General features: G+C 52.2%; 405 protein-coding genes, 1 other RNA gene, 2 pseudogenes and 1 riboswitch (1 of these 409 only partly in view). Of the genes and pseudogenes, 232 read left to right on the top strand and 176 right to left on the bottom strand.

Going from position 1 to position 461,373, the window contains the following annotated elements; genetic code table 11:
- On the top strand, positions 1 to 1,436 hold the 3' portion of the coding sequence (locus tag MED297_RS11595) for an ABC transporter ATP-binding protein (RefSeq protein ID WP_008045119.1). The gene continues 397 nt to the left of window position 1, outside the view; only the last 1,436 of its 1,833 coding nucleotides appear in the window; its start codon lies off the left edge, out of view; it ends in the stop codon at positions 1,434 to 1,436.
- Positions 1,437 to 1,445: 9 nt separating this feature from the next.
- Positions 1,446 to 2,303, top strand: coding sequence for a GNAT family N-acetyltransferase (locus tag MED297_RS11590; RefSeq protein WP_008045118.1), 858 nt, complete (start codon positions 1,446 to 1,448; stop codon positions 2,301 to 2,303).
- A gap of 164 nt (positions 2,304 to 2,467) precedes the next feature.
- On the opposite strand, the pseudogene MED297_RS21330 reads toward MED297_RS11590, so the two are convergent.
- A pseudogene (locus tag MED297_RS21330) lies at positions 2,468 to 3,910 on the bottom strand (ATP-binding cassette domain-containing protein); the annotation flags it as partial.
- A 141-nt stretch (positions 3,911 to 4,051) separates the two neighbouring features.
- Here MED297_RS21330 and MED297_RS11580 point away from each other — a divergent pair.
- The 5 genes from MED297_RS11580 (at position 4,052) to ubiG (ending at position 9,449) form a co-directional block, all read left to right on the top strand.
- Positions 4,052 to 4,756, top strand: coding sequence for an alpha/beta fold hydrolase (locus tag MED297_RS11580; RefSeq protein WP_008045116.1), 705 nt, complete (start codon positions 4,052 to 4,054; stop codon positions 4,754 to 4,756).
- Positions 4,757 to 4,760: 4 nt separating this feature from the next.
- Positions 4,761 to 5,165, top strand: coding sequence for an HD domain-containing protein (locus MED297_RS11575; RefSeq protein WP_008045115.1), 405 nt, complete (start codon positions 4,761 to 4,763; stop codon positions 5,163 to 5,165).
- An 822-nt stretch (positions 5,166 to 5,987) separates the two neighbouring features.
- Positions 5,988 to 8,114 carry a M4 family metallopeptidase gene (locus MED297_RS11565; protein ID WP_154650912.1) on the top strand — a complete coding sequence of 709 codons (2,127 nt, stop codon included), beginning with the start codon at positions 5,988 to 5,990 and terminating at the stop codon, positions 8,112 to 8,114.
- Between the two features lie 169 nt (positions 8,115 to 8,283).
- A complete protein-coding gene (locus MED297_RS11560) occupies positions 8,284 to 8,706 on the top strand; it encodes a DUF3429 family protein (protein ID WP_008045108.1) in 423 nt (140 codons plus the stop codon).
- Positions 8,706 to 9,449 (top strand): bifunctional 2-polyprenyl-6-hydroxyphenol methylase/3-demethylubiquinol 3-O-methyltransferase UbiG, encoded by a 744-nt coding sequence (gene ubiG, locus MED297_RS11555; protein ID WP_008045103.1) that lies wholly within the window; start codon positions 8,706 to 8,708, stop codon positions 9,447 to 9,449. The genes MED297_RS11560 and ubiG overlap by 1 nt, the downstream gene beginning before the upstream one ends.
- Here the strand turns inward: ubiG and MED297_RS11550 are convergent.
- The 5 genes from MED297_RS11550 to MED297_RS11530 form a co-directional block, all read right to left on the bottom strand.
- Positions 9,444 to 10,337: a DMT family transporter gene (locus MED297_RS11550; protein WP_040557186.1), complete on the bottom strand. Its 894-nt coding sequence runs from the start codon at positions 10,335 to 10,337 to the stop codon at positions 9,444 to 9,446. The two genes, ubiG and MED297_RS11550, sit on opposite strands and share 6 nt — an antisense overlap.
- Positions 10,338 to 10,434: 97 nt before the next feature.
- The gene (locus MED297_RS11545; protein WP_008045100.1) at positions 10,435 to 11,067 is read right to left on the bottom strand and encodes a TetR/AcrR family transcriptional regulator; all 633 of its coding nucleotides are present in this window, start codon (positions 11,065 to 11,067) and stop codon (positions 10,435 to 10,437) included.
- Positions 11,068 to 11,142: 75 nt separating this feature from the next.
- Positions 11,143 to 12,027 (bottom strand): hypothetical protein, encoded by an 885-nt coding sequence (locus tag MED297_RS11540; RefSeq protein ID WP_040557041.1) that lies wholly within the window; start codon positions 12,025 to 12,027, stop codon positions 11,143 to 11,145.
- A gap of 199 nt (positions 12,028 to 12,226) precedes the next feature.
- Positions 12,227 to 13,135, bottom strand: coding sequence for an NAD(P)-dependent alcohol dehydrogenase (locus MED297_RS11535; RefSeq protein WP_008045095.1), 909 nt, complete (start codon positions 13,133 to 13,135; stop codon positions 12,227 to 12,229).
- Between the two features lie 12 nt (positions 13,136 to 13,147).
- Positions 13,148 to 13,891: a DUF4386 domain-containing protein gene (locus MED297_RS11530; protein WP_008045093.1), complete on the bottom strand. Its 744-nt coding sequence runs from the start codon at positions 13,889 to 13,891 to the stop codon at positions 13,148 to 13,150.
- Positions 13,892 to 14,023: 132 nt separating this feature from the next.
- Between MED297_RS11530 and MED297_RS11525 the strand changes: the two genes are divergently transcribed.
- The 6 genes from MED297_RS11525 (at position 14,024) to MED297_RS11500 (ending at position 19,654) form a co-directional block, all read left to right on the top strand.
- Positions 14,024 to 14,917 carry a helix-turn-helix domain-containing protein gene (locus MED297_RS11525; RefSeq protein ID WP_008045092.1) on the top strand — a complete coding sequence of 298 codons (894 nt, stop codon included), beginning with the start codon at positions 14,024 to 14,026 and terminating at the stop codon, positions 14,915 to 14,917.
- A gap of 13 nt (positions 14,918 to 14,930) precedes the next feature.
- Positions 14,931 to 15,698: an SDR family oxidoreductase gene (locus tag MED297_RS11520; RefSeq protein ID WP_008045091.1), complete on the top strand. Its 768-nt coding sequence runs from the start codon at positions 14,931 to 14,933 to the stop codon at positions 15,696 to 15,698.
- A gap of 1 nt (position 15,699) precedes the next feature.
- Positions 15,700 to 16,164 carry a GNAT family N-acetyltransferase gene (locus MED297_RS11515; RefSeq protein WP_008045090.1) on the top strand — a complete coding sequence of 155 codons (465 nt, stop codon included), beginning with the start codon at positions 15,700 to 15,702 and terminating at the stop codon, positions 16,162 to 16,164.
- A gap of 111 nt (positions 16,165 to 16,275) precedes the next feature.
- Positions 16,276 to 17,823: an EAL domain-containing protein gene (locus tag MED297_RS11510; protein WP_008045089.1), complete on the top strand. Its 1,548-nt coding sequence runs from the start codon at positions 16,276 to 16,278 to the stop codon at positions 17,821 to 17,823.
- Between the two features lie 44 nt (positions 17,824 to 17,867).
- A complete protein-coding gene (locus tag MED297_RS21325) occupies positions 17,868 to 18,770 on the top strand; it encodes a GGDEF domain-containing protein (RefSeq protein WP_008045088.1) in 903 nt (300 codons plus the stop codon).
- Positions 18,771 to 18,889: 119 nt separating this feature from the next.
- Positions 18,890 to 19,654, top strand: coding sequence for a sulfite exporter TauE/SafE family protein (locus MED297_RS11500; protein WP_008045086.1), 765 nt, complete (start codon positions 18,890 to 18,892; stop codon positions 19,652 to 19,654).
- A gap of 8 nt (positions 19,655 to 19,662) precedes the next feature.
- Here the strand turns inward: MED297_RS11500 and dbpA are convergent, their stop codons facing one another.
- Complete coding sequence (gene dbpA, locus MED297_RS11495; RefSeq protein WP_008045083.1) at positions 19,663 to 21,051, bottom strand: ATP-dependent RNA helicase DbpA; 1,389 nt, start codon at positions 21,049 to 21,051, stop codon at positions 19,663 to 19,665.
- Positions 21,052 to 21,247: 196 nt separating this feature from the next.
- Between dbpA and MED297_RS11490 the strand changes: the two genes are divergently transcribed.
- The gene (locus MED297_RS11490) at positions 21,248 to 21,727 is read left to right on the top strand and encodes a P-loop nucleotide/nucleoside kinase family protein (RefSeq protein ID WP_040557038.1); all 480 of its coding nucleotides are present in this window, start codon (positions 21,248 to 21,250) and stop codon (positions 21,725 to 21,727) included.
- A gap of 13 nt (positions 21,728 to 21,740) precedes the next feature.
- Here the strand turns inward: MED297_RS11490 and MED297_RS21320 are convergent, their stop codons facing one another.
- Positions 21,741 to 23,456: a hypothetical protein gene (locus tag MED297_RS21320; protein ID WP_008045080.1), complete on the bottom strand. Its 1,716-nt coding sequence runs from the start codon at positions 23,454 to 23,456 to the stop codon at positions 21,741 to 21,743.
- A gap of 321 nt (positions 23,457 to 23,777) precedes the next feature.
- On the opposite strand from MED297_RS21320, the gene MED297_RS11480 reads away from it, so the two are divergent.
- The 3 genes from MED297_RS11480 (at position 23,778) to MED297_RS11460 (ending at position 27,903) form a co-directional block, all read left to right on the top strand.
- Positions 23,778 to 25,286, top strand: a complete 1,509-nt coding sequence (locus MED297_RS11480) for a lytic polysaccharide monooxygenase (RefSeq protein ID WP_202594539.1) — start codon at positions 23,778 to 23,780, stop codon at positions 25,284 to 25,286.
- Between the two features lie 384 nt (positions 25,287 to 25,670).
- Entirely contained in the window at positions 25,671 to 26,126 is a 456-nt protein-coding gene (locus MED297_RS22440; protein ID WP_154650910.1) for a hypothetical protein, read from the top strand.
- Between the two features lie 1,387 nt (positions 26,127 to 27,513).
- Entirely contained in the window at positions 27,514 to 27,903 is a 390-nt protein-coding gene (locus MED297_RS11460) for a DUF2750 domain-containing protein (protein ID WP_008045067.1), read from the top strand.
- On the opposite strand, the gene nifJ is transcribed toward MED297_RS11460, so the two are convergent.
- Both nifJ and MED297_RS11450 read right to left on the bottom strand, forming a co-directional pair.
- The gene (gene nifJ, locus MED297_RS11455) at positions 27,904 to 31,476 is read right to left on the bottom strand and encodes a pyruvate:ferredoxin (flavodoxin) oxidoreductase (protein WP_008045066.1); all 3,573 of its coding nucleotides are present in this window, start codon (positions 31,474 to 31,476) and stop codon (positions 27,904 to 27,906) included.
- Positions 31,473 to 33,116: an NAD(P)-binding protein gene (locus tag MED297_RS11450; protein ID WP_008045064.1), complete on the bottom strand. Its 1,644-nt coding sequence runs from the start codon at positions 33,114 to 33,116 to the stop codon at positions 31,473 to 31,475. The genes nifJ and MED297_RS11450 overlap by 4 nt, the downstream gene beginning before the upstream one ends.
- A 163-nt stretch (positions 33,117 to 33,279) precedes the next feature.
- Between MED297_RS11450 and MED297_RS21315 the strand changes: the two genes are divergently transcribed.
- The 4 genes from MED297_RS21315 to MED297_RS11430 all read left to right on the top strand — a co-directional run bounded on the left by MED297_RS21315 (position 33,280) and on the right by MED297_RS11430 (position 36,857).
- Complete coding sequence (locus MED297_RS21315) at positions 33,280 to 33,774, top strand: GNAT family N-acetyltransferase (protein ID WP_008045062.1); 495 nt, start codon at positions 33,280 to 33,282, stop codon at positions 33,772 to 33,774.
- 120 nt (positions 33,775 to 33,894) lie between these two features.
- Entirely contained in the window at positions 33,895 to 34,110 is a 216-nt protein-coding gene (locus MED297_RS11440; RefSeq protein WP_040557034.1) for a TIGR02450 family Trp-rich protein, read from the top strand.
- 153 nt (positions 34,111 to 34,263) lie between these two features.
- Entirely contained in the window at positions 34,264 to 35,868 is a 1,605-nt protein-coding gene (locus tag MED297_RS11435; RefSeq protein ID WP_040557031.1) for an ABC-F family ATPase, read from the top strand.
- 332 nt (positions 35,869 to 36,200) lie between these two features.
- Positions 36,201 to 36,857 (top strand): BUD32 family EKC/KEOPS complex subunit, encoded by a 657-nt coding sequence (locus MED297_RS11430; protein WP_008045057.1) that lies wholly within the window; start codon positions 36,201 to 36,203, stop codon positions 36,855 to 36,857.
- 12 nt (positions 36,858 to 36,869) lie between these two features.
- On the opposite strand, the gene MED297_RS11425 is transcribed toward MED297_RS11430, so the two are convergent.
- Positions 36,870 to 37,532: a CAP domain-containing protein gene (locus MED297_RS11425; protein WP_008045055.1), complete on the bottom strand. Its 663-nt coding sequence runs from the start codon at positions 37,530 to 37,532 to the stop codon at positions 36,870 to 36,872.
- 182 nt (positions 37,533 to 37,714) lie between these two features.
- On the opposite strand from MED297_RS11425, the gene MED297_RS11420 reads away from it, so the two are divergent.
- Positions 37,715 to 38,836 (top strand): adenosylhomocysteinase, encoded by a 1,122-nt coding sequence (locus MED297_RS11420; protein ID WP_008045053.1) that lies wholly within the window; start codon positions 37,715 to 37,717, stop codon positions 38,834 to 38,836.
- 24 nt (positions 38,837 to 38,860) lie between these two features.
- Entirely contained in the window at positions 38,861 to 39,556 is a 696-nt protein-coding gene (locus MED297_RS11415; protein WP_008045052.1) for an SDR family oxidoreductase, read from the top strand.
- A 71-nt stretch (positions 39,557 to 39,627) separates the two neighbouring features.
- Here the strand turns inward: MED297_RS11415 and MED297_RS11410 are convergent, their stop codons facing one another.
- Entirely contained in the window at positions 39,628 to 40,491 is an 864-nt protein-coding gene (locus MED297_RS11410; protein ID WP_008045050.1) for a hypothetical protein, read from the bottom strand.
- A 231-nt stretch (positions 40,492 to 40,722) separates the two neighbouring features.
- Here MED297_RS11410 and MED297_RS11405 point away from each other — a divergent pair, with 231 nt between their 5' ends.
- The 3 genes from MED297_RS11405 to MED297_RS11395 all read left to right on the top strand — a co-directional run bounded on the left by MED297_RS11405 (position 40,723) and on the right by MED297_RS11395 (position 46,446).
- Entirely contained in the window at positions 40,723 to 42,603 is a 1,881-nt protein-coding gene (locus MED297_RS11405; RefSeq protein WP_154650908.1) for a PhoX family protein, read from the top strand.
- Between the two features lie 144 nt (positions 42,604 to 42,747).
- On the top strand, positions 42,748 to 44,271 hold the full coding sequence (locus MED297_RS11400; protein WP_008045043.1) for a carbon-nitrogen hydrolase family protein: 1,524 nt from the start codon (positions 42,748 to 42,750) through the stop codon (positions 44,269 to 44,271).
- 138 nt (positions 44,272 to 44,409) lie between these two features.
- Positions 44,410 to 46,446: a methyl-accepting chemotaxis protein gene (locus tag MED297_RS11395; protein WP_040557029.1), complete on the top strand. Its 2,037-nt coding sequence runs from the start codon at positions 44,410 to 44,412 to the stop codon at positions 46,444 to 46,446.
- 18 nt (positions 46,447 to 46,464) lie between these two features.
- Here MED297_RS11395 and MED297_RS11390 read toward each other — a convergent pair whose 3' ends face one another.
- The 3 genes from MED297_RS11390 to trxA form a co-directional block, all read right to left on the bottom strand.
- Positions 46,465 to 47,268: a substrate-binding periplasmic protein gene (locus MED297_RS11390; RefSeq protein ID WP_008045040.1), complete on the bottom strand. Its 804-nt coding sequence runs from the start codon at positions 47,266 to 47,268 to the stop codon at positions 46,465 to 46,467.
- A 428-nt stretch (positions 47,269 to 47,696) separates the two neighbouring features.
- Positions 47,697 to 48,953 carry a transcription termination factor Rho gene (gene rho / locus MED297_RS11385; protein WP_008045038.1) on the bottom strand — a complete coding sequence of 419 codons (1,257 nt, stop codon included), beginning with the start codon at positions 48,951 to 48,953 and terminating at the stop codon, positions 47,697 to 47,699.
- A gap of 163 nt (positions 48,954 to 49,116) precedes the next feature.
- Positions 49,117 to 49,443, bottom strand: a complete 327-nt coding sequence (gene trxA, locus MED297_RS11380) for a thioredoxin TrxA (protein ID WP_008045036.1) — start codon at positions 49,441 to 49,443, stop codon at positions 49,117 to 49,119.
- 231 nt (positions 49,444 to 49,674) lie between these two features.
- Here trxA and hemB point away from each other — a divergent pair, with 231 nt between their 5' ends.
- From hemB to MED297_RS11310, 14 genes are all read left to right on the top strand, one after another.
- On the top strand, positions 49,675 to 50,673 hold the full coding sequence (gene hemB, locus MED297_RS11375; RefSeq protein ID WP_008045035.1) for a porphobilinogen synthase: 999 nt from the start codon (positions 49,675 to 49,677) through the stop codon (positions 50,671 to 50,673).
- 126 nt (positions 50,674 to 50,799) lie between these two features.
- Positions 50,800 to 51,567, top strand: coding sequence for a bifunctional demethylmenaquinone methyltransferase/2-methoxy-6-polyprenyl-1,4-benzoquinol methylase UbiE (gene ubiE, locus MED297_RS11370; protein WP_008045034.1), 768 nt, complete (start codon positions 50,800 to 50,802; stop codon positions 51,565 to 51,567).
- The gene (locus MED297_RS11365; RefSeq protein ID WP_008045033.1) at positions 51,564 to 52,181 is read left to right on the top strand and encodes a ubiquinone biosynthesis accessory factor UbiJ; all 618 of its coding nucleotides are present in this window, start codon (positions 51,564 to 51,566) and stop codon (positions 52,179 to 52,181) included. The genes ubiE and MED297_RS11365 overlap by 4 nt, the downstream gene beginning before the upstream one ends.
- The gene (gene ubiB / locus MED297_RS11360; RefSeq protein ID WP_008045032.1) at positions 52,178 to 53,803 is read left to right on the top strand and encodes a ubiquinone biosynthesis regulatory protein kinase UbiB; all 1,626 of its coding nucleotides are present in this window, start codon (positions 52,178 to 52,180) and stop codon (positions 53,801 to 53,803) included. The genes MED297_RS11365 and ubiB overlap by 4 nt, the downstream gene beginning before the upstream one ends.
- A 29-nt stretch (positions 53,804 to 53,832) precedes the next feature.
- The gene (locus MED297_RS11355; protein WP_008045031.1) at positions 53,833 to 54,165 is read left to right on the top strand and encodes a phosphoribosyl-ATP diphosphatase; all 333 of its coding nucleotides are present in this window, start codon (positions 53,833 to 53,835) and stop codon (positions 54,163 to 54,165) included.
- A gap of 49 nt (positions 54,166 to 54,214) precedes the next feature.
- On the top strand, positions 54,215 to 54,574 hold the full coding sequence (locus MED297_RS11350; RefSeq protein ID WP_008045029.1) for a histidine triad nucleotide-binding protein: 360 nt from the start codon (positions 54,215 to 54,217) through the stop codon (positions 54,572 to 54,574).
- Between the two features lie 32 nt (positions 54,575 to 54,606).
- Complete coding sequence (gene tatA / locus MED297_RS11345) at positions 54,607 to 54,843, top strand: Sec-independent protein translocase subunit TatA (protein ID WP_008045027.1); 237 nt, start codon at positions 54,607 to 54,609, stop codon at positions 54,841 to 54,843.
- Between the two features lie 69 nt (positions 54,844 to 54,912).
- Complete coding sequence (gene tatB, locus MED297_RS11340; protein WP_008045023.1) at positions 54,913 to 55,290, top strand: Sec-independent protein translocase protein TatB; 378 nt, start codon at positions 54,913 to 54,915, stop codon at positions 55,288 to 55,290.
- Positions 55,271 to 56,032 carry a twin-arginine translocase subunit TatC gene (gene tatC / locus MED297_RS11335; protein ID WP_040557016.1) on the top strand — a complete coding sequence of 254 codons (762 nt, stop codon included), beginning with the start codon at positions 55,271 to 55,273 and terminating at the stop codon, positions 56,030 to 56,032. The genes tatB and tatC overlap by 20 nt, the downstream gene beginning before the upstream one ends.
- A gap of 216 nt (positions 56,033 to 56,248) precedes the next feature.
- The gene (locus MED297_RS11330) at positions 56,249 to 57,904 is read left to right on the top strand and encodes a putative bifunctional diguanylate cyclase/phosphodiesterase (protein ID WP_008045021.1); all 1,656 of its coding nucleotides are present in this window, start codon (positions 56,249 to 56,251) and stop codon (positions 57,902 to 57,904) included.
- Positions 57,905 to 58,015: 111 nt separating this feature from the next.
- On the top strand, positions 58,016 to 58,828 hold the full coding sequence (gene aroE, locus MED297_RS11325) for a shikimate dehydrogenase (RefSeq protein ID WP_008045020.1): 813 nt from the start codon (positions 58,016 to 58,018) through the stop codon (positions 58,826 to 58,828).
- A gap of 38 nt (positions 58,829 to 58,866) precedes the next feature.
- Positions 58,867 to 59,733: an SPOR domain-containing protein gene (locus MED297_RS11320; RefSeq protein WP_040557014.1), complete on the top strand. Its 867-nt coding sequence runs from the start codon at positions 58,867 to 58,869 to the stop codon at positions 59,731 to 59,733.
- Positions 59,734 to 59,773: 40 nt separating this feature from the next.
- Positions 59,774 to 60,652, top strand: coding sequence for a cytochrome c (locus MED297_RS11315; RefSeq protein ID WP_040557012.1), 879 nt, complete (start codon positions 59,774 to 59,776; stop codon positions 60,650 to 60,652).
- Positions 60,653 to 60,711: 59 nt separating this feature from the next.
- Complete coding sequence (locus tag MED297_RS11310) at positions 60,712 to 61,053, top strand: HopJ type III effector protein (protein ID WP_008045017.1); 342 nt, start codon at positions 60,712 to 60,714, stop codon at positions 61,051 to 61,053.
- 40 nt (positions 61,054 to 61,093) lie between these two features.
- Here MED297_RS11310 and MED297_RS11305 read toward each other — a convergent pair whose 3' ends face one another.
- Positions 61,094 to 62,110 carry a DUF6976 family protein gene (locus MED297_RS11305; protein ID WP_008045016.1) on the bottom strand — a complete coding sequence of 339 codons (1,017 nt, stop codon included), beginning with the start codon at positions 62,108 to 62,110 and terminating at the stop codon, positions 61,094 to 61,096.
- An 11-nt stretch (positions 62,111 to 62,121) separates the two neighbouring features.
- Entirely contained in the window at positions 62,122 to 63,330 is a 1,209-nt protein-coding gene (locus MED297_RS11300; RefSeq protein ID WP_008045008.1) for a hypothetical protein, read from the bottom strand.
- Between the two features lie 484 nt (positions 63,331 to 63,814).
- Between MED297_RS11300 and MED297_RS11295 the strand changes: the two genes are divergently transcribed.
- The 6 genes from MED297_RS11295 to MED297_RS11270 all read left to right on the top strand — a co-directional run bounded on the left by MED297_RS11295 (position 63,815) and on the right by MED297_RS11270 (position 68,924).
- Entirely contained in the window at positions 63,815 to 65,563 is a 1,749-nt protein-coding gene (locus tag MED297_RS11295) for an aldehyde dehydrogenase family protein (protein ID WP_008045007.1), read from the top strand.
- A 229-nt stretch (positions 65,564 to 65,792) separates the two neighbouring features.
- Positions 65,793 to 66,836 (top strand): MBL fold metallo-hydrolase, encoded by a 1,044-nt coding sequence (locus MED297_RS11290; protein WP_008045006.1) that lies wholly within the window; start codon positions 65,793 to 65,795, stop codon positions 66,834 to 66,836.
- Between the two features lie 14 nt (positions 66,837 to 66,850).
- The gene (locus tag MED297_RS11285) at positions 66,851 to 67,300 is read left to right on the top strand and encodes an SRPBCC family protein (RefSeq protein WP_008045005.1); all 450 of its coding nucleotides are present in this window, start codon (positions 66,851 to 66,853) and stop codon (positions 67,298 to 67,300) included.
- A gap of 66 nt (positions 67,301 to 67,366) precedes the next feature.
- Positions 67,367 to 67,687, top strand: a complete 321-nt coding sequence (locus MED297_RS11280; RefSeq protein WP_008045004.1) for a YbjQ family protein — start codon at positions 67,367 to 67,369, stop codon at positions 67,685 to 67,687.
- 2 nt (positions 67,688 to 67,689) lie between these two features.
- Positions 67,690 to 68,142 (top strand): YbjQ family protein, encoded by a 453-nt coding sequence (locus MED297_RS11275; protein ID WP_008045003.1) that lies wholly within the window; start codon positions 67,690 to 67,692, stop codon positions 68,140 to 68,142.
- Entirely contained in the window at positions 68,139 to 68,924 is a 786-nt protein-coding gene (locus MED297_RS11270) for a M48 family metallopeptidase (RefSeq protein WP_008045001.1), read from the top strand. The genes MED297_RS11275 and MED297_RS11270 overlap by 4 nt, the downstream gene beginning before the upstream one ends.
- A gap of 46 nt (positions 68,925 to 68,970) precedes the next feature.
- Here the strand turns inward: MED297_RS11270 and MED297_RS22080 are convergent, their stop codons facing one another.
- Positions 68,971 to 69,147, bottom strand: coding sequence for a hypothetical protein (locus MED297_RS22080; protein ID WP_154650907.1), 177 nt, complete (start codon positions 69,145 to 69,147; stop codon positions 68,971 to 68,973).
- Positions 69,148 to 69,243: 96 nt separating this feature from the next.
- Entirely contained in the window at positions 69,244 to 69,699 is a 456-nt protein-coding gene (locus MED297_RS11260; protein WP_008044998.1) for a YaiI/YqxD family protein, read from the bottom strand.
- A gap of 199 nt (positions 69,700 to 69,898) precedes the next feature.
- Between MED297_RS11260 and MED297_RS11255 the strand changes: the two genes are divergently transcribed.
- The 3 genes from MED297_RS11255 (at position 69,899) to MED297_RS11245 (ending at position 71,928) form a co-directional block, all read left to right on the top strand.
- Positions 69,899 to 71,023, top strand: coding sequence for a PQQ-dependent sugar dehydrogenase (locus tag MED297_RS11255; RefSeq protein ID WP_050762909.1), 1,125 nt, complete (start codon positions 69,899 to 69,901; stop codon positions 71,021 to 71,023).
- Between the two features lie 30 nt (positions 71,024 to 71,053).
- Complete coding sequence (locus tag MED297_RS11250) at positions 71,054 to 71,419, top strand: hypothetical protein (protein ID WP_040557011.1); 366 nt, start codon at positions 71,054 to 71,056, stop codon at positions 71,417 to 71,419.
- Positions 71,420 to 71,484: 65 nt separating this feature from the next.
- Positions 71,485 to 71,928: a copper chaperone PCu(A)C gene (locus MED297_RS11245; protein ID WP_008044993.1), complete on the top strand. Its 444-nt coding sequence runs from the start codon at positions 71,485 to 71,487 to the stop codon at positions 71,926 to 71,928.
- Positions 71,929 to 71,953: 25 nt separating this feature from the next.
- Here MED297_RS11245 and MED297_RS11240 read toward each other — a convergent pair whose 3' ends face one another.
- The 7 genes from MED297_RS11240 to MED297_RS22435 all read right to left on the bottom strand — a co-directional run bounded on the left by MED297_RS11240 (position 71,954) and on the right by MED297_RS22435 (position 75,969).
- A complete protein-coding gene (locus tag MED297_RS11240) occupies positions 71,954 to 72,451 on the bottom strand; it encodes a Crp/Fnr family transcriptional regulator (RefSeq protein WP_008044991.1) in 498 nt (165 codons plus the stop codon).
- Between the two features lie 48 nt (positions 72,452 to 72,499).
- Positions 72,500 to 72,982, bottom strand: a complete 483-nt coding sequence (locus MED297_RS11235) for an EVE domain-containing protein (protein WP_008044990.1) — start codon at positions 72,980 to 72,982, stop codon at positions 72,500 to 72,502.
- A gap of 576 nt (positions 72,983 to 73,558) precedes the next feature.
- A complete protein-coding gene (locus MED297_RS11230; RefSeq protein ID WP_008044986.1) occupies positions 73,559 to 74,149 on the bottom strand; it encodes a 5-formyltetrahydrofolate cyclo-ligase in 591 nt (196 codons plus the stop codon).
- A 66-nt stretch (positions 74,150 to 74,215) separates the two neighbouring features.
- A non-coding RNA gene (gene ssrS / locus MED297_RS21875) (6S RNA) lies at positions 74,216 to 74,393 on the bottom strand.
- A gap of 145 nt (positions 74,394 to 74,538) precedes the next feature.
- Positions 74,539 to 75,261 carry a hypothetical protein gene (locus MED297_RS11225; protein ID WP_040557009.1) on the bottom strand — a complete coding sequence of 241 codons (723 nt, stop codon included), beginning with the start codon at positions 75,259 to 75,261 and terminating at the stop codon, positions 74,539 to 74,541.
- Positions 75,262 to 75,263: 2 nt separating this feature from the next.
- A complete protein-coding gene (locus tag MED297_RS11220) occupies positions 75,264 to 75,584 on the bottom strand; it encodes a cell division protein ZapA (protein WP_008044985.1) in 321 nt (106 codons plus the stop codon).
- Positions 75,577 to 75,969 (bottom strand): TIGR02449 family protein, encoded by a 393-nt coding sequence (locus MED297_RS22435; RefSeq protein ID WP_008044984.1) that lies wholly within the window; start codon positions 75,967 to 75,969, stop codon positions 75,577 to 75,579. Before MED297_RS22435 ends, MED297_RS11220 begins: the two co-directional genes overlap by 8 nt.
- Before the next feature lie 83 nt (positions 75,970 to 76,052).
- Between MED297_RS22435 and MED297_RS11210 the strand changes: the two genes are divergently transcribed.
- The gene (locus MED297_RS11210; RefSeq protein ID WP_040557008.1) at positions 76,053 to 76,646 is read left to right on the top strand and encodes a UPF0149 family protein; all 594 of its coding nucleotides are present in this window, start codon (positions 76,053 to 76,055) and stop codon (positions 76,644 to 76,646) included.
- A gap of 7 nt (positions 76,647 to 76,653) precedes the next feature.
- Positions 76,654 to 77,988, top strand: a complete 1,335-nt coding sequence (gene pepP, locus MED297_RS11205; RefSeq protein ID WP_008044982.1) for a Xaa-Pro aminopeptidase — start codon at positions 76,654 to 76,656, stop codon at positions 77,986 to 77,988.
- Between the two features lie 105 nt (positions 77,989 to 78,093).
- On the opposite strand, the gene MED297_RS11200 is transcribed toward pepP, so the two are convergent.
- Together MED297_RS11200 and modF are read right to left on the bottom strand one after the other, a co-directional pair.
- A complete protein-coding gene (locus MED297_RS11200) occupies positions 78,094 to 78,642 on the bottom strand; it encodes a hypothetical protein (protein ID WP_008044981.1) in 549 nt (182 codons plus the stop codon).
- Positions 78,643 to 78,914: 272 nt separating this feature from the next.
- Positions 78,915 to 80,363, bottom strand: coding sequence for a molybdate ABC transporter ATP-binding protein ModF (gene modF / locus MED297_RS11195; RefSeq protein ID WP_008044980.1), 1,449 nt, complete (start codon positions 80,361 to 80,363; stop codon positions 78,915 to 78,917).
- A 214-nt stretch (positions 80,364 to 80,577) separates the two neighbouring features.
- Here modF and MED297_RS11190 point away from each other — a divergent pair, with 214 nt between their 5' ends.
- Positions 80,578 to 81,987, top strand: a complete 1,410-nt coding sequence (locus MED297_RS11190; RefSeq protein ID WP_008044979.1) for an MFS transporter — start codon at positions 80,578 to 80,580, stop codon at positions 81,985 to 81,987.
- A gap of 227 nt (positions 81,988 to 82,214) precedes the next feature.
- Positions 82,215 to 82,406 carry a hypothetical protein gene (locus MED297_RS11185; protein ID WP_008044978.1) on the top strand — a complete coding sequence of 64 codons (192 nt, stop codon included), beginning with the start codon at positions 82,215 to 82,217 and terminating at the stop codon, positions 82,404 to 82,406.
- A gap of 35 nt (positions 82,407 to 82,441) precedes the next feature.
- Here MED297_RS11185 and MED297_RS11180 read toward each other — a convergent pair whose 3' ends face one another.
- Both MED297_RS11180 and MED297_RS11175 read right to left on the bottom strand, forming a co-directional pair.
- A complete protein-coding gene (locus MED297_RS11180; protein WP_008044975.1) occupies positions 82,442 to 83,569 on the bottom strand; it encodes a GNAT family N-acetyltransferase/peptidase C39 family protein in 1,128 nt (375 codons plus the stop codon).
- A 2-nt stretch (positions 83,570 to 83,571) separates the two neighbouring features.
- Positions 83,572 to 85,026 (bottom strand): RimK family protein, encoded by a 1,455-nt coding sequence (locus MED297_RS11175; RefSeq protein ID WP_008044974.1) that lies wholly within the window; start codon positions 85,024 to 85,026, stop codon positions 83,572 to 83,574.
- A 220-nt stretch (positions 85,027 to 85,246) separates the two neighbouring features.
- Here MED297_RS11175 and MED297_RS11170 point away from each other — a divergent pair, with 220 nt between their 5' ends.
- On the top strand, positions 85,247 to 86,746 hold the full coding sequence (locus MED297_RS11170) for a carboxypeptidase M32 (protein WP_008044973.1): 1,500 nt from the start codon (positions 85,247 to 85,249) through the stop codon (positions 86,744 to 86,746).
- On the opposite strand, the gene MED297_RS11165 is transcribed toward MED297_RS11170, so the two are convergent.
- Positions 86,737 to 87,051 (bottom strand): DUF6482 family protein, encoded by a 315-nt coding sequence (locus tag MED297_RS11165; RefSeq protein ID WP_008044972.1) that lies wholly within the window; start codon positions 87,049 to 87,051, stop codon positions 86,737 to 86,739. The two genes, MED297_RS11170 and MED297_RS11165, sit on opposite strands and share 10 nt — an antisense overlap.
- A gap of 168 nt (positions 87,052 to 87,219) precedes the next feature.
- Between MED297_RS11165 and MED297_RS11160 the strand changes: the two genes are divergently transcribed.
- The 7 genes from MED297_RS11160 (at position 87,220) to MED297_RS11130 (ending at position 96,300) form a co-directional block, all read left to right on the top strand.
- Positions 87,220 to 89,172, top strand: a complete 1,953-nt coding sequence (locus MED297_RS11160) for an ABC transporter substrate-binding protein (RefSeq protein WP_008044971.1) — start codon at positions 87,220 to 87,222, stop codon at positions 89,170 to 89,172.
- Between the two features lie 247 nt (positions 89,173 to 89,419).
- Positions 89,420 to 89,686, top strand: a complete 267-nt coding sequence (locus MED297_RS11155; RefSeq protein WP_008044970.1) for a DUF4212 domain-containing protein — start codon at positions 89,420 to 89,422, stop codon at positions 89,684 to 89,686.
- An 11-nt stretch (positions 89,687 to 89,697) separates the two neighbouring features.
- Positions 89,698 to 91,398 carry a sodium:solute symporter family protein gene (locus tag MED297_RS11150; RefSeq protein WP_008044968.1) on the top strand — a complete coding sequence of 567 codons (1,701 nt, stop codon included), beginning with the start codon at positions 89,698 to 89,700 and terminating at the stop codon, positions 91,396 to 91,398.
- 278 nt (positions 91,399 to 91,676) lie between these two features.
- On the top strand, positions 91,677 to 93,539 hold the full coding sequence (locus tag MED297_RS11145) for a DUF294 nucleotidyltransferase-like domain-containing protein (RefSeq protein ID WP_008044966.1): 1,863 nt from the start codon (positions 91,677 to 91,679) through the stop codon (positions 93,537 to 93,539).
- Complete coding sequence (locus MED297_RS11140) at positions 93,532 to 94,110, top strand: 3'-5' exonuclease (protein WP_008044965.1); 579 nt, start codon at positions 93,532 to 93,534, stop codon at positions 94,108 to 94,110. The genes MED297_RS11145 and MED297_RS11140 overlap by 8 nt, the downstream gene beginning before the upstream one ends.
- 153 nt (positions 94,111 to 94,263) lie before the next feature.
- Positions 94,264 to 95,226 (top strand): sensor domain-containing diguanylate cyclase, encoded by a 963-nt coding sequence (locus tag MED297_RS11135; RefSeq protein ID WP_008044963.1) that lies wholly within the window; start codon positions 94,264 to 94,266, stop codon positions 95,224 to 95,226.
- A 117-nt stretch (positions 95,227 to 95,343) separates the two neighbouring features.
- Positions 95,344 to 96,300: a diguanylate cyclase gene (locus tag MED297_RS11130; protein WP_050762908.1), complete on the top strand. Its 957-nt coding sequence runs from the start codon at positions 95,344 to 95,346 to the stop codon at positions 96,298 to 96,300.
- A gap of 39 nt (positions 96,301 to 96,339) precedes the next feature.
- Here MED297_RS11130 and MED297_RS11125 read toward each other — a convergent pair whose 3' ends face one another.
- Both MED297_RS11125 and MED297_RS11120 read right to left on the bottom strand, forming a co-directional pair.
- Positions 96,340 to 97,542: a hypothetical protein gene (locus tag MED297_RS11125; protein WP_040557006.1), complete on the bottom strand. Its 1,203-nt coding sequence runs from the start codon at positions 97,540 to 97,542 to the stop codon at positions 96,340 to 96,342.
- Positions 97,539 to 99,473, bottom strand: coding sequence for a TonB-dependent receptor (locus MED297_RS11120; RefSeq protein ID WP_008044958.1), 1,935 nt, complete (start codon positions 99,471 to 99,473; stop codon positions 97,539 to 97,541). Before MED297_RS11120 ends, MED297_RS11125 begins: the two co-directional genes overlap by 4 nt.
- A 10-nt stretch (positions 99,474 to 99,483) precedes the next feature.
- Positions 99,484 to 99,678, bottom strand: a riboswitch (cobalamin riboswitch).
- A 16-nt stretch (positions 99,679 to 99,694) separates the two neighbouring features.
- On the opposite strand from MED297_RS11120, the gene MED297_RS11115 reads away from it, so the two are divergent.
- Entirely contained in the window at positions 99,695 to 100,600 is a 906-nt protein-coding gene (locus MED297_RS11115) for an energy transducer TonB (protein WP_008044957.1), read from the top strand.
- A gap of 4 nt (positions 100,601 to 100,604) precedes the next feature.
- On the opposite strand, the gene MED297_RS11110 is transcribed toward MED297_RS11115, so the two are convergent.
- Positions 100,605 to 101,273 (bottom strand): hypothetical protein, encoded by a 669-nt coding sequence (locus MED297_RS11110; protein WP_008044956.1) that lies wholly within the window; start codon positions 101,271 to 101,273, stop codon positions 100,605 to 100,607.
- A gap of 240 nt (positions 101,274 to 101,513) precedes the next feature.
- Between MED297_RS11110 and MED297_RS11105 the strand changes: the two genes are divergently transcribed.
- From MED297_RS11105 to MED297_RS11085, 5 genes are all read left to right on the top strand, one after another.
- A complete protein-coding gene (locus tag MED297_RS11105; protein ID WP_008044955.1) occupies positions 101,514 to 102,722 on the top strand; it encodes a sensor histidine kinase in 1,209 nt (402 codons plus the stop codon).
- Positions 102,723 to 102,820: 98 nt separating this feature from the next.
- A complete protein-coding gene (locus MED297_RS11100) occupies positions 102,821 to 103,612 on the top strand; it encodes an acyl-CoA thioesterase (protein ID WP_008044954.1) in 792 nt (263 codons plus the stop codon).
- 24 nt (positions 103,613 to 103,636) lie between these two features.
- The gene (locus tag MED297_RS11095; RefSeq protein ID WP_008044953.1) at positions 103,637 to 104,482 is read left to right on the top strand and encodes an AAA family ATPase; all 846 of its coding nucleotides are present in this window, start codon (positions 103,637 to 103,639) and stop codon (positions 104,480 to 104,482) included.
- Between the two features lie 9 nt (positions 104,483 to 104,491).
- The gene (locus MED297_RS11090; RefSeq protein WP_008044952.1) at positions 104,492 to 105,661 is read left to right on the top strand and encodes a vWA domain-containing protein; all 1,170 of its coding nucleotides are present in this window, start codon (positions 104,492 to 104,494) and stop codon (positions 105,659 to 105,661) included.
- A gap of 27 nt (positions 105,662 to 105,688) precedes the next feature.
- On the top strand, positions 105,689 to 106,159 hold the full coding sequence (locus MED297_RS11085) for a hotdog fold domain-containing protein (RefSeq protein ID WP_008044951.1): 471 nt from the start codon (positions 105,689 to 105,691) through the stop codon (positions 106,157 to 106,159).
- Positions 106,160 to 106,161: 2 nt separating this feature from the next.
- Here the strand turns inward: MED297_RS11085 and MED297_RS21310 are convergent, their stop codons facing one another.
- Together MED297_RS21310 and MED297_RS11075 are read right to left on the bottom strand one after the other, a co-directional pair.
- On the bottom strand, positions 106,162 to 106,641 hold the full coding sequence (locus MED297_RS21310; protein ID WP_008044950.1) for a hypothetical protein: 480 nt from the start codon (positions 106,639 to 106,641) through the stop codon (positions 106,162 to 106,164).
- A gap of 12 nt (positions 106,642 to 106,653) precedes the next feature.
- Positions 106,654 to 107,661 carry an asparaginase gene (locus tag MED297_RS11075; protein WP_008044949.1) on the bottom strand — a complete coding sequence of 336 codons (1,008 nt, stop codon included), beginning with the start codon at positions 107,659 to 107,661 and terminating at the stop codon, positions 106,654 to 106,656.
- Between the two features lie 209 nt (positions 107,662 to 107,870).
- Here MED297_RS11075 and MED297_RS11070 point away from each other — a divergent pair, with 209 nt between their 5' ends.
- Positions 107,871 to 108,341 carry a Dps family protein gene (locus MED297_RS11070; RefSeq protein WP_008044948.1) on the top strand — a complete coding sequence of 157 codons (471 nt, stop codon included), beginning with the start codon at positions 107,871 to 107,873 and terminating at the stop codon, positions 108,339 to 108,341.
- 101 nt (positions 108,342 to 108,442) lie between these two features.
- Entirely contained in the window at positions 108,443 to 108,793 is a 351-nt protein-coding gene (locus MED297_RS11065; protein WP_008044944.1) for a DUF3147 family protein, read from the top strand.
- A 5-nt stretch (positions 108,794 to 108,798) separates the two neighbouring features.
- Here MED297_RS11065 and MED297_RS11060 read toward each other — a convergent pair whose 3' ends face one another.
- The 4 genes from MED297_RS11060 to MED297_RS11045 all read right to left on the bottom strand — a co-directional run bounded on the left by MED297_RS11060 (position 108,799) and on the right by MED297_RS11045 (position 111,592).
- Complete coding sequence (locus tag MED297_RS11060; protein WP_008044938.1) at positions 108,799 to 109,431, bottom strand: YgjV family protein; 633 nt, start codon at positions 109,429 to 109,431, stop codon at positions 108,799 to 108,801.
- A 47-nt stretch (positions 109,432 to 109,478) separates the two neighbouring features.
- Positions 109,479 to 109,946 carry a GNAT family N-acetyltransferase gene (locus MED297_RS11055; protein WP_008044930.1) on the bottom strand — a complete coding sequence of 156 codons (468 nt, stop codon included), beginning with the start codon at positions 109,944 to 109,946 and terminating at the stop codon, positions 109,479 to 109,481.
- Positions 109,943 to 110,473 (bottom strand): GNAT family N-acetyltransferase, encoded by a 531-nt coding sequence (locus MED297_RS11050; protein WP_040557003.1) that lies wholly within the window; start codon positions 110,471 to 110,473, stop codon positions 109,943 to 109,945. The genes MED297_RS11055 and MED297_RS11050 overlap by 4 nt, the downstream gene beginning before the upstream one ends.
- A 135-nt stretch (positions 110,474 to 110,608) precedes the next feature.
- Positions 110,609 to 111,592, bottom strand: a complete 984-nt coding sequence (locus MED297_RS11045; protein WP_008044928.1) for an LLM class flavin-dependent oxidoreductase — start codon at positions 111,590 to 111,592, stop codon at positions 110,609 to 110,611.
- Between the two features lie 462 nt (positions 111,593 to 112,054).
- On the opposite strand from MED297_RS11045, the gene MED297_RS11040 reads away from it, so the two are divergent.
- From MED297_RS11040 to MED297_RS11025, 4 genes are read left to right on the top strand one after another with little or no spacing between them, the layout of a single operon-like run.
- Positions 112,055 to 112,567 (top strand): hypothetical protein, encoded by a 513-nt coding sequence (locus MED297_RS11040; RefSeq protein WP_040557001.1) that lies wholly within the window; start codon positions 112,055 to 112,057, stop codon positions 112,565 to 112,567.
- 59 nt (positions 112,568 to 112,626) lie between these two features.
- On the top strand, positions 112,627 to 112,926 hold the full coding sequence (locus MED297_RS11035; protein WP_008044923.1) for a hypothetical protein: 300 nt from the start codon (positions 112,627 to 112,629) through the stop codon (positions 112,924 to 112,926).
- A gap of 28 nt (positions 112,927 to 112,954) precedes the next feature.
- Positions 112,955 to 113,602 (top strand): RNA polymerase sigma factor, encoded by a 648-nt coding sequence (locus MED297_RS11030; protein WP_008044920.1) that lies wholly within the window; start codon positions 112,955 to 112,957, stop codon positions 113,600 to 113,602.
- Positions 113,595 to 113,987 carry a VOC family protein gene (locus MED297_RS11025; protein ID WP_008044913.1) on the top strand — a complete coding sequence of 131 codons (393 nt, stop codon included), beginning with the start codon at positions 113,595 to 113,597 and terminating at the stop codon, positions 113,985 to 113,987. The genes MED297_RS11030 and MED297_RS11025 overlap by 8 nt, the downstream gene beginning before the upstream one ends.
- Positions 113,988 to 114,194: 207 nt before the next feature.
- Here MED297_RS11025 and MED297_RS11020 read toward each other — a convergent pair whose 3' ends face one another.
- Positions 114,195 to 114,707 (bottom strand): hypothetical protein, encoded by a 513-nt coding sequence (locus MED297_RS11020; RefSeq protein ID WP_008044912.1) that lies wholly within the window; start codon positions 114,705 to 114,707, stop codon positions 114,195 to 114,197.
- Positions 114,708 to 114,791: 84 nt separating this feature from the next.
- The gene (locus tag MED297_RS11015; protein WP_008044911.1) at positions 114,792 to 116,432 is read right to left on the bottom strand and encodes a methyl-accepting chemotaxis protein; all 1,641 of its coding nucleotides are present in this window, start codon (positions 116,430 to 116,432) and stop codon (positions 114,792 to 114,794) included.
- 229 nt (positions 116,433 to 116,661) lie between these two features.
- Between MED297_RS11015 and MED297_RS11010 the strand changes: the two genes are divergently transcribed.
- The 5 genes from MED297_RS11010 (at position 116,662) to MED297_RS10990 (ending at position 123,445) form a co-directional block, all read left to right on the top strand.
- On the top strand, positions 116,662 to 118,803 hold the full coding sequence (locus MED297_RS11010) for a sensor histidine kinase (RefSeq protein WP_008044910.1): 2,142 nt from the start codon (positions 116,662 to 116,664) through the stop codon (positions 118,801 to 118,803).
- A complete protein-coding gene (locus MED297_RS11005; protein WP_008044909.1) occupies positions 118,800 to 120,164 on the top strand; it encodes a sigma-54-dependent transcriptional regulator in 1,365 nt (454 codons plus the stop codon). Before MED297_RS11010 ends, MED297_RS11005 begins: the two co-directional genes overlap by 4 nt.
- Positions 120,165 to 120,321: 157 nt before the next feature.
- Positions 120,322 to 121,338 (top strand): C4-dicarboxylate TRAP transporter substrate-binding protein, encoded by a 1,017-nt coding sequence (locus MED297_RS11000; protein ID WP_008044908.1) that lies wholly within the window; start codon positions 120,322 to 120,324, stop codon positions 121,336 to 121,338.
- Between the two features lie 83 nt (positions 121,339 to 121,421).
- Positions 121,422 to 122,048 carry a TRAP transporter small permease subunit gene (locus tag MED297_RS10995; RefSeq protein WP_008044906.1) on the top strand — a complete coding sequence of 209 codons (627 nt, stop codon included), beginning with the start codon at positions 121,422 to 121,424 and terminating at the stop codon, positions 122,046 to 122,048.
- Positions 122,045 to 123,445, top strand: a complete 1,401-nt coding sequence (locus MED297_RS10990) for a TRAP transporter large permease (protein WP_008044905.1) — start codon at positions 122,045 to 122,047, stop codon at positions 123,443 to 123,445. Before MED297_RS10995 ends, MED297_RS10990 begins: the two co-directional genes overlap by 4 nt.
- Positions 123,446 to 123,492: 47 nt before the next feature.
- Here MED297_RS10990 and ilvA read toward each other — a convergent pair whose 3' ends face one another.
- Complete coding sequence (ilvA, locus tag MED297_RS10985) at positions 123,493 to 125,007, bottom strand: threonine ammonia-lyase, biosynthetic (RefSeq protein WP_008044903.1); 1,515 nt, start codon at positions 125,005 to 125,007, stop codon at positions 123,493 to 123,495.
- 194 nt (positions 125,008 to 125,201) lie between these two features.
- Between ilvA and rpiA the strand changes: the two genes are divergently transcribed.
- Positions 125,202 to 125,906 (top strand): ribose-5-phosphate isomerase RpiA, encoded by a 705-nt coding sequence (gene rpiA / locus MED297_RS10980; RefSeq protein ID WP_050762906.1) that lies wholly within the window; start codon positions 125,202 to 125,204, stop codon positions 125,904 to 125,906.
- Positions 125,907 to 125,993: 87 nt separating this feature from the next.
- On the opposite strand, the gene MED297_RS10975 is transcribed toward rpiA, so the two are convergent.
- Both MED297_RS10975 and ybaK read right to left on the bottom strand, forming a co-directional pair.
- Entirely contained in the window at positions 125,994 to 126,428 is a 435-nt protein-coding gene (locus tag MED297_RS10975) for a DUF2147 domain-containing protein (protein WP_008044901.1), read from the bottom strand.
- Positions 126,429 to 126,520: 92 nt separating this feature from the next.
- Positions 126,521 to 126,994: a Cys-tRNA(Pro) deacylase gene (gene ybaK, locus MED297_RS10970; RefSeq protein ID WP_040556998.1), complete on the bottom strand. Its 474-nt coding sequence runs from the start codon at positions 126,992 to 126,994 to the stop codon at positions 126,521 to 126,523.
- A 127-nt stretch (positions 126,995 to 127,121) separates the two neighbouring features.
- Between ybaK and MED297_RS10965 the strand changes: the two genes are divergently transcribed.
- A complete protein-coding gene (locus MED297_RS10965) occupies positions 127,122 to 128,012 on the top strand; it encodes an alpha/beta fold hydrolase (protein WP_008044899.1) in 891 nt (296 codons plus the stop codon).
- Here the strand turns inward: MED297_RS10965 and MED297_RS10960 are convergent, their stop codons facing one another.
- Both MED297_RS10960 and MED297_RS10955 read right to left on the bottom strand, forming a co-directional pair.
- Positions 128,013 to 129,440: an ATP-binding protein gene (locus MED297_RS10960; protein ID WP_008044898.1), complete on the bottom strand. Its 1,428-nt coding sequence runs from the start codon at positions 129,438 to 129,440 to the stop codon at positions 128,013 to 128,015.
- A complete protein-coding gene (locus MED297_RS10955) occupies positions 129,437 to 130,138 on the bottom strand; it encodes a response regulator transcription factor (protein ID WP_008044897.1) in 702 nt (233 codons plus the stop codon). The genes MED297_RS10960 and MED297_RS10955 overlap by 4 nt, the downstream gene beginning before the upstream one ends.
- 257 nt (positions 130,139 to 130,395) lie before the next feature.
- On the opposite strand from MED297_RS10955, the gene smrA reads away from it, so the two are divergent.
- Together smrA and MED297_RS10945 are read left to right on the top strand one after the other, a co-directional pair.
- Positions 130,396 to 130,983, top strand: coding sequence for a DNA endonuclease SmrA (smrA, locus tag MED297_RS10950; RefSeq protein ID WP_008044895.1), 588 nt, complete (start codon positions 130,396 to 130,398; stop codon positions 130,981 to 130,983).
- Complete coding sequence (locus tag MED297_RS10945) at positions 130,980 to 131,519, top strand: phosphatase PAP2 family protein (RefSeq protein WP_008044892.1); 540 nt, start codon at positions 130,980 to 130,982, stop codon at positions 131,517 to 131,519. The genes smrA and MED297_RS10945 overlap by 4 nt, the downstream gene beginning before the upstream one ends.
- Here MED297_RS10945 and MED297_RS10940 read toward each other — a convergent pair.
- Positions 131,516 to 133,486 (bottom strand): PAS domain-containing hybrid sensor histidine kinase/response regulator, encoded by a 1,971-nt coding sequence (locus tag MED297_RS10940; protein WP_008044890.1) that lies wholly within the window; start codon positions 133,484 to 133,486, stop codon positions 131,516 to 131,518. The genes MED297_RS10945 and MED297_RS10940 overlap by 4 nt on opposite strands.
- Positions 133,487 to 133,837: 351 nt before the next feature.
- Between MED297_RS10940 and MED297_RS10935 the strand changes: the two genes are divergently transcribed.
- The 4 genes from MED297_RS10935 to MED297_RS10920 all read left to right on the top strand — a co-directional run bounded on the left by MED297_RS10935 (position 133,838) and on the right by MED297_RS10920 (position 140,413).
- The gene (locus MED297_RS10935; RefSeq protein WP_008044887.1) at positions 133,838 to 136,108 is read left to right on the top strand and encodes a DUF1631 family protein; all 2,271 of its coding nucleotides are present in this window, start codon (positions 133,838 to 133,840) and stop codon (positions 136,106 to 136,108) included.
- A 180-nt stretch (positions 136,109 to 136,288) separates the two neighbouring features.
- Complete coding sequence (locus tag MED297_RS10930) at positions 136,289 to 136,654, top strand: hypothetical protein (RefSeq protein ID WP_008044881.1); 366 nt, start codon at positions 136,289 to 136,291, stop codon at positions 136,652 to 136,654.
- On the top strand, positions 136,655 to 139,660 hold the full coding sequence (locus tag MED297_RS10925; RefSeq protein ID WP_008044880.1) for an FG-GAP-like repeat-containing protein: 3,006 nt from the start codon (positions 136,655 to 136,657) through the stop codon (positions 139,658 to 139,660).
- Between the two features lie 9 nt (positions 139,661 to 139,669).
- Positions 139,670 to 140,413, top strand: coding sequence for a hypothetical protein (locus tag MED297_RS10920; protein ID WP_008044879.1), 744 nt, complete (start codon positions 139,670 to 139,672; stop codon positions 140,411 to 140,413).
- Positions 140,414 to 140,526: 113 nt separating this feature from the next.
- On the opposite strand, the gene typA is transcribed toward MED297_RS10920, so the two are convergent.
- Both typA and MED297_RS10910 read right to left on the bottom strand, forming a co-directional pair.
- Positions 140,527 to 142,344: a translational GTPase TypA gene (typA, locus tag MED297_RS10915; RefSeq protein ID WP_008044878.1), complete on the bottom strand. Its 1,818-nt coding sequence runs from the start codon at positions 142,342 to 142,344 to the stop codon at positions 140,527 to 140,529.
- A gap of 95 nt (positions 142,345 to 142,439) precedes the next feature.
- Positions 142,440 to 142,988 carry a MarR family winged helix-turn-helix transcriptional regulator gene (locus MED297_RS10910; RefSeq protein ID WP_008044877.1) on the bottom strand — a complete coding sequence of 183 codons (549 nt, stop codon included), beginning with the start codon at positions 142,986 to 142,988 and terminating at the stop codon, positions 142,440 to 142,442.
- A gap of 92 nt (positions 142,989 to 143,080) precedes the next feature.
- Between MED297_RS10910 and MED297_RS10905 the strand changes: the two genes are divergently transcribed.
- Together MED297_RS10905 and MED297_RS10900 are read left to right on the top strand one after the other, a co-directional pair.
- On the top strand, positions 143,081 to 143,545 hold the full coding sequence (locus tag MED297_RS10905; protein ID WP_008044876.1) for a DMT family transporter: 465 nt from the start codon (positions 143,081 to 143,083) through the stop codon (positions 143,543 to 143,545).
- On the top strand, positions 143,542 to 143,967 hold the full coding sequence (locus MED297_RS10900) for a DMT family transporter (protein ID WP_008044873.1): 426 nt from the start codon (positions 143,542 to 143,544) through the stop codon (positions 143,965 to 143,967). The genes MED297_RS10905 and MED297_RS10900 overlap by 4 nt, the downstream gene beginning before the upstream one ends.
- 28 nt (positions 143,968 to 143,995) lie before the next feature.
- Here MED297_RS10900 and MED297_RS21305 read toward each other — a convergent pair whose 3' ends face one another.
- Together MED297_RS21305 and MED297_RS10890 are read right to left on the bottom strand one after the other, a co-directional pair.
- Positions 143,996 to 144,343, bottom strand: a complete 348-nt coding sequence (locus MED297_RS21305) for a rhodanese-like domain-containing protein (RefSeq protein ID WP_008044872.1) — start codon at positions 144,341 to 144,343, stop codon at positions 143,996 to 143,998.
- 93 nt (positions 144,344 to 144,436) lie between these two features.
- Positions 144,437 to 145,039 carry a hypothetical protein gene (locus MED297_RS10890; RefSeq protein ID WP_008044871.1) on the bottom strand — a complete coding sequence of 201 codons (603 nt, stop codon included), beginning with the start codon at positions 145,037 to 145,039 and terminating at the stop codon, positions 144,437 to 144,439.
- Between the two features lie 643 nt (positions 145,040 to 145,682).
- On the opposite strand from MED297_RS10890, the gene MED297_RS10885 reads away from it, so the two are divergent.
- Together MED297_RS10885 and MED297_RS10880 are read left to right on the top strand one after the other, a co-directional pair.
- Positions 145,683 to 147,767 carry a methyl-accepting chemotaxis protein gene (locus MED297_RS10885; RefSeq protein WP_083779411.1) on the top strand — a complete coding sequence of 695 codons (2,085 nt, stop codon included), beginning with the start codon at positions 145,683 to 145,685 and terminating at the stop codon, positions 147,765 to 147,767.
- Between the two features lie 33 nt (positions 147,768 to 147,800).
- A complete protein-coding gene (locus tag MED297_RS10880; protein ID WP_008044869.1) occupies positions 147,801 to 149,123 on the top strand; it encodes an ABC transporter substrate-binding protein in 1,323 nt (440 codons plus the stop codon).
- A 249-nt stretch (positions 149,124 to 149,372) separates the two neighbouring features.
- On the opposite strand, the gene MED297_RS10875 is transcribed toward MED297_RS10880, so the two are convergent.
- From MED297_RS10875 to MED297_RS22430, 4 genes are read right to left on the bottom strand one after another with little or no spacing between them, the layout of a single operon-like run.
- Positions 149,373 to 149,744 carry a glyoxalase superfamily protein gene (locus MED297_RS10875; RefSeq protein ID WP_008044867.1) on the bottom strand — a complete coding sequence of 124 codons (372 nt, stop codon included), beginning with the start codon at positions 149,742 to 149,744 and terminating at the stop codon, positions 149,373 to 149,375.
- A gap of 41 nt (positions 149,745 to 149,785) precedes the next feature.
- Positions 149,786 to 150,370, bottom strand: coding sequence for a nicotinamide mononucleotide transporter (locus MED297_RS10870; protein ID WP_008044865.1), 585 nt, complete (start codon positions 150,368 to 150,370; stop codon positions 149,786 to 149,788).
- A 25-nt stretch (positions 150,371 to 150,395) separates the two neighbouring features.
- Positions 150,396 to 151,214, bottom strand: coding sequence for an ornithine carbamoyltransferase (locus tag MED297_RS10865; protein WP_008044864.1), 819 nt, complete (start codon positions 151,212 to 151,214; stop codon positions 150,396 to 150,398).
- Between the two features lie 15 nt (positions 151,215 to 151,229).
- On the bottom strand, positions 151,230 to 152,129 hold the full coding sequence (locus MED297_RS22430; protein ID WP_008044863.1) for a GNAT family N-acetyltransferase: 900 nt from the start codon (positions 152,127 to 152,129) through the stop codon (positions 151,230 to 151,232).
- Positions 152,130 to 152,528: 399 nt separating this feature from the next.
- On the opposite strand from MED297_RS22430, the gene MED297_RS21865 reads away from it, so the two are divergent.
- Both MED297_RS21865 and MED297_RS10845 read left to right on the top strand, forming a co-directional pair.
- On the top strand, positions 152,529 to 153,056 hold the full coding sequence (locus MED297_RS21865) for a hypothetical protein (protein ID WP_154650906.1): 528 nt from the start codon (positions 152,529 to 152,531) through the stop codon (positions 153,054 to 153,056).
- A gap of 597 nt (positions 153,057 to 153,653) precedes the next feature.
- Entirely contained in the window at positions 153,654 to 154,109 is a 456-nt protein-coding gene (locus MED297_RS10845; protein WP_008044847.1) for a DUF1993 family protein, read from the top strand.
- A gap of 137 nt (positions 154,110 to 154,246) precedes the next feature.
- On the opposite strand, the gene MED297_RS10840 is transcribed toward MED297_RS10845, so the two are convergent.
- The 4 genes from MED297_RS10840 to zntR all read right to left on the bottom strand — a co-directional run bounded on the left by MED297_RS10840 (position 154,247) and on the right by zntR (position 157,249).
- The gene (locus MED297_RS10840) at positions 154,247 to 154,717 is read right to left on the bottom strand and encodes a methylated-DNA--[protein]-cysteine S-methyltransferase (protein ID WP_008044845.1); all 471 of its coding nucleotides are present in this window, start codon (positions 154,715 to 154,717) and stop codon (positions 154,247 to 154,249) included.
- Positions 154,714 to 156,084 carry an AlkA N-terminal domain-containing protein gene (locus tag MED297_RS10835; protein ID WP_008044844.1) on the bottom strand — a complete coding sequence of 457 codons (1,371 nt, stop codon included), beginning with the start codon at positions 156,082 to 156,084 and terminating at the stop codon, positions 154,714 to 154,716. The genes MED297_RS10840 and MED297_RS10835 overlap by 4 nt, the downstream gene beginning before the upstream one ends.
- Before the next feature lie 272 nt (positions 156,085 to 156,356).
- The gene (locus MED297_RS10830; RefSeq protein ID WP_008044842.1) at positions 156,357 to 156,818 is read right to left on the bottom strand and encodes a methyltransferase family protein; all 462 of its coding nucleotides are present in this window, start codon (positions 156,816 to 156,818) and stop codon (positions 156,357 to 156,359) included.
- Positions 156,815 to 157,249, bottom strand: a complete 435-nt coding sequence (gene zntR / locus MED297_RS10825) for a Zn(2+)-responsive transcriptional regulator (protein WP_008044841.1) — start codon at positions 157,247 to 157,249, stop codon at positions 156,815 to 156,817. Before zntR ends, MED297_RS10830 begins: the two co-directional genes overlap by 4 nt.
- 79 nt (positions 157,250 to 157,328) lie before the next feature.
- Here zntR and MED297_RS10820 point away from each other — a divergent pair, with 79 nt between their 5' ends.
- From MED297_RS10820 to srmL, 3 genes are all read left to right on the top strand, one after another.
- Positions 157,329 to 157,616 carry a MazG nucleotide pyrophosphohydrolase domain-containing protein gene (locus MED297_RS10820; RefSeq protein WP_008044840.1) on the top strand — a complete coding sequence of 96 codons (288 nt, stop codon included), beginning with the start codon at positions 157,329 to 157,331 and terminating at the stop codon, positions 157,614 to 157,616.
- Positions 157,617 to 157,697: 81 nt separating this feature from the next.
- Positions 157,698 to 158,318, top strand: coding sequence for an HAD-IA family hydrolase (locus tag MED297_RS21300; protein ID WP_008044839.1), 621 nt, complete (start codon positions 157,698 to 157,700; stop codon positions 158,316 to 158,318).
- Between the two features lie 235 nt (positions 158,319 to 158,553).
- Entirely contained in the window at positions 158,554 to 159,684 is a 1,131-nt protein-coding gene (gene srmL, locus MED297_RS10810) for a PheS-related mystery ligase SrmL (protein ID WP_040556992.1), read from the top strand.
- 43 nt (positions 159,685 to 159,727) lie between these two features.
- Here the strand turns inward: srmL and MED297_RS10805 are convergent, their stop codons facing one another.
- The 4 genes from MED297_RS10805 to MED297_RS10790 all read right to left on the bottom strand — a co-directional run bounded on the left by MED297_RS10805 (position 159,728) and on the right by MED297_RS10790 (position 163,188).
- Positions 159,728 to 160,171, bottom strand: coding sequence for a universal stress protein (locus tag MED297_RS10805; RefSeq protein WP_008044837.1), 444 nt, complete (start codon positions 160,169 to 160,171; stop codon positions 159,728 to 159,730).
- A gap of 18 nt (positions 160,172 to 160,189) precedes the next feature.
- Positions 160,190 to 161,473: a TRAP transporter large permease gene (locus MED297_RS10800; protein WP_040556991.1), complete on the bottom strand. Its 1,284-nt coding sequence runs from the start codon at positions 161,471 to 161,473 to the stop codon at positions 160,190 to 160,192.
- 27 nt (positions 161,474 to 161,500) lie between these two features.
- Positions 161,501 to 162,076 carry a TRAP transporter small permease gene (locus MED297_RS10795; RefSeq protein WP_008044835.1) on the bottom strand — a complete coding sequence of 192 codons (576 nt, stop codon included), beginning with the start codon at positions 162,074 to 162,076 and terminating at the stop codon, positions 161,501 to 161,503.
- A 92-nt stretch (positions 162,077 to 162,168) separates the two neighbouring features.
- Positions 162,169 to 163,188 carry a TRAP transporter substrate-binding protein gene (locus MED297_RS10790; protein WP_008044834.1) on the bottom strand — a complete coding sequence of 340 codons (1,020 nt, stop codon included), beginning with the start codon at positions 163,186 to 163,188 and terminating at the stop codon, positions 162,169 to 162,171.
- Positions 163,189 to 163,618: 430 nt separating this feature from the next.
- Here MED297_RS10790 and MED297_RS10785 point away from each other — a divergent pair, with 430 nt between their 5' ends.
- The 3 genes from MED297_RS10785 to MED297_RS10775 all read left to right on the top strand — a co-directional run bounded on the left by MED297_RS10785 (position 163,619) and on the right by MED297_RS10775 (position 166,470).
- The gene (locus MED297_RS10785; RefSeq protein WP_040556989.1) at positions 163,619 to 164,776 is read left to right on the top strand and encodes an alcohol dehydrogenase catalytic domain-containing protein; all 1,158 of its coding nucleotides are present in this window, start codon (positions 163,619 to 163,621) and stop codon (positions 164,774 to 164,776) included.
- On the top strand, positions 164,776 to 165,816 hold the full coding sequence (locus tag MED297_RS10780) for a proline racemase family protein (protein ID WP_008044831.1): 1,041 nt from the start codon (positions 164,776 to 164,778) through the stop codon (positions 165,814 to 165,816). Before MED297_RS10785 ends, MED297_RS10780 begins: the two co-directional genes overlap by 1 nt.
- 63 nt (positions 165,817 to 165,879) lie before the next feature.
- Positions 165,880 to 166,470 carry a DUF6151 family protein gene (locus tag MED297_RS10775; protein WP_008044829.1) on the top strand — a complete coding sequence of 197 codons (591 nt, stop codon included), beginning with the start codon at positions 165,880 to 165,882 and terminating at the stop codon, positions 166,468 to 166,470.
- Here the strand turns inward: MED297_RS10775 and MED297_RS10770 are convergent.
- On the bottom strand, positions 166,461 to 167,210 hold the full coding sequence (locus MED297_RS10770; protein ID WP_040556987.1) for a hypothetical protein: 750 nt from the start codon (positions 167,208 to 167,210) through the stop codon (positions 166,461 to 166,463). The genes MED297_RS10775 and MED297_RS10770 overlap by 10 nt on opposite strands.
- Positions 167,211 to 167,295: 85 nt before the next feature.
- On the opposite strand from MED297_RS10770, the gene MED297_RS10765 reads away from it, so the two are divergent.
- Entirely contained in the window at positions 167,296 to 167,694 is a 399-nt protein-coding gene (locus MED297_RS10765) for a hypothetical protein (RefSeq protein ID WP_008044825.1), read from the top strand.
- 97 nt (positions 167,695 to 167,791) lie between these two features.
- Entirely contained in the window at positions 167,792 to 168,145 is a 354-nt protein-coding gene (locus tag MED297_RS10760) for a GFA family protein (protein WP_008044823.1), read from the top strand.
- Positions 168,146 to 168,278: 133 nt separating this feature from the next.
- On the opposite strand, the gene MED297_RS21295 is transcribed toward MED297_RS10760, so the two are convergent.
- Together MED297_RS21295 and MED297_RS10750 are read right to left on the bottom strand one after the other, a co-directional pair.
- Positions 168,279 to 170,282, bottom strand: coding sequence for a S8 family serine peptidase (locus MED297_RS21295; protein WP_008044822.1), 2,004 nt, complete (start codon positions 170,280 to 170,282; stop codon positions 168,279 to 168,281).
- A 387-nt stretch (positions 170,283 to 170,669) separates the two neighbouring features.
- The gene (locus tag MED297_RS10750) at positions 170,670 to 171,125 is read right to left on the bottom strand and encodes a TetR/AcrR family transcriptional regulator (RefSeq protein ID WP_008044821.1); all 456 of its coding nucleotides are present in this window, start codon (positions 171,123 to 171,125) and stop codon (positions 170,670 to 170,672) included.
- A 104-nt stretch (positions 171,126 to 171,229) separates the two neighbouring features.
- Here MED297_RS10750 and trpB point away from each other — a divergent pair, with 104 nt between their 5' ends.
- The 3 genes from trpB to MED297_RS10735 all read left to right on the top strand — a co-directional run bounded on the left by trpB (position 171,230) and on the right by MED297_RS10735 (position 174,697).
- A complete protein-coding gene (trpB, locus tag MED297_RS10745) occupies positions 171,230 to 172,492 on the top strand; it encodes a tryptophan synthase subunit beta (RefSeq protein WP_008044820.1) in 1,263 nt (420 codons plus the stop codon).
- On the top strand, positions 172,492 to 173,256 hold the full coding sequence (gene trpA / locus MED297_RS10740; RefSeq protein WP_008044819.1) for a tryptophan synthase subunit alpha: 765 nt from the start codon (positions 172,492 to 172,494) through the stop codon (positions 173,254 to 173,256). Before trpB ends, trpA begins: the two co-directional genes overlap by 1 nt.
- A gap of 193 nt (positions 173,257 to 173,449) precedes the next feature.
- Positions 173,450 to 174,697 carry a hypothetical protein gene (locus MED297_RS10735; RefSeq protein ID WP_008044818.1) on the top strand — a complete coding sequence of 416 codons (1,248 nt, stop codon included), beginning with the start codon at positions 173,450 to 173,452 and terminating at the stop codon, positions 174,695 to 174,697.
- Between the two features lie 311 nt (positions 174,698 to 175,008).
- Here MED297_RS10735 and MED297_RS10730 read toward each other — a convergent pair whose 3' ends face one another.
- From MED297_RS10730 to MED297_RS10710, 5 genes are all read right to left on the bottom strand, one after another.
- Positions 175,009 to 176,274, bottom strand: a complete 1,266-nt coding sequence (locus MED297_RS10730; protein ID WP_040557156.1) for an MFS transporter — start codon at positions 176,272 to 176,274, stop codon at positions 175,009 to 175,011.
- Positions 176,275 to 176,370: 96 nt separating this feature from the next.
- Complete coding sequence (locus tag MED297_RS10725; RefSeq protein WP_008044816.1) at positions 176,371 to 177,054, bottom strand: response regulator transcription factor; 684 nt, start codon at positions 177,052 to 177,054, stop codon at positions 176,371 to 176,373.
- 49 nt (positions 177,055 to 177,103) lie between these two features.
- Positions 177,104 to 178,105, bottom strand: coding sequence for a tetratricopeptide repeat protein (locus tag MED297_RS10720; RefSeq protein ID WP_008044815.1), 1,002 nt, complete (start codon positions 178,103 to 178,105; stop codon positions 177,104 to 177,106).
- Complete coding sequence (locus tag MED297_RS10715) at positions 178,102 to 178,572, bottom strand: hypothetical protein (RefSeq protein ID WP_050762905.1); 471 nt, start codon at positions 178,570 to 178,572, stop codon at positions 178,102 to 178,104. Before MED297_RS10715 ends, MED297_RS10720 begins: the two co-directional genes overlap by 4 nt.
- 117 nt (positions 178,573 to 178,689) lie before the next feature.
- A complete protein-coding gene (locus MED297_RS10710; RefSeq protein ID WP_008044812.1) occupies positions 178,690 to 180,213 on the bottom strand; it encodes an ATP-binding protein in 1,524 nt (507 codons plus the stop codon).
- Between the two features lie 165 nt (positions 180,214 to 180,378).
- On the opposite strand from MED297_RS10710, the gene MED297_RS10705 reads away from it, so the two are divergent.
- Complete coding sequence (locus tag MED297_RS10705; protein ID WP_008044809.1) at positions 180,379 to 181,248, top strand: hypothetical protein; 870 nt, start codon at positions 180,379 to 180,381, stop codon at positions 181,246 to 181,248.
- 99 nt (positions 181,249 to 181,347) lie between these two features.
- On the opposite strand, the gene MED297_RS10700 is transcribed toward MED297_RS10705, so the two are convergent.
- Positions 181,348 to 183,291 carry a methyl-accepting chemotaxis protein gene (locus MED297_RS10700; protein WP_008044807.1) on the bottom strand — a complete coding sequence of 648 codons (1,944 nt, stop codon included), beginning with the start codon at positions 183,289 to 183,291 and terminating at the stop codon, positions 181,348 to 181,350.
- On the opposite strand from MED297_RS10700, the gene MED297_RS10695 reads away from it, so the two are divergent.
- Together MED297_RS10695 and MED297_RS10690 are read left to right on the top strand one after the other, a co-directional pair.
- Positions 183,290 to 183,481, top strand: coding sequence for a hypothetical protein (locus MED297_RS10695; protein WP_008044805.1), 192 nt, complete (start codon positions 183,290 to 183,292; stop codon positions 183,479 to 183,481). The two genes, MED297_RS10700 and MED297_RS10695, sit on opposite strands and share 2 nt — an antisense overlap.
- Before the next feature lie 6 nt (positions 183,482 to 183,487).
- Positions 183,488 to 184,078, top strand: coding sequence for a nucleotidyltransferase family protein (locus MED297_RS10690; RefSeq protein ID WP_237613436.1), 591 nt, complete (start codon positions 183,488 to 183,490; stop codon positions 184,076 to 184,078).
- A 111-nt stretch (positions 184,079 to 184,189) separates the two neighbouring features.
- Here the strand turns inward: MED297_RS10690 and MED297_RS10685 are convergent, their stop codons facing one another.
- On the bottom strand, positions 184,190 to 185,407 hold the full coding sequence (locus MED297_RS10685) for a ribose-phosphate diphosphokinase (RefSeq protein ID WP_008044801.1): 1,218 nt from the start codon (positions 185,405 to 185,407) through the stop codon (positions 184,190 to 184,192).
- A 249-nt stretch (positions 185,408 to 185,656) separates the two neighbouring features.
- Between MED297_RS10685 and MED297_RS10680 the strand changes: the two genes are divergently transcribed.
- The gene (locus MED297_RS10680) at positions 185,657 to 186,904 is read left to right on the top strand and encodes an MFS transporter (protein WP_008044800.1); all 1,248 of its coding nucleotides are present in this window, start codon (positions 185,657 to 185,659) and stop codon (positions 186,902 to 186,904) included.
- Here MED297_RS10680 and MED297_RS10675 read toward each other — a convergent pair.
- Positions 186,884 to 187,276 (bottom strand): DUF3224 domain-containing protein, encoded by a 393-nt coding sequence (locus MED297_RS10675; protein ID WP_008044798.1) that lies wholly within the window; start codon positions 187,274 to 187,276, stop codon positions 186,884 to 186,886. The genes MED297_RS10680 and MED297_RS10675 overlap by 21 nt on opposite strands.
- Positions 187,277 to 187,472: 196 nt before the next feature.
- Between MED297_RS10675 and MED297_RS10670 the strand changes: the two genes are divergently transcribed.
- On the top strand, positions 187,473 to 189,143 hold the full coding sequence (locus MED297_RS10670) for a glutamine--tRNA ligase/YqeY domain fusion protein (RefSeq protein WP_008044796.1): 1,671 nt from the start codon (positions 187,473 to 187,475) through the stop codon (positions 189,141 to 189,143).
- A gap of 249 nt (positions 189,144 to 189,392) precedes the next feature.
- On the opposite strand, the gene MED297_RS10665 is transcribed toward MED297_RS10670, so the two are convergent.
- Positions 189,393 to 190,481 (bottom strand): Leu/Phe/Val dehydrogenase, encoded by a 1,089-nt coding sequence (locus MED297_RS10665; RefSeq protein WP_008044792.1) that lies wholly within the window; start codon positions 190,479 to 190,481, stop codon positions 189,393 to 189,395.
- A 341-nt stretch (positions 190,482 to 190,822) separates the two neighbouring features.
- Here MED297_RS10665 and MED297_RS10660 point away from each other — a divergent pair, with 341 nt between their 5' ends.
- Together MED297_RS10660 and MED297_RS10655 are read left to right on the top strand one after the other, a co-directional pair.
- A complete protein-coding gene (locus tag MED297_RS10660; protein ID WP_008044790.1) occupies positions 190,823 to 192,052 on the top strand; it encodes a multidrug effflux MFS transporter in 1,230 nt (409 codons plus the stop codon).
- Positions 192,053 to 192,117: 65 nt separating this feature from the next.
- On the top strand, positions 192,118 to 192,492 hold the full coding sequence (locus tag MED297_RS10655; RefSeq protein WP_008044789.1) for a VOC family protein: 375 nt from the start codon (positions 192,118 to 192,120) through the stop codon (positions 192,490 to 192,492).
- A gap of 40 nt (positions 192,493 to 192,532) precedes the next feature.
- Here MED297_RS10655 and MED297_RS10650 read toward each other — a convergent pair whose 3' ends face one another.
- Positions 192,533 to 193,390 (bottom strand): pirin family protein, encoded by an 858-nt coding sequence (locus MED297_RS10650; RefSeq protein WP_008044787.1) that lies wholly within the window; start codon positions 193,388 to 193,390, stop codon positions 192,533 to 192,535.
- A gap of 113 nt (positions 193,391 to 193,503) precedes the next feature.
- Positions 193,504 to 194,013 carry a dihydrofolate reductase gene (locus tag MED297_RS10645; RefSeq protein WP_008044785.1) on the bottom strand — a complete coding sequence of 170 codons (510 nt, stop codon included), beginning with the start codon at positions 194,011 to 194,013 and terminating at the stop codon, positions 193,504 to 193,506.
- A gap of 129 nt (positions 194,014 to 194,142) precedes the next feature.
- On the opposite strand from MED297_RS10645, the gene MED297_RS10640 reads away from it, so the two are divergent.
- Positions 194,143 to 194,706, top strand: a complete 564-nt coding sequence (locus MED297_RS10640) for a hypoxanthine-guanine phosphoribosyltransferase (RefSeq protein ID WP_008044783.1) — start codon at positions 194,143 to 194,145, stop codon at positions 194,704 to 194,706.
- Positions 194,707 to 194,765: 59 nt separating this feature from the next.
- The gene (locus tag MED297_RS10635; protein ID WP_008044781.1) at positions 194,766 to 195,656 is read left to right on the top strand and encodes an aspartoacylase; all 891 of its coding nucleotides are present in this window, start codon (positions 194,766 to 194,768) and stop codon (positions 195,654 to 195,656) included.
- Between the two features lie 16 nt (positions 195,657 to 195,672).
- Here MED297_RS10635 and MED297_RS10630 read toward each other — a convergent pair whose 3' ends face one another.
- The 8 genes from MED297_RS10630 to pyrE form a co-directional block, all read right to left on the bottom strand.
- Positions 195,673 to 196,335: a DUF484 family protein gene (locus tag MED297_RS10630; protein ID WP_237613441.1), complete on the bottom strand. Its 663-nt coding sequence runs from the start codon at positions 196,333 to 196,335 to the stop codon at positions 195,673 to 195,675.
- A 5-nt stretch (positions 196,336 to 196,340) separates the two neighbouring features.
- Complete coding sequence (gene dapF / locus MED297_RS10625; protein ID WP_008044778.1) at positions 196,341 to 197,165, bottom strand: diaminopimelate epimerase; 825 nt, start codon at positions 197,163 to 197,165, stop codon at positions 196,341 to 196,343.
- Between the two features lie 7 nt (positions 197,166 to 197,172).
- Entirely contained in the window at positions 197,173 to 198,423 is a 1,251-nt protein-coding gene (gene lysA / locus MED297_RS10620) for a diaminopimelate decarboxylase (RefSeq protein WP_008044777.1), read from the bottom strand.
- 16 nt (positions 198,424 to 198,439) lie between these two features.
- The gene (locus MED297_RS22625; RefSeq protein ID WP_272912040.1) at positions 198,440 to 198,571 is read right to left on the bottom strand and encodes a hypothetical protein; all 132 of its coding nucleotides are present in this window, start codon (positions 198,569 to 198,571) and stop codon (positions 198,440 to 198,442) included.
- A 110-nt stretch (positions 198,572 to 198,681) separates the two neighbouring features.
- Positions 198,682 to 199,383 carry a TVP38/TMEM64 family protein gene (locus MED297_RS10615; RefSeq protein ID WP_008044775.1) on the bottom strand — a complete coding sequence of 234 codons (702 nt, stop codon included), beginning with the start codon at positions 199,381 to 199,383 and terminating at the stop codon, positions 198,682 to 198,684.
- Entirely contained in the window at positions 199,380 to 200,198 is an 819-nt protein-coding gene (locus MED297_RS10610) for a DUF547 domain-containing protein (RefSeq protein ID WP_008044772.1), read from the bottom strand. The genes MED297_RS10615 and MED297_RS10610 overlap by 4 nt, the downstream gene beginning before the upstream one ends.
- Before the next feature lie 148 nt (positions 200,199 to 200,346).
- Positions 200,347 to 200,976 carry a DUF4124 domain-containing protein gene (locus MED297_RS10605; protein ID WP_008044771.1) on the bottom strand — a complete coding sequence of 210 codons (630 nt, stop codon included), beginning with the start codon at positions 200,974 to 200,976 and terminating at the stop codon, positions 200,347 to 200,349.
- Positions 200,977 to 201,067: 91 nt separating this feature from the next.
- On the bottom strand, positions 201,068 to 201,754 hold the full coding sequence (gene pyrE, locus MED297_RS10600; protein ID WP_008044770.1) for an orotate phosphoribosyltransferase: 687 nt from the start codon (positions 201,752 to 201,754) through the stop codon (positions 201,068 to 201,070).
- Positions 201,755 to 201,906: 152 nt separating this feature from the next.
- On the opposite strand from pyrE, the gene MED297_RS10595 reads away from it, so the two are divergent.
- Positions 201,907 to 202,668 (top strand): exodeoxyribonuclease III, encoded by a 762-nt coding sequence (locus tag MED297_RS10595; RefSeq protein WP_008044768.1) that lies wholly within the window; start codon positions 201,907 to 201,909, stop codon positions 202,666 to 202,668.
- Between the two features lie 120 nt (positions 202,669 to 202,788).
- Here the strand turns inward: MED297_RS10595 and MED297_RS10590 are convergent, their stop codons facing one another.
- Positions 202,789 to 204,291, bottom strand: coding sequence for a YifB family Mg chelatase-like AAA ATPase (locus MED297_RS10590; RefSeq protein ID WP_040556982.1), 1,503 nt, complete (start codon positions 204,289 to 204,291; stop codon positions 202,789 to 202,791).
- A 161-nt stretch (positions 204,292 to 204,452) separates the two neighbouring features.
- Between MED297_RS10590 and MED297_RS10585 the strand changes: the two genes are divergently transcribed.
- Positions 204,453 to 204,911 (top strand): hypothetical protein, encoded by a 459-nt coding sequence (locus MED297_RS10585; RefSeq protein ID WP_008044766.1) that lies wholly within the window; start codon positions 204,453 to 204,455, stop codon positions 204,909 to 204,911.
- Here the strand turns inward: MED297_RS10585 and MED297_RS10580 are convergent.
- Positions 204,879 to 205,532, bottom strand: a complete 654-nt coding sequence (locus tag MED297_RS10580) for an NAD(P)H-binding protein (protein WP_008044765.1) — start codon at positions 205,530 to 205,532, stop codon at positions 204,879 to 204,881. The two genes, MED297_RS10585 and MED297_RS10580, sit on opposite strands and share 33 nt — an antisense overlap.
- 25 nt (positions 205,533 to 205,557) lie before the next feature.
- Positions 205,558 to 206,346: a transporter substrate-binding domain-containing protein gene (locus MED297_RS10575; RefSeq protein ID WP_008044764.1), complete on the bottom strand. Its 789-nt coding sequence runs from the start codon at positions 206,344 to 206,346 to the stop codon at positions 205,558 to 205,560.
- 307 nt (positions 206,347 to 206,653) lie between these two features.
- Between MED297_RS10575 and MED297_RS10570 the strand changes: the two genes are divergently transcribed.
- The 5 genes from MED297_RS10570 to MED297_RS10550 all read left to right on the top strand — a co-directional run bounded on the left by MED297_RS10570 (position 206,654) and on the right by MED297_RS10550 (position 211,918).
- Positions 206,654 to 206,938 carry a GIY-YIG nuclease family protein gene (locus tag MED297_RS10570; protein ID WP_008044763.1) on the top strand — a complete coding sequence of 95 codons (285 nt, stop codon included), beginning with the start codon at positions 206,654 to 206,656 and terminating at the stop codon, positions 206,936 to 206,938.
- Between the two features lie 81 nt (positions 206,939 to 207,019).
- Positions 207,020 to 208,870, top strand: coding sequence for a protein kinase domain-containing protein (locus tag MED297_RS10565; RefSeq protein ID WP_008044762.1), 1,851 nt, complete (start codon positions 207,020 to 207,022; stop codon positions 208,868 to 208,870).
- Between the two features lie 67 nt (positions 208,871 to 208,937).
- The gene (locus tag MED297_RS10560) at positions 208,938 to 210,143 is read left to right on the top strand and encodes an acyltransferase family protein (RefSeq protein ID WP_008044761.1); all 1,206 of its coding nucleotides are present in this window, start codon (positions 208,938 to 208,940) and stop codon (positions 210,141 to 210,143) included.
- A 72-nt stretch (positions 210,144 to 210,215) separates the two neighbouring features.
- Positions 210,216 to 211,064, top strand: coding sequence for a prolipoprotein diacylglyceryl transferase (gene lgt / locus MED297_RS10555; RefSeq protein WP_008044760.1), 849 nt, complete (start codon positions 210,216 to 210,218; stop codon positions 211,062 to 211,064).
- Positions 211,065 to 211,066: 2 nt separating this feature from the next.
- Positions 211,067 to 211,918 carry a thymidylate synthase gene (locus MED297_RS10550; RefSeq protein ID WP_008044759.1) on the top strand — a complete coding sequence of 284 codons (852 nt, stop codon included), beginning with the start codon at positions 211,067 to 211,069 and terminating at the stop codon, positions 211,916 to 211,918.
- Positions 211,919 to 211,978: 60 nt separating this feature from the next.
- Here the strand turns inward: MED297_RS10550 and MED297_RS10545 are convergent, their stop codons facing one another.
- Positions 211,979 to 213,499 (bottom strand): hypothetical protein, encoded by a 1,521-nt coding sequence (locus MED297_RS10545; protein ID WP_008044758.1) that lies wholly within the window; start codon positions 213,497 to 213,499, stop codon positions 211,979 to 211,981.
- A gap of 178 nt (positions 213,500 to 213,677) precedes the next feature.
- Between MED297_RS10545 and MED297_RS10540 the strand changes: the two genes are divergently transcribed.
- Positions 213,678 to 216,071, top strand: coding sequence for a Lon protease family protein (locus MED297_RS10540; protein ID WP_008044757.1), 2,394 nt, complete (start codon positions 213,678 to 213,680; stop codon positions 216,069 to 216,071).
- 45 nt (positions 216,072 to 216,116) lie between these two features.
- Here the strand turns inward: MED297_RS10540 and MED297_RS10535 are convergent, their stop codons facing one another.
- Complete coding sequence (locus MED297_RS10535; RefSeq protein WP_008044756.1) at positions 216,117 to 217,481, bottom strand: FlgT C-terminal domain-containing protein; 1,365 nt, start codon at positions 217,479 to 217,481, stop codon at positions 216,117 to 216,119.
- 171 nt (positions 217,482 to 217,652) lie between these two features.
- On the opposite strand from MED297_RS10535, the gene mnmG reads away from it, so the two are divergent.
- The 17 genes from mnmG (at position 217,653) to MED297_RS10450 (ending at position 234,088) form a co-directional block, all read left to right on the top strand.
- A complete protein-coding gene (gene mnmG, locus MED297_RS10530; RefSeq protein WP_008044755.1) occupies positions 217,653 to 219,539 on the top strand; it encodes a tRNA uridine-5-carboxymethylaminomethyl(34) synthesis enzyme MnmG in 1,887 nt (628 codons plus the stop codon).
- Entirely contained in the window at positions 219,536 to 220,186 is a 651-nt protein-coding gene (rsmG, locus tag MED297_RS10525; protein ID WP_008044750.1) for a 16S rRNA (guanine(527)-N(7))-methyltransferase RsmG, read from the top strand. Before mnmG ends, rsmG begins: the two co-directional genes overlap by 4 nt.
- Positions 220,183 to 220,998, top strand: coding sequence for a ParA family protein (locus MED297_RS10520; protein ID WP_008044749.1), 816 nt, complete (start codon positions 220,183 to 220,185; stop codon positions 220,996 to 220,998). The genes rsmG and MED297_RS10520 overlap by 4 nt, the downstream gene beginning before the upstream one ends.
- Before the next feature lie 9 nt (positions 220,999 to 221,007).
- Positions 221,008 to 221,898 carry a ParB/RepB/Spo0J family partition protein gene (locus tag MED297_RS10515; RefSeq protein ID WP_008044748.1) on the top strand — a complete coding sequence of 297 codons (891 nt, stop codon included), beginning with the start codon at positions 221,008 to 221,010 and terminating at the stop codon, positions 221,896 to 221,898.
- Between the two features lie 189 nt (positions 221,899 to 222,087).
- Entirely contained in the window at positions 222,088 to 222,492 is a 405-nt protein-coding gene (locus MED297_RS10510; RefSeq protein WP_008044747.1) for an ATP synthase subunit I, read from the top strand.
- Positions 222,493 to 222,521: 29 nt separating this feature from the next.
- Complete coding sequence (gene atpB / locus MED297_RS10505; RefSeq protein ID WP_008044746.1) at positions 222,522 to 223,415, top strand: F0F1 ATP synthase subunit A; 894 nt, start codon at positions 222,522 to 222,524, stop codon at positions 223,413 to 223,415.
- Between the two features lie 106 nt (positions 223,416 to 223,521).
- The gene (gene atpE, locus MED297_RS10500) at positions 223,522 to 223,749 is read left to right on the top strand and encodes a F0F1 ATP synthase subunit C (RefSeq protein ID WP_008044745.1); all 228 of its coding nucleotides are present in this window, start codon (positions 223,522 to 223,524) and stop codon (positions 223,747 to 223,749) included.
- 54 nt (positions 223,750 to 223,803) lie between these two features.
- Complete coding sequence (locus MED297_RS10495) at positions 223,804 to 224,274, top strand: F0F1 ATP synthase subunit B (RefSeq protein ID WP_040556978.1); 471 nt, start codon at positions 223,804 to 223,806, stop codon at positions 224,272 to 224,274.
- Positions 224,275 to 224,286: 12 nt separating this feature from the next.
- A complete protein-coding gene (locus tag MED297_RS10490) occupies positions 224,287 to 224,823 on the top strand; it encodes a F0F1 ATP synthase subunit delta (protein WP_008044743.1) in 537 nt (178 codons plus the stop codon).
- Positions 224,824 to 224,836: 13 nt separating this feature from the next.
- Positions 224,837 to 226,381 carry a F0F1 ATP synthase subunit alpha gene (gene atpA, locus MED297_RS10485; RefSeq protein ID WP_008044742.1) on the top strand — a complete coding sequence of 515 codons (1,545 nt, stop codon included), beginning with the start codon at positions 224,837 to 224,839 and terminating at the stop codon, positions 226,379 to 226,381.
- Positions 226,382 to 226,423: 42 nt separating this feature from the next.
- Positions 226,424 to 227,290 carry a F0F1 ATP synthase subunit gamma gene (gene atpG, locus MED297_RS10480; protein WP_008044741.1) on the top strand — a complete coding sequence of 289 codons (867 nt, stop codon included), beginning with the start codon at positions 226,424 to 226,426 and terminating at the stop codon, positions 227,288 to 227,290.
- Positions 227,291 to 227,311: 21 nt separating this feature from the next.
- Positions 227,312 to 228,712, top strand: coding sequence for a F0F1 ATP synthase subunit beta (gene atpD / locus MED297_RS10475; protein ID WP_008044740.1), 1,401 nt, complete (start codon positions 227,312 to 227,314; stop codon positions 228,710 to 228,712).
- A gap of 20 nt (positions 228,713 to 228,732) precedes the next feature.
- A complete protein-coding gene (locus MED297_RS10470) occupies positions 228,733 to 229,158 on the top strand; it encodes a F0F1 ATP synthase subunit epsilon (RefSeq protein WP_040556976.1) in 426 nt (141 codons plus the stop codon).
- Positions 229,159 to 229,450: 292 nt separating this feature from the next.
- Positions 229,451 to 230,524, top strand: a complete 1,074-nt coding sequence (locus MED297_RS10465; RefSeq protein WP_008044738.1) for a hypothetical protein — start codon at positions 229,451 to 229,453, stop codon at positions 230,522 to 230,524.
- Between the two features lie 83 nt (positions 230,525 to 230,607).
- Positions 230,608 to 231,705: a hypothetical protein gene (locus MED297_RS10460; protein WP_008044737.1), complete on the top strand. Its 1,098-nt coding sequence runs from the start codon at positions 230,608 to 230,610 to the stop codon at positions 231,703 to 231,705.
- 319 nt (positions 231,706 to 232,024) lie between these two features.
- Positions 232,025 to 233,035, top strand: a complete 1,011-nt coding sequence (gene fbp, locus MED297_RS10455) for a class 1 fructose-bisphosphatase (RefSeq protein WP_008044736.1) — start codon at positions 232,025 to 232,027, stop codon at positions 233,033 to 233,035.
- 132 nt (positions 233,036 to 233,167) lie between these two features.
- A complete protein-coding gene (locus tag MED297_RS10450; protein WP_008044732.1) occupies positions 233,168 to 234,088 on the top strand; it encodes a DMT family transporter in 921 nt (306 codons plus the stop codon).
- Positions 234,089 to 234,091: 3 nt separating this feature from the next.
- On the opposite strand, the gene MED297_RS10445 is transcribed toward MED297_RS10450, so the two are convergent.
- Entirely contained in the window at positions 234,092 to 236,722 is a 2,631-nt protein-coding gene (locus MED297_RS10445) for a bifunctional diguanylate cyclase/phosphodiesterase (protein ID WP_008044730.1), read from the bottom strand.
- A gap of 125 nt (positions 236,723 to 236,847) precedes the next feature.
- Positions 236,848 to 237,822 (bottom strand): hypothetical protein, encoded by a 975-nt coding sequence (locus tag MED297_RS10440; RefSeq protein ID WP_008044729.1) that lies wholly within the window; start codon positions 237,820 to 237,822, stop codon positions 236,848 to 236,850.
- A 122-nt stretch (positions 237,823 to 237,944) separates the two neighbouring features.
- On the opposite strand from MED297_RS10440, the gene MED297_RS10435 reads away from it, so the two are divergent.
- From MED297_RS10435 to MED297_RS10425, 3 genes are read left to right on the top strand one after another with little or no spacing between them, the layout of a single operon-like run.
- Positions 237,945 to 238,379, top strand: coding sequence for an SRPBCC family protein (locus tag MED297_RS10435; RefSeq protein WP_008044728.1), 435 nt, complete (start codon positions 237,945 to 237,947; stop codon positions 238,377 to 238,379).
- Positions 238,366 to 239,010, top strand: a complete 645-nt coding sequence (locus MED297_RS10430) for a TIGR01621 family pseudouridine synthase (protein WP_008044727.1) — start codon at positions 238,366 to 238,368, stop codon at positions 239,008 to 239,010. The genes MED297_RS10435 and MED297_RS10430 overlap by 14 nt, the downstream gene beginning before the upstream one ends.
- Positions 239,011 to 239,017: 7 nt before the next feature.
- A complete protein-coding gene (locus MED297_RS10425) occupies positions 239,018 to 240,436 on the top strand; it encodes a DNA recombination protein RmuC (RefSeq protein WP_008044726.1) in 1,419 nt (472 codons plus the stop codon).
- Here the strand turns inward: MED297_RS10425 and MED297_RS10420 are convergent.
- The gene (locus MED297_RS10420) at positions 240,433 to 240,687 is read right to left on the bottom strand and encodes a DUF4404 family protein (RefSeq protein ID WP_008044725.1); all 255 of its coding nucleotides are present in this window, start codon (positions 240,685 to 240,687) and stop codon (positions 240,433 to 240,435) included. The genes MED297_RS10425 and MED297_RS10420 overlap by 4 nt on opposite strands.
- Positions 240,688 to 240,733: 46 nt before the next feature.
- Between MED297_RS10420 and MED297_RS10415 the strand changes: the two genes are divergently transcribed.
- Positions 240,734 to 242,983: an ATP-dependent helicase gene (locus MED297_RS10415; protein WP_008044724.1), complete on the top strand. Its 2,250-nt coding sequence runs from the start codon at positions 240,734 to 240,736 to the stop codon at positions 242,981 to 242,983.
- Between the two features lie 10 nt (positions 242,984 to 242,993).
- On the opposite strand, the gene aguB is transcribed toward MED297_RS10415, so the two are convergent.
- Positions 242,994 to 243,863 carry an N-carbamoylputrescine amidase gene (gene aguB / locus MED297_RS10410; protein ID WP_008044723.1) on the bottom strand — a complete coding sequence of 290 codons (870 nt, stop codon included), beginning with the start codon at positions 243,861 to 243,863 and terminating at the stop codon, positions 242,994 to 242,996.
- 132 nt (positions 243,864 to 243,995) lie between these two features.
- Here aguB and MED297_RS10405 point away from each other — a divergent pair, with 132 nt between their 5' ends.
- The 9 genes from MED297_RS10405 to malG all read left to right on the top strand — a co-directional run bounded on the left by MED297_RS10405 (position 243,996) and on the right by malG (position 254,492).
- Entirely contained in the window at positions 243,996 to 244,409 is a 414-nt protein-coding gene (locus tag MED297_RS10405; RefSeq protein ID WP_008044722.1) for a c-type cytochrome, read from the top strand.
- Positions 244,410 to 244,717: 308 nt separating this feature from the next.
- Positions 244,718 to 245,707 (top strand): glutathione S-transferase family protein, encoded by a 990-nt coding sequence (locus MED297_RS10400; protein ID WP_008044719.1) that lies wholly within the window; start codon positions 244,718 to 244,720, stop codon positions 245,705 to 245,707.
- Positions 245,708 to 245,865: 158 nt separating this feature from the next.
- Positions 245,866 to 247,095 (top strand): phosphoglycerate dehydrogenase, encoded by a 1,230-nt coding sequence (serA, locus tag MED297_RS10395; protein ID WP_008044717.1) that lies wholly within the window; start codon positions 245,866 to 245,868, stop codon positions 247,093 to 247,095.
- Positions 247,096 to 247,114: 19 nt separating this feature from the next.
- Entirely contained in the window at positions 247,115 to 247,576 is a 462-nt protein-coding gene (locus tag MED297_RS10390; protein WP_040556974.1) for a hypothetical protein, read from the top strand.
- A 143-nt stretch (positions 247,577 to 247,719) separates the two neighbouring features.
- Positions 247,720 to 249,477 (top strand): methyl-accepting chemotaxis protein, encoded by a 1,758-nt coding sequence (locus tag MED297_RS21290; RefSeq protein ID WP_050762904.1) that lies wholly within the window; start codon positions 247,720 to 247,722, stop codon positions 249,475 to 249,477.
- Between the two features lie 109 nt (positions 249,478 to 249,586).
- Positions 249,587 to 249,760, top strand: a complete 174-nt coding sequence (locus MED297_RS22075; protein ID WP_154650904.1) for a hypothetical protein — start codon at positions 249,587 to 249,589, stop codon at positions 249,758 to 249,760.
- 271 nt (positions 249,761 to 250,031) lie between these two features.
- The gene (gene malE, locus MED297_RS10380) at positions 250,032 to 251,213 is read left to right on the top strand and encodes a maltose/maltodextrin ABC transporter substrate-binding protein MalE (protein WP_008044704.1); all 1,182 of its coding nucleotides are present in this window, start codon (positions 250,032 to 250,034) and stop codon (positions 251,211 to 251,213) included.
- Between the two features lie 429 nt (positions 251,214 to 251,642).
- On the top strand, positions 251,643 to 253,217 hold the full coding sequence (gene malF, locus MED297_RS10375) for a maltose ABC transporter permease MalF (protein ID WP_008044700.1): 1,575 nt from the start codon (positions 251,643 to 251,645) through the stop codon (positions 253,215 to 253,217).
- Between the two features lie 18 nt (positions 253,218 to 253,235).
- Positions 253,236 to 254,492 carry a maltose ABC transporter permease MalG gene (gene malG / locus MED297_RS21285; RefSeq protein ID WP_008044698.1) on the top strand — a complete coding sequence of 419 codons (1,257 nt, stop codon included), beginning with the start codon at positions 253,236 to 253,238 and terminating at the stop codon, positions 254,490 to 254,492.
- A 241-nt stretch (positions 254,493 to 254,733) separates the two neighbouring features.
- Here the strand turns inward: malG and MED297_RS10365 are convergent, their stop codons facing one another.
- The gene (locus MED297_RS10365; RefSeq protein WP_202594538.1) at positions 254,734 to 255,186 is read right to left on the bottom strand and encodes a GNAT family N-acetyltransferase; all 453 of its coding nucleotides are present in this window, start codon (positions 255,184 to 255,186) and stop codon (positions 254,734 to 254,736) included.
- Between the two features lie 580 nt (positions 255,187 to 255,766).
- On the opposite strand from MED297_RS10365, the gene ppk1 reads away from it, so the two are divergent.
- Positions 255,767 to 257,854, top strand: a complete 2,088-nt coding sequence (gene ppk1, locus MED297_RS10360; RefSeq protein ID WP_008044695.1) for a polyphosphate kinase 1 — start codon at positions 255,767 to 255,769, stop codon at positions 257,852 to 257,854.
- Between the two features lie 33 nt (positions 257,855 to 257,887).
- On the opposite strand, the gene ppx is transcribed toward ppk1, so the two are convergent.
- A complete protein-coding gene (gene ppx, locus MED297_RS10355) occupies positions 257,888 to 259,414 on the bottom strand; it encodes an exopolyphosphatase (RefSeq protein ID WP_008044688.1) in 1,527 nt (508 codons plus the stop codon).
- 120 nt (positions 259,415 to 259,534) lie between these two features.
- Here ppx and MED297_RS10350 point away from each other — a divergent pair, with 120 nt between their 5' ends.
- Positions 259,535 to 260,077, top strand: coding sequence for a gamma carbonic anhydrase family protein (locus tag MED297_RS10350; RefSeq protein ID WP_040556972.1), 543 nt, complete (start codon positions 259,535 to 259,537; stop codon positions 260,075 to 260,077).
- Between the two features lie 130 nt (positions 260,078 to 260,207).
- Entirely contained in the window at positions 260,208 to 261,098 is an 891-nt protein-coding gene (gene dctP, locus MED297_RS10345) for a TRAP transporter substrate-binding protein DctP (RefSeq protein ID WP_008044686.1), read from the top strand.
- Positions 261,099 to 261,208: 110 nt separating this feature from the next.
- Here the strand turns inward: dctP and MED297_RS10340 are convergent, their stop codons facing one another.
- From MED297_RS10340 to MED297_RS22315, 3 genes are all read right to left on the bottom strand, one after another.
- The gene (locus MED297_RS10340) at positions 261,209 to 261,400 is read right to left on the bottom strand and encodes a PA3496 family putative envelope integrity protein (RefSeq protein WP_008044685.1); all 192 of its coding nucleotides are present in this window, start codon (positions 261,398 to 261,400) and stop codon (positions 261,209 to 261,211) included.
- Between the two features lie 271 nt (positions 261,401 to 261,671).
- Positions 261,672 to 264,257 (bottom strand): putative bifunctional diguanylate cyclase/phosphodiesterase, encoded by a 2,586-nt coding sequence (locus MED297_RS10335; RefSeq protein ID WP_161599295.1) that lies wholly within the window; start codon positions 264,255 to 264,257, stop codon positions 261,672 to 261,674.
- On the bottom strand, positions 264,214 to 264,567 hold the full coding sequence (locus tag MED297_RS22315; RefSeq protein ID WP_237613435.1) for a hypothetical protein: 354 nt from the start codon (positions 264,565 to 264,567) through the stop codon (positions 264,214 to 264,216). The genes MED297_RS10335 and MED297_RS22315 overlap by 44 nt, the downstream gene beginning before the upstream one ends.
- Before the next feature lie 39 nt (positions 264,568 to 264,606).
- On the opposite strand from MED297_RS22315, the gene uvrD reads away from it, so the two are divergent.
- Complete coding sequence (gene uvrD, locus MED297_RS10330) at positions 264,607 to 266,769, top strand: DNA helicase II (RefSeq protein ID WP_008044682.1); 2,163 nt, start codon at positions 264,607 to 264,609, stop codon at positions 266,767 to 266,769.
- A 3-nt stretch (positions 266,770 to 266,772) separates the two neighbouring features.
- Complete coding sequence (locus tag MED297_RS10325) at positions 266,773 to 267,288, top strand: DNA-deoxyinosine glycosylase (protein ID WP_008044680.1); 516 nt, start codon at positions 266,773 to 266,775, stop codon at positions 267,286 to 267,288.
- Here the strand turns inward: MED297_RS10325 and MED297_RS10320 are convergent.
- From MED297_RS10320 to MED297_RS10290, 7 genes are all read right to left on the bottom strand, one after another.
- A complete protein-coding gene (locus MED297_RS10320) occupies positions 267,285 to 267,635 on the bottom strand; it encodes a Na+/H+ antiporter subunit G (protein ID WP_008044678.1) in 351 nt (116 codons plus the stop codon). The genes MED297_RS10325 and MED297_RS10320 overlap by 4 nt on opposite strands.
- A 9-nt stretch (positions 267,636 to 267,644) precedes the next feature.
- The gene (locus MED297_RS10315; protein WP_008044676.1) at positions 267,645 to 267,914 is read right to left on the bottom strand and encodes a K+/H+ antiporter subunit F; all 270 of its coding nucleotides are present in this window, start codon (positions 267,912 to 267,914) and stop codon (positions 267,645 to 267,647) included.
- A complete protein-coding gene (locus MED297_RS10310) occupies positions 267,908 to 268,405 on the bottom strand; it encodes a Na+/H+ antiporter subunit E (RefSeq protein WP_008044674.1) in 498 nt (165 codons plus the stop codon). Before MED297_RS10310 ends, MED297_RS10315 begins: the two co-directional genes overlap by 7 nt.
- Positions 268,395 to 269,918, bottom strand: a complete 1,524-nt coding sequence (locus MED297_RS10305) for a monovalent cation/H+ antiporter subunit D (protein ID WP_008044673.1) — start codon at positions 269,916 to 269,918, stop codon at positions 268,395 to 268,397. Before MED297_RS10305 ends, MED297_RS10310 begins: the two co-directional genes overlap by 11 nt.
- Positions 269,915 to 270,277: a Na+/H+ antiporter subunit C gene (locus MED297_RS10300; RefSeq protein WP_008044672.1), complete on the bottom strand. Its 363-nt coding sequence runs from the start codon at positions 270,275 to 270,277 to the stop codon at positions 269,915 to 269,917. Before MED297_RS10300 ends, MED297_RS10305 begins: the two co-directional genes overlap by 4 nt.
- A gap of 2 nt (positions 270,278 to 270,279) precedes the next feature.
- Positions 270,280 to 273,072, bottom strand: coding sequence for a monovalent cation/H+ antiporter subunit A (locus tag MED297_RS10295; RefSeq protein ID WP_008044670.1), 2,793 nt, complete (start codon positions 273,070 to 273,072; stop codon positions 270,280 to 270,282).
- Positions 273,073 to 273,215: 143 nt separating this feature from the next.
- Entirely contained in the window at positions 273,216 to 273,500 is a 285-nt protein-coding gene (locus tag MED297_RS10290) for a hypothetical protein (RefSeq protein ID WP_008044668.1), read from the bottom strand.
- Between the two features lie 245 nt (positions 273,501 to 273,745).
- Here MED297_RS10290 and MED297_RS10285 point away from each other — a divergent pair, with 245 nt between their 5' ends.
- Both MED297_RS10285 and MED297_RS10280 read left to right on the top strand, forming a co-directional pair.
- Positions 273,746 to 274,123 carry a DUF3461 family protein gene (locus tag MED297_RS10285; protein WP_008044666.1) on the top strand — a complete coding sequence of 126 codons (378 nt, stop codon included), beginning with the start codon at positions 273,746 to 273,748 and terminating at the stop codon, positions 274,121 to 274,123.
- A gap of 218 nt (positions 274,124 to 274,341) precedes the next feature.
- A complete protein-coding gene (locus MED297_RS10280) occupies positions 274,342 to 275,292 on the top strand; it encodes an AEC family transporter (protein ID WP_008044664.1) in 951 nt (316 codons plus the stop codon).
- A gap of 3 nt (positions 275,293 to 275,295) precedes the next feature.
- Here the strand turns inward: MED297_RS10280 and MED297_RS10275 are convergent, their stop codons facing one another.
- The 4 genes from MED297_RS10275 to MED297_RS10260 all read right to left on the bottom strand — a co-directional run bounded on the left by MED297_RS10275 (position 275,296) and on the right by MED297_RS10260 (position 279,649).
- A complete protein-coding gene (locus tag MED297_RS10275; protein ID WP_008044662.1) occupies positions 275,296 to 276,147 on the bottom strand; it encodes an MBL fold metallo-hydrolase in 852 nt (283 codons plus the stop codon).
- A gap of 221 nt (positions 276,148 to 276,368) precedes the next feature.
- Complete coding sequence (locus tag MED297_RS10270; RefSeq protein ID WP_008044659.1) at positions 276,369 to 277,373, bottom strand: ExeA family protein; 1,005 nt, start codon at positions 277,371 to 277,373, stop codon at positions 276,369 to 276,371.
- A gap of 24 nt (positions 277,374 to 277,397) precedes the next feature.
- Entirely contained in the window at positions 277,398 to 278,690 is a 1,293-nt protein-coding gene (locus tag MED297_RS10265; protein WP_008044657.1) for a nucleotide sugar dehydrogenase, read from the bottom strand.
- 35 nt (positions 278,691 to 278,725) lie between these two features.
- Positions 278,726 to 279,649 carry an XrtA system polysaccharide deacetylase gene (locus tag MED297_RS10260; protein ID WP_008044653.1) on the bottom strand — a complete coding sequence of 308 codons (924 nt, stop codon included), beginning with the start codon at positions 279,647 to 279,649 and terminating at the stop codon, positions 278,726 to 278,728.
- A 406-nt stretch (positions 279,650 to 280,055) separates the two neighbouring features.
- On the opposite strand from MED297_RS10260, the gene MED297_RS10250 reads away from it, so the two are divergent.
- The 7 genes from MED297_RS10250 to MED297_RS10220 all read left to right on the top strand — a co-directional run bounded on the left by MED297_RS10250 (position 280,056) and on the right by MED297_RS10220 (position 287,910).
- On the top strand, positions 280,056 to 281,462 hold the full coding sequence (locus tag MED297_RS10250) for a TIGR03013 family XrtA/PEP-CTERM system glycosyltransferase (RefSeq protein WP_040556968.1): 1,407 nt from the start codon (positions 280,056 to 280,058) through the stop codon (positions 281,460 to 281,462).
- 2 nt (positions 281,463 to 281,464) lie between these two features.
- Positions 281,465 to 282,097: an XrtA/PEP-CTERM system exopolysaccharide export protein gene (locus MED297_RS10245; protein WP_008044649.1), complete on the top strand. Its 633-nt coding sequence runs from the start codon at positions 281,465 to 281,467 to the stop codon at positions 282,095 to 282,097.
- Positions 282,097 to 283,608 (top strand): XrtA system polysaccharide chain length determinant, encoded by a 1,512-nt coding sequence (locus MED297_RS10240; RefSeq protein ID WP_008044648.1) that lies wholly within the window; start codon positions 282,097 to 282,099, stop codon positions 283,606 to 283,608. The genes MED297_RS10245 and MED297_RS10240 overlap by 1 nt, the downstream gene beginning before the upstream one ends.
- A gap of 21 nt (positions 283,609 to 283,629) precedes the next feature.
- Positions 283,630 to 284,466, top strand: a complete 837-nt coding sequence (locus MED297_RS10235) for a CpsD/CapB family tyrosine-protein kinase (protein WP_008044647.1) — start codon at positions 283,630 to 283,632, stop codon at positions 284,464 to 284,466.
- Positions 284,466 to 285,641 carry a TonB-dependent receptor gene (locus MED297_RS10230; RefSeq protein WP_008044646.1) on the top strand — a complete coding sequence of 392 codons (1,176 nt, stop codon included), beginning with the start codon at positions 284,466 to 284,468 and terminating at the stop codon, positions 285,639 to 285,641. The genes MED297_RS10235 and MED297_RS10230 overlap by 1 nt, the downstream gene beginning before the upstream one ends.
- Positions 285,642 to 285,706: 65 nt before the next feature.
- On the top strand, positions 285,707 to 287,242 hold the full coding sequence (locus MED297_RS10225) for an amino acid adenylation domain-containing protein (protein WP_008044645.1): 1,536 nt from the start codon (positions 285,707 to 285,709) through the stop codon (positions 287,240 to 287,242).
- A complete protein-coding gene (locus MED297_RS10220) occupies positions 287,239 to 287,910 on the top strand; it encodes a GDSL-type esterase/lipase family protein (protein ID WP_008044643.1) in 672 nt (223 codons plus the stop codon). Before MED297_RS10225 ends, MED297_RS10220 begins: the two co-directional genes overlap by 4 nt.
- Here MED297_RS10220 and MED297_RS10215 read toward each other — a convergent pair.
- The 14 genes from MED297_RS10215 to MED297_RS10150 all read right to left on the bottom strand — a co-directional run bounded on the left by MED297_RS10215 (position 287,846) and on the right by MED297_RS10150 (position 304,840).
- Entirely contained in the window at positions 287,846 to 289,327 is a 1,482-nt protein-coding gene (locus MED297_RS10215) for an alpha/beta fold hydrolase (RefSeq protein WP_008044641.1), read from the bottom strand. The genes MED297_RS10220 and MED297_RS10215 overlap by 65 nt on opposite strands.
- A 271-nt stretch (positions 289,328 to 289,598) precedes the next feature.
- Positions 289,599 to 291,230: an HAD-IIIC family phosphatase gene (locus MED297_RS10210; protein ID WP_040556966.1), complete on the bottom strand. Its 1,632-nt coding sequence runs from the start codon at positions 291,228 to 291,230 to the stop codon at positions 289,599 to 289,601.
- 9 nt (positions 291,231 to 291,239) lie between these two features.
- Positions 291,240 to 291,479: an acyl carrier protein gene (locus MED297_RS10205; RefSeq protein WP_008044638.1), complete on the bottom strand. Its 240-nt coding sequence runs from the start codon at positions 291,477 to 291,479 to the stop codon at positions 291,240 to 291,242.
- On the bottom strand, positions 291,476 to 292,609 hold the full coding sequence (locus MED297_RS21280) for an acyltransferase family protein (RefSeq protein WP_008044637.1): 1,134 nt from the start codon (positions 292,607 to 292,609) through the stop codon (positions 291,476 to 291,478). Before MED297_RS21280 ends, MED297_RS10205 begins: the two co-directional genes overlap by 4 nt.
- Complete coding sequence (locus tag MED297_RS10195; RefSeq protein ID WP_008044635.1) at positions 292,606 to 294,285, bottom strand: alpha/beta hydrolase; 1,680 nt, start codon at positions 294,283 to 294,285, stop codon at positions 292,606 to 292,608. The genes MED297_RS21280 and MED297_RS10195 overlap by 4 nt, the downstream gene beginning before the upstream one ends.
- A complete protein-coding gene (locus MED297_RS10190; protein ID WP_008044633.1) occupies positions 294,278 to 296,692 on the bottom strand; it encodes a glycoside hydrolase family 2 protein in 2,415 nt (804 codons plus the stop codon). Before MED297_RS10190 ends, MED297_RS10195 begins: the two co-directional genes overlap by 8 nt.
- Positions 296,689 to 297,666 (bottom strand): DUF1839 family protein, encoded by a 978-nt coding sequence (locus MED297_RS10185; RefSeq protein WP_040556964.1) that lies wholly within the window; start codon positions 297,664 to 297,666, stop codon positions 296,689 to 296,691. Before MED297_RS10185 ends, MED297_RS10190 begins: the two co-directional genes overlap by 4 nt.
- A gap of 29 nt (positions 297,667 to 297,695) precedes the next feature.
- Positions 297,696 to 298,874, bottom strand: coding sequence for an acyl-CoA dehydrogenase family protein (locus MED297_RS10180; RefSeq protein WP_008044629.1), 1,179 nt, complete (start codon positions 298,872 to 298,874; stop codon positions 297,696 to 297,698).
- Between the two features lie 17 nt (positions 298,875 to 298,891).
- Entirely contained in the window at positions 298,892 to 299,131 is a 240-nt protein-coding gene (locus MED297_RS10175) for an acyl carrier protein (RefSeq protein WP_154650903.1), read from the bottom strand.
- Positions 299,132 to 299,289: 158 nt separating this feature from the next.
- Positions 299,290 to 300,729 (bottom strand): hypothetical protein, encoded by a 1,440-nt coding sequence (locus tag MED297_RS10170; RefSeq protein WP_008044626.1) that lies wholly within the window; start codon positions 300,727 to 300,729, stop codon positions 299,290 to 299,292.
- A complete protein-coding gene (locus tag MED297_RS10165) occupies positions 300,726 to 301,007 on the bottom strand; it encodes a hypothetical protein (RefSeq protein ID WP_154650902.1) in 282 nt (93 codons plus the stop codon). Before MED297_RS10165 ends, MED297_RS10170 begins: the two co-directional genes overlap by 4 nt.
- Positions 300,991 to 302,148, bottom strand: a complete 1,158-nt coding sequence (locus MED297_RS10160) for a GNAT family N-acetyltransferase (RefSeq protein WP_008044622.1) — start codon at positions 302,146 to 302,148, stop codon at positions 300,991 to 300,993. The genes MED297_RS10165 and MED297_RS10160 overlap by 17 nt, the downstream gene beginning before the upstream one ends.
- A gap of 84 nt (positions 302,149 to 302,232) precedes the next feature.
- Positions 302,233 to 303,180 (bottom strand): polysaccharide deacetylase family protein, encoded by a 948-nt coding sequence (locus MED297_RS10155; protein ID WP_161599294.1) that lies wholly within the window; start codon positions 303,178 to 303,180, stop codon positions 302,233 to 302,235.
- A gap of 268 nt (positions 303,181 to 303,448) precedes the next feature.
- Complete coding sequence (locus MED297_RS10150; protein WP_161599293.1) at positions 303,449 to 304,840, bottom strand: FemAB family XrtA/PEP-CTERM system-associated protein; 1,392 nt, start codon at positions 304,838 to 304,840, stop codon at positions 303,449 to 303,451.
- A gap of 151 nt (positions 304,841 to 304,991) precedes the next feature.
- On the opposite strand from MED297_RS10150, the gene xrt reads away from it, so the two are divergent.
- Complete coding sequence (gene xrt / locus MED297_RS10145) at positions 304,992 to 306,479, top strand: exosortase (RefSeq protein ID WP_008044615.1); 1,488 nt, start codon at positions 304,992 to 304,994, stop codon at positions 306,477 to 306,479.
- A 12-nt stretch (positions 306,480 to 306,491) separates the two neighbouring features.
- Here xrt and MED297_RS10140 read toward each other — a convergent pair whose 3' ends face one another.
- A complete protein-coding gene (locus MED297_RS10140; protein WP_008044613.1) occupies positions 306,492 to 307,472 on the bottom strand; it encodes a polysaccharide deacetylase family protein in 981 nt (326 codons plus the stop codon).
- A gap of 3 nt (positions 307,473 to 307,475) precedes the next feature.
- A complete protein-coding gene (locus MED297_RS10135) occupies positions 307,476 to 308,552 on the bottom strand; it encodes a carboxylate--amine ligase (RefSeq protein ID WP_202594535.1) in 1,077 nt (358 codons plus the stop codon).
- Between the two features lie 286 nt (positions 308,553 to 308,838).
- On the opposite strand from MED297_RS10135, the gene MED297_RS10130 reads away from it, so the two are divergent.
- The 5 genes from MED297_RS10130 (at position 308,839) to asnB (ending at position 315,127) form a co-directional block, all read left to right on the top strand.
- Positions 308,839 to 309,978, top strand: a complete 1,140-nt coding sequence (locus MED297_RS10130) for a glycosyltransferase family 4 protein (protein ID WP_008044610.1) — start codon at positions 308,839 to 308,841, stop codon at positions 309,976 to 309,978.
- Positions 309,962 to 310,531, top strand: a complete 570-nt coding sequence (locus MED297_RS21275; RefSeq protein ID WP_008044608.1) for an arsenate-mycothiol transferase ArsC — start codon at positions 309,962 to 309,964, stop codon at positions 310,529 to 310,531. The genes MED297_RS10130 and MED297_RS21275 overlap by 17 nt, the downstream gene beginning before the upstream one ends.
- Positions 310,518 to 311,819: an O-antigen ligase family protein gene (locus tag MED297_RS10120; RefSeq protein WP_008044604.1), complete on the top strand. Its 1,302-nt coding sequence runs from the start codon at positions 310,518 to 310,520 to the stop codon at positions 311,817 to 311,819. Before MED297_RS21275 ends, MED297_RS10120 begins: the two co-directional genes overlap by 14 nt.
- Before the next feature lie 81 nt (positions 311,820 to 311,900).
- A complete protein-coding gene (locus tag MED297_RS10115) occupies positions 311,901 to 313,166 on the top strand; it encodes a glycosyltransferase (RefSeq protein ID WP_040556962.1) in 1,266 nt (421 codons plus the stop codon).
- Positions 313,154 to 315,127: an asparagine synthase (glutamine-hydrolyzing) gene (asnB, locus tag MED297_RS10110; RefSeq protein ID WP_008044597.1), complete on the top strand. Its 1,974-nt coding sequence runs from the start codon at positions 313,154 to 313,156 to the stop codon at positions 315,125 to 315,127. The genes MED297_RS10115 and asnB overlap by 13 nt, the downstream gene beginning before the upstream one ends.
- Positions 315,128 to 315,141: 14 nt before the next feature.
- On the opposite strand, the gene MED297_RS10105 is transcribed toward asnB, so the two are convergent.
- Genes MED297_RS10105 through MED297_RS10095 form a run of 3 tightly spaced genes read right to left on the bottom strand, consistent with a single transcriptional unit; the run spans position 315,142 to position 319,448 of the window.
- Positions 315,142 to 316,197: a glycosyltransferase gene (locus MED297_RS10105; protein ID WP_008044595.1), complete on the bottom strand. Its 1,056-nt coding sequence runs from the start codon at positions 316,195 to 316,197 to the stop codon at positions 315,142 to 315,144.
- Between the two features lie 2 nt (positions 316,198 to 316,199).
- Entirely contained in the window at positions 316,200 to 317,618 is a 1,419-nt protein-coding gene (locus MED297_RS10100; protein ID WP_008044593.1) for a glycosyltransferase, read from the bottom strand.
- 30 nt (positions 317,619 to 317,648) lie between these two features.
- Positions 317,649 to 319,448 (bottom strand): ABC transporter ATP-binding protein, encoded by a 1,800-nt coding sequence (locus tag MED297_RS10095; protein WP_008044592.1) that lies wholly within the window; start codon positions 319,446 to 319,448, stop codon positions 317,649 to 317,651.
- A 572-nt stretch (positions 319,449 to 320,020) separates the two neighbouring features.
- Here MED297_RS10095 and MED297_RS10090 point away from each other — a divergent pair.
- Entirely contained in the window at positions 320,021 to 321,529 is a 1,509-nt protein-coding gene (locus MED297_RS10090; RefSeq protein WP_040556959.1) for a right-handed parallel beta-helix repeat-containing protein, read from the top strand.
- A 77-nt stretch (positions 321,530 to 321,606) separates the two neighbouring features.
- Here the strand turns inward: MED297_RS10090 and MED297_RS10085 are convergent, their stop codons facing one another.
- From MED297_RS10085 to MED297_RS10075, 3 genes are read right to left on the bottom strand one after another with little or no spacing between them, the layout of a single operon-like run.
- Positions 321,607 to 322,485 (bottom strand): hypothetical protein, encoded by an 879-nt coding sequence (locus tag MED297_RS10085; protein WP_008044590.1) that lies wholly within the window; start codon positions 322,483 to 322,485, stop codon positions 321,607 to 321,609.
- Between the two features lie 39 nt (positions 322,486 to 322,524).
- Complete coding sequence (locus MED297_RS10080) at positions 322,525 to 323,706, bottom strand: glycosyltransferase family 4 protein (protein ID WP_008044589.1); 1,182 nt, start codon at positions 323,704 to 323,706, stop codon at positions 322,525 to 322,527.
- Positions 323,703 to 324,797 (bottom strand): glycosyltransferase, encoded by a 1,095-nt coding sequence (locus MED297_RS10075; RefSeq protein ID WP_008044588.1) that lies wholly within the window; start codon positions 324,795 to 324,797, stop codon positions 323,703 to 323,705. Before MED297_RS10075 ends, MED297_RS10080 begins: the two co-directional genes overlap by 4 nt.
- Before the next feature lie 104 nt (positions 324,798 to 324,901).
- Here MED297_RS10075 and MED297_RS10070 point away from each other — a divergent pair, with 104 nt between their 5' ends.
- Both MED297_RS10070 and MED297_RS10065 read left to right on the top strand, forming a co-directional pair.
- Positions 324,902 to 326,041 carry a glycosyltransferase family 2 protein gene (locus MED297_RS10070; protein WP_008044587.1) on the top strand — a complete coding sequence of 380 codons (1,140 nt, stop codon included), beginning with the start codon at positions 324,902 to 324,904 and terminating at the stop codon, positions 326,039 to 326,041.
- The gene (locus tag MED297_RS10065) at positions 326,038 to 327,162 is read left to right on the top strand and encodes a DegT/DnrJ/EryC1/StrS family aminotransferase (RefSeq protein WP_008044585.1); all 1,125 of its coding nucleotides are present in this window, start codon (positions 326,038 to 326,040) and stop codon (positions 327,160 to 327,162) included. The genes MED297_RS10070 and MED297_RS10065 overlap by 4 nt, the downstream gene beginning before the upstream one ends.
- Positions 327,163 to 327,174: 12 nt before the next feature.
- Here MED297_RS10065 and MED297_RS10060 read toward each other — a convergent pair whose 3' ends face one another.
- From MED297_RS10060 to MED297_RS22705, 6 genes are all read right to left on the bottom strand, one after another.
- Entirely contained in the window at positions 327,175 to 329,784 is a 2,610-nt protein-coding gene (locus MED297_RS10060) for a tetratricopeptide repeat protein (RefSeq protein ID WP_040556957.1), read from the bottom strand.
- Complete coding sequence (gene prsR / locus MED297_RS10055; protein WP_008044583.1) at positions 329,781 to 331,172, bottom strand: PEP-CTERM-box response regulator transcription factor; 1,392 nt, start codon at positions 331,170 to 331,172, stop codon at positions 329,781 to 329,783. The genes MED297_RS10060 and prsR overlap by 4 nt, the downstream gene beginning before the upstream one ends.
- 11 nt (positions 331,173 to 331,183) lie before the next feature.
- Positions 331,184 to 333,199 (bottom strand): XrtA/PEP-CTERM system histidine kinase PrsK, encoded by a 2,016-nt coding sequence (gene prsK / locus MED297_RS10050; RefSeq protein ID WP_008044582.1) that lies wholly within the window; start codon positions 333,197 to 333,199, stop codon positions 331,184 to 331,186.
- 139 nt (positions 333,200 to 333,338) lie between these two features.
- Positions 333,339 to 333,689, bottom strand: a complete 351-nt coding sequence (locus MED297_RS22070; protein WP_154650901.1) for a hypothetical protein — start codon at positions 333,687 to 333,689, stop codon at positions 333,339 to 333,341.
- Positions 333,690 to 333,795: 106 nt separating this feature from the next.
- On the bottom strand, positions 333,796 to 333,996 hold the full coding sequence (locus tag MED297_RS10040; protein WP_008044580.1) for a hypothetical protein: 201 nt from the start codon (positions 333,994 to 333,996) through the stop codon (positions 333,796 to 333,798).
- 435 nt (positions 333,997 to 334,431) lie between these two features.
- Positions 334,432 to 334,650: a fibronectin type III domain-containing protein gene (locus MED297_RS22705; protein ID WP_419760889.1), complete on the bottom strand. Its 219-nt coding sequence runs from the start codon at positions 334,648 to 334,650 to the stop codon at positions 334,432 to 334,434.
- Here MED297_RS22705 and MED297_RS22525 point away from each other — a divergent pair.
- The 3 genes from MED297_RS22525 (at position 334,637) to glmS (ending at position 338,575) form a co-directional block, all read left to right on the top strand.
- Entirely contained in the window at positions 334,637 to 334,798 is a 162-nt protein-coding gene (locus MED297_RS22525) for a hypothetical protein (RefSeq protein WP_237613434.1), read from the top strand. The two genes, MED297_RS22705 and MED297_RS22525, sit on opposite strands and share 14 nt — an antisense overlap.
- A gap of 452 nt (positions 334,799 to 335,250) precedes the next feature.
- Entirely contained in the window at positions 335,251 to 336,609 is a 1,359-nt protein-coding gene (gene glmU / locus MED297_RS10030) for a bifunctional UDP-N-acetylglucosamine diphosphorylase/glucosamine-1-phosphate N-acetyltransferase GlmU (RefSeq protein WP_008044578.1), read from the top strand.
- A gap of 139 nt (positions 336,610 to 336,748) precedes the next feature.
- A complete protein-coding gene (gene glmS, locus MED297_RS10025; RefSeq protein WP_008044577.1) occupies positions 336,749 to 338,575 on the top strand; it encodes a glutamine--fructose-6-phosphate transaminase (isomerizing) in 1,827 nt (608 codons plus the stop codon).
- 144 nt (positions 338,576 to 338,719) lie between these two features.
- On the opposite strand, the gene MED297_RS10020 is transcribed toward glmS, so the two are convergent.
- Positions 338,720 to 339,313 (bottom strand): PEP-CTERM sorting domain-containing protein, encoded by a 594-nt coding sequence (locus tag MED297_RS10020; protein ID WP_083779403.1) that lies wholly within the window; start codon positions 339,311 to 339,313, stop codon positions 338,720 to 338,722.
- A gap of 303 nt (positions 339,314 to 339,616) precedes the next feature.
- Positions 339,617 to 340,213 (bottom strand): TetR/AcrR family transcriptional regulator, encoded by a 597-nt coding sequence (locus tag MED297_RS10015; RefSeq protein ID WP_008044573.1) that lies wholly within the window; start codon positions 340,211 to 340,213, stop codon positions 339,617 to 339,619.
- 621 nt (positions 340,214 to 340,834) lie between these two features.
- Between MED297_RS10015 and ptsP the strand changes: the two genes are divergently transcribed.
- The 3 genes from ptsP (at position 340,835) to MED297_RS22310 (ending at position 345,198) form a co-directional block, all read left to right on the top strand.
- Complete coding sequence (gene ptsP / locus MED297_RS10010; RefSeq protein WP_040556955.1) at positions 340,835 to 343,384, top strand: phosphoenolpyruvate--protein phosphotransferase; 2,550 nt, start codon at positions 340,835 to 340,837, stop codon at positions 343,382 to 343,384.
- 63 nt (positions 343,385 to 343,447) lie between these two features.
- A complete protein-coding gene (ptsG, locus tag MED297_RS10005; protein ID WP_008044569.1) occupies positions 343,448 to 344,890 on the top strand; it encodes a PTS glucose transporter subunit IIBC in 1,443 nt (480 codons plus the stop codon).
- On the top strand, positions 344,890 to 345,198 hold the full coding sequence (locus tag MED297_RS22310) for a PTS transporter subunit EIIB (protein ID WP_083779402.1): 309 nt from the start codon (positions 344,890 to 344,892) through the stop codon (positions 345,196 to 345,198). The genes ptsG and MED297_RS22310 overlap by 1 nt, the downstream gene beginning before the upstream one ends.
- 432 nt (positions 345,199 to 345,630) lie before the next feature.
- Here MED297_RS22310 and MED297_RS09995 read toward each other — a convergent pair whose 3' ends face one another.
- On the bottom strand, positions 345,631 to 346,302 hold the full coding sequence (locus MED297_RS09995) for a choice-of-anchor J family PEP-CTERM protein (protein WP_008044564.1): 672 nt from the start codon (positions 346,300 to 346,302) through the stop codon (positions 345,631 to 345,633).
- 299 nt (positions 346,303 to 346,601) lie between these two features.
- Between MED297_RS09995 and MED297_RS09990 the strand changes: the two genes are divergently transcribed.
- A complete protein-coding gene (locus MED297_RS09990; RefSeq protein WP_008044563.1) occupies positions 346,602 to 347,849 on the top strand; it encodes a saccharopine dehydrogenase family protein in 1,248 nt (415 codons plus the stop codon).
- A gap of 57 nt (positions 347,850 to 347,906) precedes the next feature.
- Positions 347,907 to 348,881, top strand: coding sequence for a GGDEF domain-containing protein (locus tag MED297_RS09985; protein WP_008044560.1), 975 nt, complete (start codon positions 347,907 to 347,909; stop codon positions 348,879 to 348,881).
- 9 nt (positions 348,882 to 348,890) lie between these two features.
- On the opposite strand, the gene MED297_RS09980 is transcribed toward MED297_RS09985, so the two are convergent.
- The 5 genes from MED297_RS09980 to recC form a co-directional block, all read right to left on the bottom strand.
- The gene (locus tag MED297_RS09980; protein ID WP_008044558.1) at positions 348,891 to 349,289 is read right to left on the bottom strand and encodes an acyl-CoA thioesterase; all 399 of its coding nucleotides are present in this window, start codon (positions 349,287 to 349,289) and stop codon (positions 348,891 to 348,893) included.
- Between the two features lie 107 nt (positions 349,290 to 349,396).
- Entirely contained in the window at positions 349,397 to 350,284 is an 888-nt protein-coding gene (locus MED297_RS09975; RefSeq protein WP_008044555.1) for a diacylglycerol/lipid kinase family protein, read from the bottom strand.
- Positions 350,285 to 350,348: 64 nt separating this feature from the next.
- Positions 350,349 to 352,100 (bottom strand): exodeoxyribonuclease V subunit alpha, encoded by a 1,752-nt coding sequence (gene recD, locus MED297_RS09970; RefSeq protein ID WP_008044552.1) that lies wholly within the window; start codon positions 352,098 to 352,100, stop codon positions 350,349 to 350,351.
- A complete protein-coding gene (gene recB, locus MED297_RS09965) occupies positions 352,093 to 355,476 on the bottom strand; it encodes an exodeoxyribonuclease V subunit beta (RefSeq protein WP_040556953.1) in 3,384 nt (1,127 codons plus the stop codon). The genes recD and recB overlap by 8 nt, the downstream gene beginning before the upstream one ends.
- The gene (recC, locus tag MED297_RS09960) at positions 355,469 to 358,711 is read right to left on the bottom strand and encodes an exodeoxyribonuclease V subunit gamma (protein WP_008044541.1); all 3,243 of its coding nucleotides are present in this window, start codon (positions 358,709 to 358,711) and stop codon (positions 355,469 to 355,471) included. The genes recB and recC overlap by 8 nt, the downstream gene beginning before the upstream one ends.
- A 315-nt stretch (positions 358,712 to 359,026) precedes the next feature.
- Here recC and MED297_RS22615 point away from each other — a divergent pair, with 315 nt between their 5' ends.
- The 3 genes from MED297_RS22615 (at position 359,027) to MED297_RS09950 (ending at position 359,932) form a co-directional block, all read left to right on the top strand.
- Positions 359,027 to 359,158 (top strand): hypothetical protein, encoded by a 132-nt coding sequence (locus MED297_RS22615; protein ID WP_008044539.1) that lies wholly within the window; start codon positions 359,027 to 359,029, stop codon positions 359,156 to 359,158.
- Positions 359,159 to 359,263: 105 nt separating this feature from the next.
- Positions 359,264 to 359,467 carry a hypothetical protein gene (locus MED297_RS09955; protein WP_008044538.1) on the top strand — a complete coding sequence of 68 codons (204 nt, stop codon included), beginning with the start codon at positions 359,264 to 359,266 and terminating at the stop codon, positions 359,465 to 359,467.
- A 135-nt stretch (positions 359,468 to 359,602) separates the two neighbouring features.
- Positions 359,603 to 359,932, top strand: a complete 330-nt coding sequence (locus MED297_RS09950) for a DUF4180 domain-containing protein (RefSeq protein ID WP_008044537.1) — start codon at positions 359,603 to 359,605, stop codon at positions 359,930 to 359,932.
- 50 nt (positions 359,933 to 359,982) lie between these two features.
- On the opposite strand, the gene pulA is transcribed toward MED297_RS09950, so the two are convergent.
- Both pulA and MED297_RS21270 read right to left on the bottom strand, forming a co-directional pair.
- On the bottom strand, positions 359,983 to 364,251 hold the full coding sequence (pulA, locus tag MED297_RS09945; protein WP_008044536.1) for a pullulanase-type alpha-1,6-glucosidase: 4,269 nt from the start codon (positions 364,249 to 364,251) through the stop codon (positions 359,983 to 359,985).
- 74 nt (positions 364,252 to 364,325) lie between these two features.
- The gene (locus tag MED297_RS21270; RefSeq protein WP_050762902.1) at positions 364,326 to 367,358 is read right to left on the bottom strand and encodes an alpha-amylase family glycosyl hydrolase; all 3,033 of its coding nucleotides are present in this window, start codon (positions 367,356 to 367,358) and stop codon (positions 364,326 to 364,328) included.
- A 579-nt stretch (positions 367,359 to 367,937) separates the two neighbouring features.
- On the opposite strand from MED297_RS21270, the gene MED297_RS21265 reads away from it, so the two are divergent.
- Positions 367,938 to 371,813, top strand: coding sequence for an alpha-amylase family glycosyl hydrolase (locus tag MED297_RS21265; RefSeq protein WP_008044527.1), 3,876 nt, complete (start codon positions 367,938 to 367,940; stop codon positions 371,811 to 371,813).
- 80 nt (positions 371,814 to 371,893) lie between these two features.
- Here the strand turns inward: MED297_RS21265 and MED297_RS09930 are convergent, their stop codons facing one another.
- Both MED297_RS09930 and MED297_RS09925 read right to left on the bottom strand, forming a co-directional pair.
- Positions 371,894 to 373,096, bottom strand: a complete 1,203-nt coding sequence (locus MED297_RS09930; RefSeq protein ID WP_008044524.1) for a hypothetical protein — start codon at positions 373,094 to 373,096, stop codon at positions 371,894 to 371,896.
- Positions 373,093 to 373,659 carry an outer membrane protein gene (locus tag MED297_RS09925; RefSeq protein ID WP_008044523.1) on the bottom strand — a complete coding sequence of 189 codons (567 nt, stop codon included), beginning with the start codon at positions 373,657 to 373,659 and terminating at the stop codon, positions 373,093 to 373,095. Before MED297_RS09925 ends, MED297_RS09930 begins: the two co-directional genes overlap by 4 nt.
- 206 nt (positions 373,660 to 373,865) lie before the next feature.
- Between MED297_RS09925 and MED297_RS09920 the strand changes: the two genes are divergently transcribed.
- Positions 373,866 to 375,758, top strand: a complete 1,893-nt coding sequence (locus MED297_RS09920) for a DUF294 nucleotidyltransferase-like domain-containing protein (protein WP_040556949.1) — start codon at positions 373,866 to 373,868, stop codon at positions 375,756 to 375,758.
- 8 nt (positions 375,759 to 375,766) lie between these two features.
- Positions 375,767 to 376,477, top strand: coding sequence for a 3'-5' exonuclease (locus MED297_RS09915; RefSeq protein ID WP_008044519.1), 711 nt, complete (start codon positions 375,767 to 375,769; stop codon positions 376,475 to 376,477).
- 166 nt (positions 376,478 to 376,643) lie between these two features.
- On the opposite strand, the gene MED297_RS09910 is transcribed toward MED297_RS09915, so the two are convergent.
- Positions 376,644 to 378,218 (bottom strand): BCCT family transporter, encoded by a 1,575-nt coding sequence (locus tag MED297_RS09910; protein WP_008044518.1) that lies wholly within the window; start codon positions 378,216 to 378,218, stop codon positions 376,644 to 376,646.
- A 144-nt stretch (positions 378,219 to 378,362) separates the two neighbouring features.
- On the bottom strand, positions 378,363 to 379,655 hold the full coding sequence (locus tag MED297_RS09905; protein WP_040556948.1) for an MFS transporter: 1,293 nt from the start codon (positions 379,653 to 379,655) through the stop codon (positions 378,363 to 378,365).
- Positions 379,656 to 380,045: 390 nt separating this feature from the next.
- On the opposite strand from MED297_RS09905, the gene MED297_RS09895 reads away from it, so the two are divergent.
- Together MED297_RS09895 and MED297_RS09890 are read left to right on the top strand one after the other, a co-directional pair.
- Positions 380,046 to 381,611 carry a pectate lyase family protein gene (locus MED297_RS09895; RefSeq protein ID WP_008044516.1) on the top strand — a complete coding sequence of 522 codons (1,566 nt, stop codon included), beginning with the start codon at positions 380,046 to 380,048 and terminating at the stop codon, positions 381,609 to 381,611.
- A 120-nt stretch (positions 381,612 to 381,731) separates the two neighbouring features.
- The gene (locus MED297_RS09890; RefSeq protein ID WP_008044515.1) at positions 381,732 to 382,604 is read left to right on the top strand and encodes a GNAT family N-acetyltransferase; all 873 of its coding nucleotides are present in this window, start codon (positions 381,732 to 381,734) and stop codon (positions 382,602 to 382,604) included.
- Positions 382,605 to 382,635: 31 nt separating this feature from the next.
- Here the strand turns inward: MED297_RS09890 and MED297_RS09885 are convergent, their stop codons facing one another.
- From MED297_RS09885 to MED297_RS09865, 5 genes are all read right to left on the bottom strand, one after another.
- Positions 382,636 to 384,672 (bottom strand): DUF2799 domain-containing protein, encoded by a 2,037-nt coding sequence (locus MED297_RS09885; protein WP_008044514.1) that lies wholly within the window; start codon positions 384,670 to 384,672, stop codon positions 382,636 to 382,638.
- Between the two features lie 155 nt (positions 384,673 to 384,827).
- Entirely contained in the window at positions 384,828 to 385,370 is a 543-nt protein-coding gene (locus MED297_RS09880) for a hypothetical protein (RefSeq protein ID WP_008044513.1), read from the bottom strand.
- 106 nt (positions 385,371 to 385,476) lie between these two features.
- Positions 385,477 to 386,034, bottom strand: a complete 558-nt coding sequence (locus MED297_RS09875) for a flavodoxin family protein (RefSeq protein WP_008044512.1) — start codon at positions 386,032 to 386,034, stop codon at positions 385,477 to 385,479.
- Positions 386,027 to 386,584, bottom strand: coding sequence for an NADPH-dependent FMN reductase (locus tag MED297_RS09870; RefSeq protein WP_008044511.1), 558 nt, complete (start codon positions 386,582 to 386,584; stop codon positions 386,027 to 386,029). The genes MED297_RS09875 and MED297_RS09870 overlap by 8 nt, the downstream gene beginning before the upstream one ends.
- On the bottom strand, positions 386,581 to 387,057 hold the full coding sequence (locus tag MED297_RS09865; protein ID WP_008044506.1) for a VOC family protein: 477 nt from the start codon (positions 387,055 to 387,057) through the stop codon (positions 386,581 to 386,583). The genes MED297_RS09870 and MED297_RS09865 overlap by 4 nt, the downstream gene beginning before the upstream one ends.
- Positions 387,058 to 387,160: 103 nt before the next feature.
- On the opposite strand from MED297_RS09865, the gene soxR reads away from it, so the two are divergent.
- The 3 genes from soxR (at position 387,161) to MED297_RS21260 (ending at position 390,018) form a co-directional block, all read left to right on the top strand.
- Positions 387,161 to 387,610: a redox-sensitive transcriptional activator SoxR gene (gene soxR, locus MED297_RS09860; protein ID WP_008044504.1), complete on the top strand. Its 450-nt coding sequence runs from the start codon at positions 387,161 to 387,163 to the stop codon at positions 387,608 to 387,610.
- A gap of 343 nt (positions 387,611 to 387,953) precedes the next feature.
- Positions 387,954 to 388,784, top strand: a complete 831-nt coding sequence (locus tag MED297_RS09855) for a hypothetical protein (RefSeq protein ID WP_008044502.1) — start codon at positions 387,954 to 387,956, stop codon at positions 388,782 to 388,784.
- A gap of 88 nt (positions 388,785 to 388,872) precedes the next feature.
- A complete protein-coding gene (locus MED297_RS21260; RefSeq protein WP_008044500.1) occupies positions 388,873 to 390,018 on the top strand; it encodes an RICIN domain-containing protein in 1,146 nt (381 codons plus the stop codon).
- A gap of 323 nt (positions 390,019 to 390,341) precedes the next feature.
- Here MED297_RS21260 and parE read toward each other — a convergent pair whose 3' ends face one another.
- From parE to MED297_RS09830, 4 genes are all read right to left on the bottom strand, one after another.
- The gene (gene parE / locus MED297_RS09845) at positions 390,342 to 392,237 is read right to left on the bottom strand and encodes a DNA topoisomerase IV subunit B (RefSeq protein ID WP_008044498.1); all 1,896 of its coding nucleotides are present in this window, start codon (positions 392,235 to 392,237) and stop codon (positions 390,342 to 390,344) included.
- Positions 392,238 to 392,405: 168 nt separating this feature from the next.
- Positions 392,406 to 393,197 carry a 3',5'-cyclic-AMP phosphodiesterase gene (gene cpdA / locus MED297_RS09840; protein WP_008044497.1) on the bottom strand — a complete coding sequence of 264 codons (792 nt, stop codon included), beginning with the start codon at positions 393,195 to 393,197 and terminating at the stop codon, positions 392,406 to 392,408.
- A gap of 226 nt (positions 393,198 to 393,423) precedes the next feature.
- Positions 393,424 to 393,879: a DUF1249 domain-containing protein gene (locus MED297_RS09835; RefSeq protein ID WP_086004884.1), complete on the bottom strand. Its 456-nt coding sequence runs from the start codon at positions 393,877 to 393,879 to the stop codon at positions 393,424 to 393,426.
- Entirely contained in the window at positions 393,876 to 394,481 is a 606-nt protein-coding gene (locus MED297_RS09830; RefSeq protein ID WP_008044494.1) for an NUDIX domain-containing protein, read from the bottom strand. Before MED297_RS09830 ends, MED297_RS09835 begins: the two co-directional genes overlap by 4 nt.
- 166 nt (positions 394,482 to 394,647) lie before the next feature.
- Here MED297_RS09830 and MED297_RS09825 point away from each other — a divergent pair, with 166 nt between their 5' ends.
- Complete coding sequence (locus MED297_RS09825) at positions 394,648 to 395,985, top strand: TolC family outer membrane protein (protein WP_008044493.1); 1,338 nt, start codon at positions 394,648 to 394,650, stop codon at positions 395,983 to 395,985.
- 42 nt (positions 395,986 to 396,027) lie between these two features.
- Here the strand turns inward: MED297_RS09825 and MED297_RS09820 are convergent, their stop codons facing one another.
- The 4 genes from MED297_RS09820 to MED297_RS09805 are packed head-to-tail and all read right to left on the bottom strand — an operon-like array spanning position 396,028 to position 399,329.
- Positions 396,028 to 396,942: a 5-oxoprolinase subunit C family protein gene (locus tag MED297_RS09820; RefSeq protein WP_008044491.1), complete on the bottom strand. Its 915-nt coding sequence runs from the start codon at positions 396,940 to 396,942 to the stop codon at positions 396,028 to 396,030.
- Positions 396,932 to 397,630, bottom strand: coding sequence for a 5-oxoprolinase subunit PxpB (gene pxpB / locus MED297_RS09815; RefSeq protein WP_008044484.1), 699 nt, complete (start codon positions 397,628 to 397,630; stop codon positions 396,932 to 396,934). Before pxpB ends, MED297_RS09820 begins: the two co-directional genes overlap by 11 nt.
- Complete coding sequence (locus tag MED297_RS09810) at positions 397,614 to 398,351, bottom strand: 5-oxoprolinase subunit PxpA (RefSeq protein WP_008044481.1); 738 nt, start codon at positions 398,349 to 398,351, stop codon at positions 397,614 to 397,616. The genes pxpB and MED297_RS09810 overlap by 17 nt, the downstream gene beginning before the upstream one ends.
- A 54-nt stretch (positions 398,352 to 398,405) precedes the next feature.
- On the bottom strand, positions 398,406 to 399,329 hold the full coding sequence (locus tag MED297_RS09805) for a Ppx/GppA phosphatase family protein (protein ID WP_008044479.1): 924 nt from the start codon (positions 399,327 to 399,329) through the stop codon (positions 398,406 to 398,408).
- A gap of 213 nt (positions 399,330 to 399,542) precedes the next feature.
- On the opposite strand from MED297_RS09805, the gene MED297_RS09800 reads away from it, so the two are divergent.
- Positions 399,543 to 401,069, top strand: coding sequence for a methyl-accepting chemotaxis protein (locus tag MED297_RS09800; RefSeq protein ID WP_008044478.1), 1,527 nt, complete (start codon positions 399,543 to 399,545; stop codon positions 401,067 to 401,069).
- A complete protein-coding gene (locus MED297_RS09795; RefSeq protein WP_008044477.1) occupies positions 401,041 to 401,586 on the top strand; it encodes a DUF6436 domain-containing protein in 546 nt (181 codons plus the stop codon). Before MED297_RS09800 ends, MED297_RS09795 begins: the two co-directional genes overlap by 29 nt.
- Here the strand turns inward: MED297_RS09795 and MED297_RS09790 are convergent.
- Positions 401,568 to 402,212 (bottom strand): YceH family protein, encoded by a 645-nt coding sequence (locus tag MED297_RS09790; RefSeq protein WP_008044476.1) that lies wholly within the window; start codon positions 402,210 to 402,212, stop codon positions 401,568 to 401,570. The genes MED297_RS09795 and MED297_RS09790 overlap by 19 nt on opposite strands.
- A gap of 145 nt (positions 402,213 to 402,357) precedes the next feature.
- On the opposite strand from MED297_RS09790, the gene MED297_RS09785 reads away from it, so the two are divergent.
- From MED297_RS09785 to MED297_RS09740, 10 genes are all read left to right on the top strand, one after another.
- Positions 402,358 to 403,482 (top strand): ABC transporter substrate-binding protein, encoded by a 1,125-nt coding sequence (locus tag MED297_RS09785; protein WP_008044475.1) that lies wholly within the window; start codon positions 402,358 to 402,360, stop codon positions 403,480 to 403,482.
- Complete coding sequence (locus MED297_RS21255; protein WP_008044474.1) at positions 403,479 to 405,467, top strand: sensor histidine kinase; 1,989 nt, start codon at positions 403,479 to 403,481, stop codon at positions 405,465 to 405,467. The genes MED297_RS09785 and MED297_RS21255 overlap by 4 nt, the downstream gene beginning before the upstream one ends.
- A gap of 576 nt (positions 405,468 to 406,043) precedes the next feature.
- Complete coding sequence (gene gltB / locus MED297_RS09775; protein ID WP_040557122.1) at positions 406,044 to 410,657, top strand: glutamate synthase large subunit; 4,614 nt, start codon at positions 406,044 to 406,046, stop codon at positions 410,655 to 410,657.
- Between the two features lie 11 nt (positions 410,658 to 410,668).
- Positions 410,669 to 412,159, top strand: a complete 1,491-nt coding sequence (locus MED297_RS09770; RefSeq protein WP_008044472.1) for a glutamate synthase subunit beta — start codon at positions 410,669 to 410,671, stop codon at positions 412,157 to 412,159.
- 358 nt (positions 412,160 to 412,517) lie between these two features.
- Positions 412,518 to 414,476 (top strand): RHS repeat protein, encoded by a 1,959-nt coding sequence (locus MED297_RS09765; protein WP_154650900.1) that lies wholly within the window; start codon positions 412,518 to 412,520, stop codon positions 414,474 to 414,476.
- A gap of 17 nt (positions 414,477 to 414,493) precedes the next feature.
- Complete coding sequence (locus MED297_RS09760; RefSeq protein ID WP_237613440.1) at positions 414,494 to 416,326, top strand: RHS repeat protein; 1,833 nt, start codon at positions 414,494 to 414,496, stop codon at positions 416,324 to 416,326.
- A gap of 461 nt (positions 416,327 to 416,787) precedes the next feature.
- Positions 416,788 to 418,227, top strand: a complete 1,440-nt coding sequence (locus tag MED297_RS09755) for an RHS repeat domain-containing protein (RefSeq protein WP_008044469.1) — start codon at positions 416,788 to 416,790, stop codon at positions 418,225 to 418,227.
- A 105-nt stretch (positions 418,228 to 418,332) separates the two neighbouring features.
- Complete coding sequence (locus MED297_RS09750) at positions 418,333 to 420,285, top strand: RHS repeat protein (RefSeq protein WP_237613432.1); 1,953 nt, start codon at positions 418,333 to 418,335, stop codon at positions 420,283 to 420,285.
- 14 nt (positions 420,286 to 420,299) lie between these two features.
- A complete protein-coding gene (locus tag MED297_RS09745) occupies positions 420,300 to 423,596 on the top strand; it encodes an RHS repeat-associated core domain-containing protein (protein WP_008044467.1) in 3,297 nt (1,098 codons plus the stop codon).
- Entirely contained in the window at positions 423,593 to 424,075 is a 483-nt protein-coding gene (locus MED297_RS09740) for a hypothetical protein (RefSeq protein WP_008044466.1), read from the top strand. Before MED297_RS09745 ends, MED297_RS09740 begins: the two co-directional genes overlap by 4 nt.
- 401 nt (positions 424,076 to 424,476) lie before the next feature.
- Here the strand turns inward: MED297_RS09740 and MED297_RS09735 are convergent, their stop codons facing one another.
- On the bottom strand, positions 424,477 to 425,463 hold the full coding sequence (locus MED297_RS09735) for a hypothetical protein (RefSeq protein WP_008044465.1): 987 nt from the start codon (positions 425,461 to 425,463) through the stop codon (positions 424,477 to 424,479).
- 160 nt (positions 425,464 to 425,623) lie between these two features.
- On the opposite strand from MED297_RS09735, the gene MED297_RS09730 reads away from it, so the two are divergent.
- From MED297_RS09730 to MED297_RS09690, 10 genes and pseudogenes are all read left to right on the top strand, one after another.
- Positions 425,624 to 425,887, top strand: a complete 264-nt coding sequence (locus tag MED297_RS09730; protein WP_008044464.1) for a hypothetical protein — start codon at positions 425,624 to 425,626, stop codon at positions 425,885 to 425,887.
- A 266-nt stretch (positions 425,888 to 426,153) separates the two neighbouring features.
- Positions 426,154 to 427,710, top strand: coding sequence for an IS21 family transposase (istA, locus tag MED297_RS09725; protein ID WP_040557121.1), 1,557 nt, complete (start codon positions 426,154 to 426,156; stop codon positions 427,708 to 427,710).
- A complete protein-coding gene (istB, locus tag MED297_RS09720) occupies positions 427,685 to 428,437 on the top strand; it encodes an IS21-like element helper ATPase IstB (protein WP_237613431.1) in 753 nt (250 codons plus the stop codon). The genes istA and istB overlap by 26 nt, the downstream gene beginning before the upstream one ends.
- Positions 428,437 to 429,306, top strand: a complete 870-nt coding sequence (locus MED297_RS09715; RefSeq protein ID WP_008044460.1) for a toprim domain-containing protein — start codon at positions 428,437 to 428,439, stop codon at positions 429,304 to 429,306. Before istB ends, MED297_RS09715 begins: the two co-directional genes overlap by 1 nt.
- Positions 429,307 to 429,308: 2 nt before the next feature.
- Positions 429,309 to 430,262: a tyrosine-type recombinase/integrase gene (locus MED297_RS09710; protein WP_008044459.1), complete on the top strand. Its 954-nt coding sequence runs from the start codon at positions 429,309 to 429,311 to the stop codon at positions 430,260 to 430,262.
- 152 nt (positions 430,263 to 430,414) lie between these two features.
- A complete protein-coding gene (locus MED297_RS09705; RefSeq protein WP_008044458.1) occupies positions 430,415 to 431,809 on the top strand; it encodes an AAA family ATPase in 1,395 nt (464 codons plus the stop codon).
- A gap of 2 nt (positions 431,810 to 431,811) precedes the next feature.
- Positions 431,812 to 432,498 carry an RloB family protein gene (locus MED297_RS09700; RefSeq protein WP_008044457.1) on the top strand — a complete coding sequence of 229 codons (687 nt, stop codon included), beginning with the start codon at positions 431,812 to 431,814 and terminating at the stop codon, positions 432,496 to 432,498.
- Positions 432,499 to 432,584: 86 nt separating this feature from the next.
- A pseudogene (locus MED297_RS22425) lies at positions 432,585 to 433,187 on the top strand (RHS repeat-associated core domain-containing protein); the annotation flags it as partial.
- Positions 433,187 to 433,618, top strand: coding sequence for a hypothetical protein (locus MED297_RS09695; RefSeq protein WP_008044453.1), 432 nt, complete (start codon positions 433,187 to 433,189; stop codon positions 433,616 to 433,618). The pseudogene MED297_RS22425 and the gene MED297_RS09695, both read left to right, overlap by 1 nt.
- Before the next feature lie 223 nt (positions 433,619 to 433,841).
- On the top strand, positions 433,842 to 434,138 hold the full coding sequence (locus MED297_RS09690) for a transposase (protein ID WP_008044451.1): 297 nt from the start codon (positions 433,842 to 433,844) through the stop codon (positions 434,136 to 434,138).
- Between the two features lie 70 nt (positions 434,139 to 434,208).
- On the opposite strand, the gene MED297_RS09685 is transcribed toward MED297_RS09690, so the two are convergent.
- Positions 434,209 to 434,703, bottom strand: coding sequence for a helix-turn-helix domain-containing protein (locus MED297_RS09685; protein ID WP_008044448.1), 495 nt, complete (start codon positions 434,701 to 434,703; stop codon positions 434,209 to 434,211).
- A gap of 87 nt (positions 434,704 to 434,790) precedes the next feature.
- Between MED297_RS09685 and MED297_RS09680 the strand changes: the two genes are divergently transcribed.
- Positions 434,791 to 435,837, top strand: coding sequence for a hypothetical protein (locus MED297_RS09680; protein WP_154650899.1), 1,047 nt, complete (start codon positions 434,791 to 434,793; stop codon positions 435,835 to 435,837).
- 490 nt (positions 435,838 to 436,327) lie between these two features.
- On the opposite strand, the gene MED297_RS21845 is transcribed toward MED297_RS09680, so the two are convergent.
- On the bottom strand, positions 436,328 to 436,753 hold the full coding sequence (locus tag MED297_RS21845; protein WP_154650898.1) for a DUF1499 domain-containing protein: 426 nt from the start codon (positions 436,751 to 436,753) through the stop codon (positions 436,328 to 436,330).
- Positions 436,754 to 436,905: 152 nt separating this feature from the next.
- A complete protein-coding gene (locus tag MED297_RS21250) occupies positions 436,906 to 439,146 on the bottom strand; it encodes a hypothetical protein (protein ID WP_008044441.1) in 2,241 nt (746 codons plus the stop codon).
- Between the two features lie 263 nt (positions 439,147 to 439,409).
- Here MED297_RS21250 and MED297_RS09660 point away from each other — a divergent pair, with 263 nt between their 5' ends.
- Positions 439,410 to 439,889: an NYN domain-containing protein gene (locus MED297_RS09660; protein ID WP_008044440.1), complete on the top strand. Its 480-nt coding sequence runs from the start codon at positions 439,410 to 439,412 to the stop codon at positions 439,887 to 439,889.
- An 8-nt stretch (positions 439,890 to 439,897) separates the two neighbouring features.
- Here the strand turns inward: MED297_RS09660 and MED297_RS09655 are convergent, their stop codons facing one another.
- On the bottom strand, positions 439,898 to 441,505 hold the full coding sequence (locus MED297_RS09655; RefSeq protein ID WP_008044438.1) for a methyl-accepting chemotaxis protein: 1,608 nt from the start codon (positions 441,503 to 441,505) through the stop codon (positions 439,898 to 439,900).
- Between the two features lie 139 nt (positions 441,506 to 441,644).
- On the opposite strand from MED297_RS09655, the gene MED297_RS09650 reads away from it, so the two are divergent.
- The 4 genes from MED297_RS09650 to MED297_RS09635 all read left to right on the top strand — a co-directional run bounded on the left by MED297_RS09650 (position 441,645) and on the right by MED297_RS09635 (position 444,226).
- A complete protein-coding gene (locus MED297_RS09650; protein ID WP_040557113.1) occupies positions 441,645 to 441,983 on the top strand; it encodes a hypothetical protein in 339 nt (112 codons plus the stop codon).
- Between the two features lie 22 nt (positions 441,984 to 442,005).
- Positions 442,006 to 442,929 (top strand): Gfo/Idh/MocA family protein, encoded by a 924-nt coding sequence (locus tag MED297_RS09645; RefSeq protein ID WP_008044434.1) that lies wholly within the window; start codon positions 442,006 to 442,008, stop codon positions 442,927 to 442,929.
- A 197-nt stretch (positions 442,930 to 443,126) separates the two neighbouring features.
- A complete protein-coding gene (locus MED297_RS09640; RefSeq protein WP_008044433.1) occupies positions 443,127 to 443,750 on the top strand; it encodes a 3TM-type holin in 624 nt (207 codons plus the stop codon).
- Positions 443,738 to 444,226 (top strand): N-acetylmuramoyl-L-alanine amidase, encoded by a 489-nt coding sequence (locus tag MED297_RS09635; RefSeq protein ID WP_008044431.1) that lies wholly within the window; start codon positions 443,738 to 443,740, stop codon positions 444,224 to 444,226. The genes MED297_RS09640 and MED297_RS09635 overlap by 13 nt, the downstream gene beginning before the upstream one ends.
- A gap of 18 nt (positions 444,227 to 444,244) precedes the next feature.
- On the opposite strand, the gene MED297_RS09630 is transcribed toward MED297_RS09635, so the two are convergent.
- Positions 444,245 to 444,478, bottom strand: a complete 234-nt coding sequence (locus MED297_RS09630; protein WP_008044429.1) for a DUF2789 family protein — start codon at positions 444,476 to 444,478, stop codon at positions 444,245 to 444,247.
- Between the two features lie 187 nt (positions 444,479 to 444,665).
- Here MED297_RS09630 and MED297_RS09625 point away from each other — a divergent pair, with 187 nt between their 5' ends.
- Positions 444,666 to 445,229 carry a peroxiredoxin family protein gene (locus MED297_RS09625; RefSeq protein ID WP_040556945.1) on the top strand — a complete coding sequence of 188 codons (564 nt, stop codon included), beginning with the start codon at positions 444,666 to 444,668 and terminating at the stop codon, positions 445,227 to 445,229.
- On the opposite strand, the gene MED297_RS09620 is transcribed toward MED297_RS09625, so the two are convergent.
- Together MED297_RS09620 and MED297_RS09615 are read right to left on the bottom strand one after the other, a co-directional pair.
- Entirely contained in the window at positions 445,202 to 445,729 is a 528-nt protein-coding gene (locus MED297_RS09620; protein ID WP_008044425.1) for a DUF6942 family protein, read from the bottom strand. The two genes, MED297_RS09625 and MED297_RS09620, sit on opposite strands and share 28 nt — an antisense overlap.
- Positions 445,729 to 446,583 carry an MBL fold metallo-hydrolase gene (locus MED297_RS09615; RefSeq protein ID WP_050762899.1) on the bottom strand — a complete coding sequence of 285 codons (855 nt, stop codon included), beginning with the start codon at positions 446,581 to 446,583 and terminating at the stop codon, positions 445,729 to 445,731. The genes MED297_RS09620 and MED297_RS09615 overlap by 1 nt, the downstream gene beginning before the upstream one ends.
- A 174-nt stretch (positions 446,584 to 446,757) precedes the next feature.
- On the opposite strand from MED297_RS09615, the gene MED297_RS09610 reads away from it, so the two are divergent.
- From MED297_RS09610 to MED297_RS09570, 9 genes are all read left to right on the top strand, one after another.
- The gene (locus MED297_RS09610) at positions 446,758 to 447,915 is read left to right on the top strand and encodes an isovaleryl-CoA dehydrogenase (RefSeq protein WP_008044422.1); all 1,158 of its coding nucleotides are present in this window, start codon (positions 446,758 to 446,760) and stop codon (positions 447,913 to 447,915) included.
- A 13-nt stretch (positions 447,916 to 447,928) separates the two neighbouring features.
- Positions 447,929 to 449,074, top strand: coding sequence for an acyl-CoA dehydrogenase family protein (locus MED297_RS09605; RefSeq protein ID WP_008044420.1), 1,146 nt, complete (start codon positions 447,929 to 447,931; stop codon positions 449,072 to 449,074).
- Positions 449,071 to 450,675 (top strand): carboxyl transferase domain-containing protein, encoded by a 1,605-nt coding sequence (locus tag MED297_RS09600; RefSeq protein WP_008044419.1) that lies wholly within the window; start codon positions 449,071 to 449,073, stop codon positions 450,673 to 450,675. The genes MED297_RS09605 and MED297_RS09600 overlap by 4 nt, the downstream gene beginning before the upstream one ends.
- 32 nt (positions 450,676 to 450,707) lie before the next feature.
- Positions 450,708 to 451,499, top strand: coding sequence for an enoyl-CoA hydratase-related protein (locus MED297_RS09595; RefSeq protein WP_008044418.1), 792 nt, complete (start codon positions 450,708 to 450,710; stop codon positions 451,497 to 451,499).
- Positions 451,496 to 453,475: an acetyl/propionyl/methylcrotonyl-CoA carboxylase subunit alpha gene (locus MED297_RS09590; RefSeq protein ID WP_008044416.1), complete on the top strand. Its 1,980-nt coding sequence runs from the start codon at positions 451,496 to 451,498 to the stop codon at positions 453,473 to 453,475. Before MED297_RS09595 ends, MED297_RS09590 begins: the two co-directional genes overlap by 4 nt.
- Entirely contained in the window at positions 453,472 to 454,374 is a 903-nt protein-coding gene (locus MED297_RS09585; protein ID WP_008044415.1) for a hydroxymethylglutaryl-CoA lyase, read from the top strand. Before MED297_RS09590 ends, MED297_RS09585 begins: the two co-directional genes overlap by 4 nt.
- Positions 454,375 to 454,483: 109 nt before the next feature.
- The gene (locus MED297_RS09580; RefSeq protein WP_008044414.1) at positions 454,484 to 455,653 is read left to right on the top strand and encodes a thiamine pyrophosphate-dependent dehydrogenase E1 component subunit alpha; all 1,170 of its coding nucleotides are present in this window, start codon (positions 454,484 to 454,486) and stop codon (positions 455,651 to 455,653) included.
- On the top strand, positions 455,650 to 456,627 hold the full coding sequence (locus MED297_RS09575) for an alpha-ketoacid dehydrogenase subunit beta (RefSeq protein WP_008044413.1): 978 nt from the start codon (positions 455,650 to 455,652) through the stop codon (positions 456,625 to 456,627). Before MED297_RS09580 ends, MED297_RS09575 begins: the two co-directional genes overlap by 4 nt.
- Positions 456,628 to 456,653: 26 nt before the next feature.
- Positions 456,654 to 457,892: a 2-oxo acid dehydrogenase subunit E2 gene (locus MED297_RS09570; protein ID WP_154650897.1), complete on the top strand. Its 1,239-nt coding sequence runs from the start codon at positions 456,654 to 456,656 to the stop codon at positions 457,890 to 457,892.
- 17 nt (positions 457,893 to 457,909) lie between these two features.
- Here the strand turns inward: MED297_RS09570 and MED297_RS09565 are convergent, their stop codons facing one another.
- On the bottom strand, positions 457,910 to 458,248 hold the full coding sequence (locus MED297_RS09565) for a flagellar basal body P-ring protein FlgI (RefSeq protein ID WP_154650896.1): 339 nt from the start codon (positions 458,246 to 458,248) through the stop codon (positions 457,910 to 457,912).
- Positions 458,249 to 458,674: 426 nt separating this feature from the next.
- Here MED297_RS09565 and MED297_RS22610 point away from each other — a divergent pair.
- Positions 458,675 to 461,373 (top strand): S8 family serine peptidase (locus tag MED297_RS22610; RefSeq protein WP_008044410.1); only part of this gene is annotated, 2,699 nt, incomplete at its 3' end.

The raw sequence follows: 461,373 nt of genomic DNA, 5'->3' as shown, positions 1-461,373 counted from the left end.
CGGATACGCAGCGCATCGCCAATGTCATCGCCTGGGGAACGCTCGACTTGTTCTGGGGTATCCCTTACATCGTCGGCATCTTCGGTGTGTTGCTCTATCTGGATTGGCAACTGGGTCTGATCGTGTTGGGACTGTTTCCGTTTCTGGCCGGCGTTGCCATGTGGTTTAACATCCGGATCCTCGACAGTTCCCGAAAGTTGCGAAAAACCAACAGCCGCATCACCGCAATCTACAACGAAAGCATCTCCGGCGTGCAAACGTCGAAAGTGTTGGTGCGTGAAGCAGAAAACCTGCGTGAGTTTCAGCAGGACACCAACAAAATGTATGGCCAGTCGATGTACAACCTGTTGCTAACGTCGGCGTTTTTCCCGTTTGTGAATGTCTTCGTCAGTATGGCCACCGGCGCCGCATTGTGGTTTGGCGGGGCCAGTGTGTTAGCGGGCACGTTGACGTTGGGTACTCTGGTGGCCTTCATGTTTTATGCGCGAGCGTTGATGGACCCGATGTTGGAGGTCTCCGGAAAGCTCGCCGAGCTGCAACGCACTACGGCCTGTGTTGAACGGGTGATTGGTTTGTTGGACGTTGAACCGGAAATTATTGACTCCGAAACCGTCACCCGAAACATCGAGCAGGCAATGGCTGAAGCCGCGGAGACGATTGATGGCGGTGACGCCGAAATCAGAGATATAGAGTTTAAGCACGTCTCATTTGGTTACAAACCCGATGAACCGGTTCTGAAAGACTTTAACCTGAGCGTTCCGGCGGGATCCAGCGTTGCCCTGGTGGGCGCGACCGGATCGGGTAAGTCCACCATCGTCTCATTGCTGTGTCGTTTCTATGAACCGACGGATGGTCAGATTCTGATTAACGGACAAGACTATCGGGAACGGTCACTGGCGTGGTTGCAGTCGAACCTCGGTATTGTTTTGCAGACACCGTTTTTATTTACCGGAACGATTCGATCGAACATTCGTTACGGCAATCTGGAGGCGACTGATGAACAGATTGAAGCCGCCGCCAAGGCGGTGAATGTGCATGACCTGATCATGCAGATGGACAAAGGCTACGAGACAGAAGTACAAGAGGGCGGCAACAACCTGTCGACCGGCCAGAAACAGTTGATCTCGTTTGCCCGCGCGATCATCGGTGATCCGCAGATACTGGTGATGGACGAAGCAACGTCGTCGGTCGACACACAGACTGAACATCTGCTGCAGGAAAGTTTGCAAACGGTGCTGCAAGGGCGAACCAGTTTTGTCATTGCCCACCGGTTGTCGACCATCCGTTCCGCCGATCTGATTTTGGTGATTGATGGTGGTGAGCTGGTCGAACAGGGCACACACGAGCAGTTGTTGGCACAGAAAGGACGGTACTACGGCTTGTATCAAAAGCAGTTTCAAACCGAATCGGAAGAACAGCTGTTGCATCAAAGTTAAGGACACGTCATGACCTATAACGAAGTCAGTCACTATCAGGACGATACGGTGCTGGCAGCTCAGCTCAATGCACTGACACAATCGATCTGGGGCATTACCGTTCTCGATGGTGCCCCATCCGATTATGTGCCGTTTTCGATGCAGACTGAGAATGAGATTGTCGCCAATGTCTGTGTTGGTCAGTTCGATGTCGTCGTGAACGGCATCGCGCTTCCGGCCAGTATGATTCAGACGGTGCTGACGCATGAGTCCCATCGTCGAAAAGGGTTAATCCGAGCGTTGTTCGCTCCGGTTCAGGCGCATGTCGCCAACACCACCGGGCGAACCTTTTTTACAGCAGACCAGGATAAGATCGACTTTTATCAACAGTTTGGTTACCAGCATCGACCCATCATCGATTATTTCCGATGGCAGCAAACACCGACATCGGTCAATCGTGATACGTTAACGACGGTGAAGCTGCTGAATGAACAAGAACGTCTGAAATTTGAAGACGCGGCGCGACACCGTACACCGGTTTCGGATGTGTTTGGGTTTGAAAACAAACCCTGGCTGTTGTTGTGGTTTGTTCGGCACTTTTTGTCTGCGAATCTTTATTATTGGGAAGCCCGAAACGTATATCTGATTTTACGAATCGACAACGGACGGTTAGACCTTTTAGACATTGTTGGCCAGCGGATTCCCGGCTGGTCCGAGTTATTGCCGGTCTTACCAGTGGCGGAGGCGACGGAAGTGCGGAGCTATTTTGTGCCCGACAAACTCCATGTTCAGGCCGACCCTGTCTACTCAGAAACCGATCGGTTTTTCTTCGATGCGGCATTTCCCTTGCCGGAGTTGATTTGCTTGCCGGAAACTCAGCGCGGTTAACCGAGTTCAATCAGGTTGGCTTCCGGTAATCTCAATCGATGCGTCAGTCGTAATGTGGCGACAAAGGGTTCATCGTGACTGATCACCACCAGCGCACCCTGGTACGCGGACAATGCCTGTTCCAGTGCCAGGACGCTGTCGAGGTCCATATGGTTGGTCGGCTCGTCCAGCAGTAACAGCTGTGGTGTCACCGGGCCGAGCAGCTCCGTTGCCAGTACGGTTTTCAGTTGTTCGCCGCCACTGAGTTGACCAAACGCGACCTCGGCTTTTTTATTCCGCAACCGGATGCGCGCGAGTCGCTCACGACCTTCCTGTTCGGTCAGTTCCGGTTGACGTTGCAGCAGGTTCTCAATTGCGGATTTTTGCGGGTCGAAATGATGAAAGTGTTGGTCGAGGTATACCGTTGGCACCCATCGGTGGTAATGCCCGGCAATGGCCGGGTATTGCTCGAGCAGTGTCTTTATCAGAACACTTTTTCCGACGCCGTTGGGTCCTTCAATTCTGAGGCGAAACGCACCATTGAGCCGGAACGAGATTGCCTGATGGTTCGGCTGATTTACGCCGGTCACCAAGCCATTCAGGCTCAGTACTGTTTTCTGTGGGTGCAAAGCCGAGTCCGGTAAATCCAATGCCAGTGGCTCTTGCCATTCGCGTTCTTGTTCGGCCAGTTCGAGTGTCTGGTCGGCCTGAGTTCGTCGTTGCTGTCTGAGCAACTTCTGCTGTCCCTGACTGTTTTCCGAGGCTTCTTTCATTCCGTCGCGCAGCAGTTTATCGAGTCCGGTTTTTTCGGCGTTGGCTTTACCGCGAGCACTGCGCTGTTGTTGTTTTTCCAGCGCTTCCTGTAACTGGCGAGCTTGTCGTTTTTTGTCTTTACGCGCCGTGTCCAGCTTGTCTTGTTGCTGTTGCCAGCGCTGATCCCGTTCCTTCAGATATTCCTGAACCGTACCAGGGTGAGCGTGCATACCGTTGGGCGTCAGCTCAAGGATGGCATCGACCTGATCAAGCAGTTCCCGGTCGTGACTGATCACAATGCGCGGACGCTTTTCATTTTTCAGCCAGTTAAAAAACTGTTCGCGGCCGTCACGGTCGAGATGGTTTGACGGTTCATCAAAAATAAAGAGATCGGGTCGTGCCATCAGTGCGGCTGCCCACATAAGTCGAAACTGTTCACCGCCGGAAAAAGAGGTGACTGATCGACGGACATCCAGTGACTCGGGTAAGCCAACCGTACGACAGGCGGCCATAAACTCAACGGCTTGCTCCCACCAGAAGGCGGCCTGGTCAAAGTCCTGAGATTCCGTGGAGCCCTGTTCAATACGTTGCGCGGCATTCAGCGCGGGCTCTAGCCCAAACAGCGCGATGACCGACAGTGAGGGATCGGGCGGCGCATTTTGCGCAACATAGTGAATATCCCCGGACGATTGCAGGGAGCCACTGTCCAGTGTCAGATCCCCCGCTAAACAGCGTGCCAGCACCGATTTTCCGACACCATTGGCACCGACGATCGCGGTTAACGATTGCCGTGTCGTGAAGGATATATTATTGAAAAGGAAATCGCCGTTACTGAGACGAAACGACAGGTCTGTCGCCGATAAAAAAGTTGCCATGCAGGATTCTCCAGAGTCGAAAGTCAGGTTCGAGTAAGTTGGAAAATCACTGAATCATTGGCGTGTCCCGGACAATGGAAAGAAGAGCGCGTAGAATAGCAATCGTCGTCTTCGTTGTCGAGAAGGGTCTGAAAGGAAAGTATGAGAGAGAAACTCTATTTATTACCCGGCACGCAGTGTGATGATCGTCTTTGGGCGCCGTTAGTTACACGACTGTTTGATACCGTTGAGTTGGTACCATTAGCCATTCCCATGAATATGGGGTTTCCTGATATTGCGGAACTGTTGGTTTCGCAGTTGTCGGAATCAACGGTGAACTTGCTTGGCTTTTCCCTGGGTGGGTATGTGGCCGCAGAGATCGCGGTTCGTTATCCCGAGCGTATTGCTCGTCTGTGCGTGTTGGCGAACAGTCCCAAACCATTGCCGACTGCGGAGCTTGAGCAACGCGCGCAAGCCTTACGGCTGATTGATAAGGTCGGTTATCGCGGCATGAGTCGGCTACGCGCCAAGTCGTTACTCGACCCATCGCATCATGACGACGAATGGATTGATCAGCTGATTGCTATGGATCGGGCTCAAGGTGTCGAAAAACTGAAAAGTCAGTTACGGGATACGTCGGATCGACGTGATCTTTTTGCACCCTTATCGCAATGGCACAAGCCCATACTCTTTTGTGCCAGTGAGGGTGATGACCTGGTAGATACAGAATGGTTGACCCGCTTGTCCAAACAGAATGCGCAGGTTGATGTCCATTGGATTTCTAGCCGCGGGCACATGCTACCATTGGAGCATCCGGACTCTTTAGCCGATGCCATTCGGAAATGGTTAACCAAGGTTGGAACATGATTGTATGTTGACCCAAGCAGACCTAAGGGCGTATGTCGCGCCATTTTATGAAGACAAAGATTCCATGCATAACCTGGCGCATGTGGATCGGCTTTATTCGAAAGCGCTTCAATTGAGCCAACATTATCAGTGCGATGCGCAGTGGTTACTAGCAGGTGCTTACTTTCATGGTGTGGATGATCGTGCCGCGATTGAAACTGATGCCGAAAGCATCGGTGAAAACGATGATTGGATTGCAACGGTAAACGAACGGGTAAACGACTCATACCCGGAATCAAAACCGGAAACGATCGAAGGAAAAATTCTTCATGATGCTCAAGGGCCTGTTCACACTATTTCCGTCCATTCTGCCGAGATTAAAATAATTAACGACAAGGCAGAACGCGCGAATAGTGGTTGTTCCACCTGAGCAAGTGATAACGACGGCGTGAATGATTTTTATCCGGCCCAAAGGGTTGGGTTGTGCCCTTCCAGAGACGTCGTTGTTCGTCGTTCGTGTGGAGCAACCACAGTTCCCTCCTCACGCCTTGCTCTGAAAGGGCACAATCCCAACAGAATGGACGGAAATAGTGTTAACAGGCCCTAGAAGGTGGACGTGCGTTTATGGTTTCGAAGTGTTTGGTCACTGGCACAGAGCGAGGTCAGTCGCTTATCGAGACCATTGAGTATGTTCAGTCACATATTCTTGGACGTCGACGTTGCAGCCTGCCGGAAGCGCAAACTGAATATGAGTCGATGGAAGCCTATTTAACGAGCTTTATTTTGGATCTAGAAAACAGTCTCAATGCGTAGTTCATCATTGATAAACGCTATTCACAAGCGCTCTTCAACGAGTTGGGCGCTTTAAAAAGCAGCTCACTCAAACACAATTTAGCTGACCGATAACTCAAAAATAACTGATCAATTTGATGTGCAAAAATCAATGATTAACGCGTTGTAAGCGTTTTCTATTTGCGACTATTGGATGATGCGCCTCATGAAAACGGATCATTTTCTCGTGACCCTTGTCTAAAAAAATACGCGCCTCTTCCTGATTTTTTCGCGATTGATCACACTTCACTCACTCCCCGGTTGTTCAGAGTAATCGCCCTACCTAATAGTGTCCTTACGTCTTCTTTTCATTCGTGCTCACAAGGCCTCTGTAAATGATTGCGAAGCCGTGCATCAGCGACCGAGTCAAAATCAAAACCTGCTGATGACATCTGATAATTATGACAACAAGGATATTCCAATGAAGAAACTACAGTATACGCTGCTGGTAAGCGGTTGCTTATTGGCATCGTCTGCCCTTATGGCGGCGGATCGTGTTCCTGCGACCGAAGCGCACCTTACCCAGGGCGTTATGTCCGGTAATGCGACATCCGTTCAGACCATTAAATCCCGCACGCTGGCCAGCGGTGTCACCGTTGAAAAATACCAGCAAACCTATCAGGGGGTGCCTGTCTGGGGCGAGTCGATTACTCGACGTTCCGGCGGTACTTTTGCGCCAACCGTCAGTGGTGAGTTTGTTACCGAAATCGAATCGGATCTGCCGCAGGCAACGCCACGGTTCGATGGTAAGGCGATCCTGAACCTTGCCATGGAACAGCACACGCTGATGACTCAGGGTGCCATACCAAGTAAAGAAGCTCTGCAAAAGATGTTGCTGAGTGCTGAAAACAAACAACAGAAGTTATGGGTCCGGCTGAACGACAACAACGAAGCTCAGCTGGTGTACCTGGTTTCCTGGGTGGACTATGGTGTCGAGCCAACGCGACCACATTACTTTATCGATGCCATGACCGGCGAAGTGCTGGACCACTGGGACGGCTTGGCGCATCAGGATGCAACCGGTCCCGGCGGTAACGAAAAAACCGGGCAATACATTTACGGGCAGGACTTTCCTGCACTGCAGGTTGACAGCAACTGCCGGATGAACACCTCTAATGTTGAAACGGTGGACATGCAGAACCGCACCAGCGGGGGTTCCGTATTCCAGTTCACCTGTCCGGAAAACACCAACCGCTATACCAACGGTGCTTACTCACCTCTGAACGATGCGCACTTCTTCGGTAATGTTGTCTTCAACATGTTTGATGACTGGTACAACACCGCACCGATTTCTCAGAAACTGCGTATGCGTGTGCATTACGGCAACAACTATGAAAATGCCTTCTGGGATGGCAGTCAGATGACCTTTGGTGACGGTGCAAGCCGATTCTATCCTCTGGTCAGTCTGGATGTGTCCGCTCACGAAGTCAGTCATGGTTTTACTGAACAGAACTCTGGATTGGTTTATCAGAATCAATCGGGCGGTATTAACGAAGCCTTCTCCGATATGTCAGGTGAAGCGGCTGAGTTTTATATGAAAGGGTCGAACGACTGGAAAGTCGGCGCCGATATTTTCAAAGGCAGCGGCTCGTTACGCTACATGGATGACCCAACGAAAGACGGTCGATCCATCGGTCATGCGTCAGACTACACATCCGGAATGGACGTGCATTACAGTTCCGGTGTGTTTAACCGTGCGTTTTACCTGATCGCGACGGCTTCCGGCTGGGATACCCGAAAAGCCTTCGACGTTTTTGTTCTGGCCAACCAGGTCTACTGGAATCAGAACACCAACTACATTGACGGTGCCTGTGGCGCTCTGTCTGCAGCGGGCGATCTGAACTACGACACCAATGTTGTCGTGTCGGCATTTAATACCGTTGGTGTTTCAACGTCTTCGTGCAGCGGCGGTGGTGGTAACACCGTAACCGAGCTGGACAATGGCGTTCCGGTAACAGGACTCAGCGGACCCTCTGGTAGTGAAGCCATGTTTAAACTGGACGTTCTTGCCGGTGCGTCATCGGTTTCTGTTGTTATGAATGGCGGTTCCGGTGATGCCGATCTGTACGTACGCTTCGGCGCCCAGCCAACGACATCGACCTACGACTGTCGTCCTTATCGCTCCGGTAACAATGAAACCTGCAGCTTCGATCCGGCGCAATCCGGTACTTACTACATCATGTTGCGCGGCTACAGCAGTTACAGTGGTACGACGCTGACGGCGTCGCACGATTCTGACAGCGGCGAACCAACATCCGGAACGGAAACCAACCTGTCGGCTAGCGCTGGCAATTGGGTGCACTTTGAAGTAACGGTGCCAGCCGGTGCCTCAGCGTTGAACGCTGAAATTACCGGTGGCAGCGGTGACGCCGACCTCTATGTCCGTCAGGGCAGCCAGCCAACGACGTCGAACTACGATTGCCGTCCGTATAAGTGGGGTAACGAAGAAAGCTGTACCGAAACGAACCCCGGGGCCGGTAGCTGGTGGATCAGTCTGCGCGCCTATGAGTCGTTTTCCGGTGTCACCATGAACTGGAGCATCGACTGATCCGGTCGGTTGAACATTAAAAAACAGTGTTCGGGCGCAAGGACGTGACCGGGCATTGACCTAAAAAGCTGAACAGCGTGGCTCTCACATCACGCTGTTTTTTTTTGCGAATCTGAAATGATCCTGCCTGCGTAATCCATCGATAACCTTGATGAGTCTGAGACAACCTATGAGAACCCCGTCAGAAGCCATTCTTCCGCTCGGAACGCTGGGCCTTGTTCCTTTTATCGTTCCGGGAACCATGGTCCTGATCTCGCCGGAAACCGATTGGGCCGTTCGGGCGTTGCAACTCTATGCTTTCGGCATCATCGCCTATCTGACCGGCACCTGGTGGTTGAACCCAAAACCAACTGAAACAAAAGCGGCCCTCATCGGACATGGCTTGTTTTTGTTGGCGTTTTTTGGCTTGTTGCTGTGGCCGGCCATCTTTTTTGTGTTAGCGGCGCTTGTGCTCATAGCGATCTATCTGGTTGAACGCGTCACCGACTGGGTCGGGCAATTTGAATCAGCCTACCAACGCCTGCGGCGTCTTCTGACCGCGGTTGCGGTGATGTCGCTTGTCGCCGGACAGATTGGTGTGATGGGAGGTTGATGATGTCCGATTCAACCATCGACCTGAAAGAAGCCGACTATTACCGCCGCCTAGCCGATACCTGGTGGCAACCGGATGGTCCTTTCTGGCCGCTGCACCAATTGAACCAGCTGCGGACGCGTTGGATCGCAGAACAATGGCGAAAGCGTCACCCAATGGCCGATTCAGAGCAGCCTCTGCAAGGTCTGCATGTTTTGGATGTTGGTTGTGGCGGCGGCATTCTAAGCGAAGCGCTTGCCCGTCTGGGGGCTCAGGTGCATGGGGTGGACGTGGTCGCTCGCAATATTGAAGTGGCCCGTCGACATGCAAAGGCTCAGAACCTGGCCGTCACCTACGAATGCATCGAAACGGATGCACTGGTCCGGCGCGGCGACCAATACGATATCGTGTTCAACATGGAGGTGGTTGAACATGTTGCCAATGTGGATCTGTTTATGGCCCAGTGTAACGCGTTGGTGAAGCCCGGCGGAACCCAGTTTGTCGCCACCATTAACCGCAACTGGCTGTCATTTCTGATTGCCATCATTGGCGCAGAATACATCACCGGGTACTTGCCGAAAGGCACGCATCAGTACGGTAAGTTGCAGAAGCCCGAAGAGATTCGACGCTATTTGGCGCTGGGTGGTTTGAAGGTAACAGCCCGCGAAGGCGTCGCCGTAAACCCGCTGAAACGAAACATGCGCCTGATTCCCGTGACTTGGGTTAATTACATGCTGATGGCAGAAAAAACCGGCACTTTATGAGTCCAGTGGCTTCGGCTGCAAGCGCTGGATTCGAACGATCTGGACCGTCAAGGCCGTCCCTGCCAGGGTAATCAGCATGCCCAGAATCAATCGTGGCGTGATGGCTTCACCCAGCAGCATCACGCCCCATCCAACCGCAAAGACCGGTACCATAAAGGTGACTGTACTGCTGGCCACCGCGCCGGCGCTGCGCAGAACCCGATAAAAGAGCAGAAAGGCCAAAGAGGTGCAAAAGGTGGCCAGCAGCAATGCTGAGATCCACGCCGACAGCCCCGGGTTTTGTTCCGGCCAGAACCACAACCCTGGTACCAGCAGGACCAGTGAACTGAAAAACATGCTGCCGACAGCAATTTCCCGGGCATTGAGGCCACTCATGGTGCGGTGCGAATAGTTAACCGCCAGACCGTAGCAAAAGGTGGCCCCGAGCCCGGCCAGAATAGCCCAGCCGGTGCCGCCGGTGTGGAAGTTCAGTTTGTCGGCCGACAGTACAAACATGCCCGCAAACGCCACAATGAGCCCCAGAAGCTGCTGTCGGTTGATGGGGGACGCAAAGAACAGTACTGCCACGATGGCTGTGAAGATTGGCGTGGTGGCGTTAATCAAGGACGTAAAGCCGGCTTCCAGGCGCAGCGTTGCGAAGGACAGCAGCGTAAAAGGAATGACCTGATTCAAAATGCCTAAAATAGCCAATGGCCCGGCATGGCTGATGATTTTTTGGCGAAATGCACGGTTCAACAGAAAAGGCGTTAACGTTAAGAAGGCCACGCCCATGCGCACCAGAATCAGAGCGATCGGGCCGAACTCCGGAGATGCAATGCGCATAAACAGAAACGATGCGCCCCAGATTGCTGACAGAAGCAATAATAAGATGGCATCGAGTCGTTGCATGGCGTTCTCCGGTATCTGCGCGCTGTGAGGGTCGGCAGTAAACCACAGCGCGCGCCGAATGTCGGCCACTTTCGGTGTTTGGCTTTAGAGGTGCCCCTCAGGCTCGTTTGAGGTAGGGCTCTTTCAGTGATGCAAACAGCCGCTCGCCTTGAGCCGTGCCATACGGTTCGAGCAGAGCAATCAGATGAATGATGCCCTGTGATACCTGTTTTCGGGTCAGGCGCTGGCGTTTTTGGTTGATCATCGAAAAGCCCACCCAGAACCCGGTCACCAGACGCATCAGATCCACCAGAATTGCAATCTGAGCCTCATCGATCTGAATCAGGTCGTGTTCTATCAACCAGTGCAACGCTTCGCTGGCGCGTTCTTCCAGATATTTGTGCGTTTGCAGATACTGGCAAATCAGTTCGTTGTCCTTTTCCAGAAGAATCGGCATGTTGGCGTGCAGAAAGCGAAAGCGCCAGATGCTGTCAAAAATCTGTTCGCAGTACTGGCGCAGAAATTCTTCAGCGTCGCTGTGCTCATCGGGCGGTACAATCGATTGTGTAATGTAATCGGTGTATTGCTCGAAGATCGCGCGGATGATCGCTTCTTTATTGGTAAAGTGGTAATAGAGCAGCCCGGGGCTGATTCCCATCTCATCGGCGATGTGGTTCGTGGTAATGGAACGTTCGCCTTTTTCATTAAACAGTCTGAGACTGACCTGAATAATTTTATCTTTTGTTTTCATGTGACGTCAGGATGGTGTCCTGGTACCCATTTTTTTTATTAGAACACCTAGGGTACCAGAAACCAGGCCCGATGATCACGCAAAGGCGCGGCTGGTCGGGTAGTCTTTCGCCAGAGGGGGTGGGCGATTGCCAAAGGGCGGCTCTTTGGTTGCACTGTGGCGTTTGTTGCGGAAATACCAAATGGCAAACGGCACATGCAGAATCAGGTTAATCAGGCCCCAGGTCCAGAGCACGTTGTCATTCATCCAGGTGCCCGAATCCATCAGTGGCACAAAGACTTCACTGCAGGAGCGCACCAGAATATGGAAGGCCAGCGTATAAACCCGGGCAATGATGTACAGCTCGGGGCGTTTCTTCAGCACCGGATAGAGCTCAGCGGCAATCAGGATGCACATGGATGCAGCAAAGTACGAGCCGGCTTCACCATACACGAACGCCATATTCCAGGTGGTATACAGGAAGTTCCAGGCGGCGGTGGAGTAGAACAGCAGATCGTTGGGTTTGTCTTTACCGATGACCCAATAGACCCGTTCACCGTGTTTATAGCGTGGGAACGGAATGGTAATGCAGAGAATGACACCGCAGATGGCGTTAAAGTAATTGGCGGTGGCAAAATCCTTTAAGGTCGCTTCGGCAATGTTCAGAAACAGAATGCCGTATAAGAATTTTAGCACCCAATCGCCGCGAAAGAATTGCCAGAACCGATGAGGGTTGTCTTTGTACATCCAGGCAATGCGGGCAAAGCCGACCACCAAGGCGGTTGGTAATAACACGCTGAGCGTTTTTGCCCAACGGAACCAACCATCCAGATACTCAAACCAGAACGGAAAGCTGAGCAACGACAGCAGCCAGAACACCAACGCAAACTTGGGTTGCTTGCGCATCAACTCGACCAAGCCGAGCAACAGCAAAATATAGCCACCCATGGTAAGTGGGTATTGCCATACCGGTATGTTCATCGTGACCTCCTCAATGAACGACATCAAAATCTTATTGTTTGAGTAATTACTCTAAATAAGAGCGCGGGTAGAATCTTGACCAGGGTCAGTTAATTGTTCAGAAACTCAGCAGAGGAAGACGAAGAACTCTGTTCGGTCAGAGACGTTTGTCCGGCGCGTCACCACCGGACAAACAAAAGCATTGAAATGCGGGGAAGAGTTAAGGCTGTTGGGCAACCCAGGCTGGATCCTGGTATCCATGACGATAAGCCTGCTCAACCGCTTGAATCGGGAAGGCCTGGTGGCGAATCGGACGTAAGGCGCCACTTTCCATCAGCCCGGTTAACCGGGTCAGCCGTACTGGCGTATATTTCGCAATGCCGGTACGGAACGCCGGTCCAGGCAACAGAACTGAGCGGACCATGGTCAGCAGAGTGCCTAAACCAAAGTTGGTCGTGACCATGCGGCCCTTGGGTTTAAGCATCGGGCGGACCGCGTTGAACGCCAGGTTGCCTTTAACGTCGAAAATGACATCAAACCTTGTTGCCAGTGCATCGATGGATTGGTGTCGGTAGTTGAGGGTGCCCGCCAACGCGAGGGCCGCCAGTTTCGATGAATCGCCTCCGGTCCCCCACACCTCAGCGCCAGCCAGTTTCGCCAGTTGCACGGCGTATTGGCCGACTACGCCGGTGGCGCCATTAATCAGTATGGACTGGCCGGCCTTAAGGTTCGCCGTTTCCAGAAACGACAGGGCTGCCATCGCGCCATAGGGCACGGCGGCGGCATCCTCATGACGCCAGCTCAGCGGCTTGTGCTGAACCATCGCGTCCTGATCGATGGTGAGGTATTCCGCATGGGCGCCGCTGTTGATATAACCGAACACCTCATCGCCGAGCCGAAAGCGAGTCACCCGATCTCCGGTGGCTTCCACGGTGCCGGAGAACTCCGACCCGGGAATCGGAGTTTTCTTGCTGATCAGCCCCATGTCCATCCGGGCGCGATCACCCGCATTCAGGGTGATTGAGTCCACCCGAACACGCAACTCCGTCGCACCGGGTGTGGGCGTTATCCACATCTGCAAGGTTGCTTTGGGTGGACGGGCTTTTTTACTAAAAATCATGGCTTGCATGGTTGCTCTCCTTCAGGCCGCTGAGGATGATGATTGGGGTGCGTCGTGAGTCGTATCGGGTCGTCGAACCCCTTTTATCAACAGCCAAAGGCACAGTGACACTTCCGCAATGAGCGCTGGGAACATGATGAACGGGTAATCGTTTGAGCTGTAACCGGCAATAAGAAATTTCGCACCACTGTCAATCAGATAGCTGCCAAACGCCAACGCCAGCAATGGACCGAAAATGGACGGGAACAACGCAGAGCGAAACAGCAGATAGCCAAGGACCAGACAGTGGAACGCAAAGAAGATTAACCCGATGGAGTAACCAACGGCATGCGCTTCCAGGCCGAACAGGGCGACTGCCTGTAGCTGATCGAGGGAAAACACATTCATATAGACGGGCGCGTCCAGCACCATCAGGGCGAGGAAGTGGTTCATCATGTTCAGGCCCAGCGTTGCGTCCATCGCCAGCCGGGTCAGCAAGGCGGCCATGGCCAGAGTTGGGCTGGTGGGCTTAAGCAGTTTGTAGAAAATCAGCGCCAGCGACAGGTCAAACATCAACATGCCCAGATCGGCAACAAAGGCGATTCGGAACAGCAGGGCATTGTTCAGGATGTTGTCGGCGGTCGCCGCCGGGTCATTTGGAACGGCCAGCGCAGCGCGAACGCCAACTTCACTGAACAGTCCGAAAACAATGATGCCTAAGTACAACAGGCCGCCGATTCTGGCCAGCGTGACCGGCGAGTGTGGGACAGTAGGGGTGGTCGTCATCGTGGTTTCTCCATCGTTGTGGTTAGGGGGTGAACGATGGTGAAGAGATTATTCTGACGGGTTCGTTGGTTTTTGATAGTTTGTGCTCAATTGATGGCAACCAATGCGCGTTTTGCACAGGGGTGACGACGGATGCAGGTGACATTTCAACACATTCAGACACTGGTCGATCGCATTGAGGCCAATCTCGCCGACGACGTAAACGTTCTGGGGCTGGCCGATGCGTTTCATATGTCGCCCTGGCATTTCCAGCGGACGTTCAAGTCCCTGATCGGAGACACCTTGGGGGGATATATCCGGGGGCGCCGCCTGACCCGCGCAGCACAGTTGCTGCTGGAGTCCCGTCGCAGTGTCATCGATATTGCCGTCAGCGTCGGATTTAATTCTCACGAAGCCTTCAGCCGCTCTTTTAAAGCCTATTTCAACGTCACGCCTAAAGCGTTTCGCGCCGAGCGCCCGGCGATCACCCTGCGCGAAAAACCGCTACTGACTCTGGAGCTGTTTCAACATCTGGCTGATGGTATGGATCAGAACCCGGTGATCACTGAACGGCCTGAGCAGCATTTGATTGGACAACAGATCGCCATTCCTTCGCCTTTTGTGTCGGATGTTGACTATTGCGACCTGTTGTTTACCCCCTGGACCGATCTGCTGAGTGTCGAAGCGGCGTTACCCGGGCGAGTGCCGGGCGAATACTTTGGCCTGATGGTCAGCCCAAGTGGGACCTTCACCGAAGATTCGCTTTTTTATCTGGCCGGTGCGGGCGTTCAGCAACCGATTGCCGACCCGGGCGAGGGGATGGTGGCTCTGAGCTTTCCGGCGCAGCAAGTGGCAATGTTTGATATCTACTCCGGCACAGAAGACACCGTCGCACAAACCGTCGATTTTATTTATGGTTACTGGTTACCGAACTCCCAGTACACCCGAGCCGGTGGACACGACTACGAGTATTTTGAAAACGTGTCGGACTTTACCGTGCCCCGTTTGCATTCTCGCTACGTGTTACCGATACAACCCAAAACCTGAATAAGTACCTGCTATGACCGAATCTCAACCCTCTCCGACTCCTATTGCACTGGTTACGGGTGCCAGCCGTGGCATTGGCGCCGCGACAGCGGTGCAACTGGCCCGGGCGGGCTATGCCGTCATCGTAAACTATCATCAAAACACCGCAGCCGCTTATGAGGTTCGAGATCGAATTGCTGAGTTCGGCGGCACCGCCTGGGCGATTCAAGCGGACGTTTCAAAGGAATCGGAAGTGACGGCTCTGTTTGAACAGATCGACTCGCTTCCCGGCACGTTAAAGGTACTGGTCAATAATGTGGGTGTGCTCAAACAACAGAGTCGTCTGGCAGACATCAGCGTCGAACGGTTTACCCAGGTCCTGAACACCAACGTGTTGAGTTGCTTTTTGTGTTGCCGGGCGGCGGTTCGGCGGATGTCGACGCGTCACGGTGGGCAAGGCGGCGCGATCGTGAATGTCTCGTCCGGGGCATCAAAGAGCGGTTCACCCAACGAGTACGTCGATTACGCGGCGTCGAAAGGCGCGATCGACTCACTGACACGAGGCTTGGCACTTGAGGTCGCCGATGAAGGGATACGCGTGAATGCCGTACGCCCCGGACTGATCTATACCGAGATTCATGCCGATGGGGGCGAACCCGGCCGGGTCGACCGGCTTGCCGAGCGCATCCCCATGAAGCGTGGCGGCCGGCCTTCCGAAGTCGCCGAAGCCATTGTCTGGCTGGCCAGCGACGCCTCATCGTTTGTCACTGGCAGTTTTATCGACCCATCCGGAGGGCTATAACATGACCGATCAGCGTCGCTTTCAACAAACCATGAGCATGAACTCCGATCCAAGCCCCTCGGACGTTGGTGAACTCTATGATGGACTGGATGCTTACAACATGGCCCATCTGCCGGGTTTTACCCGTCAGCGCCGACTATGGACGGTCAGAAACGATCAGGATGAGCTGATTGCGGGCTTGTATGGTCAGGCGCACATGAGCAGCTTCCATGTCGATTATCTGTGGATAGACGAGTCCGCCCGTGGACATGGATTAGGCTCGATGCTGATCCAGCAGGTTGAAACGGAAGCGCGCGCGTTGGGCATTTATCGGGTGTATCTCGATACCTACACCTTTCAGGCGCCCGGTTTCTACGCCAAGCTTGGGTTTGTTGAAACAGGTCGGTTTCAGGATTTCCCCACAGAAGGTGTTGATAAAATCTTTTTGGTTAAGGACCTTTCGACGCCTGAATCCGAAGAGGGTTAGGCTGAAAGCCGAAGTTTGGGCTAAGCTCAATGGAACGTTTAATAATTGGGCTTCGTCCATCGGTTTCTGATGCTAAGTAAGCCTTCATCCTGCAGTAAAGGTTGTTACCGTATGGCCGCTCTATCGCCGGTGAAACTTTCCAGACTTGCCTCCGCTTCTGTTGGACTGGTGGTGTTTTTACTGGGCATTACGCTGTCGACCGTACTGCTGTTATTGGATTACCGCAAAGCGCATGAAGAACAGGCGCGGATTTTTTTTACCGAAGTTGAGTCGGTTGTCGAAGAGTTCCGTCTGGTGCTGTCGACGCTGAATGCACAGACAACCGGTCGGTGTGATGAGCAGACGATGATCGCTATGCGGCGGGAACTGTTCTTAGCCGAACACATTAAAGACATCGGCTTTGTCGACAATGGGCAAGTGATCTGTACCACGGGCGTCGGTAAGCTCGATCGCCACGTTGAGGTTGGTACACCCGACTATATCGGCATGGATGGCTTGTCCGTATTTGTTGATGTACCACTGACGTTATTTGAGTATCAATACTCTGCGCTGATTGCCTTCAGCGGTGACTTCGATGCCGTCTTTGACCTGGCGGTATTTGATTTATTGCCTGGTATGGTGAATGACTGGGAAGTTGTCTACACCCGTGACGAAGCACCGGTCTCGGTGGCCGGTGAAAAAGGCCTTTATCGAGGGCAGTTTGCTGAAAGCGGGTATCGGTTCAGCTTAACGAGTCAGTATTCAGAAACTTGTTTGCCGGAATATCAATACTGCTTAGGCATTCAATCGGACTTTCAATCCTGGCTGGATCACTATCGCACGCTGTATCTGGTGTTTGTGATCCTATGGTTTTTTATCGGCGTGCTGGTGGCGTTTGCTGTTCAGAAGCTCATTGCCCGCACGCAATCGATTGAATCGAAAGTGCGTCGGGCGTTGCGTCAACGCGCGTTTCACAATCTGTATCAACCGATACTCGATCTTAAAAGTGGTGCGATGGTCGGGTGTGAAGCGCTCGCCCGGTGCCACCTGTCCAACGAGCCGTTGTATCCCGACCAGTTTATCCCAGAGGTTGCGCGCAGTGGCCAAACCTGGCGTTTTACCAAGCTGATGATTCAGCAAGGGCTGACAGAGCTGAGTGCTGAAACCGCCTTGCCGGATGGCTTTCGGGTAAACTTTAACTTGTTCCCGGCGGACATCGCCGCCGCCTACACCCGAGACTTTGCGAAGATGTCGACAGTGGCAAACAGCCGTTTCACTCTGGTTCTGGAAGTGATCGAAGATCAACAACTCGAAGGCAAACAGGCGCAGACCGAACTGGAATGGTTGAAGGCGCAGGGCTATGGCGTTGCGCTGGATGACTTTGGTACCGGCTATTCCAATCTGAATCAGATTCGCGATTTTCAGGCCGATTATCTGAAAATTGATCGCAGTTTTATTATGGACCTCGAAGACGGCAGCATTAAGTCGTCGCTGATTCCATACATTGTCGACATTGCCCGCCAGCTGAATCTGTTCGTCGTTGCAGAAGGCATTGAAAACGCCCGCCAATGGGAAGCGCTCCGGGACATGGGCGTTCAATATGGCCAAGGCTACTATTTTGGCAAACCGATGTCTGCCGAGGCGCTGGTGCGTCTGTACAGCCAGCAAGCTCGCAACTGAGGCGGTACGAGCTATAATTTGAGGAGATTTTAAACGAGTTGGGCATGCGTCAACCTACCCCTTTGTTACCCTGGTTACTGATTCTCCTTCCGGCGACCGCCATGGTGGTACTGGTCCTTGTCTTAAGTGTTCAAACCGGTTGGCGAAGCGCCATCGATTATCTTGATATCATTGCCGAGCTGGTTCTGCTTGGCATTCTGCTGAAATGGGTGCAAACCGCATCGGTACTGAAGCGTCAGCAACGCACCTACTGGGTTTTCCTCGCGGGTAATGCCTGTCTGGTCTGGCTGATGTCGTTGAAGCTGGTCGAGGAAGTCAGCCTGTATAACGAGCTCTGGTTTCAGATTGCTGAGTCTCTTTTTGCCATTGCTGGCGTGGTTTTATTGTCGATGGGCATTGCCGCCTGGTCGCGCGATTATCAGGCTCTGATCGACGACACGGAAGCCAAGAAGAATCAGTACAAGCAGTTGAGTATCACGGATGCCTTGACCGGGCTGATGAACCGGACCGCCTATAATCAAAGAATCGAGCAGTTTGTAAGTGACCAGCAACCTTATCTGTTGATGCTGATCGATCTGGACCATTTTAAACAGATAAACGACCGTTACGGTCACGACGCGGGCGATGCCGCCTTGAAGCAGGTGGGCGCGTTGTTGGGCTCGAACAGCCGTAATCAAGAAGATTGCTTTCGTGTCGGCGGTGAAGAGTTTGCCATTGTACTGACTCAATGTTCGCTCAGCCAGGCCGAGTCGATTGCCGAGCGATTGCGCACCGCCATAGAAACGCACGCGATTCGCTGGCAGGACGCTGAGCTGAGCTGCACCGTCAGTATCGGATTATGCCTCAGTCAGACCGGTGAAAGCCCTCAAACCACCTACCGACATGCCGACGCCGCTTTGTATGAAGCAAAACAGAACGGCCGTAACCGTGTTGTGGTCTCGCACTGATCGGTTACCCCTCGATAACAGCATAGGCGTGCTGCTGATTATTCAGTAGACTTCAGCAAGACGGCTGTTCAAACCGAGCCACAATAAACCTTCCCCGAGTACGAGGACCTGCCAACATCATGCTGATTGTTGATCCGCTTTTTTATTTCTGCGCCATTCCGGCGGTGTTGATTTTTGGTATGGCCAAAGGCGGGTTTGGTGGTGCGGTCAGTATCGTCTCCGTTCCATTGATGTCCTTGGCGGTCAGTCCTCCAGTGGCCGCAGCCATCCTTTTACCGATTTTGTGCGTCATGGATTTGTTGGCGTTGAAAAAATACTGGGGCCAATGGCATGTACTGAATCTGAAGATCATGATTCCCGGTGCCCTTGTCGGCATCTTCATTGGTGCGCTGACGTTTCGCTATCTTAGTGAAGCCCACATCCGGATACTGATCGGCGGTATTGCCTTGGTTTTTGCACTGTACTTCTGGCGGAAACAGGTCAGTGGCAAAGTCTCCCAGCCAAGCGTGGTGAAAGGGTCGTTCTGGGGCACTGTCTCTGGCTTTACCAGCTTTGGTATTCACGCCGGTGGACCGCCCGTCAGTGTGTATCTGCTGCCGCAAAAATTGCACCCGAGCATTTACGTCGGGACGAATGCCGTGTTATTCGCGGTCATCAATTACGTGAAGCTGATTCCTTATTTCTGGCTGGGGCAATTGAACACGGCGAATCTGACAACCTCGCTGGTGTTGTTGCCATTAGCGCCGATTGGCATTGGGTTGGGTGTCTGGGCACACAATCGCGTGTCGTCGTTTGTGTTTTACCGGGTCATCAATTTCTTTCTGATGTTGGCCGGTGGCAAGTTGCTGTATGACGGCCTGGTTCAACTCACCACCGTTGCCTGAATGATGCGTTAACCGCGAATACGGCGAACGCGGAACTTCCGCCCTTTCAGTTTGCCGTTTTCGATTTTCTTTAATGCCTGAGACGCCACATTGCGCCTAACCGCGACATAGGCCGACAAGTCCAGCACATTGATCTTTCCCACGTCCTTGCCGTCAATCGGGCGCTCGCCACCGGTTAAGGCACCGAGTATATCGCCGGGACGCACCTTCTGCTTTTTGCCGCCATCGATCTGCAGTGTCGCCATCGGCGCCTGGAAAGGAGATTGATTCAAAACCTCTGCGCTCGGTGGGGTATCGGGGTGGCCCAGCGGGTCCTGTGCCAGGTCCATGCGCAGTAGCTTGTGGCCTTCTTTTTCCGCAAAAAACGAATAAGCCCGGCCGCGTTCCCCGGCGCGTCCGGTCCGGCCAATTCGATGCGTATGAACTTCCGGGTCTTTGGCGATATGAAAATTGATCACCGCATCGAGCTTATCAATGTCGAGCCCGCGGGCGGCCACATCGGTCGCCACCAGAACGGACACGCTGCCATTGGCAAAGCGGATCAGCGTTTCATTACGTTGGCGTTGTTCCATATCCCCATGCAGCGCCAGCGCGTCGAAGCCGGCCTGTTTCAGAAAATCAGCCACTTCGTCGGTTTCGCGCTTGGTGTTGCAGAAAATCAGGGTATTCATCGGCTTGTCGTTTAACAGCAAACGCTGACTCATCTGCAAGCGATCGTCAAAACTTTCGGTGCGATAAAATCGTTGTTCAATAACGTCCGCCTGGTGAGCCGATTCAACCTGTACCAGCGTGGCCTTGCGAGTCACCCGGGCACACAGACTGTCGATTTCATCAGGGTAGGTCGCACTGAACAACAGCGTTTGCCGTTGTGCCGGGACTTGATCGACGATGGTGTCAATCACTTCCTGAAACCCCATGTCGAGCATCCGGTCGGCTTCATCAAACACCAGAGTCTGAACGTCATCGAGCTTGAGTGTGCCTTTGCGCAGGTGTTCTTCAATACGACCGGGCGTACCGACAATGATGTGCGCGCCATGCGCCAGCGAGCCGATTTGCGGCCCGAACGGCATGCCACCGCAGAGGGTCAGGATTTTGATGTTGTGAATCGCGCGGGCCAGCTTACGTAACTCCTGAGCGACCTGATCGGCCAGCTCCCGGGTTGGGCACAGAATGAGCGATTGGATTCGAAACCGTTCAACCTGCAACGCCTGTAAGACTCCAAGACCGAAGGCGGCGGTTTTACCGGAACCGGTTTTAGCCTGGGCGATCACATCCTGGCCGTCCAGAACCAAGGGCAGCGTTTTCTGCTGAATCTCCGTCATTGCGGTGTAGTTCAGGGTGTTGAGATTGGTCAGCAATGCCGGCTTCAGCGGCAGATCAGAAAAGGGCGCAGTCAAGATGGTTCCTACCGGTTGTCACGAACAGAATTGGGTGTGCATAGTAGTCTTCAGCGAGCGGTTTGCACAGTAAAGTCTGCAGGTTCAGGCCAATACCGCGAACGAACGCTTCCCTCGTCATTGACGACCGGCGTGTGCGGGTCGATGATGGCGTTCACTCCCAGATCATGAACGCTGTTTTGCAGGAGGACGGTGCTTGAACAAAGGACACGCCTATTTACTCACCGGGAAAGTGGCCAGTGGGAAAACCACCTATGCCCGCCGAAAAGAAGCCGAAGGACAGGCGATTTTCCTCTCGATTGATGCGCTGCAACTGAGTGTGTTGGGCCCGTCACCCACGCGTGAACAGTTGGATGCGTCTTACGACGGCGCTCGTGCCTATCAGTTTAGCCTCGCATTAACGCTGCTGAACCGTGGCATTGATGTCTATTTCGATTGGGGGTTATGGCAGAAAGCCGAGCGTCAGCGCTATAAGCGGATGCTTGAGCAACAGGGTGTTGAAGTCGACATCATTTACTTTGACGTCCCCGCGGCCGTGCGCATGGACCGCAACGCGCAACGCAATCGAAGCAACGATGACACCTCATTTAAAATCGAACCGCATGATGTCAGGCACTTCGATTCGCTCTACGAAGTGCCGTCCGAGGATGAGTACGATGTGCTGGTGGCCGATTAATCGGGTGTTGGTTTTATGGCGAAAAGATGACGCGCTGTCGACCCAGGCCGGCAGGCACCACCGTCTGCACCTCACCATCAAAAAAGTAAGGCTGAAACTGCGTTTGTTCTTCTGCAAAAAACAGAGAGTACGGCGTTTTCTGCAGCTTAGCCGTGGTGATGGCAGCGACCAGTGCCAGTTCGGTTTCGTGATAAGCGTTTTTCCACAAGTGCTGTTTGGCACCGCCACCGGCCCCCATCCAGACACCGCCCCAAGTGGGGTCAACAAACTGACCGAACCAACCGCGGTAGGCTTCCGGCAAATAGCGAACAAACTCGTCATCACGCAAGGCCATGGTCGCGCTGGCTTGCGTCAGTTCGGCGTACTCCCACCAGGACGAGTTGCGGCTGTAACTCTGATACGCCCACGTGCTGAACGCTTCGGGTCTTGAATGAAAACGGAACGCCTGCTCGGTGATGTGGCGGATGCCAGTCTCGGCGGTCTCGATCCAATCCGGACGGTTCAAACGCTCACCCGCCAACAGAATCATCCAATAGGATTTTACGCTGTGACCATAATCGTTATGCCGCTCACCCGGTTGGTTGGCTTGACCATTGACCAGTTGCCCGGCAAAGCGATGTTGCTCCGGCTGATGAAACGAGTCCAACAACACCGTGACTAGCCATTCGATATCGACTTGCCAGTCGCGCTGCATGGGTTCCGGCAGTAACGGATACATCAGCAGCAGATAGGCATTGAGCTGATCAAGTTGAGCGACCAGTTCCTGTTGTTGGGCATCACCGGGTTGTTGATCGGTTAAGGTCCAGGCGAGCATGTTCCAGTGCTCGTTTCGGTAGTTCGAAAAGAGGTGTTGTTTGATTCGATCGATGGATCGCAACAGGTCTTCATCGCCGGTCAGGTAATAGGCCATGGCAAGCCCGACCTGTGCATAGGCAATGTCTTGTGACGTTTGCTGGCCATCCAGGTATAGGGGCGCGCCGTCCTGTAAATGAGTCACTACCGATCCGTCGTCATTGATGCGTTGCAGAATGCGCTGCACTCCCTCGTTCATCAGTGCCAGAGCGTCCGTGTTGCCGGTCAGATGAAAAATTACACCGTAGGCATACGTCTGCCGCGAAACCATGCGGATGTAGTTCTGATCAAGGCCAGCGCGAATCCATTCGGGCCGCAGTTCCGGGCAAAGGGTATCGAGGTCGGGCAGGGAGCCATCGTTGCAACGCGTACCGACAAACCGAGCGGCCTCGTCGCTGCGCCAGTACGGCCAGATGTCGTCGTTCAAGTAGTCGACCCAGCGAGACAGCGGCGGTAATGCATCGCGCGCCTCATCCACACTCACCGTCGAAAACGAGAGCGGTGCTTGTTGATCGGGCTTCAGAAAACCGGAGGTGTTCAGTTCTGGCCGGGCATCGGACTGGAACCGAAACACCAGTTCGCCGAAAGTGGTTTGTTTAAGCATGAACACATCGCCAGACGTTGGCGATAACTGAAAGTGCGCTTCATTGGGTTGAGTAAGCGTAAAGTGGCCGGTTACTGATCCCGCCATCAGACCTAACTCATTGCTGCCAGACCACGACACCTGCGTATGAATGTCGGAATCCGACACATCAAGAATCGTTACGTCGACCGTCAGGGCCTCGGTCTCTAAAACAAAGTGCCCCGTTGGCCAGGTGTCGGCCAGTGTCAGTGGTATGGATAACGCAACCAGCAGCGTCAGAAAAATCCGTTTCATGGTGCAACCCTGTACTGAGAATAGTTCGCCGACGGTAACAGACTGAGCCTGAACGCACCGTTGGAATCACGCCGGGTTGGATTTTGAACGGGTCGTGCAGTCGGGTTAATCAACACGAAAATCACCAATTTCAGCCAGTGAATGTGTGGAACTGAGAGGTCCATCTAAAACAAACGCCGATCAGTTTGTTATTCCAAGTTGGAAGCATTGGCGTCCTTTCCTAACCTGAACCGAGCGCATTCGCGTTCACAGCTGACCGGTTTCCTTTGGAGGTTGTGACATGACCAATGCGTAAAACAAAAATAACGAGAGGGTGATAACGTGAAACACATTCAATGGTTACTTTTAATTTCTATGTTCAGTCTAACGAGCATTGCTTATGGGCACGGTTTGATGGTCGATCCTCCGGCGCGCAATGCCGTTTGCGGACTCAATGAAAAGCCTGACCAAGCCAGCAGCGAAGCGTGCCTTGATGCCTTTGCCAATGACAGTAACGGTGGCTACCAGTTTATGAGCGTACTGACCCATGCGGAAGGTCGAGCCAAAGTTACACCGTTGCCGGACAACGTCTGCGGCTTCGACAGCGAAACCTGGAATGGCGGACAGACGCCCTGGGATGTCGCCACCCACTGGCCCGCCAGTTCCGCTAAGGCCGGACCGATGGACATCACCTGGGACATCCAATGGGGTCCGCACTTTGACGACACCAAAGAGTTCCACTACTGGATTACCAAACCAGATTTTGTGTTCGATCCGAACACGCCGTTGAGCTGGGATGATTTTGAATCGGAACCGTTTTGTGCCGAAGGTTATGACGACTCCCAACCCAACGCCAACCCGAATGTCGTCGCCGACAAAAGCGGGGCGACGTTCACCACCAGTTGCGACGTACCCGAACGTAACGGCCATCATGTTATTTATGGAGAGTGGGGGCGCAACCAATGGACTTATGAGCGATTTCACGGATGCATCGATCTCGCCTTCGGTGACTCCAACGCGACACCTCCAACAGCTACACCGTTAAATCTGACTGTTGAACAAGACAACAGTGTCGCGGTTCAGTTGATCGGTTCGGACGCCGATGGCTCTGTCGTCTCGTACAACCTGGAGAGCTTGCCGTTGCATGGCACGCTCACCGGTGCCGACGATCAATGGACCTATACGCCCGATGCTGGATTCTTTGGCGCGGACTCATTTCAGTATTGGGTGAGCGATAACGACGGACTCAACTCTGGTTTGGCCACAGTGAGCATCACCGTGAACCGAACCGGCAACGCTGCACCGACAGCGGCCTTTACTGTCGACGCGACCAACCTGAGCATCGCACTGGATGCCTCCGCATCGAGCGACCCGGACAATGACTTGTTGAGTTACGAATGGACATTCGGTGATGGCAACAGCGCGACCGGCGCGCAGGTTTCTCATACGTATGCCGAATCGGGTCAGTATCCAATCACCCTAACGGTCAGCGACGGCTCCCTGACGTCGAGCCTGGAGCAGATGGTTTCGGTCAATGGCTCAACGTCGGAAGGCGCCGTGTGTGAGTACGTGGTATCGAACGAATGGGCCGGCGGTTTTGTGGCTGAAATTCGCATACTCAACACAGGTACTGAAGCCATTAACGGCTGGGAAGTCGAGTGGGCGTATAGCAACAACACCGACATCTCCAACGGGTGGAGTGCCAACCTGAGTGGAGACAACCCCTATACCGCAACGGCGATGAGTTGGAACTCAAACATCGCACCCGGCGATCAAGTCAGCTTTGGTTTCCAGGGTACTTTTAGCGGCCAGAATGAACGGCCAGAGGTGACTGGGGAGCTTTGTCAGTAGTTGATGCAATGAAACAAAGCGGTGATAGTGCTCGCCGCTTTGTTCTTTTGTGGAATAACGACAGGAAGACAGAGTGCGATATATCGAGTAAGAAAGCGTCGTTGTATGTGCAAAAAAAAACTGCATGTTCAAAGCTTTTTAAAGTGACCGTGTGGTAGATTCAAAACTTCTTTTCCTCTTTGCAATACTTTTAGCTTGCTGCCGATTTTAGAAGCAGAAGTAAACGTTTAGGTTTCTTGTTTTCCAAATTGACACGGACCATTAAGGTGACCAAGATAGGCTTAGCAGTGTGGCTAAGGGTGGCATGGCGTCCCGGACTGGATCTCGTCGATGTGAATAGATGGCAGCTGTCTAACAAATGTTATGTAGCTGAGGTAAGTATTGTTGGAACAATTTGAGATAGTTAAAAGATATTTTAAAAGACTCGAAGCTATATATGAGGGTGTTCAACTTTCGCCTGGCTATAATAGGGAGTGTTATGATGATGATGTCATGTCCTTCTTTATTCATTGTTATCATGTTCGAGACTGGCTTATTCATGATGAAAATTTCAATATTAGCTCAAGGGAAGTAGATGAATACATAGATACTCACAGGGCCTTAAGCGTATGTACTGATTTGGCTAATGGCTTAAAGCACTGTCGCCTAACTCGGCGTACTCGAACAGAAAATCAGCCACATGTCAGCGGTAGGGAACGGTTAACATCAAAGTTTGGTGACGAACTTAGTGTTATGAGTTGTAAATACCGTGTCATGAGTAGCAATGAAAATATTGATGCACTTGATTTAGCAAAAGAGTGCGTAAGATTGTGGGATGATTTTATAATTGAACTTGCGTAGTTACATAACAACCAAAAGTACCGGGCAAAGGATGAGCACTAAGCTACAAAAGGCATTGATTATTTTCATATCAATTCTTGTCGTACCGATGATCGTCGTGTCGGTCTTTGGGCTCGTCTACTTCTTTACCCCGGACTCAACTAATAGGGTTGAGGGGCTGGTACCTACGTACTATTTTGGTTTATTTACAGTTCCATTGTTCATAGCTTATTCGTACGTAGTTGCTAAGTTTCAAAGTAGCATTGGTAAAATCTTATTGTTGCTTACTCTGTCGCCTTTTTTGGCTATGTTAGTAATATTTTTAGTAGCAGTGTTTTTTGGATAAATGCACCCAATAACAAGTTTCTACGCCGTTGGACAGATTTCCTTTTTCACACATGCTGCTCGTGGATTGTTTTCTAGTTACAGAACCATAAGAAGTTTAATGTAAACCTGGGCCATCGAAGCTGTTCTAATTATAATCATGGCGATTTATATATTCTTGCCCGAGCAGTACACTCTGCTATCAGTTGTTTGGTTATTTTCAGCTCTTGTGTTTTCTATCTTATGGACGACCCTGAAAACAATTCAGAAAAAGTCTCCTTCCTATAGTTTCTGGGGGTTTCTGATTGGTAGAAATTTATTAATGGCGACTTTGATTTTGTATTGGTTTTTTGATCTTGAAGGCTCAAGAACAGGTGGTTCAACGAGTGCTCTTATCTTCGCAGTTATGCCATTCTGGGCGTTTATATTTGGTAGTATCGGTAATGTAATCGCGGCGAGGATGAAGAAACACAATCAAGCGTAAAAAGAAAGACGTCAAACATGGAAGTGTCCTATGCTATTCGTTTCAGCAATTGAAGGCTATTTATTAAAATTAGAAAAGTCTCATAATGCGTTTAGCATGCATGTTTGCTGACATGCCAGAAATGCATGAGTATGGGTAACGATTTGGGTCAGAGCATTTTCGGTACCTGAAAAAGAATGAAAAGGAAATTCTTATTGGTGGCGGCTCTTGAGATGGACCTGAAGGTCCTTATGGCAGTGGAATGTGGATTTTGGACGTTGACTCTATTGAGCGTGAAAGGCAATTGATAGAAAGCGACCCATACTTAGTGCCTGAGTTACGAACCCACACTTTGAAAGTCTGGGAATAGGCATTTAATGAACTCGTCGTTCTTTAAAAACTGGTTTTTTCTGCCCTAAAAATTTTAGAGCTGAACAGGGTAAAGAAACCCTTTTAGGACTCAGGCAGACCTAATATAACTTCTTCCTTTTCAGAAGCGTGTTAGAGGTCGAACTTCAGAATTATTGAAAACTCTATGAACCTCACACCTTTGCTTAATTCAGATCGACGTCATCGCCCAAAGCCGTCATAATGCGCGCAATTTCAAGACAGGCATTTTCTATGACAACTCCCCTCTCGTTTTCCGATCAGCAAAATCTGTTGCAACTCAGTGCCGATGAGCGCTATCAATATCTGCTGACGCAGGCGATCGAACAGCAACAGGTGTGGATTCTGGTCGGTGAGGAAGGCAGTGTACTGCTCACGAACGATGGTCAGGACTGCATTCCGGTTTGGCCACATGAAGAACTGGCGGAAAGCCACATTCAGGGTGACTGGGCCGATTGCCGCACCATGGCGATTCGTCTGGGCGTCTGGCAGGATCGCTGGACAGCCGGTCTGACCGACGACGGTATTCAGGTCGCCGGGTTTGTGAATGATCAGGAAGAGGGCGTCATCGTCAGTCCACAAGACTTCGATGACGATCTTCTCAGCGCCATGCAGGAAGACTGATCAGTCTTCCGGTAACGGGATGAAGTCATGCGCGCTGCGCATGGCCATCTCTTCGTAAGTATCCCAGCGCAGTTCCAGCGCATGCTTCGCCAACCCCAATAAGCGTTCGGCTTCTTCGGGCTGACTGCGCATGAGTTGCTGGTAGCGGCCCTCGTGTTGTCGATACTCTTTCAATGCGACGGACGGCCGCAGTGAATCCAGCTCGAATGGGTTGAGCCCTTGTTGCCGCAACAATGGGTTGTAACGCAGCAATGGCCAGTGACCCGACGCCGTCGCCAGTTTCTGCTGGCGTAACCCTTCGTTCATGCTGATGCCGTGCGCAATGCAGTGGCTATAGGCGAGGATTATTGAGGGTCCCGGATAACTTTCGGCTTCGCGGAAAGCCTGCAGCGTTTGTTGCGGGTTCGCGCCCAACGCGACCCGCGCTACATAGACGTTGCCATAGGCAATGGCCTGCAGGGCCAGGTCTTTTTTACCGACCGGTTTACCCCCGACAGAAAACTTCGCAGCGGCACCCAGTGGTGTGGCTTTGGACATCTGACCGCCAGTATTGGAATACACCTCGGTATCCATGACCAGAATGTTCACATCACGGCCGCTGGCGAGCACGTGGTCGAGCCCGCCATAGCCGATGTCATACGCCCAGCCATCGCCGCCGACAATCCATACACTGCGACGCACCAGGTGATCGGCAATGGACGCAAATTGTTTGGCGTCATTGCTGTCGAGGGTGTCGAGCATAGTTAATAACCTGTCGACGCGTGCGCGTTGGGCGCGCAATTGGCTCTCCGTTTGTTGCGGTGCGTTTTTAAGTTCGTCGATGAATGCCGGATCGAAATGATCGGAGTACGCCTCCAATTGTTTCAATGCTTGTTCCCGATGATGATCGGCGGTCAGTCGGAAGCCCAATCCGAACTCGGCGTTGTCCTCGAACAAAGAGTTTGACCACGCCGGTCCGCGACCTTCTGAGTTTTTCGCCCAGGGCGTGGTTGGCAAGTTGCCTCCGTAGATCGACGAACAACCCGTGGCATTGGCGACCAACATACGATCACCAAACAGCTGAGACGCCATCTTCAGGTAAGGCGTTTCACCGCAGCCCGCGCACGCACCCGAAAACTCAAACAACGGTTGCAGATACTGCACACCGCGAACGGTGGCAAAGTCGACTTCGCTTCGGTTCGGGTAGGGCAGGTGCTCAAAGAAACGCAGATTCGCCACCTCGTTCTCCACGACGTCGGCCAGCGGTGTCATGTTGATGGCGCGCCGACTTGAGTCGTCTTCGGCACGAACCGGGCAGGCCTCAACACAGAGCTCACAGCCAGTGCAGTCTTCGGCGTATACCTGTAATGTGTATTGGGTTTCCGGAAAGCCGCGCGCGGTCGTTGGTGTGGATCGGAAACCTGCTGGCGCGCCGTCGAGCAAGTCTTCGTGATAGAACTTCGAGCGAATGGCGGCATGTGGACACACCGCCACGCAGTTACCGCATTGAATGCAAATGTCCGGATCCCAGATCGGCACGTCCTGAGCAATCCGTCGTTTTTCGTACTGTGTGGTGCCGCTTGGGTAGGTGCCGTCGGCCGGTAACAGACTGACTGGAATGAGATCACCCCGGCCATGCACCATTTCCATAGTGACGTCTCGGACAAAGTCGGGGAGGGCGTCGTCTTGGGTTTTTGGTGCTGCTTCATTGGCCCGATCTTGCGGTTGCACACGATGCAAACCGGCCAGGGCCTGATCCACCGCGGCAAAGTTCTGATCGACCAGAGCCTGCCCTTTTTTACGGTAGGTTTTTTCAATGGCCGCTTTGATCAGTGCAATGGCGTCATCCTGCGGCAGAATGTCCGCCAGATAGAAAAAGCAGGTTTGCATGATGGTGTTGATGCGCCGGCCCATGTTGGTTGCGCGTGCGACTTCATAGGCGTCGACGGTATAGAGCGAGAGTTGTTTTTCCTGAACGGTTTCCTGAAAGCCGACGGGCAAATGCGACCACAGTTCTTCTGCCAAGTAGGGTGCGTTGAGCAACACGGTTGCACCGGGTTTGGCGTGCGCCAGAATGGCATCCTGTTCGACAAAGTTAAACTGATGAATGGCTACAAAACCGGCCTGATCAATCAGGTAGGGCGCGTCGATCGGGCAACGACCGTAGCGCAGATGCGAGACGGTTTGGGAACCAGACTTTTTCGAGTCGTAAACGAAGTAACCCTGGGCAAATAAATCGTCGCGCTGGTTAATGATCTTAATGCTGTTTTTGTTCGCGCCGACGGTACCGTCGGCACCAAGGCCGTAAAACAACGCGGTGTGAATGTCGGTGTCAGGCAATGTCAGCGGGACTAACGGTTCAAGATGCGACTGACTGACATCATCGATAATGCCCACGGTAAAATGGCGTTTGGGTTGTGGTTTGGTCAGTTCTGCAAACACGGTGGCGACCATCGACGGGTCGAACTCTTTGCTCGACAAACCGTAGCGCCCGCCGAGTACGACGGGCAGTGTACGTCTCTGTCCGGTTTGCACCGCTTCACTGAGCGCTGAGACCACATCCAGGTATAACGGCTCACCAAAGCTGCCGGGTTCTTTGGTGCGATCGAGCACAGCAATGTGCGTCACGCTGGCCGGCAGTGCATCGAGTAAAGCTTGGGTTGGGAAGGGCCGATACAGGCGGATGGCGATAACACCGACACGTTCACCTTGCTGGTTTAAGTGCTCCGCCACAGCACGGGCGGTTTGCACGGCAGAACCCATCAACACGACCACTCGGTCGGCATCCGGGGCACCAAAATAATCCACCAGCTGATATTGCCGACCGGTGAGTTCTGCCAGTTGATTCATGGACTGCTGCACAATAGGGCCTGTGTTTTGGTAATAGGGCGTCACGCTTTCCCGGCCCTGAAAATACACATCCGGGTTTTGCGCGGTACCGCGAATGATCGGGTTTTCCGGTGTCAGTGAACGGCGTCGATGCTCGCGCACCCACTCGTCAGAAATCATCGCGCGCACGGTAGCATCGCTGATGGTTTCAATTTTGTTGACCTCGTGCGATGTGCGGAACCCATCGAAGAAATGCACAAACGGAATGCGTGACTGTAAGGTCGCGGCATGGGCAACCAACGCCATATCGTGTGCTTCCTGCACGGAGGCCGACGCCAGCAAGGCAAAGCCGGTATTGCGCACCGCCATCACATCCTGATGGTCGCCGAAAATCGACAACGCCTGCGCGGCTAACGACCGTGCTGCGACATGGAAAACGGTCGGCGTCAGCTCGCCGGCTATTTTGTGCATGTTCGGGATCATCAACATCAACCCCTGCGAGGCCGTAAAGGTCGTCGACAACGATCCGGATTGCAGCGCGCCATGCAGCGCACCGGCGGCGCCACCTTCACTTTGCATTTCCATGATGCACGGGGCATCGCCCCACAGATTGAGTCGCCCTTCGTTTTTCCACTGGTCGGCCAGTTCGGCCATAGTAGACGACGGCGTTATCGGATAAATCGCACAGACCTCGGACAGGCGGAAGGCGATATCGGCGGCGGCTTCGTTACCGTCCATCACTTTCATCAGACGTGAATCAGTCATGCGTGGTCCTCCTGTTCGAGTTCCGTTACCGGAAACAGGGAAATGGCGTGTGTGGGGCACTGCAAAACGCAGGCGCCGCAACCAGTGCAGCGGTCGTAATCGATGCGGTAACCCAAGCCGGTGCCGAGGATGGTAATGGCCTGTTCCGGGCAGGCACCGAAGCAGCCGTCGCATTCGAAACAGGTGCCGCAGGAGTAACAACGACTGGCTTCAAAATGCGCCTGCTCGTCGTTAAGACCCTGAACAATTTCATCAAAGCTGTCGAGACGTTCAGCCGGTGGCTTTTCTTTTTGTGTTTGTGTGTCGGCCTGAGTGTGATACCACAGGTGCAGATCGGTGTAGTGAATGCCCGGAGGGTTGGCGGGCGGTTGCCATTGTGTGCCGCTGAGCCACGCATCAATGTGACGGGCTGCCTTGCGGCCGTGGCCGGTGGCAAAGGTCACCGAGCGTGTGCCGGGGGTGAGGTCGCCACCAGCAAAGATGCCCCCGCAGGCGGTCATGAAGTTGTCACCGACGACGACTGCGCCGTCGTCTATTTGCACGCAATCGATTTGTCGGAACAGGTCGGCCTCAATCTGCTGTCCCAGTGCGAGGATGACGGCATCCGCATCGAGCGTTTCAAACTCGCCGGTTGGCTGCGGTCGTCCTTGATCATCCAACGTCATTTTTTCGATTTTTATCTGGTGCTCGTCGACGTTGGCAATCGTGCTCAGCCAGTTAATGGTGATGCCTTCGTCGATAGCTTCCTGTGCTTCAAAGTCGTGTGCGGGCATGTGCGCACGATCGCGTCGATAGATCACCATGGTTTCATCGGCACCTAAACGCCGAGCCGTACGTGCCGCGTCCATCGCGGTGTTGCCACCACCATAAACGGCCACTTTGCGTCCGAGCAGTGGCGGTGCTCCGGCTTCCACGTCACGCAGATAACTGACAGCATCGAGCACCTTGGCGGCATCGCGCGCCGGGATGTCGACCTGACTGGCTAACGGCGCGCCCACAGCGACAAAGACGGCATCGTATTGACCGTCTGACTTTTCTTTTTGCAGATTTTCAACGCGCCGATTGCAGTGGAATGTTATGCCCAGCTGTTCAATGCGCTGAATTTCCGCATCCAATACATCGCGTGGCAGCCGATAGGCAGGAATGCCATAACGCATCATGCCACCGGGTTTGTCCTGCGCTTCAAACACATCGACGGCATGGCCGGCTCGACGTAAATGATAGGCCGCCGACAAACCGGCCGGTCCGGAACCGATCACCAGTACGCGTTTTCCGCTATCGCGTGTTGGCGGCTCGAACTGCCAACCTTCGGCAATGGCTTTATCGCCCAGAAACCGCTCGGTCGCGTGGATTTTCACGGGTGCATCTACCTCGCCGCGGTTACAGCCACCCTCACAAGGGTGATAACAAACCCGCCCGTGAATCGCTGGCATCGGATTAATCTCTGTCAGTTTACGCCAGGCAGCTTCATCGTCACCCGCCTGAACCAAGGCCAGCCAGCCCTGTATGTTTTCGCCGGCCGGACAGGCCTGGTTGCAGGGCGGGAGAAGGTTTTGATAGCGTGGCCGGTAGCGGGTGACCGGACCGGTTCCTGGCATGTGTTCTTGCTGCGGTGGGCGGGTAAGGTCGGACAGTTTCATGGCGCACCTGTGCGTGTTGCTCAGCGATCAATCAATATTAGAACCTCCTTAAGTTTCTGTCGTGGTCATCGGTTGAGGTGAGTCAAACGAGGACCGGATCGGTTAGTCTGTTTTAATCTAATGAAAACATTTATTAGCAGTCACTAAAATAAGGGGTTTCTCCATGACGATCACCTATCGCAAAGCCACTAATGCAGACCTCCCGGCTTTGGCAGAGCTGCGCTGGCGGCAATGGCGAGAAGACGGAAAGGTAGAAGAAGACGGAAAGGTAGAACCAGAAGCCGACTTTGCGGTGTTTTCATCAACGTTTGCCGATTGGTGCCACCACCAATGGGCAACGAATGGGATGAGCGCATGGTTGGCCATACAGGACAGCGTTGTCGTCGGGACACTCTATGTGCAGTGGGTTTCTAAGGTGCCAAAACCCAGCAAAGCTGTAGACCGATTTGGATACGTGTCTGGATTTTTTGTGACGGCAGAGAATCGAAGCCGGGGCATCGGCACCGGTCTGCTCGAAAAGGCTCAAGCCGACGCTGTGATGGCGGACGACGAGTTTCTACTGGCTTGGCCGAGTGATGGTAGCCGACCGCTTTGGCATCGGGCCGGTTATCTCGACAACGAATCGGTCAGTCAGGAGCTACGGCCCTACGTTAATTAACGTCGGTTAATCTCATATGGATATTGATTTTAAACGAGCTATAAACACTGAACTCATGCTGTCGCCGCGTCGTATCAGTGGTGTGCATTCACCATTTCGAGATGAACCGCAGGAGCGCATGTGAACAGAATAAACCCAGCTAAGTTACCCAATAGTAAATGGACGGCTGTCGAGCCAATGAATCGGGAAAAGCATTTTAGAGTGTCAGAGGTCGAGTACGATGAAGACGGCTCTGTCCTTTCTTGTCGGCTGGAAGCGGTACTGTCAAAAAATGAATACCCGATTGATTGGCAGCAACTGAAAGAGGACGGAAAGTGGCGTCAGGGCTGGAAGTGACGTTGTTTTAAGGCGTTAGACTGGCTCGTCGATTCAGACCATTATGTGTTGAACAAAAAACAGCCAATTACCTCGACTTTCCCTCATCAACTCCGTATAGTGCCCGCCCTTTGCCAAACCCCTTCTAACCATCGACTTTCCGGGACCGTTTCATTGATTTCTACTGCTAATATCACCATGCAGTTCGGCGCAAAGCCACTGTTCGAGAACATTTCAGCTAAATTCGGCAACGGCAATCGGTACGGACTGATCGGTGCAAACGGCTGTGGGAAATCGACGTTTATGAAGATTCTCACCGGTGAGCTGACACCGACGTCGGGTAATGTCTCAATAACGCCCGGCGAAAAGCTCGGTATTCTGAGCCAGGATCAATTCGCGTTTGAACAGTACAGCGTTGTCGATGCGGTGATCATGGGTGACCCTGAGCTTTGGGCGGTCAAACAGGCTCGTGAGGCGATCTACAACAAAGCCGAGATGACTGAAGAAGACGGTTTACAGGTTGCCGAGCTGGAAATCCAGTTCGCCGAGATGGACGGCTACACCGCTGAAAGCCGTGCGGGCGAACTGTTGCTGCAGGCCGGCATCGCCGAAGAGTTCCATTTTGGTTTGATGTCGTCGCTGGCGCCCGGCTGGAAGTTGCGCGTGCTGTTGGCGCAATCGCTGTTTTCCGACCCGGATATCCTGTTGCTCGACGAACCAACCAACAACCTCGATATTCACAGCATCACCTGGCTGGAAGAGGTGCTCAACGAGCGTAAGTGCACGATGATTATTATTTCGCACGACCGTCATTTTCTGAATGCTGTCTGTACGCACATGGCCGATATCGATTACGGCGAGCTGCGCATTTACCCGGGCAACTACGAAGACTTTGTCGCGGCGTCGACGCTGATTCAGGAACAGCTGCAAACCAGTAACGCTAAAAAAACGGCTGAAATGGAAGAGCTGCAGGGTTTTGTGAATCGCTTCTCAGCCAATGCCTCTAAGGCGAAGCAAGCCAGCTCACGGGCAAAAAGGCTGGAAAAGATTGAGCTGGATGAGATCAAACCATCGAGCCGCCGCTCACCCTACATCTATTTAAAGCAGGATAAAAAACTGCACCGTCAGGCGCTGGAGCTGGAAGATTTCGGCCATGGCTTCGATGGTGAGACGCTGTTTAAAGATGGCAATATGATTCTGGAAGCCGGCGCGCGTCTTGCGGTGATTGGCGAAAACGGTGTCGGAAAAACTACGTTTCTGCGTTGCCTGATCGATGATCTTCAGGCCAACGAAGGTGTGATTAAGTGGTCCGAAAACGCCACCTTTGGTTATTGCCCACAGGACAGCAGTGCTGACTTTGCCGGTGACCTGACTTTGTTCGAGTGGATGTCACAGTGGCGCACACCGAAGCATGACGACCTGAAAGTACGGGGTATGCTAGGCCGCCTTCTGTTTACTGAAAAAGACTTCAATAAAAAGGTAAGTGTCTGTTCCGGTGGTGAGAAAAACCGCCTGCTGTTTGGTAAGTTAATGATGAGCGATATTAACGTGCTGATCATGGATGAACCGACCAACCACATGGACATGGAAGCGATTGAGGCATTGAACAAAGCGCTGATGGGCTGGGATGGGACGTTGATTTTTGTCAGTCATGACCGCGAGTTCGTTGCGTCACTGGCGACCCGCATTGTGGAAATCAAAGACCAGCAGGTGATCGACTTTCAGGGGACTTACGATGAGTATCTGGAGAGTGAGCGTAAGGTCACTAAAGTCGCGTAACATTTAGAACAACAGATTCATAAGGGGCAGAATCAACGTGGTTGATTTTGCTTTTTTGCGCGGTTTGCACTAATCGACTCATAAGCTGCATGGTCTCGCGAGTACGACCCTGTCACGGAGGCATCCATGGTGGTTGGAGTGATCGGGTTCGCAGACCATCGGTCACTGTGCTTCGGTAATTTTTTAACGTTACGGGCTGGAACTGATACGCGCGTTTCTGATAAGCCAGTCGCTTTCCACCCAATCAAAGATTCGATCTGCGCGCACTGGTAAGGTCGGGGTAGTGTTACAGGCTCCAGAGCCGATGCCTAAGACCCTGAAAGGAAGTTCGCATGACCTTATCCGTCACCTGGGAGCCTGATGCCGTTGTTTTAGATGGTCAGCGATATCGTTGTGCCGCTGAACTGGGGCGGGGGAAATCGGCGGTGTCCTATCGCTATACCTATGCTGACCATTCCGTTACCGTTAAACATTTCATGGACACGCCGGACAGTCATGTGCCGCTGGAGCGGGCGGTCGCGTTTGAAGTCACCAGCTACGAGCGCATGTTCGCAGCCGGCGTCCATGTACCACGGTTGCTTGCGGTGAACGAGGAACAGCGCTTGTTAGTCAAGGAGTACATTGCTGGTAAACCGCTGATCGAGCGGGTGTTGTCATCAACGATGACCGATGCATTGTTCGAGAAGGTTTTTCGATATCACTTTCAACTGAAGCAGGCCGGGTTTCATGTCGACTACTTTCCAACGAATTTCCTGCTGATGGATGACGGCACGTTGAGTTGTGTGGATTACGAAGCACACCCCTATAACGCCGACTGGGACTTTCCGAACTGGGGTCTTTTTTACTGGTTGAACGCGGCGGGTATGCAACGCTTTTTGCAAAGCCGTAACCAGGCGGCAATCAACCAACCGGGTACGTATCGGCCATACGAAGCGCCCTTCCTCGACGACGCCAATCGCTTACGGACGTTGTTTGCAGAATACTGTTGAGCGCGAACTCTGTTATGGCAGAACGGATACTTCGTAGGGGTATTGGCCGTTGTAATTGCCACCCGGGCCGTAGTTACAAACACCAAAAGCGGCATTCGTGTATCCCGGAAGAATGCCAGGGCAGGACGCAATGCCACAACCGATTTCAATGGTGTTTGCCCAGATCATTTGCGTGAAATGTCCGGCGTCACTGTCAGTGCCATGTTGGTAAGTTTTGTAATGCCATAAATCGTACTCACTCCACCAGGCTTCGGTCTGTGCTTCGGCATAGGTTTCGAGTGTGGCCAATGTACCGGTCGTGCCATTCACGGCAATGTTTTCACCGATGTAGATATTTTCTCCGCCGGCAGCTACGTATTCATCCTCGCGGTTCGGATTGTGTTCGTAAACGCAGGCGTCGGCGTGTGCTTGTGCCACCTGCGCTAATTGAGCATTCCAGGTCAAAGTCGGTAAGGGTGTGGCTGGGATGGGATAAGTCCCATATGTGCCGTCGTCGACAACCGTCCCGGCGTTGAGTTCGGCGCGGAAGTTGTTATGGGTGTCTAGCCATGTTTGGCAAATTTCACCGGTTTCGCAAGCCTCTGTGTTGTTGTCCGGATCATTAGAATCAGGTGATTCGGTGAAGCAGGCCGAGAGCAGACAGGCTCCAACCACCGTAGGAATAGAGGATCGCATGAGGATGTACGCCTGTGTGTTCTGATCGGAACCTGATAATGGCCCGAAACAGGCGGATGGTAATGCGTTTTACTCTCAATTTAAGACTTAGATCACACAGTTAATCGGAAAGACAGGACGCTTTTATTTGCGAGCGGAGTCCCGGTATGATTCGTTCTCTTTTTGGTTAGGTTTACCTTGCTATGTCTGAATTATCCGCGGAGTTCCAACGCCAGTTGAGTTGGGTGCAACGGCAGTTACCCAGAACCCAAAAAGTTCTTAAGTCTTTGACGGTTCCTGACGGTGCGAAAGTCGCCATTTGCACCCATCTGGACATCAAGATGATTCCGGTGTTTGAACAGCTGTTGGAACAGGGTGCACAGATGTTTATCACCACCTGTGACCCGAATACAGTTCGGGACGAAGTCGTACTGTATTTAAAGAGCAAAGGCGCGGAAGCCTGCGCCTGGCAAGGTATGTCGGAGTCGGATTGGTTAGACAGTCTGCAGAAAGCCGTGGACTGGCAGCCTGAGTTCATCTGCGAGTTTGGCGGTGAGCTGATTGAACGGGTGGCGAAGCAATCGGTTTCCGGTTTTAAAGGTGCGCTTGAAGGCACCGGTTCCGGCGTGGCGCGACTTAAAAACTGTGACTTGCCGTTCCCGGTCCTCAACTGGGACGACCTCGATGCCAAAGAAGGCCTGCACAATCGACACATGGTCGGGTTAACGGCCTGGCAGGCGTTTTGTCAGCGTACTTACCTGACTCTGCATGAAAAACAGATCACGTTATTGGGCTACGGCTTGGTTGGACAAGGTGTCGCTGCGGCTGCCAAAGCCTATGGCGGGCATGTGACCGTTGTCGAACACGATCCGGCCAGAGCATTGATGGCCCGCTACGACGGTTGGGCAACGGGTGAACTGAACGATTTATTAGCGCAAACCGATGTGTTGGTGACCGCGACGGGCGCTAAAGGCATTGTCGGCTTACCGGAGCTGAGTGCCTTAAAAGACGGCGCCTTCGTGATGAACGTCGGTCATGGGACCGGGGAGATTCGAGTACACGAACTGGACTCACTCTCTGCAACGGAGGTTCTACCCCATGTTTTTGAGTACAACCTGAACCAACGGAGTATCTATCTGTTAGCCAATGGCGCAATGTTTAATCTGACCGCTGGCTTTGGTGACAGCTTGAATGCGTTTGATGTCACTTTGGCCATTATGGCCGGAGGTATTCATTATCTGTTTACTCATGTGGACACCTTGTCGTCAGGGTTGCAGATGCTACCGGATGAGGCCTGGAAGCCGGGCCTCGTCGATGTTCGTTAATAAAACGAGGAAGGTGCAGTGTTGATGCCGCAGGTACTAATTACCGGTGCCGCTCGGGGACTCGGTCGGGCCTTGTCCATTGAGGCTCATCGGCGCGGTTGCGGACTGTGGTTGACGGTGCGCTCGGAGACCGACAAAGCGGCATTGCTGACAGAACTGCCCGGGGCGAACGTCCTGATTGCCGATCTGACCGAAATGGATGTCAGCGACCGGATGGCTAAGTGGCTTTCTGAGGTTGCTATTGATGTCCTGATTTGCAACGCCGGCACCGGAAGTAAAGGCCCGACGGTCGATACCGCTACCGCTGAGCAGATAGAGCGGGTCTTGCAAACCAACTGCCTGGGTACCTTTGCCACGGTGAAAGGCGCTTTGCCGGCGTTACGGCGATCAACTCAGGCCAGTATCGTCACCATCAGTTCGCGTCGTGGATCGATGGCCATGCAGGCCGAAGGCGCTGCAAAGGGTAGCGGGTGCTCCTATTCGTATCGCATCAGCAAGGCGGCGTTAAACATGTTAACGCTGTGTTTAGCCGACGATTTAGAAGAGGAAGGCATCACCGTTGCGGCCATCCATCCCGGTCGACTGTTGACCAAGATGGCGTCCTCGGATGCCAGCATGACACCCGAGACTGCCGCGGAACGGATTTGGCATCAGATTCAAACGGGGCAACTGGTGCATCGTTCGTTGTGGAGTACTGAAAAAGGTTTGTTGCCGTGGTAGCTGAATCCGTATTTGCGCAGCTTGGATAAGGTCAGGGCCGTCAACAAACAACGAACGGCCCTTGGACATGGTCAGAACATCAATGGGCCGTAGGCTTCATCCATAAGCATAAACAACGGTTGGTAATCCGTCTGTTCAATGGACCCCATTTCCGTACGATACTTAATGCTGATCTGGATTTGATCGGGCTCTGGTAAGTTGGTGTCTTCAATCACATCAAAGCCGATGGCGTTGGCAAATGGCGTTGCATTATAGTTCTGGAAAGCCAGTGTTTTGTTTTCATGTCCCATCCAGGTGGCGTCCGCCTTAAAGCCGAAAGCTGATCCCCATTCTTGCTGAATGTCGCCCGGACGTTGGTTCAGGGAGAGCACAAGTTCTTTGCCCATGAACTCAGTCTCAAACGTATCGACAATGGTTGTCGGAGTCGTATCCAGGGCGAACCCCTGTATGCTTGCCAGCGGTACAACCATATCGCCCATGTTTGGCCCGATGTAGGATTCACCCGAAGCAAAGCCGACTTCAAACTTCACGTCATACTCAGTATCGGACATGTGACTTAAACAAACCTGGACGACGATTTCCTGAAATGCCCAGGTATCTAAGCTTTTGCCTTCGAAATAACCTGGCAAACCCGAATACGGAGAATGGCAGATTGCATTTGGTTCATCTTTAAAGGTCAGGCGGTCAATGGCAAGTGCCGGCAGTGTGTCAAATTCTAACACCAGATCTGTAAGCTTAAGAGAAGGGCTGTCCATTGACTCAGATAGTGTAAAACTGCCATGGGTCACTTCATTAAACTGAAGGAAAGGGGCTGTTCCCATGTTATGGACAGTGGCGTGATCCAGCTCTAAGTTGGTCACCCGGTCGTTGGCAAAGGTGAAGCCGCTCAGGGCCAGTGCGCCGGTACAAAGTGCGAGGTTTAGTCGACAGTTCATAGTTTTCCTTATTGGCAGTTGTTTGACGATAAACGCAGTCACCTTAAGGGATTCCGTCATTTAATAACCAATGTTTGGTCACAAAAATTTTTAAGACACCGGTTTTTCTCTGTGAGTTTTCAGCGACTGTGGACCGAGCCAGGCTCTGAGTGTCATCTCACGTTCAACAAACTGACATACCTCTGTCACACTTCCCTCTAAGAATGTCGCTCTCATAATAATGACCCATCCATGGAGAGAGCACTGATGGAAAACGATCAGCACAAGCCTGTAGAGTTTCACAACCTTCTGAACCCGGCGATGTCCCGTCGTCAAATCATTAAAACCGGTGGCACCGTCAGTGCTGCGGGCTTTTTAGCCGGCACGTCTGCCTTGTCTCAAGCAGTCAGCCAGGCAACTACGCTGATGAGTTTTCCAGCAGTACCTACCAGCACCGCGGATACAGTCGTATTGCCGGAAGGCTATGAATACGATGTGCTGGTTTCCTGGGGTGACCCGATCCTGAAGGGTGCGTCGAAGTTTGATGTTGAAAACAGCGCCGAAGATCAGCTCGGTCAATACGGTGACAATACTGATGGCATGAGCCTGTTTCACCTGACCGACAAAGACGGCGGCGTGGATGAAGATCGTGCAATTCTGGCCGCGAACAGTGAGTACATTAATAAAAAGTTCATGCACACTCACGGTGGCGAGAACCTGACTGCCGACGACGTTCGCAAAGAAATTGCGGCACACGGTGTGAATGTGTTCGAGGTTAAACGTAATTGGTTTAACAAATGGAAAGTGGTGAAGAACTCTGACCTCAACCGTCGCCTGCACGGTAATGCGGATGAGTTTGTGTTGACGGGACCGGTCGCGGGTCATCCTTTGGTTCAAACTGATATGGATCGTACGGGCACTAAGGTGATCGGCACGCTGAACAACTGCGGCAACGGTCAAACCCCTTGGGGCACTTACCTGACTTGTGAAGAAAACTTCAATGGCTACTTTGGTGCGCCGGCCGGCACTGCTTTTTCTGATGAACAGAAAGCTTATGGCTTGAGCGAGACCGGTTTCGATTACAACTGGTGGCCAACCGAAGAACGGTTCAATCTGGCAAAGCACCCGAACGAAGCCAACCGTTTTGGTTGGATTGTTGAGATTGATCCGTACAACCCCTCATCAAAAGCCATGAAGCGTACGGCCATGGGTCGGTTCAAGCACGAGAACGCGGCATTGACGCTGTCGAAAGATGGTCACGCTGTGGCTTATATGGGCGATGACGAGCGCGGTGAGTTCATCTATAAATTTATATCACGCGATACCTACCGTGAAGGCGATCGTGCGCATAACATGACGCTGTTGGAAAACGGTACCCTGTACGCGGCTAAGTTCAATGACAATGGCAGCGGCGAATGGGTTGAGCTGACCTATGGCAAAAACGGGCTGACTCAGGCCAACGGTTTTGACAGTCAGGAATACATTCTGGTCTACGCACGTTTGGCCGCTCGCTTTGTTGGGGCTACTACCATGGATCGTCCGGAGTGGGTCGCTTGTCATCCGTCTTCACCGATGGTCTTCTGCACCCTAACCAATAACAAGTACCGTGGCGTACGCGACAATCAGCCACTCAATGCGGCGAACCCGCGTGAGGAAAACCCATTCGGGCACATCATCCGTTGGGTTCCGGAGAACCGAGATCACAAAGCCAGCCGTTTCGGTTGGGATCTGTTTGCCATGGCTGGTAACCCGGAAACGCAATCGGGTGCGATGGCCGGCAGTGACAACGTTTCAGCTGACAACATGTTTAACAGTCCCGATGGCCTGATGTTCGATAACGATGGTCGCCTGTGGATTCAGACCGATGGTAATTACTCAAACGAAGGCATTTTTGCCGGACAGGGCAATAACCAGATGCTGGTCGCCGATCCGGTTAGCGGGCACATCCGCCGGTTTATGGTCGGACCGAACGGTTGTGAAATCACCGGTATCACCTTCAGTAACGATCAGCGCACGGTGTTTGTTGGCATTCAGCATCCGTCTAATGCCTGGCCAAACGCTGAAAAAGATGGCGTTCCACGTTCTTCCGTAATCGCCATTCGTCGAGAAGACGGTGGTATCGTCGGCGCTTAGTTCAGCGTTCGAAAAACTGCTTATAGAGCCCGCTAATGCGGGCTTTTTTACGCGCGTTTACGCGGCCTTGTCGGGGCGTCCTTTGTGTTGCATGTGGCGGATGCGCTATTCTGTGGTTTCATCATGTGACACTTGGAAGGTTGTATGGCCATTGAAGCCGCCCGTATTGAAATCTGTAATCTGACACTTGATCAATATCCACAAATCAAAGCCCTGATGGACGATGCCTATCCCGATTTGGGAGGGGCTTGGCCAAAGCATACCATCGAACAGTTGATTGAAGACTTCCCGGAAGGGCAGCTTGGCATTTTAGATGGTGGCAAGCTGGTGGGTTTGGCGTTGAGTGTTCAGGTGAAATACGCGCGCTTTTCCAACCCGCATACCTATGAAGATCTGGTCGGCTCGAACAACAATGTGAAAAGTGATCAGAATGGCGATGCCATGTACGGTCTCGACGTGGTCATTGGCAAAAGCCATCGCGGCTTGCGTTTAGGCCGGCGTCTTTATGATGCTCGCAAAGAACTCTGCCGACAGTATAACTTCCGGGCCATTCTGGCCGGCGGCCGAATCCCCGAATATCACAATTATAAAGATGACGTGACCCCGGCTGAGTACATTGACCGTGTGTCTCGTAAAGAGATATACGATCCGATTCTGTCGTTTCAACTGTCGAACGACTTCCGGGTCAAACGTCTGCTGAAAAAATACCTGCCAGAAGATGAAGGCAGTTCCGGTTATGCCACATTACTGGAATGGAACAACATCCTGTTTGAACCAAAAGATACGGTACTGGAAGCGCGTAAAAGTACCGTCCGGGTGGGTTCGGTGCAATGGCAGATGCGTACCGTCGAAAGTGTCGATGAACTGTTGTCCCAGGTCGAATACTTTGTCGATACCGTCTCTGACTATCAAAGCGATTTTATCGTGTTTCCCGAGTTTTTTAATGCGCCGCTGATGGGCTTGAAGGAGTACGCCAGCCAAACCGAAGCGATCCGGGCGTTGGCGGAATACACGCCTTTGTTCCGCGAACGCATGTCGCAGATGGCCATTGAATACAACGCCAACATCATTACTGGTTCGATGCCGCTGGCGGAAGACGATCACATCTATAACGTGTCCTACCTTTGTCATCGCAGTGGTCAGGTCGATGAGCAGAAAAAAATTCACATTACCCCGCATGAAAAGAATGACTGGGTGATTCAGGGTGGCGATAAAATTTCGGTGTTCGACACCGATGCCGGCAAGGTTGGCATACTGATTTGTTATGACGTTGAGTTTCCGGAACTGGGCCGTCTGATGGCTAAGCAGGGACTTGAAATTCTATTCGTACCGTTCTGGACCGACACGAAAAACAGTTATCTGCGTGTGCGTCATTGCGCGCAGGCACGTGCCATTGAAAATGAATGCTACGTGGTGCTTGCCGGCAGTGTTGGTAACCTGCCGCAGGTTGAAAGTCTGGACGTGCAGTATGGACAGTCGGCCATGTTGTCACCTTCGGACTTTGCATTTCCTCACGATGCCATTCTGTCCGAAGCGACCCCTAATACGGAAATGCTGCTGTTTTCGGATATGGACCTCGACAAGCTGCGCTTGTTACACACCGAAGGTACGGTCCGAAATTTAATGGACCGACGTGAAGATGTGTATAAGAAAAACCTAAAAAACTAATCTCTAAATTAAGAAAAAATTAATGTGAAATGTGCCTAAAAAATTGCCATCTGCTTGATTTTAGGCACTTTTTCCATCTTAAGGATTGTTTAAGGTTACCGATAACGTAAATCACAATTAATGTTATCTGGAGCCCCCATGTCGATCCGTATTGGCAGGCAATCACTCACGACACAGATCCTCAGTCTGCTACTTCTGATGAATGTGTTCGTGTTCGGAATCATCATATTTTTGATGTCGGTTAATTCAACTCGGGACGCTCTTCACAAAGCGGAGCAGGAAATTTCCCGTCAGGTCGATCTGGTTCACGCTCAGTTTCAACAGTTTCATGGCAGCCTGGAGTACGAAATCAGTCGCGATGCGGACATGTTAGCGTCAACGTTAGAAGGTCGGTTTGAGTTGAATACCAGCCAGCGGCAGCAGACCGGACGACATTCCGCTCCGGTTTTGACGCTGAATGGTGAAGCACTCAACAACGATTCCGCACGGATGGATGCGTTCACTGAACTTACCGGCGTGGTGGCCACTGTGTTTGTTGCCATGGGAGACGATTTCCTTCGGGTCGCCACGAGTTTAAAAAATGAGACGGGTCAGCGTGCGGTGGGCGAGTATTTAGGCTCCTCGCATCCCGGGTACTCAGTACTTCGTTCAGGTGAATCTTACATCGGTCGAGCCAAGCTGTTCGGTCGTGATTACATGACCCGATACGATCCGGTTACCGACCGTCAGGGTCGGGTGATCGGTATTCTTTTTGTGGGTGTCGATTTCACCGAAAAAATGCAGGCTTTGCAAAGTACCATGGCCCGGGTTTCGATCGGTGAAACCGGCTATGTGTTTGCTGTGGATGCCGATACCCGGGTTATGGAAGTTCACCCTTCGTTGGATGGTAAGCCATTAGCCGGACAGACCGATGCCGATGGGTTGTTAAAGGGATCAACGGTCTTTGCTGATGAGAACGGCGCCTATGTTTTCAGTCGCACCGAAGACGGTCGCGAGCAGGATAAAATTTTGGCCTACCAACGGTTTGAGGAGTGGAATTGGGTGGTCGGCGGCATCGGTTATACCGAGGAATTTACCGCATCAACGCTGCGGTTGAGAAATGCGCTTATCGTGGAAGCCGTGATTGGTGTATTTGTGTTGCTGTTGCTGACTTTTGTGACGGTCAGGAATCGACTGGCTCCGTTGCAAGAGGTTCGGGAGCGATTGACCGCACTCGGCCGAGGCGATTTGAGACGTTCTTTAGATCATCGTCGCTTACCGGATGCCTCGGCGAACGAAACGCATCTGTTGATGTTTGATATGGAGCAGACCCGCAGTTCCATCAGCGAACTTATCCGGGGACTGCAGGAGCAGATCGAAGCGCTCACGGGCGCCAGTCATTCGCTGGATGATATCGTCGACCGAAACCGGGCGGTGGTACAGAAACAGAATGAAGAGTCCGAACAGGTCGCGACAGCGATTCACGAGATGGCGGCCAGCGTGAAAGAGGTCGCTGAGCACGCGAACAATACCTCGGAGGCGACGAACTCAACCTCAGCATCCGTGATAGATGGTACTGAGCGCATGACGCAATCGCGTAATCAGATACAGCAATCGGCCGATGAGTTGCAGCGTACCAGTGACATCATTTCTCAGTTGGCGGAAAAGTCAGAGAGTGTGGGTGAAGTTCTGGATGTGATTGGCGAGATTGCCGATCAAACCAACCTGTTGGCGTTAAATGCCGCCATCGAAGCGGCCCGTGCCGGAGAGCAGGGGCGTGGCTTTGCCGTTGTCGCCGATGAAGTCCGCAGTCTGGCCAAGCGAACACAGGATTCCCTCGAAAACATCCGTGAGACCATCGAGAGTCTTCAGTCCCAATCGCAAACGGCGGTGACTCAGGTGACGTCCGTTCGGGAACAATCATTGGAGTCGGCGCGTATGGCCAGTGAAGTTGAAGCGGAGCTGAACGGCATTGCCGATAACACGCAGAACATTGCCAGCATGACCATTCAGATTGCAACCGCCGCTGAAGAACAAAGCTCTGTGGCAGAGGAAATCAATTCCAGTTCGATTACCTTAAGCGATACCATCCGAACATCATCAGAGTTGGCTGAGCAGACGGCCACCGCTGCGAGCACTCTCAGTGAGTTGGCGGCTCAGACTCGTAAACGGATCAGTGAGTTCAATCTCGACTGATCCAGGCGCGCTGGGCACTTACTGATCATCTGCCAGGTAGGTGTCCAGCAACGCGGGCAGCCGTTGCTCGCGTTGTCGGCGGATTTCTTGCCAGAGCTGTACGGTGAGTTCCGGATAACGCTCGTAGAACGTCTTCGAGAAAAGCAGGTAATAGGGCTTTTCCGTGATTGCCGGCTCGATACGAACCAATCGGTTAAGCTCTGGTTTTTGTTGTATCAGTCGATCCCCCGTCACAGTTTGCAGAGCCGCGGCTTGCACATAGCCCGCCGTCACCATACGTAAAGCCGAATAGGAGCTTTCGGGTGTCGACGGTTGGTAACCCATTGATTTCAGCAGATTGACCACGGAGTAGCCGGATGGGGCGGCAACGTCAGAGGTTGGTGTCGGGAGCTCGGCACGGTTATTGTCGATGTGCCGATACCAGTGATAACTGATGTTGGTCAGTCGGTACTCCGGGTCGTGCGGAGCGTCGTCTGTCGATGGGTACTGACCAAACCGACTGCGAGCGCGTGTATAGGATGCGTTGAAGATGGCATCGACCCGCCCGTTCTCCAGCAGGACCAGGCAGCGTTTCCATGGGTATCGTCTCAGCTCAATGCGGGTATCGGGTAAAATGTCCTGAAGTGCCTGGACCATTTCAACAGCGACACCGGGCCGTTCAGGAATGGACTGAGAGTCACCAAGATAATAGGGAAACTGAGCCTTGTCTTCGTAGGCAATAATCAGTGTTTTGGGCGCATGATTCTCAGCCTGAACCTGACTGAAAATCATCGAACAGAAAAGCACCAGTACAGCGAAGAAACCTGAGTGTTTTCGGATCATCAGAACGTTTTCTTATGGTTATGTACAAAGAAAAGATAGAAGGTCATACGCTAAGACTCAATTGGTAATTTTGACGAGGCGGCTGTTGAGTGGGTTGGGTGTAGGTTCGGGAGAGTTTGGGTGTTGGTGGTTTGCAGGTCAATTGGCTGGTTTGATAAGTCGAGTGCTTTAAGAGCAGTCGTAAAACCGTTAAAGGGTGCTTTCGAGTTGTAAGCGAAGGCACGTCCATCCTTGGCTGGGTTCCAGCCTGCACATCTTTGTGCAGTCGTAAAACCGCTAAATGAATACCGTTAAGGGTGGTTTCGCGCGGAGAACGGAGGCACATCCGTCCGTGGCCGTGTTCCTGTCCGCACATCCTTGTGCGGCCGTGAAACCCCTAAAAAGACCCCGTTAAGGGGTCTTTTTTGCGCCGGAGGCGCATCGGGGTTTCACCCTTTCATGCTCTTGAAGAATTCGTCGTTGGACTTGGTTAGCTTGAGTTTGTTAATTAAGAACTCGATAGCCGCCACGTCGTCCATTTCGGCCAGTAGCTTACGCAGAATCCACATGCGCTGAAGTTCGGACTCAGACGTCAGCATATCTTCGCGACGGGTACCGGAACGTCGGATATTGATGGCCGGGAAGATGCGTTTCTCCGCAATTTTACGGTCCAGATGCACTTCCATATTACCGGTGCCTTTGAACTCTTCGTAAATTACTTCGTCCATCTTAGAACCGGTATCGACCAGAGCGGTGGCGATGATGGTTAATGAACCGCCTTCTTCAACGTTACGTGCCGCACCGAAGAAGCGCTTTGGACGCTCCAGGGCATTGGCATCCACACCACCGGTCAGAACCTTGCCGGAGCTCGGTACAATGGTGTTGTAGGCTCGGGCCAGACGGGTAATGGAGTCCAGCAGAATGATGACGTCTTTTTTGTGCTCAACCAGGCGCTTGGCTTTCTCGATCACCATCTCGGCGACCTGTACGTGACGTGCCGGGGGCTCATCGAAGGTCGATGCGATGACTTCGCCACGCACGGAGCGTTGCATTTCGGTCACTTCTTCCGGACGTTCGTCGATCAACAGAACCATCAGGTACGCATCCGGAGCATCCCGGGTAATGGCCTGTGCCACATTCTGCAGCATCAGGGTTTTACCCGCCTTTGGCGGAGATACGATCAGGCCGCGCTGGCCCTTACCGATTGGAGACGCCAAATCGAGAATACGTCCAGCCATGTCTTCAGAAGAACCATTGCCTGCTTCCAGGACCAGTCGGTCATCCGGAAACAGCGGTGTCAGGTTTTCAAACAGAATCTTGTTTTTTGCTTTTTCCAGCGGCGCAAAGTTGATGGTATCGACTTTGAGCAGGGCAAAATAACGTTCGCCATCTTTTGGCGGGCGAATTTTACCGGCGATGGTGTCGCCCGTTCGCAGGTTAAATCGACGGATCTGGCTCGGCGATACATAAATATCATCCGGACCGGCCAGGTAAGACGCAGATGCGGAGCGCAGAAAGCCGAAACCATCCTGCAAAATTTCCAGTACGCCGTCCCCATAGATGTCTTCACCACTCTTCGCGTGACGCTTGAGGATGGTGAAAATCAGGTCTTGTTTACGGGTACGGTTGATGTTTTCCAGGCCCATGGATTTTGCAATATCCAATAGTTCAGGCACGGCTTTGGTTTTTAAGTCACTAAGATTCATAGATTTTCAGGCTTGAAGTGGGACGAGCGAAGGAGCTCAAAGGTTGGTTAGAAAAAAGAATTATTGTTCGATTTCAAGACAATATAGGTGGCTAGGACGGTAGTGTCCAGACTTTTAAGCAATCAGGCACCAATTGCGGTGCCTGAAACGAGCGTTACGCAGATCAGCTGTTGCTTTGGATGAACTCCAGCAGCTGAGATTTGGACAGCGCACCGACTTTGGTTGCAGCAACTTCACCGCCTTTGAAGATCATCAGCGTTGGAATGCCACGAATGCCATATTTTGGCGGAGTATTCGGGTTGTCATCGATGTTCAGCTTGGCGACGACCATCTTACCCGCGTACTCGTCCGCAACCTCTTCAAGAACAGGGGCAATCATCTTGCAGGGACCGCACCACTCTGCCCAGTAGTCGACCAGGACGGGATGCTCGTTACGCAGAACGTCCGTTTCAAAGCTGTCATCGGTTACGTTAAGAATGTTTTCGCTCATGTGTTAAACAGTTCGTTAAGAGTTGAGCTGCTGAGTGTACCGTTTGTATTGGCGGTGTCTATGTTTTGCAGGGGCAAAAACCACAGGATATATTGTTCCACATTCGGAACAATCTCGGCTAGGGATTGCTGAAAGGCTATTTTTCGGCGATTGTAAGGTCAGTGATTACTGACTTGCAGTTCCGCGCAGCGGGCTTCAGAATTGCGCCGTCAATCAGTTCAGGAGTGCATTATGGCGGCCGATCACCTCATTACCCCGACCCCCGATTTCCGGTTCCGGCGTTTACGTCGCACGGCCGCCTTACGCGATTTGGTGCGTCAAACGCATCTGCGGGTCGAAGATCTCATTCTGCCTCTGTTCATAGAAGAAGACATTTCCGAGGCGGTCGCGATCTCCTCCATGCCGGGCGTTTACCGGTATCCGGAAAAAGACCTGGCAGATATCGTCCGAAAGGCAGCAGCGTTAGGCATTCGTGCCATCATTCTGTTTGGTGTATCGCACCATAAAGACGACTGTGGTTCGGACAGTTGGCAGGAAGACGGGCTAATGGCGCGCATGATCCGAACCGCCAAAACGGCGGCACCGGACATGGTGGTGATTTCAGATAACTGTTTTTGTGAGTACACCGACCATGGCCATTGCGGTGTCATTGCCGGTGACGATGTCGACAACGACGCGACACTCGCGAATCTGGCGCGACAGTCAGTCGTTGCGGCTCAGGCCGGTGCCGACATGATCGCGCCGTCCGGCATGATGGATGGCATGATCAGCGCGATCCGGGCCGGCCTGGATGATGCCGGGTTCTCGCACATCCCGGTGATGAGTTATTCCACTAAGTTCGCCTCAGCGTTTTATGGACCGTTCCGCGATGCGGTCGACAGTACATTTAAAGGGACGCGTGAAAGCTATCAGATGGACCCGGGCAATGCGCGCGAAGCGCTGGCCGAGTCATTGCAGGACGAAGCCGAAGGCGCTGATTTGTTGATGGTGAAACCGGGGACGGCCTATCTCGACGTCATTGCAGACATTCGTGCTCACAGTGAGCGCCCTTTGGCGGTGTATCACGTCAGTGGTGAATACGCGATGATCAAAGCCGGTGCCGCAGCCGGTGTCATTGATGAAAAGGCCATCGTGTTGGAAACGATGACCGCCTTTAAGCGAGCCGGCTGTGATCTGATCATCACTTATTACGCCGAAGATATCGCCCGCTGGTTGGCGTCGGAACGATAGTCGCTTAATCCTTGTCACGCCGAAGCGCTTGGCCTCGGCGTGTCTGACACCTTCTTCGATCCCTGAACAATGCACCGGATAATCGAAAAGGTTACAATAACGCCGATAACTACAGTCGAGCCCTCCATGTCCGAACACAAATCAACTGAGCCATCCAAAACCACCCACTTCGGGTTTAAAACGGTCAATGAACACGAAAAGGAAAAGCTGGTGGCCGGCGTTTTCCATTCTGTCGCCGCGAAGTACGACGTCATGAACGACCTGATGTCCTTTGGTGTTCATCGCGCCTGGAAACGATACACCATCGAGATGTCCGGCGTGCGTACAGGGCATCGGGTGTTGGACATTGCCGGTGGTACCGGTGACTTAAGTTTCGCGTTTTCACGCCGGGTTGGGCCGACAGGTAAGGTGGTACTTGCGGACATTAATGAATCGATGCTGAAAGTCGGGCGTGATCGACTGGCCGATCGGGGCGTTGCGGGTAATCTCGATGTTGTGCAGGCCAATGCCGAAGTCTTACCGTTCCCGGATGATGAGTTCAATGTGGTCACTATTGCCTTTGGCTTGCGGAATGTAACGCACAAAGACGTTGCGCTTAAAGAAATGCTCCGCGTGTTAAAGCCCGGCGGCCGGCTTTTGGTGCTGGAGTTTTCAAAACCGACCAATGACCTACTCAGTAAGGCCTACGATACCTATTCCTTTAAGGCGTTACCGGTCATGGGCAAGCTGGTCACGCAAGATGCCGACAGCTATCAGTATCTGGCTGAGTCCATTCGCAAGCACCCGGATCAGGACACTTTGCAGCAGATGATGTACGACGCGGGCTTTGAACGCGTGACCTATCACAACCTGACCGGTGGCATTGTGGCGTTGCATCGAGGTGTCAAAGCATGACCGGATGGCTGCTGCCACTGCAGACGCTCATTAACGACGGGCTAAACTATGACCCCCAGGCCCGGGAAAAAATTGTCGCTCTGGCGGGTAAAACACTCGTATTGCAGGTCACTGAACCGTCGGTGTCTTTCAGTGTCAGTATTGAAGCCGATGGCTTTGTGTTCTGTGAGTCGGGTACCCGTGAACCCTTTGATGCCCGCGTCAGTGGTCGTGCCGCCGATCTGTTTGCGGTGCTTCGTGCAGAAGATCGAACCGCCGCCATGATGGCGCACTCCATCAGTATCGAGGGCGATACCCGGACGTTTTTTGCCATTCAGGCCGTTATGTCCCACCTGGACATCGATTGGGAAATGGCAATTGGTGACCGCATCGGTGACCTGGCCGCCCATGTTATCTCCGATGGATTGCGGTTTTTCAGCCGCGTTGCGCGTAATCAGTTCAACTCAGCTGCACGTACCGGCCGGAATTTTCTGCGAGAAGAAAGCGGATGGCTGGTGCCGCAATCACTGTGGCAGGATCATGTTCAGGAACTGACGCGTGTACGACAGGACACCGAACGGCTGCAGGCGCGCTTGAATCGCCTGCAGGCTCGGGTGAAGGCGATGACCTCATGAGCATCTTTCGCTCCTTCCGTATTGTCTGGGTGACCGGGCGTTATCGACTGGATACCTTGCTGGAGCATGAAGCTTTACCGTGGTTCTTACGCTTGGCGCTGTGGTTGTTTCCGTTGCGTTGGATCTACCGCGCTCGCGACAATCAGGGCCGGCGCCTGCGTCTGGCACTGGAAGCCCTGGGGCCGGTGTTCATCAAGTTCGGGCAGATTCTCTCTACCCGCCGGGATTTGTTGCCGGAAGAAATGGCTGTTGAACTGGCTTACCTCCAGGACCGGGTCGCGCCCTTTCCCAGCCACCAGGCTAAGGCCATTGTGGAGGCGCAACTTGGACAACCGCTCAGTGAATGCTTTGCTCGTTTCGATGATAAGCCGCTAGCGTCGGCGTCCATTGCTCAGGTCCACACGGCCCAATTGCCGGAGGGTGCCGAAGTGGTGGTTAAAGTGATTCGCCCGGGAATTGAAAAGACCATCCGCAAAGATGTCCGGCTCATGAAATGGATGGCTCACCTGATTAACCTGGTACCGGATGGTCGACGGTTGCGTCCGGTGGAAGTGGTAGACGAGTTTGAAAGGACAATCTTTGATGAGCTGGATCTGCTGCGAGAAGGCGCGAATGCTGCGACATTGAGGCGTAACACGTTGGCGGACGGCAAGCTCTATGTACCGGAAGTCTATTGGGATCTGACACGGCAAAAAGTGCTGGTTCTCGAGCGTATTTACGGCGTAGCCGTGAGTGACATCGACACCCTGAAGGCGCGTGGAACCAACTTTAAAATGCTGGCCGAACGCGGCGTTGAAATCTTTTTCTCTCAGGTGTTCCGGGATTCGTTCTTTCACGCCGACATGCACCCGGGCAATGTCTTTGTCGACCTGACTGACCCAAATGTGCCGAAGTACATCGGTATCGACTGCGGCATTGTCGGCTCGCTGTCCCGCGAAGATCAGAGCTACCTCGCTCAGAACATGCTCGCCTTCTTTAACCGGGATTACTACCGGGTTGCTGAACTGCATGTAGAGTCCGGTTGGGTGCCCGCCAGTACCCGGGTTAACGAGTTTGAAGCCGCCATTCGCAGTGTTTGTGAACCGATATTTGAGAAGCCAATCAGTGAAATATCCTTTGGCCTGTTGCTGATCCGCCTGTTTCAAACCGCCCGTCGTTTCGACATGACCGTCCAGCCGCAGTTGGTGTTGTTGCAGAAAACATTGTTGAACATTGAAGGCTTGGGCCGTGAGCTCTACCCGCAATTGGATCTGTGGAAGACGGCCAAGCCATTTCTGGAGAGCTGGGTGAAAGAGCAGGTTGGGCCAAAACGCTTCCTGAATGCTGTACGGCAGCACGGCCCCAGTTGGTTGGCTAAAGCTCCGCAGATGCCCGATCTGGTGCATGAGTCACTGATGCAGCTGCGTCAGATTGGTTCCGCCGAAGAGCGTATTCAGCTGCAGATTGCTCAGTTGGAGATGCGCGAAAGACGACTGACGCGCCGCCTGATTCGTCGATTGGCGGCTGTGGCGCTGCTGGTTGTCATCTTTTGGCAACATGAATCCATACAATGGCTGGCTCAACTGAGTGCCGGTCAGATGCTGGCAGGCGCGGTGGCGGTATTGCTACTGCTCTGGCCCTGAAAAGACGACTGAACGAAGCAGAGAAACTGATGATTGATATCCTGACAAAAGTGGCCGACACTCTGGAGTCTCGGAAAACGGCCAGTGCCGACAGCTCCTATGTTGCCTCGTTGTACGCCAAGGGGCTGGACAAGATATTGGAGAAAGTGGGCGAAGAAGCGGTGGAAACCGTATTAGCCGCCAAAAATGCGCAGCAGGACGACTCGCAGCGCGACAAAGTGATCTATGAAACCGCTGATCTGTGGTTCCATTCGCTGGTGATGCTTGCAGAGTTAGGGCTTCGTCCTGAAGATGTACTGACGGAACTGGCTCGTCGCGAAGGTCTGTCCGGGTTGGAAGAAAAGGCCAGCCGTAAAGAATAATAATCAGCCAGAGCGGCCTGACCATAGTCAATGTCAAAAGGAGCCTCACATGACAGATTGTCTTTTCTGTAAAATAGTCGCGGGTGACATTCCGTCGAAAAAGGTTTTTGAAGACGAGGACCATTACGCGTTTTGGGACATTGCCCCGAAAGCGCCGGTGCACGTGTTGTTGATTCCGAAACAACACATCGTCAATCTATACCAAATGGATGATAGCCATCAGCCGCTGGTACAGGCGATGATGTCGAAGGCACCATCGATCGCCAAAGCCATGGGCTTGGACGAAGGTTTCCGTCTGGTACTGAATACCGGGCCTGGCGGTGGACAGGAAGTCGATCATATTCACGCGCACATTCTGGGCGATGTCCGGAAGGCGACCTGGTCGGGCTTTCCGATCGCCGATAATTAAGCAAAACCGACTGATTTAGAGAGGGTTTACTCATGGGTTTAGGTGGTATTTCAATCTGGCAATTGCTGATCGTACTGGCCATTGTTGTACTGATCTTCGGGACCAAGCGTCTGAAAAATATTGGTGGCGATATGGGTGGCGCCATCAAAGGCTTTAAAGACGCCATGAATGGTAACGAAGAGAAAAAATCTCCGGAGTCTTTGGAAGAAAAAGACAAGGCGGATGCAAATTTTTCAGAAGTCAAAAAAGACGAAGAAAAGACCCGCTAATTGGTGCGAGTGTTGTCGGTCGTATCTGATATCGATACGACGGATGGAAATCATGGTCAGAGGTGATCAATGTTCGATGTTGGATTTGCGGAGCTGTTGGTACTGGCAGTGATTGCTATGGTGGTCGTCGGCCCCGAGCGTTTGCCCGGCGTTCTGCGGACGGTTGGGAAAACCGTAGGTCAGGCCCGTCGATTTATGACCGGCCTGCAGAACCAGATTGAGCAGGAAGTGAAGCTCGATGAGTTGAACAAAAAAATTATGGCTGAAACTAAGGACCTGGACTTCACCAAGCCATCAGCGCCGACTCATCAATCCGAAGATGCCGAAGTGCCATCGATCGCACCTGAGGTGAAAACTGACGACGCTGAAGTAAACCCAAGCGCTGAACCAGCCCCACAAGATCACGCCCATTCTGACGAAGACGCCCATGACGCCAAACGATCCTAACCAGTATTCCATGCCTCTTGTTGAGCACCTGCGGGAACTTCGGGATCGCATGTTGCGCAGTATTGTCGTTGTTCTGGTCATTTTCATCGGTCTGTACTTCTTCTCTGGCGAAATGTACCTGATTCTGGTGAAACCGCTGAATGCATTGCTGCCCGACGCGGAAAACGGAGCGTTGATTGCAACGGGCGTCGCCTCGCCGTTTCTGGTGCCATTGAAACTGGCCTTTGTCATGTCTGTTCTGGTCGCCATGCCCTACATTCTTCATCAGGTCTGGGGCTTTATTGCGCCAGCACTCTATAAGCATGAACGTCGTCTGGCCATCCCCCTGTTTATCTCCAGTGTTTTTCTGTTTTATGCGGGCGTCGCTTTCGTCTATTTCGTGGTGTTGCCATTGGTGTTTGGCTTCTTTACCGGCAGTGGGCCGGAAGGCGTTAACATCATGCCCGATATTACGAACGTCCTGGATTTCTGTCTGAAAATGTTTTTCTCCTTCGGCTTGGCGTTTGAGATTCCGATCGCGACGTTTTTACTGGTTCGCGCGGGAATGGTTTCTGCAAAGTCGCTGGGTGAGAAAAGACCCTACATCTTTATCAGTTGTTTTGTCTTAGGGATGTTGCTGACGCCACCGGATGTCATTTCTCAGTCGATCCTCGCGGTGCCTATGTACGCATTGTTTGAGGTGGGGTTGTTGATGAGCCGGTTTTTACCGTCCGTGACGCCAGATGCGACTTCTGAGGAGTAGCTGTCAATTCGACAGACTGGATGCACTTGAGTGGCACAGATTGACTACCAAAACCGATCACAAAGTAAACAATCTGCCGTTTGCGTGTGAGGTTGATCACATTTCTAACACTGGAAATGTGAAAGTGTCGATTCGATCACATAATTGTTTCAAAAGGTTACATCCTTTTCACGACCTGAGACTATACCTGTATTACGGGATTTCCGAGTAGTGGCCATGCAGGAAAAGTTGCACATTGGTCTGTTCCTGACAGACATCGACATGCAGGATCGCATAAGCGCTCTGCTGATGTCGCTTGGTCATCGATCTGCAACGATAGACTGGTTCAGTCCCACCGACGGCTTTGACGTCGTTTTCTTTATTGCTGATGAGCGCCATCTGGATACGTTTCTACTGAATCAACAGGAAGCGGTGTGGATAGCCATTGAACCTGAGTTTCTTGAACCCCGCTTTAGTGCGTTGCTGGAGTTTGGTGTACACGACGTTTTACTGTTAGATAACCTGAGCAGTGAACAGGTGACTCAGGTGTTGCTGAGGGCATTCCACCGCCGCGAAGTGATTCGTAAGATGGCGACGCACGACTCCCTGACCGGCAGTCTGAATGCCGAAGGGTTTGCCGGTCACGTGGATCAGGCGATCGGAACCACGAAACAGACAGGACGTCCCTTTGGGGTCTGTTCTGTCGATCTCGATCAGTTTCAGAAGATCAATGAAGAACACGGCTATGCCATTGCCAATCAGGTCCTGTGCATGGTCGCGCAGCGATTGGCCTTGTTGATGGGCGGTCGTTTTTCGGTGGGTCGGCTGGGTGGTGATGAGTTCCTGCTGTTGGTCGAGGATCTCTCAGATAAAGAAGAGTTGTTGCAGGCATTGGATCTGGTGCGTGGCTCCTTCGGGCATCAGTTTGAACTGTTTGGAAAACGGATTTATGCCTCCGCCTATATCGGTGCAGTCCTGTATCCGGATATTGTCGGTACTTCAGAAGAACTGATCGCACAAGCCCATGAAGCCATGGTGACCGGCAAGCGTCACAAACAGCAGGTGTTTCTGTACGATCGTAGTGCAAGCCCCTGGTTTCAGATGGACATGGCGGCCGAAATACGGCGAGCCCTGCGCGAAGACGAGTTCCAGCTGCATTATCAGCCCCGTATCGATCTGAAGTCACGTCAGGTGGTCGGTATGGAAGCGTTGATTCGTTGGGAGCATCCTCGGTATGGGTCCATACCGCCGTCCGATTTTATTTATGTGGCAGAAAACAGTGGCATGATTTTGCCCCTGGGGAACTGGATTTTGTCGCGTGCTGAGCAGGATATGGCTCAGCTCGAACGCCAGGGCATGAAAGGCCTGAATATCGCCATTAACCTAAGCTTTAAACAGCTTCAGGACCCGACATTTTGTGACGGTTTGCCACGACGAATACTGAACTGGAAATCCGCTCGCAGTCAGCTTGAGTTTGAACTGACAGAAACCGCCGTATTGAGCAATCCGGAACTGGTCAAGAAAACATTGGTGGCCATCAGCGATCTCGGTGTGAAAATTTCCCTAGACGATTTTGGAACCGGTTACTCTGCGCTGGTTCATGTGCAGGAGTTTCCCATTTCCATTGTGAAAATTGATAAGAGCTTTGTGCAACGCATGGCGAAGGATCGATCGGCACTGACCATTGTGGAGTCGATTATCGGTTTTGCGCATCGCCTGAACCTGGAAGTGGTTGGAGAGGGCATTGAGCAACCCGACCAACTTGAAAAGCTGCAACGCATGGGCTGTGAACAAGGCCAAGGCTATCTGTTTTCTAAAGCGTTGCCATTAGCCAAGTTTATCGATTACGCTCGAAAAGCTAACGCCATTTCTTCCTATCTTTCATCGCCTTAAGCATTCACCGAAATGCGTCAGCCAAGTCTGAAAACAAGCACTATACTTCTCGGTAGACAAACGTAGCCTTGCCTATTAAGGTCACCGAAAACCCAGTGAAAAGGTTGATGCATGGATCGTTACGCAGTTATCGGACATCCGATTACACACAGTCTGTCGCCGAAAATACATACGCTATTTGCCGAGCAGACCGGCGAAACGCTTGAGTATGAAGGCATTGAACTGCCCATCACCAGCTTTGAAACGCGCGTATGGCAATTGTTCAAAGATGGATATGCCGGGTTTAATGTGACTGTCCCGTTCAAGGGTGACGCGTTTGATTTTGTCGATGAGATGTCAGAACGGGCGAAACGGGCTCGGGCGGTCAACACACTGATGCGCTTAGAGGATGGGCGAATCTACGGTGATACGACCGATGGTATCGGGTTAATCCGCGATTTTACGGAAAATCTGAATTGGCCGATTGAAAATCAGCATATTCTGATTCTGGGCGCGGGAGGTGCGGTGCGCGGAGTGCTCGACCCGTTGCTTGAACAGAATCCCGCCAGTCTGGTGATTGCGAATCGCACTTTGAAGAAAGTGGAGGAACTGGCCGATGATTTTCCTGAGTTGACACCCTGTACTTTTGAAGAGTTGAGTGGCCAGTTCGACATCATCATCAATGGAACGTCTGCGAGCCTGTCAGGCCAGGTGCCGCCTCTGCCGCCCGGTCTCGTCAATGCGGGCACCAAATGTTATGACATGATGTACAGCAAAGAGCCCACGGCCTTTATGGCCTGGGCGAAAGAGCAGGGTGCGGAACATTGTGCTGATGGGCTGGGCATGCTGGTTGGGCAGGCCGCTGAAAGTTTTACCATCTGGCGAGGTGTCACGCCACAGACTGACTCGGTGATACGCGATCTACGTGCCGGTCTGCGCGGCTGAGCGGACGCCTGATACTCATGTTCTGGCGTGGATTGGGAATGTCCGTAGCTTTGCTAACCTGCGTGCAGGTTGCAGCGACCGATGAACAGCTGTCATTGTATGCAGTTACAACACCACGTTTACCACAATACAGCGGTCTGGGTCTCGAGATCGCAACCAACCCACTCCCGCGTTTATCGCTCGCCTCAAGCCTGGAGCTGAGCGATCCCTTTGAGGCGTCTGTGGTGCGAATCGGCGCGCAGGCTCGGCTGCGTTTCAGCGCGGATTTAAATACTCACTGGTATCCGCTCCTCGGGTTAACCTGGTCCTCAAATCAAAGTAACTGGCGTGGACAACTCGGTGCGGGTTTCGAGCGGCGCATTGGTACCGGCACTGGTTTTTATTCAGAGCTGCTTTGGGGATCTGAACCGGTTGATCAGCAACTGCGCATAGGTCTGCGTTTCTGGTTGTTACGCATGGATTCGCTGGATCGTCGGATGCAACGAGCCGAACCGAAGGGCGCGGTCTATCAGGGTGGACCAATCGATCAGGCCGCCATCCAGACAATGAAAATTCCCGCGCTACCGGATCAGCAGGATCCTCCGGAGCAACCCGTCCAAAACAATGCAGTAAGCTCGAGTGAAACAGTGCTACCCACTGAGATCCCGACTGCGGTCAGTCAACCGAGTTTAGTTGAAGGTTGGTACGTACAGTTGGGTGTGTTTCGTCAACAGGAGTCCGTCGCACGGCTTGAACAGGATCCACGTTTGTCTGCTCAGCGTGAGCAACAGGTTGTGTGGTTTGACAATGAACTGAACGTGCATCGCTTTTTACTGGGGCCGTTTCCGAAGGCCCGGGCCGTCGCATTGCAATCTCAATTAAAAAATGCAGGTTTGGACAGCATTCTGTACGATGGCGTCCGATAACAACGTTTCTCAGAAAGAAGACGACATCGGGAGAGTAGCAATGAAATGGCGGGTTTGGTTGGCAGTAATAGTGATCATCGTCGCTGCTGCCGGGGTCGGTTTGATGTTGGCACCCATTGGAGAAGATCGTCCTGACATCACCGTGTCCGGCAACGTTGAACAGGGTGAGCACCTGCTGCAGGTGGCGGGTTGTTATGCTTGTCATACCCGCACTGAAGACGATAGCGCCAGCGCATTCGCCGGTGGGCACGAACTTGAAACAGCCTTTGGATCATTTTATGCGCCAAACATTACGTCCAGTGACAGCCATGGAATCGGCGACTGGAATCTGCGTGATTTCGAAAAAGCGTTGCGGCAGGGCGTGAGTCCTGACGGGCATGCCTACTATCCCGCCTTCCCATTCCTGAGTTACCGTAGTCTGACCGATGAGGATGTTGCTCATCTATATGCCGCCCTGATGGCGTCCGAGCCCGTTGATGAAGAGGCAACGCCTCATCAGTTACGTTTTCCCTTTAATATCCGCCTGGGTCTGAAGCCATGGCGCTGGCTGTTTGCGACGACTAGAAGTCTGAACATTGATCAATCTACCGAGGTCGGCCGCGGTCGATACCTGGTTGATGCCGTGGCTCATTGCGGCGAATGTCACAACCCGCGCAACAGTCTGGGTGCTTTTATCCCGCCGTACATGGGCGGAAATGACCAGCTTCCCGGTGGCAACTGGGCGCCACCGATCCACGGTCGGGCATTGTCGCAAATGGATTGGAATGAACTGGACCTGATGTACTTTCTGGCAGATGGCATGTTACCGGATGGTGATTTTGTCGGCGGGTCCATGGTTGAAGTAATTGACTACGGCACGGTTTACCTCAGTGAATCGGATCGGCGTGCGATGGCTGAGTATTTGTTTTCTTTGCAATAATCAGCTGAGAAATAAGGTGCAGTCAGGCACAATAGAGGTTCAGTAACCAGGAATATTTTATGACGTTACAAGAATTGATGGCCACGCTGCATGGCCATCCCGACGACCTGAAGTTTGCCGATGTACTCGAGACGATCGATGCGGAGTTTGAGTTTACGCCATGCGCATTTGTAAATGGTGATGTGCATAACTCGGCCGATGAAAACCAAGGTTCGTGCAAAGTACTGTGTTTTGCCCATAAAGCCGGGCTGGCTGAAGGTGTGGCGCTGAAACTGTTTGCCGAACACTATCGATCTGTTCTGGCGGATCCGAAAGGTACCGATCACGCAAACATCCGTCAGTTTATGAAACGTGGTTGGATGGGCGTAAGCTTTAACGGTTCACCACTGAAGAAAAAATAAATCGGGCGGGCAAATGCCCGTCCGATCGTGTTTACCCATCTCAGGCTTCAGTCAGAGTCATGTATACCAGCGTCTGGTTTAACAGCTGATAAGCCACCTCACCAAAGGTGATCGGGCCGGTAATGTGCCCGGTTTTCTTTCCTTCAAGTTCAGAATACAGGAAGTTCAGAATACAGTTGCAGGAAAAGGCAATGTTGTTGGTGTCATTACGCTTCACTTCATCGGAAAAGGCTTTCATATAGTCAGCCACCGGACGCGCAAAATGATACGTAAGCCCTTCGAATACCGGGGCATACAAATCGACCCGACCGCTCTCTGTGTCTACATTTTTAACACTGACATTAACTTTAATACCGGAATAATCCGCCACCAGCGGTGAACGTGTATCGATGCCGTGTTCCTGAATGAACTGCGCGAGATTACCGGCTTTGCCATCGATGGTGCAGGTTCCTACAGTAAAGCCGGTAGACGGAAAGCTGATAGCTGGACCTTCGCCTTCTTCAAACAGGTTGATGATGTTGACGTTAGCCAGCTGATGTTCAGGTAGTGGCACATGCATCGCGACGGCTTGTTGATCCATCAGCATGTTCCCGCCCGGACCGAAGCCGACTTTAGCTGTGCTGTCGTCTTCCAGGTGAAAACCGGAAATCCAGCCGACAATCGGGGTGAAAAACATGTTGGGAAATTCCGGTGCGTTTTGAGCATAGTTCAGATGCACATCGGATGATGCGGGCAAAATAACCAGAGTAAAGCCATGTGTCGGCGCGTCTTTTGCGATACGACTGATGGAGTTACTGTCATAGATGGTGATACGAGGTGGGTTGGCCGGCTGGCTGTTGTTGATGGTATTTACAAAAATACTGTCGCGGCTGACAGTGCCACCTTGCTCCGACATGAAGTAAGGGATCGTTCCCCCGATCCAGTTTCCTGCAGGCAGCTGCTCGAGGATAGACTCGTCGGCAGCGATGGTCATAAACTCACCTGCTTGTATTTTAGCTTTGACCGTATCAAGGTCGAGCATTTCGCTGTCGATGGAAATTGATGGTTTGGTAGACATAAGGAATCCTGCTATCGGCTGGCGGCCAGGCTGTTAATGATTTTAATTTCATCCGTCATGGCTTGCGCATTTTGACTGAAGAAACTGTGCAGTTGTTCGATGCTGCTGCTGTCATGATTGCGTCGATAAGAGGACTTAAGACGCGAGAGCAAAAGACGATAATTGATTTTATCTGAGTTGAGCAATTGATCATCCAGCAGTAAGTCTTTCCAGATAGTATGATCTGGTGGTGGGAGCTTCACCTTCTGCTCCTGCTGAGCCTGAAGCATTTGCGTCAGTATGGTCAACTCTGGGATCAGCGTCCGGGCGTTGCTCTTGAAGAACAGCTGTAATTTTCGGATAACGTCGACTCTCTGTTGAGCATCGGTTGCACTGGCATAGGCGCGTCGTTGCTGCGCTAAGTTAAGTTTTAACGGCATGCTCTGCGTATTCAGGTCGAACTCACCCGCCAGCAGTTGGTGCCATATTTCGTTTTTGGTGCCGGGTAAAACGAGTTTTGTTTTTACTGATCGGCTTTTGGTTTGTTCATTAGTATCTTTAGCACCAATGAGTTCATATTCATGGGTTAACTGGTGCGCATGTCTGAGGAAAAATCCGCGCAGTTCCGAAATGGATTTTTGCATGACATCGACGTTGTCCAGGTTTTTCGACACCTCGAGTTTGAGCCGTGAAAGTAACAATTTGAGTGGCAGTAGCCGGGTCGACAGTTTGACTTTGTCAGTCAAAATATCTCGCCAGATTGGGTTCGACTCTAACGGTAACAAAGAAACATGTTGTTTCATTTGTTCTTCCGTTTCGATTTCGCGAATTTCAGCTTCTACAACGTCGCTACTGATACCAAGAAGACCACTGATCATTTCGGCATTCAATTGACGAGAGTGTGCAATTCGAATGGTATCTGCAAGCTCGCGAGTAATGCGTTTATTTTCGGCTCCTAAAAATGCAGGTGGCCGACTCTCCGAAATTTCAGCCAGATCATCAAGTGTCATTGTGGCTTCAATGAACGAGTTGACGTGACCAAAACGTACATGTTGCCAACGTCGGGTAACCTGCTGTGATTTTTTCTGATTTGGAAGAAAAGAGAATCGACTGCGATCAGCCTGTTTTTCAAGGTGAATGACTATCGCGTCTGCGTCGTTGGTTAATTCTATGTCTTTAATAGCCCAGGGACTGTAAAGTCCGAGGATCTGAGCCATATCCCGATTTTTAAGACTGTCCATTGGTATTTCCCGCTAACCTGAACGAATGGATCAACTTGATCTCAACATCAGTACAACTTTGCAGTGCAGTGTTGAAGTGTCTGCTGAAGAGCGCCGTCAATGAGTTTCTCGAGCTTTCTGAAACAGAGTCAATTATTAACGTCGTCAGAAATACAGCAAACACTGCATCGTATTTTATAGACGCGGATCACAAACCAACCATCGATTCCTCCGCAGGTTGTCAAAATTGTGCCGCCTCAGCGAAAAAGCGTTAGACCGGTTTCACAGAATTACCCAGAGTGCGGGACATGATGGGTTAAAACTTCAGCAACTCAGGATGTCTGATGAGATAACGTTGTTGGTGGTTATCTCGCCAACTGTCTCAAAATATTCCGTTTACCGATGTACTCAACGTGACTGATGGGCCGTGTCCGGAGATGGCTGTTGACCGTGTTGCTGTGCGTCGGGCTGGCAGTTTCAATTTCTGACATGGGAGTACAGGAACTTGAATGGTTTACCCGAAAGCGTACAGTCGGCCGCGCAAACCATGGCTGGCCTTGGTGAAGAACACATTTTGGAAGCTGGTGATTACCTGACGTTGCAGTCGTCGCCAGGGCAAATGTCGATGGCGTTGGTCCTAAGTGGTCAGTTGACGGTCTTTACTGTCGACGACGAGCTGCAAACCGAACAGCCGTTGCGTTTTATCGGCGCCGGTCAACTAGCCGAAGCAGGATTGCCTTTGTTCATTCGGGCACAGTCGTCGACACGCCTTTGCCTCATTGAGTTTTCCGTTCATCAGCATCTGGTCAGCGGACGCCACCCGGACTCTGCTGGCTACATAGCCTTGTTGCAGCACAGTCTGTTCAGTCATATCGGTGCCGTGGAGCCTAACCGGCATGATGTCCGAAGTCCGGTTGTGGATGCCATGGTGGCCCGCTCAGTGGTCGCGCAGAACAGTATCCAAACATTACCGGAAGATCAGATTGATGCGATGATCGGCGACATTGCTGATGCTGTGAACCGGGAGTCCTGGAATCTGGCGGAAGCAGCCATACTTGAGACGGGTATGGGTGTCGTCAATCATCGGGTGCAGAAGATTCTCTTAGGGACAATGGAAGTAGCGGCTTCGCTGATGGGTCAGACCGGCTCAGGGGCATTACAGATTGAGTCTCCCATGGTCGATGCGATGTCTGTGCCCATGGGAGTGATTCTCGGTTTGATACCTGTGACCAATCCGGTAGAAACGTTGGTGTTTAAAACGTTGATCTCGCTTAAGTCCCGTAATGCCATCATCCTGAGCAGCCACCGTAAGGCTCGCCAGGTGAGTGATCGAACCGTGAGTATTATTCGTTCAGTACTCAGTCGCTATCAGGTTAACCCCGACCTGGTTCAGATACCCTCGCAAGCGCCCCGGCGCGAACTGACTTCGTTGCTCATGTCACACCCGGACATCGCGTTCATTCTGGCGACCGGTGGGCCCGGCATGGTGCGCAGTGCTTATCAGTCCGGCACACCGAGTATTGGTGTGGGTAAAGGAAATGCGCCGGTTTGGGTGTGTGACGATGCCGATGTGAAAACCGCCGCGAAGCAGATCGTGGACAGCAAAAGCTTTGACAATGGCATTGTCTGTGGCTCGGAAAATAATCTGATTGCCGATCGTTCCGTCTATGATGATCTTCGCCGGGCCTTGGAAGCTCAGGGTGCGGCGGTACTCGAGGCTAAAGAGGTCGTGCGGTTAAACAACGCCGTTCTCGAGGGCGGAAAGCTATGTGGCGACTGGATGGGTAAGGGGGCCAGTTTAATCTGTCAGCAAGCCGGTATTGAACGTCCTTATCCCATTCGTCTGATTGCCGTTCCTCAGTCGGTGTTTGACCAGAACTCGCCCTGGTTACGCGAAAAGCTGGCGCCAATCGTCTCGCTCATGGGTGTGGAATCGGAAGCCGAAGCATTGAGTGTCGCCCGTCGGGTGTTGGCGCTTGAGGGGCGAGGCCATACAGCGATTGTCCACACACAGGATGCCGAACGGATTGAACGCTACGCCAAGGCTTGCGACGTTTGCCGGGTACTGGTGAACTCGCCCGGAACCCAAGGCTGCATCGGTGCCTGCAATGGTCTGGAACTGTCATGGACTTTGGGTTGCGGAACCGCGGGAGGCAGCTCAACCAGCGATAATGTGACTTATCGACATCTGCAGAACACCAAACGTATTGCCCGGGCATTGCCTGAGATCGATCTCGCTCAAAAGCTGGCTTGATCGGCGCACTGGTGCGAAGAGGGGCCGGGTTCCGGCCCTCTGTTTCCCCAGGGCTTATGAACAGGCCCAAGCTCTCCCCACCCACGGTGTCCCCATTCTCTGATATCCTACTTGAATCAGACACTGGCTCGAGTTGCGTTCAATTGGCCTGATTTCAAACCGGCGTTACATGGTTGCGGCTCGGGTAATTCAGCTATAGTTCTCCCATCACCTGTTGAAGGAGCGCGCGATGATATTCCGGCAGCTTTTTGATGCGACCTCATCTACCTACACCTATCTTCTGGCCTGCGAACAAACCCGATCGGCGGTGTTTATCGACCCTGTTTTTGAGCAGGTGCAACGTGATCTGGCACTGTTACATGAACTGAACCTGACTCTGGTTGTCGCTGCTGACACGCATTGCCACGCGGATCATGTGACCGCGGCTTGGTTATTGAAGCAAAAAACCGGTTGCAAAATTGCGTCTGCGGAAGCAATCGGAGCCACCGAGGTTGATCTACCTCTGAAAGACGGAGATACCATCCCGTTTGGCACTGACCACCTGACTGTTCTCTCGACGCCTGGGCATACCGACGGTTGCCTGAGTTTTGTCAGCGCCGATGAAAGCATGGTCTTTACTGGCGATGCGTTGTTGATTCGCGGTTGTGGACGGTGTGATTTCCAGCAGGGCAATGCGCATACTCTGTTCCATTCGGTGACCGGAAAACTGTTTGGTTTGCCGGACCACTGTGCCGTCTACCCCGCTCACGACTATGGCGGTCGCACGCGTTCGTCGGTGCTTGAGGAGCGAAAGTTTAATACACGGCTGGGTGGTGAAGCCTCCGAGGCGGACTTCGTTGGTTACATGACGAACATGCAGTTGCCCCACCCGAAGCAGATTGAGCATGCGGTTCCGGCCAACCTCAACAGTGGTCGCCCGAAGGATGGCCAACTGCCACCAGAACCGGATTGGGGGCCGGTTCAGTACTCGTTTTCCGGAGTGCCCGAGATTGATGCCGATTGGGTGGTTCAGCACCGTAGCGAAGTGAACCTGCTGGATGTTCGTGAAACGTCTGAGCTGGAGTCTCCGGTCGACCGGTTGCCTGCTGCTCTGACGGTGCCGCTGGGCCAGTTACGTGGCTCCCTCGATAAGATCCCTAAAGACAAACCGCTGGTTTGTCTGTGTCGATCCGGGCGTCGTTCTGCCATGGCGGTAAATATTCTGCGCGGTGCCGGGTTCGACCAGGTCGCCAATGTTGCGGGCGGTATGCTGCGCTGGAAAGAACTGAGTTAATCGGAGACGGTTGCATGAAATACACAGCCGCCGTCACAGTGAACATACCACGGTCTGAGATGATCGAACTGTTTGATGACCCGGATCGCTTGCCGAGTTGGCAACCGGATCTGATTGGTATAGAACCAAAGGCGGGCATTCCGGGTCAGCAGGGCGCACGGATGCAGTTGAGGTATCGAGTCGGACCGCAAGAAATCGACCGGGTTCAGACGGTTCTCCAGCGTAACTTTCCATATGAGTTTCGTGAGCGTTACGACAGCCCGGAACTCATGCAGCAGATCCATCATCGGTTCAGCGATCTTGACGGTATAAAAACCCGCTGGGAGCAGGACTGTGAGGTTCGGCAGCTGGGCTGGTTGCGCTGGTTCAGTTGGTTGATGCTTGGCGCTTTTCGGCGCCGCACGTTGAACACGATGAAACGCTTTAAGCTCTATGCTGAATCTCAGAGCAATGCGCAGAAATGACCTTTGCCAGATGACACCCGTCGCGGCTTCGGCACAATGAAGGCTCTCATTCAAAAGGAACGGACCATGTCTGTACTCATCAGTAATCTGGAACTGCTGCCCGATCGCAAGATCATCAAACAACTGGGCCTTGTTCAGGGCAGTACGGTGCGCTCCAAACATGTTGGTCGTGACATTATGGCCGGATTGAAAAATGTGTTTGGTGGTGAGCTAAAGGGGTATACCGAGTTGTTGGAAGACTCCCGGGCAGAAGCATTGCGACGTATGCAGGCGCAAGCGGAAGCGATTGGTGCAAACGCGGTGATTAATGTGCGCTTTTCGACATCATCGGTTGCTCAGGGTGCGTCAGAGATCTTTGTTTATGGCACGGCAGTGCTGGTGGAGTAGTTATGGAGGTGCTCTTTACTCTTGCCAGCTTCCTGTTGTTAATGATTTTGGGTTATCTGTTTGGTTCCTTTGCCGAGCGACGACATTATCAGTCCATCTGGACCCGTGAAGCGCAATACCGTCACATCGTGGTGGTTAATCAGCGATTTCCACGCGAAAAAAATGTGCGTGGTACCCAGTTAGTGATGGGCAGCGTGGTGATCTCGGTTGATTACTTTAAGCGCTTTCTTGCGACCTTGCGGACGCTGGTTGGCGGGCCGCTGAACAGTTATGAATCCCTGCTGGATCGTGCTCGTCGGGAAGCCATTTTGCGACTGCAGGCCGAGGCTGAACAGCTCCATTCTACGCGGGTGTATAACCTGCGCTTTGAAACCAGTTCCATTTCATTAGGACAGAACGATCGCATTGGCAGCATTGAGGTGTTGGCTTATGGGACCGCGTTGATTCAGGAATGACGTCACCTGACGATTACGAACCACTTCAGGAAAACCCTCAGCTTCCTGAGACAATTAATGCGCCGAAGGTTTCCATCGTTCATGAACTTTGGTTACTCAGCGCCGGGGTACTCGCCACATTTTTGTTGCTGGCCGTAATGGTTTGGTTGAGTCTGGGGTGGTTGGCTCAGTTCATTCCCTTGAGCTGGGAGGATCGTCTGATTCAACCGGTGGCACAATCGTGGCAAACCGATGCGACCGAACAGGCACAACTTCAGCAGCGCATCGATCAACTGTTGGTCAGATCCGAGTACTCTGATTTGTCGGTGCAGGTCCATATTTTGAGCAGTTCGGAACTGAATGCCTTTGCCACCTTGGGTGGGCAGATTTTCGTGACCGAGGGACTTCTCAGTGCGTTGGAATCCGAGGTCGGCCTCGACTTTGTCCTTTTGCATGAGTTGGCACACCTGGTACACCGGGACCCAATCAGAGCGGCAGCCAGCCAGTTAGGCGTTCGGTTGTTGACCGCACTGGCCATCGGGCAAAGCGATTTAGGAGCGCCAACGGCTTGGTTGCAATCGACAGAGTTGCTATTAAGTCGCCACTATAGCCGCGAACAAGAGATTCGAGCAGACGATTTTGCATTTACGATGTTGCAGCGGGTATACGGGGATGTCGAAGGTTATGATGAGTTTTTTGTCACGCTTCTGGAACAGGGTGATACGGATCGGTTCCCTGCATTTTTATCGACGCATCCACACACGCAGTATCGACTTGATCGTTTACGTCAGCGATTGGATTGATTACGAACAGTCAGGTAAGTAAGGCGGTTAGGTGGGAAGTGAGAGGTTAAGCAGCGAGGAAGGGTAGTGAATGATCGGCGTGGTCACGCCACGCCTTGATCAATGCCCGGGTTTCTTTGCGCGCTTTCTGGCGCTGTCCGGATTTGGAGTCTTCATGCACGCCACCTTTACGCATAATCGCGTGACAGGCGTGCCCATTACGTTGTGGTTTTTTCGTTTTCATGTCATTTCCTATGAGTTGGTTGCTCTGAACTGAGCAACACCATCATAGAATGCCGGCAAAAAACTGCAATCCTCTTAAGGGCATTTATGGACGTTCTTAACGGCGTTTACCGGCTTTGGCCAGCAGGCGATCGAGGGTGTTGGCAAATGCCATCTTTTCACGTGAACCAAGCGCCGAGGGGCCGCCGGTCTGAACCCCTGATGCGCGCATGGTGTCCATAAAGTCTCGTATGTTCAGGCGGGCACCAATGTTTTGTCGGGTCAGCTGTTCCCCTCTGGGGTTCATGGCCAGGCAGCCTTTCTCGATCACTTCCGCCGCGAGAGGAATGTCCTGAGTGATGACCAGGTCTCCCGGTTGGGCTCTTCGGACGATTTCATTATCGGCGACATCAAAGCCAGTACTGACCTGAATAAACGCGAGATGCGGCAGTTTTGGTAAAGGAATAACATGATTGGCCACGAAGGTGGTTGACCGTCCTGTTCGTGTTGCTGCCCGGACAATGATGTCTCGAATGGCTTTGGGGCAGGCGTCGGCATCAACCCAGATGTTCAATGTGATACTCCTCGCATATGGGGTTCAGGGCTTAGGCTATCCTGTTGTGTGATCGACTAAACGCGACGCGGATGACGACGAAAACAGGCCGTTATTGGTCTGACTATAGTACCTCAAACACAAGTAGCGGTCTTTGCCGGTGCTCTAACCGGGTGGACGATGCGTAGTTAAACTATGAAACAGAAAGGAGCGCATATTCATGACACAGCCACGACGCCTAGCATTGATGCTTGCCCTGACCTCCATCTTATGGGGATGCCACACGGTACAAGCTGAACAGGGCTTTCAACCCGTCTTCACTCAGCTTTCGTTTGAACAGCCGGTTCTGGTCACTCACGCTCCAGGGTACCCTGATCTGTTATTTGTTGTTGAGCAGGGCGGCCAGGTGCGTTATTTCGACCGAACCGAACCCGGTGAGCAATCGACGCTTTTTTTCGACATCCGTGATGTGACCGATAATCGGTTGTTGACCGGCGGCGAACAGGGCCTGTTGGGCTTGGCGTTTCACCCACAGTTCCAGGACAACGGCTGGTTTTACGTGAACTATACGGCTGCCGCACCTCGTCGAACCGTGGTGTCCCGTTACCGCCTCGAGGGTGACGGGCAATGGCAGGTCAACGCCTCCAGTGAAACTCAATTGCTGACCGTCCCACAGGATTTTGCCAACCACAACGGAGGCATGATTGCGTTTGGTCCGGACGACAAACTGTATATCGGCATGGGCGATGGTGGCAGTGGGGGTGACCCGAACCACCGTGCACAGGATGGCCGTGCGCTGTTAGGAAAACTGCTGCGCTTGAACCCCGATGGCTCAGTCCCCCAGGACAACCCTTTTGTGTCCGACCCGGCTAAGGCGGATGAGATCTGGGCGCTGGGTCTGAGAAATCCTTGGCGATTCAGCTTCGACCGTGAAACCGGAGACCTGTGGCTGGGCGATGTTGGTCAGAATGCGATCGAGGAAATTAACCGCATCGAGCGAGGCGGCAACTACGGTTGGCGATGGTACGAGGGTTCTGAATCGTACAAGCCGGATGAGCGAACGGGCTCGGTCGAGGTGATTGATCCGGTCTACGAGTATCCACACAGTGAGGGGCAATCCGTTACCGGAGGCGTGGTGTTCCGTGGTCCCGGTGTGGATGCCTTGCAAGGTTGGTATCTTTTCGGTGACTTTGTTTCCGGCCGGATGTGGGCGTTAAATACCGAGACCACCGAGGTTATTTCCTTACCGGAGGTAGCTAACCCTTCGTCATTTGGAGAAGACGCCGATGGGAACCTTTACGTGACCAGCTATCGCGGCACGCTCCACCAACTGGTTGACCGTTAACCTTCAGACAGGGTATGTTGCAACGCTTCGATGGCAACGACAAAGACGATGATTCTGCTTCCTGCCCTGCGCTTTAAAGGCTACTGGGCCAGTGTACTGGCCTGGCTGGTACTGACATTCGCGATTCCGATGTCTGGCGTTGCCGGTAGTGAGCAGCTGGGTTGGATGCGCTTGTGCTCCAGCCTTGGCGTGCACTGGGTACAGGTTGAAGACCAGACAACGCCGGATTTTTCAGAATCATGCCTCTGCCTGTCGCTGGCCATTTTGCCAACAGCGCCGGAGTTGTCTGCCCCAGTTGCTGGCATGTCACCAGCCGTTGTTTGGTTGGAAGCTAATACGCCCTCAAGCCGCCCACCTTACCAGCCACGATCGCCACCCTCGTATTCTCAAGTCTGACGAACCAAACCCCTTCTTAAGTCTTGCTAAGCAGGGGATTTATTAATGACTGGAGAATACAAACCATGAAAAAACAAATCTTTGCGTGGGGCCTGTTGCTGCTGAGCGCGATATCCACCTTTGCGGCGGACAACAACATTACCATTCATCATGCATGGGCTCGTCCCAGTGCACCGGGTGCGCCGTCGGCAGGGTTCATGACGGTCGTGAATCAGGGACAGCAGGATGATGTCCTGTTGAGCGTTGAGGGTGATTTTGCGGCCCGTTTGGAACTGCACCTATCAAGCATGGTGGAGGGTGTGATGAAAATGGAACATCAACAGGAGGGCATTGTGATCCCGGCCGGAGAGACGATCATGTTCAAGCCTGGCGGTTATCATCTGATGTTTATGGGGTTGGCAAAGAACTTCGAACTCGGCGAAACCTATGTTGTTGAACTAACCTTTCGGGATGCCGGGGTGATGACTTTGTCCCTGCCGGTTCAACAGGCGCCGGAGAGTTCCCACTAAGCACTCAATGCTTTGGCGAAACCCGTTATTGACTGCGGGTTTCGCCGGGAATATCTAACAGTTTCAGACTGGTGTGTCGCAATCGTTTGGAAATGGTTTCTGAAATCAGCCAGAGGATGCGGAACGCCAGGTTTGAGTCTTCATCGGACATCTGCATCAACTGACGTTTGGTGGTGATCACAAACTGGGTGGTGGTCATGGCTTCGGCTAACCCCGACCGTGGAGCCCCATCAATTAACGACAGCTCACCAAAGGTCTGTGATTCGCGTAACACCACCAGAGGGCGGACCTGATTATCAGAGCCGGTTTTGCTGATACGTATAGCACCGGTGACAATCAGCCCCATGTAATCAGCTTTCGCCCCCTCATAAAAGATGACCTGACCGCGTTGCGCCTCGTAAGCGGTGAAATATCGGCCCATGATCAGGATGTCGTCCCAGGAAAAATCATTCGCCCAATGGGTCTTATCGATCAGTTCTGCAACCGAACGTGCGGAATGGTTAATGGGTTTCAGTTTTTCCATAGGCTGACTCCAGGAACAGCAGACAGAGCATCGGTCATGAGGGATCGATTAATCAAGAGCATTGCCCATGGCGTCGACGTGCAACAGAGAGCAGAGCGTCTGATACTCCGCTTCGGTAACCGGTGAGACACTCAAGCGACTGCTGTTGACCAGTTTCATTTCACCGAGTGACGGCTCGGCTTTGATGGCTTTTAACGACAGTGGCGCCGAATACTTCTGCAGAAAACGAACATCGATCAGGCTCCAGCGAATGTTGTCTGCATGGCTCTTGGGGTCAAAATAGCGGCTTTCCGGGTTCAAAGCGTCCGGGTCCGGATAAGCATCGCGAATGACTTCTGCGAGCCCAACGATGCCGGGTGTTGCACAGGCCGAGTGGTAGATCAGTACCAGATCTCCAACTTGCATTTCCCGTAGGAAGTTACGGGCCTGATAGTTTCGAATGCCGTTCCAGGGCTCGCCATCGGAACCCCGCTCAGCCAGATCGTCAATGGAAAACTCACCAGGTTCGGTTTTCAGCAGCCAGACCGCCATATCGGGGTACTCCAGATGGAACAGATGGTTTGAAGGAACTTCATGAAATAGTACACCAAAGTCATGCAAGCAAGTGGAATTGAGTCTCAACGATGGCTGTCGGACGATGACGGGACGGGTCTTCAGTTACGGATTCCTTCGCTGGGGTGCGGCCGTTGGCTGGCGAAGAGTGTGAGTTGCATCAATGAATGACGTATTGATGACGTCAAAGAAAAACAAAATTTGAAACTCGTCACAGAATTACGTTATAAATCACCAGAGAATGCGGTAATCGACTACAGGCTGTCAGTAATAGATTACAGTTTGGTTGTCGATGTAACCATTGACCGTTAGATATTCATTCATAACAGACGAAACCGATAAAAATGATAAAAAAGCGTAGTAAGCCCGACATTATATTGCTGTTGGCGCTGGTACTTGGTCTGGGAGTAACGTTGTCCGGGATGACACAATCTGAGAACCGTCAACCGCTGAGCCAAGCGGAAATGCGAGCCTCAGGGGTTATTTTCGGACAGAATCAGTAACCACATCGATTGTCAGGTTTCAGCCCTACACGTTCTGTGGCGAGGGCCTGACTCAGTCATGATTTGCTATATACCATCGTTGCGGTGTGACGATGGCGTGCAGGCTAATGTCCCAGCTTTCACGGGGGATGATCTGTGTTTTTTGGCTCTCGTGAGCGACACCAATCAACGTGGGTGGTTTTGGCCAGGTCTGGGCATGTTCAAACGTCCGGTCGTAAAAACCGCCGCCCATACCTAATCGCCCCCCCTGCTCATCAAATCCGACCAATGGCATCAGCACCCAATCGAGTTCTGTCGGTGCTATCACGCTTTCTGATGTGGGTTCCGGGATGCCGAAGCGGTTCGGAGTCAGTGCACTGTCGGGCTGGTAACCGGCAAACCACATTTCGGGTTTATCTGCGTGTAAGACAGGCAGATAAACCTCGATGCCGCGTTCCCAGCACAGGGCAACGAATGCACAGAGATCCAGTTCACCGTCCTGAGCAATGTAAACCGCGACCTTAGCGGGTAACGGGAACAGAGCGTTGTTCAACAACTGTTCGACCACGGCATACCGCGCCTGCTCCTGTACTTGCGCGCTTAAGCTCTGCCGGCGCTGACGCAGATCGCGTCTCAGCTGCTGTTTGTTGTTTGCTGTGGTCATGGTCTGGATCCGGTATGACAGGTGCGTCCTACCTATGGTGCCGGAAATGGCACGCAGAAGAAAAGATGTGTCCCCAAACTACCGCTGTCGCGGAAGACCTTGAACCAAGCAGTTCAAGGCGGTGACCCCCGCGATGAATTAGGCTTTCTGCAGAGCAGACATGCACACATCATCGTCTCGGCGTCCCCTAAATTCGTAAAATAGGCTCGAGGCTTTTCGCAACTGGCAAATAGCCCAGGGACAAGGTTGATTATAAGGAAAAATAGTCAAAAGACAGTCTTGACACCGAGGTTTGTCAGAAGATTTTTCACCCTCTGTACGGTCTCTGCACAATGCTTAAACGCAATTGAATAACCAGCCTGATCGACATTCGATCAGGTTCTCAAAAGTCAGTTCAGGTGGTGCCAGTCATTGTGTGAGTAGGAGCGGAGAAAACCACCGTTCAAGTAAAGATGAACGCCGTTATTATCCTGCTCCAACCGCAACGTATGCCCGGTAGTATCGGCGTAAGTGACGACGCCACCGCAGGCGAGCTGGGTGAGATTGCAGCCGAATGGCAGCTCGGTATGAACCTTGACCTCGCCTCGGAACGTCGCGGTATCAAAGACGTAGGTGCCATGATGTGAGAGGTAGACGGAAAGCTCTGTTTCAGTAACGGTCAGGGTTAATTGCATGGTCATCGGCGCCAGAGATACCCGGTCGCTGCCGATGCGAATGTCCAGATCGCCTGTCAGTCCTACATTAATCACACCGTCGCCTTCACTGACGGTCCCGTTCACGGTGCCATTCAGGCGATGGCCGCTTTCGGTTTGGCATTGATCGAAGACCATGCTGACACCTGAGCGATCTGCTGACAGGCTGAAAAGGTAAGACCCTTGCTCCTTGTAACACTCTCCGGCGACCGGTGTTGCGGTGTTCCGAACCAGAAAGCGTTCCAGGCTTTGATTATCGATGCGCGAGCGAAACCCGGTCAGGGCGAAATCGGACACGGCATTTAAAGCGTTTGTGGTCGCAACGACCCGTTCAGCGTTGTCGCGGCTGATTTCCTTTGCCGGAAAGCAGGCCACCAGCATCAGTGCTGATAAGCTGATCAAGATCGTTTTGAGGTTCACCGTCAGTCCCCGAGGTCCAGTCCTAATGAGTCCAGCGAGTTTGCGCCGGGCAATGCGGAATCCAGTTTAGCGTGCAATCGATCTAATGCTGTGCGGTCTGTCGCAGACTCTGGACGGGTTTGCAGTAATTCGTGGGTCAGGTTCAATGCGGCCATCACGGCAATCCGCTCGATTCCGAACACTTTGCCGTGTTCACGGATCTCGCGCATTTTTTCGTTCAGAGTTTCAGCCGCTTCCGTCAGCTTCTTCTCCTGGCCGGAAGGGCAAGCCACCAAATAGTCGCGATCGAGAATGGTCACCGACAGGGTTTTCTGTTCAGTCATGGCTTTGCTCCATGGTTTTCAGGCGTTCGATCATGGCTTCGACCCGTGATCGGGCGAGCTCGTTTTGTTTGATGAGCTTGGCGCGTTCGGCCTTCCAAGCTTCACGCTCAGCCTGAAGCAGTCGCTTTTCCTGTTCCAGACGGCGATATTCCGTGATCAGCTCATCAATTTTATGTTCGAGAGCCTGTAAATCCTGATCAGACATAATGATTGAATCCGATAAAAAATAGGCAAAAGAGGCTTCATTGTGGGAGAACTTCGGGCGTTTGTCACGAATCGCCATCACAGCCTGAACGAACAGATGACTTACGGCATAAGTCCCGGCTCGGCGCGTGTCAGTCGGGTCGGTAAATAAATGGCTCGAACGCACAAATTTTCCGTCCATGTTAAACTGCGCGCCAAACCGATTGACCGGCCCCGGATATGCGTTTCACAGGTATCCCCGGGGCGTCTGATACTGGAGATTTCATGTCCGAATCTGAACAGGCAGGTATCGACCTGCAATTTGAAGACCTGGCCGAGCTGTTTGTGAAAATGGGGTCAACCCTGTCACCGACCTACCTTCATGGCTCTTTAACCGGTGTCTTGTCTGCTGGCAAGCGTATGACTCAGGAAGACTGGGTCGACTGGGCTCTGGATCAAATGGCACCGACTGAAGAGATTCAGGAAGCGCACGTGACCGTGATTCAGGGGCTGTATTTTAAGACGTTAGCTGAGCTTCAGGACGAAGGTTTGTCCTTTTCATTGCTGATGCCCAATGAAGACACTCCGATGGTCGACCGACTGGAAGCGCTCAGTGAATGGTCCGGAAGCTTTCTGGGTGCCTTTGGTGCCACCGGTGTTGTTCAGGAAACCAGCGACATGCCTGCCACCTTGCAGGAGATCCTTGAAGACCTGGCGGACATAGCCCAGGTCGACGCCAAGAGCGCCGAGGATTTGTCGTCCGCCGAAGACGACTACATCGCCGTGGCCGAACACGTGCGTGTGAGTGCTCTGACTGTCTTCCTGGAATACAACGAACCCCCGGCAAACCCTGACGACGCTGACGCAACAGTGCATTGAGGTTCTGATGAAAAAAATCAGTCTGAACGAGTTCAAAGAGCGGCGCGCTCGCCTGATGGAACAGATGGATGCCGGCAGTATTGCCATCATTCCGGCGGCCACTGAAATCATTCGCAACAACGACGTGCATTTTGGCTTTCGCCAAAACAGCGATTTCCAGTATCTGACCGGCTTTGACGAGCCGGATGCGCTGGCCGTGCTCATGCCCGGACGTGAGGCAGCAGAGTATGTACTGTTTGTCCGTGATAAAGATAAAGACCGGGAAATCTGGGACGGTTATCGTGCCGGCCCCGACGGTGCTGTAGAAGCGCATGGCGCCGATGACGCCTTCCCGATTGATGATGTCGACGACATTTTGCCCGGGTTGATGGAAGGGCGGACCCGGGTTTATGCACACATGGGTGTGGATGCCGGTTTTGATCATCAGCTGATGACCTGGTTGAACCAGATTCGCAGTAAGGCACGCCTCGGCGCGGTTCCGCCAGATGATTTTTCTGACATTTCGCATCTGTTGCATGACATGCGGCTGATCAAATCCCGACAGGAGATCGCCATCATGGCCGATGCCGCCAAGCTCAGTGCCGCGGCGCATACCCGGGCCATGAAAAACTGCAAACCCGGTATGTGGGAATATCAGCTTCAAGCCGAAATCGAGCACGAATGCATGATGGGTGGCAGTCCGCGTCCGGCCTATCCGGCCATCGTTGGCGGCGGTGCCAATGGCTGCATTCTGCACTACGTCGAAAACCGCGAAAAACTGAAAGATGGCGATCTGGTACTGATCGACGCAGGTTGTGAACTGGAGTATTACGCGTCTGATATTACCCGGACGTTTCCGGTCAATGGTCACTTCAGTGATGAACAGCGCACCATTTATGATTTGGTGCTGAAGTCGCAGTACGCTGCTATCGAGGCGATCAAACCGGGTGCTCATTGGAACGAACCGCATGAAGTCACGGTGCGAATCCTGACCGAGGGCTTGGTGGCGTTGGGTCTGTTGTCCGGCGATGTCGATGAACTGATCGAAGACGAAGTGTATCGCGAGTTTTTCATGCACAAGACCGGGCATTGGCTGGGACTCGATGTGCATGATGTTGGTGACTACAAAGTCGGCGGCGAATGGCGGGTTTTAGAGCCGGGCATGGTCATGACCGTTGAGCCGGGTCTGTACATTTCACCGGACAACACCGACGTTGATGAAAAGTGGCGTGGCATCGGCGTGCGGATTGAAGACGACGTCGTCGTGACCAAAGACGGGCGTGACGTCTTGACCAAAGATGTTGTCAAACGTCCGGATGAAATAGAGGCCTTGATGAGCGGTGGGCAACAGAGTTTGTTTTAAGTCGCTGGTTTTTTGATTTTTTTGGTGGCCCAGATTTTTAAAGAGTCATGGGTTTACGGTCGTCGACCTCAACGGGTAGTCGACGACCGTGCCGGATCAATCTGATTATTCGGACCAGACAATCGGCTGCCAGAGTTCAATATTCTTCATCTCCAGTAATCGCGCTTCGACGTTTTCACGTTCGCTCTCTTCCAGTTCCGTAAACGCATGGCGTTGCCATGTGGAACGACGATCTTTTTCATCGGTGTAGACATAAACGGCGACTTTGTTTTGCCAGACGGTCAAGGTACTGGCCTCAAGCTCAAAACAGCTTTCATAAGGCAGGTATTCGGAGTCGTAGGTGTACCGATAACCGTCTTTTTTCTCAGGTCGGGAAAAGTAACCATCGAAACAATAAGACCCTGGCGGCAAGTCATCGATGATCTTCACGCGCGTCCCGTTCTGGGGTTTGATGTTGAACGAGGTTCTTTCGTTGGTTTCCTGATTCATCATGCGCATGACATAGCCATAGGCATAGCCAGTACTGTTGGAGTCATTTTCGGCGACCACCGGAACGGCCAGAATGGCGTTGTTGGACTCAGGAGTGGGTACCGGGAGGCTTGCACAGCCGGTTAGGGTCGCAAGCAATGCGACGCTGGTTACTGCTTTTTTCATTTTTATTCCTTTTGATGAGACTGCTTGTCATGTCTTGGTATCCACTAGAACCTGGTCAACCCTGATCCTCAAGGCGATGACGTGGGTACCCAAAAACTCGCCTATTTGGCAAGTATTGCAGGCTGTTGTCAAAAATTTTTTGATCTGAGTCTTTTATTGAATGACTTAACTTGAACCAATACATGCAGGGTGATTCAGAAGACCGCTCAGTTTAACACAGGGCCAACTGAAGAGTTCGATGATTCTACAATACAGTTCGGTTCAGTTGGATATCAGCAACTCACGATATCAAACAAAACCGCTGTTTCATCGCTGGGCTCAAAGGTCAGTCGGTTTTCAATACAGGCCAGTGTTTCATCCTGCCGATGAGAGACAAACAACAGGGTAGTCGAGCCGGCTTCAATCATTTTCTCCACCAAAGACAGCACATAAAAGCGATTGAAATCATCAAGACCCTGGGTTGGTTCATCGAGAATCAACAAAGGCGGCTGTTTGATCAGTGCACGCGCAATCAGCACTAAGCGTTGCTCGCCCATGGACAGATTGCGGAACGGTCGGTTGGCCTGTGCTTCCATGCCCATGAGTCTAAGCCATGTTTTGGCGAGGTTGGTTTCCACTTCGCCAACTGACTGATAGACACCGATTGAATCGGTCAAACCAGACACCACCGCCGTCAGTACGTTACCTCCTACCCGATAGTCGCGATGCAAATTGCCGGAAACGTAACCGATGTGTTTTTTAATCTGCCAGATGCTTTCGCCCTGGCCACGTTGAAAGCCAAGCAGGTTCAGATTGTTGCGATAGCATTGTGGGTGATCGCCTGTGATGAGGCCGAGCAATGTGGATTTGCCACAGCCGTTTGGTCCGGCAATCTGTGTGTGCTGCCCGGGTTTGACGACCCAGTTCAGCCCTTTGAATTGATAGGTATCATCGTATTGCACAAAGCCATCGGTCAGCGTGATCAGGGCATCGTCTTTATGCCAATGGCTTAGTTGATATTGATCCGGGACCGCGGGTAGCTCCGCGGTCGTCGGTAGCTGTGCTTGCAGCGCCTGCCAAATAAGGTTGGTATCGTCCGGCATGGTGCCCTGATACAGAAACTCGCCCTGATGCAGCAACGCCAGATGAGAGAAGGTCGGGATCACATCGTCCTGTTGGTTAACCAGCAGAATCAATTGGGTTGCCCCGATTTGCCAGTTTTGCAGCAGGCTTCGCAGGTTGGCAACGCTCTCCCGGTCGAGGCCTTCGAACGGCTCATCCAGGATCAGAATATCCGGTTCAGCCAGCAGAGCGCGTGCCAGCATGACACGACGTCCTTCACCGGTACTGAGCAGTCGATAACCGCGATCCAATAATCGGGTCAGATCGAGTTGTGCACACACCTGTTCACTGTGTTCGGACCAATCCGTGATTTCGTTCAGCAGAGTTCGTACGGTGGTCCCGGCATCGAGGTGATCCATGAAGTCGGTATCATCGCGATACAATTCGCGCTCATAGAGTGCTTGCTGGGTTTCCAGCGACAACCACTGCACCTGCTTTTGCTGACGGTCCAGATGACCGCTGTCAGCCCCCAGCTCGCCACTGAGTAAACGCGCCAGTGTGCTTTTACCGCTGGCGTTGGTGCCGAGCACTAACCAGTGAGTGCCGGGTTCGATAGACCAATGGATGGATTTCAGAACCGTTTGGCCGTTCAGTGAAACGGTGATGTCTGACAGTTGCATGTAACCTCCTGTAAAACCGCACAGGAGAATAACCTGTTCTGACGAAGCTGTCTTTGTGAATGGGGTTTCTCCACCAAAAGGGGGAGGGGGCACTTGACCTGGTTTTGAATCGGACCGACATTAACGCTCTGTTTGCCGATAGCGGCCACCGGTGATCTTGGTCGTAAGTGTATTGGAGCATTGTTTGGCGTCGATGCTCTGTTAAGGAATATTCATGCGTTTTCAGAAGCCTTCAACGCGACGTCGCCCCGAAGCCGCTGCCCGTTTGCGAACGTCGTTACAACACTCGCAGAAAGACAGCTTTACCTCCTCGCTGATGACCGGTGCGTTCGACCAATACGTGAATGCCTTTGCCGTGTTCCTGGGCGCGACCGCGGTTCAGATCGGATGGCTGACCGCACTGCCACAGCTGATTGGTGCGCTCGCACAGCTGCTGGCCGTTTGGCTTGGCCAGTGGTGGCATCGACATCGTCTGATCGTGGTGAACGCGGGCATCCAGACCGCCACTTTGTTTCTGGTCATGCTGTTGGTTTGGCCAGGCTGGTCGGAGCCATTTTCCATATTGTTGCCGGCGCTGGTGGTGTTTCATCTGTGCGCGAATCTGATTCTGCCGCACTGGCGCGCCTGGATGGGGCAGTTGGTTCCGGATGCGATTCGGGGGCGTTTTTTTTCGTTGCGAACCCGCATCGCTATGTTGACGTCGTTACTGACTTTTCTGGTCGGCGGACTGGTGTTGTCTGGTGCCGAGCGTGCGGGTGTCACCTGGTTAGGTTTCGGGATGTTGTTTTTGGTGGCGGTGTTCGGACGTGGTTTGTCGACCTGGCATTTAGCCAACATGCACGATGATCACAGTTTGCCAACGCACGCCGAACGCCGCACTTTGTTAAAAATGTTTCGGCATTTGCTGGGGTTGTTGTCTGACCAACCCTTCAGACGATTTGCCTTGTTCATGGCGGGCTTACAATGTTTTGTCGCGCTCTCCGGGCCGTTTTTTGCGGTCTACATGCTGCGAGATCTGGGTTTTACCTACCTGCAATTTACGCTGAGCACGGGCAGCTCCATTTTCGCTCAGTTTCTGATGCTCAAATTTTGGGGGCGGGTGTGCGATCGAAAGGGCAATCGATATGTCATGGCGTTGGGCGGTGCTCTGATTCCGTTGCTGCCAATGCTGTGGCTGTTCAGTGATCGCTTTGTTTATATTCTGCTGGTCCAGATGTTGGGCGGTTTAGCTTGGAGCGGCTTCACGTTGGCCAGCTCGAACTACCTCTACGATCAACGTCCCCGGGATGTGCACTTTGCCAGCTATGCGGCCATGGGGGCTGCCCTTGGTGCCGTGGCAGTTTGTGTCGGAGCGCTGGCCGGTGGCTACCTCATTGATCGCGTGCCGTCTGAAGTTTCGATGGCCGGACTGATTCTGACCATTGAACGTCCGATTGCCGTCATTTTTGTATTGTCGAGTGTGTTACGTGGCGCCGTGATGCTTTGGTATTTGCCACGTGCGCCAGAACTGCGCGTTCGGGATCGCGGACGAGTGCGGGATCTGGCACTGCGGGTTGCCCGCTTCACACCGATCAGTGGTGTCATGCTCGATGTGGTTAACCGGCGTCGGCGCCGAACCGATTGATCGATAGGATGGACCTTTTGGGGCGGTTCGGACCAAAACAGGGCACATTGTTTTGCCGATTCCCCATTTTGATTCAACAGGCTCTAAGCGGGTCACCTGAAATCCTTGCTCAAAGGCTTGTAAGACGGCCCTCCATACGCCCGGGCAGTGTGTCGGCAGAATAGGCACAGCCTTTGCTGAAGAGTGAATGAAGGCGTGAGCGGTTGTTGATCTACAAAGGCAGCAAGATGAAATTATCAGAAGTGAAAACCGGCATGCGCGTGCGCATTGCCTCTGAAGACCACCATTTTTATTTTCGTGCCGGGACGGTTTTGTCTGTCTATCACGAAATCGTCCCGGATCTGATTTACATTCGGATCGCGCTCGACAGCGGCGATAAAATTCAGGGCTTCCAGCCAGAACATCTGATGGCCGCCTAAGGCGCCATCAGCGTGCGACGGGTTACTGACTGGGTTCAGTTGGTCGTCGTGTGTTGTCGACGTATGGCAACGGCCGTGCGTAACTTCTCTTTGCCGAAACTTGCCATGCGATCAAAATCTTCCCGGGCAATTGGCACATGTTGGCAATCGACGGGTTGCTGGTCCGCACCAACATCCGGATCGTGCACATAAATGCAACGGTCGTCCATGTGGGTGATGGCGACCCAATGGGGCACCTTGCGCCGATCCAGCTGATAGGTGCTGATTAAAATCAGCACGGTCCAACCTTCAGCCATCTGTGCTTCCAACCAAGAAAGGTCTGGCGCTTCGTAGGCCAGTTGCACACCCTCCGTTTCAGCCTGATCACGTAACTGATTGTGGACGAGAGCCATGATGTCTTTCTTATGCGCACTGCGTACGCCTTCCAGAAACAATGGCTGGGTTTGACTGACCCGGACAGCCGCTTCATAACCCAATCGACTCGCCGCTAACGCCAGGCCAAACGGATGGGTGCCACCGTGACCGGACGTCATAAAAATGGTTGTGGCAGTGCGCCAGATATCGAGCTCGGCTTCCTGGTTGGGTTTCATCATGGGCGCATCGTGAGTCATTGCCGTTAACAAGGCGGCCGGACCGCAGGTGAACTCCGTACTTTGCGGGTACCAGCTTAAGGCGCGACTCGGTTTCAGAGTCGGGCCTTGCCAAATTGTTTTCTGCATGCGAATGGCCCGATCGTGATTCTCGTAATAATCAACGTACTCGCCAAACACCCGGTAGCCGAGCTTTTCATAAAGCCGTTGGGCACCGATGTTGGACTCGGCCACCTCCAGGCGCATGAACAAACGCCCACGCGCTTGCGCGGCCTGTTCCAGTGCCGCCATCAGTTTGGCCGCGATGCCTCGCCCTTGTGCTTCCGGGCTGACGGCAATGGAGTAAAGCCGTGCCAGCCGCGTCCCCCGATTGCACAACACCAGACCATAACCGAGCAGTCGGCCGTCTTCGTTGGCTACCAAAAAGATGGCGTCTTCGTGCGTCAGCCAGTATCGGAAACTGCGTTTGGACAACCGATCGGTTGCAAAGCACTGCGCTTCGAGCGCGATCAGTGCCTGAAGGTGCGCCGTAGCAGCCAGATTGATGCTGATGCCAGTTGTAGAATCGGACATGCTTATTTGCGTCCACGTGCTTCAAGGCGTTGCTGGAACTCACCCATGATTTGCATGTAAAGCTCATTGCCCAGATAGGCGTCTTCAACCTTGTGGTCGATACTCGGATTATCATTCACTTCGAGCACGTAGGGCTTACCGTTTTTAACTTTAACGTCGACACCGTACAAGCCATTTCCGATCAGACGACAGGCTTTTAAGGCGGTATCGAGGACTGACTTTGGCACTTCAAAGGTTGGCAGTGTATCGGAGTCGCCGGAACCATCGCCTTTGACACTGTGGTCATAGATCTGCCAATGGTTTTGCGCCATCTGATAACGACAGGCGTAGAGTGGCCGGCCATTGAGCACCCCAATGCGCCAATCGTAATCGGTATACATGTATTCCTGCACCAGAACCAACGCGGATACATCAAACATTTCCTGCAGACGTTCTTTCAACTCCTGTCCGGTGGTGACCTTAAAGACCCCACGGGAAAACGACCCTTCCGGCAGTTTGACGACCATTGGATAGTCGAACGCTTGCTCCAGTTGGTCGACGGTGTCGGCCGTCAGTTCGTGCAGAATCTGCGTCCGGGGCGTTGGGACATTCTGGTAACTGAACGCATCGTGCAGAAACACCTTATTGCAGCAGCGCAGTATCGATTGCGGATCGTCGATGACGACCAGACCGGCACTTTCGGCTTTTACCGCCAGCTTGTAGGTGTGGTGATCGATGGCCGTGGTTTCACGAATGAACAACGCATCAAACCGGGACAAGTCCGTGAGGTCTTCCCGGGTGACCAGCGTTGCGTTGATCGACAATTTCCGCGCCGCTTTAACGAAGCTTTCCAGCGCTTTGCGGTTGCTCGGTGGATCCTGCTCCTGCGGGTTCACCAGAATCGCCAGGTCCCAACGCATCGGTTTACGATCGGCCTTTAACTGCCAGTTCTTTTCGGCAAATTCTAACAGAGCGGACATAAAGCGGCTGCGTTCGCTACCGGACAGTGCGGACAGTGAGGCGCGTTCTACCGAGGCCATAGCGTGTAGACCGTCCTGTTCTAACGTCACCTTTAACAGCGGTGCCGAAAATTTCCGGAAAATGTAGCTTGCCGCTTTCTGCGCACGCGGGTCGTCGCACTGTCCAAAGCAGACATAGAAGACCGGCGTAATCGACGCTCGGTCCTGCGATGCCAGATAACGGGAAACCTCGAGACGATGACCGGTCCGTTCCTGTCCCTGACGTAACTCGTTGATAACCTTGACGGAAGGCATGACCGGGTGTTGCCGCGCTTCAGCCAGCAGCGAGCAGTAATAGCCCTGACTCAGGTAGGTCTCGGTGTCACCCAGATTAATAATTCGGGTTTTCGGTTCGTTGCGTTTCGGGTAATCCTGAAGGTAGGTGGCAAACGAAATCACATTGTCAGAGAGTTCGGGTGGGAAGTCTGTGTCGTCTGACACAAGCAGGGTTTTGTGCATGCAAAAAATCCAAAAGGGAATCACCGGAATCGGTCATTCAATAAGCGCTATATACGCCAGCTGTACAGAAATGCAATCACTATTTTGTTACTGGATGCTGCGTTGGAAGAGTGACTTTCCCGCGCCGAATGAGTAGGGTTTTTCTTCTTTGGCTTCGGACGCGCTGAAACATCAGATTTCGCTGAGCCGACGCCTTCAACGATGAACGAAAGAGACGGCTATGAGTTATCAGAAACTGACCAAAACCTTCCATCGATTGGCCCAACTGGAGCATGCCGGTGCCATGCTGGGCTGGGATCAACAGGTAATGATGCCCGCTAAAGGCAATGAAGCCCGGGGCGAAGCGCTGGCCGAGTTGAGCGTGCTGTCGACCGAAATCATCCAGCAACCCGCACTGGCAGACGCTTTTGCCGCCGCCGAGGCGGACGCTGACAACCTGGAGCCTTGGCAACAAGCAAACCTGCGTGAAATGCGTGAGCAATGGAAGAAAGCCAACGCCATCCCTGCCGATCTTGTGGAAGCGAAAGCGCTGACCACGAATGAATGTGAGTATGCCTGGCGTTCATTGCGGCCGGCCAACGACTGGAAAAGCTTTGAACCCAAGCTGAAAAAGGTGTTCGACCTTTGCCGCGAAGAAGCCCAGGCATTGCACAGCGCCCTCAACGACGAGAAAGGCTATGTCAATGCGTATGAAGCTTTGTTGGATATCTATGACCCCGGTACTCGCCTGTCGCGGGTGGATGCCGTCTTTGCGGAACTGAAAACCGAGTTACCGGCACTGTTGCCCCAGGTTATGGAGAAGCAGCGCGCCGATGGTTTACCGGCGGTGCAGCAAGCACCGGTGGATAAATCTCATCAGATCGCTCTGGCTAAAGACATCATGGCCACGCTCGGTTTTGACTTTGACGCCGGCCGTTTGGATGAAGCGGCGCACCCTTTCAGCGGTGGTGTCAGCACCGACAGTCGAATCACCACCCGGTATTCGGACACCAATGTGGTTGAAGGCCTGATGGGCATCATCCACGAAACCGGGCATTCGCGTTATGAGACCGGCTTAAACCCAAATTGGCGTGGACAACCCGTTGGGCAGAGTATGGGGATGGGCGTGCATGAAAGTCAGAGCCTGTTTTTTGAAATGCAGATGGGACGTTCGGCCCCATTTATTGACGCCATTGCACCGAAAGTACAGCAACACCTGGGCAATGATCCGGCGTTTCAGGCTGAGAACCTGCGTAAACTCTACACCCAGGTTCAGCCCGGGCTGATTCGCGTCAACGCGGATGAAGTCACCTATCCCATGCATGTGATTTTGCGATATGAAATCGAGCGAGATGTGATTCTCGGCGACGCAGAGGTGTCGGACATTCCTGAGCTTTGGAACCAGAAAATGAAAGATCTGCTGGGGCTCGATACCACTGGAAACTACAAAGACGGCCCGATGCAGGATGTGCATTGGCCGGCAGGGGCCGTTGGGTACTTCCCTTCCTATACCTTGGGCGCCATGACGGCCGCACAGATGCATGCGGCCATGGTTCGAGCGGTGCCGGATGCGCCGGAACGCGTTGCCAGACTCGATCTGAAGCCAATTTTTGCCTGGCTGTCTGACAACGTCTGGTTAAAGGGCCGCTCTCTGAACTATGACGATCTGATGATCGAAGCCACAGGCGAAACCCTGAACTCGCGCTATTTCCTGGAGCACATCCGCAGTCGCTATCTCTGAGCTGGGTTTGCCGGCCAGTGAAGGCTTAGGGGCGTCGGATCAGCATGAGTCGGCGTCCCGATCATCTCATCGTAGGCCGAGTGTTGAATCAGCCGGGCTTCGCGGAAGGGCACAGCCGCGAGTCGGCTGTGCAGTTCGTCGAGACTGTGGCAGGTCAGCAGAGTGCCATCATCCTGACTGATTCGTGCCCTTTCACCTGAGTCCAACACACAATCGGCGGTGTAGATATCGCCCTCGGTTGAGTGAACTTCCAAAGTCGGTGGTGTTTCCAGCTGGATGAGCGCGTAGATTGAATAGTGTTTCATGGCTTGGCTCCTGTGCCGATCAACATATCTGTTACGGTAGCAGCAGGGTTTCAGATGTCTGATCAAAAAGCTCGGCATCCGAAAGTTTTCTGAACTATGCTCGAAGGAAGTCCGTCGGTTTACCAGCCAACAGACTCCTGTCGATTCATCAAGTTTTAGGCATTTTTTATGCGATTACCGCTCTGGCTTCTCTCACTGGTGCTGTTCGGTGTTTCAATGTTGAGTATGGCCGACGAACTGGAAGCGGTCTCACTCCAGTTGAAGTGGCGCCATCAGTTTCAGTTTGCAGGATATTACGCGGCGGTTGAAAAAGGGTTCTATGCAGATGCAGGATTTGATGTCACGTTGATTGAGCATCGTGGCGGATCCGATCTGTTTGAACCGGTCATCTCCGGCGAGGCTCAGTTTGGACTGGCCGACTCGTCGATCGTTGTTAAACGACTGCAAGGTGCACCGGTCGTGGTGGTTTCGACCGTGTTTCAGCACTCGCCCCTGGTGATGATCAGCCTCAAAGGCCGTGGCATTCTCAGTCCTTATGAGTTTGCAGGTCGTCGCATTATGTTTCAGCGGGGAGAAGACGACGCCTCCATTCAGGCGATGTTGACATCGCTGGGTCTTCAGCCCGATGACTATGAGCTGGTGCCGCACAACTTTGATAACTTTGCGTTGCTTGATGACACTCTGAATGTGGATGTGATGTCGGCGTATTTGAGCAACCAGCCCTATCTTTATCTTGAACGCGGATATGAGGTTCAGGTTGTCGATCCGGCCAACTATGGCATCGATTTCTACGGTGACCTGCTTTACACCAATGAAGCTTACCTGAGGGCGAGCCCGGACCGTGTGCAGGCATTTCGTGAGGCTTCACTTCGTGGTTGGAACTACGCACTGGAAAACCCGGAGGAGGTCATTGGCTGGCTCCAGTCAACGTACCCGTCCTCAAAAAGCGATGACGCCCTGCATTATGAAGCCGAGGTGATCAGTCAAATGGTCGCCAAAAACTTTGTCGCGTTGGGCACGCTTTATCCGGAACGTTTTGAGCGCATTGCCGAGATTTATAAACGGTTGAAGCTGGCTCCGGAGAACGTCGAACTCGAAGGGTTGGTGTTAGAGGGTTACCTGAACAATGAGTCACGCAATCAGGCATTTGTACGCTGGGCTTTGTTGGTCACGTTAATCCTGGCTGCAGGGGTGTTGATTCTGATGATGATCAACCGAAAACTTCAGCAGACCATTCAGCGACGCACTGAACAATTAGATCAGCTCAATCAGCAACTGGGTCGTCAGGTTGAGTTAACGGATCGATATGTGATTTTTGCAGAAGTGGATCGGTTTCATCGATTTACAAAAGTTTCTGATGCGTTCTGTCAGGCATCCGGCTATCGCCGGGAACAGTTCTTGGCGATGAAAACCGAAGATCTTGTATCAGCAGAACAGTTAGATGGCCATTTTCGGGTCGTCGAGGATGTGTTGTTGGGAGTGCCCTGGCAGGGTGAAATGACCTATCGCAAAGCGGACGGTGGCATGTTTTGGGTCCAGATGTACGTCGACCCGTTGAAAGATGACGAAGGCCATGTCATTGGCTATACCGCGACGGCGAACGACATTACTTATCAAAAAGAAGTTGAGCGCCTGTCACAAACCGACCCGTTAACCGGTCTTGCCAATCGAATGAAGCTCGATCTCGAGCTGGGGCGCGAATGGGCCCGTTTTTACCGTTATCAGCAGCACTTCTCCATCATTATCGTTGACCTTGATCACTTTAAAACGATAAACGATCAGTACGGACATCAGGAAGGTGACTTGGTTTTGAAGAAGGCTGCCGATGTCTTATCGTCGTTGTTGCGTACCACCGACATTATCGGACGCTGGGGTGGCGAAGAGTTTTTGATTCTGTTGCCGCAAACAGACGCCGATACGGCCTATCTGGTTGCTGAAAAGCTCCGGGCCGGTTTGCCGCTGATTGAAGGGCTGCGCTCGCCGGCACCGACCGGGAGTTTCGGTACAGCCAGTACCAGTGTTTTTACCAGCTCCGCGGAAGATCTGATTCGCGCGGCCGACCGCGCCTTGTATCAGGCAAAAGCATCCGGACGCAATCGCGTTATGGTTGCTGAGTCGTAACCACCCTGCAACCGAGTTTTCAGGTTCCGACAGCGTCTACCCATTGTGGTTTTCGCCGTTGGCATCCGTGCATGGCGGTTGTACCTGCAATCCTGACCTTAAAGGCCTAGCCTTTAGTCTAGTCCACGACCAAAGTCGAACATTCCTACCCTGAAAGCGGTGTTACCTTGCTATGGCTTATCTCCCGGAAGAGATCGGATAAGCATGGTGGCTTCCGCAAAAAACAACAATATTGGAGGGGAATGCGATGAGCTTCGAAACAAAAGAACACGCCAAACAATACTGGCGTGAAAATCTCAGACTGATGCTGACGCTGTTAGCAATCTGGTTTGCCGTCTCATACGGCGCCGGCATCCTGCTGGTAGACGCCTTAAACGAAATCAACCTGTTCGGCTTCAAACTGGGCTTCTGGTTTGCGCAACAGGGAGCGATTTATACCTTCATCGTGCTGATCTTCGTGTATGTGAAGAAGATGAATGCACTGGATCGTAAATACAACGTGCACGAAGACTGAGGGCGTCAATCATGGATATTCAAACCTTAACCTACATTCTGGTCGGGGCATCTTTTGCTCTGTACATCGGGATTGCGATCTGGGCCCGTGCCGGCTCAACTAATGAGTTCTACGTTGCCGGCGGTGGTGTTCCACCTGTTGCCAACGGTATGGCCACAGCGGCAGACTGGATGTCAGCGGCCTCGTTCATTTCAATGGCGGGTCTGATTTCATTCCTGGGGTACGACGGTTCTGTTTACCTGATGGGTTGGACCGGTGGCTACGTATTGCTGGCACTGTGTCTGGCACCTTATCTGCGTAAGTTCGGTAAGTTCACTGTTCCAGACTTTATTGGTGACCGCTATTACTCACAGACTGCGCGAACCATTGCGGTGATCTGTGCGATCTTTGTCTCCTTTACCTACGTTGCCGGTCAGATGCGCGGCGTTGGTGTGGTGTTCTCACGCTTCCTCGAAGTACCGGTCAACATCGGTATCGTTATCGGGATGTTCATCGTATTCTTCTACGCGGTACTCGGCGGAATGAAAGGCATTACCTACACTCAGGTTGCTCAGTACTGCGTGTTGATTTTCGCGTTCATGGTGCCAGCGTTCTTCATCTCCATGCTGATGACGGGTAATGTCATTCCGCAGCTGGGCTTTGGTGGCACAGTTGAAGGCGGCGTTTACCTGCTGGATAAACTGGACGGTCTGTCAACCGAACTTGGGTTTGCGCAGTATACCGAAGGCTCGAAGCCCATGGTTGATGTCTTCTTCATCACGGCGGCCTTGATGGTCGGTACCGCCGGTCTGCCACACGTAATCGTCCGTTTCTTCACCGTACCGAGCGTGGCCGGTGCGCGTCGCAGTGCCGGTTGGGCGTTGATCTTCATTGCCATTCTGTACACCACGGCGCCTGCAGTTGCAGCCTTTGCCCGGGTGAACATGATCAATACGATCAATGGTGAAGACGGTGCCGGTACTCTGTACACCGATGCGCCGAGCTGGATCAGTAACTGGGAAACCACGGGCCTGATCTCCTGGAACGACAAGAACGGTGACGGTCGCATGTTCTATGCGGCGGATGACCGTAATGAAATGTCGATCGACCGGGACATCATGGTATTGGCGAATCCGGAAATTGCGGAACTGCCAAACTGGGTGGTTGCTCTGGTGGCGGCCGGTGGTGTTGCTGCCGCCCTGTCAACAGCAGCTGGCTTGTTGCTGGTGATCTCGACGTCGATTTCGCATGACTTGCTCAAACGAAACCTGATGCCGAACATTACCGACAAACAGGAACTGTTGTTTGCCCGGATAGCTGCGGCCGTGGCCGTTGTCTTAGCGGGTTATCTGGGGATTAATCCACCTGGGTTCGTGGCGCAGGTGGTCGCCTTCGCCTTCGGTCTGGCGGCCTCGAGTTTCTTCCCGGCCATTATTCTGGGTATTTTCCACAAGCGCATGAACAAAGAAGGGGCATTGTCCGGTATGGTGGTGGGTATCACCTTTACCGCCGCTTACATCATCTACTTCAAGTTCATCAACCCAGCCGCGAACGTAGCGGACAACTGGTGGTTCGGTATTTCTCCGGAAGGCATCGGTACCCTGGGTATGATCCTTAACTTTGTTGTTGCTTTCGCAGTACACAAAGTAACGGGTGATGCGCCTGAAAACGTGCAGGATGTGGTCGAGTCTATCCGTTATCCGAAAGGGGCGGGTGAGGCAACGGCTCACTAAGCGAGATGTTGAATCGTCTGTCCTGAGGGCAGACGATTCATTGCTCCGGGTTCTGTTCGGGGGTTGATACACTGACGGTCTGTTCCTCCCAGACAGGCTTCAGTGTTTGACCAGACCCGACAGAACCCTTTTTCGTTGAGGACTGTTAACATTTTATTTTCCATTGAGGGTTAAGCACCTTTGGCGCTCGGCGAGTGAGATGAAGCGCTTTAACCTCGCCACCATTGTCGAATAAAGTGTTAACAGGCTTTTATGGTATCCGATCTGTGGAGGCGTCTATGACCTCGGTAACCGCTGATGACCTGAAAGACGTAATTGATTTTCTAAGGAACGTTATTCCGTTCTCCTCTTTGCCTGAACCGGAACTGCTCCGGCTGGCCGGACACCTCAGTATTGAATACATTCCCGAACGCTCACGGCAACCGGTAACGCTCGATCATGCCATCGCGCTGGTTCGATCCGGCGGCTTTGATATCGTCGATGAACAGGACGCACTGATTGATCGGTTAGGTGAAGGTGAGTGTTTTGGTATTTCATCCATGTTGCAATCCAGGCCCAGTACCTACCGGGTTGTCGCCATCGAAGATTCGCTGATCTTCCGGCTGCCGGGACCGGTGTTTCTGGAGCTGCTGGACGAGCATAAAAGCCTTCGTCAGTTTTTTGAGAAGCTGGTCAGTTACCGTGCTTCGCCGATTGCAGAACACAGTCGACCGGCTTCCTTTGAAGTGCAACATTCGCAACCGGTGTCATCGCTTATCCAAAACCGGCTGGTGTACTGTTCGGTTCAGAACAGTATCCGCGAAGCGGCGGAGATTATGCGCGAAAACAAAGTCAGTTGCCTGCTGTTAGTTGAACAGAAAAAACTGCAGGGCATCGTCACCGATCGCGATCTGCGTAACCGCGTCGTGGCGGATGCTCTGGATGTGAATCGCCCGATCACTGACATCGCGACACTGCAACCACAGACCATTTCATACACCGCGTCCGTGATTGATGCGCAGATGCAAATGAGTAATCAGGGCATTCACCACCTGCCGATTATGAAAGACGGTCAGCCGATTGGCGTTGTCACGGCAACGGATATTGTTCGCGCACACAGCGTGTCTTTGGTGCACTTTGTTGACCGGATATTCCGGGAAAAGACCGTGTCGGCCCTGGCTCGGTTGCAATCGAGGGTGCCGGAGTTACTGGATTACTGGGTTCAGGCAGATGTTTCGCCGGTTGAAATCGGAGAGTCCATGGCCGTTATCGGCGATGCGCTGGTTCGTAAAATCATTCAGCTGACTCTGGCGGACATGTCAGAAGCGCCCATGGCCTTCAGCTGGATCAGCTTTGGATCGCAAGCGCGTAAAGACCAGTCGTTTGCCTCAGATCAGGACAACGGTTTGATTCTGGAACGCGACCCCGATGAACAGGAAGAGGCCTGGTTTGCAGAATTTACCGAACGGGTCTGTCAGGGGTTGGATCGATGTGGTTATCCGCTGTGTCCTGGCGACATCATGGCCAGTAATCCGCGATGGCGCATGACTCTCGACGGATGGCGATCGGCGTTCTTACAATGGATTGATGTGCCTCAGCCGGAGGCGCTATTGAATGCCAGCATTTTCTTTGATCTGAGATTAGTTGTTGGTGACCCTGAGCCCTTAGAAGCATTAAAAACCAGTCTGTTGCCGTCACTGAAAAAGGCCGATCTGTTTTTCATGCACATGACCCGCAACGCTTTGCGTGCAAAACCACCCATCGGTTTTTTCCGCTCGTTTATCGTCAATGATTCCGGTGAGCATGAGAACGAACTGGACATCAAACATCAGGGCGCCGCACTGATTAACGACATGGCGCGCATCTTGGCATTGGCCGATGGCGTCATGTTGCCGAACACCGTCTCCAGACTGCAGTCGGCCTCCGACCGTTTATTGCAGAAGCCACTGCGGGACAGTCTGGTGGAAGCCTGGCTGTTGCTGACGGAGCTGAAGCTGGAGTCGCAGATGGCGCAGTTGCAGAGCAATGAAGCGGTGTCGAACTTTCTGAACCCCGATGACCTGTCACCGCTTCGCCGGGCCTATTTGAAAAACGCGTTTAAGTCGATTGAGCGTGCACAGAAGGCGTTAGGTCAACATTACCTGCGAGGCGGCGGTGGTTAACTGGTTTCGTAAACAGCGACCGGCCTGGCCCGACGCCCGGGTACTGGTTCTGGATTTGGAAATGACCGGTCTGAATGCCCAGGAAGACAGCATCATCAGCGCCGGTTGGGTGGTCATCGAACAGGGTCGCATTGAGTTGTCTCTGGCCGGACATCAATATTTTCAGCCGACAGCGATGATGGCCTCGGATGTGTCGGCGTCCGCACACATCCATATGATTACTGATCACCTGCTGGAGCAGCAAGGGCAGCCCCTGGGGCACTGGTTACAGCGCCTCAATGGCGATCTGCTGGCCGATCGTTGGGTCTTTCACCATGCGCCCATCGACATGGCATTTCTGAAAATGTTCAGTCAGCGTTTGGACATTGTCCTGCCATCGGTCACGATTGAAGACACGGTGCTGCTTGAACAGAAACGCTTCAGCGATTTAACGCTGGAGAGCCAACAGCAACTGAGTCTAACCGCCTGCCGGGCCCGACACCGGCTACCCGCCTACCGACAACATCACGCCCTCAGCGATGCCTTGGCAACGGCTGAACTGTATCTGGCCCTGATGACCGATTCCCAATGAAGGTGCCGGGCAGTCTGTTTTATCCCTGCTATTCTGAACGGAAGACAGTAAACGTTAAGCCTATCTGAAGCCTCTACAGTCAGGCTGATGGCTTGAGGCTTTCCGAACACACGCTACCCGGTAGTGGGCAGCAGATGATAAGCAGGCAAGACCATGCAAAGACCACCGGTTCCCAAAAATGAAATCGAGCGGCTCACGGCGCTGCGGGCTTTGAATTTACTCGATAGCGAGCCTGAAGAACGGTTTGATCGCTTAACGCGTATGGCAAAGCGGATGTTTGAAGTGCCCATCGCGTTGTTTACCCTGGTTGATGAAAACCGCCAATGGTTTAAATCCTGTTTTGGTGTGGATCTGAAAGAAACGGATCGGGAAATTTCATTCTGTGGCCACGCGATCAACGGGCACGACACCTTTATTGTTGAGAACACGTTAAAAGACGCCAGGTTTCACGACAACCCACTGGTGGAAGGCGAGCCGGGTATCCGGTTTTATGCTGGAACCCCTGTTAAAACCCGAGACGGTTATTCGATCGGCACTCTGTGTGTCATGGACCGGGTTGCCAGGGTGTTCCATCCGGAAGATCAGGCCATGCTCGAAGATCTCGCCCGTCTGTTGGAAGCTGAAATTCATGCCGTGGAAATGGCTACCATTGATGATTTAACGGGGATTTCTAATCGTCGTGGCTTTTACATGGTGGCAGAGCACAGTCTTTCGCTGGCGCATCGGCAGAAAACGTCGGCCACCCTGGCCATTATCGACCTGAACGATTTCAAACCGATTAACGACACGCACGGTCATCTCGAAGGGGATCAGGCGCTGAAACGCTTTGCCGGTTTATTAAAAGATTTCTTTCGTGACTCCGATTTAGTGGCCCGCATTGGCGGTGACGAGTTTGCGGTTCTGATGTTGAACACGGACCGGGGTTTTGCCCGTTCAGTGTTAGATCGGTTCTCCCAAGAAGTGCATAAACTGAATGCGGCGATCGATAAACCCTATGGGTTTTCGTATTCGGTTGGGTTGGGCGTATTTGACCCGTTGTATCCAAAGACCATCCGACAGCTCGTCGAGTGTGCCGACCGGGAAATGTATTCGCAAAAGCAGGATTCAGAACGATAACCGAACGGCAACAAATGGAAACACGAAAGTGACGTGCGTGTTCGGTATTTGACTATACTGATGAAGGGAGTGTCCTGTACCACTCAGGCCGACCCATGGACGAAACAGGAGGTTCTCGTGAAAAAAGGAATTCAGTCCGAAGATGAAACGGATCGACTTGCCGCCATTACCCAACTGAATATTCTCAGCGGTGACAGCGAAGAACGGTTTGATCGCATCATCCGTATTGCCCAACGCATGTTTGCCGTCCCAATGGCCGACTTTTCTGTCATTGACGCCGACAGTCAGCATCTTAAATCCGCCTATGGCTACAGCCTTTCACGCATTGATCGAATCGATTCCCTGGCCAACCATGCCATGATGCGAAATGGTGTGTTCGTCGTGAATGACGCGCAGGAGGATGATCGTTTTTCCGGTAATCCGCTGATCATCAGTCAACCTAAAATCCGCTTCTTCGCATCTTACCCTATTCGAACCCGCAGTGGGCAAAGAGTAGGGGCTTTGAGCATCGCCGATCGAGTACCGCGCAGTCTCTCTGCTCATGATCAATCGGTTTTTCGTGATCTGGCTGAAATGATTGAAAACGAACTGACCTTTATGCAGGTCGCGCAGTTTGATCGCGCCACACAGATGTCCATTAATGACGGTTTTTACAGCCAGGCTGAACAGGGGCTAAGGGTCTGTGAACGTCAGAAAAAATCGGCGGTGGCCGTGGTGTTTGATGTTCGCCGTTTAACGCCGGCAACAGACACCGAGCGGGACATTGAACACGACCGGCACATTCGTGTCTTTGCCAATCAACTACGGCACTTCTTCCGGAAATCGGATGTGATTGGGCGTATTGGTCGGCAGGAGTTCGCAGTGATGTTGCTTGATGCACAGGGCGAAGACGTTGCGACCATCGTTAAAAAACTGAAAGCATCGATTGACATTCACAACGCCGATTCCGAATACCGTCATCGATTGTCGTTTCTTCATGCCTTTAGTGAGTTCGATCCGGCGCACGCGGTGACATCGAGTACTTTGGTTGAGATGGCAAAACGATTGTTGGTGGAGTTAGATGAGGTGGGGTAATGAAGGGCCGGTCAGTTCCGGCCCTATGAATGGCGCTGATTATTCGATAACCAGAATCTGAGTCGGGTTTAAGTCTGTTTCTATAAAGTCGGTTACGAGTGCTGACTGAGGATTAACGATCTTCAGTCCGGCACTTCGTCCAGAGGTGGCATTGGCGAAGACACTGACATAGACGTTATCGTTTCGGACAGAAACATCTGAGATATTGAAGGTGCCGCTGCCCAGGCTTATTTCAATCGCCGTCGTGTTTCCTTGTCTTAGTACCCACAACTTATCATTACCGTAGCTGATTGAACCGGTGAAATAGATATCCCCATTATGTACTGCAACATTGGTGATGTTTCCATAAGGGGCATTCTCTGTTGTGCCATCATCGACTTCCAGCGACACGCTATAGTCGGTTGGGTTCAACTTAACAACGCCGCCGGTGTACTTATAGGTTGAGTCGTTATAGTTGTAAGCGTCACCGACAGCGGAAAGGTACAGGTTAGTGCCGTCATACCAAAAATCGCCGGCGTTGCGGACCGGAAGATCAATAACCTGCGTGCCGGAAGTGGTCGTATCAGTATCTACGATGGTGTCAGAGTTGGTATCGATGACCACGACCTTGGAGTTGGCTGTCGCACCCCAGGAGGCATCGAGGCGAACCAGAACGACAAAGAGTTTGTCATCAATTAACTGCATATCTGCCATGAAAGGAACGCCCGTTGACGCGCTGGCATAAGCTGACAAGTCGATCTCTTTGATCAGAAACTCATCCTGGTTTTTGGCATTTGGATTTACTTTCCAGAGTGTTTTGCTGTCATAACGCGAAACATAAGCGGTTGATTTGTCTTTAACGACCAGATCGTATGGGTTCGCGCTGGCGTCTTCACCCAGCACACTGTACTGCCAATCAACCTTCAGCAAATCAAATGCAAACAGCATGTCGATTCGCGTCGCACTGTCATAACTGAATCGACCTAATCGGTAAATGCTGTGATTGTGAGCGGCCAATCGAATGTCTGAGGGGTTGGTTGTGGCAAACTTTCCTTCGATCAGCGCGTGTGTGTCGACGTCGGTTTCACCTACGATCAGAACATCGGAGGTGGCATAGTCAGGCGATGCGCTGGCCATAACTAACTGGGGATCAAAGTTGCTAAATTCAGCACCTACGTTAATGGTGGTGTCGTTATTGGATTTGCCCTCTATCAAACACCCTGTCAGAAGTAATAGAGGGAGGGTGTACAAAAGCTTGTTCATGAGTCGGCTCCGGTCGTTATTTGTATCGTGAAAAGGATGGCCCTTCCTGGCAGTGGTTTTCGGCTGTAATCCAGATGGGCTCGGTTTAAGAGGTTGGTAATGTCCATCGACATGGACAGGCGTGGGTTTTGCCATTTCACACCGGCATCCCATTGATGTTTTGTTGGCGGTTGGCTTGAGTTGTAGCGATCGTAAAACAGGCCGGTCTCAAACAGATAACGCTGGTACAGCATCAGTTTAGGCGTCAGTTGCCAACTGAGCCGGCTGTCATTGGACAGTGGATAGTAGCCTGGAACCTGATTGCCATCGTCGTAAGAAGCACTGCCAGAATCGATGATGCCGGTCTGTAAGGTGCCACTCACATCCAGTCGAACTGGCTTCAGTCGCCACTGACTTTGCCACTCAATCCCGCGATATAATGCATTCGCGACATTGACGTAGCGGCCTACACCTTGCGAGTCATATGTCGCGGCGATGGCGTTGTCTGTCTGTCGAATAAAGGCACTGCCATGAGCATAGAGTTGAGGCGATTTGTAAGTGACGGACAAGTCCGCCGCGACCGATTGTTCAGATTCTAAAGCAGGGCTTCCAACAAAAGTACCTTTTGCTCCATAGCGTTCCAGCAGATTCGGTTGGCGATGGCTGCGTTGGATGTTCCACTGTAGTTCGACAGGTCCCAACGGATGCCGTAAGCCTGCTTGTAACCCCCAGTCGCTGTCATCCGTTCGGTTGCCGTCCTGTTGATTTTGAATCCACAGCGTTCGCCCGGTTACGATCGCCGTCCAGTTGTTCCCCATAAACCATTCGCCACCGAGGCTGCTGCTTAATTGAATGGCGTCAGCATCAAGCGTCGTACCGTTAATCTCATCTTCAAGAGAGAACTGGTCCCAGGTGAGACTCTGACTTCCCGTTAACATGACGCTGCCAGCCGAGACCAAATGATGATATTGGATAAGATGGCTTTGTAATGTGTCTTGGCTGTCATTTCTCTGTATACCAACCTGATTATCCGGATCGTAGAGATGTCCCTGTTCGGTCAGATACTGATAGCGAACCGAACTGTCCAGGTTTTGAACCCATTGATTGAGATCGTAGGCCAGCGAGAGTCGAACACCGCGATCGGCGTAATACGCATTGCCGTCGTCACGGTTGTTGGTGCGAGGCAATTCTTTGCGATTTTGAAATGCTTCGAGATTTCCGTTGAGACTCTGGTTGTCGCCTTGACGTCTCAGTGAGAGCCCACCTTGAACAGAGTGGTAACCCGCATTCTTACGCGTTAGCTCGGTTTCGTCTGTGCCGTAGGTGCCGCCACCATCATAAACGTAAGTAAAATCATTATCGGACCGGATGCCTTGGAGAAAGGCACTCATGTCGGTTTGCAGCCAACGCCCACGCGCATTGATTTGACCACCCCAACGTCCGAAACTGCCAGATTCGGCTTTCAGTGTTAGACCGGTTTGATGCTGGCGTTTACGCACAATATTAATCGCGCCGCCCGGGGTCGCCTGATTAAACTGCATCGGCGTGCTGCTCGGGTAAACTTCAATGCGTTCGATGTCGGTCAGTGAGAGTTGCTGCAGGTAGTTGCCTTCGCCACCGACGCTCGATTGCAACACGCCATCGATGTATATCTGTGTTTGCTGGCTGGGGGCGCCGCGAACGGTCACACTTTGCAGGCTGCCCAGTTCGCCGGTCTGCTGCACCTGAACACTCGGTACCTGATCGATGACATCGGCTACAGAAACGGCTGTATCAGAAAACTGATCGGGGGTGAGTATCTGAACCTGAGTGACGGAGAATTCGGGTAGGGTCGCCGAGGCGGGAATCACCTCAGAATAGACGGTCTCAAGTTCGGTCTCTGCGAGCGCAGAATGAAGACAAACCAAAACCACTGTAGCCGGACCTAACGTCCGCCGGAAAAACAACGACATGCACCCACCGTACCCAAAGACTGATCAGGCCGGTATCCGGACTTGGCAGAGCCAGCAGATCGCTGTCCAACGCGGGCGCCTTCCCGATTTCTCAGTGGCATCAGCCCGGTGGATGGTTTACTCTCCCTTACCGTTGCGGGGGCAGTACTGGATTCGCACCAGTTTCCCGTTTAAACGAAAGGTCACCTGATTTTTGCAGCGATTATAGAGTGTGTCAGCGATTGGTCAACCACGAACAATCAAACCGTTTCCCGGCCCTGGCCATTTTTCTCTTGCTGTCTTTGCTGGGTCATTTGTGGCTGATGATGCTGTGGACGCCGTTGCCAGCAGAACCGACAATGCCGGCCGCTTCGTCGACATCCGTCAGTCTGTCAATTCGGGCCGGCAAAAAATTACCTGCTATTCCAGAACCTGTACCAGCGGAATCTCTGCCGGCAGCAGAACCAGTACCAGAACCTGTATCTGCGCCACCTGAATCGCCGGTCACCGAGTTGCCTGCTGATGTTGTTGAACCATCAGAACCCCTCACACCGGAAATCGCTCCAGCGCCGCAAACGAAGACCGAGCCGGTTGTCACCGCAATGCAATCCGAAGTTGCCATCAGCGACGCAGAGGATGAGCAATCAATGGAGTCTTCGCCTTCAACGACGCCAGACAACGTTGCGGAATCGCACAAAGCAGAGACAGAGACTTCAACGCCGACAGTGCCAGAAGCTTTGGAACCGGATACCCCTTCAGAATCCTCTACGCCGGCTGTTGATGAAACCACTGGTGCGGCAACGACGTCATCCGAGGCTGAACCATCCGATGATCTCGTCTCGGCCAAAGGGTTTTCTGATCCAACAATTATGCCGGCAACGCTCACGCCTGCGCGTTATGCCGGCCCGACTCCTCGGGTCATTACACCGCCCGACGCATTGCGTCGGCGATTACGCGGGACCGTGGTTCTGGGGGGATTTGTCGATGCTGAAGGCAAACTCAATCAGGTTCGTATCCTGGAATCCTCAGGACACGAGCTGTTAGATGAGGCGGCCAGCGAACAAGCGCCGCAATGGCAGTATCAGCCGGCGCGGAATGGCACTATTGTCGAAGGACAGTGGGTGCGCATCCCGGTAACGTTTCGCTGAGGCGTTATTCGCTGTGTTGAACGTAGTGGCGAATGCGCAGGTAATAAATCACGAAGACCGGATAGAGCAGTGCTTGCAGTAACGCATGCAGAATCAGGATCGGGTTGTGGATATCTTCAATTCCCCGGAATGGCAAACTGATCAGGAAGGCAAGCAACAGCGTGACCAGGCCGAGCAACAGCGAGCCCAGAAAAATGTTCCAGAACTGATCCGAGGTGTCTTCCCAACTGGACTTTAACGCTTCAATCGGCGACTCAACATTCAACAGAACGTTCTGTTCTGCCAGCGCTAAACGCACAGCCAGATAGATGCCTGGCAGAATGAACGCCAGCGTTCCCAGAAACACCGCTCCCAGAAACAGCGCATTAACCGCGACCAGAGAAAACCAGAAGCGTACGCCCTGCTGCCACAGCAATGATGGTGTGGGAGAGTTGCCCGCCAAACGCTGACTGACCGCCAGAATCAATGCGCCTTGATACACCGGATAAACGGTAATCCACAGCATCATTGAGGGCACTTGCTGAGTCAGGCTTTGCGGGTCGGTGACGAAGAAGCGCTGAATCAACCAGTTTGCCACTTCATAGGGCAGCAGAATCGGCAGCAAAATACCCACAAACAGCATCAGGTTTTGCCGGTAAAACTGAAGGGTATCTTTAACAAATAATAGAATCATCGCAGTAACGTCATCGAGGTCGGTCAGAAATTTGGACTGATTATGCCTAAGCTGCCGGTCGATTGGCACCGTTTACCGGGATTTGACTTCGGCAAAGGCGCTCAATGCGGTCTATGCTTAGGGTCTGTTAACACTATTTGCATCCAATCTGCCGAACTTAAAACCGTTCACAGCGCCAACAGAACGCATGCAAATAGTATTGGTCCTAGCAGCCTGTTGTGTTTGTTGAGGTAATACGCGTTGAAGATTCAGGATCTGGATGTTAAAGACCTGATCGCAGCCATCACGGGGTTGCATGGCATTACGTTGCAGATTCATCAGGAATTTAAGCCGATTTTTGTGACCGAAGAGTATGCGCACTTTTATGGGTATGACAGTGCGCAGGCGTTCCTGGATCAGGGGTCCATCTGGGCGCAAATTCCTGACGACGTAAAAGACTTGGCCAGGGCTCGTTACCATCAGGTCATTGAGCAGGGATATGCCGACCCCATTACCGTTAAAACCCGCCGCTCCGATGGCGAAGAGGTCTGGCTGTTAGTGCAGGATCAGCGACTGCGTTATCTGGACGGGTACTGTGTCATGAGTGTGCTGGTTAACATTGATGACGAAGTACAGTTGCGTGAACGCTACGAAGCCGCTGCCCTGGAAGCCGAACGTGCGCGTAACGAGCTGGAACAACTGCAAACCCTGATGATCGAACAGGAAAAGCAAACGGCGGTTCAGCATTTGCTCAGAGGTGTTTCCCATCAGATCAATACGCCGTTGGGGAATATCCGGACCTCTGCCAGCATCATCGGCACGCAGGTAAGGGAGCTGCTCGGCGCATTGCAGGCCGGCACATTGCGCCAGAGTCAGTTAGCCGACAACCTGAATACCATTCAGCAGGCCGCCGTTCTGTCGGATCGATGTGTTGATCAGGCCGATCGGTTGATCCGCAACGTCAAATACATGGTGGCCGACGAAGATGAGACTGACCAGAGCGTGTCTGCATTGGCCCGTTTGCTTAAGGATTCAGTATCGTTGTTTCTGTCGGATGCCGAGTTTGACGATGTGAAACTGCAGGTGGCCATTGATGAGGCGGTGTTAACCGAGGCCAATCCGAATGTCTGGATGCAGATCATGTCGGTGCTGACCGAAAATGCATTAGTTCACGGCTTTACAGAACCGGATCAGACCAATCGGCAGATTGAGTTACGCCTAACCTGGGAAGGCGACAGCGCTGTCCTGACCTTTGCGGACAATGGTGTGGGCATTCCTACGGCGTTGCGCGATCGGGTGTTTGAACCCTTTACGTCCTCGAAAATCGGTCGCTACTCCGGCGTGGGTTTGGCTTTGGTTCACAGCTTGGTCACCCGCCGTTTAAACGGCACCATTCGGGTTGTTGACTCCCCATCTGCTCAAGGAACCGCCCTCGAAATGCGTCTGCCGTTTCCCGTCGTCCGAATGTAGCCGGTCACCCCGACGAATGCAGAAAAACATGACAAAGGCTTCCATTCAAACGACCGTTTGAATAGGCTACCGGTCGGATCTTCAGGAAAGCAAACCGCATGACTCAGATAGACGAACTTCTCAGCGTGGCGCGCCAGGGCCGTGAACTGGTCATCCCTGAAAGCTGGGGTCAGGGCCGTACAGTGTTCGGTGGCTTGTCCGGTGCCCTGATGTTGCAGGCAATGACGTCAGAGCTGCTTGATGCCCGGGATTTACGGGTGATGACCACTCAGTTTATCGGCCCTTTGAACACCGACGAGCCATTTACCATCGAGGTTGAACATCTGCGTGATGGCAAAAACGTGACACAGATGCAGGCCCGGTTATGTCAGTGCGGCCAGGTCTCGGTGCAGGCGATGGCGGCGTTCGGGCAGGAACGAGCGTCTAAAATCAACGTTCGACAGCCTCCCGCTGAGCGAGCACCGGTGCCGGAGAAAGCAAACTGGGTACCCCAGATTCCCAAGGTCACGCCCAAGTTTCACCGTTACATCGATCTGAAAATTGACGAAGGCGGTATGCCCTTTACCGGTCGGAAGACCAGCCACTATCGAGGTTGGATGCGCCTGAGCGAGGCACCGGCGACCTTTACCGATGCACACCTGATGGCATTGATCGACGTCTGGCCGCCGACGGTGTTGCAGCTGTTGCGCTGGCCCGCACCGGCCAGCACACTGAGTTGGAACGTAGAGTTTGTGCATCCGCATCCGCCGATTCGAGGCACCGACTGGATTGGCTATGACGTAGACACCGTTCAGGCCGCCGATGGCTATGGCCATACCGAAGCAAAAATTTACGCACAAGACGGGACACTGCTGGCCCTTTCGCGCCAGCTGGTGACGGTCTTTGGTTAATCAGACAGAACAGGCAGAGTGACAATGGCTTTTAAAGGTACGGAAAACTACATTGCATCCGAAGAACTTCAGTTGGCGGTCAATGCCGCGGTTCAGCTGCAACGTCCGCTGCTGGTGAAAGGTGAGCCCGGCACCGGTAAAACGCAGTTGGCGGAAGAGATTGCGCAGGCGATGGACGCCCCGTTGATTCAGTGGCACATCAAGTCCACCACGAAAGCGCAGCAAGGTCTTTACGAGTACGATGCGGTCAGCCGCCTGCGGGACAGTCAGTTGGGTGATGATCGGGTTCACGATATCGGCAACTACATTAAACGCGGAAAACTCTGGGAAGCGTTCGCGTCGGAAAAACGCGCGGTGTTGTTGATTGATGAAATCGACAAAGCCGATATTGAGTTTCCGAACGACCTGCTGGTGGAGCTCGACCGCATGGAGTTTCACGTGTACGAAACCGGGGAAACCATTCGCGCGGAAAACCGACCCATTGTCATCATTACCTCGAACAACGAAAAAGAGCTGCCCGACGCCTTTCTGCGCCGCTGCTTTTTCCACTACATTAACTTCCCGGATTATGACACCCTGAAGGCCATTGTCGACGTGCATCACCCCGGTGTGCAAACCGAACTGGTGCGCAACGCGCTGGAAATTTTCTTTGATATCCGCGAAGTACGCGGCCTGAAAAAACGGCCTTCCACGTCGGAACTGATTGACTGGTTAAAGCTGTTGGTCAGCGACGAACTGTCGGCCGATCAGCTGCGCGACGGCGAGTTCAAACAGGCGTTGCCACCGCTGTTTGGCGCCTTGATTAAAAACGAACAGGACGTGCATCTGCTCGAGCGGCTGGCGTTTATGTCTCGTCGAAAAGACGGGTAAGGTTGAACCATGCTGGTTCAGTTTTTTCAACATCTCAAGAATGCCCACGTCAATGTCACCTTGACCGAGTGGCTGGATCTGATCGACGTGTTGTCACGTGATTTGACCGCCCCAACGGTGGATGATTTTTATCAGCTGTCGCGTCTGTGCCTGGTGAAAGACGAAAGTCAGTACGACCGGTTTGATCGCGCGTTTGCTTCGTTTTTTGACGGGGTCCGCGCTCTGCCAGACCCGATTCCAACCGATCTGCCAGATGACTGGCTGAATAACCCCTTGTGGCAGCAACTGACCGAAGAAGAGAAAGCGCAGATTGAAGCCATGGGCGGTCTCGACAAACTCTTTGAAGCGCTGCGCGAACGGTTGGATGAACAACAGGAACGGCATGAAGGTGGCAGCAAATGGATCGGTACCGGCGGCACCAGCCCGTTCGGTCACGGCGGCTATAACCCGGAAGGCTTTCGCATTGGCGGGCCGGGCGGCAAAGGTCGTGCTGTCAAAGTCTGGGAAAAGCGCCAGTACAAAAACCTGGACGATCAGGTCGAAATCGGCACGCGCAACATAAAGATTGCGTTAAGAGCGTTGCGACGCTTTGCCCGTACCGGCTCCAGCGATGAGCTGGATCTCGACAGCACGATTTCATCCACTGCCCGAAATGCTGGCTTGCTCGATGTGAAAATGCGACCGGAACGTCACAACGCCGTTAAGGTGTTGTTGCTGCTCGATGTTGGCGGCTCGATGGATTATCACGTTAAAGCCAGTGAAGAGTTGTTCAGTGCCTGTAAGGCCGAGTTTAAACATCTCGAGCATTATTATTTTCATAATTTTGTGTACGACTATGTTTGGCAGGACAATCATTTAATGGCCGATTCCGTCATTCCACTGGAAGACCTGCTGCACCGCTATGGCAAAGATTACAAAGTGATTTTTGTCGGTGACGCGGCGATGTCGCCTTACGAGGTTCTGCAGCCTTACGGCAGTATCGACTTTATGAACGAACAGCCCGGCGCATTCTGGTTTCAGAAAATTCAGAACCATTTTGATCGGCTGGTTTGGTTAAACCCAACGCCACAGGATCAATGGAAGTGGGTCGACAGCATCGGCATCATCGAAAAACTGTCTGAAGAGCGCATGTTTCCATTGACGCTGGAAGGGCTTCAGGACGCGATTAACGCACTGTAAAAACCATAACGACAAAAAGAGAGCACCATGAGCCACAATAATTACCTGCTGGACATGCAGGCCAAGTTTAATCGCCTGCCGTTTGGCCAGCGCTTGTTCAGTAAAGTGTTTGCGGCCAAAGCGCCGTATTTCAAAACCATCAAGCCTTTCATCGAGACACTGGAACCGAATCGATGCTGCGTGCGCTTACCCAAACGCAAAGCCGTGCACAATCACATTGGGACGGTACACGCCATTGCCGTTTGTAACGCGTTGGAAATGGCCATGGGCGCAATGGCTGAAGCGTCCATCCCGAAACATTTGCGTTGGTTGCCCAAGGGCCTGAATGTGAATTATGTGGCGAAATCGACGACGGATCTGATCGCTGAAGCCACGGTCGATGCCGACGCCTGGCAGCCGGGCGACGTGAACGTGACGGTAAAAGCGACCGATGCGAATGGACATGTCGTGGTCGAAGGCATCATCCCATTGTGGGTGACGGAAAAACCGAAAAAGTAAGATCACGCCCTGCTAAGGAACGACTCCAGCAGGGCAATTTTTTGAGCATCGTTTTTCTGTCGTTGCTCGCGGCGATAGCCGTCCTTAATCGAAGCCCGGTAAATGGCCAAATACTGCGCAGGGCTGAGAATTCGATAACGCGCAGGTTGCGTGATAACCGTCAGGTGCTTGGGGTCAATTCCGGCGAAGTCGATCAGGTCACCGTCATGGGCAATACCGACGTCGAGTCCGTCGCGTTGAAAGATGTTTTCCTTCGCATCGATCAATGTAAACCCCAGCGATGCCATTTCAGCGCGCAGACGATCGAGATGATTCCGGTAAATTGAGTGTTCGATCAATATATCAATGTCATCGGTATCGAGTGACTGCTCGATGGCTTGCGACATGCCCAGTGAACCATAAAGAATCGGTGCGGAGTCGAACCGATCGTTCAGCCGCTGAGCGACGCTGAGAAAAGTGTACATTTTCTGTTGAAGGGTCATCGACTGCTTGTCTCAAAGCTCCACAATGTCACAGCGAATAACTCCGGTCAGCAACCCGTTCCAGTTGCGGATTTCCGGGGTACGAAAGGGCGCCATCTCGGCGTCGCTGAGCCCTTTGGTGACACCGTAGCGATCCAGTAACTCGGTCATTACCCGTTCAGCGCCGCGTTTTGCACCATCTTCACACTTCAGCGCTATAGCGATGTTCTGCCCGGGAATGGCGGCAATGTAGACGCCTTCGGCACCGACCTTTAAAAACGCCCGATCACCCAACACCGTCATCATCTCGGTGCAGTAGCGTTCAGTGCCGGCCACCATAAACGGATGATGGATCACTGCCTGGTACAGCGCACGACATGCCTGAGCGCGTTCGGGCGGCAGCGATTGCGGATCGGCAAAGCGCGCAAATCCAAGCGCCAATGCAGTTAACGGCATAGCCCAGGTTGGCGCTGAACAACCGTCCGGTGATACCGGTGCCCGGCTTAAATCGACATCGCACATTTGCTCAAAGGTTTCACGGATGGTGTGTTGAACCGGGTGATCGGCCGCAATATAACCCGCCGAGTCCACGCCCAGCAGCTGCGCTAACGCCAGCATACCGGCGTGTTTGCCAGAGCAGTTGTTATGGCGCTGGTCAGGTAATTGCCCGGCGGCGGCCAGTGCGTAGCCCGCCTCAACCCGCATGGGCCATTGTTTTCCGCACTCGTAATTCGCTTCGCTGCAGGACACCTTGTCGAGCATCGATTGTGCTGTGTTGACGTGCTCCGTTTCGCCATTATGCGACGCGCAGCAGAGCGCGAGTTCACTTTCTGAAAACCCAAACCGTTCCACACCTCCCCGTTCCACCATAGGCAGGGCTTGCAGCGCTTTAATCGCGCTGCGCGGATACACCGGTTTGTCGACATCGCCCCACTGTTCCAGCACATTGCCGTGACTGTTGATGACCACGGCAGAAATGTCATGTTGGCTTTCGGTGATGCCACCGCGGGTAACGTGGACTTGGATAGGGTCATTTAACACAACGCAGTTCCTGTAACAGAGCGTGAAAATTAGACACTGGGCTCAGCGCTACCGTGTGTGCGGCATTCTCATCTGAGCACATTAGGTTGGTTCCTCATTAGTCTACACTGATATATATCACCTCGGCAGGGACACGGGTTGATATTGTTTGAATCGGACCCACAAACTCTGTGGACACACCTTTTTGTCACGTTAACAGGAGGTACACCATGACAGACATCGATATCGGAATTAATGCCGCCGCCCGGGAAGAAATTGCCGAAGGTCTTAAGCGATTGCTGGCCGATTCCTACACCTTGTATCTGCAAACACACAACTTTCACTGGAACGTCACCGGCCCGCAGTTTCGTGAACTGCACCTGATGTTCGAAGAGCATTACACTGAACTGGCCACCGCTGTGGATGAAATTGCCGAGCGCATTCGTACGTTGGATGTGGCGGCACCCGGCACTTACAAAGCCTTTGCTGCACTGAGCTCTATTGAAGAAGTGGAAGGCGTGCCCAGCGCTGCAGAGATGGTTGACCGTCTCACACAGGGCCATGAACAGGTGGTTAAAACGTCCCGCGCTGTGTTGAAGTTGGCGCAGGATGCCGAAGACGAATCGACGGCCGCTCTGGTCTCCGATCGTATGCGCATTCACGAGAAAACCGCCTGGATGCTGCGGGCAACCCGCAAGTAAGAAATACATCGGGGCGCTAGCGCTGATGTTTAAACGTGCGCTGCCCATCGATGTAAAAGGGCGGCGTATGCGCGCTTCAACCGAGTAAGGACGCACAAACCATGGGATACTATCTGCTGAAAGTTGGTGTGACCGCGGTTTTGGTGGTGTTAATCTCGGAGATTGCGAAGCGCAGTTCTTTGATGGGCGCGATCCTCGCGTCCATTCCGCTGACCTCGGTGCTGGCAATGATTTGGTTGTACATCGATACCGGCAGCGTTCGTCAAGTCAGCGCACTGGCAAGCAGTGTGTTCTGGTTAGTCATTCCATCGCTGTCGCTGTTCATTGCCTTGCCTTTGCTGTTGCAACGCGGCATCAATTTTTATCTCAGTTTGGTCATTGCCATCAGCTTAACCGCATTGACCTACGGACTGATGGTGGTGATTCTGCGCAAGTTTGGTTTGTCGCTGTAAAGCCGTCAGGACCCCTCGCGTAAATCCAAAACCATCCGGTCATCCTGTTGCGTAAAACCCATTCTTTTCAGGTAGTCGATGTGCTGAGGCCGTTCGCTTTTTGAAATGATGGTTTTGATGTCGAGGCGACGCAACTCCGAAGTGTGGTGCGTAAACAGGTATTGAGCGGTTTTAAAATCCCGTTCCTGCGGGATGACATAATCGACCAAAACCTCAATGGTGCCGGGCTGGCCCTGAACCGACTGATAGACAAACAAGCCAACCGGTTTCATGTTGCGGAAAATGAGCATCGCCGTCGCATTTTCCATCGCCTCAATGGTCGCTTTGGGAAAGTAAATGTTCATGTCATCGCCATAGCGTTTCATCAGCAGTTGAAACAGTGGTGTATGAACCGAGGACAGCCGCACCATGTCGAAGTCGTCGCGGAACTGATACATCCTGACCAGGTAATAGATGTCCACCACCACAATCCAGCCATTCAACAGGAAGACCGGCAGCGCGCCAATCAGAAAGCCATACGCACTGAACACCGCCGCCCCCGCGAGGTTAATCCAGCGCAGACGTTTGATGTTGGACATCATCAGAGATATAGCGATTAAAACGGAACCGAGGTAGCCAAACAGTTCAAGTGGTGACATGGGTTTTCCATCCAGATATTTTTCTTAAAGTGTAGACGACATGCCGATTACTCGGTGTCCGTTTTCGAATCCATGATTCCGGGCCGACGAAACAGCAAAAACTCAGGTTCTTCACTGGTGATTTCATACCCCAACGACTGATACAGATGTAACGCCGGGGTGTTGCAGCGAAAACAGGACAGCGTGACTGTACGGGCTTCCGCATCGGCGCGGTGATGAATGGCCTGCATAATCTTTTTGCCGACACCCTGACCGCGTAACGCGGCATCAACGATGATCAAATGCAGATGCAACGCGTGGTCGTAGGGTTTGAAACACACCAGCCCCAGGCACTGATCCTCCGCCATGGCCCAGTAAAACCATTCCGCACGATACTCGTCTTTAATCCGTTGACGTTGAAAGTCATCCTTCCAACCAAAAACCGTATCGACACTGGTGTACAGACCGGACTTAATGCGCTGAAAGACGTTGTCACTGTAGGGGTCGGCAATAGGGTCGAATCGGATAGCGGTCATGGCGTGACCGCCCTTGTTTCGGATGACGCGTAACCGACGTAGTGCTTCACGAGGCGGCCGTTGACCGTGTCGGTGTTCTGATACGTCAGCCCGCATTTCTCAATGACGCGACCGGAGCGCGGGTTCGCTTGTAAGTGCTGGGCAACGATGGTCGTCAGACCAAACTCCTCAAAGCCATAACGGACCATTTCGCGGGCGGCTTCCGTCGCGATACCCTGACCCCAGAAAGGCACACCCAGCCAATAGCCGAGATTGCCACAGCCTTGATGAATCTGGGACAGGCTGACGGTGCCGATGATGGCGTCCTGCGTGTTCAGTGTAATGGCCAGAGAAATGGTTGAACCAGCCTGAAACCAAGCGTCGTGCTGTTCAATCCAGGCTTCTGCCATGCCATCGCGGTAAGGGTGCGGAATGTTGGCGGTCATGTCCGCGATGATCTTGTCGCCCGCCAGTTGCTGAACTCTGGGCGCATCGCTTAGCCGGTACGGTCTGAGCACAAGTCGTGGGGTGGTCAGTGTCGGTCTCATCAGCATTCCTTGTCTGCTTAGACGACGACAGTATCGTCAGACCGAGCGGCGTTCAAGCTAAACGCGAAAAAGGCCGGAAACGGGGTTGCCGGCTGCCAACCGAGGTTGGTCGAATCGGGCGCCGGCGGTCATTCGTTACAGTGAATTGCGCAGCTCCGCCAGTTGGGTCAGGCAATGCAAGCGAGCGTCTGGATCGTGGATTGGAATGGACACGATCAGCTCATCGATACCCGTCTGTTCAATGAACTGCGTCAGCTTCGGTTTAACTGATTCGGGCGTCCCAACCATGGCGTAACGCAGGATGTGGTTCACCATCGCCTTTTCGCTCTCGCTCCAAACGCCTTCCATCGTGTCGATGGGTGCCGGCATCGGCGTGTTCTCACCAGTACGCATCTGGCGGAACTTCTGTTGTACCGAGGTGAACAAGCGTTGGGCTTCATCGTCGGTATCGGCCAGCACCACCATCACACCGGCCATCGCATAGGGGCTTTCCTGCTGTTCAGACGGACGGAAACCATCGCGATACACCTGCATGGCCGGTATCAGATCGTCCGGCGCAAAGTGAGACGCAAACGCGTAAGGCAAGCCGAGGTAAGAAGCAAGCTCCGCGCTGTAGAGGCTGGAACCTAACAGCCACAGCGGCACATTCGTGCCCTGGCCGGGAATGGCCAGCACCGGCTGTTCCTGATCACTCAAGTACCGCTGCAGCTCGACAATGTCGTTCGGGTAACTGTCGACCGAGTCGTTCATCTGCCGCCGCAGCGCCCGGGCGGTGGTCATATCGGTTCCGGGCGCACGACCCAGCCCTAAATCCACCCGGCCAGGATACAGCTCTGCCAAGGTGCCGTACTGCTCCGCAATGACCAACGGCGAATGGTTGGGCAGCATGACCCCGCCTGAGCCGATGCGAATGCGTTGCGTATGCGCCCCGATGTGAGAGAGCAACACTGACGTCGCTGAACTCGCCACACTGCGCATACCATGGTGTTCGGCCAGCCAGTAGCGATGGTAACCGGCTTTTTCAGCCGCAATGGCCGTATTACGGGTTTGTTCCAGCGCCGACGCCAGAGAATGACCTTCGGAGATGGTGGCTAGGTCAAGAATTGAAAACGGGATCATAAAACGCGTCACCTGAGGATGTGGTTTGGATGTATGGGCGGATGGTTAAGAGTCAAGGCGTCTCTTCGGGCTTTTGGGTGGGTTTGTCTGGGTATCAGGATGAGATGTCGTATGAGTGGCAAAATATCAGTTAGTCGACATCAAAGGCTATTGCGATCTAACCTAACCGCATTCGCTGTGTGGACTCTACGCGTCACAATGTAAGAAGAAAATGCGTATGCTGCTTTTCCAAGACCTGCAAATTGACTATCTTTTCGAAAGCCCTGATGATGAGCTGTATAAGAGGATATACATAATGGCGGCCTTCTGATTTTGCCGCATCGTAAAAAAGCTGTGATTGCGGCGTAAAAAAACTTTTAGCAGCCAGTAGTGCCGACAATAGGAAATGCTCTAGCTGACATCGAACGATTTCAGGATCGTCTATCACAAGCAGGAGTTAGATCCTGGTTCCCCGAGCAACTAATGAACTTTACATCTGTATTGTTTTTTGAGTTTTCGTCACATGCATTATTGGAAAGTTCAAGGGAGAGGGGGGCTCAAGGAGCGCTATTTTCCAAGTACATTCGCCTTTCGGAAAATCAGATTCTAAGAGATGAATATGTGAGGCAAAATAGTATTGGACACTTGTTTGTAGTTTGGATTTTTTATGAGAAATATCTCAGAGATAAGTACTTTGAAATCACTGGTCGGACTGAATTCAAAATATCTAAACTATTTAAAAAGCTTATAAATGCCTTGGAGTTGGAAAATTTTGAGGTTATTTATAGTGAATTTGAAGTGATTCGAAATACTAGAAATAGTCTTCATGATGGTGGATGTTACAACCGCACGTTCTCATATTTTGAAGCTGATTTTAAAGATACTACTTATGTATTTGAGCCAGGTGAACAAGTAGTACCTCTAAGGGTAATGGATGTATGTGACGTGATGTATTCGCATTATTTGAAGTTGGAGCGACTAAAGGAATGCTCCTAACAACTATGGACTTGGGACTCGTTCCTCGCCACAGCCGTAAACGTTTATGGTTCTAAAGTATGAAAGTATCGCAAGTCTTCGATCCAAAGCCTGAACAATGGGGATTAAGAGGCGATCCTTATCTTTGGGATGAACTTAAAGAAAAGCTGGAAAATGTTGAGTTGCCTGAAAGTGAGCACGAGCTTAAGACTTTAATAGAAACTGAAATTGAGCGTTCTTTAGCAAATCCCATAACATATGAAGGTAAAATCACGATTGATCGTTTTAAACATGGAGGTATGTCTAGTGGTGGGATATCGCTAAGCTTTTGGAAAGAAACAGGCATTCCACTATTAATTAGTCGATGCTTTAAATCATAACAAGAGAAGCATCCGGGCGTATTGCTCTATGAAAACTAGCCAACACCTATCCTATTCCCAACTTCTCCAATACGCCCGCAAGGTCGCTCGGCATATTGATGAAGCGGAAGATCTTCTGCAATCCATTCTTCTTGCTGCAATCGAGCAAGGGCGTTCCGATCTGTCCTGCATTCAGAACCGTCGTTGGTTATACGGGGCCTTGAGAAAACGGGCTGCTTTCGATGCGCGCTCAGCTGTGCGGCGTCAACAACGAGAAGCGTCTGCCACTCTGACGGACGAAACCCAAGAAGAGAGCCATGAATCACCGCAAGACTTCGTTGATACGCTGCCGCGAAGCCTGAAAGCAACCGCGCAGTTGGCCTTGGCCGGGCACACAAAAGCCGAAATTGGCTGGCTCTTGCGGGTGTCAGACGCGGCACTAAGACAACGCATCGTACAAATAAAGCGGCGTTGGCGAACGTTTGATGGCCGGGATGTTTCCGGAATTTCGACGTTAAAGGGAGAGTTGGCGTTTGGGCAAATCAGGCAAGCCCTGCTGCAAATGTCGCGTCACAATGACGGCTTACTGGCCAGTCATGACCCCGATGGACATCTTTTTATGGTGAGCTCACAAAACCGCAGGTCGCGGCAACCTATAGGTGAACCCACACTCAATAAGGAAGTAAACGATGTTTAATAAGAGTAAAATCGGCGCCATTTGCTATTACATCAGCGATGTTGATAAAACCGAGCATTTTTACCGGGATGTGCTTGGGCTTGATGTTCAGCGAATGAGCGACGACGGTAATGGAGATGACTGGCTCGTCGCGACTGTCGAAAACGGCATAGAATTGCTGTTTTTCAAGCAGGAATCCCGGCCCGGGAACTCACCCATCATTGTCTTTGAGCTTCCCGAAGGCGGCATTGACGATACGGTGAATGCGCTGTCCGAAAAGGGCGCCACGATTGTGACCCCGGTAAGCCATGCACCGGGTGGATGGTCTGCCGAAATTGCCGACCCGGATAATCACCAGATATCGATGTACCAGTCGGATGAGCTTCCGCGGAGTAACGCCCAATAGGTCTGTCTTTCACGATAATGTGGAATCATGGTTGTCCCATCTTTTTAAGGAGCGGAGGTATGACAACAAAAGACCGTTCAGAGGCAGGATGCCGATTACGAGTCCCCATGGATGGGCTTACGACGTGTTTGTTGTTGTCGTACCTCTGCTCCGATACTCTTAGCGCGGAACCTGGACAGCTAAGGCGTTCAACCTGAACGCCCGACCTTACGGATACAGCCGGACAATCCCGCCCAGGCCTTCCCAATCGGTCACCATCCAAATCTCTTCAAACGGGTGGTGCTCGGGTACGGCAATGTGGTGCTGAAGCGCTTCAATCTGCGTGCGAGACCAAGCCGGATGGGCATTGCGAATTACCAACCAGACATGATCGGACTCATAAGTTTTTTCGGCCTTCTGCCGGAGGATTCGGTTTAACGCATTCAGCAAGCGGGCGTCGAAAGAGACGTGTTGTAAGTCGATCAGGGCTTTGCGCGTCTGGTCGGTCAGTTGCCGGCCGAGAATCAGCATGGCTTCTTCTTCGCTGCCGTACAGGTGGGCGATTTCCAGATCCAATCGTTCACCGTTCAGGCGACAGGAGACGTCTGGCTTTTTCGGTTCGTTGTGCCAGATGTGCCGCATTCGCTGTCCGTGTTCCTGCTCGTAATGGCGCATGAACAGCTTGGCGGCCTGGTGTTCCAGCGCGATTTTCTCTTCAACGCTGCCGTTGGTCTCAGTCATGGAAACGCCGCTATGGTTACCGTTAACTGACGGTAAGTATGGCAAGTCAGGCCGGGTGCGGCCAGCCTGACGTGTGTCGGTCGGTTAAACGCGGAAGAACTCGATGTCGCTGCGCAACTGTTCAGACAACTGTTTGAGCGTTCGCGCGGCGTCTTCATTGCCGGACATCGACTCAATCGTCTGTGTCGACATGGCGGCCACTTCTTCCATGGTTTGCGAAATGCGGTTGACGCCATCGACCTGCTCTTTGGTGGCTCGAACCACTTCCTGCGCCCGCGCTAACGAAGCCACGGCCTGTGCTTCAATGTCGCTGAGCAGTTGGGTGGCGGTTTGCGTTTCTGAACGGCCGTGCTCAACCAGTGGTTGCGTGGTCTCCATCGCGTTTACGCAGGTGGCAACTTGTGCCTGGACATCGCCAAGCATGGATTCAATTTGCTGCGTGGCCTCGCTGGTGCGCTGCGCCAGCTGTCGTACTTCGTCGGCAACAACCGCAAAGCCGCGACCGCTCTCACCGGCGCGTGCCGCTTCAATGGCGGCGTTCAATGCCAGCAGGTTAGTCTGTTCGGATATCTGATTAATGGTGCTGGTGATGCCACTGATCTTTTGGGTCTGCTCGTCGAGCTTTTTGATCTCTTCGACGGTGGTATCGACGGTATCGGAAATCGTCTCCATTTCCCGCGCCACGCCGTTGACCACCTGGCTGCCCTGTTTGGCGTAGTCAGAGGTTGTCGCGGAGTCTTCTTCATTGCGCGACGCGGCTTCAGACACTTGATTGATGCTCTCGCGCATGGTTTCCAGCGCCTGAGCGGTGGATTCGGTCTGTTCACCCTGAAGACGTGCGGCTTGCAGTACCTGGCTGGAGCCTTCAGAGACCTCGTTGGCTTGCAGCGTCAGTTTGGCGGTAGCGGCACTGATGTTGCGAACAATTTCGGTGATGCGATTGGTCATGTCGGACAGTGAATCCAACATGCTGCCGCGCTCTTGGGTGTGCAACTGAACCGTCATGTCACCCTGGGAAATGGCCTGAATGGCACGCTGCGCCTCGTACGGTTCGCCGCCGAGCGACATGCGCAGGCTGCGGGCGATGAGATAACCGACGATGATGGAAATTACGATAGCAATGGCCGTTAGGATCAACATCAGGTTTTCGAAACCACTGGTTACCTTACGCGCTTCGGGCGTCGCGACCTGATTCTGATCTTCCTGGTAGTCAATAAACTCGTTGATGGCATCGAGCCAGGCAATGAACGCTGGCCGCACGTCGTTGAGAATGAGCGTCTGCGCGTCGGCTCCGGCCTGTTTCAGGCGAATGACGTCTTCGACTAACGGCAGCGTGCGAGACTGGATGTCATCAATCTTTTGCAGTATCCCTTGTTCGGTCTGGGAAAATTCAACGCCGCGGCTGATCATGGTCTGCATGTTGTTGTCCGCTTCGGTATAGAAGCGCTCCAGATCCCGGATGACAGCAACAAACTCGGCGCGTTGCGCGGGTGAGTCGGTAATCGCCACGTCTCGAATGGCGATCGCGCGGTCATGAACACTGCCGCGGAAGTTAATCGCGTAGCGTTGTTTGACCGAGTTAATGTCAGTCATTTCGGTGAGGGTGCGATCAATAAAGTTGACCTTCTGAATGCCCTGGATGTTCAGCAAAATGAGAAAGGTCAGGGGGATGCCGAAGCCGAACAGCAGGCGCGTGCGTATGCTCAGTTTTAACAGACTATTCAAGAGAGTACTCCTACAACGATAGGCTATTTCTTACGAAATGCTGACGAACTCAGACCTGTCCTGAGTGAACTTCCGCTTGGCCTCATTCCATGGTATCGGTGTTTTCCTTCTCGGCTTGCCTTAAGATGGAATCTTCGGCAGGCACCTCCACAACAACGATAACGGGTGCAGGCTGTCTTGCGATCCTTACCGATCCAAACCCGACATGAACCGAACAGGGCGATGATCCATGGCCACGCTCAATCTCTCAGACTCCCGGCGGTCGCTGCGTCGGTTGTGGCGCTTTCCAATCTGGCTGTTAACAGCGCTGCTGGCTGTGGTTTTGCTGTTGGTGCTGACCGAACCGATGTTGCTGCATTTGGAAATGAAGCGTTCGGCCGACGATGCCAGTCGCCGTATGGGGGTGTATCAGACGTCATTGACGACGACGGTCGAGCGTCATCGTTACCTGCCTGACATTCTGGCGACTGACCCGCGCATTATCAGTGCGCTGACCTATACCGGCATTGCGGAAAGTGACGATATATCTGCGCTGTTTGAACGGCTCAATGTGCAGGCCCAGTCGGATGAAATCTTTTTGATGGATACAACAGGGCTGACCCGGTGGTCTAGTAATTATCGCTCACCACAGAGTTTTGTCGGTCAGAATTATGGCTACCGACCCTATTTCAGAGATGCGCTGAACGGGCGTGACGGGTTTTATTTTGCCGTGGGGGCCACCTCTGGTATCCCCGGGCTGTTTTTGTCGTCACCGGTGCTGGACCGGTTCGATACCGTGATCGGTGTCATCGTCGTGAAAATCTCTCTGGCACCTTTAGAAACGCGTTGGCGGGATTCGGGGGATCAGGTCTGGGTCACCGATGCGCACGGCATTGTCTTTCTGTCGTCTTCTGAGCAATGGCGTTACGTGGCGACACGCCCGGTGTCCGAGTCACACCGAGCGCAGCTTCGTCAGACACGGCAATATGGTGAGTCGGAAGTCCGCACGCTTAAGTCCGTCCCGGATTGGTCGGATGACCCCTGGCGTGCGATTGAGCTTCGGGAAAGCGGCGTGCATGTGCTGTATGGGGAGCAGCTGAACGATTACGGCTGGACGACCAATCTGGTGGTACCACTCGATCAAATGCGGGTTCAGGTGCGTTTGCAGCAGTCCGTTATTCTGTTGTTGATCCTGACCCTGGCCGGCGGCCTGATGTATGTGTTTGAACGGTTTCGTCGTCGTTCGGCGCAAACGGCGTTGGTGCAGATGTCGGCTGACCGCGCCAAGCACCAACGCGCCATTATTGATAATACCGACGTGGGGTTGTTTAACCTTGATAAGAACTTTCAGCCGCTGTATTACAACCAGAAAGCGAGCGAAATGTTTGGGTTGGGTGAGACACGCGACCCCTTCTCGCCGCAAACGGCGATTCAACCGTGGCGCACCGATGTGGTTGAGGCGTATCGGGCCATCGGGCGGCGACAGGACGGCGTAGAGTTCCCGGCGCTGGTGTCGTTAAACGCCATCGAGTTGGATCGTCGGCGTGAGTTCATTCTCACCGTGAAAGACATCACCGAACTGACTGATGCGCAGCTGGCGTTGGAACTGGCGAATCAGGAACTGGAAGCCCGCGTTGAAAAACGCACCCGGGATCTGGAAGCGGCGCAGGCGGCACTCACACAAAGTCAACGGTTGGCGTCACTCGGTCGGATGTCTTCGGCCATTGCCCATGAAATCAATCAGCCGATTACCGCACTGAGTAATTACATTGCCAGCAGTCGACTGTTGCTCAAGCGGGGGCAGACTGAGCCGGTACTGGATAACGTTGAACGCATTGATGGGTTGGTCGGGCGCTTGTCACGATTATCGCGGCAACTACGGATATTTGCTGGTAAGCGCAACACGGGCAGTTCACCGGTGTCGCTTATGCAGCCACTCCGATACGCACTGGATTTACTGGGTTCGCGGATAGAGGCTAACGGCGTCAGCGTCCGGCTACCGGAGAACACCGAGGTGTCGGTGCAGGCGAATGCCATGTTCCTGGAGCAAATTGTGGTGAACCTGCTCAGCAATGCCCTGGATGCTCTGGAAGGCACTGAACACCCGGAAGTTCAGTTGCTGCTGCAGGTGCCACCGGATGCGCCCGAGGGCGTAGAACTGTGTATTATTGATAATGGTCCGGGCATGAGTGACGACCAGATGTTGCAGATTTTTGAACCCTTTTACAGCACCAAGAATATCGGTGATGGTATGGGCCTCGGGCTGGCCATCAGTTACAACCTGGCCAGTGATATGAACGCTAAGTTGTCGGTTCGCAGTACCCCCGGACAGGGCGCGTGCTTTACCCTGACCTTTGAACAGGCGCAATGGCAAACGGAGACCCGATCATGACGTCAGTTTCACCATCCGTTGTTTTAATTGACGACGACCCGGAAGTGCTCGCCTCGCTCAGCCAGTTGTTGTCCTTGGTGGATATTCCAGTGCGAACCTTTAACAGTGCACTGGACGCGTTGCCGCTGTTAAACGATGGCTTTCATGGCGTCGTCGTCAGCGATATCCGCATGCCGGGTATGGATGGCATGAATCTGCTGCAGACGTTGAACACCTCGATCCCGGTGATTCTGATTACCGGCCACGGCGGCATTGCTCAGGCCGTTGAAGCGATGAAGCTTGGCGCGTTTGATTTTCTGGAAAAGCCCTACAAGCCGGACCGATTAGTTGAACTGGTGCAACGAGCGCTGGAGCAAACTCAGGCCAGCCTGGCGATATCGTCTATCGCCATTTCGGCGCCGGCCGATCTATCCCGAATCCTGATTGGTGATACGGCACCCATGGTGGCGTTGCGTAATCAGATTTCGAGTCTGGCGCGCGTCAATGCCGATGTCATCATCCGAGGTGAAACCGGCACCGGCAAAGAACTGGTTGCGCGCAGCCTGCACGATCTAAGCATTCGGGCCGAGCATCCTTTTATGGCTGTGAATGTGGCTGCCATTCCGGAAAACCTGCTGGAGAGCGAGTTGTTCGGCCACGAAGCCGGCGCCTTTACCGATGCGAAAAACCGTCACATCGGGATCTTTGAAGCGGCCAATCAGGGCACTTTGTTTCTCGACGAAATTGAAAGCATGCCGATGGCGTTTCAGATCAAACTGCTGAGGGTTTTGCAGGAGCGCGAAGTCACGCGAGTTGGCTCGAGAGCGCCGATCCCGTTAAACGTTCGGGTGATCTCGGCAACCAAAGAAGATCTGCGAGTCGCGGCGACGGAAGGGCGTTTTCGGGAAGATCTCTATTATCGGTTGATGGTGGCAGACATTGTTATCGCACCACTGCGTGATCGCGCGGCAGACATTCCTATGCTGTTCCAACACTTCATGCAGTTGGCGGGCGAAGACAACAACATACCGGTGCCAGCGCTTACCGCCGATGATCTGCTGGCGCTGGAACTGCATGACTGGCCCGGTAACGTGCGGGAGCTCCGTCATACCGCCGAGCGCTTCATGCTGACTCGGAGTTACAGCGACGCCACGGTTCAGGAGCTGTTGCAGATCGGTTCCAGCAACCGGGTGTCCGTGCAAACTGGCGACGGGTCGTTGAGCGATCGCTTGGAATCGATTGAAAAATCGCTGATCAGTGCTGAGCTTCGTCACCATCAGGGTAACATCAAAGCGGTAATGGAGGTCCTGGATTTACCGCGCCGAACCTTGAACCAGAAGATGCAGAAGTATCAACTCAAGCGGGACGACTACACCGACTGAGCAAAAATCTGCTGATTGTTCCGACCGGGTATAAGCGGTTTTTTGCCTATCGTCCTGAGGTTATCGCCGGAAAGCCCGGACTGTGGGCGTCCCTTTCATTGGCACAGGCTTTGCCATCTCCTTTTGTGTTAACTACAACAAAAAAAGGATGACAACGATGGCTAAAACAACAACAAAAACTCTGATGATCAGCACGACACTCGCGGTATCGGTTCTCGGCTCAGCCGTACATGCGGCGACGCAGTGGAACGTTTCTTTGTGGGGACAGCGTCGGGCGTTTACCGAGCACGTTGAAAAGCTGGCCGAACTGGTCGAGCAGAAAACCAATGGTGAGTTCACGCTGAATCTGTCTTATGGCGGCCTGTCGAATAACCGTGAAAACCTGGACGGCATTTCGTTCGGCGCATTCGAGATGGCGCAGTTCTGTGCCGGTTATCACCCGGCCAAAAACCCGTCGATTACCGTGTTGGAGCTGCCGTTCCTGGGTGTGAACTCATTGGAAAAAGAAATCGAAGTGTCCATGGCGGTGTATAACCACCCAGCGGTTAAAAAAGATCTGGCGCGATGGAATGCCGTACTGCTGATGCCGTCGCCGTTACCGCAATACAACGTGGCAGGGGTGGGCGATGCGCCGTCCAGTCTGGAAGATTTCAAAGGCCTTCGCGTTCGTGCGACCGGGGGTATTGGTGCAGCCATGGAAACGGTCGGTGCCGTACCGACGTCCATGTCGGCAACCGAAGTTCGACAGTCGATTGATTCCGGCGTGATCTCGGCGGCCTCGTTTGCACCGCATGCGCATATGTCGTTTGGTACCGTTGAAGCGGCGGACTGGTGGACGACCAACCTGAACCCCGGCACGGTGAACTGCCCGGTTGTGGCTAACTCCGATGCGCTCAACAGCCTCAGTGATGAGCATCGAAACGCGCTGTTGGACAGCATTGATGAAGCCCTTGAGTACTACGTGGAGTATTACAACAACCAAACCATGTCGAAGTGGTGGCCGACTTTGGAAGAGCGAAACATCCAGCAGGTCACCTTTTCTGAACAGGAACTCCAGCGGTTCCGAAACAGTGTGGCGGAGCCTGCAGCGAATGCCTGGATTCAGGAAATGAACGAACAGGGTCTGCCGGCTGAAGAACTGTATCAGCTGACCATCGATACCATTGCCGACTGAGCATGAACCAAGCCGGTTCGCCGGCTTACTTTCAGGCGGCTCCGATTGGAGCCGCGATATAAAGTTTTTCAGTGAGGGTTGTTATGTCTGGTTCTGCATCGGTGCAGACCGATTCGTCTTTGCTCAGTCGCATCGATCAATGGGTTTATAAACTGGAATCGTGGTTAGCCATGATTGCCGGGAGCACCATTCTTATCTTGGTTTTTTTAGCCGTTATTAATGTGCTCGGGCGCTGGCTGTTTAATGTTCCGGTGCGTGGTTATATCGACTGGGTCGAACAGCTCATGGCGGTTTTTGCGTTTCTGGGTATCGCTTATTGTCAGCGGCTGGGCGGTCACATTCGCATGGATCTGTTTGTCGGGCTCATGCGCGGTCGTTTGCTTTGGCTGTCGGAATGCTTCACGACGTTGGCGATGCTGGCCGTTACCATGGTGTTGACCTATGGCTCGTATCTTCACTTTTTGCGTGCGTACAACAACGGCGACTCTTCCATCGATATCGGCTTACCTACCTGGCCGGCCAAACTGATTGTGCCGATTGCGTTGAGCCTGCTTTCTCTGCGGCTGCTTTTGCATTTGTGGGGGTATGTTCGGGCTTTTGTGCGCAACGATGAAACGCCCGCAGCGATTCCGCTCATTGAAGATGCCGCGACGGTGGCGAAGCGCGAAGCAGAAGCCATCGAAAGCCGACAACCGGAGACGCGATCATGATCGATTGGTTTGCCGCACAGAGCAGTGTGTCTATCGGCTTGTGGGTTTCCGGCTTTATGTTGCTGATGGTCATCCTCGGGATGCGCGTGGCTTTTGCCGCCGCCATTGCCGGGTTCCTCGGGTTGCTGTGGGTGTTCTCCGCGCGCATGGGGTTTGAACGGGGCTTTATGGTGGCGTTGCAGATGGCCGGGACCATCCCGCATGCGAAAGCCACAACCCTGTCACTGTCGCTGATTCCGACCTTTATCCTCATCGGGTATCTGGCTTATCACGCCGGACTGACCCGTTCACTCTTTGAAGCTGCCAAGCGTTGGGTGGGGTGGTTACCCGGTGGACTTGGCGTCTCGACCGTGTTTGCGACGGCAGGCTTTGCGGCGGTCTCGGGCGCGTCGGTGGCGACATCAGCCGTGTTTGCCCGTATCGCGATTCCGGAAATGCTGAAAGCGGGCTACGACCGGCGTTTTGCCGCGGGTGTGGTGGCCGCGGGCGGTACGCTGGCCTCGTTGATTCCGCCGTCGGCCATTCTGGTGATTTACGCCATTATTGTTGAGCAGGATGTGGGCCTGTTGCTAATGGCCGGGTTCCTGCCCGGTGCCGTCTCCGCTCTCATTTACGGCGGGCTGGTGGTGTTTCTGGCCATGACCCGCAAAGATTTTGGCCCGCCAACACGCCGCTATTCGATGAAGGAAAAACTCGAAACCCTGCCCGGCGCGTTTCCGATTTTCTTTGTCGTGTTCATCATCATCTTCTGCATCTATGGTGGCGTTGGCACGCCAACCGAAGCCGGTTCATTGGGTGCCTTCGTTGTGCTGTTGTATGCGCTCTGGCGGGGCATGAAACGCAAAGATCTGGGCCATGCCCTGCTCGAAACGGCAAAGCTGACCGCGATGATTTTTACCATCATCTGGGGCGTGTTGATTTACGTGCGCTTCCTGGGGTTCGCCAACTTGCCGGATACCTTTGCTGGCTGGATTGCAGGTCTCGATCAGAACCCGATGCTCACCCTGATTCTCATTCTCTGCGCGTATGCCGTTCTGGGTATGTTTATGGACGCCATCGGCATGTTGTTGCTGACGTTACCGGTAGTGTTTCCGGCCGTCATGGCATTGAACGGGGGTGACGGTGTTACGGCGGCGGAGTCGGCCTTTGGGCTATCGAGTACGGCCTGCGCGATCTGGTTCGGGATTATTGTCGTGAAGATGGCGGAGCTGTGCCTGATTACACCACCCATCGGGCTCAACTGTTTTGTCGTGTCCGGGGTTCGTCCGGACATCAGCGTGCAGGATGTGTTTCGGGGCGTAACGCCGTTTTTTGTCGCGGACGTTTTGACCATTGCCGTGTTGATTGCCTTCCCCGGGATCGTCATCTGGCTGCCATCTCTGATGACGACATTGTAGTTCCGGTCATAAAAAATGGGGCGTAAAGCCCCATTCGTTAACAAACTCTAGCTCAGAAAAGCGTCGTACACTGGGTTGTCGGATTCATCCCAATAGCGATACCCAAGATCTTTCAGCTTGGCATAAAAGGCTTTCAGATCTTTATCCGGTACCTGAATTCCGCACAGCACCCGGCCATAGGCTGCGCCGTGGTTACGATAGTGAAACAGGCTGATGTTCCAGTGCCCGCCCAGCGCCGACAGAAACTTCATCAGGGCGCCGGGACGTTCCGGGAACTCAAACCGAAACAGTCGTTCATCCTGCGCTTGAGGGGCATGACCACCAACCATGTGTCGAACGTGGCCTTTAGCGACTTCGTTAAAGGTCAGGTCGAGCACGTCGTAGCCATCATCGGTCAGCCGCTGAAGCAGATCGGCCCGTTCGCTGTCGGCACTGATCTTCAGGCCAACAAAAATCTGTGCTTGCTGACTGTCGTTGTACCGGTAATTAAACTCGGTCACGGCCCGTTTGCCGATATGCGAAATGAACCGTTTAAAGCTGCCGGGTTTTTCCGGAATGGTGACGGCGAAGATGGCTTCCTGATGCTCACCGACGTCGGCGCGTTCGGCCACGTAGCGGAGGCGGTCGAAGTTCATGTTCGCCCCGGAACAGATGGTGACCAGGGTTTTACCTTCGGCGCTGTTCTGTTCAACCCATTTTTTCATGCCGGCAATGCTGGTGGCACCGGCCGGTTCGGCGACCGAGCGGGTGTCGTCAAACACATCTTTGATCGCCGCACAGATTTCATCAGCGCTGACGGTGATGCATTCATCGACATGCTCTTTAAGAACTTTGAACGTTTCCTTACCGATCTGGGCGACCGCAATGCCATCTGCAAACAAGCCGACTTCTTTCAGCGTGGTTCGTTTGCCGGCGGCACGGGCAGCGGCCAGACAGGCGCTTTCTTCGTACTCAACGGCGATCACCTTAATTTCCGGGCGTAGGTATTTAATGTACGCGGCGACACCGGCTGCCAGGCCGCCACCACCGACCGGCATGAAGATCGCGTCGATTTCGCCCGGCCCATATTGATGCAGAATTTCGCGGGCAATGGTGCCCTGGCCGGCAATGACATCCGGCGCATCGTAAGGGTGAACAAAGGTGTAACCCTTGTCTTCCTGCAGCTTGCTGGCATGGGCGTAGGCTTCGTCAAAAGAATCACCGTGCAGGACCACCTTGCCACCGCGGGCTCGGACGGAAGACACCTTGATTTCCGGGGTGGTCACCGGCATCACAATCACCGCTTTAATGCCCAGCAGTTTAGCCGCCTGGGCGACCCCCTGTGCGTGGTTGCCTGCGGAGGCGCAGATCACGCCTGCCTGACGCTGTGCTTCGCTGAGGTTGGCGATCATGTTGTAGGCACCGCGCAGCTTGAACGAAAACACCGGTTGCAGGTCTTCGCGTTTAATCAGAATTCGGTTGTTGAGGCGCCGGGACAGTGAGGTGGCTTCGTCCAGAGGCGTTTCGATGGCCGCTTCGTAGACTTTCGCGTTGAGAATTTTCTTAACGTAACTTTCCAGCATGTCCGATCCTTTCAGGGCGGTTCAACAAACCGGTACAGTGTACGCAAATGTGGACAGTCGGGCATCTCCATTGTTGCGATACAACCTTCCGGATTTGTGCAAACCGGACACGGGTTTCAGCAAACGGGGTCCGACCCTATCAGACTGCCCGGTCGTGACTTATAATGAGATCATCTTTTTTCAGGATGAGCGTGATGACACAAGACGAACTCAAACAACAGGTGGCAAAGGCTGCTTTGGACTACATCAAGCCTGAGCTGACGTCAGACGCCATTATCGGTGTTGGCACCGGCTCGACGGCCGAATTTTTTATTGATGGTCTGGCTGCTTACCGAGATGATTTCAAAGGTGCGGTTGCCAGCAGTGACGCCACGGCCAAACGTCTGGCGGGTCACGGTATCGAAGTCTTTGACATGAACGACGTGACGCAACTGTCTGTCTATGTTGACGGTGCGGATGAGGCCAACAAGAAGCTGCAGCTGATCAAAGGCGGCGGCGCGGCGTTAACCCGCGAAAAAATCGTAGCCTCCATTGCCAAAACCTTTGTCTGTATTGCCGATGAGTCCAAGGCTGTGGAAGTCCTGGGGGCGTTCCCATTGCCGGTGGAAGTCATTCCGATGGCGCGCAGCGCGGTGGCCCGACGAATCCGTGATTTGGGCGGTAACCCGGTGTATCGCGAAGGTGTGGTGACCGACAACGGCAACGTGATTCTGGACGTTCATGGTCTGCAGATTACCGATGCGAAAGAACTGGAACGTGAGCTGAATAACATGGTCGGCGTGGTGACCAATGGCTTGTTTGCCGCGCGGCCTGCCGATGTGTTGCTGTTGGGTACCGCGTCCGGGGTGAAAACGCTGACAGTGATTAACACAGCCGCCAGTGCGGGCGAGTTTTTCTGAGGTTGGCTGCAGAACCCTGACTGAACAAAGTTCGTGACATAAAAAAGCCTGGCATTTGCCAGGCTTTTTTTGTGGGTCATCGGTCGTTTACTCGACGCGTTCCCAGACTTGGGTGCGGCCGATCAAAGCAAAACCGATAAAACCTCGAACTTCGAGCTTGCTGCCGCCGTCGGTCAGTTTCACCTTGGCTTTGTATTCTTTACCGTTGGCTGGGTCTAGAATGGTGCCACCATTCCATTCGTCGCCGTCCTGTTCCAGTCCCCAGACAAACGTCATGCCTTCAATGGGCTGTCCTTTACGCTGACCTTTGCAGTCGTCGCAGGTTGGGTTGGGTTCACTGGGGTTCAGCAGTGTATCGATGCGGCCCATCAGTTCGCCATCTTCAATCCAGACGGTCACCAGGCTTTTGGCTTCGCCGGTTTCATCATCGATGGTGCGCCAGTTACCTTCCGGTGAATGGCCGTCCGCCAATGAAAACGACATCATCGTGGACATAAACAGTGTGATCAGGATTTTTTTCATTCTTGTACTCTCCGGTTAATTACCCGGTTACTGTACCAAAGGCTCCCATCTGCTCAAGCGTCATCCTCGGTTCTGTGACCGGGGCGAAACAATCACCGGCATAATGGCGCCGTTTTCACATTTAAACCGCGAATCACATCCTGAGGATTAAACTCGACTTCCAGATTGCGCCGTCCGCCGCTGGTGTAAATCGTATCGTGATTGAGCGCCTGCTCGTCGATCACGCAGGGAAAGGTCCGTTTCATGCCAAACGGTGAAATACCGCCCACGACATAGCCGGTGAGTTTTTCGGCGACGGTAGGGTCTGCCATCTGAGCTTTCTTCGCACCGTGGGCTTTGGCGGCCAGTTTCAGATTGAGTTCATGGCTGACCGGTAAAATGCACACCGCGAGCCGGCGGGGTTCTGCGTCCAGGCTGACCAGTAACGTTTTAAACACGCGATCCGGTGCTACACTCATTGCCGATGCGGCATCCAGTCCATAATGGCCAGTGGGCTGAGAGACCGTAATTGAATGGGATTTAAATGGTATGCCCTCTCGGGTTAAGAAATCTATCGCGGGCGTCATGCTTAAAAAATCCTTAATTTCCACCAGTGTTTTGAAGAATCTGGGCCAGTTCACAGTTTGATGCTTTGCTAATGAACATTAGAGAGTCCTTGGCTTAAACTGCGTGACTTTCCTGTACCGAGTTCACATGTATACCGTTAAAGACCGCTCATTTCTACTGAAAAACCATCTGAAATCAGTGCTTGGCGCGACCACGCTGCAGTCGATGGAAGTTCGCGGACGCACCTGGCGTTGGCTCAGTGCCGGCGATACCCGAGCGCGCGAAGCGGTTGTATTACTGCACGGTTTGGCGATGTCAAAGAACCATTGGCGGTCGGTGTTGTCATCGCTGGGTAAGGACCATTATGTCATCGCGCCTGATATTCCGGGCTTGAGGTTAGACCAGCCAGTGGCCACGCCGCAGTCCGGGTTCTCCGGAATTGCCCGTGAACTGTGTGACTTTTTCAGTGTGGCCGTTGGCAGGCCGGTACACTTAGTGGGGCATTCCATGGCCGCGGCCTTGTCGCTGGGGCTGGCTATGCGCATGACGGTTCCGGTGCAGTCTATTACTCTGGTATCTCTGGCGGACAGCTGCTTTACCGAAAAACTCTCTCACACGCTGAACTTTGAACGCATGTCTGACTTCATTCAGAACATGACAGAAGATCAGCATCTGACCTATGTTCGTGAAATGTTTCATCAGCCGCCCATTGGGTTGCCACTGATGGCACGGTCAAACTGGACCAGTTTTAACCGCCACCGTGAGCGCTGCGTTAACCTGTTGCACGCCATGGAAGCCGAGCTGTCCTATGTGGAAGCTTACGGGCAATCGTTGGACATCCCGATGTTGATCATCGGTGGGCGGGAAGATCCCTGGTACGATCTGACGCGACACAGCAACTTTTACGATCGCCCTCGTGTGACTCGCGTAGAGATGGAAGGCTGCAAACACCTGCCGTTCATTGAACGTCCGCGAGAGTTTGCCGCTGCGCTGCACAACTTTGTCGGTAAGGCGCAGCAGTGGCGGCCCGGGGCCTGATTAACCCGGGCTTGGCAGCGACGACGGGACACCCGGAGGTTGGTGTTTCAGAGGCAGCTCGATAACCACCTTCAGTCCGCCAGTCGAAAGATTCTCTGCGTAAATAACGCCTTTGTGCATTTGCACCGCCTGTAAGGCAATGTTTAAGCCCAGGCCTGCACCGGTATTGCTTTGGTCCAGTCGGTAAAACGGATCAAACAGCCGGACCAGTTTGTCTTCCGGTACACCCGGCCCCTGATCGCAAATCGACACGACCGCCCGGCGATTGACAACACTTAGTGAAACCCGGATCTGACCGTTGTCCGGCGAGAATCGCAGGGCGTTGCGAATGACGTTTTCCACGCTGCTGTGCAACAGCTGTCCATCGCCGATCATGCGTACGGTGTCGGACGCATCAAGCTCAATCTGTATACCGCGAGGGTGCGCCTCAAAGCGAGCGTCGTCGACGACCCGGCGAATCATGTCGGTCACATCTAACCACTGCCAGTCGGCCTGTTGCATTTCGTTTTCAAAGCGACTGAGTTTCAGGATCTGAGCGATCATGTTTTCTAAACGATCACTTTCACGTTCGATACGGTTCAGGGCACGATCGAGACCCTCGGGTGCTTTTTGCCGAACAATGCCCATAGCAACTTGCAGTCGGGTCAGCGGAGAGCGAAGTTCATGGCTGACGTTACTGAGCAGTCGTTGTTGGGCCGAGACCAGATCTTCAATGCGGTTTGCCATGTCATCGAAATCGCGACCCAACTCACCAATTTCATCGGATCGGGCGCTGACACTGGAGCCAGCACGGACATCAAGAGTACCGCGGGCCATGGCCCGGACCGTTTGTCGGAGTTTTTCAATGGGGCGGACCAGTGACCAGGTCAATAACAAACTCATGATGCCCGACACGGTTAATGCGAAGGCCAGTTGCACCCACTGGCTTTCAAGCCACCACGGTAGGTTGGCCGGTGGTAGAGACGGGACGCCGCGAATGAACAGCCGGAAGTTGAGCCCGTTGAAGGCAATCTCCATCGGGCCCAGCCAGGCTTCGTTGCGCCATTGGCCGACGCGCATGCCTTCGTTTTCCATCATTTCAGACAACATGACAAGAATGCGTTTGGGCGGTTGCGGGCGACCCAGCAACTGATAGCGATCATCGACCAGATAAAGCTGATGCTGAGAAGAGAGGTTATAGGTTTCCAGCAATTGTTGGATGACGGCGTAGTCACCGCCGGTGGAACCCAGTTCCGGAAACTCCAGACTGTTCAGAACCATCATCTGTTTTGCGGTTGGTGGCGCCACCTGATACTGCTGAGCAGCCTGATAGGACACGAAGTACGCCGCCACGACAATAACGATGAGCGAGAACCAGAAGCTCAGCCAGATTTTTCCGAAGACCGAACCGAGAGGGTTCAGCCGACGGAAGAAAGAACGCCACCTCACTGAGACGGATCGACGAACATGTATCCGATGCCGCGAATGGTCTGGATCTTAGACTGCTCGGTGGTGCCTCCGAGTTTGCGGCGTACATTACTGACGTGCATATCGATGGAACGGTCATAAGCCATGATTTCGCGACCGAGCACTTCCAGATACAGATCTTCTTTCGGTACCGCTTTGCCGGCACGGGACATCAGAACGCGCAGGACTTTGAACTCGCTGGTGGTCATAGGGATATGCTCACCATCGCTGTAAACACGGTATGTGTCGAAGTTCAGCTCAACACCGTTACAGGCGAGAATGCCGTTGTCGTCTTCTTTCTGGTTTTTGTCCAGTTCGATTCGGCGCAGCAACGCTTTGATGCGAGCGAGCAGTTCGCGGTGGCTGTAGGGTTTGGCCAGGTAGTCATCGGCACCGAGTTCAAGGCCCAGGATACGGTCGGTTTCCTCGCCCTTGGCGGTCAGCATAAGGACTGGAACGATGGACGATTCGCGAATGCGCTTGAGCGTTTCAAAGCCATCGATCCCCGGCATCATGACGTCGAGCAGCACGAGGTCATAGTGATGGTGTTTGATCTGTTCAATGCCATCTTCACCGGAATGTGCAGCCTCCAGGCGATAACCTTCCGTGTCGAGATACTCACCGAGCAGTTCTGCCAGGTCTTTGTCGTCATCGATCAGCAGTATACTGTGTGTGCTCATGCCTTGATTCCTGATTCATAATCTTAGGGGCTTTAATACGTGTTTGCGTTGCAAATCCCAAGGGTCCGTTTGGCCCTTTTACCGCACGTTTACACCCTGTTCAGGATACTGCTGATGGCTTCGGATCGCCAGTCTGGTGCCGGGTATTGGCTTTCGTGTCCGGGATTGCGGATGCGTCTGTGGACACCTTAACTTATAATGACCGGCTGCGCCTGACCGCTTCATCTGTTATCCGGGCGCTGATGTGCAGAGGCCCTATGATTGACGATGATGACTTCAAAGCCTTTCAGGAAGAGATGAAAGGCGTTAAACCGTTGAAAACCAAGAAAAAGGTTGAAGTGGTTAAAGACAAGGTACCAGAACCATCGCTGATCCATCGTCGCCAGATGGCGGTCACCGTTGAATCGGGCCATGACAATCACCTGACTGAAGAGATCATCGATCTGGTGCATCCACTGGATGTACTCGATTATCGTACTGACGGGGTTTCCCTGGGTGTCTATCGCAACTTGAAACGCGGTCAGTACCCCATTGATGCTCGCCTCGACCTGCATCGGAAAAAAATGGTTGAAGCCCGGCGTGAAGTCTTCCAGTTCATTAAGGATTGCCAAAAGTACGATGTCCGCAGCGCGATCATTCTTCATGGCAAGGGCGAACTCAGCGAACCAAAAGCGTTTCTGAAAAGCTGTGTGAACACCTGGTTGAAACAGATCCCGGAAGTGTTAGCGTTTCATACCGCGCAAAAACATCATGGTGGTGTTGGCGCCCTGTACGTTCTGATTAAAAAGAGCGAGCGCAAAAAGCAGGAAAACAAAATAAAATACAACAAAGGACGCGTAGAATGACTTCAGGGATGTTTCGGCAGGGCATGGTCATAACATTGCTTGCTATAGCGACAGCGTGGGCGGATACCGATGAGTTTATTGAGCGAGCCGGTGACGTGTTACAGGTGGCACTGCCATTAACCGCACTGACGGCGACCTACACACTCGACGATCCGGAAGGACGAACTCAGTTGCTGTTGGCTTATGGCTCAACAATGGGCCTGACCTACTTGGGTAAGTACACCATCGGTAAAGAGCGTCCCGACGGTTCAGATAACCTGTCATTCCCGAGCGGGCATACCAGCTCAGCGTTTTCCGGAGCTTCGTTTCTGGCTCGACGCTATGGTTGGGATGTTGGCTTGCCGGCTTACCTGGCGGCAAGCTTTACCGGCTACAGTCGGGTGCATGCGAATCGCCACGACGAATGGGATGTCTTGGCGGGCGCCGCTTTAGCCATCGGCATTAACCATTGGCTGGTATCGCCTCAGGCAAACAGCACAGTGTCGGTGTTAACGACCGATCAGGGTCTGGTGATCGGCTATCAACACACCTTTTAATGCAGTGACTCCTGCTGACTGAAATGCTCACCCAACATGGTTTGAATCGCATCTAAGCGAATGGGCTTTCGTAAAAAACCACGCATACCCGCCGCCTGTGCCTGCTGTTTGAAGAACTCTTCGGTGTGGGCCGACAAGGCAATCACAAGATGATCTTTCTTTTGCAGAATGGCCCGGGTGGCGCTTGGGCCGTCCATGCCGGGCATTTCGTAATCCATTAAAATCAAATCAAAGTCGTCGGCCAAAGCGGTTTCGACGGCTTTAGCGCCACTGTCTACTGCGACGGCATGAATACCGAGACGCTTAAGTAAACCGACGAGCACAATCAGATTGCTCTGGTTGTCATCCACACACAAGACGCGGACATGGCTGTAATCCGGCGTGACCTCTTGGGATTCCGTTTCCGATTGCCAGAGTTCAGGTTCCCAGATCTGGTTCAGGAAGTGCGGTTTGGCAATAAAGGAGTCGACTGAATCGGGTAATGACTGGCCGCTGATGTCAGTTTCAAAATCGATGAGTGTAGCGGTGAGGTGCGGGGCTGTGCGTTTTACATCGTCGATGAGTTCGGCACCGTTGCGTTCAACAAACCCCTGGTCAACGACAAGATGATCAAAGGTTTGGGATGACATTGCCGAATGCATTTGCGTAAATGATGTCACCAGCTCGACCGGTGGTGCACAGGGGTCTTCAGTCCACAGATGTGCAAGCGCCTCCTGCTGTGAACACAACAGGTAGCGCTGGTTTGGCTGGTTGACTGCTCGGCTGCTTTGTTGAACTGGAATGTCGAAAAAGAAGGTCGCCCCATGCCCGCTGCGGCTGCGTATCCAGACATCCCCGCCCCAGAGTTCGACAATTTCGCGAACAATCGCAAGCCCCAGCCCTGTCCCGCCGGAGGAACGCGAAGCGCTTTGATCGACCTGATTGAACCGTTCAAAAAGTGAGGCTTGTGCTTCCTCGGCTATGCCGACGCCAGAATCTTCAACGCTGAACCGCAGCCGGTCCTTTTGTTCCGTGCATTCGACACGCACCAGGATGTGGCCCTGATCCGTAAACTTGAACGCGTTACTGATCAGGTTCATCAATACTTGCTGCAGGCGGGAGGAGTCGCCCTGAATCTGGATAGGCACCGCGGCATCGACGCGCCCGGTTAACAGGATGTTTTTGCGGTTGCTGATCTGCGTATACACCGACAAGCATTGGTGAAGCACTTGGCGAACCGGAAAGGGTTTCTTTTCCAACGACAGCTTACCAGCCTCTATTTTACTGACATCCAGTATGTCATCGATAATCCGCATCAGAACGTTACTGCTGTTCCTCAGCGTCGCCAGATAACGCTTCTGGGTTTGGTTTGGATCTTCGTGTTGCAGCAGTTCGATCATGCCGATGATGGCGTTCATGGGGGTCCGGATTTCGTGGCTCATATTGGCCAGAAACGTCGCTTTGGCTTCCATGGCTTGCCGCGCTCGGGCTTCAGAGTCTTTGAGTTTTTGCTCGGCCCGGATCTGACCGGTGATGTTGAAGTGAAAGCCGGTAATTTCTAACGGATCGCCCTGGTCGTTGCGGACGACAAACCCCGTACCTTTGATCCACCGGATCTCCCCGCCAGGCAAAAGTATTCGATAAACATGGGTGAATAATTGCCCTTTGCCGTTCAGGGCATTGAAAATTTCAGAGAGTGCTTTTTCCCGATCCAGTGGATGAATAAGACGTTCCCAGGTACCCGGCGGGATGATTTGACCTTGACCGGCCAGGCCGAACATCTTCAATGAGTTTTCATCCCAATAGGTTTCGTTGCTTCGGGTTGAGTAAAAGAACGTACCGGCGCTGGCGGCCTGAATGGCCTTTTGCAGAAGCCCGTTCTGGGTTGTCTGATTGACCAGGGCTTTGTTCACTGAAATCAGGCGAATGACCACGGCCAGCAACAGCAGTGACAGAACAATCAGCGTGACCAGTAAGAGGTTATTCATCAGTAAACATCCGTGTTACCCGTGTCAGGAGTTATAATTGATGTCGCCATTCTGGCAAGGTGTGCCATGGTTTGAGTGCACAACCTGTGACCTATCATTCAGCAAAATGATCATTTTTGCCAGCATCATCGTCACAATGGATAGTTAAAACACCGTCATCTTGTCGTCAGATTCCCTGCCTTTTGGTTAAGTTACCTGAAAAAGTGTCAATAAAAATTCTATCACCGTTAATCAGGTGTCGAAAAGTTTGACGCCGTTAGCATTCTGGAGATCCCGTTGCCTAAAAAACTGCGAAACGGCAGGCAAAAACGCTAAACTGAGGTCCGTTTCACTACTTATTTGGGTTGCTCTATGAGTACCGCCACCGTCACCGAATTATCCAAGCACCGGACTGTCCGCCGACATCCGGACGGCCGCCGTCTGAGCGCGTTGAGCGAACGATACGAAGACGCGGTGCCGGCTCTGCTTGATCGTTTTTTCAGCGCGGCGGACGATTTCCTGTTCAAACAGGCTGAAAAAAACACGGTTGACTCAACTGACTACTTTGAGCAGCTGCGGGTACTGCGCCGTCGTAAAGTGGAGGTGCGCGCCGGCATTTTGAGTGACCTGTCGGACTGGTTGCAAAGCGGTGCTCAGCAACTTAAAGACGATGAAGCCGAAGCGGCCTATTCTTCGTCAGACGAACTGACATTGATGGACGATTCCGCATTGGAGCGGACGCTGGCCGTCGACAGTTTCATGAACCGGACCTTAGAACGTTCGGGCGATCAATGGTTGGCATTCCATGAACGCATGATGGCGCTGACCTGTGAGAAGTCCCTGCGCGATAAAGAGACGCCGTTTAATCCGGGCGCACTCGGACAGCTGGTGTTGCGCCGACTGGATACCATGGGCATGCCGTTTAAGACGGTGTTGATGCTGTTTCGTCTGTTTGATGATCTGGCGATCTCCCAACTGGAAGCGTTTTATAAAAACTCCAATACCTGGTTGATTGAAGAAGGCATTCTGCCAAACCTGCGCCTGATTCAATCGGCTTCAACCTCTTCTTCACCGGTCAATGCGCAGACGATTGCCCAGATCAGTGCGTCGTTGGCTGGGTTCCAACCATCCTCTGGTGGCTTTGCACCGGGCCCGGGTTCTCAGGGTCAATACTTCGCCGGGTCAGGCGGTGGTTTTTCCGGTGGCCAGAGCGTGGGTGGCGGTCAGGGTGGCTTCTCCGGCTCAGGGTCGGCAGGATATCCGCAGTCCGGAGGCAATGCCAATGGCGTGATGATTGATCCTGCCATCTGGCAACAGATGCTGCAGTCGATGTCGACGTTCCAGGCACAGCCTGCGCCCGCGCCGCAGCAGATGGACGATTTGAAACAATGGACGTCGCATCAGGCACAGTCCATCAGCAAACAGGCTGAAGGCACGCTGGAAGCGGGTACCGTATCGCTGGTCGCGATGTTATTCGAGTACATACTCGATGATGAACATCTGAGCGCGCACATGAAGCAGCTACTCGCGCGGTTGCAGATACCTGTTATTAAAGTCGCAATCATCGATAAAACCTTTTTCACCGACACCGACCACAGCGCACGGCTGTTGTTGAACCGGATGGCGCGTGCTGCCACCGGTTGGAAACCGGACGCCAACATCGAAAATGATGCGTTGTTGGATGGTATGGAAAAAATTGTCAGCGAGCTCAATCATGACTTTGATGATGATCTGACGATCTTTGATCGGTTGCTGGATGAGTTTTCCGAGCTGCTGACCACCTATGAGCAGCAACAGGGTGCGGCCGTTGATCAGGTACGTGAAGTCGAAGAGCAGGAATATCAGACACATCAACAACAGGATCGTGCCCGCATCTTTATGGACCGGCTCTTGGATGGCGTGACCGATTTGCCAGACACCGTGCATAAGTTGCTCGATAAGCATTGGTACCGGCTGATGAAAAACATTTTTGATCAGCAGGGTGAAAGCAAAGCCTGGCAAACCAGTGCCCGTATTGCCCGAGAACTGATCTGGTCGCTGCAGCCCAGCATTCAGGTGACGCACCCATCCCGTTTCGAAAAGGTGGTGCCTAAATTGCTTCAAGGCTTCGAGCAGGGGCTGAAATCTGCGAACTTAAGTGACAGCACCATTCGACTGGTTCTGGATGACATCCAAAATCATCATCGGTTATATGAAGGCGATATCAACGAGTCGGTTTGGGACGCTCAGGAAAAGCTGGATCGCTTTGAGCAACAGTCGGAACTGGCAGAAGCCGTTGTTGAAGATCCATTGCCACTGCCCGTCGATGAACCGGTGGTTCAGCTTAAAAACGCTGACCTCAGTTATTACCTTGATCAGGTCGAGTCGATGACCGAAGGACTTTGGTTCGATATTGAACAGTCCGATGGTTCCTTCGAGCGCGGTCAGTTAACGATGATTATTGGTACGGGTAGCAAGTATGTATTTACCGACTACCAGGGTAACAAAGTTGCCGAACGTTCAGCCATTGGTTTGGCGATGGCCATGCGCAATGATCAGTTCATTCCGATTGCCGAAGACCCTCTGTTTGACCGGATGATCGATACGCTGGTTGACGAACTTGGCGGTGATCCATCCAAGCAAGCGACGGTTACCCGTCACTGATAGCCGGGCCACCCGTTTTACGCGGGTTTGGCCCCTTTTTAATGGCAGTGTTTTCTGCTCCCGGTGTCGAAACCTCGGCACTTTCCCCAAATATGTGTTCATTTGTCAGTTGGACGCACGGACTCTTAAAAACGTTATAGGCTTCGGCAAATCGTCTGGCGCTGGTCACGGAGTGAACGTTTGAAAATTCTGTTGTCATTACTTTCCTTAAGCTCGCTGCTCATGGTTGGTTGGGTGCTGGCACAGCTGGCACCGGGTTCGACATTGTCGGTACCAGCTGAAACTGCGCACGCTCACGACGAGATGGCGTCGGTCGAAACGGCGATACAACACTCGCTGCAGGCAGCGACCGTGACCGCTCCATCGTCACAACTGCCGGATGCGCATCAAGCCGATATTCAAGCTCTGAGTTCACGCGACAATGACGATCTGGTGATTGATCAGGTACGTCCGGGCGTGTTTAAAGCCGACCTGACGGGCGTGCATCAGGTTGTTCCCGTTGCCACGCTGAATGCGGACGGCAGTGTCACCATAACCGAGTATTAAATGATGATGACGAAACCGCTTTTAGTGACGTCGATGTTGGCGTCCGCCATGATCAGCGCACAACTGTCTGCCGCTTCGATCGAAGTAACCGGCCAAGGGTCGACCTTCGTTATTAATCTGAATCAGGGGTTTGATGACCCAGCGCATGGCGCGGACCGACAGTCGGTTTTTACTGCGGCAGCGCAGTTCTGGGCAGACATCGTTGTCAGCCCGGTTAAGATCGAAGTGGATGCGGCTTTCGGCAGTCTTTTTTGTACCAGTAGCAGTGCAACCCTGGGTTCGGCCGGGCCGCTGAGCAGTTGGTACTATTCAACGGGTGCGGAAGCGTATGGACTGGAAAACAACACCTTTTATCCGGTCGCCCTGTTTAACGCCCGTACCGGCGCGGATAACGATCCGGGGGCGGACATCACGGCCAGCTTCAATGGCGATCTTGATGACAACGCCAATTGCCTGAATGGCATAAACTGGTACTACGGACTGGATCATAACCCACCGGGTTCCGACATCGATTTTTATGAAGTGGTTTTGCACGAGCTCGGGCATGGGCTGGGGGTCGTATCTCTCGTCGACGCTTTTGGCTCGGAACCCGGCGGACTGGATGATGCCTTTTCACGTTGGCTGAAAGATAAAAGCACCGGAGAGCTCTGGTCCGGTATGACCAATGCCGAACGACTGTTTTCGATGACTGATACCGGAGACCTCGTATGGAGTGGGCCGGAAGTGACCGCATTAGCGTCTGAGTTAACCAATGGGGTAAATGGTGGCGAAGTGCAGATGTATGCGCCGAACCCTTATGAAGGCGGCTCCTCCGTGTCGCATTTTGACACCGCCTTAACCCCCAATGAACTGATGGAACCGCAACACACCGGCGATGCCAGCTATGACCATACGGTCGCGCTGTTGCAGGATATCGGTTGGTCGATCGTTGAAAACGTCATACCTGAGATCACCGGTCAGCAAACGCTGACGATGGCGGAAGACAGTTCACTGCTGTTAACCGTCAATGATTTCACGGTGACGGACAGCGACAATATCTTTCCGGACGAATTCACTCTGACGGTTCTGTCCGGTAATAACTACAGCGTCAGTGGTAACCGGGTCATTCCTGATGCCGACTTCAATGGTGAGCTGTCGGTAGACGTTCAGGTAAATGATGGTCTGGCTGACAGTACCGCGTTTACCGCCAGTGTGTCGGTGTCTGCGGTCAATGATGCCCCGGTGCTGACCGGCGTTACTCCAGTCTCAAACGTCACGCTGCCAGGCAGTTATGAGTTTACGTTTACCGCAAGTGATGTTGAGAATGATAGCCTGAGTTTCAGCCTGACCTCGGATCACAGTTGGTTGTCGATCACATCGAACGGAGTCTTATCCGGTACGCCCGGGGCTGCGGATCTGGGCACGGAAGACGTGACGGTTACCGTCAGCGATGGCGCGCTGACAGACAGCCTGATCTACCCACTCACGGTCCAGGATGCCCAATCAGCAAACTTATCCGTCAGTATCAGTTCCATGCGCCCCCTGTTGGCGTTGAATGAACTCACGACACTGACATTGACGGTGACCAACGAAGGTCCGGCAGTCCAGGCCAGTGGGACCATCACGTTAGTGCTGCCGGTCGGTTTGGCCATGTCGACCTGGTCTTCTGGTTGTAGTCAGGTCACCAGTCAGACACTGACCTGTTCGGTAACCGATTTGACCGGATCGGAAACGTTCTCTGTCACCGTGTTCAGTGCGCAATCGGTGACCGGTGATGTGCAGGTCACGGTGGCGGGTGATCAGACCGATCCGACACCCGTTGACGATACGGAACAATTGACGTTGATCGTGTCAGATGCCATTTCTAATCCGACCGCCGATCTCAGCTTTACGTTCGAAAACGATGTCCTGGGTGCGAGTACTGAGCCTGCTTTACGCGCCAATGGTATCGCCTTTGTTGAGCTGGTCACGACGGGCGATCATTTGCAGAAGCGGTTGGATACGGCGTCTAAAACGGAATCGACAGTACGGACCCTGCCCAACAGCGATACCAGTTTTTCAGCGGCGAACGTTGATCTGGATGCTGACGGTTTGCGCGATCTGTTGTTTGCTCAGCAAGATGGCGTCGATGTTTACCGAGATGGTGGCACCAGCGCGCAACGGTTCAGTGGACCGGATCTGCAGGATATGCTGGTTGCCGATCTCAATCAGGACGACTATCCGGATATTGTGTTGGCGCGTGACGGTGCCAATGAGGTTTACCTCAATGATCAGTCCGGTGGTTTCGTTCTGCAACAAAGCATCGGAACGTCGGACAGTCGGGCGCTGGCCTTGATGGATGCCAATGGCGATGGTTGGCCGGATCTGGTGGTGGCGAACTATGAACAGGTCGATGAGTTGTTTTTGAATCTTGGCAACGGTTCAGTCAGTGATGTTTTTGCAAACGTCGCAACCGACATCGGGTCGGCCACCAGTCGCAGCCGCACGTTATCCATTGCGGACTTGGATGGTGATGGTCTTGCCACCGACATTCTGGTTGGCCGGGATGGAACGGCTCAGAACCCGAGCATTGAATGGTTCCAGATGGAAAACGATCAGGTCGTATCTCAGCAATCCTTGCCGGCAGGGGATGTGATTTCCCTGGCGACGGCAGATCGGGATGGCGATGGTCGGGAAGAGGTGTTGTTTCTGAATCGTCAGGGTGTGGTTCAGCTATGGCATTTAGAAAACTCGGCACTGGCGTTGTTAGACATTTTTGAGCAATCCGGTGCGACCTCTGTCCTGTTCGCACCGTTGGATGCCGATTCGCATGCCGATCTGCTGATAACAGCCAAAGCGGGTCATCCTTCGGTGGTTTATCTGAGTCCGGCGGCGGAGGTGACGCTTGTGGAAGAAACCTTGGAACCGGTTATTCCGGAGCCTGAACCTGAATCACCCAGTCGTTCATCCGGGGTAAATTCCGGGACTTTTGGCAGTTTCAGTCTGGCATTGTGCGGGCTACTATTGGTTGCATTCCGACGACGTTGAGTTTGCAGCATGACCCGAAACCATGGATGGGTAATCCTTTGCTTAACCCTGTTGCTGACGGCTTGTGCCAGTCAGTCCCGTTATGATGTTGATCTGAGCATGTCTGAGCTCAGTGATGCGATTGTTGAGGCCGAAGGTGAGCCTGTAGAGGTGGACGCCGATGTCCACTTCTCTCCGTTCGTATCCAGTGGTGTCTGGTTTACCGGGCAGGGGACATCCGACCTGGATGGGTTTGCCAATAATCGTGTGCTCTTCTCTTATCGGCAGACGCTGGATCTGGATTACGGCGCTTATCGGGCCGGTCCTGGGATTGAAATGTCATTTACCGGCAGCGACGACGTCTATCAGTTCCGCGGTGCACTCTTTTTTCAGTCAGCCGCGTTTCGTGATGGGGTTGTCGAAGGCTATAACAGTCCGGCGCTGGTCGGCGTCGATCTGGGCGTACAAGCCGTTTATGACCAGGACCCGATTGAGTTCTTTGCCGGGGTGCAGGGTACCGCCGCCGCGCTGGTGTATGAGTTCGACTCGCCCGTTAAGATAGGCTACGAAACCTTTGATGGCGATAACCTGAGCATATTCGGGCTGGGCATCCCGTTGGGTATGCATGTCATGCTGGGGCCATTCTCGTTAGAAGCTGTTTATACACCTACGGTTTACCTTCATGCGTCGGAAACCACAATCGGCGCGACGAATGATTTGATTACCTGGTCGACGCATGCACCGCTGTCGTTTGGCTTTGGGTTGAACTGGTAGTTATTCACCTGTGTCCATCGCGTTAAATCGATGAGCTACTGATTTCAGGATGGGTCAGGTAGCACAAAAAAGGCTCGCCGTGGCGAGCCTTTTTGATGTTCGGGATAAGCCGATTACTTGCCGCGACCGGCACGTTTACGTTCGTTTTCGGTCAGCAGTTTCTTACGCAAACGAATGCTTTCCGGCGTTACTTCCACCAGTTCGTCGTCTTCGATGAACTCCAGAGCCTGTTCCAGCGTATGGCGTACCGGCGGTGTCAGTGTCAACGCTTCATCGGTACCTGCAGCACGGACGTTAGTCAGCTGCTTGCCTTTAGTCGGGTTAACCGCCAGGTCATTCGCACGAGAGTGCAGACCAATGATCTGACCTTCGTAAATGTCTTCTCCGTGACCGAGGAACAGACGTCCGCGATCCTGCAACGTATACAGGGCGTAAGACAGCGTCTTGCCTTTCACCATGGAAACCAGCACACCGTTCTGGCGGCTGACGACGTCGCCTTGTTTCACCGGACCGTAATGATCAAAAATGCTCGTCATGATGCCTGAGCCGCTGGTCAGGGTCAGGAACAGACCACGGAAACCGATCAGACCGCGCGAAGGCGCCAGGAATTCCAACTTAACCCGGCCTTTGCCGTCGGGTTCCATGTTGGTCATCTCAGCTTTACGCAGGCCCAGTTCTTCCATCACCGCACCCTGGTGTTGATCTTCAACATCGATCACCACCTGCTCGAACGGTTCATGGATCTGACCATCAACTTCGCGCTGAATCACTTCCGGACGGGACACTCCCAGTTCGAAGCCTTCACGGCGCATGGTTTCGATCAGTACTGACAAGTGCAGTTCACCCCGACCGGAGACACGGAACTTATCAGGAGAGTCACCAGGTTCAACACGCAGAGCGACGTTGTGGATCAGTTCCTGCTCCAGACGTTCTTTGATGTTACGCGAGGTGATGAACTTGCCTTCTTTACCGGCAAACGGGGAATCGTTGACCTGGAAAGTCATGCTCACCGTAGGTTCATCAACAGACAGCGGTGTCAGTGCTTCGACCGCCTGTGGATTACACAGTGTGTCAGAAATTTTCAGCTGATCGATACCGGTAATACAGACGATGTCACCGGCGCTGGCGCTGGACACTTCAACGCGTTCCAGACCGTGATAGCCCATCACCTGCAGAACTTTTTTGTTCTTCCGTACCGACTCGTCGGCACTGATGATAGAAATCTGATCGTTTGGCTTTACGCTGCCGCGGGTAATGCGGCCAACACCGATGACACCCACATAGGAGTTGTAGTCCAGAGCCGAAATCTGCATCTGGAACGGACCATCGACATCAACGTCTGGCGCCGGAACCACTTCTGTAATCATTTCAAACAGCGGATTCATGTCGTCTGCCATGTTGTCCGGATCAAGACCGGCAATACCGTTCAGTGCCGAGGCGTAGATGACCGGGAAGTCGAGCTGCTCATCAGTCGCACCAAGGCGGTCGAACAGGTCGAACACCTGATCCATCACCCAGTCCGGACGCGCACCCGGGCGGTCAATTTTATTGATGACCACAATCGGTTTCAGGCCACGGGCAAAGGCTTTCGAAGTCACAAAGCGTGTTTGTGGCATCGGGCCGTCAACCGCGTCAACCAGCAACAGAACTGAGTCCACCATCGACAGTACACGTTCCACTTCACCACCGAAGTCGGCGTGTCCGGGGGTGTCAACGATGTTAATGCGGTAGTCCTGCCACTTAATGGCGGTGTTCTTCGCCAGAATGGTAATGCCACGCTCTTTTTCCTGGTCGTTGGAGTCCATGATGCGCTCGGCATCCTGGTCTTTGCGTCCTAACGTCCCGGATTGCTGAAGCAGCTTGTCAACCAAGGTGGTTTTACCATGGTCAACGTGGGCAATGATGGCGATGTTCCGCAAGTTTTCGATCACTGGTCTGGTTCCGATTGATAGTAAGGGCGCGGATTATACCTGCCTTGGATGAAAATGATACAAAATGACCCGTCTGAACGCTGAAAGACTCGGGCTTAAAGCCCGTGAGTGCGGTCGCTGAGCTGGTTCCCGAGGATTGGTGCATTCGAGTGAATGTCTTCGAACACTGCTAATAACTGGCGCAGAGCCTCATCCAGCCGAAGTCGGGTGTCCTCCGGTAAGGCTTTTAGAATCGTTTCCATGTTGGTGACATGCGCAGGCAAGGCTTCATCAATGCGGGCCAAGCCGCTTTCTGTCAGCCGAACCCGCTTTTGCCGGGCATCGTCCGGACTGCTTTCGCGGATGATCCAACCTTTGCCCTCCAGCGTTTTCAGCCGGTGGGTCATGGTTCCGGAGGTCACCATGAGTGCGGAGAAGAGGGCGGTCGGCGTCAGCGAATAGGGCTCACCGGTACGTCTCAGTGTCGCCAGAACGTCGAACTCCCACGAGGTCAGATCAAATTGCGAAAAGACAGCGTCCAGAAGCGGTTGATACAGAACCGAACAACGCTTCAGACGCCCCAGCGTGACCATCGCGTCGGTGGATAAGTCGGGTTTTTCGCGCTGCCACTGGGCAGCAATAAGGTCGACGGCATCAGAGGGCATGGCACAGGCTCCAGGATAAAAGGGCATTTTATCTTGATTTCAAGATAAGTCACGCCGATAATATCTTGAATTCAAGATAAATGAGGTGGGCCATGAGCCGTTGGATACCGATCTTGCTCGCTTTGGCCGGTGGCGCCGTCCTGGCATTGATGATCGGGCTGAACAGTCAGTTATATCTGTACATCAGTCCGCTGGCGTCATCGTGGGTGGCTCATGGCACTGGCGCTATTGCAGCGTTAGCGATGCTTTTACTGTTAAAGCGTCAGCGACCACTACCGAAATCCGACGCTATCGCCGTACCCTGGTGGGCGTACCTCGGAGGGGTCAGTGGCGCCTTGTTGGTGATTCTGGCGGTAATTACGGTGAACAGCTTTCTCGGCATTACGGGCACGCTCGTGCTGTCGATTGTCGGGCAGGTGTCGTTTGGCCTGTTCAGCGATCAGTTCGGTTGGTTTGGGTTGTCAAAGCATCCGGTGAGCCGGGCTCGGCTAATGGCGGTGGTGCCCATACTTTGCGGGTCCGGCCTGATCGTTGTGGCGAAAGGAGCCCTGGCATGATGATTGTTTTTGCGCTGTTGAATGGCGTTTTTGTAGCCCTGGCTCGTGCTCTGAATGGACGCTTAGCGGCGCAGAAGGATGCGCTGTACGCTTCCTGGATCAACCATCTGGTGGGCTTTGCGGCACTGTCGTGTTTACTGGTGCTCAGTGGATGGCCATCGGGTCTGACGGACGTTCCTCCGGTGTTGCTGTTTGGGGGTGTCATCGGCGCACTTTATGTCAGCCTGAACAGTTATATCGTGCCCAAGCTTGGCGTGACCATCGCAACCTTGTTGGTCATCGCCGGTCAGATGGTCATGAGTGTGTTACTGGATCTGTGGCTGGGCAAGCTCCCATGGGTGCTGAACCTGCCGATGGTTCTGTTAATAGTCGGTTGCGGACTGTTGGTGTTTGGCTTTTATCGCCTGTTAAAAGTCCGCTGAACCGACTCGTATTTTTTTGTGGGGCTTATTACCGGGCTGCGTCTATTGCTGCCTGGGCTTCCTGCAAGCCACCCAGGTTCACGACATTTTCGTACCCCATGTCGTTCAGAACGCTTTTTGCGATACCTGCGCGGTTGCCGCTGCGGCAGTAAAGAATGATGGGCGTGGACTTATCTGGCGCAACGCTGGCAATGGTCTGATCAATGGTGTCGTGGGGCATCACAATGGCGTCGGCAACATGGCCGGATTCAAATTCCATGACCGAACGGGTATCGATGATGACCCCGTCTTCGAGCCACACGGACAGGTCTGGTTCGGCCTGGGTGCAGGCAGCAAAAATAAACAGACTGGCGATCACCAGAAAGAAGCGATTCATAACGAGAGTCTCCCGACAGTTAAGTATTCTTGGTGAACTTTAGCGAACCGCGCGCCGGCCAGCCAGCACGCATGTCAAAAGGTTATCAATGACTTAGCAGTCTGCCCAGGTGATGCCATCGGAAGTGCATTGAATGGTTTGGCTGCCATCGGCGTTAAAGTCGGTACGCTTGGCGCCGTCGTCATGACTTTGTATCCAAGTTTTTTTAACACCGGTCCCGATGCTTCGGGATTTAAACCAGAAATCCGCCTCAGAGTGAATTGTTTCGGCCGTTTGATCAAAGCCATAAGGCAGGGTTTGCGCGTAATCGATCAAAAGTTGTGGTTCCAGATCCTTATAGATCGGTTTCAGATCGACCCAATCTTCCAGTGCACCAAATTCTCCGTTGTTGCGATAAAAAGCCAGCTGACTGAAATAACGGGTTGAGCCCTGAGTGTTCGACACAAAGATATAGCGCATGTGCGATTTTTGCGTGAACTGTTCGGCTTTGCAGTCCTGTCGGTTGCTGACTTGCTCGCTGATCAGGTTGACGAGCTCATACTTTGTCCCACCTTCGGTGATGGAGACAAACTCCTTGATATCGCAAAGATAGCCATCACCGCGAGCCTCCGGTTCAACGGTGGCTCGATAACTTAAGCCGGAACATCCGGTCAGTGTCAGCAGCGACAGTGCGATCGGCAATGCGAGGTGTTTCATTCTCAGTCCTTAGATTTATTGTTTGAATATTGCTGGAAAGTTACCAGCATTTCAGTGCTGCCAACAGGTTTTTTAGACCGGTGTTTGACCTGCGTTCTGTTTTTTTTGATTCCCTGAGAAACGTTCAATGTTGACCTAATAACTGGGGCCGATATCTGGCGATCTTCTATGATCAACGATTAGCCATCAGCTTAAGGTTTTGATGATCCGCGTATAACAGTAATTGCAAGCATCATTATTCAGAATGTCGATCAGGTTTTAAAAACAGAACACATATGTGTCCGTCTCTCTTTGAGGTGAGTGTTTTTTGACGCTCGCCGATTTTCTCTTTTTCTACTGTCAAGCAAATGGCGTCGGCGTGGACTCTTTACTGGTTCAGACTCAAAAACTGGCCGTGAATAAAGTGAAATGTGTCCACTTATTCTGCGTTATTGATACACGTCATCTTTTCCCACCCATCCATTCTTAGTATCCCGCTCATCAACACAGGTTGGCGTGATCTGCACGCGATCAGGCAGTCATCGGTTTTGTTTGGGCCACAAAGCTGAGTCTGAAAAGCTTGCAGATCATCCGCGTCAACTGAACTCAAACAGGAGTCTATCCGGTGTCTGAGACATGCCCATAGACGTTTTGGAGCCGTTTTATGAACGCAGAAAGTTCCGCTAAGAGCCAGCGCGTGTTTCCCATGAGAATTGGAGTTTCGCTGAAGTTGGCGATGGGGTTTGCCGTCATTCTTATCATGCTGATTTTCATGGGTGTTCAGTCCATGAGAAATTTTTCAGCCACATCTAACACCCTCGATGAACTCATTGCCATCAGTAACGGACTCCTCAGTGAGTCGACGGCGGTACAGACTCGCCTGTTGGAATCCATTGCAGACTTTAAACGGATTTCCGACATCACCGAAGCTTCCGGCATGGCCACCATCGAAGCGGATGGCAATGCTTCTTATGCGTTCATTTTAGAGTCAGTGAACCGCATGCGGGAGCAGCTGAACCAGAATGCGGGCATCGATTTTATCTCTGACGACGAGCTACTGGCCTTCGAAGCGGACATCCATCGTTTGTGGGAACAGTTCCGCAATGGCGGTGGTGCCTATCTGGACAACCTCGCAGTGCAGCAGGACATTGTCGAATTGCGTGGACAGGTGAATGAAATCGAAGTAACGCTGGCCCCTTACTTTGAAGATTTGTTCTGGGATGCGATGGATGATCAGTCGCTGTTAACGCTTTATGAGTTCTATTCGTCTTTCCTGATCGGGCTGAATATTGTTAAAGACTTCGATACGGTGTCTGACCTGGAGCAGTTGGAGAACTCCAAGTCGGCCTACGTCGATTGGCAGACAGAACATCTGGGTTACTTCCTGGCAATGACCTCACTGGTCGCCAACAATCCAAGCTTCCAGGAAGCCACTAAGTTTTTGAATGATCTGACCAGCCAGCTGGACACACTGATCCTGAGTGACGATGTGGACCAGCCGGGCATGTATGCGCTTAAAGCCCGATCATTGAACTACGTTGACCAGGCACAGAGTCGACTGGTCCGTATTGAAGCATCCATCAGCGAGACCCTGAGCAAAGTCCAGTCGATCAATACGCAGGCCAACGATTATGCCCGCCGAATTACTGAAGACATGCAGGGCAGCATCAGTACCAGTATCAAGGTTCTGTGGTTGACGGCTTTGCTGGCCGTCGGGGCTGCGGTGGTCCTGTCGTTCCTGATGATCATAACCATCCGCCGTCCATTATCTGACGTGATGAACGCGTTGTCCGATCTTGCCGAAGGTGATCTGCGTTACGTGTTTAAAAAGCACAATCACGATGAGTTTGGCGATTTGTCCAAAGCGGCCGAGAAAGTGAATACGCAGCTTAATGCCATGGTCGGCAGCATCATGCAGAAATCCGGTACGCTGAATGAACTGAGCCACTCCACAACTTCCCTAACGCAGTTGGCGTTAGACCAGGTTGAGCGACAGGCACAGGAGCTGGAGTCGGTTGCGACCTCGATGCAGGAGATGACTTACTCTGTGACCGAAGTCGCCGGTTCGGCCTCGGCAACGAAAGATGAAGTCATCACCATTAATAATCTGTCGGACAATGCGGCAACCAAAATGAGCGTCAGTCAGGCGAGCATGTCGGAACTGCGCGGCCATCTGGAATCGGCCGTAAACGTGATCAAGGAAATGGACAGTGCCGTCGGCAGTATTGATGAAATCCTCGTGGTCATTCGCGGCATTGCTGAACAGACCAACCTGTTGGCGTTGAATGCGGCCATCGAAGCCGCCCGCGCCGGTGAACACGGCCGGGGCTTTGCCGTGGTTGCCGATGAAGTCCGTGGTTTGGCCAACCGGACACAACATTCCACCAGTGAAATTCAGAACATCATCGAAGGTTTAACCGTCGCGGTTGGCAATGCGGTTACCGTCATCCAGCAAGGCTCGTCCATGGCCAACGCCAGTGACGAAGAGTTTTCATCGCTGAATGGCATCTTCATCGAACTCAATACGTCCATCGCCAAACTGAGTGAGTCCACCGATCACATTGCCAGTATTGCGCAGGACCAAAGCACCACAGCAGACGAAATCAACCGACAAATGATCGCGATCTCAGACGCGGCTTCAGACACCAAGAATGAAGTGAATGAAGTCACCATGAACATCGAAAAAGTCGGCCATGTCTCGGATGACCTTCGCGACATGATTACGGTTTTTAAAATTGAACAAGCGTGAACTCCAGAATTAACGACCAGAGGAAAACCATTTATGAAAGCAATCACACGTGGCCTCCGGGCTGGCTTCATCGGGCTGGCTTGCACCGTCGCCGCAACCTCTTACGCCGAAACAGTATTGACCATTGGTACAGTAAACAATGGGGACATGCTGCGTATGCAAGGGCTGGCGTCAGCCTTTGAACAGGCAAACCCGGGCATTACCCTGGAGTGGAAAGTGTTGGATGAAAACACTCTGCGCCAGCACATCACCCGCGACATTGCCTCGGGCAGTGGCGAGTATGATGTGATCACCATTGGCATGTACGAAACACCCATCTGGGGGGCGAACGACTGGCTGGTCCCGATGGAAAACCTGCCGGCCAGTTACGACATCGACGATCTTTTTGACTCCGTGAAAAACGGTTTGTCTGCCAATGGAAAACTGTACGCTCTGCCATTCTATGGCGAAAGCTCCATGACCATGTATCGCAAAGATCTGTTCGACAAAGCCGGCGTCACCATGCCGGCTCAACCGACGTGGGAGTTTATGCGCGAAGCCGCGAGCAAAATTCATGACCCGGCCAATGGCGTTTACGGTGCATGCCTACGGGGTAAGGCGGGTTGGGGTGAGAACGTTGCCTTTATCACGACCGTTGCCAACGCCTTTGGTGGTCAGTGGTTTGACACCTCCTGGGAGCCTCAGATTGCCAGCGATGCCTGGGTCACGGCGGTTAACTTCTATGTCGATCTGTTAACCAACTATGGACCACCAGAACCGTTCAAAAACGGCTTCAACGAAAACCTGTCTCTGATGAACGAAGGCAAATGTGGTTTCTGGGTCGATGCGACCGTGGCTGGCAGCTTTGTCACCGATCCTTCGCAAAGCCAGGTTGCCGATAAAATGGCTTTTGCTCCGGCGCCGTCTCAGGTGACTGAAAAAGGTTCCGGCTGGTTGTGGGCATGGGCGTTGGCGGTTCCTGTCAGTTCCGATGACAAAGACGCCGCCATGAAGTTTGCTACCTGGGCGACTTCTAAAGAATATTCGGCGTTGGTTGCTGAAAACTTTGGTATCGCCGCGGTGCCACCGGGTACCCGTAACTCAACGTATGAAAATGCGCAGTACATGGCCGAAGCTTCTTTTGCTCAAACCACTTTAGAACAGATGAACAAAGCCACGCCAGAAGATTCGACACTGGAAGAGAACCCTTACACCGGCATCCAGTTTGTGACCATTCCAAAGTTCCAGGCTTTTGCCAATAAGGTTGCGGAGCAATTGGCCGCAGCACTGGAAGGTAAGACTACGGTAGAACAGGCACTGGATCGTTCCAGTCGTCTGGTCCGCCGGGAAATGGTTCGTGACGGGTACATTAAGTAAGCCCGGTAAAAATCGATGAAGGCGTCTTCGGACGCCTCAGTTTTTTGATAAACCCCGCCGACAAAAAGGTAGCTCTCAAATGGATCGCTGCAAGTATCGTCCTGATACGCTCGACGAAAACATCCATGTTTTCGACGTCCATTTGAAAGCTACCTTTTTATCGTCTCGAAACCAGTGGTGAACTTTGTCATCAGTCTGAGGCATCTTAGGACGCCTTTTTTGTGTGTTGTTTAAGTACTGAAGGATTGTTCAGCGACGCTGTGCAGACGGCTTATTGAACAGAATGCGGTTGGAAAACGGATCAATGACAGTGAAACAACGATCACCCCACGGCGCCGTTTCAATAACCGGCTTGCTGAAGGGGTAATTCCTGGATACCAGGTCCGTAAAGAGCGCCTCCAACTCGTTGACATGCACAAAGGTTTTACTGCCGGGTGAACAATCGCCTGAGTGCTCGCTTAAATGAAAAATCAGATTGTCTCGAGAGACCTGTAGATAAATGGGTGCCTCTTCGTCGAATCGATGCTCCCAGTCGAGGGTCATCCCCAGAAACCCCAGATAAAAATCTTTGGCTTTTTCTTCGTCAAAAATACGGATCACAGGAATTGTGGTGAAGCTCATCTCGTGCGTTTCCTTTTGTATGGCGCGGGGTCGACCTGCCATCAGTGGACACTCAGTTTCCGAACGGACTGCCGGTAACCATAAATCACGAACATAAGAGACACCAGTTGCTGAACCATTAAGATCCATTTGTCCTGCAACAGCATCAGTGAGGCCATGCTTACATTCATTAACATAAAGAACAACCAGCCTTTCGGATTGCGCTTGGCCATCAGATAACTGCCGAACAAAAATCCGAGCATCACGCCCACTTCCAGAACCTGAGACAAAGACGAAAGGCCATGGTGGTGAATCAGACTGACGCTGACTCCGAATGCCAGCGAGGTATAGGTGAGAACCGTGACGATGGCATTGAACAGCCGGTTTGGCTTTAGGTAATCGTGATAGGTGTTGTACAAGCCCAAGAGCATGGCCGGAATGCCACCGGCTTCAATGGACGCGGCGATCCAGTTGTCCTTCGAGACGAGGACAATGACCCAGGCCGGCACACCGAGAATGTAAACCACCCAGCCAACCAGCTGCAGGCGTTTGCGCAGCAGTTTCTGTTGATTTTCGGCGAGCGAAAACAGAATTTTATTGAGCAGGTAGCAAGAGCCTCCCCAGATTTGCAGGAACAGCGACATCATTAACTTCCGTTGGTTGGGGTTGGCCTCAGGCGGATGGCGCCGCCTCTATCATCTGCGAAATGATGGCACGTTGCACAGGTAACAACCAGGCTTTCTGTTGGTAGCCGGCAAATGTCGGGTACCCGGACAGAGGCTCGGCGAGCTCTCGCCCAACCGATACTGGTGGCGTCGGCAACAATACGGGATTGCCCAGATCGGCCAGGCGCTGGGGTGTCAGTTGGTACGCCCGATCGTTAAACGCTTCAGGCCAGGCATCGGTGATGACAACGTCGTAAGTCCCAGTGATTGATTCGAGGTAGCGAACGGCCGAATGAGAGTCCTGATAGTCCTTGGGACAGGCGTGGGTCACGGTGCAGCCGAACACAGCGGCCAACGCATGCCAGGAGCGAAAGACGTTGGTCAGTGGCCCCACTAACAGAATGCGCAGGTTCTCCAGATTGCCGAAGCGATGTGCCAGATAGGCGGCATCGGTCAAAACTTCACACGGATGCGCCAGCGATGACATGGCATTAATCACCGGACGCGTTGACGCTTCAGCGAAGGCTTGCAGACGATCATGTTGCCGGTCCCGGATGACGTACAGGTCGTAAAACGGATCCAGATAGCCCGCCAGATCAATCACGGACTCCTGTGTTTTCAGAAGGTTGGGCAGCTCAACATAGGACGCATCCAGAGATTGAAAACTCTGAACAAAGGTGGTGCGCGTTCGGATGCCATTGCCTTCAAACGACCACGCGACGTTAACGGTATTGTTGGCAAAGGGGGCTGGTTGTTGGTCAGCCCGTGCCCAGATATTCAGGATCTCCTGACGGGTCAGGTCTGTTATATCGATTAGCGATTTCATGCGATGCTGTCGCCCTTACGTCAGTTCGCAAACCATAACCAGAACCCGAAGGCCACGGTATGTTACGGTTTGCATTGGGGTAAAACCACAGCTCAGATAGAGGCCACCGGTCAGGTTTTCGGTTTGCAGATACAGTTGGCGAATGCCCATTTCTGCGGCTCGGTGTTTCAGGTCCTCCACTAACCGCCGGGCCAGTCCTTCACCTCGGTGTGTTGGGTCAACATAGACGCCTCCGATCCAATGCTCCAGTTCCGGTAAAGTCTCCATTTCCCGGAGTTTCAGTTCAGCGGCGCCGATAACCTGCTGATCCGACATGGCCAATAACAACAGAGGTGGTGAATTGCGTTGAACAGACTTTGCCAGTTTGGCTTTCACCTGTTGGGCGGAAGTGCCGGGTCGCCCCTGTACCCATTCATCAAAATACCACTGGGCAACTGTAGCCACCGCATCGGGATGATCGGCTAGCAACGCCAGTGAAATCTGTGGAGCGGGCAAACGCTCATAGTAGATGTCGAACGATTCCTCGTGTGTCTTTTTAAACCCCTGCTGTTGATAAAATCGGTTGGCCGGGCTGTCGCGCAGGGCACCGACCCGAATCGGTAATTGCTGAGTATTGGCGCTGGCAATGAGCTCTTGTAACAGGGTTGTGCCGATGCCTTTGCCCTGACAAGCCGGTGTCAGGTAAAGATGGTCTAACAGCAGATGGTCGGGCAACGTGCGCAGCACATAAAAGCCGGCGAGCTGGCCCTCGACCATGATTTTTACCGTGTCTTCAGGAGTAAAGGTTTTCAAAAACCGCTCCCGCACCCGTTGTTCATCGTATCGACCCAGAGCTTCAAGGCTGGGCTTCATGGCGGCCGCGCGCAGATTGGCAAGCGCTATAGCGTCGTCAGGTTGTGCTGGAATCTGTTTCATCGGGCTCCGCCGTTTGGCTTTTCAACAGGATAATAGGTAGGGCGTAAAAGGAGCACTGTACTACAGAGTGTACTGGCCGACTAAGGTGGAGGGCTTATATATCCGGAAAATTTTCGGATATATGGCCTCAAGATTAAAAAGCCCGGAGGTGTTCTTGAGAACGAGTATCTTCGAAGTGTGGCATCACCAGTAACTCCGGATGTATTCAGCGCTTGGGTATAAAAAAACTTGCGCCAGAGCACAAAAGTAAGAATAGTCAAATTGACATGCATCGCTAAGGCTCTCAATATGACTGACGTAGAAGCGACATAGTATTGTATTAACTATTTACATATGTGCGCATGAAAAGTATGCAGTGGTGTAGGAATTAACTGTTCGGTTTTTTAAAGAAGACTCTGATTGTCAAACATAGATTGGAGTGCATTAACAAAGATCATTGAAGAGATAAAATCATGTGAAAAGCATGGCTTGCATTCTGCTGCGATGACTATGTCATTTGTTTGCATTGATCTTTTATCATCCTTAAACCGCCCCATCGATAAAGACGGAGTGACTAGAGCTGATTATGAAAAATGGGTTGATACCTACCTAAAAGCTCATAAAAATCAGTCCTATAAATATCGAGGAAAAGATGTTTACGCTGCATGTTGCGCTTATTTACATACTTATGGTTCTGAGGCCAATCGTCATAAAAAAGATCAGGATACTTTGATGTTTGGTTATCATGATGGTGGCAAACATATGATTGATTCAACAAATGAAGAAAGGTTAGTGCTAATTAGCATGTCTTCTTTTGTGAATGACTTAGTTTGTGCTGTAGCGGCTTTCTTAGAAACATGTCAAGCCGATAGAGCATTAAGGGCTCGAGTTGAGTCAAGGTTGTCAAAAGTATTAAGCAAGGTGCCAGTTTCACAGAACAAGATGTAGCACCCGTCCGTTCCGAGCTTTGGACTAAAAACTCACTGGCTTTTTTTTTAGGAGCTGTGGCGAGCGTAATGTGTAAATAGCTATGACGAAGAAAGAAGCTATCGAGAAGATTCAGAAATCGAATTCGAATTGAGCGCAGCTAATTGCGCCTGATGGTATCTCATACGAGGTGCATCTGGAGAAAACGGTTGCGAAGCTGCTTGCGAGTGTTATTGAACCGGAGGTAGCCACAATGGTGTCAGCTTGCTTACTGGAGTATGACTTTGAGAGGTATAAGTCATCTAAAGTATGGGCAATTGTGCGCCAGGGAGATAGCTGGCTCTTGACTATTGAAGATAAAGACGAGTTTGCTCTTGGTTTTGGGAGTTCGACTAAAACAATCATGATGCTTGGGTTTTCCTCTGCTGATGCGGTTGGCGAGTGGTGCGCTTAAACAAAAACACATTACATGCACGTAGTTTTCCAAAAAAAACGCAGCGGAGTTAGAGTTATTAGGATGAAGTGGATTTCACGTATTTGTAAAAGTGATGACTACACCATAAGGCTCTAAAGGAGGTTGATATTAGTATTTCGACAAAGCATTTATTCCTCGGTTATTTGCAACAACTGACAGTTATCGTTAATAAAATACCTGAGTCTATCTTCCCTGATACGCTTTCAGAGGACATGTTTTCTCTAGAGCTGAATGCGCAAGTGGCTGCTAACTTTTTGTTGAGAGGTTATTGCCCACTGTGCGGAGTTGAGTTGACTTCGTTTGAACTCATTGGCTCAGGAAAACCAGCCGTCTGCGATATGTTGGCAAAAGTGAGAACACATATTGATTCATTGCCTGATGTGACTGGTTTTGATGACAGCAAAATAGTTTTTGAGTCTGCCGGTTTTTCAGAAATAAACCTACCTCAAAGTCACTTTATCTTAGAGTACATAATTCCTAACTTTATGTTTCATATGAGTATGGTGTATGCCATTGCTAGGAAAAATGGTGTTCAACTCAGCAAAGGTGATTTTGATGGGTTGCATAGCTACCCGATGGGCTTTAAGTTCGAGACCTAATGAACTTACCACTGTTTTAGAGGACATCAATGCATTCCGTTTTCCTATTCCTGAAGGGGATAGCTCCTTAATGATGAGTTCAATTACTTGAATCATTTTCTATCTACTTTTCCGCTAGAAAGCACAGCCCGTTGACTTTATTTACCCTCATGCGTCAATAACCATGCTTTACGTTCAAGGCCGCCAGCGTAACCAGTCAGTTTGCCATTGCGGCCAATCACCCGATGGCAGGGAACAATTATTGATATGGGGTTGCGACCGTTGGCCGCACCGACGGCACGTACGGCTTTAGGGTTGCCGATCTGCTCGGCTAACTCCGAATAAGCTCGGCTCTCACCAAATGGAATGGTGCATAATGCGGTCCAGACGCGTTTCTGAAAGTCGGTGCCCACTGGTGCCAGAGGCAAATCAAAAGTCGTACGCTTCCCGCTGAAATATTCTTCTATTTGCGTTTTTGCTTTTACCAGCAACGGATGCTCAGGTTGAAAAACTCCCAAGTTATCCGGTCGGGTTGTGTGGGTGTCAAACCAGCACCCCTGTAATCCATCGTCGTTGCATTGAAGGGTGACATTCCCCAATGGGCTGTCGAAAGTCAGGTAAGCGATCATGAGGCGTGATTCCAGCAGTGAAAGGTGGCGTAACTGCCCCAGGGAGACAGTTGATCTGGTGAAAAGGGCGGCAGTGCATTCAGCGTTTTCTTGATGATGAGATCACCCATCAGAAACTGATCCGGGTCGCTGAGCCCGCGCAGTTTGGCGTACTGTAATGTCCAAGGACCAATGCCCTTGATGGTCAGCCACTCATTAATATCGGCGTCCGGAGTGCGGCTAACAAAGTCCGCGAATCGGTGCAGCGTGGCGCGGCGACTTTCCGGCAAAGGCAAAAACGACAGATCCGCTTTGGCCGCCTGTTGCGCGGTCGGAAACAGGCGATTCAAACCCTCTGGTCCGGGAACGTTCTCACCCAACGCAGTGACGAACCGATTCAACTGGGTAATCGCGGCTTTAACCGATACCTGTTGGCCGAGGATCGCCCGAATGCCAGCTTCCCAAGGCGATGCCACGCCGGGAATCCGCACCCCTTCAGAAAGAATGTCGCGTAGCGGTGTTTGGTGAAGATGATGTTCGATGGTGGCAATGTCTGCGTCCAGATCCAACATCCGGCGGATGGTCGCCACCCAGGGGCGCAGTTGACTGAGGTCGGACAGTTCAAAGTCCAGCGTCAGATAATGCCCTTTCCCGGGCTTTACGCGAAACCAGCCCCGAGCCTGGTTCAATTCCAGAGTGCGGGCATAGCTCTGGTCGTCGAGTTGCTCGACACCGGTAACCTGGCGAAGGCGGTAAAACGCCAGCAGATGTTCCCAGTTCAGCGGTGGGCGGTAAGCCAACGTGAGTTGATTCGACTGAGAGGTGGTGCGTTGGCGGCGAAGATCGGTCGGCGTCAGTTGCCAGTGTTTTTGAAACGCATCGTTGAACCGACGGACGCTGTTGAAACCGCTGGCGATGGCTATGTCTGTAACCGTTAGCTGACTGCTGTGCAGCAACTGTTTGGCAAACATCAGTTGTTGGATTTGAGCATAGGTCTTTGGCGACATGCCGATCTGTTGTTGAAACAGTTGGCGAAGGTAACGATCGGACACGCCAAGGCGCTCACAGAGTTCCGGTAAGGTCTGTTCTTGCAAGGCACCGGTTTCAATTAACCGCAGTGCCCGGTGTACCGTCGATTGGGTACCGCGCCAGGCCCAGGAGCCGGGTGCACTGTCGGGTCGGCAACGTAAACAGGGGCGAAAGCCCGCCGCTGAGGCCAGGGCCGCGTTAAAGTAATAGTCGACGTTGCTTTCTTTGGGCAGCATGGCCGGACAGATTGGCCGGCAGAAAATACCGGTCGTTTTCACCGCCACAAAAAACCGACCGTCAAAACGCGCATCGCGGGCCATTCGGGCCTGTTGGCATTGAGCGCGGGTCAGTTCTTCCATACCGGGTTCTCCAGAATCTGTGTGCCTCTCAGTTTACTGTATCCCCCGGTAACGACCAGCCATTTTCGGAAGTGACTTCTTGCACCTCGCATTCGGCGTCGGCGTCACCATATCTTCAGAGTATCGTTTATTGAGTCAGTATTTGTATGTCTAACGACCACCCCAAATCGTCCATCCGCCAACAGGTAACCCTGACGGTGGCCCGTTCCGTTTCGTTGGCTAGCGGGTTCTTGCTGGTCATGAACGCAATTGTTCAACTGGTCTGACCGGCGTTACAACCAACGTCTGGTGCGCTGGCAATAATCATCAAACGGTTCACCAAAGCGTTGCTGCAGAACACGTTCTTCGGGTTGAATTTGAAATCGGGTTATCCACAGCGTAAAGCCCAGCGTCATCATCAAACCAAGTACTGAGTTAAGAAACGCGGCCTCACTGATCAACAGTAGAGCCATACCCAAGTACATGGGGTTGCGGCTGAAACGGTAAATGCCTCTGTTCACCAACTGTGAAGCGGCCGCCGGATTTGTCGGCATCACCGTGGTTCGTGCCTTTATAAAAGAGTGGACGCTGAGTCCAAGTACGAGCACTCCCGGCATGGCAGTCAAGACGCTGAGTATGAGTAACAGAGGATGCGGCGGTGCGTTGAGCGCAGCAGGCCAGGTCAGCGCCAGCATGGCGGCCGCGATGCCAAAAAACAGCGCTAACGGCGGTACTTTCAGTTCTAACCAGTTCATTCAGGTTCACCGTTTTCAACCGTACTCAACGCATCTTCATGATCGAGCGCTTCGATGATGGTGCAGTATTCCGCACTTTCACTGCCGCCACAGCAGGCATCCGAAAGTCGGTGAAGAGCTTTCAGCACCTGTTGCAGCTCAGCGATCTGGTTTTCAACCTCTTTGATTTTCTCATCGGCCAGGTCTTTGGCATCCGCACAGACATGAGCCGGGCGGTCAGCGCGAATGGACAGGAAGGTCTGCACATCGTCGAGGCTGAAACCAATGTTCCGTGCCCGTTTGATGAACTTTGCCGTGTCCAGATCATCCTTAGTGTAAACGCGGTAGTTGCTGTCACTGCGTGCTGAGGCCCGAAACAGGCCGCTTTTTTCGTAGTAGCGTAAAGTGTGGGCTGAAAGCCCGGAACGTTTGGCCAGCTCTCCGATCTTCATGCCGATCTCCTGAATGATTCACAGCTATGAGTATAGAGGTTAGAGTAGGGTCTAATGTCAAGAAGCCAAGACTCGAATAATGAAAACGTTAAAAGAATTACAAGCGCATGTCGCACAGGTCGACCAACTGCCCGAAGCCGACACCGGTTACTTTCTCAAACTGATTGAGGAGGTCGGCGAGTTGTCGGAAGCGATCCGGCACGGAAAATCAGGACAACCTGAGTTTGATACGCTGAAAGGTTCCATCGCCGAAGAGTTGGTGGATGTTTTCTACTACACCTTGGCTTTGGCGAATCAATACGGGGTGAATCTGGAGCGTTCGTTTGAGTTGAAAGAAGCGCACAACCGGATTCGTTATCAACGATGAAAGCGGGTGTTGGTTCAGCAAGACAACGTCTGAGTCATAGGATACACTGCCTCGGTGGTAATCAAATTGGAATGTTAAGCCATGATCAAAGCAGTGATCACGGATTTTGACGGCGTACTGCGTCATTGGACACGGGATAAAACCGGAGCGGTCGAAGCTCACTGCAAGCTGTCTCCGGGGACCCTGTCTGCTATCTGTTTCCAAAAGGATTTGTTGGAGCCAGCCATTCGGGGAACGTGCACAAAGGACGTCTGGTTCGAGCAGGCGCATGAGCGGCTCAAAACCCGTTATGGGCAGGGCATTGCCGACAACTATCTCGAGGCCTGGAAAACAGAGCGTTATCGCATCGATCACGATCTGCTGGCTCGTTATCGTGAGTTGTTTCCGGAGGCTAACCTGGTGCTGGCGACGAATGCCACGTCCGGATTACCAGCCGAGTTAAACGACGCGGACCTGTCGATGGCCTTCAGTGCCATGTTTAATTCCAGCGCCATGGGCGTGATCAAACCAGAACGCCAGTATTTTCAGGCGGTATTGATGAGCCTGGGCCTGACGGCCCGAGAAGTCGTGTTCATTGATGACTCAAGCACGAATGTGCAGGCTGCTGCTGAGCTGGGTATTCCCACAGTACATTATCGCTCGCAAACGCAAGTCGTGAACGACCTGACCGATCTTGCATTACAAAGTTGCTTAACCACTTGAAGCCATTGTTGAAAACGCATAGGCTTAAACGTATGAATAAATTGCCTTACACCATGACACGATTTACTAGCCCTCGGGATGCACTCGGCCCGGGCGGTGTCATGCGCTGATCTTTTATCAGACATGGTATAGCGGAAACCCCCGGCTCAGTCCCGGGGGTTTTTCGTTTTACGGCCCGAAGATTTAAAAGGTCGTTAGTCCGCTTCGTACTTTTTTATATTATTGGAGCGAAACCATGCCTACATTAATGACCCCAACAGAATTGTCAGCGTCTTTAGCGGTTCCGGATCTGACCGACCCCGGTGTCGTGCCCGATCATGCCTTGCAGATGTTAATCAAACTGGTCCGGCGAGCGCTGTCATCACACTGGAACAGTCACATCCAAACTTTGCGCACGCCACCGATGGTGCCGGTGGAAAATAACTATGATCGATTGAACTACCCTGCCGACGGTGCCGCCCGCGATGCTCGTTACACGCGCTATGTCACCGACCGATATTTGCTGCGTACACAAACGTCGTCAGCGGTACCGGATGCGCTTGCTGGCCAACACGGTCACCCGCCACCGGATTGGCTGCTGATGTTGCCTGGTATGGTCTACCGCCGTGACAGTATCGATCGGCTCCATTGTGCCGAGCCGCATCAGTTGGACTTGTGGCGAGTGGTGGATCATCGTATTCAGCGTCCGCTGACGACCGATGATTTGCAGGGCATGGTTCAGATCATCATGAGTGCGCTGGTGCCCGGTCGGGAATGGCGATTGCTGCCATCGCCACACCCGTACACCTTGAACGGTATGCAGATCGATGTGTATTGGCAGGACCAATGGATCGAAGTCGGTGAATGTGGCATCGGGCATCCTTCGTTGTTGAAGGCTGCGTACCTTAATCATCATTCGTCGTTGGCGATGGGGTTAGGTCTGGATCGGCTGTTGATGATTCGCAAAGACCTGCCGGACATTCGCTTGCTGAGACACCCCGACTACCGCATACAGGAACAGATGCAGGATCTCTCCCGTTATCGGCCGGTCTCCAATCAACCATCGGTTCAACGGGATTTATCGCTGGTGGTTGATATGAACGCCGACGAAGAAACCCTGGGTGACCTTATCCGTCGGTCCTGTAGCGATGTGCACCAGATTGAAAGCTTGTCGGTTATTGATGAGTCTCCCTATGAGGCGTTGCCGCCGAAGGCGATTGAACGGCTGGGGATATCCAATGGGCAGAAGAATGTATTGCTGCGCCTGGTCTTGCGGAATCTGAATGAAACCCTGACTGCTGAACAGGCGAATGCGATTCGGAATCGGGTGTATCGTACTCTGCATCAGGGGCAGGTGGTGTCCTTGGCGGAGAATCGAGAGGGTTAAATTAAAAAGCCCCGGCTCCATGGCCGGGGCTAAGCAGAAGACATCAGACGATCAGTATCGGACAGGGAGCTCTTCCACCGACCCGTTGCGATACGCTGCCGAGTAACAGACCGTCGGTGTCGGAATGCGAACCATGCGCCCCCATCACAACCAGATCAACGGACTTGTCTTTGGCAAACTTCACAATGGCCTTAGATGGACGCCCGTTTTTAACGAAGCCTTTGATGCTGTGGCCCCCAAGCGCTTTTGCGTGTTCTCTACCTTTGTCGACCACAGAGGTCGCAAATTCTGCCAGCGCCTGATCCGGTATCTGAATGTCTGCAGGCCGAACCATCGCCAGTGAGGCTTCGAACAAACTGTGATGCTTGTAAACACACAGCAATAAAATTTCACAACCTTCATCCAATTTCTGCAACTCAATGGCTTTCTCCAGAGCCAACAGTGAGTTATTTGACCCATCCAGGGCGACCAGAATTTTCTTAAACATAAACGACCTCCAGTACGTTTACCCGAACGCGACGTCGCGCAAAAACAATGCGATTTGAGGAAAGGCGATTAACAGGCCCGCCGAGAACACCAGTATGAAAATGAATGGCGGTGTGCCCTTAATCACTTCCCAATAGGGTTTCTTGAATATGGCGATGGCGGTAAAAATATCGCAACCGAACGGTGGTGTTGCTGAGCCGATGGCCACCTGCAGTGTAATCAGGATACCGACGTGAACCGGATCGAGCCCGGTGGCGGCAATCGCCGGCGCAAAGATTGGTGTCAATACCAGGATCACCACAATGGGATCGACAAACATACAGGCGACAAAAAATGCCACACAGATGGATATCAACACTCCGGTTGGTCCCATATCGTTAACGCCGACGGCGTCCAGAATGGTCTGCGGAATTTGTGCAAATGAAATGATCCACGAGAAACCGTTACCCACACCCACCAGAATAAAGACGACGGCGGTAATCAAACCGGTGGACTTCGCAATGGTGTACATGTCCGGCAGTTTCAGTGATTTAAAAATCACAAACTCAAGCAGCACCGCGTAGAGCACACAGACAGCCGCCGCTTCGGTTGGACTGAAAATGCCGCCATAAATACCGCCGACAATAATCACCGGGAACATCAGCGGCCAAACGGCTAATTGCACCGCCTTGGCGCGCTGTTTCCAGGTTGATTTTTCTTCCGTCGGCAGGTTGTTCACCGTGGCATAGATCAGGCAATAAATAGAGAACAAGACCAGGATTAATAAACCCGGACCGACACCAGCAATGAACAACTCGGCGATCGACGTTTCTGAAATGACGCCATAAATGATCATACCGATGCTTGGTGGAATCAGAAACGCAATGTCTGAAGCGTTGATGATCAGAGCTAAAGTAAACGAGTCTGAGTATCCCGCTTTCAGCATCTTCGGTCGCAACGGTGAACCGATCGCAACGACGGTGGCCTGCGTGGAACCGGACACGGCACCAAACAAAGTACAGGACGCCGCGGTACTGACCGCAAGCCCGCCTTTTACATGGCCGATAAACGACATAACCATGTCGATCAGCCGATCGGCCGAATGACCACGGGTCATGATGTCGGCCGCGAGAATGAACATCGGTACGGCGATCAGCGACGCCGGTCGGATGCCACCGAGCACCTGCTGGATAAAGGTGTCCATCTGACCGAGGCCGCCGAACATCATAATAAAGCCGGCTACCGCGGCGGTAATAAGCGGAATCATCATCGGGAAGCCCAGCAACAGCAGGACGATCATGATCAGCATTAGGGTTGAAGCCATAATTTTTTCTCCTTGTCAGTCTGCTGATCAGACTTCGCGTTCGCTGTCGCTGTAACCATCGAGCACCTGAGTCGACAAATACACATCCGATGCGGTGATGTTTTTGATGGCGGTTAATAAGTACTGCACGCCGGTTACAAAAAAGCCGATCGGCACCCAGACATAGATGGTCCAGATCGGAATCTGCAACGCCGGCAGAACCCGGCCGCGCTCAAAAACGGAAATGATGTAGACCATGGCGAAGTAGCATAGGAAAAACATAACGGCTGACGTAAACAGCGCAATGCAGATCATGAGGATCTTGCGGCCGGTGAACGGAATGGCATCGTAAATGGCCGACATGCGAATGTGACGTCCATGACGGGCAGCGTAACCAATGCCGGCAAAGGTAATCATGATAATCAGGATTCGGTTGATTTCGCCTGAGAAAAACAGGCCTTTGCCAAAGCCGAATCGTGCAATCACATTAACGCAGGTATTCACGGCCATGAGTAACACGCCCAGCGCGAGAATGAACGATTCCAGTTTGGAGATCCATTCATCGATCGTGCCGAGGAAGCCGGGTAGGTGGGAAGTAAAGTGTTGGGTATCGTCTTCAGACAAGGCACGTCCTCCTGTGAACCGTTTCAGAACAAACGACGATAAAACACCTTACCCCGGCATTTGCCGGGGTAAGGTCGAGTTGTCATAGCAACTTACTGAACGGCGTCGAGGTCCGCTTTGAACTGATCGAGCAACGCCTGACCGCTGTTGCCGGTCATGTCGATAAAGGTCTCTTCGACCATGGGCGCGCGTTTTTTGAACGCTTCGATCTGGCTGTCCGACAGGCGGGTTACCGTCACGTCGTCGCTGGCTTCGAGAATCTTGTCGAGAGACTCTTCGGCCAGGCCGTCAATGTGTTCGATGGTTTCGTTGAAGGCATACTCTGATGCCATGCGAACCATTTCCTGTTCGTCGGCAGAGAGATCTTCAAAGAAATCCTGGTTCGCCATCATGGCCGTTGTGAACCAGCCGTGCTTGGTGAAAATCAGGTTCGGAGAAACTTCATACAGACCACCGGACTCGATCCAGAAAATCGGGTTTTCCTGACCCTGAATCATGTTGGTCTGCAATGCGCCGTACACTTCGCCCCAAGGCAGAGGCGTTGGTGTCGCACCGAAGGCTTCGTAAGTGGAGGACAACAACGGGTTGGTCATCACGCGGATTTTTTTGCCGTTGAAGCCGGACGGTGTGGTGACGGGCTCGTCCGCAGTGACCACCATTTCGCCTTCCGGATACATTTTCAGCAGTTCCAGACCTTGATCGGCATAGAGCTCAACAAAGTCTTCATTGATCGCATCCGATTCACGGAAGAACTGAACGACGGTATCGAAGTCGGTTGGCATCAGGTAAGGGATAAAGAAAATCTGTGCTTCAGGAATCAACGAGCCGGTAAAGCCGGGAGACTGGTTAACAAACTGAAGAATACCAGCCTGCGTTTGCTCCATGATGTCATCGGACTCACCCAGCTCACCAAAGCGATAAACCTGCACGTTGTGTTCTGAGTTTTCTTCGACATATTCTTTGAATTTGTAGGCATACACATCTTGCACGTCGCCTTCATATTCCTCGTGTGCATAGCGCCAGGTATCCGCCTGAGCAATGCCGGAAAGCGAGCCAAGCAGTGCCACGGTTGAAACAGCAGCGGTGGTTTTAAATGCATTTTTCAATGTCATAGGACGTCCTCCAGTGACGCAATGTGGGCGACCATAGCTGGCCGGGAGCGATTGTGTGTGTAGTGCTCGCCCTCTGAGAGTTCAGATACTGAGACGAGACTCGACAGTTATAGATTTATTACAGTGCCACAACGGAACAGACCTATGCAAATGGTCAGAGTCGATTTTTATTCGATAAAGTAATCGACAAAGAATTTTTATAACGTTGAGTCATGCAAGAGTGTTTTTTATTCGTTTGTTTTTGTTCTGTCTGGCAATAAAAAATCAACGAACTCAGTAAGTTACAAAACTAATGCAGAAGGATGTGAATAAGTTAAGCCGACAGATGAATTTTTGTGACCGATTTAATTGCAACGAAAAGCATTGAATCGAGACGGTGAGCTACCTATGTTGGAGATGACAGTCATTCCATCAACATCAAGGGGATTGAATGAACCTACCAGAGACCATGTGCGCAGCGGTATTAACCGGTCACGGTGACGTTGAAAAAATTCAATACCGACAAGACGTTCCGGTGCCGACACCAAAGCGTGGTGAGGTGCTGATTCAGGTCACCGCCACGGCAAAAAACAACACCGATCGCAAAGTCCGTGAAGGTTTGTATGTGACATCGGAAGCGTCGGACGCAACGTCCTTTCAAATGTCCGGCGAACCCACCTTAACCTTTCCTCGTATACAGGGTGCCGATGTGGTTGGCCGGGTGGTTGCCGTAGGCGATGGCGTATCCGAGTCCCGTATCGGTGAACGCGGTTTGCTGGATTTTAATATCTACCCGGACGAACGCAGAGAGATTAACCTGACACCCGATTATTACGGGCACGGTGCAGACGGCGGGTTCGCCGAGTATATGGTGGCACCGTCGGATCAGTTTTATCGAGTCGATTCACCAACGTTGAGTGATGCGCAGTTAGCCAGCTTAGGCATGTGTTCGTATCAGACGGGGTATCACATGCTGACCTCGGCGCGCGTTCGAGCCGGCGAGCATATCTTAATTACAGGCGGCAGTGGCGGTGTTGGTACGGCGTTGATACAGCTCTGCCGATTGTTGGGTGCGATTCCGCATGTGATCAGCAGCCCCGGAAAAGCCGAAGGTCTTAAAGCACTGGGTGCCGAAACCGTAATTGATCGGACCTCGGTGTCTGATTTGCCGACGGCGGTGAAAGAGCAAGCTGGCGGTGCGCACATCGATGCTGTTATGGACCTGGCCGGTGGCGACTTGATATTGCCTCTGTTTGAAGTACTCACAGACCGTATGAGTGAACGGAACGATTACCCTCGACTGTCGATTGCCGGCGCCAGTGCCGGCAACATTACCCGACTGTTATGGACGACAGTTTATCTTTATCAGATTCAGATCTTTGGCGTGTCGCATGGGACGCGCGCCGAAGCCGATCAGTTAATCCGTTGGATTCGGGACGGTGCATTGAAGCCAGTGTTGCACGGGACTTTTCCGTTGTCGGAAATTCACGAAGCCGAACGCTACTTTGCAGGTGAACGGCGCGCCGATTTTCTCGGTAAGCTGGTTCTGGTCCCTGACTCGCAGTGGACTGAGCACGGCGCTTCGTTTGCAGTGAAAGGAGTAGCCTGATGAGCGAACATCTTGGGTTAACGTTAATCGATACGCACGCCGGTGGCGATGTCTCCCGCATTGTTACTGGTGGCATTGCACCGTTGCCCGGCAATACGGTTCGGGCTCAGATGGAATATCTGCAAACGCACGCTGATGGCTTGCGGCAACTTTTGTTGTTTGAACCCTACGGCATACCTGAGATGTCGGTGGATTTGATTGTACCGGCCTGTCACCCGGAAGCGGCGGCTGGTTACATCATCATGGAGGTGATGGGTTATCCGATTTATTCCGGCTCGAACACCATCTGTACGGCGACCGCGTTGCTGAAAAGCGGCATCGTCCCTATGCACGAAGGCGAACAAACCTTCAAGCTGGAATCGCCGGCGGGTCTGGTTAACATCCGGGCACAGAACAAAAACGGCCAGGTGGAGAGCATTACTATTCAGGGTTTGCCGACCTACATTGCCGCCCATCGACAGCAGGTTACCGTTGAAGGACTGGGTAAGGTGACCTACAGCATTGCCTACAGCGGCGGGTTTTATGCGCTGGTTGATGCGGCTGAACTCGGCTTTGAGCTGACATTGGAAGAAGAAGCGTTGCTAGCCGCTACGGCGCATAAGATTGTTGAAGCGCTCAGGGCGCTGCGTGACGATCACCATCCGGACCTTGGCCATGTCGGCCCGCTGCCGTTTCTGCATTTTATGGGTCCCGAGGAAAAGTCCGGTCATCGCACGGTGTCGCGTTCCGCCACCTATGTGCATCCGGGTGTGATTTGCCGATCGACCACCGGAACCGGAACCGCTGCGCGCCTGGCCTTGATGGCGTATGAAAACCGCCTTCAGGTAGGGGATGAGCTGGAAACCGTTTCGCTGCGCAACACTCGCTTCGTCGGTACCTGCACCGGCTTTAGCGATACCGGTACCTATGCCGGGGTTGAGAGTACCATTACCGGGAAAGCCCAGTTGCTGGCCCGATCAGAAATCATCGTGGACCCGAAAGAGCCGCTGCTGAAAGACCGTGACTTTTTGTCATTGTTGTCACCATCGGTGGTCGGCTGATTTTCGATTGGCGTCTCGATTTAAACGGGTTACAGTTGCTCGGTTATTGTTAGAGGACACCACATGGAACTGTCATTCGGGTGCCGTTGCGGCAAACTTCAGGGACGATTAGAACGGGTTCAGCCGTCTCGGGTGAATCGCGTCGTCTGTTACTGTGGGTTTTGTCAGTCCTACGAACGATATCTGCAACCGCAATCTCCCGCGCTGGATGTCAATGGAGGTACAGAGCTGATGCAACTGTCACCGGCCGATATCCACCTGATGGCAGGACACGATCATCTGGCTTGTCTTAAGCTGACTGAAGGTGGGGCTCTGCGGTTTTATGCCAAATGCTGCCAGACGGCATTAATGAACACATCACAACGATCCAACTTGCCGTTTGTCTCGATTCCACTCAGTTCCATACAGGGGCTGGATACGGATGAAAAGCGGCAGGCCTGCTTGGGGCCGGTCCGGATTCGGGCCTTTGTACCGGACACGTTAAAGCCGGCACTGGCCAACGGACCAAAAGTTCACAAAGGGCTGGGCTACTTACATTTAGGTCGACTGTTACTGAGCTGGTTTGTTCAGGGCGCTGCGAAACAGTCGCCCTTGTGGCAAAACGGTGAACCGGTTTGCATACCGGAGCGGGTGCGAGTTCAACGTCAGAACTGATACGACAACAGGGCAAAGGTGTTGAACTGAACGTCTGGCATCAGGGGCAGTTGCTGCACCAGGTCTTGGTCATTCCACTGCACGGTGCCGGACAGGATCAGGCGGAGCGAGTCTGATAACGACAACGGAGAAAACAGCGTGATGCCAGCGTGGCGGTAGTCGCCCGGCTGAACAGACGTTGTCAGGTCGTTGTTGTTTTCAATGAACGGTGCATTTTCCGATTGCACATAGGCGGTACCAATGACGACCGTCGATCGTGACTGGCTGATAAACACCGGGGCGCCAAAACTCACCTTATGTTTGCGGTCGTCAGCGCGGTCGTTGTAGCCCGTGGTCAGTTCATAACTGAGACCGGCGGCATTAACGCCTGCGGTTGTTGTGGTTCCGTCTGAATAGCTGGCCGATAAGAAACCACCATAGCGCAGCCAGCCGCGTTCACCGGACAGACTGATTCGGCTCGACGGGTAACCCACGGTCGATTGCAGCTTCAGATCATTCTCAAACCGGGTACGCCAGCCGATACCCTCAGCGCCGACGGACCAATGCTCACCCTGCCATTTCAGGTTGGGAATCAGCATGTATTGTTTGTTGTCATCGCGTACAGCCGGGAAGATCGGTCGGTCAGCATCCTCGGTCAGAAGGTCGCTGCTGACGACACCGAGCCCGACCTGCCAGCCGAGATCGTCTTCAGCGAAGCAAACAGACGTGATGAATAATAAAGAATAGACTAGGGGTTTCACGGGGTTCCGTCCCAATTGCATAATCAGCGGGTACGGTATCACAGCTTTATTGGATCAATGTGACGCTTAGTGCATTTGATGACTTATGGACAGTTTGCTGTGGGTGATTGATAGGGATGAATACGTCTGGTCGTCTGAATGGAGTGACGTGATTGACACGACTTTTATCCCGGCGGATGATGGCCTGTGTCGCTCTTCCAGTGGTTATGGTATGAAACTGTCAAACTACAAAAAGAAGAAATTAAAGGGTTTTCTGCTAAGTCTGCTTTCTATGGGTGCGGGTGCCCTCTTGTTGAAGCACTTCATGTTCCCGGTGACCGGTGTTCCTTTTCTGATTTTTGGTGGATTTGGAAGTTTTTTCTTTTTCATTTATCTCATAGGAGAGTATGAGGAAGACTTGGCGGATTCACGAACCCTATCGGACATTGCCAGCGGACACGTCAATGGACTGAGTACCAAACGCCACCCACAGGATAAATCGTAAGACCCATCTGTCACATTTGGTAGGCCTCTTTAGGCTATGTGGTATAGCAAGGCATCAGTTTGCTATTAAAACGAAAGTTTGAACAAGGAAGATATTCATGATGAAAAAGGAAGTGTTTGGTCGCTGCCATTGTGGGGAAGTCCGGTTCAAAATTTTGAGCGACTTCCCTGAGTTGACGACGTGCGACTGTTCGATCTGCATAAAAAAGAATGCCTTGATGGTGAAAGTCCATGAAAGTCAGTTCACTCTCTTGCAAGGCGAAAGCTATCTCACAGATTATCAGTTCCACACGCAGACCGCTCATCATTACTTCTGTAAGCAATGCGGCATATACCCCTTTCATCGCAAACGGGTAACGCCTGACTTTTACGGAATCAACGTGTTCTGTTTAGAAGGTTTCGACCCGGAAGGCATTCCGATCAGGGCAATGATCGGGGCTGATATGAATTAAGTCGAGCTTAGTACTCGCTGGATGGAGTGAATGGAACTTTTGAGTGAAAGCGCATTTGCGCGTGCCATTCAGCAATGTCGGTAAAAAAGCGGGCCGAAGCCCGCAATCAAGGAATCAAATTTACTGCTGAGGGTTATTCTTTTTCAAGGTCAATAAACAGCGAGACGTCGCTGAAGTCTTCGTAGCCCTGTACGCCGATGTACCAATCGCCGGCTTTCAGATCAGCGCCTTCCAGTGTGCAGACTTCATCGTTGCCATCTTCAAACGGACGGCAGTCGAACACACGGCGGGTTGGCTCTTCACCGAATCGAACATAGAGGTCGGCATCGCCGCTGCCTCGACCCAGTGTAATGACCATGCGCGCCAGATCGTCAGAGGCGTTCACCAGCAGAGGGTCGCCGTTCACGGAGTACAGCATGTCGCCTTTGCTTCCGGACAGTCCTTCGAACACTCGACGCTCAACTTTGCTTTCCGGCTCCGTGAAGCTCACCGAGAGCGTTACGTTGCTGTAGTCGGCATAAGCATGCAGCATGACATACCAGTCGCCGGATTCCGGCTTGCTGACTGAGCATACCTCTTCATTGCCCCAGCGGTATGGACGGCAGTTGAAACTGTTAAAGGTTGGCTCTGAACCGTGACGAACGTAGAGGTCGGCATCGCCATTGCCACCACTGATTTGAATTGACAGATCGGTGGCGTTCTCAGGCACGGCAAGGCGATAGGCCACGTTTGGCAGGGTATTGCTTTTCGCGTCGGACAGTCCGCTTACGGTTTCACCATTGGAGAGATCAACAAGACCCGGTTCCGTTGGATCGGTCGGATCGGTAGGGTCAGTCGGTGTACCATCGGCACAGTCTTGTTGTGACAGCGCGTTACGCATGGCGACCGCTTGCACCAGACCATGACCGTACCAGGTATCACGGCCGGCATTGCCCAGATCCTGAGCGGAGCTGTTCATGGTTTCCCGAATGGTTTGCGCCGAGCAGTTCGGGTAGTAACTCCAGACGAGCGATGCTACGGCCGAAACGTGTGGTGTTGCCATCGAGGTGCCACTGTAGGCTGAGTAGCGGTTGCCCGGAATGGTGGACTGAACGGCAACGCCCGGGCCGGCAATTTCCACCTGATTGTTAAACTGAGAGAACGAGGCTTTGTTTTTGTTGCGATCAATGGCCGCAACAGACATAACGGCATCGTAAGACGCCGGGTACGAAAGGCCACTGGTGCCATCGTTACCCGCGGCGGCTATCATCAGCACGCCGTTGTCATAAAAGTTGTTCATAGCATTTTGTTCGTAGTTGGACGCGCTCGGTCCACCCAAACTCATGCTGACCACTTTCGCGCCATTGTCGCTGCACTGCTGAATTGCGGCGACCAGGTTTGAACCCCAGGCCCAGCCGTCTGCTGTGAACACCTTTACGATGTGCAGGTTCATGTTGCCGGAGTCGATGACCCCCCGAACCCCGATGCCGTTACCACCGACGGCCGCGATAGTGCCGGCAACGTGAGTGCCGTGACTGTTGTTGTCGACATTCCAGGCACCGGCAGAGCTTGCGGTATTGCCGCCAGTGACGTTGGTTTTTTGCAGATCGTCATGATTAATGTCGTAACCGCTGTCGATAATACACAGAGTCTGATTGGCAACATTGGTATCGGCGAGCTGGTCGGCTTGAACCATGGCGATGCCGTAAGGCGACGACTCGGCCAACATCATGGGTTCGTCGGCTGAAAAGGGTTCGATGAGTCGACGTTTAACATCCGGTTCAATGGCCATGATGCTGGATTGGCTGCGGCCCGCAAACGACTGCAGATCCTTCACTTCGTCTTCGGTCAGATAGACCACCGAAGCGTTGGTGCTCGGCATATGTTTCAGAATACGGCTGCTGCTGACGTCTTGATCGGCCAGAACCTGCTCAGCGAGGCGGGTTGAAAACTCACCATTGTCCCGGCGCACAGAGCTGAGCCCACGAGCTGCGTCATTGTAAGTAACGATGTAACGTTGTGCTTCTTCCGGTGCGGTGATGGTCTGGCCGTCTTCCTGAATGGTTTGTGTGTTTTCATCCAAGCCGCTTAGGTTACAACCGACCAGCGTAAACGCTGTGGTGAGAGTGAATGCGAGTGGCGATAGTTTAAATGCCATAAGTTGTGTGCTTCCTTTTTAACGTGGCTGCTGTCTCGCAGCTATTTCTGAGGTCCGTTTCACTTACAGGTGATCAGTCCTGACATCGAGTGAACATATTCGAAGGGCGCAGAGCATGGCAGAACGGAAAAAAGGTTGCTGCGAACGGGTCGTCAGACGTTTTGTGAACGTCGTTCGTTGCTGTTCAATCTGACGAACTGTTGTAACCGTTTACGTGAAAAATAATCCGACGATTGATGTATGAGGCTCAAAAATTGTGAGTCGGTGCCCACGATTACACGACATTCAAGCGGTAAAAAGGCGTCGTCGATCTGCGTCAAAAACTTTGCATTCTCACGACGTTTTTTAAGAAATGTGAGTGGCGTCACATGAAAGTTGACTGATTGGTCAGGCTGACAGCAGTGTAAAGAGGGTGTGGCTGGCGGCATGATTGAGTGCGACGGCGTCCAAACCCTGCTGTTCGGCTCGATCGGACAAGCACTGTCGCCAAATGGCATCGTACTGCTGAAGAAAGGTCGCGAGGGCGGCTTCGGCACGTCCTCGCTCACCCAGTAACAAACCATAGAGTCTTACGGCTTCCGGGTTCATCCATTGTCGAGAGAACTCACGGGTCAGACCGTTGAGCGTTTTTGCCCTAAAAGCTGGCGCCGGTTGTGTGGACAACCACAGTTCAACGACATAGCTGACCAGATAGCTTTTATCGGGAAAGTGGTTGTAGACCGTGGGTTTGGAAACCCCGGAGGCTTTAACCACCATATCGATGGACGAACCCTTCAGGCCATTCTCCAGGAACAGCGGCAGGGCGGCGTGAGCAATCAGATTCTTTTTTGATGGTTGCGCCATAATCGGGGCTTGAAATCTCTGAGTATCTGATCCAAACTTTACTAAACCGTTTAGTTAAAGTCCAGTTGGTGATCACCACCAACCTAACCCTCAGAGAGGTGCTTATGATCCGCAGTGAAAATGGCTACTTCGGCGAATTCGGTGGACGTTACGTCCCCGAAATTCTGCTGCCAGCGCTGACCGAACTTGAAACTATGTTCAATGAGCTGCGGGAAGACCCTTCTTTCTGGCAGGAATATGTCACCCTGTGTCAGGAGTTCAGTGGGCGTCCTACACCGTTAACACCACTGCGCCGGCTATCAAAAGAGTTAGGCGGTGCTCAGATCTGGCTGAAGCGCGAAGACCTCAATCATTCCGGTGCGCACAAAGTGAACAATGTGCTGGGCCAGGGTTTGCTGGTGCAACGCATGGGTAAGAAGCGGGTGATTGCCGAAACCGGTGCCGGTCAACACGGATTGGCGACGGCGATCATGGCCGCACGTCTCGGGTTGCAGGCCACTATCTATATGGGCGCTGACGACATTGAACGACAGTATTCCAACGTGTTCTGGATGCGACAACTCGGCGCGGAAGTGGTGGGTGTTACCACCGGTGCCCGTACCCTGAAAGAAGCGCTCGACGAAGCGCTGCGAGATTGGGCGGCTTCCGTTGAGACCACGCACTACGTGTTAGGCACGGCCTGTGGTCCAGCTCCATTCCCGGAACTGGTCAGCTATTTTCAGAGTGTGATCTCGCAGGAAATGCGCGAACAGGCACTGACGCAGATGGGTCAGTTGCCAGATGAAGTAGTCGCTTGTGTTGGTGGCGGGTCTAATGCCATGGGTGCTTTTGCGGCCTTTTTGGATGACAAAGACGTGGGGCTGGTGGGGGTCGAAGCAGGCGGCCTGAGTTTCAAAGAAGGTGAGCATTCCATTCGGTTGTTACCGGACACCGCCGAGCCGGGGATTGCCCAGGGGTATAAAACCCTGTTCCTGCAAAATGACGATGGCCAGTTAGGCGATACCCATTCTATCGCTGCCGGGTTGGATTATGTCGGCGTCTCGCCGATTTTGGCTCACCTGACTCAAACCGGCCGGGTCACACCGGAAAGCGCCACCGATACCGAAGTCACCGAAGCGTTTAAGTTGCTGATGAAAACCGAAGGCATCATCCCCGCCTTGGAAAGCTCGCACGGCTTGGCCGGCGGCTTTAAGCGCGCCAAAACCATGCGCCCGGACCAACACCTGGTGATCAATCTCAGTGGTCGGGGAGATAAAGACATTTTCAACATTGCCCGTGCTTTCCCTCAACCTGAATGGCCGGAATTTTTGAAACGTGAAGCTGAACGCTCACAGGAACTGGTTGATGCCGCGAAGGAGAACCGCTGATGTTTCCGAAACAGAACGATCGATTGCAGGTTATGTCGCACGCCGTGGTTGGCTTCCCGACGCTGGAAGAAAATGAAAAAGCCATCGCCGGCTTAGTCGACAGTGGCGTCAAACTCATTGAGTTGCAGGTGCCGTTCAGTGACCCGGTCGCCGATGGACATACGCTGGTTAACGCCTGTTACGAAGCGTTAAAAACCGGCGGTTCGGTAAAAGCCACCCTGGAGTTGTGCGCCAAGGTGTCCAAGCAGCATCCCGATGCCAGCTTTATTCTGATGAGTTATCTGAACCCGTTGTATCGGTATGGGCTGGAACAACTGTTCCGCGATGCCGCCGCGGCCGGGTTCAAAGGTATGATCATTCCGGACATGCCGGTGGAACAGTTCGAACCCTTTATGCCGTTGCTGGATGAGCTGGGACTGGCGCCGATCCTGATGGTGACGCCGAATACTTCTGACGAGCGGGTGGCCCGCATTGCTAAAAGCGCGCGCGGCATGGTGTATGTTGTCTCGCGTATGGGCGTGACCGGTAAGCAAACGCAATGGGGTGAAGAATTTCATGCCTATGTGAAGCGCATCCGGCAGCATACTGACCTGCCACTGGCCATTGGATTTGGGGTGCGCGCGGCGGACGATTTGAAAGCCCTGACAGGCACCGCTGAAGTCGCGGCTTTCTGCTCGAAGTATATTGAATGGCAGCGGGACAGCGGCAGCGATGTCGCCGCACAGAAAATGAAAACCCTGTTAACGGATGCTGAGCTGAGTTAAAGGCTAAGTGCTGATTTGTGTCAGCGCCATCCCGATGCCCTTTAAAAAAAGACCAATTAACGAAGTCGTTCTTTGGTCTTTTTTATTAGATGATGGTATCACTTTGCAGGCATCACTGTATGGTTGAGTCGCATAGAATGCGCTCAACTCAGTGGGACTCTCCCCAAGGAACAGAGGATTAAAGGACAGCACGATGTCTTTAGAGCTGAAAGAAATTTTTAATCAATGCATTTACCGGCAACAGAAAACATCGCTGAACACACCCCCTGACACCAGCAAAGCCAGATTAGTAACTCAAGTTGCTGGTGGTTCACTTGCTGATTATTTAGGAATCCAAAAAGGGGACTATCTCCTTCAGCTAAACGGATACGATGGCATCAACGCCAATGTCAAGCTGGTGCCTGATCAAGGCGTCACTCAACGTATTGAATACTATCTGCCCAGGACCAACGAAGCACTGGTGATTGAAACCAACGGGTACCCAATGGGTATTGAAAGTGAGCGATCGCCCGAAGGAATTTTTCTGAACTACAAAGGTCGATACAGAAGGCCCGATGATCTCTATGTCATGTGGCGCTCATTTGGTGATGACGCTTTGATCGCACTTGCCATACGATGGCAAAACCGCAAAGCACAGTGGTTGCGTAAAACGTTGCCTGGTGTATTTAAAGACATGGCTATGACGGAGGTTGAACTTCTGTTCCATGGTGTTGCGCTTTTCGAGAATGGCCAAACACAGAACGGAATGATGTTTGTGGGTGAGTTTATTAACAACTATCAGCATCATCATGAAATGCATTTTTCTGGTGTGGCTCATTTTTATTGGTATCAGGAATTAAAGGCGCAGGGGAAACAGGAAGAGGCAATTGCTGTGCTGAAGGAATCTTATCGGTTAGCACCCGTTGACCGAATTAAGCGAAAAATGGTTTTAGAGGGCCTCATGGGTATAGATGACCAGGTAGAAGCTAAGCGCATCGGTCATCCTTTTCCTTTGAACTATCAACTGCCAATGCTCAATCGACGAGACACCATAGTGTCATTATCCGAGTACTTGGACGAACTAGAGGATCACCAGCTCATGATTGTTTGTGCGTTAGGTGGGTACCGTTCTAATGGCCCATATGATCAGTTTGTTCGTTCGTATATACAGGTTAAACAGTACTTCGGTGACGTGTTCTCAGGAGTAAATGTCATAGCCGGGGATTACAATAATGATTGGACTGAGTCTGAAAGGGAAGCCATTGCTTCTGGTTTAAATGTCGCCGTCCTATACGATGAATCGAATGTCGTTGGAGAGGCTCTTGAGTCTGCGGGAAGCCCTGACATTTATATTCTGGATTACAAAGGCGTTGTGGTTTCGGAATGTGATTTTGAACGGATTAGCGACGTTTGGGCGCTGTACTTGAAGTATCGCCAGAAAAAGGTGGTTGAACTTGTTTAATCATTCAGAAAATCGACAGGCCATATGGAAGATTCAGACGGGTGATCTTGTTATGGCTTCTATCTATTGAGTATTGACGGCTTATGTTTGTTAGTTATTTTCAGTATGAGATAGAAGGATGTTAATTCGAATGTTCGCAATGCGGAGCAGCTCATTGAGCACAGAGTTTAACCCCGTGGCTCCTATTGATTCGCTACGACCCGCGCCTAGGTCGTCAATCTTTCAGTAATTAATTCTTGGATAGTTGAGATTCTTCACGTTTTGCTCAACGATAGCATTGGTCTTAGGCGCGTGTCCCGGACAGTTAAGGCCTAGTCTGTCGTCGATTCAGGTGTCGGATCACTGGTCTCAGAAACTGTGGATTCCGGCCAGCCCGCATCAATCAATACCCGGCTTCGTTTCAACGCCACACCCAACAGCACAATCCCGGCGCCGGTACCGATTAACAGCCACTCAATGGCGATCACATCGCCCAGCGGTCCGAACATCAGCATGCCGGCGGGCATCGCCGACGATGAAATCATCGTCATGACACTGAAGACCCGGCCCATGTAGGCTTCTTCAACGTGCTCCTGCAACAGCACGGTGGCGGGGGTATTGAACAACGGCATGCTGATGCCGACGACGCCCATCAGTACCAGGTAGACCCAGAACCAGGGTACCAGTCCAAGAGCGATGGTAAAGCTGCCAACAATCACGGTCGCGAGCATCATGGTATAGACACGGTTACGAAAACCGCCCCAGATCGACAGCAGTCCACCGCCAAGCATCATGCCGATACTGAACAAAACCTCGATGGCGGTCAATCGCCAGACGTCTTCGCCGAACGAGCGGGCAACCTGCAATGGCGTCAGAAACGCAACCGGTGCGACTAAAAACATAAACAGTGCTGAAAACAGGAAAAACCGGGTCAGGTAGGTATGGTGTCGAACATAACGAAAGCCTAACTTCAGATCATGGAAGGTTGCGGTTTTTTCTGCGGCAGGGTTACTGGCCCTTGCATGCGGAGGAACCCGCACAAACACGGTCATCACCAAGACAGCCAACGCCGCGGTGACCACATCGATGTAAAAGATGGTTTGTAGCGGCGCGATGGACATTAAGGCGCCTGCCGCCATCGGCGCGACCAGCATGGTGGCCGCCTGAATGCTGCCTAACAGTCCGTTAACGCGCATAAGGTGTTCTTTGGGAACGAACTGAGGCACGAAGGCGGCGACCGCCGGCATCTGGATGCCCTGACCAATGGCCCGTAAAAAGGACGCCAGAAAAAACAACCAGTAGGCTTCGTAACCGAGTGCAAATGCGATGGCCAGTCCGAGCGTGGTTAACGCGACCAAGGAATCGGACAGAATGATCAGCTTTTTCCGGTCGTAACGATCCGCCCAAACGCCGGCAAACGGGCTGAGAAACAACATCGGCAAGACACCAATAACAATCAGCAGCGACAGCATGACACCGGACTTGGCTTCGAGCGTGATGTACCAGAGAATGGCGTACTGCACGAGCATGGTGCCGAACAGTGACAGCGTTTGGCTGCTGAGGAACAGCAGGGCGGTCTTTTTCCAGGTGTTGGACACGCGCTTGAATTCCGTTGTTACAAAGTCATCATTCATTCAAGCGGTAAACGAGCGGGAAGGAAAGCGCCATAAGGCATTTTCTGTGCGGCGGGTATGTTATTGCGGACCTTCCCAGAGATAACCCTTACCCCGAATGGTTTTAATCCAGTCGGCGTCTGGCAGTTTTTTGCGTAAATCCGAAATCAGAATGTCCACGGTTCGGGAGATGCCATCGTGTTCTATGCCACGCACGGCCAGCATGATGTCGTCCCGGTTGATTACCCGCTGCTCACTGCCGAGTAATAACTGTAATAGCCGGTATTCCGGGTTGGAGAGCGATAACGGATCATCGTTCAGATAGATGCACTCACGCTGCTCGTCGATGCGGAAAACCGAGGTTGATTCCGTTTCGGTGGTCGTCGGTGTTGCTGTTCGCCGCAACTGTGCGCGTAAATGCGCAAGTAATCGTCGCGGCTCAATCGGTTTGGCCAGATAGGCATCGCCGCCGACTTCCAGCCCGAGTATTTCATCGAGCGCTTCGCCTTTGGCCGTCAGAAAGATAACCGGCCCACTGTATCGACTGCGCAATTGTCGACAAAGTTCAATGCCATCAAGGCCGGGTAACATGATGTCGAGCAGAACGCAGTCTGGTTTGGCTTCAGGAATGTGTTTCAGCGCCGAGGCGCCCTCGGCGTAGTGCGTGACCCGGTATCCTTCACGAGTCAAAAAGTCGCTGGTTAAGGTAGCCAGACTTTGGTCATCTTCGACCAGCGCAATGTGCGCATATTCGATTGCCGTCATGAACAGCCTCTGTCAGTTGTCGTATACATCAACAGACACGTATGGCCCACTAGGGACGTTGCCAGGTTAATGAAAGTTTAGCCCAGTTTTCTGTGGGTTGACTGAGGGTGGTGCCTGCCGTGGTCGTTAACCAGACGTGATCACCCAACGGCCAGCGAATGTCGCCTTCCAGCTCGGTTCGGGCATCCGCCGGGTTCCAACTCAAGGTCAGCTGTGGACGAATGGGCCAGTTCACCCGGGTGGACGCCGACAGCGTTTCCCATCGCCACTGTTCGGCTTCGTGGGTCAGCGTGTTGCTGAGTCGGTGTCGAATCCGATCGCCTTGCCAGGTTAAAGATTCACGCCAGCGCCAAAGGTTTAGCGTGGGGCGGTATTCAAGTTCGGAACGCAGTGACAGTGCCCCGGTCGTCTGGTCTATCTGGCCTTCAATGGCGGGAACCCATTCTCGGTTGACCGCGTACGCTTTGGTGTGCAATGCCACTTGCAGAGGTTGCGTAGACAGCGACATGCCGGTGGTCAGATAAAACAGCGGCGAATAGTCGATCGGGGACCAGGTCACCTGTTGCAGCGTTGAAATCTGCGCGGAGAGCGCCGGAGTGGCGCGATACCCTAACAGGTTCACCGGCGCCAAACGCCATTGCCCCAGGGTTGTCAGCCCGAGGGTGGTTTCCTGTCCGTTTTCAGAGTGAAACTCATGCGCCGTACTCAGTTTTAATCGTCCGCTGATCCGTTTCGGTGGTGAGAGCGTTGCCTGAACAATGCGCAGTTTGACATGGCTGGCCACGGAATCCGGCAGGTCGTTGTTGCGCAACGTTGCCTGCCAGATACGAATAGCTTCGTCGGTTTGACCGATCAGGTAATACAATTGCCCACGCTCAAGTTCGATTCGTGGGTGTTGGCATTGGCTGTTCTGTTCCAGCCAGGCAATGGCTTGAAAATGTCGACCCTGTTCAACCAGTTTTTCGCTGCGTTGCAAAACCGGGTCGATGTCGCAGGCAAGTGACGCGGATGCGCTCAGAATCAGAAGAAGGAACAGACGGGTCAGGCTCATGAATCCAGCTCCACTTCGTCGATTTCATCATCATCGAGTTCATCGTCCAGCTCATCGTCTTCGTCATCGAACTCGTCATCGAATTCGTCGTCATCATCGAACTCATCGCTTTCGTCCATCAGCTCATCCAGGGCGTCGTCGCTCTGATCTTCCAGCCAGTCCTCAAGCTCTTCGGCGATGTCATCCGGGGAATCGCCGGCCAGATCTTTCAGCAGATCATCGAGTTCTTCGTTGCTTTGAAAGTCGAGGTCCAGGTCGTTCAGCCAGTCGCTGATGGCCTGCATCCGAGCCTCATCGCTGCCATCGGATGACCAACTTAACCGTGAGTAGAGTTGATCAATGGCCGAATCGGTCGACTCCGATGGAGACAGCAGATTATCAGGCAGGTCGTCCCAGTCGCCCCACTCATCGGCAAGGGCGCCGGTGGCCAATAGGCAAATTGATAGTATCAGCGTAATGGGTTTCAAGGGTTGTCCTGTTCGATCGGGTGGCCATAAGCTTTCAGCACTGTCGTTCAGTGTAAAAGGTTCACAACGATGACGCGAGGGCTACATTGTTAACGCAGTGTAGCGACGATCATTGGTTCAAAGCGCCGGCACACAGGCCGCCGGAAAGTCGATGATCATAGTCGCCCCTCCGAGTGGGCTGGTTTGGTAGTGAAAGCTCGCGTGGTAGTGCTCGGCGATGGCTGAGACCAGAGCCAGTCCCAGTCCATGATTCTGCTGGTTCAGATTACGATGATGATCCAGGCGTTTAAAAGGCTCTTTCAGTTGTTCAAACTGTTGTGCGGTCATACCGGGCCCATTGTCTTCGACAGACAAGCGTACGCCGTTTTCTGAGGTTGCTAATCTCAGATGAACGCGGCCGCGGCCGTATTGCACGGCATTGCTCAACAAGTTGTCGATCAGTCGTGTCCAGTGCCGTGGTTGGATGGTCGCAGACAAGGGGGCTTTTGGCAGTTCAGACGTGATCTCACCCTGGCTGTCGAAAGACACCAGACGTTCCGTCGTTAGTGCCGTCAAATCCATCGGCGCAGGTGTCGCCTCGGGGGATCCGAGTTGATGGAACAGAAGCAGCTCTTCGGTGAGTTGGACCAGTTGTTCGATGTCCCGGTTCATGTTTTGCCGATAGGGGTTATCGTCGGGCAGGTCCAGCAGCTCCAGCGAAAATCGCAGGCGTGCCAGTGGCGTTTTTAAATCGTGCGACACCGCCTGATTCAACTGTCGGTTTTGTTCAACCTGATCAATCAGACCAAGGGCCATCCGTTCTACATGCCGTGCCAATAAGCCGAGCTCATCCGATGCCTCGGTGGGCAGTCGGACGCTATCTGGAGTGGTGGATACCCGGTCAACAGCGTCGAACAGGTGGCGAAACCGTCGATCCAGAGGTCGGACCCAGGCAAGAAAGAAAAGACTGAGCATGGCCAGACTGGCACCAATCATGATCAGCCACTGTGTGACGCTGAGAAACCGATAAGGCGGTATGGGTCCGAACCGGATGGCGCGGTTGTCACCGGCGGGCAGGTAAAGGGCGGCCTGGTGGCTCGATTGCCATTCGACACGTACGCTTTGCCCCGCACTGAGTCGCCGGCGAGAGAGGGCAGACAGGTCATCATTACCCAAAGTCACCCGTTCCACCGGCCAAGGGGATTGATGTCGAAGGGTGATAAACCGGGCTTCCCGACGGTCTGCGCTTTCACGGGAAATGGCATCCAGGAACAGCCAGGCATAGCCCTGTTCCAAACTTTGCCAGTCTGAGATGTCGGCCGTAATCGCGGTTTGAGTATCCAGCCGGATACGACTGGTGACGCGTGTGTCCGTCAGCCGGATTTGATCGAGCTCCACATTGTCAGTGTTTTCCAATGGGTCGGTGATCCGCCACCGCACACCGGTCAGGTCAGAAATCAGGGCTAACCAGTTGTCGACCTGTTGTGGAGACTGCTCAGACCAACTGCTTTGCAGTAACTCACTTATCGGTTGCAACCGAGTTGTTGCGAACCGTTGCAAGCGGGTGTCCGCCAGTAAGTATACAGACAAGGCCGCCAGTGCCAGAACCGCCAGCAGTGAGGCAAAAAACGTCAGATATAGACGAGTAAAGAGTTGATTCATGTGTTTCCCGGCGCGGATCTTCTATAAAGGCGTTCTAAGTAAGCGCCACTGTATCACCAACGCAAGCGCGTGCCATTGTAGGCTACAAAGCCAGAACACTTCCCTGACATTGTAGCTGCTTCGGGCTGGCTATGATTCAGTCACGTTCAAACGAGGTGATTCCAAATGAAAAACACAATGTCTGCCCTTGCACTACTTCCAGCCCTGGCGTTGATCGGCTGTAACCCGAACACTCTGGACGGCACCGGCGAAGTGACGCTGCAGTTCGGTGCTTCAGAAACGAGTGCCCGAACGGCCTTACGGGCGACCACAGTCAGCAGCATTCCGGTGACCGATTCCAGCGGTCAGGCCGCAGGCTCTATTGGCCTGAACGAAGCCTGGGTTGTGGTTAAGGAAATTGAACTTGAGCACGAAACCGATGATGACGACGCGTTGGAAGAAGAGCTTGAAATTGAGTTTGTCGGTCCGTTCGCCGTTGATCTGCTCAGCGGTGAGACTTACCCGTCGCTGCCATCGGTGTCCATTGATACCGGGCTGTACAACGACATAGAAATCGACATCGAAAAACTGGCTGACTCTGACCTTGTGGGCATGCCAGACCTGCCGCAGGCAATTGCTGATCAGCTACTGAACTATTCGTTGTATCTGGAAGGCACTTACACCAGTCAGGACGGTTCAACCTACGTTGCGATTCCGTTTTCCCTGTCCTACGATCAGACCGACGAGTTCGAACTGAGCGGAACCGATTTCAGTCAGGGCTTTGTCGTCGATGATACTGGCATTAATGACATCATTGTCGCTTTCCGTCTGCACGAGTGGTTCCGATTTGATAACCTCGAAACCAACTCCGATGGCCTCGAATTAGTCAACGCGATTACATCGACAGAAGGTGGTAACGCTCTGGTGTTGGATGGCAATACCAACAGCGACCTCATGGACGTGATTGAAGACAACATCGAAGAGTCGGCGGAATATGGTGAAGACGACGATGATGATGGAGAACTGGACGAAGACGAAGATGATGACGACGATTAATCAGTTCTAAGCCTACTTTGGCAACATTGCCCGGCCCTTAAAACGGCCGGGCTTTTTTGTTACCAACCCGCATTTTTTAACACACAGCCTTTGGTTCATTTACACCTTGAATTGACTGACGACACTGCGCATCCGCTGTGAGCGATCGTCCAGATTAGAAATCTCTTCAAGCTGCTCTTTGGCGTTGTCGTTAATGTTGCCTGCCATGTTCGCAATGGTTTGCGCGGATTCATTGATGTGATCGACCACCGATGCCTGTTCTTCGGTCGCGGCAGCAACCTGATGATTACCATCGCTGATGTTGTCAAAGCGACTGCGGATACTGCTTAAAGAATCGGAGGCGGTCGTGGCCAGATCGGCCAGTTCCAGGCTGTCTTTGGTGCCTTTTTGTATCGAGCGTAAACTGGCTTCAGCTGCGGTTTGCAGTTGTTCAATCTGAGTGCGGATTTCCAACGTTGAGTCCTGGGTTCGGCTCGCCAGCGTTCGAACTTCATCGGCGACAACGGCAAACCCGCGTCCTTGTTCACCGGCACGCGCCGCTTCAATGGCGGCATTCAAAGCCAACAGATTGGTTTGTTCAGAAATGCCGTTGATGACATCAACGACGGAGTTGATGGCTTCGGTTTGACTCGCTAAATCGGCAATGCTCTGTTCGCTGTCTTTCATGGTATGCGCCATGCTGTTCATGGTTTCCGCAAGACGTTGCATGACGTCGTTTGTGGAATGGGTGTCTTTCACCGCACTGGTGGTGTCGTTGGCTGTGGTGTTGGCAATGGAAGACACCTCACTGATGGTTTGTCCCATTTCTGTGATGGCGGTTGCGACCATTTCTGTTTGTTCGCGCTGATCACCGGCATAGGTCACGGCTTCCATGGTCGATTTTTTCAGGTTCTCAACACCGGTAGATAAGGCATCGGCAGAACTTTGTATTTCGCGGACGAGATCGGCGAACTTGCTGATGATGGCGTTAAACCCGCCGGAGAGATAACCGAGTTCGTTGCTTGCGCTATCATCCAGGCGCTGCGTTAAATCGCCACCGGTCGCGGCCATGCTGCTGAGCTTATCCCCGACATTTCGGATCGAGCGGCTGACCCGCGAGGCGATCACAACAGACAAGGCAATAAAAATGATGGCGACGACGATGGCCGTCAGAACGGAACTGCGAGCAACGGCGTTAACCTGTGTACTGATTTCCGATTTCGGAAATACCGTGATCAATTGCCAGTTGAGTCCATCCAGATCTGAGACCGCGATGTACGTGTCCTCACCCTCAAGGCGGGTTTCAATCATGGAGTAGGCACCCTGACTGTTCTGAATACGCCCAACAAGATCGCCGAAGCCAGGCTCGTCATTCAGTGGCTGGTTTAACTTTTCACGGTTTGGGTGGGCGGTAATCAGTCCGCCGCTGTCGAGTAAAAACATGTATCCGTTTTGGCCGACCTTGGTGTTCTCAACGACTCGGACGATATCCGAAACGTCGTATCCCAGACCGGCAACACCGATGACTTCGCCAGATGATGTCTTGGCCAGGACATTAACATAGACGGTCATTGCTCCGGTATCCTCGGCGATGTCGAGATTCAGGGCGACATCCTGATTGCTGGTGAGCGTACTGAAAAACCAACTGTCTCTGGGTTCGTCTGGCGACACCGTTTTAAACAGCCCGGCATCGGTATAGTATTTATTGCTTCGGGCGCTGACCCAAAACATCACTGACGCACCTTGCTCTTCAATAAAGCGCTGACCATATTCGATCAGATCTTCCAGCCCGTCTTCATCTTCACCATTGAGCACCCAATTCTGAATGTAGGGATTCTGAGCAATGGCCATCGAATAGGCCGCTGGAGATTCCAGTGCGGTATGAATTTGAGCCCGCGCACGCTCAACCACATTGGGCAGGTTATCCGTTTCGGTGACCCGATAAAAAATGGTCGAAAACTGACGGATGTTCATCACCGAAATGATCAGAATGGTCAAGAACAGAGCGATAACCATTGCACCGGAGAGTAACGTTTTGAGATGGAGGTTCTTGAGCTGAAACATGAGACAGCCACCTTTTACTGCAGGTATTGATAAAATTAAAGCGCAAAAAGTTCAGTTGTCAGGTAAGAACCAGAATAATATTGGCTCTGAACAATGCTTGATTTTTTCAGATGATCAAATTGATTTATTTAACAAGACGTATGGTGGCAAGCTGTTGTACATGCTTGGCGAAATGAACACCTATCACTGAGTTTAAATGAGAATGACTCTTTTAGAACAACACACACTGGGCCTCGAATCGGCTCAACAGAAAACGACCATTCAGCATTGGCTCACCGAGAGTTCACTGCATTGGCAAGCGCTGATTGAGGCACGAAAGCTCAACTTGTCGGATTGGTGTCTGGCCGCAGGTTTTGTACGCAACCTGATCTGGGATCGCTTGCATGGTCGCTCGGACTGTACGCCGCTGAATGACATTGATTTGATTTATTTCAACCCGACCGATTCAACCGAAGCGACCGACCGCGCATTGGAAGCCGAACTTCGACAACGAAGTACATTCCCCTGGTCGGTAAAAAATCAGGCACGCATGCATCAACGAAATCACGATGCGCCCTATACCTCCACGGAAGACGCCATGAGTTATTGGGTCGAAATTGAAACAGCGGTGGGGGCGTATCTCGATGCCGACAATCAGGTGAGGCTGGTAGCACCCTTTGGGTTAGAAGCGAATGTGGCCGGAACCATTACACTAAACGCGAAACGACCCAAGCCAGAGGTGTTCCGTGAACGTATCGAACAGAAGGGTTGGTTGACCCATTGGCCTGAATTGAACGTAGTCGAGTGAGCTGGGTTTGAGTTTTGAAATGTGTTTACGTTGACCGGTATCGGTCGAGTAAAAAAGCGGGTAGGGAGCCGGTCCGTCATGGACAACGGACCGGCGAAGGTCATAAAAAACTCAGGCGTTTTTCAGTTCGACCAGTTCGTCACTGTTCCAGATTTTTCGTTTGAATCGTGGATTTTTCGACGACATATCAATTTTATAAGCATTGGCTTCGCGTGAGTTAGCAGAAATGCCAAGCAGTTGGCCCAACTCCTGTGCCAGCCATTTTTCGATTTTCAGCACCACCATCTTTTTACGCAAGCGACCCTGTTCGTCGCGATTCAGAATGGTCGGCAAGGTATTCAACGTCAGAATTTCTCCAATGGCCGGGTGAGCCATACGTTCACGACCTTCATGGCTGGCATAGAAATGCGACAGCGCAAACACCATGCGTGATGGATTGATCTGCTGCAGGAACTTGCACGACTTCACGACCGTACCGCCGGTGCGCACCATGTCATCAAACAAAACTACACTGGCGCCATCCAGACCTTCAAACGTGTGTTCACTTTCTTTGTGCAGGGTGATTTCCACTTTGCGTTCATCGGTGCGTTCTTTGTCGAGCATGATGAACTTGGCTTTGGGCAGGTCGAGCGTATCGTACATGGCTTTAACGAAATCACGCGCACCCTTGTCCGGGGCGCACAATACCAGGCCTTCGCCCTGAGGCCCGTAGTTTAAAATGTCGGAGTTCAACAGATAGTGGGCGTAGATTTCGTACGGGATCAGGTTGTGAAAATCGCCATCGAAGACATCGGAAAACATTTTCTGAACCGATGTGGAATGGTTGTGCACGGTGATGACGGTGTCGACACCGGCCAGCTTCAGCATCTGGGCGTAGAGTTTGGCGGTGAACGGCTGGCCGTCAAACTTTTTAATGTCTTTCAGGTCGCGCTCAAAATGCGTTTCGCCGAGGTCGCGGCGGGGGCCTCGATCCTGAGCGCTGTAGAACAGATCCGGCTCGATCAGGACAACGCGCTTGGCGCCGTTTTCTTTTGCTGATCGGGCGATGATCAGGTTGGCCATGGCCAGCTCCTGACGGCTTTTCACATGGCTGCTGGTGGAGACAATGACGACGGACTTACCGTCCAGGGTGTGGCCGATGTTGTCCATGTCGTTTTCATCGGAGATGAAGCGTGGACAGAACTCGGAGTTCATGAACTGTTTCATGCTGATGATATCGTCGATCTCTTCGAGCTGTCCGAGTGCGTAGGCGATATCGATGGCAAAAGGGTTATCGGATGAATTGCTGACAACAACGACATTAGTTGACTGTTCGGTCGACAAAGTCATGTGGTTTCCTCAGGAGTGGCGGCTGCTTTAAAGGTGGGCGCATTTTAGTGGACAGCGCATCGTTCCGATAGGGTGATTCACAAATTTATGACGACTATATGTCAACGAAATAGCCGGTTTCGGGTCAAGTTGACAGGTTGTCGGTTCAGGGCGCGCTTTATCGGCGCGCAGTTCCGTTGATCTGATCCGGTTGTCCCTCTTGGCGCGGTGCGTACAATGCGTCGGCTCCAGAACTGAAAGGACGTGGGCATGAAGGCCATCTGGCAACAATATCAGGGATTGAATCGGGATCTGTATATTCTGGCCTTAGCACGCGCCATCGCATCGGCCGGTGCCTTTGTGTTACCGATGCTGACCTTAATCCTGACTCAGAAAATCGGGCTATCGGTCGCGCAATCCGGTTTGTTGGTGTCCGCCGCTTCGGCCAGCTTCGTCCCCGGTTCTTTAATTGGTGGACGGTTAGCGGATCGATACGGCCGTAAGAAAGTGATGGTCTTCGCGGAATCGATGGCAGGGCTGAGTTGGATTGTTTGTGGTTTCTATCCGGAGTCGACGCTGGTGATTCCGTTCGTGTTTGTGGCCAACTTCTGCTGGGGCATGATCGAGCCCAGTTCCACGGCACTGGTCACCGACCTGACGCGACCCGAGCAGCGCAAGGCCGCCTTTAGCTTGGCGTACCTCGGGCACAACCTTGGCTTTGCGGTCGGTCCGCTGATTGCGGGTTTTCTGTTTCTGAATCATGCGCACTGGATGTTTTGGGGCGATGGGGCTACGGCGTTGATCGGTGCCATGCTGGTGCTGTGGCTGGTCCAGGACGATTCAAAGCAGGATTATAAGCCGCAGACCGAGGCCGAAGCTGATGTGGTCGGCTCGGTCTGGCCGATCCTGTGGGCAAGACGTTACTTGTTGTGGTTTACCGCAGCGAACTTCCTGTTGGTGTTCACCTATGCCCAGATGTCATTTTCCCTGCCATTGCAGTTAGAACAGACCTTTGGAGAACAGGGCGCCCGTAACTTTGGTCTGGTGATGACCGTCAATGCGATCACTGTGTTGGTGTTCACCCCCATCATGATCGCATTAACCCGTCGATTGCATTCGATCTTCAATGTGGCGGTGACCGGGGTGTTCTATGTGGTCGGCTTTGGCATGATATTCTGGTTGGATGCGTTGTGGCTGTTCTTTGTGTCGACCCTGATCTGGACATTGGGCGAGACACTGCATCACATTAATGCCAATGCCTACATTGCCTCGCATTCGCCCCGCTCTCATCGGGCCCGGATTAACAGCATCCTGCCGCTGATTTACGGCACCGGCTATGGCATTGCCCCGATGGTGATGGGGCAATTCATTGGCTGGCAAGGTATCCGGGCGGTTTGGCTGCTGGTGATTCTGTTAGCGGCGGTTGGGACATTGTGTATGGTGCTGTTAGGGTTCCGGGATATTCGCCGGACGGCTCAAACCGCTACGGAAGCCGACTCAGCCAAGCTCGTAATCTAAGGTGTAGTGGTGGGTGCCGTCTTTTATGTCGATCTGGACCGAGCCGGAGATGCCGGTCAGCTTATCAGTGCCGGAGCCGGGCAGAATCTCCAGCGTCAGATGCTGTCCCTGAGCGGACATGACGCCGTAATGTTGCATGACAAAGCTGCCGGACTGACCATTGACGGTACCGGTGAACTGTTCAAGAGCGACATAACCGGCCGAGCCTGCGTCGGGTAAACGGCAGCTCAGCATTTCACCGGCGGACGTGCCATTCAGGTCACCATGAAAGGTTTTACTGAGGGTCATGCGGCCAAACTGTGCGTGGTCACCGAAGTTCTGATCGGAGTCGGCCGGGGTTAGGTCGACGTTAAAGGTACCGGTTATTTGCATGGTGCATTCCTTGTAAGTCAGAGTCCGTTATAGGGGCAATTATCTTGCGGTGCTTTACCGTTAAGGTCAATTACGCGGAACCGCGTGGGCTTTTTTAGGATCAGCCACTGTTTAAGCGCCGATAACCCGTTATAATTCGCGGTCCAATGGCCGTAACCCGGCCACCATGCCCTGGACAATGAAAGAGATAGGATAAATGACCGAACCCGCTTCTAACTTTTTGCGCACCATCGTCGCTGACGATCTGAAGTCCGGCAAGCACGACACCATCGTGACGCGTTTCCCGCCGGAACCGAATGGCTATCTGCACATCGGCCACGCCAAGGCCATCTGTGTCAATTTCGGACTCGCGCAAGAATTCCAGGGCCAAACGAATCTGCGTTTCGATGACACCAACCCGGAAAAAGAAGAGCAGGCGTATATCGATGCCATTGAAGAAGACATCCGCTGGTTGGGGTTTGACTGGCAGGGCGATGTGAAGTTCACCTCGGATTACTTCGACACGCTGTATGAGTATGCCGTGCATCTGATTAAAAACGGCGATGCGTTCGTTTGCGATCTGAGCGCTGAGCAGATGCGTGAGTACCGCGGGTCCCTGACGGAACCGGGCAAAGAGAGCCCGTTCCGGCAACGTTCGATTGAAGAAAACCTCGAGCTGTTTGAAAAAATGAAAAACGGTGAGTTTGCCGACGGCGCCTGTTCGTTGCGTGCTAAGATCGATATGGCCTCACCGAACATCAATTTGCGCGATCCGATTCTGTACCGCATCCGTCGGGCTCACCATCATCAAACCGGTGACAAATGGTGCATCTACCCAAGCTACGATTTCGCACACGGCCAGGGCGATGCCATTGAAGGGGTGACGCACTCGCTGTGTTCGCTCGAGTTTGAAGATCACCGTCCGCTATACGATTGGTTGATCGAGCATTTGCCGGTGCCAAGTAAGCCGCGTCAGATCGAGTTTGCCCGTTTGAATGTGAACTACACCGTGACCAGTAAGCGCAAACTGAAACGTCTGGTCGATGAGGCCGTGGTTGCGGGTTGGGACGATCCGCGCATGCCGACCATTTCCGGTATGCGTCGTCGTGGTGTCACGCCAGCCGCCATCCGTAAGTTCATTGATATGTCTGGTATTTCCCGGGCGGTCGGAACGACGGTTGATCTGGGTATGTTGGAGTCCGCGATTCGCGATGATTTAAACGACAACGCGCCGCGCGCGATGGCCGTGTTGAAACCGCTGAAAGTTATACTGACCAACTTACCGGAAGGTCACACTCAGGTGGTCACGCAGCCGGTTCATCCACAGAAACCGGAACTGGGAGAGCGCGAGATTCCGTTCAGCCGTGAAATCGTGATTGATCAGGCGGACTTTAACGAAGATAGCAGCTTGTCGAAGAAAAAGTTCAAGCGTCTGGTGCCCGGTGATTACGTGCGCTTGCGCGGCGCCTACATCATTAAAGCCGAAGGCTTCAGCAAAGATGACGACGGCAACATTACGGAAATTCAGGCGACCGTGGTGGAAGGTTCCGTTGGTGAAAACGTTGAGGGCATCAAGCCGCGGGGCGTGATTCAGTGGGTCTGTGCCAACGCCGGGGTCCCGGCAACGGTGCGTGTCTACGACCGTCTGTTTGACCATGAAACGCCGGACAAAGGCGACAATGATTTTATGGACCATCTGAACCCGAACTCGCTGGAAGTGATCAAAGGCTGTCTGGTGGAGCCCGGTCTGGCGCAAGCGTCACCGGAACAGGGCTTCCAGTTTGAGCGTGAAGGCTATTTTGTGGCCGACCGCTTTGAGCACTCCGAAAATCATCTGGTGTTTAATAAAACCATCGGTTTGCGCGATGTTTGGGAACGCAAAGCCTGATCGATCTGAGTTCTGAACTGGGCTGAATCAAGAAGGGAACCGACCGGTTCCCTTTAGTTTGTTGATAAACCCCGCCGACAAAAAGGTAGCTTTCAAATGGACCGCTGCAAGTATCGTCCTGATACGCTCGACGAAAACATCCATGTTTTCGACGTCCATTTGAAAGCTACCTTTTTATCGTCTCGATACCGGTGGTGACTTTGTCATCAGTCTGAAGGGAACCGACCGGCTCCCTTTTTTTGTGGTTGGTCAGGCACTGGCCTTCATTCCCAGTGTGGGTGGCGTGTCCTGAAGTCGTTCCCGCGCGATTTCGTCGGCCAGATGCGACGTTGGCGTTTGCGTTCGTTCGGAGCGTTCGAATATTTCCAGCAGCGTGTCGTAAATGCCTTCAATATGTTTGTTCACACGTTCCGGATCGTATTCCCCGAGTTTTTCATAGCAGACATCGATGATGCCGCCGGCGTTAATGACGTAGTCCGGCGCGTAGCAGATGTCACGCTGGTGGATCAGTTCCCCGGTTTCAATGCGGTCCAGCTGGTTATTGGCGCTGCCGGCAATAATGCTGGCATTCATTTTGGCCAGTGACTCGGGATTCACGGTGGCACCCAGGGCGCAGGGGGCAAAGATGTCCATGTTGGCGCTGTAAATGTCGTCGAGGCCGACAATCTGAGCACCGAGCTCGGCTTTGGCCTTATCCAGCGCGTCTGGGTTGACGTCACAGGCGATCAAACGCACCCCATCTTTAGCCAGCATGATTGCCAAACGGTAGCCGACGTTGCCAAGCCCCTGAATCCCGACGGTTAAGCCCTGTAAGTCATCACGTTGCAGTTTGTGCTGCACGGCGGCTTTGATGCCGAGATAACAGCCGTAGGCGGTCGCCGGTGAAGGGTCCCCGGATTTGCTGCCACCGTGGGCATCCTGTTTGTCGTGGTAACCACTGACAAAGTCCGACACCTCATGAATGGCTTTCATGTCGGGCACGCCGGTACCGGAGTCCTCCGCAGCAATGTAGCGACCACCCAGTCGGTTCAGGCAGTTACCGAAGGCACGCATTTTGGCCGCGGTTTTTTCCTGTTTCGGGTCACCGATGATGACCGATTTGCCACCACCGAGGGGCAGTCGGGCCATGGCGGACTTATAGGTCATGCCCCGCGATAACCGCAACACATCGGTCAGGGCATCATCGTCGGTGGCATAAGGATAAAAGCGCGTACCACCTAGCGCGGGACCGAGCCGGGTGTTGTGTATGGCAATGATGGCTTTGAGGCCGGTTTCCGGGTCGGTGAACCAGGTCACCTGTTCGTGATTATCAAAATCTTTGTGATCAAAAAAGCTCATAGGGGCATCCTGTCTTCTGTGCAACCCACCAGGATCACTGGTGCAGATTGGCGTTGTTATTGAGCTTGGACACGGCCGTGTGGGGTAAAAACCGACCGTTCCGGGGTCGTGAGACCCAATACGATAAACATAACGTGCATGGCGCGGGTTGCCACTTTTTCAGCCGAAAAAGTCTCATTTCTGTAACCGACGCTGTGTACTCTGTGGTTGCCAGATTCAAGTGAGAATCAATCGTGTCTTTACAGTCCGTTGCACCGGACTCGCCCTGACTTTGTGATAGACTTCGCGCCCTTCACTTAGGGCGCGTTCTGCGTCTTATTGGTATTTAAAGCAGGAACCAAATGACCACATTTACCGCCAAACCTCTCAAAACCGGACCCGCGCTTCCGGAGTTTATTGCGCTGGTTGCCCTCATTACGTCCCTGGTGGCGTTGTCCATCGACGCTATGTTGCCAGCGTTGCCGAATATTGCGTCTGATCTGGTTGTGTCCGACTACCGTCAGACTCAGTGGGTGATTACGTCGCTGATCTTTGGAATGTCGTTTGGTCAGATGGTCTTTGGTCCGTTGTCCGATGCGTTTGGCCGGAAATTTGCCATTTTATCTGGAATAGCACTGTTCAGCGTTGGTTCGGTCCTGTCGATGATGGCCACCTCGTTGCCGATGCTGATTGCCGGACGGGTTCTGCAGGGGCTGGGTGTATCGGGTCCGCGCATTGCCTCGATGGCGCTGGTGCGTGATAAGTATGTCGGCGACCAGATGGCCCGAGTGATGTCGTTCGTCATGATGGTGTTTATTCTGGTGCCAATGCTGGCCCCGATCGTCGGACAACAGATTCTGAATCTCTGGGGTTGGCGGGAAATTTTTGCCCTGTTCATTGTGTTATCGACGATCGCGGCAGTCTGGTTGGGCGTGCGACAACCGGAAACGCTGATGCCCGAGTCGCGTCGGCCGTTTCATGTTGGACAGATTGCCCGTACCGCGTTGATGGTGGTTCGCCACCCTCGTGTTCTGGGTTTTTCCGTTGCGGCCGGGTTTGTGTTCGGCGGCCTGTTGTCTTATGTCGCGTCAGCACAGGCCATCTTTCAGGGCATCTATGGGCTGGGTGACGACTTCCCCTACTATTTTGCGGCGCTGGCCTTTGGTTTGGGCTGTGCGTCTTTGGTGAATGGTTCGCTGGTCGTGCGCTTTGGTTCGCTGCGGTTGTCTCTGTTGGGGCTGATCGGCATGCTCTGTCTGGCGGCGTTGTTAAGTTTGATTGCGGCTTTTAACCAGGGCATTCCACCGCTGAGCCTGTTCATGGGCATCGGCTTTCTGATGTTTTTCTGTGTCGGTATTCTGTTTGGCAACCTGAACTCGTTGGCAATGGTGCCGTTGGGTCGCATGGCCGGTATCGGTGCGGCCGTGGTCGGTTCGGTATCGAATGTCGTGGCGGTACTGGTCTCGGGTCTGGTTGGCTGGTTTTTCAATGACACCCTGCTGCCGATATTAATCGGTATCATGTTCAGCGCAGCCGCCTCATTGGCAATTACACTGAAGATACGCCATGCTGATGATCACGTTTTAGGATGAGTTCGTGGTCCATCCTGCCGCCAGGTTCGGTGACCTGGCGGGGAACCTCATGAAAGGAGAGAAGGATGGAACTGGGTGCATTTTCAGTCAGCCTGAGTGTGAAAGACATTCAGGCGTCGAAAGCGTTTTATGAAAAGCTGGGCTTCACGCCGTTTGGCGGCGACGAGGCTCAGCATTGGCTCATGATGAAAAACGGCGACACGGTTCTCGGCCTGTTTCAGGGGATGTTCGACAGCAATGTGCTGACGTTTAATCCGGGCTGGGACAGCAATGCAGAACGCGTCGATGGGTTTTCGGATGTGCGCGCCATTCAGCAGCACCTGAAAACTCAGGGTATTACGCTGAAAGACGAAACCGATCCGAACGGGTCCGGCCCCGGGTTTATCTCACTGGTGGATCCGGACGGTAATGGCATTTTAATCGACCAGCATACCGAGTAGTCATTGCAGAGACTGACCGTCATCGCCGGTCAGTGTCGAATCAGCGTTCCGGTAGCGGCAGCCGTTCATCCTCATGAATGACGCTGCCCATTCGGTCTTCCATCCAGTCCTGCTTTGCCTGTTCAATCATGGCCGGATCACTGGCAACGAAGTTCCACCAGATGTGTCTGGGTTCCGGAAAAGGGCGACCCCCCAATATCTGAATGCGGCTGCCTGGTCGCACCTGAACGTGCGCTTCCTGATCTGGCGCGAAGGCAATCATGGTGCCTTCATTGTGCGTTTCATTATCCACGACCACAGCGCCGCCGGCGACGTATAGGCCGAGTTCAAAGCCGGCGATGGTCGGTACGGTCAACACCGTTGCGTCTTCAAACTTGCCATCCAGCAGAACGAGGTCGGAGTAGGTTGCGACCGGGGATGTCTGGCCATTGATCGAACCCGCGATCAGCCGAAACGGTTGCCCTCCAAACTCGACATCGGGCAGGGTATCTACATGCTGAAAGGCAGGTGCCTTCATTTCCCATTCGGTTGGCAGCGCGACCCACAGTTGCAATCCTTCCAATACCATCGTTTCCGGCGCCCGGGTCCGTTCACTGTGAGCGATTCCCTTTCCGGCGGTCATCCAGTTCACCTCGCCGGGTCGGATCGTCAGTTCATTACCGAGACTGTCCCGATGCAGCATTTCACCCTCGAACAGATATGTCAGTGTGGACAAGCCGATGTGCGGATGGGCTTTGACCGTCAAAGGCGCATCGGGCTGGATGGTCATTGGCCCCATGTGATCCCAGAAAATAAAGGGTCCGATCATGCGTCGTTTAGCAAAGGGCAGGCTGCGACGGACGGTAGTTTCACCGATATCGCGTTGGCGTGGGGGAATGATCTGATGGTTGGATGACATGGCCGGCCTCTGTCCTCGATGCTCTTGCGAAAACAGTGTAGTCATTGCCTGGTAGGATCACAGTGAACGATTTTGGCAACCCTGTTCAAAAGGATTGAACAGGGTTATCTGACTTACTGCGTTGGGCGATCGAACACGCAAAAAGAGTAATCGTACGGGTTGGGACCGTCGGCCTGGAAGTCCTCGCGGGCGACCGGTTTATAAGCGTTCAGGTCGATCTCTGGAAACCAGGCGTCACCGTCGACATGGGCGTGAACCAGCGTAACATAGAGGCGGTCGGCGATGGGCATGGCCAGCCGGTAGATTTCTTCGCCGCCCATGATGATGACTTCTTCAGCACCGCTGATCAGACCTTCGGCTTCGGCCAGTTCGATCGCGTCTTCCAGCGTGTGGACCACCTTGATGCCGTCGGCGGTAAATTGAGTGTCGCGGGTCAACACAATGTTGACGCGGTTAGGCAGCGGGCGGCCGATGCTTTCGTAAGTTTTGCGTCCCATGATGACCGGCTTTCCGGAGGTTAGCTGTTTGAAGTATTTCAGGTCGTTGGGCAGGTGCCAGGGAAGTTTGTTGTTTCGACCGATCACCCGATTTTCGGACATGGCCCAGACCATAGCAATGCGCATGAAGTGCTCCGTGACATTCGTGATAAACTTATTCAGTGGCGCAGTGTACCACGGTCCATTCCGACAGCGTTGCAACGCACCGTCAATCGCTATAAAGTCCGCCCAAATTTACAGGAGATCAGGCTAGTCATGGTTGCAATTCCGGCAGAAATACAACAGGTCATGCGCGAAGCGGAATGCCTTTTTTCCGAATCGCAGGTCGAGCGCGCCATCGACAATATAGCGGCTGACATCAGCGAAACGATGGCTGAAAAGAACCCGATTGTCTTCAGCGTGATGAACGGCGGCATGGTCTTAACCGGTAAACTGGTCACCAAGCTCGGCTTCCCACTGGAAATCTCTTATCTGCATGCCACCCGTTTTCGTCATGACAACAACACCAAAAGTCCGGACATCGAATGGCGAGCGCACCCGCAGCAGAACCTGAAAGGCCGCACCATTCTGATTGTCGATGACATCTATGATGAAGGTGCGACGTTAGGGGCCATTGTGGACCACTGCAAAGCCGAGGGTGTTGGTGAGATCCATATTGCCGTGCTCGTCGATAAACAACATGATCGCAAAGCCCGTCCGGACATCATCCCGGATTACATTGGCTTGCAGTGCGAAGATCGGTTCGTGTTCGGCTATGGCATGGATTACAAAGGCTACTGGCGCAACGCTCCGGGTATTTATGCTGTAAAAGAGGGTTAAGCGCAGCGTGCGTTTTTTGCTAAGCTAGCCGCTCGTGTCTCAGACAAGAGTAAAAACGCATGTCGACGATCAAACACGTCGCAATCACCGGCGGTACTCATGGTAATGAGTTAACCGGTGTTCATCTGCTGAAATACTGGCGGGAGCACCCGGACGAGGTGGCTCGCCAAAGCTTTTCAACCGAACTTCATCTGGCCAACCCCAAGGCTAACCATCTGAATCGGCGTTATGTCGATCAGGATCTGAACCGCCAGTTCGGCCTGAATGATCTCAATAACCATGAGCTCTGTGGTTACGAGCAGAACCGGGCCAAAGCGCTGAACGCGCTGCTGGGGCCGAAAGAAGATCCGCGGGTGGATTTTGTCATCGACATGCACACCACCACCGCGAACATGGGGATGTCGCTGATTTTCAATACCGACGATCCGATGGTGGTCGGCATGGCGTTCTATGTTCAGCAGAAAATGCCGCATGCGACATTGTTTTATGACCCGAACGAGCGCTTGGACGACAACTTCCTGACGTCACTCGGTCGCTACAATGGCTTTCTGATTGAGGTCGGGCCGATTCCGCAGGGGCTGTTACGGGCCGATGTGTATCTGCAAACGCGCGAAGCGGTGCAGCATTGTCTGGACTTTCTTGAGCTTTGGAATCAGAAGGCGGTGCCGGAATTACCCAGTGAGCGCGAGGGCTATCGGTTTTTGGAGAAGGTGCAGTTGCCGGAGAATGAGGCGGGCGAGTTGACGGCCATGTTGCACCCTGATCTGCAGGATCAGGACTATCAGGAAATTGCGCCGGGAGATCCGTTTTTCATGACGTTATCCGGTGAGACCATTCCCTATCCCGGGACAACACCGGTCTACGGCGCATTCATTAACGAAGCGGCTTACTATGATGCGCACGTTGGCCTGAGCTTAATGGAGAAAATCACCATTCCCTATCGTCGTTGATGCGGAATGGTCCGTGTTACAGGGTCAGTAACAGCTGGCTGACGACCATGGCCAGGTGGCCCAGAAACAGGGTGTCGGTACCGGAACGAAAATGCTTGGCGTCTTTGCTGCCTAACGCAATCACACCCACACCCTTGTCGTCTTTGGTCAGAGCGCCGACGGCAAGGGACTGAATGTCTGTATCGGCAAACAACAGATGGCGGGTCTGCTCGGTAAACTCACCACATTCGTTACGGGCATCACGCATGGCGGCCGGGAAGTGCGTTTGCAGTGTATTGGTATCGCAATAGAGCCACATATCGCCGTCTGTGGTCAGACGGTGGCACATCACCACCTGCACCTGATCGACGTCGAAACGCTCAGTGAGTTCGGTGTTCAGGGTCTTACAAATATCGTTCAGTGAACGGCAGGCGAGTAGCTTCAGCACCAATGTCTGCAGGTTCAGAAACAGTTTGTCGTTGCGCTGGGCAACGTGGATGAAACGATTCAGACGGTCGATCAGGTCCGTATTCTCTTTGCGCAGAATCTGGTTCTGGCGTTCGATCAGCGAGATCGCCTCGCCACTGTCGTGCCGCAAATGCAGCTTTTTCAGCAGGTTGGGATGGTCTTCAAAAAAGCCGGGATGCTGTTTCAGATAGCGGACTACATCGTTTTCCGTAATCTCAAATGACTCGAGCATTTCGGTCACGTTATCACCCCTTCGTACACGCGTGTGGCCGGTCCGGTCATGAGAATATTGCCTTCACCAGCCCAGTGAATCGTCAATTTACCTCCGGGCAGTGTGACAGAAACGGTGTGATCTAGCCACCCGTTCAAAACGCCGGCGACCACGGCCGCACACGCGCCGGTGCCGCAGGCCAGCGTTTCACCCACGCCACGTTCAAACACGCGCAGCCGGATATTGCTGCGATCGACAATCTGCATAAAGCCGGCATTGACCCGCTGCGGGAAGCGTTCATGATCTTCCAGCGCCGGTCCCAGGCGCTCGACATCGGCGGTCAGAACATCGTCTACCCGGGTGACACAATGTGGATTACCCACGTTAATGGCACTGATGCTTAAGGTTTCATCGAGGACGTTAATGTCGTACAGCGCGGCTTTATCATCAGCCAGGAAGGGAATTTTATCCGGTCGGGTGCGTGGTCGTCCCATATCGACGGTGACTTCGCCGTTGTCTTCGACCCGCAGTTCGAGGTCACCACCGGCGGTTTCCACCCGAATGGTGGTGTTCTGAATCAATTGATTATCCAGAACAAAGCGGGCAAAGCAGCGGGCGCCATTGCCGCAGTTCTCGACTTCACTGCCGTCGGCGTTAAAGATTCGGTAGCGGAAATCCCGGTCTGGGCGAGTAGGGGGCTCGACCAGCAGCAGCTGATCGAAGCCAACACCAAAATGCCGATCGGCCCATTGCTCAATCAACTCTGCAGACAGTTCAACCGCCTGCGTGACCCCATCGATGACCATGAAGTCATTGCCCAATCCGTGCATTTTGGTGAACTTCAATCGCATTGATGCCTCAGTCTACTGTGGATTCCAGTGCCCACAAATCAGTCAATGTTTCACGCTGGCGAACCACCGTATGGGCGTCACCCTGTACCAGAACTTCGGCGGGTCGCTCCCGGGTATTATAATTGGATGCCATCACAAAACTATAGGCACCTGCGGATTTTACCGCCAGCAAGTCTCCGGGCGTCAGGCTCAGATCACGGGCCTTGCCCAGAAAGTCCCCGGTTTCACAAATCGGTCCGACAATATCCCAGCTTGCCGAGTGTCCATCGGCATTGCGGTTGACCGGAACAATGTCCATCCAGGCCTGGTACAACGCCGGGCGGATCAGGTCGTTCATGCCGGCATCGACAATGCCGAAATGGTGCTCGCCATTATCTTTCAGGTATTCGACTTCCGTGACCAGAATGCCGGCATTGGCGACAATGCTGCGACCGGGCTCCAGAATCAAGGCCAGGTTGCGGTCTTTCAGATGACCGACCAGCTTGCGGATGTAGTTACGCACATCCGGTTCGATATCCTGATCGGTATACTTAACACCTATGCCGCCACCCATATCGATGTGTTCGAGGGCGATCCCATCCTGTTTCAGCTCATCGAGCAGGGTAAGTAATCGATCAACGGCATCCTCAAAGGGTTTGGCTTCCAGCAATTGCGAACCGATATGACAGTCCATCCCGATCACGCGGATGTGCTGCAGTTCGTTGGCGCGCTGATAAAAAGCCCGGGCCAGGCGATGATCAACTCCGAACTTATTCTGCTTCAGGCCGGTGGAAATGTAGGGATGCGTTTTTGCATCGACATCCGGATTCACCCGCAGTGAAATGGGCGCCTGAATGCCCATGTCGCCTGCTACCGAGTTCAGTCGTTCCAGTTCCGCCTGCGATTCGACATTGAAGCAGTGAATGCCCACTTCCAGCGCACGCCGCATTTCACTGGCTTTTTTAGCAACACCGGAAAAGACAATCTTTTCAGGCGCACCACCCGCAGCGAGAACCCGCTCCAGCTCACCGATCGAGACAATGTCAAAGCCAGCGCCCCGTTTGGCCAGCAGACTTAGCACCCCCAGGTTGGAGTTAGCCTTAACGGCATAACAAATCAGTCCGGGGTGATCGCCCAGGCCCTGCTGATAGGCATCGAACTGATGCTCAATGGCCTGGCGGGAATAGATGTACAGTGGCGTTCCATAGGTGTTTGCCAGTTGCTCAACAGAGACCTGTTCGGCAAACAGCTGATCGTTCTGGTAGTGAAATGGGACCATGGTAAAGACTCTTAACTCATTCAGTTACGTCAGGCTGAGTGACAGTGGGTTGATCGTCAGGCAGTTGCAGCTGTGCTGGCTTGTTGCCACAGGCTGTCAGGCTCAGGCAGCCCATCAGTAAGAGTATCAGGGGAAAATGACCGCGCATGCGAGCCTCCTCAGATCAACAGGAGGCGAAGTATACCGGATGGGCCGGTCGCTGCGAACGGTGGATTGTTGTGGGCAGTCTTTCGCTTTCAGCAAGGCTGCCCGGAATGGTTACTCATCGGCTTCTGTTGTCAGTGCCGAGGATCGGCGGTTTTTCAACCATTCGAGGGTTTTTCGCGCTACCAGCGGAAACAGGCCCAGCAGCACAAAGGAGGCGATCAGGCTGGGCGAAGCGATGCCTGCCAGGCTGTCCAGCTGAGCTAACTGCGTGCCTGCATTAGCGTATACGGCCGCTCCGGCGATCATGCCGACCACACTGACCCAGAAAAAGGTCCAGGTTTTAATACGGGTTAAGCCCATCACCACGTTGATCACAAAGAATGGAAACAGGGGAACCAGCCGTAGCGAGAACAGGTAAAAGGCCCCGTCTTGTTCGATACCGCGGTTAATCGGACCGATGCGATCCCCGAATCGGGCCTGGACCCAATCACCGATGACAAAGCGGGCAATCAGAAAGGCCAATGTCGCACCGACGGAGGCAGACAGGTTTGCCAGCAAAGTGCCCCAGAACACCCCGAAGATGGCTCCGCCGGTCAGCGTCATCAGGGTGGCACCGGGAAGTGATAAGGCGGTAATAACGATGTACGCCAACGCATACAGACTTGCCGTCAATAGTGGGTGCTCACTTCGGTACGCTTCAATGGCCGCCTGTTGGCTTTTCAGTGCCTCTAGTGTCAGCCATTGGCCCAGATCAAAAAAGAAAAAAGCACCGATTGCCAATACGATCAGGATAAGCAGGACTAACTTTTTCATCGGACTCCGGGCTCCTCATTCAGTGACCAGTCGTACTCGTAGCGGATGTTGCCGCGATAGCCATTCAGCTGAGCACGCAGTTTTGGTTCTGCAAACTGGGCCAGAAAACCCGGCAGTTCAGACTCCGACTCGACAAAGTCGTCCCGATACCAGTCATAAATTTTCGACAGGATCAGCGTTCCTCCTTGAAAGCGTACCCCGCGCTGGTGGTTCACAAAGGTGATTTCCGCCTCAGCTAACAGAGATTCAATGTTCTGACCCGTGTAGGCCGTCGCTGACAGATTCGGGCAACCCATCGCCGCGCAGTTGAACGCATAATGCACCCGGTGATCCTGATATTTGGGGCGAACAATACCGTGCTCGATGTCATCAAGACTGAGCGCCTGCCCGTTGACGGTGACCACCGGTTCTTTCCAGGGGCCGGTTTTCAACAAACCGCCAAGACGAGCGCCGATGTCGCGAATGCTGTCAACCGGATAGGCCTGCAAAACGGTTTGTACCGTGGCCGCGTTATAGAGGTTAAACCAGTAAGCTTTCTGTGCATCGGCGGACAGGGCCAGTGGATCAATGGTTTCCAACGAGTTGATATAATCTGACAGATCGCCGATGTCCGCCTGGGATACGCGATGGTAGGCAAAATAGGTTTGCCCAAAATCATCGGTCTTCAGATAGGTGTCTAAAAAGCGTTGCCAGGGTTGATGGTTTACGGATTGCTCATTGCTGTTGTCATAGCCTGACCAGCCTTCCAGCAGCTCATTGGCAAAAGGGTTTGCCGACGCCAGGAACAGGACGCACAGCAGAAGTAGTCGTTGCATAGTGTTGGGTCTCCGGATAACAACGCAAAGGGCTATGGTTATGCAGCTCAGGTGGGTTCCGGTGACCTTTTTTTTGAGGACCTGGGGTTCACACAGTCTGCTTCGTTGGACACTCAGACCGTGACGACGAATAAAGGTTCCCGGCGACTCAGTCGTCCGATTCCGGTTCAACCCAGGGTTCGTTGTTGAGGATTTCCCACAGCTCAACCATGCGGGCCCGATCGCGCAGAAATACCGATCGGGATTCCTCCTGGCGCAGTTCGACTTCCCGAATTTCCAGCTCGTAGGTTTCGATTTCCAGTTGAATGTTGTCCATTTCGTTCAGCAGTTCTTCGCTGACTTCCTGACCGGCTTTTTCCTGATTGGCCGCTCGCTCCTGGAGGGTGTTGTATTCGTTTTCCTTGATACGGATGCGATTGTTCTTAACGCGGATTTCCATATCCATACGCGACAACCAGGTTTTCATGGCGCGATCAACGTCGGCGGGTGAACGGTAGAGTTTCAGCAGCTCTTCATCCCGCGCGCGACGCATTTCAGCATTCACCGCCGCCGTTTCCCGAGCGCGCTTTTCCGCTTCACTGATTTCCGGCTCAACAACTTTCAGAACGATGCCTTTTTCGTCGATGATTTCGTATCCCTTCGACACGGCTTCCGGAGGAATGGAGCTCTGAATGGATACATTGCCTTCTTCATCCGTCCAGCGGTAAAACTGCTGTGCCGATGCGGCAGAACTGAGCAGGAACAATATCAATGTCAGGGCTTTCAGGGCATGTGGCATGGTTTGCTGATCTCAATCGTTGTCGCGGTACATTCTGCGGTCGATTCAGCTTAGCGGAATCAACTGAACTATAGCTTAATCGACCCGGTGTTTATTCAATACCGTATTTTTGTCGGTATTGCTCAATCTGCGGTAAATGTTCGGCAAACTCGGGCATCTCGCGGATGTGCTCTATGATCTGGTCCAGGCGGATGGCTGGCAGAATCTGTAGGTTGAACTCTTTTTCCAGCGCCTGAATGGCGGAATAGTCTGAGCCTTCCAGTTTTTCCTGTCGGTCAATTAAGACCACGGCCGCGACCAGCTTGGCCTCCGGGTAACCTTCCAGCAGTGACAGCGTTTCGCGAATGGCGGTGCCGGCGGTAATGACGTCATCGACCAGCACGACGTCGCCGGACAGTTTGGCACCCACAATCTGGCCGCCTTCACCGTGATCTTTCACTTCTTTACGGTTAAACGCAAACGGCACATTCCGATCAAAGGCCGCACTCAGGGCATAGCTGGTGGATGTGGCGAGGGGAATGCCCTTGTAAGCCGGTCCAAAGATCATATTAAAGGGCAGGTTGGATTCAATCAGAGTCCGGGCATAGATTTCACCGATTTTCTGTTGCGACTGCCCATCATCGAAATGACCGGCATTGAAGAAATAAGGGCTTTGTCGTCCGGATTTTAGCGTGAAGTTGCCGAACTGTAATACGTTCTTGTGCAGACAGAAATCAATGAAAGCGCGTTGCCAGTCCGTCAGTGAGACTGTACTTTGCCGGGAATTTGTACTATTCATGCTTTAACCTGTAAAAAAAACCAATAATATGAAGGTGTTGGCGATATTGCGCCGCATTGTAACTCAAATTCAGGTAACATACGCGGTTCAGCGTAACCGCCGGTTTCCGGTGCAAAAACGTCAGTGATAAAGGTTGAGTACGGAAGGATCAGATGAAGGTCGTCACCATAAATGTAAATGGTATTGTTAATGCGGCACAGCGTGGGTTTCTGCAATGGCTGGAACATCAGGACGTTGATGTGGTCTGCGTGCAGGATACCCGCGCGAAAGAATATCAGTTACCCGAAGCCTTTCTGGAAGTGCCCGGTTACAACGCGTTCTTTTTTGATGCTGACGAAGACGATTACGCCGGCACAGCGATCTACTCCCGTACGATGCCGAAAGCCATCATCCGTGGTTTTGGTAATCCGACTTATGATCTTCAGGGCGGCTTTATCCAGGCCGACTTTGATAACGTCTCCGTAGCCTCTGTCTGGGTGCCGCCTGCGTACTACCTTGAGGATGTTGATGCTAAGCTGGAATATCTTGAAGCATTGCAGCAGCATCTGAAGCGTACCCGACGTAAACGTCGTGATTTCATTTTTGCCGGTAGCTACCAGATTGCCCATCGGTCTGTGGATTTGGGTAACTGGGAACGCCATCAGCGGGATCCGGGCTTTTTGCCGGAAGAGCGCGCCTGGATGGATCAGGCGGTTGGTCCGATCGGTTTTGTTGATGCCTTCCGTTTGACTAACAAGCAGGACCGTCAGCATACCTTCTGGCCGTTCGATGAAGCTCAGGCTAATGGCTCCCGGCTCGATTATCAGTTGATTACGCCCAACCTTGCCGATTTTGTCGTGGAAGCGACCATTCTGCGCGAACCGCGCATGAGTCCGCACTGCCCGGTTTTGGTCGAATACGACATGGATCTCTGATTCACCACTGTTGGCTCCAGATCATCACAGACGAAAGCGGGCGTTTCGCCCGCATACTCTTCGCGTTTAACCGCAGCCAGCCTCCGTGCTTGAAGACAACCGTTCGTGGTTTGTATGGGGCTACCCCCGACCTAGCAGTTTCTCCAATTGCCGACAGTTCAGTGCCTCAATAATAGCGGCACGCTCAATCCGTTCATCTCCTTTCAAATCAGCAATGGTGCGCGATACGCGCAGCAGACGGTGGTATGCCCGTGCACTTAGGCCGAGCTTGGACATGGCCTGCTCCAACAGCCGGTGCTCTTCCTGCCCCAGCGCACAGTGGCGTTCTAATGCTTGTCCGGTGAGCTCACTGTTGGCGCACCCTTGACGCTCCTGTTGGCGCTGCCAGGCTTTTTGTACGCGAGCCTGAACGGTACGCGAGTCTTCGGGTTGATCGTCGCTCATCAACACTTCCTGTGGTAGCGAGGGCACTTCAATGTGTAAATCTATCCGGTCGAGAAACGGACCGGATAGCCGTGCCAGATACTTCTGAATTTGCTCGATACTGTACCGGGATGAACGCGGGTCGTCTGCGGCATAGCCGCCTGGTGAGGGGTTCATGGCGGCGACTAATTGGAAATCCGCCGGGAACGTGCATTGGCGTGCGGCCCGTGAAATGCAAACGGAACGGCTTTCCAGAGGCTCGCGCAGCACATCCAGAACCGTTCTTGGGAACTCTGCCAGCTCATCGAGGAACAGCACACCGCGATGCGCGAGCGTCACTTCGCCGGGACGAGGCTGACTGCCGCCACCAATGAGCGCGGCTGACGAGGCCGTATGGTGTGGGGCCCGATAGGGGCGTTGACGCCAGGTCAGAGGTTGCCCGGCGACGGATTGAACGGCGGCAATATCGAGTGCTTCGTCATCGCTCAGGGTCGGCATGATGCCAGGCAAGCGCGACGCGAGCAGGGTTTTACCGGTACCTGGGGGTCCGAAATAAAGGAGGTTGTGGCGACCAGCGGCGGCGATTTCGAGTGCACGGCGTGCAGCGGACTGGCCCTTAACGTCTTTAAGGTCCGGGTACACCGGCCCAGCTTCAGCGATCGGGGGTTGTACGGCCGGTAGTTGGTATTCGTCATCTTTGAGCAGCCGAACAACCTGAAGCAGATGTTCGGCACCGGCCACCTGAGAGCCACTGACCAAGGCGGCTTCGCTGGCGTTTTCCGGGTTGCAGATTAATGTTCGCCCATCGCGCATGCAGGAGACGGCCGCTGGCAGAGCACCAGGTCCGGGTCGGAGGTGACCGGACAGCGCCAGTTCACCAAGCCATTCATAGCGAACCAGGGTTTTGCCATCCAATTGCTCGCTGGCGGCGAGAATGCCCAGGGCGATGGCGAGATCAAACTGTCCGCCCTGTTTCGGCAGATCGGCCGGAGCCATGTTGACGGTCAGGCGGCCGTTGGGAAACTCAAGCTGGCCGTTGAGGATGGCCGATCGAACGCGATCTTTGGCCTCCCGGACAGCGGCTTCTGGAAGCCCGACAATGTTAAAGGCCGGCAGTCCGGACGAAAGATGAACTTCAATGGTGACAAGTGGTGCGTCCATGCCAACATGGGCACGGCTGTATGTGGTGGCTAGTGGCATTGGCTTCCCTGACCGCTATTGCGTAATAGTTTCCTGCGTGAACCTCACTGTTCACTCTGGTAAGGTGTCAGCGTTTACTGCTGAACAAGTCGATTCCTGTGTATCTGGTAACATCCCATAAACGAGTCAAGCAACTTACCGTTGGCGTGGTGAGCTGTCTAGTGATCATCGCCGCTTTTGCGATCTATCAGTACTTTCATCGTTACTCGGCCCAACCGCAGGCTTTAATGGAGCATTTGCAGGCCGTTTCGACCCAGTCCGCGAAACTCACCAAGCGGGATGTCGATGTCGAATCCATCCTGGTGGATGTACAGTCGCTGGTGCGCTCTGAACTGGTTGCTCAGCTCAGTCAGACCGGCTTTCCTGACCCGGAACAGGGTGCCGACGCGTTATTGGTCGAAGCGATGGCTTTTACCGAGAGCGCGAACGGGTTGGTGAAATGGGTCGAAGTGTTTATACAGGATCAGGCAATGCCAGACGATCAGACGTCGCTGACAGACACCGATTCCGCTCGTGTTAAGGTTATTCAGGCGCCAGAAGTTTGTCTGCAGATTGCGCGTCAGGATGGCAGCTGGCGGTTGACGTCGCTATTCGGCTGCGAGCCGGACGAGCGCGTCTGACTCTAAGACAGTTAAGCCTGTTTCCTGATTGTGTCGGCTGCGCAACATGGCTTTAGCCACCGTGGCAGCTGGGATGGGGCGATACTTCCTCAGCGAGCCTACCAACAGCGGCGTTAGAACCACGCTTGCCCACTCACCTATTTTTTCACCGAGTCGGAACTCGCCTCGATCTCCGAGCAGTAACGATGGCCGGATGATGGTGACATGTTTAAAGCCAAGGCGGCTGATGGACTGCTCCATTTTGTGCTTGGTCTGCAGATAAAAATTCCGGGTGTTTGATTGGACGCCCAGACTGGAAACTACCACAAAACGTTGGTAACCCGCGTTATACGCCGCCGTGGCGACTGCAACCACCATGTCATGATCGACCTGATAGAAAGCCGGTTGCGATCCTGCCTTTTTGATGGTGGTGCCCAGGGCACAAAAAAACGTGTCCTCTTGGCTATCGGCCGAAGGCAAATTCGGCGTCAGCAGATCAGTCTGTAGTACCTGATGATGGGCGTGCGGTGGTTCAAAGGCCCGCCGCGACAGCAGAATGACGGTGTCATCAGGGTCCGACAGCTGTTTGGCCAGCTCGGACCCGATGAGCCCGGTCGCGCCGGCAATGAACAGTTTTGCCATGGGACGGGCTCCTTTCTGAGGTGGATCATTCCACCATAATGTCGTAGAAGAAGTATTTTCGGCGGATTCGTTGATACTCGCCGTTGTTTTTCAGCTCATTCAGGGCGATGTCCAGTGCTTTACGAAGGTCGTCATCGTCTTTGCGGAAGGCCAGACCGACACCGTCTCCCAGACTGATGGCGTCTCCGACGATTTCATAAACCCGCTCCAGGAAAAACTCTTCTTCCCACTGTGGGTAATCGGTAAAGACCAGATCGGCTTCGGCAGCGCGAAATGCAGCGGACACGTCTTCCCAGCCATCCAGCGCCATGATGGTGACATTGCTATCATAGTTATCCAGCATGTAGTCGTGTTGCAGGGTACCGCGTTGAACGGCGACGGTTTTCCCACGCAGTTGACGGTTGGAGTTGCCCGGAATCGCTTCGCCTTTGCGTGCAAAAAAGACTGACGGCGTTGAGTAGTAGGGTTCACCGAAGTCGACGATTTTCTTCCGTTCATTGTTAATCGACATGGACGACATGATGACGTCAAACTCACGGGCATTGAGATCATCCATGATGGTATCCCAAGGGGTTACCTGCCATTGGCACTGAATGCCGAGATATTCACAGGCTTTGTTGCCCAGTTCCACTTCAAAACCGGTCAGTTTTCCGGACTCATCGAAAAACTCGTAAGGAGGGTAGGGGGCGTCGACGCCGAAGGTGATGTTCTGGTAGTTGCTGAGGTCCGGCATGCTGGGTTTGAAGAAATACCAACTGCCAGCAGTGGCGGTGCCCACCAGGGCAATGACAAGTGCAATAAAACGAAATTTCATATGTACTCTCTTAAAATAGCGACTCTGATGATCCGTTGTGTGAACGGAGTCAGCGGTAAGCCTTGTGAAGGGTGTTCACAGGCTCAGTTCCGGATTGTGTTCGAGCAGACCGGTTATTCGCGGGTCGCGTGTTATAGTTATGCGGTTGATATTTAGCCCGATTTCTGACGGCTTTTCAAAAAAAACAGGACGGTTTTCTGAAAAAAACGATTCTGAAACGACTAAGTGAGCGATTCCTGACGGGTAGGACAAGAAAACTTGCCCGGAATCGCGTTAATTTTCCGGCATTATTTCCTGTAGGTTCCCAATGATGCCAACCCCGACTCCCGGTTGGTGGGTCTATTTTGTCCAATGTGCGGACGGTACCTTTTACACCGGCATAACCACGGATCCCCATCGACGCCTGAGGCAACACAACGGTGAGCTGGTCGGTGGTGCGCGCTACACTGCCAGTCGCCGGCCGGTGACGTTGGTCTTTTATGAACCGCATCCGAGTCGTTCGGACGCCGCCCGGGCGGAGTACCGGCTACGGAAATTAAGCCGGAAGCAGAAGCTGGCTCGGATTGAAACCTTTGTTGAACCCTCTGGTTGAGAGTGTGCTCTTTGGTGTCGCTGGCGGTTTGTGAGAACCAATGCCATCATCTGGTTAGGTTTTTCAGCGACAACAGGTGATATGGAACACAACCTCAAGCATTTCTATATTCCGGAAGAGCAGAGCATTTACCTGTTGTCGCATCAGGATGCTGCCAAGCTCAAGGCCTGGATAAAACTCTGTATCCGTCAGCTCGAGCGGTTAGGGCACCGCGACATTGAGCTGATCGGGAAGGGCGCTTTCGGCTTTGTGTTCGGCGGACGCACGGCTTCAGGAACGGAGCTGGTTTTTAAGTTTTCCCGGGTTAATCTGCCCCAGCATGTTCAGGATAAGCTCGAAGAAGAAAGCTACCTGCAATCCTTGTTGGCACATCCGCGTATTCCGAAAGTTGTCGACTATGTCCGGGTTGGCAAACAGCGCATTCTGGTGATGACGCGGGCGCCGGGTCGTGACCTGGACTGGTACAGTTTGCAAAAAGGCCCCTTGTCGCCTCGGTTGACGGTGAAAATCGCCCACCAACTGGCTGAACTTCTGACCTATTTGCGCGAGTTTCGTACTCCGGAGGGGCAAGCGAAACCGGTGGTGCATGGCGATATCAAACCGTCGAATCTCGTCTTCGATGAAGATCAGGAAACCATTCAGCTCGTCGACTGGGGGTCTTCGGTGTTTGCACAAACCGACACCCATGGACAGTTCCTCTCGACCAGCGTCATGGATTTGATGTCGAGTGACCTGCACACGACCAACGCCAAGCTTGGGGATATCTATTTCATCGGTGAAGAACAGTTGAACGGCGGGTTATCATCGCCAAGGTTTGATGAACAGGGCGCGGCAGCAACGATTTATGCGCTGGCGTCTGGCCAGGGCTGTCGCTTCGGCCGAAAGGTCATCCCACCGCTGGCGCTGGGTCTGCCCATTGAGTTTGCCAAGGTGCTGGATGGCATGATGCGACCGGAACTGGCTCAGCAAAAAGTCGCCTCAGACTATTTCCTGGCGAACATGCCCCGCCTGTCACGACTGGTGCTTCCTGAGCTGGCAGAGCCCGAGCCGGTTCCGAAACTGCCGGTCTGGATCGGCGACACCGATCGCAACATCGACACCGTGGTCTACAGTTCCCGGAAGTCCTTTCTACGGCAGCAGCATCCGGACATCAATGTCGATGCGATTGAAGATGAGCAACTCGATAAGTACTACAAAAATTATCTGCAGGGTATGGGGGAAACGGAAAAGGCCTTTGTTGCGGCTGTGTCACGACTGGGCCGGTTCCCGATGGTCGGTGGCTTAACCGTCAAGTGGCGACCGGATGGCGTGTTTATTGAATCGGCTTTCAGCCTGTTCGATGCTCAGATGAAGCGATCCTTCGTGCAGTCGGTGAACACGATGGTCACCCTGGCTTGTGCGCTGTATCAGGAAGGAACCTTTAAGGCCGTGATGTATGACGCCCGCGACACGCTGCACGTGGACCGGGTGAATGAGCATGAGCCGTTTGTGGTGCCAAAGCGGTATCGGATTCCTTACAGTGTGACGCCGGCGCCCGAAGGCCGGTTGAATGAAAAAATGCATTCGTATTTTGAGGACGGTCGGGACCCGGATGAGCATCTGGTGTTACCGGAGCGGATCATGGCGGAAATCGAAAAACTGGATCGCATTCATCACACCGGGTGCATTATTTTTGAAGTACTGCCGAAGAACCTCAAAATCCATAACTACTACCGGCTGTTGGATCCTGCAAAAACGGATGATTTTGAACAAGCCTTGCAGAACATACTGCTCGCCGTGAGTGATATTGAAGGATTAGGTATCGCTGGCTTTATGAAAATGCCCTACAAAGACACCCGGACCTTTGCACATATTGATCAGTGTTCCGAGCGATATTATCCGCGCAACCCCAAAAAGCTGGTATCTGTCGAGAACGTGGAACTTCTCAAATAGTATTGGCAAGCCGTTTACCGATTGTTTACCATGATGACTGATTAATGGATTTCAACAGGATCATGGAATGATCAATCGCATCGCAGGCCTGGATGGCCTCAGAGCAATCGCTTGTCTGATGGTGGTGGCACATCACGTACTGCCCCGGTTACCGCAGAACGACTCACTACTGTCTGAGATGGTACAAACCTTCGGCATCATGGCTCAGGCCGGCGTGTCTGTATTTTTTGTACTCAGCGGCTTTTTGTTGTCGCTGCCATTCTGGCGGGCGGCTTATCAAGCGCAACCGCTACCTGATCTGAAGATTTATCTGATGCGCCGTTTTGCGCGCATCATGCCCGGCTTTTATGTCGTGCTGCTGCTGAGCTTTGGCTTGTCAATTACGGTGTTCGGCAGTGAACTGAACATGGAATCCCTGATGCGATTGGCTACGGGATTGACCTTTCTAAACAGCTTCCATCCGGTGACGCTGTTCCCGGTAGACATCAATGGTCCGCTTTGGTCGATCGGATTTGAAGTGGTGTCTTATTTGTTTCTCTTCGGTTTGTTGGTCGCCGCAATGAAGCTGTTTCGCAGGCCGACCGCTGTACAACTTTGGTGGGTCTTCGGATCGGCGCTGGTGGCGACCTTGTTGCTCCATGAAGCCTGGGTTTTAGCGGTTGGAGTCCCGACAGAAGGCGTGGGTTGGGACTATGGATTGATCGGGTACGCCCGAACCTGGGTACCCTTTACCAATGTATTCGCACTGTTTGCTCACTTTTTGATAGGCATTCTGGCGGCGGGTGTCAGTGTGCCGGTTCGTCAGAGATTCCGCGCTACATTACGTATTGATCTGTTGTATCTTGCGTTAATGGGCGTGGCATTAGGGTTGTTAGCGGCTGAGTTCGTGTTTATGGATGACGGCTTTCACGGTGTACTGCACTTGCTTTATATGTGGCCGGCGTTTCCTCTGCTTATCGCTATCAGTTTGGTGCTGTTACCGAACACCGTCTTTTTTCAGCGGGTTCTGGAGATTCGACCGTTGAAATATCTGGCTGAAATTTCTTTTGGAATTTATATCTGGCACATGCTCATCGTGGAAATGGTGACGCGTTATGTGATGCCCGATTATATCTATGATGGTGGCATGTCTCTGGGTCGTTGGGCGGTAGCGACTTCGTTGGTGGTCGGATTGTCGATTGTTATGGCGCATCTGTCCTGGCATCGCCTCGAAAAACCTATCCTGGATCGGGTCCGCAATGGCCGCGCCGTGCCGGTTCGATCGCTGGCGTAAAACCGCCTCGGTCATGAGCATTGGCGTCGACTTCTGATATAGTAGCGCCAAATTTTTTTGCGGACCTTCTCCATGATTCACCCACAATTCGATCCGGTGGCGATTAGCCTGGGGCCGTTGTCGATTCATTGGTATGGCCTGATGTACCTCGCTGGCTTTCTGGCCGGGCAATATCTGGGCATCTGGCGCGCCAAACGAGATCCTTGGCGCGGTTTCAGCGTCGACGAAGTAAAAGATCTGTTGTTCTACATTGTTCTCGGCATCATTGTCGGGGGGCGTGTGGGATACGTGTTTTTCTATCACATCGACCTGTTTCTGCAGAACCCGTTGTATCTGTTCAAGATCACCGAAGGCGGGATGAGCTTCCATGGTGGTTTTCTGGGCGTTGCCGTTGCCGTTATTCTGTTTGCCCGTCACAAAAAGAAAGCCATCTTTCAGGTGGGTGACTTTGTTGCGCCATTGGTACCTCCCGGCATTTTGTTCGGGCGCTTTGGTAACTTCATTAATGGCGAACTCTGGGGGCGTCCGACAGAGGTCTCCTGGGGAATGATATTCCCTCAGGCCGGTGATGCGCTGGTCCGCCACCCGTCACAGCTGTATCAGATGGCCGGGGAAGGGTTCCTGTTGCTGGTGTTTTTGTGGTGGTGGAGTCGTAAGCCGCGGCCGCGCATGTCTGTCTCCGCGATGTTTATGATCGGTTATGGCGTGCTGCGAACGACGGCTGAGTTTTTCCGTCAACCGGACGAACACATCGGTTATCTGCTCGGTGGCTACCTGACTCAGGGCATGTTGCTCAGTCTGCCGATGATTGCAGTCGGCGCTGTTATGATGATTATTGCCTATCGAAACCCGGTTATGGATATCGCTGAGGCACCTTCATCTGAAAAACCGCAAAAATCTAAACGGAAAAAGGCCGGTTAAGCATGAAACAGTATCTGGAACTCTGTCAGCGCATCATTGATGAAGGTGTCTGGGTCGAAAATGAACGAACCGGCAAGCGGTGTCTGACAGTCATCAATGCGGACCTCGAATACGATGTCGAGCACAATCAATTTCCGTTGATCACCACCCGAAAAAGCTATTACAAAGCCGCCATCGCGGAGTTTCTGGGGTATATCCGTGGTTACGACAACGCCGCTGATTTTCGTAAGCTCGGTGCCAGGACCTGGGATGCCAATGCCAACGACAATCAGGCCTGGCTGAACAACCCACACCGTAACGGAACCGATGATATGGGTCGGGTTTATGGCGTGCAGGGGCGTGCCTGGGCGAAACCCGATGGCGGAAGCGTCGATCAGCTGCAAAAAATTGTCGATCATCTGTCAAAGGGAATGGATGACCGGGGCGAGATTCTCAGTTTTTACAACCCGGGCGAGTTTCATATGGGTTGCCTGCGTCCGTGCATGCACACGCATACCTTTTCGGTGCTCGATGGCAAGTTGTATCTCACCAGCTATCAGCGTTCCTGTGATGTGCCGCTGGGGCTGAACTTTAATCAGGTACAGGTCTTCTTTTTTCTGGCCATTATGGCGCAGATTACCGGTTTGAAGCCCGGTAAGGCGTATCACAAAATCGTAAATGCGCACATCTATGAAGACCAGCTTGAACTGATGCGGGATGTGCAGCTAAAACGGGAACCTTATCCGTCTCCGAAGTTGGTGATTAATCCCGACATCCGGTCTTTGAAAGATCTGGAAACCTGGGTGACGATGGACGATTTTTCGGTCGAAGGGTATCAACATCACGACCCGATCGCCTATCCGTTTTCAGTGTAAGTGTTTATTGAAAGCAAAAAAAACCGGCTAAAGCCGGTTTTTTTAGTTACACCATTGATATCAGTAACGAACAGTCAGTGACAGCGACGCATTGGTGATTGGCCCATTGCTGGTCAATCCATTCTCAATCATGTTCTTGTCAAAGACAGCGGCGAAGGTGACGCCATCAATTGGCTGATAGCTGAAGCCAAGGCTGAAGTCGTTCACTAACGTTGGCAAGATCAACGTGGTTGAGTCTTGAGTCTGGTTGACATAATCGACTTCAAAGCTGGTGGCGTCGTCATCCGAGTTTTTATAGGCCGTTGTTTCACTCTGAACGCTTTCAAAGCTTACCAGATTGGTTGAAACACCCGCACGCCATGTCCATTTCTCGGACGCAGCCCACTCGGCAGATACGCGGATAGGCGCATTCAGACTCAAGGTTGTGTCAACCTGTTCTTCGTTCACGCCCGTCCGTCCTGTCGTATTGTTGTTGTTATCCAGCTCATCAACAAAAGTATCCTGCTCAATTTCATAGGTGGACGAGTCTTTTTCTGTTGCAACTTGCAAATCGCCTTCGACAATCACTTCAATCGCACCGGTTTGAGCGGTGAGGCGAGCACCTACGCTGGCACCCAGCAATGAATTTTTCAGTTCAAAGGAATCGCGGTCTGTGTCTTCGGTATCAGTTGTCAGGCCCGCCGCGTTCAAGTCGGTGTCATCTTGTTCGATCACAATCGACTCATCGCTGGTCGCGGCCGTTTGCGTGTTTAACATAACGCCGCCACGCAGCATGAGGCTCTGTGTTAAGTCAAATGTGCCAGACAGGTCGAAACGTAATCCACTGACTTCTGAACTGGTAATGTCCTTGATGGTGTCCGTGTTGCGGGCTGTTGCGGTCCCACCAGCTGCGGCATCAACAACTTCGGTATCCGTCCAGCTGTAGTCATAACTGGAGGTGGTTTTAGGTAAGCCAAAGTTCAGGTTCACCGTCGCCGGCAGTGCATTGAGTTTGGCACCAACATCCAAGCCGATGTATCGGGCGGTTTGTTTACTCTCGTTTCCATCCAGTTCGAACTCGTAAACATTCGTACCGCTTTCTAACGAGACATCATCTTCGCCATTAAAGAAGTAGGTGACGGTATTATCGTGGGTTGAGGCTTTATCACTGGCAACCAAGTCTTTGTTGGTATTTGCTGCCACCGTGAGGTTAACCCCTAAGTCGCCGAAGCCCAGAGTGCTGGCCCAAAACAGATCCAGGCTGTCATCCAGTTGCGTGAACGCTGTCAGGTTTGATGAATCAACCGTGGCGCCATCGACTTCATTGATCGTGTCAAAATCGCCACTGATAAACTGGTCCGCGTCTTGACCTAAGTGAACACCAAGTTTTTGACCAAAACCTTCGGTAACCCAACCGATCTGACCTTGCGATTGATCTGTCAACGTCAGCTGATTTTCGGTTGTATAAAGGAAGGCAGGGTTATAAAAGGCGTTATCATTAATATGAATCTGATCGGCCGGATGATTCGCCAAAAAGGTCTCTGCCTGAGTGGCAGAAAATGATGTCGCGGCGATCGCCACGGAAAGAAGCGTTTTTTTCATTTCTCATGTCCCTATAGCTGTTGAAGTGCAACTCGCTTGGTATATCTTCAATATACCTAATCATCTGGAAGTCTATGGACGTGTCATTAATGTGTCAATTTGAAACGAGTGAAGTGCTTCATCAATTCGCTCAAGCTGTGACATACTAAACACTTATTGCTTTTTCGGTACGAACTTCATGTCTACTTTGCCATCTCCTTTGGCCGCTTCTGATCTGACTGCACAGATCGATTTAAGTCATCTGAACATAGAGTCCACTGCAGATTTGGACGGTGTGTCCAGTTTTTTAGGCCAGCCTCGCGCGAAAAAGTCGCTCGAGTTTGGTATCGCCATGCGTGGCAGTGGGTACAACCTGTATGTGATGGGTGATTCGGGCACCGGGCGCCAATCCTTAGTCTCTAAATATGTAAGAGGATTGGCGGAGTCTCAACAGGCACCGAGCGAGTGGGCTTACATCAATAACTTTGAAAGCCCGCGTGAACCGTCCGCCTTGGAAGTGCCTGCCGGACGTGGCGATGTTTTAAAAGAGCAGATTCAACAGCTGGTTAATGACCTGATGGATACCTTTCCATCCGCGTTCGAGAACCCTACTTACCAGCGCAAGCGAACCATGATTGATCGTGAGTTCAATCAAAAATACGACATGGCGATTAAGCTGGTTGAGCGGTTTGCCAATGAAAAAGAAGTCGCCGTCGTTGCCGACGGTGGCTCTGTAATGCTGCTGCCCGTCATCGATGGCAAAGCATTGGATGACACCGAGTTTGCTCAGTTGCCCGAACAGGTTCGCAGTGAGTTTCAGAGCCGCATCAACGACATTGAAGAGTATCTGAATGAACAGGTGCTGGAGTTGCCGACCTGGCGACGAAAGTCGTCGGAAAAACTTCGTCAGCTGAATCTGGAGACCGTGCAACAGGCCATTCGCCCGTTGATTAAGGAACTGGAAGTCAAAAACCAGAGTCAGTTGTCGATTTTGCGTTACATCCGAGAGGTGAAAAACCACCTGCCACAACAGATCGTAGATCTGTTTGCTGAAGAATCGATGATGGACACGCGCACCGATCAGGATCGACGAGCCGCCCTGGAAGGCTGGTTGAAACCCAATCTGATGACGCAGCACGAAATCAATGACGGTGCCCCGGTCATCTATGAAATGTTGCCAACCTATCAGAACCTGTTCGGACGCATCGAGTACGCTACCCAGCAGGGCATTCCAATAACCAACTATCAGCTGATTCGTCCTGGCAGTTTACTTCGGGCCAATGGCGGCTATCTGATTCTGGACGCAGAAAAACTGCTGATCGAGCCTTACGCCTGGGATGCGCTGAAGCTGGCACTGAAAACCAAAGAGCTGAAAATGGAATCGCCATACGCCGATGCCAGCCTGATGCATGCAGTGACGTTGAGCCCGGAATCGATCCGGTTGAACGTTAAAGTGGTACTGCTCGGTTCCCGTGACATCTATTACCAGTTGCAGGAATGGGACCCGGAGTTTATGGAACTGTTCCGGGTGCCGGTGGATTTCGACAGCTTTATTCCCAGTAATCGGGACAATATTGATAACCTGATCCTGCGGATTAAGGATTACGGAGAAACCAAAGGCTTCAAACCGTTGACTAAGGCTGCGCTGGAGCGCCTCATTGAATACAGTTTGCGCGAAGCCGAACACCAGAAGCGGTTGTCGGCGCAGGTGGCCAAAGTATTTAAAGTGTTTGCTGAAGCGGATTATATTTCCCGCCACAAAGAGGCGCGGTTCATTGAGGCTTCTCACGTAACCGAAGCGCTCGAGGCCGCGGATTATCGGAATAGCCGGATTGCTGATCAAATGCTGCAGGAGATCGAAGAAGGCACCATTCTGATTGACACCGATGGCCAACGGGTGGGCTGTGTTAACGGCCTGACGGTGATGGAAATCGGCGAAAGCTGCTTTGGCTCGCCGGCACGGATCACGGCCACCGTGCATGTCGGCGGCAAGGGTGTCGTCGACATTGAACGGGAAGTGGAACTCGGCCAATCCATTCACAGCAAAGGTGTGATGATCCTCAGTGGCTTTCTCGGACACGAGTTTGGACGCCAGTTTCCGCTGACCCTCAGTTCGCACATCGCCATGGAACAAAGCTATGGATACATTGATGGCGACAGCGCCACGGTGGCGGAATATTGTTCATTGCTGTCTGCCATCACGCAGGCACCGGTGAACCAACATCTGGCCATTACCGGATCGATGAACCAGCTCGGCGAAGTACAGGCCATTGGCGGCGTGAATGAAAAAATTGAAGGGTTTTTCAAGCTCTGTCAGTTGCGCGGGTTAAACGGTCGTCAGGGGGTCATCATCCCGGCCGATAACCAAAAGCACCTGATGCTGCATCAGTCGGTGATTGATGCCGTCGAGGCGGGTCAGTTCCATATCTATTCTGTGCGTCATGTCTATCAGGCGCTGGCGCTGCTGATGGATCGCGAACCCGGGGAAGTGTCCGATAAAGGCGAGTTTCCGGAATCTTCGCTCAACGGCCAAGCGCAGACGGCATTGAAGAAGTTGTTTGAGCTTTATCAGGAAACCGAAGAAGGCGAATAATTAATCAAAGGCCGGAGCGGTGGCTCGATCGCTCCGGCCTTGCGGTTAGAACAGAGAATCGATACCCAATTTCAGCGTGACGCCAACGCTCAGGCCTTCGGCATTGTCATTGCCGCCCAGCAGGTAACCAGCTTCTATGGCGAACAGCATGTAGCGATTCAACGGCGTAGGGATATTGGCGTCGGTAAACAGATACGTGCCCAGACCGTCTTCACTGTACAGAATGTCCAGCCCGGCCCGGAAACTCTCCGAGTGATTCAACGCGCTGTTGGCCCCAAGGCTGGCAAACCAGGTATCGCCATAAGCTCCCCGGACACGGAACGCCAGGTCGGTTCGCACCCCCGATTCCAGATTCAACCCGGCATTCCAGGTCGATGATGTGTCGCCGAGAATCCCGAATGACGACTGCCCGAACAGTAGTTGATTGCGATGTCGATAACTGACCTCATCGATGTAATCGCCCTCCTGAATCAGCGCTTTGGCCAGCCGGTAATGATCGGAACGTGCAATTTCACCGCGGGCCGTGTCCGCGCTGACCTCGGTGATGCGAATGCGACCGATGGTTTCGCGAAAGGCATCGTCGTCATCGATGGCTTTGATGTCTTTATAAATCGCAAAGTAAGCGCCGGGGCTGACGCCGGCGCGACGACCAATGTTAACCGCGATCTGATTGTCGAGCTTAGACAGCACCTGGCCGCGAACGGCAAAGTCCTGGCCGGTCAGTTCCACCCAGTCGTCGAACTGAATGGACATGCGACCCAGATGAATTTCGGCGATGGCATAGATGGCGCTGACTTCGACGACCTCAATGACGCCGGTCTGTTCATCAACAAAGCCGAAGCTGTCGCCGCTGCGGGTCTTGATTTCTTCCCCGCGACGGAAAACCCGGTAGATCTGGCCTGGTTCAACCCCGGCGTTACGCCCGAGATCAAAATACACCAGGTCTGAATCGACTTTGACCACCGAACCAAGTTCCCGGAACTCGCGTTTCAGCATTAGCGGCAGTTCATACTCCAGTTGAGCCAGCAATGGTGGCATGTCTCGAAAGCGGAACTCCAGAGCGCGCTGAATCGTCAGCTCACCGGTTGATACGCTGTAAAGTGAGGCGGTCAGCGTAGCGTCACGCCGGTCGGTGTATAGTGTGATGACCGCAACGGCTTCCAAGCCAGCACGGTCGGCCGCTTCGATCATGGCTCCGATGGCTTCGGAGCTGTTTGGTCGGGCTGAGGTTTTGGCATTGGCGACTTCATAATCCTGAAGCCGGTTGATGGCACTGGTGGCCAATAGCCGGAGATCCGGCCGATAGTTCAGATTGTCGTCATCCAGATCGGTGACCAACAAAACGTTCCCCGCGCCTACGGCAGCAGACGCGTACATCAGGGTCAGGCAGAGCAACAGCTTAGGCCACATGGGAGTACCTCGATAAGACAGACCTGAATTTGAGTATAGACGGCTTGTCAGTGTTGCAATCTGTTTAAAAATCAGGCTGATTCTTAGCGAAAAAGTCCGTATAATCGCGCACCCTTTTTCTGATCTGGGTGGTTGTGTCACCCGATCGTTGGTTTAACTCTGAGGTGTTCCGTGGATTTTCCGAAGCAGTTTGATGTCATAGTTATCGGCGGTGGTCATGCTGGCACCGAAGCCGCACTAGCCTCGGCACGCACCGGGGCCCAAACGCTGCTGCTGACGCACAATATCGACACCATTGGTGTCATGTCCTGCAACCCGGCCATTGGTGGCATAGGTAAGAGCCATCTGGTGAAGGAAATTGATGCGCTGGGTGGTGCCATGGCACGAGCAACGGATCTGGCCGGTATTCAATGGCGGATATTGAACAGCCGTAAAGGGCCGGCCGTGCGCGCAACCCGGGCACAGGCAGACCGTCAACTGTATCGTGCAGCCATCCGTCAGATTGTGGAAAGTCAGCCCAACCTGGAGATATTTGCCCAGGCGGCCGACGATCTGATTCTGGACGGTGACCGCGTTGTCGGCGCCGTGACACAGACTGGTATTCGCATTTTGGCCAAAGCCGTGGTGCTGACGGCGGGAACTTTCCTGAACGGGAAAATTCACGTCGGTACCGACAATTACGCCGGTGGCCGGATGGGCGACACCCCCAGTATCTCTCTGGCCGAGCGCCTCAAGGAACTGCCGATTCGTACCGGGCGGTTAAAAACCGGCACACCTGCCCGTATTGATGCGCGGTCGGTGGATTTCAGTGTGATGACTGAACAGCCGGGTGATGCCCCGTTGCCGGTGATGTCCTACATCGGTCGTGTCGAGGATCACCCTCGTCAGATCAGTTGTTACATTTCACATACGACGGAACAGACGCACGACATCATTCGTAGCAATCTGGATCGGTCGGCCATGTTCTCAGGCAACATCGAGGGCACCGGACCGCGCTATTGCCCGTCGATTGAAGACAAGATTACCCGGTTTGCCGACAAAGACAGTCACCAGATTTTTGTTGAGCCGGAAGGGCTGACCACCTATGAGCTTTACCCGAATGGCATTTCCACGAGTCTGCCGTTCGACGTTCAGGTGTCGTTTATCCGTACCATTCGCGGCTTTGAGAACGCGCACATTACCCGTCCGGGCTATGCCATCGAGTACGACTATTACAATCCGCAGGATCTCAAGCATTCGCTTGAGAGTAAGTTCATTGGCAGCCTGTTCTTTGCCGGTCAGATCAATGGCACCACCGGGTACGAAGAAGCCGGCGCCCAGGGCTTGTTGGCCGGTCTCAATGCCGCCCGCAAGGCCCGCGAACAGGATGTTTGGTATCCGCGACGCGATGAAGCCTATATTGGTGTTCTGGTGGATGATCTGATCACCATGGGGACGAAAGAGCCCTATCGGATGTTTACCAGCCGTGCCGAACATCGCTTGTTGCTGCGTGAGGACAATGCCGACGCTCGTTTAACGGAGACCGGGCGTCAGTTGGGGCTGGTCGATGATGAGCGTTGGTCAGCGTTTTGTACCAAGCAGGAAAACATCGCTCGCGAGCAGGCGCGTGTCAAAACCACCTACATCCAGCCAAATACAGCCGCCGCTGCGCAAATCAGTGAAAAACTGCCACAGCCGCTGACGCGTGAGTTCAGCTTGGGTGATCTACTTAAACGGCCAGAGCTCGGGTATAGCGACATCGCTGCGGCGATGCCGCCGGAGGCACCTTTGAGTCTTTATGAAGCAGAGCAGGTTGAAATTTCGGCTAAGTATGAAGGCTACATTCAGCGGCAGCAGGATGAAATTGAATCACTGAAACGGCATGAGAACACCCGTTTGCCGGAAACCTTGGACATTGACAGTATTGGCGGCTTGTCCAATGAGGTGAAGCAGAAGCTGAAAGAAGTTCGTCCGGAAACGTTGGCTCAGGCTTCACGAATTTCCGGTGTCACGCCAGCGGCCGTATCGATGTTGCTGGTGCATATTAAAAAGCATAACGCGAGTCGTCAGAGCGCATGAGTCAGGATTACAAGAGCCGACTGCACAGCGGAGCCGTCAAACTGGGAGTTGAGCTGACCGATGCACAGCTCGATCGGTTGCTGGCCTACCATGCGCTATTGGTGAAATGGAACAAAGCCTACAATCTGACCTCGGTTCGCGATGCCGGTGACATGGTGGATCGGCATCTGGTCGACAGTCTGAGTATTTTGCCGGCGTTAACCGCAGAACCTCTGTTGGATGTCGGCACCGGACCAGGGCTGCCGGGCATGATCATCGCGCTGCTGAAGCCGGACGTGCCGGTGTTCTTACTGGACAGTAATGGCAAGAAGACCCGTTTTCTGAATCAGGTCAAAATGTCCCTGAACGTTGAGAATGTGACGGTGGTCCATCATCGGCTGGAAAGCTGGCAGCCTGAACGGCAATTTGAACAGATTACGTCTAGAGCCTTTGCCACCCTTTCTGATATGGTTAGCTTTTCCCGGCACCTGCTTGCCGATCATGGTCGTTTTATCGCCATGAAAGGGCTCTACCCGCAGGAAGAGCTGGAGCAGTTGCCATCGGATATCGAGATTATTGCTGTGTCTGAGCTCCGGGTGCCCGGTACGTCCGGCGCTCGCCATCTGGTCGAGCTGGGCTTCAGTCAACACGAAAGGAAACTGCCTTGAGTCATATTCTTGCCATCACCAACCAGAAAGGTGGCGTGGGGAAAACCACGACTGCGATCAACCTGCCGGCGTCACTGGTCGCGATGAAGCGTCGTGTGCTGGTGGTCGACATGGACCCTCAGGGGAATGCCACCATGGGCAGCGGTATCGACAAAAATGAACTCGAACAGTCTGCCTACGATGTTCTGACGGGTAAGTGCCACTGTACCGATGCGATCATTCCCGCTCCGCAGGCCGGCTACGACCTGTTGCCTGCCAATGGCGATCTGACCGCGGCCGAAGTCGAACTGCTCGACATGAAGATGAAAGAGCATCGTCTGCAGTATGCCCTGGCGGAAATCAAACATAAGTACGATTACATCTTTATCGATTGCCCGCCGTCACTGAACATGCTGACCGTGAATGCACTGACGGCCGCGCACCACATCTTTATTCCGATGCAGTGCGAATACTATGCATTGGAAGGCTTGGCGGCCCTGCTGGAAACCATTACCGAAATACAGAAGGTCGTGAACCCGGCCCTGGAAATCGGTGGCATCCTGCGCACCATGTATGATCCGCGCAATACACTGACGAATGACGTTTCAGACCAGCTCAAAGAGTACTTTGGTGACAAGGTCTACGCGGCCGTTATTCCCCGGAACGTCCGGTTGGCTGAAGCACCGAGTTACGGCCTGCCAGCTCTCCATTACGACAAAAGCTCCTCCGGAGCGAAGTCTTACCTGGCTTTGGCCGGTGAGTTTATCCGGCGCAGTGAAGGCGAAAAAGCCGACACCAGTCTGAGTGCCGATCTTGAAAAAGTAACAGGTTGATAAACAGCAATGTCCCCGAAAAAGAAAGGATTAGGACGCAACTTCGGCTCGTTGATTACCACGCAGGCGGAAGTCAAAGAAATCGCTGAAACGCCCGTCGATCACGTAAAAGCCTCTGACAGCGTATTGAAAGAACTGCCCATTGAATGGTTGCAGCGTGGTCGGTACCAGCCTCGGCGGGACATGTCCGATGAGGCACTCGAAGAGCTGGCGACGTCAATCCGTGCCCAGGGCATCATGCAGCCGGTGGTCGTGCGCCCAATCGGGCCGCAATCCTACGAACTGATCGCCGGTGAACGCCGTTGGCGCGCGTCTCAGCTGGTGGGCCTGGAAACCATTCCGGCGGTTATCCGGGATGTCCCGGATGAAGACGCCATTGCGATGGCGCTCATTGAAAATATTCAGCGCGAAAACCTCAACCCGATCGAAGAAGCCATGGCTCTGCAGCGATTGCAGAAAGAGTTTGAACTCACCCAGGCTGAGGTTGCCGAGGCTGTGGGTAAGTCGCGGGTGACCGTCACCAATCTATTGCGGCTGATGACTCTGGAACCGGACACCAAGAAAATGTTGGAGCATGGCGACCTAGAGATGGGGCATGCCCGGGCGTTATTGGGTTTGAATGGTTCCGACCAGGTCGATGCGGCCCGACAGGTTGTCGCCAAAGGGATGACCGTGCGTCAGACCGAAAATCTGGTGCGTACGTTGTCACGGAAATCCAAGGTTGCACTACCAAAGGATGACAGCCGGAATGATGCCAACATCAAACGGCTTGAAGAGATGCTGTCCAAGCGTCTGGGCGCGTCGGTGCAGATCAAGCACGGCGCTGGAGGGAAGGGCTCCCTGACCATCAAATACACCAGCTTAGACGAGCTGGATGGCATTTTAGAGCACGTTAAATAAACACGGCAATCAGGAAAAACTGACCCTTTCTTGACATGAGTGTAGCGGGGCTATTACAGAAGTTGATGTACGTCATTCATCAAAAGCTTACAATCGGTTACCCCGGCGTATTGATGCCGGTTGGTGAACCCAATATACTCTGCGGTCGTTTTTGGCATCCAAGGCACCTGTCACAAAAAAGCAGGACTTATGTCGTACTTTAAAGCCCATTTGCCGCAGAAGATCGCACGACCCGTCATATGGCGTGTGCATCTGGCTCAAATCATCGTCTTGTTGGCGATGACCGCTTTAACGACAGGGTTCGCACCAATACTGGGGCTTTCGATGGTGATAGGCGGTCTGATCGCAGTAATGGGCCAGTTCTTTTTTAATATCAGGGCATTGCGCCAGTATGGGAGCCCTCAGGTGTCATCGGTTATCGTGGCGACCTATCGCGCAATGTGGGGCAAATGGCTGATTGTCATTGCCGGGAGCCTGGCGGCGGTTGTCGTTTTCGAAGAATTATCAGCAGGAGTGCTGTTTGCCGGTGTCTTTATTACGCACACAGTCGGCGCACTTCTGTTACCGGTTTTAGTTAATAGAGTGGCTGAATAGCCATCCATACAATTAAGGGGCTTTGGTTTATGGCGAGTAGTGGAAACGGAGAGCACGGGTACGCGACGGCTTCGGATTATATCCAGCATCACTTAACAAACCTCACCTACGGTAAATTGCCGGAAGGTGCGACAACCTGTGACGGCCATCTGGTCGAACAGGCTAAATGGGGACTGGCTAAGTGCGGTGAAGAAGCCTCGCAGATGGGCTTCAATGCGATCCATGTTGACAGCATGCTCTGGTCGATCGGTCTGGGGGCGATTTTCCTTCTGTTCTTTTGGCGGGTAGCACGTAAAGCAACGTCTGATGTGCCCAGTGGTGCGCAGAACTTTGTCGAAACCCTGGTGGAGTTTGTTGAAAACAACGTCCGCGATATCTTTCATGGCCGGAACCCTTGGATTGCACCGATTGCTCTGACCGTTTTCTGCTGGGTGTTACTGTCTAACCTGATGGACATTATCCCGGTGGATCTGATTCCATACACGCTCGAGCTGATGGGCGTTAAGTTCCAGAAAATTGTTCCATCGACCGACCCGAACATCACTCTGGGCACGGCCGTCTTTGTCTTTATCCTGATGATTTACTACTCGTTCAAAGTAAAAGGCTTCGGGTTCATCAAAGAACTGTCCTTCACCCCTTTCAATACGCCTTGGCTGATCTGGTTTAACCTGCCACTTGAGCTGGTAGGGCTGATTGCCAAGCCGTTCTCTCTGGGGCTGCGACTGTTCGGTAACCTCTACGCAGCGGAAATGATCTTTATTCTGATTGCGCTGATGTTCGGCGGCGGCATCTTTGTCGCATTGCTGGGCGGTGCGGCGCAACTGGCCTGGGCTGCATTCCACATTCTGGTTATTCCGCTGCAGGCGTTTATTTTCATGGTTCTGACGATCGTTTATCTGAGTCAGGCTCACGAAGATCACTAAGCAAAAGAATTCGCGGTGACCGATAGCTGTATCGTCGGGAGCCGCAAACTGGGTTTTACCCCTACTGAAACACAAACTTGGTATTTAAAAAAACTAGGAGAAACACATGGAATTTATCTTCCTCGCCGCTGGCTTAATCATGGGTTTGGGTGCGATCGGTGCTGCAATCGGCGTTGGTCTGCTGGGTAGCAAGCTGTTGGAATCTACAGCTCGTCAGCCTGAACTGGGCCCAATGCTGCAGACCAAATTCTTCATCGTAGCGGGTCTGATCGACGCGATTCCAATTATCGGTGTCGGTATCGCGATGTACCTGATCTTCGTTGTAGCGGCGTAATCTCACTTAGTAACTTAAGTGTTGACTTCCACAAACTAACAACGAGGTGAAGGCGTGAATTTTAACGCAACATTTATTGGCCAAATCGTCGTCTTCGCTATCTTCGTTTTTCTTTGCGCCAAATACGTATGGCCTCCGCTGATGGCGGCCATGCAAGAGCGACAAAAGAAGATCGCAGAGGGCCTCGATGCTGCATCCCGTGCAGATAAGGCATTGGAAGTTGCTCAGAATGACGCTGCCAAAAAACTTCGCGAAGCGAAGGAACAGGCGGCAGATATGCTTGAGCAAGCCAATCGCCGTGCGGCCGCAATTGTTGACGAAGCAAAAGCCGAAGCCGAAGCGGAAGCTAAGCGAATCGTCGCAGCCGCACAGTCTGATGTGGACAAAGAACGAAACCTGGCTCGCGAAGAACTGCGTGCTAAGGTCGCTGAACTGACTATGGCCGGAGCAGAAAAAATTCTGCAGGCTGAAGTTGATCAGGCGAAACATAGCGAGTTGTTGGACAAGCTGGCAGCTGAGCTGTAAAGGAGAGGGAATATGGCAGAATTAAGTACGCTCGCCCGTCCTTACGCAAAGGCTGCGTTTTCAGCGGCCGTTGACAGTGGCGATATCGCTACCTGGTCAACGGCATTGCAAACGCTTGCTGTCATCTCGAAAGCCGAATCGGTCGCAGAACTCATTGCGAGCCCTTCGGTAAGCGCATTGGATAAAGCGAAAACCATTGCCGACATCGCTGGTGACGACTGTAACGAAGGCGCATCAAATCTGCTGGTTGTATTAGCAGAAAACGATCGCTTCGCGCTGCTGTCCGAAATCAGTTCGCAATTCGAGCTGCTCCGATCCGAGCACGAGAAGAGCGCCGACGTGGTGGTAACCAGTGCATTTGAACTCAGCGACGCACAGCAAAAAGCTTTGACTGAAAAGCTGACCGCGAAACTTTCTCGCGAAGTCAGCATGACGGTAAAAGTGGATTCCGCACTCATCGGTGGCGTAATCATCAAGGCTGGCGATTTAGTTATCGACGGTTCCGTTCGCGGAAAACTGTCGAAACTCGCTGACGCAATGAATTCCTAATGAGGGAAAACGCATGCAGCACCTGAATCCTTCAGAAATCAGTGACATTATTAAAGAGCGTATCGCGAAACTGGATACCAGCTCTAAAGCACAGAATGAAGGTACGATCGTCGGTGTATCCGACGGTATTGTACGTGTTCATGGTCTTGCCGATGTGATGTACGGTGAGATGATTGAATTTGAAGGTGGCGTCTTTGGTATGGCGCTTAACCTTGAGCAGGACTCGGTTGGTGCCGTGGTTCTTGGCGATTACAAGAACCTGGCCGAAGGCCAATCCTGTAAGTGTACCGGACGTATTCTGGAAGTGCCGGTCGGCCCTGAGTTGTTGGGTCGAGTCGTTGACGCACTGGGTAACGCGATTGACGGTAAAGGCGACATCAGCGCTAAGCTGACGGACCCTATCGAAAAAGTCGCTCCTGGCGTTATTGCTCGTCAGTCGGTCGATCAGCCGGTTCAAACCGGTTATAAAGCCGTCGACTCCATGGTACCAATTGGTCGTGGTCAGCGTGAGTTGATCATTGGTGACCGTCAGACCGGTAAAACAGCGATGGCTGTTGACGCTATCCTGGCGCAGAAAGGCACTGGCATTAAGTGTGTCTACGTTGCCGTTGGCCAGAAGCGTTCAACGATCGCTAACGTGGTTCGCAAGCTTGAAGAAAACGGCGCGATGGAATACACCACCGTTGTTGTGGCTTCTGCTTCTGAACCAGCATCCATGCAGTTCCTGGCGCCATACTCCGGTTGCTCCATGGGTGAATATTTCCGCGACCGCGGTGAAGACGCACTGATCATTTACGATGACCTGTCCAAGCAGGCCGTTGCTTATCGTCAGATCTCCCTGTTGTTGCGTCGTCCACCGGGCCGTGAAGCTTATCCAGGTGACGTCTTCTATCTGCACTCCCGTTTGCTTGAGCGTGCATCGCGCGTTAACGCCGAGTACGTTGAAGAGTTCACCAAGGGCGAAGTGAAAGGCAAAACCGGTTCTTTGACCGCGTTGCCAATCATTGAAACCCAGGGCGGGGACGTATCTGCGTTCGTACCAACCAACGTGATTTCCATTACCGATGGTCAGATCTTCCTGGAAACTGACCTGTTCAACGCCGGTGTTCGTCCGGCCATGAACGCTGGTATTTCGGTATCTCGTGTGGGTGGTTCTGCTCAGACAAAAATCATGAAAAAACTGTCCGGTGGTATTCGTACCGCTCTGGCTCAGTATCGTGAACTGGCAGCATTCTCCCAGTTTGCATCTGATCTGGACGATGCGACCAAGGCTCAGTTAGAACACGGTGCCCGTGTAACCGAACTGATGAAGCAAGGTCAGTACTCGCCAATGAGCGTTGCTGAAATGGCAGTCTCAGTTTATGCCGCCAACGAAGGTTATCTGGAAGATCTTGAGATTTCAGAAATCCTGGCATTCGAAGCGGCTCTGCACGGATATATGAACAGCGAACATGCGGATCTGATGAAGGAAATTACGGAATCAGGCGTATGGGGTGACGAGATCTCCAGTACTTTTAAAGAAGCGCTGGACAAGTTCAAGTCAACACAGAGCTGGTAATACATCGGGTCACTTCGGTGACCACTAACTGAGGCTAATGCTATGGCAGTCGGAAAAGAAATACGCACGCAGATAAATAGCATTAATAACACGCGTAAGATTACGTCAGCAATGGAACTGGTTGCGGCGAGTAAGATGCGTAAAGCTCAGGATCGCATGCTGGTCAGCCAGCCATACGCACAGAAAGTTCGTGCGGTGATTGGTCATCTGGCCAACGCGAACGTTGAGTTTAAACACAGCTATCTGCAAGAGCGTGAAGTAAAACGTGTGGGCTATATTGTTGTGTCCACCGACCGTGGTCTCTGTGGTGGTCTGAACGTCAACCTGTTCAAAGCGGTTTCGTTGCACGCAGCGGAGCTTGAGCAGCAAGGCATTCAGACTCAGGTTTGTGCCATTGGCAGTAAAGGCACAGGGTTCTTCAAAGCACGGGGCTTTGACGTGGTGGCATCGATCACTCACGTTGGTGAGCAACCTGCAGTGGCGGACTTGATCGGCGGTGTCAAAGTCATGATTGACGACTTTGAATCCGGCAAGATCGACCAGCTCCATGTGGTTTACAACCAGTTTGTAAACACCATGGTGCAGAAACCTAAAATTGATCAGATTTTGCCGCTGAAACCGGCCGATGATGAATCCAACCGTTCGTATGCTTGGGACTATCTCTATGAGCCGGACGCGGAATCCTTGTTGAATGGTTTGCTGAGCCGTTTTTTGGAAGCCCAGGTCTATCAGGGCGTTGTCGAGAACGGTGCGTGTGAGCAGGCTTCGCGAATGATGGCGATGAAAAACGCCACCGAAAACGCGGGCGATATGATCGATAACCTGAAACTTGAGTATAACAAGGCCCGACAGGCGGCGATTACTCAGGAGATCTCCGAAATTGTTGGCGGCGCTGCGGCGGTGCAATAACGGATTAGAGAGGACACAAACATGAGTAGCGGACGTATTACGCAAATCATTGGTGCCGTTGTCGACGTGGAATTCCCACGTGACAGCGTGCCAAAGGTTTACGACGCACTGAAAATTGATGCTAATGGCATCACACTCGAAGTCCAGCAGCAGCTGGGTGACGGTGTTGTTCGTACCATCGCGATGGGTACTACTGAAGGCCTGAAGCGTGGATTGGACGTATCAAATACAGGTGAAGGCATTGCTGTACCGGTCGGAACCGGTACCCTGGGTCGCATCATGAACGTCTTGGGTGAGCCCATTGACGAGCGTGGTGAGATTCAGACGGACGAACGTTCCGTCATTCACGCCGATGCGCCTTCTTATGCAGAGCAGGCTCACAGCCAGGAAATTCTGGAAACCGGTATTAAGGTTATCGACCTGGTTTGCCCATTCGCTAAGGGTGGTAAGGTTGGTCTGTTCGGTGGTGCCGGTGTTGGTAAAACCGTGAACATGCTGGAACTGATTAACAACATTGCAACCGAGCACTCGGGTCTGTCGGTATTTGCCGGTGTTGGTGAGCGTACCCGTGAAGGTAACGACTTCTACCACGAAATGTCCGACGCGGGCGTTATTCAGCTTGAAAAGCTGGAAGAGTCTAAGGTTGCGATGGTATACGGTCAGATGAATGAACCACCGGGTAACCGTCTTCGTGTTGCTCTGACCGGTTTGACCATGGCCGAGAAGTTCCGTGACGAAGGTCGTGACGTTCTGTTCTTCGTGGACAACATCTATCGTTACACTCTGGCGGGTACAGAAGTATCGGCACTGCTGGGTCGTATGCCATCAGCGGTGGGCTATCAGCCAACACTGGCGGAAGAGATGGGTGTTCTGCAGGAACGTATTACTTCAACCAAGAACGGTTCTATTACATCCGTTCAGGCGGTTTACGTCCCTGCGGATGACTTGACTGACCCATCACCAGCAACCACCTTTGCTCACTTGGATGCCACCGTTGTACTGTCTCGTGATATTGCGGCACTGGGTATTTATCCGGCCGTTGACCCGCTGGACTCGTCTTCGCGTCAGCTGGACCCACAGATCATCGGTAACGATCACTACAACACCGCTCGCGGCGTTCAGGGTGTACTGCAGAAGTATAAAGAGCTGAAAGACATCATCGCGATTCTGGGTATGGACGAACTGTCTGATGAAGATAAGCAGACCGTAAGCCGTGCCCGTAAGATTGAGCGTTTCTTGTCTCAGCCTTTCCACGTTGCAGAAGTCTTTACTGGTGCGCCAGGTAAGTACGTTTCACTGAAAGAAACCATTCGTGGTTTCAAAGGAATTCTGGATGGCGAGTACGATCACATTGCCGAACAGAACTTCTACATGAAAGGTACTATTGAAGAAGTCGTGGAAGCGCACAACGCGGCGAAATAATCGAGCCGGAGGAAACCAACATGGCTATGACTGTACATTGTGACATCGTCAGTGCCGAAGAGAAGGTCTTTTCGGGCCTTGTCGAGATTTTGGTGTGTACCGGAGAGCAGGGCGAACTGGGTATTAAACCCGGGCACGCCCCGCTGTTAACGCGATTAAATCCAGGCCCTGTGCACTTGATTACACAAAACGGCAAAGAAGAATTTATCTATGTCGACGGCGGATACCTCGAGGTCCAGCCGAATGTTGTAACGGTGCTCGCGGACACGGCGGTTCGAGCCGGTGATCTGGATGAAGCTGCGGCGGAACAGGCGAAAGTCTCTGCTGAGAAGCAGGTGGCTGATAACCTGGCAAGCAAAGAGTTTGCGGAAGTGGCAATTCAGCTTTCAAAAGCTATTGGTAAGCTTCGCACCATCAAACAAGCACGGAAAGCATTAGGCCGATAGGCTTGATGTCATCAATAAAGGCGGCCAGTGGCCGCTTTTTTTTTGCGTATCAGATCACCTTTTTCTTCAACACTGTTTACCTGTGTTCAATAAAGCGTTTAATTTTCGGGCAATGCGTCTATTCAATACACAATGCTGTGTTCAGAGTTTATTTATTGGTCACCTTCGCTAAGGTGAGTTAGCCCGGCCAACACAATGGCAGGCTGTGATAACAGGCTGCCAGGGCACAATAACAACAAAAAAATGCCTGAACCGAGAGAGTTCCGGCTTCAGTGAATGCTGGAGACGCGTCATGTTTATTCGTTTGCTTGCTGTCTGCACGGCAGGGGTCGTTTTTGCCATATTGATCTGGTTGCGCAGCCAACAACCAGAGACTGCGATGCCGAATCAAGCCGCTCATGCAGTTCAAACACCGCCAATCGATTTCGTACCTGTTGCTGATCAGAACACCGCGACCAGGGCAGAGGAACCACTGAGCAATGCTGATTTCGACAATGACGGGCCGCCGGAACTGCAGTGGGTCGTTGATGACTTCGAGTCACAGATCCAATATCCGGAGCAATCACGCCCCATCGCGGATTCAGATAGCCTGAAAAAATACCTGCCCAATCAGTCCTCGCCCATACACCGTGAGGTATCTCAGGGTACCTTTGAACTGACAACCGATCGTCTGCGCTTTTCTCCAACAGAACCAATTACCGGTACGTTGACTGTTCCCGACGGTTTAGTGGCCGCACGGGTGTCACTCAGGTTGATGCAAAACGGACAGGAACTGGCTCGGCACCCAAACTTAGAGGGTTCCGGTTATACCCCATTTTTATTTCCGGCATTGACTCAGAGTTGGCAGGATCAAGGTCAGTTGTTTGTGGTTGCTACGTTAACCGCAAGCGGCGAGGACGATGTGACCTTGTCGACGCCGGTGCTCCCGGATCTTCGTAACGACAACTTTCGTATGACCACGGCCAGGGCCAGCTTTGTCGAAGGTGCCTGGCTGGTGATTCCGATTGATGTCCACATTAAAGATCCCGGTTTTTACCGACTCGAAGGCAATCTTTATTCAGCAAACACCGGAGAGCCGTTGTTGCACCTCATGAATGAGCAGGAGTTGTCGTCAGGGAAGGGTGTGTTGCCGTTGATGGCCCACATTCGTGCCCTGGAACGGATGGGCGATCCCGGTGACTACCTGCTTGACGATCTCGTGCTGGAGCGAATGCCAGCGCCGCCCGATTTCAGCGTTCACCAGGGTTTGGTCCCTGAAGGTTCCATTGAGGTTCAGGGTTATCCATTCCCTTCCTATTTGGATGAAGACTATGTGGACGCTGACGCGCTTGCCCGGCTGGAGTTTCTGAGATCGCTGTCTCAGTAGCCGGTTCCGGCCGTCGCGGTGAATCAGGCGGACGCCAAACGGCAAATCATGACCCTCAAACAACAACAAAAAGGTCCAGACCTATGATAAAACAACTTTGCAGCTTGATACTGCTCATCACATGCTTTTCCATGGCCCAGGCGGACATCGCGGGTAAAAACGTGATTCTGATCCATGGTTTTAATCCTTTCCAGTTGCTTGATCCGCCTGACGACAATGGGCGACGGGATGCTCAAGACTATTGGGCGGATATTGATCCGGCGTTTAAACGTCAGGACGGCGGCCGGAGCAACATCATCCACTGGCCATCCGACCGTCGCCTGACGGGTGCGAATGGCATCATCAGTGTGGTACAACCGCAAATTCAGGCGCTGTTGCAAGAGGACTATTGTCGGGATCAATGTGTCATCGTGACGCATTCCACCGGTGATCTGGTTACTCGGTTTTTGCTGAAAAATAAACGCTCCCTCTTTGGCTCTGCCATGGCGGATCGATTCAAAGTTGCCGGCGTAATTGACCTGGCCGGAGCCGGTGGCGGTACTGAGTTGGCCAACTATGGTGTGGGCGTGGCCAATGGCATTAACTTCGCCGGGGACGTGATCAGTGCGCTGCTGGAGTATGCAGGCTTCCCCGTTCATTTCGGTTTGAATGTCGGCGTCATGACTGACTTGCAGCCTTCGGTTGCGCGTAGCCATGCAACCAATGGGTTCCCTGCGATTCCCCGTTTGCGCGTGGCCGGGGCAGGGGATGAGTTTTACGGTTTCGCCACTCATCCGCTCATCAGTGGTCGGGACGATTCGGTGGTGCCGCTGCACAGTGCCTGTGGTGCATCCTATGCGAGCGCCTACGACAGTTGCAGTCAGGACACACGGTTGGATGGTCGTCTGACCTGGATCAGCGCGGCGCCTTCGGTCAGTCAGCGTTACGACTTTCACTATCCGATCCTGATGAGTGAAGACGTTCCGCACAATGCCATGCAGGGCAATCGTACCGGATATTCGATGACCTCGGTGCGCAGCATTGAAGCGGACTACAATAACAGTGGTGTGAATGCCCTCGGTGTTGATGTGGCCGATTATGAAAAACGCGAGTGGTGGGATTTCTGGCGTAAATATCGGTATGTCGAAGGGACGTCATCGCGGTCGGTCTCCACGTTGCTGGTGGATAAGGTGATCCGCTAAACGTGTTGGCCGGAGTCATTGGAGCTCCGGCCAAGCGACTTGTCCGCAAAAACCTGACGTTTCCTTCAGAGGTGTCCGGTTTTACCTGTGGTACCATTTGTGAACACTTGATGAACAGGCTGATGGCGTCGACTTGCCATTGGCCTGATATGACAGGTACCGGATGTCCGAAATTTCCTGACCAACAGGTTGTATTTTTTGGGCACTTATAACGATAAAAGAGCAACACGGAGCTTCGGCCTGATAGTTGTTCATGTCAGCACTCAGGAAGGTTTACGGGTGCATGAGACGACCCCAGACGGCAGGATATGGAGATAGTATGGAGATAACCAAAACCCTCGGTGAGTTTATCATCGAGAAGCAGGCTGAGTACCCGGATGCCACCGGTGAGCTGTCATCAATTTTTGCGTCCATTCGCTTGGCTGCAAAAGTGGTACACCGGGAAATAAATAAGGCGGGATTGGCAGACATCACCGGGGCTGCCGGTAATGAAAACGTTCAGGGTGAACAGCAACAAAAGCTCGATGTCATCGCCAATGATAAGTTCAAGGCCGCTTTATCAGCTCGTGGAGTGGTGTGTGGCCTGGCATCGGAAGAAGAGGACACCTATGTCCATTTCGAAGATGGGCTGTGCAAAAACGGTAAGTACGTCGTCCTGATGGACCCGCTGGATGGCTCTTCCAACATCGATGTGAATGTGTCCGTGGGCACCATCTTTTCAGTGTACCGACGGCTTTCCCCTATTGGTGAACCAGTCACTGAGGAAGATTTCCTGCAGCCGGGTCGTGCTCAGGTTGCCGCGGGCTATGTTATCTATGGTTCGTCCACCATGCTGGTCTACAGTACCGGCAACGGCGTACACGGCTTTACCTACGATCCAAGCTTGGGGATATTCTGCTTATCGCACCCGGATATGCAGTTTCCATCGGACGGAAAAATATACTCAGTGAATGAAGGCAACTACGTTCACTTTCACGATGGTGTCAAACAGTACATTAAATACTGTCAGGTTGAGGACAAGAAAACCAACCGTCCGTACACCAGCCGATACATCGGATCATTGGTGTCCGACTTTCATCGTAACCTGCTCAAAGGCGGTATCTTTCTGTATCCAGCGTCTACTCAGTACCCTACCGGCAAGTTGCGCTTATTGTACGAATGCAATCCCATGGCGTTTCTGGCGGAACAGGCCGGTGGCTGTGCGATCGCCGGTGTCTCTGAACGCATTCTCGATATTAAACCGACCGAGTTGCACCAGCGGGTGCCGTTCTTTGTGGGGTCGGAAAACATGGTCGACAAGCTTGAGCGTTTTTTACGCGAGTTCTCATAAGACGGTAATCGGGACTGTCGAGGGTGGTCGGTCCCGGCCAAGCCCTTCGTAGGATGGTTTTGTGGTGGTATCACCGGTATGGTGACCGACCCTCCGGATGTTCGGAGGGACGTCAACAGGGGTGAGGTATTTGTGCAAAAACATCTGTTCATAGCGGTGCTGTTAGCGGCGACAGCGAACTTCTTCTGGGCGGCCAATGCCATTGTCGGCAAAGTTGTCGTGGCCGAGCTGCCTGCCTTCACCTTGTCTCAGTTTCGCTGGATCGGCGCGTTTCTGATACTGGCCCCCTTTGGCTTGTATCGCATTCGCCGGCAATGGGACTGGTATCGACAACGCCTACCGCAGCTGGTGGGACTGTCGATCTTGAGCGTCACACTCTACAACACACTGCAGTACTGGGCTCTGGAACACACAGAGCCCGTTAAGGTCGGGGCGATGCTGGCGCTGATGCCGTTGGCCATTGCCATTGTCAGCAGCTTTTTCGGCAGTCGTCGGTTGAGTTTGCCAGAGTGGGCGACTGCCTCTATAGCTGTGATCGGCGCGGTCACGGTGATCAGCGACGGTCAATGGCAAAATCTGCTGGGTGGGTCCGGCTTCAGTGCCGGTGAGGTCTTGATGTTGGTCGCCATCACCAGCTGGGCGTTTTATTCGGTGTTTCTGAAAAACACCGCCAGTGCGCAGATAGACGTGATTGGATTGCTGACTTTTTTTGTTGGTTCCGGCACGGTGATGATTTTGCCGTTCTGGGTCTACGATATGTTGACCGAGACGGTATTCCTGCCCAGTGGTGGTCAATGGGGCGCTGTGGCTTTTGTGGCGTTGTTTCCCTCGGTGGTGTCGTTGCTGTGCTGGAACATGGCCGTGCGGTTAAGCGATGCCAACATTGCCGGACTGATGGTGACGACCGCGCCTTTGTTTAACGCGTTGCTGACCATCGTGTTTTTGGAACATGCTGTTTCAAGTGCGCAGTGGGTCGGTATTGCATTGGTCATGACCGGTGTGGCTTCCACCCTCTTGATTGCCCGGCGCAACCTGTCAGCCACGGCCTCCTGACTTTTACTGATCGTCCGATTTCAGTTGTGGAATCAGCTCGTCAATCGATTGCGGTTTGTAAAAGTAAAAGCCCTGCAGTTCTTCGCAGTCGAGTTCAGTCAGGAACTGAACCTGGGCTGCGCTTTCCACGCCTTCGGCAACGAGACGTAAACCCAGCGTATGACCCATGTTGATAATGGCCCGAACCAGTTCATCGGAGCGGTCGGTTGTTCCAATCGCCCGGATGAAGCTCATGTCGATTTTCAGTACGTGCAGTGGCAAGGATTGCAGAATGCCCAGATTGGAGTAGCCGGTACCAAAATCGTCCAGAGCAAAGCGGAATCCGAGATCGTTCAGCTCCCGCATGTTGTCGCGGATATCTTCCGATTGTTCAGCAATGGAATGTTCGGTAATTTCCAGCTCGAACTGGGACGCCAGCACATTGTAGTCCTGCAGCAGGTGGCGAATGGCATCGGGCAGGGTTCGGTCTTCAAGTTGTCGGGGCGACAGGTTGATGGAAACCGTCAGGCCTTCCGGGAGCAGGTGACCGTACTGATCCATGGTGCGGAAGGTTTCCCGCATCACCCAATGGCCGATGTCTGCAATCAAGGATGTGTGTTCGGCGATCGGGATGAACTCACCGGGTGAAACGACACCCAGCACCGGATCGTGCCAACGCACCAGAACTTCCATGCTGGTGGACCGGTGCGGTTGCTGGCTGTCGACGCGTGGCTGAAATACTACGTGCAGGTAGTCGTTAGCGATGGCCGCCGGAAGACTGGCCAGTATGCGCTGGCGACGGTCGGTTTGTTCGCTGAGTTCGGCTGAGTAATAACGATAATGACCTCGAGCTTCTTTTTTGGCCGCGCTCAGCGCCGATTCTGACATACGCAGCAGCGTGTCATAGTCGGTTGCATCGTCCGGATACATGGCGATACCGAGCGTGAACTGAGGGTAGAGATCATCGGCAATCATGTACGGATCTTTCAACCGGCGCATGATCTGCTCAATGACAAAAACCGACTGACGGTTGTTGCCGATATCGACCAAAGCCATGGCAAAGGTATCGCCGGATAGGCGGGCGATGGTGTCTGACTTGCGTGAATGATTGTGCAGGCGCAGTGTAATCTGCTTCAGTAACTCATCGCCAACAGATTGGCCATGGCTTTCATTGACGGTCCTGAAGTCGTCAATGTTTATTAAAGCCAGTACAAAGGTCGTTCGCCGTCGTTCGCACAAGGCCAGATTCTGCTCGGCAATCTGACGGAAATAATGCCGGTTGGCCGCGCCGGTCAAAGAGTCGAAAGATTCCAGTTTCGTGACCTGTTCTTCGCGTTCGCGAATGGTCTGAATATTCCGCAGAATGCCTGTGACCTGGTTGTCGCTGGTGCGGGCAATACGATGATCAAACCATTGGTACGTCTCTCCGGTTTTCAGCCGATGCTCAAGATTAAGGCGATCCTGGTGACCGGCCATGAACGAATGGATTTGTTCGATATGCAGCATTCGCTGATCCGGATGCAGCCGATCAAACAGTGCGTCCAGTGATATCTCCTCGCCATTGATGTTCAACAGTTCCTGCAGCGGGGTCGACAGCGCTAGCCGTTCACCGTCGGTACTGACCCAGGATCCCATTTTGCCCAGCCGTTGTGCGGCCGTCAGTTCCTGCTCACTTTTTTCCAGGGCCTTTCGCTGTTGTTCTCGCAGACGAAAATTGACTCGCTGTAAACCGAGCAGAAAACTGAGGCCTATCCACAGTGCCGTCGCTGATGATCGGGTCACCCAGCGTGTGCGGGTTGTGAGTTGATCAACGCGGTTGGAGGAGGCGGCGATGCCGACGGTAATCTCGTTAAAATCCAAATCACGCGATGCACTGCGGTTGGCATCGAAAAGGTCATCAGCCAGCAGTTCGTATTGGCTGACTAAGGTGCGCACATTTATCTGCAGGTGAATGGCATCGGAAAGAATCATGTCCAGTTCTTGCTCAAGCTGTGCTAATGACAACACGCCAGAGAGAACCAGATCTGGTTTGTTTGGCATCGGTCGTACATAGATGACTCCGGGGACACCCTGAATCAACATGACCGGACCAATAACCGTCGGTTGTTGAGTGCGTAAAACATTCCGATACTGTAAACCCTGATCGGGCACCTGACTGAGGTCGGCACCCCGCACTTGCAGGTTTACATCGTTCGGTGGATAGACGTGTTTGACGATCAGGTTTTCGGAGACGGCGATGTTCAGAAACTGATTCCGATAAGCGGGCAGAATTTGTGTCAACCACTGCTGATATTCGGCGTCGGACAAGGAATCGCTCTGATTAACCAGAATGGCAATGGAATCCAATGCGGCGGCATTGTTCAGAAAAAACTGAGTGACGATGCCTTCGGCAATGTCCAGTTCATTCTCCAGATTACGATAGGCACCTTCTGTGGCCCGGCTGATAAACGCCGGTTCGAACCATTTGACGAACGGAATGATCGGCGCTGCGGTCAACACCAGCAGTGGCACCAGAAGTAGTTTTCGATGTTTAAGTACCAGGAACGCGCTCAGCCCAATGGCCAGAACTGCAAGGACGGCGTCCAGAATGGGGTTGCCGGTAAACGCAAAGGCAACCAGACACATCAGTGCGGACACCGTCAAAGCCACGATCATCAGGACTGACTCCAAGTGGCCCGGTTTCGGCTTTGATTTGGGGGACGGGAATGAAGCATTCTAATTGCGTTCTAATTCTCTTTACGTGCAGTATAGCTGGCGATTGTCGGCTGTCAGCCCGGAAGTCAGGATTTTATCATTGGACAGGGTGCACTGCCGAGTCCGGTGCCCAAAGTGACCATCATTGCTGGCTCGCGAAACCGGAACGCCAGACCGGCGGCGGCACTGTCGTGTTCGAGGAGTAATAAGGGGCCGAGATCCGATTCCGGTAACCATTCTTGATGTAAGCTGGTGGCTAAATGATCAGAATCTTCGGTAAGTCCATGATAGAGACTGCTGAAGTAGCGATACGGGTGCCCATGGTCCAGATAGCTGGCGATGCTGATGGCGACCGGTAGCGGGCGATCGAGCAGTTGACGTGTTTGCCGCAGCGCCAACATCAGCCCGGCTTTGCGGATTCGACCCTGTTCGCAAAAGTCCTTCGTTTTAGCCTCGGGCAATAACGTCAGTCGGTTACCGAAGCGGTGCGCGATGGCCCGCTTGATGCCGGTGCCTCCGAAATCCATAACCAGAATATCATCGGCACAAGCGGCGGTTTGAGCCAAGCCGAGCAATGCCGTGTTACCCCCCCAGGGAGAACAGATGACCGCCAGATTCTGGCTGCGTTGTTCGACCGACTGGGCCAGTGACTGACCGAATTCGGCCGACGTCAGCCCACCGGAGATCACCAGCGTCGTGATCGATTGCCAGTAGGCCCGCAAGGAGCGGCGGTAAGCATCATCCCCTGGCCAGGCCGAAGCGGTGCGGGCTGTATTAATCACCACGCTGAAGCGTTGGGCGTAACGGTCAAGAACGATTTGGTCTCGATGCGATTGTGGATCGAAGCGACCCAGAAAGCGGCGCAGATTACCCGCGTCGCCGTGCCCGGTATCTTCAAGAATCTCCAGTAACGCTTGTCGGGAAACCAGCGTTTTACCACACAGGGACGGGGTATTGACCAAAGGATCCTGACGATCCAGCAACAGGCTGTTGATGCTAAGTTTGTTCAGTGAGCCTTCTGGCTGCATGGCCAGTTTGGGCGTCAGGTCAGGCGTCGCCATAATGCACCGGTCCGGCTGAGGTGAATCCTAGTTGATGTGTCACGGAGTCTCGATATGTCGTTGGATTTTGCTAAACTGACGGGCAAACATTCACACAATCCAGCGTTGTTCAGGACTGACCGATGACCACACTCTATCATGAAATTGATGTCGTAGCCTCGCCTGAGCGTGTCTGGAGTTTGTTGACAACGCGCGCGGGTCTGAACCGGTGGTGGCCGGGTGAAATCACGATTCATGACGGTGACAGCTGGCGTTTTTTGCATCAGGATCGCGATGTGCCGTTGATCTTCCGGGTCGTCGAAGAAGTCCCCGATCAAAACCTGGAATGGCTGTGTGTGCAGGGTGAAGACGATTTTCATAACACGCTGGTGCATTGGCGCATTGAGGTCATGGACGATCGCATCAGTCTTATTGCTGAGCATCGCGACCTGCGCAAATCACCCGCGCATCTTGCCCGGTTAAACACCCATTGGGGGACCTGGATGGAACGTATCCGGGAACAGCTGCATCAGGACATCGCCACCGTTGATGATGACGATCTGAATGCCTGGACCTGAACCGACGATCCTAACGGCCACAGATGCTTATTTTGTCATCGTGAAGCCTACAGGCTGGACCGTACAACGCGATGCCCAAGCGCCGAGCGTACTCGAGTGGCTGAATGACCAGGGGCACACTGCGTTTCCGGTGCACCGACTTGATAAACCCACCTCCGGGTTGTTGCTGGTGGCCCGAACAACGGAAGCGAATCGAGCGTTGAGTCTTGGGTTCGCCGAAGGTCGTGTCGAGAAAACCTATCTCGCCATCAGTGATCGTCGCCCGCGAAAAAAGCAGGGCTGGGTCCGGGGCGACATGGCACCCTCACGGCGCAGCCAATGGAAGTTACTGCGTGAGCAGAACAATCCGGCGATCACCCGCTTTCGCAGTGTGTCACTGGACGATGGCGAGCGCGGATTTGTCCTCTACCCGAAAACCGGGAAAACCCATCAACTTCGGGTGGCCTTGAAATCGCTGGGCAGCCCCATGCTCGGCGATACCCTTTACGGTGGTACGCCCGCTGACCGACTCTACCTGCACGCCTGGCGACTGGCATTTGATTTCGAAGGCGAACGTTTGAGTTATCAGGCTGACCCCATCGATGATAAATTTACCCGATGGTTGTCGCACTCTTCGCCCGATAAGGACTGATTCTGTTTTGATCCCCTGGCTCACCGATATTCAACAGGCCTTTGTGTTTGGCCTGCTATCCACCGTGCTGGTCAGCACGGTCATTGGCACGTTGTTCTGGTCTCGCTGGCGACGTCAGCAATTATTGTTGGAGGAGATGCAGCAGGCATTGCACCAGGAGCGCAGTCTGAGTGCGCGGTTGGCGGCTGAGAATGCCGGGCTGCAGGTTCAGGTTCGGCAGCTGACGGAGTTGCAGGCGCAGTTAACGGCAAAAGATCAGCAGCTAAACCTGCTTCAACGCGAAGTGCGCACCTTGGAAAGCCGGCTCGCAGACATCAACGCGCGTGCTGAAAGTGCTAAGGCGCATCATGCCGAACAGCTGCAATTGCTGAATGACAGTCGCGAACAGTTGAAGCGGGACTTTGGTCAGTTGGCGAACGACATCTTTGAACAGAAGCAACAGCGATTCAGCGAACAGTCAAAGGCCTCGATTACCGCCTTGCTTGACCCGTTTCATCGTCAGATCGAACAGTTTCGTCAGCGTGTCGATGATATCCACAGCCGGGATGTCGAAGGTCGCAGTCAGTTGCTGACACAGTTGTCGGTGCTCAAAGACATGAATAGCCAGTTGAACCGTCAGGCGGACGATCTGACTAAGGCACTGAAGGGCGATAAGAAACTGCAGGGCAACTGGGGTGAGCTACAGATCGAACGGATACTGGAAAGCTCAGGGTTGCAGAAGGGTCGTGAATTTGAGCGGGAAGCTAACTACAAAGACGATCAGGGGCAGAACCGACGACCGGACTTCATCATTCATCTGCCGGATGGCAAACACATTATCATTGACAGCAAGGTCAGCCTGAATGCCTACCAGAAGGCGGTTGCGGCGGATGATGAAGCAACACGAAATACCGCCTTGCAGGCGCATGTCTCGGCGGTTCGGCATCACATTCATGCCCTGAGTGCCAAGAACTATCCCGGCTTGTCGGGGCTGAACTCGCCGGATTTTGTGCTGATGTTCATGCCGGTAGAAAGCGCTTTTATTGCCGCCTTCGAACAGGACTCACAACTGTTTAACGAGGCATTTGAGCGGCACATCGTTGTTGTGACCCCGACAACCTTGTTGGCCACGTTGCGCACGGTGGCCAATCTTTGGGTATTGGAACGGCAAAATGAAAACGCCAAAGAACTCTACGCATTGGCGGGCAAGATTTATGACAAGGTCGCGGTGTTCAGTCGGAAAATGGATAAGCTCGGTACGCAAATTCAGAGCGCTGACCGGACCTTTCATGAAGCCCTGAATACCTTTTCAGACGGACGCGGCTCCATGTTGAGTTACGTGGAGCGCCTTAAGGAAATGGGCGCCCCAACGTCAAAGTCAATCAGTGACACGCATCGCCCCCGCATGGTTGGCGAAGATGCGCCTGAGGCTGAAGACGAGGATTAAACGCCGATGGCGGCCAGAGTTTCCAGAATGTTCCGGGCAATCGAGGCGCTTTTCGGGTGATCGACTTCAATGTCTTCAATCAGCATTTCGACCGAATCTCGCAAGGTCGGGTCTACCGGGTCCGGACTGTCCTCATCGTGCAGGTGATAAGCGATCTGATCCATCAGCATTTTTTGCTGGGCACTGGTTTCGCCTTCGGGAAGGTGATCGCGGAGGTGTTGAAAGAGGGATTTCAGTTCTTGTTTGGGCATGGCAAAGACTCCTTTAGCGCTACGTTAACTATAGCAAATCTCAGCGGTGACTCTGGTATTCTATGCGCCCTTTACGAATCTGACGCGTTTTATTGTGCAGTATACTGACGAACAGCAAGCCATTATTGGTCATGAAGGTGGGCACGCCCGGATTATTGCCGTGGCTGGATCCGGCAAAACCCAGACGCTGACCGCCTATGTTCGTCAGCGCCTGGCGGCGGGTGTGCCGAAAAAGCGGTTGCTGGTGCTGATGTACAACAAAGCCGCTCAAATCGATTTCGAACAGCGCCTGCGTTCCCTGATGCCCGGCCAGTCATTACCTGATGTACGTACCTTTCATTCTTTGGGCTACCGGATCTGCCAAACCCTGATCCGTCAGGGTGACATGTTGCCTTTTGGCCGGACGCTTTTGAGTGACAGTGAAGTCGAGATGATTCTCTGGCAGTTGTTACGAGAGTGCGCACCAGAAGCGCTGGCTGATGATGTTCTGAGCCGCAAAAAGAAATGGGTGGAACCCGCACTGGCCTACATAGAACTGGTCAAAAGCCAGCTGGCGCCTCCTGAACAGGTCTTCGAACAGTCCGGCTTACCGGATAACTGTCGGTTTTTTATCGAGGTGTTTCACCGGTTTGAAGATTGGCGCAGCGATCAGCGCCGCTTTACCTACTCGGACCTGATTTGCGAACCGGTTATGCGGTTTGAGCGCGAACCTCATCTTGCCCGCCAGTTTGGCGGTCATATGGCCGAGATCATCGTCGATGAATATCAGGACATTAACCCGGTTCAGCAGCGGCTATTGGAAGTGCTGCAGGGGGACCGGGCACAGTTAATGATCGTAGGCGATCCGGATCAGACGATTTATGAGTTCCGTGGTTCCCGCCCGCAACTGCTCTCGCAACAGTTTGCCGAACGTTTCCAGCCGGTTGTGGATTATCACCTCAGTCATACCTTTCGATTCGGCCATGCCCTGAGCCTGTTGGCGAATCAGGTGATTTCCGGCAACTATGCCCACGATGACGCTCGTACGCAGTGTGTATCCGATGCTACCGCAAGTACCACCGAGTTGGTTCGGTTGGTCAGTGATGACAGCGCGCAAGCGGCCTTTGACTGCATTACCCGCTGGCAACAGGCGTATTCACTCGATGACATCGCGGTCATCAACCGACTGTGGGCAAACAGCGCCCGGTTGGAACTCATGCTGCTGGAACATGGCGTGCATTATCAAACCGATCAACCGTTCAGTGTGCTGGAACGACACGAGTTACGGCCATTACGGGTTCTGCTGCAGTTAGCGGACGGTCAGGGAATTCAATGGTCGCCAGCCATTCGCCGCCAAGCCTGGCAATCGCTGCTGACGCAGCCCTACCTGAAAATCCGGAAAGCGCTGATTGATCAGCTGATCCGGACCTTAACTCCGACAACCACACAATGGGGGCAGGCACTGCGCAATGCGGTGCCGGAAAATCTGTCCCGGTATCAGTCTGAGGCTTTGTTCGAGCGTGCCCGCTGGATTGAAAAAGCAGAACGAGGCCAGGGCGCCGCCTATGCTGTCCTGCAGGGTTGGGTGCAGGGCACCGATTACTACTCGGCGATGCAGGAAAACGCCTTCTCGGCGTCGGCGGTGGATGACCAGAAAGCGACGGTGCAGGCGTTTCTGTCGTTTGTGCGCAGTCATCGATGGGCCTTGTCCGATGGCGCCCATCAGTTACAAACGCTTGTCGAACGTGCCCGCGAACAGACCGCCGGTGGCGTTCTGATTACGTCGATTCACAAAAGTAAGGGCCGGGAGTGGCCCTGCGTCATCATTCCGGAGCTGAACGGACAGTTCTACCCGTATCAGCCGGAGTCCGAAATGAGCTTGCCAACGTCACTCGCCAGTGAGCGACGACTGTTGTATGTCGCCATGACCCGGGCACGGCACAGGTTGGCGCTCATAGTACCAACGCCCGGGGGAAGCGTTCCCGCCTCGAGTTTCCTGCCGGATGCTTTTATCGATGGAGCCCGCCAGGTCGCGTCAGCCGTGGGCAGTCCGGAGTCGTCCTTAACCTTGCCGTCCGACATGCACCGCAGCAGTGTCGAAACCTATGTCCGTTATCTGGGGTTAGGGGAGATCGACTGGCAAACGGCAGCACCGGAGGCGTCCGAAGGTGCGGGTCAGCGAGTCCGACACCCGTCCCTGGGTCTTGGTCAGATTGTGGGCCAGACCGAAGAGCGACTGCAGATTCACTTTATCCGCGATGATCGGATTCGCGAGTTCGACCGTCAGCTGGTCAGCCGCCTGTTGGATTACCTCTGAGCCGACGCGACTAAGCGCGTCCGTCTTTGGTCATTAACGTGCCATACTGACTGGGCCGGCGATCACGGAACAGCCCCCATTCACTGCGCTGAGCGTTCAGGGCATCCAGATCAAACGTTGCCTGGATAAACCCGGTACTTGTGCGATCCATCGACGTCACCAGTGCGCCCGTGTTATCGGCGATGAACGAAGAACCGTAAAAGGTGATCTGAGTGTCGTCGATGACCTCTGTCCCTATACGGTTGCTGGCAATCAGCGGTATCACATTGGCCGCCGCGTGACCCTGTTGGGTACGCTGCCAATGACCGGAAGAATCGATGTCCGGATTGTAGGGTTCACTGCCGATGGCGGTCGGGTAAAACAGCAGTTCCGCCCCCATCAGTGTCATCGCCCGCGCAGTTTCCGGAAACCATTGATCCCAGCAGATCCCGACGCCGATGCGCCCGAAGCGCGTCGAAAACACCTGAAAACCGGTATCTCCCGGGGTGAAATAAAACTTCTCGCAGTAGCCGGGACCGTCCGGAATGTGCGTTTTCCGATACAGACCCAGGTTTTCGCCATCCGCATCCAGCACAACGACGGAGTTGTAGGCCACCGGACCGCATTGCTCAAAAAAGCTGATGGGTAAGACCACGCCCAGTTCCCGGGCGATGGGGGCAAAATGCGCAATGGCCGGGTTATCATCGATGGCGGTGGCAAAGCGCCGAAATTCTTCTTTCTGATGCTGACAGAAGTAAGGCCGTTCAAACAGCTCCTGCAAAAGAATGACCTGAGCCCCGCTGGCCGCGGCTTCGCGTACCAGCCTTTCCGCCGTCTTGAGATTTTCACTGACGTCCCAACCACAGGGCATCTGTGTGGCCGCTACGGTAACTTCTCTCATGGCTTTTGGCTCCTGTGTCATCGTAAAAACCCGCATCATAGTCGAAAAGGCGAGCGCCTTGAATTGTTAGGCGTCGCAGGAGTCGTTATAATCGCCCGACCTTGAGAATAATGATCTGAAACGGACAAGCCCATGAAGAAACTGCTCGTGATCGTCGCTACCCTGGCACTGGGGTGGGCGATGGCAGAAACAACCAGCTACGAAGATGCGGTGGCCGACCGCCTGAAACCAGCCGGAAATGTATGCGTTCAGGGCGAGCCCTGTGAAACCGCCGCCACTGTGGCCGCAGCGGTCAGCTCAGGTCCGAAAAGTGGTGATGAAGTCTACTCCACCGCCTGTGCCGCCTGTCATGCCTCCGGTGCGTTGAATGCCCCGATATTCGGCGATGCCGCCGCGTGGGAACCACGTGTCGCGAAGGGTGTGGATACCCTTTATGACCATGCCATCAATGGTTTTAACACCATGCCTGCCAAAGGCGGCAATGCCTCGCTCAGCGATGAAGAAGTGCAGGCGGCGGTCGATCACATGGTCGCTGCTGTCCAGTAAGCGCCTCTGGCTACAAGAAACCCCGCTTAGGCGGGGTTTTTTTTGCCTGTAAACTTGGCGCTTCAAATTTTTTGACCCTCAGCCTCAGAATCCCCCGATTTGAATCATCTGTGCCCCCTCTAAGATAGTCTTTAAATAAACTTTTGCGTTTGGCGGGTTCCGCTCTTCCTGATCGCGGTGGTATCGCAATTGCGCAATGCCGCATGGGACGCTAGCGTTATGAAACGCGAAGCCGGGTCGATCCGGCTCAGCAAGACAGCTGCGGAGCATGATACCCGCCAGGCGACAGACAACGAGAGAGGTGGCAAATGGGGCTTTTAGTCGACGGAAAATGGGTGGATCAGTGGTACGACACCGAAAAATCCGGCGGAAAATTCATTCGTTCTGAATCGCAGTTTCGTAACTGGGTGACTCCTGATGGTGAACCGGGACCCACCGGCTCGGGTGGTTTTAAAGCCGAAAGCGGACGCTATCATCTGTATGTCTCACTGGCCTGTCCTTGGGCGCACCGGACGCTGATTCTGCGCGAGCTGAAAGGGCTGACAGAACACATCGGCGTGTCCGTTGTACATCCGGATATGCTGGAAGACGGTTGGGTATTTGAAGGCCCGGATTTCGGCAGTGACGTGATTGTCGCCGATGACCTTTACGGCAGTCGTTGTTATCACGAGCTCTATACCCGGGCCCAACCGGATTATTCCGGTCGGGTCACGGTTCCTGTGTTGTGGGATAAACAACAGGAAACCATCGTCAGCAATGAAAGCGCCGACATCATCCAGATGTTCAATTCGGCGTTTAACGAGTTGACCGGTGACCAACAGGATTTTTATCCGGAGTCACTGCGCGAGACCATCGATGCCGTCAATGAACGGGTTTATCACGATGTGAATAACGGGGTGTACAAGAGCGGGTTTGCAACCACGCAAAGTGCTTACGAAGAAGCCTTCGATGCCTTGTTTACGGCTCTGGACTGGCTGGAAGACCGGCTCAGTCAGCAGCGCTATCTGGCCGGTGATCAGATAACGTTAGCCGACTGGCGTCTGTTTACCACATTGATCCGCTTTGATGCCGTCTACGTTGGGCACTTTAAATGCAATCTGAAACGGATTGATGACTACCCGAACCTGAGCAACTACCTGCGCGAGCTGTATCAGGTGGACGGGGTTGAACAGACGGTGAATCTGGATCACATCAAGCGGCATTACTATTTCAGCCATCGGACCATCAATCCGCATGGTGTCATCCCGAAAGGGCCGGCGTTGGATTTCAATCAGACACACGATCGGGATCGTTTTTAACGGCTGAGTAATCCTGACCAGTCGGAGAATCCCAGTTCATCAACTGTTATGTTGCGAAATGGGGCATTCAAGCGGGTGGGCGCTATGGTAGAATCCGCGCGCCCGGGGTCGTTCGACCGACCCAACGTTATTTATCTCCGACTGACACGAGCCGAATCATGACGCAGACCTCTCTGGACAAAAGCAAGATCCGAATTCTCCTGCTCGAAGGCGTACATCAGAGTGCGCTGGATACGTTCGAAAAAGCAGGTTACACCAACATCGAATACCACAAAGGTTCCATTCCTGAAGACGAACTGCTGGAAAAAGTACGTGATGCGCATTTCATTGGTATCCGTTCCCGTACTCAACTGACCGAGCAGGTCTTTGCCGCAGCCGAGCGGCTGGTTGCGGTCGGGTGCTTCTGTATCGGAACCAACCAGGTGGATCTGAATGCAGCGGCGGTTCGGGGCATTCCGGTCTTTAACGCCCCCTATTCGAATACCCGATCGGTTGCGGAACTGGTTCTGGCCGAAGCCATCCTGCTGTTACGTGGTGTGCCAGAGAAAAATGCGGTTTGTCACCGCGGAGGCTGGCAGAAAAGCGCGACCGACAGTTTTGAAATTCGTGGCAAAAAACTGGGCATCGTCGGTTATGGCAGTATCGGAACCCAACTGGGCGTGCTCGCGGAAGGCCTGGGCATGGATGTGATGTTTTATGACATCGTCACCAAACTGCCGCTGGGCAATGCCCGTCAGGTCGGTTCGCTCAAAGAACTGCTCAATACGGCCGACGTCGTCTCGCTGCACGTTCCGGAAACCGATTCCACCAAGTGGATGATGGGCGAAGAACAGTTCGCGCAGATGAAAACCGGCTCTGTGTTCATCAATGCGGCTCGTGGCACGGTGGTCGTCATTGAAGCACTGGCGCAGGCTTTGAAAGAGCAGCGGCTGCTTGGCGCCGCTGTCGATGTGTTCCCGGTCGAGCCACGCAGCAACAACGAAGAATTCGTCTCGCCGTTGCGGGAGTTCGACAATGTGTTGCTGACACCGCACGTCGGTGGTTCGACACAGGAAGCTCAGTTCAACATCGGCATTGAAGTGTCTGAGAAATTGGCGACCTACTCGGACATCGGTACGTCGTTGTCGGCCGTGAACTTCCCGGAAGTGGCGTTGCCGGCGCATCCAAACGCGCATCGTATTCTGCACATTCACGAAAACATTCCCGGTGTGATGTCCGAAATCAACCAGGTGTTTTCTGAAAACAACATCAACATCATGGGTCAGTATCTGCAGACGTCAGAAAAAATTGGCTACGTGGTGATCGATGTTGCGCAGGATTGCTCACGCAAAGCGCTGGAAAAAGTGCTGCAGGTGAAAGGCACACTGCGCGCTCGCGTCCTGTTCTGAGTTGTCAGATCAAATGCGTATGTCACGGGTTAAACGGTTACTGGTGCTTGGCGTCGTTCTGACGCTGAGCGCCTGCGCGTCACGTTCGGTGGATACCGAGCTGACGCGCTGTGTCTACCCGGACAGTCCGCGAACGCCGGCGCCATCCTTTGTCTGTGGTGAGCCGGTGACCGGGTACCCGGTCAGTGTATTGCGCTCATCTGAAGACAGTGAGCAAAGCGTGCACGAACGCATGCAGGCAACACTCGACGATCAGGTTGTGCGCTGGAGTGAGCAACTCGCGGACGACTGGTATCCGGATGACGCCAGCGTGAACGCTCAGGCCCGCGCATTTTTACTCGATTGGCTTCAGGATAACGCCCGCATTGTGCGTTCCCGGGTCAGCCCAACAGCCACGCTTTGGCTGCTGGTCGGTATCCCCGACAATCTCAATCATTTACGCCAATTGACACAAGACGCTCTGAGTAACCTTCCCAACTGACTCTCCACCCTCAGTACAATCCCGCCTCTGAACCCCATAACTCAGCTAAAGAGTCCGGCGTTCAGGCCGTTACAATGTCAGACGAAAAAGTAGCCGTTTGTTGCTACGCTCAAGTCAGCAGTCCGTTTCCTCAGGGGGGCATAATGACGGGACGAACAAAAAAACCGTCTGGACGCAGTGGCTTCTCACTGCAGGTCAAGACCATAGCTTTACTGTCAACCATCATCTTTCTGATTCTGATCGCCAACACCTGGATTGGGGTCAACATCTGGGGTATTAACAGTGAGGTCGATACACAGGCCGAACTGATACAGTCGCAGAACCGTTTGGTGGATCGTCAGCAAGCCTCGATTCGCACAGCACAGTCGGTGATGGATCGCGTACAGGCGATTAATCAGGCCGTCACCATCCTTGCGGATATGAACTACTGGTATTTTCAGGGCGCATTAACCCTGCGGATCGATTCAGTAGAAACCGGGCGCGAACTGGAGCAGACCTTACAAACCTTGTTGACCAATCTGGAAACCATGGACTCAGGCAATGCTCAGGTGTTCAACCAGGTACGCGAAGAGCTGGAAACCTACATGCTGTACGTTGAGCGGATGTTCCAGATGTACGAATCCAACTCAGTGTCCATGGGCGCGTCTATGGCACAGGGGGCGAAAGACCAGTCAGACAACATATCGGCACTGCTGGATCAGTTACGTTCAGTCTACGTTGAAAATCAGACTGCCAGCATGCAGCAGGTGGTGACCGATGCCACCAACGTGGCTCAAGCCAGTGATGAGGTCGCCAATGGTGGTGAAGCCATTCGTGGTCAGGTGGGCAGTACCGTGACGGCGACCATCATTACGACCGTCGTTGTCATGGTGATCGGTGCATTCATGGGGCTGTTTTACTTGCGGGGCTTGTTGGTTCCTATTCGTAATCTGACCCGGGTTATCCAAAATATCGAATCAACCAACGATGTGTCGTTGCGTATTAACTATCATCGCAACGATGAGCTGGGACATATTGCCGACGCATTCGATGCCATGATGGCCAAGTTACAGGGCACCATCGAACGCATGTCGACGACGGCCAATGAGCTGGCCGGCATCGCGACGTCCGCACGCAGCGGCAGTACGGAGTTGTCCTCCAGTGTCCGCGCCCAGCAGGAAGAAACCGACATGGTGGCAACGGCCACGACGGAAATGTCAGCCTCGGCGGTTAACATTAAACAGAACACCGACGCAGCCTCGGCATTGGCGGCCCAAGCCAAAACCAAAACCGACGATGGCCGACAGACCATGGAAAACAGTGTGAGCAGTCTGGAGCGGTTAACCGAGCGTATTACGCAAACGTCCGACGTGATAGACCACTTATCGACCAACGCCGAGGCGATTGGTTCGGTACTGGATGTTATCCGGGCCATCTCCGAACAAACCAACCTGCTGGCCCTGAATGCCGCCATTGAAGCGGCGCGAGCTGGCGAGCAGGGGCGTGGGTTTGCCGTGGTTGCAGATGAAGTCCGCAACCTGGCCAGCCGCACCAATCAGTCGACATTAGAAATTCAGGACACGGTGACCAAGCTGCAGGAAGGCGCTCAGTCGGCGGTTGATCAGATTGAACGCAGTAAGCTCAGCAGTCAGGATAACCGGGTGAAAATCAATCAGGCCGCCGAAGCCATGGCGGATGTGGCGCAAGCGGTAGAGCAGATTAATGAGTTGAACAGTCAGATTGCTGAAGCTTCCGGCGAACAGTCTCAGGTGGCCGGAAACATCGATGAGTCCATTTCACGCATCTCTGCCCGGGTCAGCGATCTGTCCAGCAACGCCGGGCGCCGCGAGAAAGCCGCTGAAAAACTGCAGGTGATTGCCGAGGAGATGAAACATTTGGTTGACAGCTTTAAATTGCATTGAAAGGTGTCAATGAACCGACAATCCGTTTGAATTTGTAGCGTGCTGTGGTGGCAGTGCGCTGACCGACTAAACTTGTTCACATGTTACCTGTGAGTTAATGGAGTCGGGTATGAAATGGGTGTTCTTCTTTGTCGTCATGGCGGCTTGTCTCTTGCTGGGGACGGCCATGGTGTTGATTGACCATGGCGTCATTCGGGATTCAGCCATCTGCGGTGTCGGCGCTCTGGTTGGTTTTCTAATTGCTTATCAAATGCAGTCTCGCTATACCATTTTGGACGATTGAGCCCGGTAACGGGCATCATTCGTCGACTCCCTTTTGTTTCAATCGTCGTATTCATGTTCAGGCGCCGTTCATGGCAGCGTGTCACGATTCCACCCATCAGGAAAGTCGACCTTTAGGCATGAGTTCCAACGGGAGTTTCAGCCGGGTCTGATTAGGTGGATTTTACCCCGGAACGAAAAAAGAGGCCTTCTCGGGCATGGCCTGAGCGTTTACTTTAAGCGCCGTTAAGGGGTTTAAACTCCACAACAACAATAAGACAGGAAACGTGATTATGATGAAGAAAACGCTGGTTACTGCATTGACTATCGCCGGTGCCACCATGGGAACGCAAGCCGTTGCCTGGGAAGACGGTGCACTGCAGGTTTGGATTAACGCCGACAAGGGCTATAACGGTCTTCAGGCTGTGGGCGATTTATTCGAAGAAGATACAGGTATTCCGGTCACTGTAGAGACGCCGGAATCGGTTACAGAAAAGTTCCAACAAGAAGCCGCGATTGGTAAAGGTCCGGACATTTTTATCTGGGCACACGACCGTTTTGGTGATTGGGCCAAGTCTGGTCTGATTGCACCGGTTGAGCCAAGTGACGACACACTGAACGCACTGGACGATGCCTTCTGGGGCGCGGTGCAATATAACGGTCAGTACTTCGGTTACCCGATTTCAATTGAAGGTCCAACCCAGATCTGTAACGCCGACATCGTTGATGCGCCTTTCGCATCCATCGCTGACGTTCGCGCAGCGGCCGATGCCCTGGCTGCCGATGGTAAGAAAGCGTTGATGTGGGATTACAACAACACCTACTTCACCTACGGTTTCCTGACGGCTGAAGGCGGTTATGCCTTTGAAAACGTCGATGGCAGCTATAACCCGAAAGTCACCGGTGTGAATAACGACGGTGCCATCGCGGGTGCGCAAATGATCAAAGATCTGATCGATTCAGGCGTGATGCCAGCCGGTGTTGACTACGGTGTATTCGACTCTGCCTTCAAGGCGGGTGAAGTAGCTTGTGTCATCAACGGACCATGGGCGTGGGCCGACTATGAAAAAGCCGGTATCGACATCATCCTGGGTCCTTACCCGAAAGTGGATGACGGTCAGCCTAAAGGCTTCACCGGTGTACTGTCTGCTGCCGTTAACGCAGCCACACCAAACAAAGACCTGGCCATTGAGTTCCTGGAAGGCTACCTGCTGACCAAAGATGGTCTGAGCACCGTGAACGATGACCGTACACTGGGTGCTGTAACGCACAAAGGCTTCATGAAAGAGCTGGCGGCGGATAATCAGACTCTGGCAGATGCCTATGCTGTATGGCAGACCGGTGAACCAATGCCAAACATTCCTGAAATGAGCGCTTTCTGGTCGAACATGGAATCGGCACTGACGGCGATTACTCAGGGTCGTCAGTCCGTAGAAGATGCGTTGAATGATGCGGCGGATCGTATTGCTAAGTAATTAAAGCAATAAACTTCAAACGGTGCGGGTCACCGTTGGCAAGAAGAGCTGAATGCATGGCATTTGGCTCTTTTTTTTGCATTGGGGCATCGCTCCCGAGGAAAACCAGCACATCAGGAACCGGGTGTCTGAAGAACCTTAGGGTGGATACACAGGGGCGAACACCGGTGTCTATCAGTCTGTGAGCACCCTCAATTAGCCGTTATTTGCTTTAATGGGCTCAGACAAGTGTGTCTGCGATGGGTGCGGCATAACCCCTTGCTGGATCGAACGGAAATCCACCCAGTTTTTTCCTGAAAATCCACCCGGTGCCAACCGGTATTTATTGTGGAAATCACTACTATACAGTCTCAGCAGAGTGCGGATTTAAAAGCGTGACTGGTCAGCTTTCAAATCATTATTCAGACTGGACTTACATGAGGATCAACTATGGCTAATCCGAACGCCATTCCGATGGTGCCTGCGGCAGCCGCGCAGGAGAAGTGGAAAACCTGGCTGCAATACATCATCGTCGGTGCGCTGACGGTATTCTTCTCCTACGTGACGCTGTTGATGTATGCACAGGGCGAAGTGTTGTATGGCAGCTTGATCATGGTCTTCACGGCGGTGTTCACCTTCATTTTTCTGTCAGAACGCGCCTACGTCTGGCGATACGTTTTTCCGGGCCTGATCGGTGTGTTTGCTTTTGTCATTTTCCCGATCATGTACACCCTCGGGCTGACGTTTACCAATAAGTCCAACCTGCACCTGCTCAGCTTTGATCAGGCCAAGTCCTATTTTCTGGACCAGACTTACATCGCCGACGGCGCTCAGTCTTATGAGATCGGTTTGTATGAAGAGGGCTCGGCCTATCGCGTGGTTCTGGAGAGTGAACAGGGCACCCTGTTCATCACTGAAAACGCGCTACCATTGACGCACGTCGAACCGATCTCAGAACGACTGACTGAAATCCAATCTGAACCCGATTTACCACAGGCTGAACGACGCGCAACAATCACCTATCGTAATGAGCTGGACAGCCTGCAACTGGTATTGCCCGATGGCACCGTACTGGCTAAGTCCAAACTGCGCGAATACAGCCAGAACTACCCATTGTGGACAGAAAACCCGGACGACCCGCACCAGCTCACCAATCAGAAAGACGGCACGGTGTTGAATGCCAGCTTTGAGGACGGCTTTTTCTATGACAGCGAAGGTGAGTACTACACCCCGGGCTTCCAGGTAAATATCGGATTCGACAACTATGTTCGCGTACTGACGGAAGACGGCATGCTGGCGCCTTTCCTGCAGATTTTTACCTGGACCATGTTTTTTGCCATCTTTACCGTTGTGGTGACTTTCTTCATCGGTATGACCTTAGCCAGCTTTGTTCAGTGGGAGCCGATCAAAGGCCGGGGTATTTATCAGGTATTGCTGATTCTGCCGTATGCGGTCCCCAGTTTCATTCTGATCATGATTTTCCGGGCTTTGTTTAACCAGAATTTCGGGCAGATTAACTACGTATTGGAACTGCTTTTTAACATTTCTCCGGAATGGAACTCGGATCCGAACTTCACCCGAACGATGATCCTGATCGTTAACCTGTTTCTCGGGTATCCGTACATGTTCATTCTGAGTCTCGGTATGTTGCAGTCGATTCCGAAAGATCTGTACGAAGCGTCCAGCCTGGAAGGTGCGGGTCCGTTAGTGAACTTCTTCAAGATTACCCTGCCATTGGTGTTGCGCCCGATGCTGCCGCTGATGATTGCGTCTTTCGCGTTCAACTTTAACAACTTTGTATTGATTCAACTGTTAACCCGAGGGGGGCCGATCATCATTGGCTCCAATCCACAGGCCGGTGAGACCGATCTGTTGGTGAACTATGCATTCCGACTCGCCTTTATGGGTGACACGCGAGACTTCGCGCTGGGGGCTACCGTCTCGACCTTTATCTTCATGATGGTCGGTCTGTTCGCGGTAGCGTATCTGAAAGCGGCGAAGATCGAAGTCGGCATTAAGAAATAAGGGCAGGAGGACTGAATCATGGTTAAATCTAAATCGCATAATTTTCGAATTCTCGGCGTACATCTGTTTCTGCTCACGTTTCTCTTTTTCGTGATCTATCCATTGATGTATGTGGTGTCCATTTCGTTCCGCAGTGGTCACACGCTGGTGGACCCGGAGAACTTTCTGATTCCATCGAGCCCGACTCTGGAGCACTGGGCATTGGCGCTGGAGCAGAACTACACCGGCATGAACCCGCTGAAAAAAGACATTGACGGCGTGGACACCGTGTCATTTAACAATGGCCTTGGCACAGTCACCTACTATGCCGATGGCCGTTGGACACTGGATGCCGATCCCGCCTTTGATGAGGCTGATTATCCGCTTGAAAGCTATCTGGCCATTGCGTTCCTCGACAACTTTGGTGAGCGTCTGCAAGCCGCGGGCAGCGATGAGAACGGCTTCATCGATCGACAGAAGATTGTGCTGGATGTCGCGGATAACGAAGGGCTCTATGAAGATGCGTTGTTTATTTCACCTGACGGTCAGCTGAGCGGACAGCTTTCCCTGCCTGATCGTCCGGCTGACGCCGATCGCGCAACACTGCAGTATGGCGACGCCTATGTCTCAACACCTCCGTACCCGGTACTGAGCTGGCTCATGAACACGGTGAAAGTGGCGACGATTACGTCGATTCTGGTGCTGTTGTTATCCACCACCAGTGCGTATGCCTTCGGTCGTCTGGGCTTTTACGGTAAGGGTCCCATGTTGAAAACGCTGCTGGTACTGCAGCAGTTTCCGAACACCCTGTTCCTGACAGCGTTGTACCTGATCTTTGAAAAGCTCGGCTCGTTCATTGGCTTCATGTCATTAAACACCCACTCTGCCTTGATCATCGGGTATATGGGATCGATGGCGTTGAATATTTTCATGATCATCGGTTACTTCGACACCATCGATCCTTCGATGGAGGAGTCGGCGGCGATCGATGGGGCAACACCTTGGCAAACCTTCTACCGAATTTTGCTGCCATTGAGTGTGCCGATTCTCGCGGTCGTATTTATTCTGACGTTTATTAACATCGTCAACGAGTTCCCACTCGCTTCGGTACTGATTTCAGATATCGACAAGATGACCCTGGCCGTGGGTGCGCAACAGTTTATTCAGGCGCAGAATCAGCTTTGGGGTGACTTTGCGGCTGCGGCTGTGCTGGCGGGCATACCGATCACCATCGTCTTCTTGATTGCCCAGCGCTTCCTGGTGGGCGGCCTCACCGCCGGCGGGGTTAAAGGGTAAATCCCCGGTTCGCCTGCGGCGAAATCAAAGCCCCTTAACGGGGCTTTGATAGGGGATTTACGACCGCACAAGGATGTGCGGGCTGGACTGCCGCCACGGATGGAAGAGATACAGAATATTGCCCTCTAGAAGCCCCTTAACGGGGCTTTTTTAGTGACTTTACGACCGCACACTACTGTACCTCAACATCGAGTTATCATGGCCTGTAGTCCCAGCATCATCCCACCAAACTCATTTTTACCTATTCAACCACATGCTCTGTCCATACCTCACAACTCTTCCAGAACAAGCCGTCATCGCGGGTAAGCCCGGCTTTTTCATAAAAGTTGTAGGCTTCCTCATTTGATAACGTCACGACGGTGATATCGTCTTTTCCGCCTGCTTCATCCAACAACAACGTCATCATCTTGGAACCGATGCCTTTCCCAACATAACGTCGGTCGACAGCAAGGTCGGTGATAAACAGAAAATAGGCGAAGTCTGTTAAGCCAAAGCCGATACCGATAAGAAGGTTGTCTTCATTTCTTGCGGTAATGGACAGTGAGCAGTTCTGGAGCAGTTTGGTGACTCTCTCCTCCAGGTTTTCTTTAGGATATTGGCTTCCCAAATCTGTCCGTTTTAAAAAGTCATAATATTCTTTGAAATTCAATCGGTCGGAAGCTGAATACTGGATCATTTTTTTAAACCTCAGCAAAATAATAAGGTCAGCAGAGGGGAACGAACGCAAGAAACTAGGATTGGAGTTCAGGGAACTTATAGAACTGCTCTGTCGTCGGGCCTTATGAAAATCTAAACGCCCATGAGGGGGGACGCCTGCATGAGACTCTCAGATGCTTAAGCAGATCCGTTATTTCGCTATCTTTTATAACCCCGTTAAACTCCCAACGACTGCGAAGTCAGTCTTCTTCCTGAAAACCAGCGTTTAATAACATGCTGACAGAGGCAGTATTAAGCGGATTAGTGTCTGCTTCAAGTCTCCGTATTGTCAGCTCATTTGCCCGGTTCGTTGATGGTAAACATCCGTAACCAGCCGAAGCGCTTTTCGGGTTCCTTCTGTTCGATACCAAGAGTGATAGCTTGGCCTTCATACCAGTTTATAACCGTTTTACTAAAGCGCAGCGTCGAGGTTGGACAGTGCCATCTGGCCAGGATCCGGCTAATCGCCCTTGTGCGTAACTCAACCACTGTTAACACATTTCATGCCACTGTCTTATACTTGTTCTATCCTGACCGTCAAACTCAGGTATGATGACGACAAGTTAACAGGAGCTCTGATGTCCCATCTGGAAAACATTCCCACACCGGTTGAAATCGGTCCCGATCATCTCATCAACCGAGAACTGTCATTACTCGAGTTTCACCAGCGTGTCATGTTGCAGGCCATGGATACCAGTATACCGTTGCTCGAACGTCTGCGTTTTTTGTGCATCTCAAGTACCAACCTGGATGAGTTCTTCGAGGTCCGCGTTGGCGGTTTAAAAGAACGGTTTGAAGCCGGATCGAATGTGCCCGATGTGGATGGTCTGACCCCCGAACAACAGCTCGCCGCGATTTCAGCCAAAGCGCACGATTTCGTGGACACCCAGTACGAGTTGCTGAACGAAGCACTGTTCCCTCTGTTGGCGGAAGAGGGCATCCGCATTGTGCGCCGTGAACTTTGGACGGATGAACAGAAGCAGTGGCTGAAAGAATACTTTCATCGTGATGTGCTGCCCCTGTTGAGCCCGATTGGACTCGACCCGGCCCACCCGTTCCCGCGCATTCTGAATAAATCACTGAACTTTATGGTGTTTCTGCAGGGCAAAGACGCGTTCGGCCGCAACAGTGGCCGGGCCATCGTGCAGTGTCCGCGGTCATTGCCGAATATTGTCCGGCTGAAACTGCCCGGGCAGGAAACCAAAAACGACTTCGTGTTCATGTCGTCCATCATTCATTATTTTATGGATGAGATCTTTTTCGGTATGACCGTGAAAGGCTGTTATCAGTTCCGGGTCACGCGTAACTCCGATCTGTTTGTTGACCGGGAAGAAACCGATGACCTGCGTCGCGCCATTGAAGGGGAACTGGTGTACCGGCAGTACGGTGATGAGGTTCGGCTGGAAGTGGCCGAGAACAGTCCACCGGAAATGATCGACTTCCTGATTCGTCAGTTTGAAATCGGTGATCCTGACTTATATCGGGTGAACGGCCCGGTGAACCTGAACCGGTTGCTTGAACTCATTGATAAAGCAAATCGGCCCGACCTTCAGTTCCCGCCATTTGAAGCGCACTACCCGAAAATCCTGCGCCGTAAAAACAGCATTTTTGAAGCCATTGCCCGTGGCGACATTCTGCTGCAACACCCCTTCGACTCATTTTTGCCGGTGGTGGATCTGATCCGGCAGGCCGCGAAGGACCCGAAAGTCGTCACCATCAAACAGACCCTGTATCGCACCGGGACCAAATCGCCCATCGTCGATGCACTGGTGGCCGCCGCGAAAGCCGGCAAAGAGGTGACGGTGGTCATTGAGCTGCTGGCCCGTTTCGATGAAGAAGCCAACGTGGCACTGGCAACGCGGTTGCAGGAGTATGGGATTCACGTGGTGTATGGTGTGTTCGGCTATAAAACGCACGCCAAGATGCTGATGATCGCGCGCAAAGAGAAAAACCGGTTACGACACTATGTGCACTTGGGTACGGGTAACTATCACCCGAAAACGTCGTCGATCTATACCGATTATGGTCTGATGACCGCTAACCGCCAGATTGGCGACGACGTGAACCGTATCTTTCTGCAACTGACCAGCTTGGGACGCGTATCGAAACTGGACAAGGTGCTGCAGGCGCCGTTCACTCTGCATAAGACCATGATCCGCTACATCGATCAGGAAATTGCCCACGCCAATGAGGGCCGGCCCGCAAGAATCGTCGCCAAGATGAATTCGCTGTCGGAAGAAAAGCTGGTGCATAAACTGTATGAAGCCAGCCAGGCCGGAGTCCAGATTGATCTGATTGTGCGGGGTATCTGCCAGGTCCGACCGGGAATTCCGGGTGTGTCCGATAACATCCGGGTTCGCTCGATCGTCGGTCGCTTTCTGGAGCACACACGCGCGTTTCATTTCCATAACAATGGCTCGCCGGAAGTCTTTCTGGCCAGCGCCGACTGGATGACGCGGAACATGTTCCATCGCGTTGAAGCGGGCTTCCCGCTGCTGTCCCGGAAAATCCGTGACAAAGTCATCGCCGACCTGGAGTTGTATCTGCAAGACAATGTTCAGGCGTGGGTTCTGAACTCAGATGGCAGTTACAGTCGGGTGACGTCCGATCTCGAAGACGAGGCTATTTCGGCTCAACAACGCCTGCTGACGCAGGCAACGGAATAATAACTGCTTTGTGACCTGCTAAAAACGACGGCGTCAGCCGTCGTCCTCCGGGCTGTTCAGTACCAATTGATAGCGGCTCTTTTTCATGGCACGAACTTCCGATTTAAGATCCGCACTGGCCAGTGGCTGGCTGTCCCACCAGGCGGGTGGTGCGCTGAAGTGAAGGGTATCGTCATTGAGATGCACTGACCAGCCGATGTCCTGTTTCTGATCGCGCGATCGCGTTAGTACACAGGCCAAGCGGAAGATGTGCAAAATCAGGATAAAGTCGTCCAACTCTTCCTGTGGTAATACCTCAATTGTGGACCAGTCGGGTTTTTTTCGCTGGTTACGCACCAGAGTCGCTAATCGATTTTGTTCATCAAAACCAAAGCCGGCGAGGTGGCTGTTCGCGACGATATAGCCACTGTGCACCTGAAACTTGTCGTGATTAATGTCCAAACCGATTTCCTGCAACTGACAAGCCCAGTGTAGATATCGGCTCCAATCCTCAGAAAGCTCACGGCTCGACAGGACCTGGCGGAGCAGTTTCTGCGCCACCCGATTGCTGTGCTCCGCATGATCCTGGTCGGCATGAAAGCGACGGGACAGCGTGAGGACTGACTGTTCGCGCATGTCCGACATGCTGTCGTGGCCGAGTAAATCAAACAGCACGCCCTCGCGTAACGCCCAGGGCGAGGCCTCAAGAGATTCCAGTTTCAGAGCCTGCATCACACAGCGCAGAATGACCAGACCGCCGATAAACACCGGCTGGCGGGTTTTACTCAAACCTTCCAGTTTTAACTCGTCCGTATGACCCGCCTGGCGACATTGCGAGAGCAGGTCATCGAGCGCCTCAGAGGTAATCAGCGGGTGTCCGGTTTGGGCTCCCAAGACGCTGCTGACGGCTTTGATCGATCCGGAACAGCCAATGGCCCGCTGCCAGGCCTGCCGGCGAAAGTGGTGGCTGAATGGCTCCAGTTTTTGCAGACAATAGATTTCAGCGGCTTTGATGTGTTTTTTGCTGATGGTACCGTCGCTGAAAAAACGCTTGGTGACCGAAACGCAGCCCATACCGAGTGATTCCAGAGATTTTGGCGTAAAGTCTTCGCCAATGATCAGTTCGGTGCTGCCACCACCGATGTCGATAACCAGACGGGTCTGGTGATCATCTTCCAAACCAAACGCCACACCCTGATAAACCAAGCGGGCTTCCTCGGCACCGGAGATGATCTGTATGTCGAACCCCAGTGCACGTTCCGCCTGATCCAGAAAGCTGTAAACATTTTTAGCCTGCCGTAAGGTGCGTGTACCAACCGCGCGAACACAGGCGGCAGGCAGGTGTTTTATGCGCTGATGAAACCGCTCCAGGCAATCCAGTGCCCGGCGTTTCGACAGGTCATCCAGCGTTCCATCGTCGCTCAGCCCATAGCCCAGTCGCACCGGCTCTTTCAGCCGGTCAATGACGTTGATCTGACCGTCTTCGACCCGGGCGATGATCATGTGGAACGAGTTAGACCCCAGATCCACCGCTGCAATTTCCTCTGTTCGATTTCGCCAGAAACCAGAAAGCTTTAACATGGGGAATAACCTATCCTTTTCATGGGGAGGCGGCTGGTCCGACATCCCGGTCTGTCGTCGGGCCCGGCGGAACTGTTCGGTTCACATCGGTGCCCGTAATTTGATATCAGGAGTTTGATTGTGGCGATACATCCATTTCAAGGCAAGCAACCACAGCTCGGAGAGCGCGTCATGGTCGCGCCGGAAAGTTACGTTCTGGGCGATGTGACCATCGGTGCGGACTCTTCAGTCTGGCCGGGCGCGATCATCCGGGGCGATATGCATGAAATACGCATCGGCATGAGAACGTCTGTCCAGGATGGCGTGGTGCTGCACATTACTCACGCCAGCGACTACAACCCGGGCGGGCATCCGCTGCACATCGGTAATGACGTCACCATTGGTCATCAGGCCTGCCTGCACGGCTGCACCATTGGTAACGAAGTGCTGATCGGTATCGGAGCGACCGTACTGGACGGCGCTGTGGTGGAAGATCAGGTCATTATTGCCGCTGGAACACTGGTGCCACCGGGTAAACGGCTAGAATCCGGTTATATGTATAAAGGCAGTCCCGCGCAGGCGGCCCGGCCGCTGAGCGAAAAGGAACGACGTTATTTCCGCTATACCGCCGGTAACTATGTGAAGTTGAAAGATTCGTATCTGGACGATGGCCTCGGCGGCTGATGCTCTTCATCTCGCTGTCACAGTATCCCGGCAGACTGTGCCTTCTGATTTTACGATGCGCTGCCGGGCCGATACCCATCCGCTCCTTTGATGGTCGCGTATCACATTCATCAATCGGACAGAGGTCATCATGCGCTTTTTTCTGTTTTGGGTTTTGGTCAGCATCAGCTCGGTAACGCTGGCCGAGACCACGTTGAAAATCTCAACCCTCTACCCACCCGGCAGTGCGGCCGTGACATCGCTGCAGTCCGCAGCGGAGAGTATTCGGCAGCAAACCAATGGCAATGTCGTACTCAAAGTCTATCCGGGTGGGGTGATGGGCGACGACTCTACGGTTATGCGTAAAATGCGCATTGGGCAACTGCATGGCGCCTTGCTCAGCGGGACCGGATTGGATCTGATCACCGACGATCTGAAAGATCTCAGTAAGCCTTTTCAGTTTGACCGTATTGAGCAGGTTTACGAGGCGCGGCAAACACTGGATACCGACTTTCGCCAGCGCCTGGCCGAAGAAGGCTGGACAGCCTTCGGGCCGCTGGATGGGGGCTTTTCTTATCTGATGTCTAAACGACCGTTGTCCGATTTAGAAGCCGTGCGTAACACGCGTCTTTGGCTGCCCAATACCCGGGATATTCAGAAGATGGCCGACAGTCTGAATGTTGATTATCTGGTGATGAACATTGGCGACGTGTTGACGGGACTGGACACCGGCGCGATAGACAGTTTGATCGCGCCACCATCTGCGGCCTTCACGCTGAACTGGCACAGCCGGTTTGATTACATCACGCAAACGCCGGTGCTTTATACCTGGGGTATGCTGGTGATGCCCGACCGGGTGTTCCGACCGCTGTCCGATGCAGAACGTGAGACGGTGGTTTCGGCGTTAACCCAGTGGTCGGATGAGCTGGATCAGCGCTTGCGCGCGGATAATCAGAAAGCCCGGCAGGCGATTAACCAGTTGCTGGAACCCAACACCTTCGATGCCTCGGACATTAATGCGTTACGAACCTCGCAGCGCTGAAAAAGAACCGCGCATTGGTAACGCTTGGTAACAGCTTGAACGGCTGAGAGTGTTACCAATCGACATAAAAAAAGGGTGCGTTCGCACCCTTTTTAATCTCCTTTAGAAGGTCAGTAGATCTCAAGCTCGAGATCATCATACTCACTACGTAACCGTCTCTGCTCAACATGATCTTCAATGGCTCGACGTGCGGCCAGCTTACGATGATTCTCAGCGCGCTTGTTTTCGCTGGCATCGGCTGGTTTGTGTAGGATTGAATCTTCAATATTGGCGAGTTCTAGCTCAAACAGGTTCGTAGACATGATGTTTAGCTCCTTATAATGGCGACTGCCGCTTCTTGTTATTAATCCAGGATTGCCTGAGGGGTCTCTCAATGACAATCCGAGTCTAGATCATTCCTGTTTCAATTCCGTGAAGTCCATCGAACTGACGGTTTTCATCTGTTACTAAAAGAAATAGGAATAACGGACAGCTCTGTTGAAAGCAAGAACAATGCCCAATATGACAGGTGTTGCTTTTGCAGCCCAATGGCAAAGTCAAGCGATGTCTGGGCAGAACATATCGAATAGCGGTTTAATGCACGGCATCCGTGGCTTGGGAGAGGGTTTGCAGATTGCTGTGGCGAATCAGCGTGAGCACCTCGGACGCGGGCAGTGGGCGACTGATGATATATCCCTGCGCATAATCGCACCCAAGTGACTCGAGATAGTGCAATTGTTCCCGGGTCTCCACACCTTCGGCGACCACATTCAGGCGCAGGCTTTCAGACATGGCCATGACGGCTTCGACGATGGGGCTGGTTTCGCCCTGTCGTGCTTCTGCGACAAAAGACCGGTCGATCTTCAAGGTATCGATGGGCAGACGCTTCAGATAACTCAATGATGAATAGCCGGTGCCGAAATCATCCAGTGCCAGGCGTACACCGAGTGAACGGAGTTGATTAAGAAAATCCTGGGCGTGACTGATGTCTTCCATGAGCATACTTTCGGTGAGCTCAAGCTCCAGATATTCGGCCGGCAACTGAGAGTTTTGCAGAGCGTTGTAGATAATGTCGTAAAGGTCGTTGCGTCGGATCTGGTGACTGGACAGGTTAACCGATATGGAAATGTCACCAAAACCACGCTGTCGCCATGCGGCGGCTTCCTGACAGGCCTTGTTCAGCACCTGCTCGCCAATGGCCGAGATCAGACCGGTTTCTTCGGCCAGCGGGATGAAATCGTCGGGGTCCAGGACGCCTTTGTGCGGATGGCGCCAACGGACAAGCGCTTCGACCGAATCGATGATGCCGGTGTGCAGGTTCATCTTGGGTTGATAATCGACGGAAAACTCGTTGTTAATGACGGCTTTGCGCAGGGCTTTTTCAAGCTGCAGTCGCTCTAACGGCGTTGTCGCCAGTCGCTGATGATAGAACTGATAGTTGTTGCCGCCCTGATAGCGAGCTTGGTTCATGGCTGCAATGGCGTGATTGAGCAGCTGCGTCAGATTGCCTTCGGTGACAACGCAAACGCCGATGCTGGCGGTTACGATCAGCTCGTGTTCGCCAACCAGGAATGGCCGGGTAATTTCCGCTTGCAGGTGTTCCAGCATCGACAGCAGCATGTCACGATCCTGTTCAAACTCGATGATCATGGCGAACTCGTCGCTCGACAGGCGAGCCACCTGACGAATCGGTTCCTGCAGGTTATTCAGCCGGGCCGCCAGATCTTTCAGCAGTTGATCACCGACTTCCAGGCCGAGGCTTTCGTTTACCGACTTAAAGCGATCCAGGTTGATGACGCAAACGGCGTAGTGTTCGGTCAGCAGCGGTTCGTGTTCACGGAACTGGCCGACGATTTCATGGAAGTAGCCACGATTGTAGAGCCCGGTGAGCTTGTCGTAGTTGTTCAGATAGCGCAGTTCTTTTTCAGTGCGTTGGGATTCAGATTGATCGCGGCAGATGCCCAGATAGTGAGAGACGCTGTTGTCTTCACGGCGAATGGTTGTCAGCGTCATCGTCATCGGGAAACGTTCGCCGCCGCGTCGCTGACTGAACAAGTCTCCGCTCCAGCGGCCATTGCTGATCATGCTCTGCGAAATGCGTTGGGTTTGATCGGTACGGATGACCTGAAACAGAGGCAAACCCAAGAGCTCACCTTTCTGACGGCCGAAAATGTCGCAGAACACCCGGTTACAGGTTCGGAACTGTTGGTGTTGATCGAGAACAAAGACACCGTCGGCGCTGTTGTTGAACAGGCTGGAAGACAAACTCAGTTCTTCCTGCAACTGCATGTCTTTGGTGACGTCTCGTCGGGTGCCGATCATCCGGATCGGGCGGCCACGCGCATCGCGTTCGGTCACCTTTCCGATATCCTCTATCCAGCGCGGTTGTGCCGTTTCCGGAAGAAAGACCTGATACCGCATCTGATAATATTCCGATTGGCCGCGCAGATGTTTGGCCAGGGCCCGGCGTACCTGGGGAACGTCAGGCTCGGCAACATAGTCGACCAGCGAAAAGGTTTCGCTGTCCACGGCGCTCTGTTCACCGAAAAAACGTTCCGGGTCGGAGTGATAGACCTTTCTATGTGGGATATCCCAGTCCCAGAAGCCGATACCCGAGGCCGTCATGGCCAGATTCAGTTGTTCCTCGCTCTGAATCAGGGCCTGATTGACCTCTTTGCGCAGTTCGACTTCAAAGTTCAGCCGTTTGTTGGCCTGTTCGATTTCGGAGGTTCGTTGTTTGATCTTGTCCTGTAATTGCGCCTGATTGTCGGTGAGTAACTGGGTCAGGCGTTGAGACTCCAGCTCATTACGGGTGTTGCGCAGAGCCATACGGAATCCGGAGAAGCTGCCGAGACTGATCAGCGCCATCAGCGGCAGGTGCACCTGAAACAGCACCGCGCTGTTGTTAATGAACAGAAACGGAATCGGGATCAGGGAAATGGCGGCCGTGACCGATGCCACCAGGCGGCCATGCGAGTAAAGAAAGGTGCCGGCAATGCCCGCTTCAGCGATTGCCAGCGTCAGGCACAATCCGCCACTGCGGGCTGTCAGCCCCCAGAGGACGCCTGTTGCCGTCGCCAACGCAAAAAACCAGGGCACCGGGCTCCACATGGGGTTATGGTGCATTTTATGACGGCTATAGCGGATCGATACCAACCCCGCCACGGCGAGGACTGCCATGGTTACGGGTGTGGCCAACGTTATATCGACGCCATTGGCCATGACGATATAGGTAGTCGCGCAAATGAAACTGAGACACAGCGATGCCCACCAGAAGATCCTCGCGTTGGCGAGTAGGATCTGGTGTCGGCGGTGACGGAGGGTTTCCTGAAGTGTCTGCATCGTTGTCGTCGTAATCTTTGAGTGCAGTATAGGCCGTGCTACCGGAATCACCAGCGTGAGCGCTCATTTTACGGTGGTTTTCAGCACCCGGATCCTCGCTTAAACAACTGGGTGACGGTGATTGTCGGGCTGCCAAAGAGATTCGCATCTGCTACACTCGCCCTGTTTTTTTATACAGTTATTCGATATGCACACCTTACAGCTTGATACCCTGAACCCTGAACAGCATGCCGCCGTGACCAGTGACAGCCCGAACCTGTTGGTGCTTGCAGGTGCGGGCTCCGGTAAAACCCGCGTCCTGACTCATCGAATCGGCTGGTTGATTGCGGCCGGTCTGGCCTCGCCGTACAGTGTTTTGGCCGTGACCTTTACCAATAAGGCGGCCCGGGAGATGAAAAGCCGGGTCGAGGCGTTACTGGAAGCCCCGTCGCAAGGGCTCTGGATCGGGACTTTTCACGGTCTGGCGCACCGGTTACTGAAGGCGCACTGGCAACAGGCCAAGTTACCGCAGCATTTTCAGGTGATGGACAGCGACGATCAGCTGCGTCTGGTGAAGCGCATCATCAATGAAATGAACATCGAAGATGACCGCATTCAGCCTAAACAGGTGCAGTGGTTTATCAACGGTCAGAAAGATGAGGGGCGTCGGGCGGCTTATGTGTTGACGCAGGGCGACTGGTATCAGGAAACCCTGAAAGACATCTATGTGCGTTATGAAGCGCTTTGTCAGCAGTCCGGTCTGGTTGATTTCGGAGAACTGCTCCTACGGGCACATGAGCTGTGGCTGAACGAGCCTTCGGTACTCGAGCATTATCAGTCGCGTTTTACGCATGTATTGGTCGACGAGTTCCAGGACATTAACACCATTCAGTACGCCTGGTTAAAGGTGCTGGTGGGTGACCGGCTGAGCCTGACCATTGTTGGCGACGACGATCAGTCCATCTATGGCTGGCGCGGTGCGAAGGTCGAAAACATTCAGAGTTTCGAGCATGACTTTGAACGCACCGAAGTGATCCGGTTGGAGCAGAACTACCGCTCAACTGAAACCATTCTGTCCGCCGCGAATGCCGTCATTGATAACAACCAGGGTCGGCTGGGCAAAAACCTATGGACCGAAGGCGCCAAAGGGGAACCCATTCGTCTGTATGCCGGCTTTAACGAACAGGATGAGGCCCGTTTCATTGCCGATGAAATGAACCGCCTGATTGAAGGTGGGGTGAATCCAACCGAAATCGCACTGCTGTATCGCTCGAACGCGCAATCGCGGGTGCTTGAAGAGGCGCTGATTCATCTGCAGATTCCTTATCGGATTTATGGGGGCGTTCGCTTCTATGAGCGGATGGAAATTCGCAACTCGGTGGCGTACCTGCGATTAATTCTGAACCGCCAGGACGATGCCTCGATGGAACGCATCATGAACGTTCCGCCACGCGGCATCGGCAACAAAACTTTCGAGACCTTGCGGGTACTGGCCCGGGATCAGGGTTGTTCGCTGTGGGTGGCCGCCCAGATGGCTCTGGAGAATGGCGTGTTGGCCAAACGCGCAGCCAATGCGTTGGCGAATTTCGTACAGTTGATGACCGATCTGGAAGAAACCGTACTCGATAAAGAAGATCTGGGTGACATCGTCAAGTTTGTTAACGACGCGTCGGGTATGATCGATTATCACGAAAAAGAAAAAGGTGAAAAAGGCCGGGCGCGCGTCGAGAACCTGAACGAACTGATTTCGGCCGCACAGTCTTATGCCAGCGATCAGGACTACGATTCTATCGCCGAGCTGTTAGCCATGTTCATTTCGGAAGCGTCGCTCGACGCCGGCGATGCCCAAGCTGACGAGTTTGAAGACAGTGTGAACCTGATGACGTTGCACAGCGCCAAAGGTCTGGAGTTTGATCACGTCTTTCTCGCGGGTCTGGAAGAGAACCTGTTCCCTCACAAAATGTCGATGGGCGACCCTGGTGGTTTGCAGGAAGAACGTCGCCTGGCTTACGTGGGCATCACCCGGGCACGCAAGGAACTCACGCTGACTTATGCAGAGAGCCGTCGGCTGTATGGCAGTGAAACGTTCAACACCGTGTCGCGTTTTGTTCGGGAAATTCCCGCGGAGTTATTGAACGAAGTACGTTTGCGAGCCAGTGTGGCCCGCCCCGTGGATTTTGGTTTGCAACAGCAGGTGGCGATTGAGGATGCCGGTTTGTCGATCGGCCAACGGGTCACCCACCCCATGTTCGGTGAAGGGACGATCCTTAACGCCGAAGGTGGTGGCGCACAAACCCGGGTACTGGTCGCGTTCGACGATGGCAAAGAACGCATGCTGATGTTGCAGTACGCTAACCTGCAACCGGTCTGAGCCATGAATCGTGTGGAATCGTTCGCACTGGCGGCCGGTGAAGCACCTCGTGTGCTGGTCCTGGGGTCGATGCCGGGAGTGGCCTCGTTAACGGCCGTGCAGTATTACGCGCACCCTCGCAACGCGTTCTGGCCGATTATGGCGGACTTCTTTGGATTCGACCGTGACGCTCCCTATGACGATCGCCTCGCGGCGTTGTTGGCGAAGCGGGTGGCGTTGTGGGATGTGCTGCAAAGCTGCGTTCGTCCCGGCAGCCTCGACAGCGCCATCGAGCGCGACAGCATGGTGCCGAACCCGATTGACAGTTGGATGGCGACACAGCCATCGCTGCAGACGGTTTTGTTAAACGGAGGCCGTGCAGCGACGGAGTTTCGCCGCTACTTCAAAGCTATCCTATCGAACCCGAACATTGAGGTGGTGACCCTGCCTTCCACCAGCCCGGCCTATGCGGCTATGCGATTTGAGGAAAAACGCGATCGCTGGCATCACGCGTTGCACCGGGCTTTGCAACCGTCTTAGCTTTCCCGGTTGCGGATTTTTTCCAGTTTGTCGATGTTCAGGGTGTCAGCCCGTGGTTCACAGCGAACATGCAGTGCCGCCTTGGACAGCATGTGCGCGGTAATTGGCGCAGTCAGGAAAATGAACAGCGTGATCAGAAACTCCTTGATGCTTAAACCATCCCCTTTGAACGAGTAGAAGATGATGGAGGCAACCAGAATGGAGCCAATACCAAGTGTTGAGGCTTTCGTTGGCGCATGCAGCCGCATGTAGAAATCCGGCAGCTTGAACAGTCCAAACGAACCGATCAGTAAGAAAACCCCGCCAATCAGTAAAAACACGACCGTAGCCAGTTGAGCTATATCCATAACTGAATCCTATTCGATGATGTCGCCACGCAAAATGAATTTGCAGACCGCCGATGTACTGACAAACCCGAGCATTGCAATGAACAATGCGCCTTCGTAATAGAGCGGCGAGCCCATGAAAATGCCCAGCAAAACGATCAGGGCAATGGCGTTAATGTACATGGTATCCAACGCAATGATTCGATCGAGCATGTGCGGCCCTTTCATGAAACGCCAGAGGTTCAACAGTAACGACAGCCCAATCAGTGCGCTGACAATGAGAATCGTCGTTTCTAACATCCGAAAATCTCCTTCAGCGGTGCTTCGTATCGAGACTTAATCTGAGCGATCAATGCCGCTTCGTCCGGAACATTAAGCGCATGAACAAAAAGACATTGCCGATCTTTGGAGACTTCCGTACTGACGGTGCCAGGCGTCAGCGAGATGGTGCTGGCCAGGAGCGTAATCGGTAAGGGTTCGCGCAGATCCAGCGGAATTTCGATAAAGCCAGGTTGTAATTTATGGGCCGAGCCCAGGATTTGCCGGGCGACAACAATGTTGGACACGATGATGTCGTAGAGCAGAACCATGACATAGCGAACTGCCTTGCCGGGCTTTTTCACGCGAGAGGTGTCCGATTGAATTCGGCTGACCAGAAAAGGAATGAACCAGGCCAGTACCACGGCAAGCAACAGGTTGCCGACACTGAAACTGTTGGTCAGTAATATCCAGACCACCAACAGCAGGGCAAAGTTAAACGGACTGGGCCAGAGTGAATGCTTAATGTCCATCGCTGTGCAATGCCTCCTGTTGGTCGATGATCTGCAGAACAAACTCATGGCTGTTGACGACATCGTCGGCCGCGCGATCCGTAAACTCGGTCACCGGACCGGCAAAGATTGTCAGTAAAGGTGAGGCCGATAACAGCAGAACGATGGCTGTCCACTGCAGCGGGTGCGCCGTTTCAGACCCGGGTTTGCTTCCGGATAAATGCCAGAACAAGGCGGTACCGGCACGGGAAAATGCAATCAGCGCCAGCAGACTGCTGACCAGAACGGTTCCCCATAGCCAAGTTTGCTCTTGTGGCTCGACAGCGCCCTGCAACACCAGAAGTTTACCGATGAAGCCGGACAGCGGTGGCAACCCGACGACCGCAATGGCGGCAATCATGTACAGGATGCCAAGAGGTTTGCCTTGCGCCATGGGACGGGACACCACGAATCGATCCTGAGCATTTCCGCGCTGCACACGAATCTGATCTGCCAGCAGGAAAAGCGCGCCGGTGACCAATGTTGAATGAATCAGATAATAAAGTCCGGCACCCAGGGCATTACCTTGGTTTACGACAAAGGTCAGCAGCAGGGTACCGACGGAGATAATGACCATGTTTGAGGTCAGCAGTCGCAACGATGGTGCCGCCAGTGCGCCCAACATGCCGAACACCAATGTAGCGATTGCCAACGGCCAGATCCAGCCGTGCGCCATAAACGCCAACGATCCGGCCGTTTCCCCGAAGATACCGCCGAACACGCGGTAAATGGAGTAGAGACCAACCTTGGTCATGATTGCGAACAGCGCAGCCACCGGGGCCGATGCGGCGGCATAGGTTTTCGGTAACCAGAACTGCAATGGCAGCATCGCAGACTTTAAGCCAAAGACGACCAACAGCAACATACCGCCCGCCTTAGCGATGATCTGCCCTGAGGGCATCAGCGTGGTGACCCGGTTGGACATGTCGGCCATGTTCAGCGTACCCAAGGTTCCATAAAGGGTTCCGAGGGCGATCAGGAAAAACGCTGAACCAATCAGGTTCAACGTAATGTAATGAAAGCTGGCTTTGGTTTTTTCCTTGCCGCCGCCGTGAATCAGCAGTGCGTAGGACGCGATCAGCAGGATTTCAAAAAATACAAACAGATTGAACGCATCACCGGTCAGAAACGCACCGTTGATACCCATAATCTGAAACAGAAACAGCGGATAGAAAAACCGACCGGTGGTTTCTTCATAAGCCGCGCCATAGAGTGCAGCACAGAATGCCAGCACGGCGGTTAACAAGACCAATAAGGCGGAGAGCCGGTCGGCCAGAAGCATGATACCGAACGGCGGATGCCAGCCACCCAGAATATAAATAAGCGGGGATTGGTCGGTCGTCATCAACAGCTCGATGGCGATGATAACCAACACACCCAACGCCCCGAGGGTAAACCAACGTTGCATGCGCAAATGGTTGGCAAAGGGCGGCAGTATCAGCAGGATACCCACCAGCGATGGCAACAGAATGGGCAGAATCGGTAAGTGAGTCACGAGCGCTTATCCTTCTGTCTCAACGTCTGTTCCAATGAAGGCGGGGTACCATCGACGTGATCGTTACCCAGGTCTGCCCGGGCTCTCATCGCCAGGATGACGGCGAATGCGGTCATGGCAAAGCCGATGACGATGGCCGTTAACACCAGTGCCTGTGGCAGCGGATCGGTGATTTGTTCGGAGTGTTTAAGAATGGGGGCTGCGTTCAACGCCAGTCGTCCACTGGCAAACAAAAACAGATTGACTGAATAGGACAGCAACGTCAGCCCCAGGACCACACTGAACGTGGTGCCCCGCAGACAAAGATAGATGCCACAGGATGTCAGTACGCCCACACAAAGTGCAAAGATCAGCTCCACGCTTACTCCTCCTCTTCCCGAAGTCGATCAGTTGTTGTCAGGCCGCCCAGGTTCGCCAGGATCAGCATGGATGCACCGACCACGGTCAGGTAAACACCCAGGTCAAACGCCATGGCACTGGCCAGCTCGACTTCACCGATCAGCGGGAAATCGATGTAATCGTGCCAGCTCTTGAGGAACGGTTGTTGCCAGAGAAAGCTGCCGACCCCGGTCACAAATGCAATCAACAGCCCACTGCCAATGAGGCTCAGGTAATTGACATTAATGCGATCACGCAGGAAGTCATAGCCGCGGGCAATGTACTGCTGGATGATCGCAATCGACGTAATCAGACCGGCAATGAAACCACCTCCGGGCAGGTTGTGGCCGCGCAGGAAAATGTAAAACGACACCATCAAGGCCAACGGCAACAGCGCCTGTGAAATGATCTGGAACATGATGGGGTGCTTGTCCGGCGCCCAGGGGATGCCATCCGGGTCGGTGTGTGGCTGATACAAACGCATGCGCGCAATCAACTTAAAGATCCCCAGAGCGGCGATGGCCAGTACGGTGATTTCGCCAAAGGTATCAAAACCGCGGAAATCCACCAGAATGACGTTCACAATGTTGGTGCCGCCGCCCAGCGTTTTGGCATTCGCTTCATAAAACCAGGAAATGGACTCGAACGGACGGGTCATCAGAGCGTAGGTCAGTGTGCCGACCATTCCGCCAATTAAAACGGACAGTGACGCATCGCGAACGATGCGGTTGGGCGACGAGTAGTTGCGTATCCGCTGCGGTAAAAAGTACAGCGCCAGCAATAGAAGCACGATGGTGACGACCTCAACCGAGAGCTGAGTCAACGCCAGGTCCGGTGCTGAAAACAGTGCGAAGGAAATCGAGACAATCAAGCCGACAATGGACAACAATAGCAGCGACAACAACCGTTGGTGGTGCCAGATGACGGTGGCAATGGACGCGACACAGAGCAGTGTGGCCCCCGCGATCATGACCGAATCCACCGGGATCTGTGGACGGAAACCGGCGGTCGAGTTCAATGACATCAGCGGCGGAATGGACACCGCCACCGCCAGAAACAGCAGCCAGAAAACAGAGCGCTGCGTGGCGCCGTTATCAAACCAGCCCATAAACACCCGAATACCATCACGGATTTTTTTGATACCGTCATCGAACATCTGGCTTTCATTGCGCTCAGGAAAGTTCGCCTGAAACCGGAACAATCGGTGCCGGTTTATGTAAAGCACCGCGCCTCCGGCCATGGCAGCAATGCTCATCATCAGCGGCAGGTTGAAGCCGTGCCAGATGTACAGTTTGTAGTAGGGTAAGTTGCCACCAAGGACGGCCGTCGAGGCGGAAGCCAGCAGCTCACCGATGGTCAGCTGAGGCAGAATGCCAACAATCAGACAAAGGCCGACGAGGATTTCCACCGGAACGCGCATATAGCGAGGCGGCTCGTGTGGCACTTTGGGCAGGTCTCTGGGTTCGCCGTTAAAAAAGACATCGTGAATAAAGCGCAGAGAATAGGCGACTGAAAAAGCCGCGCCAATGGTCGCAAAGACCGGCACCATCCAGGAGATGGACCCGAGTGTGCTTTGTTCGAGCGTCTCAGCAAAAAACATTTCTTTGGACAGGAAACCGTTCAGTAAGGGGACGCCCGCCATTGCGGCCGATGCGATGATCGCCAGGGTTGCCGTTTGCGGCATGTATTTCCACAAGCCGTTCAGTTGACGCATATCCCGGGAACCGGATTCGTGATCGATGATACCGGCCGCCATAAACAAGGACGCTTTAAAGGTCGCATGGTTGATGATATGGAACACGGCAGCAACAGCGGCAAGTTGAGTGCCCATGCCCAGCAATAAGGTAATGAGACCGAGATGACTGACCGTCGAATAGGCCAGTAAGCCTTTCAGGTCGTGTTTAAACAGCGCCATATAGGCCCCGATTAACAGCGTCAGCAACCCGGTGATCGAGACAATCAGGAACCAGGCTTCGGTACCGGCAAGGACCGGATACAGCCGCGCCATAAGGAAAATTCCGGCCTTAACCATGGTCGCAGAATGCAGATAAGCACTGACTGGCGTCGGTGCTGCCATGGCATGAGGGAGCCAGAAATGAAACGGAAACTGTGCAGACTTGGTGAAGGCCCCGAGCAGGACCAGCACCAGTATCGTCAGGTAATGTTCAGAGCCGCGGATCAGGTCACCGCTGGCCAGAACGATGTCGAGATCATAAGATCCGACCAGCTGCCCGATCAGCACTATGCCGGCCAGCAACGCCAATCCGCCGGCACCGGTGATGGTCAGAGCCATGCGCGCGCCTTTGCGGGCGTCAGACCTGTGGTGCCAGTAACTGATCAGCAGGAAAGAACTGAGGCTGGTCAATTCCCAGAAGAACCACATCTGCAGCAGGTTATTGGATAAGACAATACCCAGCATGGCGGTCATAAACAGCATCAGAAAACTGTAAAACCGGCCCATAGCATCCTTCTCGGACAGATAGTAGCGTGCATACAGAATGACCAATAAGCCAATACCGAGAATCAACAGCGCAAACAGCAGTGCCAGGCCGTCCAGGCGGAAACTGATGTCCAGACCGATCTTGGGAACCCATTCGGCAGCAAAGCGGACCGTCTGTCCGTCAAAAACGGTGGCAATGTGTGAAGCGATTAATGCCAGCGCAATGGCTGGGAACAGGGCGGTCAGTGCCGCACAGCCGCTGCGGCCCAAACGACCGGCTATCAGTGGCACCAGACTGCCGATGAAGGTCAGCAGGGGGACCCAATAGAGGCTCATGTGTCGTGGTTCTCCAGTGAAGAAATCAAATCGTAATAATCGTAGCTGAAAATTTTACGTTCAGACCAACGTTCTAGCTTACCTGAGCTGTAAGGCATTTATAACCGGCACCCTTTTGTTCTCAGCCCTGACGATCGCGTCCTTTACAACCAGCTGACCTCAGACGCCAGCGTTTGACCATTAATCTTGGTTTCAATCCAGCGCAGCAGGTTATCACTTTCCTGTTCGACATCGGTTCGTTCGGTGCCGGTGACCACCAGAGAAAACCGGCCCCTGTCGATGTCCTCGAACGGCTCGACAGCCAGCGCGATGTTGGACTGCTCCTTGCAATACCGCTTCAGCGGGGCAATCGCGCGCATCAGTTCTGAGGTGGAAGTGACGTTGGGCAGATACATTTCCTGCTGCATCAGTCGCATGTGTAAGGCCATAAAATTACCGTGATCGATAAAGCGATGGGTCACTGTAACCCGAAGTGAGAGCTGACTCAAAACGGTGCATAACCTTACAGTTCCTGCGGGAATGTGACGAGAATTGCAGCGTTGCGACGTTCCTTCCGACCAGTGCTTGGAATGGCTTGCGAACTGGTCTAATCTGATCGTTAACTGTCCAATGGCGGATTCATTCGAAGGCGTCCTTGGCTTCAACACTCCTCATCTGAGACTGGATCATCCGAATGTACGAAAATCTGAAAGCAATAGGCATCACCGATGTCGACCAAATTGAAAAATACACCGTCCGTACGGAAGGCCGGGCCGATGTATTGAAAGTTTATTATCGACGCGACAAGGGTGACTTGTTTGCCCGCAGCGAAAAATTCAAATATCCACGCCAGCAGAAGCGGGTCAAAGTAGATAGTGGTTCCGGCTCTTACAGCGACATGTCTGAAATTGCGCCGACACTGCGCTATGTGATCGAAGAGCTGGATCAGATCGCCCGCCACGAAGAGCAGGAAACCGATGTGAAGAAAAAAATCCTGTCCGATCTTCGTCATCTGGAAAAGGTCGTCAATTCTAAAATTGCTGAAATTGAAGCGGATTTGGAACGACTGTAAAACCCGCCTTGAAACGCCCCGAAGTGGGGCGTTTTTAATGAGTACGCCCCTTTATTTTCCCTGTTTTTCGTACCTGCGTCGGACTTGATGCTGATCATTTCAATGACGCGCTTTCCTTCCAGACAACCCTCAAGATTCTGGTAAACTGCGACACTTTCCAATCCATTCGTTACGAATCGAGACCGCTCTTTGCGTGCTTCGGTTTCAAGGAGAACGTCTTGCTCGAGCTGATTCTGTTTTCTCTGCAGGTGACTTTGCCTATCGCCATACTGGTTGTGCTCGGTGTCTGGTTTCGGCGTTTGGAGTGGATCAGTGAGCCATTTAATCAGGGTGCATCAAAACTGGTGTTTAATGTGGCGTTGCCGGCGTTGCTGTTCGTTAACATTGTGACCGCGGATGCAGATTCACAGGTTTCCTGGACCATTGTCGGCTTTGGCGCCCTGTTTACTGTGGGATCCTTTTTCCTGTTGAGCCTGCTCAGCCGATGGGTGACCCCCATACGTGAGGAGCGCGGCGTGTTTGTGCAGGGCTCGTTCCGCGGCAATATGGGCATTGTGGGACTGGCATTTTGCTACAGTGCTTTTGGGGTCGAAGGTGCGACACTCGCATCGGTATATCTGGCGGTGCTATCGCTGGTTTATAACGTCCTGGCCGTGATGACGCTGAACCGATGGACCACTTCGGAATCGGAACGTTCGATCCTTCGTTCAACCTTCTCCAGTCTTATTCGCAACCCGCTGATCATTGCCATCCTGGTATCTGGCGTATGGCGTACGTCGGGCGTGCCGGTACCGGGTTTTGTGGTCGAAGCTGCTGAGTATTTGGCGCAGATGACCTTGCCTTTAGCGCTGTTGAGTATCGGTGCGAGCTTGTCGTGGTCGGGGTTCATTTCCGCCGGGCGGGTGACGGCCTGGGCCAGCCTGTTGAAGTTAATTGTTTTACCCTACATGGCCGCCGGTCTGGCTTTCCTTTTCGGGTTTCGGGGAATGGAGCTGGGCGTTATGTATTTAATGATGGCCACGCCGACCGCGGCGGCCAGTTATATGATGGTTCGTGCCATGGGCGGCAATGCCAGCCTCGCCGCCAGTATTATTGCCGTGACGACTGTCTTGAGTTTGTTGACCACCAGTGTCGGACTGGTGGCCATGAAAGCCTGGCAGTGGATCTGATCTTCAGGCACTCAGTTGCTCAACGGTGTCTGTGGGGAGGTAACGGCCTTTGTCGTTTACTTCAACCCGGGCGGCGGCAATGCTTGGGTCGTGTGTGAAAAAGAGACGTCCTTTTCGGGCGGCCAAATCAGACAGCAAACGTCGTTTTTCGTCGATCAGCATTTCCGGGTAGCGGTCATACCCCATGGTAATGGGCACATGAACCCAGGCGGTGCCGGGGATCAGATCGGCGGCAAACACCAACGGACCGTCATCGGTGTTGATTTCTGTGAGCAGCATCCCCGGCGTATGTCCATCGCTGAAATGGAAACGGTATCGATCCCCCAGGGTGGCGGAGCGGGTACCCTGAATGCGTTCGAGCCGGCCGCTGTGTTCCAGTAGGTCTGGTAGCGGTGCAATGAAGGATGCCCGGTCACGTGCATGCGGACTGATCGCGCGTTGCCAGGCGGCTTCGCTGACGATAATACGGGCGTTCGGAAAAGCCAATGTCAGTTCTTCATCCGGCTGATAGGCCGATAACAGTCCGCCTGCATGATCAAAGTGCAGGTGAGACAGCACAATGATGTCGATGTCGTCCGCGGACAGTCCCAGCGCCTGAAGCGATTGAATGAGACAATGTTCGGTTTCCTGGACGCCAAAGCGGTCTTTCATTTTCGGATCGAAAAATGCCCCGACGCCGGTTTCGAAGAGAATGTTCCGGTCTTCTTCCTGAACCAGCAGGCAGCGACACTGCAGATGGATGCGGTTTTCTTCATCACAGGGATACCATTGTGACCACATGGCCTTCGGGGCGTTGCCAAACATAGCGCCGCCATCTAGTTTCTGTGAATTGCCCAGTAGTGACGTCAGTTTCATAGCGTGTCTCTTCATTCTTGTTATGACTGTGAAGCCTGATTACTCAGGGTAGCCTGTGGATGGTTTCTATCTCAGCGCACCGTATGAACGGCACCGTTGATAGGTCACAGGCGTGTTGACTTGATAAATACCCTAGAATGAAACGAAAACCCCGCCAAGGGGCGGGGTGGATTTAGTCTGAGCGGGTCTGTCAATGAACACTGACGCAATCGGTTTGCGGGTCAGTTGTCTTTAATTCGCCGCCGGGCTTCTTCGAACAGTTTTATCTTCGGATCACCTGGCGCCTGCCACTTAGCTAAACGCTCATCGATGGACTCCAGAGCCGTAGCAATACGTTCGAGAACGGCCGAGTTCTGAAGATTGCCCTGGCCGCGAGTGTTATGACCGGTATCGCGCTGACCTTTTTTGGTGCGCACAATGTCATCAGTCGACACCAGCAGTTCATCGCGAATTTCATCAATGTCCGACCCGATAAGGTGTTGACGATCTTCGGCAAAAGCGCACAACAAAAGGCCGTCACAGATTTTGTTAATCAGGCGGGGAATGCCGCCCGAGTTTTCGTGTACAACCCGGATGATGCTTTCAGGAAACAGGTCCTGATTTTGTATCCCGGCGACCGTCAACCGGTGGTAGATGTAATGTTGAGTATCTTCGAAAGAAAGCCCTTCCAGATGGAAGAACAGCTTAACCCGCTGAGTGAGCTGAGGAATGCCGGCAATCTGATCTTTTAACTCAGGCTGCCCCATCAGAATGACGCGCAGAACCGGACCATTGGGTCCTTCCATGCCAGCCAGCATGCGAATGTCTTCGAGATTCTCATGACTGAGGTTTTGCGCTTCATCGATGGCCAGCAAGACCGGTTGGCCACGGCTGGCCAAAGCCCTCAGGTGTTCGTTAATGGCAAACAGCATGGTGACCTTATTGCTGTCGGTCAGACGAATGCCGGCCTGTTGCATGATCAGCTGGAACAGATCATCGCCCTGAAGATTGGTGTAGGCAATGTGAAACAGGGTGACGCTGTCTTTGATATCCGAGATCATTTTTTTTAACAGCGTGGTTTTACCGGATCCGATCTCACCACTGATCACCACAAACCCTTCCGGACTCCAGACGGCGGAATCCATGAACACAAAGGCGCGCGAGTGCTGACGCGACATATAGAGAAAATCTTCCTCTGGGGCCATGCGGAATGGGTGACGATCAAATCCGAAGTGCTCTAGATACATGATTTGCTCTCAACGGTCTGTGGGTTATAAACGCCACAAAGGGACGTTTTGCTGGCGAAACGCGTCTCTGTCCAGAATCGCCTTCACATCATACACGCCCGCGCCGGGTTTCAGCAGGGCTTTATAATCGGCCGCACTGGTTTCACGATATTGACGATGTGCAACGCAGACAACGATACCATCCAGTTCAGTCAGTTCAGATGCATCAACCAGGCGAATACCATATTCATGTTCCGTTTCCTGACTGTTGGCCTGTGGATCCTGAACCAGGACATCGATGCCCCAGCTCTGCAACCCGCGAATCACATCAATGACCTTTGAGTTGCGAATGTCCGGGCAATCTTCTTTAAAGGTAATGCCCTGAATCGCCAGACGTGCACCTTTGACCGGCTGGTCAGCAGCGATCATCTGCTTGACGATTTGTCCAGCCAGGTACTCGCCCATGCCATCGTTAATCCGGCGGCCAGCCAGGATGACATCCGGATGATAGCCCAATTTTTCGGCTTTGTGAGTCAGATAATAGGGGTCGACGCCGATGCAGTGGCCGCCTACCAGACCGGGACGGAAGGGCAGGAAGTTCCATTTGGTACCCGCGGCTTCCAGCACCTCAATGGTATCGATCTCCATGTGGTTGAAAATAATCGCCAGTTCGTTCATCAGCGCAATGTTCAGGTCTCGTTGTGTGTTCTCAATGACCTTGGCCGCTTCGGCCACTTTAATGCTGCCGGCACGGTGCACGCCCGGTTTGACCACGGATTCATAAACCGCAGCAACAATGTCCAGAACTTCCGGGGTCTGGCCGGACACAATTTTCAGAATGTTGGTAAAGGTGCGTTCTTTATCGCCCGGGTTGATCCGCTCCGGTGAATAGCCAACAAAGAAGTCGACACCACAGGTCAGCCCTGATGTGCGCTCGAGCACAGGGACACAGTCTTCCTCCGTTGTGCCCGGATACACCGTGGATTCGTAGACAACAATGTCGCCTTTTTTCAACTGAGGGCCCAGGGTTTCGCTGGCCTTGATCAGTGGCGTCAGATCGGGCTGTTTCGAATCATTAATCGGAGTCGGCACGCCGATAATGTGGAAGTCCGCCTTCTGCAGGTCGGTGGCATCATCGGTGAAAAGGACATTTGCTGAACGCAGAGCATCAGAAGAAACTTCCAGTGTATGGTCCAGGCCATCTTTCAGTTCGGCAATACGCTGCGCGTTAATGTCGAATCCAACGCTGAAGGACTGCTGACCGAAGGCGACGGCCACCGGGAGTCCAACGTAGCCGAGGCCGATGACGGACACGGTGCGGTTATGTGAAGCGGTCATAGGGTTTTCCTTAATGTAGGCAGCGGCCCGCGGCGTTACGCCAGCCGGACAAGATTGCTTTCCAGGTTTGTATAGCGCTCAGTCGGCAGATGGCTTTGCAGGCTTTCAGTCAGTGTACTGAACTCAAAGTCATCAATCAGTCGATTCAATCGCGCTTCGCAACGGTGCAGGTTGGTGTAATGCCGGAACCGGGACAGCCAACTGGCGTTATTGAATCGGGGTTGATCCGGATCGATTTCCCAAGGGTGCAGGTAAAAGATCTTAGGTGTTCGGTTGTTTTCGCTGGCCAATCGGAACAGATAACGAAATACCAGGTAGGGGAACTGACGGAAATAACCGCCACCGGCGGCTGGGATGGACAGACCAAACGCCTTCGCCGATGTGATTGGAAACTCAGTCAGTGTCTGTCCGGAACGGGTCTGAATGGTATAGGGCTCACAGGGCGTGTCCGGAATACCGTAGTTATCGTGGTAGATCGGAAAAATACTGGAGTCCCAACGAAATCCAAGCTCGGCCAGTATGTCCAGAGCCCAGAGCGATTTGTTGGTGATCGAATAACTGGCTGCCCGATAGCCTTCGACAGGTTTTTGGATAATCGACTCGAGAATCTCTTTCGAACGCCGGGTTTCCTCGCGAAAAACTTCCGGTGATTGACGATAAATAAGTTGATGACTGTAACCGTGGGAGGCCACTTCATGGCCGGCATTAGCAATATCTCGGATTAACTCAGGTTCACGTTCGGCCACCCAGCCGAGGACAAAGAAGGTTGCGCGAATCTGCTTTTCGTTAAATAAATCCAGTAACCTGCGGGTATTATCGACCACGCGTGATGGTTGACGATCCCATTGATTAGGGGGAACAACGCGACTCAGTGCGGCGACATGAAAATAGTCTTCAACATCAATCGTCATCGCGTGAATCGCTGATGTTGCTGAGTTCCGATCCGTGGAGTTCAACATTTTTACATCCTGTAACAGTTTTGGCTCAGTGGAGTACTGAGTGAGATAACAGACAGAATTTTAACGCCATTTCTCGGTGTTTGTATAGCAACGGTTTCGTGATTGGCCCTGAAGGCCCGGATAAATCAAGGTGGCGGCGCCACTGAACGATGATCAGGATCGGGTTCATCCCCGATGCGCACAAGCGTTGGTCATGACACATCAGTATCCGCGCGGTTACGAACAATGACCGATAGCCTGTTCTGCCCGGTGCAACGCTGATATTAAAGGTGTCCAGTCCGTCGATATAAAGGCCGTTGACGCTCACAGCACTTGTAGTTTGCGGTCTTAGGGCGCAGAATATCTCGGACAATTCGATACCCGGTGGCAGGATGCCGTCACCAAAACGCATTGCAAGGAAGCTATTGTGTCTTATATCCGCATTCGAAAACATTATCTGCATGTGCCCTATGTTCTGTTGGGCGCATTCGAGTTTTTTCTTCTTTTTTGTAGCTTTTACATTGTTGGCAATGTCCAACAGTGGCTCAATGTCGTTCCCGAAGCTCATATTGCCCTGAATCCGGAAATCGCGCTGGTTTATGCCTTTTTGTTCAGCTGTGGTTCGCTGGCCATGGGCGTGTACCTGGCTTTGATGCGTGAAGGCTTTTTGGCGATGTTTTTCCGCACGCTGGTGGCTTACTGCTTTTTGGGTGCGTTAGCCGTGACCATCCTGTCGTTTGTCTGGCCCGCATTGGACTTAGGCGGGAGTAACCTGTTCTGGGTGGTGATGGTGTCGACCGGCATGACGCTGTCGGTGCGTAAAGTCTTCAGCCAGTTGGTGGATTCTGACCAGTTGGCCCGTCGGATTGTGATTCTCGGAACCGGTGAACATGCTCGCCAGCTGCAAAGTGACTATGAACGCAATAAACGGGGCTTGAGTATTCGTGTACTGGGCTATGTAGGCGATGCCGACCAAGCCATCGATCCACGCTATTGCATGACGACCCCGGATGACTGGTTGGCTTTCTGCCGCACCAATCGGGTTTCCGAAATCGTGGTGGCGCAGCGCGAACGCCGGCAGTCGGATGGCGGCCATTTCCCTATGCAGGAGCTGATTCGCTGTAAACTCGGCGGGGTGGAGGTAACGAACGCATTAAGCTTTTATGAGCGCGAAATGAATCAGGTTAAGTTGGATATCCTGCAACCCTCCTGGATCGTATTTTCCGACGGCTTCCGTGTCTCTCGCTCCCGCGATTTTGCCAAACGGCTGTTTGACCTAGCCGTCAGTGTTCTTCTTGGCATCATTCTGTTGCCATTTGTTCTGTTAGCGGCCTTGGCCGTTTTCTTTGAGACCGGTCGGCCAATTCTGTATTCGCAGGTACGCACAGGGTTCAATGGAAAGCCCTTTAAGATTTATAAAATCCGCTCAATGCGTCAGGACGCCGAAAAGGGTGGCAAGGCGGTCTGGGCGAAAGCGAACGATTCCAGGGTGACTCGCGTAGGGGCCTTCATCCGTAATACCCGTCTGGATGAGATCCCACAGCTGTGGAATGTGATCCGCGGAGATATGAGTTTTGTCGGACCGCGGCCCGAGCGGCCGGAGTTTGTCGAACAGCTGGAGCGCGACATTCCCTTTTATACGCATCGGCATGCGGTAAAACCCGGGTTAATGGGTTGGGCACAGTTGAATTATCCCTATGGCGCGTCGGTAGAGGACGCCAAAGGGAAGTTAGAATACGATCTGTATTACACCAAGAACCACAGCTTTGTCATGGATCTGTTGATTATGATTCAAACCGTGGAAGTGGTTCTTCTTGGTAAAGGAGTGCATTAACCATGAGTAAGACACTACGCCTTTTGGCTCTTGGTTTGGTATCGGTTCTGGTGTTCGGTTGTGCCAGTCGGGGTGTTGATTCGATTGCCCAGCCAGAGCGGACTTATAAACAGCAATCTTATGTCATTGGTATATCCGATCAGCTGACCATCGATGTATGGCGGAATCAGGATCTGTCGCGCAGTGTCATCGTTCGACCGGACGGGTTCATTACCATGCCACTTATGGGTGATGTTCGGGCGGAATCGCGCACACCGGAAGCCCTGGCGGAAGTGATCAGCGTGGCGCTGCGCCAAGTGATCAAAACGCCGGAGGTTACCGTAACGGTCACTAACCCGGTCAGCATCGCCTATCAATACCGGGTTCGGGCAATGGGACAGGTCAATCAACCAACGTCCATTGCTTTTGTTGAGGGCATGACCGTGATGGATCTCGTTCTGGCTGCCGGTGGTGTTTCCGACTATGGTGCAGGGAACCGGGCGATTTTAAATCGTGAAACCGATCAGGGAACTCGGGAGTATCCGGTCTTTCTGGACGACATCCTGAATGAGGGCGACATTCGCACCAACTATCTGTTGCAGCCCGCCGATATTCTGACCATCCCTGAAAAGAGCATCTGGAGAGGGGAATTCTGATGGATCCAACAAATATCCGGGAATTTCTACACGCCTGTCTTGTTGAGCTGTTGCGCTATCGCTATATCGTACTCGGGGCGTTTGTTCTGCTGTCGGCCGGAGTGTTGACCGCTGGTTACATGATGCCGAAAAACTATACATCTCGCGTGATACTCTACGCCGACGTGACCAACATTATTGGTGGCTTATTGGAAGGCCAGGCTGAAATCACCAATATTGACCGCTCTAAAGAGGCCCGGGACACGATTTTTACGGATCGGATTTTACGCGCCGTGGCCATCGATGCCGGTTTTGCCGATCCGGATAAAGCCGTGGCGACCTTGCGCTCAAAGATGAAAATTTCAGCCAACGGCGACTACGTCAACATCAGTTATACCTCCAGTGACAGAGACCAGTCTTTCAATGTAATTGATGCGGTCACCCGCAACTTTCTCTCTGAAACAACCCGTAAAAAACGAGAAGAATCGCAAAGCGCTTTTGAGTTTATTGATGCTCAGGTTGTGAAATACAAACAACAGCTTGAAGCCGCAGAGAGTGCGCTGAAAGACTTCTCTGCACAGAATATCGATATTACCGAAGCCAGTGTGGCCGAACGCGTGACCCGGTATAAAGATGCCATACAGGTGCTCAGGCTGGAAATTCAGGACAACGAATCGCGTCTGGCCAGTTATGAAGCAGAACTGCGCTCAGAACCTGAGTTTCTGGAAATAGAAACAGAGCGGGCTCCGAGTTTCCAAGAGCGGCAGTTGGAAGGGTTTGAACAGCAGCTTGCGGATTTGCGTTTAACCTATTTGGATACCCACCCTGACATTATCAGTCTGAAAGACCAGATCGCGGCACTGGAAGCTAAAGTCGCGGCTGATCGCTCTGCACAGCAAGGTGAGCGTAATGTCACGCAGGTAGAAAACCCGGCATTCACCAGCCTGAAAGAGCTCATCAGTGCGGAACGCGCAGATCTCAGAGCGCGCCAGAATCGCTTGAGTAATACTGAACGATTGCTACAGGCTGAATTGTCGAATGCCGAAACCGTGGCGGAAAAACAGGCCACCTATAAAGAGCTGACGCGGGACTACGATGTCACCAAAGATGTCTATGAAGATATGTTGCAGCGTCGTGAAAGTGCTCGTTTGTCGATGACGCTCGATATTGAAGGCCAGGGGGTGTCATACAAGGTCCACGAACCGGCATCCTACCCTTTGCAGTCGGATGGCTTACAACTTACTCATTTTGCGGCGATTGGTCCGGTCCTCGGACTGATGCTTCCATTAGGCTTGATTGTGGTCATGGTCCTGCTCGATCCACGCGTGCGATCCGCCAGTTATATGGAAGACCAGTTGCCAAGCCACGTACCCATGATCACCGCAATCCCCATGTACGACAGTATGGTGAGTGAAGTGGCCAGTCGTCGCAGTCTGATTCTGATTGGCCTGCTGCTGGTTTTATATTTGTCGATTTATGGTCTGTTCAGTGCCGGAACATCAGCATTGCAGGCCTTGGGTCTGAGTATCTGAGTTTAACTCCGGGAGTATTCTGTGGATCAGAGTAAGCTTTATAAAGCCTTTGAGCGCAACAAGACCCAACGCAGTCTCGAGACGAAAGCGGAAACGCAGACGTCGATGGTAAAAACCAAACCTAAGACTGGCACCCAGGTGCTGAATGACCTGTTGCCGTCAGACACCCTTTTGACGCGTGAAGGTTCCGTTAAGGACATTCGTAACCCCAACCCATTATCGGCTTCTGTCATGAAAAAAAATAAACTGGTGTATTCCGGCATGAAAAACCGGGCGGTTTTGAATGCCTATCGGGAGCTTCGGATTAAACTCCTCGATGAGCATGAGTCGGGAAATATTGCGGTCCTGATGTCTTCGGTGGATGCAAAAGACAGTTCGATTGTGACGGCGATGAACCTTGCCATTTCGTTTGCGTTGGATGTCAGCGCGTCCGCGTTGCTGGTGGATTGCAACCCATATGGCACAGACCTGCAAAAACTGGTCAGTGCCAAATTAGAAGCGGGCATCACTGACTATGTACTGGATCGGGAAATCGGTTTGGAGAACATTATCTACCCGAGCGGTATTGATCGTGTCAGTGTGATACCGGCTGGGCACAATCCCTTATCAGCCGTTGAGCAGTTCTCATCGCGCACGATGCAGGAACTGATTTATGAACTGAAAAACCGTTACAGTGACCGGTTTATTGTCATTCACGCGCCTCCGGTATTGTCCAGCAGTGAAGCGCGGGTTCTGACTAAGTACTGTGATCGTTCGGTCCTGACAGTGCCCTATGGGCGAGCAGCCATTGATGCTATTGAAGACTGTGTGGAGGCCCTCGGGGCCGCGAACGTTTCAGGGGTTGTGTATCAACAGTGATGAAGGCAGGTTCAGCGATCGTCCAAAGCATCGCCGGGATGGTTTTAGCGGCGAATGCGGCAGCTCAACTTTCCATTGAGCCGCAGCTGGACGTCGGTGTATCAGGAACCGATGAAGCCGTATCCGGGTTTTTGATACCAGCGTTATTACTGGATTACCAACACCCATTGATTACCGTAAACAGCTCGATAAATGGCAACTGGACCGCCGGTCTTGATCAGTCACCAACACTTGAGTCCTGGCAAAGTGCCAATGCCGTAGATCTGTTTGCGACGAATCGGTTTTATGAACTGGGCTTTTATCAGCAACACCGCCAAAGTGAAGACCCTGTTGCTTCAACAGAAAGGATTCAGGACTCAGTCGGTGTGACCACGGCGGTGGTACACCCCCTATCTGAAACGTTGTTGCATCGGGCTGCATTGTCTTGGGATTACACTCGCCTGGACGCGGAACCGCAGGCGGTAACTGAAGTTCAGCGAGTGGACCTTAGTTATGCATTGACGTGGCGGGTTTCGCCTGATCAAACTCAGAGCCTCGATCTTTCCGGTCGACTGACAGATGCCGATCAGCAAACGCTCAGGCTGGGTTGGCAGTTTGGATATCGTCTGAGCGATACCGAGCTGTCTGCGGCACTGAACTACAGTTTAACAAGAACTCCCGAAGGCGATGATGACGGCATTGAGGGCAGCTTGGGAATGCAGCGGCCAGTCTGGATCGGTGATCTGGCCTTGCAATGGCGTCGTTCGATTCTGGATTCTGTGACGGCACTGACAATTGATGGTGTTGATGTGCAAGCTGATCAGTCGTCGTTGGTGACGGTCAACCAGATCATTACTGAGTTCAGTAATATCCGCACGGGCGATCGCAGTCAGGCATCGGTGGGTTTTACACAAACCCAGACGTCTACCCGGTTATCCGTCGCACAGCTTTCTGATCTACAGGAACAAACCAATCGGGTTATAAGCCTGGGGTGGTCTGTGCAAGGGCGAGGCGAGACCCTATATTCGATCGGATATGATTACTCGCAAAATGATGTGTCGGATCGTCATCAGTTTGGTGTTGACTATCAGACTTCATTGAACCCGCAGTGGGCATTCACAACGGGTGGCGATTACCGCTGGCCGGGATCAGAAAACATGTATGAATGGCGATTGGGACTGACCTATCGGCCATAACACAGGGAAAGACGTGCCGGTTAGCATAAAGGCAAGGTGGCGGCACACACAAACAGGGATGAGTTATGATCAGTAATGCACTGCAATACTTTGAACAATCTGCTGAACGATACCCGGACAAGCCAGCGGTTCGGTGTGCAGAGGATGTAATTTCTTATCAGGCGTTGAATGAACGTGCAGTCGCCTTGGCAGCGCACCTGTCTCATTTTAAGCGGCCGCAGGATGCATTTGTCCCATTCGTGATACCGAAGTCCATAGAGGCTATCTGTGCGTTATTGGCCATAATGAAAAGTGGTCAGGCTTATATTCCGATTGATACCAACAGCCCGGCGGCTCGGTTAGCGTCCATTGTTGATGCGGCTTCAGCCGGTGTTGTACTCGTTGTTGACGAGACCGAAGCGATGGTTCGCCAAGCATTGACAAATTCTGACTGTCAGATAGTGAATGTACAGAAGTTGCCATCGACGGCACCAGCGTTTGTGCCTCCCGATGTACTGTCTATCGACCTGGCGTATGTGTTGTTTACGTCCGGCTCAACTGGAGTGCCCAAGGGCGTAATGATCCCGCACCGGGCAATTGTCGATTATATTGATTGGTGCGTTGATAACTATGGCATCAACGCTGACGATCAGGTTGCTAATCATGCGCCGCTTTACTTTGATAATTCGACCTTCGATATTTATACAGCATTCAAGGCCGGTGCCACGTTGCATTTGGTACCAGAGTCTTTGAATGCGGTGCTACCGAGAATGATCAAATGGTTGAACGCGAGTCAGATCAGCGTTTTCTTTTGTGTCCCATCCGTGTTGACGATGTTGCTGAAATCGCGACGTCTCAAAGAGGATTCGTTCCCAGCACTGCGCCACATACTCGCGGCTGGTGAGGCATTGCCGCCTCAGGTGCTTCGAGAATGGATGCTGCTGTATCCGCACATTACCTTTACTAACATGTATGGACCGACCGAAATTACGGTCGATTGCAGTTTTCACACCTTTACTGAGATACCCGAGGTCGACTGTACCAGTGTGCCCATCGGCAAACCGCGGCATAATATGAGCCTGTTTGTCAGAACAGAGTCTGGCGAGTTACTTTCTGAACCCGGTGCTCGCGGTGAACTACTTGTTCGTGGTAATGCGGTTTCCTATGGTTACTTGAATGACCCGGATAAAACCTCAGCCGTCTTTATTCAGAACCCCAATCATAATCTGTATCCGGATGCTCTCTACTGTACCGGTGATATTGTCGATATTGATGCTGACGGTAACTTTCATTTTATTGGCCGCAAAGACAATCAGATAAAGTACCTCGGCTATCGGATTGAACTGGGTGAGATTGAATCCCGACTGTTGACCAATGAGAAACTATCGGAAGTGGTTGTGGTTTTTGGTCAGTCTATTACCAATGGCGATGATTTTATTGGAGCTCTGATCAAACCCACGGAGACGTTGGAACAAAGAGAGTTAACTTCCATTATGCAAACCTTGCTACCCCCTTATATGATACCGACGGTGGTTCGTTATTGTTCTGATGACATGCCTCGTACACCTAACGGAAAATACGATCGGAAACAGACACTGCAGCTGGTTAAGGAACTGTCATGATTCGTGTGCTGTTGACCACCATGATTGCGATGTTTCTGATGACTTCGTGCGAGTCGTCGGACAGTATGGTGCTTCGAGATCCGATGTTTGACGAACATGCAGAAAAGCGCATGCCATTGCTATTGGCCAATGACCGTCAGTCTGAGGACGTCGACTTGGTGCTGCTGGGAGACAGTCATTTTGAGTTTATGGACATCGAACAATTACCGGTACCCGCGATAAACCTGGGGATTCGTGGCGATACTGTATATGCCATTCGACAGCGCATGAGCGATTATCAGACCGTTCGGCAAGCCGACATTATTGCTTTGAGCCTCGGCACAAATAACGTAGCTCAAAACGTTTCCAACCGAACAACCGTTAAGCAGATTCAGGAGCTGACCGATCAGTATCCGGAGAAGACTTTTCTTTTAGCTTTGTTAAACCCCTTGTCGCGCGACAAAGGGTTTAAGGGCTTTAATGAAGAATTACTGGATTTGAATCGACGCCTTCAGAAGGTCTATGCTGATAGCGAGCATGTCCGCTTAGTTCCACCGATGGCGCCGATGGAAAGCTCAAGTTTCTACCTCAACTCTGAATTTTACCAAGACGATGGTATTCACTTCAGCCCATACGGTTACCAGCAATGGCTGACACAGTGGCAGCCCGCTTTTGAGTCGGTTTTTTAATCGGCGAGGCATCGGTAAAGGCCGATCGGATAACTCTTATTAGCTCGTCACGGTCGGCTGTGGTGGTAAAGGTATGATCGCCGTTGATCAGTTGCAACCAGTGCATCTGACTTTGCCGACCCAGCTGTTTAAGCTGAGCCCCTCCTTTAGCTTCAAGAATCTGTTCCCCCGGCTCATCGGGTGAGAAGATAAAGTAAAGTGACTGTGCAGCGTTCAGGAAAGTACGACAATCCTCTACAAACCTATTTTGAGTTTTATCACCAGATCGAACTAAACGTTTCAGTATTGAGAATGCCCGCGTAACCGCGACTTCGGCAATGCGTGCCCATTTCGACGGCGATTTCAGCAGATTGAGCCAAGCGTGGACATTGGTTGCCTGCTGCCGATGATAGTGCGCTTCATGCTCATCGTTGTTTTTTTCCGGTTGCCAGGCATCGTCCCCCTCAGCCCAGTACAGCGTATTAGGATTGACCAGGAAAATATTGCCCAACGAATGAAGGGGATGTTGGCGGGTCAGGTACTGGAAGCAACTGTGGGCTCCGGCGCAGATGCCAAACAGCGAAGGGCGCTGATAACCCTCGTTGGTTAGTGCAGAAACCACCTGTCCGACATCTTCACCAGCATGCGAACAATAGGCATCAGTACGGTTATCGTTCGGCTGGATACCACTGTTGCCCAGGTGTCGAAGATCAAACCGCATGGCGGCGATGCCTTGTTGGCAGAGTTCACGAGCCAAACGGGTATGAAGTCCGTTAGGGCCACAATGATGACCGGAGCCGGTATTGGGAATGACGAGGCAATCCTGTATCGATGAGGGCTCATTCGGTTCAGATAAAATGCCAAAGCCAGTCCATGGCCCATATTTAACCACACGCTCTCGCCATTGATCCGAAATCAGCTCAGGTTGCGACAGCCGGTCAACATAGCCGGACGTTGCCGGATTATTCAGTAAGGTTTGAACAATGCACTGCATATCGGTTTCCGGCGGGGTGGACAACTCTGCCTGTCGTGCCATCGCGCGAAGTTCGGTCGAGACAACCGAAGAAAAGGGTATGTTCTGCTCTTTTAGCGCCGTTTGATACGCCAGACGTTTGGCTTCCGGACTGTGAATGGTAAATACGCTGGTGCACGCCGATGGTGAGAGCTGAGTCATCGCTAGCGTTTCGATGCTCTCAACTTCGGATTGGGCCAGCGGATATCCGCCGGCGGTCAGAGTATCGTGATCCGGCGAGACCCTCATGGCGTGATCAATTAACTGAAAATCGCGAATAAGGGCTTTACCCTGAGTATAGGGATACCAAAAAAATAAATGGTTCAACGGGCTGCCATTGGCAACCTCTATCGCCGGTAGGGACGCACTTCTGAGACAAATAAGTGATGGCGGTGTACCGCTTTTATCACTCAGGGTTTGTATCATTTGTGTTAGACATTCCTGTGCGCATTGCAGCCATTGCGGCTCGGGTAAGCGACCCGTGCTGTTACCGTACCCTGGCCAATCGAAACTTATTGTACTAAAGCCTGCCTGAGCCAATTGAAAACACAGCTTTCGTATCGACGCTTTACAATGCATATATTCCGGCCCGAAGGGTGGGGCAATAATAACGTTGCCTCGACTGTTGCCGTTTTCAGGCAAGAACTCCGATACGAAAATAGAATGTTGGCCAGCGTTTACCCAACCGTGGAACTGATTAACTGCCATGACTGAAGGCCACCGTAAATAAAGAAGATGCTTTGTTGAGTTTTTCTTGAACGGAGTTATCAACACTTAGGACTCCGTTATCGGTTATGGCACCAATAAATTTTTGCATGGGTGTATTGCGTTCAGTCGCCTGAAAATCAAAGTTGAGAGATTGATCCGATTGCCGAGTTTTAATGGCATGGATAAAGGCGTACTCTGCATCCCGGTTAAGTACCCGGCAGGACATAACCAAATGACTGATCCGACTGCCTTTTATCAGACAACTGATGACTTCGCCGTGACTGCCATGTTGATCAGTCAGTTCAGCCGTCCAAAGTTGTGCGCCGGATGCAAGCTCTGAGCGCAGTTGATCCTCGGTCAGCCTCAGTCCATTCAAATTGAACTGATTGGTTTTATTTATTAACTGAAGTGCACGTTGGTAATCATCGGATCCACGCTCTGAAATCTTCAGCGTCATGTTCAGCGACTTCAGGTATTTGGTCAGATCGCTGCCCTGAGCAGGTCGATGTATCTGACCTTTTAACCGGGTTTGATAAAGTCGGGTCCGATCGCTGTCTTCCTGCGTGTGGATGGATCTCGGAAAATGTTTCAGCAAGCACTGTAGCAGGCGGCTCAAATCGGCCGCATTCGCTTTAAAGTGCAATATCTCCACATCGGGCAACGCCTGTCGGACCTCTTCCAGTTCAACTGGATTGTCATCGACAAATACAAAGCTGCTGGTCGGTAAATCGAGTTGTTCGGACAAAGCGAGAATTTGTGCTGACTTTGCCTCGTAGCTGGCGGTGATCGTTACCATATCTGTTTTGTTAAGACTCATGCCGCCTTGCACAAAGGGCAACTCGGCGAGATCAGGGTCATTTTTGCTCACCGCTGCGATCAGGGCGCCCGAAGCCTTCAGCTGTTTGAGCAGAGACTGATAAAGGTAATGCGGGTAGCCCCGGTCGTGATTCTGGTAAGCGATGCCTTCAGGGCCATCTTCTCCGATAACGCCCGCCCAAAGTGTGTTGTCTAAATCCGTGACAATCAGCTTTTTTCCTGCAAGCCGGAACTCGTCATCGGCGCGAATGTAGTGATCGATGGCGTCCCCAATTTGATGACCGTTGAGCAGCTGGCCGGTTTGTAGATACAGGTCAATGTCCGCAGCGGAACATAGGGCTTTGGGACATTTGGCGCTGTTAAGTGCCTGATGAATAGCTGCGTGAATAGGCAGTTCATCTTCGGGTTGGCTGAAGAGAGGGCGAACCGGCGCATCAACATACAACAGGCCTTCAGGATGGCATGACAGGATCGCTGCGGCATTGTCCTCTACCGTCGATAAAATAGAATCAAGTGAGTCTAGCCCCTGATCGTAGCCCATTCGCCAATCCCACTTTGGGAAAAAATCCCAGGGTGCTAAAAGCAACAGCGTCTTGTTATCGCTTAACCCGGTGCTGCGGGCGTGTTGCTGAAGAGATCCGAATGGCAGGTGTGAAACCTGAGCGCGAACACCCTGGCGGGCATAGAACGCTTGAATATACAGGTTCCAGGCTTCACTCTGAAAAGAGGAGGCAATCAACACGGACGTAGTGTCTGCGGTTTCCTTCAACCCTTTTAGAGTTCGAACCGCCTCCAAATACTTCATGATCTGACCTCAGACCTGGCCGTGCACGTACTGCACGCATTCGTCGAATGACTGCAGTTTTGATGCAGAATCGATGTCGATGACCAGATCGAACTCGCCTTCAATGGCCGCGATGAGATTGACCTGAGCCATAGAATCCCATTGCTCGATATCGGTCTGTTTCAACTGCGGTAACTGTTCTGACGCGACTTGAGGGAACAGACTTTCGAAAATCTCTAATAGGATCGATTCAATATCGGATTTGGTCATATCGCTTCCTTACGAGTGGGTTTAAGGGTGAACAGTTTTCCGGATAGGGTTTTAAGAGCCGGTGTTATATTTCGGTCAATGATGATGACAAAAATATAGGCAATGGCTAATGACAGTACGATTGCCAGAATGACACTGGCGTGGCTCCCAATCATGGGGGCGACTCGGTCGATCAGGTAGCGGCCAAACTGATGATGTGTCAGATACAGTGGATAAGTCATCGCACCAAGTAAAATCAGGGTTGGATGGCTGGACAAGGTTACCCGACCGCTGGAAAAGAGCGCGAACGCAGCAAATAGACCGGTGATGATGAGATCGCCGGTAATGATCATCGAAATCGAGGCCTCTCCCGCGTTATACAGAGCAACCTGTTGTGGCAAGCTGTACAGGCACAATAAAAAAGCTCCGCAAAGCATCACTAAAGACCAATAGTCCCAGCGCTGTTTATAGTGAGTACAGAACAAAATTCCGGCAATAAAGTATCCCGCATACTGGGCATCAAACAGATAGGCGTAAAAAAATGGTTGACCGGTGAGCACGTATGCCCAACTCATCACTAGCCACAGAGTGAGCCAGAACCGCCATGCTTTAATTTGGTTTGCCAGCAGCAGAAAGAACACCAGAAAATAAAAATGAAGTTCAACTACGAGCGTCCAATAGACTGGATCAAGATGCCCGACACCCAGATAAGGTTGAATCATCGTCAGGTTTAAGATGATGTCTTTTAACGGCAAACTAAAGTTGGTGCCCAGAAATCCATAAAGCACGGCCAGGGTAAACAGAATAGAGAGCCAGTAGGTAGGGTACAAACGGATCGCCCGGTTCACTGCAAAGTTAACGGCCGAGCGTGAAGACGCCGAGGCGAAAATGATAAAGCCGCTGATCATAAAAAACAGGTTTACGCCCAGAAAACCAAATCGGGTGGCCTCGGTTAAAGTTGGGAACAGGCTGTTGGTTGCAATTAAGTTATAACGATCAGCGTGCATGGTATTGCCGACGCCACTCGCCGTGAAGTGATAGAGCAGGACCATCATGGCGGCAATAAACCGGAACAAATCCAACTCTGCATATCGGTGCCGCAGAAAGGTAGGCTGGTTATTGAACAAATAGATGTAAGCACGGGTTGTCATGGGCTGACCTCCGCTTGCTGCAGGCTGCTGACGAGTGCCTCGACCAGCAGCGGTCTTGTCGATCGTTTCGAAAAGGTGTGGTTCGCTTTAGGTATCGTCAGCCCTTTGACCGGGAATCTCGCAAACACGGACGAGGGTTTCATTTGGCTGGCATCGTTTAGCAACCCCCAGCCGGGATCATATTCTGCAATAATCAGGCTGGTCTCAATACCACGTTGTTTCAGTACTGCTAAGTCCCGTGTAAATTGATTGGCTGGGACCGGGGCGACCAATCGCTTCAGCGCGCCAATCGAAGCGCCGGCTTTTTTAATGCCGAAGCGAAATGCAAACTTGGCGATGTAGCTGTAGTCTACTTTGCCGGAAAACAGTTTTTTCCAGGCGGCACCGCTGCGCAGGGTGCGCGCGTAATAATGCGAATCAACCGTCACCTGTTGTTCCGTCGGTGTGGCCAGTGACATTCCTTCGTGCCAGTAAAAAGTCAGTGGATTAATCAGAATCAATTGACTTAACTTCGGATGACCGGCGACGCCACTGTGGAACGCGTGATGGGCGCCGGAACAAATACCCGCCAGAGAAATGTGCTGTGCCCATTCATGCTCAGAAAGATCGGTTAACAGCGCATTGCAATATTCAGTTGCGCGATGGGGATAGCAATGATTTTCCTGTTCAGTTTCAATGTTCGCGCTGTCACCCAGGTTTTTAATATCGACTCGAAGGGTGCGGATGCCATGCGTTGCTAAGGTGCGACAAAGCTCGACGTATAAACGGTTAGGGCCGGTATGCGGACCACTGCCCGAGTTTAAAAACACCAACACATTGTTATGCTGGCATTCAGAAGGTTCGCAGAGAATGCCAAACTGGCCGATGCTGTCCTGATAGCAGGATTCAGTCCACTCCGTTTCCTCAATAGCCCGATCGGGGGCCGGTAGGTTTACCGGCGCCATGTGTGCTGGCCAATCAAGTAACGGGCCTAAAACCTGACCGAATAACCCGTCAGGAATATCAGAGTATTGTGGTTCGGCTAGCAAACCATCGAGGCCGGTAGCCGAATCAACTTCGAGTGAGGGTAAGTTGCCGAAAGCTGACTTCAGCCGATCGGGTTGACTCAGAATGATTTGACCGCTGGCCTGCCCGGAAGCAAATTGGGTATCACTGGACTTTATCCAATCGAGTAATGCTTGAGTGTAGGTGTAACCGCCCGACTCAACGCCTATGGAGTCACCGCTGTCAGACGCGCCGATGCGTGCAGAAACACTGATTTCCCGGACGTACCGCTTGGGGGATAAAACCGGTTCAATTAGCAGGTAATGGTCTGCTTGAATCATCGACGCTAGGTTGGCGCCAAACCGTAAACCGCCAACGATCAGGGGACGATCCTGACGATAGTGCTGAATCAGTTGTTGGATGTCAGATAGCCAGGAGACGTGACAAGCCGGATCTGCCAGGTCGCCGGTTGAGTCACCATGGCCAGGGAGGTCAAAGCGGATGACATCAAAGCCGTTACGCTGACATTCATCCGCCAGTAAACGATAAAACCGATGACTGTGGAAAGCTTCATGGCCGAGTGGCGGGATCAGTACGACCAACGCTCGAGCGGACTCTTCCGATTCCAGGTACCAGTGAAACAGCCGGTTGGCATCGGTAGCAAACCACCCAGGCAGTTGCCGTTCATTCATGGTCAGCTCCAGGAATGTTCAGCCGGGATCGAAACGCCAGGTTTAAACCACTGACAACGATGTTGAGATCGCCCTGAACCGGTCCCTCCAATCGGAAACAGGCTGGGATGCCGGGCAGCAGCGTCTGATAGTTATTCCAAACCCTATGCTTACGAACTTGGACATCGGCAAAGCTGACCACCTGGTTGGCCGTAATGTTCAGTTCGCTATGGCCGTCTCGGACATTCAGATGACCCTCCAACGTCAGACTTTCTGGATTAAAATGTGTTGGCAGATTCAGGCCTGAAGGAAAGGCTGCATCTGTGACGGTTTCGCCGTCAAACTCCAGAGCCACGGCAATCACATCAAAGGATTGCGCGCCAAATCGATACCTATTTGTGGAATCGATGAATCGGTTGAACAGCTGATTGAGCGACATGACCTGGTTCGATTGAGGGGCTAATGTTAACGTCAGTGATTCGGCCATCTGAGTATTTCGACCGGAATGCAAACACATGACGGTCAAGTTTGCGCAGACCGATTCCCGGCGCTCATTGATCAGGCTGACGGCCATCCCGTTAAGCCCCTGATTGAGCAAGCCGACATGTAACGGCTGCAGTTGCCTCGCCAGAATGTGAGCGGCTGGTTTAGGCTGACCGTCACTGTCGATAATCCCCCAGCCAGCGCCCGGTTTTAAATCATTCAGCCACCAACTGATCGCGCCAGAGCAAGCCGAAGTACTGGAGCGCCAATAATTATAGGCGCGGGTCATCATGTAACCCGTCAGTACACGGCTGTACTGGTGGTAACGTTCCAGATCGCGTGCGCGTAAGTCTGCGACATTGACTTGAAAGTATTCACCCAGATAGTGATCCCGGATGTCTTCAAAATCCCAACCGGTCGCAGCATCCCGTGACACGCCGTTTTTCCATTTTGGTAAATGCGGTGCCGGGTTGGGCGATTGGAAATGGTGTTTACAGAACGTTTCTTCGGGGACATGTGACAGGCCCAGGCATTCCGAAGCAAACTTCACATCGGCCAGGACCAGATCGGATTCTGGTTGCAGATAAGCTCCATAGCCAAAATAGTGACTAAACCCCTGGTCCGTCTGAAAGGGCACAATGCCGCCAAATGGTGAGGATGGAACATAAGGGATGGCCGAAGCCAATGAGGCCACCTGTTCAGGTAAATGCTGATGGAACAGTGAATGCGCCAACTGATCCAGAGCTGCGCCCGCCATAGCGCCCTGTTGTTCCACCTCACTGTTCCCACAAAAAGTCAGTAGGCTGACGTGTCCGCTTAACCGCTGTACCTGGTAAGCGGTCTCAGTCATGACATTGTCGAGAAACTCCGCATCATTTGGGTAGTCAAAGTTGGCGAAACTGAAATCTTGCCAGACCAAAAGCCCAAGCTCGTCACAGATATCGTAGAATGTCTCGACTTCATAGGGCATTGGACCACTGATGCGTATGACGTTAAAACCTATGTGACGCGCCTGTTCTAACACTTGCCGTGTTTTGGCTTCATTAAATCCGTGTTCAGGATAGTCTGAACTCGTCCAACAGGCACCACGCAAAAACGTCGGTTCTTGGTTAATGTGAAACGTTGGTGACTGTAGGGATGACAGTTCTACCGACTTAAACCCCAATGTTTTGGTGATCGTTAAGGTACCGGCGGACGTGACTATCTCGATGTCCAGTAGATGGCGGATGGGTTTGCCATGGGTGTGAGGCCACCAGGGCGCTAATGGACCTAGGGATATTGTGGTGGTCACGGTATCGGATAGATTTTCCTGAGCTAAAACCTGTCCTTGGTGGCGCACGGTTACCTGTTTAACGGCCAGCTCCGCCACCAGGCTTGCCACTTTTAACTGGGCTTCATTGTTTCGGAACTCCGGAACGATTGAGACCCTGTGGCAAAGATTGGTTTCTGCTATGACAACCGGGTTGTCCAATACGCCAATCGCAATGCCGTCATTGGCCCAGCCGGGAATAGCACCGAGCAATCCCGTGCGTAAAGACCGGAGATTGTTGTTAGCCAGCGCGGTCTTCCATGTTGGTCTCGGTTGTCGCTGTGCCAGGAAGGCATCAATGGCATTAAAGACCAGGCGAATATGGTACTGGCCCGATTCGGAGTCCGGCAAAGCAAATCGATGCGGGTGGAAGGCATTGTTAGCAGAACCCAGAACAACATCGTTGCAGTGCACCTGACACAGAGGTGACAACCGTGGAAATTCCACAGTGACCGGGGCCGGCAGCGTCAGGCGGGTTTCGTAATGCCAGATGAGTGCCTGATGATCCTGGCGATCGGGAAACAGCTTGTTCACCGGCGCGGCATAGTCTGCTTCGATCTGACAGACGCCCTGATCGATGTCAGGCGTAAAACCAGTAATGAACCAGGTTTGTATCGGTGTCTGCTGGTCGTTCACAGCGCCGCCACCTGCGTTTTAATCGAGTCGATCGCCTGCTGCCAGAGTTCAGCCATGACCTGCAGAGGTCTCAGATCAATATCACGGTTGCGGGCCACTGCACGTGCCAGTTGAAACTGCAGCGTTTTAGCTCCCTGGCTGATGTCTAGGAAGTTCTGTTCGGCCAGGCTGAAGTCTTTCGAGGTCTTCTCGGTCAGCCATTTCAAATAGGTTGCGCTCAGCTCGTAACAGGCACCAAACTGACGTAAGGTGGCAAACGAGTACTGATGAAAATGCTCCAACCCCTTGGCTTTGATATCTGGTAATTGTTTCTCAAACTGCACCGCAAAAGACGAGAACGGGTTGCTGGCCGGCAGGTAACGAAGTTGTCGACGCAAAGCATCAATCGATCGTTCAACCAGAGCCGCGTTGGCTTCCTCTGCCGTTCGATGGCATTTCACCAGTTCAATATAGGGCGGTAACATGCGCTCGTGTACGAGGCCTTCTGTTTGCAGAACCAAATCAAAATCGTCACCGTCGAGTTCGTAATACGACTGGCCATGAAAGTAGCCCAGACGTTTTTGCTGACGGTCAATGAAGTTCACCGCAACGGTCGATTTAACATGCTCATGTCGGTAAGTGGTCCCCTGTGTATCCGGCAGATAACATGAGTCCAGTTCAACCAGAACCGGCCGCCCGAGCGAGACTTGAGTTTCAATATGTTCTGCCAGATTGTTCCAGGGGTTCAATTCCTGAAGCTCCAGGCCGTACAGGTCAAAAAGATCGAACGGCGGGAACTTGAAAAATGTCCATTGATCGCCTTCGTAGCTGATGGACAACGTAAACGGCAATGCTGCGATGGGCTCAAATCCTAACGCGTGAATCAGTTCCAGAACCACATCGACGTAGCAGTTGGTTTCGGCCCAGATGCGATCTGCGCCGTGAATGGCATGCGGCCTATAGGCCTGAACGTCCAATGTTCTTACACTTGGCATAACAAAATCCGTTTCGTTATTTCGAGTTGTTAGCTTTCCCGGATGGCAACCTGCATCGTCGCGTTGTGTCCGCGGATACGATCATTGTTGACCATTAATGCAGCGCCATAGGCATCACGAAGCTCGCGGCAGAGACTGTACTTACCATCATTTCGATAACCGCCAATGCCTACGATTAACATGGCTCGGCTGATGATATCTACGATCATTTCTGAGCATCGGGTTTTGACATTGTTGACCTGAATGGAAAATCCGTATTTTTCCGCCCGGAACAGATTACCGCTGTCGAGAATATCCTGATATTCCTCAAGAGCGCTGAACAGGCCGCCTTTCATGCTGAACATGACTTCGTCGAGTTCAGCGAGTCGTGTTGCGGTAATCTGAGGCAGCTCATTGGAACGGCGCATCATATCGCGGACCGATTGACGGGCTTTGTTAACCGCACCCTGAGCCAGCCCAGTCCACAACGAACCCCAGGTCAGATGGGATACCGGATGCATGGAGTGGGCGAGAATCTGCGAGAACGGCATTGGCTGAATCTGATCTTTATGTCCGGTGCCTTTGATGACAAACCCTGAGCTGCAGGTCCCACGAAAACCCATGGTGTCCCAGCCGCTGATGGGTTCAAGTTCGTACTGTCCTTTATTGAGGACAACCTGAACCTGATCACTGGCCGGCGCTTCGGCGTTGGTGCGGCAGGTGACCAGAATGGCATCGGCATTCAGGGCATAGGAAATGACCGGCGCTTTCTTCTCGAGAGTGAAGTTGCCATCGTCGGCAACATCGACGTGACAGATGCTTGAGCGTAAATCGCCACCCACACCGATTTCTGTTGTGGCGGATGCCAGCAACAGCTGTTCGCTATGAATCCGAGCCATGAACTGTCGGAAATACTCGCTGCCGCCAGCGTGGTGAACAATACAGGCCACCTGGATTTGATGCATGGCGAAAATCATCGCCGTCGATCCACAATAGGAACCCAGAATTCGACACAGCTCGCAGATCTGACTAATGCTCAGGCCGTCGCCACCAAACTCTTGTGGAATGTAAGTAGACAGCAGCTGATGTTCGCGAAAAGCCGCAAAGGCTTCTTCCGGAAACCGAGCGTCTTGGTCAACCAGTATTGCCGCCGGTGCGACAACATCGGTGCCCAGTTTGTGAAGGGTGGCTTTAATATCTTCAAAGGTTCGTTGTGCGAGCGCTTCCATGTGCGTGTCCTTATGTCTCAGTCCTGGAGTTCGTCGATAGCCTCGGCGAGTGATGTGATGCTTTCAAACGTTTGTCGTGACAGCATGTTGTCGTCGAATTCGATGTCGAACTCGTCTTCGATAGAGAGCATCAGGTTGACAGTTGTCAGCGAAGTTAACCCCAGAGAGTAAAGGTCGTCATTGTCGCTGATGTCGGAAATATCTTTGGAGAGCTTGACGGTTTGCGCAACGATAGCGCGGATTCGATCCATTGACATGTTTCTATTCCCTTAGAAGTCAGGTCGGTAATACCAAATTGTGAACTCATTCTAATTCTTATTTAAACTATTTCCAATTGTTTCGCTGCAAAAAGACGATGGTCGAAGTTTGGTGTCGAACATTTTTACAGTCTTGCTTTTGACTACCGTGATTTCAATCACTGACCGAACGGCGCCTTCAGCGTCGGCGTCCAGTTTTCACAGCGACGAAGACTGAGATACTGCTGTTTTTGTTCTGCACGTCCGTTCATAACCTGCTCGTATCGATTGGCCAGTTGCCAGCTCTGGTGCAGGCGACGCAAACCAGCCAGTTCACGTGTTGCCTTTATCCACTGTTCGGAAAGCTCAGCAGATCGAGTTTCATAGTCGTAAAGTTGAGATAGGTCGGGGTGGTTTAACAACCACCGTCGAACCTCGTCACCGCGTGTGCCCAGTAACTGCCGTGCCGCGGGTGACGCCGGCGCGGCTAGTTGTGGCCAGGACAGCAGCAAGTCGTTGTGGATCTTTCTTCGTAAAAGTACCGCCCCGTCCATATTGTCGTACTCTACACGCGCAGCCTGCGCCTGAGCTTCTGTGGCTGCGGTCAGTTTTTGATTAAGTTCACGGAAATAATCTGCCGTGCCGATGGCGGCTTCCATTGGCGTTGATAGCCGTTGAACAAGACGGTAGTACGGGTTGCTTGCGATATACCGGGGCTGAAGAGACCACTGTTCATACCAGTGTTCTGAATCGAGCAGATAGGCTTCACTGGATGACAATGGTAAATCCATGCGGTCCTGCATCGTGCTGATAACCGTTAGGTGGGCTTCGTACAGCGAAAGTTGTTGATCGTTGTTTAAATCAAAACTCAGGTTCGTCGTTGCTGATCGTGAGACTTGCTGCATCAGGTCCAGCCCATACTCCTGATAAGTCTGAGATTGCACGGCAGCCGTGCATTCCTCGGTAAGATCCCAACGTGGCACTGAGGTAAAGCCACACATAGGTGCAGCCCCGTGAGCGTCCGGTTGCAAACTCATGGTTAGCGCAGCGTCATGGAAACTTCCGGAGTAGCAATGAGATGCAATGAAGCGTGTTACCGAAGCCGTGCTGTTCGAGGTAAGTTGATGGAGCTCGTTGGTCGTAAAGCGGTCATCGTGCCATAGGCGAAGCGCATTATTTTGTGCTCTTGCGGATTTTTGCCCATGCCCGCTGAAAATCAGTAACGCCGATTGCATGTCAGCCGTTGGTTGAAGCGCTTCGTTCAAGGCCGTCAGCACATTTGCTTTGGTTGCTGGTTGAATCGAGCCGAGTTGGGTTGGCCGGAAAGTGCCCGGACGCAGATCATCTGGGTACAGCACCAGGCCCAAAGGATCCGATTGGCGGGTGACCCATCGGGTGTCGTCGTTTCGGATGGCGTATGATGATTCTGTACCGTCAGCAAACAGCGCTGTGACACGTTCAATACTCAGTTGTTGCGCCGCCTCTTGATAGCCTGAAAAGGTGCGCTCCAGGGCGGCTTCATTTGCCAGTGGTTCGTGACCGCCTCCGATGATGACTGCTGTGTTTTGTGCGTGTGCCAGGCTCATTAAACAGGACGCTAACAGTAAGAGTCGATTCATTTCAGAACCCTCTTGCTGGCCATAACAAAAAAAGCGAAGGCGATGAGCCAGGCGGCAGCAAAAGTCACAGGAGGACGCAATACGAGTATTGGTAACAAGGCATACAGCAAGGCCAACCAATGAGGGTTTTTGATGCGCTTGGTCAGCACGATGTGAATCAGCAATCCAGGCAACATCAGCGCATAGCCAGACGCCATTAGCAGCATCAACGACTCAGCAAGCGTTCGGCGAGAGCCGAATAGCCATTGGTAATGCAGGGTATTAAGACCCAGAATCACATCGGGTAGGAGCGTCAGCCCGGTGTACAGGGCGATCGTGATGGCCCCGATGAACAGATGAGGTAGAAACGTTCGGATGAACACGGCGAATCCCTGCCTGAATAGCTTTTTTCAATGGTCGAAGACGTGTCTTAATTTTCTCAAAACCATAATTACCATACCCGAACAGGGATTTGCGATACAAGCACAACTCGTAAACAGGACGGCGATCAGGATGCCAGCGATCGGCCCAGCCAGGACCTGTGGTTAGGTTGACGGTGTCCAATGGTTGGGTTTGCGCCCACTCCAGTGCTTTCCAGAGGTGCTGACTGCCTACGCCGAAAGCTGCAAAATCTTCGTGATAGGTGATTTTTAACAGAGAAAAACAGCGACCATACCGGAGTCCGAGTTGGGCTGAGATGGCAACGTCACCGATTTTCATGATGCTGACCCAAGCCCGGTCCGACAATCCGTAAGACGACAGCAGTGACTCATAAAACGTTCTCGCCTGTTCATCACTCACTAAGCCGGTACGGCTGTTCAGTTGCTTCCAGCTGTGCTGGTTCACGCTGAGATAATCGTTTAAATCACCAGCGCACAGCGTGGGTTCGCCATACTGATCCGTTAACCGACGATGCAGGCGCGTAAGATTTCTTTTCAGTTTTTTTGGTGGGTTTAAGCCTTCATCACCGTCATTCCGAAAATAGGCATTGGTACCACTCTGCTCCCGATGACTGGGCCACTTTACAAGAGCGATCATGGTTAACCAGGCGCTGTTCTCTGGCAGGTTACTCAGCTTAAGCGTGCGCCACTGTGGTGCATGACGGGTGAGTTCCTGCACGAGTACTGTAAACAGTTCGGGGGTGCAGTGGTTTGGGTCGAGTAACATGTCTGCCAAAGGCGTTTCGTTGCAGGCCGGGCCGCGAAGCGACTTCGTTTGAGTGAGGTCTAATGGGACAACAGCGATTAGCGTCGTACCAAAGCGGATGGTCAGATACTGTATGTTCCTTGACAGGTAGACAGACAGTGCATGATGCCAATACCAATCATGATGCAACGATGCATCAATGCACCTGGTGCTTAATTCGCACCACTCTTGCTTGATATCCATAAGGGCACTGCCGGTACACACTAATCCGGTGTGATAGACGGTCTGCTTCATAGGCAATCCTGAGTCTGATTCCATTCTGACGGATTGAAACAGATGTCATGGTAAGCGCTTTTCAGCAAACAGGATTGATCGGTATCAAACCTTACCGGTAACGAGTTCTCGGCCGCGTTCGATCCAGGAGCAACATTTGATGAACTCATCGAGATCATCGGTTGGCATGCTGAACCGCGGTAGGCGATAGCGATGGCTGGTTGACAGTTCGGCTCGAACGTACCCAGGGTCCGTCGATACTGCGCCGAGCAATCCGGCCTGCTGCACAATGGTTTGTTCGCGCTCGGAAAAGTCGATGCCTTCTCGACCTGTCGGGTAGCAGAAGACTGGTAAGGGGTTTGTCATTTCCTGCCGAACCCGGTTCCAGCCGTCGACGATTTCCCGGGTTGCGTCCTCTATCGACAATCGAGACAGGATCACATGATTGATGCCGTGTGGGGCGATATCAATCAGGTCGGATTCGAGATTCCGCAACGTTCTCCAGTCGGTTGCTGAAAAGGCCGGAGGGGCTGTATCGGGAATCGGTGAGCTAAGCGTTCGGGCAACATCACTGACGCCTTGCAAGGCCCCGCTTGGGTGAAGGTCTTTTAGGGCGCTGCGAACTTTGCGTAAAGCCGTGCGTCGGTTTTCATGAGAGTCCAGCAGGATCGGCTCGCAATCAAAACCAAAAGGGCGAATATCAAAATGCTGTGCTGACGCCTGATGAATGACATGATCGAGTTTAAAATCCCAGGACCAACCCTGATTGTCGATCAGGTCGGTTGCAACGAACAGGGTGATGGGTACCTGCCGTTCTGCAAACATCGGTAAGATGCTGTCGGCCTGATCCTTAAAACCATCGTCGACGGTAAACACCACGGCGTTAGGTGGCAACGGTGATTGATCAATGAGGGCCGACATTAAAGAGCGCAAGGAGATCGGGTGATAACCGTGTGTCTCGATATAGTCCAGAGCACCGTTCAGAACATCACGCTGGTGTCCTCGGATACCGGTGTCGGAGTTTGCAAGTCGGTGTAGCATAAACACTGGCACACATGGCTTCCTTACGGATGCCATAAGCGCAGAAGCGGGTCGACTGCCTAATGTCCTTATGGCCAGGCTGCTGAGTGTTTTCCTTAACATCTTCATCGCTGGGTCGAATTTAGAGTTTTTAACTCTGTCACAAAAATCCGTTCTGTGAAAGGTGCAAACTGTGTGTATTTGTCAATATGGTTCATTAGTCCATGCTATTGACGACGGTTGAAGACCATTGAAAACCACCCGGAATCTCCGTATTCGGGGCTTTACGTACACAGCAGGGTCAGGGAATCTGTTTTACGATCGGCGGTCCGATGAGCCGGGTTAGCCAGACCGGCAGGCGTTTCCAGATGTTGATGAGCAGTCGATATTTTGGGTTGTCCGGGTTTGCGGCACCAATTGGGGCACCATCGCGTCGGAAAAAGTACCAAAAGTGTTGGACGGGTTTTGCACCCCACTGTTTTTTGAACTTATAAGTGCCGGCATCTTTGGATGAACGGCCAAAATCGAAAAACTGGTATCCGTGCTCGATGGCGAACCCTAAGATCTGTCGGTACATCCACATGTTCATATTAAAGGCATTTGCCGATTTGAGCGTGGACGCCCAGGGAATTTCCAGCAAATATTCACCGCCACAGAGAAATCCGCAAGAGACCGGTTTTGCGTTCAGGTAACACACAATCAGGCGACTGTTGGTCTTTTTGTTATTGAGCAGCGCTCTGAACCAGTCTTGACTGTAAACCGGCGTGCCTAAATCGCGCATGTTGTGTGCAAACACTCTATAAAAGTCATCGAGCAGCTCTTCACCTCCGATTCGGTTGGTTGGGTGATGCCGGACCGCCTGATTGATCTGGGCACGCACTTTCGCGCCAAGTTGGTCATCGAGACGTTCTTGAGAGCTTGGGAGGCGTAAGATCATGCTGGCTTTTTTATCTGAAAAGTTTGCGGCCAGGCCCGGTCGGGTGGTTCGCACCTCCAGTTGCTCGGCGCCGGTGTCCGCCAGGATTTGATCGGATTGTTCAAGCAACGCTGCAATGACATCCTGATACCGCGATATCGGACCGCCATAGTTAAAGTAGGGTAGTGACACCGCGTTGTGACCAAAGAGAGACGATTGGATCAGGGTGATCGGCAATGCGCCCACCAGCTGTTGACCCTGGTAGGCTCCGAATACCCGGGTTTCGTAGCCAAAGCTGGACTGAATGGCCTGGCTGAAGGCGGGCAGATGGTAGTGACTCTGAAGTTCGCGATGTTCCTGCAAAAACTCCGCCCATGCCTGGCTGTCATTCTCGAGCCAGCCAAAGGTCAGCGATTTTCCCAGTGTTGCGGTCAAGGGGTTGAACTGGCCGGGAAGTTCAGATTCATCTTGAGATGAGCTGATAAGATCTTGCGCGGATCGGACCAAGTGTTTCAGTTGCTGTTCAGTTTTTTTTACTTCAGCACTGACCGTTTGCATCGATTGTTTAAGTTGCGCACGTTCAGTTTCAGATAAGTCAGGTTTTTTGAACTGTTTAGCGACCGCTTGTTTTTGCCGGGAGTGCCCTTTCAGATCGCTTGCCGTCTGACGATAGGCTTCACCCAATGCTTCCAGAGAGACCTGCATCTCAGCAGGCAATGTCGGGTCAGTCAGGTCTGCAAATGCACCAGGGCACTTAAGCAGTTTCTTCACATCCATGTTTGAAATCCGCTGTTCAGTTGTCGATGTTTTCTGTTTACAATCATTCGGATTGTATCGGAGTTTGGTGCAAAGCCCAACAGCGATACCCGCCAGGCGATGCTTGATTGGCATTGGCTTTGTTTTTTCTTCCTGGTAATGGAGTACCTGGATGCAGCAACCCCTGAAGTTAACCGCTTCACCTTCCCGACGTTGGCAATGCTCTTCCCGCCTCTGGTTTGTCATTCTCATGCTGGGTGTGATTACCGTCTTCTGGTCGACGCTGATTACTTTGCATCAGCGCTGGACTCAATGGGATGGTTCCTACGCGCATGGCTATATCATGGTGGCGTTGTGTTTGGCTGTGGTCTTTACAAGGCTGCCGCCTCAGTGGGTGATGCCGCGTTGGCGACTCCTCGTGATTCTGCTCGCGTTGTCCGTCGGAGTTCTGTGGTCGATCGGTTTCGCGACTCAGGTCGGTGCGGTATCCCAACTTGCGGTCTACGGTGCTTTGTTGGTCGTGGTAGTCTCCATAGCCGGTTGGTCGGGGGCTTGGTCAGCGGCCTTCCCTTTGGCATTGCTTACACTCAGCCTGCCGGTCTGGGAAGTGCTGATCAGTCCACTGCAGGCGCTGACCACATGGGTAGCAACCTGGTTTATTCGCTTGTTGGACGTCCCTGCATTTATTCAAGGCAACTCGTTTACGCTGCCATCCGGCACTGTTGTCATTGCTGGTGGCTGTGCAGGTTTGAATTACTTTATGATAGGGTTGGCGCTCAGCGGACTGAATGCGCTTTACCGGCAGATGTCATGGCGACAGGGTGTTGTGAGTATCGGTTTGCTTGTTGCTCTGGCGGTTGTCGGAAACTGGGGCCGCGTGATCGCCTTAATTCTTATTGCTTACCAGTCTCAGATGCAAAGTTCACTGGTTTATGATCATGGCATGTTTGGCTGGTGGATTTTTGCCGCCTTGTTTGCCGCGTATTTGTGGTTGGTTTCAGGGTTTCATGGGTCCGAAAAACGGTCCGTTCCCAGTCGGTTTTCACTGGTCACTAAAAGTCTGAAAACCTATGTCCTGTTCGGAGCGGTATTGGCAATGGGGCTTTGGGCTTTGCCATTGTTTGTACAGGTACAGACGGGGCCTTCAACGTCCATTCGATCCGTTGAGTCAGATATTTTACAGCCAATAGACCCGGTTCGAGGGGCCGCATTGTTCCGACATAGATACGAAGGTACGGACAAGGCTGAGTATTATGAGGCTTTGGTGGCGTCCAGCCGTTGGACCGTGGCGCGACTTATTTATCTTAACCAATCGCAAGGCAAAGAACTGATCAGTCATTCCAATCAGGTAACCGAATACTCCTACCAGCGGTTGCCTTCGGCGATCCTGTCTGAAAACAGTTTACAGGCAATTCAGGTGAATGCGCGTCAGCCGGAACTGCACCTCTGGCAATATCAGATTGGTTCTGCTGTAACGACTGATCCGATTCAGGGCAAACTGATGCAGCTGACTGCGTTGTTGAATGGGGAATCGGTTGTCGCTTTGTGGCATGCTCGGATCGTGTGCTCTGACGCAGGCTGTCGGGCTGAGCTGGCTAATGTGGAAAACAACATCGAGAGCATTCGGGCAGCGTTGATTTCACCGCTGCAACTCTATTGACGGATTTTCGTCTTACCATGCCGCAAGTCGTGCCCGGAACTTCATCCGGGTGTTAGCCATATCATCATGGATGGGGATTCTTTTAAGTTCATGCAGGTTCAGGCTGCTGACGGTGTTAATCCCTTTTTGTGTGGTCACGGCCGCACGGTAGGTGGTGCTGACCCGTTGCAATGCCCGCGCATCGTAATCGCCATTTGGGTAACAAAACAGAGGGAGACTGTTTGGTACCTGTTGTTTCAATGATGTTGCACTGTCGATGATTTCGTAGTCCAGGTCGTCCTCTGTTAACCAGGACGTTAAACGACGGTGAGTCTGTGTATGGCATCCGACCGCGAATGGGGAGCGCTTCATATCCGTCCAGTTCATCAATGACGGAGGTGTATCTTCAAGCAACTTCCGCCAGTTGAGACTTTCCAATGCGTCGAAGAGTTCGGCTTCGGAGTATTGTTTCAGGTGATCAATCGCTGCGGCCAGCGTATCGCGAGTGAGGCGAGAGTCACCGACACCCGGTAGGTTCTGAAACAGTGGGTGCTGTTTGAATATCTCACTGTCGCGTGCAAGCAGCTCCATAACGATGTTTGGCCAGAAACGAAAATCGGTCCCGATCTTATCCACCACCGCAAATAGAGTTGCTGGAATTCCTGTTTGCTCCAATATGGGGGCGGCGTAGTCGAGGTTGTCCTGCCAGCCATCATCAAAGGTCACCGCACAGGCTTTCGATGGTATCGGTCGACCGTTTCTGACGTCCTCAACCCAGTCGTTCAGAGCGACCATGTCAAAAAGCTTTTGACATTCCTCCAGATGCATCCGAAAAGAATCGGGTGTGACGACCATGCCGGGTTCTTCTAAGCGATATCTTGGGTCATGTTCCGGCAGGATGCGATGGTACATCAGTACCCAGAGACGGGGTTCTGAGTGACGACGGTTATGTGCTCCGAAAGTCGCGGCGCTCCATTGATAGCTGTGGCGTAACAATGATTTGATGCTTGGCATGACTTACAGATTCCTCACGTACTGACGCAGTTCTTCAATAAAGGGTTTAAAATCATGCAATCGATTGACCTCGTGTTTCTGCCCCCGAAAGCGAGGGGTAAGGAACTGCAGGACACGTTTGAACTTAGCCGACAGCGGATGCGGTCGTTTCAAAAAAATATACAGGCTGTCCAGATCGCCCAGAAGCCATCGCAGACGTTGGCCGACCTTGTAGTCGGTCACCGGCTCTGTCGGTAGACCAAGGTGCCGTTTTGCCAGTTGCGCCGGGAAGTCAACGCCACTGTCAATCGCAAGCTGAAGTGATCCCCAGAAGCGAGTATTTACTTCCATTAAATAGGCCTGACCGTCGGGGGCGATCCGGAACTCGACCATGGCAACGCCATGCCAGTGAACCTGATCCAGAAGCTGGCGACTGTACTCAACCAATTGGGGTGTTAGCGGTGCCGATTGAGATAAAACGCTGACACCGCCTTCAGGTGGCTTTTCACGCAACCGCTCGTGAGCAAAGAACTGAACTGCTGCCCCCTTGTCATATAGGCAGAAAACCCCAGCTCCGTGACCTGGGATAAACGCCTGAATCATGAAGGGATGTTCAGCCAGATAATCGTCTCCACTCAGTGCCTGATTCAGGTCGGTCTCATCCTTAAGTAATCTTACGGTGGTAGCTACCCAGCCTGATCCTGTGAATATCTTTGACTGTGCCGGCTTGAGTACACAAGGGTAAGTCAGTTGTCGGGGATCCAGTGCTGCAGCGTTTGCAAAGAACTGGCTTTCCGGAACTGGAATGCCGATTTTCTGTGCCGTTTCAACCAACCGGGCTTTATTGGCCAGTGCCATGACGGTGTTATAACCTGCAAACGGAATGGGCAGAGCATCTGTGCCTTGAAGCAGTAGCTGGCTGGTGACTTCGGTAGTGGGGAGGATCAGATCATAGCGCCGACTGTTGTTGTGGGAACTGATCCAGTCCAGAAAAGCCTGTGGCTCGGATGTTGGGCTGGGGTAGTGCAGGTAATGTTTGGTATAACGGGACGCACCCCCAATCGCGCTTGGAGTTTCATCGGCGGCCGTAATATCCGCCATGGGAAAGGCCCTGCCGAGAGAGCGTATGACCGCAAGGCCGCTGCGCTGGTTAGCATCCAAAACCAGTATTCGGTGTGTTTTCGAGTCCATTCGAAAGATCATCATCAGTGTCTGCGGGCAGTTTAAACAATTGCACGCCCGGTTACCACGTTATAAGGGCTAAGAACAGTAACTGGAATTCTCTCTCTGTCCATAGAATTGTCACCTCTTAGCGGTTATAGTATAGCTCTGCCCCATTCATACAGGGGACTGGATCAATGGATTGACCAGCCACAAGGTAACAGGGATGAGTACTGCAAAACCGACAATTCTTCATGTCATCGACACGACCGGCCCGGGTGGCGCGGAGACCGTATTTCTTGATCTTGCTGAGCAGCTGGAAATAAAAGGGTTCGAGACTCTGGCACTAATTACCGGAAACGGTTGGGTTCAACAGCAACTGGATGCTCGAGAAATCCCTTATGTTGTAAGGCCACCCTATGGCTGGTTGTCAATTCCTTACTACCTTTCGGTCGTTAGGTTGTGTCGTGAAAAAAACGTACGATTTATCCAAGCCCACTTGCTAGGCTCAGCGTTAACGGTTTCTATTGTCAGTCTACTGACACGGATTCCTGCAATTGCCACATTGCATGGGCAAGTTGATGTAGGTGATCGTGAGCGACTGGTGTCGATAAAGCGTTGGTTGTTGAAGCGTGGTTTGAAGCGCATCGTAGTCGTCAGTCGACAGCTTGCTCATTACTTGGAATCCCGAAAGTTGTTCGCATCGAGTCAAGTGACCGTCATTCACAACGGGGTCAAGGTTGATCGATATCTTGATTCGCCAGACTCTGATCTTCGAAAAGACCTTGGCTTGCCTTCCGACGCAAAGCTTATTGGATGTCTTGGTAACATCCGGCCGGCAAAAGATTATCCGACATTAATTCGTGCTGCCGCTATGGTCATTGCTGATCATCCGGAGCGACACTTCGTTATTGCGGGTCACCAAAAAGAACCGTTGATGGCATCGCTCATCAATTTAGTGAAAGATCTGAAACTATCTGAAAATGTTCATTTTATAGGTTTTAGAAATAATACTTCGGACTATTTGAAACAGCTTAATTGTTTTGCACTATCTTCTGAAACTGAGGGCTTCTCAATAGCTACCCTTGAGGCCATGGCATCAAGAGTCCCTGTTGTTGTCACCCGTAGTGGTGGTCCCGAAGAAATCATAAGACCAGACCTGGACGGAATAATGATTCCTATAAAAAAACCAGAAGCTTTGGCAGAAGGTATCAAAGCCATATTGGACGGTCGTGTTGATTATACGAATGAAGCTTTGCAGAGAGTGAAGTCAGACTTCAGCATGGACATTATGATAACTCAGTATCGTAACCTGGCTGTTAACTTTATGGCTAAAATGGAAACAGATAATGTGGTTTCCTCCTAAGATGCAAGACGCTATCGAAGAGCGGTATGGTTCTAAGCAGGGTATGCTGAAACATTTTTGGTTTGGTGTTTTGTATCGTTGTGGTGCTTATCGCCGGAACCGATTAAGCGCTATTAATTACAGGCCTAAACGATTGGTGTTTGTTTGCGCTGGGAACATCTGTCGAAGCCCACTTGCTGAGGCAGTAGCCGCGCAATTGGGTATGGAGGTTTGTTCTTTCGGTTTAGATACTAGGGGAAATGATAAAGCCGATGCTCGGGCATTAGCTTTTGCCGAGAGCTATGGCATCGATTGTTCTGAGCACAGAACGACGCCTATTGCTGAGTTTGTGGCGGAAGAGGGTGACCTTTTAGTTGCTATGGAACCTTACCATTTAAAACTATTGCGCCAATCTGGCGTTCAAGTTCCTACAGTATTGTTAGGTCTGACTGATAACGATTTCGCTTGCCCTTACATACATGATCCGTTTAATACTAGATTGAGCTTTTTTAAGAAAACAGAACAACTTGTGGTTGATCGTACTAAGGCATTGGTCGCCTATGTCAAGAAGTAACCAAGTCGAATTAAAAGTTGAAGATCTTAGTTTCTTTAAAGTTCGTCAACTCTGGCAATATTTCTGGTCAGAGCATCCTGCGTTTTGGTTTATATGCGCCTATTTATTCTTCGAATATTTCCGTCCACAGGCTATTTACCCGGCGATTGATGTGTTGCCGTGGGCGCAATCCTTCCTGGCCGGAGCGATCGTCGCACAGTTTTTTGACAAGAAATCCAGACTTCAATGGTGCTGGACACATACCTGGCTTCTATTATTTGCATTGCAGATAAAACTTTCCTTCTTCTTTGCCTATGATCCATCCTGGTCAGAGCGTTACCAGATTCAGTACTTACAATGGATTATTATCTATTTTTTGGTGTGTCAGATAGTAACGACAAAAGAAAGGTTTTATGTATTTTTACTGGTATTCATAATTTGCTCACTGAAGATTTCAATTGGTACGGCAGTTGTGTTTGCTTCAAGAGGCTTCTCATTTACAAGCTGGGGTTTAATGGGGCCGCCTGGCTACTTTCAAAATTCGGGAGAGTTAGCCATTCAGATGGTCGTTCAATTTTGCCTGGCGATCTACTTGATGCGTGCTTACTGGAAGAAGTCGAATCGTTTCGAACGGTTGATTTTGTTAGCAACCCTAATTACACCAGCATTGACAATAATGGGTGCGAGTAGCCGCGGTTCGCAACTTGCTCTAGTTGCGGTACTAATCTACTATTTCCGTTGGTCGCTATTTAAACCAAAAATATTAGTCTCTTTTTCGATAATATTGGCAATGTTATGGGTGATTTTACCTGAAGAGCAATTGGGTCGGTTTCAAAACATGGGCGAAGACCAAACATCGGTACAGCGAATGTTGTACTGGACTAATGGGATAGACATGATTGCCGACCATCCTATGACAGGTGTGGGCTATTACAACTTCATACCCTACTATACCGATGTTTATCCTAACGATATGCACTTTGTAAATCGTCAAGGGGAGAGGGTTGCAGAACTTCCTCACAATATTTTCATACAGATAGGAACGGATGCAGGGGTTCCTGCTCTTATGTTTTATATCCTCATTGTGTTGAGTTTAAAAAGTCGAAATAAGGTTCAATCGGATTGGGTAGCATTTAAAGAAATCCACGCGGGACTTTATCTGGGCGTTGTCGGATTTCTAATTGCAGGACAGTTTGTCACAGTTGGTTACTATCCGTTTTTCTGGGTATCAGCTGCGTTGATTACTTCAATCAAGCAGACATTACTAACAAGTAAAAAAGAACGTGATTTAAGCCAAGCAGCTAGTTAGTGAGGATCACTATAACTGGTTTGCTAGCTTTTATTACTTTTAACGTTGGAAAGAAATGTATCATGGAAGGTATGAATTGCTATGGACACCGTTAAAAAAAGACTTCTTTGGGTTTCTCATATGGTTCCTTATCCGCCTAAGGCCGGCTTGTTGAATCGAAGCTATAACATTATCAGAGAGTTATCTGAGATCTATGATATTGACTTGTATTGTCTAAACCAAGAAAACCTGATTACGCCATACTTTGATAGCTTTGAGCAAGGGTTGACAAAGGCGAAAGATGAACTTTCAAAATACTGTAGTAGTTTGTATATAGAGCCTGATCCAGTACGAGTAAGTTCGTTTTCAAAAATGATTTTGACATTTAAGTCTTTGTTTAGCACCAAGCCTTATTCCACGGAGTGGTTGAATAGAAAGTCCTTTGCAAATCAGATTAAAGCCATAAGAGATAGTCAGGATTATGATTACATTTATGTAGACTCCATCTCGTTGATTTCAAATGTGGAAAGCCAACGTTATACACATGAAAAGCTGATTTTGGGGCATCATAATATTGAATCAGAAATGATCAGACGTCGTTCTGAAAGAACCAAAAATTTGTTACTCAAGTTCATATTCTACATTGAGTACCTCAAGCTAAAACGTTTGGAGAGAATAGCTTCTTTAGAATTTGATCGACAAATTGTTTGCTCTGCTGAAGATTCTGAACTACTTGGTATATCGACAGGCTATCGAGACCACTTTGTCGTTCCAAATGGGTTCGATTTCCGGTTGCTCGACGGTTTTTGTCGAGCCCCAAAGCTTAATCATCTTCTATTTATTGGCACTATGGACTGGTACCCAAATGTAGATGCAGTAAGGTATTTTTTAAACGAAGTATGGCCAAATCTAAAACAACAGCGCCCAGAGGTGATAATTGATGTGATTGGGAGCAAGCCACCGGCAGATCTGGTTGAGCTATCAAAGTCCGATCCTTCGGTGAAAATTCGAGGGTTTGTTCAGGACATTGAACCGTATTTAGCGCAGGCCTCCGTCTTCGTGTGCCCTATCCGTGATGGGGGAGGAACTAAGCTTAAGTTAATAGAAGCATTCGCTCACAAAATTCCCTGTGTAGTGGACCCGATATCTTGCGAAGGTATTAAAGTTGATGATCGGCACGTTAAGTTTGCGCAAAATCCTGATGCATTTGTTGAAGGCATAAAGGCTTTACTGGACAATCGGAAAATGGCCGATCAAATGTCCGAGCGTGCTTACCAAATCGCAGAGGCTCAATACAGTTATAAAGTGATCGCAGACGTGTTTTCTCAATCACTTGAGTCGATGGAGACTGAAGAATGTGTGGCATAAACGGTCTGGTTAGTTTAAATGAAGAAGGTTTTTCTGATGGCAGCAATCTGAAACAGATTGTTCAGGAAATGAATAAAGAGCTTTCTCATCGAGGACCCGATGATTCAGGATGTTTTGAATCTCCAGACCAGAAAGTTGTATTGGGGCATCGACGGTTATCAATTATTGACACTTCCTCTGCCGGACATCAACCGATGACGTCATCCAGTGGCCGCTACACCATTGTTTACAACGGCGAGATTTACAATTTTCAGCACTTGAGAGCACAGGTCTCATTTAAAGATTGGAACTCTGGATCAGACACTGAAGTCCTATTGCAGTTGATTGATGAGCACGGACTTGAAAGTACCTTGGCTAGGTTGGCCGGGATGTTTGCGTTTGCACTTTTTGACAGCCATGAGAATAAGCTATATTTAGCTCGGGATGCTGCTGGAGAAAAACCCCTTTACTATGGATTGATGCCTAATCGTTTCCTTTTTTCTTCAGAGTTAACAGCGCTTGAAAAAGCGTCAAAAGACATACTGCGGCCTTCTTCGAAGTCCGCTCAGCGGTACTTCGATTACGGCTATTATCCTGGAGTTCTCACACCATACGAGGATGTCTATAAGTTAAGCCCCGGAGCCTTGTTGTGCATAGACTGTACGAGCGGAGAGATGGTTGAAAAATCATGTGCTGAGTTTGACCATAAGGCGCAAAAACGACCAATGCCTAGGATCAACGGTGTCGAGTTTACAAAGGTGGTCGATCACTTAGAATCCTTGTTGAGTGATGTAATTGATGATCAGAAAATTGCGGATGTCGAGCTGGGTTGTTTTTTATCCGGAGGTATCGATTCGAGTCTCGTTACTGCGGTCTTGTCTAATCGTACCGACCACCCCGTCGAATCCTTTACCATTGGGTTTAACAACCCACAGTTCGACGAGTCTGAAAAGGCTGGTGACATAGCTACTCATTTAGGTGTAAACCACAATGTGATCCGTATCGACGAGGAGGACTTACTTGATTGTTCTCAAAAGGTCATTGAACATCTGGATGAACCCTTTGGTAATGCGTCGGCCATTCCAACCTATTTGTTAACCGAGTTTGTAAAGAAGAAGGTTACTGTCTGTATGGCAGGGGATGGAGGCGATGAACTATTTCTGGGTTACAATCGCTATCAAAAAGCGAGTCAACTCAGGAATCTTTCTAAAGATGTTCCAGCGGCTGCTAAAAAACCAGTCGATATTGCACTCGGATTAGTCAGTCATATCCCAATTGATGCGATGGCCGGTTACATTTCTAGACATACTTCCGTCCGACTTGGCGTAAACCTCAATGCGAAAATTCGTAAGTTACGACTCGTTAATCGATCTTCATCTAGTGAGGCGCTCTACAGCGCGTTATTGAGTTATAGTTCTGATAAATGTATGACTGTTTTACCACCGTCAGATAGCTTGTATGGTGAAGGTCAGTTTGACTTTGATCAGAACTTTATTAAAGCGGCCTCCGACTGGGATACACAATACTATTTGCCTGGTGATTGCCTATATAAGACAGATCGAATGGCTATGGCAAACTCATTAGAGGTACGGGTTCCGTTGTTGGATCGCCGTATAGTTAACTTTTCTAAGCAAATTCCGGTTGAAGTTAAGTTGCATGAACAACAGCCTAAAGCGTTGCTAAGGGCCTTGTTGAAGCGGTATGTTCCAGAGCGCTTGTTTGATCGACCGAAAATGGGCTTCACAGTCCCGATAAGCGATTGGATAAATGGTGCGTTGAGTCGGGATGTTTACTTCTACCTGAATGGCAAGAATCTCGACGCAGTTGGAGTATTAGATCAAAATGCAGTGTCCTTTATGCTTAAAGAATCTAAACGCGGAAATGCATTTTACGATAATGCTATTTGGTCCGCTTATGTGTTTCAAAAGTGGATGATCAGCAGAGGTCTGAGTTTCAGTGAACTTAAAAAAGAGATTGCTTAAGGTAGGCCACAGAGCTAACCGCGCAGTAGGCCTTTTATTGGATCCAGTATGTTTTTAGGTTTTATAAAAAAGGATAAGCATTTCCACCAGTTTACCATCGACCTTGTAATATAAGGGCGTTCCATCCAGCTTCGGTATTCAGGCAACAGAGTCTTTTCGAAAAGTGTTCGCCAATCGTCGATGAGTTTTTCTGGAGAGTAATTATAGGCCTTCGCTAGACCATTGACTTGTAGTCTATTATACAAACCAGGGTCAGACCTCAGAGTTAATAGTTTTTTTATTAAGTCTTCGCTGTCTCTGGCTACGAGGAAGTCTTGACCCTCCTCTCCGGTATCTAAAAATACTTTCTCGTCACCAACAATGGCAGGTACTTTTGCTAGCCAGGAGTTGGTAAGTTTTGCAGGGGGTTTTACATTCCAGTCGAATACGGTATCTCTGGCGTTCGAATGAAGTATTTCATTCCAGCCCCGAATCGATACAGTAACGTCAATGTCCGAATAGTCATCCCATTCAGTCATTGGAATAACCATCCAGTTAAAGCCTAGTTTCTTTAGTTTAGATACCCATTCATCTGTATTAAGTTCAGTTGCTAGATTGTTAGTCCTGCCAAAAAAAGCAATATGCTTAACTCGACTTTCTGACACAGTCCTTGGTTTTAGCGACGGCTGAGGCCAAGAGGGTGTGACTTGATATTGGTTATTTCTAAGTTTTCTGGTTATTGGATCATAGCTGCTTTGTAGAATGTAGTAGTTTGCCCAAGTATGAGGTTTTCTGTCGGGTTTGATGCAAACAAGAAAGAGGTTTGGGTTAGGAATTAATGTCGAAGGTAGAAAGTCTCGATGCGAGATAACTATGCCGGTACCGGGGAGTTGTGTTGCGATGCGACAAGGAACCCCCGATTCTTTGAGATATAAATATGTCTGTAAGGTCCAGGAATACTTACCTTCGCCATTACTGCTGTTCTTACAGACCCAGTCCCAATACTCCTCAATGGATCTGGGTAAGTCGGCAATGCCATCCAAGTGATATGGCAGATAAAAGTTCAAAATGGGCTGAGTAGCGTCAGTCATTGTTATCGTGCCTGCTTCTGGAGAGAGGTAGTTTCTGAGACTTCTGCATCCAGTCTAGCAAATAGTCTGTGATGATCATGAATGACGTCTAGTAGCTTTTCTTCGGAGTTGTATGTTTTGGCACAGGCCGTTAAAAATGCTTTCCGAAGACCTAAAAACGGCTGACATTTTGAGTCGAGATAATTAAGCTCTGGAGTGTTGGTTTTAACTAAGGCCCGTGTTAAGAGTGGTTTTTCAGTGCTCTTTTGAACCAGGTCAGTGATATGTTGTGTCGAGATTTGAGGTGCGATGTTTTTTTCAACCCATGCTCGCGGATCTGTTTTAACTTTATTAAGATAAAAGCTCTCTAAAGCATCAACGATACTACTATCACTCACCGAAAGGCCTGTTTGGGCATTAATGTGACGGTGATTCCCACAAATACAGTCTTTTAATAACAAAGCGGGTGTATTGCACCACAAGCCCTCTGCCAGCCCCTTGTTGGCGCCCTCTCGAAGGGAGAACAAGGCGTTTACTTTTGATTGGGCGACAATTTTGCTGAGCTCATGCTGAGGGACGCCAGGAAAAAATGATAAGTTTGATTTGTTCTTTGCCCAGGCTATCGCGTTGTTAAGATCCTGTTTGTTTCCTCCATGACCGGCACAAACTAATGCTGCTTTATAACCGGGGTGCTTCTTACTTAATTTGACGACTGCCCTTAAGTAGCGATCCACGCGTTTCATGTTGTCGTAGTTCGCAAGATACACCGCGTCATATTTATAGTCAGCGTCCATTTTGGGTTTGAAAACTGTAGGATTAACCCAATCAGCAGGACCGATTGTACAAGGAACCAAGTTACTGTTAAGACTTTTAATAAAGGTAAAGTCGTCATGGTAAGCCGACATAACAAATACTTTTTCGCTCGTGTTTTCTGTTGCCCAAATTAAGATTTCAGGCAGAGCATAACCCACCCAGCTAGGCTCCAATACCACATGGAAGTACTTTTGTAATCTCGGTAAGTCAGCTAAATGAGCAAGAAATCCGAACGTTTCGGAAAACTTGATTATGAGAATTCCTTTGCTTTTAACGATATTTTCTTCAACTTCAGGAATCGCAGTGATGAGGATCCGAGCGTTCAGTCGAGTTATGTCCATCCCGGAAGGTAACTCGGGTAGTAATGTATATAAAACAGGTTTAATCCATTCCGATCTCATGAACGCCGCAATCTGAAGATTGTTTTTGTTTATGGATGCTACTCTTCGTGATTTTAGTGCGTATTGAACTCCTTTCTCTTTGCTGCCAAGTAAAAAGAACAACTTAGATAGAAGGTAGAATGTTAGGGCAATAGGCTTACGCAGCTTAGTATGGGTAATCGCCACCATTTCTTGCTTAGTCAGATACTTAATAAGCCTTGCCGTTGAATACTCTTTCTGTTTACTCATTTTATGTCCATATAATCGAGTCTAAAGGAACTAGGCAACTGTTTCAGTCTTGGTCATAATCTCAATGAACTCATTGCTTCGGGCTTTAAGTTCAGAAAAACTGCCTTCATCAGCAATCTGACCATCCTTGAGGAACAGAATAATGTCTGACATACGAATTGATGCTGGGCGATGAGAAATCAGTAACACTATAAGGTCTTCTTTGAGACTGTTTAGTGTTTGCAGCAGAAGGTATTCTGATTCAATGTCTAGTGCGCTGGTTGGTTCATCAAGTACCAGCACGTCGCAGGATTTGTAGAGTGCTCGGGCTATGCCGATACGCTGACGTTGCCCCCCACTGAGTATTTTCCCGTCTTGACCTAGCTTTGTGTCAATACCCTGAGGCAATGCCATGGAAAAATCGTATGCATTGGCTAGTTTCAGTGCTTCAATGACTTTGTCGTGATCGATGTCTTGATCCTTGATGCCGAACGCTACGTTTCGGGTCACCGTATCATTGAGTAAGAAAATACTTTGCCCGATGTAGCTGACGTTCGCACGAAATGACTGAAGGGAGTCATCAGTGAGAGGTTGATTGTTTATCTTAATATGCCCTTCAGAAGGCTTTATTAACCCAAGAATAATATCGGCTAAAGTCGACTTTCCTGACCCTGAATGACCGGTCAAGGAGTATATGTTTCCTTTATTTAGTACAGTGTGAACGCTATTAACTGCTGAGAATTTGGCGTCAGGGTAGCGATATGAAACACCGTCCAACTCGATGGAGCTAATGTCCATCGGTTGCGCTGGAGTAGTCGTTCTCTTGTATTGTTGAAAATCCAGCGCTTTAACAAGTTCAATCGCTACCTCGCCATGACCACTGAGGCTTGATACAGATTTATAAATTTGCTGCAGAGTGGGTAATAGCTTGTAACCGGCTAGTGCATAGAGACTAAGTATCGGTACGATGGATGCCATCCCCCGATCGGATGACAACAAAACCATAGCCAACCCTAGAATTGCACCGAATGAGATGGATTCCAATAAAAAGCGTGGCATTTCAGCTGATAAAGATATGTAAGCTTGGGAGTTCAGCCCTTTGCGGTTTATCTTCGAAAATCGATCCTGATAATCCTGTTCAAAACTACCCAGCTTAATTTCCTTAATGCCTGTAAATGATTCTGACAGTATCGATTGAATCCGAGTATTTCGAATGCTGATTGAGTTTCCATGTCGCTTCAATCGTGGTTTTAGGCCGTAATAGATCAGTGTGTAAGCCCCACCTAGAATTGATGCAGCAAATAATGCTAGCAGAGGGTCCAGAATTACCAATCCTACTATGATCAGTACCCCTATAAATGCGTGACTGGTCAGCAGCAGAAAAGGCTGAAAGACCATATAGACAAATCGTGGAATCTGTTGCGTGATAACCGCTATCGGAACGTTATAGTCGGTGGTCTTGTGGAAAAGATAGTCTTTGTTTAAGAAGTCAATATAAGCCTGATTCTGAAGAGAGCCACCTAATGATACAGAGAGTCGAAATGTTACCCATAGGCTAAGTGCGGCGATCGCATTAGACGCGATGATCATCAGTAAAGAGCCAACCGCAAGCGCTGAGATAAATAGAGCATCGTTGTCGAACTGACCCAGTTCATATAAGTAGTTTAATAACGCATTTGTGTGGATAACCTGAGGGCTGGATAAAACAGCGATAAACGGCCCAATGCTGGCGATACCTGTCACCTGGACTAATGCAGCCAGAGTAAAAAACACTTGCAGGATCAGGACTCGCGTCTTGGCTTTGGGATCCAGTAGTTCGAAAATACTGCGGACAACTTTCAAGATGTACATGTATGGCTCCTTGCTCTTTAAAGTCAGAGTCGTATGTATCCTTAGGACTCTTTAAAATCAATGGCTAACGGTGTTTTAAAGTGGGATGTGCCGATACCGATAGTTGTCAGCGTTAGGTAATTTTTGACGGAGTGGGGTATTCGTGTCCATTCTCTACATAACGTCCATGTTTTGTGGAATTTCGCAGTTTGAGCTTGTCTCAGAACCGGGTGGTATTATGCCGTTTTCACCACACCAGAACAATGAAAATACCGCTTTTCGTTCTTATTGCCTTGTTGTTGAGGATGAGTGCGGTTGTGCTAGTGTAGAACCGGATATGAATGAAACCTAGGGGTGGGAAGTGTGTGAGTTTATTTGACGCTTACGAGAGAGACCCTGCCCAATATTTGAAGGGAAATGGCGCTGAGTTTCTGTCGCTATTGGCTTTTTGCTACCTCTAATGTAGTTTCTTGTAGCATTGTGAGTGATTTCAATAAAAAGCAACTACGCTTTCGTAGTCTAGAAGGACGAGGCCAACATGGGTTCGATTTTACCTGACCTGTGTTGTTGTGAATGATTTGGAGAAGTTGAAAATGAATACGTTATCGCTCAAGGCCGTCAGAATAGCCACCTTGGTCGTCTATACGGTTTTGTTTGCGCTGTCAGCTAATGCCGCGAACATGCCGCTGGAAATATACCAGCCGCTTGACGGCTATAACGCAAAGAATCGCTATTATCACGCCTACCCTGGATTGGAGTACAACGTTCAGGTTGCAGTTGTCGGTGGTACCTACCCCTACTTTTACACCCTTACTGATGGGCCGTCAGCAATGGAGGTGTCCCGAATTGGCGGAGTTGTGAAATGGCAGGTGCCTGTATCCATGTCTGGGACACAGGATATCACTGTTGAAGTGACGGACTCTGAAGGAGCTGTCGTGTCGGTCAGTTGGCAGATTGAAGTCACTAAAGACGGGTTCCTCTTTGTTGACGCGGTTAATGGTAGAACTATTGAAAATGGCGGCACAGGAACATTGGACAACCCTTGGAAAACAATGCGTGATGTTTTCGGCGGCGACGGGAAGTTTGATACTCATTACCCTAACTCGTTCGTATATTGGCGTGAAGGAAACTATAAACTAGATGCCGGATTTGAGGATTGTCATACTGACGGTGGTTGCCGGGTGCCTTGGTATGGTAGCCGTAAACCAATTGTATGGATGGCATACCCAGGTGAAACACCTTTATTGAACTTTAATACCGAAGGGCGCAATGCGTATATATTGTTTTCGAACACAACCCAGAACTTGTACATAGAAGGCTTTGAGTTCAATTTTAATAGCAATCAGCGTGGTATTGGGCTGTCGATTACCAATGGGGGCAATACGACCATTCGAAACAACCTGTTTTACGGGCTGAACAATTGCCAGGGCGGTGGCAATAACTCTCATGTTTTCTTCAATGGCGGTAATGGACAATATACGGCTGTCGTAGGTAACCGGGCATATGAGTCATGTGGGTACTGGTTGTTAGGCTACGATTCACACAAAACCTTGGTTGCAAACAATGAAATTCTATCCGATATTCCGCTGCCAATCGGCCCAAAAACCAATATTCAAAACTGGACCATCCGGGGAAATACAATCAAAGGAAGTACGAGGCTTGGTGCGATTTGGAACCAAGAGTATGAATATTCAGGGAACATCGAAATCAATCACAATTACATTGAGATGTCAGGTGATGATGATGTTGCGTTGAAACTGCTGTCCTCTGACCCGGGTGGAGCGATCTACGTGAATCGCAACACGTTTATCGGTCACGTGATCATGCAGTCCGCTCGGGACTCGAATGGCCCTTGGGTATTAGAAAACAATATTATTATCAATGACAGTAATTCGCCGGATAAAATCACTTTTGAAGGTGGAGACTCGAGTACAGATACCGTGGTTATTGAGAACAATCTTGTTGGCGATCGCTCAGACAATTTGTTGACAGGAGAGGGTGCCTTGACTGAAACGTATAAGGATTTCCTTGGAGTCATGGGGCACCAGTTAGGTAATGAGCCAAAGGGTCCTGTGCCAGTGAGGGCTGTGGTTGAGGAGTAGTGATTATATACCCTGTTATTTAATCTGGCATAAATAACAGGGTTATTCAGACCTAAATCTCAATATTTAAATCATTATTATGGCTGGGTAGGTAATCCAATGTTCAGCGCCCAGTCTTTGCTAATGAAATCAAATAAGTGATGAACATAGGCTTTTGCCTTGCTTTCTGTCCAGAGCCCATTCTTAACGTTTGGCCAATCACTAGCGTCATCAATGTCTACTATTGAGTTTCGATGAAAAGTTGCCGGAAAACTTTCGTAGTTTAGAGCTTTGAGGGCGGAAGCTCGATGATAACCGCCACCTCCGACAAGAAAGCGATATTCCGAGCCGCGCTTCAATATTGTCGTTCCTATGCCTCCGTACTTTAAGTTATAGCCGTTTTCCTGCAAAGACTTGAGGAGCAACTTAAGTCGTTTAAACTCCAGTTCGCCTTTCGCGTTGCTGACTGGGCCGGAATATGCCCAGCCATCGACATCAACATTGAGATGCGGGGCGCCATGTTCGACATTGTCTTTTTCATTCCACCAGCGCGTGTCGAGTTCAACTTCAGCCGCATTCTGTGAGACCCAGGGAGACAGAAATAACAAATGTGGTGATAGGTTTTGAAACTCGTTCGGCGTATCTTCAAAGCCTGCAATGGCGGCTGAAGCACTCTTTGGTTGAAAGGTCTGATAGAAACGATACAGAATAGAATCGACATATTCAGTATTGAATGCGTCTTTAAGTTGTCGAGCTGACTCTACGAAGGGATGCCAATCTTTGCTGGCAAACCCCAATGCTGAGTGATGTGTTGTTTTTTCAAACGAACATTGAAATCCCGCTTGTTTTCCTCCCTGACTATAAAGTAAGGCTTCTTTCATTGTATCGAAAAACATCACTTCAGGGGGTGCGTTATTAATACGGCGAACTTCAATGCCCGCTTTTTTTGTAAGTTTCTTTATACTTTTTTTTATCATCCAAAGATCCGATTGCGTTTTCTTTGTCAAATGTCACTACTAATCAACTTCCGCTTGAGATAGCTGTGTGCGTTTAGAAGCCTCAGTAACCGTGCTGTGTTGGTTTAACAACGACTTTATCAGATCACTTAGAGTTGTGATTTGTTTTTCTTTGGAAAAGCAGCTGATAGCTCGATCGCGAGCAGACTTGCGGTGTCTTTCATATATTTCAGGATTGCTAACATAATAAGTTAACTTTTCGGCCAGCTCTTCAGCGTTACCAGGTTGAATATATTGGCCTGTCACGCCAGGTTCGATGGTTTCTTTCAAGCCTTGGAGTTCTGAGACAATGAGAGGCAAGCCTGATGCAAGCATTTCAACACTAGACATAGTAAAGGAATCCCAGCCTGTTGAAGCAATGGCTCCGACAAAGGCAGATCTCATTAGTTCGGGTATATCTTCTCGATAGCCGCCAAAAGTAATATGATCTTTTACAGAGAGCGCTTCATAAAGTGGTTTAAAAACTTCGCTTTCGGTACCCTTATTTCCGCATATTAAAAGGTGAAATGGTTCCAAGTTCTTTTTTGATTCGAGATTTTTCATAGCCTCGATTAAGACTCGAACACCCTTTCTTTCTTCCATATGACCGGAGTAGAAAATAATCTTTCTGTTTGTAGGAATATTGAACTGCTCATGCGCATAAAGGTCATGGTCTTTTGGGTAGAAACGTTCGATATCAACTCCCAAAGGTACCACGCTTGTTCTTTTTTCAGGTATCCCTCTGCCCAAGGTCGCCGTTTCGCGCATGGCTTGGGATTCAAACACAAAATGGATAGGGGCATAGCGCTCATGGATTTTCCATTCCAGACGTTTCAAGAAAAGCTTAGCGCCCTTATTGATGGAGCTCATACTGGCACCCCAATATGAAATTACGGCGTGGATTCCCAAGCATCTAGCTTTTTTAGCGATTCGATTTGGGAAGGGCATATCAAAGGCTAAAATTGATGTAAACCTAATCTCTGAATGGAGTTTTTCAAAGCGATGGGAGTCTTCGATTGAGTCATATTTTAACTCAAACACATTTGAACCAGGTTTGTGAACCTTGGAAAATGACCAATATATATCTTCTATGTTAAAGCCCGCTGCTAGTGCACTTTTCTCGAACACCCGTTCAAGAGATGCTATGGCATAGCCGGTATCTTGTTCGCAGTGCAGCATTATCAATATGGCATTATTTTTCATGGTGTTATAGCCAGCTCCTGGTATAGAAGTAATGTTTCTTCGCCGTTGCGTTCGCTAGTATGTTTAAAGTGTTTTTTTGGCGTAGGCATTGAACTTGATAGCGTACTCCGAATAGCTTGCGCATATGCTTCGGCACTGTTTTGCTGAACTAATATCAGATTACTATATTCGGTGAGTTCTACGAGTCCTCCAATCGCGTGGGCGATGAGCGTGTTTCCTGAGGCAATGGTTTCCAACGCTGTCATCGGTAGACCCTCGTGGTCACTGCAAATAATGACGGCATCCAGTGATCTAATGCAGGTTGGGACATCACCCCGGAACCCATGAAAGGTTACGCAGTCTTCGAGGTTTAGATTTTTGGTGAGTTCTTGCAGTGATCCTGACAAAGGGCCGTCGCCGATGATGTGGAACTGAATGTTCTCGTTAGATAAAAGGGAGGCTATCTGGAGAAATATATCGATCCGCTTGACAGGCACAAGTCGGCCAATAATGCCGATATGTTTCGTATCTGGTGCTAGACGTTTGAAGTCAGCAAAAGCATTACCTTGAGAAGAAGACTCTAGACTTATGCCATTGTGAATGACGTGTATGTTTTCGGCCTGGTAGTCTTTTTCCAGTTTAGATTTCAGATCGTGAGTTACCGAGATAAGTGCGTTCTGTAGGTGATTTCCGACAAATTGATCAATTTTTTGTTGCAGCATTGTTTTCCAGTTCGCGCTAACTTCTATATCACCATGAACTGTACGAATGCTCTTTGCTCTGGTCGCAAGTAAGTTTGCAATAGCCCCTAGAACATTTTCTTTTTCTCTGTGAGTGTGAACAATATCTGGTTTAAAGGCCAGCATAGAACGACGCAGCTTGAACAGTATGGACAGGCTTGAGCTTGCAGATTCATCGAAAACAAGAACATTGATGCCCCGGTCTCGCAGGGACTCGGAAAGCTTGCCTTCGTTAAGAACAACCACTTGAAGGTCGCAGAACGGTTGTAAATAACTAATTAGGGTATAGGCTTGAACTTCAGCACCGGCCCAAAGATCACCTGAAATGACATGTAGAACCCTCAGCCGCTCCGTGGTCTGGGAAATAGTCATGTAAACAACATCCGTGTTTCGCTATAATTCCATTATGCATTAATTAGCTGATGATTTCATAGCCCCCAGTTAATCCCGTTGCTGCATTCAAAAGGAGTTGAGTGATGTTGGTCTTATTATTCTGGTTATTTGCGATAGCCTCGATTTATAGTTATTTTATCTATCCTATTATTCTACAAGTATTATCTCGCCAACGTCGTCACGTAAGCACGGCTTTTCAACAAGACTCGACCCGAACCTACAGCTTAATTGTTACCGTTTACAACGAAAAGCACCGAATTGAGGAAAAATTACAGAACCTATTGTCATTGGATTTTGACCGTGAGCGCCTTGAAATCATCATTGCTTCCGATAGTAGTGATGATGGTACCGATGAGATTGTTCAAACCTATCAGGATCAAGGGATTATGTTGGTCCGGGCTACAGAACGGCTGGGTAAGGAAAATGCTCAGTTGGCGGCGATAAAGTCGGCGAAAGGCGATGTTTTGGTGTTTTCCGACGTGGCGACCATTATGGAGCCCGATGCACTTTCAAAACTCGAGAAGCATTTCGACGATCCGGAAGTCGGTGCAGTGTCCAGTGAAGACCGTTTTATCAGCCAAGATGGTTCGGTTGCGGGGGAAGGAGCTTACGTAAAGTATGAAATGTGGTTGCGCAAACAGGAAAGTCGGCTGGGTGGACTGGTCGGGCTGAGTGGTTCTTTTTTTGCAACGCGCAAAGAAATTTGCAGAGATTGGGATATCTATTCGCCGTCCGATTTTAATACGGCGTTAAACTGTGCTAAAGCAGGCTTTCGCTCGGTCTCAGCGCCCGATGTACTGGGCTTTTATCAGGATCTCAAAGACCCGTCTAAAGAATATGCCCGGAAAGTTCGTACTGTTCTGCGTGGTATGACCGGGTTAGCCAGGCATCCAGAGGTACTCAATGTTTCTCGTTTGGGCCTGTTTTCTTTTCAGGTCTTCAGTCACAAGTTAATGCGCTGGGGAGTGCCCTGGTTTCTGGCATTGTTACTGCTGGTGACCTGGCTCCTTTTAGGGCAAGGCTGGGTTTACTCGTTAGCGTTTGTTCTTCAAGTGGCATTTTATGGTACTGCGATTGCTGCACATTTTCATTCGGGTGTGAGATCAAACCCAATAGCCAAACTTATTTACTTCTTCGTGCAGGTCAATATTGCTTTGATGGATTCCGCGATTAAGTTCTTTACCGGTAAAAAGATGACCACCTGGAAGCCGTCGGCACGATGAAGATACGGAGTTACCCACCGGTAGGTCAACCGATTTCTTTTCGCCGGAATCCAGAGGTTAGTGCGGTAGATGAGTTGTTCCAGGGTTTAAATCAGCGATGGGTCAGCTCAGGTACTTCGGCCCTGGCGTTAGCGCTTCTGGATATTCAAAATAAATCGGCCGATCCCAATAAGAAAGAAGTCATTATTCCGGGGTATTGTTGTCCTGACCTGGTTTCCGCAGTTAACTATGCTGGTTTTAAGGCCCGGCCTGTGGACTTGGCATATGACGATACCTGCTATGCGAAACAAGATTTAACCTCGGCACTCAGCTCTCAAACCGTGGCTGTCATCGCGATTAACTTTTTGGGGATGCCTGAGCCCATCAATGTGCTGAGGTCTCTGGTAGAGCCATACGGAGTACCGATCATTGAAGACAATGCTCAATGGTTCCCTATGAACCCCAGCGAATACTCAATGCAAGGTGATTATGCGACTTTTTCATTTGGTCGTGGTAAAGCACTGAACCTACTTGGAGGAGGCTTAGCACTTTGTTGCCGTGAGTGGGCTGTTCCTGAGCCAGCTGAGCAAGCCGTGTTGACAGAGGCGCTGATCTGGCAAATCAAAGGTCGGTTATTAAATGTGCTTACTTTGCCGGCTGTCTATCGCTGGTTAGAAATGCTGCCTTTTCTTGGATTAGGTCGAACGGAGTATCATGTTTTAACTGAGCTGGCGTCGTTCCCAGCGTTCAAGAAACCTTATTTATCCGCAAACCTGCAACAATACTCAGGCCTGTCTCGTGAAGTTGAAGCTATCTATCGTCGTCGATTAAGTGGAAGCCTGCTTAGCCATCGACTGGCGCAACAGGACGAGCGGCTGTTACGCTTTCCACTTTTATTTGCAAATAGGCGCGCTCGAGATGAAGCCCATCGCCGGTTGCAGTCGAGCGGATTAGGGAGCAGTTGCTTCTACGCCAAAGCGCTTCTTGATATTGATGGCCTGCCACAACCCAGTATGCTTGCTGCCAGTACGCCAAACGCAAAAGATTTTGCGCAACGATTCCTTACTCTCCCGACTCACCCGCGTATGAAACCCGAGCATGCCCATCAAATTTGTGATCAGCTTTTAGATTTGATGGGCTGAGTTTCGGCTTTGTTATCCTTGAGTCGATAGTTCGATTTGTTCCCGGTGCGTACGAATATCGGCATTGTCAGGCTCCAGAGCCAATGCTCGATCCAAGACCGATATGGCCTGTTCACTTTCACCGTTCAGATGCAGCAACCATCCATAGGTGTCCAGCACAGAAGCAGATTCCGGCGCTAAGTTCGCGGCCTTTTTAGCCAGGCTCAACGCGCGTTCTGGATCTGCATCTCGTTTCAGCCAGGCCAGATTGTTTAATGCAGGTACTAATTCGGGTGAGAAAGTCAGTGCGGTTTCATAATGATTGACCGCGACGTCGTGATCGCCATTATTCAGAGAATGACTGGCTAGAACCATGTGCGCGCTGACACTGTTGGGTTGATTGTCCAGCAAAAGGTTCGCCGCTGCAGGCATGTCTTCAGGTCGCAGCTGGGAAAGCAGTGGAAAGTATTGAACTGCGAGTTGCTCGCTAGGGTTTTTCTCCCAGTGCGGTTGCAAATAACTGAGTGCCGATGCTGGAGAACCCCGCTGGAGTAGCTCGGTTTTCTCCATTATCAAACGTAAGTTGTCAGGAGCATAGGCAATGCCCCGGTCAAGCAGGGTTATCGCCTTTTCCGAATCACCCGTTTGTTGATAGAGACGACTCGCTAATGTTAGCAGTCCGGTATTGTCGGGCAGGATGGCCAACGCTTCATTCGTTTTTTGAATAGCAATCGTCCATTGCAGGTCGTTGGCTGCCACGATGGCTTCTCCTCGCAGCAGGTTGGCACGGATGCGCCTGGCGTATGGATCTTCGGAATGAAGATCTGGTTGCGCAATCTGCTTGGCTTGATCCAGGCGGCCTTCATTTACGGCCAGTTCTACAGAGACCGAGCGTAAGGCTATCGCGGCCTGTGGATAGGATTGTTGTTGTGCTACCAACCAATTGATCAGCTCTTGAGAGCTGAGTTGACGGGATTGAATGCGAACTAGTTCGTTGAGTGCAGTCCGATTCTCTGGGTTTACATTGAGTACTGACAACCAATAAGGTACGGCGGCTCTTGCATTACCTTCTTGCGATAACAGTCGGGCCTTGGCAATTAACGCATCGGTTCGATGTGGGTCAATTTCAAGTAGTTGGTTAAGTCGGGATTGCGCCTGGTCCAGATTACCTTGACGGTAATGAGTCATGGCCATGAGCCAGAGTGCGTCTACTTGGTCGCTGTATTGAGTAGCCAGAGTATCCATAACACCGCTGGTGTCGGTCGAGTCTGCATTGGTGAGCAGAACCAAATAGGCGCCGGTAGTGGGCCAGTCTGCTGGATTCTTCTCGAAAGCTGAACGGTAGTGACCCAGTGCCAGATCAATCTGATCTGTCTCCTCATAGTGCTGAGCCAGCAGTAAGTGCAGTCGGGTTTGTTGCGGACTGAGTGTGAGCGCTTTGGTAATGCTGCGAATGCCGGCTTGTTCCTCTCCCTGGCTTAAGGCGATGACACCATAGAGCGAAAGCAGAGTTGGATCATCGGGACGAGCAAGAAGGGCTTTTTCTAAGACCGCAAGGGCTTGTTTAGGCTTGCCTTGTTCTGCCTGTGCTAATGCCGTGGCGCGAATAATGTTAACCGGCGCTGTTTCGGCTTCAATGTTTTGACTGAGCAAAGCTTCCCCTTCGTCGATATTCCCTTCTTCCAGCCGGAGTAACCCGAGTAAGAGCGCAGCCTGACGGTTGTTGGGGAACTGGTTCAGGATATCTTCGAAGGTGGAACGTGCTGTCGCCAAATCTCCCAGGCTGGCGGCATTCAGCGCATCCAAGTACTGCTGTCGGGCAGCGTACGCCTCGGGATTGGCGTCCCGAATTGCACGGCTGTATATCAGCGCTTCATCTGGTTTGCCCTGGCGTGTGAGTGTATCGGCTAACAACTCAAGGGTGTTGATCCGACCGGGTAACATGATGTCCGTTTCTGGGAGATTGAAAAGCGCTTCAGTTAACTGCACTTCGGCGGTATTTAAATCATTCTGACGGTAAGCGAGCAACGCGCTTTGGTAAAGAAATTCTGGGTTATCTGAAAATTTCCCGAGTGCTGAACTGATCGCAGTCCTAGCCGTTGTCAGTTGATTACTTTGCAGAAGCAGCTCGATGTAGTCGCCAACCAGCTGTGGATCATCGGGGTGAGTATCCAGCAAGTCGGCATAGATCTCTAATGCTTCCTGGTGTTGGCCAGACAGGTAGCTTTGAATAGCTTGCAGCCGTTGGTACTCAGTATCGTTTGATAACTCCTTTTCATCCAGATTACTGAGCACTTCGCCCGCAGATATGTATTTGCCCTGATCCAGCATTACTTCGGCAAGCGTCAGTAAAAGTTCAGGGTTGTTTGAATTAGATCGTTTTTCCAACAATTGTTCTGCCTGGCTGGATGAACCGACTTCTTGCAGTAAGTTTGCGTAGTGCAATAGGTTAGCGTCATCAGCGGGGTCGACCTGAAGCGCATTTCGAGCTTCGATCATGGCTGCACGAAACTGCCCCTGTTGCTGATAGGCCAAACTGCGATCTAAGTGATCCTGCGCCTCGATCGATGCATTATCACTCGAGCACCCCATTAATAGTGAAATGAGAAGAGTCGCTGCGATCCATGGTTTCGGCGTAATCATGACTTACTTTCTCCTGCAATATTGCTTCCGTTCCCTGCCGAAAGATTATATTTTTTCAGCATGTCATAGAGTGTTGGTCGCGTTACTCCGAGTAATTTGGCCGCCGCTGAAATATTCTGATCTGTCATGTGCAAAGCAGATGAAATCGCTTCGATTTCAGCAGTTCTTCTGGCTTCTTTTAAATTGATTGTTGACGTGATGTCTTCAGACTGTGGAATGCCCAGGTCTTCCACGCCAATATTGGCACCATCGGCCAATACGACGGCGCGTTTGACTTTGTTTTCAACCTCACGGATGTTTCCAGGCCAGGAGTAGGCTTCGATAGCGTTCAAAGCCTGATCTGAAAAGCTCATGTTTCGGGTACCCATACTCTTCGAGTAGCGGCTTAACATGTGCTTGGCAATCAGCAGACTGTCGGTTCCGCGTTCACGCAAGGCAGGGATATCGACTACGATTTCACAAATTCGATAATAAAGATCCTCACGGAAAGAACCGTCTTTTACCATCTCATCCAGATTTTTATTAGTCGCACAGATAACACGCAGATTAACTGCGATTTCTTTTCGGCCACCGACTCGTTCAATCGTACGCTCCTGAAGAAAACGAAGAAGTTTTGCTTGTAACGGTAACGGCATGTCTCCTATTTCATCCAGAAACAGGGTTCCTCCATTCGCCTGTTCCACTTTACCAACGGTAGTGGAGGCTGCGCCGGTAAAAGCGCCTTTTTCATAACCGAATAACTCACTTTCCATGAGGTTTTCAGGTACGGCTGCGCAGTTAATTGCAATAAACGGCTGTTGTGCCTGTTCACTCAGGCGGTGGATTGACCGTGCCAGCAGCTCTTTGCCTGTACCGCTTTCGCCGATGAGTGTCGCTGTGACGTTGGTGTGTGCAATTTTTTCGATCATCCGGCAAACAGATTTCATTTTGCTGTTTGCGGTAATGATGCCGTTGATGGAGTTGTCCAGTTCTGAAGGTTCACGATTCTCCTGCTCTAATCGTGCAATTCGAAACGCTTGATCAACGACATGGTCAAGTTTATCTGTATCAACCGGCTTAAAATAAAAATCATAGGCACCATACTGAATCGATTTTAAAGCGTTTTTGTGATCGTTTTTCCCGGTTAAAACAACAATTTTACTGTCTGGTGCGACTTTAAGTATGTCCTGGATGCATCGAAATCCTTCATCAACGCCCTCATCATCGGGAGGTAAACCAAGATCCTGAAGAACTACCGTAGGTTGGTAGTTTTTTACGGCGGTCAATGCTTCCTGCCGTGTTCCTGCGGTTATGATGGTGGTATCGAAATCATCAAAATGCCATTTAAGCTGACTTTGGAGCCCTTCGTCATCTTCAATGATCAGTAACGTTTTTTCCATATCGTCCATTTCATACTCCCTTATGGAAACAGAATCTCGAATTTGCTGCCTTTACCAATATGACTGACGACATTTAAGGCCGCACCAAGATGTTCGAGATAGGATTTAGTCAGGTAGGCACCAATGCCGATACCAGATTCTTCTTTTGTTGTAGAGAATGGCCGGAACAGCTCTTCGCTAATGAACTGTTGGGTCATACCCGGTCCGTCGTCGCTGATAGTGATCGATGGGCCATAGGCCGTTTGTTTCGCACTTAGGATGACCGATCCTTCATTTGGGCTAACTTCTTGTGCATTGCGGACTAAGTTCTTAATGGCCAGTGCCAGGCGTTGTTTGTCCGCCTCTATAGAAAAGTCATCGGTAATTTCTACGATCAGGGAAGGGCGCGTATCTCCTAAGGTTTTTTCCAATTCGGATATTAATTGGCTAACCAATATCGTCTCGCGCTTTTCTTTAGAACCCGGATTAAATTTTTGCACTAAAGACTGCATCCGTTGAGTCGCATTCCCTACGGTTTTGATCATATCGTCAATGAAAGCGGGGTTTGATTTATGACGATCGGCATTCTTTCCAATGAGTGACAGCTGAGCGATAACGTTGTTAATGTCATGCATGACAAAGGCTGATAAGCGGTTGTAAGTTTCCAGCTGTTTCGAATCACTGATTACCCTTTCCTGCTGTTGCAAAAGGATATGGCTGGCGATTTGAGTTGACAGGTTGGTCATCAAGTCACGATCTTCAAAAGTGACATCGGTATGCACTCTTGGGCGGTTCAATATGACAAAACCGATGAACTTCATCTGAATAATGAGTGGAGAAATAAGCCAGATCGAAGTGTCTGTCTTCGCCCAGGCGGGCAGTAGCTCATTGTTTTCTGCAAGGCTGGTCGATGGTGAGTTTGGAACATAGATCCAGGATGATTTTACCATTTTACGAATGAACGGCTCGTTGATTTGCACGGCAGAAGCATTGTCATCGTTAGGTCGGTCTCCTGCGACCATGCGAAGCTCCGAACCTTGTTTAAGCCAAAGGCTGCCTGCGGGAGCACGCATGGCATCTTTAAGAATTTTTAGAATTTGGTCATAGTAATTGGTCTGAGCCGACTGGAGCTCAGATAGCTTGCGTAATGCGTTCAACCATTCTTGACGGTAGTCATATTTCAAGCTGAAAAAATGTTTACTTAAGAATACTTCAGCATGCTGCCGAAGCGTCTTCGAGACCAGTAGCGCAAAAAAAACAAATAAGGCTGCAGCGAGCGCTAAAGCAAATAAGTAGGACCCTAGAAACCCCTGGTTTTTAATAAAAAGATTGGCTAGCGACAGCAATACCAGCAAGACGACAGAAAAGACAATCGCTGTTGAAAAGAATGCAGCCGGTCGTGAAACACTAAAGATTGCGACGGCATCACTCTTATCATTGAAAACCAGAGCACCCATGGCTAATGCGATGGCAATGGTAAAAGCCAAGGCGGATCGACCTTGAATAAAAAGGGAAGAAACGCTGGTCAGTGAAATATCCAGGCCAAAGGCCAAGACGTCGTAAACAAAGAGGAATGCCAAGCAGAGTCCAAGAAGTTTAAGCATTCTATGGGTGTTGAGGTTCCGGACTACTTGTTCGGTAAAAATCAGTGCCGCACAGGCCAGTAACACAAATCCAAACCGAATCAATAACACCGAGGATTGTGCGCTGTGGATAACCACCAGGCTAAAGGGGATCAGTAAGGTGGCTGTTGACGCCGCCAGCTTCATGCTAAGCGGCCATGATGGGAGTGATATTCGCTTAGTTAATAAGAGGAACAGGCAAAACAGCCAAAGAGAAAATCGTAAAACCTCTGAGTACAGGTGCAGAGTCGGGTCGATTTGGGTGGAATAACTTAAAAGTGTCGAAAGTGCCCAGATAAATTGTCCGGTGACACCGACTAAAACAATCCGTTTCCAGGACTGAGCGATGCTTTGGAATGCCAAAAGCGCAAGTAAGCAGCCAGTGGCGACCAATGATGTCAAATTTGCCGCAAGTGCGACGGTCAGGTAATCCATTGCCTAATCTCTTCCCGTCGACAGAGGTCTATCGTCGGGTTCATCCATGAGCGAGAAACGGTAGTAGTATAGCGGGCAGGTAGGGCAGATAACAATCGAATCCTACACAAGGTGACGGTTTTTTTAACAAACCTGAGTTTTAAGGCAGATCGACCCGGATAAATGGACTTTGCCTTCCTGATGTGTCGTAGGTTGCAATCTCAAGTTCGCTACCGTTGATTGGAACATCGTTAATCTGGAGTTGTTCAAGTCTCGGATCGCTGATTCGATAGGTTTCAAAAAAAGCGTAACGTCGATTGGAAATCCGAATGATGTATCCGCCAATATCATCCATAGCGAGTGTGTCGCCATTCAACCGACTGGAGGGCACTGTCCAGTAAAGAGCAATGTTTCCCTTGCGAAGCGTCTCGAACGGCGTTAGTTCGCACGAGCTTACCAAAAGCACTGCTGCTAACGTTGCGATGATTGAGCGATTAAAAGGGTATGGCATGTGACGGGATACACAAAACTTATTAGCGGCCAGTTTAGGGGGATGATGCCATGAATGCTTCTGATTCTTAATTAAAATGTGATCAAGTTTTGTTTTTGTTCATTCTTCAGTTTATGGCCGCCGGAATAAAGCTGCTGTAAACGCCTTCCTGATCGAATACTGCAACTTCAATAGACAGCTGGTCGCTTGTGGGTTGATCCTCTAACAGATACTGCGTGGTTGTGGGCGACAGAATGATGGATTGATAAGCAGTCGTCAGTTCGTTTCGGAAACGAAGTTCGTAACCGGCAATTTGTTCTTGCGGCATTGCGGTTCCATTAACGCGTATTGTTGGTGCCTGCCAATATACCATGATGTCATGGGTCTGCCCGGGCCTAGTACTCGGGGTGTCTGATGGAGCTGAATCTGATGCACTCGATGATGAATCAGTGTTTTTCGGCAGAGGCTCGATCTGACAACCAGTGAGAAGTAAGTATAGACAGCCAGCTAAACTGATTGATGAGATGTGTTTCAACGTCATGGTCACTCATGTGTAAAATATTACGACACTATGCGTGACCGAAACGTTCTAATGTGTGATGTTTTTCACCGAAAAAACAAAGGTTTTCAGCAAGTTGTCATGATGTGATCATTGTTTGAAGAAGCTGTGATCTGGCTTTAAGTGAAATGTGATGAGGTCGTTGTGTTTGGCGGATGGAACGAGTAAATCCGCCGTTGTAGCGGCGGATTTGCGATCAGTATGTCAGTTAAGTGCGGCGGTAACGAACTGACTGTATACGCCATCAGTATCGAATACCGCTACTTCGAAGGTGTAATCCGCACCGGCTTCAAGGTCAGTGATGGCGTACTGGTCAGTTTGTGAACCTTCGATGACAATTGTCGAGTACGTAGTCTCGTCTGTTTTCTTGTATCGGATCTCATATCCTCCAATATCCGTGGCTGTGAGTATGTCGCCACTGATTCTCTCAACCGGCGCAGACCAATATAGCGTTGCGGTCGCAGAGTTTGAACTGATCGGTACTGAGCCATCGCCCACTGAGCCGGAGCTGTTATTGCCAGCTAGGTTAGTCGTATTGTCGGATGATGAGATCGGCGTGAGCTCAATCTGACATCCCATCAAAACCGATGTAAGCAATACCAGCAGTGTAAATGAATGTCGTGTCATGAAGCGTAGTCCGAAGTTTGTTCTAAAGATGAGCAAATGATACGAGGGCGGGCTTCTGAGGCGTGTGACAGGGTTCAACTGAGTTCAATCGGTGACAAATTAGCGTCAAATGCCTGAGCTTTGACGCCTTCGGCGGTTTGTAATGTTGGCTTTTTGACTGAAATAACCCTGTATTACCTGTGTGAGGCCTGGTTCGGAGGAGAGAACGGACTTTTGACAGTTTTGGCGGTTAGGTTGTACTTGTTTGGGCTTTCAGCCTCAGTCAGAGAGAGCTATCCGAGTATGTGATTTTGATTTTTGTCAGAAATATTTTGACATAAGGCGGGTTGCGTTGACGGGAATGCGGTCTAGAATGGGCGCAGATAACCTGCAATGAATAGTTAAAGAGGAAACGAAATGGATGTCAGTGTAGTTGTTTTAGCGGCGGGTCAAGGCTCAAGGATGAAGTCTAAGCAGCCGAAAGTTCTCCATCGTCTTGCCGGTATTCCGTTAGCCGCGCATGTTATTAATACTGCACGTCAATTTACATCGGACATTTCCATGGTGATTGGACATGGTGCGGAAGAAGTCCGGCAATATTTTGATGACCAGCAGATCAAGTTTTGTGTGCAATCTGAACAGCTAGGGACTGGTCATGCGGTCGCTCAGGCGCTGCCTGAGTTGCCAAAAGCAGGCGCCGTGTTGATTCTCTATGGCGATGTTCCCCTGACTAAGCCTGAAACCCTGACCGTTCTGGTGTCTAAGGTTGGTCAGCACAGCATGGGGTTGTTGACGGTGAATGTGGCCGATCCGACTGGTTACGGCCGCATTATTCGAGACCACGGTGGCAACGTTCAGAAAATTGTTGAACATAAAGATGCCGATACTGAGCAGTTGAAGGTTAAGGAAATCAACAGCGGCATTATTGCCGTTCCTGCCTGGATGCTGCATGAATGGTTACCCAGACTGTCGAACAACAATGCTCAGGGTGAGTACTATCTGACCGATCTGATCGCCATGGCGGTGGCCGATGGGGTGGCTGTGCAAACGGTACACCCCTGTGATGAAGAGGAAACGCTGGGCGTCAATAACCGGATTCAACTGGCCGAGCTGGAACGCTGGTATCAGTTACAGGTGGCCGATCAATTAATGACTAATGGGGTCACGCTGCAGGATCCGAACCGCATTGACGTTCGAGGGACCCTGACGACCGGCGAAGATTGCTGGATTGATGTTAACTGTGTCTTTGAAGGCGACGTGACCCTCGGGGACAATGTGGTGATCCGTTCGAACTGCTTGATTCGAAACGCAACCATTGCTTCCGGCTCGGTAATTGAAGCGAACTCCGTCATTGAAGATGCTCGTATTGGCGATAACGCTACCGTGGGTCCTTATGCCAGACTGCGCCCGGGTACCGAGCTAGAGGCCGGCGCCAAAGTCGGTAACTTTGTCGAAACCAAAAAAGCTTACATCGGTGCCGGCAGCAAAGTGAATCATCTGAGTTACATTGGTGATACCACTGTCGGGAACGGCGCTAACATCGGTGCGGGTACCATCACCTGTAATTACGACGGTGTGAATAAGCATCAGACTCAGATCGGTCATGGTGCTTTTGTGGGCTCTAACTCAACGCTGGTTGCGCCAGTGACAGTCGAAGACGGTGCGTTCATTGGTGCCGGATCGGTACTGACCAAAACCGCGCCCGCGGATCAACTGACCGTCGGTCGCGCTCGTCAGGTGTCGCTGGCCAACTGGAAAAAACCCGTTAAGAAATAAATTAAACGTCCGGCAGGCCGCAGTAGCCTGCTGGATCTTAGTGTTCCGGGCCCGAACCAGTGAGTTGTCCGGCTTTATACCCCGTCCGGCTTTAAGAACATAACCATTAAGCCGGGCATAGCTAAGAAGGAAGAAAACTATGTGTGGAATCGTTGGTGCAGTAGCGCAAAGGGATGTCGCTGAAATTCTGGTAGAAGGACTGCGACGATTAGAGTATCGCGGATATGACTCCGCGGGAGTTGCCATCATTAACAATCGTGAACTCAGCCGGGTTCGTCGGGTCGGGAAGGTCTCAGAACTGGCGGACGCGCTGCAGTCGCAGCCGCATGCGGGTGGTACGGGCATCGCACATACCCGCTGGGCAACGCATGGTGAACCGAATGAAGTGAATGCTCACCCGCATCGATCCGAAGACATTGCGGTGGTACACAATGGGATTATCGAAAACTACGAGTCGTTGCGGGAGATGCTGCGAGGCAAGGGCTATGAGTTTGTTTCCGATACCGATACCGAAGTTATTGCCCACCTCGTCCTGGATAAGCTGAAAGCGACTGGTTCGTTATTGCAGGCTGTACAGGAAGCCCGTAAAGAAATGACGGGTGCTTACGGAATGGCTGTTATTGATCAGAACCAACCGGAGCACCTGGTGGTTGCGCGTTCCGGTTCGCCGCTGGTGATTGGTCTGGGTATCGGTGAGAACTTTGTTGCGTCTGACCAGATGGCGCTGTTGCCGGTGACCCGCAAGTTTATGTTCCTGGAAGAAGGGGATGTCGCCGAAATTACCCGAACGGACGTAAGTATCTTCGATCTGAATGACAAGCCAGTCGAGCGGACGGCCAGCGAATCGGACCTGAAACACGACGCCGGGGATAAGGGCGAGTACCGTCACTTCATGATGAAAGAGATTCATGAACAGCCGGAAGCGTTAGCCGCCACATTGGAAGGACGTATCGTCAACGGTGAGATTGTCACCGAAGCCTTTGGTGCTAACTCTAACGATATCCTGAAGAAGGTCGAAGCGATCCAGATCGTGGCCTGTGGTACCTCCTACAACTCGGCCATGGCGTCACGCTATTGGTTTGAAGAAATTGCCGGCATCCCATGTCAGGTTGAGATCGCATCTGAGTTCCGCTATCGCAAGAGCGTGGTACTGCCGAACTCACTGTTGATTACACTGTCGCAATCGGGTGAAACGGCCGACACGCTGGCAGCACTCAGAATGGCCAAAGATCTGGGTTTCATGAGCACATTAACGATCTGTAACGTACCGGGCTCGTCTCTGGTGCGCGAATCGGATCTGGCTTACATGATGCGTGCCGGTGTCGAAATCGGTGTGGCATCGACTAAAGCGTTTACCGTGCAGTTGGCGGGTTTGATGCTCTTGATCCTGAGCATTGCGAAGCATCGCGGCGTCGACCCTGCGTTGATACAGGAAATTACCCAAGGGCTGACTGAGCTGCCGAAACAGATTGAAAAAGCGCTGGAAATGGAAGAGGCCATCAAGGTATTGGCCGAAGACTTTGCCGACAAGCACCATACGCTTTTCCTTGGTCGAGGCAGCCAATACCCAATCGCCATGGAAGGGGCGTTGAAATTAAAAGAGATCTCCTACATTCACGCCGAAGCCTATGCTGCAGGTGAACTGAAGCACGGTCCGTTGGCGTTGATTGACGATGACATGCCGGTTATTGTTGTGGCACCGAACAACGACCTGTTGGAAAAACTGAAATCCAATATGGAAGAAGTACGGGCCCGAGGCGGGCAGCTTTATGTCTTTGCTGACAAAAATGCCGGTTTTGAGAGTGCCGAAGGTGTTAAGGTGATCGAACTTGATCACATTAACAATTATCTGGCACCGGTGCTGTACACCATTCCAATGCAGTTGCTGAGCTATTACGTGGCGATCATCAAAGGTACAGATGTTGACCAGCCTCGTAACCTGGCAAAAGCGGTTACGGTTGAATGATCTCAGAGTCGAGGCGGCTGTGAAGCCGCCAGCTTTGATCCCGATGTTCGATCCAGCTGTTGTTCAATGTTGGCTGTCCCATACTGGTAACAAAAAAAACCACGCGAAAGCGTGGTTTTTTTGTTGAGTGTTTTAAAGGGGGCGTTAGTTCGCCGCAATAGTGCGTTTGCGTCTCGCAAGCCCCAGTCCGAATAAACCTAAACCAAATAACCCGATGGTCGCAGGTTCTGGAATCGTTACAGTTTCGCCATTGAACTCTGTAAGGTGACTGACAGACACGACGTCGAACCAGTTGAGTTTGACTTCATCGTAGTTTCCATTAAAAAATCCGTCGGCCCAGAGCTGACTGAAACTGATAACGCCCCAATCGAGACTCGTGTTGTTCTGGTAAAGAGCGGAGTTTACCTCCTGACTGCCATTCTTTAACAGAAAATATCCGGGCTCGGTTGATGCAAATGAAAATGCGAAGAGGTCATCACTACCACTGACGCTATAAAAGTTAAATGCACCATCACCTTCATCGGTGTAATCTGTTTTCACAGTAAAGGTGACGTCGTCATCTTGAATGATGCTGTTTGCCCAATCAGTCTCGATACTTGGATTACTGGGGGACAGTCCCGTTGTGGCTAACAACGTATCCTGACCGCCAATGGTGGCAAAATCGATTTCCCCAATCAGCCCCGCCTGCGAGACCCCGGCGAAGGTCAACATAGATAGTGATAGTAATAGTTTTTTCATTTCTCTCTCCAAAGAAATACTGCCTGAACAGTAACCAATTGAGCAACAACTGAGCCAAAGCCCAAGTCAGCGGGTCTTGACGCGATATGGAAAGATTAGGTGTAAAGATATTCGACGAGAATTTGTGATGGTGTTGATTTTATTGATGTGACAGGCATCACAATTGATAGGGGAAATCTAACGTTTTGTAAAAGTATCCGACAGGCTGGTGCTGTTCATTCGGCTGAACAGTGTTTGCCAAACGAGATAACCCGGGCGCTATGAATCGTCGGAGCTAGATTCAGCTACGTGGGTTTCGGCGCGTTAGTCAGTCACAGAGGTTTTCGAAAACCGCAGATCTTTATCAAACAAATCTTTGAACAGTGCTCGTGCTGCCAGTTCGAAATACTGAGTGTCTTGACGTACGCTGGCGCCGATCAATGCACCCTGCATCGTTGCAAAAACCTGAGAAGCTCGTTGATTAGATTGCGTTGGTGTCATTTGGGATTGGCTGGTTAACTGAAAGGTGCGCGTCAGCCAGTTCAGGTTCAGGGTGTAGAACTCATCGACGGCCGACCTCATGTCCTCCGACAGGGTGAGCTGCTCAACACTCAGGACAGCGCAGAGGCACATTTTCTGACTTTGTTTCATCTCTGTATAAAACATCATCATGTAGCGCCGGATGTGGTCGGCGGTGGTCATGGTTGGTGAGCTCGGATCACTCAAGGCGTTGGCAAAGCGATCATTGTAGCGGCGTACCACGGCGATTCCGAGATCGGACTTAGTCGGGAAATGATAGTGAACACTGGCGCTTTTAATCCCCAGGTCCTTGGCTAAGTCTCTGAAACTGAAGGAGTGGAAGCCTCCGGTCCGAATATAGTGCTCTGCACGATCTTCTAGTTGTTCTCGGGTATCGCCCATCGATGTCTGCCTGATCACGGTGCTTATGTGAGTTTTTTTACTGTGTTGTTCTGACGCGGTGGAGTTTACATCTTACCTAAGACGGTAAAAGTGCCAAAATGTAGTGAGAGTGCCCTGTTCTTCGGTTTTAGTCCGTGAAGAGAAGTATGAGCTAAAACGAGTACTGATTAAAGCCGCAGCCTTCACCGATGTATCATGGAAACGGAGTACCGCGCGGCGGTTACTTGCTAATCGGTGGTGGAAAAAATGAACCCCTTTTGTCTTAACTAAAGAGGTTTAGATTGTTCATTGAAAGAAGGTTTTAAAAAGACAGTAGCTGAGTATTTTTGTATTTTGAGTTTTTATTCGAACAACATCGATCAATAGAGTTGTACTCATTACGTTGTCATAATGATTGAATAGGGCTGTATGAAAAGCACTCAATTAAGGTTTGGTACTCATGAAAACGGAATGAAGTAAACGCAATAAAATGCGCTAAGTGTATCAACTTGTAACATTCGTGTATCACAATCCAACATAACTGTAGGTCCGTGTAAGCAACTGACCGAATCTGATTTAAGTCAAAAAAAATGACGAAGGCGACTTCTAGAATCCGCCAGGATTTTATCTTAGGAGCGCAAAATGTCTTCGCAAACTTCTCTTACACCGATGTCGTTAGTCGCGCCGGTCGCCGGACAAGTCATTCCAATTACGGACGTTCCGGATCCGGTTTTCGCTGAAAAACTGGTTGGTGACGGTGTTGCCATTGATCCAATCGAACAGGTTTTGGTGGCTCCGTTTGCTGGAAAGATTGTGCAGTTAACCGGCACTTCTCATGCTTTGACGTTGCGTTCTGACAGTGGACTGGAAGTGTTGTTGCACATTGGGATCGACACCGTACTGCTTAAAGGCGAGGGCTTTCGAGCATTGATCAGTGACGGTGACAACGTCGAGTGTGGCCAACCGTTAATCGAGTTCGACGCCGATTTCATTGCGCAAAAGGCGAAGTCATTGATGACCGTTGTGGTGATCACGAATGCCGACACGCTGAATGCTCAGTTCAAAGTGACTCCGGTTGAATCCGTTGCTGCAAAGGATCCATTGTTGAGTATCGCCTTTGGCGAACCGGTCGCGGACATTGAAATAAGTTTGGGTGATTGGGTCGACAGTGACGCTCTGGTATTGCCAAACCCGGCCGGACTTCATGCCCGTCCCGCCGCAGCGCTGGCAAAGATTGCCAAAGAATATGCATCGGCTGTAGAGCTGTCGCTTGGCGACAAGCGCGTCAGTGCAAAAAGCCTGACCAGCATTTTAAACTTAGGCTCTAAGTTCGGTGACACTGTTCAGGTGCACGTAAATGGCCCGGACGCGCAAGCCGCGTTGAGTGATCTTGTCGCCGCCATTCGCTCAGGCCTGGGTGAAGAGATCGCCGAGCCTTCTGGTCCGGCCGACGTTATTGCGGATGAACCGTCCTTGTTGTTTCCGAAAAGCAACACTCTGAACTGGATGAAAGGTGTTTCTGCTTCACCCGGCTTTGCTGTTGGTGTGGTCTATCAAATCCAGGAGGAAGTCCTGGAATTACCGACTGATCGTCAGGAGACTGCGGTTGAAAAAGCGTTACTGGCAGACGCCATTGCCATCGCTGATGACCAGTTAGAAACCTTGAAAACTCAGCTCGATCCGGAAGATGAAGACAAAGCAAAAATCTTTTCTGCACACATTGAACTGCTGAGTGATCCGGAACTGTTGGACTATGCAACCACCTTGATTGACTCAGGTGACAATGCAGCACAGGCCTGGCAGAAGTCCGTAACCAGCCAGGTTGAGCAGCTGGAATCGCTGGACAACACCTTATTAGCCGAACGAGCGGTTGACCTGCGCGACGTCGGTAATCGCGTATTGCGTGCCTTACTGGGCGTTGAATCGGCTGAGCGTAAGCTCCCGGAAAACTGTGTCCTGGTCGCCGATGACCTGACACCGTCGGACACGGCAAACCTCGACAAACGTAAGGTGGTCGGGTTTGTCACCACCGGTGGCGGCGCGACTTCGCACTCCGCCATTCTGGCGCGCGCGATGAACATTCCTGCCATTGCCGGGATTGACGACCAGGCTCGGGACATTGCTAACGGTACTCGCGTGATTCTTAACGCGGACCAGGGTGAGATGCGGGTTAATCCTGAAGATTCCGAAGTTGAAACCATTCAACAGCAAATCATTCAGCAGGAAAAAATCCGCACGCTGAACCGAACCAATGTTGATCAGCCTGCAATCACACAAGACAAGGTAAAAGTAGAAGTCGTGGCCAACATCGGTAGCGTCAAAGATGCCATGAAGGTGGCTGAAAATGGCGGCGAAGGCGTTGGTCTGTTGCGTTCTGAATTTTTGTTTCTGAACCGAACAACGGCTCCTTCTGAAGAAGACCAGTTCAAAACCTATCGTGCCGCCGCCGAAGCGTTGGGCAAAGATCAACCGTTGATCGTGCGAACGCTCGATGTCGGCGGCGACAAGCCTTTGTCCTACCTGCCGTTACCGGAAGAAGAAAACCCGTTCCTAGGAGAGCGCGGTGTTCGCATCAGTCTGGATAAACCAGCGATGTTCCGACAGCAGTTGCGAGCACTGCTCAGAGCCGCAGAGTACGGCAACATTCATATCATGTTCCCGATGATCGCGGACATCCGAGAACTTCGACTGGCCAAACAAGTGCTGGCCGAAGAGCAGGAAAAACTGGGCGCGCGCAAAGTGCCTGTGGGCATCATGATCGAAGTGCCATCGGCCGCTGTCATGGCCGATGTGTTTGCGCCGGAAGTCGATTTCTTCTCTGTCGGAACCAATGACCTCACTCAGTACGCCCTGGCGATGGACCGTGGTCATCCCAAGCTGGCGGTACTGGCCGATGCTCTGCATCCCAGTGTTCTGCGCCTGATCAAAATGACCGTCGATGCGGCTGAACGACACGGCAAATGGGTGGGCGTCTGTGGCGGCATTGCCGGTGATCTGTTAGCCGTTCCGCTGTTGGTCGGACTTGGCATTAAAGAGCTGTCTACCAGCGTGCCGTCGATTCCGGATGTGAAAGCCTGCATTCGAGCGTTGAACAGTCAGAAGTGTAAAGAGCAGGCGGAGCAGAGTCTGCAGTTCTCTACCGCCGCTGAGGTCCGGGATTACTTAGAAACAACGAATCAGTACGTGGTGTAGCGCCAAAAGCGTGAACACAACTGTAAGCACTACTTATAATTTCAATAACCTAGGAGAAAAACGATGAGTGTTGGGAAGCAAGGTTTTGCAGCTCTACAGAAAGTCGGTAAAGCCCTGATGCTACCCGTATCTGTGTTGCCTGTTGCCGGGATTTTACTCGGTGTCGGTGCAGCGCATTTTGCGTGGATGCCAGGCATTGTGTCAGACATTATGGAACAAGCGGGTAGCGCGGTGTTCGGTAATATGGCGTTGTTGTTTGCGATTGGTGTGGCGTTAGGTTTCACCAATAACGACGGCGTATCAGCGCTGGCTGCAACCGTGGGCTATTTCATCATGGTGAAAACCATTGGTGTGATTGCGCCGGGAACCAACGTTGGTGTACTGGGTGGTATTCTCGCCGGTAGTGTCGCTGCCTGGGCGTTTACCCGGTTCTTTTCCTTGCAGTTACCGGCCTATCTGGGTTTCTTTGCCGGTAAACGGTCGGTACCGATTATCACTGGTTTCTGTGCCATTGTGCTGGGTGCCATCCTGGCCGTTGTCTGGCCTCCGATCGGAAACACCATTGCCTCATTCTCTGACTGGGCTGCCGTTCAGAACCCAACCGTTGCTTTTGGTATTTACGGTGTGATTGAGCGTGCGCTGATTCCATTTGGTCTGCACCATATCTGGAACGTCCCTTTCCAGATGGAAGCGGGTAACTGTATCAATGCGGCGGGTGAAGCCTTAACAGGTATTATTCCTTGCTACATGAGTGCGGATGAAGCCACTCGTGTTGCCGGTAATGGCTTTGGTCAGCTGGCCGGTGGGTTCCTGTTCAAGATGTACGGACTGCCAGCGGCGGCCATTGCTATCTGGCACACTGCTAAACCAGAAAACCGTGCCAAAGTTGGTGGCATCATGATTTCTGCGGCTCTGACTTCGTTCCTGACCGGTATCACCGAGCCTATCGAGTTTGCCTTCCTGTTTGTTGCTCCGGTTCTGTATGTGATCCACGCACTGCTGGCAGGTCTGGCTTTCATCATCACCAACTCACTGGGCATGGTTCACGGTACGTCGTTCTCACACGGTATGATTGACTACATCGTGCTGTTTGCAAACTCTGAAAAAGGCCTGTTGTTCCCAGTTGTGGGTTTGCTGTATGCCGGTGTTTATTACGCGGTATTCCGTTTCACCATTGTGGCTCTGAACCTGAAAACGCCAGGTCGTGAAGACGAGGTCGTTTTAGGTGAAGGCGAAAGTGAATCAGCCGCTCCGGTTGATGGTGGTCGTATCGGTGGTTTGGTTGCAGCCTTTGGTGGCGGTGAAAACATCGCTACGCTGGATAACTGCATCACCCGTTTGCGCATCGAAGTGAAAGATGTCAACAAAGTTGATAAAGACGCGATTAAAGGGTTTGGTGCCACGGCGGTTCTGACCATGGGTCAGGGCGTACAGGCCATCTTTGGTACTGAAGCCGATACTCTGCGCACGCAGATGGCGGATTATCTGGTAAAAAAGCCCATGTAATTCCTGAAGGTGGTGTCGCAGCGGAGCCGGCTGATTCTGTTCAGCCGACCGCCGCGTCGCCTGAGCATCAACAACGAGCTTCGGCTCTGCTTCAGGAATTAGGCGGTAAAGACAACGTGATTGGTGTGCTTGCCTGTGCAACCAGCCGTTTACGCATCGAGTTGCGCCAAGAAACGCAGCTGGATGACACGGTACTGAAAACACTGGGTGTAACACATGTGATGAAAATCAGCGATCAGGTTGTCCATCTGTTGATGGGTGAACAAGCCGCCGATACCGAACAGGCTCTGCAATCATTGCTGGCCTGATCACCTCAAGTTTGACCGCTTTGGTCCGATGAGTCTGAAAATCCCCGTCTAAGTACGGGGATTTTTTTGATTTGCGATTTAAATCTTGGCGTGCCGATGTAAAAAAAACTGACAGTTTGTGCGCTCCCGGCTTTCAAGTGGTGGTTTGTGCCAGTTAAATTGTCAGAGTTTTCGACACCAGAAGCTAAAACAGCAAAAAGCCCGCAAAGCGGGCTTCAGACTGATGAAAAAGTCACCACCTGTTTCAAGACGATGAAAAGGTAGCTTTCAAATGGTCGCCGAAAACATGGAAGTTTTCGTCGAGCGTATCAGGTGGTCCGGCATTCCGGGGATACTTGCAGCGATCCATTTGAAAGCTACCTTTTTGTCGGCGGGGTTTATCGACAAACTGAGCCCGCAGCCCGCAAAGCGGGTTATAAGAAATCGAGGTGTTCAGGCTCGCTTGACGTATCGGCGAGAGGCGCCGATACCGAAAATACCCAGAGCCAGAAGGCCCAGTGTGGCAGGTTCGGGAACCTCAACAGCGGTCAGGGTGACGTCATCGAGAAAACCGCCTAAGGTGTTTTCGGTGCCGAAAGCCTGGAAGCCAAGGTACATTTCCTGTGCTGTCGCTACCAATGTGGTGCTGAAGTTCGTCCAGCCGCCAAAAGAGCCGCTTTGCCCGTCGGCGGTCAGCACGCTGGCGCCAAACTCACTGGTTGTTGATGACCAGTACACATCGATACCATTGTCATCTTCATTGTTTGTTCGTGGCTGGTACCAGAATGACAGTTCATAGAGCCCACCCGCGTTCAGCCCTAACAGCTGCTGTACCATAAAGCTGTTGGTAGAGCCGGATTCCCCGGTGAAGTCGTGCGAATCCAGCTCGACGTACTGATCACCATCGTAGGCATTGACGACTGTGCCACTTTTCTGAATTTCGATGCCGGTACCGCTTTCAGTGGTCCAGCCGTCAATCGATGTGAAGACTTCCCAGCTGGAGCCTCCGTTATTATTGATGTCATCGATATCTGGAGTCTCAAAAGACCCATTGTTTAACAGGTTCGCTTGTGCACCGGCGCAAAGGCTGACGATTAGGGTGGAGGCAAAAATTCGGAAACTCATCACTTCAATCCTTTTTATGTTGAGTTTGGGTGTGTTGTCATCCTTGCATTGCACTAATGATGCCAGAACGGAGTCATGTCGATGTCTGAATCAGACCCTGCCCGTACAGCAAGGCAAGATGCGGCTTCCAGACATGACTGTTGTTTTGATGTTGCCTAATTGCAGATCCTGTCACGTTGATTTTGTGATGCTGTTCTCAAGAGTGTAAAGGGGATCGACAGGTATCAGGCGTTCGCTCCGTTGACCGATCAACACAGGCCCTTTACCTTGAACGTTCATTGAAGGAACCGGATACCGCTATGACTGTGCACTACGATATCGTCCTGATGGGCGCCACGAGCTTTGTCGGACAAATCACCGCAAGACGGTTTGCACAGGCAAAAGCCGCTGGGACGTTGACACAGCGGGTTGCCGTGGCGGGTCGCTCTGCCGATAAGTTGCAACAGCTCGTTGATTCACTGAAGGCCGTATGCTCAGAACTGGATTTTGAGATGTTGGTGGTGGATGCCCTGGACTCTGATGATGTTCAGCGCTTGGTTAAATCCACGCGGGTGGTCATCAGCACCGTCGGCCCTTACGATCTTTACGGTGATCCTCTGGTGGCGGCGTGCGCCAAACACGGCACGCATTACTGTGATCTGACCGGGGAGCCTCAGTTTTATCATCGTATGCTGAACGCGTACGAGGATCAGGCACGCGCATCCGGAGCCTGCATTGTGCATTGCTGCGGGTTTGATTCTGTGCCATCCGATATGGGTGTGTATTTTTTGCAACAACGGAGCTTGAAGGCATTCGGTGAACCCTGCGTATCCGTGGACATGCGGGTAAAGGCCATGCGCGGCAGTTTTTCCGGGGGGACCATTGCCAGCCTGATGAATGTGGTGGCGTTAGTGAAAGCCAACCCTTCGCTTAAAAAAATCCTGTTTAATCCTTATGCCCTATGCCCCGAAACCTATGTAACGCGACAGCGGTATATCGGGAAAGCGATGCCGGACTGGATTTCGTCCGGGTGGGTTGCTCCTTTTGTCATGGCTGCGATCAATGCCAAGGTGGTGATGCGCAGCGCTCAATTGGTACCGGAGTTTCCCAAAGCTGAGTTCACCTACAATGAAGGCATGATCGGTGGGCAGGGTCGTAAAGGCCGACAACGGGCGAGAATGATTTCAGCCGGCCTGAAAGGGATCACTGTCGGCGCCGCTCTGGCACCGACCCGATGGTTGCTGCAGAAGTGGCTACCGAAACCCGGTCAGGGACCGTCTGAACAGGAGCAAAAAGACGGGTTTTATGTGATCCATCATTATGGTGAAACGGCGTCTGGGCGCAAAATCCGCGTAAGCGTCACCGGGGATGAAGATCCGGGTTACGGCTCCACGTCAAAGATGCTGATGCAGGCGGCCTTGCTGTTGGCAACCGACCTACCCACCTCCACTCCCGGAGGTTTCTGGACACCGGCTTCGTTACTCGGTGATAGATATCTGGAACGCCTCTCAAATCATGCCGGGCTGAGCTTTGCATGTTCGTTGGATGAGGAACGGTCTCGCGAATAGGTTTTGCGTATCTGGCTTGCTTAACTACGCTTAGCCCATGATTGGGGTGAGGTGGTTATGTCTTGGCTGGAGCGGCTTTTTCAGGGCAATCTGATGCCCCATGGGCAATGCTTGTTGTGGCGCCCCGATTTACTGTTGATGCATATCGGCGGTGATATTCTGACCGTGGTTGCTTATTTCACCATCCCGATAGCGCTGATCCTGCTGGTAAAAAAACGGGATGATCTGGAGTTTAACTGGGTTTTCCTGATGTTTTCCGCATTCATTTTTTTATGTGGACTTACCCACCTGATCGCGCTGATCAACATCTGGCACGGCTACTACTTCATTGAGGGGCTCGCAAAAGTACTCACCGGGATCGTATCCATATCAACTGCCTGCATGACCTTAGCCTTGTTACCCAAAGCCATCTCTATGCCCAGTCGTAAGTCCATGCTGCAAATGAACCGACAGTTGAAAACAGCGAAAGAAGACTTGCTTGATCTGACCGAACAGCTGGAAAGGAAGGTGACGGAGCGCACCATCGCGCTGGAAAAACTGGCGGTGACGGATGAGTTAACCGATTTGCTGAACCGCCGTGCTGTGATGGCGCGGTTAACAGGGCAGCTTCAGCTTGCGCGCCGTTATGGTAAGCCCTTTTCGCTGATGATGTGTGATCTTGATTATTTCAAATCGATCAACGACACCTACGGTCATCCGATTGGTGATGAGGTGTTAACCGTGTTTGCGGATCACTTAAAGCAGGCCACGCGCGAAGTCGACAGTGTGGGTCGCGTGGGTGGCGAGGAGTTTTTGATTCTGTTTCCGGAAACGCCTCTGGCGGAGGCCATCACGGTCGCTGAACGGTTGTGTGAGCGATGCCGGGATGATCGAACCGTCTCTGCCTATGATGGCACGGTCATCACGTTCAGTTGCAGCATTGGCGTTGTGCAGTGTAACGCAGACGATTCAGAGAAAACCCTGCTGAACCGTGTCGATGTGGCCTTGTATGATGCGAAAGCGTCGGGGCGGGACACCGTTGCCAGTGCCTGATTTTTTGGTTCAGTTGAACAGTTTCGCTACCAGGTCTTTGGGGATGCCCGGGCGACCTTTGGCATTCATGCCGGTACCAATGATACGCGCAGAGGTGCAGACGCTGTCATCGGATTCGAGATGAATCACCTGTTCAAATTCAAATCGGACCCGATCTTTCATTCGGCCATTCAATCCAACATAAAAACGATCACCCGGTCGCAGCGGTTTTTTATAGTCAATTTCTGCGCGTACGACCACCAGGTCGACACCTTCGGCCGAGAGAGCGGCAAAGTCGACACCGCGGCTGAGCAGGAACTCGTGACGCGTATGTTCCATATAGTTCTGATAGACCGCATTGTTCACAATACCTTGCAGGTCGCATTCGTAGTCACGCACTTGAAATGAATGAATAAACTGATACGTCATAAACCGGAAACCTCTGGACGATCGTAAGGGGTGGTTGCGATGGCAGACTATAACCGCAAGGCGCGCATCAAGCCAGTTGGTGTCCTGTTGCGAAACCTTCGTCCCGCCTACAGTGTATAAAACGTCAGACGACGTTGGGTCATGGCAATGGTCAACGGCAGTCCAACATCGAGATCGCCGTCGAGAATGCAGCGGATATTGGCATCGCCCTCGAGCGTTACCTGTTGAACCATCTGCTGATGAACAAAGGATTCGTTCACGTGTGTGCCTTTAAACAATTTTGGAAAGGTGCGCAACAACGTCCGGCGAGGCAGCGGAGCAACCCAGATCATCTGAAACTGCCCATCCGCCAGCGTCACCTGCGGAGCCATGTTCATGTTGCCACCGGTGTATCGGGAGTTACAAATGTCCAGAAACAATAGGTTATTGGTTTGCCTGATCCCATCAACCGTCATCTGGACATTGAGGGTTGGCAGTCGGATGAGTTTGACCAGCGTCGCGATGACATAACTCAAGGCGCCGATTGCACGCATGCGTGAGGCCAGTGCGGTGATGTCATAGACCAGTCCGATACCAAAGTTATTGATGAAAAAGCGCTGGTGGTCACCGTGTCGGATTTCACCCACATCAACCGACACCGTTGTTCCTTCTTCAATAGCTCGCAGCGCATCGTCCAGTTGATGAATGTTCAGATCGAGGGCAAAAGAATTTCCGGTGCCGTTTGGAATGACAGCCAGGTTCAAGGGGCGTTGTTGCGGATGCGAGAGGAGCGCATTGACGACGCGGTTCAACGTGCCGTCGCCACCGGAAATGATCAGACTGTGCGCATCGGATGACAGAAGTTCGGTTAACGCCCGGTTCAATGTCTTGGCGTCGTCGACTTCGTAGGCGCTGACCGGCTCTGATAAGGACGTTTGCAACCGATGAATCAGATGTTGGTTCCAACGATCCGATCGACGGCCGGACAGTCGGTTAAACAGGACGGCATAGGACATCAGTGCATGATCCACTCTGTTAACAGTGACAGGACTATAACATAGACCGCCAATAGCCGGTCCGTCAGAGTTTCAGTCCCAGCCCGGCCCAGCGGGTAACGGCCCGGTCGACACCACGGTTCCAGGTTTCGGATGGGCTGAACACATCGCATCGCTCTTTTGCCCGGGTAATGCCGGTGTACAATAACTCCCGGGTGATCAGGGCGTGTTCCCGGTCCGGCAGAACGAGTGCAACATGGTTGAACTCCGAGCCTTGGGTTTTGTGAATGGTCATAGCATAAACCGTTTCCACACCCGGTAAGCGACCCAGCGCCACAGGTCGATGCCCGTCTTCCTGTTCAAACCAAGCCAGTAACTGGCCGTGTTCATCGGGCCAGACCAGTCCGATGTCTCCATTGAACAGTTTCAGGCCATAATGGTTTTGCGTCACCATGATCGGTTGGCCATGGAAAAAGGTCTGGCGTTGTCGGTTCAGGAGTGAAACGATGCGCTCATTGATGTGAACGGTGCCCTGATCACCTTCGCGGGTCGCACACAAGGCACGAAAGGTTTTAAGCTGAGCGAAGGCTTTGACCAGATCTTCCTGTTGCGCTATCAGCGCATAGTGTTGGTCGACCCACTGATGGATCAGACGCGACGGATCGATATCGCGTACCCATTGAACGTCCTCATACTGACTGAAAACGCGAACGGTCTGGCTGGCATCACCGGCAATGACGGATTTCGCGAGTTGCCCAATGCCTGACGTGTCTGAAAACCGGCGGCTGTACTTCAGTTCAGTGACAAAGTCACGGGCATTGGGTTGGCTGTTCAGTGTTTGCTTAGGATCCAGGTTGGCCAGCTGACTGACGCGTGCCTGACTGTAGCCGGTGTGGGGTTTATCGACCATGTCAGCGAGCACGCTACCCGCGGCCACAGAAGGTAATTGATCGGCGTCGCCGAGTAGGATTACCCGGGTATGCGGAGCAATGGCGCGGGTCAGTCGGGCCATCATCGGCAGATCGACCATGGAGACTTCATCGATGAGCAGAATGTCGGCCTCAATCGGGTGCTCCTGATGGTGTCGGAACTGCAGTTGGTTCGGAATCACGCCCAGTAGACGGTGCAGTGTTTGTGCACTGTCCGGAATGGCACCGGCGTCTATCAGGTCCAGATTCAACTCGCGTTTGGCGTCGTTGATTGCTTCCGCCAAACGACCCGCGGCTTTGCCGGTGGGCGCTGCGAGTCGAATGATCGGCGGCGTGTCACTGACCGCACTCAGCAGCGCGAGAATGCGTGTGACGGTGTAGGTTTTTCCGGTACCGGGCCCGCCGATGATGACGTGCGTCGGATCCAGCAGGCAGTTCACCGCCGCACACCGCTGCCAGTTGAAACGGTTATCCTCGAGAGGAAAGTACTGATCGAGTTTATTGCGCACATCGCGGACCTGAGCCTCGGTCAATGGCAGTGCACCTGTTGTGCTGCGCTTTAGGAACCGGGCAATTTCGGTTTCAAATTGCCAGTAGCGGCGCAGGTACAGACGCTCGTTTTCAAGAATGAGTGGCGATTCTGAATCGGGTGTCAGATCGAATGCTGCCAGATGCGCCAACCAGGTCTCGGCGGACGGCAGGGCAATACCACCCAGCTCGGCATAGGTTGAGTAGGGTGCTTCGGTGAGGGCTTGCTCCGGCCACAGGCAGGTATGGCCCTGTTGCAATGCAAAACTGGTCAAGGCTGCGGTGTGCCACAAGAGTTCATCGTCGCTGTGATGCCATTGGCAGATGCGATCGGCCAGAGCGCTGTCGAGCGGATGAAAGGGTGCTTGCAGATCAGTCATGAGCCGGAACCTCCGCGCGGAATACCGCATCCAGAGCTTGCAGATCCTGAATGCCGATAGGGTCGTGATAGATTCCTGTGGTGCTGTCCGGATGCATACCGCGTAAATAAAAATAGTAGACGCCACCGAAATGTTGTTTCGGATTGTACCCGGGCACCCGCCCAGCCAGATAACGGTGCAGCGCCACGGCGTAAATGGCGTATTGAACATCGTAATGACTGCTCAGAATGCTGTGGCGGATGGATGGGGGTTGATAGTGCGTCAACTGGTGCCCCAGATGCGTCGATTTATAGTCGGCGACATAATAGCGCCCCTGCCATTCAAAAATCAGATCGATAAAACCATGCATCATGCCCTTGAGCCGGTGGCGATCCGGTAATTGAAAGGTTTCCCCGCGGCGCTGAGCGATAATGGCCGACAGTTTGTCGATGGGCGTGTCTTCCATCGGAAAGTAAAACTCGGCTTCGCGTAAAGTTTTTTGTTTGGGCAAGTCGCAGAGCCGGAAACCATCGATGGGGGCGTGCAACAGCTCATCGATCCACTGTCTGAACTCGTCATCGGTGAAACTCTTCGCCAGAATGCTGTAGCGTTTTCTCGCCTGCTCCAGCAAGGTGGGATAGTCGGGGTTGGTGAAATCGCAGTGCTCCAGAGTGTCGTGCAGGAGGTTACCAGCTTCGGCCCCCTTGGCCAGGCGGAAGCGCAGTTCGGTGGATGTCTCAGTTGACCCCAGGCCATCCAGTTCGTCGCGATCGGGCGTGCTGTGACTGCTGTGACCGACGTGTCGGGTCAGAGCGGAGAATGAGCTGAGCCACCAGTCGCGTTCGATGTGACCGTGAAACTCGGCGGCGATTGAAGTATCTGGAGACTCCGGTGTCGTCATCGTGACCGTTTGAATATCGCGCTCATTGACGGACATGAGTGTCGCCGCCTGCCCACTGCAGACTTTTGCAGAGATGTCGCTCAACTCAAAGGACGCTTGTTTCAGTGTCAGGCCCAAAGGCGATTGCGCAAACCCCGTGAACGGAGCCAGGCAGCAATAGAGACGATCAATCGGCCGGGTCATCGCCACGTACAACAGCCGAATGCGTTCGGCTTCATCTTCTTCCTGCGTCAGTTGTTTTTGCTCATCGTTGCTCAGATAAACCCATTGGCTGGCAAAGGTCTCACGATCATGAAAATGGTAGAACGCCGGCGACTGGCGACTCGCGGAATAGTAACTGGCGAAGGGAATGAACACGATCGGGTACTCCAGACCCTTGGCGCCATGCATGGTGATGATCTTGATGAGTGCGTCGTCGCTTTCCAGGCGAAGCTGATTGTCTTCTTCACCGGTGTCTTCGTCCAAAGCGCGTGCAAACCAATGCAATAAGGCATCCGGCAACCGGTGCTGATTGCTCTCCAGTTGCAGACGTTCGGCCAGATGCAAGCGGTTGGTCAGCGAGCGCTCGGTAGCATCACGTTGCGGCCGGTGATGACTTTGCAAAATTTCCAGTAACACGCTCATCAGACCTCGCTGAGTCCAGTCTTCGCGCCACTGGACAAACCGGGTTTGCCATTGAGCCCACAGGCGTTCGTCGTGTTGCAGTTGATCGAGTTCGATCAGGTTAAGCCCGATCCAGGAGCCGGCCAGAGCCGCCAAAAACAACCGATCGTTATCCGCCTGCCATATCCCATTCAGCAACTGGTACAGGTCACGTGCTTCGCTGGTCTGAAACACATTCTGTCGGGCGCTGAGGTACACCGAAGGCAGGTTTGCCCGGCGCAGAGTGTCCTGCAGTAATTGAGCTTCGCCATAAGACCGAACCAGCAAAGCGATATCTCCGGCCGTGATGGACCGCTCGTCTTTGGTGACGTCATTCAGTAGGTGCGCAATTTCCTGAACGCACCAGTCAGCAATGCTTTGCTGGAACTCTTTTTTCACGGTATTGACCGACTCATCAGCCGGACTGAGGTGTACCCACTGCACACCACTGCGATCATCACTGAAGATCGGATCTTTTCGATCGTCGGCGGCGAGAATGCGATGGTATTCAATACCAAAACCGAAGGCTTCCGGGTTTACGGGTGCGTCCGATTGTAAAAAGGTGCGGTTATAACCGTCGATAACCGACGGTGATGACCGGTAGTTAGTGTCCATCGTCCATTGTTGAGTTGCCTGTTCGCGTGCACTGAGGTAGGCAAAGACGTCACCGCCGCGAAACGCGTAAATAGCCTGTTTCGGGTCACCGATCATGCACAGGAAATGAGGGCCGTGCTGGCGATGATAAATGCGGTTGAGAATCTGATACTGGTCGGGATCGGTGTCCTGAAATTCATCAACCAGGGCCGCAGGAAACTGATCGAGCAGTGCTTTTTGTAACTCAACGGCGTGAGGTCCGTCGAGCGCGCGGCGCAGTTGAATGATCAGGTCGTTAAAGTCCAGCTGATCCTGACGCGCCTTGCTGGCGTTGAGCTGCTCACGAATAAACCGCACCCCGTCGAGTGCCAGATTCAGTTTGCGGGCCTTCTCATTGGTCAGCGTCAGATGTACCAAACGTCGACAGACGGATAAGCCCGCCTGCTTGGCTTTAGTATTGAAAAACTTACTTTCGACATCCGGATCCAGAGCCTGAAGCGGTTGACCTTCAGCGGCGCGATCCAGTGCTTCAATCAGTGAGTCACGTAACGCAATCACCTCGGCTTTGCGAGGTTTGTTCAGCTTTAAAAAGGTCTCGCGTTCGTCGGACCAGGAATCGATGTGTTCCGCGAGCAGGCTATCGAGGTTTTCAACCGTTGGCGCATTGAGTGGTATGTCGCTGCCGATGACACGAGACCAATGCGCCATAAAGGCTTCTGGGGTTGGCCAGCGTTCGTCGATGTCGGCGTACCAATCGGCTTGTTGAATGCGCCGATACCAATCCTGAGTCGCCTGCAACATCAACTCCTGACTGTCGGCCTCCATGTTGGCGTGAAAACTCAAGCCGCTGAAAAATGCCTGTTGTGACAGTGCCCGCTTGCAAAAACCGTGGATGGTGTAGATGGCGGCTTCGTCCAATTGCAACAGCGCCTGGCGCATTTGCAAGCGGGCTTTTTCCGGGTCGACCCGACGCCGGATCGTTTCATAAAACGCCCGCTCTTTGTCATCGCGATAGTTTTGCGTCTCCCAGATCTGGAGCGCTTCACGCAGAAAGGCGCTGAGGCGGTTGCGGATTTCAGCTGTGGCGGCTTTGGTGAAGGTCATCACCAGAATCTGATCGACAGTGAGTTCCTTTTCCAACAGCAGGCGCAGATAAATGCGGACGATGTTATAGGTTTTACCGGTACCGGCACTTGCTTCAATCAGATGCGTGTCCGCCAAAGGCAGCTCTCCGGCATTCAGAATGGGCATGTCAGACATCCAGGACATCCTCCAACTGGGTTTGCACAAGGTTGTTTTTCAGCATGCCGTAGCGGCGGTCCATGTCATCCATCGTCGTTTGTGGGTCCGGCATCTGTTGAAAGCAAAAATCGATGTAAGGGTCGTACCGCAAGCCACGGTGGTTGAAATTGTCGTCCCAGATCTGCCAGAATTTTTTCTCATTCGTCGGGTCAGACAGATACAGCGGCAGCCAGTCACTGTGTAATACCGACGGCTCCTGTAATCCCTGTTGCCACTGTCGATACAGGTCATTGAGCAGGCTCGTGGCATCCTCAATGGGCGCGAGATCGAACTGTTCCACTTTCTCATCGCGTCCACGATAGAGGCCACGACTGTGTGTGGGCTTTTGTGAGTTGGCCAGCAGATGCATGAGCCACAGTTGCAGAATGTCACGGCCTTTGGCGTTCGCCAGTCGCCAGCTGAGCAGTTGTTGGTTATCAATAATGGGCAGCACACCACTGAGAGACCAGTCTGCGGTTTGTAAGGTAACCGGCCGATATTCGATCCGATCGGCACCTTCGGCCCGCACCAGATCGGTAAAGGAGGCGGCTTGTTGTTGCCAGGTTTCGGCGGTTGTCAGTGCCAGGTCGCTCAACGGAAAAGCACTGGCGGCTTTGGCCTGCTGAATCAACACGTCCGGGGACTCTTGGTTCAACAGTGCCGACACCGTCTCTGTCTGCAACTGATAGCGATCCAGATGGTTTAGCGTGAACGGTTCGCTGTCTTCGAGGTTTTCAGTTGTTGTGTTGTTCAGGTACAACCCCAGGCGCTGCTCACAGAATGCCCTGGCCGGGTGGCTGAAAAACTTCACCCAGTCGTGGATCGACTCGGAGGGACTGAGGTCCGTTGCGGGTAAGAGGTTAAGTAACTCCTGTTCAGGCTCGGGGCGTTGCAAATGAATCCACTGATCGTTAAACGACGGATATTCGCCCTGATAGTTTTTCGGGCTGAAGGGCTGCAAAGGCAGTTGTCGGATATGTCGGGCTCGTTCAAAGCCATAACCACGTTCGAGATAACTGAACAATTCTTCCAGAACCAATGACGGTGGACGCGCTTCATTCTTCCGGATGTCAAAGCCCTGATAACTCAGGTACAGATGATCGCGAGCCGAGAGCAGGGCTTCCAAAAACAGATACCGGTCATCGCCCCGGCGTGAGCGATCGCCCAGTCTCGGTGGTTGTTGTGCCATCAGATCGAATCCGAGCGGGGGGCGGTTACGTGGGAAATCACCATCGTTCAGTCCGAGTATGGCCACCACCCGAAACGGAATGGAGCGCATGGGCACCATTGAGCACACGGTAATCTGACCGGTCATAAACTGACTGCCGGTTTGCTCCGGACTGGCAAATGCGTTCTCTAACACGTAACGAACCACCGACAGCGGCAGATCGGTCTGTTCAAGGTTGGCCTTGTTGGCAAACTCGGTGAAATCGTTGATGGCTTTCAGGATCGATTGATTGCTGCGTTCGTAAGCCGACTGTGTCGAGAGCATGGCAATCTGCAGTTGATCGATCAGATAGCTTTGCCAAGCCGAGGGGGTTCTGGCTCGGGTCAGATCTGAACGAATGTTTTGCAGCTGTTCAATGATCGATGTGAGTCGTCCGAGAATCAGCGCATCGGCGCCTTCGACATCGTGCAGCAGCAGTTCATCATGAACAAAGGCGTCGTGGTCACCATAGGCAAACCCCAGCAGTAACCGGTCAAGGCCTTGCTTCCAGGTAAAGTGATCGGTGCATTCCTGCCCGGTCCACTGTGCTTTATGTTGGCCATCGAGCCCCCAGTGAATGTTTGCCCGTTCCAGCCAACGGGTAATGCGTTGCAGGTCATCGGCACTGAGATTGAACTTGTCGGCAATGGCGGGTATCCGTAGCCAGCTGATCAGTCGGCTGACTTCGAAGCGGGTGTCTGGCAGGCTCAATAGTTCAAGAAAGGCGGCGACGGTGGGGTCAGCATCTTTCAGGTTGCGGTCCGCGATGGAGCAGGGCAGCGGTGGCACGGCTTCGGAAAGTTCAGCAAAGCTTCGGGAAAACACAGCCTGTACAAAGGGCGCGTAGTCTTCCACATTCGGACACATGACCAAGACATCTTTCGGCGTCAGGGTCGGGTCGGCATTAAACCGATGCAACAACCAGTCGTGCAGGCCCTGGACTTCGCGGAAGGCGCTGTGCGCGCTGCTGATCATTAAGGTGCCGTCATGATCGAGCGTATGCGGTTGGCTTCGCGCATCGTGCAATGTCAGTAAGTCCCGTTGCAACGTTTGCAGTTGGGTCTCGGCCTCAGGCGCGGAAAACGCCTGAGCGTCGTAATCGGCTTTGTCTGACAACTGTCGGACAAACACCTGACCCTGCTGGCCAAGGCTGGTCAACAAGGGGTTGTCGGCTTCGTCGGTAAAGAGCGCATCGTCATCGATCCAACTGGCCCGTTGCTGCGCCGATTGCTGCTGACGAAGTCGGGTTTTTAAAGCCTGTTTTTCCGTATGCAACTGATCCCAGTGTTCTGCACTCGGGTTGAGATAGAGAATGTGAATGTCGGTATCGGTACTGCGGGCCAGGTGGCTGAGAAAGTCCAGCCAGATCGGCGCCAATGAGTTAATCCCGAAAACAAAAAAATGGCTCGGTAAAGGCTGGGCCGGATGACTCAGGCGACGGGACGCTTCGCGCATCAGTGCCAGCGGGTGTTGTGGATCTTCATCCACCAGCGCTTTCCACAGCAGGGCCTGCCAATGCTCGGCCGGTGACTCTTGCCAGTGTTCAATCCAATCCGGGCGATACATCAGATACTGTTCATACAGGTCCGCGAGCTGTTCCGCCAACTGAAACCGACGGCTGTCCTGTAAATAGGCTGGCTGTTCCTGCCAGTAGCGGTTTGGTTCGAGCATTAACGGATTTGCGGTGATGGCGTCTTGCTGCAGCAGGTGGTAAAGGCGCCAGGCAAGAATTTCGCGAGTGTAGACTGATCGTTCAGGAACACGGTCCGGTCCTAAGATGAGACGAATCAAATCCCAGAAATAACGAACCGGCAACGGATAGGTAATGTTCATGCACAGTTGGTTTGAGGATTGTTTCGCCAGCTCCATGCTTAGCCAATGCTGCATACCCGGATGCTGTACCAGAACGGCGTCGGCCGTCAGCGGTTCGGACCCGATGTTGTTCATCAGGGTATCGAGCACCAAGACGAGATTTTCAAGCCGGTTAGAAGGATAGGTGTAAAGCATAGTTCAGCCTGTAAGGAGCCAATGTGGTGACTGTTTATCGGTATCTTTTGAGTAGAACCCGTCTTGTCATAGTAGAGGCTGTGCCGCTGAAATTCATCTGTTATCCATTCAGTGTTCTGTGAGCTTCATGCGAACAATGATGCTTGTTGTTTGTATTTATCGTCTCGAAATGAGTGTTAACAGGCCCTAGCTTGAAGAAAAAGTGAAATACAGTCTTTGTTTTTCTGCAAGGTCGTGGTAGTCTTTTTGACATTGGCTGAATGCTGATAAAAAACGAACGGCGACGTCGGTCGCGCAACTTAAGGATCACAACCTATGTCTAAGTATTTGCATACTGCACAAGACATGCAACTGACCTGTAATGGTCAGGGTTGGTCTGTTGTTGCGAATAATCCGGCAATGACTTCTGTTGTCGAAAATCTGGCAACGACCTCGCGATTCGTTTAAACCATACTTTAATCGAACCGCGGAATTCAGCAGCGGTTCGAAAATTTCCATACCTTTCTTCCCGGTTCTGAGTTCCAAGGTTCATATTTGAAACTTTTGGAGTTTATGATGAACCTGTTAAAAACTTTCGCTCGAATCCGAATTTTGTTTACCCGTAACCGTGGCGCCGAAGTTCGGTTGATCGATTTGAACGACCACCTGCGACGAGACCTGGGCATAGATAACGCCAGCAGCGATCGTCGAGTACATGAGCATGCCCCTCGCGCACAGGAGTTTATTATCTCTAATGTGCTGACGCGCGCTCCATAGCGAACCGGCAGGAGCGGCTGGTCCTTTAAGGACAGTCGTTTCTGCCTTTCTTTCGTGAATAATCACTAAGGTCTGTTAACACTGTTTCTGTCCATTCTGTTAACAGGCCCTAAGACACTATAGGAGGCGCGCCTCATGAGATTGAGTTTCAATGCTCAGACATCACCGCCATCGGCCGAACTGTTAGACGATACCGCCGTGGTATTTTCACTGAATGATGGACTGGATCTGATTGCTAATGCGGACTATCTCGGTGCCCGTCGTGTGGTTGCCTCGCAGTTGCATTTCAGTGCGGACTTTTTTGATCTCAAGACCGGATTGGCCGGTGAGATTTTGCAGAAGTTTGTGAATTATCGAATGCAGTTGACGGTAATCGGTGACTGGCGACAAATCAGAAGCAACGCACTACGTGACTTCATTCGCGAGTGTAATCGCGGAACCGCAATCGAGTTTCGTCAGGCCTAAAAAAAGCCCTCAGGTGAGGGCTTTGTGTTTCTTACGTTAGATATCCAACGTTAGGGTGCAGTAGTCACCGTCACCAGAGTGTTGGCCGCATCGACCGTGAACACATAGTCACCATCGGCCGGGATGACGACTTCAAAGTTGCCACTGTTATCCGTCAGTGCAAGCTCGCTGCCGGTCGTATCGGTACCAAATCCCAAGTTAACCCGATCCCAATCCGCATCGCCGATTTTGAACTGGTAGGTCCCAGCCGTTAAGGTCTTGGTGATGCTGAAGACAGCATTGCCCTGGTACACCAGCTGATCGTCAGTTCCCCAACCATTCATACTGCCACGCAAGAAGGCAACGTATTGATGTACGGTCAACTCCGGTGTGCTGAGGCTCTTCATCGTATCGAGAATGAATGCGTAGTACCCATCTTCACCAATGGTGATGTTGATGTCATCTGTGCCATCGAGAAGCATGGTCTCACCTAAGGTGACGTCAGCCACGGTGCCTGCGCCAAAGTTGGTGCCGTTGGTCCAGCTGACGTCAGCAATTTTAAAAGCATAGCTGTCGGCGGTTGCATCGATCGACACCGAATACTCACCCGCACCGTTATAGTTGAACAACCCTTCCGCGACCGGATTCCACGACGCATCGGTGATCGAACCCCGAACATAAACATCATTGGCAAGGGCGTAGTCTTTCTCGAGGATGGTGATTTCCGGCACGGCACCACTCAGGTCAAGGACGAACTCATAGTCACCCGGTTCACCTTCAGCCACAGTGAAGCCAAAGTTATTATCATCACCTCCCTCTGCGCTCAACGTAAACGCGGAGCCGGCACCATTGGTAAAGCTGTCCGCATTGGTGCTGTTGCTCCAGTCGGCATCGGCAAAACGGAACGAATGACTTCCAGCGGTGCCGATATTAACGGCAAACTTATAAACACCTTCACCGGCATAGTAACCGTCAAAAACCGATCCCCAATCAGCGAATGAGCCGCGGGCGTAGAGGGTCGTTTCGCCAAACGGCGCAACATCTCCGGCCGGAAGGCCAGCTGTCAGATCACCTTCGGCGGCTACAAACACGGCGGCGGTCAATGCCGGAACCGTGAAGGTCGGACCCTCTGCCGCTGCTGCGTTGAAACTAACACCACTGGTTTCAGATTGCGCTGCATGTTGCGTGAAGTTCGCGGCCCCTTCGACGACAACGTCCTGAGACGTGTTCGTGTAGTTGAAGACGACCACAATCGCATCGTACTGATCATCGAGGTTAGACGGAGCACTGGCGCCGTCGTCGATCGACATGGCAATGACGCCCGGTGTCTGATTCTCACCGGTGTTGTGGAAGGCAACGCGGCCCTTGATCTCGTCGGCCGTGGTTAAACGGAACAAAGGACTGTCTTTTCGGATGGTTAACATTTCTTTGAACTGCGCGCGCATCCAAGCAACATCGGTCGGCGTTGGGTCGGCATCGGTATCGGCGATGACCGTTTTGATGAAGTCCCAATTGCTTTCGTCTTTGTCTTTGCGTGGTAAGCCTACGTTCCAGTTACTGTCGGCACCGACGGCAAAATCGACTTTGTTGAACCAGTCGCCGGAATCATAGGAGTCGCGTTCCATCGACTTGGAACGCAGCAGATCGACACCCATGTGGTAGAACGGTACACCCTGTGCAAAGGCACTGGTGGCAACCGCAATGGCTTGCATGCGAGCTCGTTGCTCACTGGTGACCGTCAAGTCGGCTTTGTAAGCAATGATGTCCCACAGCGTCTGGTTATCGTGTTTCGATACGTAGTTGACGATTTCCTGTGGATCGTCAGCATAGGCGGCTGGGCTACCATTGTAATCCACTCCGGTACCGAGCACGTTGTTACCTTCGTAGTTTTCAAAGCCAAAGGTTTTGAGGTTACCAGCCAGTCCGGCACGCACCAGGTCAGTATTTTTCAGGACATTAAGCTCCAGTTCCTGATCCGGCGTCAGGCCATCATCGTCAGCTGTTCCAGAATCCGGGTCGACGGACCCGATCAGGTTCAGTTCGTTCGGAACCGCACTGTTGCTCAAGCCCTGATTGCGTCGGAGCGTTTGCTCTTCGCCGTCCATGTTGTCGAAGGGGCTGCCGCCTCGAACGCCATCACGCAGGCGATCTGTGAAAGTACCGATGCCTGAACCGGCAATGTTGGATTGCGATGCGTTGGTGCCGCGACCATTGGTACCTGCAGCGCCATAGTCCCAACCCTCGCCGTAAAAATATACATCCGGGTTAACGTCTTCCACGGCGGCAAGTGCCTCTTGCATGGCGGTCATGCTTTGCAGGCCCATGAGGTCGAAACGGAAACCATCGATCTGATAATCACGTGCCCAGGTAACCAGAGAATCGGTCATCAGCTTTGCCATCATCTTGTGTTCGGTGGCTGTATCGTCACAGCAGGAATCTTTCAGAACCACGCCGGATGCCAGATCGCGACGGTGATAGTAGCCGGGGACAATTTTGTCTAAAACGGATTTCTCGTGCAGACCGCTGGCATTGGTGTGGTTGTACACCACATCCATGATGACCATGTAGTCCATATCATGCAGGGCTTCCACCATTTCACGGAACTCCAGAATGCGTGCAGAGCCTTCGGCATCGGTCGCATAGGAGCCTTCCGGGACCGTGTAGTGGAACGGATCGTAACCCCAGTTAAAGGAGTCAACGCCGCGCAGATGGCTGTAAAAATCCTGTGCCTCACCGGTACTGGTGTCGAACGTTGCGAGGGCGTCCTGAATGATCGTGGTATCGCAGTTCAATGACAGTGCCAGAGCCTTCGCTTCGGCAGCGGTACTCAGAGCACAGTAATTGGCCAGGGTATCGGTGATGTCGACTCGCATGGTGTCGTCTTCATCAATGGTGGCGATGTCAAACGCCGGCAGTACCTGTATGGCAGTCATACCGGCTGTGCGCAGTTCACTCAAATGGGTCATGGACTCACGGGCAGATTCGGTGAACGCTTTGAACTTGCCATCGTAGGCGTCAGTACCGGCGGAATCCCAAATGGAGAGATCGCGAATGTGGGTTTCATAAACAGAGATGTCCTCAGGATGGCTGACATCAGCAAAGCTTTTATCGACGGTCCAGCCAACGGGTTTCAAGCTTGGATCATCCAGGTCGACTACCTGAGAGAACAGGGAGTTTTCGGACAGACTCAGGCTATAAGGGTCGGTCACGGTCAGCGTTTCAATGGCATCCGTTTCGTGATGGAAGACAGTCAACTCATAAAGGTAGTAGTGACCGAGGAGGTCTTCGCTGGTGTTCACATGCCAGATACCGCTGTCGGTATTTTCGGTCAGGTTAAAACGTTCCGGCGTCATGTCCACGGGGCTGTCATAAACCAAAACGTCCACGTCGGTGGCTGTTGGCGCCCACAACGCAAACTCGGTTGAACCGGTGGTCGTCCAGGCGCCCAGCGTAGCGTCCTTCGCCGCCGTGTAATACAGATTATCAAGAACGTTGGGAGTCTGTACCCGAGTCACCTGCAATACTTCGCCATCGGCATTGGTTTCGGATACCCAAAGCTGACCTTTCAGTAAAGCCTTTGCTTCGCTGTCAGTGGCGTCGATCCAGAAACCATCAAGATCGGCCAGGTGTGGATAGGCTTCTGCCTGATCGCTGGTCATTGGCTCGGTGGCCAGCACGAACTCATCCCCGCCGGAAATCGCTTTTTCGTCTTCGTTGAACTGCAATGACGCACTCGGGGAATGCCAGAGGCTGATGCGGTTCGAGGTGACTCTGGCATCGAACAGGATGGCGGCGCCTTCATTACCGGTGACATCAATAAAGTGTGCCGACGCCCCGGACAGCGTGACCGGAATTTCCTCAATCGGGTCCGGGAACAGATTGGCAACTCCCTGGAACGCAAAGACATCGGTGCCAAATTCGGAGCGCAGGAACGTCAGGTCACCGCCGCCAATGTCTTTTTCATCGCCCTTGTGCACAATGAAATTAAATTCCGTCCAGTTTTCATCGGTAAGGTCGACAAGATAGTAGGCGCCATAGAGTGGGTGCACACCGTCATGAGCCAAAGGTTCACTCCAGGTGATGCCTTCTTCGTCCATCTGATCTCCCCAAAGGTGCAGACCCCAACCATCGTAGTCGCCGTCCTGTCGTTTGTAGTAGATGACGGCCTGATTCGCAGCGGGTTGAATGAGCGAGTCGGCCCCGTCAGGGTTTACACACACTCCGGCGCTATTGAGCGTTTCGGGAGGTGTGCAGGTGTTGCTGTCGTCTTTATTGCAAGCCGTTAAACCGACGGCAAGCGCAAGCGCGGACACCTGTAACAGAGTCTTGGTTTTACGCATAACAGATTCCTGTCTTGTTGTTTTTAGTGGATAGGTCGTGTCTTACCGGAGTTCGCAGAACCCCGGTTTCATACTCAGAACTCAGGGTTCAGTACGTGTATAAACTCGTCAGCATTGCCGTCTGAATCGATGTCACCCAGTAACAGGTAAAAGCCATAACGACCGGCCTCTGAGACGGTCTGATTCAGGTTTGCCGGGTTTGAGCTGCGCACCAGACCGTTTTCACCGACCGGGCCACCGATGTTGACGCTGCTCCAGTCGGCGTCGGCGAACTTGTATTCAACATCCCCGACTGAGAGGTCGATGCTGGCCGAATAGGTGCCATTGGCATAGGTCAGTGCGGTTGTGTTCCAGTCATTGAGTGAACCGCGGACAAAAAGGTTACCCAGGCTGACCGCCTGTGCCTGATTGAACAGTCCTGGCGCGGTACCGGCGTCGTTATCGGTGCCGGCGAACTCACCAACGGAGTTCAGATAAAGCTGGCTTTCCAGATCGCCGGTGGTGATATTTTCACTGGCGAAGGACATGACCTCCGCCCGGTTGAGCCAGACCGGTTGGTCGGCAACAAGCGAGCCCTGATCAAACTGGTAATACGTCAACAGCGCGTCGTGACTGCCTTGCCATGCAAACGAAACCGGTTTAGAACCGTCGAAGGTTTCAATCTGTCCGTTGCTGTAAGTGACCGCCAGTCGCTTATCGACGGCCTGTCCTTCGTAGTCAATGGTGACGTCAGGCGTACGTCGATCTACCTGAATGGTTTGTGTCGACGAGGTGGCGGAGTCTCCCGTCAGGTTGGACACCTGAGCGCGAAGCTGGACGGTGGTGCCGTCATCGATGTCGACGGTATTCAGATACAGCTGATACGGATAGGTTTTATCAGTTGCAACTCGTTGCCAGCTGACGCCGTTATCCAGCGATTGTTCCAAGCTGACGGAGTAAGTGGGTACGTCTCGGGCGTCCGCACCCTCAATGTCTACCGTGAACGCCACCTGTCCGGAGACAAACGCCTGATCGCCTGGCCCGCTGAACTCGGCAATGACGGGTGCGTCCATATCGCTGATGGAGCTGGCTTTGAGAATAACCACACTGGCGGCCGGTACCGTCACATCGATACTCCCTTCACTGGCTGTGAGGGTGTCTTCGATCCCGTAGACAGGGTTGTATTCTGATGCGAGTGCCTGCAGTTGTGCTGTTTTTCGGCGGTCCGGATTGAAGTTGAAGACTACCAGGTATTCTTCTTGGGTTGTTTCATTGAAACGGGAAATAGCATAGAGATTGCTTGTGTTCAGTGAGCGCACATGTTGTACACCCGTTCGCAGCGTTTCATGCTCTCTCAACAGGCGGCTGTATTCGCGCCACTTAAGATACAACGGATGATCCGTGGTGAAGTTGGCAACGGCGGACGTACGATCTGTTCCGAGCACATTGGTTGCATTGTAGTAGTCGACTTCCGACGGCATCATGTCCTGACGGGACGCCTTATCCCCACCGGACCCGATGAACCCCTGTTCCGCGCCATAGTAGATTACCGGTGCGCCGCGGGTGAAAAACATCACGGCATGGGCCAGGTCGACCTTTGCCAGCGCTTCATCTTCCCAATCCAGTGTGTCGCCCAGAAACGAGGCAAAGCGTCCCATGTCATGGTTGCCGACAAAGTTGAGTAATGACGACGCTGAACTGTCCTGATCATTGTACCGATCATCTTGTTGAAAAAGGTTGGATAACGGATGTGTGGTGTTTTCGGCGACAACGCCATTGTTGTTAATTGTTGACGTGATCGCGGCCTGGATGCCGAAATCAAGAACTGAAGGTAACTTGGCTTCGGTGGTGTAATAACTCAAGACACCCGGGTCGGCTGAATAGACTTCGCCAAACAGGGTAAAGTGTTCCAGGCCCGCACCGTGCGTGCCGAAACCGTCGGTATCCTCAGCTCGGGCATAATCGAGAATGGCCGGTGTAAATTCTTGCCAGAACTCGGTGTTCACATGTTTAACGGTATCAACCCGAAAACCATCAGGGCGGAAATCGCGAATAATGCCTTTGAACACGTCGGTGAAGTTTTCAACCACCTCCGGGTTATCGGTGTCGATGTCATCGAGGCCGACAAAGTCACCATACAAAGAGTTTTCACCCGCCCAGGTTGACTCTCCCTGATTGTGATAGAACGCAGTGTCGTTCAGCCAGGCCGGTGTTTTTGCGATTTCTTCGCCGACCGGAATGAACGGCGTGTAACCGTCACCTTCTGCAACCTCTGCCAATGACCGATACTCACAGGTTTCCAGTCCCTGCAGCAGGGAACCGTCCGGGTTATGGCATTCTTCATACTTGATGACGTCGGCACTGTGATTGACGATGATATCGAAGAACACTTTCAGATTGCGTTCATGTGCGGCATCGATGAACTCTTTCAACCCGTCATTGCCACCGAGGTGTGGATCAATTGCCGTGAAATCGAGTGTCCAATAACCGTGGTAACCTGCACTGTCACCTTGCAGGGCCTTGTTTTTCAGTATGGGCGTCAACCAAATCGCCGTGGCACCTAAGTCTTCAATGTAGGAAAGTTTTTCGGTTAATCCTTGCAGGTCGCCGCCGTGATAATAGCCGTCTTTGGTTTTGTCATATCCACCGGATGCCAACGGGTCAGATGGATCGCCTTTATTATTTGCGCTGTCACCATCGTAAAAGCGGTCCGTCATGACAAAATAAAATACTTCATCGGCTAACGATCGTGTTCGGTAATCGGGTAAAGCCGATAGTGGTGTTGTTTCATTCACCGTCACACTGACATCGACGTCCGTGCTCGTGCTGCCATCGCTGACCGATACTGTGAGGGTGTGCTGTCCGGCATCGGGGTTAGTCGGGCTCAGGATCAGTTGATCGCCTTCCTGCCAGACCCAGGTCGGCGCGTTTGTAACATTGACCGTAAGCGCGTCTCCATCCGGGTCGTTGATCGAATAGTTGAGCGCTGTCGTTTCAAGCGCGTTCAGGGTGATGGTGCCGGACTCGACGGAAATTGTCGGTGGTTGGTTGTTGTCTGATGATTCGGGTCCACAGGACGCCAGTACGATGGCTGCCGTCAACGCAGGGAGGGTATGTATTTTTTTCATGATCACTACTTTTGTATTTTGTTTTTATTGGTTCGACCGTCGTGAACGTCATCGACGACTGTCGTTTGGCGCGAGTGTAATGCTCAACGTTAAAAGGAGGTGGTTAGAAAGGTTTGTGGGTTGGAAAGAGTGAGTTTCGAAAACAGGGTGGAGAACGTTCCGTAATGATCGGATAACTCGATGCAAAACAATCATCTGGATCGATAAAACGATCCGTCGCAGCGGTTACATCATCACTGAGATTTATGTATCACTCCCAGTGATGATTAAGAGTGGATTATTATATTTGGTAATTGACGTTGCATCAGCACTTAACGGTGTGAGTTTCACAACTATCATTATGAATGATGGTTCTGGATTCCACACCTGACGGTTTTCCAACCCCCGGTTTGAGTAATCAACGCGATAAGTCTAAAAATCGGTCATATACTGGATCGGGTCAAAATCTGAGCCTGAGTTCACAACGAAGGGAAGCAGTCTCGTTTTATGGAACAGGCTTCGCAAAAAAAAGTATCGAAGGTTGGGTGGTAAACCACACACCTCGGTTCTTTAAAAACAATAAACCGCGGAGTAAACGATATGACATTCACAGCTCGCAAGCTGGCGCTGGCTATGGTGACGGCCTCTGCAATTATCCTCTCCGGCTGTCTGCCGGAAGTTCCCTACCAAGACCGCGATGTACGCGATGACGTTTTTTATTTTGTCATGCCTGATCGTTTTGAAAATGGCGACCTCAGCAATGACTACGGCGGCATTGCCGGCGGTGCCTACGAACACGGTTTCGATCCGTATGATAAAGGCATGTACCACGGTGGCGATATGGCTGGCCTGGAAAGCCGTCTTGATTACCTGAAAGAGTTGGGTGTGACGGCAATCTGGATGACGCCCATTCTTAAAAATCAGGCCGTGCAGGGCAGTCCCACTGAGTTCAGCTCAGCCTATCATGGCTATTGGACACTCGACTTTACACAGATTGACCCGCACCTAGGGTCGAACGATGACCTGAAATCCCTGATCGATGCCGCACACGATCGAAATATGAAGGTGTTCTTTGACATCATCACTAACCATACGGCCGATGTGATCAAGTATGAAGAATGTCATGAACCGGATGGCACGGCGATTGTCAATCCTTGCCCGTATGTGTCCCTGGCTGAAAAAGCCGAAGGCAATGGCCTGACCCCTTTTGTGCCGGTGGGTAATGAAAATCTGAAAGTCCCGGCTTGGTTAAATGACCCTCAATATTACAACAATCAGGGCGACTCAACGTTCTCCGGGGAAAACTCGATCTATGGTGATTTTGTCGGCTTGGACGATCTGGATACCACTCAGCCGGAAGTGATCGACGGCATGATTGACATCTTTGAAGATCTGGTCAGCGAGTTTAAACCGGACGGTTTTCGGATCGATACCGTTAAGCATGTGAACATCGAGTTCTGGCAGGCATTTTCACCGGCGCTGCTTGAACATGCTCGAGCTGAAGGTATTCCTAACTTCTTTATGTTCGGCGAAGTCTATGATGGTAACCCGCAGTTTTTGAGTCAGTTTACCACCATCGGAAAGCTGCCTTCCGTTCTGGACTTTGGTATTCAGGGCGCGGCCAGTTCCGTGTTTGCGAATAACGGCAGTTCGACCGCGCTCAGTGGTCTGTTTGCGCAGGACGATGTGTATTCGGATACCGACAGTGACGCCTCAACATTAATGAACTTCGGTGGGAATCACGATATGGGCCGCCTGGGGATGTTCATTCAGAATGGCAACCCTAATGCGAGCGATGATGAGTTGTTGGCCCGTGCCAAGTTGTTCAATGCGTTTATGTTTTTTGCCCGCGGGATCCCGGTCATTTATTACGGTGATGAGCAAGGCTTTACGGGTGACGGCGGCGATCAGGATGCGCGCGAAGATATGTTTCCTTCGCAAGTGTCTTCATACAATGATAACCGTCTGATCGGAACGTCAGCGACCACAGCAGAGGATAACTTTGACACTGGCCATCCGCTTTATTTGGCCATCCGAGACTATGCGGATGTTTATAAAAGCCATGCAACGCTGCGTTATGGCGCGCATGTTAATCGCTACAGTGAAGACGGGGGGCTGTATGCATTTTCCCGTATAGGAGATGACCGTCGTGAGTATCTCATCGTTTTCAACAGCGAGCCGCAAGCCAGAGAGTTAACGTTGTCAGCGAGTGCGCCTATCTATTTGCCTGTGATCGCCGACGACAAACTTAAGGCGACGTCATCCGGAGACATCACGCTTGTCGTTGAACCGTTTGATTTTGCAATTTACCGAGCCGCCCGTCCGACGCCGTTTTCACCAAAAACCGATTTTGAAATCACCGGAGTGGAAAACGGTGCTGCCGTTGCGGGTCGTGTCGATATTGAGCTGGCCTTGGCGAAGCCTGCAAGCGCATTGTCGACATACGAAGCGACCTTCGAGGTGTCCACTGATGATGGGCTCACCTGGGCACCTGTCGCATCCGACCGAACCGCGCCCTATCGTCTGTTCTGGCAAAGTGGTGAGTTAGCTGACGGTACCGATGTGCTGCTGCGTGCGCGTCTCGATAATGGCCAGGGTAAAACCTCGCAACAGCAAGTCTCTTTGGTTATCGATTCCCGTGTTCCTGACAGGGTGACTGTCGATTATGAAAACGGTAATGACCGCACCACGCTGTATGTGAGCGATGAGGATGGCGGGTTACAAGGGCCGATCTTCGCAGATGACGGGCTGTTTGAGTTCCGGTGGGATGAGGACGACGACCGCCAGGTGTTGGTGTTTGTGGACCAGCAGGGTGACACCTTTGCTATTGACCGGCCAGTATCGATCAGCCGATCGACCATTGTGGCGCAGTCTGAAGACAACGCCGAAGGTGATCTTGAAGCCTTTGTTTATCTGAACAATAACGGCGATTTGGCGAATAACGATAATGATGTCGGCGGCGTCCCGGTTGAGCTACCGCTGCAGGCCGATGCACCGGCTCCCCTTGGTAACGACGTTAATCTGCGTGGTGGTTTGAATAGCTGGGGCACAGATGCGATGACCTACGTCGGTAATCAGACCTATAAGGTGCAACGGTTAATAGACGCTGGTGACGTAGAGTTTAAGTTTGCTGACAGTACCTGGAGTGCGCTCAACATCGGCGGACCGGTGACAGACACTGGCCTGACTCAGGGCGCGAACCCTGGCAACCTGACACACACCTTCACGCAGACAGCACTTTATAACCTGTATTTGGTGTCGACAGAGCTCGACGGTGAATCGTTCCTTCTGCATTTCATGAACCCGGAAGTCGGGCCTGTCGGTGAAACAGTTTACCTGAAAGGGGATATGAACGATTGGTCGGAACAGACCGCGATGGTGTATCTGGGCGAGCAGCGCTACCAGGTCGAGGTGCCGTTAGAACCCGGTGATTACAGCTTCAAACTGGCGAATGCCGACTGGAGCTGGGAACGAACGGCGAATGGCCCGATACCGTTGGACTCCACTGTATCCGTATCCGCCAGCGGGGGCAATTCAACGTTGTCGGCGACTGAGGCTGCCAACTATACGTTCAGCTATCAGTTTGACGATGAAAGCCTCACAATCAGCTCCGATTTTGTTCCGGAAGATGACCCGGGAATGCGAGTGGTGTTCCGTCTCCCTGACGACTGGGTGGCACCGGCGAACATCTATTTCTGGGAAGCGGCAACGACTGAAACTCCAGCTTGGCCCGGGTTGGTGATGGACGATCTGGGGGATGGCTGGTATGGCTTCCAGTTCAACGACGGCACCGCGTCGGCTAACGTCATTTTTAATGACGGGGGTAACCAAACGGCGAACCTGAGTCGGGATCGAGATGGGTGTTATGTCGATGCAAACTGGCAGGATAGCTGCCCACCCTATCTTGGGGATGAGCCGGGTGTTGATGCCTTGAGCCTGCGGTTTGAAGCGCCGGAAGATTGGACCGAGGTGAGTGTTTACTACTGGAATACCGCCCCCGAATCGGTGACTGTTGACTGGCCCGGTGAGACCGCGACCCCCTTGTATGGCAACTGGTGGTCGATCGAGTTGCCTGCGGGCGTTGCGGCCGCCAATGTCATTTTCAATAATGGCGGTGCCGGTGCGCAGACGACGGATCTCTTTCGTGACGCTGATGGATGCTATCGTTATGCCGAACAACGCTGGTCGGACAGCTGCATCGTTTCGATGTCCGTGTCGGTTCGCAAACCGGCCGAATGGACTGACGATTTAAATGTCTATTATTGGAATGCTGCGGTACCCGGTCCGGCCTGGCCCGGCGAACCGATGACTCCAAGCGACGGTGATGTTTATCAGTTTGACTTTCCGGATGGTGTGTTCAGCGCGAACCTGATTTTTAATGATGGCGTGTCCGAACAGACTGCTGATCTCTATCGGGAATCGGATGGCTGTTATGACGTCGCGTTACAAACCTGGACCGCAACCTGCAGCCCATAACGTCTAAGGTGACTGTCATAGTAAACCCGGCCATGCCGGGTTTTTTTATCGTTAAATATCAATCGGTTTGAGCACAGCGATCAGTCGTATTGGTAACGCAGTGATACACGCAACTCATGACCCAGTAGATTACTTTCCGTCGTCGGACCGACGTGTTGCCAGACGCTGTAGTCGGCACTGACATGAAGTTGTGAAAACAGCGGATAGAACAGGCCAGCACTGAGCCCAATGGCATTGGTGCTGAGTAGTACAGAGTTCTGACGGGTTTGCAGTACCTGGCCCCGCAGTAAAAGATGGTAACCCTGATCAGCATCGCCATCCGGAAAGTAATTGAATCCGGCGAGCATTTCGCCACCGTAAAGTGTGCTGTCATTGAGTGCAGGCCATTGGTCCTGTGTGTGAGCAAGGGCGGTCGCACCAAACTCAAATCCGACCGTGGGGTGCAAGCGCTTAACCCGAGAGACGCTCAGGCCGACACCGTTCAGCAGACTGGCCTCGCTTGGATAATCGGGATAGTAGCGGGTTGAAGCCTGCAAACCCACTCGGGTAAAGCTGTTGCCGGCGGCAACGGTTCGGTTGGATTTGTTTTCAAGATTAAACTGATTCGCGCTGGGTAATGATGTGCCCTTGGCAAAGTATTGCAGGCAAGGTGACGCAAAGCGCTGCAAAAACCGGCTGAGGTTGGTCCCGTTGCCGGTGGTGAAGTATTGCATGGGTTGTGCGTTGGATGGTTGTGCAAAGGTGCAGTTATCCTGTAACAGGTTGCGTCCGCGTTCACGGTCGACAACCGTCAACTGGTAGTTGGCTAACGGAAAAAACAAGCCATCTTCGTTTGTGCGAAGTTCCAGGTGCGTTAATCGGACATCCAGAACAAAATCACCACGACTCAGGGCACGCTGAATGAATGCCGGGTCGAGATTGCGAATGCTGCCACGCGCAATGAAGCGCAGCTCGTGTTCGCGTACATAGTACTTAGCCAGCGCATTGGTGATGGATCCGCTGGGATCCGTCAATGTCACCGGACCGGGAGTTCGGTTCCCGTTGGACTGGTACGCCTGGCGAGCCAGCTCGGGTGATACCAGGCGTAACACCGTATCGTCATTGCTGCCGATGGCGGGTAGCCGGCTCAGATCGACTTCCGGTTCCTGTACGGATAAAACAAAATCTCGTCCCGCGACACGAGATAAGCGATCCTCATTGGAGGCCTGCGGGAAGATGGCGCAACCCGAGAGCAGGAATGCCAACGTCAGCGTGAGTTTATTGAAATATTGCGTCATCATCATTGCCACCGGTAGCTGAGGCCGAGCATCAACAGACTGCTGTTTTCCTGTTCACCGTCGCCAATAAAAGAAGCCACGGATGAGAACTGCCGATACAGATAACCGATATCCACTGCAAAACCGTTAGCGATGGGTTGCGTGAGCCCCACCTGCATGCCCCAACCCGAAGCGCTTTGGTCGCCACCAAAAATGCGCTTATCGGCCAGACCGGCACCCATACTAAGGCGTGTGTTGCCAACGTCTGTCAACACCAGGTCGAGACCTACGCTGAACAGGCTGACCAGATAAAGATTGCTGTCGGCGTCGGTGTATACAGTACCATCACCGCTGGCATGCAAAACTACCGAGGGAATCAAATGGGTGCCGTAACGCAGACGGCCATGCAGGGGACGGACCGTTGCACCGGTAGTCAGACTGCCGGCCTCGGTGATTTCTTCAATGTAGATGGCGCCAAACCCCAGCGTTGTGCTCAATAACGGGCCTTGACGGTCTGTCCAAGACGCTGCCTGCAGCGTGCCCGACAGGATCAGCAGAATCAGTAGATATCCTTTCACGTGTGCGTCCATGCTCAGAGTCCTGAACACTATAACGCGCTGCTAGGGCCTGTTAACACTATTTTTTTGTCCATGCTGCCGAGATTAAAACCCATGACGGCAAGGCAGAACAGGTGAGTTGTGGTTGTTCCACCTGACCAAGTGATCACCACAGCATGGTCGAAAATTCAGATCCGAAGCCCTACACTGTGATCGTAATATCGTTACAGGAATGGCCCATGTCGACTGAAATTCAGGACATTATTACGTTCGTCAGTGCTCACGAACCCTTTGGTGATCTACCCGAGGATGAGATCAGCCGCTTATGTGGCGAAATTGAGGTCAGTTATTTTCAGGCGGGTACCCAGATTCTGCACTTTGGGGCCGGGATCGACTCTCTGTTTATGATCCGATCCGGGTCTGTTGAGGTCTTCCGTCGCACCGGTGAGCTCTACAACCGACTAGAACCCGGCCATGTCTTCGGTCAGATGGGCATTCTGATGAACGGGCATGTGCGCTACCCCGTCCGCGCTCTGGAAGACTCACTGATTTACCGCATTCCGGGCGAGATCTTTCTCGATCTGTGCGAAAAGTATGGCGAGTTTGGCGATTACTTTGAGGTCAACGAGCATTCAACGTTGCAACAGGTGGTGCTGCATCAGGCGGACGACAATGACATGACGACCGTCCGAGTGCGGGACATTGTTCAACGCGAGCCGGTGTATCTGGACGCCGATGCGACTGTCCATGAATGCGCTCAGAAAATGACCGAGCAGCGCGTCTCTTCGGTGGTGGTTTTTGATCAGGTGGGTGACCACGAAGACCGTGACGGTGACGCCGTGCATCTGCCGGCCGGCATCGTCACTGATCGTGATTTACGAATGCGTGTCATCGCCGAAGCGTTGCCGTATGACACACCTTTGCGCGACATAATGTCCACCGATCTGATCACCGTGGGGCACGATGCTTACGTCTATGAAGCCATGCTGTTGATGCTTCGTCATAACGTGCATCATCTTCCTTTGGTCCGCCGCCATCAGGTGACCGCCGTGGTGGCCTTGTCGGACATTGTCCGCCACGATTCTCAGAACAGTCTGTTGCTGGTACGCGGTATCCTGGCGCAGGAGTCGGTCGACGGTTTGATTGAACTGTCCTCACAGGTGGCGTCGGTGATGGCGCGTATGTATCGCGAAGGTGCCAACTCACACATGATCGGCACGGCCATGTCGGTAATCGGGCGGTCGTTCAAGCAGCGTCTGTTGCAACTAGCAGAAGAGTCGTTAGGACCTCCACCGGTGCCTTATTGTTTTCTGGCATTGGGGTCAATGGCGCGGGAAGAGCAGCTGTTGGTAACCGATCAGGATAATGCCCTGATTTTATCGCCGGACTACCGCGAAGACGAACACGGTGAATACTTTAAAGCGCTGGCTGACTTTGTTTGTGACGGTTTGAACGCCTGTGGCTATACCTATTGCGACGGCGGCATCATGGCGTCGAATCCGAAGTACCGCCTGACGCTTCAGGGTTGGAAACAGCAGTTCAGCGATTGGATCGAAAACCCCGATCCGCAGGCGCTGCTGAATGCATCGATCTTTTTCGATCTCAGCGGTGTCGACGGCAAGATCGCCTGGGCAGAGCAGTTAACGCGCTTCATTGTGAATAAATCGAAGAAAAATAAACCGTTTTTAGCGGCTCTGGCCCGCAACGCATTGAACCGCACACCGCCGTTAGGTTTCTTTAAAGATTTTGTTGTCGAGAAAGACGGCCGGCAACGTTACAGCCTGAACCTGAAACGTCGCGGTACCGCGCCGATGGTGGATGTGATTCGGGTGCACGCCCTGGCGGAAGGTTCGCTGGCGCAGAACTCGTTTGATCGGCTGGAAGACATCGCCGATTCGGACCTGTTGCCGAAAGGGAAGCGGGATGAGTTGTCAGATGCGTTGGAGTATCTGTCGATGGTCCGTATCCGGCAGCAGGTCATCGCCATCGAGTCTGGTGAAGAAGCCGACAATACCCTGGAGCCTGAAAAACTGTCGGGTAAAGAACGTCGCGGCCTGAAAGAAGCCTTTCAGGTGCTCAGCAGTGCCCAGAAATTCCTGAAATTCCGTTATACCGCGAACACGCGGATGTGAGTGAGTCCATGCTTTATCCCTACCAGACGCTTCCGGACGACTGGGATGATTTTTTATTTGAACAAGTCAGTGAGCAACAACCACCAGCGCTGCAAGCCTTTTACCAGCAACCCTGGGTCGAACCGGATCTGTTGGTCGGCGATGCTGAGTTCGTTGCTGTGGATATTGAAACCACTGGCTTAAACGCAGAACAGGACGACATCATCAGTATTGGTCTGGTGCCGTTTACCGCGCAGCGAATCACCCTCGCCAAGGCTCGACACTGGCTGGTGCGGACCCGTAACCTCACCTCAGAATCGGTTGTGGTGCATCGCATTACGCATTCTGATATTGCGCAGGCTCCGCCATTGCGTGCGGTGTTGTCGGAGGTCATACCCTGTTTGCAAGGGCGACAGGTGGTGGTGCATTACCGCTACATGGAACGCGAGTTTTTCCGACAATCGGTCGCCGGTCTGCACGAATCGACCTGGTTGTTTCCGGTCATCGATACGCTCGAGTTAGAAGCGGCCCATCTGCGACAGAAACAATCCATCGTTAGCCGGCTGTTTAAGCAAACGCTGCCATCCCTGCGGTTGCCGAATGTGCGTGAGCGCTACAATCTGCCAGCGTATGAAAATCACAACGCGCTGACCGACGCCCTGGCAACGGCGGAACTGTTGCAGGCACAGGTGGCGAAACAAAACCTGGTCGATAAACCGGTTCGCTCGTTGTGGTACTGATTGAAAGGCCCTGCTAACCGTTTAGCCTGAGCATAAAGGTCGTGGTCGATTGCAGACCATGTGAAGGGAAGGCGACACGTTGCGCTGTTGGCTACCTGTTAACGCTGAGTAGCGGCCAAAAAAAAGCACCTCTCAGAGGTGCTTTTAGATACAGAAAGCCCGAAGATTACTTCGTCATTTCCGTGCGCATACCCATCAGCAGGGACACACACATCGCCAGCAGGACGAACGTGAACGGCAGGCCGGTTGAGATGGCACCGGCTTGCAGTGCCTGAATGGCTTCAGTGCCACCAATCCACAGTAGCGCCGCCGCAATCGCACCTTCAACAGACGCCCAGAAAATACGCTGCGGTACCGGAGCGTCAATCTTACCGCCCGCGGTGATGCTGTCGATGACCAACGAACCTGAGTCCGATGAAGTGATGAAGAAGACCAGAATCAGCACAATCGCAATCAGTGACAGAATTGTACCCATCGGGATCGCTTCAAACATCTGGAACATCGCCAGTTCCGTCGCCAGAACGCCTTCGGTACCCAGAGATCCGATACCATTCTGAATCTGATCGATGGCGATACCACCATAGACCGACATCCAGATCACAGTCACGGCTGTTGGGATCAGCAGAACGGCGGTGACAAATTCACGTACCGTACGGCCTTTGGAAACACGTGCGATGAACATGCCGACGAATGGCGACCAAGAAATCCACCAGGCCCAATAGAAGACAGTCCAGCCTTGCAGCCATTCCGTGTCCGGACGACCGTGCGGATTCGACAATGGAATGATGTTCTTCACATAGGCGCCAATCGTTTGTGGAATGGTTCCCAGAGCCACGGCTGCAACCACGGCTGCAACGAAGAAAAGCAACAGGATCGCGATGATCATGTTGATGTTGGACAGCAGTTTGACACCGCCTTCCAATCCGCGAACCACGGATACAATGGCCAGCAGCGTGACGCCGATGATGACCAGAATCTGCAAGCCGATGCCGGCATCTATCCCGAAGACATGACCGATACCTGCGGAAGCCTGTTGCGCCCCGAGGCCCAGCGACGTGGCCAAACCAAAAAGCGTGGCCAGTACTGCCAGAATGTCGATGATGTGACCCGGCCAACCCCAGGTGCGATCGCCCAGAATCGGATAGAAAACCGAACGGATCGACAACGGCAGGCCCTTGTTATAGGCGAAAAACGCCAGCGACAGTGCAACCACGCCATAAATGGCCCAAGGGTGCAGACCCCAGTGGTACATGGTCGCGCCCAGTGCCATGCTCGCGGCTTCCGGCGTATTTGCTTCAACGCCCAGAGGGGTGAAGTATGAGCCGGTGAAGTAGGCCGCTGGTTCGGCGACGCCCCAGAACATCAGCCCGATACCCATACCGGCCGCGAACAGCATGGCCAGCCAGGAAAGGGTTGAGTGTTCGGCTTTGGCTTCTGTCCCACCGATACGGATTTTACCCCACGGTGAAATGGCCAGACCCAGACAGAACACGACAAAAATGTTACCTGACCACATAAACAATGCATCGAACATGGCAATGATGTCCCACTTCAGCCCGTCCAGAAAGGCTTTGGCTGTTGCGGCATCGCTTATGAGGGTGGCAATCAGAAATAACAGAATCAGACCCGCGCTGATTCCGAATACGGGATTGTGAACATCAAAACCCCATTTCTGTACGTTGTCCTGGCCGACGGTGTAGTCGGTGTTTTCTATGCTGTACTTGTCATGCGAAGTACCCATGCGTTCCTCCCAGTGTATGATCGGTCTTTACAATAGGGGGGAACGTTCATAACTTCAACCGATTGGTTAAAATCTGATCTATATCGCAGGCTATACGGTCTTCATTATGACCGCATGATGTCAGTCGATGCGGGTTAACAAGCCCTAACTAACTTCCGGCAATGTTCGGGCAAGCCAGGCAGCGATTGCCGCTGACAATGTAAACAAGCCAAACACCGCTAACAGAGACGCCTGTGCCAGCAGGGCTGATAACAGTCCGTAGAGCAACAGCAGCAGACCGATCAGCGTATTGCTCAACGACACATAGTCCGTCCGTCGATTGCCGCTGACCAGATCGACAATGTAGGTTTTGCGAGCCAGACGGACACCCTGATGAATGACGGTCAACGCAAAAAAGATGAACAGCGCGAACCAGACCTGCCCGTCGGTTTGCCACACACTCAGTACTGCGGACAGTGCACAAGCCAGAGCAGTCAACACCGCTGTTATGATCATCAGTCGTCGGCTGCTGGTGTCGGCGAATCGACCCCAGAAGCGGCCGCTGATGACACTGGCTAATCCACTGACGAGAATGAACAAGCCCAGACCCAGCCAGGAATGTTCACTCTGCTGAGCCTGTAATACGACAAAAGGTGCCGCCAAACCGGAGCTCATCATCAGGCTGCGCACCAGAACAAAGCGCCGAAACTGAGCATCATCACGCAGTAATGACAGGTTCTCCAGCGCCATGCGCCCGCCATTGCGCCCGCCATCGGTGGCGCCCCGATACTCGTTGACCTGTGCGTAAACGATCGCCGCCAGAACCCAGATCCCGGCGGCCACAACCAGTAAAACCAGAATCGGAATCTCGGTCAGTCGATTACCGGCAATCATTGCAGCGCCAGTCACCATGGTAATGATACCGGCGGCGCTGGCGCTGGTGCCGTTCAACCGCCCCCGGCGGGTTTTCGGAATGGTTTTGCCCATGACATCTTTCGACGCCACCGAGCAGAAGCCTCGCGCCAGACTGAACAGGATTAATGAGCCAATCAGTGCCCAGCCGGCAACAACGCCACTCAGTGTTAAAGCGATGATGACCATCAGTGCAACGGCGGTCGCCTGTAACAGACAGCCGGCCACAAAGAACCATTTGCGAATGGCATAAGCCCGCATCCATCCCCCGATAAACAACTGAGGAATCAGTGATCCCGATTCACGGATCGGCACCAGCAGGCCACTAAAGAACGCGGGTATGCCAAGACCATTCATCAGCCAGGGTAAAACGATGCGGCTGCTGGTTAAGGCATCGCCGATCTTAGTCAGAAACTGAGCCAGAAAGATTTTCAGAAAGTTGCCGGGAACCACCTGGCAGGCGTTGTCCGAAATGTCTTTGCAGACACGGACGTCTTCTTCATCGGCAATCTGTTTATAGATGTTTTCTGTGGTCAGTTGGCGCATGAGTGTTCCAGAGTTAAGCAAGGCGATTATTGCAGCAGGGTTGTGTTCGATTGGCAACCGATCGGCGATTGGTTTTAGAAATTTCAAAATCAGACAGCAAGAATGTTTCAGGAAAAATGAAACAATAATCAAGGCGAGTAAGCCTTCCATACTAGGTGAGGCAATCGCAAAAGATTGAGACGCGGCTCTAAAGTTCCCTGACCTCAAATGCGTCGCAAAGCTTTCCTTCTGCAAGATCAGAAATCTATCAAAACTATTGTTTTATTTTATTGAAACGTTGTTTCTTTTATTGGAATGTGTGTGCGCCTCACGGCGGATATGAGTGCGTCGGCATCCGATGTCACGTCCGGTCCGTTTGGCTGAACCGACAACAACAAGAAGGCATTCGATATGAGCAACACAATTTTGAAACCGCTGGGCATTGCGATCGCGCTGATGACGATCGCGCAAGTGGCCATCGCCGACGGCCCGATAGGGTACGCTACGCAGAATGGGGGCACTGATGGTGGTGCCGGTGGACAGGTGGTCTATGCGTCGACCGGGACGGAAATTAACGAAGCGCTGTGTAATCGCGCGAGTGAAGATTCGCCCATCATCATTTATGTCAGTGGCACCATCAATCATGGCAATACAGAAAAACGTTCCGGCAGCTGCGATACTGCCGACGATCGCATTCAACTGAAAAAGGTCAGTAATGTTTCGTTGATTGGGGCATCGAGTGGCGCGTTGTTGGATGAGATCGGCATTCAGGTACGAGAATCATCAGACATCATTATCCGCAATCTGCGCATTCGCAATGTAAAAAAATCCGGTTCGCCGACGTCGAATGGTGGGGATGCCATCGGTATGGAAAAAGACGTTCGCAATGTCTGGGTAGACCACAACACCCTTGAAGCCTCCGGCGGTGAGGACGATGGCTACGACAGCCTGCTCGATATGAAAAACAACACGCAATACGTCACCGTTTCTTACAACCGGTTTTACGATTCCGGGCGGGGCGGGTTGATGGGGTCCAGTGACAGCGATGACCGCAACGGTTACGTCACCTTTCATCACAACTGGTACGACAAGATTGACTCGCGCATGCCCCTGTTGCGCCATGGCACCGCCCATGCCTTTAACAACTACTACAGCAATGTGTCGAAGTCCGCGATGAATCCGCGCATCGGCGGTCGGATTAAGGCTGAACACAATCATTTCTTCCAGGTGCACAATCCGATCGGAACGTTTTATACCAACGACATGGGTTACTGGCAGTTGAAAGACAATCTTTTTCAGTCGGTCACCTGGAGCGATGAAGGCGATAAAAATCATCCGGCCGGACCGAACCCATCCTCAACGACGACGATCAGTGTTCCCTATGCCTACACGCTGGACGCGGTGGATTGTGTGAAAGCGATCGTGACCAGTGCGGCGGGTGCAGGAACCGGTTTAGCGACCTCCGATGGCAGCTGTTCGTCAGAACCTACTGATCCGACCGACCCAACGGATCCGACGGACCCTACAGATCCAACCGATCCCACCGACCCTACCGATCCTACAGACCCAACGGATCCTACCGATCCGTCGAATCCAGGTGAATCGGGAGACAACCTGTCGCTGGATGCCGGTTCCGATGGTTCCAGCAAAGGGACCGGCAGTTATGGCAGTGTTCGTGATGGGGATATGGCCACCTACTGGGCACCGAAGTCGTCGGACAGCGAAAAACGCATTTCGGTAAAATGGGACGATGAAACCACCGTGAATCGCGTCGTGATTCGTGAAGCCAGTGGCTACGAAGGCAACATCACTAGTTGGACACTGGTGGATCATCACGCCGGCTCGGTTCTTAAAGCGGGGTCGTCTGCCGGGGTTGTGGACTTTGATGAAGTGAGTTTGGAAAAAATCAGCTTTATCATTGAAAATGCTAACGGTACGCCAACCGTCGCGGAGTTTGAAACCTACCTCGTCGACTGATGATCAGCACCGCTTCGGGGTTGTCGACTCCGAAGCGGTGACGTCGCTAAGCTCACCCATAGTCAATGTTGTGAGTTGTGCGATAACATGTTGGCAGACATTCGCAACCGGACGCCTCACATGACCATCGTTCGCCCCTTGAACGACGAAGATCTTCCTCAGTTAACCGCACTGCTTTGGCAGCATAAAGAAACCAGTTTATTCATTCTCGGCAATCTTGAGTTGTCCGGTTTGGCCGCCGGTGATGAGCCGTATCAAGGTGACTACATCGGCGGCTTTGTGGATGGCGAACTGCGAGGTGTCATCGTTCGCTACTGGAATGGCAACTGTATGCCGCAGGGTGATGCCGCCACGGTGATGGATATCTGGCAACAGTCTCCGGTGTTTCGAACTGGCACGAATGGTTTTGTCGGGCAGTATGAACGCTGTCTGCAACTGCGGGATGCTTATCTGCAGGAGCATCAGCTCACTGAATCGGCTCTCGCCTTGAATAGTCGGGAAGTGCTGTACGAATTGCCGCTATCGCAGTTAACGCTACCCGACGTGGCCACTCAGGCTGCGAGTCGGTTGTCCTTGGCGACTGAAGACGACATGACTTTTCTGCTCCCCTGGATGATCGATTACAACGTCGAAACGCTGAATGCAACGCGCGGTCAGGCATTGGCAGAGCATTGCCACGACAGTTTGCGCAACCGTATTCAGCTAAGAAACTGCTTTGTGTTTTGGCAAGGAGGCACGCCGGTCGCGACGACGGGTTTTAATGCCCGGGTGCAGACGATGATACAGGTTGGCGGTGTATTCACTCCGGAAGCTTTTCGCGGTCGTGGTTATGCACAGGCCGCCGTCGGGCTGTCACTGCAGCAGGTCATGCAAGAAGGCGTCGAGCATTGTGTGTTGTTTACCGATGAACACAATCAAGCCGCTCGCGGTGCCTATGAGCGGCTGGGTTTTCAGTTCACCGGTTATTTCGGACTGTACCTGGTGACGGCCTGAGCCGTCCGGTCATAGAAGTTGCTGTAACGGCTTAGTTTTCCAGGTTCGCCAACGTCTGATCGATCGTCTGTAATCGTTGCGCCAACGTCAGCAGACTCTGTTGTAGCCGAGCGCGACGACGTTCATAACGTTGTTTCTGTACCGGGTCGAGTGTGTCATCACTCAGAGCCAGATTGATAACGGCCAGCTCATCCGTTTGCTCGGTCTGTGCTTCCTGCAGGTCCAGCTTTTCTGCTTTCAGTTCCAGAATGGTCTGCTGACGATCGCGCTCGGCTAAACCCTCGAGATAGCCGGAACGGTAGGGCTGATAACCCCGGCTGGTACAGACGCGGCTTTGTGGCTCCATAGCCAGAGCATGCGCATAGCCGCGATCGTAGCTGCACCAGCGTTGCAAGCCTTGCGATAACCCCTGCGCATAATCGGTCGTAGCGGCCGATAAACCGAAGCGTTGGCAATCGAGACGGTTCAGTTGATTATCCTGACCGGCGAGCCCGTGCTCCAACCCCAGGCGTTGCCAATCGTCGGTCAGGCATTGCCGGTGGGCCGCGACCAGGCCACGCTCTTGTCGAAGATCCTGTTCTGTACTCGACAGCTCGGCGATCTGAGTGATCAGTTGCAGTCGTTCATTGCGCGTCAGTCCATCGGTGTCCAGGCGTGCCGTGAGTTCATCGATGGTGGCCGTTAACTGCGACAGTTCCGCATCGACTTCAGTCAGTTCAGCGTCCAGTTCCTGCTTCAGTTTGGCGCGTTGGTACGCCTCATAGGCTGGCGCATAGCCGTCCAGAAAGTTGGCTTCGCTCGTGGGTGGGCAAATGCCCTGGTAGGGTTGTCCGAGCTCGCCCTGAACCCGCCCGTTGTCAGCGGTGCAGTAGGCTGCTAATCCCAGCTGATAGCCCTGCTCATATAAGGCGGGATCAACCGTGTGTCCGAACTGGCGACATTGGCGACTGCGGTTATTAAACGTCTGGCCTTTTTCGGCATCTTCTCGGCCAATGGCGGTCCAGTCGCCGACATAGCAGTCGAGTTCCAGCACGGTTGTGTCCAATATTGACTGTGACTGATTCATCTCCTGACGCACGCGATTCATTTCGCGATTCAGCGTGAGGGTTTGTTCGGTCGTCAGATCCGGTTGCTCGAGCTTCTGCTCCAAAGTGCTTACCTGAGAGGCCAGTGTATCCAGTTCTGTGCGCAGTTGATCGCGTCGCAGAGTTAATCCTCGTACGGCCACTTTTTCGTCAAACTCGGCGCTTCCGGCCACCAGTCCCCGTTGCTGTTCGCGTGCATTCACGCCCTGACACAAGCCGGTGGGTACCAACCCCTGACGACCCAGTTCAACGCCGGTCTCGTATCGGCAGTATTGTTGCACACCGTCCGATTGACCCCGGATATAGGCGGCCTGATCCGACGGTGGATGATAGTCGGCACATTCGCGTACGTGCAGTCGGAAGCTACTGGCGGATCGACCGGCCTGACCATCTCGCTCGCCCGCTTCCTGCCAGTACCCTGTCGCGCACGCAAGCAGACCATTGGCGGCGCGCAGATCCCGATCATTGGTTTGCAGTGCCTGCTGTACATCGGATGGGGAGTCGGTGTCCGTTGGAACACCAGCGACGCGATACGCTTCGGCATCGATCAGTCGCTCCAATAATTGAGTGCGCTGTTGTGATAGCCGATTAATCTGCTGTTCGGCGGCGCGAATGTCCTGCTTTATCTGATATTCCGTTACCCCGCGTTGGTGAGCGCGGGCAAACGCATCGGCGAGATCTGCCGGGCAAACTGACGGCAATGGACGACCCTGCAAGCCGACCCGATAGCCATTGTCCGGTGTGCAGTAACGACGAATGCCGGTGTCATAACCCTGTTCATACTGTTGTCGGTTGACGGGCACGTCATGCTTGCTGCAGCTTTCGACGTAGCGGTTAATGGCTGAAGTCGGTTGGCCGGACTGACCATCCTGTACCCCGTATCCATACCAGTCGGCATTGACGCAGTCTTTTTTAGACATGCCGGCGCAGCCGGATAATACAGTAATGAAGACCAGAGCGGCCGCGGTCAGGAGTCGTTGCATGATGGAGTTACCCTTGGTTCGTTAGCAGCAGAATCGCAAAGTGTAACTGAATCTCAGGTGAATCGGCTGCGTTGGGTTAAGTTTTCCTCCAGGACCAGTTAACTGGATTTGGGTGCACGCTCCTGAGATCGGTGAAAATGCCTTTAAAACGAAGGTCAGAGCTGAAGTTTGACGGCAAAGGTCATACTCGCCTGAATGGTCGTTTTCTGATCCGGCGTCCGACCTTTTGCTTCAATTTCGATGACCGTCGAGTCGGCTCTGAGATACTGACTGATGTCCCGGTCGTCGTAAACGGTTAAATAAAGCGTGTCGACGTCGGTGTCAGTATTGTCAGGCAGATAAGCCACTCGAGTGCGTTGATCGTTGTCACCCTGACCCATGAAAACCTCAAGTGCATCGATGAACTCAAGAGTGCCATCGTCCGGTGCGGTAACCTCCAGCACAAACCCGGTCACGTAGGACTCGTCGATATTGTTTTTGCTGGCGTCGCTGTTTTCAAACTCCGCTGAACTGCTGACATCGAATGATGCAAAGTTATCAAAACCCAACGGTTGGAACACTGTTGAGTTTAACGGCAACGTATCGACGGTGGTTTCTGACGTGACATCAACATAGATGGTTCGCAGCGAGTCGCATGCCGTCACCAACGTTAAAGCGAGAAAGGTGATGGTCAGTGATTGAATAAAACGTGCGTGCATCAGACAGATTCCAGTCGGGGTTTGTGCTGATCATACCGGAGCCTGAGTATTTTTCAGTTGCCCAATCTGGCAAGGGAATGCTGCTGATCCTCATGGCGATCAGTGGTTATTTCCATCGGTTTAACAGCTTGCCAAAACGTTCACCCAGAGCGAGGGCTGTGCTTCGGTCCATCTCATGCAAATCCTGAGTGAGCGTTTGCGCGGCGACACCGAGTTGAGTTCCCAGTCGATTGAGTGACCGGTTTGCGTCGTCATGCGGGCAATCCAAACTGACCCAAAGCATCCCGTGCTGACTGGCGAGCGTGGCAAAGTACTGTAACGTCATCGATTGGTCGCCATTGAGGTTGGTTCCGCTGGTAACGCCAGCGGCCAGTTTGCCCGCCAGATATTGATCGGACCAGAGATCGCTGGTGGCATCGGCAAACGCTTTAAACTGGGCCGCCGGACCACCCATGTAGGTGGGTGAACCGAAGATAATGCCATCGCACTGAACTAAATCTTTAAAAAGGTCGTTGTCCTGAAAACGTCCTCGCACAATGTCTTCACCACGAATGTGGTAACGCCGGGTCTGACAGTTCTGAGCAAGAAGCCCGGATTCAACCGCTTGCATCAACTTGCCGGTAACATCACCAGCAGAGAAATACACCAGAATAACTTCAGGCATCGACGGTCTCCTTTGCCTGGGTATTCAAGGATACCTGTGCCAGTGCGTTCAGAATCTGAGTTCGCGCGCTGCCATGCCTGAGCTCCTGACGATCAGGATCAAAAACGTCCATGAACTGCGGAACCGAAATCGTATCGATAACCTCCGCGCCAAAGAAGGGGAGCGACTGAGACGCCTGTTGCAGCACGGAACGGGCACCGCCGGCACCAGGCGAGGTGGCCAGTGCCAGTACCGCTGTCTGTCCGAAAAATTCACGTTCAGTACGCGTGACCCAATCCAACAGGTTTTTCCAGGCGGCGGTAAAGGTACCGTTGTGTTCCGCAAACCCGATGATGATCAGGTCGGCCGATTTAATCCGACTGAGAAACTGAAGCACCTGCTCAGGCGTCCCCATTGCCTGCTCGCGTGCTTCGCTGTAAATAGGCAGTTCGTAGTCGTTTAAGTCCAGGGTTGATACGTCCGCCTTCGCGATCTGCCGACCACTCCAGAGCGCCAGTTGCTGGTTGATCGAGGTGGTTGAGTTACTGGCCGCAAATGCAAGAATGTTCATACGCCCACCTCATCCAACTCGGCCTGATATTGTTGCCCGGCCTCAGTGACGTTGTCGGGCTGTGCATTGCGTTCAGCGGGTGAGTCGCTGAGGTACTGAACAAACTCAATTTCGAAACCATCTGGGTCGATGAAGTACACATTGCGTCGATGCGGCTCGGTTGCACCGGGGTTGGCAATGGCAAAGCCGGCCGATTCCAGGCGCTCAATCAGAGCATCGAGGTTAACGGTGACAAAGGCGAAATGCGCCAGGCCAACTTGGTGTCCGGTCAGATCACGGTTATTGCCTTCGCCAAACTCGTTGAGTGCAATGTACTGATGGTCATCACCAAAATGGACCCAGGTTCTGGGCTTGCCATACCATTCACCGTCGCCTTTCGAGCGAATATGCCAGTGGGGAAAGGCTGCGCGGTAAAAGTGAAGCGAGCGTTTCAGGTCGCGGATGACCAGATTGATGTGTTCGAGCTGTAACATGATGGATTCCTCAGATTGTTTAAGTATGGCGAAAGCTTAAAACCTCAACTAAAGTTGAGGTAAAGTGTTTTTTTAAATTTTTTATCAAAGAGGTTTCAGAGGCATGGTGTCGGACAACTGGACGGTCGGAAAAGTGGCACAACGCGCGGGGGTTGCGGTCAGTGCTTTGCACTTTTATGAACGCAAAGGATTAATTCGAAGTTATCGAAATGCGGGCAATCAGCGCCGATACACCTCCGATGTGCTGCGTCGGATTTCAGTGATTAAGGCGGCGCAAAAGTTGGGTATATCACTGGAAGAAATCCGGGAAACCTTCGCAACGTTACCGGAAGGTCGCACCCCCACCCAACAAGATTGGGAACGCCTGTCGACGCAATGGCAGGATCAGTTGGATGCACGCATTCGTTATCTGGAGCGACTGAAAGACTACTTAACCGGATGCATCGGCTGTGGCTGCCTGTCTATGAAAAAATGTCCGTTGTATAACGCAGACGACAAACTGTCCCAAGAGGGCAGCGGTCCGGTACTGTTGGATCGTGAGGGAACTCCCTGAGCTGCCAATGCGTGCCGTACTGCACGGTTAATGGGTGATACCAATCGGCAGGTTCATTAGACTGTTATTGATGACATGTTCAAAAAGAAACGTGTCTTGTTGCTTCATCCTTTCGAAAGGTATGCTTGTTAGATATCAATGCCCGCCTCAATAGTCTTAATGTTCGAAAAAAACTTCCGACTGATGTAAGCGCTTTCATTATTTGTGCGTCACTTCATATTCTTCCCGTCCATGCACGTTATTCTCTGCAGTTGCTTTTGTTGCCCTGATCCTGTCTACCACTTTGACGGGAGTAACCTGAGTACCGAAGCGCAATTGTTATTTCAATCTACAGGTCGAATTTATGCAGTCCAAAGTCAAAGTCTTTTCACTGAGTATCCTGGTGTTGATCGCGGTTTGCTCGCTGATTTTCTATTTGTCCGGCACGAGAAGCTCATCACCTCAGATCGAGACGGCGGTTTCTTCTGATGCAGTGCAAGAGTCTTCGACTGTCATCACTAAAGAAACAAAACCATCATCTGAGTCCAACGATAAAACCCAAGCTCAGCAATCAACCATGCCGGTGGTCGATGAAGCGAATGACATCGCAGACCGTTCGTTGGCCAGCATTCTGACTGAGCCTGATGTTAACCCGGATTACGCAACCTTTTCCGATCGAATATCAACCGTCCGTGCGCGGCGAAACGGTCAAGAGGTTCAGGCCGATAAGATCTGGGAAGCCAGCAAAGCCGATTCGGCTTGGACGACTGTAGATGAAGCGCCCGACTCTCTGAACCTGACCCGAGAACAGGAGTTGGATGGTCGGGAGTTTATCAAAATCGATCCGCTGAAAATCGAATCTCTGGTGCATGGCGACACTCTGGAAGTCACGATTCAACAACTGAATCGGACCTTTACTGCCCATATCACGGACGTCATCAGTGAAGACGAAGGACGCAGTGTGACCTGGAAAGGATACCTCGATGGCCTGGATAGCCCGAACACGATCACGATCACGCGAGGCAGTAATCTGATCGTCGGTGGTATATCAACGCCGCAAGCACTCTATAGCCTGCAGGCCAACGGAGAAGACGGATGGCTTGTTGACAGTTCGACGCTGTTTGTCGGAGGGGATGAACCCATTGAAGTCACCCCGGATATGCTCGACTCCGATCACGACCATTCGGACTCGTAACCTCGTTGTACGTCTTTCAGCTTAGCAACCTGAAGGGCGAGGAATCGTCACTGCTAAAAAAAACGGAAAAAAATAAGGAATGTAAACGATGAGTACTAAGCTTCAGTCGCTGCTCAAGCGATGTGTTTTGGTTGGAGCCATGGGGCTCGGATTAGCCTCTGTGTCACAGGCGGCAACCGTAGACTTGCTCGTGACTTATGACGAGCCGAGTCGTCAGCACTTTAACGGCGAAGTTGATACCGCGATGCGCGGTTGGGTTTCGCAAATGAACGATATCTATCGCAACAGTAACATTGATGTTCAGATGCGTTTGGCCGGCACCATGTATATTAATATTCCCGGCAATGGTTTTGGCGAAATACTGCCAAACCTGCGCGTGGACGGAGCCGTTGCACAAAAACGTGCCGATGTCGGTGCTGACTTTGTTGCTCACCTGACGCCGGGGAACTGTGGCCTGGGTTACGTGGCTGTCGACAAGAACTGGGCGTTTAACGTGGTAGGGCCAGACTGCGGTGCACAGGTTATGGCACACGAACTTGGCCATAATATGGGCCTGAACCACTCCCGTCGCCAAGGTAACACGGGCGGTGCTCGTTGGGGTTATGCCTTGGGGCATGGTGTAGATGGTGTCTTTGCCTCAACCATGGCGTACCCACAAGCGTTTGGCACCAGCTGGGCACCTACCTTCTCTAACCCGAACACCAACTGCCGAGGTGTCCCATGTGGTGTGCCGGTTGGGCAGCCTCAGGAAGCACATGCAACTCGCGCTATCAACAACGTGAAAAATGAAATTGCCGGCTTTTTCCCGGAAGTGCAAAACGAAGTTACTTATAAGTTACGCGCTTTGCACAGTAATCGTTGTCTGGAAGTTGGCGGCTGGTCGAAAGCCAACGGCGGTAACATTATGCAGTGGGATTGCCATGGCGGTGCTAACCAGCGCTGGCGTATTCTGGATGGCGGCAATGGCTACTGGAAACTGCAGAACGTAAACAGCGGCAAATGCCTGGATATTCAGGATGGGTCTGTTTCGCACGGAGCCAACTCGCATCAGTGGGATTGTCTGAATGTCGACAGCCAAAAGTTGTGGCCGAACAACCTGTTTAACAATGTTTACCAGTTTGGCTTCAAGCACAGCGGCATTTGTCTGGATGTGCAGAATGGCACCAATGGCAGCAACATCTATCAGTGGGGTTGTCATGGCAATGACAACCAGCGCTTCTATCTGGAGCCTTAAGGGTAAGAAATAGGGCGCTGAAATCTAAGCGCCCTGTTTTGCACCAAGTGAAACCTCTGTAGCCAAAATAGGTAATGCCTTAGACTTTATATGTGAAGTTTTTTTGGAAGATTACCGACAAAAAAAAGGCAGCGAGTTCGCTGCCTTTTTTGTTTAGGGTGTATCGAATGACTTGCTTTTTTTTAAACTAGCTCATTGATTTTTTAGGGATAAAAAAGCCGCCAGGGCTTTCTACTGACGACTTTCCGATGGTGTTTTGTTTTATTTCAGATTGCTTAAGGTACGTGCTTATCGTTTAAGCGTTCACTGAAATCGGCAACGGACTAAACCTCAATTTCGGCCAGATCACCTTTGCTTTCTAACCAGATTTTTCGATCGCCCGAGCGTTTTTTGGCGAGCAACATGTCCATGATTTCCATGGTTTGGTCACCTTCTTCGATGGTGAGCTGCACCAGGCGTCGAGTGTTCGGGTCCATGGTTGTTTCCCGCAATTGCAGCGGATTCATTTCACCCAGACCTTTAAAGCGCTGAATCTGTATTTTGCCTTTTTTCTTTTCAGCTTTCAGGCGATTCAAAATCCCTTCGCGTTCATCATCATCCAGTGCATAAAACACTTCTTTGCCGATATCCACCCGATACAACGGTGGCATGGCGACATAAACGTGACCATCTTCAACGAGTTTGCGGAAGTGACGGACGAACAAGGCACACAACAGTGTCGCGATGTGCAGACCATCGGAGTCGGCATCGGCCAGAATGCAAACTTTACCGTAGCGCAAACCTTCGACGCTTTCACTGTCCGGGTCGACTCCGAGTGCGATGGCAATGTTGTGGACTTCGTCGCTGGCAAGCAGTTCACTGCTGTCGACTTCCCAGGTGTTCAGGATTTTACCGCGCAGCGGCATGATGGCCTGAAACTCACGATCCCGTGCCTGTTTTGCCGAACCACCGGCGGAGTCACCTTCCACCAGGAACAGCTCACCGCGCATGGCGTCGTTGCCGGAACAATCCGCTAACTTACCCGGCAATGCCGGCCCGGTGGTGACTTTTTTACGGGCAACTTTTTTCGCCTTGCGCATGCGAGCATTGGCGTTGGTAATAGCCAGTTCGGCTAACAGCTCTGCAATGTCGGTGTGTTGGTTTAGGTATAGGGCAAAGGCATCTTTTACCACGCCGGAGATAAAGGCCGATGCCTGACGAGAGGACAGGCGCTCTTTGGTCTGGCCGGCAAACTGCGGATCCTGCATTTTAAAACTTAAAACATAGGAGCACTTGTCCCAAACGTCTTCCGGGCTGAGTTTTACGCCTCGAGGTAGCAGGTTTCGGTATTCACAGAACTCGCGCAACGCTTCCAGCATCCCCTGCCGCAAACCGTTAACGTGAGTTCCGCCCTGAGGTGTCGGGATCAGGTTGACGTAGCTTTCAAATAAGCCTTCGCCACCTTCCGGTAGCCATTGCACCGCCCAGTCGACGGCTTCCTCGTCACTGGAGAATGATCCGGTGAAGGGCTCTTCAGGCAGGGTTTCGTAGGCAGAGGTGGTCGATGTCAGGTAATCGCGCAGGCCGTCTTCATAGAACCAGGTGTCGGTTTCATCCTTTTCTTCATTGATGAAATTGATTCGTAAGCCGGGGCACAAAACTGCCTTGGCGCGTAACACGTGTTTGAGCCGACTGACCAGGAACTTACCGGTATCAAAATAGCTGGCGTCGGGCATGAAGCGAACGGTGGTGCCGGTGTCTTTCTTCTTGCATTCGCCGACGACCTCCATATCCATGGCCTTTTCACCACCTTTGAAGCCCATACGGTGGATTTTACCGTCACGCTTGACCGACACTTCCAGCACTTCGGACAGAGCGTTTACGACGGAGACCCCGACACCGTGCAGGCCGCCCGAAAACTGGTAGTTTTTACCGGAGAACTTACCGCCGGAATGGAGGCGGGTCAGAATCAGCTCGACACCCGGAATGCCATGTTCAGGGTGGATATCAACCGGCATTCCGCGACCGTTGTCCGTAACACTGAGGGAGCCGTCTTTGTATAGAATGACATCGACCTGATCCGCGTAACCGCCGAGGGCTTCGTCCACCGAGTTGTCGATGACTTCCTGGGCCAGATGGTTCGGCCGCGTGGTATCGGTATACATGCCCGGTCGTTTTCGGACCGGATCAAGACCGCTCAGGACTTCAATGGCTTCCGCTGAATAGTTGTTCTGGCTCATCGGGGAGTGGGCCTCTTAAGAAAAAAGCTAATAAAAACAATACGGTTAGAATAACGGAAACCGCAGCTCGCTGCGAGCGTCACGAGCGATGACACGGCATGAAGAATACCGGGTTGGTTTTATGCTGGATACCGGGGTGACAGTGTTAACGTCGGCCAGTGCTCGGCGTTAGTAGCCCTTTTGCGAGTAGTCGATTTCAAAGTCGACGCCATCAATGCGGGAAATGGTGGTGTCCAGCTGGCCGTCAGGGTGGAGAGTCAGTGTTCGGTAAGCCGGACCGAGTGAATCAATGCCGAAATCCTGGCTTTTTGGCAGGAACTGGACACAGGTTGACGGCGTTGAAATGTATCGGATGCCGTTAATCACCTGATCGCTGTCCTGATGAACGTGACCGCAAACCACGGCTCGGATGTTGTCGTAGTGGTTAACCAATGCCTGGAAGGATTCGCGGTTGCGCACTCCGATTTGATCAATCCAGCGACTTTTCATAGGCACCGGATGGTGGTGGAAACCAATTAAGACATGCCGATCCTGGTACTTATCGAGTGTTTTCTGCAGTAACTCAAGCTGATCCGGGTCGAGATTGCCATATACCCGGCCCGGTACGATGGAATCCAGCAGAATGATGACCCAATCACCCAGTTCATAAACCGGTTCAGCGTGTTGAAGGTCTTTACCGGCGGTCGCCATGTTTTCGCGGGAGTCGTGATTCCCCGGAATCCAGCGCATCGGGGCGCTGATCGGGCGAATGAGTTCAAGGAAGTTCCGGTATGCCTGAACGCTGCTGTCTTGAGCAATGTCGCCGGTGGCGATGACCAGATCAACCTCGGGGACCTCGTTAACGACTCTGTCCACGATCAGTCTCAGACTGTTTTCAGTGTTCATGCCAAGCAGTGTTCCGTCACTGGTGGCGTGAAGATGCGGATCTGTGATCTGGACCAGAGTAAAAGCCTTATGCATTACCGCTAACGTTCCATTATTACAGGGTAGATCGAAGTAGTATGACAAAAGAGTGTAGATAAAGTCATCAGATGAGTACAAAAAGGCCCGGTATTCGTGACAAAGTGAACAAAAATGATGAGTTGGACAAGCTAAAGGCCGAGGACTTTGGGAGCGGGAAAGGACTGGGTATTAAATGAAAGCGCTTACAATTTTTGAGATTTATGTTGGATATTAAATACCTGTTTTATTGTTCATGATCCGGTTGGGGTGTCCAGATATGGCGAGAGGTTCCATTGGCCAGCAGATGGCTGAGCCACTCGCCAAGATAGTGATTGGCCTGCTCTTTTTCATCGATCTGATACATCTGATCGTTTGGGTAGCGATAAATACCCGCTAACTGTTTACCCTGGCTGAGTGTTACCACCTCGGCCATGCGGGCATCGCTGTAGCAACGCACGGTCAGTTCGACGGTGTTCATCGGAGACGGCACCTTATGCAGTCGTTTGGTCAGTTGAAGGGTCGTGGTGTATTTAAACCGTTCGATCACATCAATGTCGACATCAATGAGATTGTTGTGCCGGTCCTGCCAGCTGAACTCAAAATGGTTGCCGTCAAAGCCTTGCAGCAACCGCTGCAGTCGAACAAAGTTGGCTTCGCACAATGCGGCCTGTTTGGCCATATCGGGGATATATCGTCTCATAGCCATTCAGATTTGAGGTCAGCCAGGTTTAATTGCAACCATTGCAGGGCAATGATCGCTGCGGCGTTATTGATGGTGCCGTCGCGAACCATTTCAAAGGCTTCTTCAAAACTGACGGTATGCACCAGAATGTCTTCACCTTCGTCATCCAACCCATGAACGCCGCTGGCTTTGGTGCTGTCGGCTTCCGCGATGAACAGATGAATGCGTTCATTGGTACCACCTGCGGATGGTAAGTAACGCGTGATCGGGCGCATTCGGCCCAGACTGATGTTGGCCTCTTCCAGCGCTTCGCGATGGGCGACTTCCTGCGGTTGCTCATCTTTATCGATCAGCCCGGCGACCAGCTCCAGCAGCCAGGGGTTATCTTCACGGAGTGCTCCGATCCGGAACTGTTCAATGAGGATGATCTGTTCTCGGGCAAGATCAACCGGTAACACGCAGACGGCATCGTGGCGGTCCAAAAGTTCCCGTTTTATGGTCATCATGCCGCCCTGGAACCGCTGATGCGCAACCGTCAGTTGATCCATATGGTAAAAACCACGGTATAGTGGCTGTTCGGATTCAATCTGATACTGGAAGCTGTCGGTATCTCGTTTCATCGGCTTTCTCCGGGAGTTATGACTTTTGGGGCTGTTATGCGATGCTTGTTTCACGCAGACTTCGCGGTCAATAGCGAGTAAAACCACTGGTCGATTATAGTGCCTGTTTCCGGGCACCGGCATAATGATTTTTAACCACTACGAGTGCAAGTTCCGAGTTGGAGATATGCAGAAAAAAACACTATTAGCCAGTCTGGTCGTGGCTACCCTGACCACTCACGCGGTAGCGGCTCAATCGCTGCTGGAAACTTATGAACAGGCCGTCGCTAATGATCCGAGCCTAGCCATTGCCCGCCTGCAGTCTGAGTCGGCGCAGCAGGACGTGACCAGTGGCTTTGCCAATGTGTTGCCTTCGGTGTCAGCATCGGTGAACTATGGTGTTGGGACCGAGTCGTTCCAGGCGCCAACCGATGAAGAGTCGCTTGCCTTTGATTTTGATCGACAGCGACTGAGTGCGTCGTTACAGGTTCAGCAGAATATTTTTGTACTGGCAGCTTTTACCGCTTATGACGCGGTCAAGGTCAATGCGTCGTTGAAAGAAATGGAAGCGGCTCAGGCTGAACAGGATCTGTTGGTGACCGTTGCTGAAAAGTACATCAATGCTTTGAAAGCCAAAGAAGCACTGGATGTCCTGAATGCGCAACTTGAAGCGGTCGATCGCCAATATGAGCAGACCCAGCAGCGTTATGATGTGGGTTTGGTCACCATTACCGATGTCTTGGATGCAGAAGCAACACTCGACCAAACCCGTGTTAGTTTAATTCGGGCTGAATCCCAGTACGACATCGCGTTACAGGATCTCTATACCCTGACTGGATCGGTGCCGGATGGCGTGATGAGCATCTCGGAAAACGTTCCTGTGGACGCACCGGCTGAGAGCGGTCAGCAGAAATGGGTCGATTTCGCCGTTTCTAATCACCCCGAAGTGCTGATGGCCCAGAAAGGCCTGGAAGTTGGTGAGCTGACGCTGAAAGCTGAACGAGAGCGTCTGTTACCGAGTGTCGGAGGTCAGTTTTCGCTCGACTATTCCGATGTGTTCGGCTCTGATCCTGTCGGGAACGACAACGAACAAAACTGGAGCGCCAGTGTCGGCATTTCAATCGGAATGGACTTGTATAGCGGTGGAGCCAACCAGGCGCGTATCGCTAAACAGGGCATTACCAACAACATTACCGAGCAGAACATCGAAATGCTCAAGCGCAACATCGCTGTGCAGGTCGCTAACCTGTATCGAACGGTTCGGGCCGATGCCGAGAATGTCGACGCGCAAATCCAGGCGCTCGAATCTCGTGAGAGTGCCTTACAGGCAACGACCGTAGGTTACGACGTTGGTACACGGAACATTGTTGAAGTGTTGAACGCCCAACTGGCCGTATTCAGTGCACAAAACGCATTGAACAATGCCCGCTACGATTATTTGCTGAATCTGCTGCGTCTGAAGCAGGCCGCTGGTCAATTGTCGATTGCCGATCTGGACAGTATCGAACAATACCTGGTTAACTGAGTCGCCTGAAACACCCGTCTCTGGCAAGAGGCGGGTGTTTTTTTATGCAAAACTCAATGCGGCTAACCCTGCATTAAATGCTCTGAACTCTTCAATTCCCTGTTGGCTGGAAATGGCCTTGAATCGCAATGCGCTGTTTTGAGGCAATTGGGCAAGGGTGCATTGGCTGGCTGTGGTCAGAGCCCCCAGCTTAGGATAGCCACCGATGGTTTGATGATCACGCATCAATACTACGGGCACACCTTGACCGGTAACCTGTATGCTGCCGGTACAAATCCCTTCCGAGTAAAGTCGCTCTATACCGGTGTCAATGCCGGGCCCGTCGAGTTGACAGCCCATTCGATCGCTGCGTGCGGAGACACGAAACTCGCTGTTGAGAAACTGTGTCTGACTGTGCTCAGGGATGTGTTGCCATTGAAACCCCGGCACGAAGGTTAGGGTCGCCCATTTGCGTAAGCTTGGTTGTTGATGAAATTTGAGTTGTCGTAAGGGAGCTGGGTGCGTTTCCTGAACCGTCAGGTCATCACCGTTCTGCAGGGCTCGACCCAACCCTTCGCGTACCACGACGGATTGACTGTGATACCAGCTTTCAGACATCAACCCTCCGGTAAACGCCACGTAAGCTCTGACCCCTAAGGCGGCAAACCCCAACTCAATGCGATCGCCGGTTTCAACCCGGTGACTGCACCACAGAGGTCTGGGTTTGCCATTAATCAGCAGAGGACAATAAGCGCCGGTGACGGCAAGGGTTGTCGGTGCGTTACAGATCAGTTCCAAACCACCGAGGGTGACTTCCAGCCCGGCGAGATGGTCGGGATTGCCGACCAGTTTGTTGGCAATGACAAAGGAGCGGACATCCATAGGGCCACCCTCGGTCATACCCAGGTGGCTGTAGCCTGCACGTCCGGCATCCTGAATGGTCGTCTGTGGACCGGCTTTCACAACGCTAAACGTCATCCAGTGATCCTCCCAGGTCCAGAAACTCCTGTTGGCTGATGGGCATGAACTGAATCCGGTCTCCGACACTGAACGGAAGCGAATGCGCCTGCTGCGGTTGAAACAGCGGGCTGGGGCAGCGACCAATCAGGTTCCAGCCGCCGGGTGACGCTTTGGGGTAAACCGCAGTTTGATGATCGGCGATAGCAACCGATCCGGCCGGCACCTGTGCGCGAGGATGCTCGAGGCGTGGCATGGCAATAGCGTCATCGACATGCCCAAGGTAGGCAAAGCCTGGTGCAAAACCGATAGCGTAGATGTGATAGATGTTCATGCAGTGACGTTCAATGACCTGCTCGATCTCGCATTGATGGTGCCTGGCGATTCGTTCGAGATCAGGCCCCACTGAAACATCGTAATACACCGGTAAGCGAACGATTTGACTTCGGGTATGGACCGGAGGGTTGTACCGCCGCTGTGCCAGTGCCGATTGGATGCGATGACTCACCCGTTGATGGTCCGTGGTTAAGGGATTGAACTGCACCAAAACACTTTGATACGAGGGGATGGTATCGATCAGGTCGTCATCGAGCGCTTCCTGAATGATTTCGACCAGAACTTTCAGCTGACCGATGGATTGTTCCGTCGGGACGTCATCAAGGTAAAGGATGACAGCCTGTTCTCCGGCGTCTTTAACATTGATGTGCACGAATGCGCTCCCGAATGTCGGCAATCAGCTGTGTTGCCGTGTCGTTGTCACCATGAACGCAGACCGAGTCGACTGGAAAACGAAGGAGAGTGCCGTCGACAGCGATCACCGTTTGGTTGTTAACCAGGTTGTCGATGCGAGACAGGATCTGCTCGGCATTCAGCACAGCGTCAGCCTCTGACCGGGGCACCAGGCGGCCATTGGCCTGATAAGCACGGTCGGCAAAAGCTTCAAACCATAGCGGTAACTGGTATTGACTGGCTTCTTGCTGATGACGTTCATGGTCTGCCGTGGCCTGCAGCATCAGGGTCAGCGGCTCTGGATAGTCGGCAACGGCTTGCATGACGGTGGTGCGGATCGACTCGTTCTTCATCATGTCATTGTAGAGGGCGCCATGCGGTTTCACGTAGTCGACCGTTAATCCCTGAACGCGCGCCATGCCACTGATGGCACTGATCTGATAGTGCAGCAGTTGCCTCAGTTCGTTGGCGGACATGGGGATGCTGCGCCGGCCAAAGCCGTTTAAGTCAGGATAAGCCGGGTGGGCGCCGACCGCGACGCCGTGTTCCGCTGCAAGTGCCAGTGTTTTGTTGAGCACGACCGGGTCGCCGGCATGAAAGCCACAGGCAATGTTGGCCTGGTCTATGAACGGCATGACCTCTGCGTCCCGCCCCATGGCCCAGGCGCCGAAACTTTCACCTAAATCGCAGTTGAGCTTCATGGTTAATGGATCACCTTTATCCGCTTTGCAGTGGATGATGGATTGTTGCGCGTGTTAGTCGACAGTATAGGGTGGTGCAATGAGTTCTTCGATAAGCCCTTCGCGAATGGCTTTGTTGGAGATTCGCATGGCGTCGATGTTAAAGCGATGAAAAATCCGATGCAGGATGATATAGCCCGCCCCGAATACGGCGATTCGGCGTGGGTTCAGTTCAAGAAGGTGCGATAACTGTTGCTGATTTCCCGCCTGAGTCAGCACTGGCAGTAGCCGATCCAGCTGTTGACGTTCAATAATGCCTTCTTCGGCAATGCCCAGATTATGCATCGCCCAGCTGACCGCCTTAATGGTTCCGGACGATCCCATGGCGTCTTCCCAGCTGAGCCCCGAAAAGCGATCCGCTACGGTGTCGAGCTGCTCATCCACGTAGTTCATACAGGCGTTTAACTGGTTTTGAGGCAATGGATCGAAATCGAGAAAGGCGGAAGTCAGGGTGACGCAGCCCAGTTCGAGGCTGGCCACCGCGCTCGGCTCCCGGCCCTGGCCTACGATGATCTCAGTGCTGCCACCTCCGATGTCGAGCACAAACCGGCTTTGTTCTGGTTGACCCTGAGACACGCCTCGGTAGATGTACCGGGCTTCATCGTCGCCGCTGAGAATGCGTATGGGCTGGCCAAGTGCGGCCTCGGCCATTTTCAGAAAGTTGGAATCTTTGTGAATTTTCCGAAAGGCACTGGTGCCGACGGCGGACACCTGAATGGAGGGAAAAGAACGCAGGTAATCGTGAAAATGGGTGAGACAGCGTAATGCCCGCCCTTTGGTTTCGTGATTGATCTTGCCGTCGTCTACGCCGGCAGCCAGACGCACGAGTTCCCGACGGCAATCAACAGACGTCAGGGCATTGTTCTCGTTTTTCATAATGACGAGATGAAAACTGTTGGAGCCTAAATCGACGGCCGCAACATACTGTGGAGCGCTCATGGGTCAGCAATCTTGTTCTTTGCCCAGAAATATAGCCAGAATGCGGGTAAAAGCCAAGCGATAGGCGGGAACTTGCCTCCTGAGCGCGCGGTGCATCGGTGACGTTTGATGATTCTTATGTTGTTTTAAATCAAATATCTGCCAACACCATCGCAAATGAACAACTACGCTTTGACATATCAGAGATCGAATCGTGTGTTAAGGAGCGAGCTGATGCAGTCCGGGCGTCTTTTTAAACTGGTCAAGAACTACGACCGCTATGTGGTGCGTATCGCAACGGTTATTTTGTTTGTGAATTTTTTGTTCAGTCTGTTGTTAGGGGCGATATTTGATGAGGCCGTTTCGGCGTTTGTGATTGGTTTGTTGCTGATCGCGGGCCCGCTCATTGTACAGCGGATTTCTCCCTATTCCGCACTCTCTGCAGGTGTCATGGCGTTTTCATATATGTCACTGGTGACATTGCAGGTGCACTTGACTCATGGCCTGATAGAAATTCACTTTGGCTATTTCACAATGCTGGCGATTCTCTACGCTTATCAGAGAATTTCGACCATTCTGGTCGCCGCCGCAGCGGCGGCTGTCTATCACATTGGCTTTTCTGTCTTGCAAAGTTCCGGTGCGGCCGTCTTTTTATATCCGGAAGGCAGTCAGTTGGTCGCTGCGGTGGGTATTCCGATGTTCATTGTGGTTCACGCGGCGTATGTTGTCGTCGAAGCAATTGTGCTGATTTTAATGGCTTATCTCACCCGTCCGATCACGCAGACGGCGCAAACCATTATTCAATCCAACGATGCCATGCTGGCTGATGATGGGGTCATTGATTTGAGTGTGCCCATTGACGATCATGGCAATGAACTGGTTCAGCGCTATGCCATGTTGCTAACCTCTGTACGAAAAGTGGTCAGCCAGGTTGCTCTCTCCAGCCAGGAGTTACGCACAACGCTGAATACGATGGGGGAAACGTATCGGCGGGTCGGTGATATGGTCAGTCATCAGAAAGGGCAGACCGAGGCGATGAGTTCGTCGCTGGATACAGTTGCTCACGGCATTGAAACCTTGAACGGGTACTTCGATTTTCTCAAGCAGACATCAACAGACCTTAACGACAATAAAACAGCCAGCCTGTCCGCAACCTCAAACTCACTGCGCAGTTCAGAGCAGTCGCAACAGTTAGTTGATCAGACCAGTCAATCGTTGGCTCGGGTGGATAAGGACACGGAATCCATTTCGGGTATGGTGGCGTCGATTCAAGGCATCGCTGAACAGACTAACCTGCTGGCGCTGAATGCGGCCATCGAAGCGGCTCGTGCCGGTGAACAGGGGCGCGGCTTTGCGGTCGTGGCCGATGAGGTCCGGAATCTGGCGACGCGGGCCCATCAGGCCACAGAGGACATTGACGGCATTGTTCGTCAACTGGCCGGTGGTGCGACGGAAGCGGTTCAGATAATGCAGAAGACTGTGGACGAAATCGAACAAGCGCGAAGCCATGGCGTGCTGGCTCAGCAGAAAATGAACTCGCTCGGTGAGCATATTGATGCTGTTAGGGATTCAAACGAGCGGATGGCCGGCGAAATCAGAACGCAGATGCAGCAGAACCAAACATTGACGGAGCAACTCACCGGCATTTCGCATGACTCGACCGATATGTTCACTCTGATTGAACAGGGGTTAACGGAGTTGCGGGACGTCGAACAGGTATTTACCCAGTTAAATGACAGCCTTAGTCAGTTCCGAAACTAAGCCCGGACGTCGTCTCTGGTTTTTTGTCCTGCTTTGGGTCGCGACTGTCTTTGCTGCGCTCGTTGCGTTGTTTTACGACCAAACTGTGGTTTTTGATGACGCAGGACGGGTGAGTGGAGCGTATCCAAACGTTGCTGGTTATCTGGCAGCCCTGCAGTCACAGGTGTCTACAGGGCTGCCGAATGATAAGGCTGTGATCATCAGAATTACGGAAGCGGGATGCCCATGCAATATTGGATCATCGGGACATTGGCAGGAGATGCAGCAGAAGTATGACGATACCCTTTTCATTGAACAGCCGCTGAAAAGTGCGCCATCGTCATTGCAAGCTCTGATACCAGCGACCCCGATGGCTTTGTATCTGGATTCTCAAGGGCAGCTGTTGTATGCCGGTCCCTTCAGTCAGGGCGTGCTTTGCAACAGCAACAACAGTCTGGTCGAAGCGTACGTCACCGGAGAAATACGCCAACACTACGCACCATTGGACGCTGCGGGCTGCTACTGCTCGTTGCGCTGATGAGCCAGAAGTTCAGCGATTTGGTGCTCAAGTGCCGACACTCTGGCCTCTAACTCATCGATTCGATTCGGGCTGCTGACGGGTGACTCCGCACTGACGGTGAACTGACTTAAGTCCGGTTCGCCACAAAGACGGTGCATAAAGCGCTCTTCGCGCTGTCCCGATTGCGGTGGAATGGTCATCAGCAACGGGTTCAGTTTGGCCAGGTGACGCTCGATACAGTCATGAACCTGATCGGTCGACTGAAAGTCTGCCATGCGCTTGCTGCGGCTGAACAGTTCATTGAGCGTTTGCGGGCCACGCAACAACAGCAGTGCAAATAGGGCCTGGTCTTGTTTATCAAAATGCAGTTTGCGGGTTAGCTTCTGCAGGTACTTGTCTGCTCTCGAACCGTAATCAACCTCAATCAGTTCGCGATCGCGCAGGTTGTTTACCGTTCCAAGGACGTCACCATTGGTCAACTGCATGACCGGATTACGGCTGGTCTTCTGGTTGCAACCGGTCACCAGGGCATTCAGGGTCAACGGATAAGTGTCGGGCGTTGTCAGTTGTTTTTCCATCAGACAGCCGAGCACTCGAGCGTCGAGTTCGGACAGAATGGCTTGATCTTGTTCGGTGGTATTCATAACGCCTCTTGCCTGATTGAGTTCCGCCAAAGTATACCGTAACTGCAAAGCGCTGGCGGTAATAATCGAAGAGTGTGAGGTCTGCAGTGGCGTCCTAAAGAACTCTCCCTATAATATAAGGTTAGTAATCGCATGGACGTTCGAGATGAAGAGGATCCTCAGTGTTGTGTTATCGGTTTTGATGGCCACGCTGATCGTGACGGGATGCCGTCACTCCGAACCCTACCTGATCGGCTTTATCGGTCCGACCTCCGGTCGCAGTGCCGACTTGGGAATTTCCGGGCGCAATGGCGCCATACTGGCGTTTGAACAGGTCAACGCTGCCGGTGGTGTTCATGGTCGGGAGATAAAATTGATCGTGCGAGACGATGAGCAATCGACTCAGCGCGGCCGGGAAATCATCCGGGAGTTTCAGCGGATGAACGTCGATGCGGTGCTCGGGCCCTTTACCAGCGGTGTCGCCGTCGCGATTATGCCATTAGTCGATGAGGCTCAACTGACTACCATGGCGGTGACGACAACCAGTAATCTCCTTTCGGGGAAAGACGACTTTCTGTTACGCACCGTCTCATCGACGTCTGACCATGCTACCCGACACGGTGCCTATCATTATCAGCAACTTGGCTTTCGCAAAGTGCATGTGATAACCGATGAAACCAATGCAGCCTACACCCACAGTTGGTATGACGATTATTCACGCGGCTTTACGCTGGCGGGTGGTCGCATGCCGGAGAATACCGGCTTTGAGACCGGCAACGATGTCAACTTTGATGCGCTGGTGGCAAAGGTAATGGCAACCGATCCCGATCTGATCGTGCTTTGCACCAACTCCTTAGATGCGGCCGCGTTAGCGAAGGCGATTCGATTGGCTGGCTCGGATGTTCAGATTGCGACTTCCGAGTGGGCAGGCACAGAACGGCTAATCAGCCTCGGCGGGCACTATGTTGAAGGGTTGATTGTACCGCAGTATCTGAACCGCCAGGACGCGGGTGAGGACTACCTGGCCTTTCGACAAGCTTACCTGGATCGGTTTAATCAGCAGGAGCCAGGGTTCTCCGGAAAAATTGCCTACAACAGTGCCCGGGTACTGGCGATGGCACTGGCTGAACAGAAACGCGGAGAAGCGCTTAAAGACACGATTATCCGATTACGTCATTTCCCGGGTGTTCAGGGCGACATCCAGTTCACATCGACGGGTGACAGTCGAAGTGAAACCTTTCTCAGCCGTATCGTTGGCGGGGAATTTGTTTCTGAGGCTGCGCTTCAATGAAGCCTGAGCTGAAGCTCCGTCGATTAATGCCGTTAGCCGTGGCTGGATTGGTGCTGGTGCCTTTGCTGGTTGCCGGACTCAGTCTTTGGTCATTGTTGAATCCGGGACTGGAGCGGCAGCAACTGCAATCCCAGGCTGCATTGGCAAGATCGGTCGCTTCGCAAATCGAAGGCTTTCTGCAGCAGGGCGTTAACGAAATTCGGCTTTTTGCCAGCCTGTTGGAAGATCGTCAAGTTGAAATCGACAATGCTCAGTTGCAGAAATTTGTCGATTTGACGTCCGTGTTTGAAGTCGTGTACCTCGTTGATCAGGAAGGTCTGGTCAAACTGGCCGGGGTGCCTTCAACCAGTGACATTCGAGTCGAGAATCTGGCTCAGCTGGACATCAGCCGGATGTCGCACTTTAAAGCCCTGACGTCCGGTGCTGCCGAGCAGTGGACCGATGCCTTTTTCTCTTCAGCCTCGGGGCAGTTGGTGGTGGCCTATTCGATGGAGGTTCAGGGAAACAGTGCTTATCAATATTTAATCGGTGAGCTGGGCATTCAATCGCTCCCCGAACTGTTGCAAGCCATTCGAGTCAGCAGCGATCAGACGGTGATGATTCTCGATGCGGCTAATCAGCTCATCGGGCATCCGGTTGAAAGTCTCAGCCGTCAACAGATGAATCTGTCCACTTTGCCGATTCTCAATGCCGAACCATCGACCTATGGTCGTAATGGTCAGTTTGGTTTTCAGGAAACCGATTATTACGGCTCACTGATTGAGATACCGAACCCGCAATGGAAGATTATCGTGGCTATGCCCGTGTCTGACTTTTGGAACCTGCTGCTGGTTGTTTTCCGCTCCTTGTTGGTGGTGTTTGTGCTCAGTTTGGTGTTCGTCTTTATCCTGTCTCGACGATTGGGCGGCAGGCTGATTGCCGGGTTTCATACCTATTCGCAGGTGGTGCAGCAGTTGACGCAAGGTAACTACCGGATTTCCCCGCCTCGAACACGGATTGCTGAACTTAAAAAACTCAGTGACGACCTTGTGTTAACCGGACAGGCGATACAAAAACGTGAACAACAACTTGAAGACATCAATGCCGACCTGGAACAGCACATTGCTGAACGGACACGGGATCTGCAAACCGCCAATGATGATCTGAAGCGAACGTTGAGCCAGTTAAAGCAGGCACAGGATGAGTTGGTCGAGCACGGCAAGTTGGCCGCTCTCGGTTCTCTGGTGGCCGGTGTCTCGCATGAGCTCAATACGCCGATTGGCGTCAGTGTGACCGCCAGTTCAAGTGTTGTTGCCGATGCCAAAGCACTGCAGAAAAAGATGGAAGACGGTCAGTTATCGAAGTCCGACTTCGAAGAAGGCATCAGTCATATCATCGGTGGCAGTGAGTTGATTGCCCGCAATCTGTCACGCGCGACAGAGCTGATTGCCAGTTTCAAGCAGGTGGCCGTCGACCAGAGCAGCGATTTACGCCGCCAGTTCCTACTGGAAGATGTGATCCGGGATGTCATTTCAACTCTGCAACCGAAATTTAAAAAGCGTCATTTTGATTTTCAGGTTCAATGCGACGATCACATAAACATGGACAGCTATCCGGGATCGTTGATTCAGGTGTTGACCAATCTGATCGACAATGCCGTGTTTCATGGTTATCACGGTCAAAACGAAGGCCAGGTGATTGTTCAAGCGCGTCGGTTGTCAGAAACGCATGCGGAGATCCATGTCGAGGATTTTGGCAATGGCATCCCTAAATCGCATTTGCATCGGGTTTTCGAACCGTTTTACACCACCAAGCTTGGGCAGGGCGGCAGTGGCTTAGGCTTGAATATCGTCTATGCCATCGTGCAGAAAGTATTGGGTGGTCGTATTGAAGTCGTCAGTCAGGAAGGTCAGGGCACTCGGTTTACACTGACCGTCCCCGTCCGGGCGCCCGTCAAACTGGCCGGCAAGGGGTCCATACTGGACGCGCAATCGCAAACGTCTTGAATCCGGTAATTTGTTGCGCTTTGCGCGGTTTACCGTCTCATTTTGGCTAAGTTGTCAGGTTTTCGGCGCGTTTCTGCAAAAAATGAAAGAAAGTCTGTCATAAAAATCACTTTTCTCGTTACAGAATGTACATGAGAACGGCTCTCAAATAGAGTTGATCTGTGAGCAAGTGCACATTTCCTCGCAAAGCGGCGTGGTTACTGATGCCCTCCGCTATTCGTCGTCTCGCTCTTGACCGTAGGGTCAATTCTTTCTGCTTGTTTTGCATCATCTTTTCCCTACTTTGTGGCTGATCTGCATGCTAATTGGCGCTAACTTAGCGTTGCCTCGCCGATCTTTATCATTACTATGCGACTTTCGACAAATCGCACCCTCTTTTCATGGATGCGACACGGGGCCTGAAAACCGGCGACTATAACCGGTGCAGCATAGCCAGAGGCGGAGCCGAATTTGCCTTAGCCACGGCGAATCAAACACGCCCCGTCCGACTTCGTACCCTGATGTCCACTCTGACCGGCAGCGTCGCTCCGAGGCAGAGGTACGTCAGGACAGAATGCAAAAATGTGGAAGACGATTATGAAACAGCAGCACCCTGGTCTTTACCGACCTGAATTTGAACATGATGCTTGTGGTATCGGTTTTGTTGCCAATCTGAAAGGGCGCAAATCCCACGACGTTATCGAAAATGCTCTGACCATGCTGACCACCATGGAACACCGGGGTGGTACCGGTGTGGACATCGCCAGTGGCGACGGTGCCGGCGTCCTGATTCAGATCCCACATGAGCTCTTCTCCGATGAAGCCGAAAAGCTCGAAATGCCGCTGCCGGCCTTTGGCGAATACGGTGTCGGTATGGTGTTTTTCCCTGCTGACGACAGCAAACGCGAAGAAACGCGCGCCATTCTGGAGCGCAACATCAGCAAGCTCGGCTTGAAGTTGTTGGGCTATCGCGATGTGCCATGCGATAACAGCATGATCGGCAAGGCGGCACGCGATCAGGAACCAAAAATTGAGCAGGTGTTTGTTCAGAACACCAACTGCAAAACGCAACAGCAGTTTGAACGCAAGCTGTACGTGTTGCGTAACTACACCACGCACCTGATTCAGGAAACGGTCACCAACATTGGTGATGATTTTTACTTTGCATCCTTTTCGTCACGCACGCTGGTCTATAAAGGTCAGCTGACGACGGCACAGGTACGTCAATACTATCTGGACCTGCAGGATGAGCGCACGGTGTCAGCGCTGGCGATGTTCCATTCGCGCTTTGCAACCAACACCTTCCCGCATTGGCGACGGGCACAGCCGTTCCGCTATCTGTCACACAATGGTGAAATCAACACCGTTAAAGGCAACATCAACTGGCTGGAAGCGCGTCAGGCGTTGTTTGAATCGATCAACTTCACCAGCGAAGAGATGGACATGCTGTTGCCGGTTTACGATCGCAACATGTCCGACTCGGCTAATCTCGACATGATGGTCGAGCTGCTGGTGCTGTCCGGCCGTCCGCTGGCGCAAGCCATGATGATGGTGGTGCCGGAAGCCTGGCAAAGCCAGGACGACATGGATCCGGTTAAACGCGCTTTCTACGAATACTATGCCTGCATCATGGAACCTTGGGACGGCCCAGCGTCGATTTCCTTTACCGACGGTAACGTCATTGGTGCCACCCTGGACCGTAATGGTTTGCGTCCATCGCGTTACAGCGTGACCGAAGACGGCATGGTGGTGATGGGTTCTGAGACCGGTGCGTTGATACTGGATCAATCCAAAGTTGTGGAAAAAGGCCGTCTGCAACCGGGCAAAATTTTCATCTGCGACCTGAATGAAGGCCGTATCATTTCGGATGACGAGGTTAAACACGAAGTCTGCACGTCGCAGGATTACGTCAGCTGGGTCGAGCAGGAAAAAATCGTACTCGATGACCTGCCAACACCGGAAGTGAAAGTTGAGCATCCGTTGCTGAGCAACCTGCAAAAGCGTCAACGTGCGTTTGGCTTCAGCAATGAAGATCTGAATGTGATCCTGGCCGACATGGTCAAGAGTAAGAAAGAACCATTGGGTTCAATGGGAACCGACACCCCGTTTGCTGTACTCAGCGATCGCCCGCAGCATCTGTCGCATTACTTTAAACAGCTGTTCGCACAGGTGACCAATCCGCCGATTGACCCGATTCGTGAAGAGATGGTGATGTCGCTGCGGACTTACATTGGTGGTGACCTGAATCTGCTGGACGAAACCGCGCAGCACTGCCATAAGCTGGAAATCAAACAGCCGGTGCTGAACAACGAACAGTTGATGAAACTGCGTTACATCGACCATCGTCATTTCCAGACCCGTACCATTCCAACGACATTCCGGGCAACCGGCGAGCGCGGTGAAATGGAACGCGCCCTGGAGCGGATCTGTCGTTACGCGGTGGACGCGGTCAACGATGGCTTCCAGATTATCTTGCTGTCGGATCGGGACATCGATACCGACCACGTGGCCATTCCATCCGTGCTGGCCACCTCTGCTGTGCACCATCACCTCATTAAAGCGGGTCTGCGGGCAGACTGCGACATCGTTGGTGAGTTCGGTGATGTTCGTGAGACGCATCACTTCGCAACCGTCCTGGGCTTTGGTGCGTCAGCGGTGAACCCCTACATGGCGATCGAGTCGCTGATGGAGTTGCGTAACGACGGTGTGATTGATTCAGAGCTGGACGACGTTCAGGTCTTCGACGCTTACGCCAAAGCGGTCAATTCCGGACTGTTGAAAATCTTCTCGAAGATGGGGATTTCAACATTGCAGTCCTATCAGGGGGCGCAGATTTTTGAAGCGTTGGGTATTCGTCAGGACGTCGTCGACAAGTACTTCACCGGTACGGTGTCTCGTATCGAAGGCATTGGTCTGGATGAAATCGCTGAAGAAAGTCTGGCGAAACACCGTCAGGGCTATCCACAGGAAGATCGCATCTTTACCGAAGAAGTGCTGCCGAGTGGGGGTGAGTACGCGTGGCGACACGATGGCGAACGTCACCTGTTTAACCCGACGACGATTCGCTTGTTGCAGCACTCGACCGAACAGAACAACGTTGAGAAGTTCAAAGAATACTGTCGCAATGTTGATGACCAGTCCAAAGATCTCTACACCTTGCGTGGTCTGCTGAAGTTCAAATCAGACCGTCAACCGGTGTCGATCGATGAAGTTGAACCGGTCGAAAACATCTTTAAACGCTTTGCGACCGGGGCCATGTCATTCGGTTCCATTTCCTGGGAAGCGCACACCACTCTGGCCATGGCGATGAACCGCATCGGCGGTAAATCGAACTCTGGTGAAGGTGGTGAAGACCCGATTCGCTTTAAGCCGCTGGCGAACGGCGACAACATGATCTCGAAGATCAAACAGGTCGCCTCCGGTCGTTTCGGTGTCACGTCGCATTACCTGACTAATGCCGAAGAGCTGCAAATTAAGATGGCCCAGGGCGCCAAGCCGGGTGAAGGCGGTCAGTTGCCGGGTCACAAAGTGGATGGCTGGATTGGCAAAACCCGTGGCTCAACGCCGGGCGTGGGCTTGATTTCTCCGCCGCCGCACCACGACATCTATTCGATTGAAGATTTGGCGCAGCTCATTTACGACCTGAAAAACGCCAACCGTGATGCGCGTGTTAACGTGAAGCTGGTATCCGAAGCCGGCGTTGGCACCATCGCCTCGGGTGTGTGTAAGGCCTATGCCGACGTTGTCCTCATTGCCGGGCACGATGGCGGCACCGGTGCCTCGCCATTGAGCTCGATTAAACACGCCGGTTTGCCATGGGAACTGGGTCTGGCGGAAACGCACCAGACGCTGGTACAAAACGGACTGCGTTCGCGCATTACCGTTCAAGCGGACGGCCAGATGAAGACACCGCGTGACCTCGCGATCGCGACGCTGTTAGGTGCAGAAGAGTGGGGCATTGCCACCGCCGCGCTGGTGGTTGAAGGCTGCATCATGATGCGTAAGTGTCACCTCAACACCTGCCCGGCCGGTATCGCAACGCAGGACAAAACGCTGCGTGATCGTTATCAGGGTAAGGTTGAAAACGTGGTGAACTTCTTCACCATGATGGCCGAAGGCCTGCGCGAAATCATGGCGGAGCTGGGCTTCCGTAGCATTAACGAGATGGTCGGGCAGGTGCAGTGTCTGCAACCGCGATCCGACGTTGAGCATTGGAAATATCAGCACGTCGATCTGTCACCGGTACTGTTCAAAGCCGAATCGATGACCGAAGATGACACGCTGTACCAGTCCATTGCCCAGAAGCATCTGATCGATGACATTCTGGACCGTCGCATGATTGACGATGCCGTGAAAGCGTTGGAAGGGCAGGAAGTGGTTGAGCTGGATTACGATATCCGCAACATCGACCGCTCTGTTGGCACCATGCTGTCGAACGAAATATCCAAACGATACGACGCCGATGGATTACCGGACGGCACCATTCGCGTGAAATTCAATGGCTCTGCCGGACAGTCGTTCGCGGCGTTTGCTGCCAAGGGCATTCGTTTCGAGTTGGAAGGTGATGCCAACGATTACTTTGGTAAAGGTTTGTCGGGCGGTCAGCTCATCGTCTACCCCGACAAAAAAGCGCCATTTGAACCGAGTGAAAACATCCTGATCGGTAACGTGGCCTTCTTTGGCGGCACCTCAGGTAAAGCCTTTGTGCGTGGTCGCGCCGGTGAGCGTTTCTGTGTACGTAACTCCGGTGTCACGGCCGTCGTTGAAGGTGTTGGCGATCATGGCTGCGAGTACATGACCGGCGGGATGGCGGTCATCCTGGGCGAGACTGGCCGTAACTTTGCCGCCGGTATGTCTGGCGGTGTTGCCTATGTGTTGGATGCCGACAAAGCTCTGGCCGCAAACTGCAACATGGAAATGGTGCAGCTGGAAGCTCTGGACGAAAACGACGATTCCAAACTCAAGGCTCTGGTTGAAGAGCATTACGCAACGACCGGGTCAGACGTGGCGAAGCGGCTGCTGGACGACTGGATCGGCGCTCTGGAGCAGTTCGTCAAAGTCATGCCGGTCGATTACAAGCGTATGCAGGGCTACATGACGCAAGCTCGGGATTCCGGAAAGTACGATACGGAAGACGACATCGCCGCGGCAGCCTTTGATATGCACATCGCCAACCTGAATCAACCGAAACCAACCGCAGCGAAAGCGTAAGGAGAAGAACGATGGGTAATCCGACAGGTTTTTTGAAAGTCGAACGTCAACTTCCGGAAGATCGCTGCGCGAAAGACCGACTGATTGATTGGCAGGAAGTGCACGAGCACATGCCGGAAGAAAAAATCAAAGAGCAGGCATCACGTTGCATGGATTGTGGTGTGCCGTTCTGTATGTCCGGTAAATCAGAATACGCACCCGCCGTGGCCGGCTGTCCGGTGAACAACCTGATTCCGGAATGGAATGAACTGGTCTACCGCGGACGCTGGAAAGAAGCCCTGCAACGCTTGCATGCAACGAATAACTTTCCGGAGTTTACCGGACGCGTTTGTCCGGCACCTTGCGAAGGCTCTTGCGTACTGGGTATTAATGCAGACCCCGTCACCATTAAACACCACGAAGTGTCGATCATTGAACGCGGCTTCGAAGAAGGTTGGGTACAGCCGAACCCGCCAAAACAGCGCACGGGTAAAACGGTAGCGGTTGTCGGTTCTGGCCCGGCCGGATTGGCTGCCGCGGCTCAGTTAAACAGTGCGGGGCATCTGGTGACCGTTTACGAACGTGCCGACCGGATTGGTGGCCTGTTGATGTACGGCATTCCGAACATGAAGCTGCAAAAAGAAATCGTCGAACGTCGCGTTAACATCATGTTCGAAGAAGGCGTGACCTTTGTGACCAACACTGAGGTTGGCAAAGACATTTCCATGAACCGCCTGAACGAAGATTTCGATGCCGTTGTGCTCGCAACCGGTGCCACCGTACCTCGTGACCTTCCGGTAGAAGGGCGCGAAGCCAACGGTGTTTACTTTGCCATGGACTATCTGGGTAAGAACACCAAGAGTTTGCTCGATTCCAATCATGAAGACGGCCAGTACATTTCCGCCAAAGGCAAAAATGTCGTCGTCATTGGCGGCGGCGACACCGGTACCGACTGTGTGGGTACCGCGCTGCGTCATGGTTGTAACTCCGTTGTTCAACTCGAGATCATGCCGAAGCCGGCCGATACCCGACAGGCGAATAACCCGTGGCCGGAATGGCCAAAACGGTTGCTGGTTGACTACGGTCAGGAAGAAGCCATTGCGATTCAGGGCGACGATCCGCGCCAGTATCTGGTGATGACCAAAAAGATTGAGCAGGATGCCAATGGCAATGTCACCGCCGTACATACGGTGAACATCGAATGGAAGAAGAACCCGGAAGGTCAGATGGTGCCGCACGAAGTGCCTGGCAGTGAAAAAGCCTACCCGGCGGACCTGGTGTTACTGGCTATGGGTTTCTTAGGCCCGGAAGGTAAAATCCTCGACGACCTGGGTGTGGAGAAAGATCCGCGTTCAAACGCCAAAGCCGAGTACGGCGAGTTTGCAACCAGTGTCGATGGTGTATTCGCTTGCGGCGATGCCCGACGCGGCCAGAGCCTGATTGTCTGGGCGATTAATGAAGGTCGGGGCGCGGCTCAACAGGTGGATCACTATCTTATGGGGAAATCCTATCTGCCGAAGTGAAGTTTGAGACGATCCCATTCCCTCGAAAATTAATTCAGGCCAAATGAAGTTCATTTGGCCTTTTTTTAGACAAGAATCACAAATCGAAAACTGCTATTTGCCCCTGTCTGACAAACCAGTGAATAATCTACCTCTGTTTGATTAATCGAAAATAAACATTCATTCTCGGCATCAACTCTGAATGAATCTGCGATGCCTATATCGCCAATTGACTGACACTTATGGTGTTGGCACGACTTCAAAGTTTTCATAATCGCGTTCATTAGGAATGACTAATGAATTCAAGTTGAATGGACTAGAACGAAATTGTAGTTATTAGAGGTCCCCTTCATTCAATTGCTAATTCAGGAATTTAATTTTGATAGTTTTTTTTAAATGTATCCTAAAGTTGTTTCCATTTGTTTCGAAAAAAAATCTAGTACCGATCAGAAGCTACTCCTTAGGAGTGGGAATTGCAGTATTTCTAATCAGTTTTGTTGAAGCAACAACCTATGTTAAATATGAGTTCTATAATGAAGTTTGTCCTTTAGGACCTAACAGAGTAGACAATTCAATTATTGTTCCAATTGATAAACACGGTTACTTACCATCCTCTTCTTTAGTGTTACTGCAGAATGCATCGTTGAAGGCGCAGTATCCGGACTGTAGTTTAATAAAACCAAAAACCATGAGGTGTCCTCATGATGGTTTTGTCAATCAAGAATATAGATGGTACGAAAGAATGTACCCATCCTATATAGCACAACATGGAAAAAACTGCAGCTATACGCCATTGGCAAATATTTACCTTTCCGCTGAAGAAAGATTTTCCTGCCATGATAATCGTCAACCGAATTTAAACGGGGAGTGCAGTTGTACATGTGATGAAAACAGAATAGATGGCGAATGCATTCAGATGGAAGTGACTGCTACTGAAGAGATTGTAAATAGCAAACGCTTTATCTTTGAATACCCAGATAATAATCATGACGATGCACAACGTTGCAGAGGTACGTTACTTTTAGATCTAGATGCTCTCCCACCAGGTTCGTGTGAACATCCACCTCAAAGCAATGGACCGAATGCGGGCAACCCCATCAACTGTGCCACCGGGCAAAAAGTGCAAATAGAAACGGATTACCTCGGCAACGGATTAGATGCCTTAAGTTATGTACGTCAATACTCAACATCTGTCGATGAAATCAGCGCGCCTCGTTGGCGTGTAATGACCGGTACACCATCACTCCGTAAAAAAGTTTATGAAGATGGCGCCGTTCTTTACACCTTCACCGACGGTGGCACCCAAGTTGTTGCTGTACCAGAAAACTCGGATGACTACTTAACCAGTTTAATCCGTACACGCCGATATATATTCGTGCCAGCGAGTGGAGGGATGTCCATATCGCCATTTCATGATCCAATTACTTTGGTTGGTGAGGGTGCATCCATCCGTTACCAAGGTAAAACGTACAATTTTGGCAGTTCAAACGGTGGTGGTTCTAGTGTTTCAGTATCGAACGATGAAGAGCCAACGGTTCAACGGTATACCTATCAATACGTCAACATAAACGACACTACCTTGCTAAGTCGTATCGAAAATCGATTTGGTCGATTCTTACAATTTGAGTATGACGCAGAAGGACAATTGTCGACACTGACGGACCAAGACGGCACAAGCATTCACTATGAGTTTGATGCAATAGGTAACTTAATAAAAGTCATATACCCAGATAGTTCACCACTGGATTTAAACGACAATCCAAACAAGCAGTACCTGTTTGAAAACTCAGACTTCCCACAACACCTTACCGGCATTATGGATGAAAATGGTACGCGCTATGCCACCTTTACCTATAACGAAACGGGCAAAGCAATCTCCACCGAACATGTTGATGGCGCTGAACGTGTTGAAGTGAGTTACCCAGCAGTAGGGCAAGCCATTGTGAAATTCTTCCGTGATGTTGCCGCAAATGCCTACCGAGAAGAACACTACACCTTCGGCAAGTTCCGTGGCCGCTATCGCATCACAACTAAAGAAATCACCCAGTGTGACAACTGTGATCTCACAACGGAATCATGGAACTACAACGCTGATGAATTGCTTGTTCGCCACACCAGCCCAGCCGGCATCATCACCGAATGGACGTACGACGAGCAAGATCGCAAAGTCAGTGAAACCGTTGGTGTCGGTATTCCGGAAGCCCGCACTACAACTTACATCTGGAACGACGAACACAACCAGATTGAACAAATCAGAACAGTATCAGAAGCAACCACGAACACGTTTGATGCATCAGGGAACATTGTACGAACAAAAGTCATTAGTATTAGTGAATAAGGATAAAATTTTTGAACATGAAACTAGGAATATTAGCACTGGCCCGCTTTTTATTTCTTTTTCTTTTATTGGCTCCATCTTATTCTCAGGATTGGTTAGTCACCGTAGATTGGCGCCCTCATCCAAGTGTAACTGCGAATTGCGTTAGTGCGTTGAAATACCAAGAAAATGTTTACCGGTATGTTTACTCAGGTGAAGAAGTTGATATAGCTCAAGTTGTTAAGAGCTTTATTTATTCCAATTGTCCTCAGCATGTTAATCGGTGGAGCGCACCAGATAGCTATTTAGTAGGTATCGGAGGAAACAATACGTTGCTATTTCGAGTTCTTTTTTATTGGCCGACTCAAATAGTTGGTGACTTTATGTTGAATACTGCTATTAAAATTCCAGATTGCTCTGTTGGCACACGATATGATTTAGATTCCGAGCAGTGTAAGAGTATATGTAACTGCAATGAGAACTTCGATAGCGCACAGGGGGTTTGTAAAGCAATATCTCCTGCGACGAGCTGGGATTCACAAAAGCAAACGATCTATATCCACCCCGAAAACAACCACGATGTACCACGATGCAGTGAACCCGCCCCCGAGACTCACGGCACTTGCCCGAATACAACAGCTAATAATCCTTCAACGAAAAACCCTATCAACTGTGCCACCGGCCAAAAACACTATACCGAAGTCGACTATCAAGGTTTTGGGCAAGATGCGGTTCAGTACACCCGATACTACGAGCCCCCGAATGTTTCAACAGTATCTGAAGATGGTGATTCAGACGCCCTGTCCGGTTCCGACTTCTGGCAGCCCAATGCGCGACCTACACTGACAACCCGCACCTTTGCAGATGGTGCCGTCGCTAAGACTTTCAGTCTGGGCAATCGCATTGAACGCATTTTCTTCTTTCCAGCAGACAGCACCACATACCAGACCAACCCATTGTTGCCCGGTATTAGCTTAAGCGAAGATGGTCGCACCGTAACGTTGGCTTCTGGCCAGGTGTATGAGTTCTCAGAATCGGGTGTTATTGAACAAATAAGTGACGATAACAGCGAGCCATCCATAGTTTATGAGTCGACTCTGATCAACGGCGTGCCTCGCATTACAAAACAACGCAACCGCTTTGGCCGGTATCTGGATTACAGCTATGACAGTGACGGTCGTTTAAGCACGTTGACCGATCAAGACGGCCACCAGATTCACTACGCATATGACACTCAAGGCAATCTAAACAAAGTGGTGTACCCCGACAGCACCCCAGAGTCTTTGGAAGACAATCCTTTCAAAGAATACTTATTTGAGGACCCTGATTTTCCGAGTTACATCACCGGCATCGTTGATCAAGAGGGCAACCGGATTGCCAACATCGCGTACAATGACGATGGAAAAGCTACATTGTCGGAACGCTACAACGGTTCTGAACGAGTGGAAGTCAGCTACCCCGAAGATGGGCGCTCAGTTGTTAAGTTTTATCGCGATACAAGCACCGATGCCTACCGGGAAGAGCACTACCGATACGCCAAGTTCCGTGGCCAGTATCGCCTAACTGAAAAAACCATCACGCGATGCGACAACTGTGAGCTGACCACTGAAACCTGGGACTATGATGATCGTGAGTTGCTTATTCGCCATACCAGCCCAGCCGGTATCGTCACTGAATGGACCTACGACGAGCAAGATCGCAAAGTTAGTGAAACGGTTGGCGTCGGCACCCCCGAAGCACTTACTACTAAGTATGTGTGGAACGACGAACACAACCAAATTGAATCTATTACTACAGCTTTTCAAACAAAGAATTTTGTTTTTGATTCCAGTGGCTTGATCGTCGAAGAACTAATTACACCGTTGCAATAGGTTATAGTATGTCGAATGAAGTAGTGAAACACTCTTTTAGGTTGTATTTGTTGTTCGCAGTAGCATTTAGCCTTGCGTCTTTTAACTTTGCCGAAATATACAAAGTTGAATATAAGCACTCTATATATGGTCTAGATAATCCTATTACGATCTATGCGGACATTGATGTACTAACAGTGGAGCAGGTGTGGCTCGAGTTTTGTAAGTTTTTTCCATTTGAAGAGGAGCCCCATGGGTCTGGGAGGCGTTATAGCACATTTAGTGCATGTACTGAAAAACCAGGTAACTATATGAAAATCGCAGCCGTCTGGACCTATAGACCACTAGATATATGGGTTCCGATGACCATATTTACCTACAAAAGGAATGGCGAGCGAGTAGGCGATGGAGACGGTGCGGGTTACAGCAATCTATGGGGTGAAAGAATTACCCGTTTAGGTTGGGACCATTGTCCTATAGGAATGACATTGAAGGATGGTTTATGTAAAGATCAAACAATTTGTAAGTGCAATGAGCGTTACGACTCGGTAATAGACACATGCACACCAATAACGCCTCAGACCAGTTGGGACGCAACTGAACAGGTCATTTACAGTTATCCCGATAACAATCACGACAGCCCTCGCTGCAGTGAACCCACTCCCGAGACCCACGGCACATGCTCTAATACTTCAACTGACAACCCCATCAACTGCGCCACCGGCCAAAAACACTATACCGAAGTAGACTATCAAGGCTTTGGACAAGATGCGGTGCAGTACATCCGTTACTACGAGACCCCGAACGTTTCAGCAGTATCCAATGATGACGATTCAAATGCGTCTTCCGGCTCTGACTATTGGCAACCCAATGCGCGTCCTACACTGACAACCCGAACCTTTGCAGATGGTGCCGTCGCCAAGACCTTTCGTCTGGGCAATCGCATTGAACGCATCTTCTTCTTTCCGGCCGGTAGCACCACATACCAGACCAACCCATTGTTGCCCGGTATTAGCTTAAGCGAAGATGGTCGCACCGTCACGTTGGCTTCTGGCCAGGTGTATGAGTTCTCAGAAGCGGGTGTTATTGAACAAATAAGTGACGATAACAGCGAGCCATCCATAGTTTATGAGTCGACTCTGATCAACGGCGTGCCTCGCATTACACAACAGCGCAACCGCTTTGGTCGGTATTTGGATTACAGCTATGATAGTGACGGTCGTTTAAGTACATTGACCGATCAGGATGGCCACCAGATTCATTACGAGTACGATATTGAAGGCAACCTGAGCAAAGTGGTGTACCCCGACAGTACTCCTGAGGCTTTGGAAGACAATCCTTTCAAAGAGTACCTATTTGAAAATCCGGAGTTCCCGAACTACATCACCGGCATCGTTGATCAAGAAGGCAATCGGATCGCCAACATTGCCTATAACGACGAGGGTAAAGCCACCCTGTCCGAACGTTACAATGGTACCGAACGAGTGGAGGTCAGCTACCCCGAAGATGGGCACTCAGATGTTAAGTTTTATCGAGACACAAGCACCGATGCCTACCGAGAAGAGCACTACCGATACGCCAAGTTCCGGGGCCAATACAAACTGACCAGTAAAGCGATCACGCAATGCGATAACTGTGAGCTGACCACTGAAACTTGGGATTATGATGATCGTGAACTGCTTGTTCGCCATACCAGCCCAGCCGGTATCATCACCGAATGGACGTACGATGGACTCGACCGCAAAGTGAGTGAAACGGTTGGTGTCGGTACTACAGAAGAACACACTACCACTTACACCTGGAACGAAACGCACAACCAAATTGAAACGATCACTGCCGCGACATACGTCACCACATACACGTTCGACTCTATGGGTCGTCGGGTAAACGCAAGTACTGTCTCAAGTAATATAGGAAACTAAATAGTGTCAAACGCATTAATGAAATTGTTTCGAATGCTGAGGATTATACTTACCTCTAGCGTTCCCACTCTGTGTTCTGGTATCTTGCTTGCGGAACAGTTTTGCATGTTTGATGATGCAGCGGGTCGAGTTGCCACGGGTTCGAGTGAGTACTCAACCTGTCAGAACTTTTGTTCGATGATCCAAGGAGCTTCTGGTCATACTTATACATGTTCAGTGAACTCCGATGGGAGTGCTTGCAACTGGACTGACGAAGGTGGAACCTTTGACTCAAGAGGGTCTTTAACTTGTGAAAGTCGAGTATCTTGTCCCGACGGGAAGGTGCTCGTAGGTGATGTATGCGTTAATCCTTTGCCTTCTGAAGAATATGATTCCTGTACTTTCGATGATGACTTTGGTCGAATATCAGAGGGTGAAACGCCTGAAGCAGCCTGTCAGAATTTTTGTTCAATGATTCAGGGAGTTGCAGGACACAACTACACATGTGGAGTAAATGCAGATTACGCAGCATGTAACTGGACAGACGAAGAAGGAGTATTTGACACCCGAGGTGTATTAATATGTGATATGAAACGAGTCTGCCCTGACGGTTATGAGGTGGTTTATGATGAATGCCAACCCGTATCAATGGATTGCGAATGCGATGAACTCTTTAACACCACAACCAGTTCTTGTGAACCATTCCCTGCGTATACGATCTACGAGCCCTATTCTAATGTTTTATTCACACACGCTGAGCCTAATCATAACGATGATATAAGCCGTTTACCAAACGGTGAAGAAACCAACCGCTGCTGGGAGCTAGCCCCCGAGACTCACGGCACCTGCTCCAATACCTCTACCGACAACCCTATCAACTGTGCCACCGGTCAAAAACACTATACGGAGGTCGACTACCAAGGTTTTGGGCAAGATGCGGTTCAGTACACCCGTTACTACGAAACCCCGAATGTTTCATCAGTATCCGATGATGGTGATTCAGACGCCCTGTCCGGCTCCGACTTCTGGCAACCCAATGCGCGCCCTACACTGACAACCCGTACCTTTGCAGATGGTGCCGTTGCTAAGACTTTCAGTCTGGGCAATCGCATTGAGCGCATCTTCTTCTTTCCGGCCGGCAGCAACACTTACCAGACCAACCCATTATTGCCGAGCATCACCTTAAACGATGACGGTCGCACCGTTACCTTGGCTTCTAAACAGGTTTATGAGTTCTCAGAAGCGGGCGTAATTAAACAAGTAAAAGACGAAAACAACGAGCTTTCGGTGATCTATGAATCGGCGCTGATCAACGGCATGCCGCGCATTACACAGCAGCGCAACCGCTTCGGACGGTATTTGAATTACAGCTATGACAGTGAGGGTCGTTTAAGTACCCTGACCGATCAAGACGGCCACCAGATTCATTATGAGTACGATGCTCAAGGAAACCTGAGCAAAGTGGTGTACCCCGACAGTACCCCCGAGTCTTTGGATGACAATCCTTTCAAAGAGTACTTGTTTGAGGACCCTGATTTTCCGAGGTACATCACCGGCATCGTTGATCAAGAGAGCAATCGAATCGCCAACATCGCGTACAATGACGATGGAAAAGCTACATTGTCGGAACGCTACAACGGTTCTGAACGAGTGGAAGTCAGCTACCCCGAAGATGGGCGCTCAGTTGTTAAGTTTTATCGAGATACCAGTAGCGATGCCTACCGAGAAGAGCACTACCGATACGCGAAGTTCCGTGGCCAATACAAACTGACCAGTAAAGCGATCACGCAATGCGATAACTGCGATGTGACCACTGAAACCTGGGACTATGATGATCGTGAGCTGCTGATTCGGTATACCAGCCCAGCCGGCATCGTCACCGAATGGACGTACGATGGACTCGACCGCAAAGTCAGTGAAACGGTTGGCGTCGGCACCGCCGAAGCCCATACCACGACTTACGTCTGGAACGACGAACATAACCAAATCGAAGAGATCAAAACGGCATCAGAGGTCACCACTCACAGGTTTGATGCATCAGGGAACATTACTCAAACACAAACCACGCCAGTGCAATAACAGGGAGCAAAGGCATGATAATAAAACTGAAAACGACAACGGTTAAAAGCCTGGCACTGGCTGTTGCTGTCTCGATGAGTGCAACCGCCGGGTGGGCTCGAACCACGAGCTATACCTACAACGAACTGGATCAGGTCACTTCCGTCGACGGTCCCAGAACCGATGTAGAGGATGTGACCACCTATGATTACGATTTGGCCACGGCCAATCTGCTTTCGGTGACCAATGCCACCGGACACACCACCACCTACAGCAATTACACCGGTGGCGGCTTAGCGCAGACGATCACTACTCCAAATGGCGCGGTCATCGATGTGCAATACGACTGGAAAGGCAATGTCTTACAGCAGACGGTCACGACGCAATCTGGCAGCCAAACCACCGTCTACGGCTACAACAAGTCCGGGTCGTTAACCTCAGTTGAGCAGCCCAATGGGGCGGTCATTTTTTATGAGTACGACGGCGCGCAACGCTTGGTTGCCATGTCCAATAGTGACGGAGAACGGATCGACTACACGCTGGACTCTGCCGGCAACATTACCGCGCAAACGGTGAAGGATGCTTCTTCTAGCATTGTTCGTCAGCACACCCAGGTCTTTGATGACCTGAACCGGTTGCGTGAGCATGTGGGTGGAACGGATCAGCAAACCACCAAGCTGGATTATGACGCCGACAGCCGTAATACAGCCGTTACCGACCCCAAAAATAACCCGCCGACGCAAAACAGTTACGATGCACTGAGCCGGCTGACCGAAGTGGTGGACCCGGAAGGCGGTACCACTACCATGACCTACAATGACCATGGATTGATCGAGACCGTCACCGACCCGCGTGGGTTGACCACCCGTTACGATTACAACGGCTATGGCGAACTTGAACGCATCACCAGCCCGGATACGGGCGTGACCACCTTCACACACGACGAAGCCGGCAACGTTACCAGCCGAACCAACGCCAACGGTACGACGATTGAGTACAGTTACGATGCCCTCAACCGGTTAACGGAACAGCGTTACCCTGCCGACCCAACAAAGAATGTCCTCTTTACCTACGACAACGTCAGCAATGGCATAACCGGCACGCCTAACTACGGCAAAGGCCAGCTAACAGGTATTACCCATTATGGCGGGCAGACAGAGTACCAGTACGATCAATTAGGTCGCTTGGTAGCCGAACAACGCAGTTTTGATAGCCAAACCTACACCACCCTGTATTTCTTTAACTCAGTTGGTCAACTGGAGCAGATGCAGTATCCGAGTGGGCGGTTAGTGAACTACACCTATGACAACCAGGGGCGACTGGCCGGGATCAGCACGCAAGCCAGCGCCGGGGCGACGGTGCAACCGGTCGTTACCGACTTGCACTATTTACCGTTCGGGCCCACGAGTGGCTTCACTTACGGCAATGGCCTAACCCAGAACTTCCAATACGATCTGGATTATCGACTGACCGACATCGTCAGCAACGTGCAGAACTGGGTGTACCAGTACGACCTGAACAGCAACATTGAACGCATTACCCACGTCGATGACGTCAGCAAAGACCAGCAGTACCAGTACGACGCCCTGAACCGATTGACGGCTGCGGATGGCCCCTATGGGAGCTACGCCTATCAGTACGATGAGGTCGGTAACCGAACCCAGCGACAAAAAGCGACTCCGACTGAAACGTTCGTCGAAGACTACGATTACGCCACCGATGCCAATCAGTTAACCAACATCGACATCACCACAGACGGCGTGGAGACCGACAACCGGCAGTTCGTTTATAGTGAAAGCGGTCAGCTCATCCTGGACATGAACAACGACCGTACGCTGGATTTAGCCTACGACGAGAACGATCGCCTTGCGGAAGTTGAAATCCACGAAGGACCGCAGCTGGCCCAGTATACCTATAACCCGTTAGGGCAGCGGATTACTAAAATGTTTGAAGGTGAGCGCCTTCATATTCATTACGATGCCCAAGGCAAACGGATCGCCGAAACCGATGCAAACGGCAATATCCTACGTGAGTACCTCTATCTAGGTCAGCAACCCATTGCTATGTTCTTTGGCTCCGAGCTCGCTACGGTTGCTGAGCCCGGAACGGTGACACCAAGCCGTATCGAAGCGGAAGACTTTATCAACAGTTACGATACCTCGGCCGGTGATAACGGCGACAGCGTCTGTGACACCGGTGATACTGACTCGCAGGCAACAGGCGATGCGGATGGCGTTTGCAATATCGGCTGGACAGCAGCGGGTGAGTGGACGGAATATACGATTGAGGTCAGCGCGGCTGGAACCTACCAAATCAACGTGCGGAGCGCCGCAAACAGCGGAACGCAGACCATCAGCCTGGAATTGGATGGGCTGCCGTTTGACAGCGCGAAAGCTGTTCCAGCGCAAGGTTGGCAAACCTACAGTGACATTGAGTTCCTAGACGATATCCCAGCCGGCGAGCACACCCTCCGGCTTAGATTTGATACCGGTGAAGTCAACGTCAATTACCTGAGCTTCGAAAGCGTCAGTGAAGGTATCGATACTCAACAAGTCAATGTGGAAGTTGCCTTTATCCACAGTGATCATCTTGGCACCCCAAAATTGTTGACGGACAGCCTCGGTAATGTGGTTTGGCAGCAGCACACCACACCGTTCGGTGAAGTGCATGAGACGCTTGGTAATGGGTTGGGGTACCTTCAGAGCTTCCCGGGGCAGTGGCGGGATAGTGAAAGTGGTTTAAGTTACAACTACTACCGGGATTACGATCCGAGCTTGGGGCGGTACATCCAAAGTGATCCGATTGGGCTCGGCGGAGGGCTCAATACGTATGCATATGTTGGTGGGAATCCAATCTCTCGTATTGATCCTCTGGGTTTGGATTATGAGGATATGGTAGCTGCTCTTCCTGCTCTAGGGGGAATGGCTTTGGCAGATACACCTGCCCCAGGTCCTGCTGATGCAGTTGCCGGTGTTTCTTTAGCAATTTTGCTCATGATTCCGGGAGATTCAACAGGCTATGAAGGATCTTCAGATGTCCCTGAAACACCTGGACATTGCACTGCTGGTTTGCATGCTTCTCTTCAAGCCGATGTGCAAAAATACTGTAAGGATGAACCGAGATCCTGTAAGAACACTTCTTTAAGCTGCCAAGAATACAGTGCTCGAATGGCAGCAAACCAAATGTGTGCAGCAGCTCGGCAACGGGTCAATAACATTTGTTATAATGGCGGAGATGCAGGTCATAGGGAAGCTGCAGCAGAAGCTTGGAAAGCAGCGGGTCTGTGCGCACAGCGCATGCGAGAAAACCAGTGTGAGGGTTGCCTACCATGATTGAACAGAACACTCTGTTGAAAAGTATTTCTGAGAATTTTTTTCAGTCTAGATCTGTTGATAGTTCAGCAAAAGAAATTGGTTTAATTTCACACGAGAGATTCGAGGTAGAACAATTTCTAATGGAATTGGGCGATTCTGAACTCAATTCTGACAAGGTGATCGAAAAGTTTGGTTATGACTTTTCTGGATTTTTCTCGTTTCTAACTGGAGCTGAGATTAGGATGCTTCTTCCTGATCTTTCACGAATGATGATAAGTGAATCTAGTAAATGCGAAGATCTAGATCTTTCATTTTTACGAATGCTTTCTGGAAATTCTGAATTTAATAGAGAAAGGCAGAAAAGCTTTCTGTTAGATTTAAGTAAACAGCAAAAACTAGCTCTAAAGGAGTTGGTAAACAAATTATTTGACCCCTTAGATGAAACTATTTTGTCGCTAGAGAGCTACTCAAAATCAGACTTACTTGAACTAATTTAAGATAGGCGCAAGTAAGAACCTGACGGCCTCGCTCTTCGGATCGGGGCATTTCTTTGTTTTTACCCATAACTACCTATCGTATAGGTAATTATGGGTAATTTACTTCAACTCTGTTGCGCTAATTGAGATGGTATAGGAATGCAGCTTCTCAGATTAGTTTGCATTTTCACCAGCGCTGTTTGCACAGCAAACCGGTTTGCGTTTGCACTCATCACCGGCACGGCTTGTAATTTGGGCCAGCGCCTACAGCTGTGGAGGCCGGTTAGAATGCAAAGTCCCGCTGTTTTAGTTTGCATGTACTCGCCGTTATTGTATGCAAACTGTACTGGAGTCTTTGCGGACCGCATTGTATTCGAATACTTAGCTGATTAGCTAGGTCGTCATCTTAGGATTGGGTATTGTTAGAACAGTGGAGACCTGAAGCGGTCTTTACGTTTGTCTTCCGTAAAATTGATCATCACTTGTTTGAGGTTGTCAGGCAAAGAGTTGGTATTGTTGTTGTATTTGTAATCAAAGTCTAATTGCTTCAACTCTTCTTCAAGCTTTGCTCGGTTCGAGTTCTCGATTGCTGCCATTAGCCAATGGTGTTGAGCTTTGCTGGATCTGGATACGAATCCGTGAATTTCTGCGTGGTACAACAATGCGGTATTTACTGAGCATTCAATATCTATGCTGAAAGGTCCTTTTGAGTATTGGTAAATTCTCAAGTTTCGATCAAAAATCGTTGTGAAGTTATTTGGTAGCGGATTGTTTGGTTTAAGAAACAGAGCATCGCATAGTTCAAACAGTTCATTGCCAAAGAACTGAAAGCCTTTTTTTGTTGATAAAATCGAGAAAACATCTCTAACCGCCCATTTTAATCGCACGTACGCGTGAGCTTTCTTGTTGAGTTCTGCCTCTCTGATTAACAGGAGGATACAGGCTAATGCGTCATAATCACCCAGTTCCGCGAAATGGTTGATTTGACTTATGTATCTCAATTCTTTTCGTTTCCATTTTTCTCCTGTCGCACTAAAGAGTTTGTTTGAGTACTTCAACGGAAGGGATTTCATGCAATCAATGACTTCCGTTTCATTCATTAAAGGATTTGTCAGTACGTGCCAAAGTATGTGGTTCGACAGAAATTTTGTTTCTGGAATTTTCTTGTGCAGTTCGCCGAGGAACGTTTCATTGGTTAACGGCTGGCCTTTGTTGAGCCTGTAAAGGCAACGTGGGTAGTGCTCCCAGAAATCTTCACTTGACTCATAGTGATGGCCAGTTAGCTGCTTTTCTATTCGCCCGTATGAGCTTCCACCAAAATGATTGAAGATAAAAAAGAAGTAAACGCGCCGTTTGAATTGATTGATCGCGTTTTTTAATTCGGTCTCTGTTGCGTCTCTTGTGACCATAAAAATGCCACCCAGTAACTATTAAATCTAAGTCTTTGAAATACATAGATTTAGTTTTGAAAAACTGTAATGGCGACCACAAAATGGTTACTCACTAATGTAGTCCATATTGCGATAAAATCACATTACGTCATGGTCTGTGCTGACTGGTGAGGTTTTTATGGAATCTCAATCGCCTTACAAACTACAGCAAGTGCTGATAGAAGAACTGGAATCTCAGTTAACGGACCGGTACGGCCCAATGATGAGCGGCAAGGATCTTTATAAAGCCTTGGGTTACGTATCAGACCATGCCTTTCGCCAGGGGCTCGTTCGCAACACTGTGAACGTCCCGATCTTTTCTATTCCCCACCGCCGTGGGAAGTTCGCCCTTACCAAAGATGTCGCCGTATTTCTTGCTCAACAACGAGCAAGTGCCAAGTAATTGGAGGTGAATGTGATGGGACCCTAAATCAGAAAGGGGATAACGAAGAAAAGCCCAGAGCTTGGGGCTCGTTGGGCTTTTCGAAGGCGTCGTTTGTGTATATCTCGACTGCTTTCATTGTCGTCCTCGCGTAATTCAAAGTCAAACCTAAAACAGTGTCTGAAAAGGCTCTTGCAGGCTGTTTTTGTATGCAAAAAAGATATCGGTCTATCAACGAGTCTTTTCAGATCGCGATTGAATTAACCAAGCGTTTGGAGGGTAATGCTATGCAAACGCAAATTTATCGAGACACCTTGCGTCTCATTCACCACTCAACGATGAGCAATCACGCCATCAGCAAACAGCTGGATGTTTCACCTCATACCGTAAAGAAATGTCGTCGGTTGTCTAAGAAGCTCCAATGGAATTGGGAAGCAATTCAGTCAATGAATGACAAAGACTTGTCCAGTAATTTTCTGAAGCCCCGTGACGTCAGCCAAGACAAAGTCATGCCGGATTGGGTAGAGCTCCATAAGTTGCTGCAGGCGAAACACCAAACTCGCATTGAGCTTTGGGAGGATTACAAGGAGACCTTCAAAGAACGCGGTTATTCCTACTCCCAGTTTAATTTTTACTACCGCGCATTCTTGGAACGCATTGACCGCTCAATGCGGTTGGAACACTTCGCAGGTGAAACCATGCAAGTGGACTTTGCAGGCACTACTATCCCTTACAGACTCAAGAACACGTCAGAACAATATGCGCAAATTTTTGTCGCGGTACTGCCATGCTCGACTTACACATTTGCACGTGCAGTGCCCAATCAAAAGCTCGCCTCTTGGGTGGAAGCTATCACGAAAGCGCTTGAGTTCTTTGGCGGAGTTCCGCAATCCATTGTGCCAGACAACCTAAAATCCGCCGTTACCACTCCTGGTTTATTTCCAGTGATCAACAAAACTTTTCAGGAATGCGCTGATCACTACGCCACCGTCGTCTTGCCTACTCGCCCAGCTAAACCACAAGATAAAGGCAAAGGTGAGAATGCGGTTCTTCATATCAATCGGTGGGTCATCGCTCCGTTGCGTCGGCAGCAGTTTTTCTGTATTGAGGAGATCAATGAAGCGATTCAAGAAAAGCTGACGACGCTTAATTTAAGACCTTTTAAACGATTGCCAGGTAATCGTTATGAGCGCTTTCTTGAAATTGATAAGCCCGCCTTAAAGCCGTTACCCGCCGAACCCTACGAATACGCAGAATGGAATTGCAAACTGAAAGTTGGACCGGACTATCACATTTACATTCACAATCATGCCTATTCGGTTTCTTATCGGTTGGTCGGTGAATATGTGGATGCTCGCATAAGCGCAAAACACGTTCAGTTCTTCCACCTACAAAAACAAGTGGCTACTCATGAGCGCGACGACACGCCTGGAACAGCCAGTACAAACCCTGACCACCGCCCAATCGCGCACCAGGCATACGCTAATCAAGACCTGCAAGGATTTCTCGATTGGGCGAATACGGTAGGTACGTCTGCAATGGAAGTCGTTCAGACGCAGTTTAAGGGTCGGCCAGAGCACTCACTCATAGGGCGCAAAGCCTGTTCTCAATTAAAAGGGCTCGCCAAGTCTTATGGTAAGCAACGGTTTGAAGCTGCTTGTGCAAGGGCGCTTCGCATTGCGTCTCCAACAGTAAAAAGTATTCGCTCAATACTGGCGCATAGGCTCGATGAAGCGGATACGGAATCAACAGCCAAGACAAATCAAATACCGACACACGAAAACATCCGTGGGGCCTCTTATTATGAAGGAGGGTTAGATGATGACCATGCAACAGACGATTGATCAAATGAAAGACCTGCGTCTTATGGGCATGTGCCAGGCACTGGAAGTACAGAACGATTCGACTGACCTGCAAGGCTTGCCGTTCGAAGAACGCTTGAGCATGTTGATTGACGCTGAAACGCACGAGCGAGATGAGCGCAAACGCAAACGACTTCTATCACAAGCCAAATTCAAAATGACACAAGCGTGTTTAGAAGACGTGAATTACACCGCTCGGCGTGGTTTAGAGAAAGCAAAGATCAAATCGCTATCGACTTGCCAGTGGATCTTGAACGCTCAACACATGTTCATCACTGGACCAACTGGCGTTGGTAAAAGCTGGCTGGCGTGCGCATTTGGAAATCAAGCGATACGACACGGCTTGCCTGTGATGTATTCGCGGGTCAGTCGACTTCTGGAGCAAACGGCGATTGCTCGCTCTGATGGTACACTCGCAAAGCTACGCGCCAAAGTTTCCCGAATGAACTTGTTGATTCTCGATGACTGGGGAATGACGCCATTTACTGATGAAGGACGGCAGGATCTCTTAGAGTTCATAGATGACAAGGTCGACACTGGTTCGGTGCTGATTGCTTCTCAGCTTCCGGTCAAAGCTTGGTATGACTACATCAACGAGCCGACCATTGCGGATGCCTTGCTGGATCGCATTGTTCATCGGGCTCATAAGATTGAATTGCATGGCTCCTCAATGCGCAAAAAGATGGCGATGACGAAGGAGACAAAATAATGGATCTCTACGTTGAAAAACAAGGGGCGATCAGTATTGCCCGTAATCTTTCTCATGATGTCGATGATTCTGTCTTTGTTGTTCCTGATTCTATATCGAGTCAGGAGCGGCGACTGACCGATCAAGTCTTGCAGCACTATCAAAAAACATTGAAAACGCATGTTCGTGCGCGCCGATTTATGTGCCACCGTGGATTGGATGATCAAAAACTCGTAGATCAATTTCGGATTGGATATGCCGATCGCACTCTAGGCTTATCGTTACAAAAGCTGTCAAAGGAAGATGAAGCCAGTTCAAGAGGGGCGCTTCAGCGTGTGGGTTTACTCAAACCGAGCGGTCATGAGTTCTTCCGGGGCGCTCTGGTCGTCCCCTTCATTAATGGTGAAGGCATAGTCACCGGTGCCTATGGCCGGCGTATTACCAAGAAGCTGAAAACGCACTCGGTGTACTTTGTGCATTGGCGGACACCCGAGACGCGGTTCTTTAACGAAGCCGCCATTCAAAAACAAAGTGAAGTATTTTTGTGTAAGAACCCGCTGGATGCGCTATCCCTCTGGTCACTAGGGCTTACAAATACCATTGCCTTAATGGGCGTATTTAGCTTTAGCATGGGACACCTGACGTTCCTGCACAAGTCTGGTGTAAAGAATGTCATCATTGCCTTCGGTGACTCACGGGAAGAGAGTGTTTGCGCACGTCGGATTGCACAACTTAACAACCGGATTGGCATCAACACTTACATCATGCTGTTGCCCGACGGTTTGGACGTGAACGCGTGCCTGTCTTCAATGCGAAACCCCAAACGCTTGTTGATGCAGGCGTTGAGCAACCCGTTTGTGATGTCGAACGCTCATCCGGATAGGCATTGATCATGACTCGCAAACATAAAACGCTTGGCTTGCAGGCATGTCTGTCGTTCTTCCTGGAGGACTGCCTGGCTCGTGGCCAGGCGGATGCCACGGTCGATGGTAAGGAAGTTCTGTGTCTTCGTTTCTTCGACTGGTGCACGCATCAAGGCGTGCACAGTGAGCACGACATTGATTTGGCGTTACTGGAAGCCTATCGTCGATTTCTGTACAAATACCGCAAAGCCCGCACCGCGATGCCGTTAGCGCTCTCCACTCAACGGGCTCGATTGATGGCCGTTACCAGCTTCCTGAAGTGTCTCTACTACCACGAGATGATCGCATCAGATTTCTATACGAAGTTTCGGTTGCCCAGAGTACGCAAACGGTTGCCTAAGACGATTCCGGATGTAGAGCAGATTGAGCAATTAATCAGGCAAACGATGACCAAAGGCGCAATTGGGCTGCGCGACCGGGCCATTCTAGAGCTGTTCTATGCCTCTGCACCAAGGAGGGCGGAGCTGGCAAACCTCGATATCCGGGATATCGACTTCAAGCGCGGGACAGTAACCATCCACAAGGGCAAAGGTGATCAGGACCGGGTTGTCCCTGTTGGAGAGCGAGCATTGTTCTGGATTAAGAGCTATTTAGATAAATTGCGGCCCCTGCATGCTCGACTGGATTCAGGTGAAGCCTTGTTTCTGGGTACCACAGGCAAAAGAATTCGGAAATCTACTCTGACGGACCTTGTCCATGAGTACATCTTAAGATCAGCTGTAGCTGACAAAGGCTCCTGTCATCTTCTGAGGCATACGACTCCAACGCATATGCATCGGAACGGCGCCGAGCTGCGTGACCTCCAAGAGTTCTTAGGCCATGAAGACCCGAAAACAACAGAGATCTATACCCATGTGACGATTCGGGATCTGAAACGGACTTATAAAAGTACACATCCGTTTGAGATTGATCATTATGTATGAATAAACAGTTAAACTGTGATTGTTTCCAGCCTTAATTATCTTGTTTGGATTTTACGTGAAAATATCACGCTAATATGATGCTAACTATTAAATTATTTGCTAAATTGAACCTATTCTATGTAGTAGCGTGAAAATATCACCAGAGGCAAAGTATGCTTGTTTATTATTCAGCCGAAAACTTTCGGTCTATCGATGCCCCTATTGAACTTAATATGAAGGCTGAAAATAGGCTCAGACGGCACAAATCTCATACGGTTAATGTCGATCAACAAAAAAACATTAATGTCCTGCGATCTTCAGTTATGTATGGAGCAAATGCTTCGGGTAAGTCAAATATCATCAAGTCGATTTCATTTGCCAAAGACTTGATAGTTCTAGGGGCAGGTAAAGCAGAAGGTTTTGACTGTGAAAAGTTTTTGCTAGATACAGAAGCACGTAAATTAGAACCTTCATCATTCTATTTCGAGTTTACAGATAACCTACGAAAAGGCAGTCATAGATATTTTGCCTATGGATTTCGAATAGACGAAAAGCGGATATTAGAAGAAAGCCTTTTTGAAGTCGTTGGAAATTCAGAAATTTGTATTTTTGAACGCAAGTACGACGAAGGCAGGTATGTAACAAAAACAGATATTGTCGGTGATGACGAAGGCGAAGATATCGCAGATTTCATTCGGTTAATGAAATATACCGCCGATAATCAGTTGTTTCTCAATGAATACAGAATCAAGAATATCCACGAAAAAATTGAAAGCACTTCGACTTATATGCTTCCAGCGATGCTATTTTTTTGGGTTCGATTAACATTGATCTATCCAATCAGTAGATATGGTGGATTACACAATGAACTCAATGATAGCTCCGACAACAGCTATTTAGATGCGATAACCAAATTTGATACCGGGGTTTGTGACATATCGTTCAAAGATATTCCATTGTCACATTTTCCGGAAGAATTCATCGATTTTGCAAAAGAAAGATTAGAGCGTGAGCCCAGATTCGATAAAGAGAGTACAAAAAAGGTAGAACTTGAATTTCATGATGAAGATTACGTTTTCAAACTACATGAAGATAATTCTATTTCTGTTCAAAAATATATGTCCGTTCATAACTCGAATGAAGGAAACGTTGTAAAGTTTGACCTTGAAAATGAATCTGATGGAACAAGAAGGCTTTTAGACTTAATTCCTGCCCTATGCGGTTACAGGAAAGGGAAATTCAAACTGGGGAGTGTATACGTAATTGATGAATTTGATAGAAGCCTCCATCCGTTATTAGCACGTAAATTCCTAGAGCTTTTTTTATCCAGTGAGTATGGAGTAGAAGAAGATCAGCTGATTGTAACGACTCACGAATCAGGATTGCTCGATAATGAATTGCTGAGAAGGGATGAAATCTGGTTTGTTCAGAAGGAAAATGATCAATCAACTCATCTATATTCTCTCAATGAGTACAGTACTAGATTCGATAAAGACATAGAGAAAGCCTACTTGCAAGGTCGTTTTGGCGCAATCCCGAATCTAGTTCATAGTGCACTAGAGGTATAAGTATGTTTTCTCGATCAACAGGACGGGGAAGTAAGTACCAGCAGAAGAAAATTAAAGCAACGAGATTCCATATTGCCTTTGAAGGAGCGAAATCTGAAGCAGAGTATTTTGAAGAGTGGAAAAAGCTGACTCCTAAAAGGTTTCAACACCTTCTGCAAATTGTTCCGATTCCTAAGCAAGATGATTCAAGAAGTTCGCCTAAAGATGTTGTTAACGACATGCTGGATCATCTTAAAACCCAAAAGGTAAAACTAGCTGGTGAAACAGATAATGCGTATGTAGTAATCGACGTTGACCACCATTTCACAGGTACTCATATGTCAGGGACTGCTGAAGCCTTGACTACCTGTAGGCAGAAAGGCGTCTCAGTAATATGTAATTCTCCTGCCGTTGAAATATGGTTTATCTGCCATTACGAAGATCCGACAACTTGGGATGATGAATTCTCAAAAGAAGCGTTAGAAAATCATGGGGGATTTTTGAAATCCCACCTTAACACCCTAAAGGGAAGTGATTCGATGAAAGAGGTGCTGTTAAAAACTAGAGTCGCTATAGAGAATTCAAAGAAGTTAAAGAGTCTTACTGAAGATGAAGAGCAAGTTCCACCGGAAGTGCTAATGCCGAATATTGATTTGATCTGGGATGACTTAGAAGCAACTGGGCTAAAATTGGATGAGTATTTCAAATGAGTACTCGTAAAATCTAACTCATGAGGAGTAAAAGTGTAAATATTTACCTTCAGATTTTTGGGTCGTACTGATGTTTAGTTTACAACTACCACCGGGATTACGATCCGAGTTTGGGTAGGTATTTTCAAAGTGATCCGATTGGGCTCGGTGGTGGGCTCAATACTTATGGGTATGTTGGGGGGAATCCTTTAATTTATGCAGATCCATATGGATTGTCAGCGAGTCTCGCAGGGGGTTATAACGTAGTAGGGGGTGCAATCTCTGAAGGAGCAGGAGCTGCAGGGGCTGCCGGATTGTCAACAGCAGCAACAGCGGCTAGTGTTGTAGGCTTCGCATTTTTTGTACCTACAAGCCAATTAGCTGGTCCAGAGTATTCTGAATTGCCTTATTACCCTACACCAGAAGAAATGGCGGCCATTTCTCATATGTCCTCTACAGGAAATCCGGGAATATATGTTCCAGGGATGCCAGAACCAGTAGATCCCTCGTCTTACCAGTGCTCTGAAGTCCAGCCATCTTCACCGCCACCAACACCTCCTCAAAAACCAAGGGATCGATGTTTCGAAGGTGTCCGAATATCATTTGCTTTATGTATGGCAAGCCCAACATCTAATGCTGTTTGCTATGCTAGAAGAGCTCTTGGGATGGCAATGTGTGCTGCAAGATCAGGTGAAGATGGAGATGATTAATGAGCAAGTTTGAATACGATGAGTCAAAATTCAAAAAAATGTTTGCCCAAACAATAGCGGTAGAAGCATGTGCAGCAGCCATTCTAATTGTTGCTGCAGTCTTATATGGTGAATCTTATTTTGGCACTTTGATCTATATTTTGGTATCGCTTCTTTCTGTCGTTTTACTATGGGATGTGCTGTCTTTCACTTCGCGAGTAAAAAATATGAAATCAAGTAGCTTGGTGATTAATTCAAGCGATCTTCGCTTTGTTGGAAAAAAACAGTTTTCACTTCCTTTTAATGACTTAAATATAAAAAAAGTACAAAGGGATAAGACAGGAAACGTTACATTGATTTTGTTGGGTACTAGATTTAAACAAAACCTGAAAATCGTAGGCTTAAAGGATATGGAAAAGGCTTATCAAAAATTACAAGAGGTAATACAGTAAATCAAAGGGGTCGTTGTCATTGAATTTTAAGTCAAGCCCCTAGCCCAAACCTAAAAGCCCCATCTTCGGATCGGGGCTTTTGTTTTTTAAGTAAAAGGGGTCACCCATTAGGAAGCTGGTGTCAATGCAATCAAAGGGGTCACAATCAAAGGGGTCAGAGTCATTGATTTTTGAGTCAGTTTAGATTGGTTTTTACGAGCTTTTGGTGAAAGGAGAAACCATCATGGATCGTAAACCTCGTGTATACATTCCCGGTGTGGCACACCACATTGTACAAAGAGGGAATAATCGCCAGGCCTGTTTTGGCGATGAGTCCGACTACAAAGTCTATCTTACCTATCTAAAAGAAGGCGCTGAACAAAACAACGTCGCTATCCATCCGTTTGTGTTAATGACAAACAATGTGCATATCTTGTGCACACCCAAAGACGAAAAAGGCAACAGTCGACTGTTGCAAACGTTAGGCCGCCGATATGTGCAATACTTCAATCATAAGTATGGTCGAACTGGCACACTTTGATTTTGATCCCAATTGTTTTTTTAATTTGAGTTATTGGTTCAATTGAACGATACCTCCTATAAGTAACCTTCTAGGACTCATGAACGCTCTTAGGCGATGAGTACATACCCGTCGTTCGGAACTCGACCGGACTGATGGAAAAGATGCGCTTAAACACTTTAGAAAAATAGTTGGCGTCTTTAAATCCACAGGACAGCGAAATGTGGTTAACGCTCAACTGGCTGTCGGACAGCAACTTGGTCGCTCTTTCCAGTCGCTTTTGCAAAATGTAATCCGCAGGTGACGAGCCGACATGACGACTGAATATGCGCGTAAAATTCGCTTGGCTTAAGCCTGCGATGCCGGCGAGCTTGGGTACATCCAAAGCACCGGACAGGTGGACATCTATGTACTGCAAGATATGTTCAAGTACAGGGTAGTTGATTACCGTGCTATCGACCTCTTCTTGATTGATCACAGCATCAAGCAATACTATCGTCGCACTACACGCGTCCGGGGACGCCTCAGCCGCTTTTTTTACCGACCTCAGCTTTTGTAAAAATTCAGCGAGTGTCTTGATAAACATAACTCATCCATGAACGTCATTGCTCCGTATTTTCATCTAATCTATCTGTTAGTGAATCAAAACCTGGCAATACGGGTGGGAGACGCAGTGAAACGTCGATTCTGGGCGGGCACCGCAGTGGTCATGGCCGTCATGATCGCCTACGAGAGCCTACGCTTCCTATGGTACCTTCGTGTTCAGCCGTCTTTGGAGATGTCTGAGGAAGCCACGCGTGATTTGTCGTTAGCGCAACGTGACTCAAGCTTGCCGGAGCCAGACTTTTCTATGGAACCGGATCCTGATGCAGTATCTGAAACGATTGTCATCGACGCGCCCGGGCGACCGGACGGTTCACCGACAGAAAATGCCCGCCTGCAATTGCTTCGCTCCGAGTTTAATTACGATTTGGATGGTGCAGAAAATACGAACGACCCGGGTGTGTTGTGGGGGATTCGCGCTGACGAGCCGCGGGTCATTGAAGCGATGATTCTATGGTTCTACGAGGACCCAACGGCCTTTGTCGATTTGGCTGCTGTTGAAGAAGATGACCACTATGTTCAGGCTGTGTTGCGTTCTCAGATCAACCCGTCGAATGTTTATCTGCTTGCCGAGCGCTTTCATATCCGCAACCGTCATTTGATTAACCTGGCGTACGACAACCAGTTGCATATTCAGCAGCCGGAACTGTTCGTCGAGGTCTTTGATCAGTTTGCCGGCAGCGATCGGATTTCAGTCCCCGCGTCTGTTGTTGCGGCCACTGCGCAGACGGATTATTGGGGTCATCGTGACGAACTGATTGACTTGGCGATTCACTCACGGGAACCGGAAATCTTTTTTAATGCGCTGGCCGAACAGGGGCGAGACGATATGGCCTCGCTCGCTCAACAAATGTGGCAGGTTCATAAAGCCGACGACTACCCGGAGGTGATGGCATCCGGCACCGGCTATGTAGAACGGATCCGGCTGGCCTACCGTTATGGCGTTGCAGAAGCACCGGCAGCACTGGCCGAGCTTCAAGCTCGTGGCCTGTTTGTGGAGGAGACCATCGCCCGCTATACCGATGTTCAAAACATTGAAAGCCGGTTTCAGTCTTTATTTTCCGAACTGATTTATCACCCGGACCGGCAGGTTTGGGTACACCCCGATCACTCTTAAGCCTCAGGCTGACGAAGGCGGTATCAAGCCAACAAAGGGCGAGTTGGACTGTCGATTTAAATCGAAACCCTGTGATCGCCGGAAATCTGTCAGGTGTGAAACAGAGAGTTCTAATATGTCTTCGCTTTTGACTGCCAGTCTTCCGAACTTTTCAATTTGAATTGAGTTTTGAATTGGAATCCGGCTGTCGCTGAGCATTTTGATCACCATCCATGTAAAGTTTTCCGTCGACCATAAAAAATGCTTTTAAGATCGAGATCCAAAGACTGCCAAATGAAGTAAAAAGCGTCGTCCAATATCCGGGAGAGGGTTTTAACCATGCACAGTTCAGTTGTCGTGCCCGTCGTTATCATTTTGGTTCAGGTTGGTTTGGTGATCGCGCATTTTGTGTCATGAGTGAGCCATTAAGGCCGTCATCGCTTCTTTGTTTTTCGTGCTGACGGCGGTTTACCCTTCAATGTTCACTCTAAACTCAAACTGCAAACACTCGTTATTCCGCTAATCCACGGTCCATCAATTGGTTTCGCAACAGCCCCACCCGTTGTCGATTGACATTCAAATCATACAACCCAAATTGCGATTGAGAACGCACGGCGAGCTCGGTCTGGTCTTCATTGATCAAAATCTCCAGATAATCCGGAAACTTAAAGACGGTGCTGTAACAGGTTACTCTGAGGTAGCCAAAGCGAGACTTAGTTACGTTGGCGCCTGGCAACTCAGACGCAATGGCTGCAATGGCCTGCCAGTTGGTTTCGTTCAACGGTTCTGTTAGCTGAATCGGGTCGACCCGATAGAGCGCCAGGGAGGACTCGCTTGAGACGCAGTTTAACAGAGGAGGGCATCGGTCCAGCGTGAACTCGGTTCCCGCCTCTGGTATCGGGTAGGTGGCTGCGCAACCACTTAGGATCACGGTCATGATTAACATCAGATGTCGCATTCGCAAACCACTCTTAATAAAGGAGGAATCGTGAGTGTACCACTGTGCAATCCCGGACGGGTGATGGACGTGGATAACCTTGGTTTGGAATAACAGGAGTGGCCCGTCCGTTGGACGGGCCTGGATCGCGATCAGTGAACCGCATTACTGCGTTGTTGCAATCGACTGAAGTCGACACGTTCCGGATCGAACTCGGGAGCCCGGAAGTCGAACTCCGGTTCGATGGGCGGGAAGTGAACGATCGGATCGAATGGTGTTGGTGTGAAGACACCACTGCGACAGCTTTTCACGGCCAGATCCTCGAGTATCTGACCGCGGCGAGCGAGATCGTCAAACTCCCGAGTCACCGGTTCGCCGACCGGGTCGGGCACCATGGTGCCGGTCAAAAAGCCCGATAACGTCGCCGGTGCACTGTTCGGACTGACGTGAGTGAACGGCGTCTGCGTTTCGCCGGCGTGGCAATCATCACAGGTGTTCAACGACAGTTTGTGACGAACCGTGCCGGTTGCCGTAGGCGTTCCCGCTGCGGGCATTTCGGTACAGAAGCCACTGCCGGGAACCACGTTGGTGGTTGGATGTGCCGTCCAGATGGTGCCGAAACCATAGTCAGCCGATGCCCCAAGGAAAGGATCGCCTGCAAAGGTGAGCGGTACCGTATGAGATTCACACGATATGGCATCGCCTTCGGTTTCCATATAGTCCTTCGTGGTCAAACTGGCCGACCGGAACTGAGCCGGATCGGGCGTTTGTTTGAGAGTATCCGATGCCAAACTGGCCGAGCCGGCATCAATGCGGAACTCGCGCAGCTGCCACGGAAAGCCCAGGGCGATTTCGTTTGTGCGCAGTTGGTTCAAGGCACTGCCGTTGGGTTTGCCGGGTACGGCATTGGCCAGCGTGACATCGTCGGTGATGGTTTGTAATGCGTCATTGTAAGCAGGCGAGCCGACCGCCAGTGTGGACAGGTCCAGCCACTGGTTAGCACGGGATTTTACCGCCGTGCACAGACTGGACACATCGCCGTATTCAAAGATGACGGTCATAGCCCGGGTGGCGCCGGTATTGCCTGACGTGCATGACGGACTGTCGGTATCGACCAAACCAAAGACAAAGCGAATTTCGCCGGGTTCGCCCGAGCTTCCGTAAGGGTTGGTGGAAGATAAGTCGATGCGGTTGACGATAGCCAGCAGTCGGAACGGTAAGTTGTTCATATCTAACGTGGATGGATTGACACCGTCCCAACCATCAAAGAAGTTCGCCATCGCCGCTTTGGGCAGGATGTCGAATGTGTTCACCGTCTGTGTGCTCATCCAGTTGAGGATCCAATTATGGGTAAACTCCTGCGCGGTGATGCCGGTGTTTGACGTGTTCGCCATTTCGGTCATCAGGCGTTTGAACGACCAGGCGCCATTGACGTTACCCAGGCTGCCATCGCCGTCAACATCACAAGGGTCGAAAGTGCGGCTTGGATCGGCCACGACGTTCAGATCGTTCACCATCAGGCTGCGCGTCGCATCGTGCGCAATCGGTAGCGTCAGCGTGAAATCGAAGTCCGGAATGAACGGTCTGAGTACCGTCCCGTCTGGCAGCTTGATCGGTTCCGGGTTGATGTCGTGTGGGATGGGTTTGAACTCACGCAGATCAGAAACACTGCGTCCGGAAAACAACTGGATGGTGTTGGCTTCGAACTCGGCCAGTCGTTTTTCAAAGAGATGCTCAACCGATTGCTGCGCTTTAAAGTCGAAGTTCAGGAAGGCCGAGAACTGGCCATCGCCGGCTTTCAGATCGGGCAGGATGCCCAGGTCATTGAGCGCAATGGTCTGCCCACCGAAGTTGATCGGCACGACGTCTTTGAGCCCTTCAACGTCGCGGAAATCGGTAATCAATGCCGCATTACTGCCATTCTCTCGAGGCTCATTTAAGGCGAATAATTGCGGTTGCGTCATTGGGGGTGGGGCCAGCCGGAAACTGTCGTTCACGGTAAAGCCTCGCGGTCCGGGTGGTTGTTCCATCAGACGATCGAGCAACTCCAGATCGGCTTTGGTAGTGACTCCGTCCTCATCCAAATCGGTGAGCGGGTCACGACTTTCCAGCCGGGTCAGTAAAAACTGTCGATCCTGTTTGTCGACGCGACCACTGTTGTTGAAATCGGCATCACACCGGTTGCCAAAGCCATCAGCGTCGGCATCAAGTTGTATCGGATTGCTGTGTTTAACGCAGTTGTCGATAGCATCGGCAATGCCATCTTTGTCACTGTCAACGGCGACATCGGCAGCCTGGCTCAGTGCCGATAAACTCAACGCCGCTACCCAGGCCAGTGCGTTGTCTCGCGTCCGGCGCAGGTCTCTCTCTTTACGGGGTTTCCATCGTTTCATGTTAAGCTCCTTATTATTGGGTCAGCATTACACGTCAGCTCCCAGTGCAATGCTCTGATTAAGCTAGATGGGCTCTGTGGAAATGAGTCGGTTCAGATGCAGAGAAATGTAACGGTTTGATTTTTTTAGAGATGGCGCAAAAGTTTTTTTAGACATAGATCTAAAGGATCAGGCCGGATCGATTTTTTTGAGTCACCCGGTCTGGTTTATGCGGTGCCAAAGATTCAGTTAGTAGCCGGTGTAGCCGAGGGGAGTTTGTTCGCATGACAGCCGTTGCCATATTGGTGGATGTGCAAAACGTTTACTACACCACACGACATGCCTTCCGGCGTAATTTTGATTACAACCGGTTTTGGGCACAGGTATCGGAGCAGGGCACGATTGTTCTGGCCAATGCGTACGCGGTGGATCGTGGCGATGAGAAGCAGAAACAGTTTCAGAACATACTGCGTGCGATTGGGTTTAACGTAAAGTTGAAGCCTTTTATTCAACGCGCGGATGGTTCTGCCAAAGGCGATTGGGATGTTGGTATTACTATTGATGCGCTGGACGCTGCTCAGCTTGCCGATACGGTTGTGTTGGTGACCGGCGATGGCGACTTCACCATTCTGGTTGATAAGCTGCGCAACGATCTGGACCGACGTGTCGAGGTGTATGGCGTGCCATCATTGACAGCGAAAAGTCTGATGGACGCGGCGGATGCGTTCATTCCGATAGATGATTCCCTGCTTCTGCCGGGCTAATCGTTTCGTCAGATTTTAAAACACCGAATGGCCGCTTCCAACTCTTCAGCCGCGTGCACCAGCGCTTCGCTGTACTGTTTTGAAGATAATGCCAGCGTTTCGGAATGATCGGCATTGTCGCGGATTCGCGACGCATTCTGATTGATCTCATCGGCCGCGATGTTCTGTTGTTGGGTGGCATCGGCGATCTGGGTATTTAACGTTTCAATGTCCCGTACCTGTGTGGCAATGTCGTGCAGATGCGCAATCAGCCGGCGGACGTCATCGCCGAGGCGACTGGCCTGTTCTGTCGAATGCGTCATGGCGTCGACGGCTTGAGTGGTCTCGGACTTCAGCGCGGTCAAGGTGGCTTTGATGTCTTCGGTACTGTCGTGGGTTCGGGTTGCGAGTGCCCGTACTTCATCGGCGACCACCGCAAATCCTCTCCCCTGTTCTCCGGCACGTGCCGCTTCAATGGCAGCATTCAGGGCCAGCAGATTGGTTTGATCGGCAATCTCGCCAATGGACTCCAGAATGGTATTGACTGACTGAGTGCGTTCATCAAGGCGGTGAATGACATCCGCCGACTGTTGAACGTCTTTTACCAGTTCACTCAGGCCGGTCTGGGTTTCATCCGAGAGGTGAATGCTCTGTTCCGTCAGTTGGTTGGCCTTGGACGATTCCTCTGCCGCACTTTGTGTGCGTTGCCTTACGTCGCTGGCACTGGCGTCCATTTGGTTGACGGCGGCGGCGACGGACTCGGTGCCTTGTTTCTGGTCATTCACCGCGGCTTCGGTCGATTCGGCCCCTTCACGCACCTGTCGCGACACCGAGAGTACGGTCGTAGCGGAACGGGTCACGGTCGTCAGACTACTTCGAACGGCTGCCATGAGCTGGGCAACAGACTGATAGACATGTCCGATTTCATCCTGACGCTGATGGTCGAAGTTCCGGGTAAAATCCATCTGTGCTGTGACGTCGCTGAGATCTTCCCTCAGCTTCAGTAACCGACGGATGATAGTGTGACGCGTGAACAGAAGCAGAATTAAAAAGCTGATCAGCAAGATGCTCAGTTGAAAGTAAGCCGCAACCCTGACGCCATTGTTGACGTCCTGATCAATACGGCTGAGGTCCTCGGTCAACCGAACCACCCCTAACACCTCACCTTCCTGCGCGTTGGCATGGCAGGTTAAGCAGTTGGTGCCAGAATAGTCGCTCAGAGCGATCACGGGCATCAGGACGGTTAATGCACGTCCGCTATCAGTTTCTTCAATCACGGAAAACTGTTCACCCGCCAACGCACGTTTGTCGAGGTCATCCGCGGCGGCCTGTCCGTCAATGCCCGGTCCGTACAGCTCATTCACAATCGGGCTGCGGATAACCCGAGCCTCCAGAATCTCATCGTGGGAGAGGAGCTTTTGTTGAAGGATTGACCGGTTTGGCATTAAGCCGCTGATCATCAGGGTGTTAATGGCATCGAAATAGTTTTCGGCGCTGCGCCAGAGGTTGTTCTCTACCATGTCTTCGGTCAGGGTGCGTGTCTCGCGGGAGGATACAACGATAGATACGGTCGCCGTGACCAGCGCGATGATCGCCAGGGCCACGTAGAAACGCGTCTGAAAATTCTGCCAGTTCATGTTTGAATCCTGTCTCTAGCCTGCCCCTCCATTGAGTATAGCGGCGAAATCGGATGGGTCTTGAGTGCCGGTATCGACCATTGGGATATGGTACAGTCGTCCGCAATTGAACTTATCCATTCCGTTGACGGGAGCGTTTATGTCATCAACTCCGCTGGAACAACTGTCCGACTGCATTACTCTGGCGCACCGCCGGATTCAGTCCGACTATGCGGATATTAACCCGGTGGTGGGCGTGAATCGGCAAATGCGCTCGGCGGATATTCCGGCCGATGCGATTACCATCGATTGCCTGAAAACGGACAAACGTCTGTTGTTGATTCTGCACGATCAGCAACCGGACGAGGTTCGCTACCAGTTCGGCTATCGCACAGAGGACCCGGGTCCGACCTTTGAATCGATAGATTTATCGGCGTTAACTGAAACGGTCTTGATCGACTGGATTGTCGGCTATTTTCAGTCAGGCCGATCATCCTGATAACACGGCAAAGGGGGCACTGATGAAAATCGCGTTGATCGGTCTGGGCGATATTGCCCGCAAGGCTTATCTACCACTGCTCAGCACCTGGCCGGGCGTTGAGCTGGTGTTGTGCACCCGATCCGAAGCGGTCTTGCAGGCAGTCGCTCAGCAGTATCGGGTGACTGACACCTGTACGGATTATCATGAGTTGATGGCCTTTGGCATCGATGCGGTGATGATTCATGCCGCCACGGCCGTTCATGCACCGATGGCTGAGTACTTTCTTCAACAGGGGTGTGCGGTTTTTGTCGATAAGCCTTTGGCCGATTCCTACGCGACTTGTGAACAGCTCTACGACCTGGCTCAGCGCCGGAATGTGCCTTTGTATGTGGGTTTCAATCGCCGTCATTTGCCGCTGCTGAATGAGCAGATACCGGGCTTACAGGTAGGCCAGGGAACTGGGTTGACCGGCATTCGATGGGAGAAGAACCGATATCAACAGCCCGGCGCGGTGAAGGCCTTTTTGTTTGATGATTTCATCCATCCGCTGGACAGCGTTAATCTTTACGGTCGCGGCTCGTTGGACGACGTTCAGGTCCACGCTCGGTTTGATGGACAGGCGTTAGCGTCGATCCGTGTCAGCTGGCAGGAACAGGATCGGGTGATTGAAGCGGTCATGAATCGACAGGCTGGCCAAACCCGGGAGCGCATCGTTGTTGAGGCCATCAATGAAAGCTGGGTGTTTGACGGGTTCCAACAGGGCATTCATCTGTCTGGCAATCGCTCACGGCCTTTTGCGCTGGCTGACTGGACTCCGATGTTGGCGGCTAAAGGGTTTGACGCCATGATCGCCGATTGGCTGACCATCGCGGCCCGAACGCACCCTATGACCACCACTGCCATCGAGCGCAATCTGGGCACGCATCGCATGCTGCAGGCACTGCTCGACCGGTTGCAGCCTTAACAGAGCCTCAAATCGAGCAGAAATGCTCAACAAATGACCACTTGACCTGCCACAGATGTCAGATAAGGTGAAAAAGCCCTGTTTGTTTAGCTGTCTACAAGGCGTTTCCTGAGGCGTCAGTGCTGTTCCTCGTACTATTCAAACTGATTCTCTGTGCCAGGAGGTTGCACACCGCTGTGCACGGATAAGGACATCCTATGTTTAAAGAGATCTGGAACTTCATCAGCGGCAAAGGTGCTTCGGTGATCAGCAGCATCGAAGAAACCGTTGATGAGTACATCTACACCAACGAAGAAAAGTTTCGCTCAAAAGAAGACAGCGATCGTTTCCGTGCCGAGTTGAAACTGCGATTGGCGGAAATGAACCAGCAGCTGGTCAGTAGCGAGCAGAATTTCCGACTGGAAATTGAAAAGCTGGTGCATCAGCGCGAACGCCAGATGGAAGATACCTACCGGCAACACCTGAACAACTCCAAAGACGTCGTGTTGGCGGAACTCAAACAGGACGATAAATTCACTAAGCGCGCCCGCCCGATGGTGGTCTATGCCGGACTGTTTTTCATCCTGCTTGAACTGCTCGGGTTGCGGATTACGGTGCTCAGTTTGTTGGGTTCGCCGGAGTACATTGTCACCAGTTCCAGCGAGGTTTTCGGCAGCTTCATGTGGGTCTGGGGCGGGGTGGTTGGCGTATATGCAGCCGGCCGCTCGGCTGAGAAGCGTGGCAAGGTGTCCCGACTGACAGAACTGGCGACGGGCTCCGGTAAGCAGAAAGTTCAGGATCAGCTGAAATCGATCGAGGATGCGTTCACATGGTCAAAGTAGTTGTGCACTGTTCAGCCTCCGGTTTCGGCAATGCGGCGTTGGTTGCCAAATGGCATCTGGAACGCGGCTGGAGTGGGATCGGATACCATTACGTCATCCTGAATGGCTGGCTGGCATCCGGCGTTTATAATCGGCGGTTTAACGGCCACATTGAAACGGGTCGTCCGTTGGATGATGACCCCGTGGTGGCCGGCCATGAAACCGGCGCTCATGTTCGGTCTTTCAATCGTGGTTCGGTCGGCGTTTGTTTGATTGGCAACAGCGGATCATTTACCCAGCGACAGCGCATCGCGCTGATCCAGTGTCTGTTTGAACTGGAAGAGCAGTTTGGACAAATCGACGTGTGTCAGCATTCCGATCTGGACCCGAAAAAGCCACTGTGTTCCGGGTTGGTGACCGACGATATTCGCAACAACTTGGCGCTTTATCGTGAGCGGATTGAACGCTATCAACGCTTACCGAAGGACGTCGCCTGAGCGCAGGGTCGGACGGGTTTACTGGTGCAGCAGTGCATCCAACTCGTCAACTGGTTCGGCCCATTCCGCATCGAGAGAGCGGGCTTCGAGTAAAAACTGTTTCTGCGATTCGCTCCACACCGACAGGCTTTCAAGCGGGGTGTCCGGATCGTTGATTCGGTTTTTCTCAATAAACTGGGCAATGGTGGTGTCGTCGTCCGGCAGACCCAGCTGTCCGAACAGGGCACGCAGTGATTGGAAGTTTGCTTGCATGGATGGATCTCCTTGCTTTAAAAAACGATCACTTGTCAGTGTATGTTGGATCGGGTCAGGCGAAAATCAAGGTGTTGGGTACGACAAGTCGCCGAAAGGGAAAGTGTTGTCGGTGCTCAATGACTGGTCCGAACCGATGCTGTCAGCGTATCATCGGGTTCAATTTCAGTAATGTGATCCTGTATTTATGAGACTTACCCCACCGGCCCCGGCTCAGACTTTTGAAGCACAAGACATCTATGGAGAGACCGTGAGGTTGACGGACTTCGCCGGAAAAAAGGTGATGTTGTGTTTTTTCCGCGACGCCGCCTGTCCTTTCTGTAACTTTCGGGTATACGAACTGACCCATCGCTATCGGGCCTGGAAAGCGCGTGGCGTGGAAGTGATTGCCGTGTTCAGTTCCACCGCCGAAGAAGTACGCGAGCACGTGGCGCGCTACCCCCGACCGTTTCGTTTGATTGCTGATTCAAACCTGGATATCTATAACCAGTACGGCGTTGAAAAAAGCGGAAAGGCACTGTGGAAAGCCTTGCTGTTTAAAATGCCGAGGATCATCCGGGGTATGGTTAAGGGTGGACGTCCCAGACCGAATCCTCATGTCACCTTGGTGCCGGCCGATTTTCTGATCGACACAAAAGGCCACATTCAGGATTGTTGGTACGGTCGCAATACCAGTGATCACATTCCGCTAGAGCGTGTTGATGCTTTTATTGGCCGTGACGCTCAGGTCGCTAACACGAGCGCAGTCTGATCTGACCAGCGTTCTGTCATGATCTGAGCAAGGCGCGCGATGCTGGCATCGGACAAGGCCCGATAGTCGAAATAAGGCGTGATCAGGCAGTTTGCATGATCATGCACGAAAATGCCCGGCGCCAGGCTGGTGGCCTGGCTCAGCAGGCCTAACGCGTCGGCATACTGTTTTCCGGCGATGAGGGTCAGTCCAGTGTTCTCGTTAATGTTCTCGGCAACGATCGAGCCCATACGTAAGCCATGTTGCTGGCCGGGCTGAAACAGTTGCTGATCCCGAAGCGCACGCCAGTCGGTTGCGGCGTCTGGCTTCAGCGCGCAGAGCAGCTTTGCATAGACATTGAATATCTTACGCCAGTGGTTGGAGTTCGCGCCGACGAGTATGGCCAGTTCACCCGGAAAAAGCGTTGACCGACCGGATGCAAACGCCGGCTCCGGCCACCGTGGTTGATGCTCGACGCAAACGGTCAGTGTGGCCTGTGGTTCACCGAGATAGTCGCGCATCAATAGACGCCCAGATCCTGACCGCAGACGACGTCTCCATCGAAGTGTTGACGAACTTCGTCCATCAGATCGTTTTCGGTTGCGCCCCACAATAACAGGTGGGTCATCACCAGTTTCCCCGGCTGCACCTGAGCGGCAATCTCACCAAGCTGTAGTCCGGACGTGTGCATGGCGCTGTGGTATTTCTGCCAATCCGGCTCGCGGCGATCAAAGCCTTTTTGCGAGTACACTTCGTGCACCAGAACGTCGCAACCCTGCCACAGATCATAGACCTCTGGGCAGGGTGAGGTATCGCCCGATACGACGATAGTGCGATCCGGCGTGGTGAACTTGAATCCAAACGGCTCCCAGCCCTTGCCATGATTGACCCCGAAGGCGTCCACCTGAACGCGATCGTCTTCATAACATCGCCCCTCAGAAAACTCCGTCGCTTCAGCACGCCCGCCGGTCAGGTTGATCGGTTCGAGCCCACAGGTTCGAGCGTGAATATCGGCGCTGTAGGCTTTGTTGACATGGTCGACCAGGTGTTGAGTACCTTTCGGGCCGTAGACCTGAAGCGGCTTTTCGCGCCCCATGACCCAGGGGGTGAAAATGATATCGGGCAAACCGATGGTGTGATCAGAATGCAGATGGGTCAGAAACAAACGATCCAGGTTCGAGACCTTCAGCGCATTGATACCTTGTTCGTAAGCCTGTTGGGCCCGGCGCACCAGCCCCGGTCCACAATCGATAATGTACGCCCGATCACCCACGGTAATAGCAGTGCAGGGCCCCATGCGTAAGGGGTCTGGGTTGGGAGTGCCGGTGCCGAGAAGGACTACCTGAGTCTGCATTTGCGCGCTTTGCCGGGCCATGGGATACCTGATGTCGTCTGAAAACCTCCTATCATCTACGCTCAGCAGGCGGTTTGTAAATGTCCGGGTGACTGTACAAAAACAATGACAAGTTCGAAAATTGCCATAGTTGACGTTTACGTCAACGTCACTTAGCCTCTGACACCCATAACAAAGACAAAAACAGGCTGACACATGATGCACTCCCTGAATTTTGGTCTGGGGGATACCCTGGACGCTCTGCGCGATGCGGTTCGGGCATTTGCGCAAAAAGAAATTGCGCCACGAGCCGAAGAAATCGATTTGACCAATGCGTTTCCCCGCGATCTGTGGCCTGCCATGGGTGAGCTGGGCCTACTCGGTATCACCGTTGAGGAAGAGCTGGGCGGCTCCGGACTGGGTTACGCTGCCCATGCGGTGGCGATGGAAGAGATCAGCCGGGCGTCGGCCTCTGTCGGTTTGAGCTATGGCGCGCATTCCAACCTCTGTGTGAATCAGATCCGCAAGAACGCTAGCGCGGAGCAGAAAGCCAAATATCTGCCTAAGCTGATCTCCGGTGAGCATGTCGGCGCGCTGGCCATGAGTGAGCCCGGTGCCGGTTCGGACGTGGTCAGCATGAAGCTGAAAGCCGAAGACAAGGGCGATCATTACCTGCTTAACGGCAACAAGATGTGGATCACCAACGGCCCCGATGCCGACGTACTGGTGGTCTATGCCAAGACCGACCCGAATGGCGGTAAGCGCGGCATCTCCTGTTTCCTGATCGAAAAAGACTTTCCCGGTTTCAAGACGGCTCAGAAGCTCGACAAACTCGGCATGCGCGGCAGCAATACCTGCGAGCTGGTGTTTGAAGACTGCAAGGTGCCGAAAGAAAACCTCATGGGCAAAGAGGGCGATGGCGTCAAGATTCTCATGAGCGGGCTCGATTACGAACGTGTGGTGCTCTCAGCCGGGCCGCTCGGCATCATGCAGGCAGCGATGGACATCGTGTTGCCCTATGTTCATGAGCGCAAACAGTTTGGTCAGGCCATCGGTGAGTTTCAATTGGTACAGGGCAAACTGGCCGATATGTACACCAATCTGAATGCCTCACGTGCTTATGTTTACGCCGTAGCCGCCGCCTGTGACCGCGGTGAAACCACGCGTAAAGATGCCGCCGGGGCGATTTTGTATGCTGCCGAAAAAGCCACTCAGGTGGCGTTGGACGCCATTCAACTGCTCGGTGGGAACGGCTACATCAACGAGTACGCCACCGGGCGCTTGCTGCGCGATGCCAAGCTTTATGAAATCGGTGCCGGAACCAGTGAAATCCGTCGCATGCTGATCGGGCGCGAGCTGTTCAACGAAGGGTAAGTGAGGAGTCACTATGTCGGAACTCAACGATATTCAGGTGATGATGCGCGATGCCGCGCGCGACTTTGCCCAAAACGAACTGAAACCGAACTCGGCCAAATGGGACCGTTCAGCGGAGCATCCCATTGATATCATCAAACAGCTGGGCGAAACCGGGTTTTATGGGTTAACCGTACCCGAAGCCTACGGGGGCAGCGAGGCCGGCTATTTGTCGCTCGCTCTGGTTGTGGAAGAGATTGCGCAGGGTGATGGCGCCTTGTCGACGATCACCTCGGTGATGAACTCCGTGGTGTGTTCACCGATAGCAGCCTATGGCTCTGAAGCACAGAAAACACAATGGTTACCGGCGCTGGCCAACGGCGAAAAACTGGGCGCTTTCTGCCTGACCGAACCGCATGCCGGATCTGACGCTGCAGCTTTAAAAACCCGCGCTGTCCGCACCTCAACCGGTTGGCGACTTAACGGCACCAAGCAGTTTATTACCAACGGTGCGATTGCCGATCTCGCCATTGTCTTTGCCGTGACCGATCCGGACAAAGGCAAAAAGGGGCTGAGTGCCTTTCTGGTGCCGGCGCATCTGCCAGGATTTGAAGTGCCCGTCGTTGAATCAAAAATGGGTCAGCGAGCATCCGATACCGCGCAGTTGGTCTTTAAGGACATTGAGTTGCCGGAAGATGCCCTGTTGGGCGCAGAAGGGCAGGGTTATGCCATCGCGCTCGGTAATCTGGAAGGCGGTCGCATTGGCATTGCTGCGCAATGTGTGGGTATGGCACAGGCCGCGTTCGATGTCGCGGCCAGTTACGCACAGGAACGTGAGTCGTTCGGTACCCGGCTGATGGACCATCAGGCGGTGGCGTTTCGGTTGGCGGACATGGACACGCAAATCGAAGCCGCTCGTCAGCTGGTGTGGAATGCCGCCCGCCGTAAAGATGCGGGTTTGCCCGCCCTGCGGGAAGCGGCGATGGCAAAACTGTTTGCCAGTGACATGGCAGAGAAGGTGGTCTCCGACGCCATGCAGACCCTCGGTGGTTATGGTTATCTGACTGATTTCCCAATTGAACAGATCTACCGCGATGTCCGCGTCGCGCGGATTTATGAAGGCACCAGCGACATTCAGAAGATGATCATCGCCCGCGACATAGAAGGACGATTCTCATGAGCGTCATCCACAGTCAGGTCAACACCCGCAGTGAAGAGTTTGCGCAGCGCGATCGCTTCAACCGCGCGTTAGTCGATGAGTTGAACGACCGTTTAGCCGCCGTGTATCAGGGCGGGGGTTCCCGGGCGCGCGAAAAGCATCTGGCCCGGGGTAAGCGTTTGCCCCGTGAGCGGATTGAACGATTGCTCGATTCCGGGTCACCGTTTCTGGAAATTTCCGCATTGGCAGCCAGTGGACTGTACGACGATGCCGTGCCTTCCGCCGGGGTCGTCGCCGGCATTGGTCAGATCAGTGGGGTGCACTGTTTGATCGTCGCCAATGACGCTACCGTCAAAGGCGGAACCTATTATCCGATGACGGTAAAAAAACACCTTCGGGCACAGCAGATCGCGCTGGAAAATCGCTTACCCTGTATTTACCTCGTCGACAGTGGCGGTGCGTTTCTGCCGATGCAGGATGAAGTCTTTCCCGACCGCGAGCATTTCGGACGCATTTTTTTCAACCAGGCCAATCTGTCCGCACAGGGCATTCCTCAGATTGCCGTGGTGATGGGTTCCTGTACCGCCGGCGGTGCCTATGTGCCCGCCATGTGCGATCAGAGTGTGATCGTGCGCGATCAGGGCACCATTTTTCTGGGTGGTCCGCCTTTGGTGAAAGCAGCGACCGGCGAAGAGGTGACCGCGGAAGAGTTGGGTGGCGGCGTTGTACACACGCACACCTCTGGGGTGGCCGATTATCTGGCCGACAACGACGATCACGCGTTGGTACAAACCCGGCAGATCGTCGCGCATCTTAATCTGACACAGGCATCACCGACGAACACAGCTTTCAAGCCGCCGCGTTATCCGGTGGAGGATCTTTACGGACTGATTCCCGAAGATCTGAAGACGCCATTTGATGTCCGCGACATCATTGCCAGGCTGGTGGACGATTCCGTGCTTGATGAGTTCAAAGCCAATTATGGTAAGACCTTGGTTACCGGCTTTGCGCACATCGAAGGGCAGCCGGTCGGCATTTTAGCCAACAACGGCATTCTGTTTTCCGAGTCGGCACAAAAGGGCGCGCACTTCATACAACTGTGTAATCAGCGCGGCATTCCGCTGTTGTTCCTGCAGAACATCACCGGCTTCATGGTGGGTAAAAAATATGAGAACGCGGGTATTGCAAAAGACGGTGCCAAACTGGTGACTGCTGTCGCTTGTGCCAAGGTTCCGAAACTGACCGTGGTCATCGGTGGCAGTTTTGGCGCCGGCAACTACGGTATGTGTGGCCGTGCTTACGACCCCCGGTTTTTATGGATGTGGCCAAACGCGCGCATTTCAGTCATGGGCGGTGAGCAGGCGGCCACGGTGTTAGCCACGGTGAAAGGCGAACAGAAACAGGCGCAAGGTGAAGACTGGACAGCTGAAGATGCCGAAGCTTTCAAAGCTCCGGTGCGAGACCAGTATGAAACCCAGGGCAATCCTTACTATTCCACCGGACGGCTTTGGGACGATGGCATTATCGATCCGGCGCAGACCCGAACCATCCTCAGTCTGGCGCTGACGGTTTGTGCCAATGGTCATAGCGAAGACACCCGCTATGGCGTGTTCCGAATGTGATGGCTATCTCCCGTGTGATAAGAGAGACGACAATGCTCAAACAGACACTGAATAACAGCATATTAACTCTGACGTTAAACCGTCCTGAGGTTCGCAATGCGCTAAACGCGGAACTGATCGGGACGCTCACGCAGGCTGTTTTAAAGGCTCATCAGTCGGATGACGTGCGGGTCGTCGTTTTACGTGGCGAAGGTAACCACTTCAGTGCCGGTGCGGACCTGAACTGGATGTTGTCGATGAAATCTGAATCCATGGAGACCAACGTCAACGATGCCAAAGCCCTTGCAGAGCTGATGACCACACTGAACTTCTGCCGAAAGCCGGTCATTGCGGTGGTGCAAGGAGCTGTCATGGGTGGCGGCGTCGGCTTAACCGCTTGCGCGGATATTGCCATTGCACAGGATAATGCCATGTTTGCGCTGTCAGAAACGCGATTGGGTCTGACGCCGGCGACCATATCCCCCTTTGTGGTCAACGCCATTGGCCGGCGTCAGGCCCGGCGCTACATGCTGACTGGTGAACGTTTCGATGCAGTGACCGCGTTGCAATTGGGGTTGGTACATGAGGTTGCGCCATGGGAACGCATCGACACGCTGATTCATGATTTCTGCGATGCCTTAAAGCAGGGCGGCCCAGACTCTCACCGGAAAATAAAAAAACTGCTTCACGACGTTTCCGAGCGTCCGCTGAATGACGAGCTTATGGAAAATCTGGCTTGGCGAATTGCCAACCAACGCATTGGTGCTGAAGGTCAGGAAGGCATTCGCGCCTTTTTGGAAAAACGCGCGGCGGCCTGGGTTGAAACTGAGGATGACAATCAATGAAAACATTACTGATTGCCAATCGCGGTGAAATAGCCGTTCGCGTGATCCGTACGGCCAAACAACAGGGCTTACGAACCGTGGCGGTGTTCTCAGAAACGGACCGTCATGCCCCGCACGTGGATCTGGCGGACACAGCCGTTTGTCTTGGTGACGGCCCCGTTGCGAAAACCTATCTGGATCAGGACAAAATTCTGGCCGCGATGACGACAACCGGCGCCGATGCCGTGCACCCCGGTTACGGGTTTTTATCTGAGAACGCGGAATTTGCCGAGCGGGTCATGGCCGCCGGTTGGACCTGGGTCGGCCCGCCCGTGGATGCGATGAAAGCGATGGCGTCCAAAGCACGGGCCAAGCAAACCCTGGAACCCAAAGGGGTGCCGATGATTCCCGGGTATCACGGTGACGATCAATCCGATGCCACCTTGACCGCAGAAGCACTGACCATTGGTTTTCCGTTGCTGGTGAAAGCATCCGCCGGTGGCGGTGGCAAAGGTATGAAAGTCGCCGAGTCGGAAGCGGAGTTGAGCGATGCGTTGCAGTCGGCGCGACGGGAAGCCGAAAACTCGTTCGGTGATGACCGTTTGTTACTGGAAAAATTTCTGGTGCAGCCACGCCACATTGAAGTGCAGATTCTGGCGGATCAGCACGGCAACGTCGTTAGCCTCTTTGAGCGGGACTGTTCGGTGCAGCGACGGCATCAGAAAGTGCTCGAAGAAGCACCGGCTCCAAACCTATCGCAATCTTTGCGCGAACAGATGTGGTTAGCCGCAGAGACCACCGCCCGGGAAATCGGCTACGAAGGGGCCGGTACCGTTGAGTTCATTCTCTCAACCGAAGGGGAGTTTTATTTCCTGGAAATGAACACCCGACTGCAGGTTGAACATCCGGTGACTGAGTGCATCACCGGTCAGGACTTGGTGGCCTGGCAGCTGAACATCGCACGGGGTGAAACACTGCCGCCCATTCGCCCGGTCGAACCGATCGGTCACGCCATCGAAGCCCGCTTTTACGCTGAAGACCCTGCGCAAAACTTTTTACCGATGGTCGGGCATATTCATCAACTGACCTTTCCTCAGGGTGACGGTATCCGGATCGACAGCGGCGTTTATGAACAGACGGACGTGTCCAGTTTCTACGATCCCATGTTGGCTAAGGTGATCGTCCATGCCGATAACCGGGAAGCGGCGCTGCTGAAAATGCGCCAGGTTTTGGCGCAGACCCGCTGTTTCGGGTTAACGACCAATCTGGGCTTCCTGCGCCATCTGATTGAACAACCCGAAGTGCAGAACATGACCGTTCACACGCGTTGGCTGGATGAACAAGAGCAGCGCTTTTCAGCACCAAATGTGCCCGAGCAGGCGGGTTGGGCCGCACTCGCGGCGGTCCTTCATCAGTGTCATCAGCCGGCTGACGATGCCTTCACGCGGCATCGTGGGTGGCGCATGAATGGCCAGCGCCGATGGACCTATGCTTTGAGCGAGCAGACCCGCATCGAGGTCGTGCGAACCGGCCGCAATTGGCAGATTGACCTGCCTGAAGGTGGGTTGCATTTGGAACAGGTGAGCTATCAGCCAACCGGCGATTCCCTGGGTGAGCTGTCTGCTCAGTCGAAAGGGCGTTTGTATCGCTGGGCCGTTTATGTCACCGATGACAGTGTCTGGCTGGACGACGGGCATCAACCGCTTGTGCAAACCTGGTGGCGGGCTGAGAAAGCGCACGATCATGACGTCGATGTCAGCGGGCGTGAAGTGGCCGCGTTGCCCGGAACGGTGACCGCGCTTTATAAACAGCCCGGCGATCACGTCCGGGTCGGCGACAAGTTGCTGTCCTATGAAGCGATGAAAATGGAAACCACCTTAATGGCCGATGTCGACGGTGTCCTCTCGGATATGAGTTGGCAGGTCGGTGATCAGATCGGTGAGGGCGATTTGCTATACGACATTACGGCCACTGCGGATGCGGAGGAAAATGCATGAGTCGCGAACGCGTCAGTATTGTTGAAGTTGGTGCCCGCGATGGCCTGCAAAACGAATCAACCACCTTATCGGTCAAGGGTCGCGTCGAGCTTATCCGTCGGCTGATGGACTGTGGATTAACGCGCATCGAAGCCGGTGCTTTTGTGTCGCCCAAATGGGTGCCGCAGATGGCGGACAGCGATCAGGTGTTGCAGGCGTTACCGAGCACAGAAGCCGTCAGTTTTCCGGTGTTGACCCCGAACTTAAAAGGGCTGGAGGCAGCGATAGCGGCGGGCGCGAAAGAGGTGGCGGTGTTCGGTGCGGCCAGTGAAACGTTCAGTCAGAAGAATATCAACTGCAGTATTGCGGAAAGTCTGGATCGATTTGCTGTGGTTTGCGAACAGGCGAAAGCTGCGCACGTTCGTGTTCGCGGCTACGTCAGCTGTCTGGTTGGTTGCCCCTATGAGGGAGTTATTCAACCGGAACAGGTGGTGCCGGTGGTTCGGCGCCTGTTTGAGCTGGGCTGCTATGAAGTATCCCTCGGCGACACCATCGGCGTCGGTACGCCCGCCTCGATCGAACGGGTGCTCACCGCGTTACTGAAGGAGTTTCCGGCGTCCTGGCTGGCGATGCATTGTCACGATACCTATGGCATGGCCATCGCCAACCTGCGCAAAGGGCTGGATCTCGGTTTGCGAACCATCGATTCCAGCATCGGCGGCGCAGGCGGCTGCCCCTATGCACAAGGCGCCAGTGGCAATGTGGCCACCGAAGATGTCGCCTATTTTTTACGCGGTGAAGGGCTTGACTGTGGGGTGGACCTGGAGCGACTGGTAGAGACCGGTCAGTGGTTGTTCTCGCAGTTGAACAAACCCGTTCCTTCGCGCGTCAATCGAGCGTTATCTGGCAAGCTGAGCTGACAGTTGCCGTGATGGCAACTGATGAGCTTAGCTGGTCATGACTCGGCTGGCCTGACTATGATGAAGGCCAGTCAGAATTTTCTAATAACAACAAAACGGACGAAGACTTATGAGCCAGTCGACTGTTCACAAGCCGGAACTGATGGATGAGAACCTGCTCTCCATTCCGACATTCAAACTGTTGAAACAAGACGGCACCCTTTATCAGGGCGCCAGCGCACCTGACTTCAGCGAAGACTTTGCAGTGAAAGTGTATCAGGACCTGGTGTTCACCCGGGTGTTGGACGAGCGCATGATCAATGCTCAGCGTCAGGGCCGCATTCCTTTTTATCTTGCCTCGCTTGGTGAAGAAGCTGCGTCGGTCGGTTCGGCGGCGGCGTTGAGTGACCACGATATGATCTTTGCCCAGTATCGTGAACAGGGCGCGTTAAGATTGCGCGGATTTACGGCGCAGCAGTTCATGGACCAGTGCTTTTCAAATGAACTGGATCTCGGCAAGGGCCGGCAAATGCCGATCCATTACGGATCGAAAGCCCTGAACTACATGACCATCTCATCTCCGTTGGCGACACAGATTCCGCAAGCGGCCGGCTATGCATATGGCCAGAAACTCGCCGGTCTGGATGCCGTGACCATCTGTTATTTTGGTGAAGGCGCAGCCAGCGAAGGCGACTTTCATGCCGGCGTAAACATGGCGGCCGTACTCAACTGCCCGACGCTGTTTTTATGCCGTAATAATGGCTATGCGATTTCCACTCCCGCCGATGAACAGTTTAAAGGTGACGGCGTTGCCAGCCGTGGTATCGGTTATGGCATCAAGACCATTCGAGTAGACGGTAATGACCTGCTGGCGATGTATGAGGCCACACGCATCGCTCGTGACTATGCACTCGAAAACAACGCGCCGGTACTGATCGAAGCCATGTCGTATCGGCTGGGTGCGCATTCAACGTCCGATGACCCTACCGGCTACCGCTCCAAAGACGAAGAAGCCAAGTGGGCGAAAAAAGACCCGGTGCTGCGTTACAAGCATTGGCTGACGAAGCAGGGTTGGTGGGATGACGACAAAGAAAAAGCACTCTACGCCGAGTACCGGGAAGACATTCTGTCGCAGATGAAAGCGGCCGAGAAACGCCCTGTCCCAACCCTCGATCATCTGATCGAAGATGTCTACGACCAGCCGTCGGATCAGCTCCGTAAACAGTTGAGTGAGTTGAAACAACACATCCGGCAATACCCGGATAACTATCCGAAAACGGCAGGGAGGTTGGACGCATGAGTCAGATGAATCTGTTGCAGGCGATCAACAATGCGCTCGATATCGCCATGGAAAAAGACGACAAGGTCGTGTGCTTTGGCGAAGACGTCGGCTTTTTTGGCGGCGTGTTCCGGGCCACCAGTCATCTACAGGAAAAGTACGGCCGTGCCCGTTGCTTCAATACACCACTGGTCGAGCAGGGCATCATTGGTTTTGCCAACGGTTTGGCGTCGCAGGGACACAAACCGGTCGCTGAAATTCAGTTTGGTGATTACATCTTTCCGGCTTTTGATCAGATTGTGAATGAGACGGCTAAGTTCCGTTATCGCAGCGGCAACGAGTTCGATGTCGGTGGATTGACGATCCGCACACCCTACGGCGGCGGCATCAAGGGTGGGCACTATCATTCGCAGAGCCCGGAAGCTTACTTCGCCCACACACCCGGATTGAAAATTGTTGTACCACGCAATCCGCATCAGGCGAAGGGTCTGCTGCTGGCGTCCATCCGAGACGAGAACCCGGTTATTTTCTTTGAACCAAAACGTCTTTATCGGGCATCAGTCGGCGATGTGCCCGAAGAAGACTACGAACTGCCGATCGGAAAGGCCGATGTGGTCCGTGAAGGGTCGGACATTACGCTGCTGGCCTGGGGCGCGCAGATGGAAATCATCAGTGACGCCGCTGAAAAGGCCGACAAAGACGGCATCGATTGTGAAGTCATCGATTTGCGCAGCATTCTGCCGTGGGACATTGAGACCGTGGTCAGTTCAGTACAAAAAACCGGACGTTTGCTGATTTCACACGAAGCCCCGTTGACCAACGGTTTTGGTGCCGAAATTGCCGCCACCGTTCAGGAAGAGGCGTTTCTGAGTCTGGAGTCGCCCATTATGCGCGTCTGTGGTCTGGACGTGCCGTATCCGCTGGCGCACGAAACAGAATACATGCCGGACGCCACCAAGGTGTATGAAGCCATTAAACGAAGTATTCATTATTGAATGCCGACGTGACGGAGAACAAAACAATGAAAGAAGATTTTATTCTGCCGGATATCGGTGAAGGTATTGTCGAATGTGAGCTGGTTGAATGGCTGGTGTCGGTTGGCGATCAGGTTGAAGAAGATCAGCCCGTAGCGGACGTTCAAACCGATAAGGCGCTGGTGCAGATTCCTGCGAAACACGCCGGCCGGGTTGAAAAGTTTTATGTCGAAGAAGGTGAAATCGCCAAGGTTCACGCGCCGCTGTTTCAAATGGAAATTGCCGGTGAGGGGCCAGAGGAATCATCTCCGGCCCGGGATGTTCCAGACTCGGCTCCGGAAGCAAAGCCCTCAAAAGTTGAGCATGTCTCTCAGTCTGTTGCACCCAGCGATGAGACGCACCGGAAAGTTCTGGCGACCCCGGCGGTTCGCCGTATTGCCCGAGAGAATGACGTGAACATTGCCGAAGTTTCCGGCACGGGACCGTCCGGAAGAGTCCTGAAAGAAGACATGCTGAACTATCTCGACGGCGAACCTTCTGCAGCAAACACCAGTGCTAAAACACAGCCTGTTTCCGGTCAGGCAATCGAAGAAATTCCGTTGAAGGGCATCCGCGCGGTAATGGCGGAACAAATGCAGAAATCGGTCAGCACCATTCCGCATTTCACCTACGCCGAAGAGATCGACATCACGGCGTGTAATGCTCTGCGTCGTGAACTGAATGACAGTCTCAGTCCGGATGATGTTCGGTTGACGTTGATGGCGTTCTTTATCAAATCGCTGTCAGTCGCATTGACTCAGTTTCCCATCGTTAACAGCCACATGAATGAAACCGGCGATACCATTTTGCAACATCGTGACCACAACATCGGCATGGCAGTGGACTCGCCTATGGGGTTGTTGGTCCCGAACATCAAAGCGGTGAATCGTCGTTCGCTCAGTGAGGTCGCTGCGGAAGTTCGCCGCTTGACCGAAGCCGGGCGGGCCGGACGTTTGTCTCCCGACGATATGAAAGGTGGCACCATTACCATTTCGAATATCGGAGCGATTGGCGGTACGGTCACGACACCGATCATTAATAAGCCGGAAGTCGCCATAGTTGGTATTGGCCGTATCCAATCGCTGCCCCGTGGCTTGCCGGATGGTAGCATCGGGCTACGGGAAGTGCTTAATGTCAGTTGGTCCGGTGATCATCGGGTCTTGGATGGCGGTACCATTGCGCGCTTTAATAACGAATGGAAACGCCTGTTGGAACAACCATCTCAGATGCTGCTGTCGCTGGTTTAAGACGACACCGACAGACGTTAGTCGATATCCAACGCAAGCAGGGCGGCCAGAAAAGTGACGCGATCCGTCGGGTTTCTGGGCGCCTGTACCCAAACACTTTTCTGGTCGGGCACGATCACCATGTCCGGTCCTAACCAGTCCTCAATGGCTTGCCGAATCTGGTTGGCGGTCTGATAGTCCGGTTGATAAAGATCCAACCGAATGTAGTCATCCAATCGCTCCGGAGGCGCCGGTTCTTCGGCCGTTACTTCTCTGACCTGAGAGTAGGAGGAAAGGGGTTCAGCGTTGGTGCTGGCTGCCAAAATGATCAATATTGCCGCCGTCATAAACACGGTAGGGACTTTGAATCGTTTCATAGCGAATGCATAAATCTGTCGGTTCAGAAGCAGTGTAGTGGATGAATAAGCTTTCGGTCGAACCGTCGGTTTTTTTGCCCGAAACCGGAGGTTTGCCAAGCGTTCGTACGCCGATTGAGAGGTGGATCACAAAAGATCAACCTGTAAAAACTCACAGCTTGAATCCCTACCTCCGCTTGTTTACCTTGTGCTGACAATCTACAAAAGGATTGCCGGGCGCAAGTCAGGTGAAAGGAAGCACTGCGGTTACCAACTGCGTCGATTCCGTTTTCTTGTCTCCAGTCCCGGAGGGAGTTGTCGGTAATTCTGAGAGAGGACTTCACCTCACCCGCCGTACCCAGAACCCGTCCCTGTGTCTGCAGCCGTTTCCGGGCTGCATAACTAAAAAAACTATAAAAAGTTCCTCCAACACAAGGGTGTATTTGTATGAAACCACTGAGGATAAACCTTAAGCGACTGCCTGCGCGCGTTGCTCTGATTGCCGTTACCGTGGGTGCGGTATCTCTGGCAACACCGAGCTTTGCGAGCAATGTCACTGAGAAGTCAAACACGGCCGAACGGCCAAAAATCGAAAAAACGCTGACACCGTCAGCTGCCCCGCAAATGATGATGCGCAGCTTTGCCATCGAGCCTCGTGAGCGGTACATCGTCGGGCTGGTTGATGAGTCGGTTGCCCGCTATCGCGGCGGTGTCGACGGTTATGCCGCCACCAGTACCGAAGGCCAGTCCAAACTGGACGTTCGCAGCAGCGAAGCTCGTGCTTACAGCGGCTATCTGGCGACTACGCAGGAAAAGTTTCTGCAGCAGATGTCCCGAGAACTGGGCCGTGACGTGACTGTGGTCGATCAGTTCCAGGTCGCGACCAACGCCATGATTGTTGAACTGACCAAAGCCGAAGCGGCGAAGGTCGCGCAGATCGACGGTCTGCGAAGCATTGTGAAAGATCAGCTGTTCAAGCTGGAAAAAACCGAAACTCTCGACGGTTTTGCGATTCCGGTCGATAAGAACACCACTCAGGTCTGGACCATCACCGCGTTTGCGTTGCTGGCGCTGACCCTGTTGGCCCTGGTGGCTTATCGTCGCGGCTGGCTAAACCGCAACTCAGCCGTGTTTGCCATGCTGGCAACGACACTGGGTATGGCCGGTTGTTATTACGAAGGTGGTTTCCAATGGATCGGTGCGCCGCAGATCTGGACCGGGTCTCACGATCTGGAGCCAACACGTGGTGAAGGCATCGTGGTTGGTATCATCGATACCGGTATTAACCCGATTTCGGATTCTTTTGCCGAAGTGGCTGGCGATGGCTATCGCCACACCAATCCGAAGGGTCAGTATTTCGGTGTCTGTGATGAGCGTTCCGACGTCTTTGACCCGAACTTCCCTTGTAACGACAAACTGATCGGCGCCTGGGGCGTTCCTTACATCGACGAAGGCAGTGCCCGTGATATCGATGGCCACGGTTCTCACACCGGCGGTACGTCAGCCGGTAACCTGGTTTACGATGCCACCGTGACGGCACCAACCGGTTTTGAAGTGACGAAAACCATTGCCGGTGTGTCACCCCGTTCAAACGTTATTTCCTACAAAGTCTGTGGTGCTGATGGGTGTTACCTGGCCGCGATTCTGTTCGCAATTGAACAGGCCATTGTCGATGGCGTTGATGTGATCAACTACTCCATTGGTGGTGGGTCTTCCGATCCTTGGGCGGACTACGATGCACTGTCATTCCTGTCAGCCATGGATGCCGGTATCTTCGTTGCCACCTCGGCGGGTAACAGCGGACCAGACTTCGCAACCCTGGGCAGCCCGGCGGATTCTCCCTGGATTACAGCCGTTGCCGCCAGCTCGCATAACTATTTCTACAAAAACTCACTGGTAAGCCTGGTGGGTGATGATGGTCAAACCTATCCGGACATCATCGGTCAGTCGATCGCACCTGGGTTTGAAAGTGCACCGATTGTCGATGCCGCCGATTATGGCAACGCTCAGTGTCTGGAAGGCGAGTTCACCTCGGCATTCAATGGCGAAATCGTCCTGTGTGACGCCGGCACCATTGCCCGTGTTGCCAAAGGCGCCAATGTTCAGGCCAACGGTGGCGGTGCATTGATTCTGGCTCGTCCGCCAACCAGCCCCGACGGCTCCGGTTATCTGGAAGCGGACACTCACGTGATTCCGGCGACGCACATCACCTACACCGACGCTGAGCAGCTGCGCGAGTGGATGGCGGCAAGCGGTGGCTTGAGTGGCTCACTGAGTGGTACTGAAACCGTACTGGCGGACGACTATGCGGACGTTCTGGCGTACTTCAGTTCACGCGGCGTCAACCCATCGGTGCCAAGTGTGGTAAAACCGAACATCACAGCGCCGGGTCGCGCGATTTTCGCGGCTTACTATGAAGACTATTCTGAGGCCGAGCAGGACTACAACATCATTCAGGGTACATCGATGTCGAGCCCGCACATTGCCGGCGCCGGTGCTCTGTTGAAGTCATTGCACCCAGATTGGACGCCGATGCAGATTCAATCGGCCATGATGACCACGGCTGACCTGAACCATACCAAAGAAGACGGCGTAACTCAGGCGGATGCGTTTGACGTTGGTGCCGGTCGTATCGACCTGCCAGCGGCGGCTCGTGCTGCTCTGGTGTTGGACGAAACGCAGGCTAACTTCCTGGCAGCCGATCCGTTCTTCGGCGGCAATCCAGCGGCGCTGAACCTGACCGGTCTTGGCGACGTGGCTTGTGTGGTCACCTGTAGCTGGACTCGTGTGGCAACCAACGTAAGCGACAAAACCACGCGTTGGAAGTCACTCTCCACTGACAATGTAACGGTCACGCCGAAGCACTTTGCTCTGGCACCCGGTGAAAGCGTTGAACTGACCTTTGTTGCAAGCGCTGCTTCAGTGGACGTGGGCGAATGGCTGTTTGATCAGGTCCCTGTACGTTCGAAGACCCGTGGTGTTCCAGACGTGCATTTCCCGGTTGCTGCCTTGTCAGCACTGTCTAACCTGCCTGCAGCAATCGACATCACGGCGGCTCAGGAAGCCGACACCGTAACGTTGTCAGATCTGCAAACGATCGAAATTACCGATGCCAGCGTACAGCTGACAGGCTTGGCACCGTCTGA

Origin of the sequence: Reinekea blandensis MED297 (assembly GCF_000153185.1) — a bacterium.
Lineage (GTDB): Bacteria > Pseudomonadota > Gammaproteobacteria > Pseudomonadales > Natronospirillaceae > Reinekea > Reinekea blandensis.
The sequence above is the reverse complement of the archived record's forward strand: the minus strand, read 5'-3'. Positions and strand labels throughout refer to the sequence as shown.

Bases quoted from the DNA above. Each gene is read 5' to 3' on its own strand.
- MED297_RS11590 (WP_008045118.1), top strand. From the start codon at position 1,446: ATGACCTATAACGAAGTCAGTCACTATCAGGACGATACGGTGCTGGCA.
- MED297_RS11580 (WP_008045116.1), top strand. From the start codon at position 4,052: ATGAGAGAGAAACTCTATTTATTACCCGGCACGCAGTGTGATGATCGT.
- MED297_RS11575 (WP_008045115.1), top strand. From the start codon at position 4,761: ATGTTGACCCAAGCAGACCTAAGGGCGTATGTCGCGCCATTTTATGAA.
- MED297_RS11565 (WP_154650912.1), top strand. From the start codon at position 5,988: ATGAAGAAACTACAGTATACGCTGCTGGTAAGCGGTTGCTTATTGGCA.
- MED297_RS11560 (WP_008045108.1), top strand. From the start codon at position 8,284: ATGAGAACCCCGTCAGAAGCCATTCTTCCGCTCGGAACGCTGGGCCTT.
- ubiG (WP_008045103.1), top strand. From the start codon at position 8,706: ATGATGTCCGATTCAACCATCGACCTGAAAGAAGCCGACTATTACCGC.
- MED297_RS11550 (WP_040557186.1), bottom strand. From the start codon at position 10,337: ATGCAACGACTCGATGCCATCTTATTATTGCTTCTGTCAGCAATCTGG.
- MED297_RS11545 (WP_008045100.1), bottom strand. From the start codon at position 11,067: ATGAAAACAAAAGATAAAATTATTCAGGTCAGTCTCAGACTGTTTAAT.
- MED297_RS11540 (WP_040557041.1), bottom strand. From the start codon at position 12,027: ATGAACATACCGGTATGGCAATACCCACTTACCATGGGTGGCTATATT.
- MED297_RS11535 (WP_008045095.1), bottom strand. From the start codon at position 13,135: ATGCAAGCCATGATTTTTAGTAAAAAAGCCCGTCCACCCAAAGCAACC.
- MED297_RS11530 (WP_008045093.1), bottom strand. From the start codon at position 13,891: ATGACGACCACCCCTACTGTCCCACACTCGCCGGTCACGCTGGCCAGA.
- MED297_RS11525 (WP_008045092.1), top strand. From the start codon at position 14,024: ATGCAGGTGACATTTCAACACATTCAGACACTGGTCGATCGCATTGAG.
- MED297_RS11520 (WP_008045091.1), top strand. From the start codon at position 14,931: ATGACCGAATCTCAACCCTCTCCGACTCCTATTGCACTGGTTACGGGT.
- MED297_RS11515 (WP_008045090.1), top strand. From the start codon at position 15,700: ATGACCGATCAGCGTCGCTTTCAACAAACCATGAGCATGAACTCCGAT.
- MED297_RS11510 (WP_008045089.1), top strand. From the start codon at position 16,276: ATGGCCGCTCTATCGCCGGTGAAACTTTCCAGACTTGCCTCCGCTTCT.
- MED297_RS21325 (WP_008045088.1), top strand. From the start codon at position 17,868: ATGCGTCAACCTACCCCTTTGTTACCCTGGTTACTGATTCTCCTTCCG.
- MED297_RS11500 (WP_008045086.1), top strand. From the start codon at position 18,890: ATGCTGATTGTTGATCCGCTTTTTTATTTCTGCGCCATTCCGGCGGTG.
- MED297_RS21320 (WP_008045080.1), bottom strand. From the start codon at position 23,456: ATGAAACGGATTTTTCTGACGCTGCTGGTTGCGTTATCCATACCACTG.
- MED297_RS11460 (WP_008045067.1), top strand. From the start codon at position 27,514: ATGACAACTCCCCTCTCGTTTTCCGATCAGCAAAATCTGTTGCAACTC.
- nifJ (WP_008045066.1), bottom strand. From the start codon at position 31,476: ATGACTGATTCACGTCTGATGAAAGTGATGGACGGTAACGAAGCCGCC.
- MED297_RS11450 (WP_008045064.1), bottom strand. From the start codon at position 33,116: ATGAAACTGTCCGACCTTACCCGCCCACCGCAGCAAGAACACATGCCA.
- MED297_RS21315 (WP_008045062.1), top strand. From the start codon at position 33,280: ATGACGATCACCTATCGCAAAGCCACTAATGCAGACCTCCCGGCTTTG.
- MED297_RS11430 (WP_008045057.1), top strand. From the start codon at position 36,201: ATGACCTTATCCGTCACCTGGGAGCCTGATGCCGTTGTTTTAGATGGT.
- MED297_RS11425 (WP_008045055.1), bottom strand. From the start codon at position 37,532: ATGCGATCCTCTATTCCTACGGTGGTTGGAGCCTGTCTGCTCTCGGCC.
- MED297_RS11420 (WP_008045053.1), top strand. From the start codon at position 37,715: ATGTCTGAATTATCCGCGGAGTTCCAACGCCAGTTGAGTTGGGTGCAA.
- MED297_RS11415 (WP_008045052.1), top strand. From the start codon at position 38,861: ATGCCGCAGGTACTAATTACCGGTGCCGCTCGGGGACTCGGTCGGGCC.
- MED297_RS11410 (WP_008045050.1), bottom strand. From the start codon at position 40,491: ATGAACTGTCGACTAAACCTCGCACTTTGTACCGGCGCACTGGCCCTG.
- MED297_RS11405 (WP_154650908.1), top strand. From the start codon at position 40,723: ATGGAGAGAGCACTGATGGAAAACGATCAGCACAAGCCTGTAGAGTTT.
- MED297_RS11400 (WP_008045043.1), top strand. From the start codon at position 42,748: ATGGCCATTGAAGCCGCCCGTATTGAAATCTGTAATCTGACACTTGAT.
- MED297_RS11395 (WP_040557029.1), top strand. From the start codon at position 44,410: ATGTCGATCCGTATTGGCAGGCAATCACTCACGACACAGATCCTCAGT.
- MED297_RS11390 (WP_008045040.1), bottom strand. From the start codon at position 47,268: ATGATCCGAAAACACTCAGGTTTCTTCGCTGTACTGGTGCTTTTCTGT.
- rho (WP_008045038.1), bottom strand. From the start codon at position 48,953: ATGAATCTTAGTGACTTAAAAACCAAAGCCGTGCCTGAACTATTGGAT.
- trxA (WP_008045036.1), bottom strand. From the start codon at position 49,443: ATGAGCGAAAACATTCTTAACGTAACCGATGACAGCTTTGAAACGGAC.
- hemB (WP_008045035.1), top strand. From the start codon at position 49,675: ATGGCGGCCGATCACCTCATTACCCCGACCCCCGATTTCCGGTTCCGG.
- ubiE (WP_008045034.1), top strand. From the start codon at position 50,800: ATGTCCGAACACAAATCAACTGAGCCATCCAAAACCACCCACTTCGGG.
- MED297_RS11365 (WP_008045033.1), top strand. From the start codon at position 51,564: ATGACCGGATGGCTGCTGCCACTGCAGACGCTCATTAACGACGGGCTA.
- ubiB (WP_008045032.1), top strand. From the start codon at position 52,178: ATGAGCATCTTTCGCTCCTTCCGTATTGTCTGGGTGACCGGGCGTTAT.
- MED297_RS11355 (WP_008045031.1), top strand. From the start codon at position 53,833: ATGATTGATATCCTGACAAAAGTGGCCGACACTCTGGAGTCTCGGAAA.
- MED297_RS11350 (WP_008045029.1), top strand. From the start codon at position 54,215: ATGACAGATTGTCTTTTCTGTAAAATAGTCGCGGGTGACATTCCGTCG.
- tatA (WP_008045027.1), top strand. From the start codon at position 54,607: ATGGGTTTAGGTGGTATTTCAATCTGGCAATTGCTGATCGTACTGGCC.
- tatB (WP_008045023.1), top strand. From the start codon at position 54,913: ATGTTCGATGTTGGATTTGCGGAGCTGTTGGTACTGGCAGTGATTGCT.
- tatC (WP_040557016.1), top strand. From the start codon at position 55,271: ATGACGCCAAACGATCCTAACCAGTATTCCATGCCTCTTGTTGAGCAC.
- MED297_RS11330 (WP_008045021.1), top strand. From the start codon at position 56,249: ATGCAGGAAAAGTTGCACATTGGTCTGTTCCTGACAGACATCGACATG.
- aroE (WP_008045020.1), top strand. From the start codon at position 58,016: ATGGATCGTTACGCAGTTATCGGACATCCGATTACACACAGTCTGTCG.
- MED297_RS11320 (WP_040557014.1), top strand. From the start codon at position 58,867: ATGTCCGTAGCTTTGCTAACCTGCGTGCAGGTTGCAGCGACCGATGAA.
- MED297_RS11315 (WP_040557012.1), top strand. From the start codon at position 59,774: ATGAAATGGCGGGTTTGGTTGGCAGTAATAGTGATCATCGTCGCTGCT.
- MED297_RS11310 (WP_008045017.1), top strand. From the start codon at position 60,712: ATGACGTTACAAGAATTGATGGCCACGCTGCATGGCCATCCCGACGAC.
- MED297_RS11305 (WP_008045016.1), bottom strand. From the start codon at position 62,110: ATGTCTACCAAACCATCAATTTCCATCGACAGCGAAATGCTCGACCTT.
- MED297_RS11300 (WP_008045008.1), bottom strand. From the start codon at position 63,330: ATGGACAGTCTTAAAAATCGGGATATGGCTCAGATCCTCGGACTTTAC.
- MED297_RS11290 (WP_008045006.1), top strand. From the start codon at position 65,793: ATGATATTCCGGCAGCTTTTTGATGCGACCTCATCTACCTACACCTAT.
- MED297_RS11285 (WP_008045005.1), top strand. From the start codon at position 66,851: ATGAAATACACAGCCGCCGTCACAGTGAACATACCACGGTCTGAGATG.
- MED297_RS11280 (WP_008045004.1), top strand. From the start codon at position 67,367: ATGTCTGTACTCATCAGTAATCTGGAACTGCTGCCCGATCGCAAGATC.
- MED297_RS11275 (WP_008045003.1), top strand. From the start codon at position 67,690: ATGGAGGTGCTCTTTACTCTTGCCAGCTTCCTGTTGTTAATGATTTTG.
- MED297_RS11270 (WP_008045001.1), top strand. From the start codon at position 68,139: ATGACGTCACCTGACGATTACGAACCACTTCAGGAAAACCCTCAGCTT.
- MED297_RS22080 (WP_154650907.1), bottom strand. From the start codon at position 69,147: ATGAAAACGAAAAAACCACAACGTAATGGGCACGCCTGTCACGCGATT.
- MED297_RS11255 (WP_050762909.1), top strand. From the start codon at position 69,899: ATGACACAGCCACGACGCCTAGCATTGATGCTTGCCCTGACCTCCATC.
- MED297_RS11250 (WP_040557011.1), top strand. From the start codon at position 71,054: ATGGCAACGACAAAGACGATGATTCTGCTTCCTGCCCTGCGCTTTAAA.
- MED297_RS11245 (WP_008044993.1), top strand. From the start codon at position 71,485: ATGAAAAAACAAATCTTTGCGTGGGGCCTGTTGCTGCTGAGCGCGATA.
- MED297_RS11240 (WP_008044991.1), bottom strand. From the start codon at position 72,451: ATGGAAAAACTGAAACCCATTAACCATTCCGCACGTTCGGTTGCAGAA.
- MED297_RS11235 (WP_008044990.1), bottom strand. From the start codon at position 72,982: ATGGCGGTCTGGCTGCTGAAAACCGAACCTGGTGAGTTTTCCATTGAC.
- MED297_RS11230 (WP_008044986.1), bottom strand. From the start codon at position 74,149: ATGACCACAGCAAACAACAAACAGCAGCTGAGACGCGATCTGCGTCAG.
- MED297_RS11220 (WP_008044985.1), bottom strand. From the start codon at position 75,584: ATGACTGAACAGAAAACCCTGTCGGTGACCATTCTCGATCGCGACTAT.
- MED297_RS22435 (WP_008044984.1), bottom strand. From the start codon at position 75,969: ATGGACGGAAAATTTGTGCGTTCGAGCCATTTATTTACCGACCCGACT.
- MED297_RS11210 (WP_040557008.1), top strand. From the start codon at position 76,053: ATGTCCGAATCTGAACAGGCAGGTATCGACCTGCAATTTGAAGACCTG.
- pepP (WP_008044982.1), top strand. From the start codon at position 76,654: ATGAAAAAAATCAGTCTGAACGAGTTCAAAGAGCGGCGCGCTCGCCTG.
- MED297_RS11200 (WP_008044981.1), bottom strand. From the start codon at position 78,642: ATGAAAAAAGCAGTAACCAGCGTCGCATTGCTTGCGACCCTAACCGGC.
- modF (WP_008044980.1), bottom strand. From the start codon at position 80,363: ATGCAACTGTCAGACATCACCGTTTCACTGAACGGCCAAACGGTTCTG.
- MED297_RS11190 (WP_008044979.1), top strand. From the start codon at position 80,578: ATGCGTTTTCAGAAGCCTTCAACGCGACGTCGCCCCGAAGCCGCTGCC.
- MED297_RS11185 (WP_008044978.1), top strand. From the start codon at position 82,215: ATGAAATTATCAGAAGTGAAAACCGGCATGCGCGTGCGCATTGCCTCT.
- MED297_RS11180 (WP_008044975.1), bottom strand. From the start codon at position 83,569: ATGTCCGATTCTACAACTGGCATCAGCATCAATCTGGCTGCTACGGCG.
- MED297_RS11175 (WP_008044974.1), bottom strand. From the start codon at position 85,026: ATGCACAAAACCCTGCTTGTGTCAGACGACACAGACTTCCCACCCGAA.
- MED297_RS11170 (WP_008044973.1), top strand. From the start codon at position 85,247: ATGAGTTATCAGAAACTGACCAAAACCTTCCATCGATTGGCCCAACTG.
- MED297_RS11165 (WP_008044972.1), bottom strand. From the start codon at position 87,051: ATGAAACACTATTCAATCTACGCGCTCATCCAGCTGGAAACACCACCG.
- MED297_RS11160 (WP_008044971.1), top strand. From the start codon at position 87,220: ATGCGATTACCGCTCTGGCTTCTCTCACTGGTGCTGTTCGGTGTTTCA.
- MED297_RS11155 (WP_008044970.1), top strand. From the start codon at position 89,420: ATGAGCTTCGAAACAAAAGAACACGCCAAACAATACTGGCGTGAAAAT.
- MED297_RS11150 (WP_008044968.1), top strand. From the start codon at position 89,698: ATGGATATTCAAACCTTAACCTACATTCTGGTCGGGGCATCTTTTGCT.
- MED297_RS11145 (WP_008044966.1), top strand. From the start codon at position 91,677: ATGACCTCGGTAACCGCTGATGACCTGAAAGACGTAATTGATTTTCTA.
- MED297_RS11135 (WP_008044963.1), top strand. From the start codon at position 94,264: ATGCAAAGACCACCGGTTCCCAAAAATGAAATCGAGCGGCTCACGGCG.
- MED297_RS11125 (WP_040557006.1), bottom strand. From the start codon at position 97,542: ATGAACAAGCTTTTGTACACCCTCCCTCTATTACTTCTGACAGGGTGT.
- MED297_RS11120 (WP_008044958.1), bottom strand. From the start codon at position 99,473: ATGTCGTTGTTTTTCCGGCGGACGTTAGGTCCGGCTACAGTGGTTTTG.
- MED297_RS11110 (WP_008044956.1), bottom strand. From the start codon at position 101,273: ATGATTCTATTATTTGTTAAAGATACCCTTCAGTTTTACCGGCAAAAC.
- MED297_RS11100 (WP_008044954.1), top strand. From the start codon at position 102,821: ATGACTCAGATAGACGAACTTCTCAGCGTGGCGCGCCAGGGCCGTGAA.
- MED297_RS11095 (WP_008044953.1), top strand. From the start codon at position 103,637: ATGGCTTTTAAAGGTACGGAAAACTACATTGCATCCGAAGAACTTCAG.
- MED297_RS11090 (WP_008044952.1), top strand. From the start codon at position 104,492: ATGCTGGTTCAGTTTTTTCAACATCTCAAGAATGCCCACGTCAATGTC.
- MED297_RS11085 (WP_008044951.1), top strand. From the start codon at position 105,689: ATGAGCCACAATAATTACCTGCTGGACATGCAGGCCAAGTTTAATCGC.
- MED297_RS21310 (WP_008044950.1), bottom strand. From the start codon at position 106,641: ATGACCCTTCAACAGAAAATGTACACTTTTCTCAGCGTCGCTCAGCGG.
- MED297_RS11070 (WP_008044948.1), top strand. From the start codon at position 107,871: ATGACAGACATCGATATCGGAATTAATGCCGCCGCCCGGGAAGAAATT.
- MED297_RS11065 (WP_008044944.1), top strand. From the start codon at position 108,443: ATGGGATACTATCTGCTGAAAGTTGGTGTGACCGCGGTTTTGGTGGTG.
- MED297_RS11060 (WP_008044938.1), bottom strand. From the start codon at position 109,431: ATGTCACCACTTGAACTGTTTGGCTACCTCGGTTCCGTTTTAATCGCT.
- MED297_RS11055 (WP_008044930.1), bottom strand. From the start codon at position 109,946: ATGACCGCTATCCGATTCGACCCTATTGCCGACCCCTACAGTGACAAC.
- MED297_RS11050 (WP_040557003.1), bottom strand. From the start codon at position 110,473: ATGAGACCGACACTGACCACCCCACGACTTGTGCTCAGACCGTACCGG.
- MED297_RS11045 (WP_008044928.1), bottom strand. From the start codon at position 111,592: ATGATCCCGTTTTCAATTCTTGACCTAGCCACCATCTCCGAAGGTCAT.
- MED297_RS11040 (WP_040557001.1), top strand. From the start codon at position 112,055: ATGAACTTTACATCTGTATTGTTTTTTGAGTTTTCGTCACATGCATTA.
- MED297_RS11035 (WP_008044923.1), top strand. From the start codon at position 112,627: ATGAAAGTATCGCAAGTCTTCGATCCAAAGCCTGAACAATGGGGATTA.
- MED297_RS11030 (WP_008044920.1), top strand. From the start codon at position 112,955: ATGAAAACTAGCCAACACCTATCCTATTCCCAACTTCTCCAATACGCC.
- MED297_RS11025 (WP_008044913.1), top strand. From the start codon at position 113,595: ATGTTTAATAAGAGTAAAATCGGCGCCATTTGCTATTACATCAGCGAT.
- MED297_RS11020 (WP_008044912.1), bottom strand. From the start codon at position 114,707: ATGACTGAGACCAACGGCAGCGTTGAAGAGAAAATCGCGCTGGAACAC.
- MED297_RS11010 (WP_008044910.1), top strand. From the start codon at position 116,662: ATGGCCACGCTCAATCTCTCAGACTCCCGGCGGTCGCTGCGTCGGTTG.
- MED297_RS11005 (WP_008044909.1), top strand. From the start codon at position 118,800: ATGACGTCAGTTTCACCATCCGTTGTTTTAATTGACGACGACCCGGAA.
- MED297_RS11000 (WP_008044908.1), top strand. From the start codon at position 120,322: ATGGCTAAAACAACAACAAAAACTCTGATGATCAGCACGACACTCGCG.
- MED297_RS10995 (WP_008044906.1), top strand. From the start codon at position 121,422: ATGTCTGGTTCTGCATCGGTGCAGACCGATTCGTCTTTGCTCAGTCGC.
- MED297_RS10990 (WP_008044905.1), top strand. From the start codon at position 122,045: ATGATCGATTGGTTTGCCGCACAGAGCAGTGTGTCTATCGGCTTGTGG.
- ilvA (WP_008044903.1), bottom strand. From the start codon at position 125,007: ATGCTGGAAAGTTACGTTAAGAAAATTCTCAACGCGAAAGTCTACGAA.
- rpiA (WP_050762906.1), top strand. From the start codon at position 125,202: ATGACACAAGACGAACTCAAACAACAGGTGGCAAAGGCTGCTTTGGAC.
- MED297_RS10975 (WP_008044901.1), bottom strand. From the start codon at position 126,428: ATGAAAAAAATCCTGATCACACTGTTTATGTCCACGATGATGTCGTTT.
- ybaK (WP_040556998.1), bottom strand. From the start codon at position 126,994: ATGACGCCCGCGATAGATTTCTTAACCCGAGAGGGCATACCATTTAAA.
- MED297_RS10965 (WP_008044899.1), top strand. From the start codon at position 127,122: ATGTATACCGTTAAAGACCGCTCATTTCTACTGAAAAACCATCTGAAA.
- MED297_RS10955 (WP_008044897.1), bottom strand. From the start codon at position 130,138: ATGAGCACACACAGTATACTGCTGATCGATGACGACAAAGACCTGGCA.
- smrA (WP_008044895.1), top strand. From the start codon at position 130,396: ATGATTGACGATGATGACTTCAAAGCCTTTCAGGAAGAGATGAAAGGC.
- MED297_RS10945 (WP_008044892.1), top strand. From the start codon at position 130,980: ATGACTTCAGGGATGTTTCGGCAGGGCATGGTCATAACATTGCTTGCT.
- MED297_RS10940 (WP_008044890.1), bottom strand. From the start codon at position 133,486: ATGAATAACCTCTTACTGGTCACGCTGATTGTTCTGTCACTGCTGTTG.
- MED297_RS10935 (WP_008044887.1), top strand. From the start codon at position 133,838: ATGAGTACCGCCACCGTCACCGAATTATCCAAGCACCGGACTGTCCGC.
- MED297_RS10925 (WP_008044880.1), top strand. From the start codon at position 136,655: ATGATGATGACGAAACCGCTTTTAGTGACGTCGATGTTGGCGTCCGCC.
- MED297_RS10920 (WP_008044879.1), top strand. From the start codon at position 139,670: ATGACCCGAAACCATGGATGGGTAATCCTTTGCTTAACCCTGTTGCTG.
- MED297_RS10910 (WP_008044877.1), bottom strand. From the start codon at position 142,988: ATGCCCTCTGATGCCGTCGACCTTATTGCTGCCCAGTGGCAGCGCGAA.
- MED297_RS10905 (WP_008044876.1), top strand. From the start codon at position 143,081: ATGAGCCGTTGGATACCGATCTTGCTCGCTTTGGCCGGTGGCGCCGTC.
- MED297_RS10900 (WP_008044873.1), top strand. From the start codon at position 143,542: ATGATGATTGTTTTTGCGCTGTTGAATGGCGTTTTTGTAGCCCTGGCT.
- MED297_RS21305 (WP_008044872.1), bottom strand. From the start codon at position 144,343: ATGAATCGCTTCTTTCTGGTGATCGCCAGTCTGTTTATTTTTGCTGCC.
- MED297_RS10890 (WP_008044871.1), bottom strand. From the start codon at position 145,039: ATGAAACACCTCGCATTGCCGATCGCACTGTCGCTGCTGACACTGACC.
- MED297_RS10885 (WP_083779411.1), top strand. From the start codon at position 145,683: ATGAACGCAGAAAGTTCCGCTAAGAGCCAGCGCGTGTTTCCCATGAGA.
- MED297_RS10880 (WP_008044869.1), top strand. From the start codon at position 147,801: ATGAAAGCAATCACACGTGGCCTCCGGGCTGGCTTCATCGGGCTGGCT.
- MED297_RS10875 (WP_008044867.1), bottom strand. From the start codon at position 149,744: ATGAGCTTCACCACAATTCCTGTGATCCGTATTTTTGACGAAGAAAAA.
- MED297_RS10870 (WP_008044865.1), bottom strand. From the start codon at position 150,370: ATGATGTCGCTGTTCCTGCAAATCTGGGGAGGCTCTTGCTACCTGCTC.
- MED297_RS10865 (WP_008044864.1), bottom strand. From the start codon at position 151,214: ATGAAATCGCTAATCGATATAACAGACCTGACCCGTCAGGAGATCCTG.
- MED297_RS22430 (WP_008044863.1), bottom strand. From the start codon at position 152,129: ATGAAACAGATTCCAGCACAACCTGACGACGCTATAGCGCTTGCCAAT.
- MED297_RS10840 (WP_008044845.1), bottom strand. From the start codon at position 154,717: ATGATCGCTTACCTGACTTTCGACAGCCCATTGGGGAATGTCACCCTT.
- MED297_RS10835 (WP_008044844.1), bottom strand. From the start codon at position 156,084: ATGGAAGAACTGACCCGCGCTCAATGCCAACAGGCCCGAATGGCCCGC.
- MED297_RS10830 (WP_008044842.1), bottom strand. From the start codon at position 156,818: ATGAACTGGTTAGAACTGAAAGTACCGCCGTTAGCGCTGTTTTTTGGC.
- zntR (WP_008044841.1), bottom strand. From the start codon at position 157,249: ATGAAGATCGGAGAGCTGGCCAAACGTTCCGGGCTTTCAGCCCACACT.
- MED297_RS10820 (WP_008044840.1), top strand. From the start codon at position 157,329: ATGAAAACGTTAAAAGAATTACAAGCGCATGTCGCACAGGTCGACCAA.
- MED297_RS21300 (WP_008044839.1), top strand. From the start codon at position 157,698: ATGATCAAAGCAGTGATCACGGATTTTGACGGCGTACTGCGTCATTGG.
- srmL (WP_040556992.1), top strand. From the start codon at position 158,554: ATGCCTACATTAATGACCCCAACAGAATTGTCAGCGTCTTTAGCGGTT.
- MED297_RS10805 (WP_008044837.1), bottom strand. From the start codon at position 160,171: ATGTTTAAGAAAATTCTGGTCGCCCTGGATGGGTCAAATAACTCACTG.
- MED297_RS10800 (WP_040556991.1), bottom strand. From the start codon at position 161,473: ATGGCTTCAACCCTAATGCTGATCATGATCGTCCTGCTGTTGCTGGGC.
- MED297_RS10790 (WP_008044834.1), bottom strand. From the start codon at position 163,188: ATGACATTGAAAAATGCATTTAAAACCACCGCTGCTGTTTCAACCGTG.
- MED297_RS10785 (WP_040556989.1), top strand. From the start codon at position 163,619: ATGAACCTACCAGAGACCATGTGCGCAGCGGTATTAACCGGTCACGGT.
- MED297_RS10780 (WP_008044831.1), top strand. From the start codon at position 164,776: ATGAGCGAACATCTTGGGTTAACGTTAATCGATACGCACGCCGGTGGC.
- MED297_RS10775 (WP_008044829.1), top strand. From the start codon at position 165,880: ATGGAACTGTCATTCGGGTGCCGTTGCGGCAAACTTCAGGGACGATTA.
- MED297_RS10765 (WP_008044825.1), top strand. From the start codon at position 167,296: ATGGACAGTTTGCTGTGGGTGATTGATAGGGATGAATACGTCTGGTCG.
- MED297_RS10760 (WP_008044823.1), top strand. From the start codon at position 167,792: ATGATGAAAAAGGAAGTGTTTGGTCGCTGCCATTGTGGGGAAGTCCGG.
- MED297_RS21295 (WP_008044822.1), bottom strand. From the start codon at position 170,282: ATGGCATTTAAACTATCGCCACTCGCATTCACTCTCACCACAGCGTTT.
- MED297_RS10750 (WP_008044821.1), bottom strand. From the start codon at position 171,125: ATGGCGCAACCATCAAAAAAGAATCTGATTGCTCACGCCGCCCTGCCG.
- trpB (WP_008044820.1), top strand. From the start codon at position 171,230: ATGATCCGCAGTGAAAATGGCTACTTCGGCGAATTCGGTGGACGTTAC.
- trpA (WP_008044819.1), top strand. From the start codon at position 172,492: ATGTTTCCGAAACAGAACGATCGATTGCAGGTTATGTCGCACGCCGTG.
- MED297_RS10735 (WP_008044818.1), top strand. From the start codon at position 173,450: ATGTCTTTAGAGCTGAAAGAAATTTTTAATCAATGCATTTACCGGCAA.
- MED297_RS10725 (WP_008044816.1), bottom strand. From the start codon at position 177,054: ATGACGGCAATCGAATATGCGCACATTGCGCTGGTCGAAGATGACCAA.
- MED297_RS10720 (WP_008044815.1), bottom strand. From the start codon at position 178,105: ATGAGCCTGACCCGTCTGTTCCTTCTTCTGATTCTGAGCGCATCCGCG.
- MED297_RS10710 (WP_008044812.1), bottom strand. From the start codon at position 180,213: ATGAATCAACTCTTTACTCGTCTATATCTGACGTTTTTTGCCTCACTG.
- MED297_RS10705 (WP_008044809.1), top strand. From the start codon at position 180,379: ATGAAAAACACAATGTCTGCCCTTGCACTACTTCCAGCCCTGGCGTTG.
- MED297_RS10695 (WP_008044805.1), top strand. From the start codon at position 183,290: ATGAGACAGCCACCTTTTACTGCAGGTATTGATAAAATTAAAGCGCAA.
- MED297_RS10700 (WP_008044807.1), bottom strand. From the start codon at position 183,291: ATGTTTCAGCTCAAGAACCTCCATCTCAAAACGTTACTCTCCGGTGCA.
- MED297_RS10690 (WP_237613436.1), top strand. From the start codon at position 183,488: ATGAGAATGACTCTTTTAGAACAACACACACTGGGCCTCGAATCGGCT.
- MED297_RS10685 (WP_008044801.1), bottom strand. From the start codon at position 185,407: ATGACTTTGTCGACCGAACAGTCAACTAATGTCGTTGTTGTCAGCAAT.
- MED297_RS10680 (WP_008044800.1), top strand. From the start codon at position 185,657: ATGAAGGCCATCTGGCAACAATATCAGGGATTGAATCGGGATCTGTAT.
- MED297_RS10675 (WP_008044798.1), bottom strand. From the start codon at position 187,276: ATGCAAATAACCGGTACCTTTAACGTCGACCTAACCCCGGCCGACTCC.
- MED297_RS10670 (WP_008044796.1), top strand. From the start codon at position 187,473: ATGACCGAACCCGCTTCTAACTTTTTGCGCACCATCGTCGCTGACGAT.
- MED297_RS10665 (WP_008044792.1), bottom strand. From the start codon at position 190,481: ATGAGCTTTTTTGATCACAAAGATTTTGATAATCACGAACAGGTGACC.
- MED297_RS10660 (WP_008044790.1), top strand. From the start codon at position 190,823: ATGACCACATTTACCGCCAAACCTCTCAAAACCGGACCCGCGCTTCCG.
- MED297_RS10655 (WP_008044789.1), top strand. From the start codon at position 192,118: ATGGAACTGGGTGCATTTTCAGTCAGCCTGAGTGTGAAAGACATTCAG.
- MED297_RS10650 (WP_008044787.1), bottom strand. From the start codon at position 193,390: ATGTCATCCAACCATCAGATCATTCCCCCACGCCAACGCGATATCGGT.
- MED297_RS10645 (WP_008044785.1), bottom strand. From the start codon at position 194,013: ATGCGCATTGCTATGGTCTGGGCCATGTCCGAAAATCGGGTGATCGGT.
- MED297_RS10640 (WP_008044783.1), top strand. From the start codon at position 194,143: ATGGTTGCAATTCCGGCAGAAATACAACAGGTCATGCGCGAAGCGGAA.
- MED297_RS10635 (WP_008044781.1), top strand. From the start codon at position 194,766: ATGTCGACGATCAAACACGTCGCAATCACCGGCGGTACTCATGGTAAT.
- MED297_RS10630 (WP_237613441.1), bottom strand. From the start codon at position 196,335: ATGCTCGAGTCATTTGAGATTACGGAAAACGATGTAGTCCGCTATCTG.
- dapF (WP_008044778.1), bottom strand. From the start codon at position 197,165: ATGCGATTGAAGTTCACCAAAATGCACGGATTGGGCAATGACTTCATG.
- lysA (WP_008044777.1), bottom strand. From the start codon at position 198,423: ATGGTCCCATTTCACTACCAGAACGATCAGCTGTTTGCCGAACAGGTC.
- MED297_RS22625 (WP_272912040.1), bottom strand. From the start codon at position 198,571: ATGCGCGGTCATTTTCCCCTGATACTCTTACTGATGGGCTGCCTGAGC.
- MED297_RS10615 (WP_008044775.1), bottom strand. From the start codon at position 199,383: ATGAAAAAGTTAGTCCTGCTTATCCTGATCGTATTGGCAATCGGTGCT.
- MED297_RS10610 (WP_008044772.1), bottom strand. From the start codon at position 200,198: ATGCAACGACTACTTCTGCTGTGCGTCCTGTTCCTGGCGTCGGCAAAC.
- MED297_RS10605 (WP_008044771.1), bottom strand. From the start codon at position 200,976: ATGCCACATGCCCTGAAAGCCCTGACATTGATATTGTTCCTGCTCAGT.
- pyrE (WP_008044770.1), bottom strand. From the start codon at position 201,754: ATGAATAGTACAAATTCCCGGCAAAGTACAGTCTCACTGACGGACTGG.
- MED297_RS10595 (WP_008044768.1), top strand. From the start codon at position 201,907: ATGAAGGTCGTCACCATAAATGTAAATGGTATTGTTAATGCGGCACAG.
- MED297_RS10590 (WP_040556982.1), bottom strand. From the start codon at position 204,291: ATGCCACTAGCCACCACATACAGCCGTGCCCATGTTGGCATGGACGCA.
- MED297_RS10580 (WP_008044765.1), bottom strand. From the start codon at position 205,532: ATGGCAAAACTGTTCATTGCCGGCGCGACCGGGCTCATCGGGTCCGAG.
- MED297_RS10575 (WP_008044764.1), bottom strand. From the start codon at position 206,346: ATGAAATTTCGTTTTATTGCACTTGTCATTGCCCTGGTGGGCACCGCC.
- MED297_RS10570 (WP_008044763.1), top strand. From the start codon at position 206,654: ATGATGCCAACCCCGACTCCCGGTTGGTGGGTCTATTTTGTCCAATGT.
- MED297_RS10565 (WP_008044762.1), top strand. From the start codon at position 207,020: ATGGAACACAACCTCAAGCATTTCTATATTCCGGAAGAGCAGAGCATT.
- MED297_RS10560 (WP_008044761.1), top strand. From the start codon at position 208,938: ATGATCAATCGCATCGCAGGCCTGGATGGCCTCAGAGCAATCGCTTGT.
- lgt (WP_008044760.1), top strand. From the start codon at position 210,216: ATGATTCACCCACAATTCGATCCGGTGGCGATTAGCCTGGGGCCGTTG.
- MED297_RS10550 (WP_008044759.1), top strand. From the start codon at position 211,067: ATGAAACAGTATCTGGAACTCTGTCAGCGCATCATTGATGAAGGTGTC.
- MED297_RS10545 (WP_008044758.1), bottom strand. From the start codon at position 213,499: ATGAAAAAAACGCTTCTTTCCGTGGCGATCGCCGCGACATCATTTTCT.
- MED297_RS10540 (WP_008044757.1), top strand. From the start codon at position 213,678: ATGTCTACTTTGCCATCTCCTTTGGCCGCTTCTGATCTGACTGCACAG.
- MED297_RS10535 (WP_008044756.1), bottom strand. From the start codon at position 217,481: ATGTGGCCTAAGCTGTTGCTCTGCCTGACCCTGATGTACGCGTCTGCT.
- rsmG (WP_008044750.1), top strand. From the start codon at position 219,536: ATGAGTCAGGATTACAAGAGCCGACTGCACAGCGGAGCCGTCAAACTG.
- MED297_RS10515 (WP_008044748.1), top strand. From the start codon at position 221,008: ATGTCCCCGAAAAAGAAAGGATTAGGACGCAACTTCGGCTCGTTGATT.
- MED297_RS10510 (WP_008044747.1), top strand. From the start codon at position 222,088: ATGTCGTACTTTAAAGCCCATTTGCCGCAGAAGATCGCACGACCCGTC.
- atpB (WP_008044746.1), top strand. From the start codon at position 222,522: ATGGCGAGTAGTGGAAACGGAGAGCACGGGTACGCGACGGCTTCGGAT.
- atpE (WP_008044745.1), top strand. From the start codon at position 223,522: ATGGAATTTATCTTCCTCGCCGCTGGCTTAATCATGGGTTTGGGTGCG.
- MED297_RS10490 (WP_008044743.1), top strand. From the start codon at position 224,287: ATGGCAGAATTAAGTACGCTCGCCCGTCCTTACGCAAAGGCTGCGTTT.
- atpA (WP_008044742.1), top strand. From the start codon at position 224,837: ATGCAGCACCTGAATCCTTCAGAAATCAGTGACATTATTAAAGAGCGT.
- atpG (WP_008044741.1), top strand. From the start codon at position 226,424: ATGGCAGTCGGAAAAGAAATACGCACGCAGATAAATAGCATTAATAAC.
- atpD (WP_008044740.1), top strand. From the start codon at position 227,312: ATGAGTAGCGGACGTATTACGCAAATCATTGGTGCCGTTGTCGACGTG.
- MED297_RS10470 (WP_040556976.1), top strand. From the start codon at position 228,733: ATGGCTATGACTGTACATTGTGACATCGTCAGTGCCGAAGAGAAGGTC.
- MED297_RS10465 (WP_008044738.1), top strand. From the start codon at position 229,451: ATGTTTATTCGTTTGCTTGCTGTCTGCACGGCAGGGGTCGTTTTTGCC.
- MED297_RS10460 (WP_008044737.1), top strand. From the start codon at position 230,608: ATGATAAAACAACTTTGCAGCTTGATACTGCTCATCACATGCTTTTCC.
- fbp (WP_008044736.1), top strand. From the start codon at position 232,025: ATGGAGATAACCAAAACCCTCGGTGAGTTTATCATCGAGAAGCAGGCT.
- MED297_RS10445 (WP_008044730.1), bottom strand. From the start codon at position 236,722: ATGATCGTGGCTTTGACGGTGTCCGCACTGATGTGTCTGGTTGCCTTT.
- MED297_RS10440 (WP_008044729.1), bottom strand. From the start codon at position 237,822: ATGGCGACGCCTGACCTGACGCCCAAACTGGCCATGCAGCCAGAAGGC.
- MED297_RS10435 (WP_008044728.1), top strand. From the start codon at position 237,945: ATGACCACACTCTATCATGAAATTGATGTCGTAGCCTCGCCTGAGCGT.
- MED297_RS10430 (WP_008044727.1), top strand. From the start codon at position 238,366: ATGCCTGGACCTGAACCGACGATCCTAACGGCCACAGATGCTTATTTT.
- MED297_RS10420 (WP_008044725.1), bottom strand. From the start codon at position 240,687: ATGCCCAAACAAGAACTGAAATCCCTCTTTCAACACCTCCGCGATCAC.
- aguB (WP_008044723.1), bottom strand. From the start codon at position 243,863: ATGAGAGAAGTTACCGTAGCGGCCACACAGATGCCCTGTGGTTGGGAC.
- MED297_RS10405 (WP_008044722.1), top strand. From the start codon at position 243,996: ATGAAGAAACTGCTCGTGATCGTCGCTACCCTGGCACTGGGGTGGGCG.
- MED297_RS10400 (WP_008044719.1), top strand. From the start codon at position 244,718: ATGGGGCTTTTAGTCGACGGAAAATGGGTGGATCAGTGGTACGACACC.
- serA (WP_008044717.1), top strand. From the start codon at position 245,866: ATGACGCAGACCTCTCTGGACAAAAGCAAGATCCGAATTCTCCTGCTC.
- MED297_RS10390 (WP_040556974.1), top strand. From the start codon at position 247,115: ATGTCACGGGTTAAACGGTTACTGGTGCTTGGCGTCGTTCTGACGCTG.
- MED297_RS21290 (WP_050762904.1), top strand. From the start codon at position 247,720: ATGACGGGACGAACAAAAAAACCGTCTGGACGCAGTGGCTTCTCACTG.
- MED297_RS22075 (WP_154650904.1), top strand. From the start codon at position 249,587: ATGAAATGGGTGTTCTTCTTTGTCGTCATGGCGGCTTGTCTCTTGCTG.
- malE (WP_008044704.1), top strand. From the start codon at position 250,032: ATGATGAAGAAAACGCTGGTTACTGCATTGACTATCGCCGGTGCCACC.
- malF (WP_008044700.1), top strand. From the start codon at position 251,643: ATGGCTAATCCGAACGCCATTCCGATGGTGCCTGCGGCAGCCGCGCAG.
- malG (WP_008044698.1), top strand. From the start codon at position 253,236: ATGGTTAAATCTAAATCGCATAATTTTCGAATTCTCGGCGTACATCTG.
- ppk1 (WP_008044695.1), top strand. From the start codon at position 255,767: ATGTCCCATCTGGAAAACATTCCCACACCGGTTGAAATCGGTCCCGAT.
- ppx (WP_008044688.1), bottom strand. From the start codon at position 259,414: ATGTTAAAGCTTTCTGGTTTCTGGCGAAATCGAACAGAGGAAATTGCA.
- dctP (WP_008044686.1), top strand. From the start codon at position 260,208: ATGCGCTTTTTTCTGTTTTGGGTTTTGGTCAGCATCAGCTCGGTAACG.
- MED297_RS10340 (WP_008044685.1), bottom strand. From the start codon at position 261,400: ATGTCTACGAACCTGTTTGAGCTAGAACTCGCCAATATTGAAGATTCA.
- MED297_RS10335 (WP_161599295.1), bottom strand. From the start codon at position 264,257: ATGGCAGTCCTCGCCGTGGCGGGGTTGGTATCGATCCGCTATAGCCGT.
- MED297_RS22315 (WP_237613435.1), bottom strand. From the start codon at position 264,567: ATGCGAATCTCTTTGGCAGCCCGACAATCACCGTCACCCAGTTGTTTA.
- uvrD (WP_008044682.1), top strand. From the start codon at position 264,607: ATGCACACCTTACAGCTTGATACCCTGAACCCTGAACAGCATGCCGCC.
- MED297_RS10325 (WP_008044680.1), top strand. From the start codon at position 266,773: ATGAATCGTGTGGAATCGTTCGCACTGGCGGCCGGTGAAGCACCTCGT.
- MED297_RS10320 (WP_008044678.1), bottom strand. From the start codon at position 267,635: ATGGATATAGCTCAACTGGCTACGGTCGTGTTTTTACTGATTGGCGGG.
- MED297_RS10315 (WP_008044676.1), bottom strand. From the start codon at position 267,914: ATGTTAGAAACGACGATTCTCATTGTCAGCGCACTGATTGGGCTGTCG.
- MED297_RS10310 (WP_008044674.1), bottom strand. From the start codon at position 268,405: ATGGACATTAAGCATTCACTCTGGCCCAGTCCGTTTAACTTTGCCCTG.
- MED297_RS10295 (WP_008044670.1), bottom strand. From the start codon at position 273,072: ATGAGCCTCTATTGGGTCCCCCTGCTGACCTTCATCGGCAGTCTGGTG.
- MED297_RS10290 (WP_008044668.1), bottom strand. From the start codon at position 273,500: ATGGCCTTACACATGCGACTGATGCAGCAGGAAATGTATCTGCCCAAC.
- MED297_RS10285 (WP_008044666.1), top strand. From the start codon at position 273,746: ATGTACGAAAATCTGAAAGCAATAGGCATCACCGATGTCGACCAAATT.
- MED297_RS10275 (WP_008044662.1), bottom strand. From the start codon at position 276,147: ATGAAACTGACGTCACTACTGGGCAATTCACAGAAACTAGATGGCGGC.
- MED297_RS10270 (WP_008044659.1), bottom strand. From the start codon at position 277,373: ATGTATCTAGAGCACTTCGGATTTGATCGTCACCCATTCCGCATGGCC.
- MED297_RS10265 (WP_008044657.1), bottom strand. From the start codon at position 278,690: ATGACCGCTTCACATAACCGCACCGTGTCCGTCATCGGCCTCGGCTAC.
- MED297_RS10260 (WP_008044653.1), bottom strand. From the start codon at position 279,649: ATGTTGAACTCCACGGATCGGAACTCAGCAACATCAGCGATTCACGCG.
- MED297_RS10245 (WP_008044649.1), top strand. From the start codon at position 281,465: ATGAGTAAGACACTACGCCTTTTGGCTCTTGGTTTGGTATCGGTTCTG.
- MED297_RS10240 (WP_008044648.1), top strand. From the start codon at position 282,097: ATGGATCCAACAAATATCCGGGAATTTCTACACGCCTGTCTTGTTGAG.
- MED297_RS10230 (WP_008044646.1), top strand. From the start codon at position 284,466: ATGAAGGCAGGTTCAGCGATCGTCCAAAGCATCGCCGGGATGGTTTTA.
- MED297_RS10225 (WP_008044645.1), top strand. From the start codon at position 285,707: ATGATCAGTAATGCACTGCAATACTTTGAACAATCTGCTGAACGATAC.
- MED297_RS10220 (WP_008044643.1), top strand. From the start codon at position 287,239: ATGATTCGTGTGCTGTTGACCACCATGATTGCGATGTTTCTGATGACT.
- MED297_RS10215 (WP_008044641.1), bottom strand. From the start codon at position 289,327: ATGATACAAACCCTGAGTGATAAAAGCGGTACACCGCCATCACTTATT.
- MED297_RS10210 (WP_040556966.1), bottom strand. From the start codon at position 291,230: ATGAAGTATTTGGAGGCGGTTCGAACTCTAAAAGGGTTGAAGGAAACC.
- MED297_RS10205 (WP_008044638.1), bottom strand. From the start codon at position 291,479: ATGACCAAATCCGATATTGAATCGATCCTATTAGAGATTTTCGAAAGT.
- MED297_RS21280 (WP_008044637.1), bottom strand. From the start codon at position 292,609: ATGACAACCCGTGCTTACATCTATTTGTTCAATAACCAGCCTACCTTT.
- MED297_RS10195 (WP_008044635.1), bottom strand. From the start codon at position 294,285: ATGAATGAACGGCAACTGCCTGGGTGGTTTGCTACCGATGCCAACCGG.
- MED297_RS10185 (WP_040556964.1), bottom strand. From the start codon at position 297,666: ATGCCAAGTGTAAGAACATTGGACGTTCAGGCCTATAGGCCGCATGCC.
- MED297_RS10180 (WP_008044629.1), bottom strand. From the start codon at position 298,874: ATGGAAGCGCTCGCACAACGAACCTTTGAAGATATTAAAGCCACCCTT.
- MED297_RS10175 (WP_154650903.1), bottom strand. From the start codon at position 299,131: ATGTCAATGGATCGAATCCGCGCTATCGTTGCGCAAACCGTCAAGCTC.
- MED297_RS10170 (WP_008044626.1), bottom strand. From the start codon at position 300,729: ATGAATCGACTCTTACTGTTAGCGTCCTGTTTAATGAGCCTGGCACAC.
- MED297_RS10160 (WP_008044622.1), bottom strand. From the start codon at position 302,148: ATGAAGCAGACCGTCTATCACACCGGATTAGTGTGTACCGGCAGTGCC.
- MED297_RS10150 (WP_161599293.1), bottom strand. From the start codon at position 304,840: ATGGATGTGAAGAAACTGCTTAAGTGCCCTGGTGCATTTGCAGACCTG.
- xrt (WP_008044615.1), top strand. From the start codon at position 304,992: ATGCAGCAACCCCTGAAGTTAACCGCTTCACCTTCCCGACGTTGGCAA.
- MED297_RS10140 (WP_008044613.1), bottom strand. From the start codon at position 307,472: ATGCCAAGCATCAAATCATTGTTACGCCACAGCTATCAATGGAGCGCC.
- MED297_RS10135 (WP_202594535.1), bottom strand. From the start codon at position 308,552: ATGGCGGATATTACGGCCGCCGATGAAACTCCAAGCGCGATTGGGGGT.
- MED297_RS10130 (WP_008044610.1), top strand. From the start codon at position 308,839: ATGAGTACTGCAAAACCGACAATTCTTCATGTCATCGACACGACCGGC.
- MED297_RS21275 (WP_008044608.1), top strand. From the start codon at position 309,962: ATGTGGTTTCCTCCTAAGATGCAAGACGCTATCGAAGAGCGGTATGGT.
- MED297_RS10120 (WP_008044604.1), top strand. From the start codon at position 310,518: ATGTCAAGAAGTAACCAAGTCGAATTAAAAGTTGAAGATCTTAGTTTC.
- MED297_RS10115 (WP_040556962.1), top strand. From the start codon at position 311,901: ATGGACACCGTTAAAAAAAGACTTCTTTGGGTTTCTCATATGGTTCCT.
- asnB (WP_008044597.1), top strand. From the start codon at position 313,154: ATGTGTGGCATAAACGGTCTGGTTAGTTTAAATGAAGAAGGTTTTTCT.
- MED297_RS10105 (WP_008044595.1), bottom strand. From the start codon at position 316,197: ATGACTGACGCTACTCAGCCCATTTTGAACTTTTATCTGCCATATCAC.
- MED297_RS10100 (WP_008044593.1), bottom strand. From the start codon at position 317,618: ATGAGTAAACAGAAAGAGTATTCAACGGCAAGGCTTATTAAGTATCTG.
- MED297_RS10095 (WP_008044592.1), bottom strand. From the start codon at position 319,448: ATGTACATCTTGAAAGTTGTCCGCAGTATTTTCGAACTACTGGATCCC.
- MED297_RS10090 (WP_040556959.1), top strand. From the start codon at position 320,021: ATGAATACGTTATCGCTCAAGGCCGTCAGAATAGCCACCTTGGTCGTC.
- MED297_RS10085 (WP_008044590.1), bottom strand. From the start codon at position 322,485: ATGATAAAAAAAAGTATAAAGAAACTTACAAAAAAAGCGGGCATTGAA.
- MED297_RS10080 (WP_008044589.1), bottom strand. From the start codon at position 323,706: ATGAAAAATAATGCCATATTGATAATGCTGCACTGCGAACAAGATACC.
- MED297_RS10075 (WP_008044588.1), bottom strand. From the start codon at position 324,797: ATGACTATTTCCCAGACCACGGAGCGGCTGAGGGTTCTACATGTCATT.
- MED297_RS10070 (WP_008044587.1), top strand. From the start codon at position 324,902: ATGTTGGTCTTATTATTCTGGTTATTTGCGATAGCCTCGATTTATAGT.
- MED297_RS10065 (WP_008044585.1), top strand. From the start codon at position 326,038: ATGAAGATACGGAGTTACCCACCGGTAGGTCAACCGATTTCTTTTCGC.
- MED297_RS10060 (WP_040556957.1), bottom strand. From the start codon at position 329,784: ATGATTACGCCGAAACCATGGATCGCAGCGACTCTTCTCATTTCACTA.
- prsR (WP_008044583.1), bottom strand. From the start codon at position 331,172: ATGGACGATATGGAAAAAACGTTACTGATCATTGAAGATGACGAAGGG.
- prsK (WP_008044582.1), bottom strand. From the start codon at position 333,199: ATGGATTACCTGACCGTCGCACTTGCGGCAAATTTGACATCATTGGTC.
- MED297_RS22070 (WP_154650901.1), bottom strand. From the start codon at position 333,689: ATGCCATACCCTTTTAATCGCTCAATCATCGCAACGTTAGCAGCAGTG.
- MED297_RS10040 (WP_008044580.1), bottom strand. From the start codon at position 333,996: ATGCCGCAAGAACAAATTGCCGGTTACGAACTTCGTTTCCGAAACGAA.
- MED297_RS22525 (WP_237613434.1), top strand. From the start codon at position 334,637: ATGTCGCCACTGATTCTCTCAACCGGCGCAGACCAATATAGCGTTGCG.
- glmU (WP_008044578.1), top strand. From the start codon at position 335,251: ATGGATGTCAGTGTAGTTGTTTTAGCGGCGGGTCAAGGCTCAAGGATG.
- glmS (WP_008044577.1), top strand. From the start codon at position 336,749: ATGTGTGGAATCGTTGGTGCAGTAGCGCAAAGGGATGTCGCTGAAATT.
- MED297_RS10020 (WP_083779403.1), bottom strand. From the start codon at position 339,313: ATGAAAAAACTATTACTATCACTATCTATGTTGACCTTCGCCGGGGTC.
- MED297_RS10015 (WP_008044573.1), bottom strand. From the start codon at position 340,213: ATGGGCGATACCCGAGAACAACTAGAAGATCGTGCAGAGCACTATATT.
- ptsP (WP_040556955.1), top strand. From the start codon at position 340,835: ATGTCTTCGCAAACTTCTCTTACACCGATGTCGTTAGTCGCGCCGGTC.
- ptsG (WP_008044569.1), top strand. From the start codon at position 343,448: ATGAGTGTTGGGAAGCAAGGTTTTGCAGCTCTACAGAAAGTCGGTAAA.
- MED297_RS09995 (WP_008044564.1), bottom strand. From the start codon at position 346,302: ATGAGTTTCCGAATTTTTGCCTCCACCCTAATCGTCAGCCTTTGCGCC.
- MED297_RS09990 (WP_008044563.1), top strand. From the start codon at position 346,602: ATGACTGTGCACTACGATATCGTCCTGATGGGCGCCACGAGCTTTGTC.
- MED297_RS09985 (WP_008044560.1), top strand. From the start codon at position 347,907: ATGTCTTGGCTGGAGCGGCTTTTTCAGGGCAATCTGATGCCCCATGGG.
- MED297_RS09980 (WP_008044558.1), bottom strand. From the start codon at position 349,289: ATGACGTATCAGTTTATTCATTCATTTCAAGTGCGTGACTACGAATGC.
- MED297_RS09975 (WP_008044555.1), bottom strand. From the start codon at position 350,284: ATGTCCTATGCCGTCCTGTTTAACCGACTGTCCGGCCGTCGATCGGAT.
- recD (WP_008044552.1), bottom strand. From the start codon at position 352,100: ATGACTGATCTGCAAGCACCCTTTCATCCGCTCGACAGCGCTCTGGCC.
- recB (WP_040556953.1), bottom strand. From the start codon at position 355,476: ATGTCTGACATGCCCATTCTGAATGCCGGAGAGCTGCCTTTGGCGGAC.
- recC (WP_008044541.1), bottom strand. From the start codon at position 358,711: ATGCTTTACACCTATCCTTCTAACCGGCTTGAAAATCTCGTCTTGGTG.
- MED297_RS22615 (WP_008044539.1), top strand. From the start codon at position 359,027: ATGTCTAAGTATTTGCATACTGCACAAGACATGCAACTGACCTGTAAT.
- MED297_RS09955 (WP_008044538.1), top strand. From the start codon at position 359,264: ATGATGAACCTGTTAAAAACTTTCGCTCGAATCCGAATTTTGTTTACC.
- MED297_RS09950 (WP_008044537.1), top strand. From the start codon at position 359,603: ATGAGATTGAGTTTCAATGCTCAGACATCACCGCCATCGGCCGAACTG.
- pulA (WP_008044536.1), bottom strand. From the start codon at position 364,251: ATGCGTAAAACCAAGACTCTGTTACAGGTGTCCGCGCTTGCGCTTGCC.
- MED297_RS21270 (WP_050762902.1), bottom strand. From the start codon at position 367,358: ATGAAAAAAATACATACCCTCCCTGCGTTGACGGCAGCCATCGTACTG.
- MED297_RS21265 (WP_008044527.1), top strand. From the start codon at position 367,938: ATGACATTCACAGCTCGCAAGCTGGCGCTGGCTATGGTGACGGCCTCT.
- MED297_RS09930 (WP_008044524.1), bottom strand. From the start codon at position 373,096: ATGATGATGACGCAATATTTCAATAAACTCACGCTGACGTTGGCATTC.
- MED297_RS09925 (WP_008044523.1), bottom strand. From the start codon at position 373,659: ATGGACGCACACGTGAAAGGATATCTACTGATTCTGCTGATCCTGTCG.
- MED297_RS09920 (WP_040556949.1), top strand. From the start codon at position 373,866: ATGTCGACTGAAATTCAGGACATTATTACGTTCGTCAGTGCTCACGAA.
- MED297_RS09915 (WP_008044519.1), top strand. From the start codon at position 375,767: ATGCTTTATCCCTACCAGACGCTTCCGGACGACTGGGATGATTTTTTA.
- MED297_RS09910 (WP_008044518.1), bottom strand. From the start codon at position 378,218: ATGGGTACTTCGCATGACAAGTACAGCATAGAAAACACCGACTACACC.
- MED297_RS09905 (WP_040556948.1), bottom strand. From the start codon at position 379,655: ATGCGCCAACTGACCACAGAAAACATCTATAAACAGATTGCCGATGAA.
- MED297_RS09895 (WP_008044516.1), top strand. From the start codon at position 380,046: ATGAGCAACACAATTTTGAAACCGCTGGGCATTGCGATCGCGCTGATG.
- MED297_RS09890 (WP_008044515.1), top strand. From the start codon at position 381,732: ATGACCATCGTTCGCCCCTTGAACGACGAAGATCTTCCTCAGTTAACC.
- MED297_RS09885 (WP_008044514.1), bottom strand. From the start codon at position 384,672: ATGCAACGACTCCTGACCGCGGCCGCTCTGGTCTTCATTACTGTATTA.
- MED297_RS09880 (WP_008044513.1), bottom strand. From the start codon at position 385,370: ATGCACGCACGTTTTATTCAATCACTGACCATCACCTTTCTCGCTTTA.
- MED297_RS09875 (WP_008044512.1), bottom strand. From the start codon at position 386,034: ATGCCTGAAGTTATTCTGGTGTATTTCTCTGCTGGTGATGTTACCGGC.
- MED297_RS09870 (WP_008044511.1), bottom strand. From the start codon at position 386,584: ATGAACATTCTTGCATTTGCGGCCAGTAACTCAACCACCTCGATCAAC.
- MED297_RS09865 (WP_008044506.1), bottom strand. From the start codon at position 387,057: ATGTTACAGCTCGAACACATCAATCTGGTCATCCGCGACCTGAAACGC.
- soxR (WP_008044504.1), top strand. From the start codon at position 387,161: ATGGTGTCGGACAACTGGACGGTCGGAAAAGTGGCACAACGCGCGGGG.
- MED297_RS09855 (WP_008044502.1), top strand. From the start codon at position 387,954: ATGCAGTCCAAAGTCAAAGTCTTTTCACTGAGTATCCTGGTGTTGATC.
- MED297_RS21260 (WP_008044500.1), top strand. From the start codon at position 388,873: ATGAGTACTAAGCTTCAGTCGCTGCTCAAGCGATGTGTTTTGGTTGGA.
- parE (WP_008044498.1), bottom strand. From the start codon at position 392,237: ATGAGCCAGAACAACTATTCAGCGGAAGCCATTGAAGTCCTGAGCGGT.
- cpdA (WP_008044497.1), bottom strand. From the start codon at position 393,197: ATGCATAAGGCTTTTACTCTGGTCCAGATCACAGATCCGCATCTTCAC.
- MED297_RS09835 (WP_086004884.1), bottom strand. From the start codon at position 393,879: ATGAGACGATATATCCCCGATATGGCCAAACAGGCCGCATTGTGCGAA.
- MED297_RS09830 (WP_008044494.1), bottom strand. From the start codon at position 394,481: ATGAAACGAGATACCGACAGCTTCCAGTATCAGATTGAATCCGAACAG.
- MED297_RS09825 (WP_008044493.1), top strand. From the start codon at position 394,648: ATGCAGAAAAAAACACTATTAGCCAGTCTGGTCGTGGCTACCCTGACC.
- MED297_RS09820 (WP_008044491.1), bottom strand. From the start codon at position 396,942: ATGACGTTTAGCGTTGTGAAAGCCGGTCCACAGACGACCATTCAGGAT.
- MED297_RS09810 (WP_008044481.1), bottom strand. From the start codon at position 398,351: ATGAAGCTCAACTGCGATTTAGGTGAAAGTTTCGGCGCCTGGGCCATG.
- MED297_RS09805 (WP_008044479.1), bottom strand. From the start codon at position 399,329: ATGAGCGCTCCACAGTATGTTGCGGCCGTCGATTTAGGCTCCAACAGT.
- MED297_RS09800 (WP_008044478.1), top strand. From the start codon at position 399,543: ATGCAGTCCGGGCGTCTTTTTAAACTGGTCAAGAACTACGACCGCTAT.
- MED297_RS09795 (WP_008044477.1), top strand. From the start codon at position 401,041: ATGACAGCCTTAGTCAGTTCCGAAACTAAGCCCGGACGTCGTCTCTGG.
- MED297_RS09790 (WP_008044476.1), bottom strand. From the start codon at position 402,212: ATGAATACCACCGAACAAGATCAAGCCATTCTGTCCGAACTCGACGCT.
- MED297_RS09785 (WP_008044475.1), top strand. From the start codon at position 402,358: ATGAAGAGGATCCTCAGTGTTGTGTTATCGGTTTTGATGGCCACGCTG.
- MED297_RS21255 (WP_008044474.1), top strand. From the start codon at position 403,479: ATGAAGCCTGAGCTGAAGCTCCGTCGATTAATGCCGTTAGCCGTGGCT.
- gltB (WP_040557122.1), top strand. From the start codon at position 406,044: ATGAAACAGCAGCACCCTGGTCTTTACCGACCTGAATTTGAACATGAT.
- MED297_RS09770 (WP_008044472.1), top strand. From the start codon at position 410,669: ATGGGTAATCCGACAGGTTTTTTGAAAGTCGAACGTCAACTTCCGGAA.
- MED297_RS09760 (WP_237613440.1), top strand. From the start codon at position 414,494: ATGAAACTAGGAATATTAGCACTGGCCCGCTTTTTATTTCTTTTTCTT.
- MED297_RS09755 (WP_008044469.1), top strand. From the start codon at position 416,788: ATGACATTGAAGGATGGTTTATGTAAAGATCAAACAATTTGTAAGTGC.
- MED297_RS09750 (WP_237613432.1), top strand. From the start codon at position 418,333: ATGTTTGATGATGCAGCGGGTCGAGTTGCCACGGGTTCGAGTGAGTAC.
- MED297_RS09745 (WP_008044467.1), top strand. From the start codon at position 420,300: ATGATAATAAAACTGAAAACGACAACGGTTAAAAGCCTGGCACTGGCT.
- MED297_RS09740 (WP_008044466.1), top strand. From the start codon at position 423,593: ATGATTGAACAGAACACTCTGTTGAAAAGTATTTCTGAGAATTTTTTT.
- MED297_RS09735 (WP_008044465.1), bottom strand. From the start codon at position 425,463: ATGGTCACAAGAGACGCAACAGAGACCGAATTAAAAAACGCGATCAAT.
- MED297_RS09730 (WP_008044464.1), top strand. From the start codon at position 425,624: ATGGAATCTCAATCGCCTTACAAACTACAGCAAGTGCTGATAGAAGAA.
- istA (WP_040557121.1), top strand. From the start codon at position 426,154: ATGCAAACGCAAATTTATCGAGACACCTTGCGTCTCATTCACCACTCA.
- istB (WP_237613431.1), top strand. From the start codon at position 427,685: ATGATGACCATGCAACAGACGATTGATCAAATGAAAGACCTGCGTCTT.
- MED297_RS09715 (WP_008044460.1), top strand. From the start codon at position 428,437: ATGGATCTCTACGTTGAAAAACAAGGGGCGATCAGTATTGCCCGTAAT.
- MED297_RS09710 (WP_008044459.1), top strand. From the start codon at position 429,309: ATGACTCGCAAACATAAAACGCTTGGCTTGCAGGCATGTCTGTCGTTC.
- MED297_RS09705 (WP_008044458.1), top strand. From the start codon at position 430,415: ATGCTTGTTTATTATTCAGCCGAAAACTTTCGGTCTATCGATGCCCCT.
- MED297_RS09700 (WP_008044457.1), top strand. From the start codon at position 431,812: ATGTTTTCTCGATCAACAGGACGGGGAAGTAAGTACCAGCAGAAGAAA.
- MED297_RS09695 (WP_008044453.1), top strand. From the start codon at position 433,187: ATGAGCAAGTTTGAATACGATGAGTCAAAATTCAAAAAAATGTTTGCC.
- MED297_RS09690 (WP_008044451.1), top strand. From the start codon at position 433,842: ATGGATCGTAAACCTCGTGTATACATTCCCGGTGTGGCACACCACATT.
- MED297_RS09685 (WP_008044448.1), bottom strand. From the start codon at position 434,703: ATGTTTATCAAGACACTCGCTGAATTTTTACAAAAGCTGAGGTCGGTA.
- MED297_RS21845 (WP_154650898.1), bottom strand. From the start codon at position 436,753: ATGACCGTGATCCTAAGTGGTTGCGCAGCCACCTACCCGATACCAGAG.
- MED297_RS21250 (WP_008044441.1), bottom strand. From the start codon at position 439,146: ATGAAACGATGGAAACCCCGTAAAGAGAGAGACCTGCGCCGGACGCGA.
- MED297_RS09660 (WP_008044440.1), top strand. From the start codon at position 439,410: ATGACAGCCGTTGCCATATTGGTGGATGTGCAAAACGTTTACTACACC.
- MED297_RS09655 (WP_008044438.1), bottom strand. From the start codon at position 441,505: ATGAACTGGCAGAATTTTCAGACGCGTTTCTACGTGGCCCTGGCGATC.
- MED297_RS09650 (WP_040557113.1), top strand. From the start codon at position 441,645: ATGTCATCAACTCCGCTGGAACAACTGTCCGACTGCATTACTCTGGCG.
- MED297_RS09645 (WP_008044434.1), top strand. From the start codon at position 442,006: ATGAAAATCGCGTTGATCGGTCTGGGCGATATTGCCCGCAAGGCTTAT.
- MED297_RS09640 (WP_008044433.1), top strand. From the start codon at position 443,127: ATGTTTAAAGAGATCTGGAACTTCATCAGCGGCAAAGGTGCTTCGGTG.
- MED297_RS09635 (WP_008044431.1), top strand. From the start codon at position 443,738: ATGGTCAAAGTAGTTGTGCACTGTTCAGCCTCCGGTTTCGGCAATGCG.
- MED297_RS09630 (WP_008044429.1), bottom strand. From the start codon at position 444,478: ATGCAAGCAAACTTCCAATCACTGCGTGCCCTGTTCGGACAGCTGGGT.
- MED297_RS09625 (WP_040556945.1), top strand. From the start codon at position 444,666: ATGAGACTTACCCCACCGGCCCCGGCTCAGACTTTTGAAGCACAAGAC.
- MED297_RS09620 (WP_008044425.1), bottom strand. From the start codon at position 445,729: ATGCGCGACTATCTCGGTGAACCACAGGCCACACTGACCGTTTGCGTC.
- MED297_RS09615 (WP_050762899.1), bottom strand. From the start codon at position 446,583: ATGGCCCGGCAAAGCGCGCAAATGCAGACTCAGGTAGTCCTTCTCGGC.
- MED297_RS09610 (WP_008044422.1), top strand. From the start codon at position 446,758: ATGATGCACTCCCTGAATTTTGGTCTGGGGGATACCCTGGACGCTCTG.
- MED297_RS09605 (WP_008044420.1), top strand. From the start codon at position 447,929: ATGTCGGAACTCAACGATATTCAGGTGATGATGCGCGATGCCGCGCGC.
- MED297_RS09600 (WP_008044419.1), top strand. From the start codon at position 449,071: ATGAGCGTCATCCACAGTCAGGTCAACACCCGCAGTGAAGAGTTTGCG.
- MED297_RS09595 (WP_008044418.1), top strand. From the start codon at position 450,708: ATGCTCAAACAGACACTGAATAACAGCATATTAACTCTGACGTTAAAC.
- MED297_RS09590 (WP_008044416.1), top strand. From the start codon at position 451,496: ATGAAAACATTACTGATTGCCAATCGCGGTGAAATAGCCGTTCGCGTG.
- MED297_RS09585 (WP_008044415.1), top strand. From the start codon at position 453,472: ATGAGTCGCGAACGCGTCAGTATTGTTGAAGTTGGTGCCCGCGATGGC.
- MED297_RS09580 (WP_008044414.1), top strand. From the start codon at position 454,484: ATGAGCCAGTCGACTGTTCACAAGCCGGAACTGATGGATGAGAACCTG.
- MED297_RS09575 (WP_008044413.1), top strand. From the start codon at position 455,650: ATGAGTCAGATGAATCTGTTGCAGGCGATCAACAATGCGCTCGATATC.
- MED297_RS09570 (WP_154650897.1), top strand. From the start codon at position 456,654: ATGAAAGAAGATTTTATTCTGCCGGATATCGGTGAAGGTATTGTCGAA.
- MED297_RS09565 (WP_154650896.1), bottom strand. From the start codon at position 458,248: ATGAAACGATTCAAAGTCCCTACCGTGTTTATGACGGCGGCAATATTG.